This window comes from Methanogenium sp. S4BF, assembly GCF_029633965.1.
Classification (GTDB): Archaea; Halobacteriota; Methanomicrobia; order Methanomicrobiales; family Methanomicrobiaceae; genus Methanogenium.
Genome location: NZ_CP091277.1, coordinates 115,344 through 576,716, shown reverse-complemented (window position 1 = coordinate 576,716; position 461,373 = coordinate 115,344). Strand labels below are relative to the sequence as shown.

Below are 461,373 nucleotides of genomic sequence, written 5' to 3'. Positions count from 1 at the left end.
CGGCAAAGCCTTCTCATCCGGGATGAAGTTCAGGAGAAACCTCTATGAGCCCTGACCCGGCATCACAGACGCGGAGCTGGTAGCACATATTCCATCAGTGTCCCCATGCAGACAGACCATGGTCCCGAAAAACCCTTTTCCTCTCCCTTCATCCCGGCCGGGCATACCTGCATATATAGGGAAGATCAGTATCATACCAAAAACAGCATCATTTTGGTAAAAATATCTCAAAATAAGCTCTCCGAAATAACAGTTCATCCAAATGCACAATCACCCGCAATCTTCCGGTGCATATCTGTCCTTCTGCATCTCCGTCGATTCCATCTTTAGCTGCACACTGATCTGTCTGCAGGAATGATATGACTTTATAGCTACTCTGTCGCATAATATAGAAGCAGAATATTTCGTACAAGAGATATATACTGGAGAACAATCATGGGAAAGGGAACAGTAATTCTTGCATTTTCCGGAGGCCTTGACACATCAATCTGTGTACCCCTCCTCAAAGAGCAGTATGGATTTGACACCGTTGTCACCGTTGCAGTCGATGTTGGTCAGCCGGAAAAGGACATCCGTATGGCAACCGAGAAGGGTGAACTGATTGCGGATAAGCACTACACCATCGATATCAAAGAGCGGTTTGTAACAGAACAGCTCTTCCCGTCAATCAAGGCAAACGGTTCATATGAAGGGTATCCAATGGGAACAGCCCTTGCACGCCCGCTTATCGCTGAGGAAATCGCAAAAATCGCCAAGGCCGAAGGAGCAACCACCGTCTCCCACGGCTGTACCGGGAAAGGAAATGACCAGCTCCGGTTTGACTTTGTCTTCCGCAAGGAAGGCCTTGATATCATCGCACCGATGCGTGAGATGAACCTGACCCGTGAGTGGGAGATGGAATACGCTGAAAAGCACGGCATTCCGGTACCCGTTGTAAAGGATAAGCCATACTCCGTCGATGAAAACTGCTGGAGCAGGTCCATTGAAGGCGGAAAGCTGGAAGACCCCGCATTCCATCCCCCTGAAGACATCTACGCATGGACAGTGTCGGCCGCTGCAGCACCCGACGAACCACGTGAACTCGTAATTGGGTTTGAGAACGGTGTGCCCGTCTCTCTGGACGGCGAACAGCTCGGCGGATATGCACTCATCCGGAAACTCAATGAGATTGCCGGTGCATGCGGTGTCGGCAGGAATGACATGATAGAAGACCGGATTTTAGGCCTCAAGGCCCGTGAGGTCTATGAACACCCCGCAGCAACCGTGCTCCTGAAGGCACACGCCGACCTTGAACGCCTGGTGCTTACCCGGCAGGAACTGGCATTCAAATCGATAGTGGATGACAAATGGTCAGAACTGGGATACATGGGTCTTGTGGAAGAGCCGCTCTTCAAAGCACTCTCCGCCTTTGTTGACAAAACACAGGAGCGGGTCACCGGCACCGTTGATCTTGTGCTTTTCAAGGGCAGTGTGACGGTTGTGGGACGAAGCGCAAAGGAAGCAATCTATTCTGATGATCTTGTATCCTTTGAGAGTACGACAATCGACCAGAATGATGCAGTCGGTTTCTCTGCATACTATGGTTTCCAGGCCAGATTACTCGCACAGCTCAGAAAATAATCCAAATTCCTTTTTTTTGCTCTGCTTCACCTGCTGCCTTGCGGTATCGAAAAATATAACATCAGTTAACCGGAAACGGTCTATTATGTGTGCCTTTTTCGACCGGTTTAAAAAACCAACGCCGAATATTGTTGATAGTCCCCCTCCACCGGTATCGGGACAGGGGGCAGGGCTCCAGAAACCGGAATACCGCGTGAAGCCATATTTTATCGTTGCGTCCGTGGAGATGGGCAATACTACCACCAAATGTATCCTGACCGGCACAAATCTGGAGACCGGACGTTCGTATATTATCCATAAAACGGTATCAATGAGCCGTGACGTGCGGCCGCCCAAACCCGGTGAAGAGATCTTTGGCACGACCCTTGTCGGAACACCGATTACCAAGGAGTCTGTCGCCGAGCTTGTCAGGGATACCCTGATTAAATGCCATAAAGATGCAGGCCTCTCCATTCAGGAAGATCTGGACTTTGTGGTGCGCTCAACCGGTGTGGTTGCCGCAATGGACTCCCCTGATCAGGTCGGCGATTTCGTCAAGTCACTGGCAAACGGATGCCTGATGGCAGGGGTGCCGCCCAAGAAAATGACTCCCCCCATGTCAAAAGACAATCTCCCCAAAAAACTGCAGGCATTCAGTTTTGCAGACAAAGTAACCTTCTGCGGCACCGTGGCAGGCGTCACTCCCCCTATCGGTTCATCGGGGGTCGAGCTGGTTGCAAATGAGATGGAAGGAGAGCTTGCAATGGCAGGAATGAAGGAGGGGGCAAAATGGACGACGGTTGACTTCAGAAATCCCTGCATCTCGATTGATTTCGGTACAACCCTCGACGGCAGAATCACCAGTGACGTCGACCCGAAGGCGGAATATCCCTTTGCGCGGACCATCGGCAATTTCTGTGGCCTTGCAGGTGCAATTCCTGATGCCATCGTCCGCGGCACAGGACTGGTGCAGGAAGGAAAGGGCACAGCCCTTGATCTCTTTGGAGAACGAAGCATCATAGGCGGGCTCTCCCGGAAAAAAACGGCAAAAGTTCTGGAATTTGAGGAGCAGATCCATGAAAACATTGACATCCGTATCGTTCCGCCTGACCGCAAACACTTCGGTAAAGTGCCGGTCTGTGCAGACATTGCGATGGAGTCCGGCATCGCGATGATCGGATGCGACTGCGGCAAAAATTACAGCGGAGAAGACATACTTAAGGAAATCGGGGCAGATATATATAGAAATCATGGGAAAGATGTCCTTACACAGGTTATCGACCATGTCTGTGCCCGAATGGCACTGCGCCTCGTGGATGTCGCAGCAGCAGAGAGTCTGATTCCTCCGAATGCATCCATCGGATTTACCGGCCGGGCAGCGATATCCGGCAGAAAACCGGAGATCATCATGGAAGGAATCACTGCACGCGGCCTCTTTGAAAAACCTGATGACCATATCGTCTTTGTTGATGACGGACTGGCACGCGGTGCGGCACTCATGGGACGCTGCATGCTCTCCCTCGGGAAACCCAACGAGCCAATCGGGGGAGTACGCGGTGGCCCGTGTATCATGAACAGGCGTATGAAGATTGGAAAATAAATGGAACAACCATGACAGACGATAAATTTGACCTTATAATACCCCCGGGTGTTCCCCGCAGTATGATCTACGAGCTTAATGAACAGTATGACGTTGAAGTCGTGATGAGAAAACGACAGCTCTACTTTGCAAACATGGAAGGCGATACACGGGAACTGCTTGCCTTCCGTGGTACACGGGAAGTCCTTGAGAAGGTGCAGGAAGACCTCTACAACAGGCTTGAGGCCTATATCTCCGGAGATGAATAAAGGCCGGTTTTAAAAAGGCAATTCAAAAACCCTATTATTTTGTATCCCAAATACACTGCTTATAATGGTCTGGGTAAAGTCCATCGAAAATAATTACGTCAATGTTGACAGCATCATCTCAATCACCTTTGACTCAAAATGCAATGCATTTGTGGCAGTAGTCGGACATCGTGACATCAGGCTTCAGCACAAGATATACCAGCATAAGGCACTGGAAAGTTTTTTGCAGGGTACATCACCCAGGGAAGACGATGAAATCCTGGAGGAGATGATCCTGATGATTGAAGATGCGAAAAAAAGTGGCGGGATGCCAATTCTTGATTTTATGAAAATTTTAAATTATTAAGCCCGATCCGGTTACCCCAGAAGCATTTTCATAAGCGCCTTCTGGGCATGCAACCGGTTCTCAGCCTGATTCCAGATAACTGAGGACGGCCCGTCCATCACAACGCCTGAGATCTCCTCTCCCCGGTGTGCAGGAAGACAGTGCATCACCTTCGCACCGTCCGCTGCTTTCTCCATCAGTAGCTCATTTACCGTAAACCCTGCAAAGGCCCGAAGCCTCGTTTCACGTTCACTCTCGGTCCCCATTGAAACCCAGGTGTCCGTATACACGACATCGGCTCCTGAAACAGCCTCTTCAGGCGATATACACAGCTCATACCTCGCTCCCGCGCGGTCTGCCAGTTCCTGGATCTCCTCTTTCGGCCCAAACCCTTCCGGGGATGCAACCGCCATCTCATAACCTGCCATCGGTGCTGCAAGAAGCAGAGAGTTGCAGACATTATTGCTGTCACCAATGTAGGCCACCCTGAGGCCTTCAGTTCTTCCAAACTCCTCCTGTATCGTCATGATGTCTGCAAGGATCTGGCAGGGATGCTCCCGGTCAGAGAGGCCGTTTATGACAGGAATGCCTGCATAGGCTGCCAGTTCAACTGCTGTCTCATGCCGATAGGAACGGAGCATGATGAGAGAAAGGTATCGCGAGAGGGTACGGGCAGTATCCCGCACCTCTTCCCCCCGGCCCAGCTGCATGTCATTGGGGTTCAGAAAAAGAGCATGCCCGCCCAGTTCAAACATCCCCACTTCAAAGGAGATGCGGGTACGGGTGGACGCCTTCTCAAAGATCATGCCCAGCGTGTGCTTCCGTGGCAGAGAATGATCTGTCCCTGCATTGCGCAGGGCTTTGAGGTGAATGCCTGTATCCACGATCCCGTGGAGTTCAGAACGGGAGAGGTCCCGGATGGAGAGGAGATCACGTTTCATCGAATGTCCCTCATATGGGCAATCCTCTTCTCAAGGACTCCCATCGTGCCGATATCATGCCGGTAGCGGACTGCGCCGCTCACCGACGCCGCGGCCTGCTCTGCCTGCATCTCAGCCTCTGCGAGGGTGTCGCCAATGCCGACAAAAGCAAGAGTCCGGGATGTCTGGGTATAATACTCACCGTCTTTGAAGGTGATATTTGCAAAGAAGAGCTTCGCTCCCCCATAGTTGCCAATGATAAGGGGCTGCCCTTCCTGCGGTGCGTCAGGATACCCTTCCGGGACCAGGTATTTGCAGACAGATGCCTGGTGTGCGAAGGTAACGTCCTCCGGTGTAAGCGTCCCTGCCGCCATTTTGACGAGAATGACTGCAAAGTCAGAGGTCAGAAGCGAAAGGAGGTTCATCGCCTCCGGGTCACCAAACCGCGCATTAAACTCAATCACCTTGGGTCCGTCCGCCGTATTCATGAACTGGCCATACAGGAAACCGACATACTGATGGCCTTCTGCATTCAGCGCAGCAATGACCTTCTCCATAATGGCAAATGCACGGGTTCTGTCTGCATCTGTGACGAACGGGAATGAGTGATCTTCCATGGAGTATGACCCCATACCGCCGGTGTTCGGACCGACATCTCCTTCATATGCCCGTTTGTGGTCCTGAACAAGAGGCATCGGCACCAGATGCGTGCCGTCTACGAATGCCATCAGGGTGAACTCTTCACCGATGAGCCGCTCCTCGAGTACCACATCCCCTCCAATCTCACGGATGTAGTCCTTTGCACCCACGGAGTCGACATGTTCACCCATTATTTTGACGCCTTTTCCACCGGTCAGGCCAATCGGCTTAATGGCAAGGTCCACATCATGTTCATCAATGTACCTGCATGCCTCCTCCGGGTTGTGGAATGCCTGATATCCCGGACATCCCTCAATCCCATGGTCGCGCATCAGATTCCGGCAGAACTCCTTGTCTGTCTCAAGCCGTGCGGCCTCCTTGCGGGGGCCGATGCAGGAGATGCCGCGTGCCGCAAGTTCATTAGCGAGGCCCGCCTCCAGTGGCGCCTCAGGACCTACAACCGCGTATTCAACACCGTTTGCCTCTGCATAGTCGGCAACACGGTGAATTTCCGTCTCTTTGCAGATGTACACATCTGCAGAAAGCGCAGCGATACCAGGGTTTTCCTTCCCCATTACAGAATAGATTTCAACATTGCTGCTGCGTGAAAGGGCATCAGCCAGTGCATGCTCCCTGCCCCCTCCACCCACAACAAGAATTTTCATATCCATTATTGCAGTGCAGACTGCTAAAAGGTTATTATTGACCAAGAAGGTCAGAGACACGGACGAGCGGAACCAGAGCCACGCCAACGTCAGCCAGACGGTCGGATGCACCCTGTTCGCGGTCCACAACGGTCACGACCGTCTCCACCACGGCACCGGCTTCCCGCAGTGCATTGATGCCATAGATAACACTTCCACCGGATGTTGTCACATCCTCCACCAGAAGCACATGCTTCCCGTTCACATCGCCGATAACGGTGCCGCCGACGCCATATCCTTTCTCACCTTTGCGGATGATTGCATAGGGTTTTCCGGACGCCAGGGATGCAGCCACCGCAATGGGCACCGCACCGACCGCAACTCCGGCGACGCAGTCAAATGTTCCCACATCAGAGATGGCACGGCCGATAGCCGCAAGGAGTGCCGGCTGGGTCGCTGCATCTTTAATGTTAATGTAATACGAACTCTGCTGCCCGGAGGCGAGGGTAAACTCACCAAACTGTATTGCCCCGTATTCAATCAGGCATTCTTTTACTGCATTATCTACCATGGTACGTCTTTCACTCCTATGAGATAGCCAATAATATTTGCTCCGCGATGGAGGAGGGGGGTCAGGATAAGAATCCAGATCAGGATGACCGGGGTGATGGTGGCAATGACCCATGCGTAATTAAAGAGCAGAAGCAGGGCAAACGCTCCAAAAACGAGATCATACTGGTCGGCAATCAGCCACTCCTCTCCACGGGTCTTATTGAGCCGCCGTTTGGCAAAACTCTTCACCATATCTCCCAGAAGCGCACCAGCTGCAAGGCAGACAACAACTGTTGGCGTCAGAACCGAGATGCCAAGATACGGCTCAGCCACCACCTGCAGCATACCGATGCATATTCCGGACAATACACCGCCAAAAAGGCCCCGCCAGGTCTTCCCGTCCCCCAGCATACGCCTTCCGTCACGCCAGTTTCTCCCGCCGTCGATTGGTCTTCCCCCGCCGAACACAGCAGCCGCTGAATTCGGAACATAAGCAGGAATCATAATCCAGAAGGCGAAGAGCAAAGAGAACAGAATGTCGTATATACTTATATAAATGCCTCCCCGGAAGTACAGAATATAAGACCGAAAGAAATCATTAAGGTATCGGATTTCTATTTAACATAGAAAAAACGGTATCAGTTCTTACTGAAATATGCGAGACCAAACGGATTTATTCCAGTTTAACCGAGAAAATTGTCGAAAAAACAATCCTTAATACTGACGGGATGAATAGTAGAGAACATTGGTTGATTTTAAATAGATGATAACTCCGTGTGATGTTCAATGGTGGCATTAAAACAAACAACAAGCCTGTGCCCAACATGTGGGGCAATCCTGGCGGCAGATGTAATCGAAGAGGATGGAAAGATTTACATCACGCGGGAATGCCCTGAACATGGGGTCAGTAAAGATCTCTACTGGTCCGATGCAGAGATGTACAAAAAATTTGATATCTTTGAGGGGATAGGACCGGGTATCGACAATCCACAGAAAAAAGAGGTGAACGGATGTCCGCTGGACTGCGGACTTTGCACCAACCATAAATCAGGGACTCTGCTCGCAAATATCGATCTGACAAACCGCTGCAACCTCGCCTGTGATTTCTGTTTTGCAAACGCCCATGCATGCGGCTACATCTATGAACCATCCTTTGATGAGGTGATCGGCATGATGCAGCTCTTACGGGACCAGAAACCGGTACCTGCACCGGCTGTGCAGTTCTCCGGGGGTGAGCCCACCATGCGGGACGATCTCTTTGCAATTGTTAAAAAAGCAAAACAGATGGGATTCAGTCAGGTGCAGATTGCCACCAACGGCATCAGGATAGCACAGGACGCACAGTATGCAAAAGGGCTGATGGAGGCAGGGGTTTGCACCCTCTATCTGCATTTTGACGGCGTCACCACAAAGACGAATCCACTGATAAAAATAAGCAAAAAAGCTATAGATAACTGCAGGAAAGCAAAGTTGGGCGTTGTTTTGGTACCGACTATCATTAACGGCAGAAATGATCATGAAGTCGGAGACATCATCCGGTTTGCCGCAGACAATGTTGATGTTGTCCGGGGGGTCAATTATCAGCCGGTGGCATTCACCGGTGCCGCATCGCCGGACAACGTGTCAAAAGAACGGGTGACCATCCCTGACCTCGCAGAAAGAATCGAGGAGCAGACAGGTGGAATAATCAAGAAGGATTATTTCTATCCGGTGCCCTGTGTCCTGCCATTTTCTGACCTGATTGAGACCTATACCGGTGAACCACAGGTAAGATTCACCACCCACCAGCACTGCGGGGCGGCAACCTATGGATTTGTCACAGAAGACGGAATTGTCCCGATAAATGATATGATTGATGTCGACGAATTCTTCATGGCTGTCAAACAGATGGGTGAGAAGCTGAACCATGGTGACGGGTCGCTGAACAAGTACAAGACCCTCGTCGAAGGCATCAATGACATGAGAGTCTCGCTCAAAAACAATAAGGTCAGCAGCAACACGGTATTCTGGAAGATTATCGCCCAGACGCTCGTCAAGCATGATTTTGAGGCATTGCGAAAGTTCCACTGGAATGCAATCTTTATCGGCACGATGCACTTCATGGACAGCTTCAATTACGACACAGACCGTGTCCAGCGCTGCTGTATCCATTATGCCACCCCGGACGGGACACTGATACCCTTCTGCACCTACAACAGCGGCCCGGTGTACAGGGAAGCGATCTGGCAGAAATATGCAAAGCCAATCGTTACAAAGGATGAAATTGTTGATCCTGACACCATCACCTGAAAAAATATAAAACAGTCATCACAACAGAACTTATAACCACTTTTTTCAAACACACGGACGACACGCATGATCTACATTGTTCCAAAACCAACCGACACACCGGATGACAACTCCACCGGAATGGTCATTCGCGCACTGGAAAGTCGCGATTACCCGTATGCACTGCTTGATCTGGACTCAATAGACCCCTTCTCACCGGATATCTCGGGAGAGACGGTATGGGTCTGCGGCATCAAACAGGACGGAGTCCAGTTTGAAGTCATCAGCGCTCTTGCGCTCGCAAACAGAATGGTGAATGCCCCGCATGCGATTGCAGTCTGTGCAAGCAAGGCACAGACCACCGCCCGCCTGCTGGCAGCAGGTGTCCCGACACCGGAGACCATATTTACCGGTTCAATAACCGAGGCAGAGCGGTTTCTCGCCCGCCATAAACAGGCAGTCTATAAACCTCTTTACGGATATGACGGGAATGGCATCTTTCCGTTCACTGATATCAGCGAACTGCCGGAAGGGCCATATTATCTCCAGGAATACGTACAAAATGACCGCGATTACCGGGTATTTGTCATCGGCGGTGTTGCTGTCGGTGCCATCGTCCGTGTCTCGGATACCTTTGCCCATAATATCCACCAGGGAGGGACGGGAACTGCTCTCATAGAATTGCCGGATGCGATGAAAGAGGTAGCAGGAGCTGCCGCCCGGGCAGTCGGAATTGACTACTGCGGTGTTGACCTGTTAGAACAGGGCACCGGCTATACTGTGCTTGAAGTCAACGGCACGCCAAACTGGCACTGCATGGAAGCGCCCATCCCCGAGCTTCTCGCAGAATATCTCATCGGAGAAGATCGAAAAAAATAACCGGTTAAGATAGGTAATCAATCTCTTTTTCCGTCCGCTGTGCAAGTTCACGCATGCGTGCAGCGATACGGTTCGGAGCTGAATGTTCATTGTCTTTCATGATCTCAGCAATCTCCTGACCAAGAATAAAGATTGCATGTTTATGCTCCATTTTGCTCTTGTGAACCTGGCTGGGATCAATCTTCAGGGCGTAATAATCTGAAAAATCATTTTCAGGATTTTCTTCCTCAAAACTGTCCTTAATTTCTGCCATTATCTTGTGAAGCCTGATTAACTCTTCCTTGTGCACTGTTTCTCACTCACCCGTCCGCTTGTTACTGTTCCCTCACAAAGAAACCATCTGAATTCAGATGGATTCTGCCACCAATCACGTACTATAGTGTATCTCCGTCACGTGCATTTAAGCTATTGGAGCAGGAAAAATAAGAAGAAAACAGGGATTATAACCAAATTAAACAACAAAAAACCCATTATTATGAGATTTTTATCAGTTTCATGGACACCGGCTTTTTAACAATCCCGAAAAAATCAGGTGCTGCAATATATTCCAGATCCGCAGAAAACGCATAGTCAACCATTCTCTGATCCACCATCCGGTCAATAATCAGGCCGTGCCCGTCAGGAGGCATGTGCGTCAGAAGGTCATCAACGAGATCTGCATCAGACTCTTTCAGAATATCCCTTTTTTCCGAGAGAATCCGGGCAGTGTGTTTCTCTTTCACCTCTGCCATATGCCATTCAAGGGATCCGGGCTGCTTCTGGATTCGTACCCCTTCCCGGTGTTTGCGTGCCCGCTCCTGTGTGCTTGTATCAATAAGGTCCATCCTGTGGTGCAGTTCAGGGATATCTACCTCCCCCTCTTTATTGATGATATATTCAACCGGAATCTTGTTGCGCAGGGGTTTGATGATCTCTTTTCTGGTCATATCCTCCACTGACCGGCCCCGCGGACTGATGGCAACGAAATCTATCTCAGCCACCTGCACCAGCTCACTGAGAATCAGATCACCGCCCCGGTCACCATCAACAAATGCCGTTGCCGTCTTCCGGTTGCAGAGACGGATAATGGTTTCCGGAATATTGGTGCCTTCAACTGCAATCGCATTCTTTATCCCATATTTCAGGAGATTAATGACATCAGCCCGCCCCTCAACTACAATAATGGCATCGGAATCCTGCACATTGGGACCGGCAGGCAGTTTCTCCTCCCCGAGTTCCACAATCTTCTCTATCCGCGATGATTCCCGGACGGAGTCCATGATGGCATTCGTATCAATCGACCCTTCATCAAACGATTCAATCAGGAGTTCCCGCGCACGGCTGATGATCTGCTGGCGTTTTGTGACCCTGATATCTTCGATACGGTCGACCTTTACCCGTGCAATACAGGGCCCCACCCGGTCAATGGTCTCCAGGGATGCTGCGAGAATAGCAGTCTCTGCCTTGTCAAGAGATGAGGCCATATGTACATCGCCTTTCGTTTCGCCTTTGACACTCGCTATCTGGACGTCTATCCGCCCCATCCTGCCGGTACGCTGAAGTTCACGGAGATCAAGCTCCTCCCCCAACAGCCCTTCTGTCTGGCCAAAAATGGCACCGACGACATCAGACTTTTGTACCACCCCCTCTGCTTCTATTTTCAGGTGTATGAGATACTTTGTGGTATCCTGTGAATGCATTGAATAATCCTCCAAATAATAATGATGCCATGCCGCTGTACTCTGGCGGTACTGACTGCCACAGCATATCTGTAATTACTGCCCGCCGCTATATAAATGAATTGAAATCAGGTGCAGCGTATTCGACCCTTGTTCGGAAAAAACGGTATTTCCGGCTGATTTTTACAGATGAGAAGGACTTCACACCGGAGAGGGGGGCTGTCATTTTTCCACAGGGTTATCACATGGTGTGATCACGACTTTTCAAAGTGCTCTCTGCTCAATCCTTGCTCAATTGTGCGAGTATCGCACCAGTAATTTTCAAATCAGTCAGTCCCCGTTTATACCCTTCCATCCGCAAGCATATTCTTTCTGAAAAACCGCCGGGTACACGTCCGCTGCAACGGGATGGTGGGCTTTCCCTTCCTCCTTGTTCTGCATCAGATAAAGAACCGGGAAATGCAGGTACGTTTTCCAAAAATGGTGTCCTGAAGAATGATGCAACTCCGGTATTACGCACTCACGAAAACAGCATTATCCATTAAACGGGATGCCCATCATTAGGCTACCATTGTTTCCCGCATGTGGGGGCTCACAGGCATCAGTTACGTATCAGTTACAGCAGACTGTCAAGAGTCTTAACCAGCGCATCTTTGTCAATGCCTGTTATACAGACCCGTTTCACCGACGAGGTCTGTCCGCTGACGATGATTACAGACGACTTCGGAACGTCAAGAACAGATGAGACCAGCGCCACAATCGCTTTATTTGCCTTTCCTTCGACAGGCGGCGCACGGATGCTGCAACCAACAGCAGAACGCCATACATTTACTCCTGCAGGGAATTCCTCTCGCCTGGCACCGGCATGAACATCAAGCATGCAGTATACACAGCCATCCCCATTCTCTACGGCGCACGCTGCTGAGGTCATAAAAATCTCATATATAGTATAATATGGCCCGACAGTAACAAACATGGATCATCTGTGGCATGCGCCGTTCATCACCTGTTCTAAACCCATTGTCGGGCCGCCTGTTGCACACCTGGGTTGTCCCATGGATCATATCCAGAACTTTGCCAATCGATCACCCGGGGACCTATTGATGTGCGGTATCGGCATGTACTATTCTGCCCCAGTGCACTTATATCCTCTGCCAGGTACCCATAATCCGTCCGTCTGACTGAACTCATTGCGCAGGTAGGAGAGGTGGCCGCCTACACAGGTTATATAGGGAAATACTCCCTGCATTCCTTCATAGGGGGTCCACCCGGCGCGGGAATGGAGCAGATCCGAGGTGATTTTCACCGTCTCCTGCCGGGGATAGAGGGCGAGGTCAGCGGGAGTACCAGGCAGCAGTGTTGATATCGGGATGCCCAGCAGATGTGCGGGTGTGTAGACCACCTTCTCGAGAAGCGAGGAGAGGGCAATTCTGCCCCGGTAGACCTCTGCCAACAGGAGAGGCACCATCGTCTCCACACCCGGAATCCCGGACGGGACTTCAGAAAACGGCTGTGACTTCTCCTCTGCAGTGTGGGGTGCATGGTCAGATGCAATGACAGGGATAGCATCCCACATCTCCCAGAGCGCTTTGCGGGTTGCCTCATGCCGGACAGGCGGATTTACCTTGCAGCACCCCTCCGGAGCCGTGCCGTGCTCTTCTATGGAGAGGAAGAGGTGATGCGGCATCACTTCATAGGTTGCCGGCAGAGTACCCATAGCCGACTCTGCACTGAGGGGCGATGAGAGATGGCAGAAATGGGCAGATAAACCCGGCGGGAACCGTGCTGCCACCATCTCCATACACGCCGTTTCACCCGCCTCCGGCCGGAGCGCTGCATGCGCCGCAAGGGAGGTGTCATCCCCGGGAAGGACATCCTCACAATGAAGGGTGACAAGCGCACCCAGGCCGGCAATCACAGAGAATGCCTGCTCAAGCTCTTCAGTGGTGATGGCACTGCCATAGCTGGAGGCGGCAGCGAAGGTCTCCCCAAAGGCGAGGGCACCTGCCTCCCAGAGGCCGGTGATATCCGAATCTCCCGAAACATACCCGTTGATCCCAAACCGGCAGCAGGCATCCCGCGTGGCCTCTGCCACACGCCCGGTAAAGGCTTCTGCCCCTGTCAGGGGGGGAATAGTATTCGGCTGATCGACAACCGTTGTCACTCCCCCGGCAAGGGCACTCTGTGACCCGGAGACCCAGTCCTCCTTGTACCCTTGTTTATCACCGCCCCGCATATGCACGTGCATATCCACCGCACCGGGAAGGCAGAGCAGGCCGGTGCAGTCAATCGTCCGGTCGGCCCTGCGGGCAGCCCCCACATGGACAATCCTGCCACCCCCTATAGAAATATCTGCGACTCTCCCGTCCGGCAGAAGCGCCCCTTTCAGCACACACTCAGCATCAGAAGACATTGGTATACCATCTGATGTATTGCATAATGATTCTTCTTTATTCCCGGCCCCGTTCATTGCCCTTGTTCTGAGGGTCTTCGATGTTTCCGCTGACAACAAAAACAAACAAAAAACACAATAAAAAAACCAAACACAATACAAAACTCACCGGACATAACTGGAGGGATGCCCTGACACTTCTCCTGTCATCATCACCTGTCGAAGTGCTGTATGGAGGAAGTACCTCCTCCCCTGCTCATAGCAGCGACCGGAAAAACAGAGTATCACGAACGGATGATCCGAAAGGCCCGTCACCTGTTTGAATCAGAAGAGAGGCGGTGAATGATATCCCTCTGAAGTTAGGGGTTCTCTTCAAGGGCATGCAGAATATCCGCCTTCTCTGCATACCATACTTCTGCAAAATGGTGTGGGTAATACCGGAGTTTTGCCTCCCTGAGGCCGGGCACACCGAGGTCTGATTCACGGTTGATGAAGGCATATCCCCGGTGCTCCTCAAGATACCGTGCAGTCTCCTGATTTATTACCTTATAATTGCCCTCACAGTCAGGAAGCCCTTTCTCAAAGTGGATAAGTGCCATGTCATCATTCATCCCCTCATAGACGGAGAGCGCAGAAATCTTCCCGTCCACACGGATAAAAAGCCCTTCCAGACCAAGTTCTGCCAGATGCTCTATACAGAAGAGGACTGCGGTCTTCTCATGGGCGAGGATTTCATTCTCCTCACAATGTTTCCATTCGCACCACTTATCGAGAAAATCGATGACTTCAGGCATATTTTCACGGGTGAACGTCTCAACGGTAAACGAACATTTCCGGTTGAATTTATTGATATGCTGGCGAATCCCCACATAGCGTTTGCCAGGAAGATGGGCGAGATCGCCGGTGAGATAGATATAATCAAAGAAGTCCCGATCGGTGTGCAGGCGCAGACGGGGGAGTTCATGGAGTATCCAGTCGCGGGTGGGACGATCAAAGACATAGAACGGCCGATCCCCCCCCGTCTCAGCCGCAAGGCGCAGGAGGTCACGCAGGAGAGCGGGGTTCCGGGGCCCTATGGGTGCGTGAAAAAGGCGTTTTTCGTTAATGACTGCCGATATCAGTAATGTACCGTCCAGATAGGCATAGGAGTAATCCGAGTATGCCTGCCATGCGATCATCGTGGTAAAATTGTTCTCACTGTGTATCTGGGGAAATTTTGTGAATATTTCGCGAAAAAATGTTCCGTCTTTCATTTCGACCGGACGGAATGCATCAAGTGTGATCATTGGTTTTGTCTCCATTTTTTATTGGCAGCTTTTCATATTTCATGGGGAGATAGTCCTTCATCACCGTAAACCCGAGAGGTTCATAAAAGGCATGGGTGTCGGGTTCGGCGATGAGGGCAATCCAGGCAACACCCGCCTGCAGGCACGTCTCTGTGAGGAGTTGTACGATGCGCTTTCCGATGCCCTGTCCCCGACAGTCCGGGTCGACAACGACATCCTGAATATATCCATCGGAAACACCGTCTGAGAGGACACGCCCCATACCAACAGCCCGGTTATTCCCGTCGTGTGCAACGGCAACAGCAAAACTGCCGGTGAACAATGCAGGAATTACGGAGGCGGGATCCAGTTCAGTTTCCCACCACCCTGCACTGCGGTATAATGCGGCTATTTGTTCTGCATCCCATGCAGTCACGACTGACACTACTATCTCTTCGGTATTCATACGGGGCTCCTCCCTCTCCTGCTGACGGGTACACGTTCAGCAGACGGGTAAAAAAAGGGATGGATCAGCAGACCCGCGGTACGGGATCGCCGATGGGTGCCTCAATGAAGCGTTCCCCGCCAATCGAGGTCTCAAGAATTACCGAAGTGCCTTCTTTCACAACGCCGATGATGGCCGCATCTCTGCCCTGCGGGTGTGACCGGATGGCAGCGAGGATGGTCTCTGCATCGTCCGGTGCGACACCCATCACTACCTTGCCTTCGTTTGCCACATCAAGAGGGTTGATGCCAAGCAGTTCAGAGGCACTCTTCACACTGCGCCGGATGGGGAGGGATGCTTCTTTGATTCGCACCTGCACGCCGGACTTCTCTGCCATCTCATTGATGGCATTGGAGAAACCGCCGCGGGTCGGATCTTTCATCGCGTGAATGTCACCTGCGGCGAGGGCAGCCTCTACAAGCGGCCAGAGAGGGGCAACGTCTGACCGGATCTGCTCGCCAAGGTCAAAACCCTCACGGTGGGCCATAATTGCCATCCCGTGGTCGCCGATGGTGCCGCTGACAATGATAACGTCACCCGGCTGCAGGCCGCAGTCGCGCACCGGTTTCTCTGCCACACCAATGCCTGCGGTATTGATAGCAATGCCGTCAATTGCACCCCGTTCAAGCACTTTGGTATCTCCGGTCACAATGGCCGCACCGCACTCACCGAGGGCTTCGTCCATTGATGCGACTATTTTTTCGAGAGTTTCAATGTCAAACCCCTCTTCGATGATCATTGCACAGGAGAGGGCCACCGGCCGTGCACCCATCATTGCCAGATCATTTACTGTGCCTGACACGGCGATTCTTCCGATATCACCACCGGGAAAGAAGAGCGGCTTTACGACATGGCTGTCTGTGGTAAATACCAGATTCATATCTCCGAGAGGAATCACCGCGCCGTCATCGAGTGACTCCAGCCCGATACCACCTGCGTTATTATGGGTATATTTCGTTAACGTTTCACCCAGAAGTTCAGAAAAGACTGCGCCACCGGCGCCATGCATCATATTGACTTTCATTCGTCATCAACTTCTATCTCAATATTTGTGACGCATATTTCACGTCCTGCAACGATCTCCGGAAGTTTTCCGCATTCCGGGCAGACATACCGTTCATCGCCTTCATATCCGCATGGACATACGGTCTTCACCGCGATTTCCCGGTATTCAAGCACTGCACCCTGAAACAGTTCATCCTCTTCACAGAGGGCAGAAAACAGAAATTCGACCTGTTCGGGGTTGATCATACTCATCTCGCCAAAATCAGCTGAGATCTTCTTAATCCGGGTTGCGGCATTCTCGAGTGCGGCACGGCGTGCCGTTGCATAGATGTCATATGCAACCGTGTACTCGTGCATTATTCCTCCATTGCCGCATATACTTCTTCAAAAACTTTGAGCGTCTTCAGTGCCTCTTCCCTGCTCAGTTTCTGGATTGCAAATCCAACATGAACAAGGACATACTCACCGACTTCAACATCAACAAGGTCGAGGCGCACTTCCTGTTTCAGGTCGCCATAGTCAACAACGCCAATGTTGCCGTCTTTGATTTCGAGCACTTCAGCCGGTACTGCTATGCACATATGTTCTCCTCCTGAACAAACCGGTAGTGATAGGAAAAATGATTCATGAGCGCCGGGAAGGAGATTTGAACTCCTGAGGTGCGAACACCAGTGGCTTTCAAGGCCACCGCCTTTCCGGGCTAGACTATCCCGGCCCATATAGTAGTCAGTGTTCAGGGTTAAAAAATGGTGTTATTTGCGAATTCCTGCACATCCAATAAGACACAATGCAAAAATCAGCATCACAACGGGAAAAGGCGATTCTGTGGGCTCAGATTCAGGTATTACGTCTCCAAAATGTGTTGCGGCAGCCGGGTTTGCCGTGACCGACTCCGCATTTTCAACCGTGATGGTAACCGTCCCTTCATCACCGGCACGCACGGGTTCAGCCTTCAGGTAGAGCAGCCCCCCGGTTGAGGAGACAGAGAACTCCTCCGGCGCACTGCTGCCGCTCGCATCGACCCGTACCGGCGATCCTGTCCCGTCCGTGTGATAGACGCGCCAGTCAGTACCGGTGGACGTGGTAACGGTTACCGTGCCCGGCAGGGTGTCTGCAATAAAGTAGGCCGGCGCATCGCGGGACGCCACAGCAGAGGCAGAAACCGTCCGACCGGAGACTGTGCCGGTTGGTGTAGCTGTTGATGATACCGATGTGCCCTGCCCTTCAAGCGTGAAACTTACGCGGGTGATAAACCGGGCCTCATTATTCCTGAAGTCAGAGAACTTGACATAGTAGCGGCCTGGCCCGTCAACCCGCACTTTCTCAGAGAAGGAACCGTCTGCATCGGTCCGGATGTAGAGTGGACCGTATACGACCGTGCCACGGCTGTCCGTCACCTCGATCTGCAGCCCGGCGGACCCGACTTCAGGGGCGCGACCGTAAATGTCGAGCATATCTCCTGAACGCTGGGTAGAGGGAGACTGGATAGTGATTTCACCGGACCGGTCTATGACTTTGAATATCATTGTCCGGTCAGATCCTGAACTGAGAGGATAATCCATGATATCCTCAACAATTTCAAACTTGTATGTCCCCTCCTCCAGTGCGAGGGTCTGCAGCTGAATCGACCAGTTACCTCCCTGTTGTATCACAAGAGCCTGCGAGGTAAGTTCCCGCGACGTTGGCTGAACTTCATACAGCTGCATCCAGGTGCTGTATCCGGGAGGCAGAGTGCTTGTACCTTCAATGGTGACAATATCACCACGGTACACCTCATTCGGACACAAACATTTTATTTCATAGGCAGATACCACCCCCGTACAGAGCAGACAGAGGCCGAGCAGGCATGCCACCTTTTTCATATTCAGATGCCAAATCATTGTACACTTATGATATCAGACGCAATACAAAAACCTCTCGCATCCTGGACAGGTATGGACAGGTATCAGGATGAGGAGATTCCATGTCTTACCGTAATATTCCGCAGTGGTGGGTGCAGCTGGAACCAGTGCCTGATGTGCGGCTACCGGTTTGAACGCTCCCACATGAAAAACCCGGATGAACTCCTCGCAGACCTCAGAAGCCAGCTGCGCTGGGTGGCGGAGAATTACTCCCGGGACTCATATGCCATCGTGAAAATATTCACATCCGGCTCTTTTTTTGATCCGCAGGAAGTCCCTCCCGCATTCCGGGATGACGTAGCGGCGCTCTTTGCCGGCAAGGTGGTCATCGCAGAGACCCGTACGGAATATGTGGAGGAGGAATCGCTCATCTCCTTCCGGGAGGCACTGGAGGCAGGCGGGGACGCAGCACTCTATGTGGCAATGGGCCTTGAGACCACCAATGACTACATCAGGGAGAAGTGCATCCGCAAAGGACACACCTTTGAGGATTTCAAAGACGCAGCAGCGACTGCACGGCGGGCAGACGTTGGCGTAAAGACCTACCTGATGATGAAGCCGCCGTTTCTCACCGAACGGGAGGCCTTACATGATATGAAACAGTCCATCCGCGAGGTCATCCCTTACTCTGATATCATCTCCATGAACCTCTGCACCGTCCAGACCCGCACCGAAGTTGAGCAGTACTGGAAACAGGGCTCATACCGCCCACCCTACCTCTGGAGTGCCCTTGATGCGCTGCTCTCGACAGACGCGTATGTGCAGTGCGATCCGGTCGGCGGAGGGAAACGGCGGGGACCGCACAACTGCGGGGAATGCGACCGTGAGATTCTGGATGCCATCAACGAGTATGTCAGCACCGGAAACCAGATCCACCTGCGGCGTTGCGTGGACGCCGGGTGTTCCTGTGTAGACGAATGGCGATATGTACTGGAGAACGAAGAGCCCTGGTGCATGCCGCTGACAAAATAATCCGCTGGCAGCAGAACACAGGATGAGGAATCCCGGTACGGGATTTTAACCATAAAAAAAGATAATTTCCGGCTTTCCCTGAGGTCTGCCGGGACACTTCGCAGAAACGTAAATTATTGCCTGCCGGGGGAAAAGAAGGGAAAAAATCCTTCCCCATTACCGGGTTGCTTCCCCCCGAAATCCGGTCTGTTTTATTCCTGCAGATATTTTGCAAGCATTGGCAGGAATGTGCCGGCATCACTGACCACACCGATCGCCTGCATGGTCCCGCGGTCCATCAGTTTGGTAACCGATGCAGGGTTGATGTCCACACAGATGGTCTTCACATACGATGGCAGGCAGTTGCCGACGGCAACCGAATGGAGCAGCGTGCCGATCATGATGACCATGTCAAGGTCCTTCAGATATTCACGCATGCGGTCCTGTGCCACCATCACATCGGTGATGACATCGGGAAGGGGGCCATCGTCACGGATGGAGCCTGCGAGGACAAAGGGCACATCGTTTTTGATGCATTCATACATGATGCCCTTTTGAATCACCCCCTGCTCGACTGCATTACGGATGGACCCTGCACGAATCACCTCGCTGATGGCATAGATATGGTTTTTGTGCCCGCCGCGTGCCAGCGTCCCGGTATCAAGGTTCATGCCGAGTGAGGTCCCAAAGAGGTTGTACTCAATATCATGGGTGGCAAGGGCATTTCCCGCAAAGAGTACGTCCACATACCCACCACGGATTATTTCAGCGAGAGCCGGGGCAGCACGGGTATGGATGATTGCAGGCCCGCCGACGATGCCAATCTTTCCTCCGCGGGCTTTCAGGCTCTTCATCTCCTGTGCAATCTGTGAGATGACCGTCTCACTGGGCCGTTCGGAAGAGACCGTGCCATGCATAAACTCAAAGGTGCTGACCTCCCGTGGGCGTTCCGGCGGTTCAACACGGACACCGGTATCACCCATGACCACCTGGTCACCCTTCTGCAGTTTGGACATCGGTGTACAGATGGCCCGTTTCTCTGCAGGAATAACAACGATCAGGCAATCCATCTCGATTGCCTCCACATGCAGCCATTCACCCCCGTACTTCACCATGGTCGGGTGATTGGTCGTGGAATAGAATCCCTTGGGGACAACACGATTTGCTTCCGCTTCAGCAAGTGCAATATCCTCAACAACCGGAGGGCGTGCGCCAAGACGGTGGAGAACACTCAGGATCTCATTGAGCAGCGTTTCATCACCGGCACTGACCAGGAGACGTGCGAAGCTTTCATCCTGCTTTTTCTTCCCGATTTCAAAGACTGTGATCTCAAAATTGCCCCCCATCTCCATGATGGCGTCAAAGACCTTGGTCATGATCCCGGAATCGATGATGTGCCCTTTCAGTTCTATCTCCCGCGAATACTCCATACACTTACTATTGGTAATTCTCATGATAAAAATGACTTTATGCATGGTGTCAGCATGCAGGAGGGGCCAACATTACCGGGTGCGAAGTACCTGCTCTGCTTCCGCAATATCTTCCGGCGTGTTGACATTCACCGCGATACGGGGGGATTCGATAAGGACGGCAGTCTCCTCCTGCTCTTCGCCGTTTTTTGCACCATTCAGGATATTAATCCCGCATGGCACCGCATCGATCCCGTGTATCTGTTGTACATAGGCAGGGGCCGCACTATTCCTCCGACAGAGGACGGCAGGAACCCAGACAGAGCAGGCATCCGTGCCTGCCGTCCGGTAGGTATCCAGTACTGCCGCCACGACATCCGGAGTAAGACCCGGGATATCACTCACCGAGGTAAAGACCGGTTCTGTGATATCCAGCATCGCAATGCATTCCGTGATATCCTCCACATATCCTGCCCCCTCAGCCCGGAACGTGCTGATCCCGTGTGCCCGGCACCAGTTGCCCGTCTGTGGCACAGCAGACGAGAGAACGGCAACCGGCTCAATGCCTGCCGCACAAAAGGCATCGATAACATATTCAATCATGGGCCGGTCGCAGATCCGCACCAACGGCTTTTCCCCCATATTCAGGCGTGTGCCCCTGCCGCCAGCAACAATCAGGGCAAGCATGTATCAAGCGCCTCCAGGAGCAGGGTATTTTCATCACGCGTCCGCACCGCGATGCGCACATACTCAGGAAGGCCGAACGAGGCACAATCACGGATCAGGATGCCACGGGAGAGAAGCTGCTTTTTCAGATCTGATGCAGGAACAGGAGAACGGAAGAGAAGGAAGTTCACCGCGGACGGACAGACAGACAGATCGCGTGACTGCAGTTCATCCGCAAGGAAAGACCGTTCTGCAGTGATCCGTTCACGGGACGCTGTTAGCTGATCTGCATTATCGAGGGCAGCGTGGGCATAGCTCTCTGCATATGCATTCACACTCCAGGGGGGACGGATTGCCTCAATAGCCGTTACCAGTTCCGGACACCCCACACCCCAGCCAAACCGAATGCCCGGTACAGAAAATGCCTTTGTAAGGGAGCGGAGAACAAAGGCATGCTCAGAGCGAACACCGGTGACGCTTTCAGCCGGATCTGCGAGGTCAATAAACGCCTCATCGATAAAGAGCTGCGTACCTGCCTCCTCATGGGCATGAATCTTCTCCAGAACTATGCTCTTCTGCACCAGAATGCCGGTCGGATTATTGGGATTGCAGAAGAATTCTGCCACACATCCATCCTGCCTGTTTACAGGGATGCCACCGGCACATTCTACAGAAACCGCATATTCCCCAAAGGTATGAGGGGGAATACAGACAGAATCTCCCGGTTTCAGGGACGCAAGACAGAAGGAACGGATGATTTCCACGGATCCGTTTCCGACGCAGATTTCATCAGGACTGCGCCCCTCTATCCGCGCAATGTGCTCCTTCAGGTCGGCATACCGGTTGTCAGGATAGGAAGATACTAATATTCCATCGGGATTCCATGAAAAGGAGGGCGGAAAGGGGTTTAAATTTTCACTAAAATCCAGAATAACCGCATCAGTGCTGCCCGATACCAGATGGGTCCTTCCGCCATGCTCTGTTTTTCGAATCCGTCTGAATCTCACATATAATCGTCTATTTTACAAATAATTGAACATTTGGTCATATGTTGGACGCAGAGAGAGAACAGCGCCAATGCACAACAATTATATACTGTAATATTCTATGTTTAGATTGTCTGGAAAAAGTCTGTCACAAAGCACCTTTGCGTCAGACAATTGAATGACATAAAGCTGTCATATGTCAGACATTGGAGATTCACATGATGGAGCGCATCACGATTCGTTTACCCCCACAACAGGTTGCCATGCTTGAGAAACTTGTTGCTGCCGGGGAGTTTCCGACCGTATCTGAAGCGGTGAGATATGCGGTGCGGGAACTCATTGAAAAGAAAGCGAACCGTGTTCTGAGAGACAGCGAACAGATCTCGTTTGAGGTTTAGGAGAGATAACAATGGAGAGAAAACTGTATGCCAGGTATAACGATTATTACCCGGAGGGAATTATCGCGAGCGGCCTTCAGGATGTTGAGAGTCTGATGCAGTCCATTGATACCCATTCCTACACTGTTCCTCGCTCTTACGAGAAAATCTATCAGACCCAGGAGGTTTTGGATGCAGACTATTATTAAGGAAGCCCTGAAGAATGCTGAACAGGAAAAGCAGCTGACCCGCGGAGTCATTGGAGACGATGACTTTATCGGACAGCCCCGTATTGTCATTGTCGGATGCGGCGGTGCAGGAAACAACACCATCAACCGACTCTACCACATGAAAGTCAGTGGTGCAGAGACCATTGCTGTCAACACAGATAAACAGCACCTCGAGATGATCCAGGCCGACAAGCGCGTCCTTGTCGGAAAATCACTCACCAAAGGTCTTGGCGCCGGCGGATTCCCGGACGTCGGCAAGCGTGCAGCAGAGATGGCCCGCACCACCCTGGAAGGCCTTCTTGCAGATGCAGATCTCTGCTTTGTCACAGCAGGCATGGGGGGCGGAACAGGTACCGGTGTCGCACCGGTCGTCGCACAGATCGCAAAAGAACAGGGCGCCATCGTTGTCGGAATGGTGAGCTACCCCTTCCAGGTTGAGAAGGCACGCCTCCTCAGGGCAGAGGAGGGACTGGAGGCACTCGCAAACGCAGCAGACTCTGTCATCGTCCTTGACAACAACCGTCTCATGAACTTTGTGCCAAACCTGCCCCTCGGACAGGCATTCTCCGTCATGGACCAGCTCATTGCAGAGACCGTCAAAGGCATCTCGGAGACCATCACTGAACCATCCCTCATCAACATCGATTACGCAGATGTCCGTGCCATCATGAGCAAGGGCGGCGTTGCAGTCATGCTTGTTGGAGAGAGCAAACAGCAGAATAAGGCAGAAAGCGTCGTCCACGAGTGCCTGAACCACCCTCTCCTGGACATTGACTACCGGGGCGCAACCGGCAGCCTGATCCACATTACCGGCGGCAGTGACCTGACACTCTCGGATGCAGAAGAGATCGCCAGCTCACTTACCTACGAACTGGACGCGCATGCAGATGTCATCTGGGGCGCACGTGTGAAGAAAGAGTTTGAAGGCAGAGTACGTGTCATGGCCATCATGACCGGCGTGAAGAGCGCGCAGATCCTCGGCCAGAGCTATGACATTGCAAACTCAGCCTCAGCACCCATGACCCGTTCTGTCGGACGTGGAAACGTTTCCGGCCTGATGCGATCATCCGGGCGCCAGGTGGCCCACGAACAGACCAGCGGCGGACTGATCGATTTCATCCGTTAAGCCGGACTGTATTTCGTCCAACTCATCATTACCAGTCATTCGCCAAACCAACCACAAACAGATCATCCCCACCCCCACAAACAGATCGTCCCCGCACGATACAATAGGGGAAAACCCACCCTTCCTGCATACAGGGAGGGCGACCATTTTGTCTTTTTATCCATTTCATGACTGAATCTGCACCAATTTACGAAACATTAATATGCGGCAACTATGCAATATTAAAGAACTACAGTGAATCCTTCACTGGTTCTGAGAATGTCTGCCCCCCGGGACAGGCCGTACAGGAGTTGAACATCATGAACAGCCATATGAACAAAGTCGGTTCTCCGAATTTCGTAAGAACTCTTTTGAAATGGTTATCATCAGGAGATCATCCTGCACATCTGTATCTCATGAATCAACCGAAGATGAATTGTTGTGCCATAAATACACAAGGTAAGGTAGAGCATGTTGACCGAACTAATTGACAAAAGAAAGAATATGCTGACAGATTCTGAACAGCACAAAGACAAAAGAAATGAACTGAATGCTCTTGCAAGCACCTATGCACGTGAGCGGAACCAGCTCAACGCGCAGACGCGTGAATATGTTGACGAAGCACAGAAGCACAAAGAGCTTCGTGACGAGAACAACAAAGCAGTACAGTCCATCAAAGACGAGCGCAACCTCCTCAACGAGAAGGCAAATGCACTCTTTGAAGACATTGATGCATACAAGAAAGAGCACGGCGCCATCAATAACTCCCGCGGCATAAAGGAGCTGCAGAAGAGAATCGACAAGCTCGAGATGGACCAGCAGACCCGCGTCATGAATACCGACAAGGAGCGGGAACTCATCGATCAGATCAAACAGCTCAGACACCAGATCAAAGAGCAGGAAGAAGAGATCGAGCAGAACAAAGAGATCCACACCAAGCTCCAGGAAGCACGGGAATTCCGCCGGGCAGCATCAGAGCTTCACGCAACCGTCACCGAGAAGGCAGAGCTCGCCCAGAAGCACCACGATCTGATGGTCGAATGCTACCGGAATGCTGACAAGTCACGCGAGGCAGCAGACGAAGGACACCGGAAGTTTGTCGAGGCACAGGAGGCTGCAGACGCTGAGCACAACCAGTTTATTGCATGCCAGAAGGAACTCCGTGACTACGACAAGGTAATCGGCGGAATCCGCAAGAAAGGCAAGAAGACAAAGGTCAACAAAGAACAGAAAGCCGTCAGACAGGAAGCAGAACAGGTTTTCCAGCAGTTCAGGGCCGGAGAGAAACTTACCACAGACGACATTCTGCTTCTGCAGCGTGCAAGACTCATATAATCTTTTTTTATTCAGCCTTTCATCAGCCTTTTATAGAAGCGAATAGACTTCTAAGTACACATGTCAGGCGACCGGACGCTCATTCTCTGTGTTGACAGAGATAACGATATCGGCTTTAAGGCTGGGATCCCGAGTCCGGTAACAGGGCGGGACAACTGCCTGGATGCCGCCACCCGGCTCGGCCTGGAAGACCCGGAAGACTCCGACGTCAATGCTATTTTTCAGGGAATTAAACTCTACGATGAACGCCGTGAAAAGGGCGACGATGTCCGTATCGCAGTGATCGCAGGCGACCATTACAATTCAATTGACGGGGATCGCAAGATTGCAGAAGACCTGAGAAAAATCGTCTGGGAGATGGAAGTCACCGAGTGCATACTCGTCACAGACGGAGCCGAGGATGAATTTATCCTCCCCGTGATTCAGTCCCGGGTGTCAGTCACCAGCGTCCAGCGCGTGATTGTCAACCAGATGCCAAACCTTGAGGGCACCTATTACATCATCAAAAAGATCCTTGACGATCCAAAGCATGCACAGTCCATCCTGGTGCCCGTCGGGCTCGTGATGCTCATCTTTGCCCTGGGCAGTCTTTTCGGCAGTACAGAGGTGGCAATTTTTATTGTGGTCGGCGTGCTGGGCATCTTCCTGCTCTTTAAGGGACTGGGTATTGACGAATACTTCAGTTTAGCCCTTCACGGTCTGCGGGAGTCTTTTGTTGCCGGTCGAATCTCATTTGTCTGTTACATCGCCTCGATATTCATCGGCCTTCTGGGGATCATCATGGGACTTTCGAGTTTCCTCACATGGTATACTGCAGATGCCGGAGTGCTCTTTTATGTACTCTCCTTTGTCTACGGCGCCGTCGGCTATATCACTGCAGCCATCCTGATAGCCCTCCTGGGCAAGGTTATTGATGTGATACAGAATGAACCAAAGATGCTCCCCCGGGTGATCACATTGCCGTTCTTTGTGACTGGCCTCGGGCTCATCGCCTATGGCGCTTCAATCTATGTCATATCCCTCTCTGCGACAGTCAACTTCCCGATTGACGGGGTGGACGGGATACGCATCATGATGTTTACCACCATCGGCGGCCTGATACTGGCATTTGTCGGTGTCTACATCCAGAAGGTGCTGCAGAAAATAAAGAAGTACGCACCCGAAATAAAAGAGAAGAACGGGAAACGGTTTACCCGGAATTAATCCATTTTTTGGCAGCCAGGTATCCAGGACGGCACGTATTGCATCCATTCTGATTATTGCAATGAGCGAAAGCAATTTGGCCCGTCTCTGTTCCAAGTAGACAGGCAATTATGTATTGGGGGCTGAAAGGCAGGCGAAGGGTTTCCCCCTGCCGGACCCCCCTAACGATGACAGGTCGCAACAGGGGGGAGGCAGGCACCCCCCATTGATCTGGCATTAGTGCTCCAATTGACAAAAATGGGGTGAAATTCAGAATTATTTTGGAATGTCAAAAATGATATTTGAATTCCTCCCTTTTACCAAAGTCCCGGGTAATACCCGAAATTACCATTGCGCCCGTTTTTTCATGATGACGATTTTTAGCATAACTGACCCGCACCAATGAGCGGAGAGCCCCCAATTTTCACCCAAACAAACGCTCTGCCAAAATCTCCGGATGACATTTTTCTTCCGGTTCTGTCACAAAGAACCGGGGAGGGAGTGAGCCGACCCAATTAACGAACATCAGCAGGCAGTCCCACATCGTTCAGAGGTTGTCCTGAAATTACCGACCGGGAACAGCCAGGGACAGGCCCTCCACCACTGCCGGATACAACAAAGGAAATAATCAGCCATCCGCACAGGTCAGCTGATTATTGCACGCCCTTTGAGCCAAAATAGCCCATACCCTGAACTGTCCGCGTCATATTATAGCTCCGGTCCACCTGAGGAGAGATGAGCACGACCTCAGGAAGCTCGATCCCAAAGGTATGGGCAGGGAACCAGTATGACCCCTCCCCATAGTTCTGTGAGACACCGCTTACGAGAATCGTCGCATGATCCATATCAATCGTCTGGTACCGCGCATCCGGATATCCGGTGATAACACCCAGTTTCCGTTTCAGATCAGACTTCCCGAGAAGATGTACCAGGAGCACAATACCTTCGTCTATCGAGTAATTGAGGTCAATCACCGCATTTTCGTCATTCAGGTGAATGGTACAGTCCTCTACCGTGATGTAGCTGTACTGGTTCGGTGCCGCTGCTCCTGCCGGTATAATGAATGCGATGAGCATAAGGACGCAGAGAATGCCCGGCAAAAGTTTCATAGTACACAGTCTGTCAGGAGATGATGATAGCCTTTATGGTCATGGAAAAAAGAAGGAGAGGATCTACCGCTGCTGAGCGAGAAGGATCTCAATGCTTGAGACATTAGTCTGCCCGCTGTCAGTGTCGATGATCTCAGTGGATGTGATGATATCTTTTTTTGAGACATCCTCAAGAAACCGGTTTAACGCAATCTCTGCAGTATCAACAGCCCGCGATATGGCTTTCCCCCGTGCCTTTATCGAGACCTCCTCTGCACCATTGTTAAACTGGGTAATGACTGCCAGGACATAGTTCATCACTGGTTTGTTTCCGACGAATACTGTGTTATCCTTAATCATTTGCTGTTCACCTCATACATACTTCTTTGAGACGATGAGCTCTGCATTCAGCACAGAGGCACCAGCTGCACCCCGGATTGTGTTATGTCCCATTGCCACATACCGCAGGCCCTCACGCATTCTTCCGACAGAGACCGTCATCCCCCCGCCACGATTCCTGTCCAGCCGTGGTTGCGGCCGGTTGGGTTCGTCAGCATAATGAACGGACTCAGACGGAAGGTGAGGAAGCCCTGAGATGGGTGGAGTGTAAGCCCTGTAGGCTTCAATGACATCGGCCACCGGCGCTCTGGTATCTGCCCAGACAGCCATCGTATGCCCGTCAATGACCGGCACGCGGTGGCAGCTCGCAGACACCCTGAATGGTGCATTCTGAATTTCTGACCCATCGAATGACCCCATGATCTTCAGCGGCTCACGCTCCATCTTCTCTTCCTCTGAACCGATGTACGGGACAACATTGTCATAGATCTCCATCGCGGGAATTCCCTGGAATCCTGCACCGGAGATCGCCTGCATAGTTGCCACCGTGAGGTTCGAAAACCCAAACGGCATGAGCGGCGCAAGGGAGAGACAGAGCACAATTGTTGAACAGTTTGGATTTGCAACAATGAAGCCATCCCTACCTTTGTCACGCTGCACGTCAATAAGCCCGAGATGGTCGGGATTAACCTCAGGGACAACGAGAGGCACATCACGGTCCATCCGGTGAGAAGATGCATTACTGCAGACACCCACACCCGCAGCGGCAATATCTGTCTCAAGAGTGGTTGCAATATCTGCGGGAAGCGCAGAGAATACAATATCCAGGTCTGACACTGCCGACACCGTCGTCGGTTCCACAACAAGGCCCGCAATCTCTTCCGGGAACGGGACATCAAGACGCCAGTTAACGACATCCTCATACCGCTTTCCCGCACTGCGATCCGACGCAGTAAGAGTTGTGAGCCTGAACCACGGATGATTCGCAAGAAGCTGTACAAACCTCTGGCCAACGGCACCCGTAGCTCCGAGCACACCTACATTAATCATAGATATTTTATATTATAGCTGAATGGAGTATAAAAGGTTTGGTTTACTCCATGCGGATGGCTTCAGCCGGGCATTCATCCACACAGGATTCACAGTCAATACAAAGGTCTGCGTCAACAACGGCAATACCGTCCTGCATCTCAATCGCTGCTGCAGGGCAGATATCCACACATGTTTCACAGCCTGTACATTTTTCTTCGTCAACTATTGCTACCATAGGCAATCCTCTCTATCCTAATTATCAGAAAAGCAATAAAAAGAGTTCGATTGGATGCTAAGCATCAGAGATCAAGGACATCGTCCATCGAGTAGATTCCCGGGGATTTTCCGGATACAAACCGTGCCGCACGGATAACGCCATGGGCAAATACCGCACGATCATAGGCACGATGGGAAAGCTCAATAGTCTCGTTGTTTGCCGCAAAAAGAACAGTATGGTCGCCGACAATATCTCCGCCGCGAATGACGTGGACTCCGATCTCGTCCTTTCGCTCCGTCATTCCCTCTCTGCCGTACATGTACTCCGTCTTGCCGGTCTCCTCGCTGATGATCTCAAGTATGGTCCGCGCAGTACCGGACGGCGCATCCTTCTTATAGCGATGGTGGGCCTCAATGACCTCAGTGTCATAGTCACCGAGGCGCTGTGCTGCCTCACGGACGAGTTTCCAGAAGATGTTCATGCCGACACTGTAATTGCTGGAGATGACTGCAGGGACCGTGCCCTCAATGACCGCGTCTATTTTCGCGCGCTGTTCAGCGGAAAAACCCGTTGTGCCGACGACAAGGGCCACGCCTGCCCCGGCGCCCGCGATGATATTTTCAACCGCCGCATGCGCAATCGTGAAATCAATAAGGACGTCAGGTTTTACGTCCTGCAGAAAGCTACGAATTTCAGCGGACGGGACCACCGGTGAGCCCAGAAGGGTGCCGCCTTTGATGTCCACACCACCGACAAACGTCATATCGTCTTCCTCACTTACAAGATGTGCAATGGTGGTGCCCATGCGCCCAAGCGCCCCGCAGATGGCTACCTTAATCATAGCGGGACAACACCTCCCTCAGTTGTGCCTCTGCAGCATCCGTCATGCAGTCAAGCGGCAGGCGAAGCGGCCCTGCAGCCATGCCCCGCATTGCAGCTGCCTGCTTGACAGGGATGGGATTTGTGTCGATGAACATGGCACGCATCAGAGGAGAGAGTTCAAAATGCATCTCGCGTGCACCGGCATAGTCACCTGCACGGAACCGTTCGTAGAGAGCGACCATCCGCGCGGGTTCAATGTTTGCGGTGACGGCAATCGCGCCCGCACCACCCAGTGCGAGAACCGGCAGCGTCATTGCATCATCCCCGGAGAAGACCGAGAAGTCCTCGTCCCGCGTCTCTTCGATGATCTGTGAGATCTGGCCGATGTTGCCGCTCGCCTCTTTGACACCGACAATGCCCGGGTGTGCGGCAAGTTCGGTTATGAGGTCGGCAGGAAGGTTCTGGCCGGTGCGTGAGGGTACGTTGTAGATGATGACAGGGACGCCGACGTCTGCAAGTTTTGTATAGTGCTTAATTAGGCCGGACCGGTTCGGTTTGTTGTAATACGGAGAGAGAACAAGGACCGCGTCTGCACCCTGATCATATGCGGATTTGGTAAATCGCAGGGCTTCGGCGGTATTATTTGAACCAGTTCCGGCAACGACCGGCACCCTGCCATTGACGGCATCGATTGTCTCTCCAATGACAATCTCATGCTCTTCAAATGTCAGGGTTGCTGACTCACCGGTTGAACCACAGGGCACGACCCCGTGTACTCCGTTGTCAATCAGATACTCAATGTTTGCGCGAAGACCCGGAAGATTCAGGCCCGCATCAGAAGTATCCTCGAACGGAGTGATAAGTGCAGGATAAACACCCTCAAACATAAAAGAATTATATTTCTTTCCTTCTATTTACCTTTCTCGTGATGTAGCCTGCCACACGGTTTCTGACACGTTTGCTGTCGATAACTGAAACTTCAGAAACGGCAAGCTTGTTTTCGTCAAAGTCTCCGCTGAACCGGTTGCCGTGCTTTACGATCAATTCCTGGCTCAATGATTTAATGTAAGATGGTTTGATTCCCATTCATATACTCCACTATAAACTGGTATAACTAATGCAACCCGAGAGCATAATAATATTACGTGCGACATCTGCAGGAGTTTCGGCGATAATCCAGAGGATGACATCATTTCCAGCCATTTTCTGCCCATAGATTATATCCGGCACACCTTCCCTGCAGCAGGACTCCACCCCCCAGTCCATAGTAGCGGACCCAGGGGGGGATGTACCATATGCGCAGGCGTCCAGCGCGAGGTCGTCTGTTATGGACCGGAGTATCTCCGGCGTGCATCGCACCGATGCTGCTGACCGGAGGCAGCCTTCATGCCGGATGATGGTGAGAATCACCCGCGCCACCACCGGGTCTGCACCAAAGCGAATGACAGATGGGTTCTCCGTAATCCTGCTATCCTTGCTGCATACATCATTTTGTGCTGTGGCCCCCTGAATGGCATAGCCCATCCTGATGCCCTCTTTCGGGATCAGCTGTGAGTCTGCCCCTGCTGCGATGGCGGATGCCGCCTCCTGCAGGGCAGCCATTACCTCTTCCCGGGTCTGCATGGGATAGAAATTGACTGCAGAGGGTTTAAGGCTTGCAGGGAATGGATAGACATTTACCTCAGAACAGGGAATATACTGGAATGAATCGCGTCGCCCTCGACAGTGCAACAGCCATCGCAAGCCTCATCGTGCTGATTGCAGCTGTTATTGTACTGCCTGCTGTGCTCCCGGCATCCTATGCATATATCGCATCCATCATCCTCTTCATTGCCTGCATGAGCGCCGGCGGCTTTTATATCGGACAGAAAGCACTTTAAGCCTTTTTTCCCGATATTTTTTTGCAGTATTTATAATAGCTCAGCGGATGCGCGGTATTTTTACAGTATTTGTCCGGGTTCACACAGAGACCGTAGGTCCTGAGCGTGGCACACCCGGGCGGCGTGTACTCCGTCCCGCCGGACCCGGATATGTGCTCCACCTGGTACATCGTGCGTGATATGTCGAAGTCAGGCGCCCGCGCAAATACCTCAACTATCGCGGTCTCATCAAGCCCTATCGTGTGCATGAATGCTGTCAGGGTAAACCGCGCAGTATGGGGGATATTGGTGCCGTCGGTAACAGCAGCAATGATAGCCCGGATACAGGGCGGGAAGCAGCCCTCATCCACATCACCATACTGCTCAAGGATCTGCTCCTGATAGGCGCGTGAGACGTCTTCAGCATACGTCCGGAGACGAACCGCGATGGGGCCGGGGACAGAAAGCGGCAGCTGCAGGCGTATCACCTGACGGATCTTCTCCCGGAGGAGGACGGCATAATCGTCCGCTGTGCACCGCACCCGGCCGTTGGTGACGTCCCTGTTCACCAGGCGCCACCGGGGTTCGCGCATGCGGCTGACGAGGTCCACATACTGTTTGACACTCATGTCAGGCGCGGTGATGTCAAGGTCCACTGCTTTTGCAATATGTGCGACCACCTCCGGATCTTCTGCCTTCAGAAAGTACGCTGAGCGCTCCGCCTCATAGCGGGCGAGCTTGTCAAGCATCGACGGGTCGTCCATGCAGGACGCAAGCATTCGCGCAATGGCATATGCATAAATTTCGTCATCCGGGTTCTGGATTTCTGTGTTCGTTTCATCAAATGCAGGCGGACGCAGCGATTGCTTTACGCGTTCTGCTGCAAGCTTTATCAGGCTGTCCCCTTTCCCGGACTGAGAACGGATTAAAGAATCAATCGATATGCCGGAGCTCTGGACGTGTGCCTTTGCCCCTTTTAAAAATGGATATTTTGCAAGGTCTCTTGGTTCGAGCCTTCGCATCAATCTGCCTCAATGCGGGGGGCAAGGAGGAAATCAACATGCCCGTGACCGTCTGCAAAGTCAAAGGACACCCTGACGGGGTGGTCATTTCCAATCTGGACTTCCACCTCATCGGCCCGCGCCATCACTTTGCCCATATCACGGAGGTAGTCTAAGGAGAAGAGTGACCGGACGTCTGCTGGCTCAAGTGAGATGAGTTCGTCTCCGGCGCGCTCAAGCCGGATGTGATCCGAGTCCCCTTCTGCCTCCATGTAGAAGGTCCCGGTGGCGGTGTCGACACCCAGCGCAATCTTGTCAGAGACCACCGAGGCTGCCTTGATGCCGTCGTTTATTGCCGCACCGGAGATGCGGACCTTTGCCGGCAGTTCAATGGTCGGCGGCTGGGGGTCTTTCCGGATGGTATTGACATCAAGGAGGGTGACCGAGTACTGGTACCCGGAGAAGACCATCTCCATTTTGTGCCCGTCTTCCGGGAGTTCAAGGGACAATACGTCTCCTTTTCCCATCATGCCGATGATATTTTTCATCTTGGTGATATCGATGCCGAGTTCACTCTCCGTCGCAACGAAGGACGAAAATGCCTCCTGACTGAGGTCGAGTGAGATCATGGCTACATTGGCAGTGTCTACTGCGCGCGTCTTCAGTCCGTCTTCCCCGACGTGCATGCGGCACTCGGTGACGAGGGCTGCAATGACATCTATTGTCTCCCGGAAGGTATCTGTATCAATGGCTGCTTTTAACATTATTACCCCTTTACAAAGTCTATTATAAGTTATACCGGTATAATTTTTATTAATATGTAGGTTTTTGCGTGATAAAAACATCATGCAGAGGATTTTTGATTATGGGTTCACAGTGGGGACGAGACAGATTTTATCGACAGGCGCGTACGGAAGGCTACCGTTCCCGTGCGGCCTACAAGCTTCTTGACATACAAAAACGCTTTCAGGTCATCCGCGATGATGACAATGTTATCGACCTCGGGTGCGCCCCGGGGAGCTGGCTGCAGGTGCTGCGTGAGCTCACCGACGGACAGGTGATAGGGGTCGACTTAAACCCGGTCCCATCGATTGAGGGCGTGGTGACGCTCACCGGCGACTTCACCACCGAGTATATGCACGAGAAAATACGGTCACTGATCGGGGTCGCAAATGTCATCGTTTGTGATGCGGCACCGAAACTCTCCGGGAACAAGAGCTATGATCAGGCCCGTGCGGTCGGGCTCTCTGAAGAGGCGTGTGATTTTGCGCTGGACTTTTTGAAACCCGGCGGCAATTTTGTGGTAAAGACCTTCCAGGGCGACATGTTTCACCTGATCCTGGATAAAATGCGCGAGAATTTCTTTGGCGTGAAGGTCTACCGTTCGAAGGCGGCACGAAAAGGAAGCACTGAAGTATACATAATCGGAAAGAAATTTAAAGGGCATCGGAATGATTCTGAAGGATAATTATGGAAGACGTGTCACAAACCTGCGCATTTCGCTCACACCGAAATGCAATCTGAACTGTATGTACTGTCACGCAGAAGGCGAGGTGGCACCCAAATCCCTGATGTCAGCAGAGGATATCGGGGAGATTATGCGTGTTGCAAAGCTCTTTGAGATGCGCAGCATCAAATTCACCGGCGGAGAACCGCTGATGCGCGACGATCTGGTCGAGATTGTCTCGATGGTGCCGGACGGCATGGAGGCATCCATGACCACCAACGGCACGATTCTTGAGGATGTGGCACAGGACCTGAAGGACGCAGGGCTCTCCCGGGTGAATATCAGTCTGGATTCCCTGAAGCCGGAGCGCTACAAAGAGGTCGCCGGAAAGGACATGCTCTCCGATGTGCTGGCAGGGATTGACGCAGCGATTGCGGCGGGGCTGACACCCATCAAACTGAATGTGGTCTTAATGGAGGGCATCAATGACGATGAGATTCCGGACTTCATTCGGTTTACGGCAAGCCATGAGCACCTGATTCTACAGTTCATCGAGCTGATGGATGAGTTCAGGAACTGCCCCTACCACATGGAGCTGACCGGGCTTGAGGACGAGCTGCAGCGTACGGCAAAGACGGTAGTGACCCGGCGGATGCACCACCGGAAGAAGTACTGCCTCGAGGGCGCAGAGATTGAGATTGTCCGCCCGATGCATAACAGCGAATTTTGTGCCTTCTGCAACCGCCTGCGGGTGACCTCAGACGGATTTTTAAAGCCCTGCCTGATGCGAAACGACAATCATGTCGATATTCGCGGACTAAGAGGCGCAGAACTCGAAGAAGCGTTCAGAGAGGCAGTGCTGATTCGTGAGCCATACTGCCGCTAAGGTCAGCGAACTGCAGGATAGCTGACGGGGCCATGTTCCGGCACTGCTGACGCGTTGGTCCCTTCCAAATACTTATTTCCCGTGTGGCACCACCTGATACTATGCTTGAAACGAATGAATACATCCCTGTTCTTCAGAAACTCTACAACAAATCACTGATTCTCGAATCACCGCACGAGTTTGAGCCGGTATTCTGGTTTTACTTCAAGGATGCTGTTGCCCACCTTGACTTCACGCTCTGTATTCTTGGATATAATATCCAGTCCATGCGAAATGTCATGAATATGGAGTACATGAAGTGGCGTATCGATGAGGAGAAGAAAGACGGCCGTGACCGGTTCCCCGCCTTCATCAACTGGCTGAAGGCAAACCACCGGGAAAACTTTGATAAGCTGCCCACACTCTGGCGCGAGATCTATGACACCGACAGTGCGGCCTCCTACCGCTCCTTCCGGATTGCAATGGACCCGGCGGCGCTGAAGCCACTGCCCGCCCGGTTCTTCACCACCTGTATTGACGAGCTCTTTGACAAGGGATTTTTAAAGAGCCTCTACACAGATGCCTCTCTCGGGAAGTTGTATCAGGAGTTTCTGGCGGAATAGGCAGCTCAAAACGGGATTGAGGGGGTGCGTGAATGTGGATTCAGACGAGTCACAACCCCTGATCCCGACTCACATTTTTCTACAGCAGTTTTTCGTTTTTTTCCCAAAATTTCCCTCACATTTTTGAAAGCAAGGGAGGGGGAAAGTCCCCCTCCCTGCAGCCCACCCCCTAAAATATGACAAGTCGCTGGGGGGACGGACGAGCGTCCCCCCTTGCTCCCGGTTGTCAGGAAAAATCGAAATCAGGAAATCTGCAGAGCAGAACTGAAAAGAACAACTGTTTTTTCCGAAATTGCCACCCGAAAAAACTCAGGAACAGGAGGGATGTTCATCCATCCCTCCTGTGACCATCACACCTAGGGGGGAGAGTCGGCAGGGAGGGGGGTTTACCCCCCCTCCCGTGCTGTTCAGGATACAAATGCCATTTTGAACGCACATCGTTATAATCAAAGAAACAACCCCGTTTCAATTTGTTCCATTGCTCAACTCCGGCCCGGACGGACATAGCAGATAATCCGGACATCGTTCCATTCCGCCGCTCTCCAATGCAGGAGACTGAAAAAGGCAAGGGGGGGTGCCCCTCCCTGCCAGACCCTCCAAAAAGGAGGAGTCGCAAGGGAGATGGGCAGGCACCCCCCCCTTGCTCAGGGTCGTCAGGAATAATCAAGATCAGGAAATCTGCAGCCCAGCATCCGCACTAAAATCCACAATTAACACAATTATCCACCGCAAGATCTATGTACGTATAAGCAAATATCTACAATATGCCCCTCATTGACGGATTTGATGACGAATCAATCCTTTCCGTCGGCCATCTCGGCATTGTTGCCGGAGCCTACGATTCTCTTGGGATCGCGAATATAATCGATACCGCAATACCAAAGACCCGGAACCATAATCTCACCCATTCTCAGGTCGTGAAAGCTATGGTACTCAATGGTCTGGGATTCATCGAACGCCGCCTTTATCTGTTTCCGGAATTCTTTGACGATATCGCCGTTGAACGGCTTCTTGGGGAGGGAATTACCCGGGAACAGATAAACGACGATGTGCTCGGGAGAACACTGGATGCCATTGCAGAGTATGGTCCAACTGAATTATTCAATGAAATCGTTGCAAACTGCCTTCTTCGGACAGAATTTGGCTCGCATTGCGTTCACGTTGATACCACTAACTTCAGTGTCACCGGTGAATATGAATCCGATTTCAACACTGAAGAAATCCAGATTACCTATGGCCACCCGAAGGATGGCCGCTGGGATCTCAAACGGTTTGTCCTGGGCATGGCATCAAATCAGCACGGGGTGCCCCTTTTTCTTCAGACCTTTTCCGGGAATGAATCAGATAAAGAGACGCTCAGAATCATTATTGAAAAACTCCAGAGCAATCTGAAATCAGAAGAGAAAGTCTACCATGTGGCTGACGCTGCATTTTATACTGAAAAGAATCTTCAGAGCTTAGGCCGGCATATGTTCTGGATCAGCCGTGTGCCGGTTACCATCAAAGACGTAAAAGAACTGATAAAATCAGATTTTCAGTTTACACCGTGCGTTGATGAACGCTATTCCTATAGTGAATATTTCAGTGAATATGCCGGGATCAGACAGAAATGGGTCATGTATCATTCTGAACCAATGCATGAACAGCAGAATAAAACGTTTCAAAAGAATCTGGTAAAAGATCTGGAGAGAGCGAAAACATCTCTCCGAAAAGTCTGTGCACAGGAATTCGCTTGTGAACCGGACGCACGTATTGCAGCAGAGAAGTGGTTAGACAAACATCCAGAGTATCTGTTCAGCGAACTCGAAATTCTTACGGTTCAACGGAAAGAAGAGAAGAAACGGGGCCGGCCGAAGGCCGGTGAACCATTGGTTCATTCGTATAAGATTACTGCAGATATTGAATACGATGACAGCGTAGTCGAGCAGGAACGCCAAAATCTCGGGCGTTTCGTTCTGGCAACGAATGATACAGGGATGTCTGCGGATGAGTTGCTGGCAAACTACAAAGGACAGGGATCCGTTGAACGGGGATTTCGATTCCTGAAGGACAAATCATTCCGCGTTGCAGAGGTCTTTTTAAAGAAACCATCGCGTATTCAGGCATTAGCGATGATCATGGTACTGTGCCTGTTCATCTACTCGATGACTGAATTCCGGCTGAGAAGGGAGCTGGGACAGTCTGGTGAAACCGTCACCAGCCAGACAAAGAAGCAGACACAGAGACCGACAATGAAGTGGACCTTTTTCCTGTTTAGGAGGGTGAGGGAGTTTTCATTCGTCGAGGGAGAACGGAGAATAAAGCGGATTACGAATCTGAATGATGAATTGAAAAAGATATTACGGTTATTGGGTGGCGAGTACGAAAAATACTATTGTTGAAAGGAGACATGCGGAAAGTGAGCTGCAGAGCAGAACTGAAAAGAACAACTGTTTTTTCGAAATCGCCACGCGATAAAACTCAGGAACAGGAGGGATGTTCATCCATCCCTCCTGTGACCATCACACCCGGGGGAGGGGCGGCAGGGAGGGGGTTTACCCCCCTCCCTTGCTGTTCATGACACAAACAACCCTGCGATCTCAAATCGGGATGATCTCATAAACGAATAATGCCCCGAGTTTCAATTTGTTACCAAAATCCCCAGTTATACCATGCGTACAGAGGAGCAATTTATCCCGGAGTACGGGAGAGTAATTATTCAGGAGCATACGAGAGATGGATGTCGCACAGGTCTGTTCAGACCTTGTACAGATGAATACCGAAAACCCGCCCGGACGGACCGACGAGGCGGTGGAGTACGTCGCAGGCATACTTGAGGGTCTGGGATATCTCCCCCGCATTTCGAAAAATCCGGGCGGCCACTGGAATGTCTGTGCAGGCCCGCGCGATGCTGCCCTGCTCTTCTGCGGCCATCTGGATGTGGTGCCGGCAGGAGATGTGGGGTGGACGCACGACCCCTTCTCCGGTGCCATTGAGGACGGCTATGTCTGGGGCCGCGGCTCGACCGATATGAAGGGCGGGTGTGCGGCTATCTTAGCGGCGCTGGAGGCGGTGATTGATGGGCAGGGTGCATTGTCCACCCCTCATGAACAGATCCGATCCGGTGATCAGGGAATACCAGACAGATTGGATATACGCAGCCAGTCGGATAACCTGCCAGTGGCCGTTGCCTTTGTCTGTGACGAGGAGAATGGCCGGGTGGATGGTATTCAGCACCTGCTGCGGGAACACGAGATCATTCCGTGCGACTGTCTGGTGGCAGAACCGACGCCGTACCTGAACCCTTCCGTGGGCCAGAAGGGCCTCTGCCGGTTCCGGGCGACCTTTACGGGGACGCCGGGGCACGGATCCCTGTATCCGTTCTCCGGCGAGAATGCGATTGTGATGGCATCCGAATTTATCCATAGGATGATGACGGTGACAGAAAAGGAGTATGTGCCGGAGGCGATGATGAGGGAGCTTGTCACAAACTCCGAGGAGGCCATCTCTGCTGTCTTCCCGGACACGGACGTGGCCCGCCTTCTGACCCGCATCACCTGTAACCCGGGGAAAATCAGGGGCGGCGAGGGGACCAATATTGTAGCAGAGGAGTGCACGGTCGCCATGGACATGCGCCTGCCATGGGGCTGCACGCCGGAGGCGGTGCTTGCATCGGTCGAAAAAGACCCTGCCACGCCTGCCGTCTGCACGGAGAGCCTCGCCGCCCCGACCTGGACCCCTCCGAACTCAGCACTGGTGCGGCGCCTCTGCGATGCGATTGAAGGCACATATGACCAGCCGGCCCGGCCCATCCTGCAGTGGGCGGCAAGCGATGCCCGGTTCCTGCGGGCGGCCGGGTTCCGGGCGGCGGAGTACGGCCCGGGCGAGATCCACCTGCTGCATGCACAGGATGAGCGGGTGCAGGTAGAGCAGCTGGAAGAGGCTGTAAAGGTTTACTCATCCCTCATCCGTGCGTATGTATTGTCAACTACCCACGACTAAAGTCGTGGGTTTGCCCTTCCAATTCTCCTCTTTAAGGCGAGAGAAGCGGAGTGAAATATCCAGCTACATTCCCTTCATAATGTACAGGATATGTAATAGCCATGTGTGTTTTTTGATAATTTTTTGCATTTTCTTTTAAAAAATTATTCAATTCGGGTTCAGTGCACTCAAAAGAAGTTAAATCGGAATTTTGTTAAAGAACAGAAAAAACCAGATCTTCTATTGGAATTTTCATTTATAATCTGCGAATGATACTAATGTCTAATGCTGCTGCTTCACGAAGTATTCTTTTACCATCCGGAGTATCATATTTTGAGGGATTCCTGATATACCTGGAGAAATTTTTTGTATCCTGACCTTTCAGTTCAAGACGAGGTTCAATCGGTTTTGCCATACTATTATTCACTCTCCTGTGTTTTGAGTTCCGGCAGTTCCTGGTTGCCGTTACGTCATATAGTTACATGTGTGCATCATTTTACATCTGGCTAAGCTATCAATAGACATCATCATGTTTGCCAATATCAATCAGAAGAATTTTGTTTTTATCGTCATCTAAAAATTTAAAAACAAGTCTGTATTCGTAATTAATTCTTGCTGACCATAATCCGGATAATGTTCCTGATAATGAATGTGTTTTTAATTGTGGATGAAATGGATCTTCTTTTAGAAGGTTTAATTTTTGTTTCAGGCTACCAGTATGATTTTTATGTTTCCCTGTCCATTTCGTACAAGTTTTCTTAAATTGTTGATCCCAGAATAGTTCAGGCATAGTTATCCTAAAAGTTCGTCTATTGAACCTGAACAGACATCCCCGGATTCATAATTTGCTATTGCTTCTTCTGCCCTTTTTTTTAAAGCCATCCGTCTGGATTCTATTAACCTTTTTTCTATAACTGAAATTAGATATTCCTGATCTTCCAGAGAAAGGATTTCTATATTGTGTAGTACCTGTTGTATCTGAACTGATTCTGGAGCTATCAAATATCCTTATGAAGTGTCTTACATTTAAATTTTCTTGTTGCAGAGGTTGTCCATCCGGCACTGTCAGAAATTCCAGTGATTAGATTATTAGTGTGGAAAAATTAGCGGTAATCTCCTTGTTTTGAACGATATGATTTATTGATAATCAGTATGAAAATCCCGATACAGTGGAATTGTGTCATCGGATTTTCTTAAAACCTTTCTAAAACCATATTTTTCATAAAAGCCAACTGCTTTTGGTTTTGCATCAACCGTTAGGATTCTGCATCCACTTATTTCAGATATGTTTAAAGCCAGTTTGATAACCACTTTTAACATACTTTCTCCGATACCCCGTCCTTCATACTTCTGACTTGTAGCTAATCTTGCAATTTTTATCGCGGGATATCTTGTATGGATAAAGAATGGGGGCCTGTCGTCCTCTTCTACATGTTCGTGAAAGATATTATCGTTAACCAAAGTGAAATATCCGGCTACATTCCCTTCATAATGTACAGGATATGTAATAGCCATGTGTGTTTTTTGATAATTTTTTGCATTTTCTTTTAAAAAATCACTCAATTCGGGTTCAGTGCACTCAAAAGAAGTTAAATCGGAGTTTTGTTGAAGAACCAAAAAAGATAGTTCTTCTATTGGAATTTTCATTTATTATCTGCGGATGATACTAATGTCTAGTGCTACTGCTTCACGAAGTATCCTTCTACCATCCGGAGTATCATATTTTGAGGGATTCCTCATGTACCGAGAGAAATTTTTTGCATCCTGACCTTTCAGTTCAAGACCCAGTTCAATTGGTTTTGCCATAGTATTATTCACCCTCCTGTGTTTGAATTACGGCAGTTCCTGGTTGCCATTATTTAATAAAGATATATGTGTACATCAACGAATTAATGTATCCCAAATAGGATCAAGGGATAAGATACGTTCCGGAAATGAACAGGGATGCCCTATGCCATCAGTGAAAGAAAAGATGACGGAGATTATCCGTTCACAGCCAGAGGATTCATTATTTGATGAGATTCTGCGTGCATTACTATTCAGCCGTATGATTGAGTGAGGCCTGAATGATTCACTGCACGGAAGGGTAATTTCCGACGATGATCTTAAAACCCGGATCCAGTCCTGGAAGAAATAAACGGAAAAAATGAGAGCCGTAACACGACTTCATGAGAGTCAGAACGATGACATTTCTCAATAATTTCCATCCTATAGCGCCTTCACCGTACAATTTGGAGCACGGAGGAGCTCGTCCGTCCCCCTGCGACCTATCAGACCCGGGGGTGAGTCCGGCAGAGAGGGGGGCACCCCCTCTCTTGCCTCCAGGGCGAATACAACCATTTGGTGAGATCAAAGTAGACTTCTTCACCCCCAACAAAAAGCAGACCAGCCTAAACCCACCTAAAAGACCTGAACCACACGAATGAAATCACACCTACGAAAAAGAGGAACCCAATCCCTGTGTACTACAGAAGTGTACACAGGCGATCGCCTTTTCAATCCTTTGTCAGGTCCAGAGGTGTGAATTCATCATGTTCAAGAATATCATTCAATTCAGCATCCGGAACATGAAGCTCAATTGCCTCACGCATTCGCTCTTCCGTCTCTTCCCGGGTCGCTCCGGTAGCCACGCACCCCGGAAGGTCCGGAGAGTATGCAGAATAGTATCACCGGCATTTTCAATGATAACCAAAAAACGATTCATCACTCATTCCTTCCTTTACGTCCAGCCTGCTTTTAAGATACTGTTCACGTTCCCGGAGCCAGAGCATCTGCCGGATGTCCGCCAATGGTAATTCTGCCTGGCTTTACCTGATGTTCACCACATCTGAATCGACAATTTCACCGGTGTCAATGCCGACAGATGAATCCAGATATCATAAAAGAGGAGAAAAATCACTATTTTGTATTCATTTAATTGAGTCGTAATGCCGGATACGAATAATTAATCAGGGTTTTTTCGCTTTTCCATTATGCCTTCCACAACGGTGTCAAAATCTGTTTCAAGCCATTTTTTGCGGTTTTTCGTATAATCCCCTTTTCCATGGGAATAACTCTGGATGAACCGTACTGCATCTGCAGGTCCGAGATTTTTTACCAAAAGTTCGAATCCCAGTATTCTGACTTCATTCAGTGTTTTCGTTTCCATTTGTCTCCTCCATAAGCCACATCAAAGGATTGTTTGCTGCAATGGGAATAGTATCATCATTCATATTAATATGTCTGATAAGAGCATCATCTGTGGTCAGAAATTTTGCACCAACACCGGTGTGGGTGAATATCCTCAAAATTCTCCGTTGTTAAGAGCGGAAAACAACTGCAGCTCGCATAACATCTACCAAAACAAATGGGAGCAAAATTCCTTTTGACTGGTATATTCCATTCGGGACCCTTCGTATGACTTATGATCGGGGTAAAATTTCCCGTCATGTCATGTTCCGGACCAAAACCGGAGCAGAGAGGGGGGGCACCCCCTCTCTTGCCTCAAGGGGCGAATACGGAGTGCGTTGAGAACAAAGTAGACTACTTCACCCTCAACAAACAGACCCGCCCTAATCAACCAAAAAGACCTGAGCCACACGAATGAAATCGCACCTACGAAAAAAGAGTAACTCAATCCCCGTGTACTCAGAAAATTACGCAGGCAAACACCATTTCAGTCCTTTGTCAGGTCCATGGTGTGAATTCCTCATGTTGAAGATTATCATTTAATTCATCATCCAGCACATGAAGCTCGATTGACTCACGCATTCGCTCTTCCGTCTCTTCACGGGTCGCTCCGGTAGCAGCACATCCCGGAAGGTCCGGAGAATATGCGGAATAGGTGCCATCAGTCTTTTCAATGATAAACAGAAATCGATTCAAAAAACGCCGTAGGTGGTTACCCCCGTGTTCCGAGTCGACCGTATTTTTTATGCGCCTGTTCAATTGTTAAAATTTCGAGGACGCGGACTTCACCTTCTGCATCATGGATCGTATAGAAGGCGGTGAAAGATCTCCCGATATGGAGGCGGAAATACCGGTCGTCTCCCTGGATGATCAGTTGTTCTTTGTCGGCGCCGCTGCCCGGGTACGGGTCATCAGTGAGACGGAGCAGGTGATCTCTGACGATGGCCCGGCTCTTTTCAGGGAGATGACCATAGAAGTCCTGAGCATGTTTTTTGTCGAGAAGAAGCCGGTAGGTCACGGAGCAAACTCCATGAAGTCGCCCTCTGCCTCTATGGCAGCCATCTCTGCCATAAAGCGGCGCTCCTTTTCGTGCTCAATGATCTCATAAAGGAGTCCATCATATGTCTGCCCTGGTTTTTTCATATCCGAAAGGGAGGTCCAGACCGGTTCTGAGACGGGGATGCGTTTGGTGGCAGTCATGTTCCCATATTTGTTCATCAAATATTTATAGAATTGTACGAATGTGCATGATTGCACACATAGGAAGTATTGCCTATATTAAAGGTCGTTCGTTTTACAAATAGTGACCTATGTACCTGAAACTCCGACACTTTTCCTCTTAGATCACTTCCACCATTACCAAAGGAGCAAGGGGGGCGCCTGTCCGCCCCCATGCGGCTCATCCTCTTTTGGGAGGGTCCGGCAGGGAGGGCTTGCCCTCCCTTGCCTCCCGAGCAAACACAGAATGAGTTGAGATCAAAGTAGACTACGTTTTTCTCAACAACAAGACTCATCCCAGCCCCCCAGGAAAACCGGATTTAACACCTAAACTGCAGTTCCTGTTCCCGATCCACAAAGAGTTGTTGAGATATGAGTATACTACTTTATACTCAACAATCCGGCCAATATATGTTGGGTAAAAACCGGATATCTCCACCACCGGATCACTGCCAAACCACCACATGGCTGACGGAAGAACGGAAGACCAAAAACAGGATAGCAATTCCCCCATCACATTTCAGTGCAGAATTATTCTCCGTACTACACCCATAAATCATCCGTGTTTCATCCATTTTTTCCATTCCTGCCGCATGATAAACACCCGGAGCTGAAAGGACATCCACCTGCCCTTCCCGTGACCAGCCATATCTATATGGAAGGTCTGAAAGGATGAGTGAGAACCGCAGGACGGGAGATTTCCTTCTCCTGCTGTTTCATTCCCGGGCATCTGTTTCAGGAATTGCAGAGAAATCGGAGAATCTGTGGAGGAGACACACCATGAAACAGGAGAGACGCCCGCCCGTCACAGAACCTGCCATCCCCGAAAGCACCCCCCAAAGAATCCCCAAACCACCCAAAAAGCAGGAATCTACGCGGATGAAACCACCCATAGCTTAAATAATTTTTATACATATACCGTTATCAATGAACAGACAGATACTGCTTTTCGCAGCCATTCTTTCCGTCGTCCTTGTGCTGGCCTGTGCGGGGTGCTCAGAACTGCCGGTGGACGAACGCGGAGTTAGTTCAGGAGGGGGAAATGGGGGGACAAATACCGCACCACCAACACCAACGCCAAACTGGGTGCAGGAGGCGACACCCATCCGAACCGCCGCTCCGGTCGTGACTGCGTCCCCGACCCAGGCCAGCTCCGGATATGAACCACCGGTATATACCGAGATTTACTCCAACACCGTCTACCTGCTCTATGACGTGATTGCGCTGAACTATGATCTGAAAATTCCTGCGATGATCATTGATCTCGATATTAAGCCGGACATGTACACCAATTCGAAGAAGATATACAGCGATTTCGGTGACAAGGGCCTTATAACCATTAAAGAGTACTACCCGGACCCTAACGCCGACCTCATCGTCACCATCATCGACCGTGACACCGGCGACATCGTCGAAGAATATGACTTCGCGCAGTTCACCAGAGAAAACGAGAAGCACACCATCACGCTTCGGTACCCCGGGTCTTACCAGATTGAAGTCACCGGCAATAACGTGGATGTGGGCATCTCCATATCCGTCCCGGAAGCAAACATCGCGGATGGCGAAGAGCCATTCTCGCTGAGCTAACGAACGATTAGCGAAGATCAAAACTGCGAAAGGGAATGAGAAAGGGAAAGAGAGAGAGAGAAAGAAAGAGAAAGAGTAGCAATAAAAGCACAGAAGAGAGCAGAAGGGAGAGCACTGGAATCCGACCCACATCTGTTTTTCCGATCTCGTATTTGACCCATCATTTGACCCGGCCCTTTTTTCCAGAGCCCTGAGCATACCCGTATCGGTCCAATAGAGACGACGAAACAACAACAAATCAACAACGAAACAACAAACGGAGCAAGTGGCCCGCCTGCCCACCCCCCTGCAACCAGTCATCATTCAGAGGACACTTCACAGAGAGAGGAAAAGACCCCCTCTCACCCCCTCCCTTTCAACATCATCCATCATCCATCATCCCCGCGCTGTACCACGATCCAGCCCAAAGAAATACTCATTACACACCTCAAATCCCCCACAATATCGCAAAAGACATCAAAAATACATCAAAAACGTCACAAATATGCACAAGATTCCATCCCTCTCCGCCCATTTACACAAACAAATGCAAAGCCTTTATACCCAGAACCTCCTATCTATGTAAGCACCTCGCAAGGTAGAAGTGCGACACCGGTCCCGGTAGGGTAGTGGATATCCTAGAAGCCTGCGGAGCTTTTGACCCGGGTTCAAGTCCCGGCCGGGGCGTCGATTTTCGGGGATTTCCCCCGTTTTGTTTTTTAGATAATTTAGTATGTTACATTTCGTAGTTTTTTCGGATAGCGATTCATCTCCGTCACATCTATGTTGATGAAATAATCAATACTATAAAATCAAGTGAAATAAAAATCATCATTCAATTATCAAACCCACGCCCACAAATCCGGGTTCAAGACGTTTGCCCCTTGTTTTCGATTTCCCGTTCTCAGTTATCTGTTCCCGATTCACTCACCCCACCATACTGCCAGACAGGTGAAGAGAAGAATTGTCAGATGACTCTTCGAGACGTCAACCGCATGCGTGGGGCTGAAGTGAAAACAGGATTTCTTCAGAAAATCCTCCCCCTTTTTCATACCCGAATAGTTCCTGAAAAACCGGAAAAAACAGTAATTAACTCAATGAACGGTACCAAAACCCAGTGACGCAGGATCTACCCAAATGATCCTACTATAAAAGGTAAATGGAGAGATTTAGGGGGAAAACCAAAGCATTAAAGTAAATTTCAGGGAAACATTAAAGTAATAAATTTTCAATCAAAGGTCAGTCGCACATCATTCGCGAACAACCAGCAATACATTTATATATAAACCTGAGGACGAATGCAAAAAAAGACAATTGTTACTGTAATTCCTGCATACAATGAAGGCATTACCATCGGCAGTGTTGTATTGGGAAGCCTGAAATATTCCCGAGAGGTAATTGTCGTTGACGATGGGTCTGCTGATGACACCGCTGAGATTGCACGCCTTGCGGGTGCCACTGTCATTGAGCACATCAATAATCAGGGAAAGGCCCAGGCGATCAAAACCGGCTTCAAGGCAGCCCAGGATATGGGAGCCGAAGCAGTTGTCATGATTGACGCGGACGGCCAGCACAATCCGGATGAGATCCCTATCGTTGCTGCCCCTATCCTTTCTGATGAGGCAGACCTTGTCATCGGTTCACGCTTCATTGGCGAAGGAAATGATATTCCTGCCTACCGGCAGATTGGGCAGAAGACCCTCAATTATGCAACCAATGTGTCATCAGCGTCCGGCAATGGAAAGAGCAAAGGCACCGGAAATGGGAATGAGAATGGAAATAACACAGATGGCGTACCTGCACCTGATAGTCCATCTGCATCTGTGAATAAAACCTATAAAAGCACAGACTCCCAGTCCGGTTTCCGTGCATTAGGCCCGCGTGCACTCAGCAACTGTAAATTCACCTCGAACGGCTACAGCCTTGAGACAGACATGATCACCCACATGGTTTCCCATGGCATGAGAATCACAGAGGTTCCCATCTCTGTGCGATACGAAGTACCCCACAAACACAAGAAGAACCCGGTGAGCCATGGATTCGACATCATGTCCGATATTGTCGGTGTCATCGGATACAAGCGGCCACTTCTCTTCTTCGGGATTCCGGGGAGCATCCTGGCTCTCAGCGGGTGCGGAGTGGGCCTCTATATCTTCTCAGAATTATACCGCAACGGTACATTCCATTATACCATGGCCATTATCTCCGTTGCAGCACTCATTCTTGGCCTGATGCTGATTACATCAGGGCTGATTCTAAATTCGCTGGTGCAGATTATGAGAGGCTACTCCGGTGATGGAGGGAATATCTAAATGATTGCAATCATCCTTGGAACACGGCCTGAGATCATAAAAATGTCTCCGATCATCCGGGAATGTGACCGGCAAAACCTTGACTATTTCATTCTCCATACCGGGCAGCACTATTCGTATGAGATGGATCGGGCGTTTTTTGAAGATCTAAATCTCCCGGAGCCCAAGTATAACCTTGATGTAGGTTCCGGCACACATGGAGAACAGACAGCAAAAATTCTTACAGGTATTGAGAAAGTCCTCCTAACTGAAAAACCCGATGTGGTTCTCGTCCAAGGCGATACTAACACCGTTATGGCAGGAGCTCTTGCTGCATCAAAACTTCACATTAAGGTGGGACATGTTGAAGCAGGGCTGAGAAGTTTTGACCGGACAATGCCGGAAGAGACAAACCGGATTATAGCAGACCATATCTCAGATTATCTTTTTGCACCGACAGAGACATCACGCAATTATCTTCTGAAGGAAGGCATCCCCAATGAGAAGATATTTGTGACCGGCAACACGGTTGTTGATGCAGTCTACCAGAACCTTGAGATCTCCAGAGAGAAGTCAAATGTTCTGGAAGAAATGAACCTCGGGTCAGGAGAATATTTCCTCGTCACTGCACACCGTGCAGAGAATGTCGATGTGAAAGAACGCCTTCAGGGCATCATCAATGGCATCACCGCAATCGGAAAAGAATATTCGCTCCCGGTCGTCTTCCCGATGCACCCACGAACTGAGAAGATGATGAAGGAATTCAATATCTCCCCGGAAGGCATCACGATCACCAAACCGCTCGGATATCTGGAGTTCCTACAACTGGAAGCTCATGCAAAACTCATTCTGACAGACTCAGGCGGCCTCCAGGAAGAGGCATGCATTCTTGGTGTCCCCTGCGTAACCCTTCGTGACAACACAGAACGGCCCGAAACGGTTAATTTTGGGGCGAATGTGCTTGCTGGAACAGATGGAAATCAAATCATTACTTCTTCCCAGCAGATATTAGAAACATATGCAACATGGAATAACCCATATGGTGGAGGGAAATCCAGCGAATACATTATAATGTATTTGGATGGGGCGAATGTGCTTCCTGGAACGACTCAAAATATGATCGAAACTTCCCCCAAACATATGTTAGAACCAGACACAGCTTGGAATAACCCACATGGTGAGAAGAAATCCAGCGAATACCTTATTGAACACATGGATGACTAAAATGACCGTGAAGATATGCGTACTTGGCCTTGGATATATTGGCCTTCCAACAGCTCTCCTTTTTGCACAGCACCATAATGTCGTTGGCGTTGATGTAAATGAGAAAATTGTTCAGATTTTAAACAATGGTAAACTTCCTTTTGAAGAGGATGGGCTGAATGAACTTTTTGAGAAAGTGAAAGGTAATTTCCGTGCCGTTTCCGAGGTTGAAGAGGCGGATGTATTTCTCATTGCGGTACCCACACCTCTTGAAGAAGCACTCAAAATTGCAGACCTGAAATATGTCAGAAGTGCTGCAGAGATGATTGCATCACATTTAAAAGCAGGAAATATGGTCATTCTGGAATCAACCGTCTCACCCGGAGCAAGTGAGAATGTTGTTTTTCCTATTCTTTCACAATATGGGTTAAACCCAGGAGAATTTTCCTATGTCCATTGCCCGGAACGTGCGATACCAGGTAAAACACTTCATGAAATGATTCATAATGACAGGATTGTCGGAGCAAACAATCCAGAATCAGCAGCATTTGCAAAGGATATCTATGGATCATTTGTCGAAGGCAATCTCTATGAAACTACGGTTCGCACCGCTGAATTTGTTAAACTGATGGAGAATACCTACCGGGACGTCAGTATTGCCATCGCCAATGAATTTGCCCGAATGGGAGATGAATTTGGCATCAATATCTGGGAAGCGATATCACTTGCAAACCGTCATCCAAGAGTCAATATCCTCAAACCAGGACCCGGTGTTGGCGGACACTGCATTGCAATTGATCCGTGGTTTTTAACAGAGACGTCAACGAAAACCCGGATGGTTTCACTGGCACGCTCCATTAATGACAATATGCCAAACTATGTCCATAGTGTGGTTCGAAGTATTGTACACGGCGTACAGAAACCAGTCATTACCATACTTGGTGTGGCATATAAGGGAAATGTCGATGACTGGCGGGCAACTCCGGCATTAAAACTGATTCGACTGGCAGAGAATGAAGGATATACGGTCAGAATCTATGATCCGCATGTTACCACATTCCCATACCCGATAACCAGCTTAGAAGAAGCAACCAAAGACAGCGATTGCATCGTCCTTGTTACCGACCATGATCTCTTCAGAGATATCGACCCCTCATCTCTTCAGATGAGGAATAAAAATCTCTATGATACGAGAAATATTCTTGATACCGATACGTGGAAGGCAGCGGGATTTACCTGTAAAATCCTTGGTGATGGTTCAGAGAACGTATCTGACTACTAATTACTCATTTGTTTTTTGAATCAACTGAAAGGATACACAATACATGAAACAGGTCCTCATTATTTCACAGCATTTCCCACCGGAGAAGTCAGGGAATGCGTCACGCATATCCGATATGTCAACGCATCTGCATACGTTCGGTTCTGAAATTACCGTTCTTGCACCTCACCCAACATTTCCCACCGGTACCTTCGAGCGTGTCTGGAAGCCCTCATCCCATGAAGATGTGAATGGAGTGAATGCAGTTCACCTCTGGACCTGGCAGCCTACAGCAAAAGATCCGGGATTTGTCAGCAGAATGTTCTATTATCTCATATTTCCCGTTCATGCATCCTTATGGATTCTAACGCATTCTAGGAATTTTGATTTGATAATTACGTCATCTCCACCAATTTTTACCCACATTCCAGGGAGGGTTGCAAAGACGCTCTTTCATAAAGAATGGATTATGGACATCAGGGACCTCTGGATTGATGCTTCAGTCAGCCTGGGTTTTCTCAAAAAGGGAAGTATTGCAGAGAAGATGAGCCGTGCCTTTGAGAGAAGATGCCTGGAAAAAACAGACCAGATTACGGTTACAACATCTGAACTTGGAGAGAGAATTTCTTCTGACAATGCAATTCAAAATAAGATTGTCCGGATATCAAATGGTGTCAATACTGCATTTTTTAAGCCCTCCTCCCAGCCAAAGAAAAACCAGATTGTTTATGCCGGAAATATCGGATATGCGCAGGATCTTGAACTGGTCATTCGGGCAATGAAAATTATATCCGAAAAATACCCGTTGAAATTCATTATTGCAGGTGCAGGAGATATTAAAGAACATCTGGAAGATGTTGTAAAATCAGAGGGCCTAGAAGAGATTGTTCTATTCCCCGGAACCATTCCGCGGGAAGCAGTTCCTCAGCTGATAGCGGAATCCCTCATTGGAGTTGCACCTCTGAAAGACATTCCAACACTTGAGTATGCCGCCCCAACCAAGGTGTATGAGTATATGGCCTGTGGCACACCGTTTGTTGGATGCGGAAAGGGGGAGATCTCACGAATCGCCAACGGCTCCGGCGGCGGAATTATTGCCGATAATACTCCGGAAGCTATTGCCACCACAATCCTTGATCTGGTACATGACCCTGCAAAGAGGGAAACAATGGCCCGGTCCGGAAGGGAGTATGTGGTAAATAATTTTGACCGGGGTGCCATAGCAGCAAAACTCAACAAAATTATTGAGGCTGACAGATGAAGCAGTCGTGCAGTCTGATCATTGACGGGCTTTTGGATGAAGTCAAAAAGTGCCTGATTATCGATGGCGATACAGCATATATTGTAGATCCTGTTTACAGCATCGTTAGAAACCGTGTCAATGCTGAGGTTGCTAAGGCACTCATCCGGACAGGTGACCAGAAGACAGCAGCTATGATTATTTCCCATATCCTGAATGCACAGAACGCTGACGGATCATGGAATGAAATTCATGTCAATTATAACCAGCCATCTGCTCTTATCACTTCATTCATTGGTGAATCACTTCTTACAGCTCATTCGTTCTGTCCACAGGATGATGCGCTCGGGAAAGCACGGGATTACGTCCTTTCAAAAGAGCTGAAACCCGGATATTTTCTAAAATCAGATGTTTACAATGCAGATCACCTGAATGTTGATGCTTCATGCGGAGCATTTCTGGCAGAGTATGCCGAACTATTTTCAGATGGTGAATGTTTAGCGGCTGCCCGGCGTGCTGCCAAAAATGTATGTGACAGCCAGATAAATGGGTATTATCCCTATGCGACGGATAAAGGAAACTATCCGTACACGTTTGATATACCGTGCATCCACTACCAGGGAGTTACTATGTATTACCTGGCAAAAATCCAGGAAATCATTGATGAACCCTGGCTAAAGCAGAGTCTCCTTGATGCAGCAGAGTGGCTGGCAGAAGTGCAAAATCCCGATGGGAGTTTTGACTGGTCAAAGAGCGGGCTCATGTTTGCATACTACTTGGGAGGAGCGTCTGCGTTTGCATACTCTTCGTTTGATTACGTATCCCAATGGGATGCAAAATTTACCAAAAATGCCTCCCTCTCTCTTGAGGTAGTACCGTCAAATATCAGGGGCATCGTGCTGCGATGGGAAGATGGAAACTGGAAGAGTTTTATTCCTTCCATTCTCAGTACAATGCATACTGCAAACCTTGGCACCTATCCTTATTCCCATCGAATATTCAGGTATGGATACGGCATGTACCGACAGGCTGCGAGACGGAGATTTGACACGGAAGTGAATGACAGAGTGTTCTCCATTCTGTCCGGATTGCTTCATATCAATGCATCAACTGTGGAACCATTCAATAATTTTCCGGATATGTTCATGACTTCAGAGGTTCTGGACTGCCTCAGCTGGAGCACAATACGTGGTGACAAAAAATGAAACAAGTATTATTAGATCTCAATTCAGGGGCTATTTCAGTGGAAGATGTGCCTGTTCCTTCTCTCAAAAAAGGAGTTGTTGTAAAAAATCACTTTTCCCTGATATCTGCAGGTACAGAATCATCTCTTCTCTCTCTTGCAGATAAGTCAAAACTCGGGAAAGCAAGAGAACGGCCGGATTTGGCACAGAAGGTTATCAATAAGGCAAAGACGGATGGGGTGCTTTCAGCCTACCAGCAGGCAGTAAGCAGGCTTGCAAAACCAGAGGCTCTGGGATATAGCTGTGCAGGCATTGTAACAGATTCAAATGTCTCTGAATTTAGCGTTGGAGATAGAGTGGCGTGTGCAGGTGCAGGATATGCCAGCCATGCGGAATATGTGTCCATACCAAAGAATCTTACGATAAAAGTCCCTGACAACGTCAGCCTTGAAGATGCCGCATTTACTACCGTCGGGTCAATTGCCATGCAGGGTATCCGGAATGCCGAAGTTACCGTTGGGGAGAGAGTGGTTGTCATCGGTCTTGGCCTCGTCGGTCTGCTGAGTGTTCAGATAGCAAAGGCTGCGGGGTGTCGGGTTTTTGGCATTGATGTTGACCCGAAAAAGATCGCTCTCTCTCTCGAACTTGGTGCAGATATTGCATCCAATTATGACGGACTTGAAGAGAGAATGGCTTCATTTTCCCCGTTTGGTGCAGACAAAGTCATCATTACGGCTGCCACCTCCTCCAATGGACCGATAGAAGTTGCCGGTGATCTTGTCAGGGAGAAAGGTCGTGTTGTCGCTGTGGGTGCTGTCGGACTCAACATTCCAAGAGACAAATATTACGAAAAAGAAGCAGAATTTGTTATCTCAAAGTCATATGGCCCCGGGAGATATGACCGGTCTTATGAAGAAAAAGGCATTGATTATCCAATTATTGTCCGTTGGACTGAGAAGAGGAATATGGATTCTTTCCTCGAACTCATCTCAGAAGGAAAAATCAATCTTCAAAAAATTGTCACCCATGAATTTACAATTGAAGAGGCTACGGATGCATACGACCTCATCACATCCAGAAAAGAGCCATACCTGGGAATTCTCCTGAAATATAATCCGGATACTTCTGAGAACAATTCAACAGTAGTATACCTGAACCCTTCAAAATCAGATACACCATCACATGCAAACAAAAATACAAATCCAGATAAAATTCAAAATGAAAATTCAAATAAAAATACAACTACAAAAACGAATTCTCCAATAAAAACTATCGGCTGCATTGGTGCCGGCATTCAGGCGATGAGTGCCCTCTATCCAAATCTTGCAAAACTTCCCGTAGAATTCAGAGGTCTTGCCACATCCACTGGCCTGAGTGCCCAGTCCGCCGGAAAAAAGTTTGGGTTCTCGTACTGCACAACTGACTACAAAAAAATCCTGGAAGACAAGGAAATTGATGCAGTCATCATTGCAACAAGAAATGACCTCCATGCAAAGATGACAATCGAGGCCCTTGAAGCCGGGAAAGACGTCTTTGTGGAAAAACCCCTTGCAACAAATATGGAAGATCTGGAGGTAGTTGCTGAAGCCTGGAAGAATTCGGACAAAAACGTTCAGGTTGGCTTTAACCGCAGATACTCCTCCCTCACCGGGCAGCTCCGCGATTTCTTCAGGAACCGGAGTTCTCCCATGGTCATCCACTACCGGGTAAATACCGGACCAATTCCTGCTGACCTCTGGGTCAATGACGAGGAGCAGGGTGGCGGCATGCTCATCTCTGAGTGCTGCCATTTCATCGATTACATCCTCTGCCTGACTGTCGCAAAACCCATTGAAGTGTATGCAAAGTCTGTCGACCCCTCAACCGCCGGTTCAATAAACCGGTTCTCCAACCTCCAGATCGTGATCTCACTGGACGACGGTTCAATCGGCACAGTCACCTATACCACTCTCGGCGACAAGGCTTACTCAAAGGAGCAGGTCGAAGTCTTCTGCGACGGCATGGTCGGCGTCCTGACCGATTTCCGCGAACTGCGTCTGGTGAAGAACGGTAAGGAGACGAAGACAAAGAGATGGCTTTCCCAGGATAAGGGATTCCCTGAAGAACTTAACGTTTTTTTGAGAGGATTTGAGGACAATTTCCCTGACTCTGTGTCTTCGACATTATTGACATTAAAAGCACGAGAATCTATTGAAAAAAGATTGCCTGTTGCAATAAACGTGGATACAATAACAGATTAGGGGGCTTTGTTATGCTTGAAAAGGTCTACAAAAGATTTAGACAAAGTCCAGACGCACTACGAAAAGTGATGTATCTCATACCAATTGAGAGAAGATTGGGTGGATTATCATTTTCCCGAAGACTCAGATCAATTAAAGAAACGGATAAATTGCCCAAAGAAGAATTGTTGAAAATTCAGGAACGTGAATTAGCGAAGTTACTCAATTACGCAGTTAAAAATATCCCATACTATAAGAATATTGAACTGGATTCCTCCAAGGATGCATTCTCGAATCTTTTAAAATTTCCGATAATTGATAAAGAAACAATCCAAAAATGCCCGGATCTGTTTATTAACAAAAATATACCTATAAGCAAAAGATATTCAGTAACCACTGGTGGGACAAGTGGTAATACCTTACAGTTTTACCTGGATAATTCAACCTATGGGGAGGAATGGGCATTTATTGTCTCAATGTGGGGCAGGGTTAACTATACCCCCGGTGATCGTATTGCTGCTTTTCGAGGGGTAGAGTTCAATCATATAACAAAAGATAAATTTTGGCAACTGAATCCACTCTACAATGCTCTTGAATTTTCTCCATTCCATATGTCAGAAAAAAATCTGCCCCACTATTTATCTGCCATGAAAAAGTGGCATCCGTCCTTTATTCATGGATACCCTTCTGCGGTGAATCTTCTCGCACACTATCTGGATACTAACCAGAAATCAGACATATCAAAAATTAATGCTGTCCTAGCGGGTTCAGAAAATATTTATCCAGGTCAGATTGAATTTATCGAAAAAGCCCTGAATACAAGATTTTTTTCATGGTATGGCCAAAGTGAAAAAGTGATCCTCGCCGGAGAGTGCGAACATTCACATATTTATCATATTTTTCCCCAGTATGGGTATACAGAGATCATCGATGACAATGGAGAAATAATCTCCTGGGAGAATGTTGGCAAAAGGGGGGAATTAGTCGGAACCGGATTTTTAAACAATGTAATGCCTTTTATCAGATATAAGACCGGAGACTTTGCAACCATCGCCGGATGGGGCTGTAAAGATTGTGGTCGAGATTATCCCCTTATAAAAGATGTCCGTGGCAGATGGACTCAAGAGATGATCGTAAGTAAAAATGGGGCACAAATATCAATGACCGCGTTAAACATGCACTCAGATGCTTTCCAAAATGTAAGACTTTTCCAATTCTATCAGGAGAAAAAAGGTGAGGTTGTCCTGCATATCATAAGAAAAGATACTTACACAGATAATGACTCCCAAAACATCTTACAAGCCCTCCACCAAAAGATGGGGGAAGACGTTCAGGTGCAGTTACAGTTTGTTGATGAAATCCCCAGAACAAAAAGTGGGAAATATAAATTTTTAATTCAGAAATTATCGAATGGCAATAAGGATGACAAATCTTTATGGAACTGTTCTGGAATAATTAAATGAACGACAAGAATAATGTAAAGATCTCATTGGTTGGACCTTATCCTCTACCTTATGGAGGCGTTTCTGTTCATATACAAAGATTAAAGGACCAACTTGAGGAAAATGGATTCAGGTGCGTGGTTTATGATCTCGATGCAAAAAATGTATCATTAAATGATAGTGTTGTCAAAATAAAGTTTCCATTATTGTGGATTTTAAAATATTCAATTTTTGCAAAAGAAGACATCATCCATTTTCATTACTCCGACTGGAGGGCCAGAATTCTTTTTGGATTAATGACTTTATTGGGAAAAAAAATTGTCATAACCATACATGGTGAAAGTATGAATGAATCTATAAAAAATTCAGGATACTTAAAAAAAAAATTGATCACATATTCCCTTAAACATACTTCTTATATTATCGCAGTTAACCCGAAAATTAAAGAATGTGCTTTATCACTGGGTGTGGACCCAGAATTTATTGATGTAATCCCTGCATTTATTCCCCCTGTTATTCAAGAAAAAGAAATTAAAGAGATCCCACAAGAAATATGGGAATTTATTGAGCAGCATACACCCATTATCTCAGCAAATGCATATAAAATTACTTTTTTCAAAGGTCAAGACCTTTATGGCATTGATATGTGCATAGATTTATGCGCAAATTTGAAACAGAATTACCCAAATATTGGTTTTGTATTTTGTCTTCCAACAATTGGGGATAATAATTATTATGAAATTCTAAAAAACAGGATTATATCTAAGGGTATAGAAAATAACTTTCTGTTCATCACTGAAAAATATAATTTCTATCCAATACTTATGAAAAGTCAAATATTTGTTCGACCAACAAATACTGATGGAGATTCTGTTTCAATCCGTGAAGCCCTACACTTTGACATTCCTGTTGTCACGAGTGATGTTATTAATCGACCCACAGGTGCAATTATATTTATCAATAGAGATATTGACGATTTAACGGAAAAAATTTTGAATACATTGGAACAATTAAATGATTTCAAGTCACATATAATCCAATCTCAAAGTGAAGATAATTCTGCCAAAATAATTGAAATTTATCAATTTATTTCTGGAGAAAAAAGATGAAGGATACAACTAATTGGAATAATTTTCTTTCACGTAATAAAATTCCAAAAAATCCAGAAAGTAAATCCTACATGGTAATAACATCAGGTTTTGATCTCAACAGACTTGGATTTCTCTCAAATTTTTTAGAAATACTCTCTGAAATCACAACAAAAAATGTAGAGGTTGTTACAACAATTTCTCCAAATCCTCAAAAATTTAAAAATCGTTACAATGTTAAATTCACCGAAATCCACACAAATCAATCAAACACAAAATTTAATAATATGGCAATCTGCAATTTTTTGAGAATTATTCGCTACTTAAAGACCCAATTTAACATAACATTTTATTTATTAAGAACAAAAGACTATGACACTTACATTTTTTTTCTTGCCCAATCATTGACTGTGCCAATTATTGTACTCAGATTATTAGGAAAAAAAGTAATACTCATTCTTGGCGCTTCTGATTCCAAAATGGGTCAATCAAAAAATGATTGCTTATTAAGTATTCTAGGATTTATCGATCAAGTAAACTTTTTTTTCGCAAATAGCCTCATAATATACTCTCAAAACCTAATCAAAGAATGGAATCTCGAAAATTACCAAAAAAAAATTGTTATTGCCCACCGACACTTTCTTGATTTAAATCTCTTCACTATCACCTCCCCCCCCATGTCCAAAAGGGCCCCTATCATCGGATACATTGGTCGTTTTAGTCCAGAAAAAGGTATCCAGCACTTTACCCAAGCCCTTCCAGCCATTCTCAGCAATAACCAGGATATTCGCGTGTTCATCTGTGGGGACGGACAATTGGAAAAAACAATCGAAACATACCTGCAAGAAGAAGATCTCACTGATCGTGTTGAACTCCTTGCTTGGATACCCCATGATGAACTCCCACAATACCTAAATCAATTGCGCCTTCTCGTCCTCCCATCCCACACAGAAGGCCTCCCCAATATCATGCTTGAAGCCATGGCATGTGGAACGCCAGTGCTCGCGACACCAGTTGGAGCGATACCGGATGTTATAATTGATGGGAAGACCGGATTTATTATGTCGAATAATTCTCCGGAGTGCATTGCAAAAAATGTAATGCGAGTGCTTAATTCTCTGGACTTGGAGCAGATTGCAGAAAATGGAAGGCAGTTTGTGCAAACGAATTTTACGTTTGATCGTGAGGTTGCCCGGTGGAAGGAAGTTCTTGAATAGATCTATTTGGGGCCAAAGGCAGGAGCTAATATAATCATTGAACAATAATGTATGTACAAGTATTCTACACATGAATAATTCAGATTACAATGGTATCTAAATGTGTTATTAGTATTTCGAACAGTAATTAAAATATAGGAGCGATGGTAATAATATATAGAATATTTGAGCTAGTTCTGGATACTCACTTGGTGATATCAAATTTAGTTATAGATCCGTATACAGTAATGGTACATAGTCTATGAAAATGATAAATATTAATAAGAAAATAATTTATTTATTATGTATATTATTATTTATATATGTTTCCGACATATCCATTATCCTAAATATCCCATATCTACACTCTATTTTTGGATTTTGCTTCTTACTTATCCTGCCCGGTCTCTTAATTCTTCCTTTGATAAATATTCATAATATCAGTTTTTTTGAAAATTGTCTTTTAATTATTGGGATTAGTGTAAGTTTCATTTACATTTATGGGCTTTTTATTAATCAATTGTCACTATTTATTGGATATAAAGAACCTTTATCAACAATATCTCTCCTAATAACTTTTAATATTGCCTATGTTATTTTAATAATTTTGGGCCGTAACAATTCCCATTATACTGTAAATGCTATTATATCAGTTCAATTTTCCAAAATCGAAAAATTGGCCCTTACTTTCATTTTGACTCTACCTGCTGCAATTATTGTATCAATGCATATATCAAATGTCTATGAAACCAATTTATTTCTTATTGCAACATTATTGGCAATACCTGTTTATCTATTGTTTCTAACTTTTTATAGAGAGAATATAAATGAGAATATATTTCCATTATCTGTTCTATCAATATCGTTTTCTCTCTTATCAATTCTCATGCTTCGCTTTCAATATATTTGGGGTGCTGATGTTCACATTGAGTATGGGCAATTTTTCTTAACTACTTTTGATAATCTCAATTGGATATATTTAGGACTCAATTTGGGTACTGCTTTGTCCATTACTTTACTTCCAGCAATTATTAGTTCTGTTTGTAAAGTTGAAAATCTGGAGATGTTATTTAAATTTATATTTGTTTTCATTTGTTCTTTTACTTCATTGGCAGTATATTACACGTTAAAAGAGTACTTTGCCCCTTTTTTGGCTTTTTTTGCCTCCCTCTATTTTATTTTACAAACAGCCTTTTTACAGACAGCAGGATCACCTCGAACAAGTATTGCAATCTTTTTTTGTACATTGGTATTTTATGTCGCAATTAATGGTCGCATAAAGGAAAAATCTAAGGTTATATTATTATTACTTTTTGTTGCGTCGATTATCTTCTCTCATTATTCGACAGCATATATATTCTTGTTTATTTTAATATTTTTGACAATTGTTAAAAATAACAAATATTTTACTAATAACCCACCTAATCATTTCAGTTATAATTTAATATTATTTTATATTGTCTTGCTTATAGCATGGACATTTCTTCTATTAGGAGGAGGATCATTAATTTCTGGAATTGATTCAGTGGGGTCCTCAATTATGGAATTATTATTTAACGTTCAACCGGAAACGGTTGAAACTCTAACTGAAAAAGAACTTTTGTTAAATCCAAAATTAGAATATGGCTATCTAACATTTTTCAACTACTTTTTTTATATTGGCAGTATTATTTGTATTGGATTAGGTGTGTGTTTTAGTATATTATTACAAATACAAGAAAAACATAAATTTGTTAAAACCAAAGTTGGTTCTCTAAAAGATGTGATTCCAAAAATTGGAATTGAGTATACTACTTGTGCTGTTGCATGTGTTTTAATATTAATCGCATTTATAACCATGCCATCAATAAACCAGGCATATGACGGTAGTAGGATTTTTTCTTTGACAGCAATTTTTTTATCCCCATTTTTAGTAATTGGTGTAATTAGTATCACAAGATGTATAACACGTATATTTCTTCCATATATTATACCTATCAAAGTAGAAAAAATATCAAAATGTCTATTATTATTTTTAATAATTGGTTTCTATCTTTTCTCTTTGGGTCTGCCATATCAAATTTTTGGAATACACCAATATATGTTAAGTCAAGAGTCAACGACGTATATGAAGGGAAATATAAATACAAATGAAAAGTTTGCTGCATTATGGTTAAAGGACAAGTATGAACAAAATACTAATGTTATAAGGCCTAGATCTGGTACAAAAGAATTAATAAGTGCAGGTAGATTTGACTATAAATTAATAACATACCCTAAATATGAAAAATCCTATGTATATTTTGGAAACTATGAGACAATAGAAGGTAATTATGGCGCATATATTAAGGAAAATTACATAAAAAGACCAAATAAAATATTTACAAATAAATATGCCAACATATTCTATATTTAATTTGATATTGTGTCACAAAAATGTATCATATTTTATCTAAAATCTTTTGGACTCGTGAATACCAAGTGTAATTACTAATTAAATCACTTTTTGCATTATCACCAATCCTAATTCGCTCAGTTTCATTTTCATATAAATACAATAATGCATTTTCCCATGAATCTATATCTTCAGGATCACATAGAATAGCATTCCTTCCATGATCCAATACTTCCTTCAATACAGGGATATCTGAACATATAATTGCTTTTCCTGAGGCCATATACTCAAACACTTTCAACGGAGACATCCATTTTACTGTATTTCCACCACCTGCAACTGAAACCTTGTTTTGATAGGGTGCTAAAAGAATATCACAACCAAGTCTATATTTTTCAGCTTCGAAAGATGGTTTATATCCTTGAAAAATAAGATTATTTGAAGGCTTAATAAGCTGCATACAGGAATTAATATCATCATCTGTACCTCCAATTATATGAAAATCTGCCCAAGGACACCGCTTTGCTAGTTGTTCAATTACCTCAATACCTCGCCCAGGATATAAATGCCCTACATATCCAACCTGCAACTTTTTACCTTTGTTAGGAAATGTAACGGGCAATATGGTATTTGGTATGGAATCAGCTCCATCAGGGGCAACAAATATTTTATCTTCGAGGAAGGGATATTGCTCTATATAATAATTCTTTAGCGCATAAGTAATAACAACAAATTTCTTGAGGGTCGAGCTTTTGATAAGTTTTTTAATCATTCTCACATAAATAAAGTTACCAACTGGTGCATGAGATTCAAAAATGGTTTGATATTTCATCAATGAAATAAAAAAACAACCTGCAAGATCTCTCCCATAAACAAGATCTGGTTTAAACTGTTTCGCATTTTGTGCTGCCTGAAATCCAAATACTAAATTTTTGCCCTTAATTGGAAGTAATGGTATATAGACAATCTCAAAACACCTCTCCACACCATAAAAAGAAAAGACATCCACAATCCCTAGCTCACACTCCTTATACCTATCTGGCACCAAGAGAAATACCTCATGCCCATTCTGAGCAAACGCCTGGCACATCTTCATTACATGGATACTATTTGCTGTGCGGGATGGGATAATTGAAGTTGCAATATATACTATTTTCATCATTAGATGCCTAATTATCATTTAAAGGATTTTCTATTAAATTTGCAGCCAGCCCAATCAGCACAAGAAACGCATCCCCATGATCTTTTCTTCGCTTCATATGCTCCTCACAAAGTGCATCTAAATCCAACCATGGTACAACTTTATTCTCTTTTAAATAATCAAGAGCAGCCATAAGTGTTTCATGATAATCATCCCTTTTGCGGAACATTTCGTCATAATCCAGATAGTTTGCATTTAGCGATGACCTAATCCTAAGCCATGGTAATCTCCGCTGAATTTGCATGCGGATAATATGGTTTCCTCGTTTGATTACAGGACACACCCCATGGCTCCAATTGGATCCATAATTCGATTTTCCCGGCAAAGAAAATAGTTCTGGAAATTTTAGGTTGAGCATATCGAGGTAAAGCTTCTGCCCTTTACGCACTTCGCGTGGTGCAGAGAGCCAGTAGCCCGCCCATTCAGCATCTACAAAAGGAGCAATCACCTGAATTCCATTCATCTCCTTCTTAAACACAGCACCCCAGCCCTCCCACCTCTTTACGGGAAGATTAATTGGTGCGGTACAAGTGGTGCAATGCAATCCAAGAAGTAGCGCGTCTTCATAATAATTTTTTGAATTTATATCAGGAACTGGTAAAACATCTTGGAAAGAAAAACCAGACTGACAGAGAAAACAATTTTTAACCCGTCGTTCCTTTTTTGAAAATGCAGATATTTGGATTTCAGGATCCATTGATAAATCTGATAGATGACCACCATTTATTGCATCGCCAATAAAACCACTCCATATTGTATCATCTTTATTAGAGATATTCCGACAAATAGCATTGAACATCCCATCGGGTACGGAAGTCCAAGGGGATTTTGCTACAGATTCCTTGATAGCCTCCCAAGTAAAGTCAATTGTCCTTAAGTCAATTGCATAATTTTTAACACCTGCTGATTCAGCAACCATTTTTCCTAAATCATAGTCCAATTGGCCCGGTACACCAAAAGTAACGGTCATTATCTGATTAGCGTCAACACGTTCCAGCAAAGCACCTAAAATTGTCCGGCTATCCCAACCACCACTGAGGGGGATGACATGGTGCCCGGATGAGGACTGATCTACAAGGTTATCAAACAATAAATCAAATTTTTTTGCAGCTTCGTGGGGTGAATATGTCTTACCAGCAATATCTGGAGTAATACATTCAGAAAGCCATGTAGGAAATTCATTTGGAGGGAGATAGCCACACCAAAGATATTTGTTAATTTGATCAAGATTTGTGTTCATTCATTACCTCTTTTAATAATAATTCTACTTATGGAACCATTACCTAATATTTAAATTGGCTAAAACAAAGGTATTTGCGCAGCCCCAAATTTCATTTAATATTAACACAATTTTCAATTAATGTCACTAAATAACTGGATATTTCACTACATCTTTATAAAATAACTCATTATTGACAAGTAATATACATTAGAAAGTGATACAACAGATTTATTGTGATCAATTCTATTAACTTCTACTATTTTATCAATTTCACAAACTAAATATTGCTTCATAATTTTCATAAAATCAACCGTTTTGGATCAGATAGACATTATTTATCAATTTTTTTATCTTAGGTCTTTTCCTAAGTTTCAAAATTGGAACAAATTTATCAACAACATCATTCATTTCTTCAAGACTAATGCTTCTTGTCTCTACATTCAGTAGATTGTTTTTTATATTACTCAGATGACTCACAAATATTTTCATAGATAAAGAAATATGATTAAAATATGAAATATTATACTGAATTAGAGGAATTTTATCTATTTCATCCATAATTAACTGATAAGAAAATGGCCCAGAAATGTTAGAGATGTATGGTTCTAATTTTGCCACATTTTTATCAAAATGTTCATCAATATTAAATTTATCATCTATAACAGAATGAATTACATCAACAACTTCTTTCACATTGTCAGTTTCAAAACTAACTAAATCCGGTAATGCTTCTCCAAATCTATATTCAGGGATGGGTTTATAGGTTATTGGCAATTTACCAAGAAAAAATGCTTCAATTCCTGTTGTACAACTTGTATGTATTACAACATCAGATTTTTTTATCCAATAACCTACTGATTTAGATCTATCTACTACAACATTTGGAAAATCTTCTGCAAATATTTTCCAAACATTTCCATTTTCACTTGGGTGAGGTCGTACAATAATATTAGAATTTGAAAATTCAGAACTTAATTCTTCAATTAATGTTTTATATTCAGAAAAAAGTGCTTTTTTATATTTCACCTGATCTAATCTTAAATCCATTTCTTCTTGAGAATTAATCATATTGTGAATTTTCATTATTTCAATCCAGCCATTTTCCCCCTTATTATGGTTATATTCGGCATGTTTTGTGTTAATTAATATTGTTGACTTTTCAGTTTTTTGAGGATTTTCATAAAGGGAGATTGGAGATCTAAGTAGATCAATTCTTGGATGACCGGTATTCACTACTTTTGTATTCGCTGAATATTCTTCTACAACTTTAGAAACTAATTCTTTCTGGTGTTTTCCCCAACAAAAATATGAATCCACTTCATTAATAGTGTCGAACCTAAGTCTTCCGTCCATATATCTTTGGTCACTGGATTGAACTAGACCTTCTTCATCATGTACAACAATAATATGACCTTGTGATTTAAATTTAGCAAATATCTTTTGCATAGGGGATGTTGAATTCATATAAAAATATACGCCAGTAGGCATTATTTTTAATAAATTATTCATTGATTTATTTCCAATAATTACAGCATACCCACGATTAACTGCTTCAAGAGCAAGAAGCATTTTGGCCTCAAATTCTCTAGATTTAGTTTCAATAGGCAAATACAGGTATTTACGTTTCTTCATTTAAAACTCCTTGAAATAATTATATGATTGAGTTAATCACATTAATTTCTTATTTATTTTATAGATGTCTGGATTTTTAAGGATATATAAACTATCTGATTTAAGGTACAAGAATTAGACACATAAATTAAAATCACTCAACCTCTTTTAATAACTCAAAGATCTCTTTTTTATCCAAATATCCTGTGTTATTTGAAGAATAAACCTTATCTTCAACCTTAGAAAAAGAACCATCATCAGCAACACCATTTCCATAATTTTTTGAATAACTGAACTGGGGCAAAACGACATATATCTCATTATTTTCGTATACATATTTTAATTCATCAGCAGAAAATAATTCTTCATCCATTTTTTCTCCATCCCTGTCTCCAACTACCTTAATTTTTATTTCATCAGCGTTGTAACCATATTTTGGAGCGAAATATTCAATCATTGACTCAGCCAAGTCACAGATTTTAACTGACTTCATTTTTTTAACAAAAATTTCTCTGCCCATACATATTATAGCTGAATGAAGAATAAAATCCACTGCTTCCGGAATTGTCATCATAAACCGGGTCATATTCGGATTTGTAACAGTTACAGGATCGCCTCTTTTTATCTGTTCATGAAAAATTGGAACAACAGAACCACGTGAATTCATTACATTTCCAAACCTGACACAGGATAATTTCGTGCGTTTCGATCCACGGTAATGATTGGACGATATGGTAAGCTTTTCAGCAAGTTGTTTGGTAGTTCCCATTACATTTAAAGGATTGACCGCCTTGTCTGTGCTGATCAGAATGAATTTATCAACATTCTGGTTTAGAGCAGCCCTAATTACATTTTGAGTACCGATAACATTTGTTTTAACAGCTTCAAATGGATTGTACTCACAAATTGGCACATGCTTCATTGCTGCTGCATGAAATACAATATCCACACCTTCCATTGCCATTTCAAGTCGGTTTTCATCACCTATATCGCCATAGAGTGGCCGAACGATCTGCTGCTGAGAATCAATTTGTGATGTAAGATTAAACAAGGCGGTTTCATCATTATCGAGAACACGTAATACAGAAGGACCTAATAAAGAAAGTTTCCTTACAATCTCACTCCCTATACTCCCTGCCCCTCCGGTGACCAGAATTGTTTTATCTCTATAGTAATCTGAAACCATTACATCGCCTCATAAAATTCTTTAATATTGGCAACTACAAAATCAATATCGTCCCGTGAAATCCCTGGATAGAAAGGCAGACTTATGATATCATCAGATATCTCTTGCGTCACAGGCAATGTACTTGAATTTTTCATTTTTTTCTGATAAAAGTCTGTCTGATGAACCGGTGAAAAGTATATTTTTGACATGATGCCTTTTCTCTCAAGGTGTTTTATCAGAGCGTCCCTGTTTTTTACCCGGATTGAAAACAACTGATAGACATGATAGTAATCCTCAGGGAGTCTTGGAATAACACAATCAGGCACTTCAGCCTCCAACTGCTGTATATAGTATGCAGCATCAGCACGTCGCATCCCGATAATATCTTCTACCTTGTTTAGTTGAGATATTCCCAATGCAGCTGTAATATTTGACAACCTGAAGTTATACCCAAGAGAGATATAGTCCATTACCGCGGTTGTTGAAAAATAATCTGAAGTTTCCAGGCGACCATGCGAATGGATGAGTTTCATTTTTTCATATACATCTCGTGAATCGGTCACGATCGCACCTCCTTCTCCTGTTGTTATGATTTTATTCTGGCAAAAACTCATCATCGCTGAATCGCCGAAGGTTCCAACTTTCTTGCCACCGACAGAAGCTCCAAAGGCTTCTGCAGCGTCCTCGATGAGGATCAGATTATGGTCCTCAGCGATTTCCCGCAGCTCCTGAATTCTACAGGGGCACCCCCCATAATGAACCGGCATAATAGCTTTTGTTCTGGGAGTGATACGTTCGATCACATCTTCAGGGTCTAACCCATAGGTTGTTTCTTCGATGTCTGCAAAGACTGGTTTTGCTCCGACGAATTGAGGTGCGTTTGCAGTTGCGATGAAGGTGAACGAGGGTACAATTACCTCATCACCTGTGGATATTCCGTGGGCAATGAGGGCGGCGTGGAGTGCTGAGGTTCCGGAATTGAACGTGAGACAGTATTTTGTTCCATTATAATTTGCGATATCTTCTTCAAATTTAGAAACATTTGCTCCAACTGCCCAGTTCATTCCTGAGCGAATTGTTTCACTAACCGCACTGACGTCTTCTTCGTCCCAGTACATTTTAAAGAGAGGTATTTTCCATGTCATATATCAATCAGTAACTTCAGAGTCAAGATTTTTGTTATCCGATTCAATCATTTTAATTATTCGGGCAGGCACGCCATATGCAATCACATTATCAGGAATATCTTGATTTACAAAACTAAAAGCCCCAATGATTGAATTTTCTCCAATGGTGACACCAGGCATCACTACAGAGTGGGTCCCGATTTTGCAATTTTTCTTCAAGACAATCCGACCTGTTTTATTGTCAATTGTGGAAAGTGAATATATTGAGCAATGTGAACCTATCTGGACATTATCTTCAATATCTACACCATATTGTGCATTAACATATGTAAATGCTCCAATGTCAGTCATATGGCCGAGTTTCAGTTTTTCTGTGTGTTGAACTATCCAATTGTACTTAGTAGGTTTTCCATCTTCAATTATTGGATATTCCCAATTTTTAAATCTCATTCTTTATCTCCGTTTCTGCAATAATTGATTGTTTATCGTTACTGAATTCAGGATGTTCGTAATTTTTTTACCAGAGCAACCATCACCATAGGGATTTATTTTCAAATTGACCTTGTATATAAATGATTGATCATTTAATACATATTTTATTGCCGATACTATTGAATTCCGGTTGTATTCAGCCTCTACAATATTATCCCCTCTCTCTCTTCCCTCTTGTCGAGACCCAATATTAATTACAGGAAGTCCAAACGAAGGGGCTTCGATGATGCCACTGCTTGAATTTCCAATTAAAACAGATGAATGCTGCATTAAACTGAGGTAATCCTTGTGTGAGATGCTTTTGTATGTCTGGATAAAGGGTAGATGCTCATATTCTTTGATCACATCGATCATCCCTCTCCCTCCTGCATCAGCATTTGGATATATGATGACCGTCTGGTATTGAAATACTGATACTGCCTCCAATGTCTCTCTCATTTGTTCTGGGGCTTGATCGGTTTCAAGTGTTACAGGATGCTGAACGACAAGTAGTACCTTATCCGAAAAATTCAGATGGTATTTTTTCTCAATTTCTTCAGGCTGCAGTAGTGGTTCATGGAGAATTTGATCCAGACCCGGGGCACCGACAACAAATATTTGTGACGGGTCCTCTCCCATATGGTGAATTCGCTGTGCACTTTCTTCAGTGGCAGGGAAATGAATCTGGGATAATTTCGTTATTGCATGTCGTGCAAGGTCATCAACAGTGGACGTGACCTCTCCCCCATGTATATGGGCAACGGGAATGCTCAGGTATGCTCCGACAATAGCTCCACCAAGCATCTCTCCTCTATCCCCGAGAACAAGAATAATATCCGGTTTAATTTTTTGAATAAGTGGTGTGAGATGCTGAATAAATTTTCCAATAAATTGGACCATAGATTCTTTCGTATCGGCATCATACCGAACATCGACAATATGATAATTGAATCCATCTTTTTTTATTTCATCAACTGTCGTCCCGAATTCATCCATCAGATGCATGCCGGTGACAGCAATATCAAGGGAAAGAGACTCATGATTATGAATTTGATGTAAAACCGACCGCATCAGACCATAATCTGCCCGAGTACCGCTAATATATAGTATTTTACGTTTCATTCAATCATATCCCATGTAATCACTTGATCTTTTCGAATCAAAATCCTTGTCTTCTTTTGCACGATTGAATCAACATACTTTGGTTCAATTCCGGTTCCAGGTCTTTTTATTGTCAAATCCTCCTCGGTCAGAATATCTCCTTCTTTTAGATCCCGTTTTGCGACGATACTTCTCCGGGAAACCGTTTTTATTGATTTTTCCTCATCATTTGGACCCTTTATCCCGTTACCAAGGGCATGTTCCACATCCCGTATCGCCTTCACCATCATGGTAAGTTCTTGAGGATCAAGAGAGGCTTTATGATCTGGGCCGGGGAGAGTCTTGTCAAGAGTAAAATGTTTCTCAATGACACATGCACCCTTGGCAACAGCTGCAATAGGAACTGTGATCCCCTCCGTGTGATCGGAGTATCCGACCTGGATCTGAAATGCACAGCGCAATGTATCCATTGCACGCAGATTCACAGATTTCACTGGGGCAGGATAACTGGTGGTGCAGTGAAGAAGAATGATTTCTTCTGCACCATATTTCTTAAGATAGTTTACCGATTCCTCAACTTCACCAAGTGTGGCCATTCCTGTTGACAAAATAATGGGTATGGACTTTTGTGCAATTTTTTTTAGGAGTGGGAAGTTTGTAATCTCTCCAGAAGGTATCTTGAATGCAGGCACACCTATCTCATCCAGGAGATCAACACTCTCTTCGTCAAATGGAGTAGACAAAAAGAGAATACCTGCATTCTTTGCATATTCCGAGAGATCCCAGAAATCAGCTTCAGAAAGTTCAAGTTTCTTTATCATCTCATATTGGGATTCACTTGTTCCTGTTCTCATTTTCTGGTATTCTGCCTTCTCAGCAGTGGGGGTGACAATGTTTTCGGCTTTAAATGTCTGGAATTTAACTGCATCAGCACCCGCTTCAAATGCGGCATCGATGAGTTTTTTTGCCAAAGCGACATCTCCGTTATGGTTGACACCTGCCTCAGCGATAATGAAACAGGGATTTTGTGGTCCAATTATATTGTTTTCAATTTTTATTTGTTGTTGCATTGTCATTTCTCCTGAAAATAAAATTAGGATAATTTACTTATTAATTAAAACTTCTGCAATAGTAAAGTCTAGTGGTGTGTCAATATCTATGCTTCTTTCTGGGGGCATACAATAGGGAATTACTTTGTTTCCAATAAAACCAGTTAACCTCCTAATTGATTCAGGACTAGAAACATAGATTGCGCCATTCGGCATAAATACTCTTGGAAGATCCTGTCTTCGTTTATTATCATATTTTTCATTAAAAAGGGGTTGAAGATACTCCCCATTGAATGTAAAGCACCAAAAGGGAGAGTGATCCGGTTCACAGACACTTATAACCGAATCACACTCGTTATCCAGGAATAATTTTATTGCCGCATCGATATCTTCTGTGTTTCGTAATGGTGATGTCGGTTGTAGCAGAACGACAATTTGGGTCTGAATATTTTTCTTTTCTAAATATTCAATTGCATGCAATATTGCATCCACACTTTTTGAGGTATCTTCGGATAGGGCAGTCGGGCGTTCAATCACCTCTGAGCCAAATGTTTTTGAGATTTCACCGATTTCAGGATCTTCAGTGGAGACAAAAACATGATCCAAATATTTTGATTTTAAAGATTCTTCTATTGTATATGCGATTAAAGGTTTATCTCCCAACATTTTGATATTTTTTTGTGGAATGCCCTTGCTCCCTCCACGGGCAGGGATTATTGCAATAATTGATTTAACCATGAATAGAGTATCCTTCTGGATATGAAAAACTATCTCTGAATTTTCTAATGTCTGTCTTAAAATAAGAATGACTCTTTCCATATTTTATTTGTGTGACGAAATCTTGGTAAAAAATATTGACAATACTTCAAATTTCTGACCACTAAATTCCACCATCTTTTGTCGCGTTAAAAACTACAACCTTAGGAAGTGGATGCCTACCCACCCCCTGCGAATTATCACATATTGTAATGCTCAATTATTTTTCATTCGCATTTCCCTGTTTTGTGTAGAGATTATAATATTCTCCATGCGTTTTAATCAATTCTTCGTGGCTTCCGCTTTCACAAATCTGACCATCTTTCATAACATAGATAACATCAGCATTCTGAACTGTCGATAAACGGTGGGCAATAGTAATTACAGTCATATTCTTTGAGATGCGATCAACTGCCTCCATTACACGTTGTTCAGATCTATTATCAAGTGCACTTGTTGCTTCATCAAGAAGCAGGATTTCAGGTTTCCTCAGCATTATTCTTGCAATTGCAATTCTCTGGCGCTGACCTCCGGAAAGTTTTATTCCCTGATCACCAATAATTGTATCATAACCATCAGTGGTAGCTAAAATAAAATCATGTGCATCCGCAAGTTTTGCTGCCACAATTATATCATCATCATTACAATCAAGACCAAACCGGATATTTTCTTTAATTGTATCATGGTAAACAAATGTTTCCTGTCCCAGATATCCAAGTGTTTTCAAATAATCAGAATGGTTAAATTCATTGAGATTTGTCCCGTCAATAAGGATATCACCGGATGTTGGTTTGTATAATAATGCCAGAAGATTGGCAATAGTGGTTTTGCCTGCACCGGAATTGCCCACAATAGCGACTCGTGTATTTTTTCGGATATCAAAAGACAGATTTTTAATTGTTTTATCCAAACCACCACTATACTTAAAGGTAACATTTTTGAAAGTAATCAACTTCTGAAACTGGAAAACTTTTTTAGGAATATTCTTTTTATCAATATTTCTTTCATATTCATTTGTTTCATCTTTCAGAACACTGTAAACAGCTTCAATCGCAGGAAGTTGCTGCATTATAGCACCATATTGTGTCTGGCAGCCATTTAAGGCAGGTATCATTCTGTAAAGTGCGAGTAAAAATGTACCAAATATCCCAATATACTGAAGAAAATTTCCATCAGTATAAAAATACAGACCTATAGCACCAAGCCCTATTATCATAAATAATATAAAATTATTGATAATGCTTGGAATGCGTTGAAGAACCTGAACTCTTGTGTAACTATTAAGAAGTTTTTTAACAGCAACTTCATATTTAACTGTCCAAAAATCTACAGAATCGGTAATAAATATTGATTTTATACCAGATATAAATTCATTATATACGACAGATTTTGTTTTTGCTGCCGTATTCAGAATTGAACCATGTTTGTAAATCCTTACAAAAATAGTATTCTTTACAAAAAACACAAATATGATTCCCAGAATAAGCACAATAATACTGATCTCAAAAGACAATATGAAAATAAAAGAAAGGTAAAACAAACATAAGAATAAATTTTGAAGAAATGCAATGAAATATCTTACAGCGGTTCCTGTTTGATCTACTGCCACTTGTCCAATATAAAGTAAATCTCCCTGTTTATGCTTGGCAAAATATTCATATGGCTGATTTTTTATGGTATTAAATACTGAGCGATCGGTAGTGTCCCTAACTTTAGAATATGTAATACTTCCAAGATATGCTACAATAATCTCGAAAAATGCCATAATAATAGTAATAACTGCAAGGAAAATCCCGGATGCAACAAATGGATTGATATTTCCAGGAAGGACAAACTGGAATAGGGTGTCAAAAATGGACTGATTAACATTTACATCAAGTCCATAATTAATAATTGGATATATGAGGGCTACTCTGAATACATCCAAAGCACTGAATAAAATCAGGCTCATAAGATAAACGCTTAATAATTTCTTGTATGGCTTAAAGAAATAATAAAGCATCTTAAATGAATTTTTAAAATTGGCCACTAAAATTACACACTCCCATAATGCATATTATAAAAATAGAATCCTAAATTTTGTTTTTTAAAACTCATAAACAATTCCTATTTTGTATCCGGTTTATATAATTTAAAATACAGGTTTCTATATTCGTTTTTGCATTCCATCCAAGTAATTTTGCAGCTTTTTTTGCATCTGAACAAGTATCATTCACAGAACCCTTCTGCGTTTCAATGGATCTGACAAGAGGTTCACTTCCAAGCTCAGCAAAACACATGCCTTTTACAATGCCAACATAACCTGAACCGATAACTAAAATTTTCATATTAATTCACACCACTGATTTCTGTTTGGATTCTTCAAAAAAGATACATTTCTTTTTCACCATAATCCACAGAATCAGATTGTACGGTAAAGAACCTTCTTTTCAAGGATCTCAATATTTTTAAGAAATCCTCTCACATCAATAATTACTGGATCTGAATCCATAGAATCCAAAAAATTATCCATTCCAATCTTGATAAACTCGTCATGAGCAACGGTTAGAATAATGCAATCTGCTCTGATCTTATGGCTGTCGACCGGAATTGCTCCAAAATGCTCGATTGCAGAGGCACTGATTAATGGATCATACCCATACACCTCAACTCCCCACTCCTTGAGTTCCTGAATCATATCTTCAACAGGACTTTCTCTGATATCAGCGACATTTTCCTTATAGGTAAGACCCATTATGAGGACTTTTGCATTTTTAACGACTTTTCCGGCTTCAATCATCCCTTTAATCGCCATATCTGCCACATGCTTAGGCATGGAGTCGTTGATCGCACGGCCTGCGAGAATCACCTGTGGGTGGTAGCCGAGCTCCTGCGCCTTGTAGACAAGGTAGTAGGGATCAACAGGGATGCAGTGACCGCCGACAAGGCCGGGCCGGTACTGATGGAAGTTCCATTTCGTGCCTGCAGCCTTGATGACTTCCTGTGTGTCAATACCCATCTTGTGGAAGATCAGGGCGAGTTCATTCATCAGGGCGATGTTCAGGTCACGCTGGATGTTCTCTATGACCTTCGCCGCTTCGGCGGTTTTAATGTCAGGTGCACGGTAGACAGTAGTGACAAGGCTGTAGAGTTCAGAAAGTATGTCGCCGGATTCTGCATCCATCCCGGCAACGATCTTAGTGATCTTAGCAAGTTCATGAGCCTCATCACCAGGATTAATCCGCTCAGGGGAGTAGCCGACCTTGAAGTCTTTTCCACATATGAGACCAGATTCTTTCTCAAGGGTCGGGATGACAATCTCTTCGGTAGCCCCGGGATAGACGGTTGACTCAAGGACAACGATTGCACCGGGCTTTAGGTTCTGACCAACGGTTGTGGCAGCAGATCTCACATAGGAGAGATCCGGCTCCTTTGTTTTCATTACGGGTGTTGGAACACAGATGGCAACGAAATCTGCTTCCCGTATCTGAGCCGGGTCTGATGTAACAATGAGTGGTGTTGTGGTCGCTGCTGCAATCTCCTTCGCTTTGGCTTCGACAATTTCATAACCGATTGTTCGTATTTTTTCTGCAAATGCTTCTGCAAGTGGCAGACCCACATAGCCAAGGCCCACCACGCAGGCCGTCATCTCTGTTACTGGTTTTACTGATTTTTGTACCATGCGATTGTCTCCTCGAGTCCCTGTTTCATTGTATATTCAGGTTCGTAACCAAATGCTGAGCTTGCAGCGGAGATATCCGCAAGTGAATCCCGAACATCGCCGGGCCGTGACGCTTCGTATACCGGTTCAATCTCAATATCGAGTATTTCCATTATTGTTGTGGCAAGTTCATTCAGTGAGATACGGTCACCGCAGGCGACATTAAAGACACCACATTCATCACTTTCCATCGCCTTCACATTCGCCTGAATGACATTTTTGATATACGTAAAGTCGCGCGTCTGCTCACCATCCCCATAGATAACCGGGGCTTCTCCGGCAAGAAGACGGTTAACAAATTTTGGAATAACTGCAGCATACGTGGAAGCAGGGTCCTGACGCGGGCCAAACACATTGAAGTAGCGCAGACAAACCGTCTGGATATCATAGAGACGGGAAAATACAGAGCAATAATATTCACCGGTGATTTTTGTCACCGCATACGGAGACATGGGATTTGGTATCATGCCTTCGTGTTTGGGAAGGGTCGGTGTGTCGCCATACACCGATGAGGACGATGCATAGACAACCTTCCTGACACCACACTCTTTTGCTGCGACGAGCACATTCAGGGTGCCGTCAATTCCTGCCTGGTTTGTCGCAATTGGGTCTGCAATAGAACGGGGAACAGAAGGGATTGCCCCCTGATGAAAGATGCCGTCTTTATTTCTGAACACATCCAAAAGAAGATCCAGATCAGTGATACTTCCTTCAACAAAGGTGACATTTTCTAAATCAACAAGACCATTCAGATTCTTTCTTCGTCCGGTTGATAAATCATCAATTATTGTAACGTCATGGTTTACTGACAATGCTTCAGTGAGATTCGAGCCAATAAAGCCAGAACCCCCTGTGACCACGTAATGCATATTCTAATAAATTTGCGTTATTAATAAGAATAGTTATCGAATTGATCTCAATTGTCTTTTAGATATCCCACCAGACAATTAAGGATTAAACTCTCCAATACTTATTATAAGAGAGATTCAACCCCAAATTTTTACCCACAATCCTCCATACACAGATGTTTGACAATTAATCATTGCATATATAGTTACTTGAAGTATAATTTGTAGTATGCGTATAAAAATAATTGGATACAATATAGGAGGACTAACAAAACCATTTATTCGACGGATCTTTTCACTAAATTTTTGATTAATTCGTTAGCTCATCACATACTAAATGGAAATTAAAGAGAATTTCTAAAAACCCCACCCAACCAGAAGTACTTTATACACCTCTTTCGATCACTAATTGATGAGTAATTTCACTAATTTTGCAATTAGGTATGAATACGAGCGTATTGCTGAATTGGGTGATAAGCTAGGAGAAGTTGAGAAATTGATCGACTGGGAAGCGTTCCGCCCCTTCCTTACAGGTCTCAATTCGAATAACACCGAAAAGGGTGGTCGCCCTAATCTTGACGAAATTCTGATGTTAAAGATGCTTATTCTGCAACAATGGCATGGTTTGTCGGATCCCAGTACTTGACTAAAAATGGCCTGGAATTCAATTGTGAATGTGACATTATTTCCTTCAAATCTGAATTTAAGAAATTAACGACAGCAAAAGAAATGATCTATATACTCTGCGGGCGTCCGATATGGCCAAACATCATCACGCCCGCACTACAGTACACTCCCTAAAGTCAAAAGAATGTTCTGATCCTGCTGTCAACGCCCTGAATCATAATCTCAATATTCCAATAAACGTAAAATTGAGCCAAAAGACTCTTTTCAGACTATCATTGGAATGGCAGTGAATCGTATATCAATTCATTCAATTGGGAACTTTGTTCAGAAAGGACCGTGTGAGACATCTATCAAATATCATTTGGCCAAACTTGATCTGCCAACTCTGGAGAGCGCTAATTCTCAGATTCTCATGAATCCTGCGGATTCCATTCTGAAGAAGGGTAAAAAATACCAGTTTGCAATTGATTTGACAAACGATCCATATTATGGGAACATCGACGATACAAAAGCAGATTACATTATCCGCAGCAAAATGAAGAAATCCACGACATATTTCTATTCGTATGTATCCCTGTACACCATCCGGAAAGGAGAACGACTTACAGTAGCTGTGTTCCCAGTGAAAAAAGGCGTCAAGATGGTCGAATATGTCAGGAAATGTATGGAGACCGTCCAACAACTGGATATAAATGTCGAGGTCCTTTGCTTGGACAGGGGATTTTATTCGAAGGAAGTATTTGCATTTCTTCAGGGCGAAGGGATTTCACACATTGTGCCAGTGAAGAAACACAGCATAGAAATGAAGACACTCCTTAAAGGAAAAATGGCTAGATTTGCCCAATATACAAATAAAGGCAAGGTTTAACCCCTAGAAATGGATATTGCTATAGATGTCCAGTATCAGCAGGGAAAGATGGATGAGTATGGAAATCCCAACTTGGGATATGTTGTTCATGGCTTGAACTGGACGAAAAGGAGGATCTACAATACCTACAAAATGAGGTTTGCAATTGAAGCCTCCTATCGCATCAGAAACAGCGTGAAATGTAAAACATCGTCCAAAAATATGACGATTCGGTATCTGTATGCGATAATTTCTCTGCTGCTCAAGAATATCTGGATCATTTTGCAGCGGATCTACTTTTCTCCCGTAAAGAGAGGGCCGAGAACGGTTGAAGAAGATATGTTCCGGTGTGATCAGTTTCGTATGCTGGTCTGGGAGGGTATCAGGAAGGTGTTGAGACCGGTCCCGAAATTCCTGTATTAATGGCGTCTGTTTGAAATTTTAAGGAGGGGAACCGTATTTCGAATTTTCTATTGGAGTTCTGTTAGAGAAGTACTGAATCCAAATACAAGCACATCCAAACCATTTATAGTCCAAACAAGGCAAAAAGGCCAAATCGTAATTCCACGATCTGTCAGGGAAACATTTCTTCCGGGAGAAAAGGTCGCAATACTCGCATATAATGACAGAATTGAACTCAGACCTCTCGGAACATTGGATTAGGCACTCTCATGTGCATATACATCTGAAAAGACCCTAAAATAAGACTAGTTGTCAAAAGAAGAAGATGGGGCATGGAAAAATTTGTAAAGGGCGATGTACTTGTCGTCCCGTTCCCTTTTTAAGACCTCTCTGATTCTAAGAAAAGACCGGTTCTTGTAGTTGCAACTCCGGGAGGTGATGATAATATCCTCTGCCAGATAACGAGTAAAAACCGGCATGACAGATATTCGATAAACCTTACCGACCAGGATTTTAAAATGTGGCAGATTACGGGTGGACAGTTGTGTTCGTCCCAACAGAATTTTTACCGCTGATGCATCACTCATATTATACCGGGCCGGGAAAGTAACACCGGAAAAGATGAAAGACGTTGAAGATATGCTTGTCCACATTATTACTGAATAATACAAATCAAAAGCAAGGAGAGATGCTCCGGTGGGGGATAGCGGACAGTCTACGCTCTTACATAACGGGCTACTGTTGAAACCAAACAGAAAAGAGAACCATTTATCTATTTTTGTTCTGACTGACCATCAAAAAAGACTACGGAAATTAAACCGAGATTCACTCCCTCTCAAAATCATCATCAAACCGTACAATATCATCCTCACCCACATATTCCCCATTCTGCACCTCAATCACCTCCAGAGGGAGGAGTCCCGGGTTTTCCAGCCGGTGCCGGACGCCGGCGGGGACGAAGGTGCTCTCACCTGGCCGGACAAAGAATTCGTTCCCGTTGTTTGCCACAAGGGCCGTTCCCTTGACAACCACCCAGTGCTCGCTCCGGTGGTGATGGAGCTGCAGACTGATGCGGCGGCCCGGCGTGACAGTTATCCGTTTGATCTGAAATGTATCCCCCCGCTGAAGAACGCTGTATGTCCCCCATGGCCGGTGGACGGTTGTGTGGAGCTCGCAACGTTCATCCCCCCGCTTCCTGAGAAGGTCTGAGATTTCCCCGACTCTCTGCGACTCGGACCGGGGACAGACGAGAAGAGCATCCGGAGAGTCGATGATTGCAAGATCGTTGATACCAATGGTTGCAACAAGCCGGTCTGAAATAATCAGGTTATCATGGCTCTCAATGCCAAGATATTCGCCACGAACGGCATTCCCATCCTCCCCCCTGGAGTGGACAGCATAGAGCGCTCCAAAACTTCCGACATCACTCCAGGGAACAGAGAGGGGGACCACCGCAGCCTTGTCAGTCTTCTCCATGATGCCATAATCAACCGAGATCTTCGGGGTCTGTTCAAATGCCCCTTCCTTTGGAAGGGTGAACGCTTCAGCAACCTCAGGAGCATGTTTTTTACATTCAGTCATGAACAGGGATGCAGAAAACAGAAACATCCCGGCATTCCACAGGTATCCGTCACGCAGATAGGATTCTGCCGTTTGCAGATCCGGCTTTTCAACAAAGGCGTCTACGGCAAAACCCCCATCGAGGCAGGCACCCGGACGGATATAGCCATAGCCGGTGTGGGGAGAGTCCGGTGTAATGCCAAAGGTGACCAGATACTTCTCTGCAAGTTTTTCTGCTGCCAGAAATGCCGCTTTGTATGAATCATCAGGGTTGATGAGCTGGTCTGATGACATGATGGCAACCCGTGCATCCGTATCCTCCTTCAGAATAGACGTAATGCCATAGGTAATGGCAGGGAGGGTGTTTTTCCCCTGCGGTTCAGAAAGAATCCGGCAGGGGGTATGCATCTCTTCGAGCTGATCTGCCACGAGAAACCGGTGCAGCTTATTGGTTACGATTGTTATTTCATCCGGTTCTGAAAAAAGAAGAGCCCGCTTCACCGATTTCTGAAAGAGAGAATCAGCATCAATCAGGGGAATAAACTGTTTCGGATAGCAGGCACGACTCAGAGGAAAGAGCCGGGTGCCGGAACCGCCTGCAAGGATGAGGGTTTTCATAGGAATTCAGAGTTCTATAGAATGAGATTAGATCTCTATCGTACCACCACTGCCAGAATCATCAGCCATCTTGCCCGGTACCATCACCAGGGAAACCAGCACCAGAGCAGGCATAACAAACATTTTCATGGTTTTTTCAGTTTTCCTTCCTGCCGGCGATCGGCATTCTTCATCCCACCGTTAAGAAATGCAGGAACTCCATCCCTGCAAAATCCAGATGTCCACCCCATTCAGGAGGGATTCAGTGACACCCTCCCACGCGATTAGCACCGCCTATTTATTTCGTGCACATTAACGCTATGCGAGGCTCATTTTCCATGCGATGCCGCATTCAATAGCGCACAGCGGATTCTGTGAGGCAGCAGAATTCCAATCAAAACGGACAATAAATGGATAATTATCGCAAATGCAGATATCTGAAGTTCATCACAGCTATTGGGGATTTTGAGGAACAAAACAGGTATTTAGATACATATATGCGATTTTTCTGTGGAGAACAGGGGTTTTAGCATGGGATAAGAATAAATTCGTCTTTTTGACACCTTTAATAAAATGGCTTTTCGCAGAATGGTCCCGGTAAATATCTCGGGTATTCGTTATTGGATTGGTGGAATCATAGTACCAACAGGCTTTTGTTACATACAAATCCGGTTGTGTGGAAGAGAATGCAGGAAACACGGTTGTCTGCAATGGACAGGGATGTGATATATCAACCTTTACCAGTCAGGATCCATGCAGGTGCATGGCGAACACAAATGTAAAAAACAAAGAGACCATTCCATTGCAGCGTCATCGGACGGACAGCTGCTCCTGTGAAAAAATAAATGAACTCAAAATTCAGAACTCATACGAAAAACAAACCGGCAAAAAACGAAAAATACATCAGAATAAAATCACACCATTAAATACCGCACCAGAAAAAACACAGGCACCTATCTGCGGGAATAATCCTTATGAGCCCGTTCAATCGTCCTGATTTTCTCGATTTTTACGACCATTTCATCTGTAACAATAATATAAAACACCGTAAACGATCTGCTGACATGAAGACGGTACACCGCAGGAGGATGGTTATAATCGAGTTTTTCCTTATTTCCTCCTGGAAATGGATCATCTTTTAGCTCCATTATTTTATCAACAATGATGCGCCGGGATTTGGGGGGCAGATCTTTGAGAAATTTTTCTGCTTTTTTTTCAATAACAATCGTAAACACGCTTTCCCGCACCCCCTGTAAAGTTACTCCCCGTTCATGATTTCTTCCGGATCAAAGGCGACAAATTCTCCGGCACTATCAATTTCAGTGATCATCTTCCATTCCCGGTAGTCCCGTTCACGCCGGACCATCTGGGAGAGCAGGTCGTCATAACTCTGTCCGGCATCTTTCAGGTCATGGAGGCCCCTCCAGGTAGGCTCCTTCACGGGAATGCGTTTGATGGTATTTCCTCCGGTTTCACTCGTGCTGGAAGACATACCTTTGTATTGATACGCAGTCCATTTATATTTGTGCATGTGTGCCACAATGTGCATTTGTACCATGCTAGGCATACTGACATTCTCTACGAATGAATCTATTCAACAGACCAGAGTTTCACCACTTATCTGCAGGAAATGTGAGAAAAAGACACTCAATCCTCTCACAAATCACTTTGCCCACCTCTGCCAAAAGCATCGTAAGATCATTCAGGTCATAACAGAACACCGTACCATCCAAATCACGACGGCGGGAGAACGTCCGTGCCGCAATGCAGAAGTACTGCCTGCGTGCCAGGACAGATGAGGTGCTTTCGCCTGAAGGTCTTCATATATCCATTTTCCGTCCACGCCATCCTGCCACTTGCATTCACAGAAAAGAATTTTGTACGGACATTCGCTAAAGACAAACAATATCCATCTCTTCTCCACGGTGCCACCAGTTTCCCTATCCGGGTGCAGACAAACGGTAGCAGGGCATCATGCTGGTTGAAGAGTGCAAAGAGATCCATCACAAATGTACCGATACCCGCCTGCCACCGTCCGGGATACTGCCCCGTACTCTCCCACCGGAAAGCCCGTTTCCGGTCCTCATCACAATAGGTATCTATCATAAGAACGGAACATTCATCAGAAAAGCAGCAACAAAGGGCAGGACCTATTTTGGAACAGGAGAACATAATTACATGATTGTTGTGGGGATTGATCCGGGGGTGGCACGGGTCGGCTACGGGGTGCTCGACAAAACCGGCCGATTCCCGACTCCGCTGACCTACGGCTGCATTGAAACAAAGAGCAGCCAGAGCCAGTCACAGCGCCTGCGGGAGATATACGAGAGAATTTCACAGATTCTCGACGAGTACAGCCCTGCATGCGTCGCGGTGGAGCAGCTCTTTTTCTCCCGGAACACCACCTCTGCCATGCAGGTGAGTGAAGCACGAGGCGTCCTCCTCCTCGCCGCCGTTCAGCGGGACATTGAGATTGCGGAGTACACGCCCAACCAGATCAAGCAGGCGGTCACCGGGTCCGGGCGTGCCGACAAACAACAGGTGCAGGAGATGATGAAGAGGCTCCTCCGCCTGCAGGAGATTCCCCGGCCGGATGATGCTGCAGACGGTCTGGCAGTCGCTCTCTGCCACATGAATATGATGCGATAATATGATAGCACACCTCTCAGGAATGCTGGCATCCACCGGAGACCGGTGGGTAGTGATAGACGTCGGCGGTATCGGCTACCGGGTGCAGGTCACCCAGCCTGCACTGCAAAGTATCAAAGAGACTGAAGGCCTGGTCCGGGTGCATACCCACATGGCCGTCCGTGACGATGACATTCAGCTCTACGGGTTCCTTCACCAGAGTGAACTGGAACTCTTCCGTATTCTCATCAGCGTCTCCGGGATTGGCCCCCAGATTGCGATGAACATCCTCTCCCAGATCTCGTTTGAGGATTTCGCGATTGCCATTCTCAGTGACGACGAGAAAGTGCTCACGCGCATTCCGGGAATCGGGCAGAAGAGTGCGAAGCGCCTTATCCTGGAGCTCAAGGACAAGATGAAGAAGCACGCCGGGACCATCACCGGCAATAAACGGTCCGCAGAAGAGGGGGATGCGGTGAGTGCACTCATCTCACTCGGGTTTTCCCCGCGGGAGGCACAGGAGGCAATCGATGCATCCCTGCCCATCCATGACCCGACCGTGCAGAACCTAATCCGTGCGGCCCTAGCCCGCCTCCGGGAGCACTGATATCAATGAAAGAGAATTTCGTACAGGAGAGACTCCCTTCCCCCGCACTCCTTACCGAAGAAGCGGACGACGCCACCATCCGGCCTGCACACTTCGAGGAGTTTGTCGGTCAGGCACAAATCAAAGAGACGCTCGCCATCGCCATCGCGGCGGCAAAGAGACGGGGCGAGACCATTGACCACATCCTCTTCTCCGGCCCGCCCGGCCTCGGGAAGACGACGCTCGCCCAGATTGTCGCCCGGGAGATGGGGGTGTCCATCCGGAGCACCACCGGCCCGGTCCTGGACAAGCCCGGTGACCTTGCCGCCCAGCTGACCGCACTCTCCCGGGGAGACGTACTCTTCATTGATGAAATTCACCGGTTGAACCCGGTTGTCGAGGAGATACTCTATCCGGCAATGGAGGACTCCTGCATTGACGTGATGATCGGCGATGGGCCCGGAGCACGGTCGGTGCAGCTTCCATTGGAGGAGTTCACCCTGATTGGTGCGACGACAAAGGTCGGGCTTCTGGGCTCTCCGTTGCGTGACCGCTTCGGCTTTGTATTCCGCCTCACCCTCTACGAGGTAGCCGATCTCGTGAAGATTGTGCTCAGGAGCGCTGCCATCATGCAGACGCCGATCACCCGGGACGGTGCAACAGAAATCGCAAAGCGCAGCCGCGGCACGCCCCGGATAGCCAATCGTCTGCTCCGGAGGGTGCGTGATTTCGCACTGGTCCGGGAGGACGGCACCATTGACACGGAAACAGCAGACCGTGCGCTGAACATGCTTGGAATCGACCCACTGGGCCTTGACAATATCGACCGGCGGATTCTCTCGGTGATTGCCCATGACTTCGGTGGCGGCCCGGTGGGAGTCAAGACGATTGCGATCGCGATCGGTGAGGAGATAAGGACGGTTGAAGAGGTGTATGAGCCGTATCTGATTCAGATCGGGTTTATTAAGCGGACACCGCAGGGGAGGGAGATTACTGAGGCGGGGAGGGGGCATGTTGCGGTTGGGTGCCTGTGATTGAATTTGTAGCAAACAGCAATATTTGAGTGAACATTCTATCTGAGATGCCTTCCCAACTGCAAACGTTTCGTTAAACTAGATCCAATTCATCATTTCACTCATGAAGCGGCTGGAATAACTCATGCTCACTTTGAGTGGCACAAGTGAGATAATGGTTTTCTTCACCATATTTATGACAATGTTCATAAACCGAGCCATACTTTGGCTCATTTGAATGAAAACAACTTCTAATCTAAACGGATTATTATCAATACATTGACCTCCTGAATATACCTGAACGATTCAATTGCATAACAATTATAAAAAAATATCTTTAAAGATAGTTTAATGCTACAGTATACGCAATTGACCCCTCAGGAATTGCTCGATATCGAATTAATTACCAGAATAACACAATTAAGTTATAGAGTACAATACGTATAGTCCCCCGTCACTGCATCATTTCTCTTCAACATCCCAGTTACATCAATAATGATAGGCCTCCCATTGCAGATCGAAAACATACTATTCAATGTAAGCGATGCAAACACATCATGTGGGGAGTTGATGATGATACAATCCATAGAACCGTCAATATCATGAAGTGAGATAATAGGCTGTGCACCAAACCGCTCAATCTCCCCAGACCGAAGGAGTGGGTCATATCCATAAACATCCACATCGAATTCCTTTAATTCACGGATCATCTCTGCAACCGGGCTCTCCCGAGTGTCGGGAACATTCTCTTTATATGTAAGGCCCATGATAAGAACCTTCGAGTCTCGGATCACTTTACCAGCACGGTTAATCTCTTTGATCGCCAGATCAGCAACGTGCTTTGGTATGGAGTCGTTGATCGCACGACCTGCCAGGATCACCTGTGGGTGGTAGCCGAGTTCCTGAGCCTTATAGACAAGATAGTAGGGGTCGACCGGAATGCAATGCCCACCGACGAGGCCGGGACGGTACTGGTGGAAGTTCCATTTCGTCCCTGCAGCCTTGATGACTTCCCGTGTGTCAATGCCCATCTTATGAAAGACAAGGGCAAGTTCATTCATCAGAGCGATGTTTAGATCACGCTGGATGTTCTCTATGACCTTCGCCGCCTCAGCGGTTCTGATGTCTGGAGCACGGTAGACAGTAGTGACAAGGCTATAGATTTCAGAAAGTGTGTCGCCGGACTCTGCATCCATCCCCGCAACGATCTTGGTGATCTTCGCGAGTTCATGGGCATCATCACCCGGGTTGATCCGCTCAGGGGAATAGCCAACCTTGAAGTCCTTTCCACATATAAGACCAGATTCCTGTTCGAGAATAGGCATTACGATATCTTCCGTGACACCTGGATAAACAGTTGACTCAAGAACAACGATTGCACCAAGTTTCAGGTTCTGACCAACAATGGTGGCAGCGGATTTAACATAGGAAAGATCAGGCTCCTTTGTCTTCATGACCGGTGTTGGGACACAGATAGCAACGAAATCTGCTTGTCGTAACAGCGCCGGGTCTGATGTAACAATCAGCGGTGTTGTGCTCGTTGCTGCGATCTCCTTCGCTTTTGCTTCGACAATTTCATACCCGATTGTCCGTATTTTTTCTGCAAAAGCTTTTGCAAGCGGCAGGCCCACATATCCAAGGCCCACCACACAGGCGGTCATCTCTGTTACTGGTTTTTGTACCATTGTATTGTCTCCTCAAGTCCCTGTTTCATTGTATATTCCGGTTCGTAGCCAAAGGCTGAGCGTGCAGCAGATATATCTGCGAGTGAATCACGGACATCACCAGGACGTGACGCTTCATACACCGGTTCAATCCCAATATCAAGTATTTCCATTATTGTTGTGGCAAGTTTATTCAGTGAGATACGGTCACCACAGGCGATATTAAAGACACCGGATGCGTCACTTTCCATAGCCTTCACATTTGCCTGAATGACATTTTTGATATACGTAAAATCGCGGGTCTGCTCACCGTCCCCATAGATAACCGGGGCCTCTCCGGCAAGAAGACGGTTCACAAATTTTGGAATCACTGCAGAATACGTGGAAGCAGGGTCCTGACGTGGGCCAAACACATTGAAGTAGCGCAGGCAGACAGTCTGAAGATCATAGAGACGAGAAAACACAGAGCAATAATACTCACCGGTGATTTTTGTCACCGCGTACGGGGACATGGGATTTGGTATCATGCCTTCGTGTTTGGGAAGGGTAGGTGTATCACCATACACCGAAGAAGACGATGCATAGACAACCTTCCTGACACCGCACTCTTTGGCTGCGACTAGCACATTCAGTGTGCCATCAATTCCTGCCTTGTTTGTCGCAATGGGGTCTGCAACTGAACGGGGGACGGAAGGGATTGCCCCCTGATGAAAGATGCCGTCTTTATTATGGAACGCATCCATAAGAAGGTCCAAATCAGTGATACTTCCTTCAACAAAGGTGACATTCTCTAAATCAACAAGACCGTCCAGATTCTCTCTCCGACCGGTCGATAAATTATCAATTATCGTAACGTCATGATTTACTGACAATGCTTCAGTGAGATTCGAGCCGATAAACCCCGAACCCCCTGTGACCACGTAATGCATGTCTATAAAAATTAACGTTTAAATAAGAATAGTTATCGACCCTGATCTAATAACTCATAAATATTATAATGTAAATCATAAATTTAGGAACTGCTCCTTGGGTTCATGTAACTGAAAAAGATAGTTTATAAAGAAAGACTCAATTGTAACGATTTAGAAAATATCAAATAAATTATTGAAGAAAAAATAATAATAATAATAATAGGCAGAAATTTGTCGAAAGGTCATCTGAATAATTAGTAATTTATATCATACTAGTCATTTTTACCATCGAATGATTTAAACATCCAGAACATTTCACGATCCACTATAATGTACGTATTGTGCATTTAGTGATAGCAAACTTCAATGACAAAATTGATCAGGGACAAACCGGAAGCAACAGAATCACAAAAATAATTTCTGGCTCATCATCAGAAAAACTATACCCAATGACAAAATACTCATTTGTATTTCAGCCGAATTCACTTAACATAGAAAGGAGCGGAGAATTACAAGGGTATTGTAAATGTATTACTATTTATATCAAACAGAATCCAAAATAGATTTAAACCGCTCTTTGGCAATTTCAACGCTGAAATCCTTTTCAGCCCGAATACGAGCATTCCTTCCGAGTCTATACTGAAGATCCCGGTCCTCAAGGATTTTTGTAATTCCTTCTGCCAAACATTCTGGATTATCTGTATCAACTACGAATCCACATTCATATTTTTTGAAATACCATGAAACAAATGAATCAGGGGGGGCATGTACAAGTATTGGCCTGCCCGTTGCTAAATACTCGCCAATTTTACCCGGTGCAGAGGTTCTGATTACATCTGCGTATGCCGATGAAAATGCCAGTGGGAGAAAGAGAATATCCGCTTTTTGTTGCAGGGAGGGCATCGTACTGACAGGTTGATGCCCATGGTTAACCACCGGCCCACATATTTTATTTGCGTTTAATTTTATTGGAGACTGGGTTGTGTAAATATGCAAGTTCAATCCAGGTATATTCAAGAGCTCAATTGCCTGAATTAAATTCCGGAATGCATCATAATGTGCCTCATATATGGCACCCGTGTATACAATCCCGACATTTAATTCATTGGCTCCTGAAAAGGTTCCTCCATTATCTAAATTATATTTCAAGAGATCACATGGATTGTGGATGACAATCGATTTTGTCCCATAACGAGCATTATATTCATCTTGCATGAATTCATTTGGAACAATTATTCCAGCCGCCTCGTTGAGCATGAGCATTTCATACTTCTCTGCAAAGGCTTGTTGTATGGGGCACAAATATTGGGAATAATAATCAAAAGCATATACGAAGAATGGGATGCCTATTTTTTTGCTGGCAAGATAGGCTGCTGGTAAATCAAACAGATTGCCTGTACATGAAACGATAAAAAAACATTTTTCGCGTTGCGCAATTTTAATAATTTGTTTGCTGCGGAATCTCAATATTCTGTTTAAGACAGACTCTGATTTTAAAATAGAGGCGCTCTTTATTAAACCTCTCATGATCTGAAAATCAGGCTGAAGATAATAATATTTTGCGCCGAGAGGAGAAGAGTAGTTGCCCTGTAATTTATATTTATAATAATTTTTTTGTGTTATCAGGCAATAGTCCTGACTATCCAATTCACGCAGGAGAAGGTCAAGTACCATTGACTGTCCTGAATGTGCAGGAGGAAGAGATGCTGAAACCAAAGCAAATTTTTTCATTTTCAGTGATAATTCTGAATCACATGATAACCGAGTACAATCTTCACAACAGTATCACTTACGTTCTCAAAAAGATATTCTGGTGGCACTGCCCATTGGCTCATGTTTTCAAAAATACATGCAACACATCTCATAATATCTTCTGATTCTGCTCCACTCAGAATATTGCTGCCACATTCAAGCGTTTCCGGCCTCTCTGTTACGTCCCGTAGCGTTACATTGGGAACATTAAAAATGCAGCATTCCTCCTGTACTGTCCCGCTGTCACTGAGGACACATCTCGCATTTTGTTCGAGGAAAATAAAGTCAAAAAAACCGAATGGGGCATGGAATTGAATACCGGGATGATCGTTTTCAATCCCAAAACGGTGCATCTTATCTTTTGTTCTGGGATGAAGACTACAGACAATTGGCATCTGATATTCTTGGTATATTGATTGTAAACCATGCATCAACGCACGGAGACGTTCTTCAATATCTACATTTTCTGCCCGGTGAAGGGTTACAAGGAAGTATTCCCTCTTTTTCAGTCCAAGGCGCTGAATAATATCTGAACGTTCGATGGTATCTTGATAATACCCAATCACTTCATAGATGGGATTTCCAGTTGCAAAGATCCGTTTACTGACAATTCCTTCCTGGATGAGGTTGGCACGACTTCGTTCGGTATAGGGAAGGAGTATATCACTGGAATGATCTATTATACGCCGATTGACTTCCTCAGGTACACGATCGTCATAGCACCGGTTTCCTGCTTCCATATGAAAAACCGGGACCCCAAGTCGTTTGGCAACGATTGTACATAAACTGCTGTTTGTATCTCCGAGGATGAGCACACGATCAGGTTTCTCGGAAAGCATGATCTCTTCACATCCAGTTAAGATTTTGCCGACCTGATCTCCGAAGCTTTTACCCTGTACTCCGAGGAAATAATCTGGTTGTCTGAGGTTTAGGTCTTCAAAAAATATGTCATTTAAATTTGGGTCGTAATTCTGTCCGGTATGAATTACGATATGGTCACATAGTTTATCGAGTTTGGGAATGATTCTGCTCAGGCGTATTATTTCTGGTCTCGTGCCGAGGATTGTCATCACTTTCATCGAAGCAATTCCCCTTCTGAAGAGTTCTGATCTTCGAGCAACAGGCCATATTTTTTCAATAGTTCTCTGGTTTCTTCCTTTGTCATGAGACTGTCGGCAGAGCTATACTCATTTATGATAGATTTTGTCGATTCCATATCATCATTGATTTCAGGAAGGATAGAACAAATTACGTAATAATTTCCTCTCTCTATGGTTCTGTGTGCTTCTTCTTCTGAGACAAGGGACTCATGAATTTTCTCTCCAGGCCGTATGCCTGTTATGACCGTTTTGATTGGACGATCTCCTATAAGGACATTAGCGAGATCCGTGACTTTGCAGGATGGAATCCGTGGGATATAGGTTTCACCTTTTCTTCCATAGCGTACAGCCTCGAAGATTGTATCAACAGCCTGATCGAGACTCAGGAGAAACCTTGTCATGTCACTTGTTGTGATGGTCACAGGTCCGCCATTGCGAATCTGTTCATGAAACAAGGGGACGACTGATCCTCGTGATGCGAGGACATTGCCATATCGGACGCAGATAAAACGAGTATCCGGACAGTCAAGATTGCCATGTATAAAAATACGCTCCTGAATCGCTTTTGTCATTCCCATGACATTCACAGGTTTGCATGCTTTGTCTGTGGAGATGCCCACTACGGTTTCAATAGGCAGATTATGTTCCCTGATTGCACGGATAATATTTTCTGGACCCGTAATATTGGTTTTTACCGCTTCAAAAGGAAAATATTCGCATGAAGGCACCTGTTTCAGTGCTGCGGTGTTAAATACTACATCCACCCCACGCAATGCATCGCATACACTGTGAAAATCACGGATATCCCCAATACAAAACTCCAGACACCGCCTGAAGTTGTTGTAGATCACCTCATCAGTGACAGCGTTGCGATTCATATATTCTACCCGCAATGCATGCTGTTTTGCCTCATCTCTTGAAAATACAATGATTTTTTTGACATTTCCAATTTCTCCTGAGAGTAATCTTCGGATCAATATCTTTCCGAGGGATCCTGTACCGCCAGTTATTAGTATTGTTTTATCTGTCAGCATGGTTTCTCTTCATTGATGATATGGAGTTGGATCTTCATGAATCTGTTCAATCATTTTAGGCCACGATGGAATGCCAATATTTGTATATTGCCTGAATCTGTTGCCATTCAGACTCCGATCACAGATAACTGTATCATTCGGTAATAAGGTGATTTTAAGACCGAATATCTCATTAATCAGCGTCAGAAGATCATATTTGCTAATCGGGTCTGATGCAACATGCCAGACGCCATGCATTTCCGGATGATCCAATATAATCGTCTCAATAATTTTTGCCAGAGCTGTTGTTGTAAAACCACTAAATATTGCTTTAGTATAACCAGATACTGTTTTTCCCTGCTGATTCAGGAACCACTCAAGCAAACCATGGGACGTTTCAAGTTCACGTCCGATGATCGAAGTTCGCAGAGTGAGACACCCGGGATAGTCAACCTCACCAAGATATTTTGTTTTTCCATAAAGATCCTCCGCATCAGATGGATCATTTTCAGTATAATTTCCCATCTTCCCGGAAAATACACAGTCGGTACTCATATGGATAAGACGAACATTCGATTCATGGCAGATTTTTGCGAGTTGATGAGGGAAGAGAGAATTTATATTAATACTTGAGATTGGATCCTGAGCTGCCTGCAGTTGCTTAACAACGCCGATGCAGTTAATCACGACGTTGGGTTTGAAAACATCAATTGAGTCTCTAATTTTCTGTAGATCATCTGCCCTAATATCTCCCAGTAAGGACATTTGACCTAGAATGGAGTGGTTCAGATAAGCAGATCCAGATTTCCTGACAGTCCCCTGAACATCATATTTTTTCGAAAATATCTGCATCAGTTTATGGCCCAACATACCTGTCGCACCTAAAATCAGAATCTTCATATCACACACTCTTCTATTGTCTCACACTCAGTCTTATAAGATTTTTTATTTTTTCACTCATTATTTCACTGTCAAATTCATTTTTAATAAGAGAAATATTCTCTGAACGAAACTGATCCACCACTCCGTTTCGATTATCAAAAATATTTATAATCCTATCTGCAAGGATGTCGGGATTATTTAATGGAACGATAAAGCCATTTTTACCATCTTCAACCCATTCATGGATCTGTGGAATATCCCCCATAATCACTGGACATCCGCAGGCCATTGCCTCTAACATAGTGTTTGGAAGTGAGTCATTGGATGAGAGAGAGACCGTAACATCTGATGACGCATAGTACGCAGGCATTTCCTGATGAGATATGCTTTCGATTAAATGATAATGCTCTTTAAGGCCGAAATTATGAATCATCCGTTTAATTTCCGGATCGATTGATCCATTTGGGAACAGGACAATAATGTGGGTATCAGGATGACTGGATACTATCTGTTGTGATGCTCTGATAAGAGTCTCCAGATGAAGATAATCTGCCGTCCCCCTTGGCCAAAAAATGATCTTCCCCGCTTTAAGATTGAGTTTTTTTCTCATGTCAATTTTAGTGTACGATTTGAAAACATTGAGATCAATACCCGGATATCTGATGATATGAATTGCTCCGTGATCTTTTCCATATCCAAGACAGGCATTATACGCCGAGAGTGAGTTCACGGTGATCGCCTTTGCACGCTGTACACCGTATACTACAATTTGTTTCTTTAACAATCTTTCAATCCCAGTCCATTTCGCCCACCATAGGACATCTCCATTCCAGAATGTAACAATGATGGGAATGGAGCGAGGCAAAAGATATGCTAAATAGCAGGGGTAAAGCAGCGTCTGTAAAAATATAATATCTGGTTTAATTGTCTCTGTTGCTGCCTTCAGAATTTGGTAGTCTTTGATGAAGTGAATTATTTCCCTGAAAAATTTGAATGGATATTTACAGTAATCAATAATTTTCGCAGTTTTAAAGTAAAAGGCGAATGTTTTCCGAACGTCCTGATTAGAAGTATGGTCATTTGTCTTTACATTCTCTTTAATTATTTCAGGGTTTCTAATTTTTTCAAGTGCTTTTGACAGGAGAATATTATTTGCACCAGGGAAATCATAATTGTGAGTCGAAACGACTGTTACCTGAAATCTCGAATCCTTCACAAAGATCTCAATTCGTCTTTTCGCATGGATTGAAAATCCCCATGCCATAAAAATAACTTTTATGGGGCAATTATTGTTATGAGCGGGAACATTTTGGGAATCACTCATACTCTTTTGCTCCAGTTATTATAATGAATGAGGTACATCAAGAACTTCCCTGCACCAAAGTTCAATTATCATCAATAGCCAGACACCAGCCCATCCGTTCTTGCCTTTCAGGAAGTCATTTTTAATCCGTCTAACTTCCTCTGCATCAAAAAATCCACGCATATTAATCGAGGATTCAGAGAGAGTGTCTTCCATAACATCTCTCAAGGGCCCTTTAAGCCATGCTTCAAATGGCATCCCAAATCCTCTTTTTTGCTGAAGATCGATGTCCTCAGGAAGGAGATCCCGACCGGCGTCTATAAGAATCTTTTTTGCACCTGTTTCTCGATAATTTCTGTTCTTACAATTTTTTAATTCTAAAATATTTTTGCGAAGTTTTGTTTCATCAGGGAGAGAAAGGACCAAGTTGACGAGGGTTGGATCCAGAAAAGGAACTCGCACTTCCAGTGAATGTGCCATGGATACAGCATCTATATCCCGGAGAAGCTGGTTCTGTGTGTACCCCCTCAGGCAAAGAGTTGTAACTCTGTTAATTGGACTGAATTCCTGCATATCATCCATTACCACAATATCATTTGCCCGCTCTTCACCGATCCTTGTGTGGTCTTTCATTGAAGGAGATAATATTTTTGGTATTTCATGAGCATTGAAAATCTGATAACAGTGTGCATATCGGGAAAGGAATCCTCCATGCATTCTCAGGTAATCAAGGATTTTACCCGTATTTCCTTGAATAAATATATTGAAGCATTTTTTTTGGGAAAATTGGCCGAGAGTCGTTTTTATAGCAGACAGATATGGGTGTTCATTCTCCATCTCCCATGCCTTTGCCATAGTTATGAACCAAGGGTACCCCGCAAATAGTTCATCTCCGCCGGTACCAGAAACTGCAACAGTAACCCCTTTGCTCGCTGCAAGAGAGACGAAATAAGAGTTCACTCCATCAACTGATGGCTGATCAAGAGATGCTGCAATATGGAATATCTTTTCTCTGACGTCTTTTCCTGTGACCACGACACGGGTATGATCGGTACCAATGTATTGGGCGATACGCTCTGCATCATCGGTTTCATCTATCTGTGCTCCTTCCTCTTCAAACCCGACCGAAAATGTTTTCAATTTTTTTCCGCCGATTTTTGTCATCAGAGCAACAATGAGGGAAGAATCAATACCTCCACTCAGGAATGCTCCGATTGGAACATCACCCACTAATTGGAGACGGACACTTTCTTCCAATTTTTTTCGGACTTCCTTAACTAACTCTTCATAGGATTTTTCTTTACAAATCTTTACTCGATTGCTTTTAATTTGCCAGTACTGTTCAATTCTCCTCTCACCCCTTTCTATAATGAGGCGATGACCCGGAAGGAGCATTTTGACACCAGTTACAGCAGTCAGTGGCTGAGGGATCGATCCCATCGTGAGCAGAAGCCGCAATGCTTCAGGATCAAATTTCCTTTCAATCAGTCCACTCGCCAGCATTGTCTTCATTTCAGAGGCGAAAACAAAAGAGGAACCAGTATCGGCATAAAGAAGAGGTTTTATTCCAAGATGATCTCTAGCAAGAAGAATTTTCTCTTTACCAGGACCGTTTCTCTTGTCATAGATCGCAAGGGCAAACATACCCCTCATCCGAAGGAGAAAATCATCTCCATAATACTCATACATACTGAGAACGACTTCTGTATCTGATTCCGATTTGAACGAATATCCTTTATTTTGTAAGAGATTTTTTTCTTCTCTGAAATTATACATCTCACCATTATAGACGATCCAAATTGTCGATGCATCATTAGACATTGGTTGATGACCTGACCGGGAGGTGTCAATAATTGAGAGACGTGTCATGCCAAATTTCAGATAAACATCCTCAAAAACGCCGTAATCGTTGGGTCCCCTGTGATGCATGGAATTTACCATTTTTTTCAAATCAGTTGTATTATGAAAACCCAAAATCCCACAAATTCCACACATCTTCTGACTGCTCCTTTCAGACCGAATTTCTTCTCAGATCCGTTTTTGGGCGCGCGCCTCTATCCCATTCCCAGCGATTTCGGTATGAATATTTAGCAGATCACACTCAGTTAATATCAATTTAATATCATCTTCACTTCTTAGGTGCTTATAATAATCAGTTAGGGTATCATGAGTATCCAATAATGCCCATTCAAATTGCAGTTTTTCACTCAGTTGTGGGTAGGAATCATGATAATCAACAACTGGTGATAGCTTTAAGAAAACAGAACGAACCATATTTATAGGTTTTATTGAATGATATTTCCAGAGAATCCTATGGATTGGCCAGATACATTTTGTAATCATTGTAACAATATCAAGTGATATTTCAGAGGGAAATTTGAGGCATAAAGCTCGGATTATTCTCCTGAATAGAGGTTGTGGGTATTCTAAGGAATAATGATCAATAATAAGTTGCCCACCAGGTCTAACATAAGAACATAATTTTTTAATTGTTTCTTCTGGATTGGGGGTGTGTTGTATTACTCCAATACACATTACAATATCAAAGGTTTCTACATCGAAAGGTAAGTGGAGGATATTTGCTTGGCAAACGCTGTAATCCGGATATTGAGAACAATTGTCATAATTTGCTTCAACTGCTGAGGATAGATCCAAAGCGGTTACATTCGCCCTCTCTGAAAGTAATATCTCAGTAAATCTACCCGCTCCGCAACCCGCTTCTAAAATATTCTTACCTATGAGATGCTCAAAAGATCCCCCCATCAAACGCCTTAATCTATCTCTGCTTATTGAAAGATTATTTATTGAATCGAGTTGTGTCTTTCTAAAAGCATTCCATTGAAGGCCAAATGACGATGAATAATTGTCATCTGTCACAAATCGTGGAATATTCCTTACAATAGGATATTTACATCCTTCAGGGCATTGATATTCATTATTATATGTATATTTCAGCGGCAATTTGTGTTTCGGGCAGAAATATTGAGTTTTTTCCATGTAATTCATTACTTTTTTCTGTAATTGTAATCAGCTTACATCTTTTTCGTGGCGACTACCAAAATATATTGATCGAACTCATTTGGTAATTTATGAGGTTTATGCACCAGATCTCTCCAAGGACCATACGTGTTAAAGCTCACTTCATAGTTCTCTTGCTTCAGAACCGTTAATATTTGGGAAAATTTGTCGACATTTGAATAATTAAGATGGCATTCAATGATAATATTTTCAATCATATGCATTTTATTCTGAATGTGTGGAATAACATCAAATTCTGCTCCCTCAATGTCAATTTTTAATAGGTCTATTGGACGGGCAATATACTGAGATAGATCTATAGTTTTAACAATCGCTGTTTTATCATCCTCAGCTTCACCATCTAATAACCTGCCACCATCTGCACCTTCACAAAGAAAACTCATTTCCCCATTTGCTGTCCAAACAGCAGCTTCTATTGCATTGATATCAGAGTCACAATTTTTCTCTAAATTTTCCATTAATGTCCGATATACGATTGGGTCTGGTTCAAAACAAGTAATAATTGCATTTGGATAATCTTTTTTATAATTCAGAACACTGATTCCAATATTAGCTCCACAATCAACTATGACTGGATTATCCTTCTTTGTTTGAAAGTTATTCCACTTTTATTACTAATATTTCAATAGATGAAGCAAGCGACGGGCCATCCATATAATGGATATTCCATCCCATAATATGAACATCTCCTTGCCTGAAACGTTCAGAATGCTTCAGTTTTCTTAATTTGTACATTATTAAAAGATTTTGGAGCGGCCTGAGTGTTGAGGACATATTATTGTAATCCATTATTCTTGTTCCCCTTGTCACAATGCATATTCATTTTCATATCTGATGGCCCGACCTCAGGGTAATTTGCCTGAAACCAATGTGGCTCCCGTTTGTATGCGTTATGTTGGGTTGTATATATGTTTGTTTATTACACCATTATTTTTCAAACATATTCAGTAGTATGACGAAAGTTCTGTAAATAGAATATGCCCGATACCCAATATTGATTGGAACAAGAATGTACAGGTCAATAATACCATATGAGTTATTAGAAGATAATTTACCGACAATGATAAGGGGATGAGGAGAGCCTGTCCATCCAATACCCAAAGGGCATTGCTTAATCATTTTCATGCCCTATGATCTTCTGTGTTCCCGGCCCAAAGTTTCGCCCGCCTTATGGGTATTGATCCAATCCGACGGCATAGCTTGATCAGTTTTATCTCCACAATTATTCTGACCACCATCGGCTTTGTGGCCACCATGTATTTTGCCCATATCCTAGGAAAGACTTCATACGGAATTTATGCCCTTTTTCTTGCATATTTCGGAATTTTTAACCTTATTGGAGACGGCGGATTCGGTGGTGCAGCGGTAAAACGGATATCGGAAGAAAAAGAACCTGATGAATACTTTTCCGCATTCATTGTTCTAAGAATTATTCTCTTAGTGGTTTCGGCAGCGGTCGTGTTTGTGATGCAACCTCTGCTTGTGGATCTTCTTGGCACGTCGGGAATGATTTACTGGTTGATTTTTGCCCTTGTCGCCGGAGTATTACATGGGATTACCACAAACGGGGTGTATGGCACTGGCATGGTGGGTATAAATCAGACCAGCTGTATCATCAACGATGTTACCCGCGTCATCTTCCAGGTATGTGCCGTATTTTTCGGCTTCGGTGTGGCAGGACTTGCGGGGGGATTTACCGCAGGAATATTTGTAAGCGGGCTGACTTGCCTGCCATTCCTCAGACTCCATCTTACCCGATTCAAAATCACGCATATACAAAACCTTCTCGCATTCTCATTCTGGATATTCCTTTCAGGAAGTGGCGTCATCATATTCTCATACGCCGACACCATCCTTATTGGCCACTTCTTGACGCCCGCAGATGTCGGTATTTACCGGATTGCCTTTCAGTTCACCGCTGCCGCCACCTTTACGACATTTGCTCTCCGAACCACCCTGTACCCAAAGATCAGCCGGTGGCATGCGGAAGGCTCCCTCAACCTTATCACCCCCACCCTTGCCCGCTCCTTCACCTACTCCCTCATCCTCGCCGTCCCGGTCGCTGTTGGCGGCTGGATACTTGGCGACCGTCTCCTCTACTTTTTTTATGGCGCAGGCTTTGCCGAAGGGGCAACAGTCCTCGCCATCCTCCTCCTCGTACAGATCGTCAATGTATTCATGTTCCTTCAGACGATGTGCCTCAATGCCATCAATCGACCCCGCCAATCATTCTATGCCACCGGAACCGCAGCGGTCGTGAATATCGCTCTTGACCTTGCCCTCATCCCCCTCATTGGGATTGAAGGAGCAGCGATTGCCACACTGGTAACGATGCTTGTCAACGCCACAATCGCCCATCACTACCTCTCACAGCAGGTTTCGGTCCGCATTGAGCGCGGCCCTACTTTTCACATCCTCCTCGCGGCAGGGGCGATGGCCGTTGTGATTCTTCTGTTCAGGCTTCTCATACCTCTCTCCAGTATCTTCCTTGTCCTGGCTGCCGTTGCCATGGGGGGGGTCGTCTACGGTCTTGTACTCATGAAGACCGACCATGGCATTCATGACGAGATCCATGACCTTGTGGTGCAGCTCGGGATCCCATTGCCAAAATGGCTTTGAGTCCCTTCTCATTAACATTAATGGCAGACAATTTCTTTGAGAAAACCATTATATCCCGTTATAATCCATTCATATTCTGATAAATTTCCCGAATCTCCTGTACAACATTTCCCCATGAATACCGTGATGAAAACGCAGTAATTTCAGAAACATCCCAATCCCTTTCTAGAGAATTAGCAATTGCTGCAGCAAGACATTCCGGATCGCGTGGGGAACATAACAATCCATTTTTGTCGGGCAAAATTAGCTCCTCACTTCCCCCATTACATGTCCCTACAACAGGTTTCCCGCAGGCCATCGCTTCTATCTGTACAATCCCAAAACTCTCCATCAGACTTGGCAACACAAACACATCACAGGCATTCATCCAGAGTGGGATCTCCTCGTGCGGCTTACCACCCGCGAGAAATACCGACTCTTCCATACGGGTCGCTTCTATCTGCTCCTCCAGTGCTGACTGCAAAAAACCTGAACCAACAATGACACAGAACATATCAGCGCGCTGTTTGCTCAGGCGCTCCATCGCTTCGATGAGATATCTGTGCCCCTTCACGTCAACAAGATTCCCAACGGTCAGTATGATTTTTTTATCCCGGGGAAGACCCAGTATTTTCCTGCACTCATCCCTGTCCCGTGGATAAAAGAGATCGTCTGAGAACCCGTTTGGGATCACAGTAACCGGGGTGGTGATGCGAATTTTCTCCAGACAGGTCTGGTTTTTTTTGCTTACCGTAATGATTCGGTCAATACTATTGAGAGCAATTTCTACACGTCGTTGCCAGATCTGGTCACGGAAAGGGAGTTCATAGACATCATAGCCATGTGCCGTCACAACGCAGGGAACATGATATTTCTTCTTCAGTAACTGCGCAATTTTGGCAGAAGGCCAAACGAAGTGGGCGTGAACAAGGTCAAATGTAATCATCTCCTTTTCTATCAGAGTTTGAACTGCAGAGGCACGAGTGTCAAAATAAATACGACTAAGATTCAGCTTCCGGTAAGCGGGCCACGGGATATACAAGGAACGCGGATAAAAAACACGGACATTGTCGTAGGTGTAATTATGGCAGAGTTTGTCATCCGGGAAACGACCCGCAGAGAAGAGAACAGGAGTGATGACAATAACCTCCTTAAAATTCTGTTTCAGCGCATCAACCTGATTTTTTACAAAAACACCACCGAAATATGAACCATCCTCATTCGGATAATTCGGCGTGATGACAAGAAGCCTTTTATTGGTGAAATCGCCGGCATCCACTGTATTTCCATCAGGTTCTGATATTCCGCTCATCATAATCTCAGCCAACAATTCCACAAAATTTCTGCAATCGAATCCCCGCACATCACCCATCAATCACATGCCGATTCTTATCCCCTCTCCCAATCCCCTTATACACAAACCCTTCCGCAATCCATGCATCCGGCTCCGCAACATTCCGTCCGTCCACCAGCACCGGGTGGCTGCATCCGCAGTGTGCCTTCACTTCTGCCGGGACCAGGGTCCGGTATTCCTTATGACCCGCAAATATGACAACCGCATCGGCTCCCTGCAGGACCGCATCAAGGTCACGGGTGATGTTCGCACCCTCCGGCACATCCGGTGCCGTCTCCGGGTCAACCCACGGGTCGTGGATGCGAACCCCGGCACCTGCCGCAACGGCCGCCTGATAGAACGGTTCAGCTGGTGTGTTCCGGGCATCGTCCGAGTCATTGAGAAACGCCCAGCCCAAAAGCGCAATCTGTGCGCCGCGGATATCCTTCCCCACGCGGGCCAGCGCATCCTTTGTCAGGGTCAGCATATGCGCAGGCATAAAATCATTAATCCCGCGGGCCAGCACAAAGAGCGACTCCCGCCCCTCGGGGTAATCAAGCGGTTCTGCTGCCACGACCGAGACACCCCGCTCGAGATGATAGGTATCTTTTGTGAGACAGTGACCGCCGACGCCCGCACCGGGCCAGAGGATGGCCCGGGTGATCCCCTCGCCCTTCAGGGAGTCAACACCCGTCCGGACATCATAGACATTGATGCCCATTGCCTCACAATAAAGCGCAAGCTCGTTCACCGCAGCAATCTGGAGGTCACGGAAGGTGTTCTCCGCCGTCTTCGTCACCTCTGCTGCGGTCGCACTCATCGGGATGAGCTTAGCCTTCGTTAAAACCGGCCCGTAGAGTTCACAGGCGCGCCGGGTACATACCTCATCAATCCCACCGACAATGCGGTCATGCTCCCGGATATTCTGCAAAAGCCTTCCGACCATCACGCGCTCCGGGGCATGGGCGAGGCCGAAGTCCTCACCTGCGACGAGCCCCGACTCCTCCTCCAGAATTGCGCGGGCCATCCCCGTCGTGGTGCCGGGGGTAATGGTGGACTCCAGCACCACCAGCGTGCCGGGGGTCAGATAACGGCCCACATTCCGGATGCCGTCGGTGAGCGGGGTGAAATCAGGAATCAGGTCTTTGGGATTCTTAAACGGTGTCTGGATGGCAAGCGTCACCGCGTCGCATTCTGCAATCTTCGAGAAGTCTGCGGTGCACACAAACTTGTTTTCGGAAACGACCTTTGCAATCAGGTCCTCAAGGCCCGGCTCCTCGCCTTTCAGGGGGCTTTCTCCTGCATTCAGCATCGTAATCTTATACCCCGAACTCGACGAGTCGCGCTGGAAGCCGTACACCTGAATGAATTCCGGTGCATCCGCAAAGAGCATGGCTGCAGGAATCCCCACATACCCCATGCCGATGACACCGATGGTCCTGATGGGCCCGCGCTCCCGGAAGAGCTGCTGCAGCTTCTCACTCATAGCCGCATCGCCCCGGTAATTTCCTCACATATGCGAACATTCTCCACACCCTGCTCCGGGGTGACGGGGAAAGCCTTCCCCGTCCGTGCGCACTCGATAAAGGTCAGCAATTCGGTCCGGAGAGGCTCGACCTTGCCCACCATCACCTTCTCGGTGATATTCTCCTGCACATAGCGTTCGGCCTCCTGATGGTAATGCTCCGGCTTCCGGTAGACATACACCTCCTGGCTCATGAAGTCGCCTTCGATGGTGAAGTCCTCCTCCTCAATCCGGATGAGCCTGATCTTCTTTGATGCCTTGCGTGAGGCGGAGAGATAAACCGGCGTCTGGCCGAAATCAAAGAGGGCCCCGCAGACATCAAACGACCCGCAGGCATTCACCGTGTATTCACTGTCAAAGAGGGCATTGAAGACGATGTCGATGTCGTGGATCATCAGGTCCTCTACTACCGATGACCCCGTCACGCGGGCAGATGCCGGGTTGTGCCGGTTTATTTCCACGTAGAGAGGGTCTCTTGCGATACGCTTAATTTCAGGGATAATCGGGTTGAACCGTTCGATATGCCCGACACCCACCACACAGCCGTCCGGAATGCTCTCTAAAAGCTCGGCGCCTTCTGCTGCGGTGAGGCATATCGGCTTTTCAACCAGCATATGCACCTCTGCTGCAAGCACCTCCTTTGCCGTATTGCAGTGGTACGGCGTCGGCACACAGAGGCTCACCGCATCCACTGAGCGGAGGAGCTCTTCCATCGACTCCGCATAATTCACATTATTCTGTTCCGCCACACTGCGTGCCACCGCAGTATCCAGATCATACACCCAGACCGAGTCTGCGGCCTTCAGCTCAGAATAGACACGGACATGGTTTCTGCCCATGATTCCCGTTCCGATTACACCGACATCCATCTCTTACCACTCCGCCCCGTTTATTGTCTCAACAATATAGGCACACTGCTCTTCAGTCACGCCCGGATGCACCGGCAGGCTCAGCACCCGTCCGGATGCATCATCTGAAACGGGACACCGCACATTTGGATCACCTGCATAGAGCGGCTGGCGGTGCACCGGCATCGGGTAGTGCACGGCAGAGCCTATGTCCTTCTCCCGCAGGAAGGCCATCAGCGTCTCACGATCGGTGGGGAAGGCATCTGTCACCTCGGTTACATACTGATGGAAGACATGCGTGCACCCGGTGCGGATGACAGGCGTCTTCAGCCCGAACGCATCCAGATGCTTCGTATAATACGCGGCGTTCGCCTGCCTTTTACGGTTCATTGCATCCAGCTTTCTGAGCTGCACCCGGCCGATGGCAGCACCGATGGAGGTCATCCGGTAGTTATAGCCCAGTTCGGTGTGAAGGTACTTGTCACTCTGGCCGTGGTTTGCAATCCTCCGGCACCGGTCTGCAAGAGCAATGTCATTCGTGGTCACCAGCCCGCCTTCTCCGGTCGTCATATTCTTGGTCGGGTAGAACGAGAAGCACCCGGCAGCACCGAACCCGCCGACCTTCTTTCCCTTATACATCGCTCCGTGCGCCTGGGCGCAGTCCTCCACCAGGTGGACACCGGCATCTGCACAGATCTCAGCAACCGGTTCCACCGCAAACGGCTGGCCAAAGAGATGAACACCGATTACCGCCTTTGTCTTTGCATTCAGGTGCTCGGTGACCTCTTCGGGGTCGATGGTGTAGCAGTCTTCGTCCACGTCGGCCATCACCGGTTTTGCTCCGCACATGCTCACACTCGTCGCAGTTGCAATGAAGGTGAAGGCAGGGACAATAACCTCATCGCCGGGCCCGATGCCAAGGGCCAGCAGGACCGCATGCAGTGCCGCCGTCCCGGAGTTCATGCCGACCGCAGAATCCACCCCGCAGTATCCGGCAAACTCCTCTTCAAACAGCGCCACCTCAGGCCCCGTCGCAAGCATGCCGGTGCGCATCACCGCGGCAACGGCCTCGATCTCATCCTCACCCACTGCGGGTTTTGCGACCGGAATCATTGCCGGGCCCCCGCGGGCAGGTCACGCAGCCGTGCCGGTGTCCCGACGGCAAGCATCCGGGGCGGCACATCGTGCGTCACTACCGCACCCGCTGCGACAAGGGCTCCCTCGCCGATCACGACACCCGGAAGAATCGTGGCGTTCGCACCGATGGAGGCACCTTTCCGAATCACCGGCCCCTTCAGGTTATCCCCGCCATGCGGCGGGTAAGGGTCATTGGTGAGCACCGCATTCGGGCCGATAAAGACGTCATCTTCGATGACGACCCCGGTCGGGATGTAGACAAGGCTCTGGAGACTCACATTGTTCCCGATAATGGTATTTCCCTCGATGATGGTGTTCGTCCCGACGGAGACGCCATCACCAATGGTTGTCTTCTCCCGGATCATCACGTTGTGTCCGGTTGAGAAGTTGTTCCCGACCACCACATCGGCATACAGAATCGTCCCCGACCGGATAACCCCGTTCGCACCGATGGTCGTCCCCGGAAACTCCTCTTTCCCCAAATACTCACGTGACGGAAAGCCAAGCACGACCCCGTCTGCGATTACGACATTTTTTCCGACCACATTTTTTCCGTATATTATGATACCACCACCATGTCAGTCAACACCCGGTATTTTGTATACAAGTATCTGATGATGATATAAATAACAGATGATTATCGGGGGGCATACCCTGCACAGACGATCCGACCGATGCATTGCGTTCGCATAACCGGTCGCTTTCACCCGAGAGGGTTTGATTTATCAGAAGAGCAGAAAAACGGGGGCCGTTTTCAGGGCAGACGGCTCATTCTGCGGTGCCGCGGGACCACGCAATCGTTTCTGAAAGGCCGTCTCTGAGGCTGCATGCAGCAATCTTCCCGATGGTCGCCTCAAGCCTTGCCGTATCCGCAAGGGAGCGGTGGATGTCCCCCTCCCGTGGCGCGTCATACGTAATATCACAGGAGTTCCCTGTGGACTCCATAATCACTGCCGCAAGTTCGTTCAGGGATGTCTCCTGCCCCCCGGCAACATTCAGGATACCGCAATACTCAAATGCCATCACCCGCATATTCGCCCGGACCACATCACCCACATAGATGAAGTCCCGCGTCTGCGTTCCGTCGCCATAGATTGTGATGGGCTCTCCGGCACCGATACGGTTAATAAAGATTGATATCACGCCGGAATACGGCGATGAGGGATCCTGCCGCGGACCGTAGACATTGAAGTAACGCAGACAGGCCGTCTCCAGCCCGTAGAGATCAGTGAAGAGGCATGCATAATATTCGTCCATCAGCTTCTGTGCTGCATACGGGGACTGCGGCCGGGGCGGTTCTGTTTCTTTCAGGGGGAGATTCGGGTTGTCACCATAATTTGCGGCAGACGAGGCGAGCACCACCTTCCGGACGCCCGCATCCCGTGCGGCAACAAGCACATTCAGGGTGCCGTCCACATTGACCGCATTTGACCCTACCGGATCGGCCACCGACTTCGGCACCGAAGCGATGGCTGCCTCGTGAAAGACACCATCTGCACCGGCACATGCCTGCCGCACAAAGGAGAGATCCGTGATGCTGCCGTCACAGACCGTCACCTGATCAAGGTCCTTTGCCCACCGGAGATTCTCCTGCTTCCCGGTGGAGAAGTCATCCACAATCACAACTGTATGGCCTTCCTGTGCCAGCGCCTCTGCCAGATGGGAGCCAATAAAGCCGGCCCCGCCGGTGACAACATACCGCATATAAAATTTCTATATCATTCATCCTTAGAATAGGTGCCGAAACACCCCCACACGGTGAAGAACCGCCCCTTTAATCCGGAAGAAATCAAATATGGTTCTTACCATGTCCAGAGTAGTCCGTATCCAAGAGGACGCCATCGATATCGCCCTCTCCTACGGCCCCACCATATCAGAGGGCATCCGTGCGATGGAGACACGCCTGAAACAGTCCAAACGGAACCGGTTCGATATCGAGGCGGTCCGTATAGCCATCCGTGAAGAGCTGGAGTCGTTCGGCAGGTATTAACGGAGGATATCGGCTCAGGCCGGTATGGAAAAACCCTGAAATAGGCCACCATTAGCCGTAAAGGAACACAGACAGAATAGTAACATAATGTTACATAGACACATACATCAATAGTTACATTCAGTAACACCCGATCCCATGCACCAAAAATCCCCAGAACACGCCATTGTCTGCCCGCTCTTTGCCGAGTGGAAACTCACGGACGCGGCCCGTGAATTCGGTGCAACGCTGGGCATCCCGGACATCACCCCCGCCACACGGATACCCCTGCACCCCTCTCTCACCGGTGACCCCACAGCACACCGGACGGACACCCGGTACCTCCCTTTCACCATCACCGGATGGCACCGCACCCGCCGGGGCTGCCGGTTCGTCTTCGGGATAAACGCCGAAACAGCATATCACCCGGCCACAGGCACTCCGTCTTCTCCGCCCATACCACAGACCCCGGTGCACCTTCCCGTCACCCCACCCGAAGGATATTTCACCACCCTTCGGAGAATGCACCGGCACGGCCTTCCCCTCACACAATCCGAATCCCTCATTGCAGGGGCTCTCGCAGCAGTCTTCGACAGACGGCCGGCACAGAAAAAACACCGCTGCCGCCCGCTTCTCCTCACCACCGATGCAACCCGTATCGCTCTCCCTGAGGGAGAGATATATGACCTCCCGCTCGGCCGCCGTCTCAGTCCGGAAGAGGCCGCCTCAGAAGGGGTTCTCAGGCAGTCCCACACCGCGTACCGGATAGCCCGTGGCTATGAATGCACCGAAACCTGCCACTCCGCAGCACCGGAGACCTTCCTGACAGCAGACCTCCACCTCGGGCACAGGAATGCCATCAGCTATTACTGCCGGCCGTTCCTCCCGGACGACACCGCTGCGATGGACCGCATCCTCACCGCCAACTGGAACCATACCGTCAGCCCGAACGACCGGGTCATCTTCGCAGGCGACTTCACCTACAAGGCAGACCGGGAGACGACAGCGGGATACCGGTCACGGCTCAACGGCAGCGTCACCTGGATAGAGGGAAACCATGACACCTGCCTCGAAGGCACCGGTCCGTCCCACACGTTCACTGCAGACGGCAGGGAGTTTCTCGTGATCCACAACCCGAAACATGCCCCTGCCGGATACCGGGGCTGGGTGATACACGGCCACACGCACAACGCCCGCCTCGGGAAATATCCTTTCATCAGTTTCACCACCAAAACCGTCAACATCTCAACCGATGTCACCGGTTACCGCCCCGTTCCCCTGACAGAAGTGCTCGCCCTCATCAACGCAGGAGAGGCAACGGGCCGTACCGCACCCATTCTCACCCGGGAAATCCCGGCCGCAACAGATATCACGCCTGTGGCTCCATCCTCATAGTATGACTGAGGCCCCCCGCTTCCTGAGCGAGACTGAGAGCTATGCACTTCTGAGAGAGTACGGCATTCCCGTTCCCCGGTACGCGGTCGTCTGTTCCGCAGAAGAGGCAGTCGCGGCAGCAGAGAGCGTCGGCTATCCCTGTGTGGCGAAGGTCATCTCCCCCGCCATCACGCACAAGTCAGATGCCGGCGGGGTGCAGACGAATATCAATACCGCTGAAGAGCTGACCGCAGCGATTGCCGGCATCCGGACAAATATCCGCGAACGGGCACCGGATGCATCAATCACCGGTTTTGTCATTGAAGAGCAGGCACCGGCGGGCCTCGAACTCTATATCGGCGGGAAACGAGACCCGGCATTCGGACCGGTCATAACCTTCGGCACCGGGGGCACCCTCGTCGAACTGGAGCACGACATCACCATGCGGGTCGCGCCCGTCTCACAGGAGGAGGCGGCAGGGATGATCCACTCCATCCGCCACTACCCGCAGATTGCAGGCTACCGCGGCACCGCCCCCCTTGATGAGGCGGCGCTCAACGATGTTATCCAAAAGGCATCGACCCTCCTCATCAGCCGTCCGGAGGTGGCAGAACTTGACATCAACCCCCTTATTCTCACCGAAGACGGCCTCTGTGCGGTGGACGCCCGGGTCCTCATCCGGCCGCCCGCCCCCACTCAGACCGCATCCCACCCCCCGCTCCCGGATGATCTCTTTCGGGTCTCACGTATCGCGCTGGTCGGCGCCTCGGCAAACCCTGAGAAAATAGGCTACGCGGTCCTCAGGAACCTGCTCTCATTCCACGGCACCGTCTACCCGGTGAATCCGAAAGGCGGCGAAATCTTCGGCAAGACCGTCTACCACACGCTTGCAGACGTTCCCGAACGGCCGGACGCAGTCATCATCACCGTCCCCAACACCATCGTCCCGCAGGTGATGCGTGAGGCAGGCATTCGCGGCATCCCGCTTGCCGTGATCATCACCTCCGGCTTCCGGGAGGCAGGAACAGAGGGGGCCATCCTCGAACAGGAGGTCGAGGCGATTGCACAGGAATACGGCATCCGCTATACCGGCCCCAACTGCCTCGGCCTGCAGGTGCCCCGCCTCTCCCTGAATGCCACCTTTGACCCAAAATCACCCAAAACCGGCCATACTGCATTCATCTCACAGAGCGGCGCAATTATCACGACCCTTGTTGACTGGAGCCTGTCGCGTGACATCGGGTTTTCGGCCGTATACTCGGTCGGCAACCAGACCAATATCGACTTCGTCGACTACATCCGGCTTGCGGCAGCAGACGACTACACCCGCACCATCGTCCTCTACATCGAAGAGATCCGCGACGGCAGGCGTTTCTTTGAAGAGGCAGCGAAGGTTACCTCAAAAAAACCGGTCATCGCCATCAAGGCGGGCCGGTCTGCCGTGGGCCAGAAGGCGGCGGCCTCCCACACCGGCTCCCTTGCGGGGAGTTATGCGGTCTACGAAGCCGCCTTCCGGCAGGCAGGCATTATCACCGCACAGAACCTCTCGAATGCCTTCAGCCTCGCGATGCTCCTTGGTTCAGAAGGGTATCCGAAAGGAAAACGGGGAGTGGTCATCTCCAGTGCCGGCGGATTCTGCGTTCTCGCATCGGATTATGCAGAGCAGCATGGCATCCGGATGGTTCCCCTCTCAGACACCCTGCTCGCAGAGATGAACTCCTTCATGCCGGAAGGATGGAGCCGACAGAACCCCGTTGATATGGTCGGGGACGCCGGAGTTCACCGCTTCGCGCTCTCATTCGACGCCCTCATCCGCCATCAGGATGAATGGGACATCGCTTTTGTGATATCGGTGCCGACCGCAATCATCGACCCCGTCCACCTTGCAACCGAGATGGCACGGTTCTCCCGCCACACCGACAAGATGGTCGTCGGATGCCTGCTTGGGGGGGAGAGCATGACAGCAGGCGTGCGAGTCCTCCGGGAGGCCGGCATCCCGAACTTTGAGGAGCTCGAAGATGCCTTCCGGGCTGCAGGTGCTGCCGTGCGGCGGGAAGAGGAGCTGAATTCAGAGAAAAATGCTCTTCGCTGAATTAAACGGGTACACAACCAGTCCCCCTATTATTTCACCCGTTCTCATGCAGTCGTTCCGAAGAAGAGAAAATCACAAAAATTACCTGAAATATCAGATGAATACCGGTATTCACCTCTAATATCGGTAAAATCCTATTCCAGACACTTTCGGATGAAACATTCCCCACAACCGGCAGAATTATTATTATTTTCCGCCAAGGCTCATATGAAGACTATGCCGTTCATTTACTATGGTCAGGGTGTGTCCGGGTATTATGAGGACTTTCTCGAGCGCCTGATGTCCCATCTTGCTCTCGAGGGAACAGAGGTAACCAGTGAGTCACGCCAGGAGGAATCGGCACGGATGGGTGTCCGCCGGACGGGGGAGGAAGGCATGCTTGAGGTCAGGGTCGACGGAGAAAATGTCAAAGTCACCTACACCGTCACCCGTGAGAAGCGTGAGGTAAAACGGGGGATGATGGGCGCCATTGCCGGAGCGGGCCTCGGTGGCATCCTCGGCAGCGTCCTTAACCGCGACGGGGAAGGCATCGGTGATGCCGTCAGCGGCGCCCTCGGGGGTGCGGCCGCCGGCGGGGCATATGAGGCATATTATGGATATGAGGACTCCCGTCAGGACAGGACTGCATTCGCCGCCCTTCTTGCAGAGAAGGTCAAAGAGGTGGAGGATGAACTCCAGTATATCATAGAGGGGCAGGAGGAGGCAAAAGAGGCGCTCCGTGAACGCAGCCGTGAGAGAAAGGCTCAGGAGCAGGAGAAGGAAGAGGAGATGAGGACATCCCTTGAGGATGCCTACGGAGATCTCCTTGCCCTGCAGGAAGAGGTGGACATCCTCGAAGAAGAGGGGCGGAATGTCGGGAAGGCAAGGAGCAGGGCAGAACGTGCGGAGAAACTCTACCTGGAGGCGGAAGAGGCATGTGATGCAGGGGATTATACAAAATCCCGGACAAAACTGAAGGCCGCAGCCTCGATGATCGAGAGTGCGCAGACGATGCTCAGTGAGGAATGATCCCCTCTTTTGGGGGGGAGTCGCGATTCCGTGTGGGTTGAAAAATCTGCACCGGAATGAACGCACCATCTACGGGATCATCGAACCGAAGGGATCATATGTTATTCAGAGTTCTTCATGAAAACCCGTAATTTTACATCAATTCCATTTTCAGCACTATATTGGAGAAAAGGGGCGCCAGCCCATTCCCCTGCGGCCCATCACATGATGGGAGAGTCTGGCAGGGAGGGGGCACCCCCTCCCCTGCCTTTTCATTCAGGATACAAATCAACCACATGAAACAGTGGTGACCGCCTGTTCCATGCAGTGAGAGCGATATTATTTGTTTCACAATGACCGCGATATTCACACGCCAAATGTGGAGAGGAGTTTTCGGTTTTCATGCACCTTCCGTTCTGACAGATTTCCGACACTATGGGGAAAGATTGTCATCAGACGAAACCCATCTCCTGTCAACAACGATCACTCATTGCTCAGATGATCTTCCGAGCGCCTGAGGAATTCACGGACAACAGAGAGATATTCATCCGTCTTCTCAATATGGTGCATATGCGAGGCATCCTCGAATATTATCAGTTCCGAGCCGGGCAGCATGCTCAGATAATAGGCAGTCGACTCCGGTGTTGCCTCATCATATCGCCCGCAGGTAAAGAGCACAGGCACAGAGATTTCATGAAGATTCGGACTCTGGTCAAAGTCCTTCAGTGTCCCCGCCATCGTGAACTCACTCGGGCCCCACATATACGTATAGACGCCGACACCCATCTTTTCAAACGTCCGGTTCATGGAGTCGGGCCATTCCTCAAGACGGCAGAGATGCAGGAGATAGTACGTCATCATTGCATCCTGATATTCCGGTGAACTGAAATTTCCGGTCTCTTCGCATGCGAGGATGGTGGTTCTCTCTTTTTCCGGCAGTTCTGTAAGATACTGCCGCTGATCTGCTTCCCACCGTTTAACAGAGAGGCAGGGCGCTGAAAAGATGAGGCTTGTGACCCCGGCAGGTTTTCTTGTAATCATATATTCAGAAACAAGCGTCGTTCCCCACGACTGCCCGAGAATATGAACCTCTCCGGGAGACAGCGCTGCCCGCACCTGCTCGAGTTCATCAACGAACCGCCCGATTGTCCAGAGGGAGGGATCATCAGGACACGGTGAATTTCCGCAGCCAAGCTGGTCATAGAATATCACCGGCCGCTCATTTGCCAGCGCTTCAAGAGGCTCCAGATAATCGTGCGGTGCTCCGGGACCTCCGTGGACAACAATTAACGGAATACCGGGCCGGTCTGCTCCTGCAATCCGGTACCATACCTTACCGCCGGTAACGGTGACGGTACCCTCCTGCACCTGAGGAGATGCAGATGAAGACGCTCCTGATGCTTTTCCGGACTGAGCCGTGCATCCCGAAAAAACAACGAATAATGAGAGGATAATACATACCACAAGAGATCCGGGCAGATGATCAGGGAATCGGGGAGCCATAAAATGAGATTCTTTTTTTCAGATGAAATATCTGCCGAAAGGGTGGAGAACAGAATGGGGATGGTTTCGAAAATCGTCTTCAGCAGTGATTGGTATCACCGGTCCAAAATGCAGAACGTCAGCCGGATGATCAGATTTCCGTTCAAAAATCCCTGAGTCTTCTCAGAAAAACCCTGATTCATTCACACTCCACAAAAGAGAGGTGCCCGCCTATCCCCTCACGGCCTCCGCCACCGCCTCTGCTGCCGCATCCCGGAATGCCCGCGAGACATTCCCCGGCCCGAGTTTGATGCCGCCGAAGATGCGGGAGACAACGATGAGATGGGACGAAAACTCCTCCCGCTGCAGCATCTGCAACAGCACCTGCCCCGGCCGCCCTACCTCACCGTCACTCCCGAAGAGTTCCTGACAACCCGAGGGAGACGTTAACCGGGCGGCATAACAGTGGTGAGCAGCCTTGCGGTAGACCTTCCGGTGCTGCTCACGAACCTCCTGCACATCCTCAACAGATGAGACCGCATAGAGATGGGCGTAAAACCGGGACATTTTCACCACCAGCAGTGCTGCCCCCTTCTCCTCCCACATCCTACCGCCCGCCCTGCACGGCACGCAGCGTGCGCATGCGGTTGACTGCCATCAGGAGCTCCAGCGAACGGAATGCTGCATAATCCCCCCGTTTTCGTGAGGAGAGCACATCAAGCCCCTGCTCTTCGATATCCTGCATCACCCGCGCCGCCACCTCTGCTGCAGTGGCTGACCCGTTCATATACCGGACCGCATACCAGATGGCGTCCCCGATGGCACGGGTCTGGCTCTCTGACACGATCTGTTCAACGAGGGTGCAGTCAATATCAGTCGTCCCGAAGGAAATCATCCCTTTGCCGCGTGCCTGAATCCGCACAGCCCGCTTTCCTTTGGCAGGCGAGAACGAACGGGCGTCAGGGATCCGCTCCTGCCAACGCGGAAACGGCTGATCGGTCTCGCAGGCCCGGCCGGTCGGGTATGCTGCCGCGACTTCCCGTGCCTTGTCCGTGACCAGATACGGGCGGTAGGCATCCATACAGATGACCGTATCCGCCACATCGAGGTAGTCCCCCGACCCGCCGATGACAATCGCCGAGGAGACACCACATTCCGTGAAGAGCTCACGCACCCGGTCGATATAGGGGGTGATGGGCTCATGCTCCTTTGCGATTAATGCCTGCATCCTCCGGTCGCGGATCATGAAGTTCGTGGCGCTGGTATCCTCATCGATACAGAAGAGGCGGGCGCCGGCTTCGAGCGCCTCCATGATATTGGCCGCCTGCGACGTGCTCCCGCTTGCGTCCGCTGAAGAGAAGGAACGCGTATCTCTTCCGCCGGGAATACCGGTGATGAAAGGCGAGATATCCACCGCCTCCACCCGCCTGCCGTCTTCGGCGCGAATCTTCACTGCCGCCGGGTCGCTCACCACATACTCACGCCCGTCACCGGGGATGTGGGTATACACCCCGGCCGTAAGGGCGGCAAGCAGGGTGGACTTGCCGTGGTATCCGCCCCCGACGATAAGAGTCACACCGGCAGGAATGCCCATCCCGGTCAGTGCTCCCGCATTCGGCACATCCATCTCCACACGGAGGGCAGAGGGTGCTGCAAACGGCACCACATCTGCGCCCTTCATCGGCCGGTCAGAGGCCCCGCTCTGCCGCGGCAGCACGGCACCATCGGCAACAAATGCGACAAGACCCCGCTCTCTCAGTGCACCACGGAGCACATCAGCATCCTCTGCAACCCCGACATGATGATACAGCTGAGATAAATCATGCGCACGAGCAGACAGAGACGCCGCGACTATCGCCGGCAGACGCTCAAAGAAGATCTCTTCAGCCTCCCGCCCGGCAATCCTGCGCCCATAGGCAGGCAGACCCACAACACAGCGCCCTTCTATCCCGGAATCATCAATACAGACTGAGGTCCGTTCCAGGATCTCCTGCCCCGGCTTATCCATTGCGATAAGGCCACTCTTCCCGCTGCCAGACATCCCCCTGCGTCTTTCTGCCGCCGCACAGAAGGCGCGGGTGAGATAATCGCAGAGCCCCCGGCGGCGCGGGGTGGTATGCCACAGATCGCGGGCAAACCCGGCCGCTTCAGGGTCAACCAGAACCCGCACCCGTGAAGGTGAGGCAAACGGGTCTTTCTGGACATGGTCGATACTGAGGAGAAACGTATCGAACCGGTATTGCCCCCTGATATCACCATAGTGCCCGTAGCCCTTCCCGTCTATGCGGCGAAGAATCTGCCGGAGGGTCTCTGCAGGCTGAATCGCGGTCATACAAAAAAGATTCTGCGGGAGGGACAATAAGCGCTCCCGTTGCCGGTATCAGCGAGCCATCACATGAACGGCTTCCGGGTGAAACGAGACCCGGACAGGATCACCCGGCTTCACCTTCACCCGCTCGGCAAACCGCCAGCCGACGACCAGCTCCAGCGGAATGCCGCAGTCGACCATCACATGATGCTTCGGACCGACAAGGGTGATTCCGGTGACCGTGCCATGAAGATGGTTTCGTATCCTGTCCGTATGCCCCGCAAACCGTTCCTTCATGTGCAGGTGCATGTCCTCGGTGCGGATACACCAGGTGACCAGTGCACCCTCAGGCAGTGGAGTCTCTCCATAGACCTCTGTGGTACCGGACCGTATCACCGCAGTCCCGGCGTCATTCCTTTCAATCTCACCCTCAAAGACATTGTCAAACCCGACAAACCGGGCGACATCGCCACTCACCGGAAGGGTGAAAATTTCCTTAGGAGTCCCCGACTGCACAATTCGTCCGTTCATCATCACCCCGATACGGTCCCCCATCCGCTGGCCCTGCACCATATCGTGAGTGTTCATGATGATCGTCGTGTTGTAGGTGTCACGGGTATAGCGGATTATCTCCTCAATTTTTTCCGTGGTGACAGGATCAATATTGGACGTCGGTTCGTCAAGAAGAATGATTTCGGGCCGGGTCACCATCGTACGGGCAAAGGCAACACGCTGTTTCTCCCCGCCGGAGAGGCTGCGGGCAACCCGCTTTTCGTAGCCCTCAAGCCCCACCTCCCGAAGGGTCTGTGACACCCGCTCGTGCAGATCCCCGGAGGATATTTTCCGGAACCGGAGCCCGTATGCCACATTCTCAAAGACCGTCCCCTGGAATATGGCCGGGTTCTGAAAGACCATGCCGATTTTTTTCCGTATCTCCTGGTGACGGGAGTCGCCATGAGAATAGAGCGACTCATCCCTGATTGTTACATCCCCGGATGTCGGCACTTCAAGCATGTCGATAATCCGCAGGAGGGTTGATTTGCCCTGCCCGGAGGGGCCGATGATGACATAGATTTCCCCCTCGGATACCTCGAGCTCAACGCCCCGCAGTACCTGAGTAGCGCCGAAATCCTTCTTCAGGTCCTCAATAGTAATCATTGGTCAGTTCCCCCTCCGGATGGATGTCATGACAAAGTTCACAATCAGGGCGATAAAGAGCAGAATGATGCCCAGTGCCATGGAAAGTTCAATATTTCCCATCGAGGTTTCGAGGGATATGGCGGTCGTGAGAATGCGGGTAAACCCCTTGATATTCCCACCAATCATGATTGCCGCACCGACTTCCGAGATGGCCCGCCCAAACGCCATTGCAATCGCTGCATATATCACAAACCGGACTTCACGGAGAATCGAGACCAGAAACTGAAGATAATCCGCACCCAGCGATATGATGGTGTCTTTTACAATCGGGTCAAGGGATGTCACAGCAGAGTAAGTCAGCCCCACAAGAATCGGGATGACGAGAATGACCTGCCCGATGATCATGCCGCCGGGGGTAAAGAGCAGACCCAGAAATCCCAGAGGACCCTGGCGGGAGAGCATGAGAAATACCAGCAGCCCGATGAGGACCGTCGGCAGGGCATAGAGCGTATGAACGAGATTAACAAGGCTCGTTTTCCCCCTGAAGTCATGAAATGCAAGATACAGCGCAATAGGTATTGATATGGCAGATGCAATCAGTGTCGCTGAAAAGGTGATGTATATGCTCCTGAATGCAATCTCATAAACTTCAGGATTCAGGGTCACAATGAGAGTGACCGCCGTAAAAAATCCATCAATAATCTCACTCAAGAATACGCACCTGCTGTTTCATTCATGCGTACAAGAAGTTAAAGAATTCGAAAAAAGGTTAGGCAGGGATGGGATCCTCTGCTTCAGCCTGGGTGATGCCCATGACTTCCCAGTTTCCACGTGATTCAAAGAAGAGCGGCTGGCCGTAGATGTCAACACCAAAGGTGCCGATGAACTCCTGTGTCTCCGGGGTGATCAGGTAGTTGATCCATGTACGTGCCATCTCGCTGTTCACATAGTCATACTTCTCCGGGTTGATCATCATTGCACTGTAGACATTCAGGAGGGAATCTCCTTTGTCGACAAGAGGCACGAGGTCAAGGTCGGTCTGGTAGGAGAGGTAGGTTCCGGAGTCGGAGAGAGTGTATGCCAGCTTCTCATTTGCATGAGTAAGGGTTGCACCCATTCCCTGGCCGCCTTCGACATACCAGTCGCCGGAGCCTTCAACATCTGCGGTATAATTATACCCTGCAAGGGCCCAGAGGGACTTTTCCTTGGAGTGGGTGCCTGAGTTGTCACCGCGTGAGATGAAGACGACCTCCGGGTTGGTCTGTGCAGTCTCGTAAATGGTTGACAGTGCATCCTCTGCTGTCATGCCGGTAATGCCTGCGGGGTCTGACCCGGGTCCTACAATAATGAAGTAATTGTAGGCGATGCCACGGCGGTTGATACCATATCCGTCATCCATGAACGTGTTTTCGCGGGCACGGTCATGAACCATCAGGACATCAACATCTCCGCGCTGTCCGTACTCAAGTGCCTTGCCGGTACCGGCTGCAATGATCTGCAGGGTAACGTCGTGGTCTTTTTCAAACCGCTCTTTCAGGGCTTCAAGAAGGCCGGTGTTGTCCAGGCTTGTTGTTGTTGCAATCCTGAGCAGTTCGGGGTTTGCCACAGGTGACGTCCCTTCCGGTGCAGCGGTGGCTGCCGGAGTGGGAGTTGCTGTCTCAGTGCCGGAATCTGTTCCCGTGCACCCACACACAAAGGTTACACTGAGAAGAACAAGTAAAACCAATACAATTTTTTTTGCATCCATGTTAACCAGAATTAGATTAACCAAATCCTCATATAAAGATTGTTAAAAAGAAAAGATATTATGGAACATATGAGTACTAGAGATTTTTCAGCGCCACAATATCCGCCACACCCGTGAGTTTCCAGATATTTGAGCGCTCTTCTTCCAGAATTGACTCAATCGGATCTGATGGATCGTGACCCAGTGCCGCAAGGATATTATGGGAGAGCTGATGCTCACGAATGAGGTCTAAAAACATCTTCCGCACTTTCTTTTTCGTGATGGCGTCCTCTTCCTGCACAAGGCGTCCCTGCATGGTTACAAAGGTATAACAGGACATATCTGCAGAGTAGCGTTCCACCTCAACCGAAACATACGGGCTCTTTCTGAAAAGATCGTTTTTTCTGCCGTATTTCGTTGAGAGGAAATAAAGAAAACTCCCGTCAAACACGTACATAAACGGTGCAATATAGGGGTATTTCTCTCCCTGAAAAGCAATTCTTGAGACATATCCCTCACGAATAAGTTCGTCATATTCCTCTTTTTTCATCTGCGGAATCTTGATGATCTCCATCTCACACCTCACACGGTATACTCCGGATTTTTGCACTCATACTAATAAAAGACTTGTATTTAAACCGGAGGAATCTGAATACCTAATTCTGCCCCCGGCGCCACCCACATAATACATATCTGTCTCCCGGTTAAATTACATGCAATCAACCATTTCAGGGAGACGGGCATGAACCAGGTTTACATCATCGGGCACAAGAAACCAGATACAGACAGTATATGCAGCGCTCTTGCGTATGCGGCATACCTGAACAGAAAAGAACCCGGAAAGTATATTGCGGCGCGCTGCGGGCCGGTCAATCCGGAGACTGCCTTTGCGCTGAAGACATTCGGCTGCGACGCCCCCGAGTACGTCGAGAGCGTCGTCCCGAGTGTCTCTGATATGCCGTTTACCTATACCATGAGTGCCCCTGCTGATCTCCCTACCATCGATATCGCAGACCTTATGACCACCCATGATGTCCGTAACTATCCGCTCACCGATGATGAGGGCCGGTTCCTGGGTATTCTCAGTGAGTATGGTCTGGCGCGCACCTATGTCACCCGCCAGAAGATAGAACAGCTCTCATTTGCCCCGATAACACTGGAGAATCTCAGCAGAATCCTAAACGGCACCATCGTTGTCCCCTCGGACGACCTCATCGAGGGGAAGGTATACACCGCAATCGATGCCCTCCACGTCACCCTCTCGCGGCTGACAAAAAATGACATGGCAATTGTGGGTGACAACGAACCCGTCCAGCTTGCACTTATCGGAGCAGGCATCGCTGCCCTCATCGTTGCTGACAACGCACCAGTGGGCGAAAGGGTCATCCGCGATGCAAGAGAACGGGGGGTTGCCGTCCTTTCGACAAGCCTCGATGCCTTTGGTGTCGGAAAGATGATCAACCTCTCACTCCCCGCCCGAAATATCATGGCCACCGACTGCCCGGTGATCACACGGGACACGACCATCGAGTACGCCAAACATCTGGTGTCAGAATCGCGGTATCGTACTGCCTGTATCGTGGGTGAGGACAACCGCTATCTCGGTATGCTCTCACGAAACACCTTCCTGCAGGAGGTGGCAAAACAGCTGATTCTCCTCGACCACAATGAGTATGCACAGGCTGTTGACGGTGTCGAAACGGCAGAGATTCTTGAAATCATCGATCATCACCGGATAGGCGCCATCACCACCCTCAGGCCGATACGGTTCTTCAATGATCCGGTCGGCTCGACATGCACCATAATCGCCGGGAAATACATGGAATCGGGCACTGACCCCGACCCCCGGACAGCAGGCATTCTCCTCTCAGGCATCCTCTCGGACACCCTTGTTCTGCGCCTCTCAACAACCACCGAACAGGACCGTACGGCAGTCAGATACCTTGCAGAGCTGACCAATACCGATGTTGAGGAGTACGGCACCGAACTTATTCGCAAAGGGATGGACTTCGGTGATGCCTCGCTGCGTGACCTGCTGACAGCCGACATGAAGGCGTATGAGCTCTTCGGCAAATCCATTGCCATCTCCCAGGTGATGGTGCCGACCTATGAATTTGCAGAGACACACAGAACAGAGATCCGCAAAGAGGCAGATATCATCCGGTCCGCGCAGAATCTGGACATTTTCGTGGCGCTTTTTACCAGTGTATTTGAAGACGGAAGTATAATCTTCACATCAGCCCCTGCTGCCGTTCTCGAGAGTCTGGAGCTTGCAGACGGCCCGGTCACGATGAAGGGAGTGATGTCACGCAAGAATGACTTCATCCCGTATCTCGGAAATCTGCTGAAGAACAGCTGAGTTTCCAGCCCCGGAACCTCTTTTTTTCCACTGCCGTGTCTGCCACTTAGTATTATGGTACAGTCCGGAAATGTTTCTCTTCGCTCGAAAAAAAGATAAAAAAAGAGTGAAAGCCGGATTCAGCAATAATCCATAGGATTATTCATCCGGCCGGCGCAGAAGGAGAACGGCTGCGAGAACCAGTCCGGCAAGAACCGGCAGGAATCCTGCAGGGACCGGAGTGGAGACAGGAGTCGCGGCGTTCATCTGTGCGACCACATTTACTGTATCGCCCGGAAGCAGGTTTATCGTCGTCGTCCAGTCATTATAGCCATTTAGACGTATCAGAACCTGATACTGCCCCGCCTTCATCGGCAATGTCACCGGTGTGATGCCTTTTACAGCATTATTGATGTAGACGTCTGCACCCGATGGTGCTGATGATAATGAGAGGATTCCCTCTGCATCGGGGTCTGTTCCCGGGGTCTGGGTCGGACAGGGAGTAGCGGTCTCCACCGGGGTGACCGGAACACCCGGCATAGGGAGGGAATAGAGATACAGTTTGCCATCAGATGAGGCCACCGCAAAGATACCTCCAGAGGGTGAAAGGGAGACGCCGTTTACCGTTGCAGAGGCGGACACCTCTGTAACCATCTTTCCCTCTGCGTCATAGATGGCGGTGATACTGTCCCCGCGTCCCAATGCAACGTATACCCCCTGCAATGTGGCGGAGACAGCATTGACCTGAGATGTGAGCCGTATCTGTGTCACGATTTTACCCGTATCATCAAAGACATAGGCATAGGCATCATTGCCTGCTGCAATCAGGTATCTCCCGTCCGGAGAGAGGTCAAGCCCAAACACCTGTCCGTTGATCTGGTAGTTCCAGACCTTCTGGCCTGCACTGTCCACCACGGTCACCAGGAAATTTCTGGTCCCGGCCCCGATCAGACTGCCGTCGGCGGTGACAGATACGGAGAGAACAGCCGAGTTCAAACTATATGACCAGTCCTCCGAACCCGTATTTGTGTAGCGGTAGACCTTTGCATCGGCACAGCCCACCGCGATCACTGACCCGTCTGCTGAGATATCCACATCACTGATTTTGCCCTTGAACCGTTTGGACCAGAGCAGCGTCCCTTGATTGTCATAGACAAGGAGGTCCCCGATATCCGTTCCTGCAACAACATATTCGGCACCCTGCGAAACGGCCACACCCCAGACAGGAGAGTCGGTTTCAGCCGTCCAGAGATGCTCTCCTTCAATCGTGAGGAGGTACACTTTCCCGTTGTAGGTCCCGCCTGCCACATATGCGGCATCAGGGGAGATGTCGCAGTCATACATATTTGTCGGCTGGGAATAGACCCATTCTTCCGTTGCAGCAGGCGTTTGTGCCCCTGCACTGCCTGCCAGTGACGCACATCCTATGATGGCAATGAGCAGGATCATCATTACCCGGGCATGCCTCAAAGCAGGCATCCACGCATCAAACAGTTTCATTCCATTCACCACCTGATACTTCAGCGTATCATATACCTGAGGCTTCGTGATACGACTATTTAAGACTGTGACATCAGAGATCCACTATGCAATCCTCAAACGCCCCGATTCCTCTGAAAGAAGGCATTCTCCCACCATTTTCCGAATGATTTTTCGTGTGCGTTCCGGATCATCCCCACAGACAGTAATCACCGCATCTGACGATGAAGGACCTTCATCCAGCAGATAACGCAGGATTTGCCCCCGGATCTGCCGGTCGGAACCAACAAACGAGGCCTGCACCGTGTAGCTATGGCTCCTTCGGTTCGGATTTTCCACCGCCTGTTTCAGCATGGCGCCATAGTCCATCAGTGCATAATACCATTCCCGGGGATTGATCCAGTCAAGAGTCTGCCTGACAAGCGGCCGGATTTGGTCGTCATGCACCTTCCCCTCTGCCGGGAAGAAGAAATGAATAAAGACCCGCCGGATATTGGTTTCGATAAAGACGACCGGTGCATTATACGCAAATGCGGCGATGGATGCGGCAGTGGCGGGCCCGATGCCCGGAAGGGTGACAAGCTCCTCCGGCGTCTCGGGGAGCCTGCCCCCAAACCGGTCCATCACCTGCCGGGCGGCGTCCCGCAGCATCTTTGCCCTTCGGTTATATCCCATCCCCTGCCAGACACGCAGCACCTCCTCAAGCGGTGCTGCTGCAAGTGCGGCAAAATCAGGGAATGCTGCCATGAACTCCGGATATTTTGTCGCGACCCGTGCCACCTGTGTCTGCTGGAGCATCACCTCTGAGACGAAGATGGCATAGGGGTCTGCCGTCTCCCGCCATGCCATCTCCCTGCGATGCGTCCGGTAATACTGCCAGATTAACTCCCGGAACTGCGACGCAGCGTCCGGGGAGAGAAGCGTATACGCAGAATCAGCGGTAAACGGTGTGGCAGTATGGACAAAAAAAGGGGAGGACAAATGGGATTTGGGGTTAGCCATGATGATAATGCGATAAAGGCTCAATCGTGATTGAATCCTTCTTCAGGCTGCGGATTGCCTGGGCTGCCGCATTGGCCGCCTGAATAGTGGTGATATACGGAATATTGTAGTCAAGCGCCGCCCTCATGATACGGACATGGTCCTGCCGGGAGTATTTTCCGGCGGGTGCGTTGATAATAAGCCGCAGTTCTCCCCTGCGCATCACATCAATGACATTGGGTGAGCCTTCCTGCACCTTTCTCACGAGGCTTGCAGGAATACCCTGGGACTCGAGGAATGCAACCGTCCCTTCGGTTCCGAAGATCTTCAGGCCCAGTTCGTGCAGGTTCTGTGCTGCGGGGAGGATCCCCTCCTTGTTTTCCGTGCCGACCGAGATGAAGACGTTGCCTTCCAGCGGCAGTTCATTGTCCGCTGAGAGGCAGGCCTTGTAGTAGGCACGGCCGAAGTCGTAATCAATGCCCATCACTTCACCCGTTGATTTCATCTCCGGGCCAAGAACAATGTCAACACCGGGGAGCTTGTTGAAGGGCAGCAGCACCTCTTTTACGGCAACATGGGACATGACCGGCTCGGTATACCCCATATCAGCCAGTTTCTTGCCGAGCATCACCTTTGCGGCAATCTTTGCAAGCGGCAGACCGGTTGCCTTCGAGACAAAGGGAACCGTCCGGCTGGCCCGCGGATTGGCCTCAAGGATATACACCACCTCATCTTTCACCGCAAACTGGATGTTGATGAGCCCGACCACGCCAATGCCCACGGCAAGATTTCGGGTATGCTCCCGCACCGTCTCAATCACGTTCGCGGTAAGAGACTGGGGCGGAATCACGCAGGCAGAGTCACCGGAGTGCACACCGGCCTCTTCGATGTGCTCCATGATGCCTCCGATAAGGACATCTGTCCCGTCGCAGACCGCGTCCACATCGATCTCGATTGCATTCTGGAGGAATGAGTCGAGGAGTACCGGATGCTTCCGGCTGACCCGCACCGCCTCACGGATATAGGTCTGCAGCTCAATCTCATCGTGGACAAGCTCCATTGCACGCCCGCCAAGCACATAGGACGGCCGCACCAGAAGCGGAAATCCGATCTTCCGGGCGATGGCGAAGGCCTCCTCCTCGGAGTAGGCAGAACCATTCGCAGGTGACGGGATACTGAGTTCTTCCAAAAGCTCGCTGAACCGCTCCCGGTCCTCTGCCATGTCCATCGCATCCGGGGCAGTGCCGAATATTTTGGTCTTCAGGTTTCCGGACTGCACCGCCCGCTCCAGCGGCAGGGCAAGGTTGACAGAGTTCTGGCCGCCGAACTGGACCATCACACCGGCATAATTGTCGGACTTCAGGATGTTGGTGACATCCTCAAGTGTCATCGGCTCAAAGAAGAGCCGGTCGGAGGTGTCATAGTCAGTCGAGACGGTCTCAGGGTTGTTGTTGACAATATGCACCTCGACGCCTTCCTCACGGAGGGCCATCACCGCATGCACCGTGCAGTAGTCAAACTCAATACCCTGCCCGATACGGATGGGGCCGGACCCGAGGATGAGGACTTTCTCTTTTTCATCGGGGACAATCTCGTTCTCATCTTCCCAGGTTGAGTAGAAGTAGGGTGTGGTCGCCGGAAACTCGGCGGCGCAGGTATCGACCATCTTATAGGTAGGCATACCGCCCACATCCCCCACCGTCTCTTCGGAGAGGCCGGAGAGGGTCGCAATCTCTTCTGAGGAGAAGCCGGCCCGGCGGGCTGCCCGGATGGTTTCATTCGAGGGGTTGCCTGCCGCAAGCGTCTGCTCCATCAGCACGATATTGCGCATCTTCTCCAGGAAAAAGGGTGCGATAAAGGTCAGGTTCGCCACTTCAGCGACGGAGAATCCAACCCTGAACGCATCAAAGATGCACCCGAACCGTTCATCGGTCGGGTTTGCAAGAAGCATACGGATCTCCGATTCAGAGGTATGGGAATGGATATCGGTATCCAGAGACCGCATCGCCTTTTTAAACGCCTCTTCCAGCGTACGGCCGATGGCCATCACTTCACCGGTTGACTTCATCGCTGTGGTGAGTGTCCGGTCTGCATTCGGGAATTTATCGAATGGCCACCGCGGCACCTTCACAACCACATAGTCAATCGCAGGTTCAAAGGATGCGGGGGTGCATCCGGTGACCGTGTTCGTGATCTCGTCTAAGTTCAGGCCGATGGCAACCTTTGCCGCCACACGGGCAATCGGGTATCCGGTCGCCTTGGATGCCAGTGCTGAAGACCGTGACACACGCGGGTTGACCTCGATAACCCGGTAGTCACCGTCCTTGTACGCGAGCTGGACATTACAGCCGCCCTGCACGTCAAGTGCCCGGATGATCTTTATGGATGCCGTCCGCAGCTTCTGGAACTCATCGTCTCTCAGGGTCAGGATAGGTGCAACGACCACACTCTCGCCGGTGTGGATGCCCATCGCATCGACATTCTCCATGCCACAGATGATGATGCAGGTATCAGCAGCGTCGCGCATCACCTCAAACTCGATTTCCTTCCAGCCGATGACACTCTCTTCAATGAGCACCTGGTGGATACGGGAGCGCTGCAGACCCATCTCCACAATCCGTTTCAGGTCTTCTGCCGTGTAGGCCACACCGCCGCCGGCACCACCAAGGGTGTAGGCAGGTCGGATGATGGCGGGAAGACCGACAGTCTCGAGCGCCTGATCCAGCTGGGACATATCCCTGAGGATCATGCTCCGGGGGACAGGTTCACCGATGCAGTTCATCAGGTCACGGAACTGTTCCCGGTCTTCACCGCGGTAGATGGCTTCCAGTGGGGTGCCGAGGATCTCCACACCCTCAAGAGCGCCCATCTCAGCCAGTTCTGCCGTCATATTGAGGCCGGTCTGGCCGCCCATCCCGGAGAGAATGCCATCCGGCTTCTCCTTCTGGATGATCTTTGCAATGATCTCCGAGCGGATTGGCTCCACATAGATGACATCCGCCATCTCCGGGTCGGTCTGAATGGTTGCGGGATTGGAGTTGACAAGCACAACCTCTACTCCTTCCTCACGGAGTGCACGGCATGCCTGCGACCCGGAGAAGTCAAACTCTGCGGCCTGTCCTATCTGAATCGGACCCGAGCCTATCAGGAGCACTTTCTTGATTTCTGGTCTCAGCGGCATCAGGGAATCCTCCGGTACATCATATCAAATATCAGTTCCTCGGTATCATAGGGGCCTGCGTGGGCCTCCGGGTGGAACTGGACCGTGAACAGGTCCAGATCTTCGCAGAAGAATCCCTCGAGGGTCCCGTCATTGACATTGGAGAACAGCAGTTCACAGCCTTCCGGAAGGGAATCGCCATCCACCGCAAACCCATGATTCTGGGTTGTGATGAAAATTCTGCCGTCGCGGTAACGAACCGGCTGGTTTGACCCGCGGTGTCCGAACTTCATCTTGTAGGTCATCCCTCCGAGTGCGAGGGCCGTTACCTGATTGCCCATACAGATCCCAAAGATCGGGATCTTTCCGATAAAGTATTGGATCGTCTTTATTGCATCCACAGCACGCATCGGGTCACCGGGGCCGTTTGTGATAAAGAGGGCCTGGGGTTTTATTGCCTCAATGACATCAGGGCGGGTGTTATGGGGGAAGACATACAGGTCAGCACCGCGCCTCTTCAGGCTTGCAAGGATATTGCTCTTCACGCCAAGATCCAGGACTGCGATACGCTTCCCGGCCCCTTCGATGCGGAAGGGCTCCCTGCAGGAGACCTGTGGAATGAGATCAATCTCTGTGAGCGGCCGCTGGTTTCGTGCACATTCGATGGCGTATTCACCATTGTCGTCCCCGACAATCAGTGCCGCACCCAGTGTGCCGTTTAACCGTGTTGCAATGGTCAGTTTCCGTGTGTCGATACCGGAAATACCCAGAAGACCATTATCCGAAAAATAATCACCCAGGGATGGCGTGGCTGCCGGGGATTTGCACAATTCCCGCACCACACATCCGAGGGCATGAACTTTACTACTCTGGAAATTATCAGGGTGCACCCCGTAATTCCCAATGAGCGGATAGGTAAACATCAGAATCTGACCCTTATAACTCGGGTCGGACAGTGCCTCCATATAGCCGCCCATCTGAGTGGTAAATACTAATTCACCGGCAGAGGAACCTTCAACGCCGAATCCCTCGCCGATATAATATTCACCGTTTTCAAGACCCAGAACCGCCTTCATTGAATAACCATATGTATTGAGGGGGATTCCCTATTAAAAACTCGTAAGAATCCATGGAAATCACAGATGATATCATCATAAAACATGGGTGGAACAGGATTTTTGACAGAAGAGCAGGGTGAACATCAAATAACCGGTTCATTTGCGCAGAAATTAAGAAGGCCAAAGAATATACATTTACGGCAATGGCAGAGACAACTGAAATTGAGATCATCGGATTTTCCGACAGTGCATGCGGCCCGTTTCCCTGTGATGAAACCCGCACCTGCGAACTCACCGAATGTGCCCCTTCAGAAAACCTGGTGAAGGCATTTGCAGCCCTGAAGACCGAGCTTCAGGCACGCTATCCGGATGTCACCCTGAAACTGACTCTTCTGGATGATGAAGTTCCCGCATATGTGGTAAAAATTGTCGAGGAGCATCAGCCGCCCCTTCCAATCATTCTGATAAACGGCACTCTTGCACCGGTCGGCCGGATTTCACTGCCCCTCATTACTGAACAGTTAGAACGCCTCACCCGCTAAAATCGCCTGCGGGAACAAATCCCATCTTTTTTGCCCTGAATGGGAGAACAACTGCCGCACGGCACCCACACATATTCGGCATCGTTTCCTTTCAGTATCACCCCATCAGAAAGACAATCCTTCCTTCAAAAGCTTCAGGCATCGCCGCTGCGCGCAATGGCATTCCGGATTGACAAGTGAGATGCACCGGAGATAAAACCACCATATCTCACCGGTATACACATGAGAGTGTCCTCCAAATCCCGGAGGCAAAGAACCACACCGGGGGTCACCACCCCCTGAACCGGCGAATTGTTTATTACTTACCAGCAGGAGTATAGTCCATGCCACCCAGGAAAAAATACCGGAGTCCTGATGTAACCCCGAGAGCGAAGAGGACGGTTCATGGCATCAGCCAGGACATGAAACGGAAACGCGAAATGTACCGCCATCACCCGTATGACCACCTGCACCCTCACCCTGCCCATCACCCATGGGAGCACCCCAACCTTCCGCCGGACCACGACCCACATACCCTTCTCCACGAGGAGGAACTTGGCCCCCACACCAATCAGCCCGGCCCGATCCGGTTTGCCACCAAAATTACCCAGACAGGACGCAGAGATCTGAGATCAGAAGAGCACAAACCGGTAGAGAGACAATGAGGCGCGATACCTGCCCGACCAGGGCCTGAGATAAGGAAAAAGAGAGTATTTTATTTTTTCTTCATGACAGCGCCGCGGTCTGCCTGACATACCGCTGCCGCATACCGGCTGAGAACACCGGAGAGGTTCTTTTCAGGAATAACCAGGGATTTTCTGCGTTCGTCGAGCACGTCCGGCAGAACGTCCAGGTCAATCCGGTTTTGGAAGAGGTCAATCGTGATGCTGTCACCCTCCTCCACCAGTGCAATAGGGCCGCCCACCGCTGCCTCCGGGGCGACATGCCCAAAGCATGGCCCCCGTGTCCCGCCGGAGAACCGGCCGTCTGTAATCAGGACAACACGGGTGAGCCCGCGTCCCATGATGGCTGAAGTGGGAGAGAGCATCTCCGGCATGCCGGGCGCACCTGCAGGACCCTCATACCGGATGACAATGACATCGCCTTCCACGATGCTGCCGGAGAGAATGGCCTTCATTGCCGCATCCTCGGAGTCAAAGACACGGGCCGGGCCGGTGTGCTGCCACATCTCATCACAGACACCTGCTGCTTTTATCACCGCACCGTCGGGTGCAAGGGTTCCTCTGACGATCTTCAGCCCCCCGGTGGCATGCACAGGGTCAGAGAGCGGCCGGATGATGGTGTGGTCTCCTGCCGGTGTGGCTGCCGCGAATGCTGCGACACAGGCGCCGGACACGGTCAGCGCATCCTCAAGGAGGGGGCCAAGTTCGTGCATCACGGCAGGAATACCGCCTGCATAATAGAGTGTCTCCATTGAGTGGGGACCGGAGGGCTGCATGTAGCAGATGTGCGGCACGGCGGCGCTTATTTCATTGAAGTCATCCAGCGTGAGGGGCACACCTGCCTCCTCTGCCACCGCCATCAGGTGCAGGACGGTATTCGTTGAACCACCCAGCGCCATATCCACCCGGATTGCATTGCGCATGCTCTCTTTTGTGATGATGTCACGCGGCGTGGTCCATTCCCGGACCAGGCCGACGACCCGTTCTCCGCTCATCCGGGCAATCGCCAGTTTCTCCGCATGCACCGCCGGTGTCGCAGCACACCGCGGGAGAGACATGCCGAGGGCTTCGGTCATGCAGGCCATCGTATTTGCGGTATAGAGGCCCTGACAGCTGCCGCAGCCGGGCATCGCACACTTCTCGAGGGCGATGAGTTCGGCTTCGTCCATGGTCCCTGCGGCTACTTTTCCGACGCCTTCAAAGACGTCGATGAGCGAGAGTTCCTTTCCGCCGCATTTTCCGCCGAGCATCGGGCCGCCGGTCACCACAATCGCCGGAATATTGCACCGGGCAGCAGCCATCAGCATACCGGGGACAATCTTGTCGCAGGTGCAGATGCAGACCAGCCCGTCAAACCTGTGGGCCTGAATCATGAGTTCGACAGAGTCAGCAATCGTCTCACGGGACGGGAGGGAATAGCGCATCCCCTCATGGCCCATCGCAATGCCGTCGCAGATGCCGATGGTGTTGAACTCAAAGGGAACACCGCCACCTGCGGCCACACCCTCACGGACACGTTCTGCCACCTGCCGGAGACCAACGTGACCCGGCACAACGGTATTCCATGAATTGGCAATCCCGATGAACGGCTTGTTCAGCTCGTCGTCTGTTATCCCGAGAGCCCGCAGAAGAGACCGGTTCGGTGCACGGACATACCCTTGTTTCACTTCATCGCTGCGCATGAATACTCGTATATTGATGAACGTGAAGCAATAAAAATGAGATGTGCACGACCGATCTGGTTCATATATCTGGTGCAGCGGTCGCATGCACACACTTCGTGCACGGATCATGGAAAAAGGGACAATGAAACACGAAACGGGAGTATGTATTGCAGCAGCAGACATTGGGGCGACCCATGTGAGGAGTGCGGTCTTTGCTGATGATTTTGCCGGTGAGGGAGAATGTCTTGTCTGCCGGAAGGAAGCGCTCTGCCGGGACGGGGCGGACGGGACAGCGGTGACGGCACAGGTCATCCGGATGATCAACGCTGTCTGTGATGAGGCAGGCTGCCGGCCGGATGCGATCGGCATCAGCACGGCAGGCCCGCTTTCGGCAGGAAAGGGGAGCATCCACAAGAGCCCGAATATGCCGTATTCCGACATCCCGCTGAAAGAACCGCTGGAAGCGGCCTTTGCCTGCCCGGTCGCTATTCTCAACGATGCATCGGCAGGTGCCTACCATGCATACCGGAGCGGTGCCGGGATGAACTGCCAGAACCTCGTCTACCTGACCGTCTCCACCGGCATCGGCTGCGGCATCATCTCCGGCGGCCGCCTCGTCGAGGGGGCGAATGGCAATGCCGGGGAGATTGGCCATTTCTGTGTGGACACGGTCTATAACCTGCCCTGCGGATGCGGGGGGCAGGGCCACTGGGAGGCCTATGCTTCGGGGAGCGGCATCCCCCGGTTCTTCCGGGCGTGGTGCGGCAGGCATGATTTCGGACAGGCCCCGGCTGCAGGGCCGGACGTCACCGCCGAAACACTCTGTGCGGCGGCCCGTGCGGGTGACCCGGACATCACCGCATTCTTCCGGGAACTTGCCGTGATTAACGGACGCGGCCTCTCCACCATTATTGCTGCTTATGCCCCGGAGATGATCATTGTCGGAGGGCCGGTTGCGACCGAAAACCCGGATCTCATCTTTGAACCGGCACTCCGGCACATCGATTCGTATCTTCCCCGTCCCGAAATTACGCTCAGCAGGGCTGATGGCATGGCTCCGCTTATTGGAGCGGCGGTTTTTGCAGAGGAGAGATTAAGAATTCAGCAGTGTCTTTGAGGAATCATCCCTGAAACCGGAAGGGCGAATCCATCTCCCGGCATTCGTCATTAGGGTTCTGGTTCGCTGAAAAACGCCACTTCTGCAATCCCCCATTCTCCCGGGTACATTCCAGAGTGAATGAAACGGGCCGGATGACCTTATATCAACGTGATGAAACACATTCCTAAAAATGGAGCAATAGCGTGTGTTTTTCTTTTCTTCACTGTAACAGCAAATATTTCCTAAAGAGCGTGATCGCCTTTCGTGTCCCCTCCCTCGCCCGTTCACTGTCCTGGTAGCCCATGGTGACGGTCATTTGCCCCCGGAACGTGCTGGTGATGAAACAGGTGCAGGGCATGTAGCACCCGGGGTAGCAGACATAGGCATCGGTGAGCCCCTCCATATCCGGGAGGGAAACAGGTCCCGGATTCGAGACAAAGATATCCGCGAAACCGGATCTCTGAAGGGCTGCCATTTCCTCCGCCATCCGGTGAATCTGTCTGCCTTCCGGGTCGCAGGCCATGTCCATGAAGACCTGTTCACTGATGCCGATGGCTTTTTTCTTCAGGAGCTTCGTCTCCCTGATGACACGGGGAAGAATCTCTTCCATTCCTTCTCCGGCCCTGCGGTCGAGAGTGATGCAGACATTGGCAGCCTGGTTGCTCATCACCCGGGACCCGTCGTTTTTGTACCGGCGCAGGTTAACAGGGAAGAAGACGTTAATTGGCCCCATGTGGCCTGTGAGGTCACTCATGGAGAGAAAGTAGGCCGCGATTACCGCATCATTGATGCTGCCCCCGAACGCCTTTACACGGGTCCGGATTGTCTCCATGACCGGGGAGCTGATACATTCCCGGTGAAAATCAGAAGGCTCACGGGACGTGCCGAATGGATCCGGCCACATAGGGTTTATCACGTTCATGTCCGGAGATTCCGGTGTTCCCTGCAGTTCGATACTCCGGGTCCAGAGCGTGTCACGTGCCGGAATTTCCCCTTGTGCGGGACGGATGCTGCCGGGTGTCTGGTATTCCTGCAGCAGCTGGGACATGAGCGTGTGCAGACCGAACGCATCGGCGGCAGCATGAGCGAGGTTGATGACAATCACATCACCCGACGGTCTTCGCAGCAGCCGTACGCGAAACTGCAGCGGCCCGTACGGATCAACCGGCCCGATGACATGGGAATGATAATTATCAGGGCATTCCTCCACCCGCACCGGAGGGATTCGGACATCATCAACCAACTCCCAGACTGCCGGGCCGTTCCCCCGGACAAGCCGGCTGTGAAGAACAGGATGGGCCATAAGACACGCCAGGGACGCCTGCTCCAGAGCGTCAGGAGCAAGGCTTTGGTCAAACTCCATCACCCCACACAGGGTGGCATCCCCCATGAGCCGGATGGAATCGGTGAAAAGGTCAAGGGACGAGGCATCACGGGTGTACATTCCCAAATGTGGAATCTCAGGACTGATAAATTACATTCTGAAGACCTACATTAAAACAACAGTACAGTGCCCTGTGGGACGATAGGATGCCTGACCGGCCGGGCCCGTGGACCGGGAATACCCGGCCGCACCAAAAGATCCTGTTTATCTCTTTTGCGGGCTTCATCACCATACGATGAAATTAAATTCCATACTATGTGCGGGGATCCTCCTCCTCGCCGTGCTGATCTGCGGGTGTACAACCACTCCTCAGGAGAGTAGCGCTGCTGTAGAGAACCCCGACCTGATCGGGAACTGGACCGGTACGATGACCGGCTACGAATATGGAGAAGGCTACACCAACTATGCCGGTGCACTCATGACTCTCTCAATCACCGAACAGCAGGACCGGATATTTTCGGGAGAGATCTCCTTCACGAACCAGAGTGGATATCCCATCTGGGAACCCCTCACATGTGCCGGGGTCCTCGGCCCTGACAGCAGGACGCTGACCCTGGTCGAGGAGGGGGGAGGCCATTCCTCCGGCTCCCTGATCGCTCCGGACGAGATTGAGGTCGTTTACCTGGATGCAGGAGAGCCCTTCAGCATCGCAATCAATTCACTGAAACGGAGTTAAGAGAGAGAGGCTCCCCCTTTTTTCTTTTTCATACAACGGGAGCGGCCCCGTTCCGGGACCATAATCAGGAGAGATTAAAGACAACGTAACTATTTTTTATGAACATCACCGCACTGTTATAAAACAGATCTATTTTTATTAGATCGGACTTTCCGCTCTATTCAGGCCCGGATGACACTTCCTCCGGTGAGGTACGGCCCTGCCATTTCCGACCCCTTATCTCCACCCGGCACCAACCATTTTCTCACCATGCAGAGCACAGAGATGGAGACAATGCTGGCCTATGTCGAGACATTCTTCAGGCAGTCAGGGGCCCATGATCTTGACCACGTCCTCCGCGTCACCCGCCTCTGCGAGGAGATAGGGAAGGCCGAGGGTGCGGATATGCGGGTCCTCATCCCGGCCGCCCTCTTCCACGATATTGCCCGTCCCATTGAGGAGGAGACCGGCATCCCCCACGAGGAGGAGGGGGCACGAATAGCAGAAGATTATCTCAGGAAGGCGGGTTACGACGCGGAACGCATCGCAAAAATCGTCCATGCGATACACACCCACCGCTTCAGCACCGGCCCCGAACCAGAGACACTTGAAGCACGAATCCTCTCTGACGCCGACAAACTCGACGCCATGGGGGCGGTGGGAATCGCACGGACGTTTATGCAGGCAGGCGAGCACGGGGGCGGCATCGGGGACGCCGTGAGCCACATCCATGAAAAACTGCTGAAGCTTCGGCGACTGATGTACACGGACGCCGCAGTGGAGATTGCTAAACGGAGGCATGCTCTCTTAGAGCGGTTTATTGATAGTCTGGAGGACGAGACTGGGTCCGGCAGAACACCGATGGTGTGACCTCCTGTGCAGTCGGGCAGAGATGCGTCATCTCCCCGGACCTGACGAAGAGGCAGGATATCTTCGCCCCGAGGATCGTCCCGTACTTCTTTTTATGTATCGGGCGCGTCAGCTTCTCCACGCCGGGGCATCATGAAGAAACTACTCCGTATCAATGCATCTGGATACAATTTTCCAGTCATGTGCTTCCCTGAAGGTCATCTCATTCATCTTTTTTATCAGATTGCACAATTCCCCTGTGTCTGTAGCATATTCCATTTCCGTTATGACTGCCGAAAGATGACGAATAATCTGTGAATACCTCTCTGATTTTCGGAAATATTCTCTCTGAACCCGTATTGCACTCACTGCCGCTCCGAACGCAGGTATTGTGATAGAGAGAAAAGCGATGAACAGCGGGACTCCGATATCAAATAATTTTTGCCCATGGCCGATACCGAGTGCATGGGCAATTGCAAGAATCATGGTACAGATAAACAGAATCAGTGCGAAATTTGCTAACACATTATATCTGAATCTGGCAACATCCGCCTTTTTTTCATAAAAATTCAGTCTTTTCCTGATCCAGGCTGATATGATAAATTCCCTGATGGATTCAAGGGGGACTTCCCTGTTGCAGGATATCATCCTGCCTGAAGAGACCATGGTTTCAAACGCCATGACCATCCAGTCGTTCGGCGTCCTCACCGGGGTCATGAAAGGTGCAGTATCTGTTGTCTGACAGGAAATGCAGATAATCCGGGTATAGAATGCTGTCCTGATCCTTTCAGCAAGGAAGGTGTAATCTATTGATTTCAGGTGGAAATCGCCGACCTTTGCAGCTTCCATTAAGATAATGATTACTCCGATAAATGCAACTTCAATCCAGATCAGGCCGGGATTTTCCGGGAAAAAAAGAGTCTGCATGGTAATGGTAAAAATTGCCAGCGCTGACAACAGTGCGATCGTCACTCCTTTGAGCGCATAGAGGAAATTGTATCTGGTCTCTAACGTTCTGACCTTGATGTAATGTGACAGGAGAGATTCATAGGAGAATGTTATTGCACCCTCTTCAAAACCTGCAGCCCGAAGATCATGTTCCAGATTTTTTATATACCGTTCTTTTTCAGCGATAAATTTTGCAGGCTTTACGTTTTTGCTGTTGTAGAAGTTAATCTGTGCATATGAATTGAATATGTTATCATTCGAAGGCAGTTCCGTTATTCTGCCGGTTTTGGAATCAATTGAAACGACGGACCTCCCATAGCGTTTTGCAAGGGAATATGCGTTTTTACCATCGTTTCCTGCTGTTTCAGGTCCTGTTCCGATAATGATTACAAGACTGCTGTACTCAGTGATTGCCATTGATACCGGATCATACCCAAACGTCTTGAATTCAGGAGATATCTCACAGATTTCATACGGAGTGTCTTCAAACAGTGGTTCTGTTAAAATCCCTGCATCGTATTTCAGCCTGAAAAACAGCAATTCTGGAGGAGAGTTTTCTTTCCAGAAATTGCAGGATAAAATCGTTTTTACAATATCTTCTTCAGTTCCGTACGTAACGGGCAGAATGAACCGGAATGTATGGGGTGTTTTCGTAAAAATGGACTTCATCCGGGAAAGGGTGGTATCCAGGGAATGAACGGATATATCGGTAATCAACCCATCCCCTTCAATAAACAGTCCGATATTTACCGTAACCGGGAGGGCACCCGGCATGGTTACATCGATTTTACTATCACAGGGGATTGGGTCAGCATTGTCTGTCTCAGGCGATCTGCACAGATCCAAAATCATGGTTTCACCGGAGGATTCATTTTTAGCCACTCATGATGTCTGATTCCAGGGAGCGATGCAACATGAATGCCATTAGGGGAGATAATGGTTAACCGGTATATGAATCCTCGGCTCTTTGGTATTTTGTGTGGGTGGAGAGAACAATTCCCACTTTTCTTACTGAACCATTTACGTTCATACCCTTCGGTGGAAAGGGAACCAGACCCCCAAAAGGGGATTTTGCGTTATCCGAACACGTTCGGCATGCATACCATCTGCACAGCCGGAACACCGCGTTGAATGGAAGAATTGCAGAACTCTTCATGGTATGGTTCTCCGGGAAGAAACAGGACCGGTTCACTCTTATGATGGATGGTCTGATCATCCCATGATCCGGAAAATGCCTGTTTCCACCGTCGCAGATTATTGGAAGAGTATGATACCGGACCAGACTGCCGCCGGATATGATGTGAATGCAGTGAAGGTATGTGACGGTTCCCTGACGTATCAGCCGACAAAAGCGGGGTGATGTTTTTTAAAAGGGTACGGATACATCCGGCTGATGCTGAACGGGAACTTCGAAGATCATATTTCGTAACAGTTCAGGCATGAGAATGTGAATTGAAAGTGGCCTCTCTCCTTCCTGTTTCGCCCGGATATGTGCCAAAACAGGGGTGGAGGCCACCCTGTTTCAGGTTGCAGCTGCCGTTTCCGGCCCGGACTGCTCAGCCCAGCTCCGGCTTCCCGTCGGCCCACGCCTCAACGGTGGCCCGGATAGCATCATCCGCGTAGGATGAGATGCGGACCCTGGTGCGGGAGAGCGTGACAAAGTAGGTCTCCCCCGAGGGGTCGTGGCACTTCAGCCTGCAGGAGAAGGTGTCCTTTGCGGTGTCGCGGGACTGGGTGCCCCCGATTGCCGCGGCAAGGTCGTCGTCTGCCATCACATGAGCGGCAGCGGTGCCGAATGCAGTGACGGACGCCACTTTGACGGAGACGTCGCCGATGGTGTCGGCCTCAAGGTTTTCATAGACAAACTTCACATCATACGTTTCTTTGGACCGGATAACCGGGTCCATGGTCACGCCCTGTTCGACATACGCAGTGCAGCCGAAGGGATTGGTGTCGATGATGTCCTGCACGAGGGCATCGAAGGTGGTGATGTCGGCGATGGGGATGGTCAGGTCCCGCACCGCACTCCTGGTGTTGGTGGTCTGGATAAAGTCAGCCATGGTATGGCACTCCTGCCAGCCGGTTCCCGGGATGCGACTGACATATACAACTATTACTTTGGGTAATATTAACGTGCCTTAACATTGGGTCACATCCAAAAATCATCGATGGCATGAACGAAAACGGCGGATGATTTGACCAGAAAAATGTACGGGACGGACCACCGGACTCCCGGACATACGGTTCAGACCCCCATCCGCATCCGGGACGAATACTATCTGCAAAGTTAAATTTGCACCAGATATTTGATTTTAAAAGAGAGCATGTGAGAGAAGAACAGAATTCAAACAAAACGGGAGAGCAGCAACAGCCTCCTCCGATCCGTACCCCGGATGAATCTATCGGGCAAACATTACTACAAGTAATATTTATCTGCATTCACCGCAGAGTCTATGCACAGATTATCAGGAGATGCTGAACGAAAATGAAGGATGATGTAACCGCCCAAATCATCGAGACGCACCGCGATGTGAAGTGGATCTGCCGGACGCTCGAAGAGATGAAAGAGACGGATGCAGACTTCGAAGGCCGCATCCGGAACCTCGAAGGGTGGCGGGCCGAAAAGGCCGGGGCAGAGAAGCGGACCGGCGGTATTGTTGCGGGTGTGAGCGGGATTGTCGGGGCACTTGCGGCGTGGGCGGTGCAGTGGCTGGGGATGGGGTGAATTACCTTCTAAGTCCACGGATAAGGCTGAATTACGATTCAATCCGCATATATCGCAGAATAATTTTCAAATTTCTTTTGCGGCTTTTTTTTGGAAGGATGTATTTTCATCATCTCCAGAATACCGGAAGTCGTGGAAAAAAAGCATCGGAACGGCCGATTTCCCAAATTCACCTATAGCACCGGACCTGAATACCCATTTTATCAAGCGGATAAACCACGTATTTCACAACCCACTCAACCACATCCTCATCATCAACCAGCCAGACGATCATTTCAGGTTCGGTATCATCATCTGTTTGCATGATTTTTTGAAACAAAAGTTTTGGATCGGTTTTTTCTGAGGAATTATCAAAGATGAGAACTTCATCGGCAATCACAATCATTTCTGGCAAAAAAGCGACGGAACGTCCATATCTTCCCCGGATTTTCTCTTCCGGCACATCATGGCCACCCTCTCTAAACCGGGATTGAACGCGGGCAACATTGATATCAGCGTCTTTTGTCGTAACGTATGTCAGATGAATCCGATAGCCTTCTTCCTTTGCGTATTTCAAAATATTCAGGCGGCTTTCATGAGAGAACACCGTTTCCCATGCAAAGGATTTTCCTGCTGAGATCATTTCTTCAAGCCGTCTTTCGGTCTCTTCCCGTGCCCGGATTGACTTTTCCAGACCAGCGGGCATAATTTTAATTTCGGGATCTTCACGTAAACAATAATCCGGGCTTAAATAGTCTAAAGAGCCATCTGAGAGAAATGGGGCCATTATTGTGGATTTACCGGATCCATTTGGCCCGGCAAAAAGAAATAACTCTTTCATCGGTTTTATCTGCCGCGAGCTTTACTATATGTCCGACGAGCAACTTTCTCTAATATTATGTCTGTAGCTTTAAATGAGGGAATAAAACCGTTTTCACTCCACTTTGTCCCGTTTAAGATTCTTTGACACTCAGGGGACATTCTGCGCATAATCTGACATTTTTCGGATTCCCGAATAGGCAGACAGGTCAATTTGTACTCAATTCCCGGTATTCCGGCATGGAGATATTTTGTCCCGGTCTCCTGAATACCTGCAGAGACGTATCTATCAGTTTTTTTGTTATCCTGTCGCTCTGAGTATTTCTTTCCGGGTGATGGAGTGGAACGCATAATGGTAACCCTGATAAACGAACAATCATGCTCTTAGATACTATTTATTTCTAATCCGTATTCCTGATTCGGGCAGAAAGTCAGAGAATTCACCCAATTCTTCATTTTCATCCCCCGCCCACTAAACCGCTATTATCAGTCACTCCGACTCCCTTTTCATGCCACAACACTTCCTCATGGATAACCAGACACTCTTCAAAGACCCCGGTGTCTTTGAATTCGACTACACACCCGATACCATCAGTTACCGTGACATGCAGCTCCGGGAGCTTGCTACGCATCTCAGGCCCGCCCTGCGGGGAGGTCACCCCGTGAACACCATCCTCCATGGCCCGCCGGGGACCGGGAAGACCACCTGCGTCCGCGAGATCTTCACCGAGATTGAGGAGATCACCTCCCATGTCGTCACCGTCTTCGTCAACTGCGAGAGCGTCCGGACGCCGTTTCGTGTCTTTGCCACCATCTTCAGGAGACTCTTCGGGCATCAGCCGTCGCTCTCCGGCATCCCGACGGAGCGGCTCACTGACCCCATTGCGTCTGAGCTCATCAAACGAAAAGCAGTCCTCATCGTCTGCCTGGACGACGCCAATTATCTGGGCAGCAACGGTCATCCCGGTGAGATCCTTCGCTACCTGCTCCGGATGCATGAAGCCTATCCGGGAGTGAAAATCGGTGTCGTCTCGACAGTAAACACCCGGACAGACTACCACCTCGCGCTCCTCGACCCGTCGACACGGTCTGTCTATCAGCCCTATCTGATCTCCTGTCCGCCCTATGGAGCAGAAGAAGTGCGTGGCATCCTGCATGACCGCGTGCAGGCGGGCCTCTATGAAGGAGTAGTCCCGTCCGGGATGCTGGACCTTATCACCGCCCTCACAATAGAGGAGGGGGATCTCCGGGTGGGCATCAGCCTCCTGAGACTGGCGGCGGCCGCGGCCGAACAGGCTGCACGGACTGTTGTACAGGAGCAAGATGTCAGAAACTCGTTTCAGGCCGCACATGGAGCACATCTCATCCAGCTCGTCGAGGCCCTGAAGCCGGATGAACAGCGGCTGCTCTCCCATATTGCGGAGATGAAGCAGAAGGATGCTGACGTGCCGGTCACTTCCGGAACACTGTATGCGTCCTTCAAAGAGACAACAAAGGTCTCCTATACCGTCTTCCACACCCGGCTGACCAGACTCGCAGACCTCCGGCTCATCGAGCTGATTCGCCCGTCCGTGCGGGGGAATACACGGGAGGTGGTGCTCCGGGGTGACCCGGAGATGATGATGGAGATGTGCCGGACGGAAAAATGCGGATTGGTCTGATTCACCCATTTGACCGCCCGTCCCCGGGCATCACACCACCCCCTCACCCTTGTTCCACTCCCGGATCATCCGGGCATAACACCCTTCACAGATGCTCGCCCGCTGCTCTCGTGAATGATACACCGCCGCTCCTTCTCCGCAGATAGTACAGTGTCCGAGCGAGACCGACGACCGGTGAAATGACGTATGATCCAGGATGCCGGGGAGGGGCGGGGTGGTCCCCGGACCTTTCGTTCCCTGCACATTTGTATCCCCTGTGAAACCGTTGTGATCCGGTTTGCATTGTGTTTTTTGCATATCCTCGCCGGAATGCTCAATTGGCCGCCCCGGCAATGACTCCGGCGGAATCTTTGCATCTCTGTCAGGATCATATACACTCCCGCGCCCAACGGCAGAGGCAGCCGGGTCGCCGGGTGTTACGGGCAATCCATACAAAGTTCCCATACTCTCTGTACGCCTCTCTTCTCTCGTACTCTCTCTGCTAAAAAGAGGAGTATCAGGCCCGCCGTTTTTCGTTGCACCGTCTTCGGGTTTTTGGTGGAAAGCAGGTGAAAGAATGCGGCTGTGATCGGTACCGTCCGTATCATTTCCCCCATCACTGCCATCATCACCACCTGTATCATCCTCCGGGCGGTCATCATCGTCCCCCTCCCCAAGCCAGACATCCGCCTGTTCGGACCATCCCCGGTAATGGACAAGATCGAAGGAGAAGTAGTGCTCCCGGCGGCGGCACTCCACCCCGCAGATCTCTTCAGCCACCGTTGCGTCGATGAGGCTGACTGCAGGGCACTTGTCAAGGAGACCAAGGTATGTTGTCCGGCTGTTCGAGTAGCCGTGGAGGAGACGGTAGGTCTGATAATAGGAGAGGCCGAGCGTGTCCTGCAGCTGCCGGATAGTGAAGACACGCAGGTCCATCCGGGTGATCGTCGCAAGGGCTGAGGATTCGTTTCGGGTCAGTTTCGTCTCCTGCCCGCCGACATTGCCGTTGATGGCGATAAAGAGCTGTCTGGCATAGACGAAGTCGGCATGGGTGGCGATGATTGTCCCGTCGTCTGTCTTCTCCCGCTGGAGGAAGTTCAGCACCGCATGGCATTTGATGAGGTCGAAGAGCATCGCGGGGTTGCGCCGGTTGTGGGCCGCTGAAAAGTTGATGCGGCAGGCAAACGGGATACAGACATGCCGGACGGCCTGCTTCAGTATCTTCCATATCTCCCGGCAGACCGGGACGTCCGGGTCCCCGGCTGCAGAAGGCACCCTGCCTGCCTCAACCTTTTTCAGGTGGGCAAGGACGGCCTGGTCCTGCACACTGGAGTCGTCGATCCATACCGTGAGCATCCGGTTCATTACCTGGTCGTCGCCAACCGCCTCCACCTTGGCAAGCCACCAGACGCACCGTTCAGGAATGGTGCATACCTTAAGCTGCCTGTCGCGGGTGAGCGTCCGGTGGACCACCGGCTCCTGAAAATTCGCGGTCGCCGATTTCAGGAGCTCCTGCATGTCATCCGAGAGGGAGATGTCATCAAAGAGGATGACCGTCCCCGGCAGCAGATCATCATAGTAAAAGAGGGCCTTATTTGAGACAGTGCCCTTCAGCCGGTATGCCTCGGGCAGGAGGCGGAGCATCGCGTTGCAGGCGTGGGTCTTGCCCTTGCCGGAATTGCCGGAGATAGCGACGTGCAGGCCCGCGGTGTTTTCCACGGACTGCGAGGCGACCGACATCGCGAGGCACTCAGCGACCGTCCGGTCGCCGACATGGTCCCGGTGGAAGACATCAAGGAGGAAGGCGAGCGGGTCACCGTGTTCGAGGATCTCTGTGGCCCGTTTCCGGTGCTCCTGCTGCTCAGGTGTGGTGTCCGGCAGAGAAGGAGCGGGGGAGAGATCCTCCAATGGCTCCTCCTCATCGTTGGACGGCTCTGTCCCGGGTGTCTGTCTTCCGGCGGCCCGTTCCGGCTCATACTGTGCCCGGAGCTCCTGCCACCGCTGCGTTCCGCCGCCGCAGGAGTCGTGATGGCATCCGGCGAAGACGGCGCCGTTTGCGAACTGGATGGCAAACGCCCCGTCCCGGTGTGCGGTGGAGAACGGGCATGCGGCAAGCGAGAAGAGCGTGCCTCCCTGCCAGGGCCGTTCGGTACGGACGGCGAGGTGGTGTGTGTCGAGCCAGCGACGAAGGTCAAACGATCCCCGCCGCCTGCCCTGCTCTGCTGCGGGGGCGGACCGGGGAATGGAACCGGCCAGTTCCCGGAGGCGCTCATCCGGCACGACCTCCGGTGCATCCGGGGCGGAGAGGATGCGGGCCTTCCGGTGGGGCCGTTCTCCGGTATTGTCCCCCTTGCGGGCCGTCGTCCCGTAGCATTTCCAGATGCGGCCCGCGTTGAAGTTCGCCGTGTCGCAGTGGACCGTTTCGTCTGAGAAGACGGCATCGAGGACTGCAAGGCACCCCTTCACCAGCCGGGTGGCCTCACCGTCGTTCGGGAGGTCGATGCGGTAGAGGAGGTGCGCCCCGTTGCCGGAGTCGGCGAGTATCGGTGCCGGGAAACCCCGTCCGGTGAGCCATGCGGCCACCGCTTTGGCCCGTTTCAGGGCGGCGGCATGCTCCGCATCGGTCGCCGAGACCCCGCTCGGCCGGACCGGGTCGAGGTCGATGGGGAGCCACCGGCGGCGGCAGATGTCGGCATCGGCGGTCGTGGCGTCACTCCGGGAGAGGCGCTGCTTCACGCGGTTGGCCCGGCGGGAGAGCAGTGCCGGGTTCACCTCGTTTACGGTGACATAGATGCCCTGCACGCCGGGGTACGTGTCCATCGCGTTCGCCCGCCCGGCGAGTGCGTCAAAATCGGTGAAGTAGCCGCTGTGGACGCCACCGTCACCAAGGGCACGGAGTTCGACGACCGCACCGTCCAAAAAGAGGAGGGATAGCCCCTCCCGGATCTCCTCTGTACCTGCGTTCACAGGAAACCACCTGCCAGTGCCGGGTGTACCGGGAAGAGGGGGGCAGAGGCTGCCTCGCCACGGGTGACCTGCCGGAAACAGGCAAACGGGATGCTGTACAGCCCTCCCCGTGTGGCGGCAATGACGGCCCGGCCGGAGGCGTGGACAGTGATGTGCCCGTCGATGACCGTCGAAACGAACACGGCGCCGTCGGGATTGTTCACCTCCTCCGTCCGGGTAAGGGGGACACTCTGCCCGTTGAATAACAGGGTGTGGATGTCATCCCGTGTGAGGGAGTAGGTCTCCTCAGCGAGGTGGAGAGCGAGTGTTCCGCCCCTCACGAGGGAGAGCGTGCCGGGCTCAGTCTGCATCCGCACCACCCGGATTGCGGTTCTGTTCCCGGCCCTGATCTCTGCCCTGCTTTGGCGTTTTTGTCAGCGTAATCGCATAGACGTGCTGCCCGGTCCGTTTGATCGCAATCTCGGAGATCTCCCCGCCATGTGCGTGAATTTCTGACGAAAGCGTCTGCGGGATGAGATAGAGCGGAACCGGCCCGGTCTTGATGGCGGCCCGTTCATTCATCGTTGATTTTATACCATCAGCCGCTAATTGTTCTCTGGCAGTTCCGGACATTTCACTGTTGGCGCAGGGTTTTGTGGTGGGGCTGCCCTTTCTCTGTTTCGTGTCTATCGGCGGCATGCCTGTGCCCCCCTGTCTGGCAGCATCTGCCGGGTTTTGTTCTTTTCTTCTGCGATTCGATTCTCACGGACGAGCGCAGCGGGCCGGTCCGGGATGGAGTTGAGAACTTCTCGTTCTGTTTTTTTCATGGAGATTTGCTCCTGTGCGACAGATTTTCCTGTGCACAGAAACTGATAGAACGGCTGATGGGATATAGAAGAACCCTGCGGGTTGGAAGTAAGGAATGTGGATGGCACGTGAAAAGAAAGGCACATGTTGTAAAGTCTCTCCTTGGTGAGGGGGGATTTCACAGGGGTAAATTATGGGCAGGAAATCAGATTGGTTAATAATCAGATTGAGAAATTGAAATGTATTTTTGGATTCCCTGCCAAGGAGATAAATATAAATTATTGGGGATTAATTCAGCGGAATTACTATACGAATGTATGGCATTAAGAGTTTCAGCGTCACCTCGTTCTACCTTTAAAAAAGGATAAATTGAGTTGCCATTACTCACTTGAATAAACTATTCCACCAATATATTTTTTATGAAGTGATTAGTCTCATCGAATGCTTTGGGGAGTGCTCTATTTACCAAAGAATCTGACAAATACAGAGTATTATTGCTTGCATGGGGAATTGCCCACATCGCAGGATACACTACAAATTTGGCAGATTTTTTGGGTGAATTAATTGAGATCCATTCTTGTTCAGGTTGAAATTGAATTTCAGGATGATCATCATCAAACAAACGCTTAAGTGGGGCGATAATCTCATATTGTCTCTCGATACTCAATGGTTTTGGCAGATCACCATATCTACCCCAGTTAAGGAGAGCAAGTGCGGCAAATCGATCCAATTTATCATGAACTCTCTGGTTCCAGTAGTGTTTGAGACACGTGTGACACGCTGTAGTACAAGGGTTTTCTTTATCACAATTCAAAACAGCCTCAACATTCTCAAGTAACGGAACGATCATTTTCCGAAGGCCAGTTGCATATCCTGCTCCACTTGACAGACTATCATATATGTAAATATCAACAAAAGTTGTATATTCCGTTCCATGAATTCTGTGACCACCTTTGATGTCATTGAAATCAACATCCAGAGTACGACTTGCAGCAAGTAAAAATGCCTCGGAAAGTGTTGTTGCAGCGTTTGAAATCCACATTCCACGGGGATTCGTGTTAATTTGAGATTTATCCAACTCAAACTCAAAGACAATCATATCTGTTGCAAAGGTGTGACCAAGATACAGATTTATTGGATTATGGGAACACTTGTTCGAAGTCACACCTGGGATTGCGTATGGTCGACCAATATCCTCCAACATTTTTGATCCGGAACCTTCCCCAGTAAGTTGTTCTGTAACCTCTGCAGCACCACACTTCTGACACACATTAAATCCACGTCCTTTCACACCTTTGTTAATGATCCTAATCTTATCGGAACGAACTGCTGCCATTATGTGCCGACACCCGATATCCTTCATGTCTCTACGGTCGGGTGTTGCAAAGTAGCATGGCTCCTCTGCATATGACTGTTCAAATTCCGCATGTGCTTCAGGAATTTTCCTTCCATTTACAGGAGCAAAGCCCCACGGTCGGAGCAGCTTCTGTTTCCTGTTTTCAGAGACAGGTTTTCCACAGAATGGACAGACTCCATCCATCGGAAAGTCTGTATCAGTCCAGCCACAATACGGATCAGGACATAGATACAAATCCGACAGATAATTTGGATCCTCAAAATATGGTTGTGCCTGATTTTCACGCTTGTTTCCTTTTCGAAACTTTGAGTGGAAACTGTAAATTCCACCAACTTTGTAGGTTTCTTTATTCACAACGAGAATTTTTCCCGGGGCATACTCACTAATCGCAATGTCAAGTGAACGATCTGGTCTTTGGAGAATCTTACTTCCAGATCTGTTCTCAATAAAGAATCCTACAACATCTTGTGGGAAAGAGTAGGTTGGTAAGATTCCCTCAAAACTCAAATGATCAAGAAGACTGGTTTTGTGTCCTTTTTCAACCTGTGCCTCATGCAGTTCACGGTTTTTGAGCACATCATCCCGGATTCTCTGTAATTCAGGGGTAAGCCCTTTTACAAATTTTTGATAATAACCGGCATCCATTTTTTCAGTGGAGAAAATGCTTGCCTCAAGTTCCGGTTTGAATCGGAATGTATTCAGAAACTTTATGAAATTATCATAGTAGTTATCAAAGAATGATAATACCGGATATTCATACAGGTCTGTCCCATTTTCACTCAAAAATTCACTTAAGATGAGCAGATTTACATGACGCTGAAGTAGTGTGAAATTATCTACATCTATCCATGGACTACTGGCATCTCCTGAAATAATTTTATCGGGATGAGTGAAGTACCACCCATCATGGGGGCCATTCTGAGCATAGGTTACAATGGTCGAAATTGATGTTCCACGCCTTCCTGCACGTCCAGCTCTCTGTTGATAGTTCTCCCGCATTGGGGGAACATTTCGAAGGCTGATGGCGGTCAAAGAACCGATATCAATACCCACTTCCATCGTGGTTGTACAGCTCAGTACATCAACCGGGTAATCATCGTCAAACAGAAGATTCTGGAACCGCATCTCGTAACTTTCCGTCGTAGACCAGATGTCATTCTGTTGATCTTTATAGGAAAGTTGTGCCGTGTGTTCTTCAGTGTTAATGGTACGAATCGATTTCCCAGAACCTTCTGTGATTGCGTCAAGAACAGGATCTCTCCAGAACTTATAGCGTTCAATATCCTCCTCACTCATGTAATAGACATCAGAGGACCCACAATCAGCACATTTCCCAAACAGAGTATATGGGAAAATATTAGAACACGTTCTACAACGGTACCAGTTATGATTGTCCCTGAATTTTAACGCAATTTTATCCAGGACAAGGAAATAGCTGCCATTTTCCTCACCTCTTCCACGACGAAGGAACGTTTTGAACAATTTAAGCAGGATCCACTTGATCTGTTCTGGAGTATATTTTTCCTCCAGAACATTCTTGAATCTGGATGGAATTTTATATTGGTCTTTTTCTTCTACACCAAATCGACCATACTTACGAAGGGCAATATTGAACCGAATTTGATCAGAAATCTTGGTTCCAATAGCATATGAGTTTGTACAATGATACTGAGCCCATGCAGCAAAAAGGGCAATAAACTCCTCTTCGGACATCTCAATATCATGTTCCTCAAATGATTCAAGACATTCTTCAATATCATCCTTGTAACAAGGTTCCATCCAACCCAGTCCAAGATCCGTCAAAGACATGAAAGATGAGCAGAGATTTTTCAGGAGCTGTTCTGAAAACAGTCCGGGTATGTCATCGAAATCTTTTACTATCCGACCATATTTTAATGATTGATTACGCTTTTCTGCTTTTTTGATAGCAACTTTAATAATTTCCAGATCTTCTTTAAAGCGAGCCTTGTCTCCCCCATAGAACAGGCGTAAATGATTGTGAGATGCGATCTCCAAAAATGCCGGATAGAGCATATCAAGTGTCACAATATTCCCCGTATCTTCAGCCCATTCCTGCAAATGGATAGCCGCCAGAACCATGACCGCTCTTGCAGCATAAGCATCTGCTGCCCGGGTCATATCTTTGGCCAGTACAGCAGCTCTTTGCCTGCTGTCAGAGAATACTAGAACTTTTCTCCCGCCATTTGGTTGTTGTTTGAGTTTTTCTTCATCGAATATGGTAGGTGGCTGTACAGACAATTGTGATGAGACAATGTTGTAAAACGGCTCATTTCCTTTCGTAGAAAAATCTGAAAACGAGTAATACATCAGCCTTTTTTTGCATTTGGGACATTTACTAAATGTGAACTGATCTGGCTTGCCTTTTACCGGATTAAGAGAATAACAAACCTGTAGGAATTCATCATCTCCAGCATGAATGTTGGTAAAATGGATGAACCCGGTTTTTGTATCAAGCCACCCACCTCGTATCTTTTCATTTCCCATATCCGCAGACCAATTCTTCGGGACGATGTAAAGATGTACTTCCTTCAATTCATCTCCAAATACCTCACCCGGAGTATGCCATAGATATTTTTTCTCCCAAGAATTTTGTGCATTTCCCGCTGAATCTTCTGCGTTATGCAAGTATCCTTTGATGAACAGGGCTCCACACCTTCTATCGTTGATTAACTCATAGATTTTCCCACCACAGTAAGGACAGGTGTCCCGTCCATTGTCTGAGTAGATCTTCCCAAGTGTGATGCCGTCACCGGTGTGTTTTTCAGAACAGTTCGGATTTGTACAGGCGTACAACCCCTGTAGGCCACGGAAAAACATGTGAAGTCGTGCAGGGAAAAGAACCTGCCCGTCTTTTTTGGCAAGTGGTAGGAGCGAGAGAAGAACCTGTGTTGCGGGAAGTGCAGTATCATTATCATCATTTGGGAAAACAATCCCTGCAAGTTCATTGATCTCGGTAGCGTTTCCAGCGGTTTGATTTATTATCCGTTGAACTGAACCATATTTTGGCAATGTTTCAAACAACCATGCCTCCAGTTCTTTGATTGTATCATAAGGAGGTCTGGTTCCGTCAAGTAACCGGAAGAATTTGTGGACTGCCGATATCTTTGTCGTATCATCAAGTTGGAAATCATCCAGAGGGAAGTCACGAATCTGTTTTGCGGAGATATCAACCGGATTTGGTGAACTATACTCTTTGTTTTCTCCAACAATTATTGAGAATGTATCCTCCTCGCATGAAGTAATCTCCCTTAGAAACTGTTTAAGTTCGATTTTGCTGTCCTCATCATCAACAGGAATACTTGCACTGGTGAGGATAAACCGGACTTTATCACGTGTAATTCCCAACTTGTACATTAACCGACGAATGAGAAGGGCAACCTCTCCCCCCGCAGAACCATGATACATATGTGCTTCATCAATGACTAACAGAAGTTTGTTATCGGGAGACTCGTTTAACCAATCGCGGGTATTCGACCAGAATGGCTGTTCAATCTGCCGAATCAGCATATACTGAAGCATCGAATAATTTGTGACTAGAATGTCAGGACAATTATCCTGCATCTCTTTACGTGTGATTAATTCCGCATCACGTAAAGTTGTTATATGGACGCCGTCATTCAGATGTGTAATATAGGTTTCCAGATCATATTTTGATGGATATTTCCCAAGTGATTTGAGTTCTTTAATTAACTCAGGACTACGATGGATCAGATCATATTCCAGTGTTTTTGCCAGCTTTTCATCCTTTTTTTTCTTAGGCTGACCCGGATAAGGCGTTCTACCAGTATACATCCCAAACTGGGGAGCCCGGCTGTTCAGATCACCGGCATATTCAGTAAAAAGTGTGTAAAATTGTCCATCGTAATCCCCAATCATCTTCCGCAACCGGCCTATCTGATCCGCGACCAGTGCATTCATGGGATAAAGTAATAACGCCCGAACACCTCGTTTATTCCAAGAATCAGGACGGATTTTTGCTTCAGCTGCAAGGTTTGCAACAAGGGGCCACATGAAGCACTCAGTCTTTCCAGAACCGGTACCTGTCGTTACAAGGATGTCATTTCCATGATAAAAATCTTCAAGCGCTTTTACTTGGTGACTATAAGGAGTCTTGAAAACACCTAAGTTTTTGTCACCCATCTGGCAAAGGAAATCCTTGATATTTTCCGGGATATCAGCATCAACCAGTCCATTTTTTCGTAACTGATATGTCTGATTTGATTCAATGTAGGGATCCTTGTAGATAGAATTTTTTTCATTCAAAAGGTCTTTAGATGCACTTAAAAGAAGATCACTCTCACCAAAGTATTGTGCCTGAATGTAGTCCTTCAGTTTTTCAACAAGTTCACGGTGTGTATTTTGGACACTGTATTCAGCCATTTAGTATCACCTTAATGTTCAGATTTTCCAGAATCTTCGTAATGATTGGGAGAAAAACCGGTGATGTAATAAATTCAGTTCTGTCCAAAATGTTACGAACTGGCCATGCAATCATGTAGAATAGCATTCCTTCTCTCCCTGGAAGAAAAGAGTTCAATTTGATTTTGATTGCGTCATCATAGGTTGTTATTCTTGCATGTTCCGGATTATGACTCAGATACCTAAGGCCATACATGAATCTGCGAACATCTTGCGTCTTGATGATATGATCCGGAAATGCAAGTGCGTATATCTCTCCGTTTTCGTGTTTAGCAAGTCCGTAATCAAAAATATTATTTCGATACACAGTTCGTTCCCAAGGATGTTGGAGCGATTGTTCCCATGATTCGGAAAAGACCCGCCCCGATAATGGATCAAAATACCTTCGGACATCAGATATGGCGGAGTTCAGTGTGAATTTCCCCTCAGCAAATCTCGTGTACTCAAGGACGGTATCTTTTGCATCAATATGCGGTATCAAAAAGAGTTCTTCAAGAGAATACGCATTATGTTCAGAAGTACTATCGACATACCATCCAAGACCATGCATTTCCCCATCTTTTCCAAATGATGTCCCACGTAGCAAATATAAATTTTCAGCAACTTTTGCGTATTTGTCAGGAGGTAACTGAATCGTATTTTCAGGCCCAGACACTAGAAATCCAGAAAATTCCAGTCTTTCCTGAATTAACTTTATTGGTTGAATATCTGGTTTATTCTTAGGAAAAAACCATTTTTTTACGTCCGGATAGAGATCTAAATATGTGGAAAGGATGAGATTGCATTTTCTGGTCACGTGATGTTTTGTGTAACGTGTATCTTCTGCATCACATACCTCACCTTCAACCTCAATACTTCGATCTAGGACTGTCGTTTTCGTCCACTCTGAAATGGCGGAGTAAAGTATTCGGGAAATAAAGGCAATCTCATCTTCACAGGAAAAACGGGATATTCCCATCCCTTGCGCCATAATTTCATAGGGATATTGCCCCATGGAATTATTCTCCTCCAAGAAGTTTCTCTACGATCTCTTTGAGGTCATCTCTACTAAGACATTCTAATCTTTGATTCAGTTCATCCGTAGTTCCCTTTAATTTGCAGAAAGATCCAAGCTCCAGAATCAGTGCAGCATCTTCATTATCCTTGTCATCCGTTGCAACCGCAGATAATATTGCAGTTCTAGTCAGATTATATCCGTTCGTTGTATTTGTTCCAGATGAAAGCTTAACAATTCTTTGATACAGTTCCTTTACTTCCTCCGAAGTTCTTTCAGCAGGTGTCGCTTTGGCACAGTTAGCGGGGTCCAAGAAATCTCTTGTAATAGAGCTAATCACATCTTCAGAATTGATGAGGGCCATGTATCCCAGTACACTTGAAGGAAGTATCCGCATGTTTTCAGTGAAATCAAGTGAGAACATGAGATATTTTTCGGGATTTTCATCATGAATATCCCTTGCAAGATGCGTATAACAGTATTCGTCAATGGACCCAATGGCATTTTGAAGAAGAACAACATTGCCGCAGGTATTTTTCACAGCATTTAGTAATGATGAATAGTCGTTGTAACCAGTAGGGACTGATATAATCTCAGGAGTTTGTGAGCAGAGGGTAACTGAGATGGCTTCAGCTATGGGATTTGCATTACACCCCGTAAGGAGAAGTGGGGTTCTCGTCAGATATGCTCCTGCGATGAATTCAGCAAGGATATTTGCATATTCGATCTCAACCCCAACGTTCGATAGATTGTCACTCAGATAACCAACCAATCCTCCAATCTCAGTAATTTCAAACGGATCTGATCCATATTCTTTTGATGGTTGAACAAACAGACCTGAATTTGATGAGGAGACAACACTTATATTTTCAGGCACTCCGGATGGTAGAATACCTTTGAATAATGCCAGATCTCCCAGGAATTTCCCAGGATTCTGTTGAATATCACTGGTTTTAAGTTCGCAATAAGTCTTTAACTGCTCATTTATTGCTTCTAAATCTCGTTTATCCTGCTCAAGTTTAGATAATTCTTCCCAAATGCGTTGTTTATCAGAAATTTCATTCTGCAACTGTTCCTTGGAGACCTCCGATAAAGCTATTTCATCTTGAAGTTTGTCAAATTCCTCACGAAGAGACTGAAGATTATTTAGGATGGCATTCTTTTGATTAGCTCTAAACTGTTCACCCTCTTTTATGATGGCCTGTAGATGTTCTTCTTTAAAGGCGGCAATTTCCTCAACAATAATCTTTTTTTGAGCTGTTTCAAATTCTTTAAGCTTCTGTTCGATCTGGGATTTTAATTCAGCTCTTTCTCGCTCGCCTTCAGATTCGACAATTTTCTTGAGTGATTTTAATGCTTCAGTTTCAGCGGTTTTCTCCGCAGTTTTTGCGAGAATCTCCCCATTAAGGCCATCGATAATACTTTTTAGATAATCTATTTCGTTCCCCAAAGCCTTTTTTTGCTCAAGCAATCCTTGATTGACTTCATGTTGCATTTTGGCAACATATTCTTCATTGATCTTTGGGACATGTGCAATAACCCCTCTTACAAATTCCTCAACTTTATCGTCTGTGTTGAGATACGAGTTTATGATCTCTGTTTGCAATTCAAGCCGTTGCTCATTCTCTGGTGATTCTGTCAAAATGGGTTGTAATTTTAAATTTGATAGGGCTTCGGTGATTATTTTATTTACTAGTTTTTTCTCATCTTCTGAATAGTTCAGGCGAGTGGCAATATGGTAAAAATATCTTGCAAAACGGGCTGAATCAGTATGGAGGGATAAAGAATCCAACTTATCATTTTGACTCATTTTCATCTTGGTGTAGATGAGCCTTCGAGTCAGGTCTACGGAATTCTCAGAAAATAAATCTTTATATTTCGGATCGAACGAATCAATAACATCAGTTCTTTTGATATTATATCGATTCAATGACTTTTTATCAGTTACAAAGAGCAACTGATTATATCGTAGACAGGATGTCGCTTTATTTATTTCAACGCATAAGTAATCTTCTTCATTGTAATCGTAGACTACAAGGAGGTTGTCTGAAAACGTATCCGGAACAACAATCCCATTTTCCAATACACGTGCAAACTCATCATCAGAACCCACCAATAACCTCAGATGGTCTGGTGATTCCGGAGTTTTCAAGAAGATGAGTTCATAATAAGTGTATTTGAAATTAATTTTTTTATGAAGGACTGAATAAGGGGCTGCGTCGTACCCCTCAGAATTATCATCTTCTTTCCACACCCAGAGTCCAACATTGTCATGCTCAGACTGGACCGGGGTTTTCTCCAGATTAACTGGTATGAGCATGGTTCCCTCATCTGGATTAGTATAAATTTTTCCAATGGAATTTACTCTGTTTTTATTCCAGTCTGCTGTAGAAATATCTGCAATCCTTAAGACTTTGATGTCATCGTCACTAAACTTCACCGGAATACCAATGCAGCAATGTAAATTGGAATATTTTTTTGAATTAGTCATTATTTTTCAACTCTTCAGGTGAATTCAGAAATAAGATTGTCATATGCGTGTTGTGGGATTTTCCCATATTGTAGCGCTTGGCGAAGATAGCCACTGACTTTAGGATAATTTCCAAGATTACTCAGAATATATTTAGTATTCACGGGCGTTGGTATAAACGTGCCCCCCAACAGAACAAGTTTCTTATGGATCTCCTCGTCGTTATTTACTGAGGCATTTATTACTTTTGAAATGTGTTTTGGAATGGCTACCTGATAGACTATATCCATTCCATGGCGTACACAAATACGGTCTCCTTTAGAAAGGTCAAAAAATTCAAGAATAGACATTTTATTCCAGTGAATGTTTTTCAGTTGTCTTTCAGAATAGTGGTAAATGTTACACTTGCTGTCCGATTTAAAAGATAAGTATGGCTTCTCTTTGAGGAGGAAAAGGTCACCATTTTCAAGTGTTTTTTTCTCGTATTCCAATGTTATTTCCGGGGCAAAATATTGAGATATCTCTTCAGTATATTCACATGTGAGGTGTGATTCATATTGTCCAGAAGACGATGTTATGTGCATGGAACCCTTGACAGAGGAGGACAGTAACCATCCAGCATTAATTCGATATTTTGGAATAGGTAGACAAGATTGTGTATCTGTTTCCTGATAATAATCCGATTCATCAGATCTTTGCGCAAGACTGACGACTGTTGTTGGTCTACTATAAACTTGCCTGTTTCCAAACTGCACATGTGGAGGCCAAATCGGAATTAAAGGAGGATGCCACTCAATAAGTTCAACTCTCATTAAATTTGCAAATTCATGGGCATTTTCGGTGACTTTAGTAAACTGCACTCGGTAGATCATCCATTTAGATTCATATCCAATGGTCCTACCTTCGAGTTTTCCTGCAAACTCATATTCGAGAAAATCGTTATAACTATCCGGAATTTCAGTAGCTGTTGCAAAATAATAGTATTTGTCTGTGGTAATTTCTCCATAATCGGATATACCCCTAGCATAATCTTTTCTATATGCAAACAATGCACCAGATTCCGGAAGTCCTGCTAAATCTTCATCCCAGATATTTATTATATCATCACTGACTGAACATTCACTATATTTGAGTGAATAATTGTCATATATCCACATCAGCCGAATGAAAGTGGTTTCTCTTGGAATTACCTGATTAATAAGGAGTTTATTTTCTTTTAGTTCCGCATGGTTTGGATTGATGATTTGTATTACAAGATGTTCATTTTTAGCAGCTACAACGACCTCCTCATCCAATGGAGGAAAACCAAGAAAAAGTCCAAAGGTCTCCCCACTCTTCGAAATATAGATCCGCTTTGAACGTTGACCAGATTTACGCAACTCCTGTTGTTGCTGGTATTGTTCTGCATATTTACTATCTGAATAGTTGGGACAATCATGAGTATTTGGATTGTTTGGTGTATGTCGAAAATAGATCCTCTTCAATGTGTTTATGAATATAACTGGCTCCCTACACTCAGGACAAATTAACTGGCTATTTTGGAGATTTTGAATGTATCGCGAATCTTCAGGGTCTTTAGCATAGATTAGTTCTTCAGATCCAAAATGTCCCTTCCTTATTGCATAATCCACATAAACACCCCTTAAATAATGATATATTTCTTTAACCAAGATATATATACTGAATTAATTCTTAATTGCCAACTTACCCACCCATATTAAATTGAGAATTAACCTTTCGATCAAAAAATAATGAATATATATTTATTTTCAATGAATGTGCTTCCCAGCAGGAAACTGATATTCCAATCAACTCTAACCTATTCAGAAGCCAGAACTGATCTCACATTTGACGGATCAGAATGAGCACATTTTGTTCCAGATGGAACATATTTGAACCAATTGATAAGAGAGAATGCCCGTCCCGGTCCTTCCCGACTTCACGCCATACGACCGGGGAGTATGCATATTGAGAAATAAATGATGGGGCATTAACGACCCATTGCCGGGAGGTGGACATGAGGTGATGCACTACTGACCGCTCGTGGCATAATGCCGAATCATGCTCGGGAGAACGATTCCCAATACCCGCTTTGCTTCTTATTTCACAACGCATGGCAGCGCAAATCACGCACCCGTAATATGCATCCTACCCTCAGACCCATCCCTATAAAGCGTCGCGACCTCCCCAATCACAACAACCGCAGGAGGCTTCACACCCGCTTCCCGTGCAGTCTCGGCAATCCTGTCAAGAGGAGCACACGTCACCCGCTGGTCGGGCCGCAGGCCGCGTTCGATGATCGCCACCGGTTTATCGGGGTTCATGCCGCCTGCGACAAGGGCCTCGGCAATCTTCGGGAGGTTTTTCACGCCCATCAGGATGACAATGGTCCCGGTTGTCTGCGCAAGCCACTGCCAGTTCAGGGCAGACTCCTCTTTCGTGGGATCTTCATGGCCGGTGAGAATAGTGACCTGACTCGCCCATTTCCGGTGGGTGACAGGAATGCCCACGCACTCGGGGACGGCGATGGCACTCGTGATGCCGGGCACCACCTCAACCGGAATGCCGTGCTCCCGCATCGTCTCCATCTCCTCACCGCCGCGTCCGAAGAGAAAGGAGTCTCCCCCTTTCAGGCGGACGACACGGAGCCCTTTTTTCGCATACTTCACCATCAGGGCTTCAATCTCTTCCTGTTCGAGCGTATGGTCAGAGCCGTATTTTCCGACATCAATACATTCAGCCGTCTTTGGCAGCGAGGCAATCACCTCAGCACCGGGGAGCTGATCATAGAGGATGACATCAGCCGAATCGAGCACCTCGCGTGCCCGGATGGTCATCATGCCCAGCCCACCCGGACCGGACCCGATAAGATACACTGTTCCGTTCATGATTGTTCCGTTCCTGATAGTCCCAGGGTCTGCCGGGCCTCCTCAATCAGGTCCCAGCTAATATGTTTGAGTTTTCTGCCGATGAGCCGGCCTTCCTCCACCGAATCGCCGTTGTCCTCAACCCGTTCATAGCGGCTGCCGTCAAGGGAGAGCACTTCAGCAATCAGAAATCCGTCATGGCAGTATACGCCCTGCGGAGTAAAGCACCCGCCGCCAATCTCCTCCATCACCGCCCGTTCAATCTCCGTATCCTTCCGGGTCTGCGGATGATCAACACACGACAGCTGTTCAGTGAGTGCCGAATCATCCCGGCATACCACTGCAATGGTGCCCTGATTGGGTGCGGGCACAAACCACTGCGGGAGAAGCTGCGTCCCGGGAAGGTCCATATCTAGCCGCTGCATCCCGGCCTCTGCGAGGACAATCGCATCATACTGGCCTTCGTGCAGTTTCCGCAGGCGGGTATCCACATTGCCGCGGAGTTCGCGAATTTCGACATCCAGACTGCTTCTCATGAGCTGTGCACGCCTGCGGGTGGACGACGTCCCCACGACACGGATATCCTCGATGTCGCACTCGTGGACGAGGAAGTCTGCCGGGGAGTCCCGTTCCAGCACTGCCACGGTGCAGAGCCCCTCCGGCCGAAAGGCCGGGATGTCCTTCATGCTGTGAACCGCAAAGTCGATCTCGCCTGCAAGGATGGCATCATCCAGCGCCCGGACAAAGATGCCCTGACCCCCTACCTGATGCATCGGGACGTGGGTCAGTGCGTCGCCGACGGTCTTTATCTCGGTGACCGCCGTCTCAATGCCCCGTTCTGCAAGCTGCCCGCAGACGCGGTCCGTCTGCGCCATCGCGAGGCGTGACCCCCGGGTGCCGGCCTTCAGAGGCATGCGCTATAGGCCCCGGCAATCGTCGCCACATCGTCGTCGGTGTGCGCCGCAGAGAGGAAATTCGTCTCAAACTGCGACGGCGGCAGGAAGATGCCCCGCTTCCGCATCGCATTCCAGAAGACGGAGAATGCCGCTGTGTCGCTCTCCTTTGCCTCGCGGTAGTCACGGGGCGGCGTATTCCGGAAGAAGAGTTTGAACATCGAACCCAGATTCACAAACCCGCCTGCCTGTGCGGAAGGAATGGACTCACCGATGGCGCGTGCGTTCTCCGCGAGCGTGGAATAGATATCCCGGTTGTCACGCAGATGCTGCAGGCAGGCAATCCCTGCGGACAGGGAGAGCGGATTCCCCGAGAAGGTGCCTGCCTGATAGACAGGCCCTGCCGGTGCGGTCAGCTGCATTATGTCGCGCCGGCCGGAAAAACACCCGATGGGAAGCCCCCCGCCGATGATTTTGCCGAAGGTCGTCAGGTCGGGCGTAATCCCGTACTTCACCTGCGCCCCGCCGATGCCCAGCCGGTAGCCGGTGATGACCTCATCAAAAATAAGGAGCACATCATGCTCCTCTGTGATTTTGCGCACCTCTGCAAGGTAGCCGTCATCCGGGAGCACCGGGCCCACATTGCCAAGCACCGGTTCGAGGATGAATGCCGCCACATTCTCATTATTATCCAGAAGCTCCGAGAGTGCTTCGGTGTTGTTGTAGGGCACCTGCAGCGTGTGGCGCACCACATCGGGAATCACTCCTGCGGAGTCAGGAACGCCCATCGTGGTCGCACCGGACCCCGCCTTGATGAGCACACCATCATGGGCCCCGTGGAACCCTCCCTCGATTTTGATGATGTCCTCACGCCCGGTAAACCCACGGGCGAGGCGAATCGCCGCCATCGTGGCCTCCGAACCGCTGGAGACAAACCGGACCATATCAACCGACGGGTGATCGGCGATGATCATCCGGGCAAGTGTCAGCTCCTTCTCCGCGGGGGTACCGTAGAGCCAGCCGCCTTCGGTGCAGGCGCAGATCGCCTCACGCACCGTTGGGTGGGCATGGCCGAGGATCAGGGGGCCGTAGCCGAGACAGCAGTCGATCAGTTCCTCGCCGTCCTCGGTTACGAGGCGCGAACCGGCAGCACTGCGGGTATAGAAGGGATAGGGTTTGATGGCACGCACCGGACTGGAGACGCCGCCGGGCATCAGGGTCTGTGCCTCGGTAAAGAGCTCTTCACTCCTCATTTCAGCCACCCCGCTGCATCCTGCGCAAAGTAGGTGATGATAAGATCCGCACCAGCCCGCTTGATAGCGAGAAGACTCTCCAGTGCGACCGCCTTCTCATCGATCCAGCCGTTTGCTGCGGCCGCTTTTATCATCGCATACTCGCCGCTCACCTGATAGGCTGCGACCGGCAGGCCGAGGGAGGCAACCGACTGCAGAATGTCCAGATACATCCCGGCCGGTTTGACCATCAGGATATCCGCACCCTCCTTAAGATCCATCTTCGACTCAAGGAGCGCCTCACGCGGGTTGGCCGGGCTCATCTGGTAGGTCGTCCGGTCCCCGAACGAGAAGCCGGAGTCGGCCGCATCACGGAACGGACCATAGAGGGAGCTCGCAAATTTGGTGGAATACGACATAATGGCCGTATCCTCATAGCCTTCGCAGTCAAGCTCCTCACGGATCGCCATCACCATGCCGTCAAGCATGCAGGACGGGGCGACGATATCCGCACCGGCTTCCGCGTGCGACACCGCAATCTGCGCCATCAGTTCAAGGGACGGGTCGTTCAGGAGGTCGGGCCCGCAGGAGGTCTCCCCGACAATCCCGCAGTGCCCGTGGTCCGTATATTCACAGGCGCAGACATCGGTTATCACGACCAGGTCAGGCACCGCCACTTTCATTGCGCGGACCGCCTCCTGAATAACACCATCGGGGTTGTATGCCTCAGTTCCTCCGGCATCCTTTCGTGCAGGAATGCCGAAGAGAATCACCGCCCGGATTCCCGCTGCGGCAATCGTTTGCGCCACCTCTCCCGCCATCGAAAGGGGATAGCGGTACTGCCCCGGCATGGAGGCGATCTCAACAGGCGCTGAAGCGGTCTCGTCAATAAAGATGGGGGCCACCAGATCATCGGTTCTCAGAACAGTCTCCTGAAACAGAGGCTGAATCTTCCTTTTTCTCAGTCTTCGCAATCGTCTTTCCGGAAACATTCGTCATCTCCTGCAGTTACTGCGTGCACCAGGGCCTGTGCATATTCAATTTCACCGCTCTCAGCACACCGCCTCACAGAAAAGGTAACGTCATTGAGAAGTTTTTTGACAAGCACCCGTGACAGGTCATCAAGGATCTCTTCAGCCGGTGCACCCGATGACCGGAGGCGTGCAGCCGCTTTGTCGCGTTCCCGGCACCGGATCATCTCTGCCCAGGAATGGAGATGGGCGAGAAGGTCACCGGCCCCGGCCCGGTTGAGGAGCGTCACAAACTGTACCAGCTCAGCATCCAGGAATGCATGCGCCTCTTCGGCCTCCTCTTTCCGGTTGTTCATATTCTTCTCACTCACCGTACGGAGATCATCGATGGTGAAGAGATAGACGCCATCGATATCTCCGACCGATTCCTCCACATCCCGCGGCTGTGCAATATCAATGATAACAAGCGGTTTTTTGCCTTCGTCAAGCGGCCACACACGGCCCCGCATCGCATCACAGACTGCTTCATAGCGGATGACGGGGTGGGGAGCTGCCGTGCAGGAAATAATGACATCGGCAAGAGCGGCATACCGGAAGAGTTCATCCAGATGGACGGCCTTTCCCCCCACCAGCTGTGCCAGCTCCTCCGCACGGGCAAAGGTCCGGTTGGTGACATAGATCGCGGTCAGATCTTTTTCCGCGAGCGCCTGGGTCACCAGCGTGCCCATCTCACCGCCGCCCACCACCAGAATATGGCGGCCGTCAAGGCTTCCCAGGAGGTCCTCTGCCAGCTCTACCGCCGCTGAACCGATGGAAACCGCCCCCTTGTTGATATTCGTACGCCTGCGCACCTCGATGCCGACATGCACCGCCTTGGTGATGCACCGCTCCACAAGCTGGCTGGATGCGCTGTGCTCACGGGAGAGTGCCAGCGCCGTTTTCAGCTGCCCGAGTATCTGGTCTTCCCCCACGACCATGGAGTCAATGCCGGCAGAGAGCCGGAGGAGATGGCGCAGTGCATCCTCTCCTTCCAGCGTCCGGAACCCATCCCGCCCCTGTTCGCGAAGAAATGCCTCTGCCATACAGGCATCCCCTTCTACCAGAAACTCGATCCGGTTGCATGTCTGGAGGAGAAGCGCCCCTTTAAACCATTCTTTCGCTTCTGCAAGGAATGCCGCCTCGTCTGAAAAGCGGAATGCCTCCAGTTCTGCGATATCGCTTCCGTGATGGCTGATGCCTGCGATGGCGACCGATGGGATGAGTCCGTTCTTCATAGATATTTCCTGAGGGCCTGCTCTTTGGCCTGCTCTGCACCGTGGGAGAGGGCATCCCACATCGCGGGGTCGTCAAGGACTGCATTGAGAATCCGTGAACGGACACGCTGGTCGGGGACCCGCTGTTTCAGGTCTTCCCGCAGCGCCTCCTGCAGCCGCACCATACCGTCGATGTTACCGCAGTGCTCTTCAATGCAGAAGCGGAGATGGCGTGCAACAGCCGGGCTGCGTCCATGGGTGGAGATCCCGATGCAGTAGGTATCCCCCCGCACAACAGACGGGATGATAACATCGCCCCCCTCCCCTCCCGCATCATTCACATGCGCACCGCACCGGCGCGCAAGGAAACCGATTCTCTGGTTCATCTCCGCGCGTTCCAGGGCGGTAATTACCAGAAAACTGCCGGTGAGCAGGGATGCAATCTCATCATCATGCATTTCAGCCAGATCACACTCAACCGTCTCAGCAGCAATCTCTGCAAAATCCGGGTGAAATGAACGACTGAGGACCACCACGTGCGCCTCATGGGCAAAATAACGCGCCTTCCGGGCGCCGACAGCGCCGCCGCCCGCAATCACAACCTTTGCACCCCTGAGGTCCATCATCAGTGGTATCATGCCTGAATAGGATAGATGCTGCACGCATTTAACGGTATCACCTTTCATTCCATTCGTATGCCTGAGAAAAGGAACATCCGGGGATTTTGATCCGAGTGGCAATATATTGTAAGTAAATATAATTCGCACAAAACAGGCACCTTTCCAAAAACAAAGGGTGCAGAAACGCAATTCGATACCATTATATTCTCCGGGAGAGTATATTGTAGAGCACTGAGATGCGCCAGCATCACAGGGTGAATTGCGCCGATAGTGTAGTGGTTATCACTAGGCGTTGCCAACGCCTAAACCCGGGTTCGAGTCCCGGTCGGCGCACTCGTTTTTACAGCATTCATTCATCAGAGCTGAAAGTTTCATTCTCATAAGGTATTTCACATAAGAGAGAGTCGCCTCCCTTTCACACCCGTGAGAACAATATCTCTGCCCGGTACTGCCGGAACAAAAGAATATCAAAAATGATTCAACGGTTTCTTTCCAGCCACACAGAGCAGCGGTTGTCAAAAAGAGATATTTTGCCTATTACAGCGATCGCTCATCCGCGCCGGGACATCAGGAACAGCACGCCCGCACCAAAAACGGCGCCTGCCACAGGAAACGGTGCCCGTGTCGGTTCAGTAGTCCCCACACCCGTATTGGCCTGTGCAAAATGAAGATTGCCCAACACACGGGTATCCGAGGAGTCTATTTCAAGTGCTTTTTCTGAAACCGCAATCTCCTTTTCGTACTCACCCATCTGCCCGTAGGCAGTACCCTGGATGATATACGACTCGATCATTTCCGGATTCAGCATAATTGCCTTGTCTGCCGCTTCAACCGCCTCTGCATAGCGCCCAAGGTTCAGGAGCGCATCGGCGGTGACCACCCATGCGTCCGCCTGATTCGGGTTCAGTGTGGTTGCCACTTCTGCTGCAGTGAGTGCACCGGTGTAGTTACCCTGCGCCGAACTGATCCCCGCCTTTGTTACCCAGGCGAGCGTGAAATTGCCGTCGATTGCCAGCGCGGCATCGATATGCTGCATCGCAGCAGTGTAATTCCCGGCTCCGGCCTCATCCACTGCCAGATTGTAGAGATCGATCTTCTCAACGGCAATCGTATCTACAGCAACATCTTCAGCGCACACAGCAGGAATACCTGCCGCGATGAGAAGTGCTGCTACGAAAAGGATACCTGCATTTTTTCTTCCTGTCATCCATTCAGAGGTTTATTTCCGGATCTATAATCAGTTGCGGTAACCCCCATCTGATTCCCTGTTGTATTGATCCCATTATGCCATTTCACCTCCCACATACTGGTGTGAAAATACTCTTTGGAGTCGGAAATACGATGATGGGGGATGACGGCATCGGCCCACTGGTGGCACGGCGCATAACAGGCTGCCCCGGCTGGCACGCGGCAGACTGCGGAACAGCGCCGGAAAACTTCACCGGCGTGGTCAGGAAGATGCAGCCCCGCCTCCTCGTGATAGTCGATGCCGCCGACATGCAGCTTTCCCCCGGAGAGTTCCGGAGAATCCCCCATGATTCCATCGGGCAGGCAGGGTTTGACACCCATTCCCTCCCCCTCACTCACATCATGCAATACCTGCAGGACGATGTGCCGGAGATCATCCTCATCGGCATCCAGCCGGGCCCCCCCGTATTCCATGAAGGGATATCAGCACCGGTCCGGCGCGCAGGAGAGGAAGTCGCAGATATGCTCTGCCGCGGTGAAGAGAGACAGATACCTGAATATATCACGGCACCCCCGGATACCGGTTCCGGGAACTAAAGGAGAGAAACCGCCATGATACGATGCCCGCGATGCAACAGCACAGAGATTTACCCGGTGGCAGGAGGATATGGCGGATACCATTACCGCTGCAAAAAATGCGGCTATTCCGGCGCACTCGTGGTTGAGTATGATGATGACGCCGCACCCGAAGAAGAGCGCGAACTGCAGAAAGAGTACCGTGAGGAGGTGCGTGAATACGACAGGAGACGCCGCCCCTTTCTCTGGGCAGTCATCATCCTCATCATCATCGCTGTTGTTTTTTTCCTGTTATACCGGTAGACCCCGGGCCATCTCCTTAGAAGACGCCGAACATCTTGAGCGCACTCAGGAGCAGCAGACCGACGAACAGCCACTCGAGACTGCGCGCAGATATGCTGTGCGAGAGGCTGACGCCGACAAAGGACGCAGGGATTGACGTCACTACAAGAATGACCCACTGGTGGAGGTCGACATATCCCAGTGACGGTGCGGGAATACCGGTTACCCCCCACCCGAATATGATATACGCAAGCACACCCCCTGCGGAGGCAAAAATAAGAAATGCCGTCGATGTCCCGACCGCACGGTGAATCTCATATCCTGAGACAAGGGTCAGAAAGAGCACAATCAGATATCCGCCGCCAATCCCGAGAAGCCCGGAGAGAAACCCGAAGAGGGCACCTGCAAAGACAGACAGCCAGACAGCGGTGTCACGTTCATTATCCGCGTGATATGTCGGTTTCAGCGCCATCTTCACGGCCGCACCGAGGAGCAGGGCACCAAAGAGATACCTGAGCCAGTCGCCGTGCACCGATGTGGCCACATAGGCCCCGGCGATGGCCGCAAAAAAGCCGGGGACACACATCTGTTTTACCGCATCCCATGCAACAGCCCCCTTGCGGGAATGGCCGGAGGCAGTGGCAATCGCAGTTGGAAGAACAACCGCAAGACTTGTTGCAAAGGCCACCCGGGTAGCAAGCGTGGGGTCTGTCCCCAGCAGATCTGCCAGAACCCAGTACTGCACCGGGACCATCACAAAACCCCCGCCGACGCCAAGGATGCCTGCCCCCAGTCCGGCCAGGGTCCCCGTCAGCCCGAGAATCAGCACTGTCTGCAGAAAAATATCCATACTCTCTCCCGATGCCTCCGGTATGCTGCACCAGTTCCGCTTACTCTCCAGAAACGAGCTGAACGCATAAAAAAGAACCGATAGGAGTAACCGGGGTTACTCAACAATCAGGTTTTCCGAGTAGCGGTCCGTATCTGCCACCATGAAGGCATCGCTCATGTGCAGGCACGACACCGGGCATGCATCATTGCACTGGGAACAAAAGATGCACTGAGTGACAAAGATGCGCACCGTCTTTGTCTCCGGGATGAATTCAATCGCGTGCGCCGGGCAGACCCGGATACAGAGTTTGCACCCGATACAGGCATCCCGGTCATAGGTTATTTTCCCCCGATAGTTCTCCGGGACGGCAACCGGAGGGTTGATGGTTGCCTCACCCGCGGAGACCTTTGCCAGGTAGCCGGTGATGCTTTTGGGGAGATAGCGCGCCGGGAATAGATTGGTCGCCGGTTTCTTCAGGAACTGGCGGAGCACCTCAGGGAATGCGGGCAGAAGGCTCATGCGACGACCCCCATGCCGAGCACGGCATCAAGCACGAGGAGAATCATGCCGGCAAACCCGATGAGAGTGATATATCCCCAGTAGAAGGTCACGAGGTGATTGATACGGAACCGGGCCATGCCCACCCGTATCAGACTCACCGAGAAGAATACCACCAACAGCACCTTCACCGCAAAGAACACCAGATCCGCGATGATACCGGCTGCACCTGCGAGGGGAACGAACCAGGTGATGTTCCACGGGAGGAACAGCACCACGGCAAGCGTCGCCATGGCAACCGTCTTGACCGCTCCGGAAAGGGTAAAGAGGGCGAGGTTTCTGCCGGAATACTCCACCAGAAGACCGCCACAGAGTTCCGTCTCCGCCTCAGGCGTATCACAGGGCACCCGTGAGAGTTCTGCAGGCGTCACCCAGGTGATGGCAATCATGAGCAGGAGCATCCCGATGATGCCCGGAATGCCCACCACACTCCAGACCGGAGTCTGGGCGAGGGTGACAAGGGAGAAGGGGTCGGCCACGCCTGCTGCATTCAGGCGCCATGCCATCGCGATGACAGCGATCGCAAGCGGCAATTCATAGGCGATCATCGTCACCATCTCACGCTGGGACCCAACCGTTGCATACGGGGAACCGGACGCAAGACCGCCGGCGACCATCGCAAGGCCGGGCACGGTGAGCAGATAAAGCACGAGGATGACATCACCCCACCCGCCGAGGACCGGCATCAGGTTGCCGACAGGGAGGTAGAGGAGAATGGTAATTGAAGCAGCAAGCGCGATGATCGGTGCAGCGTTAAATACCGATTTCACCGCATTTTTGGGGATGATATTGTCCTTGCAGAGCAGTTTTGCAATATCAATAAACGGCTGGTGCAGGGGCGGCCCGTAGCGTGCCTGCATCCGCGCCGCACACTTCCGGTCAACGCCCTGCAGAACCAGACCAAAGAGAAGACCATATACCGTGATGCCGATGCATCCGAGGACAGCGGCTGTGAGCATTGCAATCATGCCTGCAGCCTCCGGGTCTTTTCTACCGAGAGACGATGCAGTGCCTCTCCTGTCATCACATCGGGCCTGCCGTCACGGATAACCGAGACACGGTCGGTGCACGACATGCACGGGTCAATGGAGGCAACAATGATGGGAATATCTGCAATCTGTTCGCCCTGCAGGATCTTCAGCCACGACATCTGGTTCGAATACGTGGATGCCTTCACCTTCCATGCTTCAGGCGCCTCCGACCGGTTCATCCGGACGTAGTGGAAGCACTCGCCACGGGGCGCCTCCACCCGTCCGATGGCCTCACCCTCTGCCTTTTTGCAGGTGGCAAGAATCTTTGCGTACTTCGTCTCCCAGAGGACCGGCCCTGCGGGCATCTGGTCCATGCATTCACGGACAATACGGATTGACTCCACCACCTCGAAGAGGCGGACCACAATCCGGTCATACACATCGCCGTGAATCCCGTCACTATACACATCCGGGAGAACAGGAGTCACCCCGACATCGCCATAAGCCGCATAGGGGGAGTCGGCACGCACATCCAGCTTCAGGCCGGATGCACGGGCGGTCGGCCCCACCGTGCAGAGTTCAAGCGCATCGGTTTCTGTCAGGACTCCGGTGCTCATGCACCGCAGTTTGATTGAGGTGTCCTCTAAAAAGAGGGTCACCAGTTTGCCGACAAGCCCTTCATAGGTATCAAGCGCCTGCCGGATACGGGGAAACTGGTCATCGGTGAAGTCACGCCTGACACCGCCCACCTGGACGATGCCATAGTTCACCCGGTTGCCGGTCAGGTACTCGATGACGTCCATCGCCTCTTCCCTGACCCGCCATGCAAGGTGGAAGAGGGTGTCGAACCCGAGTTCGTGGGCGGCAACACCGGCCCAGAGCAGGTGAGACTGGATACGTTCGAATTCTGCGATGATGGTCCGGACGTAATGCGCCCGTTCCGGCACCTCAATCTCTGCGATCTGCTCCACTGCACGCGAAAAGGCGAGCGTATGGGAGACGCCGCAGATACCGCAGATGCGGTCACAGAGATGCGTGATCTGGACCGGGTTCCGGCGCATGCCCATCCATTCAATCGCACGGTGCGTCTTGCCGGGGGCAAAGTCCACACCCTTGATGACCTCACCCTGGATATCAAAGGTGAAGAGAATCGGCTCCTTGAGAGCGGGGTGTATCGGGCCGATGGGGATGTTGTATACGGGTTTATTCGCCATTCGTGTTCACCTCCGGCGTACCGGCATCAGGTGTATCAGGAGCATCCGGTGCGGGTGAGGCATCATCTGCTGCAGGAGCCGCCTTTTCCGCGGCGGTCTTCTCCCCGTCAGGAGCCTCAGATTTCTTCACCTTCTTCTCCTTTGGTTTCACCGGCGGTGCGGGACGATCTTCCGGCCTGCCGGAGGCATACAGTGATTTCACCAGATCTTCTGTTATGCCGGTTTCATCCTTTCTCCACGGGTAGACACCTTTGGGGAAATCGGCCGGGAGGAAGAGACCGCGGGGGTCAGGAATGCCTGCGACGGTCACCCCAAGCATCTCCTGCTTTTCGCGCTCGGTATAGACCGCACCCGGAATCAGGTGGGAAATGGTCGGGACGACGAGGTTCTTTTTCGGGACCGGGACAGAGATCGTGATATTGACCTCTGCGCCGGGCATCCCATGGAAGACCTGCATATGGTAGAGCAGTTCAACAGCGTCACCGGTATCAATACCTGACGCCACTGAGAAGTGCGGATAGTCGATATCAATGACCGCCTGAATCGTTGCAGGAAGACCGTCCGGTGTTGTCCGCAGCCAGATACTCGCCACGGGGGTCTTCTTCAGGCCTTCTGACCATTCTTTTGTCCGGACATCACTGATGCTCTTCGGACCGGTTTTTTGTAGTTGTTCAGCGACTTGTTCCGCTGAAAGTGCCTGTCGTGTCATTGTTTCTCCTCCTCCAGGCGTTCGAGTTTAGCAATCGCCTTCACAACCCCGTCGATGATCGCTTCCGGCCGCGGCGCACAGCCAGGCACATAGACATCCACCGGGATGACATCGCCCACCGGGCCGTCCAGATTATAGGAGTCAAAGAAGACACCGCCGGACTGGCCGCATGCACCGATGCACATCACAACCTTGGGGTTTGGCATCTGGGCATACACCCTGCGCAGGCGGTCTGCCATATCGTGAACCACGGGCCCGGTGACCAGCAGCACATCTGCGTGCCGGGGCGACCCGACGAGTTTTATTCCAAATCGTTCAGGGTCGTACCGGGGCGTTAACGCCGCCACAATTTCGATGTCACATCCGTTGCATGACCCTGAGTTGAAATGGAATACCCAGAGAGACCGGTTGAATGATGGTGACAGCCGCATCTTAGATCACCCCGATAAAGAGAAAGAGCAGGGCAAATGTGCCTAAAAACCAGAGCACATAGTCCGTGAGGCAGCCGGTGTGCAGGGGAACAACCCGTGCATAATAGCCCTTCATCGCCTCAGTGAACCCCCAGTAGAGGTTTGAACCGCCGATATGCGTTTCCTCAGGTGAGGGTTCGTCGTTGCCGGAGAGGTAGGGCTTGCCGGATTCGCCGTCTCCCGGCAGATCCGGTTCCCCGCGCCTCCCAATCAGCCATGCAAGGAGCAGGGCTACCGCAAACGCGATGACCCAGGCAATGGGGTTCCATGCCCCAAATCCGGTGACTAATGTATCTGCTATCATTATAGACCTCCGAAAACGGTTGCCACATACGCACCCTGATCAATGAGTGCATCTGCGGCTGGTGCAATCACTGCCGATACAATCTGTTCCGGGAAGATGCCCATGAGAATCGTCAGGAGTGCAAGTGCACCCATTGCTACAAGCATCGGCAGGGGCACTTCCCCTGCGTCTGCATGCCGCGGTTGTGCGGGCCCCATGAATATTGCATGGAAGACCTTCACGAACGAGGCAAGAGTCAGGATGGAGACGACCATCGCAATGACTGCAATCACCGGGCTGAACGCAAAGACAGACTCATAGATCATCAGTTTGGAGGCAAAGCCGTTGAACGGCGGAATGCCGGCAATCGCAAGGGCGCCGATGATGAAGAAGAGCATCGTCCACTTCATTGAATGGCCGAGCCCGCCCAGTTTGTTGAGATTCCTCGTGCCCGTCTGCAGGAATATCGCCCCTGCCGTCAGGAACAGGAGGCCCTTATACATCGCATGGTTGACGATGTGGAAGATGCCGCCCTCCATTGCCGTCCGGCCAAAGGCGTCCATTGCAGCAGCGTCTCCGAGGACGACGAGACCGACGCCCACACCAAGAAGCATGTAGCCGGACTGCGATACCGCATGATACGCCATCAGCCGTTTCACATCCTTCTGCGGTATGGCCATCGTGACGCCGACAAACATCGAGAGCACACCCAGGATGATGACGGCCCAGCCGACGGTGACATAGCTGAGCGTGAGTCCATAAACGCTGAAGAGGATACGGAAAAGCCCGTAAAGACCCGCCTGACTTGCAACCACTAAAAATGCGGTCACGGCGCCGGGAGCCATCGAGTAGGCATCCGGTGTCCAGAAATGCAGCGGGACAGCGCCCGCCTTCAGTGCAAGGCCTGCCACAAAGAGGGCGAGTGCGACCTTGTCGAGCATCGTGTAGTCCATCCGTGATGCGATGACCGCCATATTCAGGGAGTCATACTGCCCGTAGAGAAGGGCAATCGCATAGAGGACCATCAGGCCCGCGAGGGTTGAGAGGAACCCGTATTTCAGACCCGCCTCGACCGAGACGCCCTTGTCAATCCGGTATGCGACAAGAGCCGCACCCGCAAGGGAGTTGATCTCAAGGAATACAAAGAAGTTGAAGAGATCGCCGGTGGCAACCATGCCGAGGATACCCACCAGAAGGAGGAGCATCAGGGCATAATAGCCGTCCTTTCCGGAAGAGCGGCGTTCGCTTGCCACCGAGTAGAGACAGGTGACAAGGCCCACAAAGGCAGCGAAGACCGCCATGAAGGCGCTCATCGCATCTACCGTGAAGACGATGCGAATCGGGATGCCGCCGGAGTCTGCGGGGAGAGCATCCGCAGGGGACGCCGCACCGAAGGTATAGACCACCGGCCCGCCGGAAAGAACCGTCCATGCAAGGAGGGCGGCAATCACAAAGGTGATGAGCGCCACACCAAGGACCCAGCCATTGCGTCCGGTATCGCCCAGCCTGCCCACGAGCGGCAGGGCAAAGGCGCCGAGCATCGGCACTGCGATAAGGAGTGCCGGGGCGTTTGCGATGATGAAGTCCATCATTCTTTGAGCCTCCGCATTTCGGTTACATCACGCGTGCCGTATTTCTTGTAAATGACCATAACAAACGAGAGCAGGAGTGCCGTTGTCGCAATGCCGATGACGATATTTGTCAGTGTCATCGCCTGAACAGTCGGCATCACCATCGCGGTCGACGGGGCGTTGGTAAATATCGGCGCCACACCGCCGGAGATATAGCCGGTTGCGACCAGAAGCAGATTTACGCCCGCCTCCACCAAAGCAAGGCCCATCACCATCTTAATCAGGTCTTTTTTCGTGACAATGATCACCAGACCGATTATCACCAGAATTCCCGCACAGAAGAACGGAACATTCTCGATCATTCTGCATCACCTTTCATGCCGCCAAGCATTGCAAGGAGAAGAAGGCCCATCGCGCCGAGAACTTCAATTCCTACGGCAATGTTCAGGACCGGTATGATTCCGCCGGTATTGAGGTCACCAGGATTGATTCCAAAGGCGACCGGTGTCCCAAACAGCGTCCCTGCGTCAAGCAGCCAGTTGCCGAAGAAGGCAAGCCCTGCGGTGAGCGCCAGAAGGGCTGTTCCGATGAAGAGGAGCAGCCCAAGGGTCTCACTGTTCTTCAGGACCTTTTTGGAGATGGATGCACGCACTTCAGCGCGTGAATAGGCCACCATCAACAGGACGACGGCTGTGGCAATGACCGCACCACCCTGGAATCCGCCGCCGGGAGTCAGGTGTCCGTGGACCACGATATAAAAACCGAATACCAGAATAAACGGCATCAGGATATTCGCCCCTGAACGGACGAGATTACTCATATTCATATTCATCCTCCTTTTTGCCCAGGCGGCGGAAAACAAGACCCGCACCCAGCACTACGGTGAAAAGTACCGTCGCTTCACCGAGGGTATCAAATCCACGGTAGTCGAAGACCACACCGGTCACAATATTGTTGCTTCCGGTCTCTTCCTGCCCGTGGAGAAGCATGTAGTCATCCATATCTGTATAAGCGGGCTCCCCGAAGGAGAGGCCGGGCCCTGCCAGAAGAAAGGCAGCAGCACAGACAACAAGAATAACAGCCCGAAGTGCGTTCTTCATTCAGACGAACCCCCGTCTTTTTTATCAGTGCCGCGGATGGCAATCACAAAGATTGCAGTCGTAAGTCCGGCACCGATACCCGCCTCGGCGATTGCCACATCAGGGGCCTGCAGCATCATAAACTCTAAGGAGAGCAGGAAACTGAAGGCGCCAAACGAGATGGCAGCCGAGATCAGGTCATCCATATACCAGACCATGCAGGCCGAGATGACAAGTCCTGCCAGAAGCAGGATGTGTATGGCAAGTTCAATCATCAGTTTTTACCTCCTTCATCCGGTCCACCACTGAAGGGTCGGGACGAATACCCGACCGGTATGCTGCACGGCCGATGGCGTGGGCGCCAAGTGCATTGGTGAAGGCCAGAGCTGCGAGGGCCAGCACGGTATGGAGCACAAACACGGCGTACTGCATATCCCCGGTCGCCAGATAGGCACCGGCCTCGGTAATAATCACGGCAAGACAGATGAAAATCGCACCAAGGGTCGTCATCTTCGTCTCTGCATGCAGGCGTGTATACACGTCAGGGAACCGCAGAATACCCACGACCCCAAGACCGCTGACGAAAAGCCCGATACCGAGACATATGAACACCAGAATATCGGCTACCATTAAAGGTCACCCCCGATATACTTGGCAAGCCAGAGGGTCCCTACAAAGGAGAAGAGGGCATAGACAATGGCCACATCGACATAGACGGTCTCATTGAACGCAACACCAAAAACAATGATGCCGCAGACCGTGATCGTGTTCACCGCATCCAGCGCCACCACGCGGTCCGGTGCGGTCGGCCCCAGCCAGAGGCGCACCATGGCCCCGAGGACAAAAAGGAGAAGCAGACCCAGCACAATAACCCAGATATCGGTCATTCCGCAATCCTCCGGACCCATTCATGGATCTTAAAAAATGAGAAGATCTCTGCTGCGTCAGCGGTCTTTTTCTTCACAATCTCCTGGGGGACCGAGAGCATGTGAATATAGAAGTTCCCGGTTTTTTCGTCGGTCTCAAGAGTCAGGGTACCCGGTGTCAGGGTAATAGAGCTTGCAAAAAGAAGCTGACCGAAACCGGTCTTCAGACCGGGATTGACTTTCACAATGCCGGGATTGATATTCCCGGTAATTATCCGTATTGCCACATCGATGTTTGCCCGGATAATCTCCAGGAAGAAGGGAATACAGAGATACAGACCCAGCAGCACCCACCTTACGGGGTGCGCCATACGATAGTCATCACCCGGACAGAACCATTTCGCAGATGCCGCAGAAACGACAAGCGCAATGATAACGCCGGTGACTATCTCAAATGCTGACCAGAGCCCGATGTCACCAGAACCGGCCGTCAGCACCAGATACGTGCATAACGCACAAATAAACGTCAAAAGATACCGAATCATTCAGAACCTACACTCCCGGGCACCGTCACCCAGTATTGAGAGGGGAAGAAAGACCGCCACATCCCCAGGACAGAGAACTGTTCATAAAAAATTTCCAGATTACCACATGGATTCGCAGTACAGTTTGCAATCAGGTATGATTAACTCTTTTGAAACTGGTATGACATGCAGTGCAGATACCAGCCATTTTTTTAGCACACAGAAGAAACATTTGAGGAATGCGCCTATCATATCTTGGCAAAAATCATCTTCACTGGTGTGACACCTGCGGTACACCTGTACTGGGTAAAAAATGCAGCTGTGACACACCGACCCGGGAGGTGGCGCTCACCCCTCCAGGCGACATCAGGCCGGCGTTTGATGACGACATCACCCACATCAATCAGGTATACCGTGACCATTTTGGTGCAGACCTGATACCCGAAGGGCATGTCGCTATTCTCAACAAAGTACCGGATATTGACCGGATGGAAGAGATCATCATGGGCGGCGCCGTCGTTGGCGCCATCCGCTTTTATCCGGATGAGGAGCGGTGGGAGGCCATGCCCCGCCCTGCCGCTGCTCTCTACATGACTCCCGCCATGCGGTATGTCGTGGTTGACCCGGGTGCGGAAACCTCTATCCGGACCAAAGGGGCGTCTGTCCTCGCACCCGGTCTCATCAGCATCGAAGAGCACGTCGAAGCAGGTGACGAGGTATTCATCATGATACCGGACGGGCGCTGCATCGGTGTCGGCAGGGCGAAGGTCTCTGCTGAAGAGGCACAGACGATGGAACGCGGCACCATCGCACGGACACGCAAGATTAAACCGGTCGCCTGTGTCCCGGCGGAGAAGACATGGGAAGACACACTCACCGCCAATGAGCGGATCCTCGCCGGTATCGAGGATGAGGCAGTCACCTTTGTCCGGCGTACGATGGAGACGAATCCTCTGCCGGCAAATGTGTCCTACTCCGGCGGAAAAGACAGCCTTGCAACACTTCTGGTCGTCATGAAGGCCGCAGGGAAGCTCCCCCTCCTCTTTGCCGATACCGGTCTTGAATTCAGGGAAACCTACGAGAACGTGCAGAAGGTGGCAGACCACTATGGCCTTGAGGTCCTTCGGACAGAGACCGCTTCACGCTTCTGGGAGGTAATGGAACGCGAGGGGCCGCCAGCAGTCGATGCACGGTGGTGCTGCAAAGTCTGCAAACTCCAGCCCATAAAGGAGCTTATTGAAGAGACATGGGGAGAATGCCTCTCATTTATCGGGCAGCGGAAATACGAGTCCTATAAACGGATGAAGAGCCCGCGTGTCTGGAGGAGCCACAATATTCCATCGCAGCTTTCCGCATCACCCATTCAGCACTGGACGGCACTGCATGTCTGGCTCTATATCTTCCGCGAGAATGCGCCGTATAATATCCTGTATTCACGCAGAATAGACCGTATCGGGTGCTTTATGTGCCCGTCATCCGACTGGGCGACCTTCCGCCTCATCATGCAGGATTACCCGGAGGAATGGCAGCGGTGGGAAGACGCACTGAATCAATACAAAGAAGAGCATGACCTTCCAGATATCTGGGTGGAGAAGGCTCTCTGGCGCAAGCGGGGAGACAACGAGGATGACGACGAAAGTAGCTATACTTGATTACGGAGTAGGGAACCTCCGGAGTGTAAGCCGCGGGATGGAAAAGGCCGGGGCCACACCGGTAATTACAAAGGATATCGCTCTCATGACGGAATGTGACGGTGTTGTCCTCCCCGGAGTGGGCGCCTTTTCCGAAGGGATGGAAAAGCTGGGGATTCTTCGTGAAGCACTCTGCCAGTATGCCCAGGACCGGCCGGTCTTAGGCATATGCCTCGGGATGCAGATGCTTCTTGAACGCAGCACGGAATTCGGCCTGCATGAAGGGCTGGGGCTCGTCCCCGGAGAGGTCCTCCCCTTTGAGAAGACCCCTGGCATGAAAATTCCCCACATGGGATGGAATACCATCCACATTGAACAGCCCTCCCCTCTTTTTGACGGCATCCCGGAGGAGAGCTACGTCTATTTTGTTCACTCATTCTACGCAAAGACCGGCCCCGAGCACACCCTCACCACCACAGACTATATCTGCAGGTTTGCATCCTCAATCTGGAACGGGAATGTCTATGGTGTTCAGTTTCACCCGGAGAAGAGCGGCGACACCGGGCTTGCCATCCTGAAAAATTTCATTGGCCTGCTCTGATTACCTTCGGCCGCCTTTTCAGTGCCGGCCCCCTTTTTCCTTCTCAGGAGGAGGGAAGTTTCGGGGGAACGGCGGCGTCCTGGTTGCACCGGCATTTTCATTTGATAAGAAAATGGTTCAAATCCGATTTTAGTTCTAACTCTTCATCCACCCAACACACCTCCCGTACAGGACGCATCACATTGGGGGGCTGTCGGGGGGAGCCCCTGACTGTGGGAAAGAGAGAAAACCCATCAATAACAACAGAAACTCCCTCTCCCGCACGGCCAAGGCCGTGCTCCTCCTCACCCCTCAAGGCGGGAGGCAGTTCAGGGGATGGAGCGGTGTACGGGTTGCACGAGGAGCACCATTTGAAAATAAAACGGGTTCAACGCTGATTTATAATTCTACCTCTTTTTATCCACCCAACGCACCATCTCGTACAGGGCTCATCACAATGGGGGGCTCTCAGGGGAGCCCCCTGACTCTGGGAAAATCTATTCAACTCACCAACAACAACAGAAACCCCCTCTCCCGCACGGCCAAGACCGTGCTCCTCCTCCCCCTCAGGGGGAGGCAGTTCAAGGGATGGGTGTTGTACGGATTGCACCAGGAGCACCAGTAAAAATAGAACGGGTTCAATGCTGATTTTTAATTCTCACTCATTATCCATTCATCGCACCATCCCGTACCGGGCTCATCACAATGGGGGGGCTCCCAGGGGAACCCCCTGACTGTGGGAAAATCTATTCAACTCACCAACAACAACAGAAACCCCCTCTCCCGCACGGCCTAGGCCGTGCTCCTCCTCCCCCCTCAGGGGGAAGGCGGTTCAAGGGATGGGTGTTGTACGGATTGCACCAGGAGCACCAGTAAAAATAGAACGGATTCAATGCTGATTTTTAATACTCACTCTTTATCCATTCAACGCACCATCCCGTACAGGACTCATCACAATGATGGGCTGTCGGGGGGAATCCCCTGACTTTGGGAAATCTATCCAACTCACCAACAACAACAGAAAACCCTCTCCCCTTGCGCAATGTGCAGGAAAAACACGATCACTGAACCTCCGCAAAACGATGCAAAAAAAGGAAAAATAAGGAACGATCACTGTCTGCGGTACATCGCCATCAGTTCAAGGAGGAGCATGAGGAAAATGACCACAAACCCGCCGGTGAAAAAGGTCACCGCAAGGATATTCGGTGCAATCTGCGGGGGCGTATACCCCTTTGCCATCTGTGCCGCCACGGGGGCCGGGACCGGTGCCGGAGTGGAGACAGAACCGTCTTTTTGCGCATTTGCCCCTGCTTCCGCCTCTTCTGCAGAGAATGTTGTCACCAGTGCCCGTGCATCATCGGAAGCGATTCCCGCCCCTGATATCTGCCCGTCGCCGGACAGGAAGGTGAATGTCGGCGCCAGCGCAAGCAGCACGAGCGTCGCACAGATTATCAGGGCAAACAGAGACGTATATTTCAGCAGCAAATCCCGGAGATTTGCCTTTCCGGGAGACATGATGACGACCTGCTGGCGCACACCATAGACCTTTACCACCCGGCCTTTCTCACTGTAGCGGGTGCGCACAATATCAACAAGCCCCGCATCCAGCAGGTTTTCGATCTGGTATTTCAGGGTCGTTATCGGCTGGCCGAGACGTTCAGACAACTCCGAGAGCGTGAGCTCATCTTCGGAAAGAGCAGACAGGAGATCACTTGCCGTCTCACTGGCCATGGCCTTTCCGATCTTCTTTGCCCGTTCATCGCCGGGCTCAAGGACAAGCACACCCTCTTCGGTCATTCCAGCTGCTCAACAATCATTTGGCGCCCGACGGCAAGTGCCTCATCAAGGCCCTCTGCCGAGGCACCGCTTCCCTGTGCAAGAGATGGTTTCCCACCTCCTTTTCCACCAAGTATGCCGCATACCTGGCGCACAATTTCACCGGCGTTTATTCTTTCGACACCGGATGCGACGACAATATGGACCCGATCCCCGGCAGTGCCTGCGAGAAGGGCAACGCCTCCTTCATTTGCATACGCGGTTGCCATCGAGACAACTTCTTTGGGTGAGGCGCTAACCGCATGAATCGTGACATTCACACCCGCAATCTCTTCCACCGGAATACTGGCCATCTCCAGTTCGGCGATCTTCTTCTGCAGGCGCTCGATGTCCTTCCTCTGCTCCTTCCACTCGGTGAAGAACCGGTCAACCGATGAGGGGAGATTCTCACGCTGAACACTCAGGGTCGCAACCGATGCATCCACCAGCCCTTCCAGCCACTGGTTGTAGGCAACAGCAGCCATACCTGCAGAGAACTCAAGGCGTTCAATACCATCCTGCACATGCTCCAGACGCATAATCCGTATGGATCCAATCTGGCCGGTGCTGATGCAGTGGGTGCCGGCACAGGCCTGCACATCGCCTGCCACACGGACAATACGAATGCGGGCACCCGGCGGCACACCGCCCTGGTACAGATCAAACCCGTATTTCTGCTCCGCTGTGGTCCGGTCCTCCCATCCGATGTGGACCGGAATGTCGTTTAACACCAGCCGGTTTGCGGCATCCTCGATACGCTGGAGTTCCTTTTCGCTGACGTGACGGAAATGCCGGATGTCAAGGCGTGAACTCTCGACTCCTTTCTGGGCGCCGGCCTGATGGATATGCGGGCCAAGCACCTCTTTAGCGGCATGCAGCAGGACATGGGTTGCGGTGTGGTGCCGCATCATCGTCTTCCGGCGTTCCTCATCAACAGCGCCCTTGACATGCTCTCCGCGTTTGAGGGATTCACCGGTGATATGATGCAAGATGACATCCCCGATCTTTACCACGTGGTCAACCTTGCTGATACCCTCTTCCGAGACAATTTTACCGACATCTGCCGGCTGGCCACCACCCTCCGGGTAGAAGAGCGTCTGGTCAAGCACCAGATACTCATCAAACTGATCAAGCACGATTGCATCAAAATCGGTCGCCTGCGGGAGATCATAATACAGCATCTTCGTGGCAGGCATCGCCTCCACTCTCTCCCGGATTGCCGCATACGGATCTTCCGCATTCCCGGAATCCTCAGATTCCGAATGCACATCGGCTATCAGGGAATAGAAATTATCCGGCAGGTCCACGCCTGCGCCTTCCTGATCTGCGATTTCACGCACAATCTCGGGCGGGATGCCATGGGAGTCATAGAGCGTAATCAGTTCATCAAGAGGAATGGGCAGGTCCTTATCTTTATAGAATTTCGCGGCCTTCTGGACGATTCTGCCGCCGCGCTCCATCGTGACGGCATATTTCTCCTCCTCATTTTTGATGATCTCCCGCACAACACTGATCTCCTGTTCAAAGGAGCTGAGGCCGATGGTCTGCATCTGGTATTCAATGAGGTCAGCGAGGTTTTCCTCCATGCCAATCTCATTCATCATCCGCAGGGTCCGCCTGAGCACCAGACGGGCGAGGTAGCCTTCCTGTGCATTGGACGGCACAATACAGTCGCCGAGCATAAAGGCAAGACAGCGGGTGTGGTCGGCAATCGCATAGATACGCTCAATGGGAGCAATCATATCCTGCAGTTTCTGGTACGGCACACCGATATTCTCTGCCACTGTTTTGCGCATCTCATAGAGATTGGAGCCGGTGATATCCATGAGCCCTGCATACTTAGCATTCAGCGCGAGAATACGGGTAAACTCAGGGTTTTTAAGGAGATAGGTCAGTTTTGATGACTCTATCAGACGGCTGATAAGTTCGGGGAAGACGGCGTCATACACCGTAGGACTGCCCTGCGATGCCCAGACCATACGCTCCAGACCATATCCGGTGTCAACAATCCTGAGGTCCATCGGATAATACGGGACGCCCTCCATGTCAACCGGCTGCCTGCCATTGTCACGCTTCGTCATGCTCATAAAGACAAGGGTGGCCACTTCAAGCCCGCCGATCAGCACTTCCACACTGGGGCCGGCATTGCCGCCGCCGATCCACGGGTGCTCCTTGTAGGTCACCCGGGTCAGGTCAGCCCCGACCGATGCGAGAAACCGATCACAGAGGCTGACGGTCTCATCCTTCCAGTAGATCTCATTTTCGTCCGTGTTGAACGCGTGATGCGCCATCATCTCAAAGGTGGTCAGATGGCGGCCTGAGCGTCCCACCGAATCAAGATCATTGAGCCTGATACAGGGCTGGGATATCGTCAGGGGATTTGCAGGCGGAGGGACCTCACCATTGGTCACAAACGGCTGAAAATCGGCAATGGATGCGATTGTCAGATATATATCATCACGCCAGCGGGCTGCAACCGGATAGCGACCGATTCTGGTATGCCCGTTCTGTTCAAAAAAGCTCAGATATGCTTCACGCATCTCGTCGATGGTATGAGGAGAGAAGACAGGGTTGTCGATGAATGAATAAGGTTCACACGGTGCATCGCCACAGTATTCACGCTCAGGGTCCCGTGTCCAGAACGCTGAACCGCAGGCCTTGCATATTTTCCTGACCAGGCCGTTCTCTCTGAAATATTCAAGCTGATATTCTTCCTCGAGCATGGGTAATCACTGTAACCTGATTATAATAATCACCACGGGATGTCATATAGTGTTTGTTTCTCCCGGTTTTCAGATCAGATCCTGGTACCATTCGTCACGCAGTGCAATCGTTCCCAGCGCTTTTGCCGTCCTGAACGCAAGAATATGCCAGCACTGCAACCCCCGGTATGTGAAATCGCCACAGGTGCAGAAATCCTCATCCACCACATAGGTGTCAGTGGTGCCAATCACTACACAAAAGTCCCGGTACTGTATTACCCGTCCGTTTTTTGCAGCCAAAACCGCCTTCTCACCTTTGGCGCCATAGAGGCGGCAGACCTCTGCTGTCACCTCTTCTGCGTCACTGCCGCCCATCAGTCTGCACCATTACAGGAATATCCTCAAGGAAAGTCCACCCCATCCGTTCTGCAAGCATCCGCATCCCCGGCGCTTCGGTAGCATAATGGGTGGATTCAATGAGAGATATCCCCGACGAACGCAGGACACTGTGTTTCAGTTCAGCCGAGAGGAAGGCCTCTGCCCCCCGTGCCTCTGCCTCACAGATGAGGTCGGTGGAGAATCCGGAGCCTCCGGCAACCGCAAGACGGCAGGGCACATGTACATCCCCGTACACCCGGAGAGGTGCACCCAAAAGGTCGGCCACTTCATCAAGGGAATGGACGAGGGTACCGATGACACCCAGTGAAAGAGGCTCGACTCCGGTGAGATGGAGTACGTCCGCCAGTGCATCATTGATGCCGCCCGGTGCATGGTCAAAGTTGGTGTGCATGACATACACATTCAGCCCTCCGGCAAGGGCCGTCCGGATGATCTGCCCGGACTCTCCACCTATACGGGTGAGGGGACTCCATATGGGGGTGTGATGCACGACAAGCATATCGGCCCCCTCTGCGACCGCTGCCCTGACCACCGGGAGTGTCGCATCAAGAGCACAGCACACCAAATTCACCTCATCATGCCCTTCAATAATACGGCCGATTCTTCCACCATCGAACTCCTCTGCAAGCTCCGGCGGTGCAATCTCTTCAAGCATTGCAATAAAATCAGCAATCTGCATAGCGAATACGTAGAGAAACGACCAGGAATAAAGGTATGGATCGGGCGGTGAGAGAGAGGCAGATAAAATGATCAGGCAAATTGTAAAATTACTGCAAGTAATAAATGCAAGCATTAATTATGCACCATATCATATAATGATGCATGGAAAAAACCATTGACCTCATCAACACCCGCATTCGCGATGGCAATGCCCGGGCAGTCAGGGCAGACCAGATGCCGGACATCGTTGATGAACTGGGTGTGGAGGGCGCACTCAGGGAAGTAGACGTGGTGACAACCGGCACATTTGGCGCCATGTGCTCCTCCGGTGCATTCTTTAATTTCGGCCATTCAGACCCCCCGATCCGGATGGAGAAGGTGTGGATGAACGAAGTGGAGGCATATGCAGGCATCGCGGCAGTGGACGCATACCTTGGTGCCACACAGAAATCAGAGACACAGGGCATCTCATACGGCGGCGCCCATGTACTCGAAGACCTCGTCGCAGGAAATGCAGTCCGATTACGGGCGCAGTCAAAGGGAACGGACTGTTATCCCCGGAAGACACTGGAGATTGAACTGACCATTGAAGATATGAACCAGGCCACCATGGTCAATCCACGCAACTCATATCAGTCATATGTGGCGGCCTCAAACACCACTGACCGGACTCTCTATACCTATATGGGCACCCTGCTCCCCAATGCAGGAAATATCTCCTACTCCGGTGCAGGATGCCTCTCCCCCATCCCCAATGACCCCAACCTGCGCATCATCGGCAGCGGCGTCCCGATATTTCTCTGCGGCGCCGAGGGCATGATCATCGGGGAGGGCACCCAGGCATCTCCCGGCAATGGTTTCGGCACTCTCATGACGACAGGAAATATGAATGACATGTCAACCAATTTCCTCCGGGCCGCCACATTCAAGGGATATAACAGCACGCTGTATGTCGGCCTCGGGGTCCCGATACCGGTGCTCGATGAAGAGGTGGTGCGCCGGACAGCTGTCCGAGATGAAGACCTGAAGACCTCCATCGCTGATTACGGCGTCCCAAACAGGAACCGGCCAACGCTGCGTGAAGTCACCTATGCCGAACTGAAGAGCGGCCATGTAGAGCTGGACGGAGAGGAGGTGAAGACGTCATCTCTCTCTTCGTACAAAAAAGCGCTTGAAGTCGCAGATGAGCTGAAGTCGTGGGTCGAGAGCGGAAAAATGCAGCTTGCCCTCCCCACCCGCAGGATGAACACGGAGAAAACATCACACCCGATGCGCGACCGGGCACGTACACCACAGGTCCGCGACATCATGAACACCAGTCTCGTCACCATCAGTGAAGACGAGAGCATCCAGACCGCGGCAAAACGGCTGCTCAGGGGAGAGACCAATCACCTGCCGGTGCTTGACAATGCAAACCGGCTGGTGGGCATTGTCACCACCTTCGACATCTCCAAGGCCGTGGCATCCAGTGGGAAAGGAGAAAAGGTGTGCGACATCATGACGAAACGGGTGGTATATACATCCCCGACAGAGGCAGTAGATGTCGCCACCCATAAGCTGGAGCGTAACAATATCAGTGCTCTGCCGGTTGTAGACGAAAACGGCAAACTGGTCGGAATTCTTTCGGCAATAGATCTGGGGAAACTCTTTGAACGGGGGTGGAAGCGATGAAACTCCTGGTCACATTCTCCCGGAAAGGCGTCAAACAGCCCCTCATAGCACAGACCGTGAAAGACACCGGTGTGCTCATCAATGTCGAACGGGCATTTATCGAGTCAAACGAGGGTGAACTCTTAATCGACATCCCTGACAAGGAAACCAAGATCATCACTGATGCGATGGAGAAGGCAGGCGCCCGCGTGAAACAGATGGAGGATTCGGTCATCAGGGACGAGTCCGAATGTGTGAACTGCGGCGCTTGTATCAGTGTCTGCCCACAGGATGTGCTCTCCTTTAATGAGACCTGGACGCTTTGCATTGACAGCTCCAAGTGTGTCCTCTGTGGCAAATGTGTGGATGCCTGCCCCCACCAGGCACTCTCACTCCTCCCATGATCCGTGAGCATTTCCAGTACCGGACAACCATCACCACCATCCTCGCAGAAGAGGAGGCACATATCGAAGCAGCCAAAACTGCAATGGTGGACGCCCGGAGTGAACTGGAGCGTGAAATACTCCGGGATCCTTTTTTTGGGTCAACGTATGAGCCGTACCCGACAAACGTGTCCTCTCCGGCGGCACGGCGGATGACTGCTGCATCAGAACCTGCAGGAGTCGGTCCGATGGCCGCCGTCGCAGGAACGATTGCATGGTACGGCGTGGAAGCAATGCAGGATGCGGGTGCTGCCTTTGCCGTGATCGATAACGGGGGCGACATCGCCCTCATTGCAGACCGTAATGTCACCATCGGCATTCATGCAGGCACCTCCCCCTTCTCCGGGAAACTTGCCTTTCGCGTTCCGCCGCAGGATGCCATCCTTGGCATCTGCACCTCTTCTGCGACGGTAGGGCCGTCGGTCTCATTTGGAACAGCCGATGCCGTGACCGTATTCTCCCGGAATGTGTCACTGGCAGATGCCTGGGCGACGTCCCTGTGCAACGACTTCACCGAATGCTCAGATGATTTCTTTCAGGCGCGTGACCTCACAGGGGTCTGCGGCATCTGCGTTATCGCAGGGGACACGTTCTGCCGGTGGGGCACACTTCCGGAGATCGTGCAGGCATCCGTCGACACCAGCCTGATTACCGCAGGCATATAACGACAGATCAGGTATTGTCCACCCACTCTGCTGCGTCCCGGTATGCATTCGTACCCTGAAAGACCATCAGCACCTCCTCACCATCTGTGACAAACATCTCAGGGCGGCCATCCGCGACACGGAACAAAATCTCATAGATGTCGCGCTCCTCAATCAGCACCCCCTGTAAAAGTGATGACGCAGACGAGAGCATGAGGCGTTCTGCCGCAAGAATATCAGGCTCATACCGGAAGAAATACCAGAACACCTGATAGGCATTCAGAAAATCAGAGACCAGCAGTTCATCTCTGACGCCTTCCTCAAGTTCATCAAGGACAGATACCAGCTCCTCCACATCATCATCACATATAGTTAGTATCCTGTCGGCAAGCTCTGCCAGTTCAAAATAATCGGTCATATCTCACCTGCCTGTACGCATTCAAATTTCACTTCTGTTGTTGTTGCATCATGAAACGGTAAAAAACTATATGCCCGCATCCGGGTAACCTTTCAATGTGCGTTCAGAAGAGAGAGACTGGCAGATATACCATATTCTTGCAGAAAAATCCGCAATAACCCTGGATGAGCTCTGCATGATGGCAGGAACGGAAGAAAGTGTTGCAGAAGAATCACTGGAGCGGCTGGAGAGATACCGGCTGATCTCCCGAAAGGATGACGCATGGGTCATAAAATCCCTGCATGAAATTCTTCTCACCGCTGAACTGGAACGGATAATGAAGGATTCCCCGATGTATATGGAAAACGGTGTCATTAAAGTCCGGACGGAGGGGGAGGAGAAATAATGGTGTCGGATGTACGGGTCCTGCGACTGGGGCATCGCCCGGAGCGTGACCAGCGGGTAACCACCCATGTAGCACTTACCGCCCGGGCACTGGGGGCAAAAGGCATGTACCTTGCAGCAAACGATGACGGCGTGCGTAGGTCGGTGACCGATGTCGCCGCACGCTGGGGCGGCGACTTTTTTGTCGAGAATAATGCCGCATGGAAGAAGGTCATCCGGGAATGGAAGGATGAAGGCGGCATTGTCGTTCACCTGACGATGTACGGCCTGCGGATGACCGATGCCATCGGTGAAATAAAAGATTACGAAAAGGTGCTGGTAGTCGTCGGCGCAGAAAAGGTCCCTTCAGAGATCTATGAACTTGCGGACTATAACATCTCGGTCACGACACAGCCCCATTCAGAGATATCAAGCCTCGCACTCATCATGGACAGGCTCTTTGACGGAAATGAACTGAACCGCGAATATCCTGATGCGGAGATGCAGATTATCCCGTCCGAACGCGGCAAGAGGTTTGAGAGTTGAAAGGCCGGGTTCTCGTTGCTGGGTTTGCAACCCGCCATGTGGTCAGGTCTGTGTATGCTGCGGGCTATGAGGTCTGTGCCATCGACCATTTCTGTGACCAGGACCTCACCTGGTATACAAAAGAACACCAGACCTTTGAAGAACTGGCCGAACTGCCGGAGCACATCACCGACTTCTGTTCACGCTATACCTTTGACTGCATCGTGACCACCTCCGGCGCAGAGGACATGGATCTCGGGCGCACCGTCTGCGGGACACCACGCGATGTGGCAGCACGATTCTGCACCAAGACAGGCATCCAGCAGTTCTTTGAGGAGCATGGATTTCCCGTGCCCCCCCTTCTTCCCGAAGGCGAGTATCCCGCCTTTATTAAACCGGACACCGGCGCGGGCGGCTGGCGCAATACGTTTGCGGCCTCACCGGACGACGAGGCGGCATGGACGGACTGCTGGCCGGACACCCCGTATATCCGGCAGATGCCGGTGGAAGGCATCCCCTGCAGTGTCTCGTGCATTGCTGACGGCACGTCCGCACGGGCGCTGAGCCTGAACCGCCAGTTTAACCGCGGCGGGGAAGGGGAACGCAGATTTGGATTTGCGGGAGCTGTTACACCCTTTCAGCCAGCGGAGAGGGAGAGCATTCTCACGCTCGCAGAAGATATTGCTGCAAAAAGCGGGTGTATCGGCTCACTGGGCATCGACTTCATGCTGACCGACGACGGCATCCGGACCATTGAAATCAACCCGCGCTTCCAGGCGACGCTTGACATTGTGGAGATGAGTACGGGTGCAAATATCTTTGAGATGCACCGCAACGCGGCATCCGGCATCCTTCCCGCCTCCCGGCCGGGTCCCGTGATGACTGCTGTGCGCTCCATCATCTTTGCAGACCGCGACTGTGTGGTCACAGATGACCTGAAGTCACTTCATCCGGACATTGCAGACATCCCGTGGGTCGGAACCGAGATTGAAGAGGGAGGGGCTGTTCTGAGCGTCTATGGCCGCGGTGCAGATGAGGCAGAAGCACTCGCTGCCTTGGATAAGACTATTACCAGAGTATACAGATATATGAGCAGATGGTAGAGGAGATAGACGTGCTGGATAATCCTGCGGTCCGTGCTTATTTGATCCGGATGGTGGGAGAAGAAGGGCTGACCCTTCTGGAAAACTTTGACCGTACAATTGAAAAGACCGATGAGGAACTGGCTGAAGAGACCGGAATCAACCTCAATTCCGTCAGAAATACATTGTATACACTCTATGGAAAGCGCCTCGCCCAATACCGACGGGAAAAGAATCAGGAGACCGGCTGGCTCACCTATAAATGGAAACTCAGGCTGGACAACCTGAACGATGCCCTCACCGAGGATATGGAGGAGGCATTCGAGAAACTGGCCGCTCGGGAACTGTATGAAGACGAAAATGACTTCTTCATCTGCAATACCTGCGGTATCGTCTATACGTTCAATGACGCACTCGCCGTAGAGTTCACCTGCCAGTGCGGGATGCACATGGAGCACTTTGATAACGAACTTCTTCTCAATGCACTCAAAACGCGCGTTGCTGCGATGAGGGCTACACTGGGCAAAGTCTGATGCTCCCATCAGAAGACCCGTTTTTATTTCTTCACCGGGCCGGGTGCCCGGATAATGTTATTGCCCACTGTCATGTGGTGCATGACCTTGCCTGCCAGTACGCCGCCTCACGCCCGGTGGACAGGGAGCTGGTCTCCTGGGGTGCAGCCCTGCATGACATCGGCAGGTCACAGACGCATTCGCTTGCCCACGGCCAAATCGGGGCTGATATCTGCCGTGCATACGGTCTGCCCAAGGAGGTGGCACGCATTGTTGAATGCCACATCGGCGCCGGGCTTACCGCAGAGGAGTGCGAGGCCGAGGGGCTCAGGCCGATTGACTGTGTCCCGCAGACCCCCGAAGAAAAGATTGTGGCCCATGCAGACAACCGGGTCAGGGGCACCACGGTTATTTCCATCAAAGAACGGCTGGAAACTGCCGCGGGCACACTTCCGGAGCATATTCTCAGGCGTATCGCGGCCCTTGCCGATGATGTGGAAAATCTCTGAAGATTCTGTATCAGGTTTTGTGTTCCGAACCTTCTGCCGGTGCTGTATATACAGGGATATAACAGACAGCCATGATGGAAATAAGACGCTGTCTCACCGGTGAGTCACCCTGCTTCGTGCCATTGTCTAAAAACAGGACCGAAGATAAAATAATGTACTGATGTCCGTGCAAAATATCTTCATTTCTGAAAAATTATCCCCAGAATAAGGGGGACCGGCCTTACGGCGGATCGTTTTTTAAAAAAGGCGAATTTATTCAAGAATAAGTTTTCTGACCTGCGGCAGGGCACGCAGGGCCTCATATACTGCCGCAGGGAGTGCCTCATCCACCACGATGACCAGCTTCGGATCTTCTGAGAGGTGGGAGTCGGTGACAAAGATCTGCCGGATGGAAATATCATGGTCGGCGAGTACCTTCACGGTTTCACCCACCACACCCTTCTGTGCGGCATCATCCGGCATGACAGTGATCACGGTGAGGCCGAGGGACTCTGCGATACGGCTGACATCCGGCGTGGCCCGAAGGTTAAGGAAGATTTCAGATATGGCAGGAAGAGATAAGATGCGCTTCACGGTGGCGTCGACGACACGGCGGTCAGTACCGATCTCCTTTGAGAGATGGGTTGCAGGAATTTCTATGCCATTAACCGTGACACGGCCCCGTTCATTGATGCCAAGACCGTTTTCCAGAAGGAATCGTGCGACCTGCGCCTGGGAAGGTGAATCACTGAATGTATTCAGTATCTTTGCCCACATTAAGATAGAATTCAACCTGATTCTTAAAAATACCACTCATCTTCACCGGCAGGGATCAGAGCGTTTATATCAGGTCCATCCGGGAACCAGAATCAAATGAAAACATATATTTCCCCATACAGCCTTCTATGTAGAGTAACATGGCGCAGTCGCCTGAACTCCCGAAGAGGGTTGTTCATCCGGCCCTGATGTCATGGAACCGGTCCTGGCTATTTCGCACACTTCTGTGCGGGGGTTGCCGAGCCAGGTCAAAGGCGCTAGGTTGAGGGCCTAGTCTCGTAGGAGTCCGAGCGTTCGAATCGCTCCCCCCGCATTTATTATGTTTTTAACACTCACATTGCAGTATTTGTTTTGCTGAAATTGAGACATACAGTTTCAGAACGGCAAATGAATGCTAATTCCTGTCTTTATTGATTTTCTATAGCACGAATGAGAATTCGTCTCTATTCATCTGAACGCTGATTTTCATCAAATCCGGCGCAATATACACCCACATTGGAAAGACCGGGTGCTTGTTCGTCTACCCTGCATGGCCTTTTTTGGATATCAGGGAAAAGGCATACGGGAGGGGAAACCTCCCGTGCTCCGGTTTTGTTCAGAACGCGACAAAACAGAGGGAATATTCCGGAATCAGAAATGAGCAGGAGAGTCCAAAAATAATTGAATGAGATGACCCGCTCACCGAACCGGTTCAGCATACCATTCACACCGCATACAGCAGAAACTCCATACGGATATACCGTCTATTCTCCAAACCGGTAGCCCTCTTCCGGAATCCGTATCTCAAAGCGTGCCCCGGTTCCTTTCTGTCCCGTCTCACGGATGCTCATGCCGGTGATGGAGAGGATTTCCTGCACCAGGAAAAGCCCATATCCGGTATTTTTGCCGGTCTTCTTCCAGAAAATCTTCTCTTTCATATTCTCCGGGACACCACACCCGTCATCCTCAAATATCAGCGTACCCCCATCACCCCCTTCACGGAATGAAACCCTCATCCGGGTTACTGTTTCACCGTGGCGTACGGCATTGTCAAACAGATTGAAGACAGCCCGTTTCAGAAGCGGGTCAGCAAATATCTCAAGACTGCCGGTCGTAATCTCTGTTGTGATCTGACGGAATCCGGTGCCTTCTCCCACTTCTGTAACCAGTGACGCGACATTTATCCATTCTGCGGTCTTTGATCCCAGCAGTTCATACTCCCGTGTAAAGGTAATCTGACCCTCCATCGTTTCAATAACATCATCCATTATTCTCAGCGGGGTCTCTGCTTTCCGGTCATTACCCATCTCTTCCTTGAGCAGAGTAGAGATCATCGTGAGCGCCCGGATCTGGTTGAGAATATCATGCCGGGTAATGCCCGAGAGCAGGCCCAGCTTCGTGTTTGCATTCCTGAGTGCCCTCTCCACCTCCTGTGTCCGTTTCAGTTCGCAGTCCAGCTCCCCGGAAGTCTGTTTGAGCCTCAGAATTTCAGAATTCAGGCGTTCAACAAGGATATTTACACTCCGCCGGAGATTTTCCGTCTCCGATGACTTCGCCTCCTGAATCGGGTGGTCAAGGTGACCGTCTGCGATATAGTCAATATCCGATATAATCGCCTTTAGCGGACGTGTCAGGAAATAGGAGGTATAATAGGCAGCAAATATTCCAACCCCCACCCCCAGGATACAAAGAACGACCACATTCAGGAGCAAAAAATTTATTGAATCACGAAGGGGTTGTGTCGAAAAGACGATCTCACCGACAAGATTCATCTGGGACGATGAGGGATATCCTTCGTTATCCAGGTCGATATAGAGATAGCGGGTGATGGTTTCATTCGGTTTATCAATGACATCAAACCCGACATGGTCAGCATAGACCTGCTTCACATGCGCGAGCGTCTCACCTTCCGCAGATTCACCATGGCCTGCTATCCGGCGATAGGTGACATCAAAGATGGAAACATCACGAAGGGAGGGATCATCCTCCATCAGCATATCAGATATGGCGGTATAGGGGAAGTTCTTGCGCCCTTCCATAAAGGAATCAGACGTGAAACTCAGTTCCAGCAGATACCGGTGGTCAGGGGTGGGCATATAGGCATATTTTTTCCCATACGAAGGATCGGAGAGGCTGGTGCATACCCTGTCTGCGGAAAAATCATTCCCTTCTCGGATTGTGGTGATTGACGAATAAAAACCGGGAATCGTACGAAAGTCAAAACCCAGATCCGGCTCAAATGTGGTGTATTCTATAACACCGGTTTCATTGATGATATAGAGGTCAATATCCCAGTCGGGGGAACGGATCATCTCAGCTTTCAGGCTCTCAAGATCCATTGCAGCCGGATTCCCTCCGGACCGGTCATAGGCATCAAGAAACGGAATAAATGCGTCCTTTAGCTGCTGATCATACGCCTTTTCATAGAGAATAAGCCCTTTGTCAGCGAGAATAGCGGAGTGGGTGACTGAGATTGTTGTCTGATCCATCTTCTCGTCAAACTGTGAGACGATGCTGTTTTCGACTGAGGTGAAGAGGATTACAGAAACTGATACTGTCAGAAAGATAAATACCAGAAAGATGACAAGACCAAAACTCGTCTGAAGGGAACGGTGCTGTTTGTCATCTCTTTTCATAAAACGGTTTTTGGGATGGGAGAGCTTTAATATTTCTTTTTTGATACACGCACCGAACACAAATACCGCACCGGGAATCTGTACAGCAAATGGCACACAAACACCAAAGCCCTGCATGGGTTTTCTTCCGTTCCTTCGCCTTTGGCATGCCAATCCGAACCTTCATAGATAAGCAGGCCAAAAAATCAGGGTATGAAAAGTCCCTTCCATGTGATGCTGATACCGACCCTTGGCTGTCCGTCTAACTGTCACTACTGCTGGAGTTCAGAAGAGGACTCACCGGTGATGAGCATGGAGACCATCCGGGAAGTGGCCGCCTGGCTCAAAGATTTTGACGACCGGCAGGTGACCGTCACATTCCATGGGGGAGAACCCCTGCTTGCGGGGCCCGACTTCTTCCGTGAGGCGCTTCCCCTGCTCTCCGAAGAGTTGGCACACCTGAAACCGGCATTTGCAATTCAGACAAATCTCTGGCGGATGACACCTGAACTTGCACAGATTTTTGCTGCATATCAGGTCCCTGTCGGCTCCTCCATAGACGGGCCGAAAGAAATAAATGACATTCAGCGGGGGGAGGGATACTTTGACCGGACCATGCACGGCTACAAAATCGCACAGGAAAACGGCCTCTCCGTCCGGTTCATCTGCACCTTCACCTCACAGTCCGTTGACCACCGTGAGGAGATATTCACCTTCTTCATGGAGAACGGATATGTGCTCAAACTGCATCCGGCGCTTCCGTCCCTCCGCGGCGACGACCCGGAGAAATGGGCACTGGCACCCGAAAAATACGGAGACCTGCTCATTTATCTCCTCGACAAATACCTGGAAAACCTGAATTCCGCAGAGATTATGAATATAAATGACCTTTTCAAGTCTGTATTCACACGGACGGGGAATGTCTGCACCTTCAACGACTGCATGGGAAACACCTTTGCTGTCGGTCCCGACGGCAGCATCTACCCCTGCTACCGGTTTGTGGGCATGCCCGAATGGGTGATGGGCACCGTCTATGACCGTCCGACAAAAGCAGATTTGGCAGAGTCCCGTGCATGGAAACTGATGCACGCATTCAAAGACTTCGTGGATGAGCACTGCAATGAGTGTGCACATATCAGATACTGCCGCGGAGGCTGCCCCTACAATGCCATTGTGCCCACCGGGGGGAGAGTGGAGGCGGTTGACCCCCACTGCCCTGCATACAAGATGATCTTTGATGAACTCAACAACCGGCTCAACAGGGAACTCTATGGATCAGCGCCGATGGAGATGGGGATGGGGATGGGCGGTGCCCGGCGCAGACAGCGGAAAGAAAAGGCTGGAGTCATGGATTTAATGCACAAAATGGTTTCAGAATAACCCAGATCCAATTTTACTCCTATTTGAGACAAAAAATCTTATTCAATGTACCATGGGGTAATTCCACCCCACGGGCAGAGAGAGTGCCCTTACAGGTATATACTGCGCAATAAAGCATACAATCAGAGACATCCGTTTTCCCTTTTTTTGAGACAGGGACAGGGGAAACATAGCATAACCTCCGGCTTAAAACCGTATGGCGTACCGAGTGAGAGATCTCCCCCAAAGAACGTGGCGGGCGCTCAAGGCAGAAAATACAGTGCATAGCTCTTTGAAACGGTATCAGGACAAATACCTAAAACATAAATGGTGAGATATCAGACCATTTTTTCCAGTACAACGGCCCTTGAAAAGAGAATGCGTGGCCGCTCCACCACAGCAAACCCTGCCACACCTGCAAGGCGGCAGGTTTCATCGTATTCACCGGCAGACACATGCATAAACGGTTCGGCGACAAGCATCCGGGCACCGGGACGCAGCGCCGCTGCCACCTCACGGAATCCCTGGAGAATATCCGGCAGTTCGTGCATCACATAGAATGCAAGTGCAAAGTCCGCATCACCCCTGCACCCGGTATTCAGTCTTGATAACTCCGCCTTGCGCACCTCAATGACTGAAGAGACACCTTCTTTTGCAGCCTTCTCCCTAAGCATGGCAAGCATCCCGTCCTGCAGGTCAATGGCAATCACCCTCCCGGTTTCCCCCACCATCCGGGCTATCGGGCAGGAGAAAAAACCGGGACCACATCCAATATCAATAACCGTATCCCCGGTATGAATGAACCGCCCGAAAATGTATTTCGGCGGATGAATAAAACGCCGGAAGAAATTGTCCATATGCCGGGCCTCGGACATCGGGCAGACACGGTCGTGTTTCATCACCTGAGATTTTCCCTGAATATGCAAAAGAGTTGCGGGATTGGGATATGCTTTAATCAGTGTTGGAAGGGAGAGGAAGAAAAAAGGCGTCCATCATGTGAACCGCATTCCTGCAGGAGATGATGGTGACGCGTATGCTAAAACAGAGCATTCAATCCAGAATCTCAGCATCATCTTCCATCTCTTCTGCCAGACGAAGCGTGAAACGGATGGAAAGCCCTTTCTCGGGGCGCCCGGGTATCCGGTCGCCAGGGATTATTTTGCCCCCGTATCTCCGGATCAAAAGGCGGGTGATATGCAGGCCGAGACCCCGTCCCCCCCGTTCGGTGGTGGATTCCTGGAAGAGTGAAAAGAGCTGCATCTTCTTCTCATCAGAGAGACCGGGACCGTCATCTTCAACGGAAACCGTCACCTCATGATCAGTCTCCTCACTGCTGATCCAGATGCGCACTCCCGGCCCGCCGTATTTGATGCTGTTCCGGATAAGATTTGTGAAGACCACGGAGAGAAGGCTGTCGGCCCATACCGTACATCCGGTCCGCATAAAGGAGATATCGGCCTCCGGGTACTGTAAAATCTCTGCACTGATGAGTGCATCCAGATTAATAGGAGTCTTTTCAGTCGACTCATCAGTGATTCTCCGAATGGTTGTGACATTGTTGAGAATATCAGTGATATGATGCGTATGCCACTGGACCTTTGCAAGGTACTTAGCGGCATCTTCCACGGCAGGGTCCATCAGACGCCGGGAATACCCAAGAACGGCAGAATTTGCATTCTTGATGTCATGGAGCATAATATCCAGATAAAGGCTTGCGTCACTATAGGCATCCTCCAGACGGTCCTGCAGGATTCCACGGAGAATCGTACCACCGATCTCATTCCCAATCATCTCCAGCGTCTTCTTCTCAAATGGTGAGAAGGAATAGCGTGACCGCCTGCCGATGTAGAGCGCACCGACAACAACAGCATCAGATATCAGCGGAATACCCGCGTATGAGAGCGCATCAATCTCTTCTAACACCTTTGAATCAATTGGTCCGGGCGGATGATTCGGCAGATTCTCCACATAATGCTGCTGCATCGCAAAAAATACCAGATTAAACGGATAGTCCAGCACATTCTGCCGCATTCGTGTCTCGATAAACCGTTCGGGAACACCGGACGATGCGATGATCGTTGCCCATTTCGCATCCGTATCCCGCAGGTAGATCCAGCCAAGATCAAAATTCATCTCATCGATAACCGTATGAAGAATCTCTTCCAGCATCCCGTCAAGGGTATCGACTGAGTTTGCCACTTTCATGACCTCATTCATCATTAAAAGCTGACTGTTCCGTTTCAGGAGTTCTGACTCCGCATGTTTCTTCCGGGTGATGTCACGGAAAATAACCAGAAGATTTTGGGAAGCAGTCCGTGAAGGAACCAGCATAATCTCCACATCAATACTGCGTGTTCTGCTGATGCGAAGTTGATCCTCAACCATCCGTGGTTCAGGGGATGGCGACCCTTCATGCAGCGTCAGCGGCTCCACCAGTTCTGAAAATTCGTTATGCACCAGATGAATTCTGGGAAGACTGTCCTTCAGGAACGTATTCTTTCCCAGCAGTTTGCGTGCTGCGGAATTACTAAATCTGCAAACGGTGCCGGAGAGGACAATCACTGCATGAGGGTAGGTCTCAAATATCTCAAACGGGATACCCGCATCATCACATGCGGGGCGAACTGCCTTATCCTCATCCGGATACCCTGGTGACGAACGGACCGGAAATCCGGGGTAAATGGTAGCGGCAGCAAAGGAAGAACCCGGAATATCTGCTACAGAGACCAGAGACGGGAGATCAGCCCCCACAGAGTCAGTCACAGAAGCACGAATGAATGTTCCGGGCCGGAATACATCGCAAGCCCCTCCTGCTGCACCAGAATCATCTCCCTGCAGGTCACAGGGACAGATTATTTTACGGATATCAGGAGATTGCGAAAAAAAATCATCGGGGTACTGGTAGATGCGGTGAAAAGCCGTGTTCGCAAAGATGACATTCCCTGTTTCCCCAAAAAAAAGAACCGGAATTTCAGAATGGCGGACATACTCGTAGTAATCATGAATACCCATATCAGTATGTTCCGACTGGAATGATGGGGGGACCTCATTCTCTGCTGAATAATTCGGCATGGATGGCAGCACCCGGGTACAGTGTAACAGGTAAATTGTACCTGTCAGAGCAATTGAAAGTATGGATTTATATATCCATCCCTGAACCTAATTCAGCAGATATATCGTGCCCGTCAATATCGTGGCAAACGATACCCAGGCGAGATATGGGATGAAGAGATATCCTGCTGTTTTATTGATGCGGTAGAAGCTGACCGTCACTGCAAGGATGAAAAGCCAGAGTATGATTATTTCAATGAACCCTAAAAATGGACTCTGCAGCGTGAAAAACAGATATGACCAGAGAATATTAAGACCGAGCTGACAGCAGAAGAGACCCAGAGCAACACGGACTTCGGCACGGCCGGTCCCCTCCATGAGTATGAGATACAGGGAAATACCCATCAGAATAAAAATGGTCGTCCATGCGATGGGAAAAACCGCATTCGGCGGGACGAACCATGGTTTTACCAGCACGTCCGCATACCATGACCCCGCTCCCGTGGCCGTAAAAAACGAACCGACGAATCCTGCGAGATTGGTTAGAATCACACACCCAATGAGGAGCAGCGGATTTCTAATCTGAAATTTCTCCTGCGTCATAGTTTACGGAAAGGAGGAAATAGCAGATATACTTTTTCCGGTTTACCGCAATACCAAACCTGTTATCTGCACTCAGCAAATGAATAAACACAGACAAGGGTGTATTGTAATTATGGCAGATACAGTGACGGGAACAATACCGGAATACGTCCTCTTTGATATGGATAACACGCTCTATGATTTTTATTTTGCCAAAACACGGTCGTGTGAGGCGGTCGCAGATCTCGTGGGCTGCGGAGAGGGAATGGAGCTCTTCCGCTATTTTATGAGTGGGACCCACGGGTTTGAGCACCACAACAATATTCGTGATTTCATGGGCGACCGCGGGATATTTGAGCCCCACCTCTATGAAGAGGCATGCGCAGTATATGAAGAGGTGAAACTGGCATCGCTGGCCCTTTATCCGGGAGTGGAGGAAACACTCCGGCTTCTTGCGGATGCCGGGGTTTCCATGGCGATTGTCACGGATGCAGAGAGTCCACAGGCCGAAAAACGGCTCGCTGCAACCAGGGTAAGGGATTACTTTGCAGGCGTCATGACGCCGGATCAGTCAGGAGTCAGAAAACCAAAGCCTGAGATGTTTCATGCGGCGGCAGCCATTCTGAAGTGCAGTGTCCATGAGGCATGGCTCGTCGGCGACAGCCCGAAGCGCGAGATTGAGCCGGGGAATCTCTTGGGCATGACAACAGTCTATGCGAAATACGGCGACTGGATTGGCATTCCCTATCCCCGGATACGGCCGCACTATACCCTGCAGTCATTCAGTGACCTGCAGGACATAATGCACCTGAAAAAATAATTATTGAAGGGGAGAGGGTTCCTTTCCTTCAGAATAGGGGAGGGCATGCCCGGCAATCACCACCGGCGTATCGGAATTTGCTATCTTTGCAAGCACCACATTTTTTCCCGCCGCTGTCATGGCAAATATCGGGACTGCCTTCCCTCCCTGCAAAAGGGCCTGTTTTCCGGCAATCTCATACATCGCACGGGACGCACACGGGAATATCAGGTCACATGATGCGGCAAATTTCTCTGCGTCCTCCTTGTTTGTGCCGGTGGTATGCACCGCCACGATGAAGGCAAAAGGATATGCCCTGCGGATCGAGACCGCCTCATCTGCAGAGGCGGTTGTCACAGCAGGTGCATGGAACCCGTTCTCCAACGCTGTACTGACCCCGTTTTCCGCACTGAGCGCGGCATCATGAGGAGACACCACGATGCCCCCGTGTTCACGAATACGCTCAATAACCGCAGGAATCGGCGTGGTTGAGACCAGCCCCGACATCTTTCCCCCGATGCCCTGAATAAGACGGGGCGTGGTGGCAATGACCGTCCCCGCCCCGTCGCAGGCAATCACCGCCGCATCGATGATGCCGCAGCGAAGAGCAGATGAGAGAAGTTCTGATGCACCAAAAAGCACATAGTCATCATCCGACACCACCTCGCGGTCAGGAGTGCACATGCCGAATGCAGCGATGCGTGCCTCAATATTGCGCCGTATTTCATCTTCGCTAAACGTTCGGACCGGCTCGGTGAACCGTGCCGCAAGCGGGCAGGACTGAATACGGGCGGGCCCGACCGATACCACCCGTCCATCCCTGACAACAACCCGTGCACGCCCTGCCGCCTCAATAATATGCTCATCGCCCTGAGTCATCACACTAATGCGTATTGGACCCCCTATTAATAATGAAGACGAATGGAGCAGGGGAGCAATACACAGATCAGACCAGTGGCGAGGTACTGGGAGATTGATACCGCCCGCGGGATTGCCATCATTATGATGGTCACCTACCATCTGCTCTATGATCTGGTGTATTTCGGTGCAACAGACATTGCTGTTACCAGTGGCTTCTGGAAGGCATTTGCTCTCACCTGCGCCTGCACCTTTGTGTTTCTGGTCGGGCTGTCCCTGCACATCAGCAGGGAGCGCGCCATACAGAAAGGGATAACCGGTACAGCCCTTGTACGCAAGTACCTCATAAGGGGGCTGTTCATTCTCGCCCTCGGATGCGGTATCACCATTGTCACCTGGTATGTGATTGGCGGGGGCTACATCCTTTTCGGCATTCTGCACCTCATCGGCCTCTCCATCTGCCTTGCGCCGCTCTTCTTTTCCCTCCGGAAAAAGAACATCATCGCAGGGATTATTGTCATTGCACTGGCCCTTGTAGTGACCGGAACAGAAGGACCCCTCTGGCTTGCGTGGCTGGGCATCCATCCCATGAATTTTTATTCAATCGATTATGAACCGCTCATCCCCTGGTTCGGGCTGGTCCTTCTGGGGCTGGGGACGGGCGCATACCTCTACCCCGGCGGGCGCCCTGTGCGGCAGCTATCACAGCCCTGTCCTTCGATAACCGGGCTTCTGGCAGCGGCCGGCAGGCACTCGCTTCTGATATACATCATCCATCAGCCGGTGCTGATATTGCTTATGCTGGTGACAGGAGTCATACCTCCCGCCACCTTTGGTATCTTTTAAATAATTATTCTATACGGGAAGAAAAGAGTGGCACATCGGCAAAGGCGCCCACATCAAAGACCCCGCGTTCTGTCACCCGGATCTCCGGAATGACCGTGAGTGCACAAAAAGAGAGATACATAAACGGATTATTGATGCAGCCGGTTGTGCGGATGCATGCCTCAAGGGACCGCAGAGACGCTGCCACCTCATCATACGGGAGAGATGACATCAGGCCGCCGCATTCCAGCGGCAGAAACGCAGATCTATCTCCTGAGACCGCCGCCATGCCGCCGTCTGCTGCAATAACCATCTCAGCGGCACGGATGATAGAGGAATCATCACTTCCGACTGCGATGAGATTATGGGAGTCATGGGCCACACTTGCCGCAATGGCACCGTCCAGGATACCAAACCCGTTCACAATCCCAACACCGCAGCCGGCACGGTGGTAGCGGTCACAGACAACCAGTTTCAGGAGATCACGGGAGGAGTCAGGCAGGGCCGCTCCGTCAACCTCAGCTGATAGTTCATGCGTGAGAATCTGACCCGGTACCAGGCCCACCACACGGGCTGTCCCGGACCCGTGGATGGCAATGGACTCCTCTGTCAGAGGGGCACAGGAGAACGGTACATGCAAAACGTCCGGGCGGCGGTATCCGGAGTCCGTCCATCGTACTCCCCCGATATAGGTGTCCGTCACGGTGCAGGGTCCGGTGTCATCCAGCACACAGAAATCGGCACGCCGGCCGGGTGCGAGCGCACCCCGGTCGTTCAGGCCAAATCGTTCTGCAGCAGAGAGGGTGGCCATCCGGTAGGCAGTCTCCGGTTCAATGCCTGCGTCAACAGCTCTGCGGATACAATCGTCAATATGCCCGTCTTCTGCGAGCATATCTGCATGCCGGTCATCGGTTGCAAAACAACACCGGGGAGCGGTGGCAGGCGTCACCACCTCAGCCAGAGCACTGAGGTTCTTCTCTGTAGACCCTTCACGCAGCATGATGTACATCCCGCGCCGGAGTTTCTCTGCAGCCTCACGGGCACCCGTGCATTCGTGGTCACTCTGGATGCCTGCTGCAATATATGCACAGAGTGCTTCACCCGAAAGAAGCGGTGCATGCCCGTCCACAACCGGAGACAGACCAATCTTGCAGAGCAGGTCCGTGTCTTCTGCGAGGACGCCCGGCACGTTCATCACTTCACCGATGCCGGTCACCCCGTCTTCTTCTGTGAAGGGTGCAAGGTCCCGGCAGGAGAGAACAGCCCCTCCCCGGTCAAGCGGTGTCGCCGGGACGCAGGACGGAAGCATCAGCCTGATATCAAGCGCCACCTCCGAGCTCTCACGCAGCATATACCTAAGCCCCTTCGTGCCTGCGACATTCGCGATCTCATGCGGATCGGCAAACACCGTGGTGGTCCCGTGCGGGATCACCGCCCGGGCATACTCTGCCGGGGTCAGAAGAGAGCTTTCAATATGTACATGCGCATCAATCAGTCCGGGGATGACGCGTTTCCCCCGCAGATCGATGGTCTGTTCTGCCGTATACGCCCCAAATCCTGCCACACGCCCATCTTTTACACCAAACGATGCATTATCTTCCCACTCACCGGTAAACGGACAGAATACCCGGGCATTCGTAAAAATAGTATCGCAGGGTTCTCTTCCTGCCGCAGCCTGAATAAAAGAAGCCACTTTCAGACCTCGATATCCTCTATCACACAGCCAAGCCGTTCCCCGTCTTCCATCATATAGATAAAGAGACGATAGGAACCAGGCTGCAGCGCTGCATCAAATGCGACATCATTCATTCCTGCATCAAGATGCACCGAACGGACGATTTTATCCACTTCCACCTGTTTAAACCCGGAGAGATCAAATACCGTGATCTGCATCGCGGCATCCCTGGCTTCCCCCTTATTATCCACAGAGACATGCACTGCACTTCCATTATACGAGACCGTACCGATGGAATATGTGAGGCAACCGGCAGAGACAACAATCACCGCCAGAAGAAGAAAAAGTCCGGTTACAACACCAATCCTGGACATACCTGATGTAAGTAAAACCCGGAACAAATTATACTATTTGCTTTGACCCGGGGCAGAGATTTCAGAAATGCATTTCAAGAAATGTACGCAGAGATTCCGCAGTATTCCTGCCGGTGGCGGCCGAAATCTCCGGAGAAAAGACCGAATCTGTCACAGCGCTGTAACGTCCGGGACGGGAGTCCGGGTGATCGCATTTGTTCAGAAACACGGCATACGGACATCCGGAGGCTCTGAGGGTCTGGCATATCTGCTCTGTTAATTCATCCAGATCACGCGTGGTGTCAGCCACGACTATGGCGCCGTCCATACCACGGGAGAGGATATCACGGACAAATTCAAACCGTTCCTGTCCCGGTGTGCCAAAGAGGTAGATCTTCCGGTTATTGATCAGCGTACGCCCGAAATCGAGCCCGACGGTTGTAGGAATCTCACACTTATTTGCTTCGACATGATGGGATTCCGGATCAATTGCACGTATAAAAGTTGACTTGCCGGCGTTATAGGCCCCGAAAATCACAATCTTGAGTCTGGAACAGTCCATTGATAGTATCTGTTTGGTTTACGCCTCATATAACATTTTCAGTAGAAAAGAGAACATTTTCGGGCGGGAACAAACAAAGTGTTTTTCACCTGACACCGCGAAATTCCAGTTAACGACTGCAGACGGGAGAAACCTGATGCCGGTAATAACATTTACACACCATAAAGGAGGCACCGGAAAAACTACATCCTGCCTGAATTGCGGAGGTTTTCTTAATAAAAAAGGAAAACGGGTGCTGGTTATTGATTGCGACCCACAGGCAAATGCAACCACCGGTCTTGGATGCGACCCGCAGGAGCCACGGAAGAATATGTATGATGTCTTCATGTCAGGCACAGATGAATTTGAAGCCGTGGCCCTCAAAGAGATCATTGTCTCAACAGAATCAGGGATTGATCTCTGCCCTTCATCACTTGACCTTGCAGGTGCGGAACCATACCTCTATGAACGTGAAGACAGGCTCTTTGTCCTTAAAGAAGCGATAAAACCCATTCTCAGGCGATACAGCTACATCCTGATTGACACTCCGCCCAGCATGGGCCAGTTTGTGATAAACGGGATTGTCGCAGCAGACCATGTGATTGTCACCCTGGACAACGGTATGTTTGCACGAACAGGACTTGAGGCACTGCAGACCATATTCTCAGATATCGCAGAGATTACCGGAACACCCGTCTCAGCGGATATGGCCGTCATCACCCGCGGACGGATGATACAGGAGGAGATGACGCCGGGTGAAGAGATCTCCCGCGGATTCCGGCGCCTTCTCGGGCTGAAAAATGAGGAGACCACTTCACGTGAACAATTTGAAGAGATTGTTGTATTCTGTGAAAAATTCTTCCCGAACGTTTTTACCATACCCTATGACATCCTGATTCATGAGGCACAGAAACAGGGGCTGCCCCTATCAGAGTTTGCACCAGAGAGTAAGGCGGCTGTTGTGTATGAGGAAATATCCTCTGCTATTGAAAAACTGAACTGACGGAACTGAGGAACTGAATGTACATGCCAGATGAACCGAAGAGACCGGGACGAAAGGCACTCTTCACCGGAGTGCAGAAGCAAAAAACCCGAACGGAAGAACCATTTGAGACCACCACAACAGAGGAGAAGGACGAACCGCTCTCTGCTGCACTTGAAAATATTATTTTAAACCCAAAATCAGGCAGCATATCCCCGGAAACAATTGAGCCTGCACTGGAGGGAGTGGCGGTCTCCATTAATGCCGCCCTGAGTGCAGTACGCCACGCAGCAGATGAAGAGCTGCAGGCAGCACAGGAAAAATATGACCAGCTTGCTGCACAATCAGCAGAACAGGATAAAAAGATTGCATCCCTGAATGCAGATCTGGAAAGCCAGCTGCGCATTACCCGGTCCCTGACAGAAGAGCTCAAAGAGACCGACACCCCGGAAACGGATGCGTGGGAAGCGGAAAGAGAACGTATAACAGCAGACCTCCGGAAGAAAGACGAGGAAATCATCCGCCTCACAGACCAGATATCTGCACTCAGTGAGGGGGGGGCATCCCTCAGAAATGAGATTGCAGAACTGAGACGGGCGGCTGCGGAGGCACCGGAGCCGGAAGCATATGCACAGCTTCGTCAGCAGTTCGAAGAACTCACACACCGCCACGCAGACCTCACCGCACAGACCGAGGCCAGAGAAGAACAACTTGCAGCAGACATACGGAAAAAAGAGGAGGAGGTGATCCGCCTCACAGAGGAGGCTGGTGCAGTCGGTGAAGAGGCGGCATCCCTCAGAAATGAGATTGCAGAACTGAGACGGGCGGCTGCGGAGGCGCCGGAGCCGGAAGCATACGCTCACCTCCGGCAGCAGTTTGAAGAACTCACACACCGCCATGCAGATCTCTCAGCACAGGCCGAGGCCAAAGAAGAACAGCGTGCAGCAGAGATCAAAGAAAAAGATGACGAACTCATCCGACTCGGCAACGAAATGTCTGAGCTCAGGGAAGAGACGGCACTGCTCAGGAAGGCGGCTGCGGAGACGCCGGAGCCGGAAGCATACGCACACCTCCGGCAACAGTTCGAAGAGCTCACACACCGCCATACTGATCTCACCATACAGTATACGGCGGAAAAAGAGCAGCGTGCAGCAGATCTCAGTCAAAAAGAATGCGACGGCATCCGTCTCAGGGATGAGAACGCAGCACTCAGGAGAGAGCTGGCAGAGGCGCCAATACCAAAGAGAGATGCAGACCTGCAGAAGAGATTTGAACAGCTTACAATTCGGCATGCAGACCGGACAGCAGAATATGAAACCCGTATCCGGCGGTCAGGAGCGGAGACAATCGCCCTTAAAGAGGAGCTGCGTACAGCAGAACAGGCAAAGAAAAGAGCCGAATCCGAAGTATCCCGTCTGAGTATGAAGGTATCTGCCCAGGATGCCGGGCAGCGGGAATTGCTGAATCAGATCACTGCACTAAAAGCCGCCGCGGCTGCCGCTCCACAGGAAGGAGAAACCGTTCGTGCCCTCAGGCAGAAAGAGCGGGAAATAAATGCACTGGTGATGAAGAATCCGATACCGGTGCTCATTACCGACAGTTCATTGAAGATAACCGGTGCAAACCCGGCATATGAACAGTTATCCGGTATTAAACTCGCAGAACTCCGGAAAATGAATCTCAGGGACTTCTCTCTCATCGACCAGAAAGGAGACGGTATCGGAAAAACCGTGAAGAATAAAGTACGGAGTTCAGCGGAGATCACGATCCGCCTGCCTGCCGGAACCTATATGCTTGAACAGTATGGCATCCCCATACTGCAGGAGACCGGTTCTGTTGAATCGATCTATATCTTCTATAATGATGTGACAAAGGAACGCAGGGAAGCAGATCAGATCCGCGAACGGATGGTGGAAAATGAAGTCCTGCGGAAACGCTCGGAACTGATGATCGAAGAGAACCCGATGCCCATTCTCTATATGGACAGTAATTTTACCATACAGGTGACTAATGAGGCATATGCAAAGATGAGCGGCATTCCGCGCGAGAAGCTTATCGGGATGAACGCCCGTGATTTCAGTATCCGTGACCAGGAGGGTGACGGGCTGGGCCAGGTAATCCGCCGGAAGAAAACATGTTATGGGGTTGTCACCGTTGATCTCCCCTCAGGCACGCACATTCTGGAGCAGTATGGAATTCCTGTCATCGGCCCCGACCGTATGTTATCACATATTTTCATCGTGTACAATGACATCTCTGACGTCAGGGAAAAAGAAGCAGAAATCTCCCGCATTATGGCACAGATGAAGGAGGAGGCAGAAACCCTTGCAGAGAGTGCAGAATACCTGACCAGTCGGATGGAGGAGCTCGCATCCGGGAATCTCATGGCTGAAACCACTGTTTCTGACAATGACCCTTTAAGAATCCTGAAAGTGCATTACAACAACTCAGTTGCCTCGATCCGGTCAATTACTGAAAATGTCGCTGAAACAATTGAAACCATCCGGCATACCGCAAAAGAGCTGACTGCAAGCAGTGATGAGATAAGCAATGCCAACGTGAAGATGGCAACAGACACCCAGACAATCACCGAAAATATGGCCATCCTGCAGGGAGAGATTGAAGCTGTCAGTTATGAAGTGGCAAACCTCTCTGCCTCCATCGAGGAGATAGCAAGTACCTCCCAGGAAGTGATGCGGCAGGCAGAACTCTCCTCAGAAGAAGGGGCAAAGGGTGCTGAGATTGGAAAGAACGCTTCAGAGAAGATGGCACTGGTGGGTGAAATATCACAGCAGAGCGTCCAGGACATAACTGCCTTAAATGACCAGATGAAGAAAATCGGGAAGATTGTCCGGATAATCGCAGGCATTGCCGATCAGACAAATCTTCTCGCCATCAATGCTGCAATTGAGGCAGCCCGGGCCGGTGAACATGGCAGGGGATTCTCGGTTGTTGCAGGGGAGATACGCAATCTTGCCGTGGAGTCAAAAGAGGCTTCAACAAGCATCGAAGAGCTCATCGGGACGATTCAGAATGAAAGCGAACGAACCGCTGAGTCGATGCGTTCAGCAGATGTTGAGATCCGCAATGGCATAACCAGCGTGAATGCATCCATTGATGCCATTAACACCATTGTCGATGTAATTAATCTGTCAGCACAGGGGGTTGTGGAAATAACCCATGCCACCGAAGATCAGGCCAATGCCACCAACCGGTTAATGGAAAAGGTAGAGCGTGCGTCACAGATGGCACGAAAAACCATGCACAACAATGAGGATATGGCAGCACTGGCAGAAGAGCTGAGCGCCTCAGCTGAAGAAGTAGGCAGTGTTGTTCATGAACTTGATGCAATGGCCGAACGCCTGCATTCCCAGATAGAACGGTTCAGCTTTGAACAGGACAGATGATATCACAATGGACACCAGAGAATTCCAGTCGGTTCTGCGGACAATAGAATCCAGGCTGGGCATACAGTGCGGGAACTACAAACCTGATTATCTCCAGCGGAGAATTCAGTCAAGAATGCGCATGAACAAGATTGAATCATATGCCAATTACAATTCTCTCCTCATCTCGAGCACGACAGAACAGGAAGCACTCCGGAATGCCCTCACCATTAATGTGACAAAATTCTGGCGTGACCCGGAAGTATTTGACCTGATAAAACGGGACATCATCCCGGAAATCCGGCGCAGGAAACAGAAAATCCGCATCTGGAGTGCCGGTTGTGCAACCGGAGAAGAGCCCTATACCCTTGCTCTGATGATTCATGAGGCACGAGTACTCTACCCGGATGTGCAGGTGACCATATTTGCCTCAGACATCGACAGAGAGGCTCTCAAAAAGGCTGAAACAGGCATATACCTGAAAAAAGCACTGGAGAACCTTTCTGAATCACAGGTCCGCAGGCATTTTGATGAACAACCGGACGGAACATTCCTGGTTAAACCGCATCTCAGGGATCTCGTAAAGTTCTCCCGGCACGACCTGATGAGCGGGCGGGCAGTAACCCAGTATCTGGATATCATCCTCTGCAGGAATGTGACGATTTATTTCACGGAAAAACAGAAGGATGAGCTCGCACGTATTTTTGCACCGGCACTTGCAGAAGGCGGCTACTATGTCATGGGAAAGACCGAATATATGGGAAGAGATGTCGAACAGCTCTATGACCCGTATAACCCGATTCAGAAGATATACCGGAAGAAAGGTATCTGATCAGTGTTTCGGTGTCCTGAGCTCGTCAGGGTTCTCTGAATCATCTATCTCAAAATGAGATACCTTCTCCATCAGGCCCTTCTTTTTTGTAGACTCTTTCACCTGACTGAGCATAAACATAAGATTTATTCCAACCACCACAATGACCATGGTAAGACCGATTCCCATCAGGACGCCTTTTGATGTCAGAAACACAGAGACCAGAAGTACCACAAATGAAATCAGATAAAAGAGAATCCAGGTTCGTGATTCCTGCAGGTCCATAGATAACAAAAGGTGCAGCCCGATATTATTTTAAATACACGTTCTGAGATTCCGCCTCATTCCCTGAGATACAGACAAAACGTTATCAGAAAAGCTGTACAAGGTTATGATGTGAAACGGGCAGACATCCTCACCTTTGCAGGTGCGATCATCATTGTGGTCATTATCGCAGTCACCTCACAGGGTATCGACAGTATTCCCGGAATTGGCACAAATCCCGGATATTCTCAGCCGGATTCACCCTATAAAAGTCCTGCAGGCGAACTTCCGTTCTATACGATGCAGGGGAAACCACAGGTATGGAATATCCCAAAAAATACCAATCTGAACACGATTTATGTGAGCGGCGCGGGAGGATACCCGGTCACGGATTTTCCGGCTGACATGACGCATTTTGGTGCGTCAGACCCGGAAAATACTGAGATCTGGAGACAGGGAGAGATTGTCCGGTTTGCACAGTATACCGGCCCCGGCAACGGGTTTTCAGAGACGTTTCATATTCCGTTTGGATTCTGGCGGATAAATGCCAGCATGACTGCCGTCACCAAACCGGAAAGTTCCCGGCTGACCTGGGTACTTGTGGACGCTGAAACCGGCACCATTCTCACCGGCAACCAGATGCGCTACAAAGAACACGTGCTAAAAACAGTCCAGGCATCAGGTCAGGCATTTTACTTCATCGTAAGTGCACAGGATGTGAACGGGTATGCCTTCACCCTGGAGACGACAAAAGCACAGTATGGTGAAGCCCGGATCCAGCCGCCAATCCGCCGACTCACTGCATTCCTGAACACAGCGTAAAAAAGTGGATGCCCGCACCCTTCAGAGTCTCACTCTTCAAGGGCCAGTTCAACTGAGCGTTCAAGAGAAGTGATGAGCCCGGCGAAATTAGCATTCAGCCCTTTTGCCTCAGCAATATCAGAACGCATTTCTACCGGGACCATGCCCATTTTAATGCCGTTCATGCGGCTGTCAGAAAGAGAGAGTGCCGCGTCTGCAAGGGCAAGATTCCCCATCGCAGCATGCATCTCAAGATACCAGTCAGCATACTGGTAGAGTTCTGCTGCATCACCTGCATTCAGGATGTGCATCTGAGCAGATGACACATCTCGGGCAGCAGAGACATATGCCTGTTTTGCGAAAATCAGTTCGCGCAGGGCATATTCAGCGCTGGGTTTGCCGGATGCAGGGTCCGGCTGAAGGGTATCCACAATCACAAGGGCCTCGTTCAGGTCCACTTCTGCTCCCTGAAGTTTCGCATCCGTGAGTTCAGGCGGACTGGTATCCCAGTCAATTTCACTGATTCTCGTCTCTGCATGTTGATACAAAGATAATGCCGAAGAGTATGCCCCTTCATCAGTAACACATCCGCAGATACAGATGCCTGCAAAGAGAAAGAGGAGAGCACCATAGGCACGCCATGATGTAGTCATCGGATTATAATGCCTCCGGATTATTTTTTATTCGGCACGGACAATAGCAGAGGCGCATACCCCCGTTTACTTCTGCCACTCTAAACCTTCTCAATTATGATCCGTATTTTGTCACCGGCCTTCAGCCCGTGCCCCTTGGGCACATCAATGTTATACCAGAGGCCAAGTGGATTGCCCTCTGTAGCAGTGACCTCATCAGACTGGGTGCCCTGATTCATGAGACAGTCCTTATTTTCATCGATGTTTGCGACGAATTCGATATCAGATACAAATTCCACGATTTTATCAGCCATGTACAAGAAATTTCCCGTAATCAAGTTAATGCTTTGGTTTAATAACCGACCTGAGAGGAAAACAGAGGATAAGAGGGTTGGATGATTCAGGCGCATGGCCTGAGCATTACTGAATAATTACGCAGAACGCGGAAGAACACGCCATGTAGTGCTGTTCGAGTAACTCCAGCGGGAGATATCAAGTTCGTCACAGATATCAGAAAGAATTGCCAGGTTTGTACCCACTTCTTTCGGTGACAGACCCAGGTCTTTTGCAATGTACTTTGATTTAAAGTAATGTTTTCCCGCTGTAAGACCCTGCACCAGATATGAGATGATCTTCCCCTGTGTTGCCGTATACCGGTCAGAAATACGGTTTTTATGATTCATCGTTTCACTCCGGGAGCAATTTCCATTTAGAAATTACTATAATATAAATGTTTCTGGAAAATATGCCATTTATTGGCCTATTCAGACAGAATTTACGATTTTTTTGATTAAAACACTGAAAATAGGTCAGAATTGATTGCCATATCCGATGTACGGATATATCAGAAATCGAAGGGTAATTTCCTAAAATAACCCTTAAATTATTATTCTACAGGAAACTCCTCAATCTTTGCTATGAGGCTCTTAATAACGGTTTCCCGCATTCCTTCAACGAATTTTATGCTTCCAACGACAAGATGACCACCGCCGTTCACGCCGCCGCCGATTACCTCTTCCCTGAGTTCACGCACCATCTTCGGAATGTTCATCAGAACACCACGCGACCGGATGACAACAAAATCGGGCCCGATACCCAGCGTCACCACCGGTGCGCCCTCATTGCGCCTGCAGAGGATGTCATGCACTTCGCCGGAGGTCTTTCCGGGTGGCGGGAAGGTGAACCGGTGTGCATAGATTTCCACATCCAGCATGAAGAGTTTCGCAGTGTTTGAAAGGTCCTGTTCGATGACATGCGGCATTGACGCACTCAGCTGCTCTTCGATAGCAAGATTTGCTTCCTTTACGAGCAGTGCAATCAGACGCTCATGTCTATCCCGGTTTCCATTGACACCGAGGATATCCTTTACAATTTCACGCCCATCATTAAACCGGAGCCAGAACTGTTCGTAATCAAGAGCAAGGGCGATATTCTTGCAGTGCTCCTCGCTCCATTCGCCCGCCACAAGGTCCAGATACTGCTGGCGTTCCGGTGCTTCACTCCGGTCTCCCACTGCTGCTACTGCGGGGAAATAGCGGATCTCATTCTCCACACCCGGGAAGATCATGCGGGCAAGCTCAGCGCCGAGCATACCTGCTGTCACACCAAAGTCTCCGCCGACATGGTATGGGTTCACATGTGCATCGAGATACGCATCCGTGCTTTCATCGGGGTGGTGATGGTCAACGACCACAATCGGGATATCGTATATCTTCGCCATCCGGTAGGACGGCTCATCCTCTTCGGTGGAGCCATTGTCCATCATGACGATGAGCGGCAGTTTCTGGCCAAATCTGACAAAGTCCTTCAGGGCGAAGTCGAGGTCACGGGTGATATCCTCAATCTCATAGAATGGGGCTTTGGAGGGAGCACGCTTGAACATATGGCTCTCTGTGTCAGGATCACCGCCGTTCTCACGAATAAGAGAGGTGACTGCACGTTCAACAGCGACCGCGGCGGTAATGCCATCTGCATCAGCATGGTGGCGCAGCACAATCGGCTGGGCGGTAAAGATAGCCTTCCGGATTATTTTGGCTACCTTCTGCATCTCAGGTTTGAGGCGTTCCAACACCTCGCTTTCGATCATGAACGGGATGTCTTCCGGTTCAGCGCGCAGATCAAGTGCCTCTGCAATACGCTTTTCCACATTCTCCCGTTCTTCACCGGAGAGAACACGCATATTTGAAACCTCGATCTGAAGGCGGTTGTTCCTGAGCATGACCTCACCCGAGACTGAGACCATATCCTCAAGTTCAACCTCAGGATAGGCACGCACACCCGCTTCAATGAATGCTGCAGCATCCTCTGACCCGGTCTCATCAACGATAGTGAATATCGTGGGGCCTGAAGTCTGCTTAATCTGGGCGACTTCCGCTTCAATGGTGACATGCCTGCCGACCTTATCCGGGAGGTCACTGAGCCGGATGGTTGAGAGTTTCTTTGCCACTGTCTCTGTCCGGTACCTTGTCGGGACGATCTCCTCGAGATCGATATTGCCGTTCTTGCGCACCTGCCGTACACGAACGAATACCGTCTCCCCTTCCTGATGATGGGTTTTCACATTGGATTTGTGTATCAGACCCTTAATCCGGTCATTCAGGTACACAAATGTGCCAAAGTCAGCGAACCCCTGTACACGCACAACATATACCTTACCTTCTTCCACATCTCCCACATCACATGCGGAAGAGAGGTTGTAAACAGTCATTTCTCCATTACTCATTTTATTTCACACTCTGGCTCATTTCGTTCTGCAATTTGAATATTCACGTTCGTTTCATGTTCCGCGGGCGAGGTCATACAGACGGCATTCTCCGTCCCGGCGCCCTTTGGCGATGATAATATCTCCGGATCGTAACTGTTCATCCTTTCTCGGACGATATTTCCATTTATTCTTGTGCCGGACAGCAAGGACGACCATACCGGACACCGTGCTCAGCGAAGCTTCTTTCAGGCTTTTTCCGGCAAGTTCAGAACCCTCCTGAACTTCAATCCGTGAAATGATCTCATCAGACTCACGTACAATCTTCTTAAATACCGGCGGAATCTCGATGTCCCGTAAAATGACATCGATAATCGAACCTGCGGCATTGGTAATATTATCCGCAAATGATGACATATAGAGCAAACCACGGAGATACTCAACATTCGAGATGCGTTTCGCGGCTTCAAGAATCCAGAGATCCAGTTTATACCGCATGTCATCCATCCGGGTGCCAAGGGAGACCACCTCATCAGCCACTTCCCTGTTGTTAAAGAGCAGCGATGTATAGGCAAGACCGACGGCAAGCTCAGAGATATCCTTCATCTTGACAATCAGACGAACCGCCCGGTCAAGGTCTGTTACAACACTTCCTTCCGGAAACTCATCGTTTGCCGGGATCTCTGCTCCGCAAAGGTCATATAACGGATCAATCCCGCTCTCAGGACCTTTTGCGATGATGATATCACCGTCAAGAATCCGGGTGTCGCGCTCGGGGTCATAAATCCACGACACTCCACGCCTGATTGCAATGACACGCATTCCGGTTCTGCTCTGGAGTTTTTGCTCGCCTAAAGTCACACCATCAATAGTGCTCTCTTTGGCAACAACCACGCGTTCGGTAACTTCTTCAGCATCAGGCATCGCAATTCTGAGTTTTGCAGGAAACTTCACATCCTTCAGGATGATGGTGGCAATTTCAGACGCAGAATTTGAGATTTTTTCGGCCGCTTCACTAACCTGCAGCATGCCGCTCATTGCCTCAGCCTCTTCAACCCTCCGGGACCCGAGGATACTCTGTATCCGTGCCTGGTAGACCAGTTGGTTCATCCGTTCTTCAAGGGTGATAACTTCCTGGGCAATCTCCCGGCTTTCAAAAAGAATTGCAGAATAAGAAAGATCAACCATCAGTTCTGAGATGTCCTTCATCTCAATCAGTACATCTTTAAAACTGACCGGCTGGTACTCTAAATCACTCATGGGCGTATAGTCCTTTCATGATACACTTTGTCGTATCTAATATTATCGTATATCCTTATATGAGTATATTAATAACGGCAACCAGGATACCCGCACCAACCAAATCTATTGTACTGGTTATCACGGGAATGCCAAAATTATCCGGGTCAAGCCCGTACCGGAAGGATAATCCTGCTGTTGCATAGGCGATAAGATTTACAATCGTTATGACAACAAGCCCTGACACCGTACAGATGCTCATGAGTGCCAAAAGGCCGGGTGAGGATATACCCATCAGCCCTGAAGCTCCCTGAGCAATCAGACCAATCAGGGGAAAGACAAACACTGCATAGAGATATGAACCGCCAAACTGCCCCAGCACCGACCGCTGAGGGTAAACCTTCACATCAATTTCACCCATGTGCATACCGGTTGCAAGCCGGGAACAGAGAATCCCCCCTATAGATCCGCACAGGCCGGTAAAGGGCGGGATAATGATCAGAAATACGGCAAATTCGATGAGCTGCTCGATATCAAGCGTATAAGTTAGCCCTGCAAGTGTTCCGACAAAGGAGAGAATCAGAAGAAGCGGCAGAATTTCCCTGTTTATCTCAAAGACCGGTTCATCAAGATATACTGAATAGACAATACAGGCAGCTGCCACAAGAAGAACCATGATAAAGAGGACATTGAGCACGAGCGGCCCCATTGCAACAAAGAAGAGGGTGGTAAGAACAAGGACCGGCAGGGTGACGATATCCCCGGCGGTTGTCACGGTAGGCGCTGCAATCATATCGAGGTCCAGACCGAAGCGGTAACTGATAAGCACCACAATAAGCGTGATACCCATAACAATGAGCCCGGAGATGATACCCGACACGACAGAGATCACCACATAATCGATGATACTGAGACCCTGAATACCAAAGACAAGGCAGATAACGGAGACAATCAGCCCCAGCCAGAAGCCAATGATGACCGTTGATAAAAACGAAGCCCTCAGATTTGATCCCAGCACAGACTCACGGGAAAATTCCACATCAAATGCCCCAAGGTGCATTGATGATGAAAGCCGGGACGCAAGCACACCTGAGATACTCCCCCGCATGTTAATGGACGGAGGCACCATGACCATGAGTCCCGGCAGAAGATAGATGACATCACTCACTGAACCGAGATAAATGCCGGCTGCGCTCGCGGCAAACGCACAGATAAGAAGAGCAATAAATCCAGTCAGAAATAGCCGGATCCGGCTTGATATCTGCAGCTGCAGTTTCATCACCTTCCCCTGTCATCTCTCATCAGCTCCTAAATGGGATCTCAATCATTTCGAGATCATCAGGTGCTAACACCTGTCCTGCATAGTGTTTCCCTGCATCTTCTATATGAGTTGTTGTATTAGTATATCGAGAACTGATATGAACGAGGGCAAGGCGGGAGGCGTCAATCTGGGCTGCAACCATCCCCGCATCCGCTGCAGTTGAGTGATACACCTCTGATGCACGTTCGGTCTCACTACCGTCAAAGGTGGCATCATGAATCAACAGGTCTGCATCCATACCCCAGCCAAGCCATGAGCGCACATTCGGCCGGGTATCACCGCTGTAAATTACCTTCCTGCCAGACCGCGAAGGCCCGACCACCTGATCTGCAGTCACGACCGTTTCGTGTCCGTCAACTTCGACCGTGACATCCTCCCCGCGCTGGAGTTTTCCAAAAAGGCGCCCTTCCGGCACACCAAGGCGGATTGCCTCCTCACGGTTAAATCTGCCGGGCCGGGAATTCTCTTCAAGGATATACCCCAGCCCCGGAATCCCATGCTGAGCAGAGAACGCCCGAACCTGATAACCGTCAAATGACACCACATCCCCATGATTCAGGGTCCGTGGTTCGATATGAAATCCGGGCGGCTTCTTTGCAAGCGCCAGAATGCCGTTGACAAATCCATCCACCCAGCGGGGCCCGTAGATGACAAGAGGCTCGGTACGGCCCATAAACGAGAGCGTATGAATCAAACCGGGAACCCCCAGATAATGGTCTGCATGCCAGTGGGTGATGAAAATGGCATCGACCGTGAACCCGGTTCGTGCCCGCATCATCTGCTGCTGCGCACCCTCACCACAATCGAAGAGCAGGGTATCTGATCCCCGCCGGATCATAATGCATGCCGGATTCCGGAAGGGGGTGGGAAGCGCCCCCGCTGTTCCGAGGAAGTAGACCTGAAGCGTCTCTCCGGCTATCGGAAACACCTCCGGAAGATTTCTTTGCTCACAGCGGCTTCATCCAGATTGCGTCCTTCCACCACGCAGATACCATGATATGCAGCACTGATTCGGGCACCGGCATCATCCCAGTCAATGGTGCCGGCCCCCAGGGCAAGATGTTCATCCGAACGCCCGTGGTTGTCATGAATATGCAGATGGGTTGCGGTTCCGATTCGTTTCAGATAGGCCCCTACCTGCCCGGTGGTATTCGCATGCCCCAGATCTATCGTTGCATAGATGCCGTCCGCCCCTTCGATCATCCCGTAGTGTTCATCTGCCTGCATGCAGAGGAAATCCGGAATGTTCGGCATGTTTTCAAGACATACGCGGACCCCGCAATCGATACCGGTTGCACCGATTTCCCGGAGGGCCTCCTTGTGGAGGTTCCATACCTTATCCGGCACCAGGCGTCCGTGGGGTGAGACATATCCCGGATGTATCGTCACCACATCCGTTATGTCTGCGGCCTTGGTGACGCAGAGCTGCATCTGGCGGATGGATTCCCGGTAGATAGGATCATTCAGTGACCCGATATTGAGATCCGTGAATGGCGCATGGACACTGACGGAAAGCCCTGTGGTCTCAATAATCTCTGTTACCGCAGCAAACGCCTTCGGGTTGTCCAGCCGGTAATTGCCGTCAGCAGAAATTTCCCAGCCGTCATACCCGCACTCTTCGATGCCATATACCCACTCCGGCGATGACCATACCTTGGAGGATGAGGCGAAATAGAGAGAGAGCGTCATGCAACCTCCTCCAGGCACCGGTGAAGCAGTGCCCGTACCGCGGTCTCATACTCCTCAATACTCCCGTCATTGGTGACGGTCACATCTGCCATCGCAAGGGCGGCTTCCAGCCCCCAGCCGCATTCGCGCTCATCACGGGCGGTCAGCTCTTCAGCTGTGGCGACATCATCCTCTCTGCCACGGCCAAAGATTCGTTCCAGCCGCACCGCAAAGGGGCAGGCAACACCCACCAGATAGAAATCGGAAAAATGCTCTCTGAAAAGAAGCACTTCTGCTTCACTACGTATTCCGTCGATGATTACCACCTCTGCCACGGTCGCCTCCACACGCGGAATGGTAAGCTGTGCAATCGCATCCCGCCCCATCTCTGCACGAAGCTGTGCTGACGCTTCACCCATCGAGATATCTGACATTGTCTGCCCTGATGTGCGGACATATTCCCGGATGGAATCCCCCATCACCACAACAGGGATATCAAGTTCTCCTGCAATACGTGAAAACTCACCTTTTCCGCTTCCGGGAAGGCCGACGACTCCGATTACTCTCATCTGTATATATATCCTCTTTTCAGTATTTTCGCCGGGCCTGAAGAATGTCTGTCAAAACAATCGAATCAGCAATGATGATCTGCCCGTTTTTATAGGTGACTTCACCGTCCTCACGTGTCCGTATCCGGACAGGACGCTGAATTTTGTCTGCAAGGCCCTTCAGCTCATTAAACGACAGGGGCGTAAGTTCACCGGAAACACCCTGGTTCAATACAAAGTCAACATCCGGCACCTCCCGGGAGATATACGCCACATCATCTTCACGGCCCGGGAAGAGGGTGACCACCACCTGAAACTCAGAGAGCGTTCCTTTCTGATATGCCTCACGGCAGAAGGCAAGCGAGCGCTGCACTTTTGCCGTCACCTCAGGTTTCACTTTCAGCAGTTTGGGATAATGTTCCCACCGGGTTTTAAGGTCAAGATGAACAAGGTCGATGAGGGATCGGCTGACAAGCTCCTCCAGAGTTTCGGGAAAGACGCCATTCGTCTGGACACCGACCTTCAGGCCCATCGCACGGCACCCTTCAGCAAGCGCAATTAATGCGTCTTTCTGCATCGTCGGTTCGCCGCCGGAGAAAATAACTCCGGAGATGAGCATCCGGGAGGACTGAATCAGGTCAAGAATCTCCTCTGCAGTGCGAAGATCCGCACCCCCCTGAAGTTCTGGATTATGGCAATAGTGGCAGTGAACCGGACATCCCCGCAGAAATACCGTGCAGACCGACCGCCCTCTCCAGTCAACGGTACTTATCGGAACAAATCCTCCAAAATTAATGTTCAACAGACCACCAGATATCATATATGTTCGGTCCAAACTCACTTGAAGGTTTCAATTCTCTCAATGCCACCGTTCGCCTACCGTGCAGAAACGACACTTAATACCACACGCGCACAAACCCATACTGACTGAACAGCCATGAAGACAGTGGTAGCCCTGACGAATCCGGCAGATATTGATGCGGCAGCCGATTCAGGTGCAGATTATATTGAATTGCGTATCGATCTCTTCCATGGAGAACCGGAAACAATCTGCCGAAGAGACGATGTACCCTTTATTGTAACGCTCAGGAGCAGTGCCGAAGGAGGGATGTTCTCCGGGAGTCCGGCTGAATGGTGGAGCATCGTTGAACCGTGGTGCCGATATGCGGCATACATTGACATCGAACAGCAGTTTTCAGTGTACGCACGCGAGGTCAAAACGCGCGGCCCCGGTGTCATCGCATCCCTCCATCTGGCCGATACGCCGGATACGGAAACACTGCAGGCCTGTGAGAAGAGTCTCCGGGAATATGGGGACATCCCGAAAATAATCACGACCCCCCGTTCCAAAGACGACCTCCTGCGCCTGCTGAGTCTCACAGTTGCTGCTTCAGGCCCAATATGTACCGGGACTATGGGAACAGAGCTGAGATACGGCAGGGTTCTTGCCGGCCTCTTTGGATCAGAGATGGTATATTGCCATTTTGGAGCGCCGACAGCAGTGGGGCAGTACCATATCAAAGAGATGCGGGAGATACTGCACCTGCTTGAATAACCAGCTGATTTCCGGTTCCGGACTTTCAAAATATCTGCACCCTGAGAAGCACACGGAACAAAAACACCATGAACGCAACCAAATCCAATAAAGAAGCACTGCGGGATGCACTGCGTCTGCGCAGACAGGAGATTTCACCGGAACAGTATGCTATCTGCTGTGCAGAGATAGCACGAAAGCTCATAGATGTCCTGAGGCCTTTTAAGACAATCCTTGTTTACTCATCCAAGCCTCCGGAGGTTGACACACGGCCGCTCATTGCCGCACTTCCCGGGGAAGGGAAGCAGGTCATCGTGCCAATAATCCAGACTGCAGCCTCAGACTCTCGTACATCAGGACTGTGGATGTGCTGGTGCCAGGCACCTTCCATGTGCCTGGACCTCTCGGAAATGAGATTCCGGCAAACCCAAAAGAGAGAGAGGTGGCACTGATTCCCCTCCCCGGGTTTGACACGGACGGCAACCGCATCGGGTATGGTGCCGGATATTATGACCGGTTCCTTGCAAAAAACACGCATTTTCCAACGGTTGGTGTCGCTTTTGCACTGCAGGAGTGTGAACATATCCCTCATGAACCAACCGACCAGACGCTGAATGCAGTGGTGACAGAGTCAGGAGCCACCATCTTTTCAGATCACCGCGATTTGCACCATTTACAGAAATAAGACCAGATATAAGGGACATTTTGCCCATATTTTTAGGATCCGACATACCTGCGCCGTGGATACCAGACATTGCCAACGACACAAACATTTTTATATATTCACACACTTACTATTGGTAAATATCACACAGAGGTTATCATTATGACATCATTATCACCCGTAGAAGTTACCGTAAAAGAAGCAGCACATGAAGACGCAGGTCGTGGCATTGCACGCATCAGTACTGACGTAATGAACACGCTCGGATTGCGAAGCGGTGACGTGATTGAAATCTGCGGCCGCGAGAAGGCTGCAGCCATCACCTGGCCGGGATTTCCGGAAGACCGCGGAAGGGCGATCATCCGCATTGACGGAAATATCCGGGGAAATGCCCGGGTTGGAATTGACGAGAAGGTGAAAATTCGGAAGGCCGAGGTGCATGAGGCAAAGAAAGTGGTCATTCAGCCGACACACCCTGTCCGCCTCAGTGGATTTGAACAGTCGTTCGCACGGATTATTGCAGGCCGCCCGGTTGTCGAAGGACAGCAGTTCCGTGTCGCCCTGCTGGGCACCACGCTCACGTTTGTGATAACAAAACTCTCCCCAAAGGGCGTGGGCATCGTCACCCAGAATACAGAAGTGGAGCTAAAAGAGGAACCATACAGTCCAAAAGAAGGAAAGAAGGCAACCGATCTGCCGGACATCCACTATGAGGACATCGGCGGACTCGGACGTGAGCTCGATCAGGTGCGTGAGATGATCGAACTTCCCCTGCGCCATCCGGAGATCTTTGAGCGGCTCGGGATCGAACCGCCCAAGGGTGTGCTTCTCTACGGCCCCCCGGGCACCGGCAAGACCCTGATCGCAAAGGCGGTTGCAAACGAGGTGGATGCACACTTCATCACCCTCTCAGGCCCTGAGATCATGAGCAAGTACTACGGAGAGTCCGAGGGAAAACTCAGGGAGGTCTTCGAGGAGGCACAGGAGAATGCACCGACGATCATCTTCATCGATGAAATCGATTCAATCGCACCAAAGCGCGCAGAGACGAAGGGTGAAGTTGAACAGCGGATCGTTGCCCAGCTCCTTGCACTCATGGACGGGCTCAAGGGCCGCGGCGAGGTCATTGTCATTGCCGCCACCAATCTGCCGGACAATATTGACCCCGCACTCAGGCGAGGCGGCCGGTTTGACCGGGAGATTGAGATTGGCATCCCGGATAAAAAGGGGCGGCTTGAAATATTCCAGGTCCACAGCCGCGGCGTCCCGCTGGATCTTGAATCTGTCACGCTCCCGGAAGATGAGCATCCCGGAAAAGACGACGGGGGAACGAATGAAGAACGCCGAAGAAAGGAATTCCTGAAGCCATTTGCCGCATCCACGCACGGATTTGTCGGTGCAGACATTGCGCTGCTGGTGAAGGAGGCTGCGATGCATGCACTGCGCAAGAGCATGGAAGGCATCCAGATGGATGAGGAGATCCCTCTTGAGATCCTCGACACCCTCCGGGTGACAAAAGGCGACTTTGAGGCAGCGCTCAGCAATGTCGAGCCCTCGGCCATGCGCGAGGTGCTCGTCGAGATACCGGACGTCACCTGGGATGATGTGGGTGGCCTTGAAGACATCAAGGCTGAACTCACTGAAGCGGTTGAATGGCCGCTGAAATACCCTGAGATATTCGAACGGCTGGGCACCCGGCCGCCGGCCGGGATCCTGCTCTTCGGACCGCCAGGCACGGGCAAGACCCTGCTCGCAAAGGCTGTCGCCCATGAAAGCGAGTGCAACTTCATCTCCGTAAAGGGTCCTGAACTCCTCTCGAAGTGGGTTGGCGAATCTGAGAAGGGAATCAGGGACATCTTCCGGAAGGCACGGCAGGCAGCACCGTCAATCATCTTCTTTGATGAGATTGACTCACTGCTTCCCCGGCGGGGCAGTTACGAGGGTTCATCCCACGTCACTGAGAGCGTGGTCAGCCAGATCCTGACCGAACTCGACGGGCTCGAAGAGCTGAACAATGTCACCATACTTGGTGCAACGAACCGGCCGGATATGCTTGACGACGCGATGATGCGCCCGGGCCGGTTTGACCGGATAGTCTATGTGCCCCCGCCCGACAAAGACTCACGCAGGAAAATATTTGCGGTATACCTGGATGAGGATGAATCCGTCCTTGCAGGTGACGTTGACACGGAAGCACTGGTTGAGGCAACAGAAGGGTATGTCGGTGCGGATATCGAGGCACTCATCAGGGAAGCAAAACTCGGTGCAATGCGGGAGTTCATCACTGCGATGGCAAAGAAGAGTGACCTTGAACGCGCCGACGCCCTCACCAATGTGCGCGTCACAAAGAAGCACTTTGAGAATGCGATGAAGAAAGTGAAGGCAACCCTTGACCGGGAAGCCATCGAAAAGAACGAACGGCTTGCATGGAGCATCCTCTACAATGAGGAGGAACGCTCAGTCCTGGAAAAGGCAGGATCTATGCTCACCCGTGCGGGATTCGGCCACCAGGACAATGAGGAGATCCAGAACGTACGGAACACACTCCGAAGCGCCACATTCGGGAAGAAAAAAGATTTCCCAGCAATTAAGGAGCAGACAGAGACTCTTGAACGGCTTCTTGAATCCTGATCCCAGAACAAAAAAAACGTGAATTAAATGGCAGAAGAACCGGACGAGCGGGTGAATCAGTACGCAGAACTGATACGCAGGCTCTTTGAAGAGGCAATGAAGACAGGTGAGATGCTCCCGGGTGAGATCAGTATCATCATCGCTGCAGCAAGTGTACCGACAGATAATGAAACAGAGACTCAGCAAGGCTGGCAGAAACCCGATATACGCGAACCGGTATCAGAACGGTATGAACACAGCGGTATCGTGACAATCACGGCAGATCTTCCGGGCACAGCCCGGGAAGATATACGCTATGCCATTTACGGAAGGGTGCTCTACCTCGCGGCACGTGCAGATAAAGTAATCTACCGCGCGGCATACCCGATTGATGAGGCGGCGCCGGACTCCCTCACTCAGACCTACAAAAACGGCGTAATTGAGTTCACCTACAAAAAAGAAGGGATAAGAAACGAAAAAGAATGACCGAATGAAGACACCCGGATATGAGGCATAACCGCCGAAAAGAGAGGAACGGATAATTACCACTGAAGATATATCACGATGCATGAAGACCCTGCGGCAATACCTTGATGACACTCCATGTGAGGAACCGCTCAAAGACCTCATTGAGCTCATCGCGTACCAGTCCATTCCCATCCGGGATGCATTCATCGACAACCAGACATATGCGGGAACCGAGAACACCTATGGGGAAGAACAGGCAGCCCTCGATAAATGGGCAGACAGTCACCTCATCTCTGTTCTGGGAAAATCCGGTTTTGTAAAGGCAATTGCTTCAGAGGAACAGGCAGACATCGTCAAATTCCCCGATGCATTTGGTGATTATGCGGTCGTAATGGACCCCCTCGACGGATCGTCCCTGATTCAGGTCAATCTCGCAGTCGGCACCATCATCGGCATCTTCCGGGGAGGGGAGGCACTGCAGAAGGGAGAAGACCTTGCGGTTGCCATGTATATGCTCTATGGGCCGATGACGGTTCTCACAATAACGACAGGAAATGGCGTAAACACCTTTGCTTTAAACTCAGAGGGCCTCTTTGTGCTCCTGAAAGAGAACATTCAGATGCCTGAGGGCAAACTCTTCGGAAGCGGCGGCATCCGGAATGAATGGCTCTCGGCCCACCAGGATTTCATCACGCTCTGCGAGCAGAAAGGCGGAAAACTAAGATATTCCGGTTCATTTGTCGCTGATTTCCACCAGATACTGACCTATGGCGGCGTCTACTGCTACCCGGCAGCCCAAGGAAAACCCGAAGGAAAACTCAGGCTGGTCTTTGAAGCAAACCCAATCGGTTTCATTGCAAAACAGGCAGGCGGAGCAATCAGTGACGGGAAACAGGATCTCCTCACCGTCGTGCCGGAGAAGCCGGATCACCGTACACCGATTTACGTGGGGAGCAAAAGCATCATTGAATCAGCAGAATCCTGCATGAAAGGATGCTGATGCCATCTGCTCTTCAGGCAATTCCATCGAATAGCCGGGGCCGCGGATGGGGGGCAGAAGAGAGATTTCTCTCATCCTCCCACACAGTCCAAAGAAAAGTTTAACTATAGTATAACACCACTTAAATGAAGATGGTAAACAGTATTGTCCTCCCGATCAAAAAGGTATTCGCTCTCGTGGATTCTCAGATTACTGTTGAAATAAAGGACGACGAGCGGATGCTTCAGGGGCGGCTTGTCGCAGTGGATGAGCACCTCAATATTCAGATGGACCAGACGAGTGAATATACAAACGGCCAGAGAGGAAGGACGCTTGGGACTGTTGTTATCAGAGGAAGCAACATTCTGACCATTGCACCCGTACTCTGAAAGGCACGTAATATGACAGACCTTGCAGAAAAAGCACTCAGGGAAATCCAGTCACATCCGGAGGGAGTTCTACAGAGTGAACTATGGAAGCTGCTTGAAATCGACAGCAGAAAATGCTCACGGATCATAAAAGCACTCCTTGACGACGGAAAAGTAGAACGGATTGAATACCGGAGAGAAGGACAACGGACCTATCTCCTGAAAGCAAAAAAACCTGCAGTAGACCCGGCGCTTCTGATTGCGGGGGGGGAACTTCTCCCCTGCATCTGCTGTGAAGAAGAATGCGAAGTGCTTGTCTGCCCCTTGCTCCTCGACTGGATGTATCAGCTTGCTATCGAGGAGTACGAAGAAAAATAGAAACTTATTTCCCCTCTTTTTTCTTTGATAACAGTATGCAGAGTGATAACGAGAGTGCAACGTCACAGATGACCGCACACCTCCTGCTTGTGGTAATCACGGTTATTCTCGCGATCATTCTTTTGCTGATGTTTCATATGCCCAATCTTAACTGGGAATACACCGAACCGCCTGTGATCTTTAAAATTGAATCCATCAGCAGTGCGCCCCCAACTTTTGAGAGTCAGGTATTCCTGAGAAATGTGGTGAAAAAAGATTTTCAGAACAAGGAGCTCTCTGCAAAGATATACAGCGATGATGCACTGCTCCCCTGCACCATCCAGACACTCAATACGCATGACTTCATCTCCACGGCTCATTACGGGGTTAAAACCCTCAAAGGGTACGGAGGATCCGGCGAGACATGGAACTACAACCAGATGCTGCGAATCGACCTCTCAGACGGATTTATTCATCCGGGGGACGTCATCAGGGTCGACATAATCAAAACAGCAACCGAAACCGTGATTTCACGGGATTCCATGGAAGTATAATCTTTCCTCAAAAATGAGATTCATATAGATTCAGGTATAAGGTTTGCGGAATGAAGGTAAACCTCAAACGGTATGGACTCTATCTTGTCAGATGGCAGTTATCCACACCAATCCTCGCAGGAGTGGGCATAGTACTCGCATCAATGGGGGCCCTTACGGCGGCAATTGTCGCAAATCTGATTGGTGGCCTCATCTTCTTCTGGGTCGACAGGTTCATCTTCACCTCAGAGACACTGGACGCACAATGGGAAGTAAAGGAGAATATTTGCTGTGTTGACTGTGGAAAAACGACACGGGGATACCGGCTGGTCAGGACACAGACCTATGACCGTTCAGATGATCCGGAACCGGAGTTCAGGTGTGAAGAGTGTTCCATCAAAAAATCTGATGAGCTGAAACGCAAAGGACGTAACCACTAATCTTTTTTGAATATACGTTTCGGATGGCAGTTCTCCTGCGATGATGAAGTCGTAGGGTTCCTGCATCCTCAGAGTGCATATGTGTACCACCGACACCATCTATGCTGTAAAAGGGTAGCGATAGAATCGATATTAGGTTCAGAGACGGACCGCAATGTAATGAGGAGGAAGAGATGGTTAAAAATTTGGTGGCAATTTAGCCATTTTAATCCCGAAAGAACATGCAGAAGACCCTGACCCGATGCAAAAAAATCGGATTCACTGCCGATCCTGAATATGCGATGCAGGAAAAAATAATCGGAGAAATTGGGTTCTTTCTCTGCCTGTGGGAAAAATTATTCAATCACCCTAAACCACGCGTCCCGCAGTCCCACATTATACTGGGCGATGAACATCGCATCGCCAACTTCGACAGCACCGTTCCAGTGGACATCGGTGCGCTCAAAATCATCCGTATTCTTCGCAGGCAGTTCCGTTATTCCTACAACCTCTTTGAGCACACGCAGGGTATCAGCCTGGTTTACCTCGCCGTCATTATTTGCATCGCCGAGAAGAACCCCTGAAGTGACCCTGATGTAGTCGGGCTTCGTAAAGATATCTTCATCCCCGTTAATCGAGAGCAGAACGGAATAGCTGCCGGGTGAGGTAAAGACATGAACCGGGTTTTGTTCGGTCGAGTTTGTGCCGTCACCGAAGTTCCAGAACCATGAGGTGACATTGCCGGTTGAGGTGTCAGTGAACTGTACTGTAAGAGGGATATATCCCTGGAGAGGATCGGCAGTAAAGTTTGCCGCAGGAGGGAGAGTCACTCTGACGGACACTCCTTTCAGAATTGAGAGAAGGTTGTCCTGCCATACAACACCCCAGTTGCATGACGTATTCGTCTGAACCGAAAACTCAGATGCATCCGATGGCAGCATAGATGCAGGTATTTCAGCCTTATTCATTACCCCCAAGTCGGCATTGCCATTGTTCTGACCTTCCCAGACATATGCTATCGGTTTATGCATCACGGCAGTCCCATTGGGAATGATAGCTGTATCAAACCTGAAGTAATACTCTGCTCCGATTACAAGAGCAGATTTGTCAAGTTTCAGGTGATAACTACCGTCTGTCAGAAGAGGCGTTGAAAGAGGTGCATTTGTCATAAACGACGAGTTGATAATTTCAGTTGTCATATTATGGTCTTTTGCTGATGCAAACCCGACAAATACTGACTCAAAATCAAGGTCATCCAATACTAACGTGATATTTGTCTCCTGAATTCCAGGTGCTGTAAATGTTATCTGACTGCAGTTTCGTGTCAATGTATGGGTGAATGATCTAACCTCTGCAAATGAGGTGTCTGCCCGTGTATCAAACGCACTCTGGGGCCCGATTACATAATCTGACGGGAAATTCCACTCTGCATAGGTTGAGTTCCATGTTGCATAATCATCATACTCAACAGAGGTGATATTTGCAACGCCTGCAACATATGTCAGATTTCCGAGGGATACTGTTTCATCCAGATTCTCGGCATGCAGTCTGTATGTCTGGAAGGAAGGATAACTCCCCGGTACAAATGTATCATTCTCAGTTGATGCGGCAAAGTTACGGTTCAGATCAAACCGTGCCTCTGGTACAGGTGCGGAAATGGTTATCAGATTTACCTCTGTTATGGTGTCCGAACCGCCTGCATTGGAGACATTCAGACTCACATTGAAAGTGCCTTCCATCGTGTAGAGATGCGAGGGGTTCTGAACGGTTGATGTGTTCCCGTCACCAAAGTTCCATACCCATGATGCCGGATTTCCTGTAGACATGTCGGTGAACTGCACTGCGAGGGGAGCAGAACCGCTTGTGACATTAGCAATAAAGGCGGCAACAGGAGGGGTGGCGGGGGTGTATGATCTGAACACCTGTATCCTGTTATTGTATTCATCCGCTGCATAGACAAGGCCGTCACCATTGACTGCAACACCGAGCAGCCCTGAAAACTCACCATCACCGGGGCCCGGGCCCCCCCATGAGGTGATGAAGATACCATTGCCGGTAAACTTCCGGATATCAGAGGATGCCGTATAGAGATCAAAGGATGTCACATAGACATTGCCTGCATCGTCCGTTGTGATACAGGAAGGAGAGAGGAGCTGCCTGACTCCCGTGTCATCTGATGCCCATGTGTCAATGAATGTGCCGTTTGAATCAAATTTCTGAATCCGGCTGCCATATTCGTCTGTCACATAAACATTGCCGAAAGGATCTGTCGCGACACCCTGCGGATCCATGAACTCCCCGTCGCCGGTGCCATACGATCCCCATTTCGTGATGAAGGTCCCGTTGGAATCGAACTTCTGTACCCGCGCAATGGTGTATTCTTCAGCATCCGCCACATAGATGAATCCGTCCTCATCCGCAGCGATGCCACGCAGACCACTGAACTGCCCATCGCCATAGCCAATCGCCCCTCCCCATTTCGTGATGAAGGTGCCGTTGGCATCGAACTTCTGGATACGGTTATTGCCTGAGTCTGCCACATAGACAAAACCTTCACCATCGATAGCGACTCCTTTCGGGAAGGAGAAGTTTCCATTCGCTTCGATCACGGGAAGCTCACCGGGTAAAGATGGTGATTCCTCGTGGCCCCATGTTGTGATAAAGGTGCCATTGGCATCGAACTTCTGGATGCGGTGATTGTTGGTATCTGCCACATAGACATTGCCGGCATCATCAATCGCGACACCCTCAGGGTATGAGAACTCGCTTCCAGCAGGCGGCTCAGAGCCCCATGCGGTGATGAAGGTGCCATTCGTATCGAACTTCTGGACGCGGTTATTATAGTGGTCGGTTACATAGACGTAGCCTTCTGCATCAACAACGATGCCACGCGGCTGTTCAAACTCTCCGTCCCCGGTGCCCCGCAGGCCCCACGCGGCAAGGAATGTGCCGGTGCTGGTGAATGCCTGGATGCGATTATTGCCAGAATCAGCCACGTAGATGTTGCTGTCTGCATCCACTGCGATGCCTGTCGGAGAACGGAGTTGCCCGAGTCCTGCGCCATATGAACCCCATGCGGCAATGAAGGTGCCGGAACTGTCGAATGTCTGGATCCGGGAATTAATGGAGTCTGTCACATAGATGTTGCCGGCACCGTCTACTGCAACGCTATCTGGTCCCAGCCCGAATTGTCCGTCGCCAGAGCCCTGAGAGAATACAAATTTTGTGATGAAAGTGCCGGAACTATCAAACTTCTGGATACGGTTATTCCAGTAATCTGATACATAGAGGTAGCCGGCACTGTCCACGGTGATACCACGCGGATCAGAAAACTCCCCGTCGCCGGAGCCATACGATCCCCATTTCGTGATGAAGGTGCCGTTTGAATCAAACTTCTGGATCCGATTATTATAGCGGTCTGCCACATAGACGTTGCCGGCAGTATCCATCGCAACGCCATACGGTCCATTCTCAGAATAAGAATCATAGTCGCATCCAAACTCCCCGTCGCCGGAGCCCGGAGAACCCCATGTGGTGCTAAAGGTACCGTTACTGTCAAATTTCTGGATCCGGAGATTATTGGCGTCTGCCACATAGACGTTGCCGGCAGCGTCCACCCCAATGCCCATTGGACCGAGGAGCCGACCATCGCCATATAATCCCCATTTCATGACGAATTCGTAGTCTTCTGCCGGAGGACTCACTGTTATGCAGTCATTCTTTGTTTTGGTGTCGCTTCCAACTTCATTTGTTGCTGTTAACGAGACGGTGTAGAAGCCGGGTATCGTATACGTCTTTGTCGGGTTCTGTTCAGTAGAGGTAGTACCATCCCCAAAGGCCCAGTTCCATTCCGTAGGTTCTCCGGATGATTCATCGGTGAACGAAACAGTCAGCGGGGCTGTACCAGCGGTTGGCAGAGCAGTGAAGTTCGCGATTGGCATTCCTTCGGGAATGGGTGCGAATACCTGGATGCGGTGATTCCGTGCATCTGTTACATAGACGTTGCCGGCGCTGTCCACCAGGGTATCCCATGGCTCGTTAAACTCCCCGACGCCTGTGCCATACGAACCAAATTCTGTCAGGAAGGTTCCGTTGGTATCAAATATCTGTATGCGATGGTTCAGGGAATCTGCCACAAAGACATTCCCCCTCGAATCCACCGCAACACCCCTTGGTACATTGAACTGTCCGTCGCCTGAGCCTGCAGTTCCCCATTTCGTAATGAACGTGCCGGTACTGGTGAATTTCTGGATGTTGTTATTCACTGCATCAGATACGAAGACGTTGCCGTCTGCATCCACTGCAATACCATGGGGGCGGTCAAACTCGCCGTCATCGGTGCCATACGATCCCCATGTGGCGATGAAGGTGCCGTTTGAATCAAACTTCTGGACGCGTTGATTCGCATTATCTGCTACATAGACGTAGCCTTCTGCATCAATGGCGATGCCCTGTGGAAAGTCAAACTGTCCGTCACCAGTGCCATATGATCCCCATTTGGTGATGAAAGTGCCAGTGCTATTGAACTTCTGGATGCGGCAATTCCAGGTATCTGTCACATAGACGTTGCTGTCAGAATCCACTGCAATGCCATGTGGCATGTTGAACTCCCCATCTCCGGAATATCCGGAAGAGCCCCATGTGGTGATGAAGGAACCCGTGCTATTGAACTTCTGGATGCGGTCATTGCCGGAATCCACCACATATATGTTACCGGCAGTGTCTCTGACGATACCATCTGGATACGTAAACTCTCCGTCAGCTGTGCCTCTGGACCCCCACTCTGAGATGAATCTGAAGTCTGCCGGTGTGGGAACATCGGTGGCGTTTACGTAATTCACCTTTGTGACGGTACTGCTCCCCTGTGCATTCGTTGCATTGAGTGAGACGGTGTAGGTTCCAATAGTTGTGTAGGTCTTCAGTGGATTCTGGTCGGTTGAATTGGTTCCGTCACCAAACTCCCAGAACCACTCTGTCGGCTCTCTTGTTGAGAGATCGGTAAACTGCACGGTAAGAGGGGCGATTCCTGTTTTGGGTGTCCCGGAGAAGTTGGCAGCCGGTGGCGCCGGTTCATCAGTGACCGTTATGTAATTCTCCCGTGTTTTCGTGCTGCTGCCGTCGGCATTTGTTGCATTGAGTGAGACGGTGTAGGTGCCCGCAGTTGTGTAGGTCTTCAGCGGGTTCTGGTCGGTTGAATTGGTTCCGTCACCAAACTCCCAGAGCCACTGTGCCGGCCCACCGGTTGAGAGATCGGTAAACTGCACGGAAAGAGGAGTTGTTCCATTGACAGGCGCCCCCGTGAAGTCGGCAACCGGTGGTACCGGATCATCAGTGACCGTTATGTAATTCTCCCGTGTTTTCGTGCTGCTGCCGTCGGCATTTGTTGCGTTGAGAGAGACGGTGTAGGTGCCCAAAGTTGTGTAGGTCTTCTGCGGGTGCTGGTCGGTTGAATTGGTTCCGTCACCAAACTGCCAGAACCATTCTGTCGGCTCTCCCGTCGAGAGATCAGTGAACTGAACGGTAAGAGGGACTCTTCCGATGGTGGGAGTCCCGGTGAAGTTGGCAACAGGTGATATAGGGATATCAATTACCGATATGAAATCCGTTTTTGTTTCCGTACTACTGCCGTCGGCATTTGTTGCATTGAGTGATACGGTGTAGATGCCCGCAGTTGTGTAGATCTTTTGCGGGTTCTGGTCGGTCGAATTCGTTCCGTCACCAAACTCCCAGAACCACTCAGTCGGTCCTTCCGTCGAAAGATCGGTGAACTGAACGGTCAGTGGTGCGGTTCCATTGGTCGGTGTACCGGTGAAGTTGGCAACCGGTGGTGTCGGGGTGTCGGTGGCTGTTATGTAATCTGCCTTAGTAGCAATACTGCTCCCGTCGACATTCGTTGCATTGAGTGAGACGGTGAAGGTACCATGGGTTGTGTAGGTCTTCTCCGGATTTTGCTCAGTTGACGTCGTTCCATCACCAAACTGCCAGAACCATTCCGTAGGACCACCGGCAGAGGTGTCAGTGAACTGAACGGCAAGGGGAATTCTGCCGGATGTGGGAGTTCCAATAAAGTCAGATACAGGGATTACCGGGAAATTGGTGACGTTAATATAGGATTCCCGTGTGGAACTGTTACTTCCGGCATCATTGGTTGCATTGAGTGATATAGTGTATAAACCGGGTATCTCATAGGTTTTGGTCGGATGCTGAAGTGTTGAGGTGTTCCCATCCCCAAAGTCCCAGAACCATTGTGTGGCATTCCCGGCCGAGGTGTCGTTGAACTGGACGGTCAGCGGAGCAGAGCCAACAGTGGGATACCCGGTAAAACTGGTGACAGGTGGTGGCTGGGTTACGCTGATGTGACCACTATATACACTTATATTACTCAGATTGTCACGGCCGACCCATAATGACACAAGATACCAATCAGGTATCATGAAAGTGTAGTTCGGGTTCTGCTCGTCAGTTGTGTACGACCATTCGGGATCATCATAGCGTGCCAGACTCCACTCCCATGTGTCGGGGGGTGCAAGACCACCGGTTGAGGTGTCAGTGAACTGTACGGTAAGGGGTGCAACACCCTCGGTGGTGTTCATGGTGAAGTTCGCTTTGACCCAGTCAAGGACGGTTATGTAACCATTTTTCGTTGTTGTGTTACTACTGACTGCGTTCTCTATAGAAAGTGACACATTGTAGACACCAGGTACGGTATAGATGGAGAATGGATGCTGTTCAACAGAGGAATTCCCATCCCCAAAATCCCAGATCCATGAAGTGGGCGACCCCCGGGATGTATCGGTAAAGTTCACCCGCAGAGGGAAATTCCCTTCTGTTGGCTCTCCGGTGAAGTTGGCAAACGGAAGCGATGAGAACATTTGGATGCGGTGATAATCTCTCTGCGCCTCACCGTCTGCCACATAGACATATCCCCCGCTATCCACTGCAACGCCCTTTGGATACTGAAACTCCCCGTCTCCTGAGCCCCGGTATCCCCATTTGGTGATGAATGTGCCGTTTGAATCAAATTTCTGGACACGGTACAGCAGGCCGGTTCCGGTATTCCATTGCCCTTCAGCAACGAAGAGATTGCCCTGATCATCTGTCGCAGCACCGCTTGGTGGGTAGGTAAACTGGCCGTTGCCCATGCCTTCTGAACCCCATTTGGTGATGAAGGTGCCGTTTGAATCAAACTTCTGGATTCGATAATTCTCGTCACCAACATACACACTGTCATTCGTACCTATTGCAATGGCAAGGGGGAATCTGAACTGTCCGTCACCCGAACCTTGCGACCCCCATGTAGTGATATAGGTGCCATCTGCATCGAACTTCTGGACACGATGATTGACGGTATCTGCCACATAGATATTGCTGGCATTGTCCACCGCAATACCTCCCGGGCTGTTAAACTGGCCTTCACCTGATCCCTGGGTACCCCATCTGGTGATATAGGTGCCATCTGCATCGAACTTCTGGACGCGGTTATTGGTCTGTTCGACGACATAGACATTGCCTTCGCCATCCACCGCGACGCCCTTGGGATACGAGAATTGACCGGCGCCATCGCCGAGGGTACCCCATTTTGTGATAAAATCACCGGTGTTGCTGAATTTCTGCATCCGGTTGTTGCCCGGATCCGTCACATAGACGTTGCCTTCAACGTCCACCGCAATTCCCTCCGGCCTGATAAACTGCCCGTCACCATAGCCGTATGAGCCCCATTTTGTGACAAATTCATATGATTCAGCGGCCTGCACCCCGGCTATGATACAGGTGCAGAGGATAAGCACTGTAAAGATTTTTACCATTGATCTCTGTCTCGTCATAATCGATTACCTCTCTGAAATAGTGTTAGAAGATGTATGTTCGGACCGGACCGAACCGGATGAAGTATATTAAATATATTTTATCAATGTATATCAAAATTTATAATTTTGTATTCCCTGTGGAAAAGGCGACAATCTTATCTCTGTGAGTACAATAGCTAAAAAACAAGGAATAAGACTCTCAGTGCATCTTAAAACAAATCAGAGGCCGTAAATCATTCCTAAAAAATGTATGCAATCCAATTATCCTGCATATGTGTTAGCCACTCTGCCATCACCATTGAAGTCTGTCTTCGGATTAGGATCTACAAGCAATGCGATATCCGGAAATAATGATCTTCATCTTCAGGTGAAAAAAAGGATTCAGGGGACAGAATCCACAATGTTGAGATGATCAAATGCCTCTGCGCCCGCTGCCCGATATTGCTGTTTGGATCGAACAGGGCTTTGATCAGTGTGGACACCACATCTCCCTCTGCCATCCGGGTGCTCGAACCGCATCCATGCATTTTACGCAATCACGTCAGGGAAAAGATCGATCGAGATCGGAACGTCGTCATACCGGGTCAGAAACAATTTGGGGGAGATCTTCAGATCCATTCGTCTACCATATTACTGCGAGATAATCCGCATCTCAGGACCTTCAAGACTATAACAGAGTGGCGACAAACTCCATATACAATGCTTATCGACCGCAGTCAGGTCTGTATCTTTATTCCGACCCTCAACGAAGAGCCGACAATCGGAGAGCTCATATCCCGGTTCCGGGAACGGGGATATTCACATATTTTTGTCATGGACGGGAACAGTACGGACAGGACTGCGGAGCTTGCAGAAAAAGCCGGTGCTGAAGTGGTGCTCCAGAAATCACGCGGCAAGGGCAATGCAATCATCGAGAGCATTGAACACTTTCGGTTTCCGTATATTCTGATGCTGGACGGGGACCTGACCTATCTGCCGGAAGATGCGGAACTGATGCTCGAACCCCTCTTTTCCGGTTGTGACCATGTCATCGGAAACCGGCTTGAGTTCCCGGAGAAAGGTGCGCTGTCACACCTCAATCTCTTTGGCAATAAGGTAATCAATGACCTCTTCCGCATGGCCCATGGCCGTTATCTGGCCGACATCCTGTCCGGATACCGCGCATTTACGCTGGAAAGCATCCGCCAGATGCATCTCCGGGAAGAGGGATTCGGAATAGAAACAGAGATCTCGTCTGAGTCCATCCGAAACCAGCAGAAGATACACGTAGTCCCTGTCCATTATGTGAAACGGCCGGGGACAGCCACAAAACTCCGCCCCTTCCATGACGGAGCAAAAATAATATCAACTCTCTACCGTCTTGCAAAGCGCAGCAACCCGATGTTTTATTTCGGAATGATCGGCGGTGTCATCACCATTCTGGGTGCGCTGACCGGCGTGTATGTGGTCTATGAATGGCTGAATGGTATCGAGCACCTGCCGTTGACCATCCTCACCGCCCTTCTTGTCATGGGGGGCATCCAGGTCTTTATGTTTGGTATCCTGAGTGACATTATGCTTTCAAACCAGCAGGAGCTCAGGAGAGAGATTCAGAGCCTTAAAAGTCAGAAGCCGCCGAAATAGAGAGTATCCGTGCAGCATGCTCAGCAACAGCCGTCAGGATATACGCGTCGACAAGTGTTTCTGCCCGTGCAAAGGTCCCGTGGCCCCGCGCAATGACGAGAGGGGAGGAGACAAGTGCGGCCCCGATATTCTCTGCAAGCGTCTCTGTGCCCGGTTCACCGTCAACAACCGGTATCTCCGGCAGGAGCATCTTACCCTCACTGTCAACCGGAACAATGGTCGGACAGGAGAGCGATAATGCCACAGCGTACGGTGGATGGGCATGGACAATCGCCCCCGCATCCGTCCTCCGGTAGACCTGGAGATGGACACGGTATTCGCTGGATGCACCAGCCTCAGGCACACCTTCATCTGAGACAAATACCGGCCGTGCGGGGACATCCAGAAACGAACCTGTCGGGGTAATTTCAAACCCGCCTTCCACACGCCTGCTCATATTGCCGAAGACCGACGTCACCAGCCCTTCCTGGTGAAGCCGCGTTCCGACATTCAGAAACTCGATATCATGCATTCTTCACACCTTTTTTTAAGACAATACTGTTTTGCATATTCAACAAACCAGGCATGGCAGTGCCGATGCACCTGGTGTTCTTCGGGCAGCAGGCGCTGGAAGAGCTCCTGCAGATCAGACCCTTTCAGGGAGATGCCGGCACACGCACAAATCCGGTGGGTGTAGGCATCAATGACAAAAACAGGACGGCTGAATCCGTAACAGAGAATACTATCCGCAGTTTCCGGACCGACCCCTTTTATCGCAAGAAAAAAGGCGCGCAGACGAAGAGTCGGATAGCCCGCGAGATGGTTCATCCCGCCGCAGGAGAGAACAGTAGATGCCAGGCATTTCAGCCGCTCACGCTTTATCCGGTAAAACCCGGTCGGAAAAATCGCTTCCTCTACCGCACGATCAGAGGCCTCGTGTATTCCCCGAAGAGAACAGATGCCAGCCTCCTGCAGCCGTTTTAGGGCAGTCTCAACATTCTCCCACCGGGTCTGCTGGGTCAACACAGCACCAATAAGCACCTCTTCAGGCCCACCCGGCCACCACTCAATTTCACCATATAACCCCTGAAAAAGGGTTATAATTCGTTCTGCCTTCTTCTCTTCCGGAATCATACCGACCCGTTCTGTCAGGGACAGCGCTATTCTGTCAGGGGCTCGAGCATACGCATGAGCGTATCAGCAGGAGTCACACCCTCAAGACGCTCTTTTACCTGCCCGTCCTTCTCGATAATCAGTGTCGGCACAACCATAATCCCATACTTCTGTGCAAGGTCAAGGTTGTCGTCCACATCGATCTTCTTTATCTCCACCGCATCTCCCATCATCTCTTTGAGTTTCTCTAGTTCAGGAGTCTGAAGTTTGCAGGGTCCGCACCATACTGCGAAAAAATCCATCAATACTGGTTTTGCCATAAAAGATCCTCATCCAGTTGTGAGAATAAGAGAAATATAAGTATTGTGATGGGAGCCCGCTGATTTCAGCGGTCACCCGGTTTTTTTGAAAGGATTGCCATAATGATCTTACCATAGGCGGGCCGGGTGATGAGGACACCAATTAGCACACCCAGAATGGTGATAATGGCAAATCCACGAAGGTTTGCAAGATCCATTACCGCTAACGGCAGCATCGCGATGACCGTGGTACACGCTGCCACCATAATAATACCCAATGCACGGTTGAACCGTTTCAGATACAGATTCTGTGACGGGACACGGCCTTCATAGATGACCTCATCAGTAATAACCACCAGCTGGTCAATACCGGTTCCAAGCACAGCAATAAGACCTGCAATACTTGCAAGGTCAAGCTGCTGAAGATAGGTCGCAATGCCCAGCAGAATGATGATTTCTGCAATGTTGGTCCCGATCATCGGAAGCACAATTGCCGGTTCACGATACCAGTAGTACACGGTAGCTGCAACAGCCATGAGGGCAAGAATGCCTGCAATAACAGACATCGTCTTGAAATGCTCCCCCAGGCTTGCAGATACTGAACCTGACCCTGCAATCTCCACATCGACCGGGAGTGCCCCTGCACGCAGGTGGATTTCAAGCGCTTTTGCGTCTTCCAGCCCTTCTTCACCCGCGCCGGTCGTTGCGCGAAGTTCACGGACAGGAGCAGTCTTCAGTTCTGCCGCCAGTTGAGGATTCAGGCTCGCGCTGTAGACGATATTGTCATCCAGAAGCATCATTATTTCATGGGCTTCCGGATTGGTGGTTGCACCATAGGTATTCGCAGCCTCCTGGAATGCAATGGCGCCATCCTGACTGAGGGTAAAACCGACACCCCAGATATCACTGCCCGGCGGACTTTGTGTCGGCGTGGAGACACTCTTGATTGAGTCACCGTAGAGCACATGTTCAGACTCATTTCCGACAGTCTGTATCCGAATCTCAAACTTACCCTGCGCACCGACGATCTCCTGTGCTGTTGAGATGTCAACTCCTGCGAGTTCGAGCCGGATATACTGGGTCACACCATTGAGCCCGGTGATCGTATTGATACGCGCATCCTTTGTACCGAGATTATTGACCTTATTCTCTAAAATCAGTTTAATCTGGTCAGCAGTATCCTTTGAGACGCCGGTTTCATAGGTGACGATAGACCCGCCGTTCTCTGCAAAGACCGGTTCCAGCTCTTCCCGCGTAAACGGCGCCCGGATCTCCAGCCGGTCTTCTTCAAAGAGGAAGACCTCGGCATCCAGTGCCTCACCGATGCGTGCCGCAAATATCTCCGGATCCTGATCCGTTTCAAACCGGACAACTTCTGAACGGAATGATAACTGGATCCATGAACCACCTTCAAGGTCGAGCCCAAGCTGAAGGTTTCCGGTCATCCCGTTGGATATACCCGGTGGAATCACATAGATACTCACAATCGAGAAGACCACCAAGAGGAGCATCAGTGCAACACGCCAGTCTTTTAATGTCTGAACCAGACCGCCTTCGTTTTCATCACTCATCTCTTGTCACCTCCTGCATACCCGGTTAAAATTCCTGCATTCAGCATCCAGGTATTCATCAGGTCGATGAAAAGACCGAGTAAAAGAACGGCTGAAATATCGCGAATAACATCTATCTGTCCAACCCATGAGACAACAAACATGAGGGCAACCGCACTGATGGTTGTGGATGTCATGGTAAACCCGGTACGAAATGCCCCCTGCATCTTCTCGGAAAATTTCCCTTTCCGTTTCAGAACACGTGTTGTCAGCAGAATATCACTGTCAACTGAGTATCCTATAAGCATCAGCAGGGCCGCAGTCGTACCAAGAGTAAGCGTAATGCCGACTACATCCATGAGTGCTGCAGTGATCACAATATCAGAGAATGCCGAGATTACGACAGCAATGGACGGAACAAAGTTCTTAAAGACAAGGAACACAACGATGGCCATCCCGATAAACGAGAAGAGAAGTGCCCAGAGTGCCTGTGTCTGCAGAGTCTTTCCAAACGTCTCTCCAATCTGATCAACTTTTGCATCCGGATAACGGGCATTTATAAGCTCAGACAGGGCCAGGAAGTCCTTATCCGGCATATTCTCAAAGACCACATAATATCCTCCGTTCACCCCGTCTCCAACACTTTTCAGAGGGAAATCAGAGAAATATGCCTCAACGTCTGCCTGAGAATCTGCTGTAGGCGGTATCGTCACAGCAACACCCCCGGCAAAATCAATTCCCGGGTCAACAGGCATGCCTGTTGTGAGGGTATTGAACCCAAGGAAAAGAAATGAGATTATCAGTAATGCGATCGGCAGAGTAACCAGCTGCCGAACCGTGTATTTACTGATATCATAAGTAGGAAAATTCATACAGACAAATATTTGGAAATGAAGAGATTAAATATGATGCATCCCACAGATGGAGTCAGCCGGATTCCCCCCCATTTGGTGGGAGTATAAGAAGGATAACGCAGACCGCCGTGATACTGCTTATTACCACCATTCGGGAAATTGTCATGATTAATCACTACCGATTCGATAAAATTAAATATCATTCATTCAAATGAGCGTGTATGCGATCTGCGGCTGATCTGAAGCATGAGATTGAGCGCCGTTTAAAAGGCTACCTTAAACGGGACACATCAGGTATTCGTCATGAACTCCTGAGTATCTTTATAAAAACCAGATCTGTAACCATCCCGGAGGCATTTGAACAGCTGAAAACGAAATTTACGATCACCCTTCAGTCCGTTGCGTCAATGATTGGGACTGTCGCCTCACGGATCGGAATTCTCAGTGTGCAGAAGAAAAACGACAATTCAACGAGCGTCTATATACTCAAGGATAAGTACACAGACATGGTCAGCGCACTTATTCAGGCAGTATAACTGCTGTGCCTTAACAAAACCTATTTTTACCCCGGTATTCAACCTGTTACAGATATGAAAAATTGTGATGACAATTGTGCCATTGGGCACGACATTGTTGTCTCTGATGACGTTAAATCCTATATTCTTCAGAGAAATATTGATTTCAGGGTATGTACATCCTGCGGAGGACCAGTTCTTCTTTCCACGACAGTAAAACCCCCGAAACCATCTGATTATGAAATATATGTTGGCGACAATATTATCTATGTCTCCATCTATCAGGCCCGGTACCTGGACAGAATCGATATGGATATGGTCCCTGCATACTGTGATTATCTCTAAGAACCAGTATAGATACGATGCCATTTTCTGAACGGGAACACACAGCAGACATCCTGATGCATGTATGCGGTGCAACAAAAAAAGAACTCTATGAAGAATCGGCACGGGCCCTTTTTTCTGTGATGTTTCCTTCCTGCACAAAGGAAGAGGTCACGATTCATTTTTCTCTCAGTGCTGAGGGTGAGGAACGCCTGCTTCATGAATTCCTCTCAGAAATCCTTTTTTACGCTGAGGTTGAATGTGTGGCACTCTGCCGGGCGGAAATGACATTTACTCCGTCCGGCCTTTCAGCAGAGCTCTTCGGGGAGCCATACAGCAGGGAGAGGCATGGAGGCGGGACCGAAGTGAAGGGGATATCACTCTCAGGAATGGAGATCACGAGAACTGACGACGGATGGTGTACGTTGGTTCTCTTCGATGTATAACGAGGAGACGTGGCAGAGAATGATGGAGAAAATTATTCAGAGGGGAGAATACGAATGGGAGGTTCCCATTGGTACCGTTCCGGGCATGCGGGTGCCGGGCCGGTTTTATCTTTCACAGCAACTGATGGGAACCCTGGAGGAAGGAGCAGTGGAGCAGCTTGCGAATATCGCAACGCTGCCCGGAATATGCAAAAACGCTCTTGCAATGCCGGATATCCACTGGGGATATGGATTTCCCATCGGAGGAGTGGGAGCCTTCACCATGGACGAAGGAATCATCTCACCCGGAGGGGTAGGATTTGACATCAACTGTGGCGTGCGGCTGCTGGCGACCCCGCTGCACCGCCGTGATCTGGGGCAGATTAAAAAGGTGATGCAGGAGCTCTATGACACCGTGCCAACGGGCGTCGGGACAAAAAGCTGCATCACGGTGGCAGACAGGGATCTCAACAAAATAATGACAGAAGGCGCCCGATGGGCGGTGGAGGAGGGGTATGGCACAGACCGTGACCTCCTCTGGTGCGAGGAGCAGGGCTGCATCGAAGGTGCTGACATCTCCCATGTCAGCCAGAAGGCGCGCAAACGCGGCAGGCCGCAGTGCGGCACCCTTGGTTCCGGAAACCACTTCCTTGAAGTCCAGTGTGTGGAGGAGATCTTTGACCCAGAGGCAGCTCAGGCATTCGGCATTGAGGCAGGCCAGATATGCATCATGATCCACTGCGGATCACGGGGGCTTGGCCACCAGATCTGCACTGACCACCTGAAGATTCTTGAGGACGCGGCAAAGAAATACCACATTCCTCTTGCAGACAAACAGCTCGCCTGTGCACCTCTGACAAGCCCCGAAGGAGAGGCATATCTTTCAGCAATGGCGTGCGCCGCGAACTATGCATGGGCAAACCGCCAGATGATCATGCACCTGACACGGGAGGTATTGTCACGTAATTTTTCCCTTTCAGCAGAGGAGATGCCGCTTGTCTATGATGTGACCCACAATGTCGCAAAGATTGAGGAGCATCTGGTGGACGGGAAACGCACAACACTCTGTGTACACCGGAAGGGGGCTACCCGGGCATTTGGTCCGAACACCCACGACCTGCCCCCGGGTTGCGATGCAATTGGTCAGCCGGTAATTATCCCCGGGAGCATGGGATCCTCATCATATCTCCTGAAAGGGACACAGGGTGCCATGGAGAAGACATTCGGCAGCACCTGCCATGGCGCAGGCAGGGTCCTTTCCCGATCACAGGCAAAGAAACGCGCTTCAGGGGAGAGCATTCAGGAATCCCTCGGGAGAAGCGGCATCACTGTTCTCGCACCATCAGCAGGTTCCATCGCAGAAGAAGCCCCGGACGCCTACAAACCATCAGGCGAAGTGGTGAAAGTGGTTCATGAAGCAGGCATATCCGCAAAGGTAGCCCGACTCAATCCAATAGGAGTAATCAAAGGATGATACAGAAAACAGGGCTCGCATGGGAATGTTCTGTGCCGTTTATCAGATACATCGAAGACACCGGCATTGCCTGTGAGTTAATAACGCCGCATATGATGGGGGCACCCTATTACCGGGGAAACATGGTCTCTCTCATCATCCCGACAGGGTTTGGGAATTCTGCATATTCCGGTCTCCTTCCGGCACTCAGGGCATCGTCAGGAAGAATTAAAAAATTTTTGGAAAAGGGCGGACGTGTCATTGTCTTCGGTGCGATGTCGCCGGAAAAAGACCGCTACGACTGGCTTCCGGTTCCGGTCACCTATGTGAGCGAATATTTCAGCAGTCCGGTGCATGTAGACGCAAAAAGCCCCCTTGCAACCATTCTTGAAGATTTTGACACCAGTGAGATCGACTGTGACGGCTACATCAAAAACCCCGAGGGGGACATTCTGGCACAGACCGATGACGGAAGGGCTATCATGGTCTCCTACCCTGTGGGGAAAGGGACCGTAATTGTGACAACCATACATGAATATCCCTCACGCGGATTTTTGCGCCATTTTTGTACCTGTGAAAGCGAAACCTTATTTTAACATTCAGTCATTCTATTTTTTTAGTTCCGAACCTTTGGGTGTTATCTATGAGTGGCTATATCATCTCCGCTGATTCAGATGCAGGCGACCTTGCAGAAGTTGCCCTTGCAATCCATGAAATCATTAACCGCCTGCCTGTGACAGCACGGTCCCGGAACAATCCCGGAGTGAGGATTGAGGGCGGTGTGGTGATTGATAATGCATATACCGGACCGGTTCTTGAAATGGCAATGGAAAAGAACCAGCTGATCAAAATTTCTCCGAAGAACGGGGCATATGCAAACGTACCGGTTGTCGTTGCCCCGATCCGGGACAGCGACGGAACGGCAATTGCTGCCATAGGACTGGTGGACATCACCGGCATCTTTGACCTTGCAACCCTTATGGAACACCAGTCAACAATTCTCAAACAGGTCTGCGGCAAGGACCCCTGCCCCCTCCCCAGTGAGGCCGTGGCCGCAAAGAAGTGATATAAATGAATACGACCGCAAACCAGATACTCAGTATTCTTGAAGAAGCCGGAGAACCAGTCTCCGGTGAAGATATAAGCACAAAGACAGGTGTGACACGGTCAGCAGTCTGGAAAAATATTAAGGAACTGCGGGAACTGGGATATGAAATAGAAGCATCCCGGCCCGCAGGCTATCACCTGGTCCGGCGCTCAGACAGGCTCCTCCCATACGAAGTGAAACGGCACCTGAAGACAGACTTCATTGGGCACAGGATTGAATACTACGCATCCGTTCCTTCAACCATCGGGGTTGCAAAGGAACTGTGTGCAAAGACACCGGCTGCAGAACTGAACGGAACCGTGGTTATCGCAGAAGAGCAGTCAGGCGGCGTCGGGCGTCTCGGGCGCCCATGGGCTTCCCCTCCCGGAGGCATCTGGACGACGATTATCCTGAAACCGGAGATTCCCGTTGACCATGTATTCATGGTGACAATGGCCTGTTCCATCGCACTTGTCCGGACCATCCGGAAACTGTACCGGATAGGTGCCCTCATAAAGTGGCCTAATGACATCTACATCGGTGACCGAAAAGTGGCAGGTATTCTGCTTGAAATATCAGCAGAAGCAGAAGACGTCAAACACTGCATCCTGGGGATTGGAATTGATGCAAACATTCCACCACAGGCCCTTCCCGGGGATCTGAATACACCGGTCACATCACTGATGGCTGAATATGGTGAACCCATTGACCGGGCGGCATTCCTGGCATACCTGCTGCGTGAGTTTGAACGGCGGTTCCGGCTGATTGAGGCAGGGGAATATGACTCCATTGTGCGCGAATGGAAGAGCCTCTCACTGACGCTTGACAAACGAGTGAAGATTAAAACCCCCCGCAAATCCTTTGAAGGAATAGCAATTGACATTGATGAGTATGGCGCCCTGATTGTACGGCGCGATAATGGCAAGGTTGAGCGGGTATTCTCCGGGGACTGCACTCCGGCCTGAATCTTTTTCTCGTCAACCTGCAAACAATATTGGGTTGACATGTACGGTAACGAACAACGAAGCCACCTGGTATCCCTGACGGCAGCATTTGTGGCATTGATTGCCGTTGGTGGATGGGTATCGCTACCCATCCCCCCGGTACCGGTTACCCTGCAGACGTTTTTTGTTCTGTTAGCGGCAGTGGTGATGGGCAGATATGCCTTCCTGCCGGTCTTCGTCTACCTGCTCCTCGGAATGCTGAATATGCCGGTCTTTCACAACGGACTCGCAGGAATCGGTGTCCTCATGGGTCCTACAGGAGGATATCTGATTGGATTTATCCCCGCAGTTCTTGTAGCAGGCCTTGCCTATGAACAGGAGAACAGAGTAATACGTGCAGGCGGCATTGCTGCGGGCACACTTATCATCTACTTCTTTGGCATTACATGGATGTCATACTCAACGGGGATGGCACTGGCACAGGCAGTGCTCCTTGGGATGGTGCCATTCATTGCGGGAGATGTACTGAAAGGAATTGCCGCGTTTATTATCGGAGAACGAATCTGATGATTCATGCAGAAAACCTGTACCACCGGACACTGGAGATTGAATCTCTCCGGATTGGGCAGGGACATACTGCCATCATCGGCCCAAACGGAAGTGGAAAAACAACCTTCCTGAAGCTATGCGCAGGAATTGAACTCCCCCGCCACGGGACGCTTACCATCGCCGGCAAAGAGCCGCGGGTAGTGCATACCGGATGGGTCGGTGAAGTCCCGGACAATAACCTTGTTTTCCGGACCGTTGGGGATGAAGTGGCATCCGGCCTCCGGTTCCAAAGAACACCGGCAGAAGATATCGGGCCGGCAACCTGCAGAGTCCTCTCTGAGATGGGAATCCGCCACCTGCACAACCGCGTCAGCCATACCCTCTCCGGGGGGGAGAAGATGCTCGTCGCGTGTGCAGCAGCCCTTGCCCTCTCTCCGGAAGTACTCATCCTCGATGAGACAGACACCCACCTTGACCGGAACGCGGCAGACACCCTGGAAACCATCATACGAAGGCGGCCTGCACCCGCCATTCTTCAGTGCACACAGGATATGGACACCGCATCCCGTGCTGACCGGGTGGTATACTTTGTGAAAGGCCGCCCCCAATATGTCGGAACACCTGAAGAGGTCTTTTCCCACCTGCATGAAACAGCGATGTACCCATCGTTATGGAGGATAGCCGAATGCATCTGACCGCAGAACATCTCTCCCTCACGCACGAAGGATGGGCACTTACAGCCGAAGGAGTCTTCCGTCCGGGCGTGCACCTCGTCACCGGGCCGGTGGGAAGCGGGAAGACAACACTTGCATCAGCCCTTGCCGGGATCTTTGAACCTGCAGCCGGACGAATCATCCGTGAAGACATCACCCATCTTACGCTTTCCATGCAGTTTCCGGAGTATCATGTGACCGGATTTCTGGTCAAAGATGAAGTCCGCTCATGGGACCTTCCGGTTGAAGAGACACTCCTTAAGGCAGGTCTTACCGGCAGGCAGAATGTGAAGACACTCACTCTTTCGCGGGGAGAACTCAAACGCCTGCACCTCACCTGCCTTCTCGGCGGGAACTGGGATGCTGTGATACTGGACGAGCCGTTTGCAGGACTTGACTGCAGGGAGAAAACACGAATCTGCGCTGCAATCGAAGAGAAGAAACACCCGCTCGTGATCATCTTTACCCATGAACAGGCAGTTCTTCCGGCTGCAGACGTCATCTGGGAGATTGAAGGAAATGCCCTTGTCTGCCGGGGGAGCGTTCCGGAAGCGATCCCTGCATGGAAGGGAGCACCCCGGTATCTTGCCCGCGCCCTTGAAGAGGGGGCACGCCCGAAGAATATCAGGTTGCATGATGCAGAGGAGGCGCTATGCAGGATGCACGCCTGAGAATTGCCTCCACACTGCTCCTCTCATTCGCCGCATTCAGTTCCGTCATCGGAGCAGTGCTTGCGGCACTCTGGTGGGCAGTCGTGGCCCGTGGTGAACGTAACCTCCCGGGGAGGAAGGCCGCTTCAGTCATATTCGGCGCAATCATTCTTGTCGCCGGATTTACGCAGGCATTCGGGGGAGACGGCATATCATACGGATTCCGCATGACAGTTGTCACTCTCATTGCATTCTGGGCATTCGGGTCCGGACGCGGGGGGGATCTGATGAACACTGCCGTCTGGGCCTTCGGGGACCGCATGGGTTTTGACCTCGGCCTGACTGCTGAAATGGCCATCTCCTCCCTCAGACGCATAGAAAAAGATATCCATGATATCAGAAATGCCCTGCGGCTGAAAGGGAGCAGAGGGGTAGTCCATGACCTGATATCACTTGGGTTCACCCTCACCATAATGCAGATTTACCGGGCACGGGAACAGGGGATCATACTTGCAACGCGGGGATACCGTGGGGGGGGGACATACTCCCCCTCATTCAGTCGTTCCAAAAATGATATTTTCGCCTTTTTTGGTTCATTACTCATTATTGCAGCCGTTTTCGTATCTTTCGCTGGGTATTTATAGAGTCAGGAGCAACTTAGTAAAGGCTCGACAATATCAATATCCTGCCCCTTAGAGGTGTTTTATGAGTACTGCCAATCCTGTAAAAATTACTGACACTACCCTCAGGGATGCACACCAGTCTTTGATTGCAACCCGCCTAAAAACAGAGGACATGACAGAACTGGCGCATGCCATCGATTCCGTCGGATTCTTCTCTGTTGAAGCATGGGGGGGCGCAACCTTTGACAGCGCGATACGATTCTTAAACGATGACCCGTGGCAGCGCCTGCGCACCTTAAAAGACGGACTTCAGAATACACCGATACAGATGCTCCTTCGGGGACAGAACCTTGTCGGATACCGGCACTACCCGGACGATGTGGTGGAAAAATTCGTAGACGCAGCCGGCAGAAACGGTGTTGATATCTTCAGAATTTTTGATGCGCTCAATGATATCCGTAATATGGAAAAATCCATGGAGGCTGTCAAAAATATCGGTGCACACCTCCAGGGCACAATATCATATACCACCAGCCCGGTGCACACCACAGAGGGCTTTATCGAACAGGCACGGAATCTCTATGCCCACGAATGTGACTCCATCTGCATCAAGGATATGGCAGGCCTTATTATGCCGGAGGCAACACGGGAACTTATTACCGGGATTAAACGCGAAATAGACATTCCGATTGACCTCCACAGCCATTCTACAAGCGGTATCTCACCGATGAGTTATCAGACCGCGATCGAGGCAGGGGTCGACATCCTGGATACCGCAATGTCCCCGTTTTCAATGGGAACGTCACAGCCCCCGACCGAGAGTATTGTTGCAAGCCTCATCGGAACAGACCGTGACACCGGTATCGACCTGATGAAACTCCGACCGGTACGAAACATCTGCCTTGCTGTCCGTGAGAAATACGCACCGCTGGTGAACCCGATCTCGGAACGGGTTGACAGTGATGTGCTCATCTATCAGCTGCCAGGCGGTATGATATCAAATCTGGTTTCACAGCTGAAGGAACAGGATGCGCTTGACCGGATAGAAGAGGTCCATAAGGAGATCCCACAGGTACGAAAAGACCTTGGATATCCGCCGCTTGTGACACCCACCAGTCAGATTGTTGGGACTCAGGCAGTCCTCAATGTGCTGATGGGTGGCGAACGCTATTCAAATGTCACCAAAGAAGTGAAGGATTATGTCCTCGGCCTCTATGGGAAACCACCGGGCCCCATCTCCGATGAGATTCGCACCCTTATCATCGGTGATGAGGAGCCATTCACCGGGCGGCCTGGAGACCTCCTTGAGCCTGCGTATGAGAGAATGGCAGCTGAGGCACGGGAAGAAGGCATCGTTTCAAAGGATGAGGACATCCTCACCTACATCCTCTATCCGGCAATTGCACCATCATTTCTGCGTGGTGAGCGGGTAGCAGAGGTTATTCCGCGGAAGGTGGATGCCGGGGCCGCACAGGCAGGCGTTATCCCCACCTCAATGGACGTTGAAGTTGACGGTGAGATATTCGCTGTCAGGATTCTCTCGGTTGACGGCGGTGAGCTCAGGGATGCCGCATCCATGGGAGCAAAACAGATCCCGCGGACGGCAATAAAAGGCGGGATCAGATCAAATATCCAGGGAATGGTCCTGAAAGTTGAGACCCGTATCGGCGCTGAAGTGAAAAAAGGAGACACCCTCGTCGTTCTTGAGGCAATGAAGATGGAGAACCCCATCGTCTCAACGACAGATGGCAAGGTTACGAGCATCTTTGTGGATGTGGGTGACGCCGTCCAGAACGGAGATGTCCTGCTGGTGATCGAATGACGTATTTCGAGAGGGTGCTCGTTGCAAACCGCGGAGAGATTGCAATCCGCGTTATGCGTGCGTGCCGTGAGATGGGAATTGAGACTGTTGCCATCTATTCAGAACCGGACAAACATTCTCTCCATGTCAAGTATGCGGATGAATCATTTCTCGTCGGAGAGGCACACCCGTCCAGGAGTTACCTGAACCAGGAGCGCATCATTGATATCGCAAAGAAGAGCGGTGCAGAGGCGATCCATCCCGGATACGGGTTCCTTGCTGAAAACAGTGTCTTTGCCCACCGGTGCGAGGAAGAGGGCCTCACATTCATCGGCCCGTCCTGGCGCTCCATTGAGGCGATGGGTTCTAAATTAGGCTCCAAACATATGATGGAGAAGGCAGGCGTCCCTGTCCTGCCCTATACCCCGGACGGAGTTACATCCCTTGATGAGGCAAAGAAGATCGCTGCTGCAATCGGTTATCCGGTGATTGTCAAGGCTTCAGCAGGCGGCGGTGGTATCGGGATGCAGATTGTGGAGGATGAGGCCGGCCTCGAGGAAGCAATCGAGAAGGGCATGCGCATTGCCGCTTCTGCATTCGGGGACTCTACAGTCTTTATTGAGAAGTATCTGGTCAAACCGCGCCACATCGAGTTTCAGGTGCTTGCGGATCAGTCCGGGAACCGGATTCACCTCTATGACCGTGAGTGTTCCATCCAGCGGCGCCACCAGAAACTCGTGGAGGAGGCACCCTGCCCTATCATGACAGAGGAGCTCCGGGAGAAGATGTCAGCATCAGCCCTGAAGGTAGCAAAAGCTTCGGGATACTATAATGCAGGTACGGTGGAGTTCCTCTATGCAGAGGGGGAGTATTACTTCATGGAGATGAACACCCGCCTCCAGGTTGAGCACACAGTCACCGAGATGGTGACAGGAATTGACCTGGTGCGCCAGCAGATCGCCATCGCCGCAGGAGAGGACATCCCCTTTGAACAGGACGACATCACCCTGAATGGCCATGCAATCGAGTGCCGGATTAATGCGGAAGACCCACTGAATAACTTCCAGGCAGACCCCGGAAAGATTGTGCGCTACCGTTCTCCGGGTGGACCCGGTATCCGGGTGGACTCCGGAATTCACATGGGATACTCTATTCCCCCGATGTATGATTCGATGATATCAAAACTCTGCGGGTGGGGCCGTACGAGAACGGAATCCATTGAGCGCATGCGGCGGGCGATCTTTGAATATGTGATCCTCGGGGTGAAGACTACCCTGCCGCTTCATCACGCCATCATGAATAACCGTCACTTCATCGCCGGAAATACGCACACGCATTTCCTGCAGGAGGAGCATATGCGAGAGAATCTCAGCCGCTACCTCCGGGAGGAAGAGACACGCATGCAGACCCTTGCAGACTCACTGCGCCACGGTAAGGAAGCAGCGGCGATATCTGCTGCAGTGAGTGTCTATATCTCACAGACCCAGAACAAGAACTGAATAGTTCTGTTTGGATCTCTTTTTTTGCCCATTTGAATCTTGTACCACCATCCTGCTGCTGGCAGAACCCCACCACCAGAAGATAATCAGAGATTTTATGGTTCCAGCGGATGAGTTCAAAAAACAGACCATCCCGGGCAATGTCCCCTGAAAACAAAGGGAACAGGAATACTGAAAGACCGTCCCTGATACCCGCCACTTCAAAAGACACAAAACCAATATCAGAAGATTTAATACGACGCCCGGCGTTCTTATTATGCACATTGTGTGCGTAATTAGATGCTGTCGTGGCCTAGTTGGTTAGGGCGCCAGACTCATAGGGTTTGAGCAATTTCGGAGCGCTTTATCTGAGACATCTGGAGGTCGTGGGTTCGGATCCCATCGACAGCATACATTTTTACGGTTATTTTGTCATCTCATTTTAAAAGAGAGGAAAGTATCAATCTATTTATCACTGGTTAGTGCAGTACATTTCTGAATGCACCGTGAATCAGAAACACCAACCCCTGAAAATTTTGAGGCAGTGCTTGCCTACCGGGGGCTTTTAGACGGAGCAGCAATCCTCAGAGGCCATGAGGAAGAGATTCAAAACACCGGCTCATGCCCCCCGGTAAACGAATTTGTACGGATGCTCTATGATAACAACTGGCTCATTAACACGCGCTGGCAGGACTGGGCAGATGAAACGACCGGATATTTTGAACAGCCATCGCTCCTCTGTGTTGCACAGACAGAGACCATCCGCCGCATTCTTACGGTCCACGTCAGGATTGACCGGATGATGCCGGGAGAGATTACAGATATTATTAAAAAAGGGTATATGCTCTCTGTTGTCAACCGGATTGCTGAAATTTATGAGATCTGAAGAGTTTGTATTTCACCAATAACCACAGTTTTAAAAAAACAGGTAGTGAAAGAACTCAAATGCCTCATTCTTTTTTTCTTGCAATGCAATTTTGAATTCAATAACCTGACACTGTTTTTTGACAACAGTGCCACAACAGGCACCCTTCTTCAGGTGAAAATGTGACCCGATTTGCAGAACATGTGCCATGTTCAGATGTTTACCGGATTGGATTGATGGTATAGATTCTTTCAATCGACACATTCCTGCAGATTACACCGTAATTGTGGGCAATCACATAAAGGAGGCACGTTTCCTTCACCTTTGTCAATCCTCTGTGAGTGAGAGGACTCCATCAATTATTATACCTTAAATCCATAACGTGTGCTCCTGCAACCATAATTTGTTTAGCAGATTCTGTATTTCTGTCATCTGTTGAAAATCTCTTTCTTATCATATCCTTCAAAGCTTCTTGTGGGTGCGGTGCTATCGTTTCAATGCTGCCTCTGTATAGTCCAGTTAGAGAGGACACCAGAAACGGTTCCCCCTATAAGAGTCAAAACGCTTCCAGAACTGCAGTAACCATTGCGAGTATCCAATCGAAGAGAACAAAAAAGAGAACAAAGTGGCTTTGACCCCTCCAACCCCCATTCATTAATTATTTATTTTCCCCCTCGTATACCTGAACGACCAGCAATGAAAAATATGAAAAATCCAAACCCAAAAAAACCCGTTCTCCTCATCCTTATCCTCATCGCAGGATTCGCCATCATCGCCGCACATCCAGCACTCGCGGCCACAGCCAAACCCGGCCTCACAGCAGTACCGGCTGAAATCAACATAACCAATGCCATTGCAACGATGAATACAGCATTTGATAAAGGAAACTGGCCGCGTGCCGCTGCATATGCAGAACTGATCACACAAAATGATGAAAATGCATCCGCCGATGTCTGGTGCAAATGGGGATATTCACTCCGGAAGATGGGGAAGTATGACGAGGCCCTTGTTGCCGCATCTGCTGCCGTTGAAAAAGGACCGGACATTGCGGTGGTCTATCTGAACCGGGGATACACCTACCTGGCGCTCGGTGAGTACCAGAATGCACGCTTTGATGCAGAAGAGGCACTCCGGCTCGAGCCGTTCAACGCTACTGCATACAATGTCATCGCATCCGGCCTCCTGGGAGAAGGCGACCCCAAAAATGCCCTGGTTGCCATCGATACCGCCCTTGCTGCAGAGCCTGAGCATGCGCATTACCTTAATACCAAGGGGATGGTCCTCATGGAGCTGGGAAAATATGCAGATGCCGTCACCATACTGACTCAGGCAACGGTATCACCGGACGGGTATATTGCCCCGTACCCCGATACAGTCCCTCCCGAAGAAAACCTTATTACCGCCCAGCGGCTGTATGATGAAAACAAGGCACCGGTTGGCCTGATCATCACTGCCGCCGTTGCCATTCTCGCAATCGGGGCCGGCGCCATATTCCTGCAGAAAAGAAAATAGGAGAGAGAGAGACAGGAGAAGGAAATCCGGGAAGAGACAGAGGAAAGAGAGAAGAAAATCAGATCAGAGGAGAGGGGGGGGAGAAAAATGCTTCACTTCGAGAAAAAAGGCATCAGAATCCTTGGAATCGCGGAGAGTTACCGGGGAAGAGAACAATCCCTCATCTGCGGCATTGTGATGCGGCGGGACAGAATAATTGACGGATGTGCATTCTCACGGGCCACCGTCGGGGGAATGGACGCAACAGACGCTGTTCTTGGCATCTGGAACCACCTTGCACGGGATGATATACAGGCCATCATGCTGGGGGGCACAGTCATTTCCTGGTTTAATGTCATCGATATCACGCAGGTGCACGAACGCACTGGGTTGCCCGTCATCTCCGTAACCTATGAGGATTCCCCCGGTCTTGAAGACGATATCAGCCACCACTTCCCCAGCGACGAAAAACGACTCTCCGCATACATCGCTCTTGGGAAACGAACAACCTGCCAGCTCTCAACAGGGGTGACCGTATACCTCCGTGCAGAAGGCATCTCCCTCGATGATGCCACCCATGCCTGCAATATCTTTACCGCTCAGGGAAAAATCCCGGAGCCGGTCCGTGTGGCACGTATCATTGCACGGGGATTTCTCCCCGAATACCCGGACGAACCGGTCTTAAATTCAGGATAATCCGGTTAAAACTCAATACCTTTGCGGGCCCGCACGCCGGCCGCATAGTAATGTTTTACCTTTTTCATCTCCGTTGCCAGATCTGCTGCTTCAATCAATTCTGGTGGAGCATACCTCCCGGTGCATATAACATCAACATGAAGAGCTCTGCCGGTGAGAGCAGCCATAACCTCCGACAGATCAAAGAGCTCATAGTGGAGTGCCACATTAATCTCATCCAGAACAACCAGATCATACGCTCCGGAGCGGAGTACTTCAGCACAAACAGAAAGCCCCTTCCGGGCCGCAACGATATCGTTTTCATCCGGATGGCCGTCAATAAACCGGCCCTCTCCGTACTGGACAATGGTAAATTCCGGGAACGACTCCGGAAGAGAAAGTTCTCCGGTCCGCACCCCCTTGATAAACTGAGCAAATAGACCCGGTGCCCGGCAACAAGAGACCGGACGCTGACGCCAAGAGCCGCCGTTGTCTTTCCTTTGCCGTCTCCGGTGTAGACCTGAATATATCCCTGTTTCATGCGAATATTTTCTCTTAATCAGTAAATACCAAAAAAATTCCGGTCTGACAGGAATCGGGGAGATCCAGACACAATCATCCGGCATCAAAACAGATCAAAGAATATTATACACATGTTTTTCCAGGGCTTCTCTTTCTGTTTCAAGATCCCTCAGGAGGTCGTCCCGGACATTTTCATATATGGTACCATCATCTGCAAGGCCCCGGATGATATCCTCTTCCCTTAGAATAAGGGTCATACGCAGATAGTAATTCTCGATATCCGCTGCAAGCTCCGGATAAGTATCCGCCATCCCCTTTACTGCGGTATTGCACTGTGTAATATGCCCTGAATAGAGATCCCGGACAGAAGCCAGCAGTTCATCAGGAATGGCAAAATCATGTGAAATCGTATCAATGCTCTCCAGTGCCCTGCCGGCACTCCCCGCTTCTGAAATAAGGGTCTGATACTCGATACTGAGAGAAAATTTTCGGAGATTTTTGGCTGCTTCAGCTTTTGGTGCCACCCGGTTAATCACCGATATCACCCGCTGGAGAACGATAATCTCAGGAGATTTTTCGTCAATACGGAATTCAGGAGTTTCCTGATTTCTGATACGTGCATACCGATTATTCAGGGAATAGGACAGAAGATCAAAAACAAATTCTGAGATCAGGGATTTGTCATATAATTCACGATACGATTTTTTCTGAACGGAAAGCAGACGTGACCAGAATGCCTGTTCAATCATCTTCGGCGTCGGATTCAGCGATTTTTCAAACATCCTGAAATCCAGCTCATACCGCTGCACAGCATGCATATACTCCCTATGGACGGATTCGTAGATCTGTGGCTCAATATCACGGGTAGCGTGAATTTTCTCAAGCAGAGCAAGTGCCTCTCTCTTTGTAGCGAGCCGTGTATCCAGGTATTCAACCCAGGCAAGATTACTCGGACGGTTCAGATTGAGACGATTGAGGAGGAAACGAATCGTCGAGCCCTGCACCAGAATGGTAAAGAGAGTGACAATGATTGTCATCAGAAGGATCTGATCCCTGAATGGCACCGTTGCAGGGATACTCAATGCCAGCGCAAGTGCCACCCCACCCCGGAGCCCGCCCCAGAAGAGAATATGCTGATACCGGATACTGATATTTTCAGAACCGGGTACGCAATTGTATACTGCTGTCAGTCCATACACAACCACAATTCGCCCGATGAGCACCGCAGCAATGGCAACAGCACCAAGAAGAAGGATCATCGTACCGGTTCCGGTTATCTCAAAGAGATTAATCACAGTTATACCGATAAGCAGGAAGATCAGGCTATTGGAGATGAAACCCATAAATTGCCAGAATTCCGTCATGTGCTCCCGTTCAGGCGGTTTCAGAGTCAGCGATGCAATCCATCCGAGTGTCAGGCCGGCAAAAACAACTGAGATCACACCGGACACCCCAAACAATACATCAGCAACAAGATAGGCCCCATATGCAACAATGAGTGATACCGTTTCTGCAAATGCCATATTGTCCCGGGAAAAGAGAATCAGATACCCAATCACAATCCCTGTCAGACAACCGCTCAGAATACCACCCACAAAATCGCCGGTAATCTGTACAAGACCCGATGTTACATCAGTTGCTGTAACAATGCCGGATACAGCCATTACGATAACAGCATTATACAACACGATAGCGGTTGCATCGTTGAAGAGACTCTCTCCTTCCACAAGCGTTTTCAGCCGTTCGGAAATGCCAAGCTCCTGGAACACAGCGAGCACCGAAACAGGATCCGTGGCTGATATGAGTGCGCCAAAAAGAAAGGCTGAAAAAATCGGGATCGGTGTAAGAAGAGATGAAATCCCTCCAATAATTACCATTGAAACAATAATTCCGGGAAGTGTCAGTATCAGAACAGGAACAATATTTCTGAAAAACAGCCGGCTGTTCATTCGGTATGCCGCTTCAAACACCAGGGGAGGCAGGAAAAGAAACAGGATGATCTCCGGTGACAACGTAAATGAAATAAGTGGGCCAGGGAATCCGATCAGATCAGAGAGATAAGCAATACACCCCCCGATAACAATAAGCCCAATGGTATACGGTATTTTGAGCCATTTGAAAAATATCACTGACAGAAGAGCAATCAACAGCAGAAAAACAATAAGCATAATGTCCTGTTCAACAAGCATTTCCACCGCAGTTCCCACCTTACAGATAATCCCTGTGTGGCCAATTGCATTAATGCCTTTCTTTCACCAAAAAACGGATGAAAATGAGCACAGAAAAACAGGCGATAATGAGCAGGCACCCACTCATTATTCACGGGACCTGGTTTTTTAAATCGTGCCTCAGCAGCATTATACTGCAGCCAATGAAAAATGGAAGTCCGTGAGGCTCTGCAGGAGTCTGAACGAATCCAAAACCTATTTTTTACATTTGCGCACATATGCGCGGTTTGCGACATCGAGTGCACTATATACAACGACCAGAACAACAACCGTTACAAAGAGGCCGGCAATCTGATCTCCAAAATATCCCCGGGCATAATTCCCCGCGATTATTCCGGCACCAACAGAAACCAGAAGTTTAACAAATTCAATTCTGTCGAGTTTAACCATATGTATCTATTTTTTCCCTCCCGGAATAAAATGTGCGTTCCCTTCGGGGTATTCCCGTGCTTTGTCAGGCATATTCTTCTGCTGCAATCTGATGAGTGCACACAGGCACCTCGTTTTGGTGCATAAATATCTGCTCCTTTTTTTGAGAGCAATGGGGAGTGGTATACAATCCGGACTGAGACGCATCAGACCGGTATGGACCCCCGGTTATCTAGAATAACCAAGAAAATCGTAGTATTCAGATTAAAAAACTGTTTTGTGTCAGGCAGTATCACGACAAGTATTTATATTAACGGCGTTAATTAAGAGTTATGCAAGCCATTAACAGCGTTAACAAAGTGCGGCTGCCCCCCTCCTCACAGCGGGTGTTAACCCTTCTGAAGGATGGAAGCCCAAGGACATTCAAGCAGGTGACAGAGGAGATAGACATCTCACCACGGACAGTCAGGTATGCAATCAAGAAACTGAAAGAGAGTGGACTTATCATCGAGAAGTTTAATTTCAGAGACGCCCGCCAGGTGCTGTATCAGGTCAAGGACGTACTCACTTCTGAAGAAGCGCAGAAGGCGACGGCATGAAGCAGCCATTCTGCGACATAATGATTTGCGATGAGATGGTACGGCAGTATCTCCCCCAGATACGGGCTGAAGTTGTATCCAGAATGGTAATTCAGAGAGGGCTTTCTCAGAAATGCGTTGCAGGATATATGGGTCTCACCCCTGCGGCGGTATGCCAGTATGTCAGCAGAAAACGTGGATGCAAATGCATCGAGATCTCAGACGATCTCAACGAAGTCATTGACCGGTGGACGTGGTCATTAATCAATGGCGACAGAACGGTTACCATCTGTGACATTTGCACATGTGTCCAGAAAGAAATCAGGGAATGAACATTTTTCGGCATAACCGTATACACCGTGAAGCAGACTGAAATTCAGTCATCTGCAGCAGCGGGATCATCCAGACTCTTTTAAACCGGATTCCTTACGGGAAACCACCAGTCCGATAATCGAATTAAATATCTAGTTCACCAATAACTCTGGATATGAAGGATACATCTGCAATTATATATACAGACGGTGCCTCCCGGGGAAATCCGGGAAATTCAGCATGGGCCTATATCATACTGAATAATGGGACAATTGCAGCAAAGAAATCCGGATTCTGCGGATATGCAACAAATAACCAGGCAGAATATTTTGCAGTCATAAATGCACTATCCGATGCAGCACAGCAGGGGTTCAGGAATATTATTCTCTACTCAGATAGCGAACTGATAGTTCGTCAGCTTAGAGGAGAATACAAAGTCAGAGACAGCTGCCTGAGACAGCTGTATATAAAAACGATTGGAATCGTCAATACATTAGATTCAGTCTCTTTTGAAAATGTACCGCGCTCAAATAAGACCATCAGCATCGTTGACAAAATGTGCAATGAAACACTGGACAAGGTAAAAAAGGGAGAAAAGGGAGAAAAGATACCGGTACATGAAGAGATATTCAGCAGAGAAGAAATTCAGATCAAACCAGTGGGAATAGTCAGATCTTCATATGCAACACCAGGGGATGCACCCCGGCAGGGACGACTTTCTGACCAGTTGGCCGAGATTCATATCTTCCCCGAATATGCAGATGCATTGCACACCATTGAAAAATGCACCCACCTCGTTGTACTATGCTGGTTTGACAGAGCAGAGCGAACATTGCTCAGGGCAACACCACCAGGACAAAGTGAAGAACGGGGCGTCTTTTCCATCAGATCACCGGGACGCCCGAATCCCATTGGACTTGAACTGGTTGATCTGGTTCAGGTACGTGGAACAGTATTAATCGTCCGTGGACTGGACGCAATCGATAATACACCGGTACTGGATATAAAACCCTTTATTGATCTGGATACAATCCCGAAAACACAAACCAAAACGAACTCAAAATGTTAACACAGATATGCACCCTGAAAATAAAGCAAATTTATTCGCCAGAATATTGAGAACATATATAGGTTTATGAATGACGAATGAAAGAAATCATTCATACTTCAGATAACAAACATATAGTTAGGAGAATAGTATGACAGAAAATACAGATAATGCACAGCAGGCATGCGACGGACAATGTTCCTCGTGTGCAAGTGGATCAACGTGTAATGACCCAAATAAAAAAACCACCGGAATAGAGCGGGTAAAGATCAATGTAAAACACATTATTCTTGTTCTCTCCGGTAAGGGAGGGGTCGGAAAAAGCACTGTTGCAACAAATCTCGCCATGTCACTCGCGAATAAGGGCTATAACACCGGGATTGTGGATCTCGACATTCATGGGCCCAACATTCCCAAGATGTTGGGTGTTGAAGACAAACGCCTCGAATCACGTGACGGAAAAACGATCGAACCGGTCCGTCTCACCGGAACACTCGGTGTCGTTTCTATGGCCTTTTTGCTCCCGGATACATCAAGCCCTGTCGTCTGGCGCGGTCCTATGAAATTTACCGCAATCAAACAGTTCCTTGAAGATGTAAACTGGGGAGATATGGAGTATCTCATTGTCGACCTCCCCCCCGGCACAGGTGATGAGGCACTTGCAATTACACAGCTTGCACCAAACATTGACGGGGCGGTAGTAGTCACGACCCCTCAGGACGTTGCCGTAATGGACTCAACAAAGGCGGTAAAATTCATTCAACAGCTTGATTTACCCGTCATTGGAATTATAGAAAATATGAGCGGCATGATCTGCCCCCACTGCGGTGACGAAATCGACCTCTTTGGAAAGGGAGGAGGCAAAAAAGCTGCAGAGGAACTGAACGTTCCATATCTGGGTTCAATCCCAATCGATCCTGAAATGCGCAAAGCAGGCGATGAAGGGCGGCCCTTCATCATCAGAAAAGCAGGAGACGACCAGCATCAGGCAACATGGGAAAAAGTTGATGCTGTAATGGATAACATTCTCAAAGAAATCAACAAATAAGACAACTTCTCTTTTTTCCCATGACTCATTATAATACCTGTCAGTATTACCGTCAGAAACCAATAACACCGTAGACATTGGAATAGTATTCCATGGAATATATCAGGATTATTACCGGGAATGGAGAGGCACTTGACATATATCAAATGCTCATTCCCTGTCTTGAAAACATTGAGGTATTACCTCAGTCAATTGAACCAATATATCTCAAAGCCGTTGGACTCACAGAGGCTGACGCTGATCATTTCCGCTTCGCGCTCGTGCGCCTTCAGGTATATGCGGATATTCACCGGTATGTAGACAGTGACGAAATGCAGAAGATGAAATATGTTGCCCAGATCCTTGAGAAAATAATATTTGGAAATCTCATGCTTGAAACAGAATCATTTTCATCAGAATAACCTTCAGGAAAATAGTTCTGCCTTCTAAAGTGACGTATCTTTTTTATTTTATAACAGAGAATGGGGTGGCATACTAGCGGGGGAGAGTATGTCATCGTGGAAATGCAAAATATGCGGATACATCTACAACGAATCTGAAATATCATCAAAAATTCCCTTCACCGATCTGCCGGTGAAGTGGAAATGTCCTGTATGTGGTGCAGGAAAAGATGCATTTGAAAAGATTGATGAGACCGACATACATGCATCAGCCACAAAAACCGTTTCAGACGTCATTATCTCTGAGCTCTCTGCATGGGGAATTAAACTGGTTTTTGGTCTACCGGGCACATCATCCCTTGGCCTTGTGGAAGCTATCAGAAAAAACAATGCTGTCCGGTATATTGTTGTCCGTCATGAGGAGAACGCGGCAATGGCGGCATCTGCATATAACAAACTGACAGGAAACATTGCCGCCTGCCTCACCATTGCGGGTCCCGGTGCCACCAACTGTGCAACCGGGCTTTATGACGCAAAGGAAGATCATGCATCTGTCATTTCCATTAATGGACAGGTTGAAGCCCAGTATTCAGGACCGGGCGGCATCCAGGAGATCGATCAGGATGCATTCTTCCGGCCCGTTTCCGTCTACAACAATACCATCTACGACCGGGATAAAACCGTCCTCCTCCTTACCCGCGCCCTGAAATATGCTACCATCCGGCATGGTGTCGCTCAGTTGTCAGTGCCGAACAACATCCAGAAGATGCCCCTTGAAATAAAAAAATGCAAGAGAGAGAAGTGCACTGATTCTTTGGTATTGCCTGATTCAGACACCATCACCCGTGCCGCAACGATGATCAATGGTGCCAAAAACCCGGTGATCATTGCAGGATGGGGGGCATTCAGATATCCGGATCATATTGCAGCACTCGCAGAGAAAACGAGTGCACCCGTTATTACCACCTTCCGTGCAAAAGGAGTTCTGCCGGACAGCCACCCCTGGAATCTGGGAATACTTGGCAATGTGGGCTCGCCAGCGGCACGGGACTGGGTCAATGAGTCTGATCTTCTGATTACACTTGGCGTAGGATTTTCAAAATATACCAACGTCCCGCTCACAAAACCCATGCTTCAGATTGATATTGACCCTCTTAAGCTGGGCATTTCTCCCGAATCAACACCCCTCTGGGGTGATGCCGGCCTGATTATCAACGCCCTGCTTCCTTTGATAAAAAATCGCAATATAGAAAAAAACAGGGAAAAAATAACCGCGATGCAGTCAGAATGGAACAGATTACGGGATGCTGAAGCAGATGCATCCAAAAAACCCATCCGCCCTCCCTATATCATGAAAATACTCTCTGAAGTCATCCCTGAAGATGCGGTCATCTCTCTTGACGTTGGGGAAAACCAGTGGTGGTTTGGAAGAAATTTCCGGATGAAAAAACAGCGGTTTGTTATGTCAGGATATCTGGGTGCGATGGGATTCGGCCTTCCGGGAGCCATTGCTGCAAAGCTTGCCTGCCCGGAAAAAGATGTCTTCTGCATCACCGGTGATGGGGGATTTTCCATGGCAATGGCCGATTTTGTCACCGCTGTCAAATACAATCTGCCCATGGTAATAATTATTCTGAATAACCACGAACTGGGGATGATACAGGTTGAACAGATGATGGAGCAGTATCCGAATTATGGCACAGATCTCTATAATCCGGATTTCGCTGCATTCGCATCAGTCTGCGGGGGAAAAGGAATACGGGTTGAAGACCCTGCATCACTCAAAAATGCATTGACAGAGGCCATTGGAAACACCATCCCAACAATTATTGATATTGAAACAGATCCGGTCAGGTTTTACCGTTCATGAAATAAATGAATTCATCCCATCAGGCCGCAGGCAGAAAAATCATCATCGCAAAACCCCTTTTTCAACAGCAGCGGGATCACAACGGGATATTCTCCGCATTCCGTCCCTTTTTTCATGATTCAGGTCACTCCACAGGGTTTCCCACGAAACAGTGCATCACTTCAATGCATAATCATTTAAAACATCAAATTGATCACAGTATTTCAGAAGGTCAGACATGCAACAAACCACCCCTTTTGAAATGGCACAGGAGCAACTGTATGCATGTGCCGAAATTCTTAATCTGGAAGATGATGTTGTAAGAATCCTTGAAGAACCGATGCAGCAGGTTCAGGTCTCTGTTCCGCTTAAAATGGACAACGGAACTACCCGGGTTTTCCCCGGGTTCAGGATACTGTACAACAATGTACTCGGTCCTGCAAAAGGGGGCATCCGTTTCCACCCCGAAGAAACAGTCGATACCATAAAGGCACTTTCCGCATGGATGACATGGAAATGTGCACTTCTGAATCTCCCCCTTGGAGGTGGTAAGGGCGGCATCATCTGTAATCCAAAAGAACTCTCAGAACACGAACTGGAACGCCTGAGCCGCGCATATATCGACCGTATCTGGAAATTCATCGGCCCTGAAGTTGATATTCTCGCTCCGGATGTGTATACAACTCCGGAGATCATGGCCTGGATGATGGATGAATACTCAAAGATATCCGGGAAAAACCAGTTTGGCGTGGTAACAGGGAAGCCCGTTTTAGTCGGTGGTTCAGCCGGACGGAGTGTTGCAACGGCCATGGGCGGCATGTATACCATTCGTGAGGCATCTAAGGAACTGGATATTGATCTCTCAAAAACCACCATTGCGGTTCAGGGATTTGGAAATGCAGGTGCCCCTGCTGCACGACTGTCACAGGAGTTATTTGGTGCAGAGATTGTGGCTGTCAGTGACTCAAAAGGCGGCATCTACAACCCTGATGGCCTGAATGTTGAACAGGTTATAGAACACAAGGCAAAGACCAAATCCGTTATAAACGCTCCAAATACCAAAACAATAACAAACAGCGAAATTCTTGAACTTGATGTTGACATCATTATTGCAGCGGCCCTCAATAATGTAATCACAAAAGAGAACGCAGGTAATATACAAGCAAAGGTACTCGCAGAACTTGCAAATGGCCCGACCACGCCGGAAGCTGATGAAATTCTCTTAAAAAATGGAGTTCACGTAATTCCCGACATCCTCTGCAATGCAGGAGGAGTAACAGCATCATACTTTGAAATGGTCCAGAATAGGTACATGTTCTACTGGACTGCGGAGGAGGTGTATCAGCGTCTTGACAAAAAAATGACCACAGCATACCATGAAGTGCTGTATACATCAAAAAAATACGGGGTAAATATGCGTATGGGAGCGTATGTTGTCGCCGTATCCCGTGTTGTTGACGCGATGAAACTGCGTGGCTGGGTATAAATCCATCAGAACCACTAAAATGCCATGCCACCTCATATATGAAGGAAAAAAATCAGTAATCACCAAAATTTAAAACGGCAATATATGCAGTGTACCAGACATTCTTTTATTCAGGCAACAAATTAGTATTCAGTAATTTTTATACGCAAATGCATACTCCCTCCCTGAAAAGCTCACTTCACTGCAGAACAGTCCCCGAGTGAGCAGCCGGTTTTGACATGAACTCAAGAATAAATTAAAACGTGAATAATCCATGTTCCTTCCAACAACCAAAAAAGAGATGAAGAACCGCAAATGGGACCAGTGCGATGTGGTAATTGTAACTCCGGATGCCTACATTGACCACCCCTCGTTTGCAATGGCAGTCCTCGGGAGAATGCTTGAATCCAGGGGATACCGGGTGGGCATTATATCCCAGCCAAAATGGAAAGATCCCCAGTCCTTCCTTGAATTAGGGATACCAAAGATCGCTTTTGCCGTCTCCGGCGGAGCGATGGATTCAATGGTGATGAATTACACCGCATCAAAAATCCCCCGCAACGATGATGCGTACTGCGAGAAGGGGGAACCCTATTTCTCGCAGAAAGGAGATGCAAAAAAATACCGGATTCGACCCGACAGAACGATAAATGTCTATACAAGCCAGATTCGAAGTGTGTGTCGTGACGTGCCAATCATTATCGGCGGCATTGAAGCATCGATGCGAAGAATTGCACACTACGACTGGTGGTCGGATTCTGTGAGGAGAAGCATACTCTTCGATTCCAAAGCTGACATTCTTATCTACGGAATGGGCGAATACCCCCTTGTTGACTGTATCCGGGCGTTATCCGAGGGGCAAAATCCGGATACTATGGAGATTTTCGGGACAGCAGTCATAAGAAAATCAACTGAAGGTATCCCCGATGCAGTTGCACTCCCCTCATTTGCAGATGTGAAGGAGAAGAAAGAAGCATTTCAGGAGGCATTTACACTTTTTTACGAGAATAGAGACATAAAAACACTTGTTCAGCCTCATGATACCCGCAGCCTTGTTCAGTTCCCACGCCGCCTGCTGACGCCGGAAGAGCTTGATGCAGTCTATGCCCTTCCGTTTAAGCGGGAGCCACATCCACGCTACAGAGACATACCGGCATTCCGGATGATAGAACATTCAGTTACTTCACACAGGGGATGCTATGGGCGGTGTTCATTCTGCTCAATTACAGCACACCAGGGACCGGAAATTGTGTCCCGCAGCAAAAAATCAATTATGCAGGAGATAGAGCAAATAGCATCCAAAACCGGATTTACCGGGACGATTACCGATATCGGAGGGCCGTCAGCAAATATGTATGCATCATCCTGCAAAATAGGGGGATGCCGCGACCATGACTGCCTGAAAGAAGAGTCTGCATGCAAAAATCTCATTTCAGGAACCAAAGATTATCTTGAGGTACTAAAAAATGCAGGAGATGTCAGGGGAGTTAAACATGTGTTTATCAGTTCGGGACTTCGGTTTGACCCGGCACTTATGGACGATGAACTCATCCGTGCATGCATCAGGCACCACACCCCCGGTAGAATAAAGATTGCACCTGAATCAGGCAGTGAGAAGGTGCTCCGTCTTATGGGCAAACCTGCATCAAAAAAATTTATGGAGTTTCTGAAACGGGCCAAAAATATCTCCTTAAAAGAAGATATGCCACTCAAAGTAACACCATACATCATTGCAGGACATCCCGGAGAAGAAATCACTGAAACGGAAGAGACCATCCGGTTTCTGAATAAAACCAAATTATACGGAAATCAGGTGCAGATATTTACCCCGACTCCCCTCACCCGCTCGACGGCGATGTACTATTTAGGGTATGATCCGGTTACCGGGGAAATCACACACACGGAAAAAAATACCAAAATCCTGGAAGAGCGAAAGTTCAAAATCATCAACGGTGACATCAATGCAAAGAAACCTGATGGCCACAAACATGATGCAAAAAAAGATCCCCGAAATAAAACCAAGATGACCCACAAAAAAACGGGAAACCTCAAGAAGTACCGCGATTGATATATTTTTATATAATATACATGTGCATACATATCAATAATTCGAATTTTTTTTATACTATAGGGGAGTGCCGGTAGGCAGGACATACAATCTGTATAAAGAATGCGACGGCTCGTCCATCTTTTGAGATAAAGAGTCAGAGTACCATACAAAAGTTCAAATTGCCGATTCATTTATTGAAATTCGCCTGAAGCTCCATTTTTTCTGCCCAATGCTTTTTATATCTCACCTGATTTCATGAAACTAAAAAGAAAAAACCTGATTTTGCTACCCTCTGGCACAATGGAACTGGTATAAATCACCACATGCGAAGGAAACTTCCCATCAACCTTGTATAAAGGTATGCAATTATTTATGATAAACAACATAGAGTATTGACCAATCAAACCACGTGAGAGAAAAGGTTCAAATCAGATCCCAAGGATCTCTTAACAATTTGTGATAATTATGTGCGGAATAATAAGCGTCATCGATCGTAAAAAAAATCCCATGGATGGTTCGGCAATCAAAGAATCACTTTCCATAATGAATGAAAGGGGCAATGGCGAAGGATCAGGCTATGCAGTCTACGGAGCTTTTCCCGAATTTGCAGATTATTATGCCATCCATGTATTTTATGACGATCTCATCGGGCCAAAAACTGCCGTCGAAGAGGAACTGGAAAAACTGGGCACAGTAAAACATCAGGAAGAGATCCCAACGTTTGAACAACCCAACCTGAAGAAACGTCATATCCCATGGAGATATTTTTTTAAACCAAATGTGATGGCCCTTGGCACATCAGTCTCCGAAGAAGACATTCTGGTATACCTCATGACAAAGGTAAATACCACCATCCCCGGGGCACTCATTTACTCAACCGGTAAAAACATTGCCGTATTCAAAGCAGCCGGCTGGCCGGAAGAAGTGGCCGATTTCTATCGCATCCAGGATTATGAAGGATACATCTGGCTCTCCCACAACAGATATCCAACAAACACTGCCGGATGGTGGGGAGGTGCGCATCCATTTAATCTGCTCGACTGGACGGTTGTTCACAATGGTGAAATCACCTCATACGGGACAAACAAACGCTATCTGGAGAGTTTTGGCTACGTATGCACGATGCATACCGACACAGAAGTGGTTGCATATCTGACAGACCTCCTCCAGAGACAACACAATCTTCCGGCAGAACTGGCATTCAAAGCACTTGCACCACCGTTTTGGGATGACATTGACAGAATGCCTGAAAAAGAACGGACATTCAATACAGCCCTGAGGATGGCATATGGCCCTGCCATGATGAACGGGCCCTTTGCAATCGTCGTGGCAAATTCAGAAGGGATTGCAGGAATTACTGACAGAATCAAACTTCGCCCGCTCGTTGCGGCAGAGGCAGGAGACCGCCTGTATCTCTCAAGTGAAGAAGCAGCCATCCGCGTTGCGGAACCAGCCCTGGACCGGGTCTGGATGCCGCGCGCCGGAGAACCGGTGATCGGGAGGATAGAATAATGCCGATTGGAAGCGTTCCGCCAAAATATAAAGTGACTATCGACAACGACCTCTGCATGCTCTGTGAACGGTGCATTGAAAACTGTCCCTATGGAACATTCCGCCGTGAAGGCAACAAAATCATGACCTTTTCACGTGCATGTACCGGGTGCCACCGCTGTGTGGCAATGTGCCCCCGTGATGCCATCGATATCGAAGAAAAACCGGTTGATTACCGCACACACCCGGTATGGACGAGAGAAGCACGCGAGGCAATCTACAATCAGGCACAGTCAGGAAAGATCATCCTGACCGGAATGGGAAATACCCTCAATGTTCCACCAATCTTTGACCGGCTCCTGCTCGATGCCTGCCAGGTAACCAATCCATCCATTGACCCCCTCCGGGAGCCGATGGAGCTCAGGACCTACATCGGGAAAAAGCCCCGACAGATTTCAGTTAAGAAAACAGCTGAAGGCGACATTGACCTTGCCACTCAACTCGCGCCCAACCTGAAATGTGAAACTCCCATCATGATAGGGCACATGAGTTATGGTGCCATATCACTCAACGCCCAGCGTTCAATGGCACGCGGGGCAGCAGAAGAAGGGACATTTATGGGGACAGGGGAGGGCGGACTGCACAAATCCCTCTACCCATACCAAGACAATATGATTGTCCAGATAGCATCCGGCCGTTTTGGTGTGGACATCGATTACCTCGAACGTGGTGCGGCAATCGAAATTAAAATCGGACAGGGGGCAAAACCGGGAATCGGCGGCCACCTGCCGGGAGAAAAGGTCGATGAAAAGGTGTCGAAAACACGTATGATTCCCCTCTACAGTGACGCAATCAGCCCGGCTCCACACCACGACATCTATTCCATCGAAGATCTTTCCCAGCTTGTCCGTAGCCTGAAGGAGGCAACCGAATGGAAAAAACCCGTCTTCGTTAAGATTGCGGCAGTCCATAATGTCGCAGCAATTGCGGCCGGCATTGCACGTTCATCTGCTGACGCCGTTGTTATTGACGGATTCCGTGGAGGCACCGGTTCAGCACCCCGCGTATTCCGCGACCATGTCGGAATACCCATTGAAGCAGCCATTGCCGCAGTGGATCAGAAACTCAACAAGCAGGGGATTCGCAATGAAGTGTCAATCATTGCATCAGGAGGCATCCGTGACAGCGCGGATGTGACAAAAGCGATTGCACTCGGTGCGGATTCAGTCTACATCGGCACCGCTGCACTGGTGTCACTCGGATGCAGGGTGTGCGGAAGCTGTTACCGCAATATGTGTCCATGGGGAATTGCAACACAGCGTGAGGATCTCACCGCACGGATTGATCCTGACATCATGTATAAAAATGTGTCAAACCTGATACACGGATGGACCCTTGAAATCGCAGAGCTGATGGGTGCTGCAGGCATTAATTCCATAGAAAGCCTGCGTGGAAACCGTGACCGCCTCAGGGGATACATGCTTGATGAAAACATCCTCTCTGTCCTTGATGTGAAGACAGTCGGAGCTGGTGCTGAATGAAACAGACCCGGATTATCGATGCAAAAGGCATGCACTATACACCACTCAACCAGGAGATACGTGCAGCAGTAAAAGAAGGCGTAACAGAGATCATTCTTGAAAATGTTAATGGTCAACGGTTTATCGGGAACGGACTCCGTGGTGAAGATGTAACAATCATCATCAATGGCGTACCCGGCGGGGACCTCGGCATGTTCATGTCAGGCCCAACGTGCATTGTACACGCAAACGCCGAACATGCCCCCGGAAACACCATGGACAGTGGAGAGATATTCATCCATGGAACTGCAGGAGATGCCGTTGCCCACTCAATGCGGGGCGGAGAGGTATATGTCCGTGACAGCATAGGATACCGTGGCGGCATCCATATGAAAGAATACAAGGATAAATGTCCGGCACTCATCGTTGGCGGTGGTACCCGGGCATTTCTGGGAGAATACATGGCCGGAGGAATTCTCATCGTCCTTGGACGGGGGAAGGACAAAACCCCTGTTGACGAACGGGGAGTGGGAACCGGGATTCACGGAGGAGAACTTTTTATACGCGGAGAGGTCCCCAATCACCTGCTGGGAATCGGTGCAGCGAAAAAACCCTTTACAGAAGATGACCGGGAGAAAATCCGCCCATATATCGAAAAATACTGCAGGGAATTCAATGTTGATGAGCCGGAATTATTCACCGATGAGTATGTTCATATCGGGCCTTCGAGTGCCCGGCCATTTGCGGGAAAATATTGTTGGGAGTGAAAGTGAATGTCAGGGAAAAATTATCAGAATCTTAAAGAAGAAGTCTGGGACACGGATATCTGTTCGGGATGCGGTGCATGCGTTGCGGTGTGCCCTGCAGATGCCATTATATTTGCCCATGATAAAAACAGCAAATCACCCATCCAGACCGGCTACTGTAAGGAAGTAACAGACAATGTGCCATGTGGCGCATGTTACGCAGTCTGCCCAAGAACAAGAGAGCAGCTGAAATCCCGGATGGAAAAGACAGGTCTTGGCAAATATACACGAATTTTTGCTGCCCACTCCGGATTCGATGTCGAAAAAAGACAGAGCGGCGGTGCAGTAACAGCAATTCTTGCAAACGCCCTCGAAGAGGGGCTTATTGATGCAGTAATAACAGTAACTGCCGACCCATGGACGCAGAAACCACAATCAGTCGTTATTACAAAAAAAGAAGCATTAATCGCTACCGCAGGCAGCAGATATGCCTGGTGGGTTCCCACACTTGCAGCACTGAAATCCACGGTTATAACACAAAAAATCGAAAAGATTGCTATTGTCGGCGTCCCCTGTGCTGCATCAGCAGCCCGGGTCATGAAGACGTCAGATCATGATCTGCTCAGACCGTTCGGAAGAGCAATCCGGCTGATTATCGGGCTATTCTGCACAGAAACATTCGATTATGAAATGCTCATCCAGGATAAAATCGTTCATGAAATGGCAATTGAGCCATGGCAGATATCAAAGCTTGACGTGCGGGGAAAACTGATTCTTACCTGCACTGACAATACTACCAGAGAAATTCCTCTGCACGCCCTTGATGACTGTGTCCGAAACGGATGCCATGCATGTGGTGACCTCACAGCAGTTGATTCAGACATATCCGCAGGTTCCATCGGAAGCCCCGATGGTGAAACAACCATCATCGTCAGGACAACTGCCGGGGAGGGATTTGTACATCATGCAGAGAAAACCGGCAGACTGGTCATTGCAGAGCATACATGCGATCTGAATGCCATCGGAAAGCTCTCACAGAAAAAATCAGAACGGATCCACAAATAACCTCTTTTTATATATAAAAATCCTAATTAAGAACTGCATAAGTTTCTGGATGATTACACCACAATATCATTATTTGAATTACCCGGTATCAGCCAGAGGGTACCTACCATGGAACAATTAAAATTTGTCAATCATCGCATCGATGAATATGCACTTCAGGTTACCTACGATCCGGCAACAGAAAACGGCAAAGTGATCTTTAATCTCACCCTTATCAAAGCGGAAGATCGCAATTATGCAGTTGATATCATTCACCAGTCACATAAAGCAGGAATCTGTGTAAGTGACAGGATGCTCGTTGCTGATGAGGGAGAGGAGATTGGAGAGAAGACCATACCAAAGGGCCATTGCGGCATCGTTACCATGTGCAGCATCACCCTTGATGCGATACTGCTGAGAAACGGCATCCCCATCAATCCCATTGGCGGCGGACTGCTGGAAATAAGAGATCACACACCCCGCAGATTTACGTCCCTGATACGATATGATGCGACAACGATTGATCCGACACAGGTGTTGATCGATCAGGGATCGACCGCCATCATGGGAGTAATCCAGTCGGGAAGAGGCAGCATACTTGCAAATATCCGGGAATCACATATGGAGGCAGAACCACTCCTCTTTGAGATTCTCGACCAGTTTCAGTCAGTTGGTTTTACCGGCATCCTGGATGTCAGCAGCCCAAACAGATCCATGTTTGGTGTCCCGATAACAACAAATTATCAAGGCATCGTCATGATTGGCGGAGCAAATCCCATCGGTGCATTTATTGAATCAGGAAAATGGGCCGATACAACCGCGATGAAGGGGCTGATCCCTGTATCACAGCTGGTCCATATTGATGAGATTGAGTAGATGATTATCTCCCATTCTCTGCTATCTTCGAAAACGGTATAATTCCGGCCCCGATTTCAGTGGCAATATTGCATCCGCACTCAACAGCATTTGCCACCAGATTCATGCCGCTGAAAAAGACAATGGAAAGGCGGTATGGATTTGGGCGCAGGTTAAACGGACTCGTCCCGATACCAATGGGACGGACAAACCCACATTCTGCCATATCATCAATAATTCCATCAACCCGGTCCTTTGCCTGAACAGTCACTTCCCTGACATTTGCAAGGGCAACCCCGCTCCCAGTATGCACAAGACTCTGGAGAGAAGTCATGCCTGCATTAATGAAAAGGGAAAGCGGATCAATGGTTGTTCCCCGGTAACCGATCAGGTCATCAAAACAAACGGGTTTATTGTCAGCAATCCGGAATCTCCCCCCATACACAATATCGACACCAATCCCGTTATTCTGAAGCACGCCATCCATCGTTATGGAGCAGGCAGAGATAAACCCGACCGTATCCGGAGGAAGGCGCGGATCATTATCCGTAATTGAATAGCCTCTGAAAAAATTATAACCGCAGGCAATCACCTCATCATATGCCCGCGTGACCTTTCTAATCTCATCATACGGCACAAAAGTAAGGTTGTATGCAATATCTCCGGTTAACGTTTCCGGATTAAATGAGACATTGAATGAAAGCTGTTCCAGGCGGGAGATCACATATCCCATCCGATCGTCAACCAGGGCATCCTCAGCCTCGGAAAATCCCTCAGTCGTCAGAATCCGCCCTTTATTCCCGACTTTACGAGTGAATCCCTTCTCATCGAGGTACTGAAGATAATACTGCACCGCCCGATCAGACATCGCAAATCCCCGTTCAGCCATAAGCTCGCTGAGCCGTTTAGCTCCGAGAGGATCGTGCTGTTCTGAAAGAATACGCATAATCTCAACAGATTTTCTCTCAGAACGTTCAAAAGTCACTTTGCAACCACCCCGGAACCATAGCAGCAGTGCAGAAATGAGAACAATTCATCCATATGATTATAGGAAGATTCCTTCTTATCTATGTTTTGAAAAAAATGATGGGCAGAGTAATTTTATTTTTTACTCCTTATCCCTGACACTGATTGATGTATCAACAGGGATAACAAATATCTTGCCATCGCCTGCCTCACCCGTTACTGCCACCCTCCGGATGATTTTCGTTATCTCTTCGACTTCATCATCTTCAACGACCATCTCGATTTTTGTCTTCGGTATCAGGTCAACATTGACTTTCTTTCCGCGATACTGGAGAGAAATCCCGCGTTGTGCCCCTCTGCCATGAACCTTTGTTATGGTCATTGCGAAATATCCCCCTTCATCAAGGGCAGCCTTCACATCCTCTACCTTTTCAGGTCGTACGATTGCTTCTACCTTCTTCATTTATTTCACACTCCTTATGGGTCCACGGCTTCGCCATGCTGCGAAATATCCAGACCGACATATTCTTCCTTCTCATCAACACGAAGGCCCATCACCTTGTCAACAACCTTTGCAAGGATGTAGGTCACAACAAAGGCATAGACCATTGCAACCACTGCATCCAGCAGCTGGATAAGGAACTGGTTCACATTACCATATATCAGACCGTCAACACCGCCGATTACTGCTGTTGCAAAGATACCCGTTGCAAGGGCACCAAACAGGCCGCCGACCCCATGGACCGCCCATGCATCCAGCGATTCATCAATGCCCTTTTTCTGTCTCCACAGGAGTGCAGAGTAACAGATTAATCCGGCAAGTGCACCGATGGCGATTGAAGCAGGCACGTCAACGAACCCTGCTGCAGGCGTAATTGCAACAAGCCCCGCCAGCGCACCGGATACGATGCCGAGTGTTGCAGGCTTCCCACGTATCCATGATGCAGCCATCCAGGCAAGTGCACCAGCTGCTGCAGCAGTGTTTGTCACGACAAATGCGTTGGCTGCAATGCCGTCTGCTGCAAGTTCACTGCCTGCGTTAAATCCAAACCAGCCGAACCACAGCAGTGCTGCACCCAGAAGGGTGATCGGAACATTGTATGGCTCCATCCCGTACTTCCCGAAGCCCTTACGGACACCAAGGACCAGGCACAGAGCAAGAGCCCCGAAACCCGAACTTATGTGAACTACAGTTCCACCTGCGAAATCAAGTGCACCGAGTTGTGAAGCCCATCCTCCACCCCATGCCCAGTGTGCAAGGGGATCATAGACAAGCGTTGTCCACAACAGACCAAACACGATGAACGAACTGAGTTTCACACGTTCAGCAACACCAGATGTGATAATTGCCAGAGTCAGTGCAGCAAATACCAGCTGGAAGACCATGAACAGTATGTCAGGAATGCCATCCCCATCGAGACCGACACCAGCGAGCATGAAATGGTCAAGACCACCAATGAACCCACCAATATCAGGCCCGAATGCAAGGCTGTACCCAAATACCACCCACTGAATACTCACGACTGCAAATGCCACAAAGGCAAGCCCAATCATTGAGATAATGTTCTTCCTTCTGACCATTCCGCCATAGAACAACCCCACAGCCGGGGTCATAAGCATGACCAGTGCCGTGCAGATTATAATAAAGGCGGTATCACCACTGTTAATTGCCATTTATCATACCTTTTTTAACCAATGACTCCAAAATAAGATCTGGAGTTCTCGTTTCTTCTACTATACGGGAAATTTCTTAATAGGGGAGAGGACAAGTCTCCCCTCGATTTCTTTTAGTATCTTGCCAGGTAGTGTTCAACCTCCCAGGGATGAACTGCAGTCCGGAATGAATCCCACTCCATCTGTGCAATACTGTTAAGTCCATCGATAACATGACCTCCAAGCACATTACATATGAGAGTATCTTCCAGAAGGTACTTGTTCGCAGTAATCAGGTCGCCAGGAAGGGTATCAATATGTGCCTTACTACGCTCTTCATCGGTCATCTCAAAGATATTCTGATTCACACCTGCAGGGGGAGCAAGCTGCTTTTTAATTCCATCCAGCCCTGCTGCGAGGATTGCGGCAAAGGTCAGATATGGATTACAGGTTGGATCAGGACTTCTTAATTCCATCCGTGTACTGCTTCCACGCGGGGCAGGAACACGAATAAGAGCTGTACGATTCGACGCACTCCAGCTCACATAGACCGGTGCTTCATACCCCGGCACCAGACGCTTGTATGAGTTAACCGTTGGATTGGCAATACGGGTAATTGCCCTTACGTGCTCAAGGACACCGGCAATGAAATGCTGAGACATTTCTGAAAGCTGAAGCGGGGCTTCAGGATCATAGAAGGCATTCTTCCCGTCCTTGAAGAGCGATGCATTGACGTGCATCCCGCTTCCATTGATGCCGTATTTTGGCTTTGCCATGAATGTTGCATTCAGCCCGTTCTTGAGTGCAATGGATTTTGTTGCATACTTGAAGGTGATGACATTATCAGCGGTTTTCAGAGCGTCACCATACTTAAAGTCAATTTCATGCTGACTTTCAGCCACCTCGTGGTGCGATGCTTCAATCTCAAAACCCATTTCCGTCAGTGCAAGAACAATCTGAGCGCGGACATCTTCAGCCAGGTCTGCCGGAGCCAGGTCAAAGTAGCCGCCGACATCCTGAGATACAGTCGTGGGGTAACCTTTCTCATCAAGCCGGAAGAGGAAGAACTCAAGTTCAGGACCTGTGTTGAAGGTGTATCCCATCACCCTTGCTTCAGCGAGTGTCTTCTTCAGAATGTACCGCGGGTCGCCTTCGAACGGTTTTCCATTGGGAAGATACACATCACAGATAAACCGTGCGACCGGGGATTCAGTCCCTCTCCATGGTATGAGAGAGTAGGTGGAAACATCCGGTTTCAGGACCATGTCGGACTCTTCAATTCGTGCGAACCCTTCGATTGAAGAACCATCAAAGGAGATCCCGTCTGTAAGAGCCTTTTCAGCCTGGCAAACCGGAATGGCAACATTCTTTGGCAATCCCTGAATGTCAGAGAACTGCAGGCGGACAAATTTCACCTTATCTGCCTCAATCCTCTCTAATGCTTTTGTCACATCAGTTGACAGTGTCATGGATAATCATAGCTTCAAAGATGTATTTATAGATATCACAGGCACTACAAGACATGGACCATATTCTATATATCAATATATAGAATTTTGAGGACACTGACCACAACATTCAAAGGAAAAAATAAAAATCATAGAAGTCAGAATTCAAAAAAAATATCAGGAGTTTTCAGTGACAAGATAGTTAATAGTATTCTCTGAAATCACCCCTGCATATTCACCAACCCTGCGGAAGTTCTCCACACAGTAGCCAATCGAGACAACACCCGGCGCACCCAGGTCAAAAAGCCAGCTGGAAACATCATTGCACTTCCCCACAAAAACCCGCACATCTGAAATTAATTCATTTGCCTTCAGAATATCTTTTTCAAAGAGTGATTCCAGACTCGCCTCAAAAATATCCAGAGATTCCCTGCTCTTCACCTCGATGACATCAATCACTTTCTTCTCAATTGAAGTATACATCAGGCTCCGGATACTTTCTGCAACTTTGACAACGTGATCACCCACCCGCTCAATGACACGCGATATCTGAAGGTAGATAAGAGCAAGGCCGATATCAATGCCCATCTCACGGGACAATGACACGTTCCGCAGAAGCAGATTAAACTGGCGGGCCACAAGCCAGTACAAGCGGTTCACATCACGATCGCGGAGGATTATATCCTCAACAAGCTCCTCATCACGAGTCTTCAGGGCAAACACAGCATCCCGCTGCATGCCTGCGACAATCACCCCCATCCTACGGAGCGTACTGGAAAATGGCATTTCACCGGGATTGAGCAGATCACGGATGATGATTTTTTTATCCGTCTGATCGGAAACCTCCTGACCCACCGTTCTTTGCGTAAATTTTCTCACAGATTTATGTACCCAGGAAGGAATCCTCCCCGGAGAGACTATTTCAATAACATCATATCCTGCCACATAGGCACCAATCAATGAGCGAAAAAGAATATCCGCACCATCAAACCGGGCCAGATCAAATTTTTTTATCCGCTCCGACACCTTGCCGGATATTTTCGGCGTTACAGTAAGTGATCCGTCAGGCTGAATAATCAGACCTACAGGATCATTCTTATGAATGTCAGAAGCCCGTATCCACTCCTTAGGCAGGGAAACAATAAAAGACGAACCACCAGTCACCTGAACTTTCCGGATTTCCATAGACTCACATCACCCATCTTGAAACTACATTGAAGTCCGAACATAATAATAGATTGTCATCGGACAGATATAATCATATATAACAATATATATTGATATATACCCACCTAGAAGCTCAAAATGAGAGAAAGTGAGTGAAATCAGGCCATTATTTTGTGCTTTTTAATGCACAAACCGAGGATTTTTTATTAAAAAATGTACTGAGAAAATCCTTAAATTCTTCATCCCAACAGTCAACACCTGCCCTGATATCACAATTTTTTCTCATCGACTTCACTACATGCTTCCCCAGTCTGGCTGAGAATACTTCATCTGAAGTGAGGAGATCATATGCAGTCAGCCATTTCCTCATAATTTCAACGGCGTATCGGCCATCATCATCGATATACGGACCTGAAAAGACATCCTGACAGAGATATTTGTCTCTGAACTTTGCTGCATTCATCGCATTCTCTACCGGCGGCCCCGTATGTGTGTAGAGTGCAGGGAGCCGGTCAACAAGCACTTCAAAGAGAAGATAACAATGTTCATCGCCCATTGCTGCACCAGATCTGTTTACAACGAATCCATTCCGATCAAGGAGGGATACAACACCTGCCACACTCCTCCTTAACTGAGGGACGACAATATCCGGAATCTGGTGTGGAGTCGAAAAACGGATGCAATACAGCCCGGACCCCCGCTTTGACAATTCCTGTTCAAATTCTTTCTGGGTCATCCCCTTTTTGGCCGGGGGGAAAAAATATTCCATTCCCGGTGAATCATCATAGCCCCGGCATAGTTCAATAAACTCCCCCATCTTCGCCCGGGAAACAGATGCAGCCACATTCCGGTTTGGATCAACGGGATCAATAACGACAAGAGGGTCATCAAATTGTTTTCCCTGATGCGCGATGATGTCAATGATCTGTCCGGTATGCCAGGAGCGGCCGGCTTTGATAAGTGAACGAAATCCTCCATACCTAAGGACGAGAAGTTCACATAAATATCCTGCAAACCCTTCCGTCATCAGATCAGAGCCATATACTCCGCCCGCCTTTGAGAACTGTTTCATCAGGAGGACATCATCCTCAAGACCACCGATATGGGATTGTATATACCGTGTGTGAAATGGCGTCCTGTCAACAGCGCTTTGAATCCGTGCTGAATCTGTCACCGCATAGCAGGGCACAAGATCAATATCAAACCCGGATATAGTAGTATTAACGTACGGGTGTTCAGCATATTTTTCAACAAAATGGCCGCCAAAGCGTGATGCAATCGATCTGCCCAGAATAATACCCTCTTCTTCGAGCGCCTCCCGGGGCATTTCAGGAGGATAGAGCATGAAAACATCAATATCACGGTCACCGCTAATCCAGGTATTTCGTGCGACAGAGCCAACAACCATCCCCTTTGCCGTTCCGCTTTCATTTACTGCTTTTACCAGCATCTCCGCAACCGTACATATATTGTCTATCTCCTCTTTTTTGGGACGAACACATGACAGTACTGCCTCCTCGGTTTCATTCCTCAGGTTCATGCCTTCACCTCCATAATATCTTCATATATCGGCCCACCCGGTGTGAGTGTACTTTTTTTAAGAGTAATGGTATCGACAGTCATCTGCCCAAATGTATACCCTGATATCTCCTCTACAGCAGCGCGCAGTGAACGATCATAGTGTTTGATACGCCCTAGTGTTACATGAGGGGTGAATTTTCTGTCTTCAGATACAATGCCCAGAGGAGCAAGCAGACGATCCATTTCAGCAACCGTTGCCTCACCCCATCCCCCATCCGTTACATCAGCCCAGACAATCCTGGGACGCTTTTTAGGATGAAGCTGAACTCCGGATACGGTAATCAAAGTCGGTTTAAATGTGAATTCAGACATTATTTCCTGTACGCTCTCCATTACGTCATCAGAAATTTCCCCCAGAAACTTCATGGTAATATGCGCAAGAGCGGGATCAACACAGGTTACTTTTGCATCACTGTTCCTGAGAATATCCTGCACAGCATAGAATTGGTTCCTGATATCATCAGTGAGTTCAACAGCAAAAAAAGCCCGGACCATATACATATCTATTGTACTGTTCATCACATAGGGTTACCCATACCCCTCATTCCGCGAAAAGGAAAGAAGAATTATTTTTACATCAGACACAACATTGGTATACGAATCCATGGGGGATTTTTTTCTGTGACAGATGCAGCCAAGATCAATGTGTACACGCTTGAAAACTGCCCGAACTGCGAACTTCTCAAGGAATACCTGAATGAGGCAGGTATGCCGTATACCATCCGCAATATGATGGAAGCAGAGGCATTGACAGAACTCAGAATTAATAATGTATTCGTCCGTGAAGCACCGGTTCTCCAGATCGGAACAACGTTTTTGACATCAAAAGACCTCTTTGGTGCTGAAGGGGTTCGCGGGGAAGTCGTTGATTTAGTGCTTCGGGGAGATTGATATGCCAAAAAATCCCCGTCATGCAGAGACTCAGCAGACCCTTGATGGCTTCTTTGTACCAACTCTTCCCAAAGTCAGAACATCGAGGGGCCATATTGTAGAATGGGACAGGGAAAAGATCGTAACACAGATTCTCAAAGAAACACAACTTGTCGAAACATTTTATGGGGGCGATGGTGCAGACGAACACCTTGCGCGTGAGCTTGCACTTGATGTTGAAAACAAAATTAAAAAGCTCAAACTAAAATCCCTTTCAGGCCCGTTAGTCAGAGAAATTCTGAACATTACTCTTCTTGAGCGGGATTTGGTCAGTTACAGGAATGTATGTACACGCGTTGGTACTCCGGTCTTTGATGCACATTTAATTGATGTTGGCAGAGGATTTGAGGCGCATGATAATGCAAACCTCCAGGAGAATGCAGAAACATCGCACAAGAAGAAAGCGGATAAAATTAGTAAAGAACAATATCTGCTTCAGTTGCCTCCTGAACTGGCTGATTACCACCTGGCAGGCGATCTCCACATCCATGACCTTGAATATTTCGGGACACGCCCGTTCTGCCAGGACTGGGATCTGCGGTATTTCCTGTATTACGGCCTGATGCCGGATGGGAGCGGAACAAAGGCATCTGTCGCCGGTCCTGCAAAACGCGCTGAAGTTGCTGTACTCCATGCGGTTAAGGCACTTGGCAGCGCTCAGACGAATTTTGCAGGTGGACAGGGATACTATAATTTTCTGACATTTCTGGCCCCGTATTTTGAAGGATTGCCGTATATCGAAATCAAGCAGCTCATGCAGATGTTTGTATACGAAATGACACAGATGATGGTAGCCCGCGGGGGGCAGGTTGTATTCTCATCTGTTCAGCTCTCACCCGGAGTACCAGCACTCTGGAAAGAGAAACCATGCGTCTACAAAGGAAAGATATGGAATGGAATACAGGCCCCTGAACGAAAATATGGCGAGTTTGAGCGGGAAGTACGACTTCTCTTCAAGGCTCTCATGGAAGTAATGCTGGAAGGCGACTACTGGGGCAAACCATTTAACTTCCCAAAACCTGAAATCAGCATCGAACCGGATTTCCTGACAGAGGATGAGGAATTTAATAAAACAAATCCGGATGTCCCGTCATACAATGACCTCTACCTGATGACATTCGAACTTGCATCAAAATATGGCACCCCATATTATGACAATCAGATTCCGGCGTACCGTGGTGCCGGAGAAGGAATTTCCTGTTACCAGTGCTGTGCGTATCAATTCTCCTCTCTTGCAAACGAAGATGATGATTTTTATGATAAAATGCTGTTCAAAGACGGAAAGCATTTTTCCATGGGTTCATGGCAGGTATTGTCTGTAAATTGCCCCCGTGCAGCATATAAAGCAGAGGGGGACGATGAACGGCTCTTTGCAGAACTCAAAAAATTAATGGATGTCTCAGTTGAAATCTTCCGGATTAAACGACGCTGGATGAACCACATCCGGTCAACCGGACGGATGCCATTTGCCATGCAGCGGCCAAAAGACCCAAACGATCCCGAAATGGAAGAACGCGGCCCAATTGCGGTTGATTTTGAGGGTCTGGTATATACCATTGGCATCGTTGGCATTAATGAGATGGTCCAGCACCACACCGGGTACCAGTTGCACGAAAGCCGCGAAGCATTCAATTTTGCAATCCGGGCACTGACAGAGATGGAGCTGTATTCCCATGAAATTTCCATGAAAACAGGAATGACAATTGCTCTGGCCAGGACACCGGCTGAGACAACCGGACAGAGATTTGCCATCGCAGATCTGATAGACAAGAACTTCCGGCCGCATGCTGAAAAGGTGATCAAAGGTGATCTGGATACGGCAATTCCGGAACTGGGACAAAAATTTGATCTCCCTGTATACTATACGAACGGAACTCATGTTACACCGGGTGCGGATGTTCCTTTGACGAAACGGATTGAGATAGAACATGTATTCTTCCCCATTGTTGACGGGGGCAATATTTTTCATATATGGCTGGGTGAAGCAAGGCCTGACCCGCGCGGTCTGATGGATATGGCGATGAATCTCTGCAGGAATACGCAGATTGGTTACTTTGCCTTCACCCGCGATCTCACCGTATCTCTCAAACAGTTTAAAGAATACCGGTCTGAAAAGAATCCGGAGTCATGCCTGTCTGTTGCTGACAGACGGGTAGAAGTTTAACTATTTTCACCTCCCATACTGAATGAATCATGAGAGGGCCATCCGAACCGATCCTCCTCCTTGACGTAGGGAAGGGGACACAGGACATATTACTCTATTCACCGAACCAGCCTATTGAAAACTCAATCAAAATGGTTCTGCCGTCACCAAATGTGATAACAGGGATGGCAATTGAGAAGGCTGCAGCAGAGGGAAAAGCAGTCCATCTCGAAGGGCCTGTGATGGGGGGAGGGAAAAATACCCAGACCATTAAGCAATGGCTTCCAAAAGGTCTGAAGCTCTCTGCAACACCCTCAGCAGCGCTATCTATTCGTGACAATCTTGATTACGTTAAGAGCATCGGCGTTACGATCACCGATACCCCTCCGGAAGATGCCTTCATTATCCGGACCGGGGATTATATGAAAGCCGAACTGAAGGAGACATTTTCACGGTTTGGCATTGAATATCCAAAAAATCTGGCAGTCGCAGTGCAGGACCACGGCTATAGTCCGCATATGAGCAACCGAAAATTCAGATTTCTCCATCTGAAAGAGACTCTTGAAAGAGGAAACTGGAATATCAGCTCACTCATTCAGGATCCCCCGGATGCATCGATGACCAGGATGCATGCAATTCTTGAGACAGAGCCTCATGCACTTGTAATGGATACCGGCGCTGCCGCAGTGCTGGGTGCACTTCAGGACCCGGTTGTGCGGGATGCCCGGGACAAGGGTGTGACCATCGTAAATGCAGGAAACGGCCATACACTGGCTTTTACCATAGTGGGAGAAGAGATCTGCGGAGTTTTTGAACATCACACAGGAGTGCTGCTGAATAGCGGAACATGCCGGGATTACCTTACAAAACTCCAGAAAGGCTCTCTGACAAATGAAGAGGTATTTGATGACAACGGGCATGGAGCAGCAGTACACCACGCATGCAGTTCGTCACTCATCGCCGTTACCGGCCCAAACCGCAGACTCCTCATTCCGGATGCATATCAGGCGTCACCGTATGGCGACATGATGCTGACAGGCTGTTTCGGACTTCTCTCCACATGGATGAAGACCAGATCAGGCAGCCCCTAACTTTATTATCTCTCACCCATACCAGATGGTCATGGATGCAGTAAAAATATGTGCGGTATTTCTCCTGATAGTAGCTGTCGCCGGATGCTCAGATGAGATACCACCAGACACGACAATAGAGGAATCACAGGGGTTTTACCCCTGGAGTCCTGACGGCGTGATTGCTGAGGATGAATATGCAAAGTCTCTTTCCGTAAATGACGGTAATTTTGTCATTCACTGGAGGTTCGTGAATGAAACCATTTTTTTGGGCCTTGAAACCACATCTTCAGGCTGGGCAGGCATTGGGTTTGAGCCAACGAATCGTATGAAAGATGCAGATATTATCCTCGGAGGAACCGTCGACGGAATCCCCTACATATATGACATGTTCTCAACGGGAATAACCGGCCCCCACCCCCGTGACACAGAACTTGGGGGAACATTTGATATCCTTGAATTCAATGCAATCGAACAGGCAGACGGCACTGTTGTCGAATTTTCCCGAAGAACAGATACCAAAGACCCCTATGATAAAGTGCTGGCAGCTGGTACGGAAGTCACCATTATTTGGGCACAGGCTGACACCGATGCTCCCCTCTTTAAACATAATACCGGAAAAGGAAGTGAGACAATAATCCTCTGATCCTGCCGGAGCTCAAAATCCATAGTACACCGATAACGCCAGTGCGGCATGAAATACCCCAAGGGCCAGAGAGAATATCGCAAACCGATAATGCAGGGTGAAGGAGGCCTGCTTTATTCCCCTCCGGTGTGCCAGTGCAATTGCTGCAGTACCGGCAAAACCAAGAAGTGTCGCAATACCGGCAACCACCACAAGAGGAAGGCCGAAAACCACCAGATATGCAATATCCTGAATCATATCTCTATGACACCTGATGCAACGTTCATGCACTCAGCTGAGCATATAAGAACAAATAATTTTCTAAAAAAAAGACGGAATTATTCAGCGTCATCCTGAACGAGCTGAACATTCGTAATATCGTGCTGACGTTCTGCAAGACACTTTGCCTTGAAAATATTCTTCCCGGCCTTGCCAATTGCAATGCCACGGTCTTCTTCGATAACATCGATAAACGCGACAAGGTCACCATCTTCATTTTCTTCAAAGATAACTGACGTAACACGTGCAGGGAGGAAACAATTCCTGAGGAACTGTTCGGCATCATCGGAAAATTCGACAACCTCAATGCGCTTCCCTAACTCATCAGATGCTTTCTTGATGCTTGAGCCCTGCTTTCCAATAGCACGGCCCATCTCACCCGGATTTATAACGAAGATCAGACGTTCATTTCTCTCGTCGATGATGCAGTCCCTACTTCCTGCACCGGTCAGCTGTTCAAACTGAGACATCAGCTGAAGGCTCTGCTCGTTCAGTACAATTTCTCCCATATTATGCCCTCTTTAGTGAAAGGATGTCAGACTCCCCGGCATCGACAACTGCAAGGGCACTTACCATGTGAGGTCTCCCACATGCTTTTCCAAGCATTACGCTTGAACCGTCATAGGTATAGATGAAGGTATCCTGTTTACCAGAAAGGTATGCTACAAATTCTTCCGGGCAATTCTCAGCAACAACAACCATCTTGGCTGTCTTGTTTTCAATGCATTCTTTTGTTGATTTCTGGCCGCTTAATACATTTCCTGTTTTTATTGCACGGCGCAACGAGCTTTCGAAATCCATAATTTTGCTCCTAATTAAATGGTTTTGCAATTAATTTTACATCTCCGGTTCCAAGCTGAATTGGCTGGCCGACGATGACGTTTTCTGTGACACCCTGGAGGATATCTTCTTCATTTGCTACTGCTGCATCGAGCAGGTGATTTACTGTTACTTCAAATGCTGCACGGGAGAGAACACTCTCTTTCTCACCGGCAATGCCGTGACGTCCGATCTGTTTGACTTCACCCTCCATGCACATCATATCCGCAACCAGCATTATATGGCGAACATCAACATCGATACCCTGCTCACGCAGCGTGCTCAGAGCTTCATCGATGATTGCATTTCTGCCAGCTTCGATTCCCAGAACCTCCGAGATCTCAGCAATGTTATTTGTCCGTGTACGATTTTTGTCAACACCGCCCACGTTGAATACATCCTTAAGATTTGAGCCTTCGGTATAAAGAATGTACTCTCCACCTTCCTTTCTGACAACAACACGCTCAATATCGTCTATACCCTGCACAATTACATCGCGCACATGATTTGCCATCTGAAACAGATTCTGATAACTCTCACGGTCCTTTGGGTAGAAGATCAGCAACTCGTTATCAATATCCGATTCAGATTCAAATTCACGGTAATGGCGCTTTTGCCTGATTTTATCCGGGGCCCGTTCAATGATCTCTTCAACCGTGATTTTACGTTTTTCACATACTTCACGGTTTATTTTTACCGTCACCATCATCTGAACGAGATCGGTTGCAACATCGCCAAACTCATTAAGGCGTGTTGCCTCAATCTGCCAGCTCACATCACGGGCACGGTCACGATTATTGGCATAATCCCCTTCCAGATAGATGGTCATTGTGGGTGTGGATGGACTTTTTCGTGCATCCATAATCTCAATGAGACGTGGCAGACCCAGGGTAACGTTAATTTCAGCGACACCCGCATAGTGGAATGTTCGCATGGTCATCTGCGTGCCAGGCTCACCAATAGACTGTGCTGCAATGACACCTACTGCTTCACACGGCTCAATGCGGGTTTTCCCATACTCATAGTGTACCTGCCGCATAATCTCTTCAAACTGCTCTGAAGAGACCGCATGACCTTCCATTAATTTTTTCAGGTCGGTCTTCGTTTTTTCCGGGATCTGTGCTGCATCGATCTCTTCAATCATTCTGGAATCCATCAGACCTCCTCCTTTAGCACATTTTCAAGAATTCCCCGGACATCGACCGGATCTCCAAAACAAGCCTTTGAAGGATCGGTATTGTCTTCACCATACTGGAACTGAATAATTCTCCCGCCTGTTGTGCGGACAGTCAGATCATATGCCACCTTCAGATCCTGAAGTGCATTGATCATTCTCCGCTGTAGGTATCCGCTCTGTGAGGTACGAACCGCAGTATCGACAAGACCTTCACGACCACCAATCGCGTGGAAGAAGAACTCAGTCGGTGTCAGTCCGCTTTTGTAGCTGTTGCGCACAAATCCATGAGCAGGAGCACCCCGGTCCCCACGTTTGAAATGAGGTAATGTACGGTCTTCATATCCACGGGTAATACGCTCACCACGCACTGCCTGCTGACCGATACAACCTGCCATCTGGGTAAGGTTCAACATTGAACCACGCGCACCACTGACAGCCATTACCACAGCACTGTTGGACAGACCAAGGTGACGCCCTGCAATCTCACCAGTTTTATCACGGGCCTTGCCAAGCACCTGCATGATCTGCATCTCGAGAGTCTCTTCGAGCGTTCGGCCGGGCATCGGTTCAAGCTGACCTTCTTCATAGATCTGAATCCGGCGTTCGACGTCGCGCATCGCTTCGTCAAGTCCTTCGTCAATCTGCTTATACTCGGTCTTTGAGAGATCTTCGTCATCAATTCCGAAGGAAAACCCATCAAACATAATTGCACGGATTGAGAGCTTGGTGACATCATCAATAAACTGTGCACCGCGCCTTTGTCCATGCTGCCGAATAGTCCGCTGAAGAATATTCCCCTTGAACGCACCAATTGATTTCTTATCGATTGTTCCGGTCAGGAGTTCTCCATTGGCAATCTGCACATATGAATCCTGCTCACATTCGCCCTTTTTACATACCGCACAGTCCTTACACGAACTGGCACGGAATACAAGGTTCAGGTCGTCAGGGAGGATCATTGAGAATACCTGTTTATTTGACCAGTATTCTCTTCCATCCTCTACCCTGCCGGGTTTGGGGAGGTGTTCAGGCGGATTAAACTTAATTAATGAGATCACTTCCTCCTTGGTAAACCACCGCAGCGTATGGGTTAAGAGGAAGATACCTGAGATGTGATCGTGGATGCCTCCGATGATCGGTCCACCAAAACGTGGTGAGAGAATATTCTCATATACAGACGCAAGCATATGGGCTTCAGCCCGTGCCTCTTCGGTCTGTGGGACATGAAGGTTCATCTCATCACCATCAAAATCCGCATTATATGGTGGGCATACCGCAGGATTCAGGCGGAATGTTCTTCCGTTCATCAGAATGATCCGGTGAGCCATGATTGACATCCGGTGAAGAGAGGGCTGACGGTTGAAGAGAACAATGTCATTGTTTCTCAGCTGACGGTCAACTGTCCACCCGGGTTCAAGCTGTTCAGCAACAGTCTCACAGGTGAGATCATTCAGTCTGACTCTTCTGTTGTCAGGCCGGATTGCATAATTTGCACCGCATGACTCTGTCAGTGATTTCCGATTCGGACCTTTCAGAACCATCGCCCTGACTTCTTCGATATTAAACGGAGTTACACGGATAGGGACACTCATCTCATTTGCAACAGCAAGAGGAATACCCACCTCACCGATACTCATATTCGGATCGGGTGAAATGACTGTACGTGCTGAGAAGTTCACACGTTTACCGGAAAGTGATCCTCTGAAACGGCCATCCTTACCCTTCAGACGCTGGGATATAGTCTTGAGAGGCCTGCCGGAACGGTGTCGTGCCGGTGGACAGCCTGCAACCTCATTGTCCATGTAGGTTGTCACGTGATACTGCAGCAGCTCCCAGAGATCCTCGATGATCAACTGCGGAGCACCAGCATCCTGATTCTCCTTGAATCGCTGATTAATACGGATGATATCAACAAGCTTGTGCGTCAGATCATCTTCAGAACGCTGTCCGTTCTCAAGAATAATCGATGGCCTCATCGTAACAGGAGGCACAGGAAGAACCGTCAGAAGGGTCCACTCAGGACGGGCAACATCGGGGTTAATTCCAAGGAGGCGAAGGTCCTCGTCAGGTATCTTTTCCAGACGACTCCGGATATCAGCAGGAGTCAGCTTGTGATCTACCTTGCGGCCGGTTTCATCAGTCCAGATCTCTGAAAATGTTGTTGGCTTCTCAAAGTTGATCTTATTCTGCTGGGCACCGCAGTGCGGACAAATCCGCTCTTTTTTGATATCTTTTTCAGAGATAACATCCGAATTCCGCTCATCTTCAGGACCAAGCACCTTGTGTACTTCGTCCGGACTCAGCAGAAGACGGCTGCATTCACGACAGGTTACACGGAGTAATTTCCGAATCAGTCGTGTATATCCAACATGAGTGACCGGTTTGGCCAGTTCAATGTGGCCAAAATGCCCCGGGCAGTCTGATGCCTTGTTACCACATGTTTTACACCGTAATCCCGGGTCAATAACACCGAGGTGAAGATCCATCAGACCCTGGGGATAGGGAAAACCATCGTCATCGTAGGTATCTGCCCAGATAATTTTCCGTACACTCATCTTACGGATTTCTTTTGGAGAGAGAAGACCAAACTCAATCTTCCCCACTCGTTTTGGACTTGGCATATTTTTTACCCCCCTATACCTGGTCCTCCAGGTGCATCCTGGGTGCAATACCCATACTCTTCATCTCATCCAGGAGCAGTTTGAAAGCATAACTCATCTCAACCGGATAGATATCGATCTCATTTCCACATGCCAGACAGCGCGTTACATTTCTGTTCCGATCGAGGAACGCAATCATGCCGCACTTTGCACAGACAAACTGTTCGACCTTGTCAGACTCATCAAGAAGCCTCTCTTTCAGGGCCATTGCCGCGCCGTGTCCGATCATGACATCACGCTCCATCTCACCAAACCTGAGACCACCCTCACGGGCACGTCCTTCTGTTGGCTGACGGGTTAAGACCTGCACGGGGCCACGTGATCTGGCGTGCATCTTCGAGGACACCATGTGATACAGCTTCTGATAATAGATGACGCCAATATAAATGTCAGCGTGGAACTGTCTTCCGGTAATACCATCCCGCATCACTTCACGCCCATTATGGGAAAATCCAAGAGATGCAAGCGATTTCCTGAGACTCTCCTCAGGTTCTCCGGAAAATGCCGTAGCTTTAATCCGGCGTCCTTCCATGGAGCCAACCTTACCACCCAACATCTCCAGCATATGACCGATGGTCATACGTGATGGAATTGCATGCGGATTAATGACAAGATCGGGTGCAATGCCTGCCTCAGTAAAGGGCATATTTTCCTGAGGAACGATAAGCCCCACGACACCTTTTTGTCCGTGACGTGATGCAAATTTGTCACCAACTTCCGGAACCCTGAGGTCACGGGTACGGACCTTCACAAGACGGGAGCTGTTCTCTCCCTCAGTCAGGATGACCGTATCAACAATACCCCGCTCATTGCTCCTCATGGTAACCGAGGTATCACGACGCTTCTCAACAGTAATCAGCTCACCGGACGGCTCCTCAAGGAAACGGGGAGGAGAGGTTTTACCGATAAGAACATCTTTTTCATGAACAACGGTCTCGGGGTTGATTATTCCGTCAGTGTCCAGGTTCTGATAATATTCAGCACCATGCGCTCCGGATACTTCCTCATCGGGCACTTCGATTTTGTCAACCTGACCTCCGGGGTACCGGCGTTCTTCTCCGTCATACGTTCTGAAAAAGTGTGAGCGCCCAACACCGCGATCGATAGATGCCCGGTTGAAAATGAGAGCATCCTCAATATTGAACCCTTCATACGAAAGAATGGCAACAACGAGATTCTGACCGGCAGGCCGGTCATCAGAGCCAATAATCTCAGAGGTCTGTGTATGCACAAGAGGCTTCTGCGCATAGTGAAGAAGATGACCACGGGTATCCGGACGAAGCTTCATATTCGAGCAGCCAAATCCGAGAGCCTGTTTGATCATACCTGCACCCATGGTGACACGAGGTGATGCATTGTGTTCCGGGAATGGAACATGTGCTGCTCCGATACCAAGAATCAGTGCAGGATCAATCTCAAGATGGGTATGTTCAGGTGTGATTTCGAACTCATTCATGGCAATGAAAAGGTCTTCCTCTTCCTCTGCATCGATATACTCCACGATTCCACGGGAGATGAGATCGGTAAAGTCAATTTCACCTGACTTCAGCCACTCGAGATCCTCCTCAGTGACCAGTGGCTTCCCTTCCTCAACTACGATAAGCGGGCGGCGGGCACGGCCCCTGTCGGTGTGAATGATAATATCCTTGTTGTATTCCTTGTACGAGATGTTAATTTCAGACGAAAGTTCACCCCGCCGCCTCATCTTTCGGACCCGGGCAACCAACTCATTGGGGGTATCCGAAAGACCTATCAGCGCACCGTCTACAAAAACACGGGACTTTTTATGACTGTTGCTCATAATACCTCCCGTTTCAGTTCTTCAACACCAAGATTATAGAGCATTCTGTTAATTACCTGCTCATCAGGAACACCTTTTGAGATCTCAACCATCTGTGCAAAGTTCTTCACAAGACCACAATTCGGACCTTCAGGAGTCTCAGAAGGACAAATCCGCCCCCATTGTGTCGGGTGCAGATCACGAGCCTCGAAATGGGGCTGTGAACGTGACAGTGGAGAGATAACCCTTCTCAGGTGGGACACAACTGCCATGTGATCAATCCTGTCGAGAAGCTGTGAAACACCAGTACGTCCACCGACCCAGTTTCCTGTGGCAAGTGGATGGAGCAGACGCTCTGTCAGCACATCTGCACGAACAGCAGTGCTTATAGAGAGATCACGGTGCCGCATGCTTGCACGCTCAAGCTGATACTTAACATCACGGGTCAGCCGGTTTAACGAAATCCGGAAGAGATCCTCCATCAGATCTCCGGCAAGTTTCAGCCGCTTGTTAGAGTAATGATCCTTGTCATCAATCCGCCGGTTCTCGAGAACCAGATCAAAACATGCCTCGGCCATCCTTCCAAGGAAATATGCCTTTGCAAGCCTGACACTCTCCGTTGCCTGTTGGTATCCGGGATCCTCTTCCTTCAGTCCTTCCGGCATCAGATAGTTCAGATGAGGAAGAAGATAATTATCCAGAACAAATTCTGCTCGTTTGCGCTGATAATCCCTCGTCTGGTTCGGAGCAAGCTTTTTCCCGACATACATGATACCCTCTTCGGTGTCATCGCACTCACTCTCTTCAAGATTCTGCATCATGAAGGTAAGGATCTGCTCATCGTCAGAAACTGCATGCACAATATCGAGATCATTGCCCAGTCCCAGTCCACGCATCAGGTCCACATATCTGAGGTGGCCGGCAACGGACGGGAACGATACCTCAAGAAGATTTTTCCTGTTTCGTTCGACAATGACAAGAGCACGATATCCACGGAACTGGGAGAATACTTTCGCAACGTAAATTCTCTCATTGTAGCGCTCCGTGTATTCGGTCATAATCTTATTGGAGGCAAGATCCTCAAGGGTCATTAAAACACGTTCTGAACCATTAACGATGAAATAACCACCCGGGTCATGAGAATCTTCCCCAAAAGAGATCCGTTCCTCATCAGACATTCCAAACAGATTGCAACTTTGCGAACCAACCATTACCGGTAACTGGCCAATGGTAGTTACAATAGCCTCCTGGCGCTCATCACCCTGAACAAGCACCATATCAAGCCGAATTGGTGCTGCATAGGTCAGGTTTCTCAGTCGGGATTCACAGGGAAACAGGCCGGACTGGGAACCGTCCGCTTCTCTTACAACTGGTTTTAAAACTTCAATTTTTCCAAGTTCAACCCACACGGGTTCATTGTCTTTCCCACGCTGACCAATATCAGTCTCAATGATCCGCTGTTCATCCACAACTTTCTGAAGATTGAAATCCAGAAAATTATTATATGAATCCAGCTGATGGCGTGCTACATGTTCCCGTGAAAAATAGGCTGAAGATAGTACATTTGTATCAAGCAGAGAGATCACCCTCAATAGGTTTATTTTTTCGGCCTCTTGACAACCATCCGGAATGATTCCGCACGGCCTGCCGTCTGGCTGTTTCTTACAATTCGAATAACATCATTGACATTTCCATCAATCGTCTTCACAGCTGGATCATCATGATAGATTTTGGGCAACTGGTCATAGGAGATCCCATACTTCTGCAGAAGATCTTCTACTTCCTCCCGGGTCATTACGTGATGTTCTGGAACCATCACATGTTCAATTACAGAAAAATCTTTGGTGTCCATCTAACGCCCCTGATCAGTACCTGATTTTTTTCAGATGCATCACCGCAAAAAATCATACATTGCGCCACATGCCTTTGTGGCAACGGGCCTAGAGGGATTTGAACCCCCGACCACCTGGTTAAAAGCCAGGCGCTCTTCCTGGCTGAGCTATGGGCCCTGATTACTGATGGAATCAGCATAATTAGTGGGATTTGGAAGTATATAAATGTATCTCACACTTAAAAACAGGATTTTGCAATTTCCCCAGAAAAGGAATGAATCCCGCGCATATAGCACCAAATGTTTTATAAACACACCCTGCGACACGCAATGTAAAGATAGATAATGCATGGAAACACCAAATTGTATTGTCGTCAAAGGGCAGATGAAATGAAAAAAGAATATGAACAAATGGAAGAAAAAATTGTCGACATTCTTTCTTCAGGGACCTACCTGATCTATATACTCATAGCAATAGTCCTGCTCATCCTCGCCGCCCTATCACTCTTTGATGCCACCGCCGGATTTGAAATGATGATAACCGGGTCAAAGGAATCAGGCATGATGAAGGCATTGCATGCAGTACTCCTGACAATCGTCATCATCGAAATTATGGAAACCGTAACGGGCTATCTGCGGACACACACAATACAGATACGACCCATACTAATAGCGGGCATCACCGCCATGGTCAGAAGGCTGCTGTTTTTTGACACAGAGCCATTAACAACACTTCTCCTGGGAGAAGTAATACTCGCAATTTTGGCTGTGCTCATCCTGACAATAGCAATAATTTACCTTGGAAAAGAGCAAAAATAGATTTTTTTATTTTTTTAGGTGAAGACATTCTTTTGAGATCTGTTCAAGCCGTTCTTCCTGGAATTTAATACTCATCTCCATGCTTTCAATAGCCTGCTGAATATTTTCCCCGACTTTAACGTTAGAATCATTGAGATTATAGGTAGATTCCAGTATCTTCAGAAGACGACGGGATACATCCGCACTTTTGCTCAGTCGCTCATATTCTTCAATAATCTGCGCATCAGTACCCCTGCCCTTTGCTGCCTCGATATCCTTATTGATCTTTTCCTGACGTTTCAGCACATATTCTATAGCATCATACAGCTGACGGTGAGTAGTCGGCTTCATGATATAATCTTCAATATAAGCACCATACTCCTGTGCTTCATCAGGAGTCAGCTGTTTGGCCGTGAGCATCATCACCGGAACATCAGCAGTCGATGCATTCATTTTTATATTTTCAAGCGTTTCCCACCCATCCATCGGCTCCATCATAATGTCCAGAAGAATAAGGTCAGGCCTTACATCCTCCAGCACTTCCAGACACTCGTTGCCGCTATATGCTGCAATAGGCCGATAACCGCCCCGTTCAAGCATGGCAACAAATACGTCAACGATCATCGGGCTGTCATCAACGATCAGAATTGTATACATATCTACTCCTCCCCAATATTATCCGCAATAACCGCCAGTTCCCTTTTTAATGATTGTATATCGGCCGATTTATTAATAATTACCGTTATTAGCGCATCATTACCGGCACCCAGGACGAGAATCCCTCCGTCATCAACTTCAACAAAAACTGAAGAAGGACGCGAAAAATGCACCATACTTGCCGCTGCCTCCGATGAACCAAGAATAGTAGCACCCATCGCTGCAAAAGACAGAGCAGAAAGACTCCGATCCATCCTTTGGCCTATGAGCGCACCTGTGCGTGAAACAACAGCACACCCTGAAACGCCATCAAGGGCCATACATTCATCCAGATATGTTGCAACCTGCCTTTTAATTGAAGCTATATTACTCACGGCCACGCCCCGGGTAGATTTTGAGGTTATGTCCAGATTGGATCCCATATCACATATATCTATTCAATATTTTCGTGTAACCCATTCATTTGTTGAATCTGCATCATCAGAAAATCGACCAGTAAAAATTGGAAAAAGACAACAGATTTATTACATCACAATTTTAATTTTTAAATAGTATGCAATTGCCTCGGGGGACGCTGCATTCAGTTAAGAAGGATATTCAACCATCCATACTCTTTAAAGAAATTTCTGGACAAAAATTCACCGGCCATTGCAATATATACCTGAATTCGGGTAATGCATCCATCGTATTCAGGGAAGGCAGATGCATACTGGCAAAAACAGGACAATTTTGTGGATTTGACGCATATAAACGAATTGAAAAGGATCCATCCAGCGTATCTGCGGAACTGTACACATTTACCGAGACACAGATTGGACTGAGTACCGAATTTAATGTTGACTGCACCGTTGTTTTTCCCAAAAAAAATCCCTTGCCGATAAAAAAAGAGGAGAAGGAAATAGTACCAGATTCAAAAATTATGGCTGAAGTAAAACGTCAGCAGCTCTCGGAGGACTCAATCAGGCCGGACTCAACAAAGGACATTAACACATTATTTGAATTCCGCCCTGCAGTAAATCCAAAGATTAGAAAACCAAAAAGTGATTTCCAGCTTCCAAGAGGGAAATTTGTCGCAATCCAAAAATCAGTCCCCCTCCTTAATATTATCAATTTTGCTGAAGAGAAAAATTTCTCAGGATATATGGTAATAGACATAGGTGTTCGGAAAGCCTCCATTATTTATCGTAACGGAATGTGCATCATGATTGATTACCCCCCCAAATATGGGGAAGAAGCGACCAGAGATATCCAAAAGGACTTCGGAAAGAAGGTAACAGCCGAACTGTACGATCTGTCCCACCAGCAGATGGATCTTGCACTGGAATTCAATGATGGATATTGGGCCAATACCTGGACCAAAGGAACGGGAGTATCAATTCGGTCATTATCCAAGGAAATTATTGAAGATAATCAAAATCACTTCGACGAAAATACTGAAGAAGATGTCGGGGAGCCGAATTCCAAAAGAGAGGACAAAAATTCAGGAGCACCAGAACAGACCAGCATCACCGAAATATCGAAGCATGGCGTGGAGATTACAGACATACCGGATGATGACGAACTGGATGAATTTGCAAAACAAGTTAACACCCTTGAAAATATGGACATGGAACTGATGGAATCCAGAGTGCGGGATAATTTCAGAGATGTTATAAAAGAACTTGATCTCGAATACCTGATAAATGACAGAAAAGCCAAAAAAAACGGACCGGAGACATAAATGATTGAAGATAGTTATCTGATTATTCTGGGCATTATCGTTGTTATCCTGTTTATTGCATTGATAGTTCTGACATACAAAGTGTTTGATCTTCAGCATAAGGTGGCAGATGGAACCAAGACGATAATTCGTGAAGAAACGCAGACACAAAAAAAGCAGGAAGAAAGAAAAGAACAACAGGCAGAAGAGATTATTCCGGAACCGAAAAATCCCGCCATACACGATGTCAATCTCACAGAAGGAGTTTCTGACATCAATGACAGCATGAAACGCTACACCATAAAATATGACCTTGATTCAGCAACACTGGCATCAAAGGACGGGTTTTCAATTGCCTCATCACATGCGGACAGCGAGCAGGAGGCAGCAAACCTTACCGCAAGATATCAGGTAAATGCAATAACAGAAATTGGTGACACCCACATCATCCCTCTCGAATACAGGGGCGAAGAAATTCTGATATTATGCAGAACTACGCAAAAGATTCCCGGGGAACGGGCAGACATGATGATACGGGACGGAAAGTCAATCCTTTCCCATTGGCTATAAGTATTTAAAATTTATTCAGTTTTTTTTACATCAGCATATAATAATTGTGGAAACTTTAATTTGAAAGGCTTTTTTAAACATCGAATTTGATTTGCAATAACCCATACATATTAAATAATACAAAACCACAGAACTAGTGTGTATAATCCACGAATTTGAGAGGTATTCATGGTTAAAGTTTACACTATAGCGTCAGGAAAAGGGGGAACGGGTAAAACCACAACATCAGCTAACCTTGGCACATGCCTTGCTGAACTGGGAAAAGAAACGTACGTGATGGATGCTGACATGGGGATGGCAAACCTCGGCATCATCATGGGGCTGGAAGACGTACCCATTACACTTCACGAAGTTCTTGCAGGAAACGCAAAGGTATCTGAGGCGGTCTACGAAGGACCATGTGGCGTCAAAGTTGTTCCGAGTGGCATATCACTGAAAGGATTTCAGAATGCTGATCCAGACAGATTGCGGGATGTAATGCGTGAACTGATTGGGAAATGTGAATTTCTCATCATCGACGCACCAGCAGGAATTAGTCGGGACGGTGTGATTCCGCTCGCCATCGCAGATGAAGTGATTCTGATTGTTAATCCGGAATTATCGTCCATGGTGGATGCATTGAAGACAAAAATACTGACAGAGCTTGTGGGAGGAAGCGTAAAAGGTGCCATACTTACACGTGCAACGATGGAAAACACAGAAGTTTCAAAGCAAAAAATGGAGGAGGTCCTCGGAGTGAAAGTGATAGGAATCGTTCCCGAGGATCCGAATACCCGCAGATCAGCTGCTTATAAAGCACCAATAGTGGTTAAATATCCGGATTCGGATGCAGCAAAAGCTTACAGAAGAATTGCAGCTAACATTGCCGGAACACCATATTCAGAAAACGAGGAGAACGAAAAATCACGAGAAAGCTTCATTGACAGACTTGCTCGTTCAATATTCAAGGGAAAAAAATGATTGTCACGACTGCAGAAGGAGTGATGCTGGTATTGTTCGGAATGGTTATTGTTTTCCTTCTTTTTGTGGTAAAACTAATGCATACACGAATTAACCAGTTGTTAACAGAAATGAACAACCTTAACGGGAAGGTAAATCTGACATCAAATGAGATTGAGGTACTTACAAAGAATGTTGAGGATTTTAAAAATACCAAATTCTAATTTTCAAAAAGGAAGTTAGATAAAGAAAGCAAACATACACTATAAGGCGGGGCCATAGGGTAGCCTGGACCATCCTAGGAGACTGGGGGTCTTCTGACCTGCGTTCGAATCGCAGTGGCCCCATTATTTTTTTGGAATTCATATGAAAATTACTGAACGTTGTTTTGACTGCCTCCTTTCACGCATCAAATATAATTGTGATCTGATCTGCACAGATCCCAAAAAAACAGGAGAAATCACAGAAAAATGCAGAAATCTTCTCACAGAGCTTTGCAAAAGGAATGAGGCAGCACCCAAAATCTCAAGCAGAGTTCACCGTCTTGCATATGAAGAGATGGGATCCATAGATCCATATAAGTCATTAAAAGAAAAGGACAATTCTGATGCGCGCGATGCATGCGAAAAAGTGATCACCGGGACTATGGATTTTCGCGACCTCTGCCTCGCAGCAATTATTGGAAACACCCTTGATTATGGATCGAAAGAACATGCAGTGACGCAAAACCTTGTTGCACATTTTTCAAATGAATTTGAAAAAGGTCTGACAATTGATGATACTGAGCAGATTTTAGGACTTTCTGATCGGGTAGTATTTTTCTGCGATAACTGTGGAGAGATTATCTTCGATTCATACCTGATACGTTTTCTGAAGGAACAGGGATCCCACATCACAGTAGTTGTTCGCGGAGGACCTATTATCAACGACGCAACACTGGAAGATGCACATACAGCAGGAATAGATGCCATATGTGATGCCCTTCTGACCAATACCAATGGAGTCGCTGAACTCGGATATAATCCAGACCTGGCACCAGAAGAGCTTCTGAGCGCAATTGCGAGTGCCACAATCATCATTGCAAAAGGGATGGCAAATTACGAATCCCTGACCGAGATTGAAGGGCTCCCCCCTGTTGCATACTGCATGACAGTCAAATGCATTCCGATTGCAGATTCAATTGGCGTACAGAAAGGATCACGGATTGCAATGCTTACAAATCAATGATGAGAGAATTCCTCATCTTCTGATTTTTCATGATACGATTTATCAAATACTTCATTCCAGGTCGTTTCCAGAACATAGTATTCCATCATCTCAACAACACGTTGATTTTTGGGAGATAATTCATATGCCCGTTCAAGCACCTTCCCCGCCTCTTCCTGATTTCCCAGCTGGATATAAATCCGGGTCATTTCAAGGAGAATATCAATATTGTTTGAATCCATCCGGTATCCACGCATAAGGAGTTTCAGAGCCTTCCCCGTATCACGCTCAATTCTCCCAAGATGATACCAGAGTGCAGGCTGATTCGGCTTTAAACGAATTGCAGTCTTTAGTGCATTTGAAGCTTCATCCGTTTCGCCAAGATTGAGGAGACAGATACCAATTCCGAGCCAGACCTCTCCATCATGATTTTTTATTTTGTTTGCCTGGCGAAAGCACCCAAGAGAATCAGTATAATTTTCCAGGCGCATGAGTGCGGTTCCCATATTCAGCCATGCACGAAAATTCTCCGGTTCATTATCAGCGGCCTTTCGATAATAATAATAGGCCTCTTCATAATTTCCAAGAGAAAGATACACATCGCCCTTCCCAATTAAGAAATCAGGATTTTCCGGTAATGCATCAAGTGCTGTATTAATAAACTGCATCGCTTCTTCAAACTGATTGATCTTCAGATGAGCAATGCCTTCATTGTACCAGCCAAGGGCATACAGTTTATTTGCCGGAATTCGCGACATATATGCAAATACCTTTTCCTATAATGATACTTTTCTATTACACACATATTATACATAAGCATAGTTTTTCGTGTCAGCAGAAAATCCGTAATCTGATTCATCAGTACAGCTGCAAAAATGTGTATTAAAAAAGAGTTTTTAGCCAAAAATGTATGGAATGATCAGCAGAAGAAGAATAACCGCTATCATCAGTGAACTGATAACCGATACCACGATTGGTGCAAGGTCACTGCGGCCCCGCTTTTCAAAAAATCGTGCAACACCTTCCTGCATGATATAACCCCCATCCAGTGGAATAAACGGAAGCGCATTAAATGTTCCAACCGCCAGATTGAACCAGAATGTCCAGAAAAGTATCTGAATTACCCCCCAGAATCCGGAAAAAGGCACCTCCCACATATCCACATATGCCACATCAAAAGCCAGAATCCCAAGATTCATGCTGTCATCATCAATGACAGTGTTTATCGGCACATAGAGCAGAAGAAGAGGACCAAGAGGACTTTTTATGAGATTGTTGAACAAATATTCAGCCGATTCAGGGGAATAATACACAACACCCATAAATCCACCCGACTTATTGCTCAGCTCTTCAGGCCACTCTTCCAGAATAAGAGTATGATCAGAATGAACGCCATCTTTCAGCGTAGTTACTGTCAGAGCATCTCCCGGAGTGGTGGTCTGCAGAATGTCTGAGACATCAGTTACAGATTCCACCATGACTCCATTGACAGCATAAATAATCGAATCAGGAGAAATTCCTGCCAGATCAGCAGGGTAATCCATATACACCCCCTGAATCACCGGTGTGGATGATGGCGTAGCCATCCCCATTAAAACAACAATTGCAGCAAAACAAACCAGTGCAACAACAATATTGTTGGTGATGCCGGCCCCATACATCCGGATTTTTGAAGAACGGGCAGCCCTCTCAACCTCTTCCTCATCAGGTTCTACAAAAGCACCGATAGGGATAACGGCAAAGAGGATTCCCGTGCTTTTTACCCGGATATCCTCAACCCTGCAGAGAATAGCATGCCCAAATTCATGGACAACAAGCGTCACGAAAAACCCGATAAGTACTGCAAGAGTAATCGGAATGAAATCATTGATTCCGGGAATAGCAAGAATATTCTGTGGTTCATAAATTCCTTCCGGTGAAGGCGGATTCATCATTGAATTATAGACTCCCAGAACCAAAAGTGCAGACATAACAACTGAGATAACAACCACAAGGATGGCGCCAAGGGTCCCATATCCACGCCAGAATCCTGCCTGTCGCCTGAAATAATCAAAAAATGCTACCTTTTCAGTCTTTAGTGCAAGAATGGGCCCATAAAAGGTAACATGATCCTCCCACAGGTGTGCATATTTAATATAACCAGCAACGAGGGCATAAACAATAACTGCAATAACGCCGATTAATAGCCATTCCATTCAGTATATCGTTGGCTTCAGTGATTATAAACAGTTGTATACCACCCGGATCGCATCAGAAATCGAAGAGAGATGGCTGTGAGAGACGATCCATGATTCTCCGTGTCGTTTCCCAAGACGAACGGGCACAGGAGGGAGGACGTGTAAATTCAGAAATATACGTCTCAAGAAACCGTATTGTATACGGGTCTGACGGGTAACCGCTCCCAAAATTGCCAAATTCTTCATGAAGCCCGTCAATGCATCGATCACGGGTAACTTTTGCAACAACGGAAGCAGCACTTACCAACGGAAACCGTACGTCTGCCTTATGCTCCGATACAATCGAACAATCTCCTCCCACATATGCAGAAACCGTCCTCCCATACCGTTCTGCATTAACATCACATGCATCCACAAATGCAGTGTCACAGGGGAGCTGACGTATCACATCCGCATGTGCCCGTGCAACGATCTCATTCATTGAAATTTCTGCGCGGAGACGGTCAATTTCCTGAGCGGAGATGATTGTACAGGCAGTAACAAATTTTCCTGTGATCACTTCATAAAGTGACTCACGACGTTTTCGGGAGAGGGTTTTGGAATCGGCAACGCCCGTTGCTGCCACCTCAGCCATATCAGAGGCCAATACACCAGCAACGACCATCGGGCCAAGTACAGACCCCTTCCCGGCTTCATCGATACCACAGATCACGTACATACGGTTCAATCCACAACCTATATCAATAGGTGTGATTGATACGCATTTTGATGTATACCATCATCATTGGTCTCGGAGGTATCGGCAGGGCACTTGCGGCCATGTCGGTTGAAAATGGGAATTCAGTAGCAGTAATCGACCAGGATGAAGAGCGTTGCAACGAGATTATCGACCATTATGATGTCCTTGCTATTGCCGGAAATGCAACCAATAAATCGATCCTTCTGGATGCCGGAATAGACCGCGCACAGGCACTTATTGCAACTACAAGTGATGACGCAGTAAACCTGATGGCCTGCTGGTTAGCAAAAAAATTTGATGTTCCAAACGTAGTTTCCATCGTGAACCAGGTAGATCACTCTGAGATGTTCAAAGAGGTTGGCGTGCACATAAGTGAAAACCCGGACGAACTTGTTGCTGAACGGCTCTATTTCTGGTCAGAAAATACAGATCTTCACCAGCTTGCATCAATACCGGGAGGATCCATCTTTGAAGTAGATGTTGATGATGATGCACCGATGATTGATCACGAAATTAAAGAACTCGAGGTAACCGACTTCGTGTTCATCGCAATCAAAAGAGAAAAAGGGGATATCATCATTCCCAGCGGTAAAGTGCGCATCAGGAAAGGCGACAAAATAATTGTGTTCACAAAAAAGGATGCAGAAAAAGATTGTCTGCATATTCTCAACCGGCAGCTGAAATACTCAGTCTAACAACCGTTTGAGGGTTCCGATATCTTTTAAGAGCCAGGGATTGTATTTGACCAGTTCACGAATAAGGTACTTGGTATCAAATATCTCCATATCCAGCTTATTCACAGAGTTTACGATTGAATTAAGTTTTTCATCCTTGAGTTTGATGAATATCTCTTTCACCTGATAATTCCGTTTCAGGCCCTTTCCCATCTTGGAACTGCGCCATTCGGTATCATATTTCATCAGAGCTTTTTTACTGCAGTCACCGGACGCAATGCATTCTGCCGCAACCTCACCGGCCAGTTTTCCGGTATACATGGCATTGATAATTCCACCACCGGTTATTGGATCACTCAGCCTCGCGGCATCACCCACTATGATAAGACCATCTGCTACCGTACAGGCCAGTGGTTTGCACGCAGAAACACCACCAACGATTAACTCAATGATCTTGCCATTCGGGAAATGTTCTGCAATGAAAGCATCCAGGTAATCTTTTGGACGTTTACCCTCTTTGCACATCTTTCCGGAGATGCCGATACCAACATTTGCAGTGCGCTCACCCTTGGAGAAGATCCAGACATATCCTTCGGGAGCAACCTCACGCCCAAGGTAAAACGCATTCAGACCGGGATCAATATCAATATCGGTCATAAGGTACTGCACACAGGTCTCAATTTCTGCCATGGGGACAGTCGTGTCAATACCACACCAGCGGGCAAACTTGGATTCAACTCCATCTGCAGCAATCACCACATCGGCATATACTTCAACGGTTTTGCCCCCGCTCTCAATTGTTGCACCACAGACCTTGCCATCTTTTATGATTGCACTGCTTGCACGTGACTTGACAAATACATCACAGCCTGCATTGGCTGCCTTCCAGACCAGTTCACGATCAAAGATTTTTCGGTCAAGGACATAACCAACTTCATTCCCTGCCATTTCAGGATTCAGTTCAAGAGTCTGCCCATCCGGCGCAACGAGCAGAGCACCCTCAATCTTTGATGAGATCCATTTCGGGTCCAGATCAACAAGTTCTGATATTTCATTCCCCACACCCTCTGCACACCGTACAGGTGCACCAATGGCCGGGCGCTTTTCTATAATGCAACAGGAGAGGCCCGCTTCTGCTACAGCCTTTCCGGCCATCGCCCCGCCAGGACCGCCTCCAATAATCAGAACATCATATTTATTCTGCATTCTTCATCTCCAGAGCACCAAGAGGGCAGATTTTGGAACATATCCCACATTCGATACAGTTTTCAGGATCAACAGTAAGGTAAGCATCTACCAGTTCGAGTGCACCTTCCGGACAGACCGAAACACAGGCACCGCAGTAGCCGCACACTTCCCTTTTGATGACAAGCATTTTGAATAATTTGGTCATTACGAAGTATAATCCTTCCTTTCAGTATGGGGCGAAATGTAAAGATCATACATTAATTCTCTTCCTTGATTTATGAAAAACGCGCAAAATACCCTGCCATCAGCAAATATATATCATCAAATAACCCCTCTCAGCCAATGGTATCCAGAATTCCTGCCGTAATGTTGATAATAGTACAAATCATTTTAAAAATCCCCCTGTGCAGAAAAATCAAAACAATTTCCGCCACAACAGTGAGACAGGATAACCGACGTCCAGTACGCGCAGATAAAAACCACATTTCCGGCCCCGGAGATTTCATCCCCCATCCCCCATCCCCAACCGGCATGCCACCCCCCGGATTACTGTACAGACATATAATCAGATGCAGCCGGTTTCAGCCACCCGGAACAATGAGAACATAAAGGACTGGCAACAAAGGCAGAAAATAGATAATACCAAACAGGAGGAGGCGTTCTCAAATCCGATTGATCCGTGAAACATCCCCCACAAAATATTACCCGAACATACAGGAAATAATGTATCCATTCCAATAATACTCCGGATAGGATCTGCCAGGTGCACCCCCCGCCCACATGGATCAGTATACTCATTTCTTCAATAATCCGTGAAAGAAAAATTCAGCATTATAATTCGGACTCATTGCAAAGTGTCGGAAAGGCAAGGGTGCCATATTTTCCGCCACCACCCGGATGAAGAATAACAACCCCATCCCTGATATCTGAAATTACACGAGCCACTTTATCGTTTACAGCGGAGATATCCGGCAACGGTATGTCCATAAGAACAGATATCTCTGACCCAGACACTTCTGTCAGCTTTGTATACAATGCCTGACACTTTCGCGTCAGCGGAGATGATGCACCCATCACCGTACGGATGATTTCCCCCAGAGGAACCATATGAACGTAGGGAGGGCGAACTGAAAATCCTTCACCTGCATGAAGGAGAGCACGATCACGCACACCCATTTTAATCCGTCCGCCATTACATGGACAACACCAGGACAGCCGTTTAGCCCCATCAAACGAGAAATGTGTATAGCACCGGGTACATGCGGTCCGGTTATATTTTCCTTCTTCAGGAAAAAATCCGGCATTCAGGGAAATATCTCCAGCACAAATATGTTGAATCACTGACTTTGATGTCTTCGTATGTATCCTGATCCGGGTAAACTCGCGCCCTACTTTCAGAGGAGATGGGCTATGAGCATCAGAATTTGAGAGGAACGGCAACCCGTCCAGTTCAGCTATACCCGCTCCATATGAGCTGTCGGCAGAAAGGCCCAACTCCAGAAAATCAGGGATTCCTGAGCCATAGCACCCCTTCAGACTGTCAAACCTGCCATACATCCCGGTCCACGGAGTAAAAGCATGTGCGGGCCCGACAATCCCCCCACATTCATGCACAATATCAAGAATTTGTTCTCCGCTTAAAGAGACATACGGGCGGCCTGATGTTGTAATATTGTTACTAAAAGGGCTGAAAGCATCAGCGATCGCCGCTGCAGCGTCAAGAGTGTCAGCCATGATGAGATGGTGCACCTTCCCCTGCGCTTCAACTTCCATGGTTGGGACAATGAGAATACCCTCATCATTATCCATATAATCTGCCCACAATGAACGCCACCCGGGGTGAAGAGCATCACCAGTACCCAGGATTTCGATACCTTTTATCCGCCCCGCTTCAAGGAGGCGTTCCGGAGACATGGCCTTTGACACGGCCATAGAAAAGGGAGAGTGAATATGAAGATCTGCACTGAGTTGCATCTCAGCCAATGTAGCTCAGTTCTTCTTCGGCTTTCGCATTCTCAAGTTCCCGAATCTTTTCAACAATCCCTTCCATTTCAGTGGCACGCTCTTCAAGCTTCGTGTCATCGATGTCAAGGCCGGTCAGGGCACTCAGAATGCCCAGAACTGCATGAGCACTCTTCGGGTCAACAATGTATCCGGAGGTTTCCCCCATCAGACACATCCCTTCGATTCCACGTTCAGCTCCAAGACTCAGAAGAAGCCCGGATGCACCAATGATTCCACCACCCGGTTCATCCTTTGAAAAAACCACTCCTGCTTTTTCAGCGGGCTCCTTCAGAGCAGGATCATTGACTGCCCCAAATACCTGAATTTCTTCCTGTAAATGGCCGGTTCCATACCCTCCAAGAGTATAGATCTGTTTTACCCCCAATTCCTCCGCAATGTCAAGATACACTTCTGCGAGCAGATAATGCCCCTCTGCAGACCCGCTCTGAACATCGCCTACAAGAAATGCAATTGAGTGATCATCTTTACTGACCAGGTACACTTCATTACGGGTAAGACGGGCAACGCCGTTTTCATCGATAAGCACCTGCGGAGGAAAGTAAATGGATGTGATCTCTGCAATTTTTTCTGCGCCAAATTCTTCAATCATATGCTCAGCAACAAGTTTTCCAACCTGACCTACACCAGGGAGACCTTCAATAAGAATATCAGCATGATACTTCTCATCAGTGAGCATTTTTATACGAATATCATCCATAACGAACTCTCCGTCGGTATTTTCCAAATATGTCCTGCGAAGAATACCGGGCCGGGTGTGCAGTCCGGGTTACTGCCCCGCATTGCGGACAGGAAAAATTGAGGGTATATGTTCCATCAGACGGGCATCGTCTAATTTTTCCGGCCATTAATTTTTACCAGAACGTGCTTTCCGGACAAATTCCCCGGTGCCGCCGGCACGTTCAACAACACCAATTGCAGCTTTGGCAACTTTGTTGATAGCCTTTTCACCAGTCTTGTAATCGTGTGCAGTCACTTTTACACGGTATTTCGGGGCACCGACATACACCAGTTCAATCTCAACCCCCTCAATACTGGGCTGAGCACTGCGTAATGCCCGACGAATCACATTCACCCCATCTGGTTTGTTTGATGTCAGAATCAGATTTCCGGTAATGGTGACTTTCGATAATTTCACATTCTCATTGGCGACTGAAATCAGTGCATCTGAAACTTTCTTATCCAGATTCAGACGTTCAAGAGTTGCTTTTTCATCCGTGATAACATCTTCAAATACCGGAAATAATGCCCCATATTCACGGTAAAAAAGATTCTGTATTGATTCTTCATCAGCGCCCGATGCAGCTGATATGAATGAAATCCATTTCAGTGCTTTCTGCTCGTTCTTCCACTCATGGATCTTCTCCTTGCGCTGATGATCGTTTACATCCTTTAGCGAGAGATCGATATGGCCTTTGGATCTTTCGACATGAAGAACCTTACATACAACCTTCTGACCTTCACGGACATAATCCCTGATATGCTTAATCCAGCCGCGGGCTACCTCAGCAATCGGGATCAGGCCTTCACGTTCATCATATTCATCCAGTGTTACAAATGCAACGAAATCTTTTACATTTGCAACCGTGCAGACAACAAGTTCACCTTCGTCAGGCCATTCTCTCTCTAGCATAGAATTACTCACTCAGCTCTTCGATGATCTCAGCATGAATCCGGGCGTTTCCGCCGGATGGTTCTGCAAGAACACTTCCGCAGACAACACAGTCAACGGTTGTGCTTGCCCGCTGGAAGATAATTTGTTCATTTTCACAGTCCTGGCACTTTACTTTGTAAAAAGCGCTCCGGTTCTCTCGGTTAATCCGTACCATTCTAATCACTCCGTGAGTTCAAATTTTCCAGCCTTTACACCACGACGCAGATGTGCCTTGCCGCACGTTGTGCACCGGTACCTTACGTTGATCCTCTTCGTTGGCTTGTCGCCACCAGGAACTTTTGAGAACTTACCCCTGTTCCCGACTTTACCGCGGCGCTCTTTCTGCCGGTCGATCCAATGAAGATGCATATCTTTCCCGCGCTTCACCTTTTCGACCTCATGGATCTCATGTTTCCTGCAATAAGGACAGTAGGTATTAAATTTCGTTGGCATTTTCATGGAATAAGCCCCTTTATGTGGATATTGAATCCCAATATTATTTGCTTACCTTAATATTTAAGGCTATGTTGCGTTCATAAAGTACCTGTGCATTCCTGAGAGGAAGCGACACCAGGTCATCTTTAATAAGACTATATATTCTTCCGTCAGTCCCCATAAAAGGTTCGATATCATCAAGGACATGAACAAGGTCATACCCCACACAGGCAGCCTCAGGAAATTCTGCTTCAACAGGGGCGAATTCCCCATCCGGACACGATTCTGCCACGGTCTCCACAGAGATGGATGAAGATACTGTCTGAACGGCTTTAGTTCTCTCAGCAAATGCACCATCGATAAGTGAATGTCTGCACGCTGCAATTGCTGCATGAATATCGTCATACATCTCCCGCTCTTCAGGAATCATCTTCCGAAGCTCCTGGGCATCAACATAATGCGTATCCATCTGGTTTATGGCCATCTTCAGGATTTTTTTAAACCGTTCACGTGAAATGTCATTCAGAGTTACGGTGAGACTGTCGATCTCATTCATGAGATCGGAGCCACGATCAGTAAGAAAATTGTCGATAGACTGGGCCTCGGAGTAGAGTTCCCGTAACCGTGCCTGCCCTTTTTCAAAAATATCCCGGGATATCGGCGTGAGTTTTCCGCTTTCACGTTCATCCAGAACCACTATCCGCAGATCTTCAAGCTCCATAAATATCAGCCCACTCCATTCGACCGATCAGGAATCCGGAGCCGTTATTTCTCCAATGCCCCTGCAGCAAAGAAAAACAGCCATTTCATCCGGAACCCGGTTGACCCCTTTCTCAATAGTATGCACCTGACCCATCATAGGCATTGTGAGAGAAAACGGACATTCCACAGAGACCATATTGCCGCCAAAATCAACGACTGCGTCAACGAGCGGATCAAAACTCTCAAGGTCCGCCACCGAAGCCAGTTCAGTGACACGAAAGCCCGAACCGCCATGAAGTGAACGTGGTGCACGGATCAGCCGCTTCACGTCTGTCGTAACCGGTTCATCAGTCAGGGCAGCCTTTGACAGGATCCGGCGTTTCAGCGGATCATAATCGTCCCCGATGAGTGCACGAAACGCATTATTTTTCATCAAAAATACCTGCGATGAGAGATCATCGACCGATGCAATCACCGCATCAATTTCCGCATAAAGGGAACGTGCAGACCCTTCACCCACACCACGCAGGGAAGAGAGATATTTCACCCCGTCCCCCATTCCCATGTCACGGATGCACTGCAGCTCTTCGCGCAGCGAACCACGATATCGTGCCGGCCATCCGCCACCCCTTCCTTCATGAGAGGTGAGCATAAACGCAGGGTCAATACCAATACCACATACGTAATCCACCAGTTCCCGCCGCTGGGAGCTGCCCCATTCCCGGATCTCAAGATCACGGATATGAATGTGATATCCACGCCCGCCCGAAAAGACGAGTGACATACTGCGCTTTGAAAATCCAAGTTCATCCGTGAGCATATCTACCAGTTTCAGGGTCTCATCTTTCACCCGTGAAAGCATAGTATCGTATGACACTTTCTGAACAATGTGATCTGCATCCAGATCAAAGATCAGATCTGCACCGGCCCAGATTTTGTCATTCATCGTGGGTGCTGACGGAAGCTCATAGTACGCGGTAGAAAAATACATATGACGGGGAACAGTCACACGAACATACGATGCCAGCTCCTCGCGCGACTGAAACGCCATATGCCGCCGCATCTGTACCTTTGACGTTTCATCAAAGGAGATAAATCCCCATTCACGCTGACGAAGCGATGGCGGCACAAATACCGGAGCATGCGAGTAATAGTCAGCAAACTTCTGTCGGATATATTCACGAGTGGCAGGATTCATCCAAGCCTCTTAATCATATATGGACCTGATCGTTCATATCCGTGTCTGGCATAATACGGCCGGACTCCAATCCCGCTCATCACGGCAACCGAGAGATACCCGTCCGATGCTGCCAATTCTTCTGCAGCTTTCAAAAGGCACGCACCATACTGCCGGTGCTGCCACTCTCCTGATCCATTACCGGTTTTTTCCAAGGGGACCAGAGACCCGTATACATGAAGTTCACGAATAAGCGCACACCCGGATAGTTCTGTACGCCAGGGATTACCGGGATACCGCAGGCGGACAAATCCAATCAGTGAATCGGACGCCGTTACCGAGATGAAATGTTCTGTCCCGCCGCAGCATTCATACGTCATCGTCTCAATCACAGCCCCTCCATTGACCGGAGCACGGCCTGCCTCCCTGCACCTGATGCAGCGGCAGCTTTCGCCCATTTCGTGAAGTCTCTTCTGGGCAAGCTGCCGGAAATTGCTGTGGTGAGAACCTGAGACAATGAGCCGTGCCGGGATGTCGCGCTGAACACGCTGGAGACGAGTGTATTCCGGAATGCATGATTTACCAAATGCAATGAGGTCAATCAGATCATCCTCCGGATATGTCGTATATCCTCCAGCCTGCCACAGCGCCTCAATCTCTGAACCCGGGGTTACAAGTGTCGGATAAATCTTCAGAAAATCCGGCCGGAATGAGGGATCACGAAAGAGCTCTTCAAACATCCGGCGGTCATCATCCATCGTTGCCGAAGGAAGATTCGGCATGACATGAAAACCCACCTTGATACCGGCATCCCGCAGCAGGGCATTAGCAGCGACAGAATCTGCAATTCCATGGCCACGGCGGTTAAATTCAAGAATTTCATCTTTCAGCTGCTGTACACCGAGTTCAACCTTTGTCACCCCGAGTGAGAGCATGCGGTCAATATGATCTTTTTTGCACCAGTCCGGACGGGTTTCGAATGTGGCTGCAATACAGCGTGCCCGGGCTGTCTCATTCCTGCGGCATAGCTCTTCATACGTAGAGCAGTCATCGGGAGAAACAGCACCGCCATACTCATTCATGGCACGAATGCATGCGCTCATAAACGATTCCTGATACGCCGGGTCACGGGCCGTCATGGTGCCGCCCATCACAATCAGTTCAATTTTGTCAATATGGTGACCAAGTTCTTCAAACTGAAGAATCCTCTGCCTAACCTGCACATAAGGGTCAAATTCATATTGACACCCGCGAAGTGCCGCAGGCTCTTCTCCGGTATAACTCTGGGGGGATCCAAACGGATGATCCGGCCCACCCGGACAGGGCAGACATATGCCATGAGGACACGGATGGGGAGACGTCATCACCGCAACAGGTGCCACACCGGAAAGCGTCCGGGTTGGCTTTACCTGAAGAATTAAACGCATTGACTCAAACTCATCATCTGTTGCAGCCGCAAGTATGACAGAATTTTTGGGAATTTCAGACAGCCCATATTTTTTGGCAACCTGAATCTTTACCTTCTGAACATCTGACGATGTAATTCCTGGAAAAGAGAGCCGGGAAATGATTTCCCGGAAAATATCATTGTCCTGCATACCGTCTAGTGACCGGCAATAACTTCATCAGGGGCCGAATACTCCTGATAATCAAGCGAAGCGAGACCTTTGGACTTCAGGTATGATACAAGCTCATCACCCAGCGTCAGAATTGCCTCCTTATGGCAGGATTTGTTTTTATGAATATGCACCGGGGAGATGGAGAAACCATCATACCCGGGTGTGCAAACCTCATCGCCATATGTTGATTCGTAGTACTTTTTCACATGAACAAAGAGCATGTGAAGATGTAGGAGTTCCTCTTTTTGCACCAAATCACCAATCCTTAGAATTACTACTAATCAGGAGAACATATAGTTTATTGGTGATCTTTATATCGCAGGTTTCACGTGCAATCGGAGCACTCACAGGACTTGCCCTGGGAGATGCATTCGGGGCCCCGTTTGAGGGGGGCCACGCCCCGGAACACACCATCCACGAACCGGGTTATTTTGGAGTTAATCCGGTTATTTCCAGCCATTTTACGGATGACACAAAGCAAACACTCGCAATTACAAAATCGCTCTTAAAATGCGGCTCATTTGATGCAATAGATGCTTTAAGAGCTTTAATTGAGGAATATTCTCACGACCCGCGCTTCTATGGCCCCACATCAGGGAGGGTTTTTTCCCTGATCAAAAATGGATGCGCTCCACTGGAAGCTGCACAAATCCTCTTTACGGAGGGAGGGCATGGCCGGACAAACGGGAGTGTGATGCGGGGTGTCCCCATTGGCATATTCTACCCCCCGGAAGATGTCAGATCAATCAGTTTGGCAGCCTCCGGAATTACTCATTTTCATCCGGTTGCCTGTGAAGCTTCGGCAGTCTTTAATACCGTGATTTCCTGCATGGTGAGAGGAAAACATCTTAGTCATGCAATCGACAGGGCTATGGAAACCTGTGAAATCGCAGAGGTCCGCAAACGAATTGCAACCCCTGAAAAATATCCGCTGAACCCATCCATGGATGCACTTGACACCCTTCATGCTTCTCTTTCCATCGCACTCATTACAGATTCGTTTGAGGATGCGGTCAGAGAGGCGGTCATGCTGGGGGGGGATACAGACACAATAGCAGCTCTTTCCGGCGCACTGAAAGGGGCAGAATACGGCAGAGAGGCATTACCGGAAGAATGGCTTCTGAAAACAGAAGGAATCAATGAGATAATGTCCTTCGCAAGAGCCCTCTGGGTCTTGCGAAAAAGATGATCAGAACGGGCTCAAAAGAACTCGTTTCATACGTTTTCCAAGTTCACATGAAATAAAACCCACATTCTCTATCTCAGCTATCCGGTAGCCCACACCTGGAGCTATGCCTTCAGGATTACATAGTTCAAAATTGACACAGTCACCCTGCGTGCATCCTGCCTCATAGGTGATGGTTGAATTAAGAATTGCACGTTCTGCAGAAACGGCAGCAGGGATTGCAGCCTCCACAACCTCCACAGCGTATGCGCCATCCATATGGACATGGCAGGAATGCAGCGTGTTTGTCCGAACCCCGACTATTCGGTATCTCCTGTTGGGCAGAAGGTTGTGGCAGACCTTCCTGACTCTGCATCCCTCACATTCATGGACCTCCCCCCGATACACAAATTCAGCACCCTCCCGTGCGAGCGCTTTTCCAATCAGTGTAATTTTTGTGCGTTCATCTTTTTCGGTCATTTTATTCCTCATATAACATAGCGATCAGCTGCTCAGCGACCTCATCGGTGATACCCATATCCAGAATCGTAAACCGTTCCGGGCGGATGCTATGAGCAAGGACAAGCGCCTGTGCAGCAGTCCGGTCATCAATCCCAATCTCCTTTGGCGTTGTTGGAGCCCCAATCGCTTTGAGAGAGGAACGAATACCCCTCCAGTCACCTCCATGAAGGTACATGGTGATAATTGAACCAATACCACATTGTTCACCATGAAGACCTTTTCCCGGAGCGATCTGATCAAGGGCATGACTGAATTTGTGTTCTCCTCCCGATGCGGGGCGTGAAGAGCCGGCAATACTCATTGCCACACCGGAAGAGAGCAGTGCTTTGATGACGGTCCATGCGCTCTCTTCAGCATGAGGTTTGATGTATTCAGCATTTTTACTGATGATCTCTGCTGTCATGCGTGAAAGAGCCACGGCATACTCAGAGATGGGCTCGCCACGGAGACGGTGCGAAAGCTCCCAGTCAAGAATGGCAGTATAATTGGATATCACATCTGCGCATCCCGCTGCAAGAAGACGATGGGGTGCTGCGGCGATAATGCCGGTATCAGCAATGAGCGCAAAGGGAGGATTTGCCTCAAGCGACACGCTCCCCCCTTTTACCGGCACTGACGCACGTGAGGAAGCGATGCCGTCATGAGAGGCGGCTGTGGGGACGCTGATAAACGGACGGCAACAGTTGTACGAAACAATTTTTGCGGTATCAATTACCCTGCCACCACCAACGCCGATGAAGACATCAACACCCTTCCCCACCTCTTCAGCCTCAGCGATGATTTCCGGAGTGATGGTATCGACAATGAATACTTCAGCCTCTGCCACCTCCCTGACCATTGACAGAACCTGACTGCCTGCGATGTTCATAGTCCCCCTCCCACTGAAAATGAGTACGGAACCAGAAACCTGAAGGTCCTCACAGACCTTCGGCAGCTGCGCAAGTGTATCATGCCCGATAATTACATCACGCGGCAGCTGCATCCATTTAGACTTATCCAAAACAGGTGTTTTGAGTAATTTTATACCGTCAGCACTCATGTACTATCATTAAATGATCTGGGATTTTATATACAAATATTACGTTGGCCCGACATTGAATGGTGAACCCTATACTATTGTTGATACACTCACCTATGCCATCATTCTTATTCTTGCAGTATATCTCGTTTACCGATGGCTGAAGAACACAGGCATCGATATCGATAAGGAATTCATCGTATCGACAATTCCCTTTGTCATTCTCGGAGGTTTACTGCGTGTTGTCGAAGATACCGGGATAATCCCCAGACCATGGAATGTCATTCTTGTGACCCCTGTCATTTTTTTTGTGGTCTTTTTTATTACCATTACCATGCTGGTAATCTCAAGAACACTGGAAAAGAAAGGTCTGATCACATCCTATACCAAAGGCTACGCTGCAGGCGGCATATGTGCCTGTATAATTACCACAGCTGTACTGACATATTACGGTATTACTGAGACACAGATTGCACTGAATGTCCTGGTCACAATACTGGCGATGGCAACTGTCTCATCAGCAGCAGTCTGGGGTTTGCTCCGGTATGGACTCAAATGGTCTTTTACCGATAATATTCTGTATAAACTGCTCATTTTTGGCCATCTGCTGGACGCAAGTGCGACAAGTTATGGCATCGATCTCCATGAACTGACCTATGTTGAAGTGCACGTTGTCGGATCTCATCTCATAGAAGCCACCGGTACAGCCTTCTCAATGTTTGCCCTGAAACTGGCGGTAATAATCCCTGCAATATATGTGCTCGAAATGTACAGAAAAGAAGGAAACAGCCAGTTGTGGCACCTCATCATTCTGGCAATGATCGTTGTTGGAATGGCACCAGGTATCAGGGACATGGTAAGGATGATACTCTATGTTTGATGGAAGCGACCGGGCAGCTGCATTCGTCACCGTGGGAATCCTCATTCTCACAGGTATTTTCGGAGGATTTGCAGTTCATGCGGACGAATCAGTTGGAGCAGAACTCATTGGCCTGATGAATGAGGAAATCTTTGATAGTATTGAATCAGGGAATCCTGCAATCGTTGCTGCAAACATCTTTGTAAATAATGTGCAAACCTCAGCCATTCTTTTTATCGGCGGAGCAACCTTTGGAATTATAACAGCATTGATTCTTTCTGTAAACGGGTTTGTTATTGGCATCGTAGTCGAATACGTCCGCCAGGAACAGGGCCTCTACGTCATACTTGCAGGGATACTCCCGCATGGAATATTTGAGATTCCCGCACTGGTACTCGCCGGCATGTTTGGTTTCCTTCTTGGTGGAGAGCTATGGAGAGAACTGCATGGCACCGGAGATGCAATCTCTGCAGCAGAACAGAATGGAAAGCGATTTCTCGTCTATGTCCTCCCTCTTCTTGGAATTGCAGCGATTATAGAGGGGTTTATTACGCCGGAAATCATACAGTTATTTATCTAGGTGAATCAGAAATGCAGGAAGATAAAGGCGCACTCCCGCTAAAAGAAAAATTCAGTGAATGGTACAATGACATTCTCTGGCAGGCAGAAATAATGGATGTCAGGTATCCTGTGAAAGGCCTGTATGTATGGTTCCCCCATGGATTTGCAATACGAAAAGCAACCTATGCAATCCTCAGGGAATTACTTGACAAAGACCATGAGGAGACGCTCTTCCCGCTCCTGATTCCCGAACACGAATTTATGAAGGAAGCAGAGCATATCAAGGGATTTGAAGAAGAGGTATACTGGGTGACGCACGGGGGTACGAGTAAACTTGATGTGCCGCTTGCACTCCGGCCGACATCAGAGACAGCCATATATCCCATGTATGCCCTCTGGGTCAGATCCCATGCAGATCTTCCGATTAAACTCTACCAGATAGTCAATACATTCCGCTATGAAACGAAGCACACACGCCCCCTCATTCGCCTGAGAGAGATCACATCATTTAAAGAGGCACATACCGTCCATGCGACATGGGAAGAAGCTGAATCGCAGGTCAAAGATGCAATAGACCTGTATCGTGCATTCTACGAAAAGCTCTGCGTGCCAGTCATTGTCTCACGCCGCCCAGGATGGGATAAATTCCCCGGAGCGGATTATACCATCGCTACCGACGTAATAATGCCTGATGGAAAAACGCTGCAGGCAGGAACCGTCCATCATCTGGGGGATCATTTCTCACGAACATTTGATATAACATATGAAGACCCTGAAGGAGAACAGCAGTATGCATATCAGACCTGCTACGGAATCTCAGAACGCTGCATCGCTGCACTGATCAGCACCCATGGTGATGACAAGGGACTGGTTCTCCCCCCCGCAGTCGCACCTGTGCAGATTGCCATCGTCCCGATTTTTATGAAAAAGCGTGAGGAAGAGATTCGCACCGAAGCAGAAAAACTTGAAAAAGAGCTTAAAGATGCAGGATACCGGGTGAAGACGGATTACAGAAGCCTTCGCCCCGGCGCCAAATATTACCACTGGGAAATGCGCGGCGTGCCGCTCAGGGTAGAAGTCGGCCCACGGGATATTGATAACGGTGTGGTAATGACGGTGACACGGTTTGGGGAAAAGATGACGGTCGCACGAGATAGGCTAATCCCTGAAATCCAGACCATCATGGAGACATTCACGACCCAACTGAGAACACGGGCAGAACAAAAAGCACAGGAAAGAATTGTTGCAGTCTCCTCCCTTGAAGAGGCACGAGAGGCAGCGAATAATGGTGTGGCAGTTATCCAGTGGTGCGGCTGTGAGGAATGTGCCACTACACTGGAAACAGAGATCGATGTCAGCGTTCTGGGCACAGATGTTCAGAGCGAATATATCGACGATACTGCAGGTAGATGTATCATCTGTGGAAAGCCAGCATGTCCGGCAATTATTGCACGGACATATTAGTCCCCTTTTCTTTGGAAAAAGTCTGCAAAGGCAGATACAATGCCATATAATCGACCTCGTCCTTTGAGAGAAACAGTCCGGCATGGATCTCAGCGATTCTGAGAAGGGCGAAAATCACATCCACCATAGTGCACATAGTCAGCGCGCAAATTATCCCGCTTTGCACCTTCACCAATACATCATCCCATTGATCTTCACAGAGAGGTATTCTGACCTGCCCTGAGAATAGTCAGGACCACATTCATTTCTGAGTATACCCCTCACCATAAATCAAATGAGAATATCTGTCAGACCGACATTTGAATGAAAGCATTAGGATAGATAATCCCGGGACAACGCACCAAAATCCGGCCGCAATCAAATGCTGCCCCAATCATGCGGAGTAAAAATAATTGCAGCACTGGCGGGGAACAGTATGAATTCACGGGAAAAACACCATGCACGCCCGATATTGCCATAAAATACAGAAAAAAAGGACGATGGTGAACCCGCATCTCCGCCACCAAAGAGGACAGAAACAGATTATATGCAATAATATTTAATCATTTGCATCACCCATCAAAATGGACATAAATTAAGGATCAACCCATACATTAGATATATAAATGCATGCATTTTTGCAGTACAGCATCAGTCAATCAGAAATACAGCTGCTGCAATGACAGATGTCCATTGCCCATCATCCCCCACTACCGCACTCTTCGTGACATTCATCGTACGCTTCAGTTCACTCTCAGAGATACTGCCAAACATATCCTCTGCAAGTTTTTCCGCATATTTTCCTGCCTGCTCAGGACTCTGACCAAATGAATGATGCTCAGTAAAATATCCCCAGTGATTTTCCATATCTTCCGGAATTGCCACCCCGATAGAGGCCGAGATCCTCCGGTGAGGTTCATCTGAAGAGAGGCGGGAGAAAACAGTAAAAACAATACTTCCTGCGTGCAGATCCGGAAGTGCCTCTTCTTTTGAAATGATTTTGCATTTTGGAGGTAGGATTGAACTGACAGTAACTATATTATAGCATTCTATAGACGCATCCCGTAATGCCATCTCAAAGGACGTCAGTTCATCCGGACTCCGGCCGACACCACAGGTAAAAAACACACGTTTTGGTACAAATCTATCGCTCATTTCACCACCAAATAGGTATATATGTATGGCTTTGTGCCCACTTAAAGTCAATCATAGGACCAAACAAATACTGTTCAGTTTTAATGAATAAGTGATTTCAATACCCAAAATGAAAAGAGAAGAGAATATTGCATCACTCAGCTGGTGCTACAGGCGGGTGATATACTCTTGCAGCAAGGTCCTTATCGATCATAAAGAGCAGACCTTTTCCCGTTTCATCACTGACAGCCTTTAGCTGTTCAAGAATGGCATGTGCGTTGTCCTCTTCTTCAACCTGTTCGTCTACAAACCACTGAAGCATATTATATGTTGCATGATCCCGCTCTTCCTGCGCAATCTCAACAAGACTATTGATCTTTGCAGTGACCGACTGTTCATGTGCATACTGAAATTCAAACGCCTTTTCCGGAGATTCCCACGAAGAAGGAGGCGCATCGATGACTTGCAGTTCAACAATTCCACCACGGGAAAGGACATAATCATAAAATTTCAGCGCATGATCACGCTCCTCCATCGCCTGAATTCGCTCCCAGTTTGCAAAACCCCGCAGCCCAATGGAATTATACCAGGCTGACATGGAAAGATAAAGATAGGAGGAATACAGTTCCCATTTGATCTGTTCATTGATTGCATCAAGCATTTTTTCATTCATCATACCATCACCAATTACCTCAACACTGCTCATTATCAGAACGTATTATAAAAAAGTATGGATGGCATCAGCGGCGGCCATCAATAAAGCGTCTGACAAATGACTCTTTACCGGAATATTCCTGCTGCTGATGAGGAGTCCCCACATGGAATGTCTCCCGCCCCACCCGATATACTATTCCAAGAGCAATTTTTCCGGAATCGGCATACATGTATTCCCGCACCAGGCGGCATGCGGCATCGAAATCTTCAGGATCATGATTAGCCGGAACATACACCTGCTCATCATATTCTTCTGTTTTATCCAGGAAGCTGGCACAGATCTGAAGGATATCAATACACGAAAAACCGGAGTGTGACATTCCAGCGTAAATAAGCTCTTTTAGCTCATCCTGATGCTGGGTATATCCCCGGGCAATAAAACTGCAGCCAGCTGAGAGAAGCAGTTCAAGTGGATTAAAGGAAATTTCACCACTTTCAGAGGGATTTGATTTTCCATGATATTCCATGGGGGACGTTGGCGTCACCTGCCCCTTGGTCAGGCCATATACCCGATTGTTATGTACAAGGACGGTCATGTTCACATTCCTTTTTGCCGCAAACAGGAGATGTGCAATGCCCTCCGCATACGTGTCACCATCCCCCACACAGCAGATCACATGCAGATCAGGATTTGCCATACAGATACCCGTTGCAAAAGAGACAGCCCGCCCATGAAGAGCATAGAATGAATTGATATTCAGGTAATCGGCAATCTTTGCGTGGCATCCGATCCCTGCAACGAGAACAATCGTTTCACGGGGAGTGCCCTCTGCCTCCAGACGGAGAATGACATCTTTTATTGCATGCTCAATAGCAAAATTACCGCACCCCTGGCACCACGTATTCTGCGCATCTGTGATCAGTCCGTGTGTCATTCAGCAAGCCCCCAAAGATCCTCAATCAGTTGATCTATCGTAAAAGGCCTTCCGTCAAACCGTGGCAATCTGACATCAACAGGAATTCCATGTGCCTCACAGATATCCGCCATCTGTCCGGAATAGTTATCCTCCAAAAGGAATGTCATGCTCGAATTTCTGGTTGCAGCGACCATCTCTGATTCCGGAAACGGATGCATCACAACCGGCTGTACGGATTTAATTCCCATAATCTGAGCTGCTTCACGGCATAACGGGGCATTTGAACCCCAGGATATCAGGCAGACATCAGAATCAACGTTACCCGAAATATGAACCGGATTCAGCCGGGAAACCACCTTTTTCATCAATGGAACCTTTTTCATCTGCTTCCGGGTCATTGATGAGAGATGCTCCCCGTCATCAATGGATATGCCACGCTCATCATGCGACTTGCTGTTTCCTTTGATCACAGACCCAAAAAGAGGAGGAACTGCATATGGAGAAATTCCATCACCAGTATCCCGATACCGATGATATTCTCCCTCGCTTTCCGGGACAGGGACATAAACAGGCGCATGTGCCTGCAATAATTCCGGAGAAACGGTGTACAGCCCCTCTGCCAGAGTCTTATCCGTCATCAGAACGGAAGGTACCTGAAACTGCCAGGACAAAGACAACGCATGACCAGCCCATTCAAATGCCTGTTGGGGATCTCCGGGAGCAAAAACAAACCGGGGAAACTCACCATGGCCTGCATGAATTGCAAAATGAAGATCCGACTGGGCAGTATACGTAGGGGTGCCGGTCGAAGGCCCACTCCTCTGTGCAAGGATAATGGTAATAGGAATTTCTGCCATGCCTGCCATTGAAAGGGCCTCTGTCATCAGACAGAAGCCACCCCCGGATGTGCCAACAGCAGCCTTTGCCCCTGCATATGCCATTCCCTCCGCCATGGTGATCACGGCAATTTCACTTTCCGGCTGAAAAACCTGTAAACCCGTCTCAGCTGAAGCGGCCGCCATGAAATGAAGAATTCCAGTTGAAGGACTCATCGGATACGCAATATACCCATTGAGCCCGGCAGAAAGCAAACCAAGAGAAACAGCCTCATTTCCGGAGAGAAGAATTCCCGGGGACTGACCGATCCACCGTAACTCTTTCTTATCCACCTGCAGCTGAAATGCATCCCTGGCAATATCAAGGTTTTTCCCGGTGGATTTGCGCATCTCATGAGAAATGACAGATGCAAGATCGTCCCATTCCATTCCAATGGCGGATGCCAGGGCGCCAATCATTGCAGTATTTTCCATAACAGACGATCCTTCCCTCTTCTCAACAATTGTCTTCAGAGGAATCCCGGATCCTGCATCCGATCGCACAATATCAGAGTTAAAAATAATCAGGGCATCCCGTTTGCAGTCATTCTGATGACGCCGGAGTGTTGTCGGGTCCATCGCCAGAAGAATATCAATCCCTGAACGATGTGTACCAACCGGATGGGTGCTTGCACGAATTACCGAAAAATTGTGCCCGCCGCGAATAAGTGACGGATAATCATAATACATATACGCATAATATCCAAGGCTGGTGAAAATGCGTGCAATTGTCTGGCCTGCAAGGTTTATTCCATCCCCTGCCTTTCCACCAATCAGAACAGAGCACTCATCCATTGACAGTCATCTCCCTGAGAGTGTCATAGAGAGGAAAAATAGATAATAGTTGCGTATTTCAAAAATACGCATTACTGTACAATTGCCGAGGCCTCCTCATCAAAAGGATTTGTCCGGAGAGCAAGAGAGAACATATAGGGGTAACTGTCCTTCAGGTATGCCATATACCGCACCCACTCACTGACAAGTTCCTTATAAACACGGTTAATATCCCCTCCGATATGCCGGCAGTCACTTTCCGGAAGGCAGTCAAAACCCGGACGCCGCTGAAGCTCCTCATTCAGATGGAATACGGCCCGCAAAAGTTCAGTAAATTTTTGATTCTCCAGAAGGACTGGATTTTCAAGCAAACGAAGGAGAAAATCCCGTTTCTGCATAAGAAATCTGTCCAGATCAGCAAGATCAATCTCTTCCCAGTTAACAGAAAAAGGATGGGCATCTATTAATGCAGATGCATCACGAAAACGCTCAACACCCCAGTCATCACCAATAATGAGCTTATTTCGCAGAACAGAAGAATCTTCATCATAATCTGAGATGACCGTTAAAAGATGGTTCCCCACTTCAGCAAAGAACGTCCCGATAACCATATTGAGTTTCTGCATTTTTTCCTGATTCGCACGGATTGTCAGCAGGCGATTAAGTACAACGGTCACCAGAAGAACACTGATTGGAAGAAAACCAAATGAGTTAAATAGGTAATCGATTGTATTTTCCGGATTATGCAGCAATAGTATCTTTGTTGAATAAATGGTTACTGATGCCGCCACCAGAAAAAGAGCGAGTTTCATCTCCCATGCAACTGATTTTTTCATTTACTTCTCCTGGAAACTGCATTTTCATACCACACCATATACCGGAGATACCCGATAAGATTAAATACAGTTTTTCCGTATGAGATGTTATGATTAAAAAGGTATCAATTGTTCTGATTGCTCTTGTCATCGGAATGGTATGTATCGCCGGGTGTACTTCAGATACCGGTGAGGCGACACCAACACCCACATCCTTACCGGTGGAAACACCAGTTGCAACAACTCAGCAGGCACCTAACCTCATGCCACAGCCAACGGATGTCATGCCGACAACACTGTTTGTAGACGTTGCTACTTCAAAAGACCCGATAACCGGTGATATCACCGTCACATTCAGGGGCGGAAAAGGCCAGAATCAGGTCAATGATATAAAGGCAGTTGTAATATCAGGCACCGGCGCTACAACCACCAAATACATTGAACCCAATGTAAATGCAGAGGCGGTATTCACCGTGGATGACGGGGAGGCAACAAAGGGAGAGGACAGAGTCATGGTCACGGTATCGTTCTACGATGGCACAAGCTACAAAATTTATGATGATGTCCTTTCCAGAACCAGGACAACAAATTAAAAGAAAGATTCTTAGCCCTCATCTTTTTTTTGGACAATCCAGTGCAGAAGTATCCCTTCATCAATTCGCACCGCACTTTTGAGAACTAGAGAGGGAAAATCAGATTCAGAAATAAATCCCTCACCATCTGCAGCAGTAGGTGCCTCTGCACCGCCAATGATGATATTTCCAATACAGGTAAACAATTCATCAACCAGCCCTTCTGCAAAAAGAGAACCGATCAGAGTACCGCCACCCTCAACCATCAGACTTTGAATCCCCAGAGTCCCGAGATATTCCAGAAAGGACGAAAGATCCACCTGTTCACCGCCACACACCTGAATTTCAGCATGTTGTGAGAGAAGGGCGGTTTTTTCAGGATCTGCAGATCCTGAAACGGCAATGATCCTTCTGCCGGAACCCTTGTAAAGAATTGCCGCATCCACAGGTGTTCTTGCCCTGCTGTCAATGACAATACGGATGGGATTTTCATCCCTGCCGCCATCTACCCTCCCCTTTCTGAGAGCAGGATCCTTTACGGTAAGCGAAGGGTCATCAGCAAGTACTGTCCCTATCCCCACCATAATCGCATCGCACTGTGCCTTTATCTGATCAACACGCCTGAAATCAGCGTCTCCGGATATTCTGACCTGCCTGCGTTCTTTCGTTGAAAGTTTTCCATCAGCACTCATTGCCAGATTGACAAACACATGAGGGCGCATAAGTAGCATTTATTCATGCCCGGATTTAGCCATATTGGTATCAGAGCTTTGCGTTCCACAGACAATAAGGGAAAGAGACAGTGAATTCATACAATACCGCATCCCGCCCGGCAGGGGGCCATCGTCAAAGACATGCCCAAGGTGTGCCTTGCACCTCCGGCAGAGCACCTCCGTACGCATCATTCCATGAGACAGATCTTCATGCAGTTCGATATTATCAGGCCAGACAGGACGGGAAAAACTTGGCCACCCCGTTCCCGAGTCAAATTTATCACCGGAAAAGAAGAGGTGAGTCCCGCAACAGGCACATACATACACTCCTTCCGTATGACATTCTGCATACATTCCGCTGAAGGGTATTTCAGTCCCTGCCTCGCGTGCAACATGGAATACATCAGGAGAAAGTATCTTCCGCCATTCCGTGTCAGTTCGGCGTATGATTGTGGTGCTGTACATCACACCTGCACAGGCATCAAACAGCTGAAGAACACCATCCGGATTCATGCACATACCTGTCCATTACAATAGAAATAGATTGTTGACAGGTGAGGCAATCTTGTTTCAACGTATTCCGAATGTACGAAAGGCAAAAAGGGACTGGAAATAAACTGACGTCTATTTAAAATAAACCATAAAAGAAGTGCCTCAGGCCGGATTTGAACCGGCGACAACCAGATCTTCAGTCTGGCGCTCTCCCAGTCTGAGCTACTAAGGCTTGAGGATTAGTGTAGAACATACATGGAGATAAATCATTCTATTTGATTCTTAGCAGACTCCTCAGGATATTTATCCCCCCACCCCCAAACTATATCGATATCATGGGGGAGAAAAAGGGAAATTCAAACTCAAAGAGAGATAATCTGCTGAAAGCAGTTTCTGAACGTAAAACAGAGATTGTTCACCTCTCACACAATGATCTTGATGCAGCAGGGTGTGATGCAGTGCACCGGATGAAATATGGCACCATATTTACCATATGGTCATCAGTCGGTTCATTTCCATCATTCCTGCGTGACATCGGTGCACTACCGGGGAAAGGTCACCTCCTCAGCATCTCCGATCTTGGCTACTGTAAAGATGCAGATAAAATGGTGAGAGCAGCCATAAAGAACGGGTGGGAAGTCTGTTGGCGTGACCACCATCGATGGACAGACGAGGAGCTTCTTTCCGTTAAGAAGACCGGCGCAACCTGCATCGTAGATACGACACGGTGCGCAGCGGCGATATGCTCAGGAGATCTTCTGCCTGGTGATAAGACAGCTGAAGAAGTCGTCCGGGTTGTCTGTGATTATGATCTCTGGAGGAACGCTGATCCACGCTCAAAAATGCTGGGTCAGATCTGCACAAAAAGAGTCAATCTGAATCCAGTCCGCGATCGTCTGGCAGAAGGGATTATCACCGATGCCTGGATTAATGAAGAATACCGGACTATTGAAAAAGAACGTCAGGATGCAATAAAAAAGAGCATCAGACGGATGAAAATAATTGAGTCACGGTACAGAATTGCATTTGCCCCACTCTTTGGATACCCGAGTGAGACTGCCCACGAGATACGAGCCCTCTATAACACCGATATTGAAGTGATATATGGGACAAATGGCAGATTTTCCATACGTTCAGCAGTTCCCATCAGCCATCTCATTGCACGGAAATTTTCCGGTGGTGGACATCCCCCTGCAGCAGGTGGCACATTCACATTAACTCTGAAAGATAAGGTATCACTTCTTTTCCTGAAAAAAGCACGATGCTTCGATGAACTGGTTCAGGTTGCAGATACTGTCTGACATATAGTGATATATTTCCCCCTTTTCTCCCCGAAGATACAATTCATAAGATATAATTAATATCTCTGCAAAAAAAGGTCTGATGAATCACAAAGGATTGGGATTGGTTCTTGTTCTCATCATGGCAGTGACAGTCGCATTTGCCGGCTGCACTTCATCTGAAGCAACATCTGCACCAGTGCAGAGCGATGTACCGGAAAAAACCCTGTACATTGTTGGTATCGACGGAGAGTATCCCCCATACAGTTACATTGACTCTGAAGGAAATGCCCAGGGATTTGATGTCGAATCCGTTAAGTGGATTGCAGAAAAGCAGGGTTTTGACGTAAAAATTCAGCCAATGGCGTGGGACGGTATCATTCCTGCACTCATGAACGGCAAGATTGACATGGTCTACGCCGGAATGACCATCACTGACGAGCGGAAAGAAAAAGTCAATTTCTCCATCCCGTACTGGGTGGTAAACCAGTCCGTTGCAGTGCATGAAGACTCAGGATACACACTCGATGACTTCAAGGCCGGTACACTTGTTATTGGTGCACAGCGCGGCACCACCGGACAGATCTGGGTTGAAGAGAACCTCATCGACACAGGCCTCATGCCAAAGGAAAACCTGAAGACCTATGACAATTTCCCACTGGTATCAGAAGACCTGAAAAACAAACGGTTAGATGCGGCAATCTATGACAAACCCCCCATGCTCGATGCAATTGCCGGGAAGCCAATTGTCATTGTCGGTGAGATTAACACCGGCGAAGAGTACGGTGTGGCCATCCGTAAGGATGACGTCGAACTCTTAAACCAGATAAATGAGGGCATCACCGCACTCATGGCCGATCCCTACTGGGAAGAGCTGAAAACAAAGTACGAAATGACCGAATAAGTGAAGAAATGGTGGAGAAACTAACTCCACAACTTCTATTGCATACTACCACACACTATCCTGTAGATACATGTTGTGCTATGTACGTGCATAACACAGATATGTTTCGGGATAAACGGGATTTCAAGTGTTGTTAATGGATTTCTCAGCAGTTATCATAGAATGGTTCCCATACCTCATTGGGGGAATTTTTGCCACCCTCGGTCTTGTCGCATCTGCGCTCCTCTTAGGTGTGGTTTTTGGTCTGCCAATGGCAGTTGGACAGGTATATGGCAAACGTCCGGTTCGCTTTTTAATAGGCATTTATGTGTGGTTCTTTCGTGGCCTCCCTGTCCTTGTTTTGTTATTCCTCTTCTATTTCGGTATTTTTCCAGGACTCGGGATGGACATCCCCGCATTCTTCGTTGGTGCCACTGTACTGGGGCTGAGAGGTGCAGCCTATCAGTCACAGATATTCCGCGGGGCAATACAGTCAGTGAGTGAGGGGCAGATGATTGCAGCACGTTCTGTTGGAATGACAAAACTCCAGAGCATCAGAAATGTCATACTTCCACAGGCCGTACGTGTTGCACTTCCGGGGTGGTCAAATGAGTATCCCAATATCCTTACCGATTCTGCAGTCTGTTACGCCATCGGCGTTATGGAGCTCATGACACGAACATCACAGATCGTCTCTCAGACCTACATAACCATGCCAATATATCTCACCTGCGCCGGAATATTCATTCTCCTAAATTATGCAGGAATGAAAGTCATACATCTGATAGAAAAGAAGATAGAAATCCCCGGATTTGGAACAGGAGCTGCATAATATGGAGAACAAAGAGAGAATACTCAGAGTTGAAAATATACACAAATCCTTTGGAGAACTTGAGGTGCTAAAAGGAGTCTCGTTTGATGTGACAAAAGGAGAGACCATCTGTTTCATCGGTCCATCCGGTACAGGAAAAAGTACTCTTCTGCGCTGCATCAACCTGCTGACCCAGCCGGACCAGGGTTCTGTTTGGCTTGGAGATGAGGAAGTCACCAATTCAGGCAAACAAATTAATCATTTCAGGCAGAGAATCGGAATGGTCTTCCAGAATTTTTTCCTCTTTGATCACCTGACAGCGGTGCGAAATGTAGAAATCGCTCTCATCAAAGTCAAGGGGATGAAACCAAAAGAGGCCAGAGAAAAAGCACTCAAAGAACTCAGACAGGTGGGCATGGAGGAGTGGGCAGAGCACTACCCGGCAGAACTCTCCGGAGGTCAGGCACAGCGGGTATCAATTGCCCGTGCACTTGCAATGGACCCTGATGTGATCCTCTTTGATGAACCGACCTCAGCGCTGGACCCGGAGTTAACGAGGGAAGTCCTTGAAGTGATGAAGAAACTGGCTCTCGCAGGGATGACGATGCTTGTGGTAACCCATGAGATGGGATTTGCATGTTCTGTCGCAAACCGTATCATGTTCATGGAGCACGGTGAAATCAAAGAACAGGGATCACCGGAAGAACTCATGAGTGACTCGAAATTTGAGCGTTGCAAGAATTTCATCGGCCAGTTTGACAGTATAAACGGAGATTAAAGCGATGGATCAATCTGAATTTTTATTCCAGATACTCCTCCCGGTTCTGCTGGAAGGGTTGGTAGTCACGCTTAAACTGATCCTGCTTACCGCGCCCTTTGGACTGATTCTTGGAATTCTTGTCGCTATCGGTCGGACCTATGGGTCAAAACCCATTTCCCTTCTCTGCAAGGGTGCGGTCGCATTCATCAAGGGAACACCACTCCTTCTGATGCTCTTCATCCTTTACTTCGGATTGCCTTCGATAGGGATTACTCTTTCAGCATTTGTCGCATCCCTTGTAGGATTCATTATGTGCAATGGTGCCTATAACTCTGAATATATCAGGGGAGCAATCAGTTCTGTTAAAGAAGGACAGATTATTGCGGCACAGGCCCTTGGGATGACCAGAATGCAGGCAGTCCGCCACATTATTCTCCCTCAGGCACTCATACGGGCTATTCCCGGACTTTCAAATGAATTTATTTATCTCATCAAATATTCATCCCTTGCCTACATGCTCACCGTTATTGAACTGACAGGAGCAGGAAAAATGGTCGCAACAAAATACTTTGAATTTACAGAAGTATTCATGATTGTCGGGATTGGGTACCTGATTCTCGTGACCATTACAACAATTGCCGTAATGCTCATTGAGAGAAAGGTGGCAGTTCCGGGAATGACACAGTCAGGCCGGAATATGCTGGACATACTCTGAGAGGCAGAATCTCACACCAAAACAAAGGCGTGTGAGGATATGCCTTCCCAGTAATTTTTCCCACCACCGGGCGAAAGTCCGCCTGCGGTAAGATCATCTGCATCGAAATAAGTAAGAAGGCCCGAAAAATCCTTTTCTGTTCCATCAATCACACTTAATGATCGTATCTCATACTCATCAAGCAAGTCCGGAATGACAGGGAGGCGGTGGGCAGGAAGAGACAGAGAACTCTGGACTTCAAGAATACCTGAGACTGCCCGGGAACTCCCTGAAAGAGAGTGGAGAAATACCCGCCTCCCGGGAAGCATTTCACGCTCAATCGTGGAGAACTGTTCACCAACAAGAATGGTTCCATATACCCCTGCATCACGGATCTCACGCATCATGAGCCCATACAAACTGCAGAGAACACTCTCATATTCCTCACGGTCATGGAATATCCCGTCTTCAATCTTCAGCTGCGCTGGGGAAGGCAGGACTGCCCAGACCTTTCGGGAGAATGCAACTGCGCGCGAAGCATCAGCACGAAGTGATTCAGGGCGCACCCATGGCTCTTCGCACAGAAATCCCGAACGGATACCTCCAAGAGAATCATACACCCTGTCTTTGTAGAACATCCCCCCATAGGCCAGGCGATCAATCCCTTTCTGGTCCCCCAGTGAGCGCTCTATCTTAAATGACAGGAGATCACAGTCCACGTCTTTTTGCCTGCCTGCCCAGGCTGCAAGAGTGGGTACATCCGGATCAGGCTCTTCCCCACCAAAAGACCAGACCGGGAGATTTCTGCGCTTATTCATTGATATTATGTATTTATACCATCAAATGCAAAAAAATTAGGCATGAGTGATTCACCTCTGCTGGTAACCTGCGGACTTCCGTACACCAACGGGCACTGCCATATCGGGCACCTGCGTACATATGTCCCTGCCGACTTCTATGTCCGCCATCTTCGCCATTCTGGAAAAGAGGTTCTCTTTATCTGTGGTTCAGATAATCATGGGACTCCCATCGTTATCTCCGCTGACCAAAGCGGCAAGACCCCCCGTGAAATATCAGAGATATACCATAACCACTTTGATTCGACATTTAAACGGATGAATGTCTTTTTCGACCGGTTTGGCATGACAGATGATCCCACAAATCACCAGCGGACGCGGAAAATTGTACAGTCACTCATCGACAATGGGCATGTCTATCAAAAAACAATAAGCCAGAGTTACTGCCCCAAATGCAGTATGTTTCTCCCGGACAGGTATGTAGAAGGAATCTGCCCGCACTGTGGCGCCCATGCGCGTGGAGATGAATGCGATCAGGGATGCGGGAAACACCTGGAGCCGGGTGAGATCACGGAGCCCGTCTGCAAAGTCTGCGGAGGAAATGCAGAACTCAGAGATCAGGAGCATTATTTCTTCAGGCTCGGTGATTTCAGCGAATTTCTGCAGGATTACCTTCCGGATTTGGGTGGTACAACGAATGCACGGAATTATGCAATCGGGTGGCTCAAAGAAGGACTGCATGACTGGTGCATCACACGAACACTGAACTGGGGAGTGAAATTTCCCGGCAATGAGGATCTGGTTGTTTATGTCTGGGTTGATGCACCAATCGGATACATGGCATTCACCGAAGAATGGGCAAAGGAGAACAATGGCAATTGGGAACAATTCTGGCGCGGCAGTCAGCCAATCGTCCATTTTATCGGACAGGATATCATATATCACCACTGTGTCTTCTGGCCCGCAATTCTGAAAGGTGCAGGGTATGCAACACCAGATGCAGTGGTCGCAAGCGGCATGGTTAAAATCAATGACAAGACCTTCTCCAAGTCACGCGGTTATGTAATCTGGACAAACGATGATTATCTGGATCAGGGGCTTCCTGCAGATTATCTCCGGTATTATCTGCTTGCCTATACATCACATACCAAAGAACTCAACTTCTCATGGAAGATATTCCAGGAAAGGATCAACAACGAACTGGTAGATACCCTGGGCAATTTCCTGTACCGGACACTCCATTTTGCTGCAAACAAACTGGGAGGCATTCCTGAAGGAAAACCGGATGCTGAAATCTGTGAGAGAATTCAGACAACACTCGACAGTGTCAATACTGAGATGGAACGCTATGAGTTCAAGAACGCAATCGATGAGATGATGGCACTCGCCGGGTATGGCAACTCATATATTCAGAATAATGCACCATGGAAACTGATAAAAGAAGACCGTCAGGCAGCAGAATCGGTGATCCTTAATTGTATGCAGATTGCAAAGGCATGCACATTGCTCTTTGATTCACTCCTTCCGGAAGAATCACAGAAAGCATGGGAGATGCTGGGATATACCGACAGTGTTGCAGCGCACACCATCACAGAAGCAACAGAAGGATTTGCACACAATAATCTTCCAAAACCGTCCATTCTATTTGCAAAAATTGAAGATGACACACTGAACACACTCGAAGAAATTATGACAAAAAGGATTCAGGAAGCAGAAATGAAAGAAAATACAGAGAATCAGAATACAGAAGTTCAGACAGACGAACGGATCAGCATAGATGAATTTGCACGGGTTGAACTAAAGGTTGCAAAGATTCTCTCGGCAGAAAAAATTGAGGGGTCGAAGAAACTGCTCAAAATCCAGGTAACCCTTGGAGATGAAGAACGCCAGATAGTCAGTGGAATTGCCCAGTATTACACTCCTGAAGAACTGGCAGGAAAATCCGTTGTTGTGGTGACAAACCTGAAGAAAGCAAAACTCTTTGGCGTAGAGAGCGATGGGATGATTCTTGCAGCAGGGGATACTGCATCACTCCTGATTCCAAACGATGACGTAGAGCCCGGCACAAAAATCCTTTAATTTTTTTTGTGACATACTCATTTTTAGTACCTTCCCTGGCCACCCTGTTCTTCAGGAAAATAGTATCCAGTCGCTCGCATCCCGGGAAGAAACAATTCAGTTTCCGGACCTTCTGATATTTTCGACCAGACACGTATGTTATAATTAACTTCGTGAATTCCAATCAAAGCTACAGAGCCTGACGCCGCGGTCGCTGTTGTTTGAAATCAATACATCATTGTCGTCATGAAAGTTGACTGAACACCTGTGCCAGCCCTCTCTTCAGGATATACGTGAAGAGAAGCGAATGAACAATGGGTTCACTGGTACAGCATACAGAAATGTCCAGCACTGCATTATGATAAACACCAGAAGGGTCGGAGCCTGCATGGACCCTATATCATAAAATGATCACGAAATACACACAACAGTCACTGCGATAAAACGACCATCCAAAACAATTTCACATGCGGCACCGAACATCACCCGGATCCATATAATGGACGATGTCTGATTCTGCTAAAATAAGATAAAAGAATAAACGGACCTGGAGGGATTCGAACCCCCGACGTCCGGGTTAGAAGCCCGGCGCTATATCCTGGCTAAGCCACAGATCCAACAGATTCTGCGTTATAAGGTTGCTTTTATGGATGATAAAATGAATGGATGAGATATCATCCTGCACGATAATGAGACGGGCGAATTACTTCCACATAGGTGGGTTCTCCCCATCCGGTGCCTTCCACGGACTTTGCCATCGCACCATTCAGATATCGCACCTGAATCCGCGCAGACATCCGTTCACGTTCTTCATAATGATAGGGAGCCGCGTATTCTACCAGCCGTTTCATATTGATCGTCAAAGAGATCACCTGCACTATAATTCCCCGGTCTCCGGCAGTAAAGTCATCCAGATCTACCGGTGTCAGCAACACAACATCGCCAGGTGATACCACCGTTAGAGAGATCAGGTTGTGTGCGCTCTGAAGCTCCAGCGTGCGTGGCTTCCCTTTCTTCAGTTCTTCAATGACATGTGGCCCAATCCCGGTGAGTGCAATACACTTAAGCGTACAATCCATCATCATCACCCGTACATCGGAAGGTGTTCTTTCTTCACCGGTTGCTGTTCAGCCTGTTCAACCTGTTCTGCCATCTGCTGCAACGATGCCTCAATTTCAGTTGCCTGTTCAATCAGTGGATCAATACTCACACCAAATCCAAACAGTTCATTCAGAACAGTCATTACGGATGCTGCAGCCCGGGGATCCGGGGCATTCACCGATTCCCCCATAAGTCCGATTGCCAGTGTGCCGTTTACCTTACACTCAGTAAGAACAGTCCCTGCAATTCCGGTGATGCTTCCCATGGGGAGAATCTCTGTTTTGTCACTGATCATTTCAAGTCCAGTTTTCTCGGTTGCAACCCCGAAAACCCGTTTTTCAACGTCATTTGTGACAATCCCTGCTACAACCACCACTTTACTTACCGGAAACGCAGAGAGCCATTCCAGGATGCCATTCCCCACTTCATAACAGATCATTGGATGAATGGGAACATCAGAAATGATAAGAATATACTGGTCTTTCTGAAATATCCGCATCGGGGCGTTGACAATCCCGTCAACCATCATTGCAAGCGGCGGAAAATATTTGCTGGTGATATTCCCAATATGGTCAAACTTCAACTCATCGATCATATGGGCAAGTGCTATACTCCCGACAAGCCCACTGCCGGGGAACCCCAGCAATACAACGAGGTTCTCCCCTTCAGGGTCACGGGATTTAATTCTTATGTCATCCATCTCCATCACAGTCCTTGATACCTCTATACTGGTAATGAGTTGGCACAAGTATAAAAAAGGATTTCAGTATGAGGAGATTTCAGATGCCTGATTATCTATAGAGTCAAGACCAACAATCATAATATCTGACGTCAATACATCTGGTATGCAGGAATATCCAATTAAAAGGGGATATACCAAAGAATTTGCGACAAGAATGGTAGATGGCCTTACAGAATTCTTTGGTGAGACAGCAGAGGAAAATGAGGGGCACTACCTCATCTCGTATGGATCATTCAAACGTTTTGAAGTATATACCGGTGAGAAAGGAAAAACCCTGATTGTAGATTCGGATTCAGACATGTCGATATTTGATCGTCTCAGTGAAGACGAGGCAAATGAAATGGTCCTTGATACAAACAGAAGATTCCGGCAGTATCTGGAGCATGTCACCGGCTATAACACAAAAGAACGGAAAAAGAATGCAGAAAAAGCTGCAAAAAAAGCAGAATAATTTTTATTCCCTTTTACTGAACAACTATTGCCGGTTTGAATGGCAGTGCTGCCCGTGCCTTGGGATGAGAACTCTCTTCAGCATTGATAACTGAGACTGAGACACCAAACTCACGCTGCAGGAAGTCCCTCACTTCATTAAATACAGCCAGTTCGTCCAGCTTGTTCGCAGCAATCGAAGACACCAGTTCAGGTGGGAAGCGGTGTATCTGGTTTGTGATCTGTTTTGCGGCATCTGTTGCCTCCTTCCCGCGGCTCTTCATCTCATCATTCTTCATAATCTCGCCCATCACCTTCTTACGGTCAGATGCGGAGGCGATGATACGGAAGATATCCCACTTCCATTCAGGGGCCACATAGAGAGTGATTGATTCTGTCTCGATCTGAATCAGGCGTATAATGGATTCAATATCCTCCACTGTCCGGGACAGAAGTTCTTCTGACAGTTCAAGGCCTGTGTTGACAAGGGAAGAGTCAGGCTGTGGCCAGGACGCAAACCCAACCGGTTCACCTGAACCAACCATAGTCCAGAGTTCTTCACAGGTGTAAGGGATAAATGGTGCAAGCAGCCGAACCCATACCGGTGCGATGGTATTGATAACCGCTGAACTGCGGATTCCCTCCGGAAGACGGCGACGGTACCATTTCAGATCCGATTCAATGCTGAAGTAGGCCTCCTGCAGCGCCTGACGGGTCTGGAAGGATTCAAGGGCATTTGTTGTCATCTCAATATGCTTCTGCATTCGTGAAAGGACCCAGGCATCAATATCGTAGGTGTCTTCAGACTGAATGCCATCGTTGATGGTGTTCCAGAACCGTTCTATCTGTTTACGGACAGAAGATACCAGTTCATTCCTCCAGTCAAAGTCCTGCCACGGTTCGGCACTGCCTACAAGGAACATCCGGACTGTGTCGGCACCGAATTCGTCAAGGGCATCCTCAAGAAGAATCACATTTCCCTTGGATGAAGACATCTTGGCTCCTTCCAAGAGACCCATTCCAAAGATAACCATACCCTGCGGCCGCAGTTCAGGAGGGAAAAGGGCGTCATGGTGGAACAGCTGGAATGTCAGGTGATTGGAGATGAGATCCTTTGCTGAGAAACGGAAGTCATACGGATACCAGTACAGGAATTCCTGCCTGAGCTCATCAAGAATTTCCCGGGGAACGCTTTGGGGATCTCCCTGACCAAGGAAGATATAATCAAAGACATCCGGGGTGAGCAGCCCAGGTTCAATGTTCCGGATTTTGTGGGATATGGTATAGTATGACATATACATGGTAGAATCAGACAGCGGTTCAACCAGCCAGTCTTTATCCCATGGCACTTTGGTCCCCAGCCCAATTCTCCGTGTACATGCCCAGTCGTTGAGCCAGTCAATAGTGCGGGAAAATTCTGCCCTGACTTCAGGAGGCACTAATGTCACAGATTCCAGATCACTATGAACATTCTCCTTCCATTCCGGGTCGCTGTATTTCAGGAACCACTGGTCGTGCAAAATCCTGACATACACCCGTGTTCCACAACGGCAGATGACATTCCTGTTGTCAAACTCAAACATCACTGCAGAGCCGTAGCGCTCAAGCATAAGTTCAGAAATCTCGTCACGCGCTTCTTTTACCGGTTTTCCACCATATTCCGGAAGCATCCGTCCTTTTGAGTGTTCTGCATTATACACTTCCTGTGTCAGGACTTCCATGGCCGGATCATTCTGGTTGCTGATACCTGCCCGCTCAACCGCATCCTGGGCAGGGCATCTGCCATACCCTTCGACAGTAATCAGAGGCACCGGAGTAATATTCAGGTATTTTCCCTGCTGCTGAAGGTCGCGGAGCGCAATATAGTCAAATGGTGCATGAGCCGGTACACTCATCACAATGCCTGTTGCCATATCAGGATCGACAAAGCCCGCCGGTAAAATCTGCACATCCCCACTAAGAGGATTAAACGCCGTCTGATCAACCAGATCTGCACCGGAGATATCTCCATCCACGATTACATCGTGATCCTGCAGACGGATCTTTTCTGTTGCCTCAGGGGAGAGAATCCATTTCTGGCCATCGACACGAACCTTCCGGTACATGACATCAGGGTTCACCCAGAGATTTGTCACACCATAGGTCGTCTCAGGCCTGAGGGTGGCACAGGGAATGATATACTCATTCCAGCTGAACATAACCAGCACGTACTTGACAATCTCTGCATGTTCTCCTTCGAGGAGGTCATGATCACCGACAGGATTGTCGCATCCCATACAATATTTTACCGGATGGGCACCCCGCACCACCCTGTTTTGGTCATGCAGATGAAGATACTGCCATTCAATAAATTTGGAGTATGTCGGGTCAACGGTAGTAAACCGCCTTCTCCAGTCAATGGAAAGACCACACCGGCTCATTACCCGCTCATATTCCTGACTGAAATGATGGACGATTGCCATCGGCTCTATAAATGTATCCAGCGTCTTCTGCGGTACACGGTAGAGATCAGAATAGAGTCTGATTGTCTTCTCATCTCCTGCGGCAATCCTGCGTGATATACCGATAACAGGAGTGCCGGTAACATGAAATGCCATCGGATACAGCACCTGGCACCCTTTCATTCTCCAGAAGCGCCCGATAACATCTGGCACAATGTATGTTCTCCCATGTCCTACATGCATTGCACCGGACGGATAGGGATATGCAACGTTCAGGTAGAATTTATCACTCGTACCGGGGTCTGATTCAAACTGTGACCGCCAGATTTTCCCATATTTTTCTTCAAAGTTTTTCATATCAAATGATTGCACGTATATCGCCCCACTCTGAAAGGTAATCCCTGAAATATTGTTCCCAAAAATAAAGTTAGTTTCCTACCGGCTTAAGGCGAATTGACTCACCCTCCTTATACCGGCGCAGCATGTCCTGTGCAATTCCACTGGTCTTTGAGATGATAATTTCACCATTATCATTCACCGTTGCTGTGAAAAGGTATTCTTTTCCACCAAATACATCAACGATTCTTCCGCTGTTTTCCGGGGATCTCACGGTAAGATTCTTTTTGTCGACATTAAGGTCAATTGACTGGCCATTCGAAGCAAGACCTTCTCCTGATGGCCTTCCTTCCTCGGAAACTTCATCAGTTACCGGTCCGAATTCAGAAAGCGGCTTAATATCGATACCAATACTCAGTTTATTGACAATGCCTGCAACATTCTTACCCCCTTTCCCAATTGCAGCCGGCACATCCCTGTCATCGATATAAACAACAGCCTTATTATCAGAAATCATTTTTACTTCGATGGGTCCATCGGTAAAACGACCAATTTCCTGCTTTATTTCACGTCCTGACAACTTCCACGCAAGATTTTCCTCTTCCGGCATCACTCCCCCTTTCTCCTCCGGAGCGCTATTTGGCATCTCCTTTACAGCAGGGTGTTCTTTTTTAGGTGGAGAAACAGTGGTCACTTCATGTATCTCTGCAGGCAAAACAATTACCTGCCCTTCATAGCAGAACACATCACATATGGAAACACCATCTGTGCAGCGTGAAAGTCGGATTATTGGAGAATTGTGAGAAAGATCCTGCATTCCTGTTGGCTTTCCAACAACCAGATTCATTCCGTAAACAGAAATATTCGCTTTTTCATCAACGAAGATCAGGGTATCGACTGCATTTGCTGTGGTACTGAAATCAACCCTGTTAACAAACCGCTGCAGGGCATCGCAGGGGGTCTGGGAATGGACAACCCCAATGGCACCGACTCCTGCAAGGCGCATATCTGCATATGCCTGAAAATCCTCCTCCACTCGAATTTCATCAAATATAACATGATCCGGCCGTATGAGTATAAGCACCTCCCCGGTCTTCTTCATGCTTCCATCAAGTGCGGAAAACTGTGTGACTGAATCAGGTACCTGAAGATCACGGGGATTCTCCATTGTACATACCTGATGTCCGGATTCAAGAAGGTAAGACACAATAGTCTGAGCCAGCGTAGTTTTTCCGGATCCGGGAGGACCTGCAATAAGAATGCCGGAGGATTTGTGTTCAAGACGCTTTTTTATCTCAGAAGAAAGCAGATTCGGGTTATACTGCTCTCTGAGAACCGGTCTGAATGCAGTTATTTCCATTCCATCAGAAAATGGCCGCCGCACAATCGCAATTCTCATCGAACCGATCTGAACAACGGTCACTCCCTTTCGTTCAACTTCAATAAATCCATCTGGATCGCGTTTGGCCCGCTCAAGTATCTCCTGAGCCATCTGCCGAAGTTCATACTCAGAAAGAGGTGCTTCACGAAGTGACACTATCTCTGAACGCTCGATAGTTCCTTTCCGTGCGGTAGGTTTAACCCGTTCTTTCAGATGGACAGATATTGTTGTTTCATCGAAAAACTGGTCAATACTCAGTGGTGAAAATTCCCCTACCTGTGGTTTAAGATAGAGAACATCCAGACCTTTCGCCTTTGCCACCTCTGCCTGCACGATATCACTGGTGATAAACTGAACATCTTCATATTCCAGTGCAACATTGCGAATGAGTGCATCAATCTCTCCACCGCTTGCCAGTTTCACCTGTTCCAGACTAGGGCGTTTACCCACATACTGCAATTCAATTATTCCTTCACCAGCCATATCTGAAAGTTGCTGGAGTTCAATTAATCCACTAAATCCTATTTCCCTTCCCTGATTTGCCTGTGATTCAAGTTCAGCCACAACAGCTTCCGGTATTATTATTGTAGAACCGTTATATTCTCCCTCCCGTATCATGGAGGTGATGCGTCCGTCTATTACGACGCTTGTATCGGGTACCAATATCATAAAAATATCACCAATCTAATATGATGTCACTCATCCTTTTTATCATATACCTCGTCCGGATCAACCAACCGTCGCGCAATTATTTTTCCGCCAAGTTCACGGAAAAAACAGGTCTCATATCCGGTATGGCAGGGCGCACCGATCTGATGCACAATATACAGGAGAGTGTCCGCATCACAATCGACCCGTATACCTTCAATTTTTTGAAAATGTCCGGATTCCTCACCTTTTTTCCAGATTCGATTTCTGCTGCGGGAAAAATAATGCGCATACCCTGTTGACTGAGAAAGAGAGAGGGCCCGAGCATTTGCATACGCAAGCATCAGAACACGCCCGGTCTTTGCATCCTGTGTAATTACAGGAACAAGTCCTGATTCATTGTAATTAATTTCCATTTCTCAGATAGCTCCGGATAGTACCTGTATGAGTATTGTCATAATATCACCAATAAATATCGCAGAGATAAAACCTGCACATATGGGAAGGATGAATGGAACACCATAGGATATCCACACAGTCCCTGCTTTTCTGTACAGTCTCAGCTCTTCTTTGTACTCCTCTGGATTTCGTTTGAAATCCCTTGTATAAAGCCTTCGCTCCCCACGAATCATTCTGCGAATCGCTTCAGTGAACGAAAGGTATCTGCGCGTCACCATACCATCTTCATCTTCAGTAAATTCCTCCATCACAAATCCGAATTCATCCTGAATGGTATTCCCATCCACCGGAAACCCTACAAACATGTACCGAAGGGGCCCATGATGTCTGCGAAGGCAGTTAACGGCAAATATACCCAGAGGTGTTATAAGGTTCAGAAGAACTGCATTCAGAATTACAGAGAGAGGAAAAAACGCGATGATCGGGTAACCAGCATACGGCTCAACGGGAAAAAGCGGTACACATGCAGTAATGAAAATCATCGCCCATGCATCCGCACCTCCAAAAAGATGCAGATACGCTGACCCGGCATAATAGAATATGCAGAGCATCACTGACAGCATAAAAAGACCAGATGCAAACCGTACAGAATCAGTGAACAATTCAATATACGTAAGCACTGCCATAGGAATTGCAATAAAAAGCATCGGATACCATGTTTTAAAAGGGACCCTTCGTTCACGCAGATCCAGCACTGATGCATACAGAAGAGTAAGCGCGATAGCCGCTGATGAAAGAACAAGTGCCTGATATATCATAATCATAAGTTGTTTCGCCATCTCTCCACTTAATAATCATTATTGAACGGAAGGAAAAGGTGACAGATGGCAGTGAATATCAAAATCTATTAATTAACCAAAACAGTTGTTTATTTATATTTTTTGTTTATTTTTAAATTTAATCAAAAATACAGAGAATTCATTCATTTCCACATAATAAATGAACTCCGATCATCCATCGGAAGGACTTTTAGTTATTAATCACACCTTTTAATAATTGCTGTTTACCAGCGAGGAGAAGTCCCGAATTCTTCTCTCTATGAAGGGTTGATACATGATAGAAATCAAGGTTGACGAAGATGCCTGCGTCGGTTGTGGCCTTTGCGTTAAAGACTGCCCAATGGAAGTACTTCAATTACAAAATTGCGTTAGTTATCCGGCCCATCCGGAAAACTGTATGGGGTGCCTTTCATGCCATGAAATCTGCCCTGCTCAGGCTCTTGAGCACAAAGGGGCTGTGCCATCACGAAGAATGTACATCAGTATGAAGGTTTGCACCATGCTTCGGAAGGTGATTTAATAGTGCCTGCAAGCTACATAGACGAAGCAAAAAAGCAGTTCAAAACAGATCTCGTTTTTAAAGCCGAAGATGTGCCATTGAGGTGTGACCCACCTGCAGCAGAATTTGAAGTCACTCTGCATGGCCTCATGCAGATGAACGGCTATATTATTAAATCTCTGGAGGAGATTGCCGGCAGGGGAGCAAATGCTGTTACATACCGGGCGGGTAAAAAATTCGGACACGAAGTCGCGAAGTATTTTGAGAAAAAGGATGATGTGGAAGATGCGCTCCGTGAACTCTCATATATTCTGCATGGACAGTATTCCTTCGAACCATGGAAGCCTGGCGATAAAAGCGACTACATCGTGGAAGATGAAAGCGGCACTTTCATATATCTGGTATTTCATGACTGCATTGTCCGTCAGACACTAAGACGGATAGGGGAGGAACAGGGAGGACCCTTCTGTCAGACACTGTGCGGGTATGTCGTTGGTGCTGTTGAAGAAATCACCGGAAAACGAGGCAAACTGGAAATAATTCACACCGGACCAAATGCCTGCCTCAAAAAACTGATCCTGAAATAATGGAGGAAATAGATGAAGATTGCAATAGAAGAACTGGCTGGTTGTTCCGGCTGCACAATTGCTGTCCTTGACCTCCATGAAGCAATCCTGGATCTGGTTGAAGCCGCAGATATTGTATATTCCCCCGTAATAATGGACGTGAAAGAACCTCCTGAAGATATTGACATTGCTTTTGTAACAGGAGCAGTGCGCAATGAAGAAAATCAGGAGCGCCTGAAAAAAATACGGAAGAATTCCCGGGTGCTTGTAGCACTTGGCACCTGTGCATGTTATGGAGGGATATCAGGGCTTTCCATGATGAGCAGCAGAGAAGACCTGTTTAAAAAAGTATATACTGCTGTTGATACTGTCAAAGATGGGGGCATAATACCGCATGACGTGCCGGAATTCCTATACCGTGTTTTTGCCGTTGGAGATATGGTAAAAATTGATTACTATATTCCGGGATGCCCCCCAAAAGAGGCACGGCTAAAAGAGATCATCCTTCCGCTGATCAAGGGAGATAAAATATCTCTGTCCAGAAAATCGGTCTGCTCAGAATGCGACCGTAAAATGGGTGAAGTTAAGAACTGGTCACTTAAACGTCGCCATGTTGGAATTCCCGAAAGGGATACTTGCCTTCTGGGTCAGGGCTATCTCTGTCTCGGCCCGGTAACATTCTGTGGATGTAATGCTTCATGCCCCAAAAATAATGTGCCCTGCCACGGATGCAACGGGCCATCTCTTGACATTCTTAGAGAGCCATGCAGGGACATATATAATCTGATGGTCAGAAGAATTGCTGATCTGACAGACATTTCTGAAAAAGAGATTCAAAAAGAACTCTACGACGTTGGACATACAATGTATGCGTTTACCATGGGAAGCGAGGTTATGGAGGATAAAGAGATCTCGAAAATCCGTGAAGTCATATCCCAGGAGGGGAACAGATGACCCGGATAAATATCAGTCCGGTCACCCGTATTGAAGGCCATGCAGAAGTGCGCATTGATCTCGATGGCAGTGGGGGAGTTGAAAGTGCACATTTCAATGTGGTCGAACTTCGGGGATTTGAAAAGTTCATGATTGGTGCAGCGGTTGAGGAAGCTCCAAGAATAACCCCACGTATCTGCGGAATATGTCCGACTTCTCATCATGTAGCATCAGCGATGGCATGTGATCAGATCTTTGGTGCCCAGATCCCGGATACCGCAAAAAAACTTCGGGAATTGCTGATGTACGGGCAGTATGTACACTCACATTCCCTGCATTTTTTTATGCTGGCAGCCCCTGACTTTCTCATTGGTCATGAGGTGCCTCCAGAGGAGAGAAACATCCTGAGCCTGGTAAAGAAAGAGCCACAAATAGCAAAAAATGCAATAAAAGTCCGAAAATTTGGCCAGCGCCTGACAGAAGCTATTGGGGGAAAACCAATTCACCCATCATCTGCCATTCCAGGCGGAATGTCACACCCCATTACAGAAATACAGAGACATGAACTGCTTGAAATGGCAGAAGAAGCACGGACGATAGCTGAAGACTGCTGGGGTCTTGCACGGGATATTCTGGATAAAACAGACCTCTCTTTCGGGGCTGTTGAGACAGCATTCATGGGTTCTGCAGAGAATGGCAGATATTCAGTAATGGGCGGTTCGACAAAAGTCATTGACGCCGGTGGCTCCCCGATTGCTTCATTTACCGGAGAGGGATATGCCAATCTCATCGAAGAGTATTCAGAAGACTGGTCATATCTCAAATTTTCCCGTCTGAAAGATGGACGTTTTTACCGTGTTGGTCCTCTTGCACGTTTGAATATTGTTGATTCAATGGGGACACCAGCGGCAGATGCGGCTCTCGAGGAGTACAGAAATAAATTCGGGCGACACGTCCAGACAACACTGGCATACAACCCGGCACGCTATATTGAATTCCTCGCATCCTGTGAACGTGCAGTAGAAATTCTTAGCAACCCTTCAATTACATCAGCTGATGTCCGGACAGAGGTGGATAGTGTGATCAGCAACCGGGGTGTTGGAATTATCGAAGCACCCCGTGGAACACTCGTCCATGACTATACCGTCAATGATGAGGGATTTATAGAAAAATGTAATCTGATTGTTGCAACATGCCAGAATAACTGGGCAATGGACAGGGGTGTCGAAAATGTTGCACGAAAAGTTGTTTCCGAGGGGAAAATTTCAGACAGCGGTAAAAATCAGATTGAGATGGTAATCCGTGCCTATGATCCCTGTATCTCCTGTGCGACCCATGCAATTGGAAAAATGCCGGTTAAATTCACCATTTTGCCCAAAAAAGAAAATCTTAAGCCAAATAATCAGAAAAACGGAATTGGTGTTGAAGATGCTTAAATCAATATTAATGGAATTCCTCAGACTGGATGGAATTACAGCATCGGTTGTTGTCGGAAGAGACGGATTTGTGATCGAGAGTGCAGAGAAAGGAAATATTGACACTGAAGCACTTGGCGCAATGGCATCGACCGGAATGGGAACCTCTGAAGCCATGGGTGCTGAACTGGGTCAGGGAGAGATGATCCAGATGCTTGTGGAGTGTGAGAACGGACCTATTCTCCTTTCACCGCTCTCTGATGATGAACTCATTGCGATTGTCGCGGAAAAAGACGTGAATATTGGAAGAATTCGGTATGAACTAAAGAAAAACCGTGAACGAATTATTGCTGCACTGTGATAAAAATGCTTCCGGAAGGCAGGCAGGTTGCAAAACTCAAAGGTCCCTTTAAAGAACTGATAGAGTTCACCGGACAAATAATCGCCGGAGTTTCAGTCCTGGGATCAAATGGAGAGGGATACCTCCTCATAGAGAAGGGAATTCCTGCAATTGCCCAATATAATGAGAATGGAATGGAACTGAGAGGAAATGACGCAATAATTTTCCTTAGAGGACAGCCGTTTTTCGAATATTCGGTCTCCTCCTATGATGAATCAGAACTCAGGGAGGTAATTACCTATTCAATCCGAAAAAAATGGCTTGTCGATCATAAGTCCCTTCCGGCTGAAGAGGTAACAACACTTTCAGAAGAAGAGAAACTGGAGAGGATTCTGCGGCAACCCGGGGTAATTGCCGTTTCATCATTTTTTGAAGGGTTTCCCATCAATTCAAGGGGAGACGGTGATTTTGAACATGCTGCAGCCATCGCTGAAGATCTCCTTCGCGCAGGTGCAAAAATATCAGCTGACCTTGGAATTGGTCTGCTTGAACAGATAATTCTTGAAACACCACAGGGTAAATGCATTCTTGCACCGTTTGAGGATCTGTATCTGGTGGTGCTAACCTCAACAGATGCAAATCTTGGCCTGATCCGCCTCGCAATAAAAGGAGTGCAGAAACAGTGAAATAACCATGATGAGGGGGATGGTGAGAGAAGATGGATATTGAAAACGACATAAGAAATGTGGTTGAAAACGCCAAGTATGCCGGGGAGTATGATTCAGAAGACCTCATTAAAAAAATGAAAGCGTCCGGACGATCCGGACTTGGGGTATCCATTGGGGGAAAAGAGCAGTATTTATTAATTTTTGTCGATGGGGCTGTCGAAGGTGCAGCCATTCTGGGAACAGATGGGAATCTTTATGGTGACAAAGCAGTTTATTTGCTCGACAAATATTTAAAATTCAAAATGTATCTGAGTGAGAAATTAATTGCAGAATCGGTGGCTGCAGGGTGCAGAATATATGACAAGGGGCATATCCAGAGCAGCCATCTGGATACCATTCCGGAAATTGGTGAACAAAAAAAAGGGAGGGGTGTAATCAGACTCCGCCTGATATCAGAAGATAAACCACTTGCCGGTGCAAGAGTTTCCATGCGAAAAGGCAGGCAGCTTCTTCTGAGTGAAGTCACCGGGCCAGACGGAATAGTGACATTTAGACTCATCCATGGCATCTACGACTGCATTATTGTGGACAGGGCAGGCGTTGTTCACAAATACAGGATTGAGTTCAACGATGAACGGATTGATACCGTAATTGAGATTTGAGGTTGAAGAGATGAAAGAGAAAAAATCATTGTTTGGGGGATTGCGTCGTGGAGATAAACAAAAAGGAACCAGTGATGCTATATCCGGGGGGGAAAAGACAGATCCGGGATACCCTGCTGAAGATAAAAATATACAGATAATTACTGAAGCAGGAACTGTTTCTGATCCAGAAAAAAATACCGAAAAACCGGATGAAATACCCGAGAATAGTATCGTTTCAGACTATACACGGCCAAATGAAACTCTTGGAAATCTGCTGGCTGACATCCGGAAAATGGATGAAAAACCAGATAGATACGATAAAGATACAGCACCAGATACAGCACAGCAAGGTACTAAACTATCCGACAGCACTGGAACGGGAGAAAAAAGATTCACTCTCAAGGACATTATTGCCGGAATTCAGAGCAATAAACCAGAACAGAAAATCGCGCCGAACGAACTGAAATCAGAAGATGAGGGCTTTGCTGCCACATTAACAGAACATTATTCGATTCCTGAAGCCGGTGAAGATATATCTGATAATACAACCACCAATCAGGATACCAGGGCATTCACACCTGAGAGGGCAGAAGGAGAAATGATTCCGGAAGCCGGTGAAGAGAAATCCGATGATACAACAAGTACCGGGGATACGGGGATATTCACACCTCAGATGGAGAATGATACCGAAATACCAGAATTCCAGGTAGAAAATACCCCGGATGATTATTCAGGAGACGACAAGAACGAACCAGAATCTCCGTCACATCTGAATTCACTCATCCGTTCACTCCGGAATGAAACACCGGAAGATATTCCGGATGAAATACCGACTGTCATGGAGGAAGCAAAAAGTTCTCATCTTGATTCACTGATTGCTGACATTCAGGAGAATACCACTTTTTCAGTCGGAGAAGACTCTTCAGGAAAGCCTGACAGCGAATCTGAAAAGAAAATTGATGGAATAATCAGTGAATTGCTGAATAAGAAAGAGGAGTATCCTGAAGCAGATTATTTTGGTGGTGAACCGGATGAATCAAAAGCAGGTGAACTCAGCTCAATCATCCAGGAGATACAGAATTCAGAAACAGCCGGCACTGAGAGAAAACCCCAGCGGAGACCGGATGATATCATTAACGAACTGGTGAATGTGTATGATGAAGCAGAACCGGCACCTGGAATAAATCAGCCCCAAAATTCAACAACAAGAATTACACGGATAATTGAAGAGATTTCAAGTGAAGGAAATAAAAATATCCGCAAAGAACAACTTGAAATCAGACCGGAAACCAGAGACTCACATTCAGAACTGACAGGTAGGAGAAAAATACGGAGAGACGGAATAATTAGTGCAGAAGAGGCAGCAAACTTTTCAGATCAGATTCTCTCAGGTGGTGCTGAATTAGATCTCGAGGAATTCCACGTATCAGCCCGTGCTCACAATTTTGAGATGAGTAACCGAAAAGAAATCTTTGCTGCACTGGATGGTATTGCTGAGGGTGATCTGGAGAGACTCGATTTATCAAAGTTAAAACCGGTTGAATATGTTCCGGAAGAAGACACCGCCAGGGAACAAAAAAAGAAAAGATTTGGTCAGGGTATTTTTGGAAAAATTATGGGCAGGGTTGTGGAATATGACCCCGCCATCCATGGGTCCCTCGTCGATCTCTCACATGACAGTGGAGAGGGAATCGAAGAAATCGAATTATACCCGGTAAATGAACCATACGCCTATATACGCATCATTTTTGACCACAACACCCATGAGTATCTCTATACGGTGATTGAACCTGAACTCTCTGAAGGAGAAAATGTACTGCTGCAGGAACTGACACAGAGACTGTTTGAGACACTGGACATCAGCACCAAGGATCTCACAAAAGAGCGGGCTCGTGCTACCCTGACAGAGGCGGTTGACCTCATTATTTTTGATTACGGGATAAAACTTGACCCGGTATCACGGGAAAAAATCCTCTATCATATTCAAAAAAATTTCATTGGAGACGGGCGTATTGACGCCATTATGCATGACAAATATATTGAGGATATTTCCTGTGATGGAATAAATGCTCCCATATTTGTATTCCATTCAAATTATGAATCGATCCAGACAAACCTTACATATACACGCCCTGATGATCTGGATTCATTTGTAACCAAACTTGCCCAGCGTGCGGGAAAGTACATCTCAATTGCTGAACCGATGCTTGATGCAACGATGGCAGACGGGTCACGTATTCAGATGACACTGGGCCATGAAGTAACGGCCCATGGTTCAACATTCACCATCCGTAAATTTAAGGACGAACCGATCACACCAACAGATCTCATTGAATGGGGTACATATTCCCCACTTTCTATTGCATTTCTGTGGCTCGCTGTGGAAAACGGAAAATCCTGTATATTTGCAGGAGGGACCGCTTCCGGAAAGACTACATCCCTGAATGCAATATCACTGTTTATTCCGCCTCTGGCAAAGATTGTCACACTTGAAGATACCAGGGAACTCAAACTCCCCCACAAGAACTGGATCCCTTCCATTACCAGGGAATCGTTTGACAGCGGGGGTAAAGGCTCAATTGATATGTATGAACTGCTTCGTGCAGCACTCCGTCAGCGCCCCGAATACATCCTCGTTGGTGAAGTGCGTGGCAAAGAGGCACAGACCCTCTTCCAGGCCATGAGCACCGGTCACGTAACCTATGCAACGACACACGCAGATTCTGTTGCCAGTGTCGTTCACCGATTTGAAAACCCTCCCATGGATGTACCCCGGAATATGCTGAGTGCCCTTGATCTGGTGAGCGTTCAGGTACAGGCACGGTTTGGCGGTCAGAGGATTCGCCGAAATAAAACACTCATTGAAATCCTCGATATTGACCCCCGAACAAATGAACTGATCACCAATGAAGTGTTCAAATGGAATGCGGCCACGGATGAGATACGTTTCTCCGGAAAATCCTACATTCTGGAAGATATCATGGAAGGAAAAGGGTGGAGTGATACCCGTATGCGGGAAGAACTCAAACGGCGCCAGGAAATTCTGGAATGGATGCGTTTAAAAAAGATCCGTCACTTCCAGGAAGTCGGAAAGGTGCTGCTCTCCTATTACCGCAATCCGGAAACAGTGATGGAACTTGTCAGGAGTGATCTCTATGAATAGTTATCAAAGGGTCTGTTTCAACCTTCTCGGGGAGCGTCTGAAGGCAAAACGGGATGACTATCTCTTTTTGCGCAATGATATGATGCGGGCACGAATGACTGTACCGTTTGAAGCATATCTTGCAACGGCATACGTAACCTCTATCCTCGTGGGATTGGTATTTGGAATTTTGATTGGCTCTGTCACATATATATTCAATCTTCCTGATCTTATCGTATATTATGGGAATGTGCCTGACTTCATCGTTGCTCTGAATCCATTAAAAGTATTATTCGGTGCAGCAATCGTAATGATCATCAGCCTGATTGTATTTGGAGGAATTACCTACGCAGTATTTCTTATATATCCCGGAATAATGGCGGGGGAGAGAAAAAGAAATATCGATGCAACACTTCCCTATGCAATTAATTACATCACCGCAATGTCAACAGCAGGAATTACTCCGGCAGAAGTATTCCGTCTGCTGGGACAGAGCACAATATACGGGGAAAGTGCTGTTGAAGCACGATATATTGCACGAGAAATTGACATATTTGGAAAAGACCTGCTTGATGCCCTGAGAATTGCCGGCCAGTATACACCGAGCAGCAGAATGCGTGAATTCCTGCAGGGTGCTTCCGCAAGCATTTCAGCCGGAAGTAACCTGACGGAATATTTCCGTACAAAATCAGAACAATATACCAGGGAGAACCGTCTTGAGCAGAAAACATTCCTGGAAACACTGGGATTGATTTCAGAGTCATATGTGACAGCGCTCGTTGCAGGAACGCTCTTTCTCATAATCCTTCAGTCGATTATGTCGACAATCAGTGGTGAGACAGATCCCCTGTTTCTGTATGCTGTAATTTATGCGATAATTCCACTGGGCAGTATCATGTTCGTGATTCTCATCAGTTCAATGACCCCGGAGGTGTAGAATGAAAATATTTGATACGAAAAAAACGGAAAATCAACCGCTCGATGCACCATCGGAAATTCAGAGAGATGAAGAAATAATTGCACGGGTGGAAGAACGGCACCGGTCAGAGGAAGGGGTGGGCAAATTCATGCGTCATCCCATTCAGATGCTCACAGAAAAACCGGTCAATATTCTCATCCTCACAATACCGGTTGCAATAATTGTCTTTGTTATCGGACTGATCCTGCAGGTGAGTAGATATGGAGTGTTTCTTGCACTGGCAACAACAGGCGTTGATGATTATTTCCTTCTTGCAGTGCTGATTGCAACTGTTCCCCTGGCAGTACTGGATCTGAAATACTCAATGAGAATGAGAAATCTAAATATATCACTGCCAAACTTCTTCCGGGACGTCGCAGGAATGAATGAAAGCGGGATGACCCTCCCAAATGCGATTCACGTTGTTTCAGAAGGTGAATATGGCTCCCTGACCCAGTACGTCAAAAAACTTGATGCAGAGATGTCATGGAATATTCCCTTCGTCGATGCAATCTACCAGTTTGGGGAACGAATAGGTACACCACTTGCACAGAGAAGCGTTGATCTCATCGCAAAAGCAAGTCGTGCGGGCGGCGATGTGAGTGAAGTCCTGCGTGCTGCGGCAAATGACAGTTTTGAATTTGTCAATCTCGAAACAGAACGACGCAATAATATGCTCATCTATGTTATTATCGTGCTCGTATCCTACCTTGTCTTCCTCTTCGTGATCGCGGTGATGACGGGAACGTTCCTCGAGACAATGGCACAGGCTGGTGAGGCAGTGTCACAGTCAGGAAGTGGCAGCACAACATTTGGATCTACCATTGATATGGACTTTTACCGGCGGCTCTTCCTCCATGCATCGGTAATTCAGGGATTTTTCTCAGGTCTTGTCGCTGGACAGATGGGTGAAGGGCGTGCAGTTGCAGGGCTAAAGTACTCAGTTGTAATGGTTGTTATTGGATGGGTTGCATTCAGACTGTTTATCTGAAATACCCTGCAATGAAAAAAATACCTTACAATTTTAAAAAAAGATTAACTGATATTATCAAGCTTATATCCTTTATCAAGAAGGAGTTTCTTCACCCGTTCGCGATGATTCCCCTGAAGCTCAATTGAATTGCCTTTCACCGTACCGCCGCAGGCAAGTTTTCCCTTCAGATACTTTTGCAGTTCATCGAGATCAATGTCATAAGGATCAAGACCATCAATCACGGTAACCTCTTTGCCATATCGGCGGCGGTTTATCTTAACACTAATCTGCTGCTGTTCTTTAGCTACTTCTTCACAGATACAGAGCTCTTTGGGCAGTCCGCATTTTGGACATATACCTCCAGTCATTACCATGTACCTTCATGCTTTGCTTATATATTTGTTGGCATGAATCACTGAATCTCCGTTCATTAATTTTGCAATAAAATCAGACCTGACCACACACTGTAATTCAGATTTTCAGAAATAAATCAACATAAATTTACCTGCATGAGAGGAATGAGGTATTGTACATGTCCCTGATGATTCTTGGAACAGCTTCCCACGTTGGGAAAAGTATTACGACAACTGCAATATGCCGGATTCTTTCAAACGGTGGATACCGGGTTGCACCGTTCAAATCCCAGAATATGAGTCTGAACTCATATGTAACCGCATGTGGTGATGAGATTGGTATCGCTCAGGCAGTGCAGGCACTGGCATCACGCACAATGCCATCTGCAGAGATGAATCCGATACTCCTGAAACCAAAGGGGGATGGTGAATCCCAGATCGTGTTACTTGGGAAGCCATTTCGCGATGTCAGGATTGGAGAATACTATACGGAAACCAAATATCTTCTGAACATTGCACTTCAGGCATTCTGGAAACTCCAGGACACCTATGAAATGATAGTCATTGAAGGTGCAGGGGGTGCAGCTGAATGCAACCTGTATGACCGCGACATTGCGAATATCCTCCTTGCTCAAAACCTCGGCCTCCCCATTATTCTCGTTGCAGATATTGAGCGTGGGGGAGTCTTTGCACAGGTCCTGGGAACACTAATGCTTCTGCCAGATAATGTCCGCCAAAATGTAAAAGGGATTATTATCAACAAATTCTGCGGTGATTACCGTCTTTTTGAGGATGGTAAAAAATTTCTGGAGGAGCGTTCCGGGATTCCCGTGCTCGGAGTGATCCCTCATTTTGATATACCTCTGCCAAGTGAGGATTCTCTTTCAATCAAAGATAAAAGAGCACGAAAAACAGGAGTCAGAATTGCAGTCATTCATCTGCCAAAAATATCAAATTTCACGGACTTTGAGTTGCTGGAGCGGCATGCTGCTGTTGAATATATTCAGCCCGGAGCGTCTCTCTTATCATTTGACTGCATCATCATCCCGGGCACAAAAAACACCATCACCGATCTCCAGTATCTGTATGATTCGGGAGGTGCAGAACAGATCTATGCCGCGCATAACGCAGGTGTCCCTATCATAGGGATCTGCGGCGGATACCAGATGCTTGGTGGGAAGATCATGGATTCGGGCCATGAATCGGCTGAAGGGACATACCAAGCCCTTGGACTCCTGAATATCACGACAACATTCTCAGGATATGAAAAAACCACCGTTCAGGTTACCCGCATCCCCCTGAACCATTCCCCCATTCTCCGGAGAATGGGTTCTGTCAGCGGATATGAAATACACACAGGAGATACATCAGTCAGGCACAGCAGAAGAGCGTTTGAGGATGAAGGCGCAGTCTCTGATGACGGTCAGGTATTTGGAACATACATGCATGGTCTGTTCCTGAACAAAACCGCTGTAGATGCTCTTCTTTCATACCTATCTGAGAGGAAAGGGACAGAATACATTCCTGACAAAGCCGCGGACACCCTCTATGACGACACCAGGTATGATACCGTAGCACAGCAGTATGAGATGGCACTTGACGTACAGGCACTTATTGCCATCGCAAAAGAGGGGATTGCGGATATGAAAAGCAGACCGTCAACTGATGATATTCATAATGCTTGAAAAACCCTCACCCGCCATATCGTTGCAACATACAGCAGAAACACGGCTGAAGTCAACGTCTGTCGTTGTACGCGAAGCAAGGCAGAAAGCACGCGCCGGTGAAGGTACCCACCTGCCATTCTCCTTAAACTGTTTGGAGTGGACACAAAATCTGCACCGGATGATCTCCTCCTTTTTTCCCGGCAGGCACTGGATCATGCCACCAGTAGCATTTATTAAACGGTATTTTTTATTCGTCATACCAAACTGCCCGGTACCCTTTGTTTTCAAGAATGGATGAAGCATTCTCTTCCCAGTTCTCATCAGGAAGGACGGAAATGGTATTCCTCCACCATTCTGAAAACGCGTCATCATCTGAAATTACGGAGCATTTCCCTTTAACCCGTGCAACCGGCGTCCCCGCCGCATCGAAGATCCTCATTCTGCAGCACGTGAAATCTTTGCAGAACTGTGGAGCTGAATCAAATATGATACAGGGGTATCCCCCATTCTCTTCATGGAGAAAGGGACATCGCCCTTCTGTTACCGATCGTGCCTCAGCAAAATCAAAATCATCGCGGTATTTACGGGGAATCGTTGCATACACGGTTTCATTACTGATTCCATGCCTGACAACAATTTGATTCATCCCCATCTGACCGATAATCCGAACATATTTACCCATTCCAAAACAGCACCTGCCGCACATCGTGCAGGAAAAATGCTCATGCTCCATATCTGGTGAATGGGAAGAATCCTATGTTATTCTATCGGTTCTGTCACAATTGAATGCATCATACCGGCAGGGTTTAACCCAAAGTACGACAACATGTGTTACATGAAGGTATGCATCATGTGCGGCGGGGAGGGGACCCGTCTGCGGCCGCTGACCTTTGAACGGCCAAAGCCCTGCATCCCAATTGTCAATACTCCCTCGATTATTCATCTTGTTGATCATCTGGCGAATCTTGGGTTTACTGACATTGTTGTTACACTCGGTTACAAAGGCGATGATATTCAAAATACTCTCGGGGATGGCTCACTCTTCGGTGCTGAAATAACATATGTCCGTGATCCGGTCAAACTGGGTACTGCGGGGAGTGTAAAAAATGCTGAAGAATACCTTAATGATTCACCTTTTCTGGTGGTGGGCGGAGACCATATCACAAACATCGATCTCCTCCAGTTTTATCGGGAACACCTCCGTGGTGATGCAACGGTCTCTATTGGTCTCATCTCTATTGATGAACCATCAGAATACGGAATCGCAGAGATCGATGTGAATTATGAGATTAAGCGATTTACCGAGAAACCATCACCAGGTCAGATATTTTCCAATCTCGCGAGTACCGGAATGTATGTATGCAATCCGGAAATTTTTGATTACATCCCGGAAAACACCAAATTTGACTTTGCAAAAGACCTCTTCCCTGTCCTGATGGACCGACCGGAAACACATATTTCAGGCTGGCTTGCGCGCGGAAACTGGTCTGATGTCGGAAGCCCACGCTCCCTGCGTGAAGCAGAACACTGGAAACTGCAGGAGATGTCATACACCAACATATCGGGGGACATCACAATCAAGGGGGCAACGGTTCATGGCCCGGTTCATTTCGGTGGAGGTGTGGTTATTGGCGAGAGTGCAAAGATTATCGGTCCGGTATCCATCGGATCCGGTACTGTTATCGGAAACAGGGTTATTATCGGCCCTTATACCTCTCTTGGAAACGACTGTGTCATTCGTGAGGGAGTGAAAATATTCTCTTCATCAATTTACAACAATGTTCACATCGGAGCAGACACCACAATCAGCGGCAGTATTATTGATAATGAAGCGGCAATACGGGAAAAGTGCAATATTGAAAATGACACAGTAATCGGCCCCCGTTCAGTAATAAAACAGGGCAGCATTGTTCATTCAAAAACAAGGATTTGGCCGGAGGCAGTTATTCCGGAACATAATGTTGTTACCGAGGATTATCTGAATCCGGACTATGAAACCCACTGTTCAGGATCCTAACTGTGCCTTACCAGGCGATGCGTCACGGCAACAAGGGGATGCCGGGCATAATCAAGGATTTTGATATCATCGAGGGTTGAAAGTTTCATCTCGCGTGCAGTCCGTTCAAGGCCGAGTTCAATATCCTCATCAATCTCAATAATATAGGCATCAAGCTCCTTTATTCCAAGACGGTGGGCTGCAACAGCGCGGTGATGCCCGTCTACCAGCACAAGCCTTCCGGGCCGCCGGACGACAATCAGGGGTTCGGCGAGTCCTTTTTTTATTTCATACATTCTCCCTTCGAGTTCATCCTGATAAATTTTTGATTGAGTAGGGAGAAGACTCTTTATTTCGACACTTTCCCTTACCAGTGCAGGTTCAACATCATGCAGCTGTCGAAGTGTATCAATGAATTTAAACACCTTATCAGGTGAAACATGCTCAATCTGAGAACGGATGACATCAGCATTTGAAATAATGCCAATAAGATTGGCTTCATCGTCAACCACAGGGAGTTTCTGGATACCGGACCTGAATATCACACGGGCAGCATCATTGATATCCATATCAGGAGCTGCGACAATCAGGTGGCGGGACATGATCTTCTCAATCGGAGTATACGGATACACAAAGAGAAGATCGCGGGCAGAGACGTAACCAACCACTTTCCGATTCTCAATCACCGGAAATCCATCATGATGCGTATCACGAATTGCATTAATAACATCTTTAGCAGTCCCCTGTGCATCAATGGAGACAACATCATATGTCATATAGTCGCGGACCTTCTTTTTGTCCATTGTTCCCACTATTACATCGGACAATTCATAATGATTCGGAAGTGACGCAGACATACTGAAAAAAATTAATCGATTGGAATTACACTGCCGGATTCAGGAATTGCCTTCCTGAGGCGGACGTGCAATACTCCGTTGAGGAAAGATGCACTGGCCCCTTCATCAATGACTTCTGCCGGAAGGGCTACAATACGACGCATGTTTCCGGAAAGGCGCTCACGCGTATAATATTCATATACTTCAGGTTCGGTGCCACCTGAAACAGAAAGTTCCAGATTCAGCGGATTAATAAGCCGGATGACAACATCTTTTTTATCAACACCAGGGAGGTCTGCAACGACGATCACTTCATCCAGCTCTTCGCGTACATCAACCCTGAACTCCCTTTTTAATGCTGGTCTGACCATTGAAGGAAGCGATGCTCCGGCAGCTACCGTATTCTGTACACGCGTTTCCCATTCTGCCATCATCTCATCAAGTTCGTTCCAGAGAAGAGCAAACGGATATCTTCTTCTTCGCATCATAATACCTCTCCATTTGGTAACGGTCCTTTTTTAACCCCCGGACCAACAGATAGTGATACCGCCAGTATATGGGATAAATCTTTCCTGAAATGAACCCCGTGCCATCGCCAAAACAACCTACGCCAATATGCATGTTTAATACCGAAAAGAGTTGAAACAATATTAATGGCAAAAGAGAAGAGCGCAAAGAAAAACGATGAATGGACCAAAACCCTCACACGGGTATTTGTTGTCTTCATTCTGATATCATGTGTGCTCGGGTTTACCCTCACAATGGGTTTTTTCTCGATATTTAAAACAGCAAATGATGGATCAGGCATTGTGGTCAGTTACACCATCCGTGACGACACCGGCGTGCCTGTGCTTTCATCAGACCAGACCGTAATTGAGACAGAAGGTGTAGTTGCAGGTGTCTCGCAACCCCTGCAGATGGTCATCGGTGCAAATTACTCGGACTTTATTGTACCGATTGATGTGTATATGTACCCTGCCGGTGTAACGTCCTATGCTCTCTTTGAACCCGAGCTGACAACCATTGCTGATGGATCAAAAGGGATGCGCGAAGGAGATACCAAAACGGTTTCATTTCCATTCGGAGAGACAATGGTTCGGGAGATGACAGCTGAACAGTATACCCTCATTGGTGGAAATTATTCAGAAGCAGTAACCGGCATGTGGATCCCCCTTGGATTTGCACTTCAGCCTGAAGTTGTCCTCGACAATGAAACAGCACCTGAAACTGTTACCACCAGAATGGCAAAGATAGTTGGGAAGGATAACGACACGCTGACAGTTCAGTATGGATATGCCTCTGCAGATATCGCGGTCCTCCAGATCGTCTGAAACAAACAGTTTCAAATATTATTTTTCCCATTTTTACCAGTATGTCAGTAGAAATACTGTGTTTTCATCAGGACGGATGCCCTGGCTGTGACGAGCAGCGGGAGATCAATCTGCAGATTGAGGAGAAACTGGGAGTTACGGTTAAAGATATTGATGCAGTAAGAACAGAAGGGGCCATTCAGAAATATGCTCTGAGGGTCACACCCACCATTCTGATTCTTGTTAACGGAACAGAGAAAGAACGAATGGAGGGAATAACACCAGGCCCTATTCTTGAAGAAGCACTCAAAAAATATGTATGGTTATAAACGGGTGCCATACACCCGGCGGATTTTCCGGGCATATGCCTTCCATCCTTCTTTTCTCATCATCGACCCGTTTCGCAGTTTGATGTGACTTATGCGAACATTCATGCCATCGATATTCTCTATACCCCCAATCTGAAAGTCACGTTCACCATCACATCGAAGATAGCAGGGAATCGTGCGCATGCCGTCATGAACTGAGATTTTGACAACTACACTGTCAATGACACGTGTCCAGAGAGCAGTAATGTCTGTGGCCCGTGCACGGGACGGACGGCGCTGTCCCACCTCGATGCCACATACTTCAACGGTATAGACTTCCTCTCCAATTTCAGCGACAAAAAAGTCCCCAATAAAGCATTTATCCGATTCATTCAGCTCAATAGTTCCAACCTGTGAGCTGTCCTCATCACTGATAATTGCCCGGACAACAACCGGTTCAGGACAGGGAGGGCGCAGTACGCGATGTACATGGCTGCATACTTCACACTGGACCAGAAGGTCAGATGACTCCTTCAGGATACGGTGAGTTGTCTCTTCCCCACAGATGGGACAGTGTACTTCATACATCATTGGCTATGGTATTGACACTCTACGGAGATTAACCTGAGCCTGAAAGCAGGTAATAATTTGAATATAACGGTCAAATAGTATCCCTGTCAATGGATAAACGGCAATGCGAGAGACTTGTCTGCAGCGGCCACCCAAATATCAGGGCACTGCATCACACAACATTTGAAGTTACCAGGGAAGAGAACCTAACGTCCAGTGGAACCTGCATCATTGGTGTTCATGCTGACAAGGGGCCATGTGACCTAAACCCTGAATTCAGGAAAGCAATCTCTTCAGACACAGCACTTCTGGTGACAACACTCACTGCGGGAAAAGAGACATGTACAATCACCGCGCGGGGAAGCAGCCGCCTTACCCTCACTCATCCCACGGATCTTGTCTGGAGAAGGAGTTCATATATCGATGACAGAACCATTGGAATTCACGCTGATTTCACAGCCAAAACGCTGCCACGGGAACTTATTGCTGCACTGACAAAGGGAAAAAAAATGACCGTGTATATGGAGATATTTACGATTCCTGAAGAAGAACGATCTTCAGCTCCGCAGATTCAAGCATTTTTTCACAGATTTTTATAAGCTCCATCCCACGTTCATAATAGGCTAGCATCTCTTCGAGCGGAACGGATCCCGATTCAAGTGTCCGAATTATTTCTTTGAGTTCCTTAAGATTTTCTTCATATGTCCGTGTCATACGTCACCTCATTGATACGTGCCCGGGCAGAACCGTCTCTGAAGCTGAGTGATACCTCATCATCAGCACACAGAGACCCCACTGATTGTACGAGCATTCCGTCTTTTCTGACAAGTACATAACCACGCTGAACGGGACCATAGGGATCCAGGCCAGTCAGTTGTGTTTTATCTGCATTTAGAATCATACGTTTCCTTTCACATTCCCGGCCTGCAAGCATCAGAATTCGCTCACTCATTTCATTGATATACTCCTGTTCACGCGAAATCTGAAGCCGGAGTCGGTCAGGACGAAGCCTGAGACGGAAATCCTCAAGATCTGCATGGAAGCGATGGAAATATCGATCAGTACTCTGCAAGATACGCTGAGTATGAGTTTGAAGCTCCTGCTTCAGTTCATTTTTGTCCGGAACAACAATCTCTGCTGCTGCAGACGGGGTAGGCGCCCGGACATCTGCGGCATAATCGATGAGTGTTGTATCAACCTCATGTCCAACAGCACTGACAACCGGTGTCCGGCAGGCACTGACAGCCCGGACCACCTCAGGGTGATTAAAAGAGAAAAGGTCTTCAAATGAACCCCCTCCCCGTCCGACAATGATTACATCAGCCTTCCCGTCAAGAGCGCGGATGGCGCGAGTAATGTCATGTTCAGATCCCGGCCCCTGCACATTGCATGGAGAGAACAGAAGAGTCACCGGAAACCGCCGCGCTATGACATGTTCAATATCCCGGCGTGCGGCACCAGTCTCTGATGTCACTACCCCCACTACCTGTGGATAACGGGGCAATGGCTGCTTCTTTGACAGTGCAAAGTGCCCTTCTTCTTCCAGCATCTGTTTCCACTGGTTTACCAGCCGGAACAGATCTCCACGACCGGCTTCCTCCATTTCTCTCGCAATAAATTTGTACTCACCACCCGGTTCGTAGAGATCCACAGATCCATACACCCGCACACGCATCCCATTCACCGGCGTAAATGTCAGTTCACGTCCGTAGCTTTTCCACATTGCACAGCGGATCACCGAAGGGCGTGTACCTGGATCTTCAGAAAGGGAGAAATACCGGTGACCTGACCGGTGGTGAATATAATTTATGATCTCTCCTTCAACCCAGATATTTTTGATACGGTCGTCATCAAGGAGCGATGCAATTACTGCTGTCAGGGAAGAAACGGAATAGATACCGGAATCTCCGGGACCTTCATCTCCCATTGGTCGCATGAACACTATTTTTATCTCATTCCCTTATGAATACCACGTATCAGGGAGGCAGGGTAAAAGGCTATTACGAGAGAAAGGAAAGGAAAATGTATGCCAACGGTTGGCGCATCAACCATGTTCTTCCATGAATACCAAGTTGATACAATATTTGACGCCCTCACAGACGCCGGATGTGATGCGGTTGAATTCTGGCTGGAAACCCCCTCTTTCTGGCTGAACGACCTGCCTTCAGCAGTCCTTCTCGATGCCATCCACACTCACTCCGCTATTCATTCCGTCAGTGTCCATGCACCGGTACTTGATCTGAATCCCTGTTCTGTGAACCCTGATGTGGCAGAGGTCTCCATCCGGTGGGCCTGCCGGGCAGTTTCAATTGCCAGACAAATCGATGCCTGTGCAGTAACGATTCACCCGGGCAGAAGAACCGCAAAGCGCCCTGCATCTTTTGCTGACAGAAAACGTCTGGCGCATTATCTCTCAGAAGTAAAAACATGTGCGGCGTCTGCAGGTATACCCGTTGCACTTGAAAATATGGAGCAAAAGGTAAACTCCCTTCTTCCTGCACCATCTGACCTGATATCCCTGTTAGAGAAAGAAAAGTGGCTCTATTTTACTCTGGATATCGCCCATACGTTCACCGGTAACAACAGAGATGCAGCAAAGTATATTGAGCACCTCGGTAACCGTATTGCAGTCGTTCATGTCAGTGCCCGTATTAACGGCAGAATGCATTGCACAGTAAAAGGGAATGATGACGTAGCAAATATACTCACACTGCTCGCCGAAAATGGATATTCGGGCCCTCTCATACTTGAGATTGAAGACCTCACATTTCAGCCGGAATTGTCCCTCAGTAAAAAAATTGAAATTGTATCTGACGAAACATCGTGGATCCGTAATTTTTTTGAATGAACGTTGCTTTTATCAGGGAAAACGTGCATAAATCAGAGAGTAATCCATATATGAATCCGAATATATCAGTGACCGCCGGAGGCGGCATAGTGCAATGATAGAATACAGTTTTGCACTGATTATTTTTATTTTGTGTCTTGTTTTCTCCGCTTTTTTCTCGGGGTCAGAAGTTGCGCTAATCTCCATAAACCCTGCAAAGGTGCGCACCCTTGTCGAACAGAAAAAGACTGGTTCTGAGGCACTTGAACGCCTGAAATCCGACCCTGACCATCTGCTCATTACCATCCTCATCGGCAACAATCTGGTAAATATCGGCGCCGCATCAATTGCAACAGCTGTTGCAATTGCCATATGGGGAGAAATTGGAATTGGAATTGCTACATTTGTAACAACCATTCTGATGCTGACATTTGGGGAAATCATTCCCAAGACCTATGCTGCGCGGTCAGCGGATCGGGTTGCACTCATGGTATCCCGCCCTGTGCTGTGGCTTTCATATCTCCTCCATCCGTTATTCTGGGTGATTGATGCAGGCAAAAGCATTTTTTCACGGAACCGTGAAATAAAGCCAACGGTTACAGAAGACGAAATAAAACAGTGGATTGATGTCGGGGAAGAAGAAGGCACTATCGAAGAGGAAGAACATGAGATGCTGTACCGTGTCTTTGCATTCTCAGATACACGCGCCAGAGAGGTTATGACGCCACGGGCAGATGTGGTGATGATCAACCGGAAAAGTTCTCTTGAGGATTCAGTCAATATTTTTAATGAGACCGGATTCACCCGCCTTCCTGTCTATGAAGAACAGATCGACAATATCATTGGCGTACTAAACGTAAAGGACGTATTTGGCGTCATTTATTCACCAGGCCCAAATGCCAATATCCCGGACCTCGTGTATGAAGCGTATTTTGTTCCTGAATCCAAAGAAATTGATGATCTTCTGCGTGAAATGCAGAAACGCAAGGTTCACCTTGCAATCGTTGTGGATGAGTACGGAACGTTTGCAGGCATCGTCACGGTAGAGGATATTCTTGAGGAACTTGTCGGTGAAATCATGGACGAGTTTGATGAAGAAGAACCCGACATCCAGAAAGTCAATGAGTGGGTATATCTTATTGATGCACGCGCGTGGATTGAACGCGTCAATGAGGACCTGAAGATCTCACTTCCTACAAGCGAATCCTATGAAACACTCGGAGGCCTGATTATTGATCAACTGGGCCATATTCCCCATAAAGGTGAAGTCGTTACGATTTCAGAATCCGGAATCCGCCTGATGGTGATGAAAATGAATGACCGCCGAATAGAAAATATCAAACTCATATTCCCAATGGACAGAGACATACACACGAATCGTTAAGATGAAATTCTGCCAACATATGGGTATGAAACGCATTGCGGTGATTGCATCAGGAAGAGGCTCCAATTTTCAGGCAATAATTGACAGGGTCTGTGACGGAACAATCCCGGCACAGATTACCTGCCTCATCACCGATAATCCATCCGCGTATGCAATAAAACGGGCGGAAAATCATAATATTCCTGTATCAGTCATCAATTTCTCGGAGTATGCTGATCGTGCATTGTACAACCAGGCTCTTGAAAACGCAATGAGAGAATGCAGGGCAGATCTCTTTGTTCTTGCCGGCTACATGCGCCTTTTGAAACCTGAGACTGTGCGTGCCTTTGCCGGAAAAATGATCAATATTCATCCTGCGCTCCTGCCCAGTTTTTCCGGGCTCCATGCTCAGCGGCAGGCACTGGATTATGGCGTCAAAATCGCCGGCTGTACCGTTCATTTCGTCGATGAAGGAATGGATACCGGACCTATTATTCTCCAGTATCCGGTTGTTGTACTCAACAGTGATACCGAAGAATCCCTTGCAGCAAGAATTATGGAATTTGAACACGTGGCCCTCCCCCAGGCAGTGAAACTGTTCTGCGAGGACCGTCTTGAGGTCTCCGGGAGAAAAGTCATCATCAATGACGATCAGAGAGAGTGAGATTCATCATCACATAAGTTAAATTGTGTAGAATAAATGGGTGGAAAGAGACGCCAGCAAAGATCACGACCTCCTATTGCAAAGGAACGTATTGAAATCCTCTTTTCAGAGGCAGAAATTGCTGCGCGCAATAATCAGGACCGGGCACGAGAATATATCATGCGGGCGCGCCGTATTGCAATGAGAGAAAGAGTTGCAATTCCTCTGGTGTTGAAAAGAAAATTTTGTCGGAAATGTTCATCATTTCTGATACCCGGAATAAATGCACGAATACGAATTCACCAGAGCAGAATCATCATAACCTGCCGGGTGTGCGGCCATCAGTGGCGCTGCCCAGTTGGGAGGGGATATCATCGATAAAAAGACAGCATCGCAGTTAAAAGCGACAATATGGATTGGAAAAAGCGGAGTTACAGAACAGACATATGAAGAAATCAGGCGCCAGATCAAAGATCGGGATATGGTAAAGATAAAGTGGCTCAGAAGTACAGAGGTGGATCCGGCAGGAATTGCGGTTGCATGCGGGGCAGAACTGGTGCAGACACGGGGCCGCACCATGGTACTTGCACGGCAAAGAAAACCGTCCCGCTGACATTTTTTCTCGGAATATTTAAATCAATATCTTACCTATATGTAAAGACTGCTAATAGGCATACTAGAGAGTGGTAATCACATGACAACCGTATATGATTTGCCTGCAGATGTTCTGATCCGTAAAACGGCTGAAGAACTCAAGGCAATGGAAACAGTGGAAGCACCCGACTGGGCAGCATTTGCCAAGACAGGTGTCCACAAACAGGCACCACCATACGACGAAGACTGGTGGTACACCCGTGCGGCAGCAGTTCTGCGCCGCATCTATGTGGACGGCCCGATTGGTGTAGAGAGACTGAGATCATTCTACGGCGGAAAGCAGAACCGTGGCTCAAGCCCAGACAAGTTCAGGAAAGGATCCGGGTCTGTTATCCGGAAAGTTGTCCAGCAGCTTGAGGGCGAAGGTCTGATTGAGAATGTTGAAAACGGCCGCAAAATCACCGCAAAAGGGAGATCGTTCCTTGACGGTGTTGCACACGGTCTCAAAGCAGATGTCGTAGAGCAGACACCGGCACTTGCAAAATACTGATGGTGGGTAACAGATGGGAGACGACGAGCTGAACGAACTCCGCCGGAGAAGAATGGAGGATTACCAGCGCCAGCAGCAACAGCAGGGCGCAATGGAAGAGGAGATGGCGCGCCAGCGGCAACAGCAGGAAGCACAGATCCACATGATCCTCATGCAGATCCTGGAACCGGAGGCGCGCGAGCGGTTGAACACCATCAAACTGACCCGCCCGGACTTTGCAAAAGCTGTCGAGCAGCAGCTGGTCATCCTCGCACAGAGCGGGCGCCTTCGTGGCAAGATCTCTGACGAGATGCTCAAAAGCCTTCTCGCACAACTTATGCCCCAGAAGACAGATTACAAGATCACCCGGAAATGAAGGCAGGAATACTCTTCTCCGGAGGAAAAGACAGCTCCCTCGCGGCCCTCATGCTCTCCAGAGATTATGAGGTCGAACTGAATACGTTCGTCTTTGATGAACGCAGAACAGTTCCAGAGCTTGAGAGTGCGGCAGATGCCCTTGGGTTTCCTTTGGTCTGGAGAGTATTTGAGCCGGATTTTCTGGAAACGGTTGTCGAACTGATGGTATCGACGGGATATCCCAACGATGCCATAAACCTCGTGCACAGGAACGCCGTCAGGACTCTTGCAGGGTTTTATGACGTTATAGGGGATGGTACACGGCTGAATGACCGTGTTCCAATGCTCAGCCTATCGGAGGTTCAGAGCCTCGAAGCGAGGCATGAGTGTTCCTACGTGCGCCCTCTGCTCGGATTCGGAAAAACTGAGGTGGAACGCCTGGCAAACAGGCATTTTACCGTTTCCTATGGTGAAACGGGCATCATCCACAACGGGGACTATGAACACGAAATCCGGGCAGCATTCAACGCACGGGGTATCGATCCGTATACGATATTTCCAAACCGCCACCAGCAGTCTCTGGTGACGGGCCGGAATGATGAAATGGAAGTGGTGAATTAACCATGAGTAAACCGACAAAAGGCCGAAAAATACGGCTAGCCAAGGCATGTGAACAGAACCGTCGTGTTCCGGCATGGGTAATGGTAAAGACCAAGCGCAGCGTGGTCAGTCACCCCCGCCGCCGTAACTGGAGACGCAGTTCCTTGAAGGTGTGAGACAAATGGCTAACATTCTCAACGAACAGATTTACATCATCCCCCTCAGGGATGTCAAGAAGGCTCCCCGATGGAGACGGAGCCAGCGTGCAATGAAAGAAATCCGTTCTTACCTCATGAAGCACATGAAGAGTGAAGACGTGAAGCTTGACCAGACGATTAATGAAAAGGTCTGGGAACGGGGATCCGAAAAGCCTCCCCGCAAGATTCGCATCCGTGCCATGAAGTTCGAGGACGGACAGGTTCAGGCTGAACTTGCGGAAGAGTAAAACAATGACTGAAACGATCGATATCGCAGGCAACGAACATATCGGTGTATATTGCAGGGCATTTGATGATGTGGCTTTTGTCGCTCCGGATGCCCCTGACCGGTTTATTCAGGTAGTTGGGGAAGAACTTTCGGTGCCGGTTGTACAGACAACAATACAGGGATGTTCGATTATCGGGTCACTTCTTGTGGGAAATAACCGCGGATTCATTGTGAGCGGCATGGCTACACCTGAAGAGATAGCAGTACTTCAGGAGTACCGTGACGTATTGCTACTTGAACGGGGCATGAACGCTGCCGGAAATATCATTCTCGCAAATGATGATCTCGCGGTGATTCACCCGGATATGCCTGAGCGCTTTGCGGAGGAGATCGCAGCATTTCTTGAAGTTCCGGTTCTCATGATGCCGATCGGTGGTATACCTACAGTCGGAATGACTGCAGTTGCAACCACCCGCGGCTTTCTTTTGCCCCCCCGGGCATCCCGCCAGGAGATAGAGGCAATCGAAGAGTACACCGACTTACCCGTCGGTACCGGGACGGTAAACATGGGAACCAATCTCATCGGAACAGGCCTGATTGCGAATAATTCCGGTTATGTGGCCGGAAGTGCAACAAGCGGGTACGAGCTTGGCAGAATTGAAGAAGTATTTGGATTTGTGGAGTGATGGTGATGACAGACCTGAATTTTGAAATCACCGGTAAATACCGGGAACGCGATGTATGGAAACCATTTAACAAAGTAATTGTGGCACCGAATGAGAAAGTCGCTGAAGAGCGGGCTTTTACGGTCATCGGCAGTAAACACCGCCTGAAGAGAAACTACATTAAAATTAAAACAATTACCCCGACGAATGGTGAATAATATGGAGAATGTTGATGCCCGTGAATTTCAGATGCTTGAACAGTATCTTGAACAGTTCACGCAGCAGGTTGAAGCATACTCCCGGCAGCTTGAAATGCTCGAGAACAGAAGGGTGGAGACTGCAACTGCAGTTGAAACCCTGAAAACTCTGGCAGGCCAGGAAGGACCGACAGTACTTCTCCAGATCGGTGGCGGAGCAAGCCTGAGAGTACATGTGCCTGATACAGATACTGTGCTCTTAAACATCGGTGCAGATGTGGTTGTTGAACGGACAAACGCTGAAACAGTGGATTATCTCGAAGAGCGCATAACAGAGATGGAAGCGCTTGCCAAAAAAATTGCTGAGTCCATCGAGCAGGTCCAGAAGCAGGCACGCGATGTTGCCAAAAGAATGGAATCGGCATATTCGCAGGCCCAGGCCCGGATGGCTCCGGGGATGCAGGGCTGATATGGCATGTTTGATTCTCTGAAATCAAAACTGAAAGGGGTACGCGGGATATTTTCCCGTGAAATAGAACAGTCTATTATTGAAGAAGTATCAGGGGACAGAGAGATAGTATCTCCAGTCCCTGAAACAGCCCCTGAAGAGATCTCAGCGGATAAACAATCTTCGTATTCAGCTGAGCCGCCTAAAATAACAGAACCTGAACTTCCTTCAGAACAAAAGAAGGAAAAGATAGCCTTTTCTGCAAAAATTCGGTCTTTGGTTAAAGATCGGGAAGTCCATATCTCTGAGAAAAAAATTGAGGGGCCGCTTCAGGAACTTGAAATAGTACTGCTCGAAAATGATGTCGCTCTGCAGACAGTTGATGCCATATCAGAACAGATGCGCAATGAGCTGACCGGAAGCACCAAAAAAATCGGTTCGTCCATTGACAGTCTTGTGATGGATGCCCTCAGAGATGCCCTCCTTGATGTCCTGGGTGAAGGGTTCTCGCTTACCACATACATTGACACCCATGACCATCCGGTGAAAGTCCTATTTACCGGTGTCAACGGTGCAGGGAAGACAACAACCATTGCAAAGGTGGCAGCTTACCTGAAAGGACAAGGGTATTCAGTCGTCATTGGTTCCGGTGATACATTCAGGGCCGGTGCAAATGAACAGATGCAGACCCATGCAGACCGTGTCGGGGTAAAGGTCATCCGCCACCAGGAAGGCGCAGATCCGTCTGCTGTCCTCTTCGATGCTGTCCAATACGCAAAGGCTCATGGAATCGACGTCGTACTTGCAGATACTGCAGGACGATTCCATAACCGGGCAAACCTGATGAATCAGCTTGCGAAGATTCGCCGAGTCTTTGGCCCGGACATTGTTGCATATGTCGACGAGGCAGTTGCCGGGAATGACGCTGTTATCAGGGCAGAAGAGTTTAACAATGCTGTGGGAACAGATGTTGTTGTACTTACAAAAGCTGACATGGATACCCGGGGCGGTGCAGCAATCTCGATTGCGCACACAATCGGTCGTCCGATAATGTTCCTTGGAACAGGTCAGGAATATACTGACATCATTCCATTCGAACCGAAAGCCGTGGTCAGCGACCTTCTCGGAGATGAATAACAATGCTGGACAGATTTGGTACTGGCCTCAAGGATGCGGTGAAGAAACTTGCAGGGAAATCTGTCATCGACAAAGCAGCAGTCGATGAACTGGTCCGTGATCTGCAACGGGTGCTCATCCAGTCAGACGTTAATGTGAAGCTCGTCATGGAGCTCACAAACACCATCAAAAAACGTTCCCTTGAGGAAGAACCACCAAAGGGAATGGGTGCACGCGAACATGTACTCAGAATTGTATATGAAGAGCTTGTGCACCTGATGGGAGAGGAAGTCGAAGTACGACTTGAATCCCAGACAATTCTGATGGCCGGCCTGCAGGGAAGTGGAAAAACAACAACAACCGGCAAACTTGCACGCTTTTTCCAGAGAAAAGGGCTCCGTGTGGGTGTCATCTGTGCTGACGTCTTCCGGCCCGGTGCATATGATCAGCTTAGCACCCTCTGCCGGAAAGTCAATGTTCCCTGCTATGGAGAACCGGGTGAAACCGATGCCGTCGGTATTGTTACCCGCGGAATGAAAGAGCTGACCGGTACAGAAGTCCTGATCATCGATACTCAGGGCAGGCACGCACTTGAGGATGAACTGATTGAGGAGATCATTGCACTCAACCAGCTGTCCCGTGCTACCCATCGCTGGCTTGTCATTGACGCTGCACTCGGTCAGCAGGCACGGGAACAGGCGCGCAGGTTCCATGAGGCAATAGACATTGACGGGGTCATCATTACCAAAATGGATGGTACCGCAAAGGGTGGAGGTGCTCTTTCTGCAGTGGCAGAGACCGAATCAGGCATTGTATTCGTCGGCAGCGGCGAAACAATAGAGAACCTTGAACGGTTTGATCCGGACGGATTCATATCCCGCCTGCTTGGAATGGGAGACCTCAGGGCACTCATCGAACGTGCCGAAGAGGCAATATCCCCCGAGGATGTGGATGTCAATGCGATGCTCAAAGGGAAGTTTACCCTTCGTGACATGTACAAACAGCTTGAGGCCCTGAAAAAGATGGGACCCTTAAAGCAGGTCATGAATATGCTCCCGCTGGGAAATGTTGACCTCCCCCAGGATGCCTTTGATGTAACGTCGGTGAAGATGGACCGCTTTAAATATATCATGGATTCGATGACCAACGAAGAACTTGACAATCCGGGTATTATCAGCGGTTCACGGATTCAGCGGATATCAATCGGATCCGGCACCTCCCCTGAAGAAGTGCGCGAGTTAATCAAATATTACAAAACAATGCAGCGTACCCTGAAGACCATGCGTGGGGGACAGGGTAAGTTCAATATGCAGCGAATGATGAAAAAATTCGGCGGGATGTAATAAATATGAAACAGTTTATCGTCATCGGGCATCTCGCCCGGACAGACGGAGACTTTTCTCTCAATGATATGCCAGGCGGGGCTGGAAGAATGGATGTCCTTTGCCGGTGCATAAACTCATCATTTTTCCTTTCACATAACCTCAGGCGTGATGTGGAATGTTATCTGGTGCTATTGGGTGAACCGGATCCCCCAAAGACTGTCTTATTCAGAGGGGATGCTCTCAGGTACCTCAGTCCGGACGAGCGTAGTGCAGGAGCACTCATCAAAAAAGTCCTTGCATTACCCTGTGATGAAGAGTTCCGTGAATCAACACCCGGAGTATATGTCCGCAGAGGAGGATTGGAAAAACTTCTCACAGAATGCAGTCCGGCCCTTCTTGATGAAAACGGCACAGATATCCGGCATATGCAGGATCTTCCGTCAGCCTATCTTCTCTCAGACCATCAGAACTTCTCAGAGAGTGAGAGTGCAATCACAGACCATCTGCCACGCATATCTGTTGGTCCGGCCATCCTTCACGCTGACCATACCATTACTGTTGTTCTCAATGAAATGGACAGGAGGGAGAAATCATCGGAGTAATCGAAGAAACACGGGAAATACTTGCATATGGAACCATATGCAACCACTGCCTTGGAAGATTCTTTGGGAAACGTTCATTCGGACTTGCCAATGAAGAACGGGGCAGGGCATTACGTACAGCACTCGCACTTGAAGATAATTATCCATACACGGAAGAGACGAAACCCTGCTGGATCTGCGGAAACATGTTTGATGAAACAGAAGCATGGGCAGAAAAAATCGAGGAGAGTGTCCGCGGCATTGAATTTTCAACGCTTTTGGTCGGCTGCCGTGTACCACCCATTATGGCAGAGAGCGAAGAGATGGTCTGGAGCGATCTTGGCCTCACCTCTCCGGAAACCCTGAAGGCACAGTTCAACCGTGAAGTAGGCAAGGCATTCTCTGCCAGAAGCGGATCAGAAGTTGATTTCAAGCGCCCGGATCTGGTTGCTGTCTGCAATCCGGCCGATAAAAGCGTTGAAATTGAGATCAATCCCATCTATATCTATGGAAGATACCGGAAATACGAACGGGGTATTCCGCAGACACGATGGCACTGCCGTGAATGCCATGGAGAAGGTTGCGAACGGTGCGGCTTTACCGGCAAAATGTATGCTGATTCTGTTGAAGAGCTTATCGGACGGCCTGCCGCAGAATGCTTCAACGCCGAAGATGTAATTCTCCATGGTGCAGGAAGAGAGGATATTGATGCCCGGATGATCGGCACCGGAAGGCCGTTTATTATCGAGATTGTTCATCCGATGAAACGCAGCATCTCCCTTTCTGTACTCGAAGAGAAAATTAATTCCACCGCAGGCGGACGGGTAACGGTTGTCCTGGATCATATCAGTGACCGGCGCGAGGTGGAAACAATTAAATCGGGAAAAGCGCATAAGAAATACAGCATTCTGGTAGAAGTAGACGGCGATTTCTCTGATGATGACGTCAAATTATCCCTGTCTGCCCTAAAAGGGGCGTCAATATCGCAGCGCACCCCTCATAGGGTAGCTCACCGAAGGGCTGACAAGGAGAGAAAACGGAACGTCATTGACATCTGTCTGAGAGGTGTAGAGGACGGCCAATACAGAATTGAAGTCCTCGGAGACGCAGGCCTTTATATTAAAGAGCTCATCTCAGGAGATGAAGGGAGAACAAATCCGAGCCTCACTGAATGCATTGGGGCACCCGCAAAAGTAACAGCCCTCGACGTTATCATGGTCGAAGGTGTTGTTCCTGAAAAGGAAAACAAATTCCAGGAGGATTAGAGAAATGGCACATCACAACGGTCCACGTAAAAAAACTCGCGGTAAATTCAAGAAAGCACTGAGGCGTCGCGGTATTGCACCGGTAACAACCATCATCCAGTCATTTGATGAAGGTACAAAAGTTCATATCGTAATTGATTCCAGTATTCAGAAAGGGATGCCTCACAGGCGTTTCCACGGAAAGACAGGAACTGTTGTCGGAAAACGTGGACGTGCATGGGTTCTTGAGGTAAATGACGGTAATAAAACAAAAACTGTCATCTCAAAACCACAACACCTAAAACCACAAAAACAATAATTTTCACAAGGACAGGATTGGCATGAATGTTAAAGGAATTGTCGATGAAGAGAGAATTACATTATCAGAAGTAAAGGAAACACTTCTCGCAGTAGAAGCATCCAGACTTGAATCCGGCAGTGAACTTCCGTACGAACTCCGCAGGAGTATCGAACATGCCAACCAGTTAGCAAAAACAAGCCCAGAAAATGCACGTTCACTTGTGGAAAACCTGCTGACACTCGAAAAGATGAAACCAGACATTGCATACCGCATTGCAAATCTTATGCCAAGGAGCAGAGATGAACTCAGGGCTATCTATGCAAAAGAACGGTTTACTCTTTCCGGTGAAGAACTCGATGAGATAATTGAACTGGTCATCACCCATTACTGAGGGAAACCCCATGCGATCTGACAAGAAAGAAATCTATGCAGTTGTTATAGAGTATCTTCCCCGTGGCCGGGGAGATGCAGGCGGGAGGCAACAATATAAGCATGAACCAATTCTTCAGGCTGTTGGGAAAGACCAGTTCAAGCTTCTCGAGCTTGTTCCAAAAGTCGATGCCATATCAATTAATGAGGAGGTCTATATCGGTGATAAGGAACGGGACAAAATTGAACGGGTTAAACGTCGCATCGGGTATGCAGATCTCACCCAGACTGCAAAGGTTGAACTGCCATTTGCAATCGCAGGTATCGTCAAAGACGATGAGGAGCGGTATGTTGCCTTTTACAATAATGCTGTTCCAATTTCAATCAAACTCCACATGCTTCACCTCCTGCCTGGTATTGGGAAGAAACTGATGCAGGAAATTCTTGCAGAACGGCAAAAACGTCCGTTTACAAGTTTCTCTGACATCAGCGAACGAATTAAGACGATACCTCACCCAGAACAGATGATCGTGAAAAGAGTGTTGGAAGAGATCGAAGATCCGGATATTAAATACCGTATCTTTACATCACGATGAAAGCACCTCGCGATCAACATTTTTTAACGGACAAAAAGGCAATTGAGCGGATTGCCTCTGCGGCTGATGTTTCAGGGAAGCGCGTACTTGAGATTGGACCTGGAGAGGGGCCACTTACCCGAGCACTTCTGGATCATGGCGCCGTCGTTACTGCAATTGAGCTTGATTCTGGTTTAATTGAATACCTGAACAACCGTTTTCACCGTGAAATACGATCCGGTGAGCTTACACTGATTCACGGGAATGCAGTAAAATGTGAGTATCCGCCGTTTGATATTTCAGTCTCAAATCTCCCGTATTCTGCATCCTCAAAGATTACCTTCAGACTTCTTGAGGCAGGATTTGAAGAGGCCATCCTGATGTATCAGAAAGAATTCGGTCAACGGATGATTGCTCCTCCCGGCACCCCCGGTGTTGGCAGACTTTCAATTATGGTTCAGACGTATGCAAAGGCAAAGCCCATTATGCAGCTTTCAGCAAAGGCATTCTCCCCTCCACCAGCTGTCCAGTCCTGGGTCATGCGCATCATCCCACGGGATCCACCGCACCCAATAGATGATCATCAGTTTTACGCTCTTGTCGTTCGTGAACTGTTTTCCCACCGCAGAAAGACCATACGCAAAGCCCTCCGGATATCGGCGGGCATTATCGGGAAAGAGCGGGTGAAAGCAATTGAACAGACCATTCCGGAAGAAATTCTTGCAAAAAGGCCTGAGGAACTCCTGCTGAGCGATTTTGCAAAAATTGCAAATGCAGGTTCTTCAGAAAATAACAGCTAAGCACTCTTTTCAGCGTGCTACAAGCACTTTTTTTCCGACAAAACCGTCAATAAAAATTGTTTTCTCACAGGTGGATGCTGCAACCTTCACTTCATATACCGGACAGGAGAACAGCTGGCATGATATAATCTCAGCAGTTGGTTGTGTTACTTTCAGGATGGTCCGGATATCCTGTTGATGCACAATCCGTTCAAGGACCGTACCACCGTCGAGTGTTTCCAGTGCCGCCGGAAGTCTGACCATCCCCGTCCCCAGACGCGGCATTCCATGCCGGACCAGCGGCACCCATACTTCCCTTCCAGCTGCCATCTCACTCTCCGTAATGAGTTTTTTTGTGCTCAGTTCAGAGATAGCATCTTCAACCACCTCGGGAGAGAGGCGAGTCTGTGCTTCAATTTCTGCTGCAGTCTGACCTGAAATGGAAAAGGCATCCAGTACGCGAATGGCATCCTCTGAGAGGCCGATATAGTCACTGAAACAGGCACGGAACCTCAGACCGTCTGAGATATCCGCGCACCATCCTTTCGTTGCATCAATGATAAACGAAGTTTCCTGTGTGATTTTCCGGATTTTTCCGCTGATGTAGCGCACCTCAAAGAGACAGAGCGGCCAGTATACCAGCTCAGCTGACACCAGACGTTCATTTGTTCCGAAGAGAAGACCTTTCTTCTTCATCCGGCCCCCTGCAATATTGAGTGCCTCATCCCTCCCGATTCGGGCAGGGAGGGCACGCTCTTCAAGAGGAGATGATGTTTTCTTCGTGCGGACACGAGGGCCGGACTTCGGTTTTGGCTTTGGTTTTGGTTTAGGATTTGGTTTCGTCTCTTTGGGTTCAGAAGAGAGCCGAGTCACTGATACATCAGGTTCATCATACAGGGACATCACCTCATCTTCCGGTGCCACCGGAGCCTTTGGTGTATCTGAAGGCTCTTCATGAGGCACAGCATCCATATCGTCGACGTCATCCTGTACCGGATCAGGGGTTCGTGGCGCAAGTATCGGAGTGAGGCCACGGTGTTTTGTCTCACGCTTCCCAAACCTCATCCGTGTCTTTTCACGGGTAAGCCCGCCCATGATATAGAAATCACCAGGATTCAGGGATGATAACTCCTCAACCTCACGTTTGGAGCCAAAAAAGAGATCCACTGCCTTCAGGTCATTTTCTATCGAGAGTTTCCCGATGATCTGATTGTTGCACTGAGAGAGTACATTTTTTGTGACAATGGCAGGGCGCTGGGTTGCCACCATCAGACCAAGTCCGCGTTTTCGCCCCCTGCGTGAAATTTCCTCAATTTTTTTGATGGAGTCACGGCTCTGCGGAATGAACTTATCCGCTTCCTCAACGATCAAAAGGTATGGTTTGCGCTCTTCGGTTGCAAGATCATAAAGAATATCAGCAAGGTGGGATACTTTTTCCGTCATCTCCACCTCGGACACATCATAGATTACCGGAACTCCCGAACGTATTGAATCGCGAAGAATGTCCTTCAGATTATCAAGCCGCTCAATATCGTACTCGCATTCATCATCCGCCCCAATCCATGTCAGATCAAACCGGTCTTTCAGCGAAAAATATTCCCCTTCAGTATCAATGAGACAGAATCCGATATGATAGCGGCAGAGCTGTTCACAAAGAACCGCAATCGTCCAGCTTTTTCCGGCACCGGACTGTGCGATGATGCAGGTTCTTCCGGTGACCAGTTCCTGACCGCTAATGCTGAAATCCCGCCCGTTTGCCTTCCCCACGATGATATCCATACGCTAATGTAATGTAGCATCTTCTCAGGTTTAACTGTCATGGAACATCCGGGGAAAGAACCCTTATCAGGGAGGAGACAATGTATATGGAAGAGAACGCAGGAATGAACCCAAAAGCACCTGAATATCATGAACAGGTATACCAGCCGGAACAGGATACCTATCTGCTTCTTTCATCGGTTTTAAAGGAAATCCGGAACGGTGAGGCCGTCCTGGAAGTAGGAACCGGAAGCGGTATCATCGCACGGGCGTGCAGTGAACGTGCCCGGTGTGTTGCAACCGATGTAAACCCCCATGCCTGCAGGATGGCACACAGAATGGGTGTGGAAGTCGTTCGGACGAATCTCTATGCCGGGCTGAAAGGACCGTTTGACCTGATACTGTTCAACCCGCCCTATCTTCCGACAAAAGAGAATGAGCGGATTGACGACTGGCTGGAGTACGCACTGGACGGAGGGCCTGACGGCAGGGCGGTTATCCGTGAGTTTGCATCCGGACTGCACCGGATTCTCCACCCGTACGGACGCGTGCTTCTTCTGGTTTCATCTCTGACAGGCATTCAGGAGACACGTGAACTCTTTGCAGAGCATGGATTCCTATCATATATTGTCGGAGAGGAGACGACAGAAGGGGAACATCTGGTCGTCTTCCGGATAACACATGATCTCTGCAGTCTCAGAGATTGTAATGCACCAAAATAAGAGAAGAGGGCACAGAATCCCTCAGGGATGAACATGCCGAACATTCATGTCCGGTGAAACATCCTGTCCAGTTCCTTTTGGGAATAGGAGAGAATAACCGGACGTCCATGCGGACAGGTGTAGGGTTCACTGGTGTGGGACAACTGAAGAACCAGACGCTCCATCTGCTCCTGTGTCAGGGGACTGCCTCCCTTGATTGCTCCCCGGCATGCTATGGTTGCGGTGATGCGGTCGCATCGTTCGTCAGCTGATTTTCGGCTTTCGACTACCAGGTCGGAGACAATATCATGGATCATCTCTGTTCCCAGCCGTTTGCCAAGAACCATCGGCACAGCCCTCACGGCAAACGCATCAGGGCCAAATTCATCAACAATAAAACCCAGCTCCAGCAGAATATCAATATTTGCCGAAAGGGCCAGTTTTTCTGCAGCATTCAGTTCGACAACCAGCGGCACGAGGAGTTCCTGCCTTTGAATACCGGCATTCCGCCGTTCGCATAACTGGTCGTAGAGAATGCGTTCATGGGCAGCATGCTGATCAATGATGAACAGTTCATCATTGTCACGCGATGCTGCCAGAATGTAGCCATCCGCCACCTGACCGATGATCCGCATCGGGGGCAGGAGGTTAACACCGGCATCCTCGTCCATATTTCCCGTAAGGCGAAGCTGTTTGTCGGTTGTCGCATACCGGATGTGAAACCTCTCTGGCTGTGCGTTCCCGTAGGAACTTTTTGTGACACCGGGAATTGGCTCAGCTACCTCCTGACTTTGTTTTGGGAGATGGGTATACACAGATGCCTGCACAGATGCACGGTTGTCTTGTGAGGTCACAGGCGTGCCGCTCTGTATCAGATCCGTTGTCTGAAGCGTGTCCCTGATAGCTTCGGTAATACCACTAATGATCTCTTTTTCCCGGCTCAGGCGGATTTCCCGTTTGGCAGGATGAACATTCACATCAACAAGAGACGTATCAATTCTGATACTCAGATATGCCATGGGAAACCTGCCCTTTGGAATGAGAGTGCCATACCCTGCACGAATGGCTCTGACAATCTGGGGTGATGTTACCGGACGCCCGTTCACACAGAGATGGATTTCACCTGCATTCGGACGGCAGTCCGCCGGGCGAACAATTGCGCCATCCACTCTCATTACCGGCGTCCCTGCACTTATGGGGATTATCTGGGAGGAGAGATCGGTTCCGAATACCTGGGTAATGGTCTGCGCCATCGCAGTCGTGCGCTGGGTCCTGAGTTTCTCTTTTCCATTAACTCTCAGACGAAAGGCAGATTCCGGATGAGCAAAGGCTTCTGCTTCGACCGCACGATATATATGAAGCAGTTCGGTCTGACGGGACTTCAGAAATTTTCGGCGTGCGGGAGTATTGAAGAAGATATTGTCAACCCGTATAGTCGTCCCCCGTGGTGCTGACACGTCGGATACGGAGAGGAACTCTCCGCCTTCAATGACAATTTCTGTGCCCACGTCCGTGCCTTCTGCCCGTGTCACAAGGGTCACGCGCGATACTGCAGCAATACTTGCAAGTGCCTCACCCCTGAATCCCATTGTATGAATACGGGAGAGATCGTCGGGGCCACGGATTTTACTGGTTGCATGGCGGACAAAGGACATCTGTGCATCAGACGCGTACATGCCACACCCGGTATCAGACACCTGAACCGAGGTAATATGCTGTGTGCCGACGGTGATGTCCACCTTTATCATATCCGCACCGGCATCCACCGCATTTTCCACCAGTTCTTTCACCACAGATGCGGGCCGTTCAATCACTTCACCAGCAGCTATCGTGTTAACGGTCTCATCATCTAAAAGGCGGATCACCCCTTCGTCTCTCTTTTCAGGCATCGGCATAAATCCTGTTACATCTTCTTCTTGAGTTCGTAGATCTTTGCAAGCGCCTCACGCGGAGTCAGTGAATCCGGATCAAGGTTTTTCAGTTCGATGAGGGCCGGGCTTTCGGTGGCACAGGCACCCTCAGGTGCATCCATCAAAAGCATCTGGGTATACCGCGGAGCACGTTTTCCTTCAGATACCGGTGTCCGGTAGCGTTCTTTTTCAAGCACCTCTCCGGCTCTCTGTATCACTTTCCCGGGAATGCCTGCCAGGCGTGCCACATGAATACCATAACTTCTGTCCGTTGCACCCGGAATCAGTTTCCTCAGAAAAACCACATCACTCCCTGTCTCTTTCACTGCAAAATGACAATTCTTTACCCGTTTCAGGTCAGCTTCAACCTCCACAATTTCATGGAAATGGGTTGCGAACAGGGTCCGGGGTCCTCGTTTTCCGGTCCCGTGCAGGAATTCAAGAACCGCACGTGCAATGGAATATCCATCAAGGGTCGATGTGCCTCTGCCGATTTCATCAAGAATAACAAGGCTCTTTTCGGTCACATTATTGAGAATATTGGCAAGTTCCACCATCTCGACCATAAATGTCGACTGGCCGCTTGCAAGATCATCAAATGCTCCGACACGGGTAAAAACACGGTCAATGATACCGATAACAGCCCGGTCGGCCGGCACAAAACTCCCCATCTGTGCCATGATGCAAATGAGGGCAACCTCCCGCATATATGTGGATTTTCCGGCCATATTGGCACCCGTGATAATGATGATCTGGTCCCCTCCGCCATCCAGTTCCGCGTCATTCGGAACGAATCCGACAGAGGAAAGACTCTCTTCGACAACCGGATGACGACCATCGGTTATCAGCAGGCGTCCGGAATTCTCAATAACAGGTCGCGTATATCCGTTTTCTGCGGCAGCATCCGCAAGAGCGGAGAAGAGATCCAAACGAGCAATTGCCTGCGACGTTGCCTGTATAAAGGTCACAGATTCACGCAGACGCATTATGACGTCTGCGTAGAGCTCTTCTTCAAGGGCACTCTGCCGCTCCTGTGCATGCGCAATCTTCTGCTCCATCTCCTGGAGTTCCGGGAGGGTGAACCGTTCACCGTTCGCCATGGTCTGCTTTCTGAGATACTCCGGCGGCACAAGGGAGATATTGGCCTTTGTTACTTCGATATAATACCCGAATACTTTGTTATACCCTATTTTCAGTGATTTGATACCAGTCCGTTCCCGCTCTTTCTGCTGGAATGAAGCAATCCAGTCTTTACCGGTACGTCCGATATTCCGGATTTCGTCCAGTTCGCTGCTGAACCCTTCACGTATTATCCCGCCCGTCCGTGCCAGTACAGGCGGATCATCAACAATTGCGGCCTGAATCAGGGATACCTGATCGGTGTGGTCCCTGAGATCAGCTTGTATATCAGCGAGAAGGGAAGGGATCATGCTGTCATGGGGAGAGAGCACGTCACGGATTCCCGGAAGCCGGTCCAGTGAGTCACGTAGGGTGAGAAGGTCCCGGGGCCCGACATTTCCATATGCAATCCTGCCGGCAATGCGTTCAGTATCAGCAAACCGGTGAAGGAGGTCCCGGATAATTTCACGCCGGAGCGGTTCATTCAGACAGTATTCGACAGCATCCAAACGTGCCTTAATCTCCTTTTCATCGGTAAGAGGACTGGTGATAAACGTGCGCAGAAGGCGGCCGCCCATGGCCGTCTTTGTCCGGTCAAGGACGGAAAGGAGGGTATGATCTGTCCCGCCATCGCGAATATTCCGGGTCAGTTCAAGATTGCGCATCGTGATTGCGTCAAGCACCATTCCACGTTCAGGGAGACGGGTATACAGCGTACGGATGTGCCCAAGGTCAGACTTCTGCGTCTCTGTCGCATATCGCAGACAGGCACCGGCCGCAGTCACCGCCTCATCCATATCACTGCAGCCAAACCCATCCAGCGTTGATACGCCAAACTGCCGGGTTAGCTGAGAAAATGATTCTTTATGATCAAAATATTCTGCCCCGCAGGGTGTGATCGCTATTCCCCGCCCCTCAAGAAGAGCCTGCACCCGGGGAGACAACGATTGAGGGAGAAGACATTCCCGCGGGCCTGCACGGTCCACTGCTGAAAGCAAACCGTTTCCTCCGTCATCTGCCCTGCATGTGGTAACAAAAAAATCACCGGTGGTGATGTCCAGAAACGCAAGGCCAAAGATGGTGTATTTCAAATCCGGGACAACTGCCATAAGGTATGCCTGCCCCTCAGAAGGCACCATGGAAGAGTCAATCACTGTGCCGGGGGTGATGACACGCACAACATCACGTTTTACAACACCCTTTGCTTTTTTCGGGTCTTCAACCTGATCACATACGGCCACCCGGTATCCTTTCTTCACCATCCGGGCAATATAGGCCTCTCCTGCATGAATCGGGACACCGGCAAGAGGCATACGCTCTCCATTTTTATCCTTACCGCGTGAAGTCAGGGTAATGTCAAGTTCCCGTGAGATAAGTTCGGCGTCCTCCCCAAACGTCTCATAAAAGTCCCCCATCTGGAAAAAGAGAACACAGCCGGGATACCGGGATTTCATCTCATAAAACTGCTTCATTGCAGGTGTGGGTCCATCACTCATCTCGACTCAGTATAGGAGTCTACCTTTGGCGATATGAGTCTTATTACGTGAACATGCTGAAGCCAAAAAGGAAGATTAGGGTATTGATATGGTATGACTGATCCGTGGGATCTCGATACTGTCATAGAAATACTCTGTGTATCCGTCAGGGAAGACCACTGTCGTCACTGCAGGAGACAAATCAACAGAGATGAGTGGCGCAAACCAATAATCCGAAAGCATTTCCTCAGCACTGGCAAACGAGAGCATGGGAGTTGTATAGGTCACCCCGTCATCCCCAGTACTTATATGTGCATACTCCCTAATCAGGAATGCAGCAGAATCTGGCGTCACTTCACTTACAGTGACCTCTTTCCCGGAATTACTCTCCAGCCCATTCTTTAACTCAGTGGCGGGATCTGCAATCCGGAAGAATACCGCAAACTTTTCAGCCCAGCCGAGACGATAGGCAAATGTGACCGTCGCATCCCCGTTCTCCAGCACATCAATGGAAAGAGATTCGGCAGTAAACGCTGATGCCGGGGCCGCCACGACGAAGAGGAGACAGAATATTGTCAGAATTTTCAGTTTAGGGTTCATATAATCACCTGATTCCCATTTATGCATGCGGAGTATATATCTCTTTGTTGCAGGCTGCAGAACATAGTCGATATTCTTAATATTCTCAGGGGAGGAATATTATTAAATGGGTGTTACAACACGGGGGTATTCTGTACTTGCCATATTCCTCTGGATGCTTATCGTCATCGGATTCATGGCACTTGCCCAGGTGGTAAACCTTGAAATATTCTTTGTATTATGGCTGATTGGAATTCTCGTAATCATTGAACTGACCGACCCCCCATTCATAGAACCCAGAATGATCAGATATGCAAAATACCTGGCCGCAGGAGGCGTAATCATCTTTGGAATAATTGTGCTGCAAAAGATTATGGAGATCATCGGTTCATGAAGAGGTATACCGCTCCCATCATCTTCATCGGGCTTTCCATCCTCTTTGCAGTCCTTCTGATGCCATACACAGAAGAACCCGAAATATATGCGATTGCAAATGTGGAAGAGGCAGGTATTTTCAAAAACCCAATCGCACTGAAACAGATATCACAGGAGAAGACAGGCGACCTTCAGCCGCTGATGCAGGACTTTTTTGAAGCTTCCGGAACTATCATCCTGAATGTACGCCTGAAAAATTTTGAAGATGCAGAGGAGGATCTTGCCGAGTACCGCAGGGCGGCATCACAGTTTGACCGTCTGGTCATAAACCTCGATATGAGTGAGTCTGAAATCGGTGATTTCAGAAAAAATAATGCTGACAACATCAGGAATCTGGAGGAGCTGCTCAATGATTCGGTTGCATTTGATGAACTGAGCCGTCTTGAGATCCAGTACCAGGACGCAGACGATCCCGCGAAGATGTATGCTATTGCGTACGAAGGTGAGGCACTGCGCGAAAAAATCACCCAGGAATTCGCACAATACAAAAATACCGCTGCTGCCATGGCACCAACCGGGAGGACAGTCGAGGTGAATCCTGAATCCATGGAATCCTCTGTTGACGTCTTTGCAGAGTATGTCAGGGAAATCGAAGGCACACAGGAAGAACGGGTTGTTCAGGCATCAGATACCGTCATAACATTCAGTGAAGAACTGACCCTAAGCATTGATCCTTCTCAAGGGGTATATGGCGATGAAATACACGCAACAGGAGTATATTCACGTTCGGGAGACATTCCTGCGGGAGAACCCGTCACCCTGTATATCGACAGCAGGAAATACGCCAATTCATCCTGCACCAGCACCGGAGAGTATGACATCCCGTTCACCATCCTGCAGCTGTATCCCGGTATCCACCTTGCCTACACGCGGGCCGGCGATGTATTTTCTTCTATCATACCGCTCACAGTGACCAGAACAGACGGCTTAATAACGCTCAATGTTTCTGTCCGGGGCAGCACAATCTTCTCTTCAGGAAGACTGAGCACGGAAGGCAGAGATGTCACGGGTGCGCCGGTACAGATCTCCTTCAGGAGTGCGGATTCCGAGAACGTAACTACGGTGTTTACGGACGCCACAGGGGTTTATTCCTGTACAACAGAGGTTTCGTCAGGGGACTATACCATCCAGTCTGTCTTTTCAGACTCCGGGTTTCCGGTGAATGAGTGCAGAAGCAGGGAGTATAACATCTCTGTTGGCCAAAATGACCTCTATCTTTTCATCATCCTCTTCGTGATCTGCGCGGGAGGGGCCGGATACCTGATACTCCGCCGCAGACAGAGGGGCCGGGCACAGGAGTCATTGTTCGATGAGACCGGTCAACCGGATAAACCGGAAGCACTCCTACCCGGAGGCCCCCTCACCGCCAGGGGAGAGGAAGAGGGAATATCCACCCATTCACGTGAGGCTGCGATACAGGATTTCCGCAGCAGGTACATCTCAGAGAGAACGTCCCTCTCTTCTGCGGATTCGGCCAGGATACTGGGAGAAGGGTTTACTGCTGCCGTCGGGTATTATACAGCACGGAAATGCAGGCCATCTGAGACGATGCGTGAACAGACTGCTAAGCTGGATGAGAAATGCCGGAAAGAGGCAGCCGTGTTTGTGACCAGGTATGAAGCATTGGTGTACGGCAGAGACCATGCAGGGGGAGACGAACTCCTCTGCGCATGGGATGATGCCATCCGGTGCATGGGTGGTGACGTATGAAACATACCACAGGAAACATACTGGTCGTCGCAGCGCTGGTGCTGGCAGGCATTGTTATACTCAGCTATCTCTCCTCAACAGATGCTGAATTATCCCGGTATAACGGGGGATGGAACGGAACCTCGGCGTTCTATGATCAACTTGAAAGGGCAGGCGCGACTGCTGCCACATCCGATGCCCTGCTGGGTTCAGCACCTCCGGATACGTTTATCCTGGTCGAGCCTGCGGTTCTGCCGGAAGGAGAGGCGAGAGACAGTATCATTCAGTTTGTGAGAAACGGCGGAACGCTCATAATAATTGCGAAAAATGAATCGGCAAACAGCATTCTGGAAGCGGCAGGAAGCACGATAAGAATCCACGAATCGGTCCTTTCAAGCATAGATATGGAATACGCCGACCCGAGAATGGTAATCGCTTACCGGGCACAGGACCACAGACTTCTTGAGAATGTGGGGAGCATCGCCCTCAATCAGCCATCAACACTGACCGGCGGCGAGACTCTGCTTGAGACATCGGTCATCTCATGGATTGACAGGAACAGCAACGGGAGGGCAGACGGCACGGAGACTTTTGGCAAAGAAGCGGTGATGGCTCGTGAAGGTATTGAAGACGGGGAGGTCATCATTCTTTCAGACAGCGGCATTCTGATCAACAGCATGGATTTCACAGTATCAGAACGGGATAACGCACAGATCAGGGGGAATCTTGTAACCGGTATGAATGCTTCCTATGATACCATCACCTCACAGCCATTCATGACAGAGGGAGCCCTTCAGGCGGTTACCGGCGCGAAAAGCACAACAGTTATTAAAATATTTGCCATACTGCTAATAACAGGCATTATCTGCGCTGCATACGCACGCAGAGTATTATAATACGATACAAGGGGGTACGAATGACAGAATACAAACAAACAGAATCAGTCACACATATCTCAGATAATTTCATCCGGATGCGGGATGAGATTAAACGGTTGGTTGTCGGAAATGACGAGCTTATTGAAATGATCGTCATCTCCATTCTTTCAGAAGGGCATATCCTCATTGAAGGGGTGCCCGGCACTGCAAAGACAACCCTCGCAAAGACCTGCGCAATTCTATCAGGGTGTAAATTTAACCGGTTTCAGTGTTCTGTCGACAGTCAGCCGGCAGATGTCATCGGCATCCAGTTCTGGAATGCTGACGAGAAGAGGTTTGAGCTGAGGAAAGGACCCATATTTACCAACTTCCTACTCATCGATGAAATAAACCGCCTCTCACCCAAAACACAGAGTGCGTTTATTGAGGCACTCTCAGAGAAACAGGCAACAATTGACGGGATTGGATATGAACTGCCCCATCCGTTCTTTACCATTGCAACGCAGAACCCCACAGAATTTGAGGGAACGTTCCCCCTTATCGAGGCACAGAAAGATCGGTTTATGTTCTCAGTCTATGCTACACACCTCTCCGGGGAAGAGGAGCTTGAAGTTGTCCGGCGTGAACAGGACGGCACACTCAACTGGAAGAAATTTTCAGATGAGCTCTCCCCGTTTTTTAACCGGGAGGCCATTATCGCCGATATCGAGTGTGTAAAGCAGATCCACGCAGGAGAAGAGATTCTTTCCTATATCAGGGATATTATCATGGCTACACGGGAGCATGCAGATATTGCACTGGGTTCAAGCAGCCGTGGATCGATTGCTCTCCTCCGGGGAAGCAGGGCAAAAGCAGCAATTGAACGTCGTGATTATGTAATTCCTGACGACGTGAAGGCAGTAGCCCTGAAGGCACTTCAGCACAGGATCATTCTTAAGCGTGAGGCAGAGATCAGCGGAACAAACAGTTCAGCCGTCATCCGGCAAATCCTTGATACTGTCGGGGTGCCCTGAGGCGTGCAGCCGACACGCCTCTGCAGGGCAGTGATGCTCCTTGGGGGGGCATGTGTTGTATCTGCATGGATCTTCGATGACCCGGCATTTTTCTTTGCAGGAGGTGCCCTGTGGCTTTTTCTCCTCCTTTCCCTGCATGCCGGAATTTCTGCTGCCCGGACAGCTACACATTACCTGACAGGAGAGCGCCAGACAAAAGAGCGGTTTTCCCGCTCGGGCACCCGGATACAGATGATAACAACCCTCACCTGTCAGGCAGTGCCCGGATATCGATTTGAGGCTGAAGAGATCCTTCCCGATTCCGCCACTGATATTGCCGGAGAAACAACTGTTATCATCCCCGATGGTGGGGGCACATGCACCCTGCAGTACTCCTTCCGGCCTCTTGCCCATGGCACCATTCATCCCGGGGGGGTCATCATCCGCTGTTCGGATGCCTTCTTTACTATTACGGTCCCAGTCATGAAATCATCCCTTCAGGGTCCGGATCTCTTTGTATTCCCTGAAAATGGCCTTGGACATGAAGGTTTGGGATGGTATGGGGACAACGAAACCATGAAACGAACCCCGCTGAAAAGCAGCGGTATCCGTTCATTCCGGGAATACCGTCAGGGAGATGATGTCAAATCCATTGACTGGAAGATGACGGCCAGGTACGGCACGACATATGTGCGTGAATATACCGGCAGTGAAGGAGGGACAGCAGCAGTGGTGATCGATCTGCCTGACGACACAAAAGATGCCACAGAAGAGATATTTTCCAGCGTACGAAAGGCAGTCATCCAACGAATTGCAGGGCTACAGGAACAGCGCGAATCGTCCCGGATAATTATTCTGGCAGGGTGCGAGATTGTGGCAATCAGGGATATACTGCCGGGGGCAAACATTTTTCATGAACTTTCCGCGACACTCACCCCGAAAAAGCGCATCCAGTCACTCTACCGGGCATATGCTCCCATAATGCTTGCAATACAGATGCGGAATGCAGGCGAAGAGATGCCGCTCACCCCTGTAGCACAGACAGCTGTCGGGACATTTTCCCGGTCAGCAGACCGAATCGGGTTTGAAGAAACGGTGCATCGCATACTGGTGTCATCCCGGGATACAGAAATTCATTGTTACACAACCGGAACAGGGGACCTCAGCCATATCTGGGCCATGGCATCCGCTGCGTATGCACTGCACCGCCCGGTGCGAATATTCCTTCCAAAAGAAGCAGTCAGAGACGAGATCAGGAAGGAAGCCGAGTTCTTTAACGTTCGTTCCCTCGAGGTGATACCATGATGTCCGGCAGATGGAGAACAGGATGTATCGGTATTGCAATCCTTGCTGCGATGGCAACTCTTGCCATTGGGGGCAGAGCGGAGATCATTATTCCGGGAAGTATCATCCTCGCAGGTATGGTAATCCTGTGGAAAACAGACGATACTGACCTGTATATTCTCGCTGTCGGTCAGCTGCTGGTCTACGGGTCTGCGTATGGGTCATATATTACAGCTATTATCTGTGAAGGATGCCTCTTTGCGGCGATTGCAGGGGAAAACAAAATAAAACTGCTCATAGCAACATTCATATCTCTCACCATCCTCGGTACAGCATCACAGATGATGTATCATACCGGCTGGTGGACTGCCGGGCTTATGATTCTCTGTATAATCCTTGTCATTTCAGCATTTGTACGGGAAGAAGCGATAGCACGGACAATGAGGAATGATTCAGATGAATAAAAAAATTCCAAAAGAATATCAGTCACCGTTACTTCTGATAGTGATTGCAGTATTGCTCATCCTTCCGGTGTTTATCACCGAAAGAACCGATCTGCCGGCAGCAACTCTGGTTGTTGCATCATGTGCCTGCTTTCTGGGTGCCGTATTCCTGATGGTGACACGGCCCGATGAGGGTATTCCGGCAGATGTGGCATCGTTTTTCTCAACCGGCCTTATGATCAGCTATGCTCTGGTTGCTGCTGAACTGGGGGCATCAGGTCCTGCACATTTCATTCCGGAGGGCATGGATGTCAGGCAGTTCAATCCGGCAGGCGGTACACAAAGTATCCCAAAACCGGGCATCACCGCAATTGTGGCTCAACCGGAAAGCGGAGGTATCTATTCTGTCCCTTCTGCAATGCCGGTTATGGAGAACCTTCGTACGTCCGGTGAACTTCAGATACCTCATGACATCCCGGACATCTGCACCGCCATTGCAGAAGCACAACGTGATCTGATGCATGCGGCAGACAATGTTTTAGTGACAGAAGAAGGAGAGAGCATTGTTGTAAAATTCTCAGGTTTCAGGTTTACGGGCGCCTGTGAACGGGTACGCTCCGAATCCCTCAAGATCTGTGAGATTGCCCCCTGCCCCCCCTGCAGTCTTGCAGGATGTATGCTTGCTGCAGGGACCGGAGAGGTCTGGAAAATAGAGGGAATCTCCCCCTCACCGGAAAATAAGGAGATGATACTTACCTTTGGTCGTATGCAGGGCGCACATCCACCCAGAGATGAAGGTCCCGATACGACGCATTGACCCGTTCAGCGCCGGAGACAGCATTATCAGGCACGGTGTCCATGAAGAGAAGGAACTGAATTCTGTTCGTTTCATTATCGGTAACCGTAAAATTATAAGGAATCTCAGTCGTTTCATTGTGGATAACGGTTACCGGAATCCTGTCTAAGAGTCCCATTGCATAGATTTCTGACCTGTTTTCTTCAGCAATCCATGTCTGGTTCATTGCCCAGGTCTCGATAATATAATCAACAGGTTTGTATTCATGGTTCCCGACTCCAATGATCACCGACTGCGGGGTGCCCACGGTAAAACGGTCAGGATAATCTGCCGCCACCCCCCCCTCGCCCAGAATATAAAATTCCGTAAAGTGCTCACCCTCTTTTGGCACAACGATCACATATACGGTTGTGATGACTGCCGCGAGAATAGCAATTATGAGAATATATGAAAGGGCACGGTCAAGAGGACTCTGGTCTTCAGAGAAGAGTTCAGTCTTTGCTTCCTCATACCAGTCCCGTACCGGCAAAGTAAACCGCTCCTCCGGGGCCAGCAGTGCACGGCGGAAATGGGCGACAAGGACCATAAGAACCGTAAAGAGGACCAGTGAGAGAACAATCGGGTCCAGCCGTATTCCCCACGGGGTGTAGTTCAGCGCAAGCCCTATCAGCGGTACCACTGCTATTGAGAGTCCAAAGGAGAGGGCAACCCGCTCAAGGGTGTCAATTTCTTTTTTCCCGGGGAAGAGTGCCGCAATGAGCGCGTATCCCGGAATAAAGAGCACAACCGGAAGGGCAAAGATAATCCTCAGCGGACTTTCATTCAGATATGGCACATATATGGTAAGCACGGCAATGCCTAACCAGAGCAGGATAGCTGCAAGATCACGAAACCATATGCCTGATCCAAAGGCGGTGTACAGGTCTTCTGTTGTTGGAGATTTTGTCATAACTATCAGAAAGGAATACTATTCAGATGCAGATGTCCGCATACCGGGAGTCATATCACCAGAATGCACAGTCAGGCATCCACCAGGGGATGGGAGAGAATACACCCCGGATGCTGCTGCCTGAAGCCAGTCCGAACTCTGCATCCTTGACGGAATATAATTGTCAACAGACCCGACATTATTTCGAATCATCTTAATTTATTTTACTATAAAACCATAAAAATATATAGTTTTATAAATCTCGATGAAACCCATTCGGCACCACCGGAACTCATCATTCTTTTTGACGGGGATTTTCACCACTGTTGTCGCAATCATAAAAAAAACAGACAGCAGGGAACACCCCCGCGCTGTTATGTATCGCAGAACAAAGGAGGGGTATGAACACATAAATCATACCTGTCCATAGCCTGCCCCGGATGAATACCTGAAAGCCACCTGTCAGCGGGATGCCACAGTTTTGCTATTCAGAGACAGGAGTAAATGAGACAGAAATCTCAAGGATGTATCGTATTTTATTAGAATCCGGCCATTCTCTGACGGAACCTGTTGCAGATATCTAATTTTTATGAAATGAACAAAAAAAGTGGATTTATTGTTTTTACTTCTTCTGCTGCATGTAGTAATATCCACCGCCGATGACAGCAATAAGGACAATTACCACAATGACCCAGATCCACGGGAACCCGCCGGTCTGAGTACCCTCGCCACCTGTTTCAGTGGGCACAGGGGTTTCACCCGGTACATCCGTTGGTGCCGGGGTCTGTGTCACGACCGGGGTTGGGGTTTCAACAATCTGCTTGAAGAGAGCGAATGTGCTGAAGTGGCTAATCTCACCGATAACGGTGTGGTTGTACGGATTAACACTGGTTGGAATATCCTCCCATTCTCCGAGCGCTTCATTGTACCATTTTATGACAAATGATTCGCCTGCTGCAAGTTTGTTCCACTCTTCTTCAGTGAGCTGGAAGGTCAGTTCTATCGCCGGACTGAAGGTTGCACCCGAGGGGCCCAGTTCCACAGCGTGGCCTGCAAAGGTAAATGCTGAGGAGCCTGGTGAAGGAATACCATCTGTTGCCTGGATAGTAATATCCTCAAGCGGCAGTCCGTTGGCATTGAGTGCAGTGACTCCCTCGCCAACAGATACTGATGCAAGGCCATCGGCTGAAGAGACTACGATTCCATTCTGGACAACACCATTGATATCAGTCTGGAGCTGTCCGGTTGTTGTGAACGTCTGAACCGGTGTGGTTGTGGGGACGAAACCGCCACCGCCGCCACCGCCGCCACCGCCGCCGGATGACTTCGTAATGAAGGTAGCATCACCGGTGACAGCCATGTTGCCGGACGCGTCATAGGAGACGATGCGGTAATGGTAGACGGTACTGGGTGAAAGTCCGGTGACAATCATGCTGTGGGCAAGCACATAGGCCGCATCAGACATCGTGTTCCCATAGGCAACGGTTGTACCGTATTCCACTGTGCTGTTTGCTGCAATGTTTGTAGTCCAGGTAACTGATGCAGCGGTTGTACCCGTCGTGACACCAACATTAGTGATATTCAGGACGGTAGAGTCTATGATGGTCAGGTCATGCACACCAAGGAGCTGTGCGGTTCCATTGTTGCTGAGACCAGCCAGCACTGCCTTGTAACTGCCTGTTTCAAGACCACTCACATTAAATGTCAGCGTGTTGGCATTCTTAGCGGATGCATACTTTCCAGCACCAGGGGTGATGTAGATGTTGTGCCAGAGTCTCTCTGTGGCCGCACCGCCTGCGGAAAGATCCACGGTCACCATGTCATAGTTGAGTGTCGAGAAATCAACCATTGCTGTTGCATTGTACTCAGTGTCGCGGTAGAGCATCACTTCGAAGTACTTGCAGTTGGAATTGACACTGGCATCAAAAGTCCCGTTCACCACAACGGTGTCTGCAGAGATAGTGCCCTGGTCTGTGGTCTCAAGGATAACAACCGGCATCATTGCAATGACACCAATACGGTCACCGTCAAAGGCAAGTGCTGCAAGAGCATAGTCACCGACATCAGGTGTGGTGATTGCATCAAATGCGACACAGTCAGTGCTCATGCGGAACCCTGAGGAAATGTCCACCTGATTCGCAGGGTTCTTCATCATCTGTGTGATGTTGCCGGATGCGGTGAGCGGGTTTCCTCTCTGGATATCCTGAGTGTAAGAACCATCAGGGTTGACGGTAATCTTGGTCCACCCTCCATCAATGAAGATGTAGGCACTGTTTTTCACCAGTTGTGTGTAGTTGATGCCGCCTGCGGACCCTGAATCGATGAGATCATTGAGATACGATTCATTTGCCTCCATCATCACGATATTTGCACGTGTGATAGCAGGAGCGATTACACGGAAATCAATGATGTCTGAAGGTTCATATGCCCAGAGAGTCTGGTAGGTGTCTGTGCCTGCATAGGTAGCATTCGCACGGTTGTCAACGGTTACGTATGTGTCACTCGTAACCTGACCAACATTCTCAACCTGACGGGTAACTGTTCCGATGTCAGGGAGAGAGATACTGCGGCCATTGTAGAGCGTGATCATACTGGATGCTGTCCGGTCCATGTCGACCATAGAGGTAAACTCAGTGTCCAGTCCTGAAATAGTGCCCATCTTGGTTGAGTTTACCCATGCAACATAGTTGTTGTAGAGATGGAAATCGTAGGCTGCGAAGTTTCCTGCATTGTCATAGGCACGGAATGAGAGGTCACGGTTTCCGGTCGTAATAGTCTGCTGGGCACTGCCCACCTGCACAGCGGATGTCCAGAGAACATCGCCTGTGGATGGCTCAACTATTGAGACATTCTTGAATCCACTGACACCGTCTGACGAGACTGTCCAGTCGAAGGTCAGGACTTCATTTGCTTCAATATACCCGTCACCATCAGAATCGGTAACCATCGCATTCAGTAATGGCGAAGTTGTGTCAAGGGTATATGTCCAGTTGAGATAATGCTCCCCTGCTGAGATTGTATCAGTACCGGTGGCATTCACCCAATAGATACCGTCACCAAGGACAGGAAGGGCGCCGTATGCATAATCACCGACAATTGAAACAACAAGATCTGTTGAAGTGGAACCATCACCGATGGTCATGTTCACTGTAGTGGTGTCCATCTGTGACATGAATACCGAAGCAGATACGGGAACAGTGTTAATGTAACCCACAGGTGAAGGGTTCGAGAAGCCAACATTCTTGACATTGAGTACTGTCTGTTTCGGGATTGCAGAATGTCCTGCTGGATCTTCTGCATTAACAGTCAGGGTGATGCCATCCTCAAAAACATCCCATGATGCAGCAGCGGCATACGTATAATACCCATTGCCGATATCAGTGAGAGTAAGCGCATAAGGGGCGCTTGTGTACGTGCCGTTCGTCAGGGTGGCAGTTGCCGTAGGCAATCCGCCTACTTCGTTGATGTATCCGGTAATCTGGAAGTTTTTGCCAACATTGGAAGGCGTGGTAATGTTAACGATTACCGGGGCAACATCATCCTTTGTGGTGAAGGTGCCGTTTGCAATGGTAATTGCTCCAAGCAGATTTGTTGGAGGAATGTTAACGTCCACAGCTGTAATGGGAACAATACCAAGCTCTGTGCTGCTTCCATCGTTTTTCAGCGATGTAAACGTGATGTTGAACAGATTTGCAGCACCATTGGGTATGCCGGATACAGTGGAGACAGTAAATGTCATCCCACTTGCCAGAGCAACCGGGGCCACACCTCCATTCGCAAGGGTTTCTGTTGCAACAGCGGTTGCAATCGTCTCATCATAATATACCCTATACGTCAAAGCTCCGACTTTCGGAGAAAAGTCATTTGTTAAGGTATATGTTACAGTGCCATTCTGCCCCTGGGCCACATTAGTGACATCAGATGCGGACAGCACCCCTGTTCCAGCTGCTGTTACCCCTGTTATGCATAATAAAAGGGCAATTAAAACAGCTAACAACCTTCTTTGTAGTATCATCATCTCTCAAACCTTCTTTCAGTACATGAAATTCTGCCAGAATTGACTCACAGGAATCATTTTCCTTTTTTAAATATAAAAAGACTTGCAAATGAAATTAAAACAACGAAAATACTATAAGGCGACTGTGTTGGCGGAATGGTTGCTGCATTCGTTTCTGTGACTGCAGGACTTTCATTATCTCCGCCGAGTGCAGGGGTTGCAGGGGTTGCAGATGTCGCAGACTGAACAATAGGATCAACAGGCATTTCTGTAGATGTAGCAGTAGCTTCGGTTGGAGATGCTGTTGTTGCAACAGGTGTTGCTGAAGGTATGCCCTGAGTCTGTGAAACTGTGATTTCAGAAGCCGACACCTCACTGCCAGAAGGGGGAGTCGGAACAGCCCCGGTAAACTCCTCATTTGTGTAGGAAATGGGATCTCCTTTCACATTTGCAAGTTCCCTGACATACACCACAATATCTCCGGCACCTGTTGTCCGAACGGAAGCGACCGGAATATCGCCTGTCTGTCCCTCCGTTGCTATCCCCGCAATAAATGTCTGAAATTCGTCATTCAGGATGTTTGATGCAACCATGAACCCTGGTGCACCGTCAACAGACTGGATGCTTACATTCCCCGCATATGTGAGGACGACACTGAAGGCTCCAAGACCAATGGAGTCATCAACTCCTTTTACTATCAGTGTATCGTCCTCAAGTACAATATCTGCAGCCCCTGCTGATGTTACGAGAAATAAAAGAACCGTAAGCAGGGAAAAGGTTCGCAAAAAAAAAGTGTTCATTTGATGTTCCTCTCACTGGTAGTATTCATCAAGATTGCCAACCACTCTGTGGCTGATGTATAATGCATCGATAGCATTAATCGTCTGACTGTTTCTGTCGTAAACATCAGGATACCCGTACGTATCAAATCCGGCGATGTTTCCAACCACGAAGTGGAGAATATACAATGAATCAATTGAGTTGACAGATCCGTCGTTATACGCATCTCCCCATACATCACCATCGAACTCCATTCCTATATAATTGGTTCCTGAAGTTGTGTTATACACAACGAGTGTTGCATCAGTGGTGGTGTATGTCCCTCCAGGTCCATAAACAAATGTACCCGGAGTTAACTCATACTCGCTAGCTCCCAGCACAGCGCCGTTCAGTTTTACAACCGGGCTGTTAACAAGATACCGCTGCGGGAACTGAAGTGCAACACCAAGTTCTCCACCATCTCCCATAACAGAGACGTTGTATGTTGTGGACTCAGCCACGTTGGCATTGAGTTCACCCGGTATCTGCGCAACGCCTGCGATACTACCTGAGCCTCCCTCTGAAAGAATCAGGACCGGTTCGGCCATCGTCGTGGGCAGGGTTACATTGTACACAGTTGTCTCACCATAGTTGACAACAACCGTGCCGTGCACATCAGGGAATCCGCTCTTGGTGACATTGAACTGGTAGCTGTCCTCTAAGAGGTCGCTGAATTCCCAACTTGACTTGGCAAGGACTGTGTTGACGCCGACTGTAATCGTATCTGCTGTGACCGGCACATAATTCTCATCCTGAACATTGATGGTCACATTGCCGGTTCCTGTCACATCGAAATTATGGCTGGTGTATGCAACATTGCTGTCATCATACAACGGAATGATTCTCAGTGACATGTTGAGAGTTCCGTAGTTTTCCGGAACAATTCCGAACGTATAGGTATATGGTGCATCCTGCACCCAGCTTTCCGGTTGGATGAAGATTGAATCCTGGTTCTCGTTTGCTGTACTGTTGAGCACTTCATAGGAAACAGCAGCACCGTTGCCATCTCTGATGGTTGACGTGTTGTCAAATGAGAAGTCTGCAATCGGAACTTCAATCATTGGTGAGAACAGGTCTGCATCAGAGATCACCCCAATACTGACATCTGTTGCTTCATTAACAACCATTGGGGAGGGATCTGAATTAACTGTAATAGAGAATCCTCCGACATCTAATTCAACTTCCGAAAGAATGTCGATATTCGTGTTAATCTGGGAGATTTCAAAGCTGTTGTCATCACCCTCCATCTGGATTACACGGGTATTTCTGATGGTACTGTCAATTTCATTGAGAGGGGACCACTGGCTGTTCTCGACAGAGAGAGCAATAGGCCCGTCTCCTGCGGTAAGCTGGCTTTCAATTTCGTGTGATTTCACGATGCTAAACCCGTCGCCAAATATATCTCTGGTCTCAGTACCGCCTGCCATCATCGCTGCCATCTGGGCAGAGGTGAGAGTATATTCTTCACGTGGATTGGCCGCATTCATGGTGAATGTGTGAACCAGTACCCCGTCAACATATACATCAACGGTTCCGGTTGATATCTCGCTTCCCTGGCATACAATCAGTGCATCAATTGCTGCCTGGCTGGCCCAGGTGTACCCCCAGCTTCCGCTGTTCTCATAGGTGTCAACAAGCCACCCGACACCACTGCTGATTCTTGCATCATCATTCGGAACGCCTGTTGCGTTCAGGGCAAGAATTGCATATGCGGTGCTTTCAGTGATACGGCCATTGTCATACCATCCATAGTAGGTACCTGCCGGCCAGGAACCATCAGCATTCTGACTATTATTGAGGTAGCCTACAGCTCTCTCTTTTGCATCAGTTATGTCAGCTTCTGTTACTGTATCTGATGGGAGACCGAAGGATTCCAGACCCCACAGACCAAGCGCTGTTGCCATCGCAGCATCATCACCATCTGAGAATGCACCGTTCAACTTCTGATTGTCGATGAGGTACCTGGTCGCATTCTGCATGTTCTCTTCCATGTAGCCACGGTATGGCTGCTGAACATCCCCGCTCTGGTTGATCATGTCGTGAATGAGCATGACAAATGCGGTGTTGGACTCCTTTGTCCATGAGTGACAGACAGGCGCACTCCAGTACCAGGCACCGGATGACGGGTCGTCCGGATTTTCGTGGAACCACTCAATCAGCTTTTCAAAGTTCGCAGTTCCGTATGTAACTGTGTCCCCGGTAGATATCTTATCAACAAGCAGGCGGTTTAGGTCCTCATCGGTCTTGTTGATCTTTGCAAGCGTGTAGCTGGCATACGAACTGGATGATGATTCTGACGGGTCTCCGCCCCAGAGGCTCCACCCACCGTCACTATTCTGACCACGTTCTCCGCCATTCACAAGCTTATCGATTCCAGTGCTGACAGAATTGTTTGCCTGATCACGAATTGACGCAAAGTTCGTCGGCGGGTCTGCACGACCGAGATAGTAGTTCTTTACATTGAGGGAAGCAAGCATCCTGGATGTGGTCTGCTCCACACAGCCATAGGGATACCCGACCAGATAGCCAAGCCCGGAAAGGGTTCGTCCCTGTGCACCTGACTGTGCCACAATCTTTGTGACATTGCGGTTGGTGTTGTTTGTATGGACGGTGTTAAACTCCATCGTCACCGGTGTAGTTGCTGACGTAATCCTTGATGAGTTGATGGATTTCACCTGAATGGAAGGGACATAGATTGTGACATCTTTCCCCTGAACAGAAGCGCTCTTTCCATTCGCAGATACGGTATAGTTGAAGAGATTGCCGTTGAACGTGCCCGGTTCAGTTGATCTCATCCAGATATAGAGATAATTCCAGTTGTAGTTGTAAAGATATGCAGTCTGTTCACTGCCGCCCCAGATTTCAAATGAGTCTGGTACATCGATGCTGAGATTTACCGCACCGGCCTTATTAGCGCTCACCCGTACATAATGGTAGAACCAGTTGTCAACCTGCGCACGGTCCACACCGTACGCCTGTCCATCCGGGTAACTTAACTGATAGTCAATTGAAGTGATAGTCTTTTGATCGGTAGGGCTGCCCCTGACCGCATCATCGGAGGTTACGGTAAGGTTTACCAGATACGCGCCACCTGTTGCTGGTGTCCAGGCTATCTCCCGCGAAAAGGTTCCTCCGGGAAGAATGACAACATCATCATAAGTTTGATTTTGGACAATGATTGCGTCTTTTACAATGGTAACATTGATAGTAAGAGGGGATGTCGCAACAGTCCGCTGGTTTGCAACGCTGGCCCGTATCAGTGTCTCTTCGTTAACAGGAACCTGACGGTTCGGAATACCAATACGTGCATCGACGACACTTGAAACGATTGTCGTGATACTCCCGTTTATGATCGCATCAACCGGAATATCCTCTCCAGAGGTTGAGTTTAAAAATCCGTAGTTATTTACCGTTATCGCAACAGGTGAGGATTCACCGTTGTCACCCACTCCGATGAAGGAGAGATAACATAAATCAATTCCACTCCCGGATAATCCTTCAAGAGTCGAGTTCAGGCCTGCAATACGCACACGGCCGCTCTGAATATTCTTCTCTAACGAATCAATTGACGGACCTGCCGTTACCTCTGATAACGATACCAACACCGGATTCCAGGTAATGTCAATATCATAGCTTCCAAGCCGTACCACATCATCTGCCACCACTGCAAGTTGTACACTGTCTCCTTTATTCAACTCTGTTGCTGAAGGATCAATAAAGAGAGTTGCCGCCGAAACGGCACTACACAGTACTGCAAAGCAGAGGAGGGCAGCGACACATAATTTCATGTTTTTCATCAGAACCACTCCTAAAAATCAGCGGATATTGAAGTAATCATCCCTCAATTCCGCATTATACTGGGCGATAAACATTGCATCACCCACATCCACATGGCTGTTCTTCGTGACATCGGTCTGGAGGAGGCGCGTACCCGTCGTTGGTTTATTAGCGTCAAGACCAACTACCCATTTAAGCACTTTCAGGGTGTCTGCCTGACTCACAACGCCGTCTTCGTTCGCATCTCCATAGAGCAGAAGCGTGGCACTGCCATCGGTAACCGCGACAGGAATGGTGAAACCATTTATGTCCCACAGCCCTGCAGAGAGGTCCAGAGGCGTCTCATCGCCAGTGCTTCCAATAATGTCAATCACAAGTGTGGCAACTGTCACACTACCGCTTTCACTGCTTGTCTGTGCACCATTAAAGATCACATACCCCTCCTGCGCATGCAGCAGGTTTTTCCCTGTCAGTGCAATGTCTCCTGATACAACATCTGTGACAGTGATCATTGAAGCGTCATAGCTGAAGTTCATCTGATATGCGGCAAGGTCAGTGACACCCTCCACAATAATTGGGATCTCAATACCTGTACCCGGAACAAACACGTCATTCTGTGGCAGCACAATTGATGCCGCTGCCTCGGTATAGGAAATGAGATTTTTGGTGCCGATGTTGTTTGTGTATGACGTCTCATAGTCGGTTACATGACCGGGATTTACTGTGGCGGAAATGTCATACGTCCCTGCTGAAAGGGTTTTATTTCTCCAGACAGTGGTGGATTCACCAGGGCCAAGAGCGATTATGGAAATTCCGTTTTCAATCGCAGTGCCCGTGATTTCATAGCTAAGAGTAGTTGCCACACTGGAGACCTGCCCTGCATTGGTGACCTTCACACCGATTGGTGTTACGGCAAACTGAGTCGTTGCTCCAGGTGCGATGATCTCCGTCACCAGATCCGGAGCAGTGACTCTCAGATTATGGTTATACACATTGTTGTCATAGCGGAGTTCTTCAACCACCCGGGGTTCCGGATTGACAGTTACTTTCACCGATTTATCCTGCGGGAGGCTGGTTGTTTCGGGATCTATTCCATAATCCTGAGCAGACTGCTCGACGTTCATGTAGAGCACCTCTGCAGTTTCCCCTTTCAGAATGTTGTAGTTAAACGTAGTGTTTTTGGTGAAAGTGGCAACCTCTGCCACAACTTTCACAGCTGTTCCGCTATATACAAAATCACTCGTACCGACGTTGGTAACATAGAGGCCAAGGTCATTGACGCGGACTGTGTCATCACGGTTGATCTTGACAACATGCGGTGCATCCACAATCGGCACAAAGTCCGGCAGTTCTCCTGCAACCGGCATGAAATAACCATACCCTGAGGAAACGAGCATATCGTCATGGATACAGATAACCTGATAATTCACTGAGCTGGAACTGCCGAGTTCTTCGCGGTATGCCTGCTCAGCAGCTGTTGGTGCAACGAATGTCAGAATCAGCTGCCCACTGGCATCTGTGTACCCGGTATATGTCTGGCTGTAGGGGTCAGGATATTCACCCAGATAGGTCCAGACATTCTCATTTCGCGGGTCTCCATATATGCCAAATGAATACAGATCGTATCCTGCTGCAGCACCCAGCCTGAAGAGCACCTTTGCACCTGAGACAGGCATGCCATTGTGATCCGTGAGGGTGAAGGTTACCGGAACAGATGCACCGACAAGCACGTCATCCATTATTGGATATGTCAGATTGTATGACGTGTCTGTGAACATCGTGCCTGTGTAGTGCATGCTTCCCTCAACAGGATTTAAGAGACCAAATTCTGCTGAGTAGTATCCTGCTTCAGGTACATCTACCGATTTGCTGTATGTTCCGTCAAACTCCATGGTTGAAGCATCGAATGTGCCGGAAGATGAGAAATATGCTCCAAGCTGATCAAAGGTGAACAGACCTTTTTCAAGGATTGATTCATCATTCGGCCCGGTGCTTGTGATGGTTATCGTACGTGTATCATTGTCTGCTGCAACCGAAACAGTGCGGCTTACACCATCCGGTTTTAAGTAGGAATGATACGCCGGGGCCATTGGTTCAGCGGTTAGCAGATCTGCTGCAATTCTTGAGCCTGAATACGGGTTGTTCAACGGATTAGCTCCAGAATAGATCCAACCCCACACATCCACACCACCGGTCACTGCAAGATATTCATATCCTGCAGCTCCAACCTCACCAGGTGTGACAGTAAAACTGCACGTGCCTTCTGCATCTGTTGTGTTGCTCAAAACGCCGTCTCTGGTGTAGAGATAGACGATATGGCCTGCTACAGGTTCACCGGCGTGGTATTCAGAACTCTCATCAAGAGTATAATTATACACCGTAAATCCGAGTGTTGCCTCATCTGCCGGTATACTCTTATACCCCTCCTGATCCCATGTTGCAGACCATTCTGATGATGTTTTAGACAGATAGGTTCCATCGAAAGGAAGGTCGAAAGAACTCTCAGTGGTCCTGTGCTGTATCCACGGTGTTAATTCACCATAGACCAGGGCTGCACTTCCTTCATTATACTCACCATCTGAAAACGGCGTTGTAACATAGACCAGTGCGAGGTACGCACCCTCAGGCATGGTCAGGCTGTAGACACCGATACCACTGTTCATGTCGAAATTTTCAGAATATCCAGTGACATCCATCCCCTGAATCTCTGCTTCGAGGTCAGCAAGGGATGTAAGCTCCCCTCCAAGGAGCGAATTGCGTGCTTCTGCAGTAAGGGAGTTTATCTGGGTCTCACTAAATGCTACCACTGTCGCAGTAGCAGTAGTGCTGGTAGATTTTCCGTAATGTCCGGAAGAGATGACTGCACTGATATCAATCGAAGAGCCGGGACTGCAGATTGAATATTCCGGAGAAATCGATACTTCATAACGGTCATCCTCCTCGGAATTGAGAGAGCCTACCCGTACATCATTCAGATAAATTGAATAATACCAATAATCTCCGACGTCCTCAATAATCGCGCTCAGGTTCAGTTCCGTTGCCACAACTCCGCCAACCGGGGTAATTGTCTCAGTATAGACGATCGGCACCGGCGAATTGTTCCGAATTGTCAATACCACATCATCGGTGTATGGTGTCCCGTCTGTATTTAAGAGGGGATACATAATGGATAACGTGTCGTTCGGTGCTGCCCGGTAATCTTGTGATTTATAGATAAAGTCACCAGCCGGCATTTCTGGCGGAGGGGCAGCCTTGAAGAAAGCTTGTTCTATTTTATGCTCATTCCAGGTGATACGCAGCATCAGGCCTGTATTATCGGCATACGTGGAGAGATCCATCGATGTCAGGGCATTGCCCGACGCATCGGTAACAACGGTCTGATTCACAAAGTCATAGGGAGGAGCGTAAGCGTTTCTCCCGACAGAGAATTCAACATCTTCGCCTGCCATCGGCACACCGCCGGTGACATTCCACGCGACTGCGATGACGGGCAGCAGATTGCCGTAAACAGTAAATTCTTCTGAAACACTGCCGCCAAAGAGTTCATAGATAACACCGTCACCAATCGGGGTGTTACCCAGACCACCTGTTACATTGACTGCCTCAAAGGCGTTCACTCTTCCGGCACCGTAGACACTGTTTTTCACCATCGTGTCATGCACAGCACCATTCTCGTCAATGTGAACAGCTGAATCCATCAGGGCGTCTTTGATATCTGTAGAAGAGAGACTGCTGTTTCCTGCAAGCATCAGTGCCGCTGTTCCTGCCACTGCAGGTGCCGACATGGATGTTCCGTCAAGAATTGCATATCGCCCATCCTTATATGAAGAGATGATCCCCACGCCTGGAGCAACAACATCAGGTTTGATATAGGGGTTAGCTGAGTCCACCGGGCCCATACCGCTGAATGTCGCCAGATAGTCCATCATGTAATCCGTGGCACCGACCGTGATGACGTCCTCTGCTGTACCCGGCATGCCGATGGTACCATGGCCGAATTCACCATCATTTCCGGCGGAAACAACAACCGTAGTATCGAGGTTCATCACGTTGTTCAGTGTTTCTGAAACCAGGTCCCTACCATTGGACTGATAACAGACCGCTATCCTGATACTATCGACGCTGATGCTCTCGCTCCCTGCGTTAGTCAGCGTCGCTTTCCAGTTGCCTGTCCATGCACCTGAATTGTCTGTATACGGTGCCTTGAAGTAGTAGATATTCGATGGGGTATCAAATCCAAGCCAGTCAATGGCACTGCCTGTAGCAGTGTAACCATCTCCATCAGTTACGGTAAAGGTCACGTTTCCGCCATTGATAATCTCATCAATAACATAGCTTCCTGCATTGCCTCCGTACACAGCTCCAACAATGAACTGCGGCTCAAAGTTCGTTTCGAATGATGGCGCTGCCTCAACGGTTACTTCTACAGAAGAATTGGCCTCAAGCATTCCGACAATCGTTTCAGAAGAGAAATACTCACTCCACGGACCATAGAATGCACCAAGACTCATGGAGATAATATCTGCCCCATTCTCAACCGACCACTCAACACCGTCCAGGATATCGGAGAATTGACCGCTTCCGGCTGCATTCAGGACCTTTGCACCCATCAGGTTTGCACCGGGTGCCACACCCAGCACCACATCAATTATGTTGCCACCGTATGTCGTTTCCACAACACCTCCGGCAGATGTCCCTGCACAGTGTGTGCCGTGGCCATTGTCATCATATGGCGTCTCATTATTACCATTGACAAAATCAGCCCATGCGACAATCCGGTTGCCAAAGGCAGGGTGACTACCGTCAATACCAGTATCAATAATTGAGATATTGACTCCGGCACCGAGATTTCCCGTATCCCATACGGATGGGGCTTCGATAAAATCTGCACTCCAGACAATGCCACCCTCTTCGGTTGAATACACAATGGAATCCGGAGACACCTCATTCATCGTCTCTATGACAGGATCGGTCGCTGTAACCGTAAAGTCATGTTCAATGTGATCCACTCCGGGCAGCAATGCAAGCTTTTCAAGGTCTGCCGGATATGCCTCCACACGAATGGCATTTACAATCCAGTAAGACTGTGCAGTTTGTGCGGCCAGAGGATCCATTCTGGCAAGTGCACCCATTGCCATCTCCTGCTGCGACGCAGCAACAGCTTTCATCATCTGTACCGACGTAGTCCCGGTCGGTTGATCACTCATGATCAAAAAGACCGGAATACGCTCCCCGCCAGCATCCTGTGGCGGGTCTACAATCACATATTCGCCAGTTCCATCACCGTCAAATTGCGCTGCTGACGCAGACACAATCAGGAGGAATAATGCAAATGACAGAAATATGCATTTATTTACAAGCGATCCCATAAATCTACCTCTCAGTAAATACCATTGTCAACGCTAGGAAAATATAATAAATTTGTCATCCCTGCAGGATTTTTTGGTATTGCATACCAGTAATGATTATAAATATTATTGTTGATTTAAACAATCCATATAATCCATATCTCAGTATTATTGCTTGAAATAAGCATTAATTTAGTAATTTAATCAAAATTTGGCATTCAAACATAACTATATAAACATATCTCAATCTGAAAAAAACATAACTGGAGAAATCGGTGACGAAAAATCGACACACACATCCTGAAAATTTCAATTAAACAATTGTTAATGAATAAAAATGTGCTATACTATAACAGATCTATAACAGATTCGGATTCCTGCCTTCCAATATTGCATACATAACTGAATGAAGCACATTTAAACCGCAAATATGTTTAAAATAGATTATTAAACCAATATATGTCGATTTTCGCGCAATTCATTTAAGATTTGTGATGAAATCAGGACCATAATAGAGTATTGGATAGGGGATTATTTGGACCTGAAAATACGCATGACAGCAATTTCATATCATATTACTGAAAATATTAATCAGGTAATCGCATGGCTCAAAAAAAATACATAACACTTCTGTGCATCCTCATCATTGCATTTCTTGCATCAGGAGTACAGGCACTTTCGATAACCGCAGGACCTGACCATATTGAAGAAGGGGGACAAATAACCGTAACAATTCAGGGACTTGAGGACGGCAGCTCCTTTTCCATGCACATCGGCGCAGATATTGTACCTGAAGAAAATCAGGAGTTTGCATTTTCGTCCAATAACCTGAATATGCCATTTACGCTTTCCGATACAACTGTAATAGTACAGGCGGAACCAATCATATGGACCAATTTCAGGTACCAGCAGGACTCGGACAGCCCGATTAAAAGTCTTGGATTCGGGAGTGATGACCACCCAGTCAGAGATGGCGTTATAAATGATGAGGAAAGTTTCGGATTGATTAACGGGGGATCTGAGATAGCAATGCTTGAGATCACCGGAAAAGCCCTGCCGGAAGCCAGCCTGGTTTCAATTTCTCTTGAACTGAACGGAGTGAAATCAGGAGTTGACGACTCATCAATATCATATACCATTAACAATATGGACCAGGGGACGGCCACCATCATCGTATCTGTTGACGGAACGGAAGCATTACATAAAAAAATAGAGGTGGGCGAAGCAATCCCGACAACAGTTCCAACAGCAGTCCCGACACAGTCCTCATCGGGCGGTGATGATGTTGAATATTCAGCAAACCCCACAGCAACACCAGATACAGCAGCCCAGGACACAGAAATAACAGCATCATCAATCGATGGGTATGCAGCACTAAATGCCCTGACAGAAACCATGTCAGGAGCAGAAGCCGAGGACATTGTAATTATGAAAAATTCCCATCCTAAAGACATACCGGATGAATGGGAGCTTGTCTACGGAGCATATGTGCTTTCACCGGCATCACTCCGTTTCAGTGAGCCGGCAGACTTTTCAATCACAGGTGATGAAGGACTCGAGACGAATGCACGGTTTATTGCTGAATACAAAAATGGAGAATGGACTATCCTCCCAACTGAACTGAAAGGCAATACCCTTGTTGCAAAGATATCAGAATCCGGGACATATGCACTCATGACCTTTGAGAATACGGAATCTGTTCCGGAAACGACTGCACCCTTGCAAACACCCGTTGATACAGATGGATCTGCATCTCCGGAACCCTCCATCCCCACACCCACAGCCTCAGGACTTCCCTTATATGCCGGCATATTCACCGCTCTTGGAGCACTGTTCGTTGTGCAGAGACTGGTTAAGTAATAAATGAATAACCCTTATTTTATCCCGTTTCACGTTTCAGATAGCTGAGCAGATCTTTTTTGTCTCACCGTATCCCTACCAGATAGAACAGGAGAGGAGTGCCACACCTCCAATAACCAATCTCTGACATGTGCCCAAATGCAGGACAAAACCACCAATATATAATAAAATAGAGAATCAGATCACTCGAATACCCACTCATCCAACTTCCACCCACATATATGAAAAAAAGACGGCCTGATTTCAGGTACAGCCCCCTCCACACGGGATCCGAGTGGCAAATCCCTTACGCGATGGTATTTGATAATCCGGAAGAAACAATAATAACCTCATACGCACCACAGCAGCCCCTTTATTACTAAAGGCAGATATTCCAGATTCTGCACCACCATACACCCGAAATAATACACCCGAAATAATGACCGTGATACTGGCATACGGAGGATGATTTGTCATAAAATGCAGAATGAGTCAGCTTCCAGCAGATACCAGCACCAGATTCTTCATTTGATTGAGCACCATTTTCAGGAGTATTCAGTATTTTTTAAGGGCTGCTTTCCTTGAGAGCTGCAGTATTTCAAGAAAACACTTTTTGCCCAAAGATTCCCCACATATCCACTGCTGGTAAACGAAATCCGACGTTTTATGATTCACCGACCCATGCATACCAGTGAATACCAAATGGAAAGAAAAAAGGACAGATTCACTGCCTGTCCATGCAAACAGCAGGATCGGCCGCCATCAGCCTTCCGAGATTCATTCTGCATTGATTCAGATAAGAACTGACCCCGACCGATCATATCAAATGCGCACCGTTTGCGATCGAGGGCAGGGGAAAATGCCAATTATCACCCTGAAGCAGATTAGAGAGAACAGGTACAGCTGAAATCCGCCTCCTGCCCCCTATTGTTATACCACCGGAGAATCGCCTTCAGCACTGCAAGGCCCCATTCGGTCCACATTCGTTCTATTAATAGCAGACATATGCTGGATACAGTTCAGGCATCAGCACATTCATGCCAGATGCCCCCATTAATTGTCAAACCAAAAACAGGCCCATTTGGAATCTTGAATTGCTGAATCGTCATAGGTCTTTAACACCTGCGTACCCGAAAACCCCAAACCCACTTTGTTATTGTCATCGACCCCCCGATACCCTCACGAAAACGGTCCATCAAACCAGAAATAAAATTGATTCGGAATGGTTCTTTTTGCTTATTCTGATATTCCCCCATCGTTGGAATTTTTTTGTATTTCTTTTCACTCACATATTCAGAATATCTGTTGATCTGGCGGCACCTCGAAAAAGCCACACTTTTTCGAGGTGCCTATGAACACCCCTCATCAGAGAGATAGTTTCACCCTTTTTTCAGCAAACCGACCAACCATTGGTGATCGAATGGCATGCCCAAATCATATAGCAACATACAGTTTATTGTTGAATAACAGTGGGCAGCAGATAGAACAACGATATGAAAAAAGGGCAGAGAAACAGACCATTAGGAGAATTATATAGCAAATAACCTCCGAACTCGCAACCTTGCACAGGAATAACACAATAACAGCACACAAACCCCACATGACCCATCACACAGTGCACAAGGATTCACAAAGAGAGGGACACCCCCCGCCCCCATCAAAAACGGAAGAAATGAATCATTCGAAGATATTGACAGGACCCAGGATTCATGAAAAAATTCTCAGACTCACCGTAAGAGCACGCATAAAAAAGCGATGAATAAAATATCTAATCCTGCCGTGAAAGGGGGAAGAACTGCTGGTAAACATCCCTCCTTTCATCAACATCAGTGTGCAGATAGATTTCAGTTGTCTGAATTGAGGAATGCCCGAGGTTCTCCTGTACAACCCGGAGATTTTTCGATCTTCTGTACAATTCAGATGCATATGAGTGACGGATCTTATGGGGCGTAATGCCCTTAGGAGCCCATTTATTGAATATGTACTGGACAGTACGGGGAGAGATTGCATGCCCCATCTGCCCTACAAACAAGGGCCCGTCAATCCTCCCCGCACTAAATTTCCGTATCTCTTCAAGTGTCTCGTCATCAACAAAAACAATCCGTATTTTCCCACCTTTACCTAAAACACGTATGGTATAATCGTCAAAATCGATATCAGAGAGCGTTATACCACAGAGTTCAGACACACGAACTCCGGTAGCATATATCAGCCGAATAATCAGCCTGTCGCGGGCATCACCATCAGGAATTGACTGTAAGAGAAGCATCACCTGATTATGTTTGAGATATTTGAGCTCCGCCTCCTTGATCCTGGGCCGGCCCACTGCCGGAAGGGGATTAGATCCGATAACGCCCTGAGCATACAGATACCGATAAAATGACGAAAGTGATGACAGGATCCGATGCAGAGTTTTAGCTTTATAATCACGCAATGACGTTAAAAAAGCCAGATAATCATCTATTGCAATCGGAGTCGTATTCACCGTAGTATCAAGGCGCCCATGAGCCAGATCATGCCAGTATACCACAAGTTTTTCCATACCCTTGTTACGGCAGATCCAGAGATAATATCCAAATTTTCGGATCACCTGCCCATAACTTGCTATCGTACCAGGCGAATAATTCCTCATTCTGAGGTGATGAAGGAACCGTGGAAGCCACTCTGAAAAAAAATCTGCCTGCATAGCTATTTCTTTGATTTAAGCATTTATATGCTTTTTGCGTAGAATAGTCATTTCGCGCAAAAATCAGAAACCCCAGAGCGAGAGGGAAGAATCGGACACCAGGATATCCAAAGAGATAATGCAGGAGAATCAGAGCCAGGATTACCGAAGAGAACAACACAGAGTACATAAAAAATATCACAAGAGAAGGAGAACAACAACAAAAATACGGAACAAATAGTAACAAATAGTAACAGAACCCCGCAACCACAATTTGCGGTCGAAATTAACAATTCAGGCGATTACTGAGCCCGGTTTAAAAGATATCACAAAACATGCAGGTACGGAAAAAACAGTCACACCCCTATCAAAAAGATTACCAGAAATCAATCTGCTAAAAATACGCCCAATTCTTCAATTCCAATGATAATCAGCCATTTCTGACATGCAACCGGAAAAAACGGATCACCCACCACAAGTACGACGATGATGTAACAAATAGTTACGAGAAGAATTCTTCAGAAAATTTGCCCAATTTAAACAATTCAGACCAAAAAAGAGGATTTCAGCCAGGCTGAACCCAAAAACCAGACACAAAAAACACCACTTGATCTGACGCATTTGTCTGGCGGCCAGAAGATTAAAGCAAATACTAAGAACGATTTAGACCCACGTTACATAAGGTAACACACAATTCTAAGAGTAATTGGAACCTTTTCGCTCATTTACGCCAGAATTACACATATGCACCCCACCCATTGATTTGCTGTTTTACCAAAATTACAGGTATCAAAAGAGCCTTTTTTCACCGGACAAATGAAAAAAAAACTGACTCAAAAATGGAAACAATTCAGTAATACTATTTTTGATATCTCTGAGATGAACAAACAAATTAACCCAACAATATATCCAACAAACAGTATCCACCCCATTAAAGGGCAGGAAACGGCCACATAAAGACCCCTCTGCTGCCATTTCACCCTTGCAGATGAACCACACTACCTCTTCAGAAAAGATAATCCTGAGACTGCATTTGTATTCTACTCCACATTTCACCCACATCCGGCAGAATCACCACACCACCCCCACCCCCAACCACTCTTTTTGCACCGCATTGAAAAAACCAGAAGCCGAAGAAACACCAGAAGTAAATAACCCCAATAAACCACCTTTGGAAAAAAGAACCAAAAAATACAGATTCAGCAGTGGCATCCGGGTTGCAACCCCCCCTTTGAGATGCATACAGCCCAAGTTTGCCAATTCACCCAATTCCCTCAAATTATGGCGAAATAGAAATTGACAGCCCCAGGCATTCTGAAAATTATTCCAATAAATCGCCCCATTTTGGGCTTAAATTTCAGACAACACCGACATTCAGACAATGAAACTTGCTTTGACTGCCCACAAATTGAATCCAACTTGTCAAATCCAATTCCGATTATTTTTGAGATTTTTCGGCCATGAAGCCCCCCCCGAGGCAAAATAGAGAAAACTGAGACGCAGTTCCCAAAAACTCATCATCCAATATTGAATGTGAATATTAGGCCCGATTTGAGGGTCAAGTCGAATCCCCTTTGTACAAATGTGAATGAAGTATGGAAATTAAGCCAAAATTAGGGCGATTTTAGAGATGGCTCCTCAATAATACAGTAATGGTTACGTCAATCACACAGTAATTTTAGAGGAATTTTGAGCGAAGTGCCGCACCCACCATACCAATACACATCACAAACACCAGGCCCCGCATGGAAAAAGGGCGCCGTTTACCACCCAGGACAAATCAAAATTAAGGATGCCAGCCATTCCTGACACAATTTTCTCCATCCGGATGGTGAAAAATCCACCACATAAGCGCAGAAAATTCCCCAAGCCAATACACGGAAACTCGGACCAATGACATGAACCCCACCCACCTCCTACAAACCCCATCCCGACATCCTGAAATATCACCCATACCAATGCAGCATTTTTGGAAAACAGGCCAGCACCAGCCGGTCAATAAACCCCGACATATCAATTGGAAAGACAATTGGAGGATCTATAGCATCCTGAAAATACGATTTGACCCCCAACGACACTAGAATCCCGACTCATTTCAAACCACCCGACAGAAACCACATCTGCACACAAATTAACCAAAAATCTGACGCAAAATCACAGAATATCAGCAAATCGTCAGAATAATTTGAACAATTTACATGCCACCACAACGGCAATAAACCATATGATGCTATATGGATGCGATGCCCAATTTTAATTCATTTGCCAAAATACCCCACATACAGATATGCAGGAATACAATAGCAATCACAGAATTGCACCCGCTGCAAACACCAAAACAAAGAAAAATTGGCACCCCCCACACCCCCCCTCAGAACCCACAGACAGGCAGATCGGCATTCAATCGGAAAATGAAAGGCAGGACATTCTGTAATCCATGTAATTCAGGAAACCAACGAAACACCCTTACATAACCCCATCCCAGGGAACACCCCCCTCAAAACAGCCAAGACGCACATGATGCCACACACCCAACTTAGCTGAAAAGGACCACCACCCCCGGCATTCAATCAGAATATGATCCAAACGCAAGAATGAGCAATTTGAAAGATATTTTAAGGAGCTGGCAAGGCCATGCAGGACCGCAGTCCACACCGGTAGAACCATATGATGCTATATATCTCACTGAAAATTCCGAACTATCCCATAAGGTTGATGAATGGAACAACCCCATATTAATTGATGGTTGTTGAAGGGAATCTCCCGCAAGACGAAAACGGGCATAACGACTCTTCTGAGCCAACAGAAGAAATGCTTCGGGAAGAACAGAACGAACCAGCCGCATTAACCGACACCCCCACAGCCGGTTTTACAGAAGAAACAGACGAAAAGGACACAGAACGTGAAATTGCAGGTAAGGACAGGGAAAAAATACCAAATAACAACCCTACCAAAGCCACACCTCCGGTTTCTGAAATCGTGGGTGAAACCGGCATATCACCGTCAGAGAAATCGTATGCACAAGTACAGGAGGAAGTACAGGCCATCCTCGGATTCAATCCTGATCTGCCAGTCCTGATGCCGGGACGAACATCACTTACCCCTGAAGATAAAGAGCGGATCAACAAATACCGCAAGTTTCAGAAGGTCGATGGCGCCGCATACCGGCGGGTAAACCAGTTTCTCCGGAAACATACCTATGTAACTGCACGGGAATGGGCAATCGCCCGACTCTGCGCCGACTTTACTACACGAGGGGGCGCAGAGATGACATTTATCGGTGAAAACCTCCCGGAACTCGTGCCATTCATGACAGACACCTATTCGCCGCAGGCAGTAAATCAGGCACGTAGTTCATTCAAACGAAAAGTACGAAAGTCAGGAGCAACCTTTTTTTATGGCGCCCTCTGTGGTTTCTTTACCGCAGATGAACTCGACGATATCCTCTTTGAATCCTCCGAAGTTGCCCGATTCCTTCTGGAAGTAGAGGGCACATCGATCGACATTGATGATGAAATCGATATCGAGGACCGCATTACCGAAGTCATGCGAGAGGTTGCAGAAGCGGCATCCATGATCCGGAACCGGGAATCTGTGAAAAATGACGAAGAGGAAGAAGATGAGAATGAAGAAGATGAGGACGAGGACGAAATGTCCATAGACGGAGAAGCCATATGAGAATTATACACGTAGTCGGCAGGTCAAACAGTGGAAAGACCACATTTATTCATTCCCTCATCCCCCTCCTGATGAAACAGGGAAAAACTGCAGTGATTAAAAACCTTCATTCGCACTATTTTGAACAACCCCCCGGAAAAGACACAACAACCCACTACGAACATGGGGCAGACATTGTCATCGGAACAGACCCGGAAAAAGCAATCGCCGCCATACGCAACGGATCACTACATGATATACTGAACCTTCTTTGCGATCAGGGAATAGAATTCACCATCATTGAAGGGCATAAAGAAGAACCATTTCCAAAAGTTGTTATCGGAGATCTGGAAGTTGAAAGATGCGTCCTCAGGACTCCAGAACCGCAAGATGTCCTTACCCATATCGGTGAATTTGCCGAGGTATTTACCCTTCAGGGACTGGTACGGGAGCTGAAACGAGACTGCATGTCAGATGATACCGGATGTGTAGCCGCATTTAACGGAATCGTACGAAGAATCACCGGGACGGATATAACAGAAACACTGGACTTTTCAGAAACCACAACCATCCATACACTCTCCGCAGATATACGCAGAGAGATGGAACAGATTCCCGGTGTGCTGGGTGTACGTTTCCACCACCGGACAGGAATCATTCCTGCAGGAGATGACCTCACCTATATTGCTGTTATCGCCCGTCACCGTCAGGAAGCATTCGCAGCACTAATGCACGGTATCGACAGAATGAAACATGAATTACATGATGCAGGAAAAACACTGGAAGGAGAATACCATGGAAACACCTGAAAAACAACTGTTCGGAACAAACGGAGTACGAGGTATCATCGGGGAACAGATGAACCCTGAACTGGTGATGAAGATAGGAATGGCACTCGGAAGCATGAGAAAGGGACGCATCGGCGTGGGCCGTGATACCCGTACATCCGGGCCTGCACTATCCCGTGCAATGATAGCAGGCCTGCTTGCAACCGGATGCGACGTTGTTGATCTCGGCGTGCTTCCAACCCCTGCGGTCCAGTATCTGGTGCGCGAACACTTTGATGCCGGTGCGGTCATCACTGCGTCCCACAATCCACCGGAATATAACGGCGTGAAAATAATCGAAGGTGACGGTACAGAGATGGACGATAATGAGACCATCTGCCTTGAAGGGCACCTTTTTGGAGAAGACTTCACCCTGTCGGGATGGGAAGCCATGGGGAGCCTCACTTCCTCTCCGGAAATGATATATGAGTATATCAATGCCGTTGCCGGATACTGGAAAGATATCAATGCTGATGGAATGACCGTTGTTGCTGACCCGGGGTCAGGCCCGGCATGTGAGAGCACACCCCGGATTCTCACAAAGATGGGGTGCCGCGTGATCACCATAAACGGCATGATGGACGGGACATTTCCGGGCAGAATGCCGGAGCCAACACCGGAAGGGTTGCAGCCTCTTTCAGAACTCGTACGCGAAACCGGTGCGGCCTTTGGTGTTGCCCATGACGGTGATGCAGACCGTGCAGTCTTTGTCGATGAAACCGGACAATACCTGGAGGAGAATGAACAGTTTGCCCTTGTTGAACGATTCATCTGTTCAGCCACGCCCGGTATTGTCGTAACACCGGTCAGTACATCACTCCTGGCAGAACGCATTGCTGAAGAAACAGGATCCGTTGTCGAGTACACGCGTGTCGGGAGCATATCTGTCGCACGACGGATGCTTGCCCTGGCAGAAGAAGGAAAAACCGTCGTCTTTGGTGGAGAAGGAAACGGAGGGCTCATTCTTCCCGGCCACCAGCACTGCCGTGACGGCGCCATGACTGCCGCGACGATGGTGGCACTGCTGAAATCAAGCGGGAAAACACTCAGTGAACTCCGGGCGACACTGCCGCCCCATGCAATGCTGAAAGATAAAATCTACACTGATTCACCAAAAGAACTCCTTAAAATGGCAGAAAAAACATTTTCAGGAGAGAATCCCGATCTGACGGATGGGGTCAGAGTCAACCGTCAGGGAATGTGGGCACTTCTGCGCCCCTCCGGCACAGAACCCTTTATGCGCCTCTATGTTGAGGCAGAGACAGAAGAGGAAGCCGGGGCATTCAGGGATGAGATAAAAAGAATCATCTCACCCTGAATTTTCGGCTCTGAATGTTCAATTCTGACTTCTCATTAACATTTTTCCCCGAATACTTCGGCCTCTCTTACCGCACGGATAAATGTACGAATTTTGGCATGGTCTTTAACCCCGGCAGACCGTTCGACCCCCGTCGCCACATCCACACCATCCGGATGGATAGCCCTCACTGCCGTACCAACGTTTTCAGGAGTCAGGCCTCCCGCCAGATAGACCGGAACCGTTGCCGTTTGTCGCACTGAGCAGGAATATTCAAAATCATACTGTTTTCCTTTCCCCATACTCGCATCGACAATCACTGCATCGCAATCGTCCGGTACAACCATCCCGGGCGAGACGACCCGGACAACATGAATCGAAGAGGGAACCATCGTACGGGGAAAAGGGTGGCTCATCTGGATCTCATCGGGCCGGAGCGCACATACAGCCCTGAGTTCATCCGGGTCAGTTGTGTGGGTGACAATGGCACAGATTGCATCAGAACCTACGGCTGAAAATATCTCTTTCACCCTGTAATCAGGCAGATTGCGCCTTGATTCAGCGGAATGGGAAATCACACCAATAGCATCTGCACCGGCGGCAACTGCAGCCATTGCATCTTCTTTTGTGGTGATACCACAGATTTTTATCCGCATACTTTTGACCTCTCCCAGTAATTCCCATCTGCAGGTGCATAATCATTCCCCGGATCTCCTGATCGATGTATATCCCGTTTTGAGGCATGCAGGTATTACACTCAGGAAACGGAGTTTTGAAAGATATCTGATTACCGTGAGACACTCCCTCAGGCAGTAAAAAAGGTAATAGAACATAAATTCCATTCACATCCGGCAAAAGACTTCGGGCAGCATTTTTCCATTCATTCCAGTATTTCATCATTCCGGACAGAAAGGTGGAAAATAGACATTCAATGGGGCAATGAAAAACAACATATATAGAAATGACCCCATTGGAACATGAACAGCCGCAGAATCTTCGGTTTTCTCCATGGTGCTGCTATGCAATACAGAGAAAGCCCCGCTATTTAGCTGGCTAGCTGAGCCCCATTTTCATAAAAGATACCCTTTTATCATATTATCGCTGACATCCTCATCAGGAATAATTATGAAAATCGGCATCATTGGAGGCACAGGTGATATCGGGGAAGGTCTGGCCCACCGCCTCTCACAAAACCACCAGATCATCATAGGATCACGTGACAAAGACAAAGCGTGTGAGAGCAGTGAATGCATGGTCCAATGCCTTTCAGAGAGAGGCTGTTCAGCCCACTGTTGCGGGGCAACGAACCAGGAAGCAGTCGATATTGCCGATATTATTGTAATTTCTGTCAATTACCGGCACCTGGAATCGACAATCAGTTCTCTGACCGGATTTGAAAATAAGATTGTAATCACACCGGTAAACCCCATTGGAAAATCGGATCATTTCTATTACAACCCGCCTGCCGAAGGATCAGCTGCCCTTGCTATTAAAAAAATGCTGCCTGAAAGTGCGAAGATAGTTGCTGCATTCAACAACATTTCTGCACAAAAATGGAAAAACCTCGATGAAACACTGGATTATTCAGTTGCAGTCTGTGGGGATGACAAGGATGCAAAAAAAATTGTAATGGGACTTGTAGAAGAAGTCTCTGAACTTACCGCATTTGATGCAGGACCCCTTGAAACATCATCAATCATCGAGAGTATAACCCCCCTCATTCTCAACATTGCAAAATTCAACAATATGAAGGACGTCGGAATCAAATTTTACTGAAAAAAGGTCCCATATTCTCTCTTTTTCCCCTTTTTTAACTATTTACCGGGTTTTATCATACATTCTCCCTATATACGTACTAAGATTCAACCCCGGTACTATAGAATATATAGAAATATTTATATCCGTTAGAAGGAAGATGTCTGTAAGCATTCGTAGAAATACGGATGATAAAGGCATGTCTGGTAAGATGCCACAATTCAGGATTAAAACTCCTGTAATTTTATTTGGTATCCGTATCGCAGGGCATCCGTGAGTTCTACTGATATCCTGTAATACCCGAAAAATTTGGAGGAAATTATGGTAAACCTTAAAACACCCAATTCAAACGATGCTGTCCACACATCCAACCGTTCAAAAAATGTCGTGCCAATGTCAGGCATGTGTTCACGATGTGTTGACGGATGCAAAGGAAACTGTGACATCTGGCTTTCATCGTTCAGAGGCCGTGAAGTACTCTATCCCGGGCCCTTCGGAGAAGTAACTGCAGGTGCAGATAAAAACTACCCGATTGACTACTCACACCTCAACATCCACGGATATGCAGTTGGTGCACGCGGACTTCCCGCGGGCGTAACAGCAGACTCAGATACCGCGGTATTCGAAGATGTAAATACTGAAGTGGAATATGGATGGGATATTAAAGTCCCGATGAGAGTGCCTATCTTTACCGGAGCACTCGGCTCTACAGACATTGCACGTAAAAACTGGGAGCACTTCGCAATCGGTGCTGCAATTTCTGGAATCACCCTTGTCTGTGGTGAGAATGTCTGTGGTGTAGACCCAGACCTTAAGCTTGACCAGAACGGAATGGTGGAAAGCTCACCTGAGATGGACAGAAGGATTGAGACATACAAGAAATTCCACGAAGGGTATGGAGAACTTCTTGTTCAGCTCAACGTTGAAGACACACGCCTTGGTACCGCAGAATACGTATCCAGCAAACACAACCTCGAAACCATTGAACTGAAATGGGGACAGGGTGCAAAGTGCATCGGCGGTGAAATTAAAGTCGGTTCCCTTTCACGTGCAACTGAACTGAAAGAACGTGGATACATCGTCCTTCCGGACCCCACACGCCACGACGTTCAGAAAGCCTTTGAAGACGGTGCAATCAAAGAGTTCGAGCGCCACTCCCGCCTTGGGTTTGTCACCAAAGAAGGATTCCTGGAAGAAGTAGACCGCCTCCGTGACATCGGCTTCAAGCGTGTCACCCTCAAGACCGGGGCCTACTCAATGAAGGAACTTGCAATGGCAATACGCTACTCTGCAGAAGCAAAGATTGACCTCCTTACCATTGACGGCGCACCGGGCGGAACAGGAATGAGCCCATGGCCAATGATGAACGAATGGGGTATCCCGACATTCTATCTCCAGTCCCTTGCATATGACTTTGCAGCACAGCTTGAGAAGAAGGGCTACCGTGTACCTGACCTCGCAATCGCCGGCGGATTTGCTGACGAAGCAAATGCATTCAAGGCGCTCTGCATGGGTGCACCGTACTTCAAGGCAGTCTGCATGGGCCGTGCACTCATGATCCCGGGCATGGTCGGAAAGAACATCGCCAAATGGATTGAGAATGACGAACTGCCAAAGAGCGTTTCAAAATATGGTTCATCAGTTGAAGAGATCTTTGTATCCTACCAGGAGCTTAAAGAGAAGTACGACGGAAGAATCGATGAGATTCCACTCGGAGCAGTCGGTATTTACACCTATGCTCAGCGTTTCAGAACAGGAATGCAGCAGATGATGGCCGGAAGCCGCAACTTCAGCTTCAGTTCAGTCTCAAGAAACGACGTGATGGCACTTACACCGGAAGCAGCAGAAGTATCAGGCATCCCCTACGTCATGGAATCATACCGGGACGAAGCGCTTGATATTCTTCTCGAATAATCCTTTTTTTTCGAAAAATTACTCTGAAAATCCAACCTTATAGTCACACAATCAGGCACACCCACTGCATGTACTTCACCCCAACATAATATGAACAAGATACGTTCAGGTCGGTTGACAGAGGTGATGATAACCCCTGATATAGAGGATGCCACCGCCATACAGCCAGAATCACTCTTTAAATTGCCTGAAAAATGCAGCTGATGAAGATGATCAGTTCACCATCAGGATATGATACATCAGGTTTTGAAGAATTCCGGTGCAGGATACCCTTCATGAGACAACAGATAATTCAAAAATTAATTCGAGTGGATTGCACCCAGGTAATCTGAAATTTCATCACAGATTTTCCCTTCACTATTGCCGGACGATCCAGCGTCCATTATTTGTCTGTACAACAGAGCATTCCAATTTATTTTGGGAAAAAACCCGTCATTTTACAATCATGACAGGGCATTTCGCATGATAAGTTACTTTCTGACTTACACTTCCCAGAAATACGCCTTTTATAGTTCCAAGACCCCTGCTGCCAATGATGATTAGGTCAGTTTTTTCCCTCTCGGCAATTCCAATTATCTCAGTTGAGGGATCACCTATTGCAACCTTTAATGTATATGACAAATCCCCCTGTTCAAAAATCGTAATAATATCATTTATTCTGGATTTCGCATCTTCTATGAGAAGGGAATGTACATCAAAGTTTGCCTGTACCATTCTTGATTGCGAAGGAGGAGTCTGTATGATATATACCAGGATCACATGGGAAGACAGAATCCTTGCAAAACCTGCCGCTTCATCGGCCGCACGTCGTGCATTTTCAGATCCGTCAGTTGCAAGTAGAATATTTTTATACATGGTATTACTCCAATACAATTCCTTTCAGAACGTACATGGGTTTCACCCGACATGAGATGCCAGATAAAGGGCCCACCATTGGGAGAGATTCTTATTTCAATATGTTTGCATCTGGAAACAATCAGGTGCATGCCAATCCACAGATTCGCGATAGATTTTCATTGACCCGATATAAAGAAATAACGATCCGCTATATTGATTCACCAAATATTTCGTGATGTTTCATCAAAATATGAAAAAAACGTTCAATCCATGTGCATTATCAAAGCATTCAGCAAAACACGGTATTTTTGTCAATTGCGGGGATTTCAGATAATCAGGAGATTTGAAAAAAAAGCCCCGGAATGTCGCTAAAAGATATGTTTGATCATCTGTTTTTCGTCACGTAAATATTAACCATCCGGCCAGCAACTGTTAATGGCATAACAGAAAAACCAGAAACGGAGATATTCTTAAAAAAAGATTACGCCAATCATCTGAACCGGGGCAGGCCCTGAGTAAAAAATGATTTCTAATTGGCACATTAATATCCCGCGAAATCCAAAAAAATAAGCAAATATTCAATATTACAATGAAACGGTGAAACATCCCTTGAACGCGCAGACAATACAAGACGAATGGTTCTCAAATATCAGAGGTGACATACTTGCAGGAATTACCGTTGCACTTGCATTGATTCCCGAAGCAATTGCCTTTTCAATCATCGCCGGCGTTGATCCAATGGTCGGCCTGTATGCGTCATTCTGTATTGCAGTTGTAATATCCGTTGCAGGAGGACGGCCAGGCATGATTTCGGCTGCAACGGGCTCAATGGCACTGGTGATGGTTATTCTTGTCCGGGATTTCGGACTCGAATATCTCCTGGCAGCAACCATCCTGACCGGAATTATTCAATTTTGCCTTGGTCTTTTGAAAGTGGGCCGGTTTATTTCATTCATTCCATATTCAGTAGTGCTTGGCTTTGTAAATTCCCTTGCAATTCTGATTTTCCTCGCCCAGATCCCGTTTTTAATTGGCGCCACACTCCCCGTATATGCAATGACTGCAGCAACAATCGCAATTATCCTGTTGCTGCCCCGCTTCACACGGGCAGTGCCCGCACCCCTTATCGCCATCACTCTCATGACTGCAATTGCAATCGGAACAGGGTTGCATGTGCTGACAGTCGGAGATTTAGGTACAATTACCAAGACACTCCCCCTGTTTCATCTTCCAATGGTGCCGATAAGCATTGAAACACTTTTAATCATCCTCCCGTATTCTGCAACGCTGGTTATCGTTGGGCTTCTTGAATCACTCCTGACGGCATCAATCATTGATGAAATGATCGGTACAAAAAGCAATAAAGACCGGGAAGTAAAGGGACAGGGCATTGCAAACTTCATTACCGGTTTTTTCGGAGGTATGGCCGGATGCGCAATGATAGGCCAGTCCGTCATTAATGTAACATCCGGAGGAAGAGGAAGGCTTTCTTCAATGACTGCCGGCCTTTTCCTGATTTTTCTGATTATTGTTCTTGGGGATCTTGTGGCACAGATCCCCATGGCAGCACTTGTAGGCGTTATGATCATGGTTGCAATAGGCACATTTGAATGGCAATCTGTGAAAGACATCGCCAAAATCCCCCGGAGCGATGCATTTGTTATGATTGCAACGATAGCCATTGTTGTCTACACCCATGATCTTGCAAAGGGTGTACTCACCGGTGTTGTGCTTGCCGCACTTGCCATGGCGTGGAAAATGTCCGCTATATCCGTTTCAGGAGTTGCCATGGAAGACGGAGTGAAAATTTATACCGTAAAAGGGCAGCTTTTCTTTGGAACAATGGCCGCATTCATTGATCTTTTTGATTTTTCCGGAGACCCGGGGAGAATTGAGATCGACTTTCAAAATTCCCATATATGGGATCACTCTGCTGTTGAGGCAATTGCCAGAGTTATTGACAAATATCAGCAGGAAAACAAATCAGTTTATGTTACCGGCCTCGATACAGAAAGCCAGAAGACGCTTGATAAGGGATTTTCCTGAAGTCAGGATTTGTTCAAACATGAATTCAGGATATATCCCCTGTTATTCAGAATAATTGCGAATTCAGTTGAATCCCATACATCACAAATCACCATAGCACTCTCATCGAAAAACGGCAAAAAAGGATTCGGATCATTTCAGCAGGTCAGTTTATCGTCTCACCATGCTGTGCAATATCGAGTCCGACATACTCCTCGTCTTTTGTGACCCGGAGGCCAAATGCCATATCGACTGCTTTTGCCAGGATAAACGTCCCAACAAATGCGAATAGCACTGCCGCAAGTGCACCGGCAATCTGAAGTCCAATCTGGGAGCTGCCGCCAGAAAGGAGACCGCTTATTCCGCCGATTGCAGGTACGGCAAATATGCCAAGGGCAATTGTCCCCCATAATCCGCCAACACCATGGATTGCCCATGCATCCAGCGATTCATCCCAGTTGTGTTCAAGTCTAAACAGAAGAGCCCCATAACATAATATCCCGGATATGGTCCCGATACATATTGCAGACATGGGGCCCACAAATCCTGCAGCCGGCGTTATTGCGCCAAGACCTGCAATTGCACCGGAGATCATACCGAGAGAACTTGGTTTTCCATGAATCCAGGATGCAAACATCCAGGATAATGCACCCGCTGCTGCGGATATGTTTGTTACCGCAAATGCATTTATTGCAACTTCATTTACTGCAAGAGCACTTCCCGCATTAAACCCAAACCAGCCGAACCAGAGCAGTGCACCGCCGAGCAGCGTCAGGGGTATGTTATGAGGTTCAATATTGTGCTCTCCAAACCCAAGTCGTGATCCTATGACAAGTGCAAGTGCGAGAGCGCCAAACCCTGCCCCTATGTGAACCACAATTCCGCCTGCAAAATCCAGAACTCCCAAAGAAGATGCCCAGCCGCCGCCCCACACCCAGTGTGCCAGTGGATCATAGATAAATGTCGTCCATAAAAGGCCGAATATGATAAAAGAGCTGAGCCTTACTCTCTCAGCAACAGCGGATGTAATAATTGCAAGAGTTATTGCCGCAAATGACAGCTGAAACATCATGAAAAGCATATCAGGCACAGGCTCACCCGACATGCCAACACCCTGGAGCATGAAATAGTCAGGGCCCCCGATTAACCCCCCAATATCAGGACCGAACGTGAGACTGTAACCAATCACTACCCATTGTACAGATACCAGTGCAATTGAAACAAAAGAAAGCGTCAGCATTGATATCAGATTTTTTTTTCTGACAAGGCCTCCATAGAAAAAACCTACCCCTGGCGTCATCAGGATAACCATTGCAGTGCATATGAGTATGAACGCCGAATTAATCATAATCGTGCCAGTTTCCATAGTATTAAATCATCATCTCCACATTTCAGAGAAGGAAATTAATTTCCATCACTATTAATTATTAACTGAATTCTACAACAGACACCCATATAATCAATAGTATCAGCTGCAAAATCAATAGTGAATTAATCAATATCAATATAGATAGAAAATAACACCATTTTCAATTGTTCACTCATTTCAAATCCATGAATTATGTGTCATGGAAGGTCACCCAGCAGAATGATCGTTTTTCCTGAATCAATTGCAGAAAAGACCGGCAGGACCCATTGAATAAGTATTATTATCTTTCATGCAATGAAGAAGAAATTTTGATTCCTTCTTTAACAATTTTAAAATTCATACCGTTCATGCACGAGAGGGTGACTGTCAGCAGAAAAGATACCATGCACCCCACCGCCGTGCAGGGACTAACAATATGAAATTCACTCCCGATTGGGCATCTAAAAAACCGGCAGATACCAGTCAGACAATTCATCTAATCACCGATAACCCCATCCCATACCGGTAATTTTTACATAGTACAGTATTTCCGGAGAATACGATTTATTTACAACGTCAATCCCAATTTATGCAATAAACCTCCGACCCAAACAACATGCTACGCGGCAATCACTAAAGTTAAAAAATACCTAAGCCCGGAATTTGTAGATCATATTTAAGTATTCTGTTGCCACAATGGCGTTGTGGTTTACCATGCAACATCCCACCGAAACCACTGTAAAAGATAGTCCTCCTGAAGAGGATTCTGAAAAAAAAAGAAGAGATACGATTCACGAGCTCATCGAATTTCTAAAAAGTGAAAATCTTACGTTCAGATGGAAAGCCGCCCAGATGCTGGGGGGAATGCATGCCAGTGAAGCAGTCGAACCTCTCATAGAAGCACTTTCGGATGAATATGTCGACGTAAGCTGGATTGCCGCCAAATCATTAGGAACGATTGGTGACAAAAGAGCAGTCATGCCCCTGATACATTGTCTGGCCAGTGAGGAGCAGTGGCTGAGAACAGGGGCTGCAACAGGACTCGGGAGGATAGGAGATAAAAGGGCCGTAAACCCGCTCATAAAATTATTGAACGATGAGAAAACAAAAGTCAGAATCGCAACAATTGAGGCATTGGCATCAATCGGTGATGAACGCGCAGTGGGACCACTCATCGGTCTGCTAAAAGATGGAGAAAAAAAGGTGAAAGTTGCTGCAGCACATGCACTCGTGACATTTAAGGGGGATCGAGTAATCAAAGCACTAAAAGAATGTCTCAATGACACCGATATTCAGGAAGAAGTCACTCAGGCGGTAAAACAAATCGAAAGCAGGGATGAAATGCAAAAAATGAGCATCCCAATTTGATGCTCAGAAAAAAGTGATAATAATAAAGAATTCTTTTTGAAAAATAAGACCTTCCTCAATTCACCGGTAAATCGTATTCACGAATAAAAGAAGGGTGGGGGCAGGGTTATTCGCCCAGAGCAGCAGCAATACATTCCTCAGTAGATCCAAGGACCGCCGCTGCACCGCACATATTCGGTACATACGCAAATGCCTTACCCGAATTGACCATTATCGTGTCAAAGTGATCCATTCCGGGCGAAACAACAATACAGGTATCCTCCCACACTCGTGCACCGGACTGCTCAATTCTTCCAACAAGATTGGGATGTGCCTGCGCCACACCCCGTGCAGCAAAGATGTACAATGGTTTTATTACCTTTTTCCCCTTCAGTAGCCCTGCAATCTCCTCCAGTTCATCCTCTGAGCAGTGCGGACACCCAATTGCCACCGCATCAACAGTCCGTTCCTCAAAGACTGCCTCAATCTCTTCCCCGGTAATGGTGATCGTTTCCAGTGCGGATATATCAGTCCCTCGTTCCTGCAGCACACGGGAATCAGGGGTGATACCCTCAACGTGATACAGCGCCACTGCCCCACTGGCAGCCATTGCAGCGCCAAGTGCCTTCAGCTGGTCGCGATTTGGCCGTATTCCATAAAAGAACGGCACACGGTTGCCCGCCACCTTTCCGGCGAGATACCCGATGGCACCATAATGGCGGGCATGGAGCGTTTCTTCCGCTTCAATCCGGAATGCCACCTGCGGCATCCTGTTCTCCCAGATATGCAGACCATAAAACGGCGTCTTCCCGATAATTGCAGCAGCAAGGGCAGAAGGACCACCCTCACGATTCGTCCGGGCACCGATTACCGAGTTCGCATAGGACACAGCAGACGACTCAGACCATGCAATATGTTCTCCGTATGATGTCCGGTTGATATAATACGGTGTGCAGGTGCACTCCAGTTTAACTCCCAGCCGCCGGTATGCATCCAGAACAGCGTTCTGTTTCTCTGCAAAATCAGAGGGAATGCCCATCTCCTGCCATCGTTCACGCGGCATCCCGATTGGATTAAGAACAGCGGGCACAGCCACCCGTGCATCAAGACTTCTCAGCCATTCGAGACCCCATTTACCTATCGTCTTATATGATGCACCTGCCACCTGTGCGCTGGTGATTGGCACAAACTTCTCTGCCCCGAAGACTTTTCCAAGAGCAACAAGAATCTCCATCATCTTCCTGCGGGTTTCGCCGTATTCTCCCGCAAGAACCTTTTCATCATCTGAATCAAGGTACATTATATATCAGTCCCATTCAGCTCTGATAAACTTCTCTTCTTCTCCCATGACCATTGTCGCATCAATTCCCATCTTCACATTGGTCCCGTCACCAATACGGCAGGGGTCCAGAGATGACCCACGGACTCCTTCGATGATCATCACATCACGGTCTGCACGCACGCGGGTTGCAATAGCATACTCCACATCCTCCATCCGGAACGGGTTGATATCCTCATCAACCACCACAACATGTTTCAGGGACGTATGAGCAGCGAAGGCCGCCATGATAGCATTTTTTGCATCCCCCTGCGTGCTCTTTTTTATCTGGACAATGCCATGCAGATATCCGCACCCACCGGTTGTAAGAACCACATTTTTCACCCGCGTAACACCGGCAACTGCCTGGAAGATCTTCGGTTCATACGGCATGCCCATCAGGATTTTATGCTCATTACCGGCCGGAAGAATCCCGTGATAGATTGCATCGGGCTTCATGTGCATCCCGGTGATCTCAATCACCGGACCCTGTCGAACCGGATCATAGGTCCCGGTAATATCCACGAAAGGACCTTCCTCGGTGGTCTCACTTCCAATATACCCTTCCAGCACGATCTCTGCATCCGGGACCCGCACACCATGTGAACAGGTGTTTAACTCGATCTCACCGCCAAGCAGCTCAGCAGCATACTGCATCTCTTTTCCCTGCGGTACGCGGGTGCAGGAGGCAAACGTCACTGCCGGATGAGTACCGATTGTTATGGCAACCGGCAGGCGTTCTCCATCGGAAAGGGCATCCTGGAGAAGGGAATGTGTATGCCTCCCTTCTACGAGCCGGGCCGCAAGCCGCTTCTCATCAAGGACCTGCATCCGGTGGATGGATGCATTTTCAACCCCGCCATATTGTGAAAAGACGATCGCTGATGTCAGATATCTTCCCGCATCAAGAGGGAAATGTTTCATCACCGGAAGACTGTTCAGATCCGGTACACTCATATTCAGGCGTTTCCCTTCCGTAATCATTCCATTCTGCCCGGTGGCTGCCAGGCGGGGCACAATATCATGTTCAGGAATCCCAAGGGCGCAGGAGAGGGAGGCACGCGATGCCGTCACATTCATTACACCCTTTCTGTTGCCGTCCAGCTTATGGAAGAAGAGGAGATCGTCGGTTTCACTGGCCAGTTTCGGGGCTTCAAAGACGGTTGAACAGGGCTCTTCAATATCGATGACCCGTCCTTCCCCGCGCATTTTTTCGATAAACGTTCGCATTAATATTCACCTTTCCATCGTGTACTGAGGGTATGGTCGACATTCATATGATCAAGGACACGGGCCACCACCATATCGACAAGGTCCTCGATTGATTGCGGCCGTGTGTAAAATGCCGGGCTGATAACCATGATTGTGGCTCCTGCTTCATCAAGGCAGAGCATATTCTTCAGGTGAATCCGGGAAAGGGGCATCTCACGGGGCATCAGAATACACGTTCTTCTCTCTTTCAGGCAGACATCTGCCGTTCGTGTAATAAGATTATCCGAAAATCCTGAAGCAATAGCAGCAAGCGTCTTCATACTGCACGGAATGATGACCATGCCGTCATACCGGAATGACCCGCTCGCAAGATCGGCGAACATATTGTCATTATCTGCATAGACAACATCAAACCCGGAGAAATCCACCCCTTCATATTCAGCGATACGCAGTGCAATATCCGATATGATGAGATGCACTTCTGCTTTGTCCTGGAGCACTTCCAGAAGGCGCCGTGCATACACCATACCGCTTGCACCGGTAACTGCCACAACAAATCGTTTCTTCATATCTTTACCGGCCTGTCTCTATAGAATTAGTCTGTCCTGTTTAGTTGGCTTTTTGATCGATAATACCCTGCCTGCTGCATCCGCGACGGCATTCTGCTGACCTGGTATGGTATAAATCCCCAGACGCCACTGACTTCTTCGTGCTTTGTTGAGAGCAGTCAGGAGGGGGGAGAGCTCTTCAAGAGATGTCAGATCATAATGGTTTCTGACCAGAACCCCCATCCGCATCTCTGAGGGAAAGGCAGGGATATCCACAAGAACGGACATCTCATCAACCCCTGCCTCAGCAGCAATCTCCTCTGCAATTACCCTTGACCGGATGACCGTGATTCCCTGTCGGTATTCCTCTGCATTCACCTGATCCTGACCCACATAGAGAGCACGTTTATAGAGCCGGCGGTCAAGAACGCGCTGTGTCAGGCTGACAGCCGCTTCTGAAGGCGATGAGAGTAGTGCAGCGATAAACGAGAAATCATTCATCCGCATCAGTTCATCGTAGGCATCCCCTCCCGGTGCGGAGGCATGCGAGAGACTTGCAATGAGGATCATCGATTCTGCAATCCGTGACACATGATGAAAATAGACAGAGGGACGCATCAGTGTTCGCGCAAGAAGCAGAGATTCTGCAGAGTTTATACCGTTTTCCCTAAGGTACAAGCCGGATTCGTCACTTATCGCACTGCTGTGAATCAGCCGGTCAGGATCCACCGTGCCATACGGGACACCTGTGTAATGCGCATCGCGCATCAGATAGTCCATCCGGTCAACATCAAGATCTCCATGGATGATTCCTGCATACCGATGGGTGCCGTTTACCATCGCCGCAACCTCCTCCGGGTCAACTCCGGCCCCGGAAAGAACGGGAGCCAGATCCTCAATCAGCAGAGGTGCGATATCATCGTGCCCTCTTCCACAGAATTCAGTGAGCAACGGTTCTGTTGCATGTGAAAACGGTCCGTGCCCAATATCATGAAGAAGACCGGCCGCCTCGGTGAGAAGGCATTCATCGGCGTCAAATTCAAGTTCGCGGCCCATAGCTCCTGCCAGATGCATTGTCCCGACAGAGTGTTCAAACCGTGAATGGTTTGCACCAGGGTATACCAGATGCGAAAAACCAAGTTGGCGGATATACCGGAGGCGCTGCACATGGGGAGCATCAAGAAGAGGAAGGAGCTCGTCGGATACACGGACATGGCCATGTACAGGGTCTTTTATTGTCTTCATCTCTGTCTTCAGTTAAGAATCAACATATATTTAGTGATAAAACTATTGTGTCACATGATAACTTTCCTCTCCGGCGGGACAGGCACCCCCAAACTGATGCGGGGATACCGGACGCTCATTGCAGACCATGAGATGACAGTCATTGTAAACACAGCAGAGGACATGTGGTTCTCCGGCAGTCACCTTTCACCAGACATTGACACAGTGATGTACCTCTTTGCAGGACTCCTTGACACAGACAGATGGTGGGGTATCCAAGATGACACCACCATCACCAGTGAATTTCTTGAGAGAATCGGGTGTCCCGAACCGGTTACCCTCGGGGACAGGGACCGTGCGGTCAACATTGCACGGGCAGAGATGCTCCGCTCAGGGATTACACTCACAGAGGCGACACAGCATCTCTCATCCCGTCTCCAGTGTGATGCGACCATTCTCCCCATGTGCGACACTGAAGTTACAACCTGCATCCAGAGCGATGGTACGGAGATGCACTTCCAGGAATACTGGGTCGGACACAGGGGAGCAGTGACAATAGACGCAGTCATACGGAGATGCAGTGAAACACCCATAGCAACAGAACAGGTCTTAAAGGCAATCCGTGATGCCGATGCAGTTATTATCGGACCGTCAAACCCCGTCACCAGCATCTCACCGATTCTTGAATGTGAAGGAGTGAAAGAAGCACTCAAGGATCAGTTTGTGATAGTAATTAGTCCGTTTATTGGTGACATACCGGTGAGCGGGCCAGCTGCAGAACTGATGATGGCATGGGACATGGCACCAAACGGGCAGTCAACCTATGATCTCTACCGGGAGTTCACCGACGTATTTGTTCAGGACATCCGGGACCCAAAACCGATAGAGGGGGCCATCCGTCTGGATACCCTCATGACGGACAAGGAAGCCGCACTGGCACTGGCAGAAAACATTCAGCAAATCATTGACACACAAAAAGACCACAGGGATTCATGACACAGGACCACTACGCGTTTCGGGAGATTGACCGGGCCGTTGCAATGACAAAATCCATCCTTATTCCATTTGACATCGGAATATGGCTTCGTCTGGCACTTATAGCCCTGTTTGCCGGGGGGGCAGCCGGAGGAGTGCAGTTTTCAACCGGCTCCATCTCTCCGGAAGAACTCGGTGATGGTCAGTACATCAGTTCTCTGTTCCCGCAGAACACGGATGCCCTCCTATCTCTCCTGCTGCTCATCGCAGGAGTTCTGCTCTGCATCGGCCTAGTCTATCTTCTTTTAAACGGAATATTCCAGTTCATCTTTATCAAGGCACTTGGAGCAGGAGACATTCACATACGGACATACTTCCGTGAAAGTACCCGTCCCGGCATTCATTACTTCGCGTTCCTTTTCATCCTTTCGGGTCTCTTTTTTGGCATCTGTCTGGTTCTCGCATATCTCCTGTTTGCTCCGCTTATGGGAACACTTAGTGCTGATACGGCAATTGCAGGAAGAATCCTGATATTTATTGTACTGATGCTCATCCTCATGATCCCCTATCTCATTATCCTGATGCTGACAACGGATTTTGTTGTCCCCATCATGAACGTCGACCGATGCGGCATCATTGAAGGATGGCGCCGATGCCTGCATCTTTTCAGTGCGGAAAAAACGGAGGCGGCACTGTATACGGTCATGAAACTCATCCTCTCCGTCTGTGTCAGCATCATCCTCTCCGTTGTGATGATTGGAGTGGGAATTGGAGCAGGCATCCCCCTGATGGGGATCCTTATCGCGGCAGGCGGGCCCCAAAACATCTCCCTTCCTGCCATAGCCCTTCTTTTTGCGCTATATTTTGCCGTAGTAACCTTCTGCGGACTGATGGCAAGTGTGCCATTCGTGACGTTTTTGCGCACCTATTCACTCTATGTTGTTGGTGATTTCGATGAGAGATATTCCCTTCTGAGAGACCCGTCGTCACCAAAGGCAGGGGAGGATACGGAAGAAGCATGATCACCTTCATCTCAGGCGGAAGCGAATCAGCCCGCCTCATCGCAGGGTTTCGTTCATTCATGGATGATTCAGAAATTACGGTCATTGCAACACCCGCATATGCACAAGAGTCGCCATGCGGGTGTTCCATTCCCGATCTTGACACCCTGATATTTCTCTTTGCAGGCATCCTTAACACCAGAACATGGCATGGCATTCAGGGCGATACCTGCACAACACACCGTGCCCTCAGACGACTCGGCACAGAAGAATCACGAGCCGTGGGAGACCAGGAGCGTGCCCTGCATATTTACCGCGCGCAGAGGCTGAAAGAAGAACGCCTGACAGATGCGACAAACTCCATCACCCACGCTCATGGTATTATGGCACAGATACTGCCCACCACCGATGATATAGGGGAGTGGTCTGTCACCACCCCGTCCGGGCGGATTTCGCTTGCCCGGTACAGGACCACATATGATGACGACACGCATGCATGTGCTGTCCATGCTCCGTCAGGCACGACACCTCACGCATCCATGGAATCCATTGAAGCAATCCGAAACAGTGACATCGTGATCATCGGTCCCGGAAGGCCGGTCACAGGCATCATGCCAGTACTGATGTGTGCAGGAATACCGGAAACACTCGGGAACGTTCCCGTAATCTCCTTTGTCCCGTTTACCGGTGAACGAAGTAGGACACGTGGGGCAAAGACATACGCTCCGGAAAGCAGGGCTGAATGCCCGGTTTACGATCAGTTCACCGATTTGTATCTGATGGATACCCGTGACCCCCTGCCCTTTGATAATGCCCTCCACGTTGACACACGGATGGATTCACGCACCAGGCGTGAATCACTTGCATGGGACATCATGGCCCTCGCAGAAGGGTTGAAAAAAGAGAGTAACCGGTAAAATTGTCAGGTATGATTAATTCCCAATCTCAGAGAATGCGTCCATGACATTCCGGACAAATTCAGCCATTCCCAGGATTCCGTCAAGGACTACCTGGAAAAATGTCAGGGTTCCTTCGATGTCAATATCCCCCACACTTTCATCCACTCCCGGATCCATGGCATAAGGCAGTGATATCACCTGAGCAGGAGTCGTGGCAGACACTTCCGAAGAAGGCGGAGGGGTTCCTGCACCAGGCGTGTACCCTCCCATTGTCAGCCCTGCTTCGGTGTACATGCCCGCAAGGTATGCCATCGCATCACCGGCCTTCGCATACGCATCCTCTGCATACCGCTGTGCACCCTCATCATCTCCGGCAGAATCACGATCATGGGCAAGTATTAGGAGCATTTCAGCATTGTCCCGGTAGGAGAGGACGACAAGGACTCCCTGTTTATCAGCACCGCCGGCACCCCTGTACTCTGCTATCGCCGGCTCAATCGCTGAGATCATTCCCTCTGTATTCTGAAAAAAATCCTGAGTGACCGAGTCAGTCAGTGTCGTCCTTCCAACACTGAGGAGATACTTTGCTTCAGAAAGGGCAGTATAGGCATTATGCAGGTCCATCTGAAGGGAGGCCTCTATCAGATCACGGGCATCGGCAGCAACCTCTTCTGCTGCTGATGTATCGCTTCCTTCATTGTATGCACGATTAATTTGTTCTTCAAACCGGATGAGATCATTTTCCGTTTCTGTCCGCATGCCATTCACTGCCGCAAGGTCAATGAGGGAGATCCTCTCAGATACAGAATCGAGAACAGTAACACCATCACCAGCAATGTGTTCAAGAGAGAGCACTTCTGCATCACCGGAACCCGCCAGGTACTCGGGCACAACCCCTTCAAGGTGAACCTGCAGTTTCGTTACCGACGCCCCGGGATTATAGAGTTCAAAGCCTGTCACTGTCAGATACCGGCCACTCCTGGTACCAATAGGCATCTCACGCCCATCGGCAATTATGACAGCATCCCACGAGTCAGACCCCATATCAGTATATACCGTAATGAACTCATTCATCGACGAAACGTCGTATATTATCTCAATATCAGCGGTCACCGCCTCTCCGATTACTGCATGCCCATCCGGTACAACAGACGGACCGGAAGTAACCGTAAAAGCACAGACTGGCAGAATACAAAACCAGATTGCAATCAAAACCATGCCTGTACGAGCCAGTTCACCGGAGGTTATCCGTTTATATCCGGTCATTTTATCCACCCTATTTACCTTCCTCAATTATCCGGATAATTTTCAGGAGCCGTTTCTTACGGGCACCCTCCTGTGACATTGCGGCTTCACGAATGAAAGGCACAACATCCGAATCCATCTCTGCAAGCATTTCTGCAGCCGCATCGGAAATTGCACCTGATTCACCGGATACGATCTGAGCCAGACCAACAATTCCCTCTCGGCCCCCGATACCGGAGAGAACATCCACAATCGTATTCTGCACAGAAGGAGGCATCGAGCTCACCATTGCGGAGAGAATACGTGCTGTAGTCTCCCCACCCTTCTTCAGGTCTGCTGTTCTTCCACTCGCAAGCAAAAAGAGTGTCTCTTCCGCGCTTCCGGCAGGGGACCAGCCGATCTTTGAAAGGAGGGTTGCAGCATGCATCGCAAATTCCCTGTCACTTCCCCGCATTGCAGACATCAGGTCAGATTTCAGACTGCTCTTCTCATCATAGAGATCTACGAGAAGAGCAGAGGAGAGTGAATCTTCACCACCTTCAATGCGAAGTACCAGCTCTTCACAGGTGCGCGAATCAACACAGACATCCTGCGATTCAGACTTACCCCCGGATTGAACACCGGCTGAATCTGAAGAAGATGCAGATTCTGCATCTGCCGCCTTTGCCCCAACTCCGGCAGAAAAACCTGTTTTCTTCCGTGAAAATATGGATCGGACAGGAGAGGCAGCGACATCACTGATACTTTCACCTGCTCCATGCGCCTCTTCGAAAATACGGCTGTCAGCACCGATATCTCCTGCAAGAACCGGATTAATCTCATACAGCGCCAGAAGAGCAGCATTCTTTGCTTCACCTGCGGCTTGCTCAATGAACTCCTGCAGTGGTTCAATAGCCCGATAGTCATGTTGCACAATTGCTGCCCGTATGGCATCTCTCACCCGTCGATCAGGCTCTTCAAGGTGAGGCAACAGGAACGGCAGGGATCGGACATCACAGATCTCCCCCAGTGCCGCTGCCGCAGAAATACGGATCTCTGAATCCTGCACCTGAAGTGACCGAAGAAGAACAGGAAGACCAAACTGCCCATATGTCGCCGCTGCATGCGCAGCAGCATCACGTACCCCCGCATCCTCATCAGAGAAGAGATTAATGATGAATGGAAATGCACGCTCGTTATTCATCATCTGAAGAGCCCTGACTACCGCAAGACGTACATCAACCGATGGGTCCTTCGAAAGATGGGAAAGAACCTTCATCATCCCTGTCTGGGCGGTAAATCCGATAGCATCCGCAACTGCTGTCCGCACTATCTGACTCTTATCATAGGCAGCCTTCAAAATATACGGATAAGCACGCTCCCCTTTCATGGAGAGCACATCTACTGCCGCAGCACGAATAGCTTCGTCTTTGGAGGAAAGTGCTGCAACCGCCATTTCAAAGGAGATATTATGAACCTTTACTCCTTCACTGATGATTGCATAGATCTGTTCGGTTGCAACCTTCTGGAGCCTCAACCACTTAAACCCTTCAATGACCCGTTTCTGGGTCTCCCGGATCTCGTCATCTGTGGGCCCTTTGGGTTGATTCGCCTCAGAATTCTTCTTTTCCCCTTCCTCAAGCTTCTTTCTTTCCTGCTCTTTTTGAAGATTTTCACGTTTCAGTCGATGTTTCTCTGCCGATTTCCTGAAGACACCGATAATATTTTTCTGCTGCGTTTCGGGAAGAGAAGGCAGAACTGCCTCCAGTTTCTGTGCCGCATCAGGACCCAGTCCTGCCAGAGCATATACTGCGCCCATCCATTCATTATCTTCCGAACGTACAATCCGGATGAGATCCGGGATGACCGGATCACCAAGTCGGATAACTGCACCCCAGTTTCCGCTGGCGATTGCATACCGGATCTGTTCACCCTGTGTCCGGGGGGTCCACCCTTTTCGTTTCAGTGCATGCGCCGCATCAATACGGATCTGTGAATCCGCATGGTTCAGAGCGCCCACAAGACACCGTTCCGTCTCAGGGGTGTCGTAGCAGATAAGAGCATGAAGTGCTGAAATACGCACATTCGGATCACAATCCTCCATATACGGCAGAATTACAGGTATAACCCTTTTATCACCGATCTCCCCCATCGCCTTTATCACACGCCGCCTGAGAGCAGGATCGTCCTTCTTTATCAAAGAAAACAGAAGAGGGAGCGCACGTTCCTTAAGCCTGATAAGCTCATCCCACTCATCGCACAAAAAGAAAAACATCGCTTTATCCTCCGATTTCTCCGGAGTCCATCCAAGGCCCTGCAGACATCCGGCTGCTTTACGCTGTTCAGCACCTTCAGAATGATAGAATTTTTCAATATTTTCTCTTCTCAGACGATTTTTTTCTTCAGATTTTTTGAAGATACCGATAATCTCCTTTTGACGTGACGGCGGGAGTGACGGTAAAATCACTTCCAGTTCACGTACTGCAGCAGGACCCAATTCTGCCAGAGCATGTACTGCAACCGGCCATTCGTTGTCTCCGGTTCGCACAATATGGATAAGAACCGGGATAACCGGGTCACCGAACTGGATAATTCCATCCCAGTTCCCGCCTGCAATCGTATACCGGATTTGATCTCCATGATTCCGGGGGCTCCACCCTTTTCGTTTCAGTGCATGCGCCGCATCAATACGAATCTGGGAATCCGCATGGTTCAGGGCACTCACAAGACTCCGTTCCGTCTCAGGAGTGTCATAGCGCATCATTGCGGTGAATGCTGCAATACGGATATCCGGATCAGAATCCTCCATATACGGCAGAATTGCGGGCACAACTCTTTTATCGTCGATCTCCCCCATCGCCTGTATCACCTGCCGTCTGAGAGCAGGATCGTCCTTCTTTATCAAAGAAAACAGAAGAGGAAGAGCACGGTCCTTCATCCCGATAAGCCCCTTCCAGTCACCACACAAAAAGAAAAACATCGGTTTATCCTCAGGTTTTTCCGGAGTCCATCCAAGATCCTGCAGGCATCTGGCCGCTATGCGCTGCTCATCCCCTTCGGAATGATATAATTTCTGAATATTTTCTCTTCTGACACGATTTTTTTCTTCAGATTTTTTGAAGATCCTGATAATCTCCTTTTGCTGCGATGCCGGTAGTGATGGCAGAATCGCCTCCAGTTCACGTGCTGCAGCCGGACCCATTTCAGTCAGGGCATGTACTGCCCCCACCCACTCATTATCTCCTGTACGCACAATCCGGATGAGATCAGGGATGATCATTCCACCAAACCCCTTCACTGCATCCCAGTTCCCACCGGCGATTGTATACCGGATTTGATCCCCATGCTGCCGGGGGCTCCACCCTTTACGTTTCAGTGCATGCGCCGCATCAATACGGATCTGTGAATCGGTATGATTCAGAGCACTGACAAGACACCGTTCGGTTTCAGGGGTGTCATAGCGTACTAATGCAGTAAGTGCTGCAATGCGGACTTCCGGAGCGCTGTCATCGAGATACGGAAGAATAACAGGCACAACCCTTTTGTCACCGGTCTCCCCCATCGCATGTATCACCTGCTGTCTGAGAATAGGATCGTCCTTTTTTACCAGAGAAAACAAAAGAGGAAGCGCACGTTCTTTAAGCCGGATAAGCTCATCCCACTCATCGCACAAAAAGAAAAACATCGGTTTATCATCCGGTTTTTCCGGAATCCATTCAAGACGGCGCAGGCATTTGGCTGCTGTGCGCTGTTCTTCCCCTTCTGCGTGATATACAATCTTTTTCAGGACAGGAATTCCGGATTTCCCGATACATCCAAGCAGACTAATTGCCCCAAGCCGTACATCCTGATCTTCGTCACCAGTACGGTTCACCAGAATGTCAAATGCATCCTCTCCACAGCGCATGACAGCACGGCCAAGTGAGCGGCCTGCTTCAGCCCCTGCATATCTGGCCAGTGCAAGAACAGCAGGATGGTCCGGCCCCCCGGACTGGACGATGGCCCGTGCCACATCCATCATTTCACGATCATTCAGACCGCCGAGCACATCAGCTACAGCCCGCGGGTCATTCTCACTGAAAAACAGAAGAGCACTCATGGCTGCTGCGGCATCATCACCCATCCCTTTCAGGTAAAAACGAACAATACACTCATATTCACGCTTTTCAATGCATTGTTCAAGAGTGGGTGCCGACCGCCTGAAAAAACCCATTTCCGGTTAGTCCTTCCTTTTTCCCCGTATAATCATCGTATTAGTCCGTGCATGGGTCACAACTGCAGAACTAACGCTTCCCAGCAGGAGTGCCTCAAGACCCGTCTTTCCGGTAGAACCCACCATAATACAGTCTGCACCGATCTCTTCTGCGCAACGGAGGATCTCTTCTCTGGGATCTCCCCATACCGGATGTGGTATCACGGAGACACCCTTGCTCCCTGCCTCTTTTTCTGCATCTTCAAGTGCTCTCTTTGCCTCTTCAGCCAGAAATTCAGTGATCAGTTCATAATTCACATCAATAGCATCTGCCTGTGGGCTTACAAACATTGACTGCACTGCTCCCGGGTTTGTGACACATATCGTATGCAGAACCGCATTATGCCGCAGTGCTTCCTCTGCTGCGGCGCGTACTGCTTCTAAAGATTCGGAAGAACCATCCGTTGCAACAAGAATTGTGGAAAACATCTCTTTATCCATGGATTTCTTTCATAGAGGGCAGATTAATCTTTGTATTGCTGAATAGCACCTGATCGCACTGAGAGAAAAATAACTTACTCTTTAAGCGCAGATAGTATACCAGATTTGTCCATGAGAATACCAATAAAGGATGTAACACCGGAAACAGAACGAGCAGTTGTTATCGGATGGATTAATGAAGTGCGTGATCTCGGAGGACTTGCATTCTATATCCTTCGTGACAGAACAGGATTCCTTCAGGTCACAATCGTGAAAAAGAAGGCATCGGATGCAGTTCTTGCTGCCGCGAAAGAGGCTTCACGTGAGTCAGTTGTCCGCGTAACCGGCATCGTCAAAGCTACGGAAAAAGCACCGGGCGGTCGTGAACTTATTCCTGAGAACTTCGAGATCATCTCACGCGCGGAGAGTCCGCTGCCGCTTGATGTGTCAGAAAAAGTCCCGGCAGAAATTGACACACGCCTCGATAACCGCTACCTGGACGCACGGCGCCCCCGTGTTGCTGCAATTTTTCAGATCAGGAGCACCGTTACCCACGCGATCAATAATCTCCTCTATGAAGAAGGGTTTACAAACATCACCACTTCCAAGATCGTCGCAGCGGCAACAGAAGGAGGAACAGAACTCTTCCCGCTCGCATATTTTGAAAAGGAAGCATTTTTGAACCAGAGCCCGCAGCTCTACAAACAGATGATGATGGCTGCAGGGTTTGAAAAGGTCTTTGAAATAGCCCCGATATTCCGGGCTGAGGAGCACAATACAACCCGCCATCTCAATGAGGCGACATCCATCGATGTGGAAGTATCCTTTGCAGACCACCATGATGTGATGGACCTGCTGGAACGGGTGATTGTCCGGGCATATACATCAGTCGCAGAGTCATGCGGGCCGGCGCTGGAGGCTCTCGGGAAAGAGTTTACGATCCCAAAAACTCCGTTCCCCCGCATATCCTATGCCGAGGCAATTGACATTGCCGCACTCTCCATTGAAGAGGACATCAGTTATGGAGATGATCTCTCAACCGCTGCCGAGCGGGCGATCGGAGAAGAGATGGGAGAACACTACTTCATCACCGACTGGCCGACAGAGATCAAACCATATTATGCCATGCCCTATGAGGATAACCCTTCAGTCTGTAAGGCATTTGACCTGATGCACCCGAGAATGGAACTCTCAAGCGGAGCTCAGCGCATTCATGAACATGACCTCCTCACCACCCAGATTGCAGCAAAGGGCCTTTCACCGGAGAGCTTTTCATTCTATCTTCAGCCATTCAGGTATGGAATGCCTCCGCATGCAGGCTGGGGTCTCGGCATGGACCGCCTGATCATGACAATGCTGGACCTGCCCAATATCAGGGAAGCAGTCCTCTTCCCACGTGACCGTCACCGCGTAACCCCATGATGCCAGAACTGATACTCCCGACCACCGTTGTCGGGAGTTATCCTGCAGTCGGGTCAGGAGGCCTCCGGGCCCTCTTCGATCCGCTCAAGCCAGCCCGCACTACAGCAGTATCCGACCAGATCTCCGCAGGAATTGACATAATATCAGACGGACAGGTCGGCAGGGACATGATTGCACTGATTGCAGACTTCCTGCCGGGTGTAAAGGGGCAGGATGTCACCGGACAGATTCATCCGGCAGGAAAGCCGATCACGCTTCCCGGAGTGAAATATGCCCTTTCACGGCATCCTGCAGTGAAGGGGATTCTCACCGGACCGACGACCCTTGCCCATGGGCTTGCGATCAGGACACCGGTTTACCGGGACCGGAGCGAACTGATCCCTGACATGGCCCTCGCACTGGCGCAGGAGGCACGGTATCTGGCAGATGCGGGTGTCGCCATTCTCCAGCTGGATGAACCTATTCTTTCCACCGGTGCGGCTGATCTGACGGTCGCACACGATGCGGTGAATATCATCACCGGAAAACTGAATGTCCCGTCCTGCATGCATGTCTGCGGAAATATCAGGGGATGTATCGATGAGATACTCCGGTTTCCGGTTGATATACTGGACTTTGAATTCGCAAACAACCCGGACAATCTGGATGTCCTTTCCCGCTCAGACCTGAAAGGAAAGAAGATCGGATTCGGATGTGTGGACTCAGCAGACAGAGAAGTCGAGAGTGTTTCTGTAATTGCAGAGCGCATCACAAAAGGAATTGAAGTCTTTGGCGCTGAAAATATGCTTCTGGACCCTGACTGCGGCCTGCGGATGCATTCCCGTGAAGGGGCGTATAAAAAACTGGAACATCTGGTTCTTGCTGCACGACAGTGCAGAGAAGAACTCACATAAATTTTCATTCAGACTACACGTGCTGTTGTTGACAGATCAATTCCCTCATTCGTGATATTGTACGGGAAAAGTCGGTTTGGCACATTTGCATTTTTGATTTTTGCAATCTCCATTTTTCGTTCAATCTCATTTCCATGACGCTCTTCGATGAGGTGAATATAGACATCGGCATACCGTATGACAGAAATCTCATCTTCCGCTGAGTGGACATTGTCATATAGCAGAAACAGTATCGTCCCCCCATCCTGGGTAATCATTCCCCCATAATTCCTGATCAGTGAAATTGCGGCATCAACGCCCCCATTATGGATAACACTCGAAAGTGAATCAACCACGTACCGTTTTCCGGGCATCTCTGACAGGGCATCCCCCATCTCATCCGGCGTCACCGGCGTCATGCCAACAGACGGACTGCTGTCTGAGATCAGATACCAGCTGTCATCACCGCCGGTCGTTTCTTCATCTGCTTTCCAGAACTGTTCGGCAATCTTTTCAATTCCCGAAATAGCGGATCCCTGAATGACAATAATCGAACCCGCCGGAAATCCCCCCCCCAGTTGATAATCCAGACCAATGATACCTGTTGATATCTTTTTCTGACCAGTGATTTCAACCTCTTCAATATCCACAGGCATTTGCGAAAATGTAGAGATTCATAATTATTTAAATCATTCCTTAAGTTAATCTGCCTTTTTCAGGCTATTTCCCTGTAATTATGAAGATGTGAATGTTATTCAGGCCATTTTTATTCAGGGCCATATGTTTCACGAAGTTCCCGACGCAGCAGTTTCCATCCTCCAACCCGGGGAAGCTCATCAACAATAACCATCTCACGCGGCACTTTATACCCGGCCAGATGCTCACGGGCATATTCCTGCAGGTCTGACAGCGTGAGAGATGCACCGGGGAGAAGCGCCACAGCTGCATAGGGGATCTCGCCACGGTGAATATCCGGCACCCCGAAGACTGCCACATCGTCTATCGCCGGATGGTTAATAAGCACCTTTTCCACCTCAGTCGGATATATTTTCCACCCGGACATCACAATCATGTCCTTCTTGCGGTCTGTGATAGCAAGCATCCCGTCTTCTGATAGATACCCGATATCTCCCGTTAGAAACCACCCGTCCGGAAGAAAAACCGCCTGTGTCTCTTCTTCCATCCCCCAGTATCCTGATGCAACCGCAGGCCCCCGCAGTGCAATTTCGCCTATCTCCCCGGTTCCACACTCAACCGACGGGTCATCTGTATTGACAATTTTCACTTCAGTAAATCCAATCGGCATGCCAACACTTCTGAATTCATCTGCATACTCATAGTCCTCCGGCCGGATAGCAGTCCCTGTACCGACAACGATGGTTTCGGAAAGGCCGTATGCATTGACAATCGGTATTTCGAACCGTGAAAAAAACTCCTTCCATATGCTGGGGTGGAGGGGGCCCCCTCCGCTGATCATCTCCCGTGCTGACCGCATCCGCTCCTCTGTTCCCGGAGGGGTCCGAAGAAGAGAATGGATAACAGGCGGCATACCGGCTATGACTGTGGCCTGATATGACTCAGTGAGCCGAATATACTCATCAAGAGAGAAACGGTCCATAATCACCCAGGTGGCACCGGCACGCAGCGCTGAAATACCCCAGGAAACCCCGACATGGGCCATCGGATATATCCCCAGATATACATCATCTTCGCAATACCCGAGTACTTCACGTTCATTGTCCATCGCTGCCATCCAGTTTCCATGGGTGAGCATCGCCCCCTTCTGTTTTCCTGTGGTGCCTGATGTATACTGAAGCTGACAGAGATCATCTGACCTGCAGTTACGGGCCCGGGCAATGAACGGTACAGAGAGACATTCCTCCTCAAACGATGGAATACCTGTTGTGATCACATCAGCTGAAATTCTGCCGGAAAGGACGTGTGTTTCAATCTCTGCACTCCCTTTTAAATCAGTCACAATACATGCCGCCCCGGAATCATCCAGCAATAAGGCGACCTCCTCTGGCCGGAGGACATTATTGAGCGGGACTGCCACACCGCCCATCCGCCAGATTGCAAAATACCAGAAGAGATACTCAGGTGAAGGGGGAAGGTAAATCCCGACCCGGTCTCCCGCAACAATTCCACGGCCGATAAGACAGGATGATAGTCGGCAAACCCGTTTCAGGAGGTCACGAAATGTGTATTCGGTCCCCGAAACCGGGTGGATGAGGGCCGGTTTGTCTCCCAGACGGGCATTGACATCAAGAAATGTGGTACAGTTTGGCATTCACAAAAACCTCAGATGATCTACAGCGTATTATTGTATACATCAAAGAATAACCATTCTGTTTTTAAAAACAGGATGAAACGGATGTTTCAGACTCCGTTTCATCGAATGGTCAGTTATCAGGTTTCATCATTGATATTCAGGCAGATGCACCTGCATCTGCTGGGGAAGCCCACCCTTGAAATACTGCTGGATACGGTCGTACTGTTCACGCACGCGCTCATTCATCATCGGGCGAACCTTCAGAAGTGCCTTCTCAAAGTGCTGCATCCCCACTGCCGCAGCATTATCCCGCATTGCAAACATGGCAGCCTCACGGCAGAGCAGGTCTAAATCAGAACCCACATAATTCTCTGCCTTCCCTGCAATTTCGCGGAGAAGCGCTTCGCGTTCCGGGTCTTCTAGTTTAATGTTGTGCTCTTCTATAAGGCGGGCAACGGCACGTCGCCGTCTTCCGGGTGAAAGGATTTCATCACTGACATTGATCTCGGCAATTTCCGTTGCAAGGATCTCATCTGCAGTCAGCAACACCCTTGTATCGGTCTCCTTTCGGTATGCTTCGACAGCAGTGCTGAAGAGCACCTCAATACCACCTTCATCGTAGGATGCGGTTCCATTTACCAACACCTCCACCGATGAATTCTCGATAGGAATCCCCCGGGAATGGATGGAAAGTATCTGCAGACGCCCCTTTGCATCCGGTTCATGGACTGCGACAAGACGGTCAAATCTGCCGGCACGCATGAGGGCAGGGTCGATGATATCCGGCCTGTTGGTCGCCCCCATCACCACAACCCCTGTCATATCCTCCAGCCCGTCAAATTCTGTCAGAATCTGATTGACGACACTCTCAATCACATGGCTGTCCTGACCGGAGCGTGCAGGTGCAATGGCATCCAGTTCATCAAAAAATATAATCGAAGGAGCCACCTGGCGTGCCCTCCGGAAAATCTCCCGGACCGCACGTTCACTCTCACCGACCCACTTGGAAAGCAGCTGCGGCCCACGAACCGGGATGAAATTTGCTCCGCTTTCATGTGCCACAGCCTTTGCGATGAGCGTCTTTCCTGTGCCGGGCGGCCCATAAAGGAGCACTCCGTTCGGGGGATCAATGCCTAAGTTCAGGAACCGTTCCGGACGGGTCAGTGGATATTCAACCGCTTCACGCACCTCCTCAATCTCGCGTTCCGCACCTCCGATGTCATCCCAGGTCACATGCGGCACTTCAATAAGCACTTCCCGCATTGCGCTGGGATTCACTTCCCGGAGCGCATCAGCAAAGTCACGGGAGGTCACCTCCATCTTCTTCAGGAGCTCTGGAGAAATCTCATCCTTTTCCAGATCAATTTCCGGAAGATACCGCCGGAGTGCACGCATTGCCGCCTCTCTTGCAAGCGACTGCAGATCCGCACCAACAAATCCGTTGCTACGCGAAGAGAGATCCTGAAGCAGACGTGCCCGCTGACTCTCAATCTCTTCAACCGCAAGTTCATACCGTTTCTCTGCCTCTTCACGATATTCATCAGGAATTTCATCAAGAGCCTCCTCCATCAGAATCCTGGTTACTTCTCCTTCAAGGGGCATGCCATGCGTATGAATTTTCAGGATCTCAAGGCGTCCGGTTTCATCGGGAACACCAATCTCAATTTCCCGATCAAACCTTCCCGGCCGCCGAAGTGCCGGGTCAATAGCGTCAAGACGGTTTGTCGCTCCAATAACGAGCACCTGCCCCCGCTCCTCCAGACCGTCCATCATGGTAAGGAGCTGAGCAACCATCCGGCGTTCAACTTCACCCGTCACATCCTCACGACGTGGAGCAATTGAATCCAGTTCGTCGATGAAGATAACAGAAGGTGCATTGGACTCAGCCTCTTCAAAGATCTCCCGGAGACGCTGTTCAGTTTCACCATAATATTTTGAAAGAACTTCAGGACCTGCGATTGAGATGAAATGTGCCCCGCTCTCATTTGCAACAGCCCGTGCAATCAGGGTTTTTCCCGTGCCGGGAGGACCGTACAGGAGCACCCCTTTTGGGGGTTCAATGCCGAGTTTCCGGAACAGTTCCGGGTGGCGCATGGGCAGTTCGATAGTCTCCCGGACATTCTTCAGCTCATTTTTCAGGCCTCCGACATCCTCATAACTGATTTCGCGGAATCCGTCAAAACCGGATGCCGGTTTCTCTGAGAATTCGATAATAGTATCCTTGGTAATGATGACGGCATCCTCCGGTTCAACCGTCACGAGCCTGAAGGGGATAAGCTGCTGCTGCATAAACGGAAGACCGGCAAGCACCGGGACAGTATCCCCTTTTGCAACAGGATAGCCAAGCAGTCGCAGCATCGCCTGGTTGAAATTAATGGGGGGCTGATTAGAGAGATCTTCGGGTGGTGCGAGAATGACGCGGGAAGCGTCGGTCTCTGTCTCCACCTTCTCCACCTCAATTTTGTCCCCGCTGCTTACACCGGCATTCGAACGGGTGAAGTTATCTATCTTTACTTTCCCCTGGTCCCAGTCATCAGCAAGCATCCTCCATACTTTTGCCACTGTCCTGCGTGACCCGGTAAGCCAGACAAGATCCCCCGGGACAAGTCTGAGGGCGTTCATCGTTGCAGGGTCCAGTCGGCATCGCCCAAGACCCCGGTCCTCAGGATATGCACTCTCAACATTCAGTAACATGGCCAATGGTCACCTACCTTCATATACCCTCTCGGGGTATAAGTACTGTATCTATGAGAGTGCTCTGTTTTGACCCATTTTCCGGCGCAGCAGGCGATATGGTGACAAGTGCGCTGCTTGAATGCGGCGCTGACAGGGATGCAGTCACCCGTGCAATGGCATCGGTCGTCGCTCCTCCCACCTATATCGTGGTGGAAAGATGCGGCATCCGGGCACTTCAGATCGAGACACATGCGGGGCCTGCATCACGGACATTCCATGAGGTATGTGACATTGTTTCTGATACCGATGCTCCTGACTCAGTGAAGGAGATGGCTGTCAGGGTATTTACCCGCATCAGGGATGCGGAAGAAGAGATACACGGTGCTCATACCCATTTCCACGAAGTTGGCGCTGACGATGCCATCGCAGATGTTGTTGGTGCATGCACAGCATTTCACTCCCTCTCACCCGATGCGGTCAGGACGACAGCCGTAGCAGTCGGGACGGGAACAATAAAAAGTGCCCATGGCATCTACCCGCTCCCGGCCCCCGCCACCCTTGCCATCCTCAGAAAAGGGCACCTTCTCATCCGGTATACCAATGAAGAACGTGAACTCTGCACTCCAACAGGGGCAGCACTTCTTGCAGAATTCATGGCAGCAGGCACCCATGAAATAACCACCGACACCGTGCATGTCACAGCTGTGGGATATGGAGCAGGTACACGCAATCCTTCACACATGCCAAATGTATTGCGGGCTTCAGTCTGTGAACCCGAACCAGAGAACGAACGAGAAACAAGAGAAGCAGACACTATTGATATCCTTGAGACAAATGTGGATGACACAACAGCAGAAGTCATTGCCTATACCCTCGGGCGGCTGATGGATGCCGGTGCACGGGACGCATCTGCAATACCTCTGATCATGAAGAAAGGACGCCCCGGCACTCTGATTCGGGTTATCTGTTCTCATGCACTGGCAGGGAATCTCATCCGGATACTGTCTGAAGAACTGGGCACACTCGGCGTCCGGTGTATTCCGTCTGTCCACCGGAGTATCATCACACGCACTATGGAGCCGGTTGAAATTGTGGTGGGCTCCGAAACGGTTTCCATACCCGTTAAAACCGGCTGGATTGGAACAGAACCTGTGTCCTGCAAGGCCGAGTTTGAAATAGCACGGCAGGCGGCAGAAGCCGCAAAGGTGCCGTTACGTGATGTTACACGCCGTGCCGAAGAGAAACGCTGGAAAGAACTGAGGGGTGAAGACAGATAATGGTGAAACTAACAAAAAAGAGCACGGGCATCCCCTGCCTTGACAATCTCATCGGCGGCGGGCTTGAGACATGCATCATCATCCAGTTTTACGGTGAACCGGCTGCAGGGAAGAGCACTGCTGCAATGGCATCGGCGATTGCCACCCTGCGTAATGGAGAAGATGTAATCTACATCGATACCGAAGGATTCTCCATTGACCGCTTCTGCCAGCTTGCGGGGGATGATGCAGAGTCCCTTGCCGAACGCCTCATTCTGTTTGAACCCGCAGACTTTACCGGACAGGATCATGCAATCGCAGAATGCGCACGTCTGCTCGCAGACCGAGCTAACATTGGCCTAATTGTCCTTGATTCAGCAACGGCACTGTACCGGACAGAAAACGGCCCCTCAGGAGAGGCACAGAAACGCCTTGCGCGTGAACTTATCATGCTCCTCGGGTATGCACGCCGGTATGATATACCCGTGATCGTCACAAATCAGGTTTTTACCGATATCAACACCGACAGACTCCGGGGCCTTGGCGGCACTAACATGCACCATATCTCGAAGATTATTGTTCGTTTTGAACGAAATGACACAAAACGTCATGCAATACTCGAAAAACACCGCTCCCGTCCCGAAGGGACCAAAATAACATTTGCTATTGAAGAGAAAGGGTTCAGAGAGGAATAATTCCCTCAAAAACCGTTACTGCCGGACCTTCCATCGTAATTGTCTCATTCATCACGATTGTCAGAGGTCCGCCCCGTGTCTGGACATGGACGGTTGCCGGCATCTTTCCGAGATGGTGCGCCACGGCTGCGGCTGCTGTTGAACCGGTGCCACATGAATATGTCTCTTCCTCAACACCACGTTCAAATGTTCGTATCGTGATGCTGTCTTCGCCGTCGCACTGGACGAAGTTTACATTCGCACCTTCGGGAAACACCGGGTTTGAACGGATACCGGGTGCCACTTCATTGACATTGACCGCTTCCACATCATCAACAAAGACAACCGCATGCGGAACACCCGTATTGGCAGCATAGACGGTAAACCCATCATACTCCATCCTGAATTCCCCCTCTCCTGCGGCAGGAATATCGGCTGACATAAATTTTGCAGGACCCATGTCAATCGTGGCGGTAAATTCACCCTCATCACTGTAAGACATGGTGACCGGCATCACCCCGGCCTGTGTTTCAACCGTGCACTCTCCCCCCGTGTATTCAGAATCATATACATATTTGGCGAGGCATCGAATGCCATTTCCACACATCTCAGCTTCACTCGTATCCGGCTGGAAAAGGCGCATCCGTACGTCACAGGAATCAGAGGGGGATACAAAAAGAACTCCATCCGCACCGATGCCAAAGCGCCTGTCGCAGTATAAACGGGCAAATTCTCCCTTCATTTCATCGGGGATTACCGGCCCGTCCATCTCATCGATAAGCACAAAATCATTACCATTACCCTCTAATTTGACAAACGGAATTTCCATGATATCTCTCCTGACATTCTCATCTTATCGCAGCGCCGCAATACCTGATGCAGGGGAAGCTACAGCACGGGCACATTGAAAAGCATATCCCATCCTGTATGTCGTCGGGGATAAAATTCCCATCGATCAATAATCCTGAAAAAAGGTTATGATGTGCCCCAGAGATTCAGGGCACGCTCAAGTTCAACGTGATCGGTTGCATATTCAGCTGCTGATACCCCTTCAAGGAACGCGTCCACCGCCTGACGCATCGCACGGGCACCTGCTGCAGTGCCGTCCGGATGGCCGTGGATGCCACCCCCTGCCTGCAGTACGATCTCCGTTCCGAGCGTTTCGAGCTCTGCATGCACTTTTCCGGGGTGAAGGCCGCCACTCGAAACAGGGAATACCGGCCGGAACCCATACCACGGATCAGTCAGTGCATGATTATCCTGAATCAGCTCTTCGGCATTTCCACCCATCTTTCCGCTCACCGTTCCGGTGTGCAGCTGATCTCCACCCGTCATCCGTACGAGGCGCGCAAGAGGACGCATCGCAATGCCGTGCTCGGGGTTTCGGGTCATTGCGGCGTGCATGGTCCGGTGCACATGGATGGGAACAGAAATACCCGGTTCCTCAGCAAGTGCCTGCAGTGCCGAATATCCGCAGGTGATAACATCAACCATAAGCGTGTTTGCACCCCGTTCAAGTGCCTCCTCGGCCCGTTCAACAATCCTGTCTGCACGGTCGGACACATTGACGGCATACAGAACCTGCCGTCCCGTTTCATCCTTTGCCTCATCAAGACGTGCCATCACTGCCTCAACCCGCTCCGTCATCGGACAGAATGCCTGGTTGGTAAGCGTTTCATCGTCCTTGATGAAATCCACGCCACCCGATGCTGCTTCGTACGCCACAAGAGCAGTATCAGCAGGAGTAAGACCCACCTTTGGTTTAATGATGGTTCCCACATGGGGCCGGTTGCGTGTTCCCAGAAGGTGCCTTACACCCTCAATACCAAAGTTCGGACCGTTGAACCGGACAAGAGACTCCGGAAACTCGACATCAGTCAGTCGTACAGCCTCAAGCCTACCCAGCCCAAAGAGATTGCCTGCCACAACAGAGAGATACTGGGGCACATTGCCGGGTTCAAATATCTCTGCAGGAAACCGGATAGCAGTAAGATATCCTCTGCCGGATTCCTCCACGCTCTCCACGATGCCGTCAAGACGCCTCACATAATCCTGTCGGGTTGTAAGGGAGGTCCAGGTACCGGTTGTTTCTTCCTCCGCAATTGCCTGTGCGGCCTCCTGCGGTGTCGTCCTTCCATCAGGACGGAAATAATAATGCGCAATGACGTCTTCCATCTCTCTCATTCTCCATAATGGTGACTGTATGCATAGTCTTTTTGGAATTCACTGATATCCCACCCCAGGTGATCACGGATGACAACCGGGGCATACGAAGGGGCAAATGCACCAATCTCTGTTACAATGAGATCCACATAAGCAGGCGGTGTTACGTCAAATGCCGGGTTTTTCACCGTGACATGGGCAGGAAGCTTCCTTTCACTTCCGGTCACTTCCTCTGCCGGACGCCATTCAATCGGTATTCGTTCACCAAGAATCGTGCGTGGTGCAAATTTATAGGTCTCAGCAGCAACGATAAACGATTTTCGGGCTTCATGTGCACAGAGTGCAATCTGTGACGTCCCTATTTTGTTCACAACCGCCCCGTTTGCAGTGACTGCATCAGTTCCTGTGATAACCAGATCAACCTTCGGCATAAACATCCGGGCTGCAGAGTCAACAATAAAGTTGACCGGAATACCAGCATCGGAGAGCATCTGAATCGTAATATATCCCTGATTGCGCGGACGCACTTCCGTTGCATATACCTCTCGCACCTTGCCCTGTTGATGGGCACGGACAATACAGGCAATGGCCGCTTCAGAGTTGCAGTGCGTCATAATAACAGCGTCATCAGGAATCTGCCGTGCAGCTATTTCTGCAATCTTTTCAACAGCTGCATAAGACTCACGGATAAATTCTGCAGCGCGGTCATTTAATGCACGCTGTGCATCTTCAAGCGTTGCGGCCCTCCGGACGCCCTGCATCACATACCGGACAGCATTCGGCAGAGAAACAGCCGTCGGACGCGTTCCGCAGAGAATTTCTGCTGCTTTTTCCATTTCACCGGTGAATGCTGCAAGGGTTTTACAGTCAAGTGATGCCCCGTACTCCTGAAGGGCGGCGGCAGCCGTACGGGCAATTCGCCCGGCTCCCCGTACCCGCATTGAGGAGATGTCATCAGCAGTCTTTGTGAGAACCATCGTATTCATTTACTTCAATTACACCAATCAGTATTAATGCGACTGTTTGCGGGTGAACTGAGATGACAACAGCAGTTGTCTTTGACAGTGCAGGCACCCTTCTGCATACATACCGGGTGCTGAAAGATGTCACGAACGGCACTGTCCATAAGAATGTAGAGACTATTACACTTACCGCCTCCTGCAAAGAACGCGCACTGATTCTGCTCTATCTCCATTCACGCGAGATTATCAATGAGGATCCCACACGCCTGCTCTCCGGGTACCTGAGTGAGAACAGCATCGATTTTGGCATCTCCTGCACCTGCAAGGCGGTCACTGCCGATTATATCCGCGATCTCCTGTACAATGACACCCATGCAACAATAGGCGACCTGCAGGGGTGCATACGGACTGTCTGGGCTGCATGCAAAAAAGAGGCCGTGGTTGCACTCAACTCGGGAGTGATGCTAAATGGCAATCTGGGAGGCATTGAATATGTAATTACGGCAGGTGGACGACCGTTTTCACGTGCGCGTGAGACAATCCATGACCTGCAGGCACGGGGTATTGCCACATACATCGCTTCCGGCGACCGGACAAAAAAGCTGATGAAGATGGCCGACTACCTCGGCGTGCCGCAGGACAATACGCATGGTGTTGCCACCCCCGCGATTAAAGAACAGGTGGTTGAAGACCTAAAACGGCAGTATGACACCGTAGTGATGGTAGGAGACGGAATTAATGATTTACGGGCCATGAAAAAGGCGGATTATGCAATTCTTTCACTCCAGCAGAACAGAAAAAAACCTGAACCCCTGATGAAAGCTGCAGACTTCACCATCACATCCGTGTATGAAGTTGTGCATATTATTGACAATCTCTAATAATTAATTACACCTATGCGCAAAATTATGATAGAATAATAACTTTTAAACCACCGCAAAATGATACTGTGAACGGAAATTATGGTGCCTCTACTAACAGTTGAAGACCTGTCCATGAAGTTTGATGGGAATACCGTCCTCAACAATATCAATTTTCAATTAGCAGAGGGTGAGATCCTCGGCATCATCGGACGAAGCGGTGCCGGGAAGACGGTGCTGATGCATCTCATCCGTGGTGTGGATACGCCTCCAACAACGGGCAAAATTATCTACCATATATCGACCTGCAGCAAGTGCGGATATGTTGACCTTAGAAGCAAAGAGGGCAGCACATGCGCAAAATGCGGCGGAGAGATGGTCGCTGAGGACATCGATTTATGGGCAGATGAAAACAAACAGAAGAAACGCAGCATTATGGTCCGGACTGCCATCATGTTCCAGCGGACATTTGCGCTGTACGGTGATGACCGCGTTATCGAGAATGTTCTTCATGCACTCTCAGATATCGGATATCCGGGTGAAAAGGCAGTCAACCGTGCTGCAGATCTTCTGGATGAGGTGCGACTGTCCCACCGGATGATGCATATCGCACGTGATCTCTCCGGTGGAGAGAAACAGCGTGTTGTGCTTGCCCGCCAGCTTGCCAAGGATCCATTCCTCCTCTGTGCTGATGAACCGACAGGAACGCTTGACCCCCGTATTGCATCCATTGTCCATAAGATGCTGCACAATTCAGCAGTCAATAACAATATGGCAATGGTCGTATCCTCACACTTTCCGGAGGTAATTGTCGATACATGTAATCGTGCACTGCTGCTGGAAGAAGGCGAGATAAAAGCCATTGGTGAGCCTGCCCGGATCATCAGCACCTTTATGGAAAATGCTCATGAGGACAGTGGTTACAGAGCGACTCAACTTGGAGAACAGATACTCCGGGCACGCGATGTTTCCAAACGGTATCTCTCAGTTGACAGAGGTATGATCAAGGCCGTTGACGGAGTCTCATTTACGGTCGCAGAACGGGAAATCTTCGGTATTATCGGAACATCCGGTGCAGGGAAAACAACCCTTTCCAAGATGATTGCAGGCATTATCGAACCGACAGACGGGGAAATGAATATCCGCATCGGTGATGAATGCATCGACATGACCAAGCCCGGTATCGAAAAGCGTGGCCGGGCGAAAAAATACATCGGCCTTCTCCACCAGGAATATGATCTCTATCCTCACCGGAGCGTTCTGGACAACCTGACCGATTCCATCGGTCTTGAATTCCCCAAGGAACTGGCAATGCGCAAGGCAATCATCACGCTGAAGATGGCCGGATTTACGGAAGATAAGGCAAAAGGGATTCTCAACCGTCGTCCGGGACAGCTTTCCGAAGGTGAAAAGCACCGTGTTGCCCTTGCTCAGGTTCTTATCAAGGAGCCAAGAATCGTCATTCTCGATGAACCGACCGGAACCATGGACCCAATCACCAAGATCGATGTAAAACACTCAATTGTGACGGCCCGTGAAGAAACAGATGAAACATTTATTGTAGTCTCCCACGACATGGAATTTGTACGCGATATCTGTGACAGGTGCATTCTCATGCGAGGCGGAAAGATCGTCAAGATCGGACCGACTGCTGAGGTGCTCCAGGAACTCTCAGATAAAGAGCGGCAAATTATGACAACCGTCTAAGTGGAGTACTATACAATGACAGAGATCCGCCTCGATGGCGAGAGGCTGGAGGTACCGGAAGGAACACTGCTCGGGGATCTCATCCCCGGGCATCCCACTGAGTGTAGTGTTGCGGTGATCCGCCCGGCGGACACCACATCTGCAGCCACACGCAATATTCGTGTTACAACGACCGCAGGAGAGATAGTCATCGAAATGAACGATGACATACCATCTATTTTACAGAAAATCATCTCTGCGGGTGCCCCTGATACCGGAACACATCCAGAGATAATGATACTAAAATGGGCTGACCGGCAGGCAGCATCATTTGGCCCGTTTCCTACGAATTATATACCGGAACGGTCCCCCCACCGCTATGACCGTGGGGATGTGATCCTCGGATGTGGGGGATATGACCCCGGACAATCATACCTGCTCTTTTCAAAGGCACCCCACATCGCTGACCACGGCGCCGCAGGCGGAGGGGGCATCATTGGCAGAATTGTCTCAGGAATGTCGGTGCTGGAGGAATGGAAACCAAAAGATGCGATTACGTCAATGGAACGAATCGTCCAGAGTGCAGACACATCAAATGCCTTCACAACAACAGCCCGGGATGTTGTCCTTGAAGATGGCATGAGTATTATCACCTGCGTCCGTGCACGTGCTGCAGGATACCGGAACGGGGAAATCGACACCACACGGGCACAGAGTGTGGAACACCTGCTCCTGACATACAGAACCGGCCGATACCATGTTTCACTGGATGCAAGCACCCACGTCCGTGATGATCGTATGCGTGAGAGTGAGGTATTCTACGAAGGGGAGCCGCACTCCCGGTTTGAAGGTACGATAACAACGCGGGTCAGCGGAAGAAACCGGGGTTCAGTATTCATCTATACGGATGACATAGCCGGAAGCCCGAATCATACGGCCGTCGGCAGTGTGGAGCACGGCATCGAACTGGCACATATCGCGGGCCACGGCGAGACCTTTCTCTTTACCGTGGAACCGGGACAGTTTGACATCCGTGGCATGGCCCTCTCGGATGCGAAAGCGGTTGCAGAAAACCGGGGCATCACCCTGAATACCGATGATGAAACCGGTGAACGGATTGTCATTTCACAGGCACCGGAAACCACTCTGGAAGTTCTTGCAGGAAATGAGGTCTCTGTTACCACAATTCCGGCCACTCAGGTCATCTCGGTTGAACTCTTTGACGACAAAGCACCACTGAGCTGCTACATATTCCGTTCGGTAACCGGCCTCAGGTGGCATGAAATCGGTGAAATGCCACTGATCATGCATTTTGAGGACGTATCACTTTTCCAGCCGCGAATTAAAAAAGGTACGAATATCAATAAAGAAAATACACCGGAAGGAAGCGTGCCTGCAAATATGCTTGCCATCACCAACGACTCCCGAAAGAGCGCGGGTCTCATCGGCTGCAGAACAACGGAAAACAGTGAATTCGGCCCCACATCAGAACCCTTTGAAGGGACAAATATCATCGGGCGTGTCTGTGAACCGGAGAAACTGCCCGCCCTGAAGGAAGGAAGCATCGTCTATATCAGAGAGGTGACACGATGAGCACAAAGGAATATATTCCCACATATGTGGGCACAATTACCAAGTACGTCTTCATTGATTCACCTGACGTCACACCACAAACACTTGCCATACGTGCATATGAAATCTCAGACGGGCTGATGATCAAAGAGACCTGTTTCGGACTGCAGGTGACAGGTGATCCTGAAAAAGTGAAGAAACTTATCACTGAGCTGCGTACGGTTGATCCGGCCCATATCTTTGTCAAAGACCGTGGGTTTCCTCCCGGTGATCCACGCCGGTGCCGTGCAAACCTGGGCGGCGCACGGCCGGGATATTACGGCCATGAATTTGAGAACGGACTCTTACGGTTCATCTCACATGGCCTTGAGGAACTGGAGAAGAACACACCACCGGTGAAGCGATTAGGGAAGAAGAAACTGGATGAAGGAAAGGTACCCCTGAACAGATTAGTTGAGATCATCAAAAACGAGGAGGCATAACAGAATGGCAAAAGTGTTTATTTTCCCTGCAACGAGCCTTGTGCTCTCAGATATGGTTGAGAGATGGGGCCATGAGGCACTGGGGGCAGCGACCGGAATCCGGGAACGAATCCAGACTGCAAGCCTGGACTCACCTCCCCTGCAGATGACACCGGAAGACCCGAAGAAGGGCCTGAAATACGCCGCGGTTGAGGTGCCCTGCGGCGTCAGGGGGAGAATGTCCCTCTACGGGCCGATGATTGAAGAGGCTGATGCTGCGATAATCATCAATGATGCAGACCTCTCATTCGGGTGCATGGGATGCGCCCGCACAAATGAACTGGTGATGTTCATGGTGCGCCAGCGAAAAGGGATGCCTGTACTCGACATCAAATATCCGCAAACGGATGATGAAGGAGTCGCATTTGTAACCCAGATCAAAGAGTTCCTCACAGGACTTGAAGGTGAGAGCGATGAGTGAGCAGCCGGTCCGTGTTGCACAGCTCTCCTGCGGGCCCGAACACAGCGGCGTCCAAAAAGAGATCTATGATGCTGCTGCGGCAGTCAATGCCGAGATGTTCTTCCCGGATGTGACACTCGCCGACATCCGCCGGTCCTATGATGCATTCGGTCTTGAAGCCCGCTCCGGGGATTTGAAACTCGCCATCGCCCGTGCGATGGCCCTGGTTGAGGGAAAAGTAGAGGCTGATGCAGTCTTTATTGCCACCTGTTTCCGCTGTGCGGAGGCAGCTATCGTCCGGAATGAACTGCGGCGCTATATCCATGAACACTCTGATCTCCCGGTTGTGAGTTATTCCTTTACCGAACGGACTACCTCAGGGACACTCCTCACCCGGATGGAGGCACTCACCACCATCGCACGAAGGAGAGCACTTCTCGCCCGCGAGGTGCAGACAGGAACAACGATGGGCATCGATTCGGGGTCGGCAACAACAAAAGCAGTCATTATGCAGGATAATAAGATCATCGGCACCGGCTGGATGCCCACCACAGAAGTGATGGATAGTGCCAATGGGGTCATTGAAGCCGCCCTGAAGGAGGCCGGCCTTGAAATGGCGGATATTGAAGCTCTTGGCACCACCGGATACGGCAGGTATCTCATCGGGAAAAAACTGGGAGCCGACCTCATTCAGGAAGAGCTGACGGTCAATTCGAAAGGTGCGGTATATCTGGCTGACCGGCAGCGCGGTGAGGCAACGGTGATCGACATCGGTGGAATGGACAACAAGGCGATTTCCGTCCAGGACGGCATCCCCGGCACGTTCACCATGGGCGGCATCTGTGCCGGTGCGTCCGGACGGTTCCTGGAGATGACGGCCAAACGAATCGGCGTCGACATCACTGATCTGGGCCAGATTGCAATGAAAGGGATCTCAAAGACCGTGCCCATGAACAGTTACTGTATCGTCTTTGGCACCCAGAGTCTTGTGAATGCACTGGCTGAAGGCAATTCGAAAGAAGATGTGGCCGCAGCAGCATGCCGGAGTGTGGCAGAACAGGTCTTTGAGCAGCAGCTTCAGGAAGTCGATATTAAAGAGCCGGTCATCATGGTCGGCGGCACATCACTCATTGAGGGGCTGGTTCATGAGATGGGAGAGCTGCTTCAGACCAACATCCTTGTCCCGCACCATTCACAGTATATCGGGGCTGTCGGGTCGGCCCTCCTTGCATCCGGGTTTATTGAGGAGAAGTGACTGCCATGAAAGGTCTTGAGTATTTTGAGGTGGAGTGTGTCGAGCAGGCAGGTGCAGAGACATACAGCCAGATTGCGGACAATATTCTCTCAGATCTCAACCTGAATCAGTCCATCGGAAGGCTTCACATCTATATTGATCCGGAGATACCGCTGTTCCTTGCAGTCGGGGTCATAAAGCAGATGCCGGGGCTGGTGCATATTCGTGATTTTGCAAGCGCCCTTGGAACGGAGACCGGGGTGGTGCTGGATATCGGTACTGAGACGTACCTTTCACCGATGCTTTCCATCCTCTGGGACCGGTACGGAAGGGACCTCATCACTCAGCCGGACCGGTTTACCGTTAATATTCTTGTGCCGGGTCTGAACCCACGGGAGATTGAGGACATGGTGGTTGTGGACCCCAGTGAAGGAATGTTCCATGATATCATCTATGCATTGCAGTGGATTGCGCCGGAAGGGTTCAAAGTCAGGCGCCAGTCGATAGGTGAAGGAATCTTCAGTTATGTGGCAAGTGAAAACACGCTGGATCAAGAGGAGATTGAGGCACTTCTGAAAGAGAAATTTGCCCGTATCGGAGTAAATGCATGACCGTCCTTGTCCCTATTACATACAAAGGAGGAGTATACCGCCATGACATCGTTATTGACCTGATCGACGATCTCGGGGGATATATTGTCCAGAAACATATGATTGCCCAGGAAGTTGTCCTTCAGTCCCTTGTGCCAAAGGATGACATCGAACTGATACGAACAATAAGTCGTCCTCTGGCTGGGATCGTAATTGAGGCCCCCCTTGTCGGTACCGAGATTGCCGTCGTCAGCCCCAGCCTTGAGATACACCACTTGCCCCACACCTCATGTGACGTGGCAGAGTATCTCAGAAGCGCCGGGGCGAAGACCAATATGATCGGGCTTGCACGCGGCTTTGGCAAACGCATTGCAAACCTCAATATTGAAGAGCGGGACATTATCAATGAGCACGACTGTGCGGTATTTATGCTCGGGAACTTTGAATCCTGCATTGAGTACAAGATGCCTGCTCTGCGCAGGGGTATTACGGTGCCCATCATTCTTACCGGAAGGCCGTCTACAGAGGCCCTGCAGCGGATCATCGACCCTCCAGTTGATGGATATGTCGGAGGTATCGGGAGAATCGGCCACCGGATGAAACGGCAGGAAGGGGAAATCGACCGTCTTGATGCACTGGTTGACGAGGTATCCACGGTTCTTTCCCGGAAGCGGGAAGAGGTGGCAAAAGATCCGCTGTCGGTAAATCCTGCACGTCTGATGACCGTGCTGGATGATGCAATGGAAATTACCGAGCGGTCTACCCATCCGACACCAATAACCGTTCAGATACGCGCACTGCGTGTTAAACTGCCGTATGACACGTATGCAGACGCAATTGCAGCAATAGAGATTGAAAACGGCGTCAGGATTGGCGACATTACCCGCATTCTTCCATCCCGTATGCGGGATTATATCCTGATTCACATCAGACCGTTCTCAGAGACGAAAATTATCGTCTAAAATACGTAATTATATCCCTTTTTTCTGACAAACTTCTGTTGATACATTAATGGCACATACCGTGGATTTTGAAGAGACACTTCAGGAAATTCTGAAACGCGGACCAAAGACAGCATCAACAGACTGGCTGGAGGGAATAAAAGAGGAATTTGGTAATGTTCCCCTTATTTATCAGAAGATGGCCAAAAAACCCGAAGTTCTTCTTTCGCACCTGATGTATAAGGATGCAATTTTCGAGACATCATCTATCGATCCAAAGATGATTGAACTGATTAGTATCGCTGTCGGAGCAGCACTGAACTGCAACCACTGTGTTGAATACCACATGCATTCTGCACTGAAAAAAGGTGCGACAAAGGATGAAATCCTTGAAGTGGTTCTTATTGCAGGGTCACTTGCGCAGGCAGCCGTTCTCGCAGATGCATACCGTATCATTGATGTCGGAACAACAAACGGGTGCGGCGCTTCCTGCGAAGTGAATGGTGTCAAACTCAAAAAGAACGGCGACTAGATATCTCACTTGTATCTTCTGTTTTTCTTTCGCCATACGCAGATCAGGAAGAACACACCAATACCTCCGGCACGCAACTCCGGATATAAAAAAGACCCGGCAGTCGTGGGCAGAGGCATTGTGTCCTCAGATACTGTTTGCGCCTCTTCAGATCCATCACGGACATCGGGAAACGCCCCATCTCCAACAGATATGCCGCCGGGAACGGCAGCATGTGCTTCTGCAGTCATTTCATCCACTTTTTCTGCACCGTCACTGGCAGTGGTTGCTGAAATATCTGCTGTCAGGACCGGATATGTCAGCCGGACACTTTTCGTTGCATATGATGTGCGGCCACGGTCATACCGGTCCAGGGGCTGAGGGAGTGCCCAGACCAGATATGTGCCGGGGTCCAGTGTCCCACCTGTCCTGCCGGTATCCCATTCATAATCCCACACACCACTTCTGACAGAAGCACGGGTGAAAGAAGCGGCATTCCCGGAGACAACCGGCGTTGTAATGCTGTCCAGCCTGACACCGCCAGGTGCAAGATTAGGACCGGTCAGGAAGAGATACATCTCATCATACCCATCTCCCATGCCGGAGAGGTGAACAGTCTCCCCAATCACTGCAGATGATACAGGAGAGACCAGTATCAAAGACCAGCAGAATAGACAGATGCACAGAGCAATCGAGATGCAGCCATTATTTCTCATTGCATTTCCTCACTATTATCTTCCTTACGGCGTACCATATGTAAGATGTATCGCCGGTTTCTTTCAATAAGGATTAATGCACGGGAATCCATACATGGGATTATATGACAGGCCCACGCGTACTCATTGCATATGCCACAAAATACGGAACAACAAAAGAGATAGCGGAAGAAATTCAGGACGTTCTGGGAGAAAAAGGCATAGAGAGTGATCTCATCAGTGTGCTGGAGACAGGCAGGATTGATGCCTATGACGCAGTAATTCTCGGAAGCCCGGTGTATATGGGTAAAATGCTTGTTGAGGCACGGGAATTCTGCAAGCAGTACCGGCCATATCTCATGGATAAATGGCTGGCTATATTTGTTGACGGAATCTCATGCTGCCCTCCCGGGAGCACAGATATTTCACCTTTGATTGCTGCAATCGATGAAATGTATGAATACGTGAGACCGGCAATGAAAACAGGATTTGCCGGTGCTTTCAGTCCAACCGATCTTTCAGAGGCAGATGCACAGATTGCCGGCATGGTACGTCCTCCGGTCGGAGACTTCAGGGATCATGAAGCGATCCGGGTCTGGGCACAGGAAGTTGCATCGGCCATCCTTGAGCTTAACCCCTAAATGCGACGACAGCACATAAAAGGCGAGGTTTCTTAAAGAGAAACGATATACATTTCATATCTTCAGACGCCTTTCCTTTAACCTACAAGAGAACAGTTGACAGACACCGGAAGAGAAAATACCATGAACAATCGGATACTTGTCATATACGCCACCAAATACGGCGCAACAGAAGGAATTGCCACTGCAATCGCAGAAGGTCTTCAAAAACAGGGTCGTGACACAGATGTAAAAAACGTAAAAGACGTTTTTGACATTACCGGCTATAGTGCGGTAATAATCGGGAGCCCGATTTACTATGGCAAAGTACTTCCGGAACTCGTGTCATTTGTCAGCCTTCACAAGAATATGCTGCATGAAATACCCGTGATTGGCTTTCTCTCAGGATACTCGCTCCTTGACATTTCGCCGGAAAAAAAGCAGGCCGCATCTGCTGCGTTCGATCAGGTGCGGGAACATATTGAACTCAGGGATATCGGATATTTTGCGGGTAAGATATCAGAAGAACAGCTTTCATTCAAAGACAAGGCGGTAATGAAGATCACCGGTGCAAAACCAGGAGATTACCGCAACAGGGAAACGGCCATTATCTGGGCACAGGGCCTTATTGATCTCTGCCTTCTCCAGCTCTGACCCATTTCCGGACAACTCCCTTTTCTCCCTCCTCAGTATCACTATAGAGATTATTGGAATAGATATATGCATCCATCAGAATAATTATATTCTTCCCCGGGGACCATAATGTATTGCGGGAGGTGGGAGCCGAATTAAAGCAGACAGATCCGATATACATCAGGAATGCAATCAAACAAGCATATCAGAACGGCAACAGGTCACGGCACAACACTTCGATCATAAGCGCGGCACCTTGAACCACCATCTTTGCATACCAATAAACTAACAGACCTGTTGCACACACATTTTCCAATAAAGCACAATCAGAATAATTCTTTTATTTCCTCATAACCCACCCTGCAGATATGCAGGATTTATGAGGAGAATCACCCCATTTTCTATGGAACGAGTCGTCCTGCACCATTCTTCCAGCTTCCGGTTTCCCGCATATTCACAGATACGCCACCAACCCATCTGCCAAAGAGAGTCAGGCACCTCCGATTCGGCATATCGGGCACACAGGGGTCTAAGAGCAGAGATTCCGAAATTCCCTGACTAAAATCTCCCGGAAATATGAGGAAAAGGAAGGATGCAGCAATGCGTGCCGATGCTGCTGAATTCAGCCGCCTGAGCCATCCCATGGATGTCGGGTGTACTCCCCGGAAAGACTCCCACAGAGACGATATCATACAGCCACCAGGCAGTTCTCTCAACCGGATGAGATCCCGGGGAGGATTTCCCGGCGGGTGACAGGAACCGGATCAGGAGTGTACCGGACCGCTGATACCCACAGGGCCGGCGTTTCAGAAGAAGTCTGAGAGCGTCGTGTGCGACGGGTCCATATCCTGCCACGTCCAGCCGACTGCTTCAATAATGCGCGAGATTGGCTGTTCAACCGACCGGTTCAGCATTTTTTCGAGATCTACCTCGAATTCCGGTGGAATCTGGTCTGCATACTCAAAACACACAACATCGGTCTTTGGGTATTTGCCCGTTACATTTCGAATGTACACCCGTTTGGGTTTACTTCCGGAGAGAAAACCGGCCCCCAGGTACTTATTGGAATATTCTGCCCCCCTGACGTGTGCATCCTTGTTTTTGTAGCTGTCAAGTGATTTGTTAATACCACCCGGTATCCCGATTTCATCAAGAGAATAATTCCCTTTGCGGTACTTTTTGATCACGTCACCGAGATATGATTTGACAGCAGCCCTCCCGGCACCCCGTAATATCAGCTCCATCACATGCTGCTGGACCTCTTTTGTCACCTGGGATGAGTCGGAGCGTTTCATCTCAAACCCGACGATATCAATCTTATCGACCTCTTTTCCCTCTTTCCAGACAAGATGTCCCGCATACCGCTTCTTTCGTCCGGCCTGGAAGAACCGCCGGTATATCTTCTCAAATTTGATGGAGAAGTAATGCGTATCAGCGCCGAGGACGTCACGGGAAAAGTCCCCATAACTCTCATTGAGGCGTGCCTCAATCGCCCGTGCCATGGCAATTGTCGCTTCGGTGTCGGCAACAGGGAGTTCAATCATACAGGAATCCGTGTCCCCGTAGATTACCGTGTATCCCATACCCGTGATCACGTCACGGGTGTGGGCAATGATTGCCCGCCCCACTGAGGTGACAGCTGATCCGATTTCCCGGTCATACAGGCGGAACCGGGCATATCCGGAGACACCATAATAGGTGTTCATGATCACCTTGAGGACATTCTGCTGGATGTCATACAACTGGTAATCCGGTGAGCCGTATTCAAAGGTGTCACGCAGTTTTTTCTTCTCATCGCGTTCATTGAGAAGGTCTGAAATGATAGCCCGCGTGAGCCCGTCCGGGGTTTTTCTGAACCGGATGCCATTGGGTGCATGGAGCTCCCCGTCCGGATCCTTCGTCTCCATTGATGCATTGATAGTCATCATGCACATCGGGTACAGGGACTTCAGATCAAGCACAACCACATTCTCCTTCACTCCCTGTGAAGGGTCAAAGACTGTTGCACCCTCAAATTCATCACCTGCCGCAAATCCCTTTGAAGGAAGCACATATTTGCCGGATGCCTTGCGAAGCACAAAGATATCGATTACATTCGAAGAGTTGAGGGTCCGGTCCAGCGGACAGCCAACATACCGGGCAATCTCCCGGTAGAACCCGATGATTGTACTCTTTGCATCAATACCCACACAGAGTTCAACATCACGGAGATTGTAGGCCACGAGGTTCTGCGGATCATTCCGCCAGAGATCGCTCAGGGTGCCCGTATAGCGGACCTTGCCTTCCCCGAGTTCATCCTCCCCGATGGCGTCCAGCCGGTATGACTCCTTGCGGGAGCTCTGCATCTTCCGGTATCCCATTAAAAGGTCAAAGAGGGCCCGCCCACGGAGCGGATTTCTGGCACCGGCCCCGGGAATCCGGGAGAGGGAGTCTGGCTCAAGGCCCAGTGCTTCCATGCGTTTTGTAATATAACTGATATCAAAATCGACAAAATTCCACCCGGAAAGGATATCCGGATCCGTCTCGCGGATATATGCCGCAAGACCCCTGAAGAGATCCCGCTCCGAGGTATAGGTGATAATCTGATGGTTCGGCCGGACCGGGACAGGCACCGGACCCTCCCCATCACCCGGAGGATGCAGATAGAGGGTCACATAGGCATCATCAAACGAATCATGGCAGGTGATGCATACAATGGCGTCACGCGTTGGTTCCGGAAACCCACGCTCATCCTCACACTCAATATCCATCATACAGATACGTGCGGGTGCATCCACCTCTGTGGGTATAATATCACGGAAATCTGAAGATGGGCCCGGCACCATGGCGCCGCCGGTCAGACCCCTGTCTATCAGGTACCGGGTGGCAAAGGGGATGTCTGCTTCGTAATGCGGTTCATAATAATCACGGACATCACGGACATCACCGGGTAAGCGGGTATAGATTCTCCGAAGCGCTTCTCCCCGTATCGAGGTATAGACCGCGGTTGTATCAACTTCTGTCTTCGGATGGGGAGGGAGCGAATCTGCCTTCTCCAGAGGAGCATAGAAATAGGGTCGAAACCCGGTCACCTCTATCTGGTGGGCTGTGCCGGCGGGGTCACGCCCGAAGATATAGACCACCGGGCCATCGGGAGAATTTCCGTACTCAACCTGGTTTATTGCAAGGCTGAGACTCCCATTGTTACTCATCAGCCCTCCTGCAGAGTGCACAGGATGCATCAGCCGCCTCCATGAACCGTGCCTGTTCCCAGTCGTCAAGGTTCCATTCAATGACCTCTTCAATCCCGCCCCGTCCAATTCGTGCCGGTACTCCCAGAGAACAACCCGATATGCCGTATTCACCGTTCAGGACACAGGAGACCGGCAGTATGGCATGGGCATCATCAGCCACGGTGCGAATAAGATTCACAATATGCCATGCCGGCCCGAATACAGTGCCCCCCTTGCCCCGGATCACCTCCATACTTGACCGGCGCATCTTTCCCAGAATATCATTGCGGATATCCTCAGTCACAGCCTCAGGGAGGCAGGAGAAAAGCGGCACCTGATGCTCACCATGCTCGCCCAGCACCCATGCGTCGCCCTGAATACCATATTCTTTCAGGTAACCGCCGAATCGCGCCGCATCAAGCTGACCGCCGAATCCGAGACACCGTTCACGGGGAATGCCGCACTGCCGGTGAAGATAATAGTTATTCGCATCCATCGGATTTGTTATTGTGATCAGAACACCGGAATACCCATCCAGAAAAGCAGCACAGTCATCGGCTGCAGGAAGGTTTACCGAGAGCAGGTCAGCACGGGTTCTGATATCAGGCGTCCGCGGCATACCTGCAGAAAAGACTGCAATATCAGCCCCGCTGATGTCGTCAGGGTCTGTTGAGACAGAGAGATCAATACCGGTATGAAGAATGTCAAGCGCCTGTGCATGGGAGAGGGCAGTATTGCTGTCATAAAGACAGATTTCATCTGCAATTCCCAGCACTGCGGCGAGGTAGGCAACCTCACCACCAATCTTTCCGACACCCATTACCGAGAGGCTGGTCATGGATCAGTTATGGGTATGCTAATAATAAATAACTACAATTTCTAACCAGATGGTCACGTTAATTCCGGGAGAGATAACAGTAGGCGGCGTCAGGTTGCAGAACCACTGCATCCTTGCAGCAGGAGTGCTGGGAACAACCGGCGCATCCCTCGCACGGATGCTCAAAGCAGGTGCAGGGGGCGTTGTTACGAAGTCAATCGGACCTGAACCGAAAGAAGGGCACAAAGGTCCCTGTGTTGCCGTTTATGACGGTGCCGTGATGAACGCAATGGGTCTTCCCAACCCGTCCCGCGATTTTATCGGGGAACTGGACGGACTCGCGGGGGCCCCGGTCATCGCGTCCATCTTCGGAGGGACTCCGGAGGAGTTCGGAGAAGTGGCGGACTGGTTTGCGGGAAGGGTGCAGGCGCTTGAACTCAACCTTTCCTGCCCGCATGCAGAAGGATATGGGGCGGCAGTGGGGGCGGACCCGGATATGGTTGAGCAATGTACGCGCATGGCCAAACATTCCGGACTCCCGGTATGGGTGAAACTCACCCCGAATGTTACGGATATAACGGAGATAGGCCTTGCTGCGGAACGCGGGGGAGCAGACGCGATTGTGGCAATCAATACGGTAAAGGCGATGCGGATATCGACAAATTTCCGGCGGCCGGTGCTGGGGCACGGCATGGGTGGTCTCTCCGGCCCTGCCATCTTCCCGGTGGCCGTACGGTGCGTATGGGAACTGTATGAAAGTTGTGAAATACCCATCATCGGATGCGGCGGCGTATCAAGTGCAGACAATGTGGTGGAGATGATGATGGCCGGTGCGTCAGCGGTTGAAATCGGCAGCGCGGTCATTGATGATGCGGAGATATTCCGGCAGATAACAGAGAGCCTTTATCGTCATGAGGGTGGGAAATGTCCGGAAGATATCGTGGGGTGCGCCCATGCATGAAATTCCATCTGTCCCTGTGGTAATCACCGACATCATCGAGGAGTCGCCATCCATCAGGACATTCGTCTTCTCCCGCCGGTTTCCGGCAGAACCGGGCCACTTCTGCATGGTATGGGTGCCCGGCACAGATGAAATACCCATGGCATTCTCCGCACAGAATGCCATTACCGTACAGAAGGTCGGGGAGGCAACCGAAGCGCTCTTTGCGCTCAGTCCGGGGGATGAGATCGGAATCAAAGGACCGCTCGGAAACGGGTTTACCCCCACCGGAAAAACGCTCGCCGTCGCAGGCGGTGTCGGGGCAGCACCACTGCGCCTTCTCGCCACATCCGGCATGGCAGATGATTTTATCCTGGGGGCACGCACTGCCGCTGAACTGCTCTTTGCTAAAGAGCTTTCCGGATGCACCAGCCTTCAGTGCGCCACTGACGACGGCACATACGGGCACCACGGGTTTGTAACAGACCTCCTGCGGGCAGCAGACCCCTCATCCTACGACACCATCTGTGTATGCGGCCCTGAGGTCATGATGAAGGCAGTCCTCAGCATCCTCATTGAGGCAGGATGCCCGGAGAAAGGGCAGTTCAGCCTTCATCGCTACATGAAATGCGGCGTTGGAATCTGCGGATCATGCTGTATTGACCCCACGGGTCTGCGGGTCTGCCGTGATGGCCCGGTATTTACCGGAGATATTATCGTGGACAGTGAATTCGGGTCATACGGACGGGACGCATCCGGGCGCAGGAAGTCTCTCTAACCTTTTGCCCGTCACAACCTGCCCCCAATGTTTTTTGTCTCCGCCTGCCATTTCAGGTTACCATGGAAGAAAAACCCTGCCGCAGGTTATAGGCGTATGTGCCGGACATCCGGGGATTTTACATCCATTTCGGCATATACATCCTCATCAACATCCCCCTTTTCACCGTCAATGCAGTGACCGCCTGGGGAAACAGGTGGTTTTACCGGGTAACGCTCTTTCGGGGAGTCAGCATTGCGATGCATGCGGCATAGGTCCGGGGAGGTATTTACTTCCCCGGAAAGGAATGGTAAGAAAAATACAGCAGACTCCTGAAAAAGAGAAGACGTAACAATGTCTTTTTTCGGATGTTTTTACCGATGATACTGCCGGCCGGCATTAATCATCGCAGCACGATAGACCTGCTCTGCAAGAATCAGCCGTGCCATCTGGTGCGGAAAGGTCATAAGCCCAAAGGAGAGCAGCAGATCAGCCCGTGACCGCACCTCCGGTGCAATGCCAAGACTGCCGCCAATGACACAGGCAATTCTGCTGTTTCCTTCCAGTATGGCGTCATTGATGTACCGGGCAAAAGCCTCTGACGTCATCTGCTTCCCTCCGACGTCAAGCACAATGCACAGGTCCTGCGGGCGGATATGGGAGAGAATGCGGCTCCCTTCTTTTTCAAGGATGCGTGCCTGTTCAGCGGAACCCGCATTGTCCGGCAAACGCTCATCCGCCACTTCGGTAATCAGGAATTCCGCCATCCCGGTCAGCCGCCGGGCATACTCTGCAACTCCATCCCGGTAAAACGGCTCTTTTGTTTTTCCCACGGCAATGACCTGTATCCGAACCACGGCTCAGCCCTCCGGAAAAACCGTTTGCAGGCGGGCGAGATCATCAGCATTGTTGATATTGGTGAACGTCATGAGGTCCGGGTCAAACCTGCGGAGGAGACTGCAGTCGACATAATGAGTGGTAAGACCAGCCACGAGATCACGCATCGACCGTGCCTCATCACCCTCAAACCGCTCAACCAGTGCCTGCCGCCGGTATACCGCATGAAGGGGTTCTGTCATCCCGTTCTCCCAACGGGGGATTGCTGCGTCATACCCCTCTGCGACACGAAAAAGATACTCAATCACTGCTCCGTTGACACAGGGCATATCACAGGCAACAGCAAAGATGAAGTCTCCGTTGGCTTCAGTGACACCGGCATGAATGCCGCCGACAGGGCCGAGACCCTTATACCGGTCCGGTACAACCCTGACACCTGCAATCCCGGAGAAGCGTTGGCACTGGGTATTGTCGCGGGCCACTATTATGACTTCATCGACGATTTCGCTCAGGGTGGAAACAAGGCGTGAAATAAAGGTCTCACCGCAATGACTGAAGAAATATTTTTCCATCCCTCCAGCCCGGCGGGCCTCACCACCTGCGAGAATGACACCTGAACGCATGAAATAATCACGAATCTCCCAGTGTTTCCCGGAACCGGATGAGCCGGGTGAGGAACTCGTTTGCGGGGGTGTGAATGCCATGTGCGTTCCCTTTTGTAACCAGGGCCCCGTTTATAAAGGCAATTTCTGTGCGTTTTCCGGCTGACAGTGCCTGGTACATGGATGAATGATGGCTGGCGGTTGCAGGAACCTGTACATCATGCAGGTATTCCAGATACGCATCCGCCGTAGGATGTTCCAGTATGATGCCTTCCGCATCTGCAACGGCGTACGCTTCCTGTACGATGTCTGTTATTACTTCCCAGGCATACGGATTCCGGAGGGTGCCGTACGGCACCCCCATAATTGCACCAAGCGGATTTAACGCCGCATTGTAGATAGTCTTCCCCCAGATAGCTGTCCGTATTGAATCTGTCGCAACAGCGACAATCCCCGCCTTTTCAAAGAGTCCGGCAAGGGAGAAAACACGGTCGTCACATCCGTCCGGGAACAGGCCAAACTGTGCATCCCCTCCGATAACCGAGATATGAATGTCAGCGTCACCCCGCCATTCAAATCCGGTGATGATCATGGCGCCGATTACATTGCCGGTATATTCACTGATTATTTCCTCATTTCCTATTCCATTCTGAATGGACACAACAGCGGCATTCCCGAATCTGTCCTTAAACTGTTCACAGATCTCCCGTGTCTGCGTCGCCTTGGATGTAATAAGAATATAATCATATTCATCGCCAGGAAGGTCTGTGGCGCAGGGAAAGAAATAGGTCTCATCGCCCCAAAGGCCGGTAAGGCGCAGCCCAAGACGTGTGACGGCGTCTGCATGCCGTGGTCGTGAAACCGCATGGACTTCTGCCAGTGATGAGAGGCGGGCAGCAATGGAAAGCCCGACTGCACCTGCCCCAAGTACTGCTATCTTCATGATCTTCCGGTACGTGATAGATATGCCCTCAGTACATTTAAATGGTCATTGTTTCAGCCCCGAAGAGGTTAGGGGGCCATACCAGTGCCAAGGGGGAAATTGTGATGGTAAATCCACGGCGCTGCCGACTCCCTTTGATACTCTCACGAAGATTACTGGAGGGAATAGGAAGAACACCCATATGGGGACCGGACAGAACGCATGCCCTTACCCGGAAGAAAATAATCAACGGTTTCCGGTGGGATTAACCCGCCCTGATTCGGCATTTAGGACTGTAACTCCTGCTGTTCCATCGCAAGAAGTGCATATTTTATTGAAATATCGGGCGTATACCCCCCAGGTCCGTTCTTTGCCACAACACGGTGACAGGGAACAACCAGAGGAGTTGGATTTCTCCGCATTGCCATTCCGACGGCCCTCGGGGAGGTCCCACACTCCAATGCAATCTCCCCGTATGTAGCCGTCTGTCCATACGGAATTCGGCAGACCGCACGATACACGGCAGCATAGGGTGCATTATCCTCTGTTGCAGCGGACCGGAGGGGAAGCGTCTCCCGCAGGGTTCCCGCACAGTATGCCCTGAGGGAGGGGGGCACCGGACCTTCCTCACCGCTCTTTGCAAATGATATACGATGGATACAGTCATCTGACCAGTCAACATGCACCCACCAGAGATCAAACCGGCAGGCTCCGGACGTCAGCGCCACGATTTGGCCTCTTCAATAAACGAGGAGAGCGTGCATGGCACCATCTCTTCCTGCATCCAGGGGGGAAGACCACTATGGACTTCATCCTCAAGAAACCGGCTTTCCCCTATAAGAAGAACACCACGGTCTTCCGGTGTGCGCAGCACGCGGCCAAGCGCCTGCAGGACCCGGTTTATGGCAGGCATGGTGTACGAGATGAACTCCCCCTCCCGCCCGAATTTGTTTTTGAAATATTGATTTGTCATCCGCCGCACTTCCGTGAACGGCGCAAGCGGCAGGCCGAATACCAGAGCACCGGATAGCAGTTCCCCCCGGTAATCCAGCCCTTCACTCCATTTTCCGCCGCAGACACCAAAAAGAATACCAAACTCCCCGCGGGACGGGAGGGACATAAACTCCCGGAGGTCACCCGCCGCATCCGATGATGACGATGATTCAATAAAGACCTTCTTTCGGTTCAGGCGTGACGGGAGGCGTGCTGTGAACCGCTCCAGCAGTTCATATGACGGGAAATATACGGCCAGACTTCCGGGAAGAGCCGCAAAACTGCGGATATACCCCTCAATACGCTCCGTATTTCCGGCATCCCGCCGCATCCGGTAGGTGGAGGTGACGTCCCGTGCACAAAAAAGCGCACGGTTTTCGCGTGGGAACGCATTTGGAAGGCTGAGAGTCTTAACCGGAAGGTCTTCAAAATAGAGGCGCCGATACCTGTCCACCGGAGAAAGCGTGCCGCTGATAAAAATGGCGCAGGCATGATAGGATGCAATGTCCTTCATGGTTGATGAGGGGTCAATATTGCGCACCTGAAGAGAGATCTCCTCCCCCTTCTTCCGGTAGAGAGTGAGAAAGGCAGGGTCGTCAAGCGCCCGCATAATCCGGTAGAAAAAGGCAGTCAGCCGCTCCACAGCACTCTCTTTGAAGTCACCCGCCTGTTTCTGCGCCTCATGATACGTCTCTTCCGCCTTGAGAAGGTCGTCAACTATTTCATCAATGCGCTGATAGAGGCTCCCGGAAAGCACAAAGCGGACAAAGGTCGCGGGGTCAAACCAGTCCTCTTCCTTGAATGACCGCTGCAGGGAGTCCATAAACTGCCCGACACGGGGCAGCATATTCAGGAGGGCATCGACTCCTGAGACACGCCCCCGCATTCTTCCCAGTTCAATCATGCCCTGATCAAGCGAAGCACGGAAGAGCGTGACAGACTGGATGCTCTCAACGGTATCTCCGCAGTTGTGCGCCTCATCAACCAGAAGCAGGGCATTCTCCGCTTCAATACCCAGCGACTGGTACAGCTGGTCACGAATGTCTGTGTTAAAGAGATGGTGGAAATTGAGCAGTATCACATCAGCATCCCGTGCAGCCTGCAGCATTACCTCATACGGACAGAGACCTTTGGAGAATTCATGAAGTCGATCGGGTGAAACCTGTGTCCGTGCCACCTGATCAGCACGGGTCTTGAGGGTCCCTGAGGGCACCATCCGCAGACCGTCCGCTCCCTCAATAAAGACCCGGCTCCGGATGAAATAGGGGCACAGGAGGGGGTGGTCCACATCCTGTTTCCGGACCTGTTCGTCAATGATTTTGTCATTGGCCGGTACATGTGCACCTTTCCGCGCACGTTCGCGCATCAGGGAAGTGGAGAATGCCTTCAGTCCCTCACAGACACGATAGGTGTCCCCCTCTCCTCCCATCGGGCACATCTGGCGTTTGCCGACAAGATAGGAGTACCGCAGATTCGGATGTTTTTTCCGGACGAGTTCAAGTTCACGCACAAACGTATTGAGCTGACTGACCGTCCGTACTGCGACAATGACTTTTCTGCCGTTTGCCTCTTCAAGGAGGGCTGAAACTACACTTGATTTACCGCAGCCTGTCGGGGCATCAATCATCCCGATGCCGCCTTCCCGTGCACAGGCAGCTGCCATATCCAGCATATCTTCCTGGTGGGGACGGTATGACCCGTACGGAAAATAGTCACCTCTGACGCCCATTAACCCCCATATTTGTCTGTGGTGCATCATCTACTCTTGGGTATGGACCGGCGGGGATCGTACTGCACAAAGAAATTTATCCGGGAGGCAGAAGATACATTACGTATGGAATCATCACGCCGTTTCGGTCGGTCTGCTGACAACCGGATGCTGGGAGGCGTTTGTGCCGGCATTGGCGGCTATCTGCACGTCAGTCCCACGCTGATCAGGATTGTCTGGGTGGTGCTCACGATATTCACGTATTTTTTGCCCATGACACTCCTCTACATTGTCCTCTGGGCCCTGATGCCGGAAGAGAGCGACCCGATGATCATTGATGCAGAATACCGCATCAGAGAATAACATCAGACAACTCCCCTTCATCGAAAGGAGAACTCATCGGATCTTTTCATCTGAACAGTGCCTGAAACGTACCTTTCACCCCCGTTTTCTACAAACCATTTTTGCGCATCCGGCCGCATGTATAGAGTACTATGGCAATCCACCCCATCGACTTCCGGTACGGCACTCAGGAGATGCGAGCTGTCTGGGATGAAGAGAACCGGTTTCGCTGTGTTGTTTCAGCTGAAGTCGGCCTTGCTGTCGCAGAGGCAAAGGCAGGAGTTATTCCGCAGGCTGCTGCCGATGAAATAGAGGCGCACGCACCAGACGCCTCCCTTGCACGCGCAAAGGAGATTGAAGAAGAGATCAATCACGATATGATGGCCATCGTAAAGGCCCTCTCCGAAGTCTGTGGTGGGTCTGCACGATGGGTCCACTACGGAGCCACATCAAATGATATTCTCGACACCGCAACCGGTCTTCAGGTGAAAGAGAGCCTCGGCATCATCGAGCAGAAACTCAGAACCCTGCTTGGTGTGCTCTTAGAGCGCAGCATTGAGACAAAGAATCTGGTTTGCGCCGGGCGTACCCATGGCCAGATTGGCGTGCCCACCACCTACGGCCTCCGGTTTGCCATCTGGGCGTCTGAGGTATCCCGTCATATTGAGCGACTGGAACAGCTCCGTCCGCGTGCAGCGGTCGGCCAGATGACCGGTGCTGTGGGAACACAGGCATCTCTCGGAGAGGCGGGCACTGCAGTCATGGCCAATATGATGGAATATCTCGGGCTGACCCCGGTGGATGTCTCCAGTCAGGTCATCCAGCGTGACCGGTTTGCAGAGTATATCATGTTCCTTGCAAATGTGGCCACCACACTGGACAAGATTGCCCTTGAAGTGCGGATGATGCAGCGCTCTGAGATCGGTGAGCTGGAAGAGTCCTTTGGCAAAAACCAGGTCGGCTCTTCCACCATGCCGCACAAGCGCAACCCGATTAAGTCAGAACAGGTATCAGGTCTCGCCCGTATCGTCCGGGCCATGGTTGAGCCGGCCCTCGCAAACAATGTCCTCTGGGATGAGCGGGACCTCACCAACTCGTCATGCGAACGGATCACCTTCCCTGAGACAAGCATTCTCTGCGATCACATCCTGACGGTCATGACAAAGGTGCTCACCGGGCTGCGGATCCGCGAAGATAATATCCGAAAGAATCTCGACCTGCTCCATGGCGTGAATATGGCAGAATCCGTAATGATCGAACTGACGAAGCGCGGGATGGACCGGCAGGACGCCCATGAACGGGTACGGGTCGCCTGTATGATTGCTCTGGAGGAGAAACGCCCGGTTGCAGAGGTATTTTCAGAGGATGAGGCAGTTGCCACCCATCTCACCTATGATGAGATTGTGGCGCTCCTGAATCCGGACAACTACATCGGAACCGCTGTCGCGCAGGTGGAAGCCCTCGCCGAAAAACTGGGGCCGCTCACCACATAACCGGGAAGATATTTCCCTGACAATCCATTTTTACAAAGATGCTATCTCAGATTTCGTTTCGCTCCAGACACCGGGTGGTCACAGCACGGTTGCGACTGCTTAAAGAGGAAAAACGATGACATTCCCTGTAGTCTGGATATACTGGGCAGTAAGCCTCACCATCGTTACGTATGCGGCTGCGTGGATGCTGAACAATAAACGGGAATACGGGTATGCCGCACTCGTTGCCATCTATGCGGTGTATCTCGCCGCATCCCAGATTCTCGCCGCACGCGTGGTGGAGTTTGATATCGGCATCTATGTATTCCTCGCACCGGCGGCTGTGTTTATCTACCCGTTCATCTCGCAGGCAATTGATATGATCAATGAGGTGTATGGGATGAAACGGGCCCAGATTGCCATATTCATCGCATTTGTGACACAGGTGCTCCTGGTCATCTTCTTTGTCATGACCAATTCGCTCACACCGGCTCCCTTCTTTGCCTATGAAGAGGCATGGCAGGAGATCTTCACCTTCGGCATCCGTCTCACCATCGCGTCATGGGTATCGTTTCTCATTACCCAGACGATTGACGCACGCATATTTGCCGGCCTTAAGAAGCGCTATGAAAAGCGGATCATCCTGCGGTCTGTGTCCAGTGATGCCGTCGGCCTGACCCTTGACTCCATCATCTTCGTCACCATCGCCTTTGCCGGGGTGGCTCCTCTTTTGCCACTCATTATCGGCCAGATCGTCGCCAAAAATATCATCGGGTTTCTGGACACACCATGGTTTGTCTGGTACAAAAGGATGCTCGAGCAGAACCCGGCACCCACCGACAGGCAGGCGGAATGAAGATGCCGCATATCTTTCTTTCGGGATATAAACCGACAATTCCTGCATGAACAGGTGAATACCCCTTCCGGGGAGAGGGCAGGCCAGCCGATGCCGGCCCCCGGACTGGCCAAATTCACATTCTTTTTCTACTCAGTGAAGATATTGTACAAAAGGACCGGACATATCAGGAACGGGGCAAAGAGATGGCAGCGGAGATTAGCCTGAAGGGCTGGATAGAAACAGACGGTACGGTGTGTACCGCTGAAGAGATTGCCTGCCGTCTCTGTGAAGGGACAGACTGGCTCACCTCATGCGGGGGAGAGTTTTTTCTTTCCTGGGAGAATGGATGCGCACGTGATCAGATGGGTATCGTTCCCGGCAGATGCGATGCAGGAGTGGTGATGGAGAAGAGAGTGGTGACAGGTCATGTGAGGCCAAAACCTCCCCTTCTGCCGCTCGCAGATGCTATTGAAACGGCAGTGCGGCTCAGAAGTTCCGAAGGAGTCGTAGCATTCTCCGGTGGTGTTGATTCCGCTCTTATTGCAGCCATTGCAGGACTCCCCTGCGTGACTGTGGGAATTGACGGCTCACATGATCTGTGCCATGCAACCAGTGTGGCACGTGAAATTGGTCTGGACCATACCTGCGTCACCGTCTCCCCGGAAGATGTCGAAGACGCCCTGAAAGCGGTGATGAAGGTAATCCCCCGTGTCACACCGGTCGATGCATCGATTGCGGCAACGCTCTATTTCGTTGCGCAATGGGCAGGGGAGATCGGATATTCCCGCATTCTCGCGGGTCAGGGGGCAGACGAACTCTTTGGAGGATATTCCCGGTATCTTGATGCTGCTGACATTGAGCGTCTCTTTCGGGATGACTTCGCCGGCCTTGCACTTCAGGGCGCACGCGACCAGGCGGTGGCCGGTCTTTTTGGCTGCCTTATTTCCTGCCCGTTTCTTGATATACGCGTTGTGCGCGCTGCGGAAGCAATTCCTGCCCATACCAAAGTATCAGGGGGAATCCGAAAACGCCCCCTCAGAAAGGTCGCATGCAGCTATATGACGCGGGAAACCGCCTGTTATGAGAAGAAGGCAATGCAGTACGGAAGCGGCATCTGGAAGGTCATCCAGCAGGCCGCACGCAAAAACGGTTATAAAAACTCAGTACAAGGGTACATGAATCAACTCTGAAGGGCGCGAAACGTATGGTTTTGGAAAATGATGTAGAAGGAATTGCAAAACTTGCAGATATCCATATACAAAAAGAGGAACTGGCAGAATTTACCTCCCAGTTCAATCATATACTTGAATATTTTGAT

At 49.1% G+C, this 461,373-nt stretch carries 446 protein-coding genes, 9 tRNA genes and 2 pseudogenes (2 of these 457 running past the window's edge); 213 read left to right on the top strand and 244 right to left on the bottom strand.

Features of this window, described 5'->3' with window-relative positions; translation table 11 throughout:
* From L1S32_RS02870 to L1S32_RS02850, 5 genes are all read left to right on the top strand, one after another.
* Positions 1–55: the 3' end of a flavin reductase family protein gene (locus tag L1S32_RS02870; protein WP_278155966.1), read on the top strand. The gene continues 533 nt to the left of window position 1, outside the view; the window shows 55 of its 588 coding nt (coding positions 534–588); its start codon lies beyond the left edge, outside the window; it ends in the stop codon at positions 53–55.
* Between the two features lie 380 nt (positions 56–435).
* Positions 436–1,620 carry an argininosuccinate synthase gene (locus L1S32_RS02865; RefSeq protein WP_278155964.1) on the top strand — a complete coding sequence of 395 codons (1,185 nt, stop codon included), beginning with the start codon at positions 436–438 and terminating at the stop codon, positions 1,618–1,620.
* Positions 1,621–1,705: 85 nt separating this feature from the next.
* On the top strand, positions 1,706–3,199 hold the full coding sequence (locus L1S32_RS02860; protein WP_278155962.1) for a methanogenesis marker 14 protein: 1,494 nt from the start codon (positions 1,706–1,708) through the stop codon (positions 3,197–3,199).
* Positions 3,200–3,210: 11 nt separating this feature from the next.
* Positions 3,211–3,447, top strand: coding sequence for a hypothetical protein (locus tag L1S32_RS02855; protein WP_278155961.1), 237 nt, complete (start codon positions 3,211–3,213; stop codon positions 3,445–3,447).
* 64 nt (positions 3,448–3,511) lie between these two features.
* A complete protein-coding gene (locus L1S32_RS02850; RefSeq protein ID WP_278155959.1) occupies positions 3,512–3,793 on the top strand; it encodes a hypothetical protein in 282 nt (93 codons plus the stop codon).
* An 11-nt stretch (positions 3,794–3,804) separates the two neighbouring features.
* On the opposite strand, the gene argF is transcribed toward L1S32_RS02850, so the two are convergent.
* From argF to L1S32_RS02830, 4 genes are read right to left on the bottom strand one after another with little or no spacing between them, the layout of a single operon-like run.
* Positions 3,805–4,713: an ornithine carbamoyltransferase gene (argF, locus tag L1S32_RS02845; RefSeq protein ID WP_278155956.1), complete on the bottom strand. Its 909-nt coding sequence runs from the start codon at positions 4,711–4,713 to the stop codon at positions 3,805–3,807.
* Positions 4,710–6,002: a phosphoribosylamine--glycine ligase gene (purD, locus tag L1S32_RS02840; RefSeq protein ID WP_278155954.1), complete on the bottom strand. Its 1,293-nt coding sequence runs from the start codon at positions 6,000–6,002 to the stop codon at positions 4,710–4,712. Before purD ends, argF begins: the two co-directional genes overlap by 4 nt.
* Before the next feature lie 28 nt (positions 6,003–6,030).
* A complete protein-coding gene (gene pyrE / locus L1S32_RS02835; RefSeq protein WP_278155952.1) occupies positions 6,031–6,546 on the bottom strand; it encodes an orotate phosphoribosyltransferase in 516 nt (171 codons plus the stop codon).
* On the bottom strand, positions 6,540–7,031 hold the full coding sequence (locus tag L1S32_RS02830; RefSeq protein WP_278155950.1) for a CDP-2,3-bis-(O-geranylgeranyl)-sn-glycerol synthase: 492 nt from the start codon (positions 7,029–7,031) through the stop codon (positions 6,540–6,542). The genes pyrE and L1S32_RS02830 overlap by 7 nt, the downstream gene beginning before the upstream one ends.
* 285 nt (positions 7,032–7,316) lie before the next feature.
* On the opposite strand from L1S32_RS02830, the gene tes reads away from it, so the two are divergent.
* On the top strand, positions 7,317–8,816 hold the full coding sequence (gene tes, locus L1S32_RS02825) for a tetraether lipid synthase Tes (protein ID WP_278157125.1): 1,500 nt from the start codon (positions 7,317–7,319) through the stop codon (positions 8,814–8,816).
* 66 nt (positions 8,817–8,882) lie between these two features.
* On the top strand, positions 8,883–9,674 hold the full coding sequence (locus L1S32_RS02820; RefSeq protein WP_278155948.1) for an ATP-grasp domain-containing protein: 792 nt from the start codon (positions 8,883–8,885) through the stop codon (positions 9,672–9,674).
* Positions 9,675–9,678: 4 nt separating this feature from the next.
* Here the strand turns inward: L1S32_RS02820 and L1S32_RS02815 are convergent, their stop codons facing one another.
* The 11 genes from L1S32_RS02815 to L1S32_RS02765 all read right to left on the bottom strand — a co-directional run bounded on the left by L1S32_RS02815 (position 9,679) and on the right by L1S32_RS02765 (position 18,379).
* A complete protein-coding gene (locus L1S32_RS02815; RefSeq protein ID WP_278155946.1) occupies positions 9,679–9,963 on the bottom strand; it encodes a UPF0058 family protein in 285 nt (94 codons plus the stop codon).
* Between the two features lie 184 nt (positions 9,964–10,147).
* Positions 10,148–11,353, bottom strand: a complete 1,206-nt coding sequence (gene dnaG / locus L1S32_RS02810; RefSeq protein ID WP_278155944.1) for a DNA primase DnaG — start codon at positions 11,351–11,353, stop codon at positions 10,148–10,150.
* Positions 11,354–11,948: 595 nt separating this feature from the next.
* The gene (locus tag L1S32_RS02805) at positions 11,949–12,263 is read right to left on the bottom strand and encodes a DUF167 domain-containing protein (protein WP_278155942.1); all 315 of its coding nucleotides are present in this window, start codon (positions 12,261–12,263) and stop codon (positions 11,949–11,951) included.
* Between the two features lie 192 nt (positions 12,264–12,455).
* Entirely contained in the window at positions 12,456–13,745 is a 1,290-nt protein-coding gene (locus L1S32_RS02800) for an amidohydrolase family protein (protein WP_278155940.1), read from the bottom strand.
* Positions 13,746–14,083: 338 nt separating this feature from the next.
* Positions 14,084–15,010: a phosphatidylglycerol lysyltransferase domain-containing protein gene (locus L1S32_RS02795; protein WP_278155938.1), complete on the bottom strand. Its 927-nt coding sequence runs from the start codon at positions 15,008–15,010 to the stop codon at positions 14,084–14,086.
* Positions 14,997–15,455, bottom strand: coding sequence for a GNAT family N-acetyltransferase (locus L1S32_RS02790; RefSeq protein ID WP_278155936.1), 459 nt, complete (start codon positions 15,453–15,455; stop codon positions 14,997–14,999). The genes L1S32_RS02795 and L1S32_RS02790 overlap by 14 nt, the downstream gene beginning before the upstream one ends.
* 64 nt (positions 15,456–15,519) lie before the next feature.
* Positions 15,520–16,518 carry a hydrogenase expression/formation protein HypE gene (gene hypE, locus L1S32_RS02785; protein ID WP_278155934.1) on the bottom strand — a complete coding sequence of 333 codons (999 nt, stop codon included), beginning with the start codon at positions 16,516–16,518 and terminating at the stop codon, positions 15,520–15,522.
* Positions 16,515–16,856 (bottom strand): hydrogenase maturation nickel metallochaperone HypA, encoded by a 342-nt coding sequence (locus L1S32_RS02780; protein ID WP_278155933.1) that lies wholly within the window; start codon positions 16,854–16,856, stop codon positions 16,515–16,517. The genes hypE and L1S32_RS02780 overlap by 4 nt, the downstream gene beginning before the upstream one ends.
* Positions 16,856–17,080, bottom strand: coding sequence for a HypC/HybG/HupF family hydrogenase formation chaperone (gene hypC / locus L1S32_RS02775; protein WP_268186094.1), 225 nt, complete (start codon positions 17,078–17,080; stop codon positions 16,856–16,858). The genes L1S32_RS02780 and hypC overlap by 1 nt, the downstream gene beginning before the upstream one ends.
* Before the next feature lie 50 nt (positions 17,081–17,130).
* Positions 17,131–17,214, bottom strand: a tRNA-Ser gene (locus L1S32_RS02770).
* Between the two features lie 37 nt (positions 17,215–17,251).
* On the bottom strand, positions 17,252–18,379 hold the full coding sequence (locus L1S32_RS02765; protein ID WP_278155928.1) for a hypothetical protein: 1,128 nt from the start codon (positions 18,377–18,379) through the stop codon (positions 17,252–17,254).
* A 9-nt stretch (positions 18,380–18,388) separates the two neighbouring features.
* On the opposite strand from L1S32_RS02765, the gene L1S32_RS02760 reads away from it, so the two are divergent.
* Positions 18,389–19,372, top strand: coding sequence for an archaeosine biosynthesis radical SAM protein RaSEA (locus tag L1S32_RS02760; protein ID WP_278155926.1), 984 nt, complete (start codon positions 18,389–18,391; stop codon positions 19,370–19,372).
* 191 nt (positions 19,373–19,563) lie between these two features.
* Here L1S32_RS02760 and L1S32_RS02755 read toward each other — a convergent pair whose 3' ends face one another.
* The 3 genes from L1S32_RS02755 to L1S32_RS02745 all read right to left on the bottom strand — a co-directional run bounded on the left by L1S32_RS02755 (position 19,564) and on the right by L1S32_RS02745 (position 22,433).
* Entirely contained in the window at positions 19,564–20,781 is a 1,218-nt protein-coding gene (locus L1S32_RS02755; RefSeq protein WP_278155924.1) for a TIGR00300 family protein, read from the bottom strand.
* 72 nt (positions 20,782–20,853) lie between these two features.
* On the bottom strand, positions 20,854–21,447 hold the full coding sequence (locus tag L1S32_RS02750) for an NTP transferase domain-containing protein (RefSeq protein WP_278155922.1): 594 nt from the start codon (positions 21,445–21,447) through the stop codon (positions 20,854–20,856).
* On the bottom strand, positions 21,435–22,433 hold the full coding sequence (locus L1S32_RS02745; protein ID WP_278155920.1) for a histidinol-phosphate transaminase: 999 nt from the start codon (positions 22,431–22,433) through the stop codon (positions 21,435–21,437). Before L1S32_RS02745 ends, L1S32_RS02750 begins: the two co-directional genes overlap by 13 nt.
* Before the next feature lie 197 nt (positions 22,434–22,630).
* Here L1S32_RS02745 and L1S32_RS02740 point away from each other — a divergent pair, with 197 nt between their 5' ends.
* The 5 genes from L1S32_RS02740 (at position 22,631) to L1S32_RS02720 (ending at position 26,662) form a co-directional block, all read left to right on the top strand.
* Positions 22,631–22,810 (top strand): type II toxin-antitoxin system ParD family antitoxin, encoded by a 180-nt coding sequence (locus L1S32_RS02740; protein WP_278155918.1) that lies wholly within the window; start codon positions 22,631–22,633, stop codon positions 22,808–22,810.
* Between the two features lie 11 nt (positions 22,811–22,821).
* Positions 22,822–22,998, top strand: a complete 177-nt coding sequence (locus tag L1S32_RS02735; RefSeq protein WP_278155916.1) for a hypothetical protein — start codon at positions 22,822–22,824, stop codon at positions 22,996–22,998.
* The gene (gene ftsZ, locus L1S32_RS02730) at positions 22,982–24,145 is read left to right on the top strand and encodes a cell division protein FtsZ (protein WP_278155915.1); all 1,164 of its coding nucleotides are present in this window, start codon (positions 22,982–22,984) and stop codon (positions 24,143–24,145) included. Before L1S32_RS02735 ends, ftsZ begins: the two co-directional genes overlap by 17 nt.
* Before the next feature lie 450 nt (positions 24,146–24,595).
* The gene (locus L1S32_RS02725; protein ID WP_278155914.1) at positions 24,596–25,459 is read left to right on the top strand and encodes a coiled-coil protein; all 864 of its coding nucleotides are present in this window, start codon (positions 24,596–24,598) and stop codon (positions 25,457–25,459) included.
* Positions 25,460–25,519: 60 nt separating this feature from the next.
* A complete protein-coding gene (locus tag L1S32_RS02720) occupies positions 25,520–26,662 on the top strand; it encodes a DUF373 family protein (RefSeq protein WP_278155912.1) in 1,143 nt (380 codons plus the stop codon).
* A gap of 632 nt (positions 26,663–27,294) precedes the next feature.
* Here the strand turns inward: L1S32_RS02720 and L1S32_RS02715 are convergent.
* The 8 genes from L1S32_RS02715 to L1S32_RS02680 all read right to left on the bottom strand — a co-directional run bounded on the left by L1S32_RS02715 (position 27,295) and on the right by L1S32_RS02680 (position 31,762).
* The gene (locus tag L1S32_RS02715) at positions 27,295–27,750 is read right to left on the bottom strand and encodes a hypothetical protein (protein WP_278155910.1); all 456 of its coding nucleotides are present in this window, start codon (positions 27,748–27,750) and stop codon (positions 27,295–27,297) included.
* Positions 27,751–27,813: 63 nt separating this feature from the next.
* Positions 27,814–28,089, bottom strand: a complete 276-nt coding sequence (albA, locus tag L1S32_RS02710) for a DNA-binding protein Alba (RefSeq protein ID WP_278155908.1) — start codon at positions 28,087–28,089, stop codon at positions 27,814–27,816.
* Positions 28,090–28,101: 12 nt separating this feature from the next.
* On the bottom strand, positions 28,102–29,118 hold the full coding sequence (asd, locus tag L1S32_RS02705; protein ID WP_278155906.1) for an aspartate-semialdehyde dehydrogenase: 1,017 nt from the start codon (positions 29,116–29,118) through the stop codon (positions 28,102–28,104).
* 43 nt (positions 29,119–29,161) lie between these two features.
* Positions 29,162–29,335: a 4Fe-4S binding protein gene (locus L1S32_RS02700; RefSeq protein WP_278155904.1), complete on the bottom strand. Its 174-nt coding sequence runs from the start codon at positions 29,333–29,335 to the stop codon at positions 29,162–29,164.
* Positions 29,336–29,399: 64 nt separating this feature from the next.
* Positions 29,400–30,158, bottom strand: a complete 759-nt coding sequence (gene dapB, locus L1S32_RS02695; protein WP_278155903.1) for a 4-hydroxy-tetrahydrodipicolinate reductase — start codon at positions 30,156–30,158, stop codon at positions 29,400–29,402.
* Positions 30,151–31,026 carry a 4-hydroxy-tetrahydrodipicolinate synthase gene (gene dapA, locus L1S32_RS02690; protein WP_278155901.1) on the bottom strand — a complete coding sequence of 292 codons (876 nt, stop codon included), beginning with the start codon at positions 31,024–31,026 and terminating at the stop codon, positions 30,151–30,153. Before dapA ends, dapB begins: the two co-directional genes overlap by 8 nt.
* Before the next feature lie 7 nt (positions 31,027–31,033).
* Positions 31,034–31,225 (bottom strand): 30S ribosomal protein S17e, encoded by a 192-nt coding sequence (locus L1S32_RS02685; protein ID WP_278155899.1) that lies wholly within the window; start codon positions 31,223–31,225, stop codon positions 31,034–31,036.
* Between the two features lie 12 nt (positions 31,226–31,237).
* Positions 31,238–31,762 carry a thiamine-phosphate synthase family protein gene (locus tag L1S32_RS02680; protein WP_278155897.1) on the bottom strand — a complete coding sequence of 175 codons (525 nt, stop codon included), beginning with the start codon at positions 31,760–31,762 and terminating at the stop codon, positions 31,238–31,240.
* A gap of 80 nt (positions 31,763–31,842) precedes the next feature.
* On the opposite strand from L1S32_RS02680, the gene L1S32_RS02675 reads away from it, so the two are divergent.
* On the top strand, positions 31,843–32,019 hold the full coding sequence (locus tag L1S32_RS02675; protein WP_278155895.1) for a hypothetical protein: 177 nt from the start codon (positions 31,843–31,845) through the stop codon (positions 32,017–32,019).
* Here the strand turns inward: L1S32_RS02675 and L1S32_RS02670 are convergent.
* Positions 32,016–33,020 carry a DNA primase large subunit PriL gene (locus tag L1S32_RS02670; protein ID WP_278155893.1) on the bottom strand — a complete coding sequence of 335 codons (1,005 nt, stop codon included), beginning with the start codon at positions 33,018–33,020 and terminating at the stop codon, positions 32,016–32,018. The genes L1S32_RS02675 and L1S32_RS02670 overlap by 4 nt on opposite strands.
* The gene (locus tag L1S32_RS02665) at positions 33,020–33,763 is read right to left on the bottom strand and encodes a DNA polymerase sliding clamp (protein ID WP_278155891.1); all 744 of its coding nucleotides are present in this window, start codon (positions 33,761–33,763) and stop codon (positions 33,020–33,022) included. Before L1S32_RS02665 ends, L1S32_RS02670 begins: the two co-directional genes overlap by 1 nt.
* A gap of 101 nt (positions 33,764–33,864) precedes the next feature.
* Between L1S32_RS02665 and L1S32_RS02660 the strand changes: the two genes are divergently transcribed.
* From L1S32_RS02660 to L1S32_RS02640, 5 genes are all read left to right on the top strand, one after another.
* Positions 33,865–34,467: an RlmE family RNA methyltransferase gene (locus L1S32_RS02660; protein ID WP_278155890.1), complete on the top strand. Its 603-nt coding sequence runs from the start codon at positions 33,865–33,867 to the stop codon at positions 34,465–34,467.
* Positions 34,451–35,332, top strand: coding sequence for a GTP 3',8-cyclase MoaA (moaA, locus tag L1S32_RS02655; protein WP_278155889.1), 882 nt, complete (start codon positions 34,451–34,453; stop codon positions 35,330–35,332). The genes L1S32_RS02660 and moaA overlap by 17 nt, the downstream gene beginning before the upstream one ends.
* Before the next feature lie 101 nt (positions 35,333–35,433).
* Complete coding sequence (locus tag L1S32_RS02650) at positions 35,434–35,934, top strand: hypothetical protein (protein WP_278155888.1); 501 nt, start codon at positions 35,434–35,436, stop codon at positions 35,932–35,934.
* Positions 35,935–36,698: 764 nt separating this feature from the next.
* Positions 36,699–38,315 (top strand): IS1634 family transposase, encoded by a 1,617-nt coding sequence (locus L1S32_RS02645; protein WP_278154718.1) that lies wholly within the window; start codon positions 36,699–36,701, stop codon positions 38,313–38,315.
* Positions 38,316–38,649: 334 nt separating this feature from the next.
* Entirely contained in the window at positions 38,650–39,915 is a 1,266-nt protein-coding gene (locus L1S32_RS02640; RefSeq protein WP_278155887.1) for a M20/M25/M40 family metallo-hydrolase, read from the top strand.
* A gap of 235 nt (positions 39,916–40,150) precedes the next feature.
* Here the strand turns inward: L1S32_RS02640 and L1S32_RS02635 are convergent, their stop codons facing one another.
* The 10 genes from L1S32_RS02635 to L1S32_RS02590 all read right to left on the bottom strand — a co-directional run bounded on the left by L1S32_RS02635 (position 40,151) and on the right by L1S32_RS02590 (position 44,280).
* A complete protein-coding gene (locus tag L1S32_RS02635) occupies positions 40,151–40,309 on the bottom strand; it encodes a hypothetical protein (protein WP_278155886.1) in 159 nt (52 codons plus the stop codon).
* Between the two features lie 99 nt (positions 40,310–40,408).
* On the bottom strand, positions 40,409–40,684 hold the full coding sequence (locus L1S32_RS02630; RefSeq protein ID WP_278155884.1) for a type II toxin-antitoxin system mRNA interferase toxin, RelE/StbE family: 276 nt from the start codon (positions 40,682–40,684) through the stop codon (positions 40,409–40,411).
* Positions 40,685–40,686: 2 nt separating this feature from the next.
* The gene (locus tag L1S32_RS02625) at positions 40,687–40,896 is read right to left on the bottom strand and encodes a hypothetical protein (RefSeq protein WP_278155882.1); all 210 of its coding nucleotides are present in this window, start codon (positions 40,894–40,896) and stop codon (positions 40,687–40,689) included.
* A gap of 135 nt (positions 40,897–41,031) precedes the next feature.
* A complete protein-coding gene (locus tag L1S32_RS02620) occupies positions 41,032–41,541 on the bottom strand; it encodes a GNAT family N-acetyltransferase (RefSeq protein ID WP_278155880.1) in 510 nt (169 codons plus the stop codon).
* A gap of 3 nt (positions 41,542–41,544) precedes the next feature.
* Positions 41,545–41,700 carry a hypothetical protein gene (locus L1S32_RS02615; RefSeq protein WP_278155878.1) on the bottom strand — a complete coding sequence of 52 codons (156 nt, stop codon included), beginning with the start codon at positions 41,698–41,700 and terminating at the stop codon, positions 41,545–41,547.
* A gap of 689 nt (positions 41,701–42,389) precedes the next feature.
* Positions 42,390–42,524, bottom strand: a complete 135-nt coding sequence (locus tag L1S32_RS12005; RefSeq protein WP_347403359.1) for a hypothetical protein — start codon at positions 42,522–42,524, stop codon at positions 42,390–42,392.
* Positions 42,525–42,838: 314 nt separating this feature from the next.
* A complete protein-coding gene (locus tag L1S32_RS02605; RefSeq protein WP_278155876.1) occupies positions 42,839–43,042 on the bottom strand; it encodes a hypothetical protein in 204 nt (67 codons plus the stop codon).
* Between the two features lie 518 nt (positions 43,043–43,560).
* Positions 43,561–43,758 carry a type II toxin-antitoxin system HicB family antitoxin gene (locus L1S32_RS02600; protein WP_278155874.1) on the bottom strand — a complete coding sequence of 66 codons (198 nt, stop codon included), beginning with the start codon at positions 43,756–43,758 and terminating at the stop codon, positions 43,561–43,563.
* 16 nt (positions 43,759–43,774) lie between these two features.
* Positions 43,775–44,080: a type II toxin-antitoxin system RelE/ParE family toxin gene (locus tag L1S32_RS02595; RefSeq protein ID WP_278155872.1), complete on the bottom strand. Its 306-nt coding sequence runs from the start codon at positions 44,078–44,080 to the stop codon at positions 43,775–43,777.
* The gene (locus tag L1S32_RS02590; protein WP_278155869.1) at positions 44,077–44,280 is read right to left on the bottom strand and encodes a hypothetical protein; all 204 of its coding nucleotides are present in this window, start codon (positions 44,278–44,280) and stop codon (positions 44,077–44,079) included. The genes L1S32_RS02595 and L1S32_RS02590 overlap by 4 nt, the downstream gene beginning before the upstream one ends.
* A gap of 927 nt (positions 44,281–45,207) precedes the next feature.
* Between L1S32_RS02590 and L1S32_RS02585 the strand changes: the two genes are divergently transcribed.
* Together L1S32_RS02585 and L1S32_RS02580 are read left to right on the top strand one after the other, a co-directional pair.
* Positions 45,208–45,867: a hypothetical protein gene (locus L1S32_RS02585; protein WP_278155867.1), complete on the top strand. Its 660-nt coding sequence runs from the start codon at positions 45,208–45,210 to the stop codon at positions 45,865–45,867.
* 594 nt (positions 45,868–46,461) lie between these two features.
* Positions 46,462–46,533, top strand: a tRNA-Arg gene (locus L1S32_RS02580).
* Positions 46,534–46,769: 236 nt separating this feature from the next.
* Here L1S32_RS02580 and L1S32_RS02575 read toward each other — a convergent pair.
* Positions 46,770–46,898 carry a hypothetical protein gene (locus L1S32_RS02575; RefSeq protein WP_278155865.1) on the bottom strand — a complete coding sequence of 43 codons (129 nt, stop codon included), beginning with the start codon at positions 46,896–46,898 and terminating at the stop codon, positions 46,770–46,772.
* Positions 46,899–47,144: 246 nt separating this feature from the next.
* Between L1S32_RS02575 and L1S32_RS02570 the strand changes: the two genes are divergently transcribed.
* The 10 genes from L1S32_RS02570 to L1S32_RS02525 all read left to right on the top strand — a co-directional run bounded on the left by L1S32_RS02570 (position 47,145) and on the right by L1S32_RS02525 (position 61,365).
* On the top strand, positions 47,145–48,158 hold the full coding sequence (locus L1S32_RS02570; protein WP_278155863.1) for a glycosyltransferase family 2 protein: 1,014 nt from the start codon (positions 47,145–47,147) through the stop codon (positions 48,156–48,158).
* The gene (gene wecB, locus L1S32_RS02565; protein ID WP_278155861.1) at positions 48,159–49,361 is read left to right on the top strand and encodes a UDP-N-acetylglucosamine 2-epimerase (non-hydrolyzing); all 1,203 of its coding nucleotides are present in this window, start codon (positions 48,159–48,161) and stop codon (positions 49,359–49,361) included. It abuts the gene before it with no gap.
* A gap of 1 nt (position 49,362) precedes the next feature.
* Entirely contained in the window at positions 49,363–50,622 is a 1,260-nt protein-coding gene (locus L1S32_RS02560; protein WP_278155859.1) for a nucleotide sugar dehydrogenase, read from the top strand.
* Positions 50,623–50,665: 43 nt separating this feature from the next.
* Positions 50,666–51,862 (top strand): glycosyltransferase family 4 protein, encoded by a 1,197-nt coding sequence (locus L1S32_RS02555; protein ID WP_278155857.1) that lies wholly within the window; start codon positions 50,666–50,668, stop codon positions 51,860–51,862.
* Positions 51,859–53,046 (top strand): hypothetical protein, encoded by a 1,188-nt coding sequence (locus L1S32_RS02550; protein ID WP_278155855.1) that lies wholly within the window; start codon positions 51,859–51,861, stop codon positions 53,044–53,046. Before L1S32_RS02555 ends, L1S32_RS02550 begins: the two co-directional genes overlap by 4 nt.
* Positions 53,043–55,265: a bi-domain-containing oxidoreductase gene (locus L1S32_RS02545; RefSeq protein WP_278155854.1), complete on the top strand. Its 2,223-nt coding sequence runs from the start codon at positions 53,043–53,045 to the stop codon at positions 55,263–55,265. Before L1S32_RS02550 ends, L1S32_RS02545 begins: the two co-directional genes overlap by 4 nt.
* 11 nt (positions 55,266–55,276) lie before the next feature.
* Positions 55,277–56,707 carry an AMP-binding protein gene (locus L1S32_RS02540; RefSeq protein ID WP_278155853.1) on the top strand — a complete coding sequence of 477 codons (1,431 nt, stop codon included), beginning with the start codon at positions 55,277–55,279 and terminating at the stop codon, positions 56,705–56,707.
* Positions 56,704–57,795 carry a glycosyltransferase family 4 protein gene (locus L1S32_RS02535; RefSeq protein WP_278155852.1) on the top strand — a complete coding sequence of 364 codons (1,092 nt, stop codon included), beginning with the start codon at positions 56,704–56,706 and terminating at the stop codon, positions 57,793–57,795. Before L1S32_RS02540 ends, L1S32_RS02535 begins: the two co-directional genes overlap by 4 nt.
* Positions 57,792–58,991: a glycosyltransferase family 4 protein gene (locus L1S32_RS02530; RefSeq protein ID WP_278155850.1), complete on the top strand. Its 1,200-nt coding sequence runs from the start codon at positions 57,792–57,794 to the stop codon at positions 58,989–58,991. The genes L1S32_RS02535 and L1S32_RS02530 overlap by 4 nt, the downstream gene beginning before the upstream one ends.
* Positions 58,992–59,490: 499 nt before the next feature.
* On the top strand, positions 59,491–61,365 hold the full coding sequence (locus L1S32_RS02525) for a DUF2206 domain-containing protein (protein WP_278155848.1): 1,875 nt from the start codon (positions 59,491–59,493) through the stop codon (positions 61,363–61,365).
* 25 nt (positions 61,366–61,390) lie between these two features.
* Here L1S32_RS02525 and L1S32_RS02520 read toward each other — a convergent pair whose 3' ends face one another.
* The 13 genes from L1S32_RS02520 to L1S32_RS02460 all read right to left on the bottom strand — a co-directional run bounded on the left by L1S32_RS02520 (position 61,391) and on the right by L1S32_RS02460 (position 75,619).
* The gene (locus L1S32_RS02520; RefSeq protein ID WP_278155846.1) at positions 61,391–62,506 is read right to left on the bottom strand and encodes a glycosyltransferase family 4 protein; all 1,116 of its coding nucleotides are present in this window, start codon (positions 62,504–62,506) and stop codon (positions 61,391–61,393) included.
* 7 nt (positions 62,507–62,513) lie between these two features.
* A complete protein-coding gene (locus L1S32_RS02515; protein ID WP_278155844.1) occupies positions 62,514–63,785 on the bottom strand; it encodes a hypothetical protein in 1,272 nt (423 codons plus the stop codon).
* Between the two features lie 288 nt (positions 63,786–64,073).
* On the bottom strand, positions 64,074–65,399 hold the full coding sequence (locus L1S32_RS02510) for a surface carbohydrate biosynthesis protein (protein ID WP_278155843.1): 1,326 nt from the start codon (positions 65,397–65,399) through the stop codon (positions 64,074–64,076).
* 133 nt (positions 65,400–65,532) lie between these two features.
* The gene (locus tag L1S32_RS02505; RefSeq protein ID WP_278155841.1) at positions 65,533–66,564 is read right to left on the bottom strand and encodes a UDP-N-acetylglucosamine 4,6-dehydratase family protein; all 1,032 of its coding nucleotides are present in this window, start codon (positions 66,562–66,564) and stop codon (positions 65,533–65,535) included.
* Complete coding sequence (locus L1S32_RS02500; protein WP_278155840.1) at positions 66,564–67,664, bottom strand: DegT/DnrJ/EryC1/StrS family aminotransferase; 1,101 nt, start codon at positions 67,662–67,664, stop codon at positions 66,564–66,566. Before L1S32_RS02500 ends, L1S32_RS02505 begins: the two co-directional genes overlap by 1 nt.
* Before the next feature lie 30 nt (positions 67,665–67,694).
* Positions 67,695–68,123 carry an acyltransferase gene (locus L1S32_RS02495; protein ID WP_278155838.1) on the bottom strand — a complete coding sequence of 143 codons (429 nt, stop codon included), beginning with the start codon at positions 68,121–68,123 and terminating at the stop codon, positions 67,695–67,697.
* Between the two features lie 3 nt (positions 68,124–68,126).
* Positions 68,127–69,266 (bottom strand): UDP-N-acetylglucosamine 2-epimerase, encoded by a 1,140-nt coding sequence (gene neuC / locus L1S32_RS02490; RefSeq protein WP_278155836.1) that lies wholly within the window; start codon positions 69,264–69,266, stop codon positions 68,127–68,129.
* Positions 69,263–70,315 carry an N-acetylneuraminate synthase gene (gene neuB, locus L1S32_RS02485; protein WP_278155834.1) on the bottom strand — a complete coding sequence of 351 codons (1,053 nt, stop codon included), beginning with the start codon at positions 70,313–70,315 and terminating at the stop codon, positions 69,263–69,265. Before neuB ends, neuC begins: the two co-directional genes overlap by 4 nt.
* A 33-nt stretch (positions 70,316–70,348) precedes the next feature.
* Positions 70,349–71,113 carry an acylneuraminate cytidylyltransferase family protein gene (locus tag L1S32_RS02480; protein WP_278155832.1) on the bottom strand — a complete coding sequence of 255 codons (765 nt, stop codon included), beginning with the start codon at positions 71,111–71,113 and terminating at the stop codon, positions 70,349–70,351.
* Positions 71,114–71,270: 157 nt separating this feature from the next.
* Positions 71,271–73,079, bottom strand: coding sequence for an ABC transporter ATP-binding protein (locus L1S32_RS02475; protein ID WP_278155830.1), 1,809 nt, complete (start codon positions 73,077–73,079; stop codon positions 71,271–71,273).
* 64 nt (positions 73,080–73,143) lie between these two features.
* Complete coding sequence (locus L1S32_RS02470) at positions 73,144–73,377, bottom strand: hypothetical protein (RefSeq protein WP_278155829.1); 234 nt, start codon at positions 73,375–73,377, stop codon at positions 73,144–73,146.
* A 74-nt stretch (positions 73,378–73,451) separates the two neighbouring features.
* Positions 73,452–74,711 carry a nucleotide sugar dehydrogenase gene (locus L1S32_RS02465; RefSeq protein WP_278155827.1) on the bottom strand — a complete coding sequence of 420 codons (1,260 nt, stop codon included), beginning with the start codon at positions 74,709–74,711 and terminating at the stop codon, positions 73,452–73,454.
* Entirely contained in the window at positions 74,693–75,619 is a 927-nt protein-coding gene (locus L1S32_RS02460; RefSeq protein ID WP_278155825.1) for an SDR family oxidoreductase, read from the bottom strand. Before L1S32_RS02460 ends, L1S32_RS02465 begins: the two co-directional genes overlap by 19 nt.
* A 391-nt stretch (positions 75,620–76,010) precedes the next feature.
* Here L1S32_RS02460 and L1S32_RS02455 point away from each other — a divergent pair.
* The 4 genes and pseudogenes from L1S32_RS02455 to L1S32_RS12000 form a co-directional block, all read left to right on the top strand.
* Positions 76,011–76,235, top strand: a pseudogene (locus L1S32_RS02455) (transposase); the annotation flags it as partial.
* Between the two features lie 402 nt (positions 76,236–76,637).
* Positions 76,638–77,093 (top strand): hypothetical protein, encoded by a 456-nt coding sequence (locus L1S32_RS02450; protein WP_278155824.1) that lies wholly within the window; start codon positions 76,638–76,640, stop codon positions 77,091–77,093.
* Between the two features lie 9 nt (positions 77,094–77,102).
* Positions 77,103–77,495, top strand: coding sequence for a hypothetical protein (locus L1S32_RS02445; RefSeq protein WP_278155821.1), 393 nt, complete (start codon positions 77,103–77,105; stop codon positions 77,493–77,495).
* A 6-nt stretch (positions 77,496–77,501) separates the two neighbouring features.
* Positions 77,502–77,735, top strand: a complete 234-nt coding sequence (locus L1S32_RS12000) for an AbrB/MazE/SpoVT family DNA-binding domain-containing protein (protein WP_347403380.1) — start codon at positions 77,502–77,504, stop codon at positions 77,733–77,735.
* A gap of 564 nt (positions 77,736–78,299) precedes the next feature.
* Here L1S32_RS12000 and L1S32_RS02435 read toward each other — a convergent pair.
* The 3 genes from L1S32_RS02435 to L1S32_RS02425 form a co-directional block, all read right to left on the bottom strand.
* Positions 78,300–79,652 (bottom strand): mannose-1-phosphate guanylyltransferase/mannose-6-phosphate isomerase, encoded by a 1,353-nt coding sequence (locus tag L1S32_RS02435; protein ID WP_278155820.1) that lies wholly within the window; start codon positions 79,650–79,652, stop codon positions 78,300–78,302.
* Positions 79,653–80,584: 932 nt separating this feature from the next.
* The gene (locus tag L1S32_RS02430) at positions 80,585–80,866 is read right to left on the bottom strand and encodes a hypothetical protein (protein WP_278155818.1); all 282 of its coding nucleotides are present in this window, start codon (positions 80,864–80,866) and stop codon (positions 80,585–80,587) included.
* Between the two features lie 23 nt (positions 80,867–80,889).
* Positions 80,890–81,123, bottom strand: a complete 234-nt coding sequence (locus tag L1S32_RS02425; protein ID WP_278155816.1) for a hypothetical protein — start codon at positions 81,121–81,123, stop codon at positions 80,890–80,892.
* 482 nt (positions 81,124–81,605) lie between these two features.
* Between L1S32_RS02425 and ruvC the strand changes: the two genes are divergently transcribed.
* From ruvC to ruvB, 3 genes are read left to right on the top strand one after another with little or no spacing between them, the layout of a single operon-like run.
* Positions 81,606–82,280: a crossover junction endodeoxyribonuclease RuvC gene (gene ruvC, locus L1S32_RS02420; protein ID WP_278155814.1), complete on the top strand. Its 675-nt coding sequence runs from the start codon at positions 81,606–81,608 to the stop codon at positions 82,278–82,280.
* A 1-nt stretch (position 82,281) separates the two neighbouring features.
* On the top strand, positions 82,282–82,866 hold the full coding sequence (gene ruvA, locus L1S32_RS02415) for a Holliday junction branch migration protein RuvA (RefSeq protein WP_278155812.1): 585 nt from the start codon (positions 82,282–82,284) through the stop codon (positions 82,864–82,866).
* 5 nt (positions 82,867–82,871) lie between these two features.
* The gene (gene ruvB, locus L1S32_RS02410; RefSeq protein ID WP_278155810.1) at positions 82,872–83,879 is read left to right on the top strand and encodes a Holliday junction branch migration DNA helicase RuvB; all 1,008 of its coding nucleotides are present in this window, start codon (positions 82,872–82,874) and stop codon (positions 83,877–83,879) included.
* 404 nt (positions 83,880–84,283) lie between these two features.
* On the opposite strand, the gene L1S32_RS02405 is transcribed toward ruvB, so the two are convergent.
* From L1S32_RS02405 to L1S32_RS02360, 10 genes are all read right to left on the bottom strand, one after another.
* The gene (locus L1S32_RS02405; protein ID WP_278155808.1) at positions 84,284–85,543 is read right to left on the bottom strand and encodes a nucleotide sugar dehydrogenase; all 1,260 of its coding nucleotides are present in this window, start codon (positions 85,541–85,543) and stop codon (positions 84,284–84,286) included.
* Positions 85,525–86,451 (bottom strand): SDR family oxidoreductase, encoded by a 927-nt coding sequence (locus tag L1S32_RS02400; RefSeq protein WP_278155805.1) that lies wholly within the window; start codon positions 86,449–86,451, stop codon positions 85,525–85,527. The genes L1S32_RS02405 and L1S32_RS02400 overlap by 19 nt, the downstream gene beginning before the upstream one ends.
* Positions 86,452–86,976: 525 nt before the next feature.
* On the bottom strand, positions 86,977–88,164 hold the full coding sequence (locus L1S32_RS02395) for a glycosyltransferase (protein WP_278155803.1): 1,188 nt from the start codon (positions 88,162–88,164) through the stop codon (positions 86,977–86,979).
* Positions 88,165–88,166: 2 nt separating this feature from the next.
* The gene (wecB, locus tag L1S32_RS02390) at positions 88,167–89,264 is read right to left on the bottom strand and encodes a UDP-N-acetylglucosamine 2-epimerase (non-hydrolyzing) (protein ID WP_278155801.1); all 1,098 of its coding nucleotides are present in this window, start codon (positions 89,262–89,264) and stop codon (positions 88,167–88,169) included.
* Positions 89,261–90,319, bottom strand: coding sequence for a polysaccharide biosynthesis protein (locus L1S32_RS02385; protein ID WP_278155799.1), 1,059 nt, complete (start codon positions 90,317–90,319; stop codon positions 89,261–89,263). Before L1S32_RS02385 ends, wecB (L1S32_RS02390) begins: the two co-directional genes overlap by 4 nt.
* A gap of 9 nt (positions 90,320–90,328) precedes the next feature.
* Entirely contained in the window at positions 90,329–91,198 is an 870-nt protein-coding gene (locus tag L1S32_RS02380; protein ID WP_278155797.1) for an SDR family oxidoreductase, read from the bottom strand.
* A gap of 13 nt (positions 91,199–91,211) precedes the next feature.
* The gene (locus tag L1S32_RS02375) at positions 91,212–92,504 is read right to left on the bottom strand and encodes a glycosyltransferase family 4 protein (RefSeq protein WP_278155795.1); all 1,293 of its coding nucleotides are present in this window, start codon (positions 92,502–92,504) and stop codon (positions 91,212–91,214) included.
* 18 nt (positions 92,505–92,522) lie between these two features.
* The gene (gene asnB, locus L1S32_RS02370) at positions 92,523–94,478 is read right to left on the bottom strand and encodes an asparagine synthase (glutamine-hydrolyzing) (protein WP_278155793.1); all 1,956 of its coding nucleotides are present in this window, start codon (positions 94,476–94,478) and stop codon (positions 92,523–92,525) included.
* Positions 94,479–94,511: 33 nt separating this feature from the next.
* Complete coding sequence (locus L1S32_RS02365; protein WP_278155791.1) at positions 94,512–95,489, bottom strand: class I SAM-dependent methyltransferase; 978 nt, start codon at positions 95,487–95,489, stop codon at positions 94,512–94,514.
* A gap of 26 nt (positions 95,490–95,515) precedes the next feature.
* Positions 95,516–96,091 (bottom strand): FkbM family methyltransferase, encoded by a 576-nt coding sequence (locus tag L1S32_RS02360; protein WP_278157121.1) that lies wholly within the window; start codon positions 96,089–96,091, stop codon positions 95,516–95,518.
* Positions 96,092–96,722: 631 nt separating this feature from the next.
* Here L1S32_RS02360 and L1S32_RS02355 point away from each other — a divergent pair.
* Complete coding sequence (locus tag L1S32_RS02355; RefSeq protein WP_278155790.1) at positions 96,723–98,141, top strand: flippase; 1,419 nt, start codon at positions 96,723–96,725, stop codon at positions 98,139–98,141.
* Positions 98,142–98,199: 58 nt separating this feature from the next.
* Here L1S32_RS02355 and L1S32_RS02350 read toward each other — a convergent pair whose 3' ends face one another.
* The 6 genes from L1S32_RS02350 to L1S32_RS02325 all read right to left on the bottom strand — a co-directional run bounded on the left by L1S32_RS02350 (position 98,200) and on the right by L1S32_RS02325 (position 104,667).
* A complete protein-coding gene (locus L1S32_RS02350; RefSeq protein ID WP_278155788.1) occupies positions 98,200–99,492 on the bottom strand; it encodes a glycosyltransferase family 4 protein in 1,293 nt (430 codons plus the stop codon).
* Entirely contained in the window at positions 99,485–100,939 is a 1,455-nt protein-coding gene (locus tag L1S32_RS02345; RefSeq protein ID WP_278155785.1) for a nucleotide sugar dehydrogenase, read from the bottom strand. Before L1S32_RS02345 ends, L1S32_RS02350 begins: the two co-directional genes overlap by 8 nt.
* A complete protein-coding gene (locus tag L1S32_RS02340; protein WP_278155783.1) occupies positions 100,936–101,847 on the bottom strand; it encodes a Gfo/Idh/MocA family oxidoreductase in 912 nt (303 codons plus the stop codon). The genes L1S32_RS02345 and L1S32_RS02340 overlap by 4 nt, the downstream gene beginning before the upstream one ends.
* Before the next feature lie 3 nt (positions 101,848–101,850).
* A complete protein-coding gene (locus tag L1S32_RS02335; RefSeq protein ID WP_278155781.1) occupies positions 101,851–102,939 on the bottom strand; it encodes a DegT/DnrJ/EryC1/StrS family aminotransferase in 1,089 nt (362 codons plus the stop codon).
* Positions 102,936–103,529: an N-acetyltransferase gene (locus L1S32_RS02330; RefSeq protein ID WP_278157119.1), complete on the bottom strand. Its 594-nt coding sequence runs from the start codon at positions 103,527–103,529 to the stop codon at positions 102,936–102,938. The genes L1S32_RS02335 and L1S32_RS02330 overlap by 4 nt, the downstream gene beginning before the upstream one ends.
* A gap of 202 nt (positions 103,530–103,731) precedes the next feature.
* The gene (locus L1S32_RS02325) at positions 103,732–104,667 is read right to left on the bottom strand and encodes an NAD-dependent epimerase/dehydratase family protein (RefSeq protein ID WP_278155779.1); all 936 of its coding nucleotides are present in this window, start codon (positions 104,665–104,667) and stop codon (positions 103,732–103,734) included.
* Between the two features lie 103 nt (positions 104,668–104,770).
* Here L1S32_RS02325 and L1S32_RS02320 point away from each other — a divergent pair, with 103 nt between their 5' ends.
* The 4 genes from L1S32_RS02320 (at position 104,771) to L1S32_RS02305 (ending at position 109,406) form a co-directional block, all read left to right on the top strand.
* The gene (locus L1S32_RS02320) at positions 104,771–104,953 is read left to right on the top strand and encodes a hypothetical protein (RefSeq protein WP_278155778.1); all 183 of its coding nucleotides are present in this window, start codon (positions 104,771–104,773) and stop codon (positions 104,951–104,953) included.
* 138 nt (positions 104,954–105,091) lie between these two features.
* Positions 105,092–106,327: a metallophosphoesterase family protein gene (locus L1S32_RS02315; RefSeq protein WP_278155776.1), complete on the top strand. Its 1,236-nt coding sequence runs from the start codon at positions 105,092–105,094 to the stop codon at positions 106,325–106,327.
* Between the two features lies 1 nt (position 106,328).
* A complete protein-coding gene (locus L1S32_RS02310; RefSeq protein ID WP_278155775.1) occupies positions 106,329–108,398 on the top strand; it encodes an acetate--CoA ligase family protein in 2,070 nt (689 codons plus the stop codon).
* A gap of 216 nt (positions 108,399–108,614) precedes the next feature.
* Entirely contained in the window at positions 108,615–109,406 is a 792-nt protein-coding gene (locus L1S32_RS02305) for a hypothetical protein (RefSeq protein WP_278155774.1), read from the top strand.
* A 462-nt stretch (positions 109,407–109,868) separates the two neighbouring features.
* On the opposite strand, the gene L1S32_RS02300 is transcribed toward L1S32_RS02305, so the two are convergent.
* The 7 genes from L1S32_RS02300 to L1S32_RS02270 form a co-directional block, all read right to left on the bottom strand.
* Entirely contained in the window at positions 109,869–110,888 is a 1,020-nt protein-coding gene (locus L1S32_RS02300; RefSeq protein WP_278155772.1) for a proline iminopeptidase-family hydrolase, read from the bottom strand.
* Between the two features lie 210 nt (positions 110,889–111,098).
* On the bottom strand, positions 111,099–111,473 hold the full coding sequence (locus L1S32_RS02295) for a YigZ family protein (RefSeq protein ID WP_278155770.1): 375 nt from the start codon (positions 111,471–111,473) through the stop codon (positions 111,099–111,101).
* Position 111,474: 1 nt separating this feature from the next.
* Positions 111,475–113,199, bottom strand: coding sequence for an ABC-ATPase domain-containing protein (locus tag L1S32_RS02290; RefSeq protein ID WP_278155768.1), 1,725 nt, complete (start codon positions 113,197–113,199; stop codon positions 111,475–111,477).
* A 48-nt stretch (positions 113,200–113,247) separates the two neighbouring features.
* A complete protein-coding gene (locus L1S32_RS02285; protein ID WP_278155766.1) occupies positions 113,248–114,333 on the bottom strand; it encodes an ABC transporter ATP-binding protein in 1,086 nt (361 codons plus the stop codon).
* 3 nt (positions 114,334–114,336) lie between these two features.
* Positions 114,337–115,026, bottom strand: a complete 690-nt coding sequence (locus tag L1S32_RS02280; protein ID WP_278155764.1) for an ABC transporter permease — start codon at positions 115,024–115,026, stop codon at positions 114,337–114,339.
* 58 nt (positions 115,027–115,084) lie between these two features.
* Positions 115,085–116,062 (bottom strand): substrate-binding domain-containing protein, encoded by a 978-nt coding sequence (locus tag L1S32_RS02275; protein ID WP_278155762.1) that lies wholly within the window; start codon positions 116,060–116,062, stop codon positions 115,085–115,087.
* A 76-nt stretch (positions 116,063–116,138) separates the two neighbouring features.
* Positions 116,139–116,615: a pyridoxamine 5'-phosphate oxidase family protein gene (locus L1S32_RS02270; RefSeq protein WP_278157118.1), complete on the bottom strand. Its 477-nt coding sequence runs from the start codon at positions 116,613–116,615 to the stop codon at positions 116,139–116,141.
* A 168-nt stretch (positions 116,616–116,783) separates the two neighbouring features.
* Here L1S32_RS02270 and L1S32_RS02265 point away from each other — a divergent pair, with 168 nt between their 5' ends.
* A complete protein-coding gene (locus L1S32_RS02265; protein ID WP_278155761.1) occupies positions 116,784–118,400 on the top strand; it encodes a putative manganese-dependent inorganic diphosphatase in 1,617 nt (538 codons plus the stop codon).
* Positions 118,401–118,538: 138 nt separating this feature from the next.
* On the opposite strand, the gene L1S32_RS02260 is transcribed toward L1S32_RS02265, so the two are convergent.
* From L1S32_RS02260 to carA, 4 genes are all read right to left on the bottom strand, one after another.
* A complete protein-coding gene (locus L1S32_RS02260; protein ID WP_278155760.1) occupies positions 118,539–119,879 on the bottom strand; it encodes a PEGA domain-containing protein in 1,341 nt (446 codons plus the stop codon).
* An 84-nt stretch (positions 119,880–119,963) separates the two neighbouring features.
* The gene (locus tag L1S32_RS02255) at positions 119,964–120,839 is read right to left on the bottom strand and encodes an A/G-specific adenine glycosylase (RefSeq protein WP_278155759.1); all 876 of its coding nucleotides are present in this window, start codon (positions 120,837–120,839) and stop codon (positions 119,964–119,966) included.
* Positions 120,840–120,852: 13 nt separating this feature from the next.
* Entirely contained in the window at positions 120,853–124,020 is a 3,168-nt protein-coding gene (gene carB / locus L1S32_RS02250; protein WP_278155758.1) for a carbamoyl-phosphate synthase large subunit, read from the bottom strand.
* Entirely contained in the window at positions 124,020–125,075 is a 1,056-nt protein-coding gene (gene carA / locus L1S32_RS02245) for a glutamine-hydrolyzing carbamoyl-phosphate synthase small subunit (protein ID WP_278155757.1), read from the bottom strand. The genes carB and carA overlap by 1 nt, the downstream gene beginning before the upstream one ends.
* A gap of 185 nt (positions 125,076–125,260) precedes the next feature.
* On the opposite strand from carA, the gene L1S32_RS02240 reads away from it, so the two are divergent.
* Positions 125,261–125,599 (top strand): hypothetical protein, encoded by a 339-nt coding sequence (locus L1S32_RS02240; protein ID WP_278155756.1) that lies wholly within the window; start codon positions 125,261–125,263, stop codon positions 125,597–125,599.
* A gap of 323 nt (positions 125,600–125,922) precedes the next feature.
* The gene (locus L1S32_RS02235) at positions 125,923–126,243 is read left to right on the top strand and encodes a hypothetical protein (protein WP_278155755.1); all 321 of its coding nucleotides are present in this window, start codon (positions 125,923–125,925) and stop codon (positions 126,241–126,243) included.
* Between the two features lie 50 nt (positions 126,244–126,293).
* Here L1S32_RS02235 and ilvD read toward each other — a convergent pair whose 3' ends face one another.
* Positions 126,294–127,943: a dihydroxy-acid dehydratase gene (gene ilvD / locus L1S32_RS02230; protein WP_278155754.1), complete on the bottom strand. Its 1,650-nt coding sequence runs from the start codon at positions 127,941–127,943 to the stop codon at positions 126,294–126,296.
* A 124-nt stretch (positions 127,944–128,067) separates the two neighbouring features.
* On the opposite strand from ilvD, the gene L1S32_RS02225 reads away from it, so the two are divergent.
* Positions 128,068–129,042: an ROK family protein gene (locus tag L1S32_RS02225; RefSeq protein ID WP_278155753.1), complete on the top strand. Its 975-nt coding sequence runs from the start codon at positions 128,068–128,070 to the stop codon at positions 129,040–129,042.
* A gap of 202 nt (positions 129,043–129,244) precedes the next feature.
* Here the strand turns inward: L1S32_RS02225 and L1S32_RS02220 are convergent, their stop codons facing one another.
* Complete coding sequence (locus L1S32_RS02220; protein WP_278155752.1) at positions 129,245–130,468, bottom strand: hypothetical protein; 1,224 nt, start codon at positions 130,466–130,468, stop codon at positions 129,245–129,247.
* Positions 130,469–130,643: 175 nt separating this feature from the next.
* On the opposite strand from L1S32_RS02220, the gene L1S32_RS02215 reads away from it, so the two are divergent.
* Positions 130,644–131,084, top strand: a complete 441-nt coding sequence (locus L1S32_RS02215; RefSeq protein WP_278155751.1) for a hypothetical protein — start codon at positions 130,644–130,646, stop codon at positions 131,082–131,084.
* Positions 131,085–131,333: 249 nt separating this feature from the next.
* Positions 131,334–131,933: an HD domain-containing protein gene (locus tag L1S32_RS02210; RefSeq protein ID WP_278155750.1), complete on the top strand. Its 600-nt coding sequence runs from the start codon at positions 131,334–131,336 to the stop codon at positions 131,931–131,933.
* 141 nt (positions 131,934–132,074) lie between these two features.
* On the opposite strand, the gene L1S32_RS02205 is transcribed toward L1S32_RS02210, so the two are convergent.
* Both L1S32_RS02205 and L1S32_RS02200 read right to left on the bottom strand, forming a co-directional pair.
* A complete protein-coding gene (locus tag L1S32_RS02205; RefSeq protein ID WP_278155749.1) occupies positions 132,075–133,712 on the bottom strand; it encodes a hypothetical protein in 1,638 nt (545 codons plus the stop codon).
* 704 nt (positions 133,713–134,416) lie between these two features.
* Positions 134,417–134,920 (bottom strand): hypothetical protein, encoded by a 504-nt coding sequence (locus L1S32_RS02200; RefSeq protein WP_278155748.1) that lies wholly within the window; start codon positions 134,918–134,920, stop codon positions 134,417–134,419.
* 425 nt (positions 134,921–135,345) lie between these two features.
* On the opposite strand from L1S32_RS02200, the gene L1S32_RS02195 reads away from it, so the two are divergent.
* Entirely contained in the window at positions 135,346–135,585 is a 240-nt protein-coding gene (locus L1S32_RS02195; RefSeq protein WP_278155747.1) for a hypothetical protein, read from the top strand.
* Between the two features lie 169 nt (positions 135,586–135,754).
* Here L1S32_RS02195 and L1S32_RS02190 read toward each other — a convergent pair whose 3' ends face one another.
* Positions 135,755–136,405, bottom strand: coding sequence for an AAA family ATPase (locus L1S32_RS02190; protein ID WP_278155746.1), 651 nt, complete (start codon positions 136,403–136,405; stop codon positions 135,755–135,757).
* 487 nt (positions 136,406–136,892) lie between these two features.
* Between L1S32_RS02190 and L1S32_RS02185 the strand changes: the two genes are divergently transcribed.
* Entirely contained in the window at positions 136,893–138,044 is a 1,152-nt protein-coding gene (locus L1S32_RS02185) for an ORC1-type DNA replication protein (protein ID WP_278155745.1), read from the top strand.
* 30 nt (positions 138,045–138,074) lie between these two features.
* Here the strand turns inward: L1S32_RS02185 and L1S32_RS02180 are convergent, their stop codons facing one another.
* The 14 genes from L1S32_RS02180 to L1S32_RS02115 all read right to left on the bottom strand — a co-directional run bounded on the left by L1S32_RS02180 (position 138,075) and on the right by L1S32_RS02115 (position 158,891).
* Complete coding sequence (locus L1S32_RS02180; protein ID WP_278155744.1) at positions 138,075–140,990, bottom strand: hypothetical protein; 2,916 nt, start codon at positions 140,988–140,990, stop codon at positions 138,075–138,077.
* Positions 140,987–141,340: a hypothetical protein gene (locus L1S32_RS02175; protein ID WP_278155743.1), complete on the bottom strand. Its 354-nt coding sequence runs from the start codon at positions 141,338–141,340 to the stop codon at positions 140,987–140,989. Before L1S32_RS02175 ends, L1S32_RS02180 begins: the two co-directional genes overlap by 4 nt.
* Entirely contained in the window at positions 141,330–141,668 is a 339-nt protein-coding gene (locus tag L1S32_RS02170; RefSeq protein ID WP_278155742.1) for a hypothetical protein, read from the bottom strand. Before L1S32_RS02170 ends, L1S32_RS02175 begins: the two co-directional genes overlap by 11 nt.
* Entirely contained in the window at positions 141,656–141,796 is a 141-nt protein-coding gene (locus L1S32_RS02165) for a hypothetical protein (protein WP_278155741.1), read from the bottom strand. The genes L1S32_RS02170 and L1S32_RS02165 overlap by 13 nt, the downstream gene beginning before the upstream one ends.
* A 377-nt stretch (positions 141,797–142,173) precedes the next feature.
* Complete coding sequence (locus L1S32_RS02160) at positions 142,174–147,534, bottom strand: DEAD/DEAH box helicase (RefSeq protein ID WP_278155740.1); 5,361 nt, start codon at positions 147,532–147,534, stop codon at positions 142,174–142,176.
* Entirely contained in the window at positions 147,527–148,567 is a 1,041-nt protein-coding gene (locus tag L1S32_RS02155) for a hypothetical protein (protein ID WP_278155739.1), read from the bottom strand. The genes L1S32_RS02160 and L1S32_RS02155 overlap by 8 nt, the downstream gene beginning before the upstream one ends.
* Positions 148,568–148,571: 4 nt before the next feature.
* Positions 148,572–151,058, bottom strand: a complete 2,487-nt coding sequence (locus tag L1S32_RS02150) for a hypothetical protein (protein WP_278155738.1) — start codon at positions 151,056–151,058, stop codon at positions 148,572–148,574.
* A 14-nt stretch (positions 151,059–151,072) separates the two neighbouring features.
* Positions 151,073–152,707: a hypothetical protein gene (locus L1S32_RS02145; protein ID WP_278155737.1), complete on the bottom strand. Its 1,635-nt coding sequence runs from the start codon at positions 152,705–152,707 to the stop codon at positions 151,073–151,075.
* A 456-nt stretch (positions 152,708–153,163) separates the two neighbouring features.
* On the bottom strand, positions 153,164–153,925 hold the full coding sequence (gene cobA / locus L1S32_RS02140) for a uroporphyrinogen-III C-methyltransferase (RefSeq protein ID WP_278155736.1): 762 nt from the start codon (positions 153,923–153,925) through the stop codon (positions 153,164–153,166).
* On the bottom strand, positions 153,922–154,818 hold the full coding sequence (gene hemC / locus L1S32_RS02135; protein ID WP_278155735.1) for a hydroxymethylbilane synthase: 897 nt from the start codon (positions 154,816–154,818) through the stop codon (positions 153,922–153,924). Before hemC ends, cobA begins: the two co-directional genes overlap by 4 nt.
* A complete protein-coding gene (locus tag L1S32_RS02130) occupies positions 154,809–156,050 on the bottom strand; it encodes a glutamate-1-semialdehyde 2,1-aminomutase (protein ID WP_278155734.1) in 1,242 nt (413 codons plus the stop codon). The genes hemC and L1S32_RS02130 overlap by 10 nt, the downstream gene beginning before the upstream one ends.
* Entirely contained in the window at positions 156,047–157,021 is a 975-nt protein-coding gene (gene hemB, locus L1S32_RS02125; protein ID WP_278155733.1) for a porphobilinogen synthase, read from the bottom strand. Before hemB ends, L1S32_RS02130 begins: the two co-directional genes overlap by 4 nt.
* Complete coding sequence (gene hemA, locus L1S32_RS02120) at positions 156,991–158,274, bottom strand: glutamyl-tRNA reductase (RefSeq protein WP_278155732.1); 1,284 nt, start codon at positions 158,272–158,274, stop codon at positions 156,991–156,993. Before hemA ends, hemB begins: the two co-directional genes overlap by 31 nt.
* Positions 158,271–158,891: a bifunctional precorrin-2 dehydrogenase/sirohydrochlorin ferrochelatase gene (locus L1S32_RS02115; RefSeq protein WP_278155731.1), complete on the bottom strand. Its 621-nt coding sequence runs from the start codon at positions 158,889–158,891 to the stop codon at positions 158,271–158,273. Before L1S32_RS02115 ends, hemA begins: the two co-directional genes overlap by 4 nt.
* Positions 158,892–159,134: 243 nt before the next feature.
* On the opposite strand from L1S32_RS02115, the gene L1S32_RS02110 reads away from it, so the two are divergent.
* Positions 159,135–159,206, top strand: a tRNA-Gly gene (locus tag L1S32_RS02110).
* A gap of 217 nt (positions 159,207–159,423) precedes the next feature.
* On the opposite strand, the gene L1S32_RS02105 is transcribed toward L1S32_RS02110, so the two are convergent.
* Complete coding sequence (locus L1S32_RS02105; RefSeq protein ID WP_278155730.1) at positions 159,424–160,080, bottom strand: tetratricopeptide repeat protein; 657 nt, start codon at positions 160,078–160,080, stop codon at positions 159,424–159,426.
* A gap of 104 nt (positions 160,081–160,184) precedes the next feature.
* On the opposite strand from L1S32_RS02105, the gene hycI reads away from it, so the two are divergent.
* Together hycI and L1S32_RS02095 are read left to right on the top strand one after the other, a co-directional pair.
* Positions 160,185–160,658: a hydrogenase maturation peptidase HycI gene (gene hycI, locus L1S32_RS02100; RefSeq protein ID WP_278155729.1), complete on the top strand. Its 474-nt coding sequence runs from the start codon at positions 160,185–160,187 to the stop codon at positions 160,656–160,658.
* Between the two features lie 15 nt (positions 160,659–160,673).
* On the top strand, positions 160,674–160,940 hold the full coding sequence (locus tag L1S32_RS02095; RefSeq protein ID WP_278155728.1) for a hypothetical protein: 267 nt from the start codon (positions 160,674–160,676) through the stop codon (positions 160,938–160,940).
* A 16-nt stretch (positions 160,941–160,956) separates the two neighbouring features.
* Here the strand turns inward: L1S32_RS02095 and L1S32_RS02090 are convergent, their stop codons facing one another.
* The 15 genes from L1S32_RS02090 to L1S32_RS02020 form a co-directional block, all read right to left on the bottom strand.
* Positions 160,957–161,769, bottom strand: coding sequence for a sulfite exporter TauE/SafE family protein (locus L1S32_RS02090; RefSeq protein ID WP_278155727.1), 813 nt, complete (start codon positions 161,767–161,769; stop codon positions 160,957–160,959).
* Positions 161,770–161,865: 96 nt separating this feature from the next.
* Complete coding sequence (locus L1S32_RS02085; protein ID WP_278155726.1) at positions 161,866–162,270, bottom strand: 4Fe-4S dicluster domain-containing protein; 405 nt, start codon at positions 162,268–162,270, stop codon at positions 161,866–161,868.
* Positions 162,267–163,277, bottom strand: coding sequence for a complex I subunit 1 family protein (locus tag L1S32_RS02080; protein WP_278155725.1), 1,011 nt, complete (start codon positions 163,275–163,277; stop codon positions 162,267–162,269). The genes L1S32_RS02085 and L1S32_RS02080 overlap by 4 nt, the downstream gene beginning before the upstream one ends.
* Positions 163,274–164,494: a nickel-dependent hydrogenase large subunit gene (locus tag L1S32_RS02075; RefSeq protein ID WP_278155724.1), complete on the bottom strand. Its 1,221-nt coding sequence runs from the start codon at positions 164,492–164,494 to the stop codon at positions 163,274–163,276. Before L1S32_RS02075 ends, L1S32_RS02080 begins: the two co-directional genes overlap by 4 nt.
* Positions 164,484–165,203 (bottom strand): NADH-quinone oxidoreductase subunit C, encoded by a 720-nt coding sequence (locus L1S32_RS02070; protein WP_278155723.1) that lies wholly within the window; start codon positions 165,201–165,203, stop codon positions 164,484–164,486. The genes L1S32_RS02075 and L1S32_RS02070 overlap by 11 nt, the downstream gene beginning before the upstream one ends.
* Positions 165,200–165,634 (bottom strand): NADH-quinone oxidoreductase subunit B family protein, encoded by a 435-nt coding sequence (locus L1S32_RS02065; protein WP_278155722.1) that lies wholly within the window; start codon positions 165,632–165,634, stop codon positions 165,200–165,202. The genes L1S32_RS02070 and L1S32_RS02065 overlap by 4 nt, the downstream gene beginning before the upstream one ends.
* A gap of 1 nt (position 165,635) precedes the next feature.
* The gene (locus L1S32_RS02060) at positions 165,636–165,977 is read right to left on the bottom strand and encodes a hydrogenase (RefSeq protein WP_278155721.1); all 342 of its coding nucleotides are present in this window, start codon (positions 165,975–165,977) and stop codon (positions 165,636–165,638) included.
* Positions 165,977–167,548: a proton-conducting transporter membrane subunit gene (locus L1S32_RS02055; protein ID WP_347403358.1), complete on the bottom strand. Its 1,572-nt coding sequence runs from the start codon at positions 167,546–167,548 to the stop codon at positions 165,977–165,979. The genes L1S32_RS02060 and L1S32_RS02055 overlap by 1 nt, the downstream gene beginning before the upstream one ends.
* Complete coding sequence (locus L1S32_RS02050; protein ID WP_278155720.1) at positions 167,545–167,889, bottom strand: sodium:proton antiporter; 345 nt, start codon at positions 167,887–167,889, stop codon at positions 167,545–167,547. The genes L1S32_RS02055 and L1S32_RS02050 overlap by 4 nt, the downstream gene beginning before the upstream one ends.
* On the bottom strand, positions 167,886–168,347 hold the full coding sequence (locus tag L1S32_RS02045) for an MnhB domain-containing protein (RefSeq protein WP_278155719.1): 462 nt from the start codon (positions 168,345–168,347) through the stop codon (positions 167,886–167,888). Before L1S32_RS02045 ends, L1S32_RS02050 begins: the two co-directional genes overlap by 4 nt.
* A complete protein-coding gene (gene mbhE, locus L1S32_RS02040) occupies positions 168,340–168,627 on the bottom strand; it encodes a hydrogen gas-evolving membrane-bound hydrogenase subunit E (RefSeq protein ID WP_278155718.1) in 288 nt (95 codons plus the stop codon). The genes L1S32_RS02045 and mbhE overlap by 8 nt, the downstream gene beginning before the upstream one ends.
* Positions 168,624–168,881 (bottom strand): hydrogenase subunit MbhD domain-containing protein, encoded by a 258-nt coding sequence (locus tag L1S32_RS02035; protein WP_278155717.1) that lies wholly within the window; start codon positions 168,879–168,881, stop codon positions 168,624–168,626. The genes mbhE and L1S32_RS02035 overlap by 4 nt, the downstream gene beginning before the upstream one ends.
* Positions 168,874–169,236, bottom strand: a complete 363-nt coding sequence (mnhG, locus tag L1S32_RS02030) for a monovalent cation/H(+) antiporter subunit G (protein WP_278155716.1) — start codon at positions 169,234–169,236, stop codon at positions 168,874–168,876. Before mnhG ends, L1S32_RS02035 begins: the two co-directional genes overlap by 8 nt.
* Positions 169,236–169,493 carry a cation:proton antiporter gene (locus L1S32_RS02025; protein ID WP_278155715.1) on the bottom strand — a complete coding sequence of 86 codons (258 nt, stop codon included), beginning with the start codon at positions 169,491–169,493 and terminating at the stop codon, positions 169,236–169,238. Before L1S32_RS02025 ends, mnhG begins: the two co-directional genes overlap by 1 nt.
* Positions 169,490–170,017, bottom strand: coding sequence for a Na+/H+ antiporter subunit E (locus tag L1S32_RS02020; RefSeq protein WP_278155714.1), 528 nt, complete (start codon positions 170,015–170,017; stop codon positions 169,490–169,492). The genes L1S32_RS02025 and L1S32_RS02020 overlap by 4 nt, the downstream gene beginning before the upstream one ends.
* A 218-nt stretch (positions 170,018–170,235) precedes the next feature.
* Between L1S32_RS02020 and L1S32_RS02015 the strand changes: the two genes are divergently transcribed.
* Entirely contained in the window at positions 170,236–171,648 is a 1,413-nt protein-coding gene (locus L1S32_RS02015; protein WP_278155713.1) for a phosphoadenosine phosphosulfate reductase family protein, read from the top strand.
* Positions 171,623–172,228, top strand: coding sequence for an imidazole glycerol phosphate synthase subunit HisH (hisH, locus tag L1S32_RS02010; RefSeq protein WP_278155712.1), 606 nt, complete (start codon positions 171,623–171,625; stop codon positions 172,226–172,228). The genes L1S32_RS02015 and hisH overlap by 26 nt, the downstream gene beginning before the upstream one ends.
* Positions 172,229–173,317: 1,089 nt before the next feature.
* On the opposite strand, the gene L1S32_RS02005 is transcribed toward hisH, so the two are convergent.
* The 4 genes from L1S32_RS02005 to L1S32_RS01990 all read right to left on the bottom strand — a co-directional run bounded on the left by L1S32_RS02005 (position 173,318) and on the right by L1S32_RS01990 (position 177,802).
* Positions 173,318–174,004: a helix-turn-helix domain-containing protein gene (locus L1S32_RS02005; protein WP_278155711.1), complete on the bottom strand. Its 687-nt coding sequence runs from the start codon at positions 174,002–174,004 to the stop codon at positions 173,318–173,320.
* On the bottom strand, positions 174,001–176,745 hold the full coding sequence (gene alaS, locus L1S32_RS02000; protein ID WP_278155710.1) for an alanine--tRNA ligase: 2,745 nt from the start codon (positions 176,743–176,745) through the stop codon (positions 174,001–174,003). Before alaS ends, L1S32_RS02005 begins: the two co-directional genes overlap by 4 nt.
* A 69-nt stretch (positions 176,746–176,814) precedes the next feature.
* Complete coding sequence (locus L1S32_RS01995; RefSeq protein ID WP_278155709.1) at positions 176,815–177,099, bottom strand: SWIM zinc finger family protein; 285 nt, start codon at positions 177,097–177,099, stop codon at positions 176,815–176,817.
* The gene (locus L1S32_RS01990; RefSeq protein ID WP_278155708.1) at positions 177,086–177,802 is read right to left on the bottom strand and encodes a Nif3-like dinuclear metal center hexameric protein; all 717 of its coding nucleotides are present in this window, start codon (positions 177,800–177,802) and stop codon (positions 177,086–177,088) included. Before L1S32_RS01990 ends, L1S32_RS01995 begins: the two co-directional genes overlap by 14 nt.
* A 143-nt stretch (positions 177,803–177,945) precedes the next feature.
* Between L1S32_RS01990 and L1S32_RS01985 the strand changes: the two genes are divergently transcribed.
* From L1S32_RS01985 to L1S32_RS01975, 3 genes are read left to right on the top strand one after another with little or no spacing between them, the layout of a single operon-like run.
* Positions 177,946–179,454 carry a homocysteine biosynthesis protein gene (locus L1S32_RS01985; protein WP_278155707.1) on the top strand — a complete coding sequence of 503 codons (1,509 nt, stop codon included), beginning with the start codon at positions 177,946–177,948 and terminating at the stop codon, positions 179,452–179,454.
* Positions 179,451–179,837, top strand: coding sequence for a 4Fe-4S binding protein (locus L1S32_RS01980; protein ID WP_278155706.1), 387 nt, complete (start codon positions 179,451–179,453; stop codon positions 179,835–179,837). Before L1S32_RS01985 ends, L1S32_RS01980 begins: the two co-directional genes overlap by 4 nt.
* Positions 179,834–180,541, top strand: coding sequence for a UPF0280 family protein (locus tag L1S32_RS01975; protein ID WP_278155705.1), 708 nt, complete (start codon positions 179,834–179,836; stop codon positions 180,539–180,541). The genes L1S32_RS01980 and L1S32_RS01975 overlap by 4 nt, the downstream gene beginning before the upstream one ends.
* A 7-nt stretch (positions 180,542–180,548) precedes the next feature.
* Here the strand turns inward: L1S32_RS01975 and L1S32_RS01970 are convergent, their stop codons facing one another.
* On the bottom strand, positions 180,549–180,938 hold the full coding sequence (locus tag L1S32_RS01970) for a hypothetical protein (protein ID WP_278155704.1): 390 nt from the start codon (positions 180,936–180,938) through the stop codon (positions 180,549–180,551).
* 97 nt (positions 180,939–181,035) lie between these two features.
* On the opposite strand from L1S32_RS01970, the gene L1S32_RS01965 reads away from it, so the two are divergent.
* From L1S32_RS01965 to L1S32_RS01945, 5 genes are read left to right on the top strand one after another with little or no spacing between them, the layout of a single operon-like run.
* Positions 181,036–181,323 (top strand): hypothetical protein, encoded by a 288-nt coding sequence (locus tag L1S32_RS01965; RefSeq protein ID WP_278155703.1) that lies wholly within the window; start codon positions 181,036–181,038, stop codon positions 181,321–181,323.
* Positions 181,323–181,847 carry a tRNA (cytidine(56)-2'-O)-methyltransferase gene (locus L1S32_RS01960; protein WP_278155702.1) on the top strand — a complete coding sequence of 175 codons (525 nt, stop codon included), beginning with the start codon at positions 181,323–181,325 and terminating at the stop codon, positions 181,845–181,847. Before L1S32_RS01965 ends, L1S32_RS01960 begins: the two co-directional genes overlap by 1 nt.
* Positions 181,844–182,929 carry an ATP-grasp domain-containing protein gene (locus L1S32_RS01955; RefSeq protein WP_278155701.1) on the top strand — a complete coding sequence of 362 codons (1,086 nt, stop codon included), beginning with the start codon at positions 181,844–181,846 and terminating at the stop codon, positions 182,927–182,929. Before L1S32_RS01960 ends, L1S32_RS01955 begins: the two co-directional genes overlap by 4 nt.
* Positions 182,923–183,441 (top strand): transcription factor, encoded by a 519-nt coding sequence (locus L1S32_RS01950; RefSeq protein ID WP_278155700.1) that lies wholly within the window; start codon positions 182,923–182,925, stop codon positions 183,439–183,441. Before L1S32_RS01955 ends, L1S32_RS01950 begins: the two co-directional genes overlap by 7 nt.
* Positions 183,441–183,929, top strand: coding sequence for an HDIG domain-containing metalloprotein (locus tag L1S32_RS01945; RefSeq protein ID WP_278155699.1), 489 nt, complete (start codon positions 183,441–183,443; stop codon positions 183,927–183,929). Before L1S32_RS01950 ends, L1S32_RS01945 begins: the two co-directional genes overlap by 1 nt.
* Positions 183,930–184,181: 252 nt before the next feature.
* Here the strand turns inward: L1S32_RS01945 and L1S32_RS01940 are convergent, their stop codons facing one another.
* Positions 184,182–184,685 carry an ACT domain-containing protein gene (locus L1S32_RS01940; protein WP_278155698.1) on the bottom strand — a complete coding sequence of 168 codons (504 nt, stop codon included), beginning with the start codon at positions 184,683–184,685 and terminating at the stop codon, positions 184,182–184,184.
* A gap of 228 nt (positions 184,686–184,913) precedes the next feature.
* Between L1S32_RS01940 and L1S32_RS01935 the strand changes: the two genes are divergently transcribed.
* Positions 184,914–184,998: transfer RNA gene (locus L1S32_RS01935), tRNA-Leu, on the top strand.
* Positions 184,999–185,428: 430 nt separating this feature from the next.
* Here the strand turns inward: L1S32_RS01935 and L1S32_RS01930 are convergent.
* The gene (locus tag L1S32_RS01930; RefSeq protein WP_278155697.1) at positions 185,429–187,300 is read right to left on the bottom strand and encodes a HAMP domain-containing sensor histidine kinase; all 1,872 of its coding nucleotides are present in this window, start codon (positions 187,298–187,300) and stop codon (positions 185,429–185,431) included.
* Positions 187,301–187,492: 192 nt separating this feature from the next.
* Between L1S32_RS01930 and L1S32_RS01925 the strand changes: the two genes are divergently transcribed.
* The gene (locus L1S32_RS01925) at positions 187,493–188,659 is read left to right on the top strand and encodes a TIGR04083 family peptide-modifying radical SAM enzyme (protein WP_278155696.1); all 1,167 of its coding nucleotides are present in this window, start codon (positions 187,493–187,495) and stop codon (positions 188,657–188,659) included.
* A gap of 317 nt (positions 188,660–188,976) precedes the next feature.
* Here L1S32_RS01925 and L1S32_RS01920 read toward each other — a convergent pair whose 3' ends face one another.
* From L1S32_RS01920 to L1S32_RS01910, 3 genes are all read right to left on the bottom strand, one after another.
* Positions 188,977–189,537, bottom strand: a complete 561-nt coding sequence (locus tag L1S32_RS01920; protein ID WP_278155695.1) for a class I SAM-dependent methyltransferase — start codon at positions 189,535–189,537, stop codon at positions 188,977–188,979.
* A 151-nt stretch (positions 189,538–189,688) separates the two neighbouring features.
* A complete protein-coding gene (locus tag L1S32_RS01915; protein ID WP_278155694.1) occupies positions 189,689–191,710 on the bottom strand; it encodes a GAF domain-containing sensor histidine kinase in 2,022 nt (673 codons plus the stop codon).
* Between the two features lie 87 nt (positions 191,711–191,797).
* Positions 191,798–192,292, bottom strand: a complete 495-nt coding sequence (locus tag L1S32_RS01910) for a TspO/MBR family protein (protein WP_278155693.1) — start codon at positions 192,290–192,292, stop codon at positions 191,798–191,800.
* Positions 192,293–192,404: 112 nt separating this feature from the next.
* Between L1S32_RS01910 and L1S32_RS01905 the strand changes: the two genes are divergently transcribed.
* On the top strand, positions 192,405–193,091 hold the full coding sequence (locus L1S32_RS01905) for an HAD family hydrolase (RefSeq protein ID WP_278155692.1): 687 nt from the start codon (positions 192,405–192,407) through the stop codon (positions 193,089–193,091).
* Here the strand turns inward: L1S32_RS01905 and L1S32_RS01900 are convergent, their stop codons facing one another.
* The gene (locus tag L1S32_RS01900) at positions 193,092–193,949 is read right to left on the bottom strand and encodes a methanogenesis marker 8 protein (RefSeq protein ID WP_278155691.1); all 858 of its coding nucleotides are present in this window, start codon (positions 193,947–193,949) and stop codon (positions 193,092–193,094) included.
* Positions 193,950–194,024: 75 nt separating this feature from the next.
* On the opposite strand from L1S32_RS01900, the gene L1S32_RS01895 reads away from it, so the two are divergent.
* Positions 194,025–194,774 carry a heparan-alpha-glucosaminide N-acetyltransferase gene (locus L1S32_RS01895; protein ID WP_278155690.1) on the top strand — a complete coding sequence of 250 codons (750 nt, stop codon included), beginning with the start codon at positions 194,025–194,027 and terminating at the stop codon, positions 194,772–194,774.
* A 4-nt stretch (positions 194,775–194,778) separates the two neighbouring features.
* Here L1S32_RS01895 and ade read toward each other — a convergent pair whose 3' ends face one another.
* The 3 genes from ade to L1S32_RS01880 form a co-directional block, all read right to left on the bottom strand.
* Positions 194,779–196,446, bottom strand: a complete 1,668-nt coding sequence (gene ade / locus L1S32_RS01890; protein WP_278155689.1) for an adenine deaminase — start codon at positions 196,444–196,446, stop codon at positions 194,779–194,781.
* 2 nt (positions 196,447–196,448) lie between these two features.
* Positions 196,449–196,802 (bottom strand): hypothetical protein, encoded by a 354-nt coding sequence (locus tag L1S32_RS01885; protein ID WP_278155688.1) that lies wholly within the window; start codon positions 196,800–196,802, stop codon positions 196,449–196,451.
* Between the two features lie 61 nt (positions 196,803–196,863).
* The gene (locus L1S32_RS01880) at positions 196,864–197,343 is read right to left on the bottom strand and encodes a GTP-binding protein (RefSeq protein WP_278155687.1); all 480 of its coding nucleotides are present in this window, start codon (positions 197,341–197,343) and stop codon (positions 196,864–196,866) included.
* 136 nt (positions 197,344–197,479) lie between these two features.
* On the opposite strand from L1S32_RS01880, the gene L1S32_RS01875 reads away from it, so the two are divergent.
* From L1S32_RS01875 to L1S32_RS01865, 3 genes are read left to right on the top strand one after another with little or no spacing between them, the layout of a single operon-like run.
* Entirely contained in the window at positions 197,480–198,325 is an 846-nt protein-coding gene (locus L1S32_RS01875) for an AAA family ATPase (RefSeq protein WP_278155686.1), read from the top strand.
* A 23-nt stretch (positions 198,326–198,348) separates the two neighbouring features.
* Positions 198,349–201,711: a methyl-accepting chemotaxis protein gene (locus L1S32_RS01870; protein ID WP_278155685.1), complete on the top strand. Its 3,363-nt coding sequence runs from the start codon at positions 198,349–198,351 to the stop codon at positions 201,709–201,711.
* A 7-nt stretch (positions 201,712–201,718) separates the two neighbouring features.
* On the top strand, positions 201,719–202,522 hold the full coding sequence (locus L1S32_RS01865) for a protein-glutamate O-methyltransferase CheR (protein ID WP_278155684.1): 804 nt from the start codon (positions 201,719–201,721) through the stop codon (positions 202,520–202,522).
* On the opposite strand, the gene L1S32_RS01860 is transcribed toward L1S32_RS01865, so the two are convergent.
* Complete coding sequence (locus tag L1S32_RS01860; protein ID WP_278155683.1) at positions 202,523–202,786, bottom strand: hypothetical protein; 264 nt, start codon at positions 202,784–202,786, stop codon at positions 202,523–202,525.
* A gap of 111 nt (positions 202,787–202,897) precedes the next feature.
* Here L1S32_RS01860 and L1S32_RS01855 point away from each other — a divergent pair, with 111 nt between their 5' ends.
* Entirely contained in the window at positions 202,898–203,587 is a 690-nt protein-coding gene (locus L1S32_RS01855; RefSeq protein ID WP_278155682.1) for a hypothetical protein, read from the top strand.
* Positions 203,588–203,616: 29 nt separating this feature from the next.
* Here L1S32_RS01855 and L1S32_RS01850 read toward each other — a convergent pair whose 3' ends face one another.
* The 10 genes from L1S32_RS01850 to L1S32_RS01805 all read right to left on the bottom strand — a co-directional run bounded on the left by L1S32_RS01850 (position 203,617) and on the right by L1S32_RS01805 (position 212,477).
* Positions 203,617–204,219, bottom strand: coding sequence for a hypothetical protein (locus L1S32_RS01850; protein WP_278155681.1), 603 nt, complete (start codon positions 204,217–204,219; stop codon positions 203,617–203,619).
* Positions 204,220–204,299: 80 nt separating this feature from the next.
* Positions 204,300–204,512, bottom strand: coding sequence for a hypothetical protein (locus L1S32_RS01845; RefSeq protein WP_278155680.1), 213 nt, complete (start codon positions 204,510–204,512; stop codon positions 204,300–204,302).
* A gap of 117 nt (positions 204,513–204,629) precedes the next feature.
* Complete coding sequence (locus L1S32_RS01840) at positions 204,630–204,881, bottom strand: hypothetical protein (protein ID WP_278155679.1); 252 nt, start codon at positions 204,879–204,881, stop codon at positions 204,630–204,632.
* Between the two features lie 203 nt (positions 204,882–205,084).
* Positions 205,085–206,920, bottom strand: coding sequence for an OB-fold nucleic acid binding domain-containing protein (locus L1S32_RS01835; RefSeq protein WP_278155678.1), 1,836 nt, complete (start codon positions 206,918–206,920; stop codon positions 205,085–205,087).
* Between the two features lie 54 nt (positions 206,921–206,974).
* Positions 206,975–208,159, bottom strand: a complete 1,185-nt coding sequence (locus L1S32_RS01830; RefSeq protein WP_278155677.1) for a potassium channel family protein — start codon at positions 208,157–208,159, stop codon at positions 206,975–206,977.
* A gap of 55 nt (positions 208,160–208,214) precedes the next feature.
* Complete coding sequence (locus L1S32_RS01825; protein WP_278155676.1) at positions 208,215–209,417, bottom strand: magnesium transporter; 1,203 nt, start codon at positions 209,415–209,417, stop codon at positions 208,215–208,217.
* A 22-nt stretch (positions 209,418–209,439) separates the two neighbouring features.
* Complete coding sequence (locus L1S32_RS01820; RefSeq protein ID WP_278155675.1) at positions 209,440–210,387, bottom strand: ribonuclease Z; 948 nt, start codon at positions 210,385–210,387, stop codon at positions 209,440–209,442.
* Complete coding sequence (locus L1S32_RS01815; protein WP_278155674.1) at positions 210,375–211,148, bottom strand: sugar phosphate isomerase/epimerase; 774 nt, start codon at positions 211,146–211,148, stop codon at positions 210,375–210,377. Before L1S32_RS01815 ends, L1S32_RS01820 begins: the two co-directional genes overlap by 13 nt.
* Positions 211,145–211,696 (bottom strand): AAA family ATPase, encoded by a 552-nt coding sequence (locus tag L1S32_RS01810; RefSeq protein ID WP_278155673.1) that lies wholly within the window; start codon positions 211,694–211,696, stop codon positions 211,145–211,147. Before L1S32_RS01810 ends, L1S32_RS01815 begins: the two co-directional genes overlap by 4 nt.
* A 19-nt stretch (positions 211,697–211,715) precedes the next feature.
* Entirely contained in the window at positions 211,716–212,477 is a 762-nt protein-coding gene (locus L1S32_RS01805; protein ID WP_278155672.1) for an anaerobic ribonucleoside-triphosphate reductase activating protein, read from the bottom strand.
* Between the two features lie 135 nt (positions 212,478–212,612).
* Here L1S32_RS01805 and L1S32_RS01800 point away from each other — a divergent pair, with 135 nt between their 5' ends.
* From L1S32_RS01800 to L1S32_RS01760, 9 genes are all read left to right on the top strand, one after another.
* On the top strand, positions 212,613–213,230 hold the full coding sequence (locus L1S32_RS01800; protein ID WP_278155671.1) for a type I 3-dehydroquinate dehydratase: 618 nt from the start codon (positions 212,613–212,615) through the stop codon (positions 213,228–213,230).
* A 370-nt stretch (positions 213,231–213,600) separates the two neighbouring features.
* On the top strand, positions 213,601–213,894 hold the full coding sequence (locus tag L1S32_RS01795; protein WP_278155670.1) for a 5-formyltetrahydrofolate cyclo-ligase: 294 nt from the start codon (positions 213,601–213,603) through the stop codon (positions 213,892–213,894).
* A gap of 141 nt (positions 213,895–214,035) precedes the next feature.
* Positions 214,036–216,504: a CDC48 family AAA ATPase gene (locus L1S32_RS01790; protein WP_278155669.1), complete on the top strand. Its 2,469-nt coding sequence runs from the start codon at positions 214,036–214,038 to the stop codon at positions 216,502–216,504.
* Between the two features lie 27 nt (positions 216,505–216,531).
* A complete protein-coding gene (locus L1S32_RS01785) occupies positions 216,532–216,969 on the top strand; it encodes an Hsp20/alpha crystallin family protein (protein WP_278155668.1) in 438 nt (145 codons plus the stop codon).
* Positions 216,970–217,051: 82 nt separating this feature from the next.
* The gene (locus L1S32_RS01780) at positions 217,052–217,951 is read left to right on the top strand and encodes a class 1 fructose-bisphosphatase (RefSeq protein WP_278155667.1); all 900 of its coding nucleotides are present in this window, start codon (positions 217,052–217,054) and stop codon (positions 217,949–217,951) included.
* Positions 217,952–218,082: 131 nt separating this feature from the next.
* Entirely contained in the window at positions 218,083–218,319 is a 237-nt protein-coding gene (locus tag L1S32_RS01775; protein ID WP_278155666.1) for an LSM domain-containing protein, read from the top strand.
* Positions 218,320–218,331: 12 nt separating this feature from the next.
* Positions 218,332–218,676, top strand: coding sequence for an Lrp/AsnC family transcriptional regulator (locus L1S32_RS01770; RefSeq protein WP_278155665.1), 345 nt, complete (start codon positions 218,332–218,334; stop codon positions 218,674–218,676).
* 35 nt (positions 218,677–218,711) lie between these two features.
* Positions 218,712–219,209 (top strand): hypothetical protein, encoded by a 498-nt coding sequence (locus tag L1S32_RS01765; RefSeq protein WP_278155664.1) that lies wholly within the window; start codon positions 218,712–218,714, stop codon positions 219,207–219,209.
* A gap of 50 nt (positions 219,210–219,259) precedes the next feature.
* Complete coding sequence (locus L1S32_RS01760; protein ID WP_278155663.1) at positions 219,260–219,628, top strand: hypothetical protein; 369 nt, start codon at positions 219,260–219,262, stop codon at positions 219,626–219,628.
* Between the two features lie 335 nt (positions 219,629–219,963).
* Here the strand turns inward: L1S32_RS01760 and L1S32_RS01755 are convergent, their stop codons facing one another.
* Positions 219,964–227,412 carry a PKD domain-containing protein gene (locus tag L1S32_RS01755; RefSeq protein ID WP_278155662.1) on the bottom strand — a complete coding sequence of 2,483 codons (7,449 nt, stop codon included), beginning with the start codon at positions 227,410–227,412 and terminating at the stop codon, positions 219,964–219,966.
* A gap of 699 nt (positions 227,413–228,111) precedes the next feature.
* Between L1S32_RS01755 and aglJ the strand changes: the two genes are divergently transcribed.
* Complete coding sequence (gene aglJ, locus L1S32_RS01750) at positions 228,112–229,035, top strand: S-layer glycoprotein N-glycosyltransferase AglJ (RefSeq protein ID WP_278155661.1); 924 nt, start codon at positions 228,112–228,114, stop codon at positions 229,033–229,035.
* Here aglJ and L1S32_RS01745 read toward each other — a convergent pair.
* The 5 genes from L1S32_RS01745 to L1S32_RS01725 form a co-directional block, all read right to left on the bottom strand.
* Positions 229,010–229,546: a class II aldolase/adducin family protein gene (locus tag L1S32_RS01745; protein ID WP_278155660.1), complete on the bottom strand. Its 537-nt coding sequence runs from the start codon at positions 229,544–229,546 to the stop codon at positions 229,010–229,012. The two genes, aglJ and L1S32_RS01745, sit on opposite strands and share 26 nt — an antisense overlap.
* Positions 229,525–230,148 (bottom strand): Fe-S cluster assembly protein HesB, encoded by a 624-nt coding sequence (locus tag L1S32_RS01740; protein WP_278155659.1) that lies wholly within the window; start codon positions 230,146–230,148, stop codon positions 229,525–229,527. Before L1S32_RS01740 ends, L1S32_RS01745 begins: the two co-directional genes overlap by 22 nt.
* A 26-nt stretch (positions 230,149–230,174) precedes the next feature.
* A complete protein-coding gene (locus L1S32_RS01735; RefSeq protein WP_278155658.1) occupies positions 230,175–230,447 on the bottom strand; it encodes a thioredoxin domain-containing protein in 273 nt (90 codons plus the stop codon).
* 65 nt (positions 230,448–230,512) lie between these two features.
* A complete protein-coding gene (locus L1S32_RS01730; RefSeq protein ID WP_278155657.1) occupies positions 230,513–231,997 on the bottom strand; it encodes a preprotein translocase subunit SecD in 1,485 nt (494 codons plus the stop codon).
* A complete protein-coding gene (locus tag L1S32_RS01725; RefSeq protein WP_278155656.1) occupies positions 231,994–232,848 on the bottom strand; it encodes a protein translocase subunit SecF in 855 nt (284 codons plus the stop codon). Before L1S32_RS01725 ends, L1S32_RS01730 begins: the two co-directional genes overlap by 4 nt.
* Before the next feature lie 203 nt (positions 232,849–233,051).
* Here L1S32_RS01725 and L1S32_RS01720 point away from each other — a divergent pair, with 203 nt between their 5' ends.
* The 17 genes from L1S32_RS01720 (at position 233,052) to L1S32_RS01640 (ending at position 246,444) form a co-directional block, all read left to right on the top strand.
* The gene (locus L1S32_RS01720; RefSeq protein WP_278155655.1) at positions 233,052–233,366 is read left to right on the top strand and encodes a DUF2551 domain-containing protein; all 315 of its coding nucleotides are present in this window, start codon (positions 233,052–233,054) and stop codon (positions 233,364–233,366) included.
* A gap of 54 nt (positions 233,367–233,420) precedes the next feature.
* On the top strand, positions 233,421–233,690 hold the full coding sequence (locus L1S32_RS01715; protein ID WP_278155654.1) for a hypothetical protein: 270 nt from the start codon (positions 233,421–233,423) through the stop codon (positions 233,688–233,690).
* Between the two features lie 17 nt (positions 233,691–233,707).
* Positions 233,708–234,115 (top strand): archease, encoded by a 408-nt coding sequence (locus L1S32_RS01710; protein WP_278155653.1) that lies wholly within the window; start codon positions 233,708–233,710, stop codon positions 234,113–234,115.
* A gap of 19 nt (positions 234,116–234,134) precedes the next feature.
* A complete protein-coding gene (locus L1S32_RS01705) occupies positions 234,135–235,568 on the top strand; it encodes an RtcB family protein (RefSeq protein WP_278155652.1) in 1,434 nt (477 codons plus the stop codon).
* Positions 235,565–236,143, top strand: coding sequence for a hypothetical protein (locus L1S32_RS01700; RefSeq protein WP_278155651.1), 579 nt, complete (start codon positions 235,565–235,567; stop codon positions 236,141–236,143). Before L1S32_RS01705 ends, L1S32_RS01700 begins: the two co-directional genes overlap by 4 nt.
* Before the next feature lie 47 nt (positions 236,144–236,190).
* Positions 236,191–236,613, top strand: coding sequence for a DUF2111 domain-containing protein (locus L1S32_RS01695; protein WP_278155650.1), 423 nt, complete (start codon positions 236,191–236,193; stop codon positions 236,611–236,613).
* Between the two features lie 5 nt (positions 236,614–236,618).
* Positions 236,619–237,599: a biotin--[acetyl-CoA-carboxylase] ligase gene (locus L1S32_RS01690; protein ID WP_278155649.1), complete on the top strand. Its 981-nt coding sequence runs from the start codon at positions 236,619–236,621 to the stop codon at positions 237,597–237,599.
* 39 nt (positions 237,600–237,638) lie between these two features.
* Positions 237,639–238,145 (top strand): biotin transporter BioY, encoded by a 507-nt coding sequence (locus L1S32_RS01685; RefSeq protein WP_278155648.1) that lies wholly within the window; start codon positions 237,639–237,641, stop codon positions 238,143–238,145.
* The gene (locus L1S32_RS01680) at positions 238,145–238,822 is read left to right on the top strand and encodes an energy-coupling factor ABC transporter ATP-binding protein (RefSeq protein WP_278155647.1); all 678 of its coding nucleotides are present in this window, start codon (positions 238,145–238,147) and stop codon (positions 238,820–238,822) included. The genes L1S32_RS01685 and L1S32_RS01680 overlap by 1 nt, the downstream gene beginning before the upstream one ends.
* Positions 238,813–239,511 (top strand): ATP-binding cassette domain-containing protein, encoded by a 699-nt coding sequence (locus L1S32_RS01675; RefSeq protein WP_278155646.1) that lies wholly within the window; start codon positions 238,813–238,815, stop codon positions 239,509–239,511. The genes L1S32_RS01680 and L1S32_RS01675 overlap by 10 nt, the downstream gene beginning before the upstream one ends.
* Positions 239,493–240,134 (top strand): hypothetical protein, encoded by a 642-nt coding sequence (locus tag L1S32_RS01670; protein WP_278155645.1) that lies wholly within the window; start codon positions 239,493–239,495, stop codon positions 240,132–240,134. The genes L1S32_RS01675 and L1S32_RS01670 overlap by 19 nt, the downstream gene beginning before the upstream one ends.
* Positions 240,135–240,195: 61 nt before the next feature.
* Positions 240,196–241,935, top strand: a complete 1,740-nt coding sequence (locus L1S32_RS01665; protein WP_278155644.1) for a pyruvate/oxaloacetate carboxyltransferase — start codon at positions 240,196–240,198, stop codon at positions 241,933–241,935.
* Positions 241,932–243,413 (top strand): acetyl-CoA carboxylase biotin carboxylase subunit, encoded by a 1,482-nt coding sequence (locus L1S32_RS01660; protein ID WP_278155643.1) that lies wholly within the window; start codon positions 241,932–241,934, stop codon positions 243,411–243,413. The genes L1S32_RS01665 and L1S32_RS01660 overlap by 4 nt, the downstream gene beginning before the upstream one ends.
* A 281-nt stretch (positions 243,414–243,694) precedes the next feature.
* A tRNA-Met gene (locus L1S32_RS01655) sits at positions 243,695–243,803 on the top strand.
* A gap of 88 nt (positions 243,804–243,891) precedes the next feature.
* A complete protein-coding gene (locus L1S32_RS01650; RefSeq protein WP_278155642.1) occupies positions 243,892–244,278 on the top strand; it encodes a DUF6508 domain-containing protein in 387 nt (128 codons plus the stop codon).
* A 675-nt stretch (positions 244,279–244,953) separates the two neighbouring features.
* A complete protein-coding gene (locus tag L1S32_RS01645) occupies positions 244,954–245,769 on the top strand; it encodes a tetratricopeptide repeat protein (RefSeq protein ID WP_278155641.1) in 816 nt (271 codons plus the stop codon).
* Positions 245,770–245,856: 87 nt separating this feature from the next.
* Positions 245,857–246,444: a DUF99 family protein gene (locus L1S32_RS01640; RefSeq protein WP_278155640.1), complete on the top strand. Its 588-nt coding sequence runs from the start codon at positions 245,857–245,859 to the stop codon at positions 246,442–246,444.
* Positions 246,445–246,449: 5 nt separating this feature from the next.
* Here L1S32_RS01640 and cobO read toward each other — a convergent pair.
* From cobO to L1S32_RS01625, 3 genes and pseudogenes are all read right to left on the bottom strand, one after another.
* Positions 246,450–246,964: pseudogene (cobO, locus tag L1S32_RS01635) on the bottom strand (cob(I)yrinic acid a,c-diamide adenosyltransferase).
* Between the two features lie 94 nt (positions 246,965–247,058).
* A complete protein-coding gene (locus tag L1S32_RS01630; RefSeq protein ID WP_278155639.1) occupies positions 247,059–249,134 on the bottom strand; it encodes a sodium:proton antiporter in 2,076 nt (691 codons plus the stop codon).
* Positions 249,135–249,368: 234 nt separating this feature from the next.
* A complete protein-coding gene (locus L1S32_RS01625) occupies positions 249,369–249,563 on the bottom strand; it encodes a hypothetical protein (RefSeq protein ID WP_278155638.1) in 195 nt (64 codons plus the stop codon).
* A 311-nt stretch (positions 249,564–249,874) separates the two neighbouring features.
* Between L1S32_RS01625 and L1S32_RS01620 the strand changes: the two genes are divergently transcribed.
* From L1S32_RS01620 to L1S32_RS01555, 13 genes are all read left to right on the top strand, one after another.
* The gene (locus L1S32_RS01620; RefSeq protein ID WP_278155637.1) at positions 249,875–250,141 is read left to right on the top strand and encodes a winged helix-turn-helix domain-containing protein; all 267 of its coding nucleotides are present in this window, start codon (positions 249,875–249,877) and stop codon (positions 250,139–250,141) included.
* Positions 250,138–250,452, top strand: coding sequence for a transcriptional regulator (locus L1S32_RS01615; RefSeq protein ID WP_278155636.1), 315 nt, complete (start codon positions 250,138–250,140; stop codon positions 250,450–250,452). The genes L1S32_RS01620 and L1S32_RS01615 overlap by 4 nt, the downstream gene beginning before the upstream one ends.
* A 155-nt stretch (positions 250,453–250,607) precedes the next feature.
* Positions 250,608–251,501 carry a tRNA (N6-threonylcarbamoyladenosine(37)-N6)-methyltransferase TrmO gene (gene tsaA / locus L1S32_RS11995; protein WP_347403357.1) on the top strand — a complete coding sequence of 298 codons (894 nt, stop codon included), beginning with the start codon at positions 250,608–250,610 and terminating at the stop codon, positions 251,499–251,501.
* Between the two features lie 130 nt (positions 251,502–251,631).
* Entirely contained in the window at positions 251,632–252,528 is an 897-nt protein-coding gene (locus tag L1S32_RS01600) for an Mrp/NBP35 family ATP-binding protein (RefSeq protein ID WP_278155635.1), read from the top strand.
* A gap of 92 nt (positions 252,529–252,620) precedes the next feature.
* Positions 252,621–252,929: a hypothetical protein gene (locus tag L1S32_RS01595; RefSeq protein WP_278155634.1), complete on the top strand. Its 309-nt coding sequence runs from the start codon at positions 252,621–252,623 to the stop codon at positions 252,927–252,929.
* 88 nt (positions 252,930–253,017) lie between these two features.
* Positions 253,018–254,778, top strand: a complete 1,761-nt coding sequence (locus L1S32_RS01590) for a thiamine pyrophosphate-dependent enzyme (RefSeq protein WP_278155633.1) — start codon at positions 253,018–253,020, stop codon at positions 254,776–254,778.
* A 217-nt stretch (positions 254,779–254,995) separates the two neighbouring features.
* A complete protein-coding gene (locus L1S32_RS01585; protein ID WP_278155632.1) occupies positions 254,996–256,243 on the top strand; it encodes a Glu/Leu/Phe/Val dehydrogenase in 1,248 nt (415 codons plus the stop codon).
* 253 nt (positions 256,244–256,496) lie between these two features.
* The gene (locus L1S32_RS01580) at positions 256,497–258,290 is read left to right on the top strand and encodes a YgiQ family radical SAM protein (RefSeq protein WP_278155631.1); all 1,794 of its coding nucleotides are present in this window, start codon (positions 256,497–256,499) and stop codon (positions 258,288–258,290) included.
* A 447-nt stretch (positions 258,291–258,737) separates the two neighbouring features.
* Positions 258,738–259,784: a glutamine amidotransferase family protein gene (locus L1S32_RS01575; protein ID WP_278155630.1), complete on the top strand. Its 1,047-nt coding sequence runs from the start codon at positions 258,738–258,740 to the stop codon at positions 259,782–259,784.
* Complete coding sequence (locus L1S32_RS01570) at positions 259,784–261,304, top strand: glutamate synthase-related protein (RefSeq protein ID WP_278155629.1); 1,521 nt, start codon at positions 259,784–259,786, stop codon at positions 261,302–261,304. The genes L1S32_RS01575 and L1S32_RS01570 overlap by 1 nt, the downstream gene beginning before the upstream one ends.
* Complete coding sequence (locus tag L1S32_RS01565; protein WP_278155628.1) at positions 261,301–262,050, top strand: hypothetical protein; 750 nt, start codon at positions 261,301–261,303, stop codon at positions 262,048–262,050. The genes L1S32_RS01570 and L1S32_RS01565 overlap by 4 nt, the downstream gene beginning before the upstream one ends.
* Before the next feature lie 6 nt (positions 262,051–262,056).
* On the top strand, positions 262,057–263,094 hold the full coding sequence (locus L1S32_RS01560) for a Coenzyme F420 hydrogenase/dehydrogenase, beta subunit C-terminal domain (protein ID WP_278155627.1): 1,038 nt from the start codon (positions 262,057–262,059) through the stop codon (positions 263,092–263,094).
* A 108-nt stretch (positions 263,095–263,202) separates the two neighbouring features.
* Positions 263,203–263,949: a DUF128 domain-containing protein gene (locus tag L1S32_RS01555; protein ID WP_278155626.1), complete on the top strand. Its 747-nt coding sequence runs from the start codon at positions 263,203–263,205 to the stop codon at positions 263,947–263,949.
* A 4-nt stretch (positions 263,950–263,953) separates the two neighbouring features.
* Here L1S32_RS01555 and L1S32_RS01550 read toward each other — a convergent pair whose 3' ends face one another.
* The 7 genes from L1S32_RS01550 to thpR all read right to left on the bottom strand — a co-directional run bounded on the left by L1S32_RS01550 (position 263,954) and on the right by thpR (position 271,262).
* Complete coding sequence (locus tag L1S32_RS01550) at positions 263,954–264,913, bottom strand: NrpR regulatory domain-containing protein (RefSeq protein WP_278155625.1); 960 nt, start codon at positions 264,911–264,913, stop codon at positions 263,954–263,956.
* A gap of 123 nt (positions 264,914–265,036) precedes the next feature.
* Positions 265,037–265,357: a P-II family nitrogen regulator gene (locus L1S32_RS01545; RefSeq protein WP_278155624.1), complete on the bottom strand. Its 321-nt coding sequence runs from the start codon at positions 265,355–265,357 to the stop codon at positions 265,037–265,039.
* 14 nt (positions 265,358–265,371) lie between these two features.
* On the bottom strand, positions 265,372–266,568 hold the full coding sequence (locus L1S32_RS01540; RefSeq protein WP_278155623.1) for an ammonium transporter: 1,197 nt from the start codon (positions 266,566–266,568) through the stop codon (positions 265,372–265,374).
* Between the two features lie 113 nt (positions 266,569–266,681).
* Positions 266,682–268,016, bottom strand: coding sequence for a type I glutamate--ammonia ligase (glnA, locus tag L1S32_RS01535; RefSeq protein ID WP_278155622.1), 1,335 nt, complete (start codon positions 268,014–268,016; stop codon positions 266,682–266,684).
* Between the two features lie 156 nt (positions 268,017–268,172).
* Positions 268,173–269,180 carry a phosphate uptake regulator PhoU gene (locus L1S32_RS01530; RefSeq protein ID WP_278155621.1) on the bottom strand — a complete coding sequence of 336 codons (1,008 nt, stop codon included), beginning with the start codon at positions 269,178–269,180 and terminating at the stop codon, positions 268,173–268,175.
* 148 nt (positions 269,181–269,328) lie between these two features.
* Positions 269,329–270,702 (bottom strand): CCA tRNA nucleotidyltransferase, encoded by a 1,374-nt coding sequence (gene cca, locus L1S32_RS01525; RefSeq protein ID WP_278155620.1) that lies wholly within the window; start codon positions 270,700–270,702, stop codon positions 269,329–269,331.
* A complete protein-coding gene (gene thpR / locus L1S32_RS01520) occupies positions 270,699–271,262 on the bottom strand; it encodes an RNA 2',3'-cyclic phosphodiesterase (RefSeq protein ID WP_278155619.1) in 564 nt (187 codons plus the stop codon). Before thpR ends, cca begins: the two co-directional genes overlap by 4 nt.
* Before the next feature lie 102 nt (positions 271,263–271,364).
* On the opposite strand from thpR, the gene L1S32_RS01515 reads away from it, so the two are divergent.
* From L1S32_RS01515 to L1S32_RS01500, 4 genes are read left to right on the top strand one after another with little or no spacing between them, the layout of a single operon-like run.
* Positions 271,365–271,634 carry a glutaredoxin domain-containing protein gene (locus tag L1S32_RS01515; protein ID WP_278155618.1) on the top strand — a complete coding sequence of 90 codons (270 nt, stop codon included), beginning with the start codon at positions 271,365–271,367 and terminating at the stop codon, positions 271,632–271,634.
* A gap of 1 nt (position 271,635) precedes the next feature.
* Positions 271,636–273,837 carry an anaerobic ribonucleoside-triphosphate reductase gene (nrdD, locus tag L1S32_RS01510; protein ID WP_278155617.1) on the top strand — a complete coding sequence of 734 codons (2,202 nt, stop codon included), beginning with the start codon at positions 271,636–271,638 and terminating at the stop codon, positions 273,835–273,837.
* A gap of 29 nt (positions 273,838–273,866) precedes the next feature.
* Complete coding sequence (locus tag L1S32_RS01505) at positions 273,867–274,907, top strand: DUF1786 domain-containing protein (RefSeq protein ID WP_278155616.1); 1,041 nt, start codon at positions 273,867–273,869, stop codon at positions 274,905–274,907.
* Positions 274,908–274,938: 31 nt separating this feature from the next.
* Complete coding sequence (locus L1S32_RS01500; RefSeq protein WP_278155615.1) at positions 274,939–275,532, top strand: DOMON domain-containing protein; 594 nt, start codon at positions 274,939–274,941, stop codon at positions 275,530–275,532.
* A 12-nt stretch (positions 275,533–275,544) separates the two neighbouring features.
* Here L1S32_RS01500 and L1S32_RS01495 read toward each other — a convergent pair whose 3' ends face one another.
* The 9 genes from L1S32_RS01495 to L1S32_RS01455 all read right to left on the bottom strand — a co-directional run bounded on the left by L1S32_RS01495 (position 275,545) and on the right by L1S32_RS01455 (position 284,235).
* Entirely contained in the window at positions 275,545–275,769 is a 225-nt protein-coding gene (locus L1S32_RS01495) for a hypothetical protein (RefSeq protein ID WP_278155614.1), read from the bottom strand.
* Positions 275,770–275,849: 80 nt separating this feature from the next.
* Positions 275,850–276,299: a NusA-like transcription termination signal-binding factor gene (locus L1S32_RS01490; RefSeq protein WP_278155613.1), complete on the bottom strand. Its 450-nt coding sequence runs from the start codon at positions 276,297–276,299 to the stop codon at positions 275,850–275,852.
* A 1-nt stretch (position 276,300) separates the two neighbouring features.
* Complete coding sequence (locus L1S32_RS01485; RefSeq protein ID WP_278155612.1) at positions 276,301–276,591, bottom strand: 50S ribosomal protein L30e; 291 nt, start codon at positions 276,589–276,591, stop codon at positions 276,301–276,303.
* Between the two features lie 10 nt (positions 276,592–276,601).
* Entirely contained in the window at positions 276,602–277,765 is a 1,164-nt protein-coding gene (gene rpoA2, locus L1S32_RS01480) for a DNA-directed RNA polymerase subunit A'' (protein ID WP_278155611.1), read from the bottom strand.
* Positions 277,765–280,407, bottom strand: coding sequence for a DNA-directed RNA polymerase subunit A' (locus tag L1S32_RS01475; protein ID WP_278155610.1), 2,643 nt, complete (start codon positions 280,405–280,407; stop codon positions 277,765–277,767). Before L1S32_RS01475 ends, rpoA2 begins: the two co-directional genes overlap by 1 nt.
* A gap of 13 nt (positions 280,408–280,420) precedes the next feature.
* On the bottom strand, positions 280,421–282,247 hold the full coding sequence (gene rpoB / locus L1S32_RS01470) for a DNA-directed RNA polymerase subunit B (protein ID WP_278155609.1): 1,827 nt from the start codon (positions 282,245–282,247) through the stop codon (positions 280,421–280,423).
* The gene (locus tag L1S32_RS01465) at positions 282,244–283,803 is read right to left on the bottom strand and encodes a DNA-directed RNA polymerase subunit B'' (RefSeq protein WP_278157113.1); all 1,560 of its coding nucleotides are present in this window, start codon (positions 283,801–283,803) and stop codon (positions 282,244–282,246) included. The genes rpoB and L1S32_RS01465 overlap by 4 nt, the downstream gene beginning before the upstream one ends.
* Positions 283,804–283,823: 20 nt before the next feature.
* The gene (locus L1S32_RS01460) at positions 283,824–284,078 is read right to left on the bottom strand and encodes a DNA-directed RNA polymerase subunit H (RefSeq protein ID WP_278155608.1); all 255 of its coding nucleotides are present in this window, start codon (positions 284,076–284,078) and stop codon (positions 283,824–283,826) included.
* Positions 284,079–284,161: 83 nt separating this feature from the next.
* Positions 284,162–284,235, bottom strand: a tRNA-Lys gene (locus L1S32_RS01455).
* A 233-nt stretch (positions 284,236–284,468) separates the two neighbouring features.
* Here L1S32_RS01455 and L1S32_RS01450 point away from each other — a divergent pair.
* Positions 284,469–284,876, top strand: a complete 408-nt coding sequence (locus L1S32_RS01450; RefSeq protein ID WP_278155607.1) for a phosphate-starvation-inducible PsiE family protein — start codon at positions 284,469–284,471, stop codon at positions 284,874–284,876.
* Between the two features lie 6 nt (positions 284,877–284,882).
* On the opposite strand, the gene L1S32_RS01445 is transcribed toward L1S32_RS01450, so the two are convergent.
* Together L1S32_RS01445 and L1S32_RS01440 are read right to left on the bottom strand one after the other, a co-directional pair.
* A complete protein-coding gene (locus L1S32_RS01445) occupies positions 284,883–285,512 on the bottom strand; it encodes a response regulator (RefSeq protein WP_278155606.1) in 630 nt (209 codons plus the stop codon).
* A 2-nt stretch (positions 285,513–285,514) separates the two neighbouring features.
* Positions 285,515–285,934: a roadblock/LC7 domain-containing protein gene (locus L1S32_RS01440; protein ID WP_278155605.1), complete on the bottom strand. Its 420-nt coding sequence runs from the start codon at positions 285,932–285,934 to the stop codon at positions 285,515–285,517.
* 131 nt (positions 285,935–286,065) lie between these two features.
* Here L1S32_RS01440 and L1S32_RS01435 point away from each other — a divergent pair, with 131 nt between their 5' ends.
* From L1S32_RS01435 to L1S32_RS01415, 5 genes are all read left to right on the top strand, one after another.
* Complete coding sequence (locus L1S32_RS01435) at positions 286,066–287,232, top strand: hypothetical protein (RefSeq protein ID WP_278155604.1); 1,167 nt, start codon at positions 286,066–286,068, stop codon at positions 287,230–287,232.
* Complete coding sequence (locus L1S32_RS01430) at positions 287,233–287,781, top strand: hypothetical protein (RefSeq protein WP_278155603.1); 549 nt, start codon at positions 287,233–287,235, stop codon at positions 287,779–287,781.
* Between the two features lie 168 nt (positions 287,782–287,949).
* The gene (gene minD / locus L1S32_RS01425; RefSeq protein WP_278155602.1) at positions 287,950–288,741 is read left to right on the top strand and encodes a cell division ATPase MinD; all 792 of its coding nucleotides are present in this window, start codon (positions 287,950–287,952) and stop codon (positions 288,739–288,741) included.
* 251 nt (positions 288,742–288,992) lie between these two features.
* A tRNA-Pro gene (locus L1S32_RS01420) sits at positions 288,993–289,067 on the top strand.
* A gap of 19 nt (positions 289,068–289,086) precedes the next feature.
* The gene (locus tag L1S32_RS01415; protein WP_278155601.1) at positions 289,087–289,947 is read left to right on the top strand and encodes an ARMT1-like domain-containing protein; all 861 of its coding nucleotides are present in this window, start codon (positions 289,087–289,089) and stop codon (positions 289,945–289,947) included.
* On the opposite strand, the gene L1S32_RS01410 is transcribed toward L1S32_RS01415, so the two are convergent.
* The 3 genes from L1S32_RS01410 to rnhB all read right to left on the bottom strand — a co-directional run bounded on the left by L1S32_RS01410 (position 289,941) and on the right by rnhB (position 292,821).
* Positions 289,941–290,684 (bottom strand): tetratricopeptide repeat protein, encoded by a 744-nt coding sequence (locus L1S32_RS01410; protein WP_278155600.1) that lies wholly within the window; start codon positions 290,682–290,684, stop codon positions 289,941–289,943. The two genes, L1S32_RS01415 and L1S32_RS01410, sit on opposite strands and share 7 nt — an antisense overlap.
* A gap of 138 nt (positions 290,685–290,822) precedes the next feature.
* The gene (locus L1S32_RS01405) at positions 290,823–292,121 is read right to left on the bottom strand and encodes a site-2 protease family protein (RefSeq protein ID WP_278155599.1); all 1,299 of its coding nucleotides are present in this window, start codon (positions 292,119–292,121) and stop codon (positions 290,823–290,825) included.
* Between the two features lie 55 nt (positions 292,122–292,176).
* A complete protein-coding gene (gene rnhB / locus L1S32_RS01400; RefSeq protein ID WP_347403356.1) occupies positions 292,177–292,821 on the bottom strand; it encodes a ribonuclease HII in 645 nt (214 codons plus the stop codon).
* Positions 292,822–292,871: 50 nt separating this feature from the next.
* Here rnhB and L1S32_RS01395 point away from each other — a divergent pair, with 50 nt between their 5' ends.
* A complete protein-coding gene (locus L1S32_RS01395; protein WP_278155598.1) occupies positions 292,872–293,537 on the top strand; it encodes a TrkA family potassium uptake protein in 666 nt (221 codons plus the stop codon).
* Here L1S32_RS01395 and L1S32_RS01390 read toward each other — a convergent pair.
* The 12 genes from L1S32_RS01390 to L1S32_RS01335 form a co-directional block, all read right to left on the bottom strand.
* A complete protein-coding gene (locus L1S32_RS01390; RefSeq protein ID WP_278155597.1) occupies positions 293,529–294,722 on the bottom strand; it encodes an NAD(P)/FAD-dependent oxidoreductase in 1,194 nt (397 codons plus the stop codon). The genes L1S32_RS01395 and L1S32_RS01390 overlap by 9 nt on opposite strands.
* Positions 294,712–294,891, bottom strand: coding sequence for a 4Fe-4S binding protein (locus L1S32_RS01385; protein ID WP_278155596.1), 180 nt, complete (start codon positions 294,889–294,891; stop codon positions 294,712–294,714). Before L1S32_RS01385 ends, L1S32_RS01390 begins: the two co-directional genes overlap by 11 nt.
* A 644-nt stretch (positions 294,892–295,535) precedes the next feature.
* Positions 295,536–296,636, bottom strand: a complete 1,101-nt coding sequence (locus L1S32_RS01380) for an endonuclease Q family protein (RefSeq protein ID WP_278155595.1) — start codon at positions 296,634–296,636, stop codon at positions 295,536–295,538.
* Positions 296,637–296,679: 43 nt separating this feature from the next.
* Positions 296,680–297,426: a proteasome assembly chaperone family protein gene (locus L1S32_RS01375; protein ID WP_278155594.1), complete on the bottom strand. Its 747-nt coding sequence runs from the start codon at positions 297,424–297,426 to the stop codon at positions 296,680–296,682.
* The gene (locus tag L1S32_RS01370; RefSeq protein ID WP_278155593.1) at positions 297,419–297,574 is read right to left on the bottom strand and encodes an RNA-protein complex protein Nop10; all 156 of its coding nucleotides are present in this window, start codon (positions 297,572–297,574) and stop codon (positions 297,419–297,421) included. Before L1S32_RS01370 ends, L1S32_RS01375 begins: the two co-directional genes overlap by 8 nt.
* Positions 297,574–298,359 carry a translation initiation factor IF-2 subunit alpha gene (locus tag L1S32_RS01365; protein ID WP_278155592.1) on the bottom strand — a complete coding sequence of 262 codons (786 nt, stop codon included), beginning with the start codon at positions 298,357–298,359 and terminating at the stop codon, positions 297,574–297,576. Before L1S32_RS01365 ends, L1S32_RS01370 begins: the two co-directional genes overlap by 1 nt.
* A 4-nt stretch (positions 298,360–298,363) precedes the next feature.
* Positions 298,364–298,555, bottom strand: a complete 192-nt coding sequence (locus tag L1S32_RS01360) for a 30S ribosomal protein S27e (protein WP_278155591.1) — start codon at positions 298,553–298,555, stop codon at positions 298,364–298,366.
* 5 nt (positions 298,556–298,560) lie between these two features.
* Positions 298,561–298,839, bottom strand: a complete 279-nt coding sequence (locus L1S32_RS01355) for a 50S ribosomal protein L44e (protein WP_278155590.1) — start codon at positions 298,837–298,839, stop codon at positions 298,561–298,563.
* Positions 298,840–298,876: 37 nt separating this feature from the next.
* Positions 298,877–299,536 carry a hypothetical protein gene (locus tag L1S32_RS01350; protein WP_278155589.1) on the bottom strand — a complete coding sequence of 220 codons (660 nt, stop codon included), beginning with the start codon at positions 299,534–299,536 and terminating at the stop codon, positions 298,877–298,879.
* A 27-nt stretch (positions 299,537–299,563) separates the two neighbouring features.
* Positions 299,564–300,715 (bottom strand): DNA primase small subunit PriS, encoded by a 1,152-nt coding sequence (locus tag L1S32_RS01345; protein ID WP_278155588.1) that lies wholly within the window; start codon positions 300,713–300,715, stop codon positions 299,564–299,566.
* The gene (locus L1S32_RS01340; RefSeq protein ID WP_278155587.1) at positions 300,712–302,292 is read right to left on the bottom strand and encodes a tRNA uridine(34) 5-carboxymethylaminomethyl modification radical SAM/GNAT enzyme Elp3; all 1,581 of its coding nucleotides are present in this window, start codon (positions 302,290–302,292) and stop codon (positions 300,712–300,714) included. Before L1S32_RS01340 ends, L1S32_RS01345 begins: the two co-directional genes overlap by 4 nt.
* Positions 302,293–302,297: 5 nt before the next feature.
* Positions 302,298–302,564: a UPF0058 family protein gene (locus L1S32_RS01335; RefSeq protein WP_278155586.1), complete on the bottom strand. Its 267-nt coding sequence runs from the start codon at positions 302,562–302,564 to the stop codon at positions 302,298–302,300.
* Between the two features lie 53 nt (positions 302,565–302,617).
* Here L1S32_RS01335 and L1S32_RS01330 point away from each other — a divergent pair, with 53 nt between their 5' ends.
* Positions 302,618–303,502 carry an ADP-ribosylglycohydrolase family protein gene (locus L1S32_RS01330; RefSeq protein ID WP_278157109.1) on the top strand — a complete coding sequence of 295 codons (885 nt, stop codon included), beginning with the start codon at positions 302,618–302,620 and terminating at the stop codon, positions 303,500–303,502.
* On the opposite strand, the gene L1S32_RS01325 is transcribed toward L1S32_RS01330, so the two are convergent.
* Positions 303,503–303,958, bottom strand: coding sequence for a UPF0179 family protein (locus L1S32_RS01325; protein ID WP_278155585.1), 456 nt, complete (start codon positions 303,956–303,958; stop codon positions 303,503–303,505).
* 1 nt (position 303,959) lies between these two features.
* Positions 303,960–305,039, bottom strand: coding sequence for an NAD(P)-dependent glycerol-1-phosphate dehydrogenase (locus L1S32_RS01320; protein WP_278155584.1), 1,080 nt, complete (start codon positions 305,037–305,039; stop codon positions 303,960–303,962).
* Between the two features lie 13 nt (positions 305,040–305,052).
* Here L1S32_RS01320 and L1S32_RS01315 point away from each other — a divergent pair, with 13 nt between their 5' ends.
* Genes L1S32_RS01315 through proS form a run of 3 tightly spaced genes read left to right on the top strand, consistent with a single transcriptional unit; the run spans position 305,053 to position 307,902 of the window.
* Positions 305,053–305,898: a DUF63 family protein gene (locus tag L1S32_RS01315; protein WP_278155583.1), complete on the top strand. Its 846-nt coding sequence runs from the start codon at positions 305,053–305,055 to the stop codon at positions 305,896–305,898.
* A complete protein-coding gene (locus L1S32_RS01310; RefSeq protein ID WP_278155582.1) occupies positions 305,891–306,457 on the top strand; it encodes a stage II sporulation protein M in 567 nt (188 codons plus the stop codon). Before L1S32_RS01315 ends, L1S32_RS01310 begins: the two co-directional genes overlap by 8 nt.
* Before the next feature lie 11 nt (positions 306,458–306,468).
* On the top strand, positions 306,469–307,902 hold the full coding sequence (proS, locus tag L1S32_RS01305; RefSeq protein WP_278155581.1) for a proline--tRNA ligase: 1,434 nt from the start codon (positions 306,469–306,471) through the stop codon (positions 307,900–307,902).
* 630 nt (positions 307,903–308,532) lie between these two features.
* Here proS and L1S32_RS01300 read toward each other — a convergent pair.
* From L1S32_RS01300 to L1S32_RS01280, 5 genes are all read right to left on the bottom strand, one after another.
* Complete coding sequence (locus tag L1S32_RS01300) at positions 308,533–309,036, bottom strand: arginine decarboxylase, pyruvoyl-dependent (RefSeq protein WP_278155580.1); 504 nt, start codon at positions 309,034–309,036, stop codon at positions 308,533–308,535.
* Positions 309,037–309,169: 133 nt separating this feature from the next.
* The gene (locus tag L1S32_RS01295; protein ID WP_278155579.1) at positions 309,170–309,691 is read right to left on the bottom strand and encodes a ferritin; all 522 of its coding nucleotides are present in this window, start codon (positions 309,689–309,691) and stop codon (positions 309,170–309,172) included.
* Positions 309,692–309,755: 64 nt separating this feature from the next.
* Positions 309,756–310,604: a thiamine pyrophosphate-dependent enzyme gene (locus L1S32_RS01290; RefSeq protein ID WP_278155578.1), complete on the bottom strand. Its 849-nt coding sequence runs from the start codon at positions 310,602–310,604 to the stop codon at positions 309,756–309,758.
* The gene (locus L1S32_RS01285; RefSeq protein ID WP_278155577.1) at positions 310,601–312,256 is read right to left on the bottom strand and encodes a 2-oxoacid:acceptor oxidoreductase subunit alpha; all 1,656 of its coding nucleotides are present in this window, start codon (positions 312,254–312,256) and stop codon (positions 310,601–310,603) included. Before L1S32_RS01285 ends, L1S32_RS01290 begins: the two co-directional genes overlap by 4 nt.
* 71 nt (positions 312,257–312,327) lie before the next feature.
* Entirely contained in the window at positions 312,328–313,071 is a 744-nt protein-coding gene (locus tag L1S32_RS01280; protein WP_278155576.1) for a hypothetical protein, read from the bottom strand.
* An 89-nt stretch (positions 313,072–313,160) separates the two neighbouring features.
* Here L1S32_RS01280 and L1S32_RS01275 point away from each other — a divergent pair, with 89 nt between their 5' ends.
* The gene (locus L1S32_RS01275) at positions 313,161–313,643 is read left to right on the top strand and encodes a hypothetical protein (RefSeq protein ID WP_278155575.1); all 483 of its coding nucleotides are present in this window, start codon (positions 313,161–313,163) and stop codon (positions 313,641–313,643) included.
* A gap of 11 nt (positions 313,644–313,654) precedes the next feature.
* On the opposite strand, the gene L1S32_RS01270 is transcribed toward L1S32_RS01275, so the two are convergent.
* The 3 genes from L1S32_RS01270 to L1S32_RS01260 form a co-directional block, all read right to left on the bottom strand.
* Positions 313,655–314,344, bottom strand: a complete 690-nt coding sequence (locus L1S32_RS01270) for a 2,5-diamino-6-(ribosylamino)-4(3H)-pyrimidinone 5'-phosphate reductase (protein ID WP_278157107.1) — start codon at positions 314,342–314,344, stop codon at positions 313,655–313,657.
* A gap of 9 nt (positions 314,345–314,353) precedes the next feature.
* Positions 314,354–314,800: a peptide-methionine (R)-S-oxide reductase MsrB gene (gene msrB / locus L1S32_RS01265; protein WP_347403379.1), complete on the bottom strand. Its 447-nt coding sequence runs from the start codon at positions 314,798–314,800 to the stop codon at positions 314,354–314,356.
* Positions 314,801–314,985: 185 nt separating this feature from the next.
* Positions 314,986–315,059 (bottom strand) — tRNA-Phe (locus L1S32_RS01260).
* A 103-nt stretch (positions 315,060–315,162) separates the two neighbouring features.
* On the opposite strand from L1S32_RS01260, the gene L1S32_RS01255 reads away from it, so the two are divergent.
* From L1S32_RS01255 to L1S32_RS01235, 5 genes are all read left to right on the top strand, one after another.
* The gene (locus L1S32_RS01255; RefSeq protein WP_278155573.1) at positions 315,163–316,128 is read left to right on the top strand and encodes a phosphoesterase; all 966 of its coding nucleotides are present in this window, start codon (positions 315,163–315,165) and stop codon (positions 316,126–316,128) included.
* 82 nt (positions 316,129–316,210) lie between these two features.
* Complete coding sequence (locus tag L1S32_RS01250; RefSeq protein WP_278155572.1) at positions 316,211–317,011, top strand: basic amino acid ABC transporter substrate-binding protein; 801 nt, start codon at positions 316,211–316,213, stop codon at positions 317,009–317,011.
* A gap of 136 nt (positions 317,012–317,147) precedes the next feature.
* Positions 317,148–317,822 carry an amino acid ABC transporter permease gene (locus L1S32_RS01245; protein ID WP_278155571.1) on the top strand — a complete coding sequence of 225 codons (675 nt, stop codon included), beginning with the start codon at positions 317,148–317,150 and terminating at the stop codon, positions 317,820–317,822.
* A 1-nt stretch (position 317,823) separates the two neighbouring features.
* Positions 317,824–318,579 (top strand): amino acid ABC transporter ATP-binding protein, encoded by a 756-nt coding sequence (locus L1S32_RS01240; RefSeq protein ID WP_278155570.1) that lies wholly within the window; start codon positions 317,824–317,826, stop codon positions 318,577–318,579.
* Between the two features lie 4 nt (positions 318,580–318,583).
* Positions 318,584–319,276 carry an amino acid ABC transporter permease gene (locus tag L1S32_RS01235; RefSeq protein WP_278155569.1) on the top strand — a complete coding sequence of 231 codons (693 nt, stop codon included), beginning with the start codon at positions 318,584–318,586 and terminating at the stop codon, positions 319,274–319,276.
* Between the two features lie 11 nt (positions 319,277–319,287).
* On the opposite strand, the gene L1S32_RS01230 is transcribed toward L1S32_RS01235, so the two are convergent.
* Complete coding sequence (locus tag L1S32_RS01230) at positions 319,288–320,073, bottom strand: hypothetical protein (RefSeq protein WP_278155568.1); 786 nt, start codon at positions 320,071–320,073, stop codon at positions 319,288–319,290.
* A 42-nt stretch (positions 320,074–320,115) separates the two neighbouring features.
* Between L1S32_RS01230 and metG the strand changes: the two genes are divergently transcribed.
* The gene (gene metG / locus L1S32_RS01225; protein ID WP_278155567.1) at positions 320,116–322,131 is read left to right on the top strand and encodes a methionine--tRNA ligase; all 2,016 of its coding nucleotides are present in this window, start codon (positions 320,116–320,118) and stop codon (positions 322,129–322,131) included.
* A gap of 521 nt (positions 322,132–322,652) precedes the next feature.
* Here metG and L1S32_RS01220 read toward each other — a convergent pair.
* The 3 genes from L1S32_RS01220 to L1S32_RS01210 form a co-directional block, all read right to left on the bottom strand.
* A tRNA-Arg gene (locus L1S32_RS01220) sits at positions 322,653–322,727 on the bottom strand.
* 57 nt (positions 322,728–322,784) lie between these two features.
* On the bottom strand, positions 322,785–323,189 hold the full coding sequence (locus L1S32_RS01215; protein WP_278155566.1) for a DUF473 domain-containing protein: 405 nt from the start codon (positions 323,187–323,189) through the stop codon (positions 322,785–322,787).
* 5 nt (positions 323,190–323,194) lie between these two features.
* A complete protein-coding gene (locus tag L1S32_RS01210; RefSeq protein WP_278155565.1) occupies positions 323,195–323,911 on the bottom strand; it encodes a proteasome assembly chaperone family protein in 717 nt (238 codons plus the stop codon).
* A 145-nt stretch (positions 323,912–324,056) separates the two neighbouring features.
* Between L1S32_RS01210 and L1S32_RS01205 the strand changes: the two genes are divergently transcribed.
* Positions 324,057–324,404 carry a DUF5611 family protein gene (locus tag L1S32_RS01205; RefSeq protein ID WP_278155564.1) on the top strand — a complete coding sequence of 116 codons (348 nt, stop codon included), beginning with the start codon at positions 324,057–324,059 and terminating at the stop codon, positions 324,402–324,404.
* A gap of 13 nt (positions 324,405–324,417) precedes the next feature.
* Here L1S32_RS01205 and leuS read toward each other — a convergent pair whose 3' ends face one another.
* The 4 genes from leuS to L1S32_RS01185 all read right to left on the bottom strand — a co-directional run bounded on the left by leuS (position 324,418) and on the right by L1S32_RS01185 (position 330,411).
* The gene (gene leuS, locus L1S32_RS01200; RefSeq protein ID WP_278155563.1) at positions 324,418–327,180 is read right to left on the bottom strand and encodes a leucine--tRNA ligase; all 2,763 of its coding nucleotides are present in this window, start codon (positions 327,178–327,180) and stop codon (positions 324,418–324,420) included.
* Between the two features lie 70 nt (positions 327,181–327,250).
* A complete protein-coding gene (locus tag L1S32_RS01195; protein WP_278155562.1) occupies positions 327,251–329,209 on the bottom strand; it encodes a PINc/VapC family ATPase in 1,959 nt (652 codons plus the stop codon).
* Between the two features lie 26 nt (positions 329,210–329,235).
* Entirely contained in the window at positions 329,236–329,604 is a 369-nt protein-coding gene (hisI, locus tag L1S32_RS01190; protein ID WP_278155561.1) for a phosphoribosyl-AMP cyclohydrolase, read from the bottom strand.
* A gap of 3 nt (positions 329,605–329,607) precedes the next feature.
* Positions 329,608–330,411, bottom strand: a complete 804-nt coding sequence (locus L1S32_RS01185; RefSeq protein WP_278155560.1) for an A24 family peptidase C-terminal domain-containing protein — start codon at positions 330,409–330,411, stop codon at positions 329,608–329,610.
* A gap of 289 nt (positions 330,412–330,700) precedes the next feature.
* Here L1S32_RS01185 and L1S32_RS01180 point away from each other — a divergent pair, with 289 nt between their 5' ends.
* The 10 genes from L1S32_RS01180 to L1S32_RS01135 all read left to right on the top strand — a co-directional run bounded on the left by L1S32_RS01180 (position 330,701) and on the right by L1S32_RS01135 (position 340,582).
* Positions 330,701–330,946 carry a 4Fe-4S dicluster domain-containing protein gene (locus tag L1S32_RS01180; protein WP_278155559.1) on the top strand — a complete coding sequence of 82 codons (246 nt, stop codon included), beginning with the start codon at positions 330,701–330,703 and terminating at the stop codon, positions 330,944–330,946.
* A 2-nt stretch (positions 330,947–330,948) separates the two neighbouring features.
* Positions 330,949–331,512 carry a hydrocarbon binding protein (contains V4R domain) gene (locus L1S32_RS01175; protein ID WP_278155558.1) on the top strand — a complete coding sequence of 188 codons (564 nt, stop codon included), beginning with the start codon at positions 330,949–330,951 and terminating at the stop codon, positions 331,510–331,512.
* Between the two features lie 12 nt (positions 331,513–331,524).
* On the top strand, positions 331,525–332,445 hold the full coding sequence (locus tag L1S32_RS01170) for a F420-nonreducing hydrogenase (RefSeq protein ID WP_278155557.1): 921 nt from the start codon (positions 331,525–331,527) through the stop codon (positions 332,443–332,445).
* Positions 332,442–333,860 carry a Ni/Fe hydrogenase subunit alpha gene (locus L1S32_RS01165; RefSeq protein WP_278155556.1) on the top strand — a complete coding sequence of 473 codons (1,419 nt, stop codon included), beginning with the start codon at positions 332,442–332,444 and terminating at the stop codon, positions 333,858–333,860. Before L1S32_RS01170 ends, L1S32_RS01165 begins: the two co-directional genes overlap by 4 nt.
* Positions 333,853–334,200 carry a roadblock/LC7 domain-containing protein gene (locus L1S32_RS01160; RefSeq protein ID WP_278155555.1) on the top strand — a complete coding sequence of 116 codons (348 nt, stop codon included), beginning with the start codon at positions 333,853–333,855 and terminating at the stop codon, positions 334,198–334,200. The genes L1S32_RS01165 and L1S32_RS01160 overlap by 8 nt, the downstream gene beginning before the upstream one ends.
* Positions 334,201–334,205: 5 nt before the next feature.
* Positions 334,206–334,865 carry a roadblock/LC7 domain-containing protein gene (locus L1S32_RS01155; protein ID WP_278155554.1) on the top strand — a complete coding sequence of 220 codons (660 nt, stop codon included), beginning with the start codon at positions 334,206–334,208 and terminating at the stop codon, positions 334,863–334,865.
* A 32-nt stretch (positions 334,866–334,897) separates the two neighbouring features.
* Entirely contained in the window at positions 334,898–335,509 is a 612-nt protein-coding gene (locus tag L1S32_RS01150) for a hypothetical protein (RefSeq protein WP_278155553.1), read from the top strand.
* Positions 335,510–336,089: 580 nt separating this feature from the next.
* Entirely contained in the window at positions 336,090–338,654 is a 2,565-nt protein-coding gene (locus L1S32_RS01145) for a type II/IV secretion system ATPase subunit (RefSeq protein WP_278155552.1), read from the top strand.
* A complete protein-coding gene (locus L1S32_RS01140; RefSeq protein WP_278155551.1) occupies positions 338,647–339,570 on the top strand; it encodes a type II secretion system F family protein in 924 nt (307 codons plus the stop codon). Before L1S32_RS01145 ends, L1S32_RS01140 begins: the two co-directional genes overlap by 8 nt.
* Position 339,571: 1 nt before the next feature.
* Entirely contained in the window at positions 339,572–340,582 is a 1,011-nt protein-coding gene (locus L1S32_RS01135) for a type II secretion system F family protein (RefSeq protein ID WP_278155550.1), read from the top strand.
* 44 nt (positions 340,583–340,626) lie between these two features.
* On the opposite strand, the gene yciH is transcribed toward L1S32_RS01135, so the two are convergent.
* Entirely contained in the window at positions 340,627–340,932 is a 306-nt protein-coding gene (yciH, locus tag L1S32_RS01130; protein ID WP_278155549.1) for a stress response translation initiation inhibitor YciH, read from the bottom strand.
* Positions 340,933–341,096: 164 nt separating this feature from the next.
* Between yciH and L1S32_RS01125 the strand changes: the two genes are divergently transcribed.
* Positions 341,097–342,602, top strand: a complete 1,506-nt coding sequence (locus tag L1S32_RS01125; RefSeq protein WP_278155548.1) for a cobyric acid synthase — start codon at positions 341,097–341,099, stop codon at positions 342,600–342,602.
* Between the two features lie 229 nt (positions 342,603–342,831).
* Here L1S32_RS01125 and L1S32_RS01120 read toward each other — a convergent pair whose 3' ends face one another.
* Positions 342,832–343,290, bottom strand: coding sequence for a YkgJ family cysteine cluster protein (locus tag L1S32_RS01120; RefSeq protein ID WP_278157105.1), 459 nt, complete (start codon positions 343,288–343,290; stop codon positions 342,832–342,834).
* 129 nt (positions 343,291–343,419) lie between these two features.
* On the opposite strand from L1S32_RS01120, the gene L1S32_RS01115 reads away from it, so the two are divergent.
* A complete protein-coding gene (locus tag L1S32_RS01115) occupies positions 343,420–344,601 on the top strand; it encodes an NDP-sugar synthase (RefSeq protein WP_278155547.1) in 1,182 nt (393 codons plus the stop codon).
* Here the strand turns inward: L1S32_RS01115 and L1S32_RS01110 are convergent.
* Positions 344,598–345,383: a CBS domain-containing protein gene (locus tag L1S32_RS01110; RefSeq protein ID WP_278155546.1), complete on the bottom strand. Its 786-nt coding sequence runs from the start codon at positions 345,381–345,383 to the stop codon at positions 344,598–344,600. The two genes, L1S32_RS01115 and L1S32_RS01110, sit on opposite strands and share 4 nt — an antisense overlap.
* 65 nt (positions 345,384–345,448) lie before the next feature.
* Positions 345,449–345,904 (bottom strand): Hsp20/alpha crystallin family protein, encoded by a 456-nt coding sequence (locus tag L1S32_RS01105; RefSeq protein ID WP_278155545.1) that lies wholly within the window; start codon positions 345,902–345,904, stop codon positions 345,449–345,451.
* A 165-nt stretch (positions 345,905–346,069) separates the two neighbouring features.
* On the opposite strand from L1S32_RS01105, the gene L1S32_RS01100 reads away from it, so the two are divergent.
* Both L1S32_RS01100 and L1S32_RS01095 read left to right on the top strand, forming a co-directional pair.
* The gene (locus tag L1S32_RS01100) at positions 346,070–346,747 is read left to right on the top strand and encodes a hypothetical protein (RefSeq protein ID WP_278155544.1); all 678 of its coding nucleotides are present in this window, start codon (positions 346,070–346,072) and stop codon (positions 346,745–346,747) included.
* Positions 346,748–346,788: 41 nt separating this feature from the next.
* Entirely contained in the window at positions 346,789–347,055 is a 267-nt protein-coding gene (locus L1S32_RS01095) for a thioredoxin family protein (RefSeq protein ID WP_278155543.1), read from the top strand.
* Here the strand turns inward: L1S32_RS01095 and L1S32_RS01090 are convergent.
* A complete protein-coding gene (locus L1S32_RS01090; RefSeq protein WP_278155542.1) occupies positions 347,050–347,625 on the bottom strand; it encodes an HVO_0476 family zinc finger protein in 576 nt (191 codons plus the stop codon). The two genes, L1S32_RS01095 and L1S32_RS01090, sit on opposite strands and share 6 nt — an antisense overlap.
* Before the next feature lie 89 nt (positions 347,626–347,714).
* Here L1S32_RS01090 and L1S32_RS01085 point away from each other — a divergent pair, with 89 nt between their 5' ends.
* Positions 347,715–348,203, top strand: coding sequence for a DUF371 domain-containing protein (locus L1S32_RS01085; RefSeq protein WP_278155541.1), 489 nt, complete (start codon positions 347,715–347,717; stop codon positions 348,201–348,203).
* Here L1S32_RS01085 and xseB read toward each other — a convergent pair.
* A complete protein-coding gene (gene xseB, locus L1S32_RS01080) occupies positions 348,136–348,318 on the bottom strand; it encodes an exodeoxyribonuclease VII small subunit (protein ID WP_278155540.1) in 183 nt (60 codons plus the stop codon). The genes L1S32_RS01085 and xseB overlap by 68 nt on opposite strands.
* Complete coding sequence (xseA, locus tag L1S32_RS01075; protein WP_278155539.1) at positions 348,302–349,540, bottom strand: exodeoxyribonuclease VII large subunit; 1,239 nt, start codon at positions 349,538–349,540, stop codon at positions 348,302–348,304. Before xseA ends, xseB begins: the two co-directional genes overlap by 17 nt.
* A 90-nt stretch (positions 349,541–349,630) precedes the next feature.
* Here xseA and L1S32_RS01070 point away from each other — a divergent pair, with 90 nt between their 5' ends.
* The 20 genes from L1S32_RS01070 (at position 349,631) to rsmA (ending at position 362,564) form a co-directional block, all read left to right on the top strand.
* Positions 349,631–350,452: a sugar phosphate isomerase/epimerase family protein gene (locus L1S32_RS01070; protein ID WP_278155538.1), complete on the top strand. Its 822-nt coding sequence runs from the start codon at positions 349,631–349,633 to the stop codon at positions 350,450–350,452.
* A gap of 94 nt (positions 350,453–350,546) precedes the next feature.
* A complete protein-coding gene (locus L1S32_RS01065) occupies positions 350,547–351,815 on the top strand; it encodes a hemolysin family protein (RefSeq protein ID WP_278155537.1) in 1,269 nt (422 codons plus the stop codon).
* Positions 351,816–351,840: 25 nt separating this feature from the next.
* On the top strand, positions 351,841–352,458 hold the full coding sequence (gene purN, locus L1S32_RS01060; protein ID WP_278155536.1) for a phosphoribosylglycinamide formyltransferase: 618 nt from the start codon (positions 351,841–351,843) through the stop codon (positions 352,456–352,458).
* A 337-nt stretch (positions 352,459–352,795) separates the two neighbouring features.
* Positions 352,796–353,050: a YhbY family RNA-binding protein gene (locus L1S32_RS01055; protein ID WP_278155535.1), complete on the top strand. Its 255-nt coding sequence runs from the start codon at positions 352,796–352,798 to the stop codon at positions 353,048–353,050.
* An 81-nt stretch (positions 353,051–353,131) separates the two neighbouring features.
* Positions 353,132–353,581: a 30S ribosomal protein S19e gene (locus L1S32_RS01050; protein WP_278155534.1), complete on the top strand. Its 450-nt coding sequence runs from the start codon at positions 353,132–353,134 to the stop codon at positions 353,579–353,581.
* A gap of 13 nt (positions 353,582–353,594) precedes the next feature.
* The gene (locus L1S32_RS01045; RefSeq protein WP_278155533.1) at positions 353,595–353,936 is read left to right on the top strand and encodes a DNA-binding protein; all 342 of its coding nucleotides are present in this window, start codon (positions 353,595–353,597) and stop codon (positions 353,934–353,936) included.
* Positions 353,933–354,538 carry an alpha hydrolase gene (locus tag L1S32_RS01040; protein ID WP_278155532.1) on the top strand — a complete coding sequence of 202 codons (606 nt, stop codon included), beginning with the start codon at positions 353,933–353,935 and terminating at the stop codon, positions 354,536–354,538. Before L1S32_RS01045 ends, L1S32_RS01040 begins: the two co-directional genes overlap by 4 nt.
* 2 nt (positions 354,539–354,540) lie before the next feature.
* Positions 354,541–354,693, top strand: coding sequence for a 50S ribosomal protein L39e (locus L1S32_RS01035; RefSeq protein WP_278155531.1), 153 nt, complete (start codon positions 354,541–354,543; stop codon positions 354,691–354,693).
* Between the two features lie 5 nt (positions 354,694–354,698).
* Positions 354,699–354,962 (top strand): 50S ribosomal protein L31e, encoded by a 264-nt coding sequence (locus L1S32_RS01030; protein WP_278155530.1) that lies wholly within the window; start codon positions 354,699–354,701, stop codon positions 354,960–354,962.
* Between the two features lie 4 nt (positions 354,963–354,966).
* Positions 354,967–355,629, top strand: a complete 663-nt coding sequence (locus L1S32_RS01025) for a translation initiation factor IF-6 (protein WP_278155529.1) — start codon at positions 354,967–354,969, stop codon at positions 355,627–355,629.
* A gap of 5 nt (positions 355,630–355,634) precedes the next feature.
* Positions 355,635–355,826 (top strand): 50S ribosomal protein L18Ae, encoded by a 192-nt coding sequence (gene rpl18a, locus L1S32_RS01020; protein ID WP_278155528.1) that lies wholly within the window; start codon positions 355,635–355,637, stop codon positions 355,824–355,826.
* A 1-nt stretch (position 355,827) separates the two neighbouring features.
* Entirely contained in the window at positions 355,828–356,274 is a 447-nt protein-coding gene (pfdA, locus tag L1S32_RS01015; protein WP_278155527.1) for a prefoldin subunit alpha, read from the top strand.
* A gap of 6 nt (positions 356,275–356,280) precedes the next feature.
* Positions 356,281–357,390 (top strand): signal recognition particle-docking protein FtsY, encoded by a 1,110-nt coding sequence (gene ftsY / locus L1S32_RS01010; RefSeq protein WP_278155526.1) that lies wholly within the window; start codon positions 356,281–356,283, stop codon positions 357,388–357,390.
* A 2-nt stretch (positions 357,391–357,392) separates the two neighbouring features.
* A complete protein-coding gene (locus L1S32_RS01005; RefSeq protein WP_278155525.1) occupies positions 357,393–358,712 on the top strand; it encodes a signal recognition particle protein Srp54 in 1,320 nt (439 codons plus the stop codon).
* A gap of 5 nt (positions 358,713–358,717) precedes the next feature.
* On the top strand, positions 358,718–359,296 hold the full coding sequence (trmY, locus tag L1S32_RS01000; protein ID WP_278155524.1) for a tRNA (pseudouridine(54)-N(1))-methyltransferase TrmY: 579 nt from the start codon (positions 358,718–358,720) through the stop codon (positions 359,294–359,296).
* On the top strand, positions 359,287–360,540 hold the full coding sequence (locus L1S32_RS00995; RefSeq protein ID WP_278157103.1) for a tRNA pseudouridine(54/55) synthase Pus10: 1,254 nt from the start codon (positions 359,287–359,289) through the stop codon (positions 360,538–360,540). Before trmY ends, L1S32_RS00995 begins: the two co-directional genes overlap by 10 nt.
* Before the next feature lie 4 nt (positions 360,541–360,544).
* On the top strand, positions 360,545–360,838 hold the full coding sequence (locus L1S32_RS00990) for a 50S ribosomal protein L21e (protein WP_278155523.1): 294 nt from the start codon (positions 360,545–360,547) through the stop codon (positions 360,836–360,838).
* Positions 360,839–360,860: 22 nt separating this feature from the next.
* Positions 360,861–361,211: an RNA polymerase Rpb4 family protein gene (locus L1S32_RS00985; protein ID WP_278155522.1), complete on the top strand. Its 351-nt coding sequence runs from the start codon at positions 360,861–360,863 to the stop codon at positions 361,209–361,211.
* Between the two features lie 10 nt (positions 361,212–361,221).
* Entirely contained in the window at positions 361,222–361,785 is a 564-nt protein-coding gene (locus tag L1S32_RS00980; RefSeq protein WP_278155521.1) for a DUF655 domain-containing protein, read from the top strand.
* A complete protein-coding gene (gene rsmA, locus L1S32_RS00975) occupies positions 361,782–362,564 on the top strand; it encodes a 16S rRNA (adenine(1518)-N(6)/adenine(1519)-N(6))-dimethyltransferase RsmA (protein ID WP_278155520.1) in 783 nt (260 codons plus the stop codon). The genes L1S32_RS00980 and rsmA overlap by 4 nt, the downstream gene beginning before the upstream one ends.
* 9 nt (positions 362,565–362,573) lie before the next feature.
* Here the strand turns inward: rsmA and L1S32_RS00970 are convergent, their stop codons facing one another.
* Complete coding sequence (locus tag L1S32_RS00970) at positions 362,574–364,322, bottom strand: DUF87 domain-containing protein (protein WP_278155519.1); 1,749 nt, start codon at positions 364,320–364,322, stop codon at positions 362,574–362,576.
* A gap of 86 nt (positions 364,323–364,408) precedes the next feature.
* Between L1S32_RS00970 and L1S32_RS00965 the strand changes: the two genes are divergently transcribed.
* Positions 364,409–365,023: a HemK2/MTQ2 family protein methyltransferase gene (locus tag L1S32_RS00965; RefSeq protein WP_278155518.1), complete on the top strand. Its 615-nt coding sequence runs from the start codon at positions 364,409–364,411 to the stop codon at positions 365,021–365,023.
* A gap of 44 nt (positions 365,024–365,067) precedes the next feature.
* Here L1S32_RS00965 and mutL read toward each other — a convergent pair whose 3' ends face one another.
* From mutL to L1S32_RS00950, 3 genes are all read right to left on the bottom strand, one after another.
* On the bottom strand, positions 365,068–366,891 hold the full coding sequence (mutL, locus tag L1S32_RS00960; RefSeq protein ID WP_278155517.1) for a DNA mismatch repair endonuclease MutL: 1,824 nt from the start codon (positions 366,889–366,891) through the stop codon (positions 365,068–365,070).
* Positions 366,892–366,905: 14 nt separating this feature from the next.
* The gene (gene mutS / locus L1S32_RS00955) at positions 366,906–369,527 is read right to left on the bottom strand and encodes a DNA mismatch repair protein MutS (protein WP_278155516.1); all 2,622 of its coding nucleotides are present in this window, start codon (positions 369,525–369,527) and stop codon (positions 366,906–366,908) included.
* A gap of 75 nt (positions 369,528–369,602) precedes the next feature.
* Complete coding sequence (locus L1S32_RS00950; protein ID WP_278155515.1) at positions 369,603–370,106, bottom strand: hypothetical protein; 504 nt, start codon at positions 370,104–370,106, stop codon at positions 369,603–369,605.
* Positions 370,107–370,212: 106 nt separating this feature from the next.
* Here L1S32_RS00950 and L1S32_RS00945 point away from each other — a divergent pair, with 106 nt between their 5' ends.
* Genes L1S32_RS00945 through L1S32_RS00915 form a run of 7 tightly spaced genes read left to right on the top strand, consistent with a single transcriptional unit; the run spans position 370,213 to position 376,623 of the window.
* The gene (locus L1S32_RS00945) at positions 370,213–370,479 is read left to right on the top strand and encodes a hypothetical protein (protein WP_278155514.1); all 267 of its coding nucleotides are present in this window, start codon (positions 370,213–370,215) and stop codon (positions 370,477–370,479) included.
* The gene (locus L1S32_RS00940) at positions 370,476–372,230 is read left to right on the top strand and encodes a hypothetical protein (RefSeq protein ID WP_278155513.1); all 1,755 of its coding nucleotides are present in this window, start codon (positions 370,476–370,478) and stop codon (positions 372,228–372,230) included. The genes L1S32_RS00945 and L1S32_RS00940 overlap by 4 nt, the downstream gene beginning before the upstream one ends.
* A complete protein-coding gene (locus L1S32_RS00935) occupies positions 372,227–373,105 on the top strand; it encodes a DUF4350 domain-containing protein (protein ID WP_278155512.1) in 879 nt (292 codons plus the stop codon). The genes L1S32_RS00940 and L1S32_RS00935 overlap by 4 nt, the downstream gene beginning before the upstream one ends.
* 20 nt (positions 373,106–373,125) lie before the next feature.
* A complete protein-coding gene (locus tag L1S32_RS00930; protein WP_278155511.1) occupies positions 373,126–374,100 on the top strand; it encodes a MoxR family ATPase in 975 nt (324 codons plus the stop codon).
* Between the two features lie 3 nt (positions 374,101–374,103).
* A complete protein-coding gene (locus tag L1S32_RS00925; protein WP_278155510.1) occupies positions 374,104–375,384 on the top strand; it encodes a DUF58 domain-containing protein in 1,281 nt (426 codons plus the stop codon).
* A complete protein-coding gene (locus tag L1S32_RS00920; protein ID WP_278155509.1) occupies positions 375,381–375,827 on the top strand; it encodes a hypothetical protein in 447 nt (148 codons plus the stop codon). The genes L1S32_RS00925 and L1S32_RS00920 overlap by 4 nt, the downstream gene beginning before the upstream one ends.
* Positions 375,820–376,623 (top strand): hypothetical protein, encoded by an 804-nt coding sequence (locus tag L1S32_RS00915; protein ID WP_278155508.1) that lies wholly within the window; start codon positions 375,820–375,822, stop codon positions 376,621–376,623. The genes L1S32_RS00920 and L1S32_RS00915 overlap by 8 nt, the downstream gene beginning before the upstream one ends.
* Here the strand turns inward: L1S32_RS00915 and L1S32_RS00910 are convergent.
* The 5 genes from L1S32_RS00910 to L1S32_RS00890 form a co-directional block, all read right to left on the bottom strand.
* Positions 376,559–377,551, bottom strand: a complete 993-nt coding sequence (locus L1S32_RS00910; RefSeq protein ID WP_278155507.1) for a DUF1616 domain-containing protein — start codon at positions 377,549–377,551, stop codon at positions 376,559–376,561. The genes L1S32_RS00915 and L1S32_RS00910 overlap by 65 nt on opposite strands.
* Positions 377,552–378,152: 601 nt before the next feature.
* Positions 378,153–381,368, bottom strand: coding sequence for a fibronectin type III domain-containing protein (locus tag L1S32_RS00905; RefSeq protein WP_278155506.1), 3,216 nt, complete (start codon positions 381,366–381,368; stop codon positions 378,153–378,155).
* A 233-nt stretch (positions 381,369–381,601) separates the two neighbouring features.
* Positions 381,602–382,327 (bottom strand): hypothetical protein, encoded by a 726-nt coding sequence (locus L1S32_RS00900; protein ID WP_278155505.1) that lies wholly within the window; start codon positions 382,325–382,327, stop codon positions 381,602–381,604.
* 12 nt (positions 382,328–382,339) lie between these two features.
* Positions 382,340–386,143: a hypothetical protein gene (locus L1S32_RS00895; protein WP_278155504.1), complete on the bottom strand. Its 3,804-nt coding sequence runs from the start codon at positions 386,141–386,143 to the stop codon at positions 382,340–382,342.
* Between the two features lie 18 nt (positions 386,144–386,161).
* A complete protein-coding gene (locus tag L1S32_RS00890) occupies positions 386,162–391,435 on the bottom strand; it encodes a S8 family serine peptidase (RefSeq protein WP_278155503.1) in 5,274 nt (1,757 codons plus the stop codon).
* Positions 391,436–392,074: 639 nt separating this feature from the next.
* Between L1S32_RS00890 and L1S32_RS00885 the strand changes: the two genes are divergently transcribed.
* Positions 392,075–393,331 carry a hypothetical protein gene (locus L1S32_RS00885; RefSeq protein WP_278155502.1) on the top strand — a complete coding sequence of 419 codons (1,257 nt, stop codon included), beginning with the start codon at positions 392,075–392,077 and terminating at the stop codon, positions 393,329–393,331.
* A gap of 1,747 nt (positions 393,332–395,078) precedes the next feature.
* On the opposite strand, the gene xerA is transcribed toward L1S32_RS00885, so the two are convergent.
* Together xerA and L1S32_RS00875 are read right to left on the bottom strand one after the other, a co-directional pair.
* Positions 395,079–395,996, bottom strand: a complete 918-nt coding sequence (gene xerA, locus L1S32_RS00880; protein WP_278155501.1) for a site-specific tyrosine recombinase/integron integrase — start codon at positions 395,994–395,996, stop codon at positions 395,079–395,081.
* A gap of 1,050 nt (positions 395,997–397,046) precedes the next feature.
* Positions 397,047–397,244 carry a hypothetical protein gene (locus L1S32_RS00875; protein WP_278155500.1) on the bottom strand — a complete coding sequence of 66 codons (198 nt, stop codon included), beginning with the start codon at positions 397,242–397,244 and terminating at the stop codon, positions 397,047–397,049.
* A gap of 1,473 nt (positions 397,245–398,717) precedes the next feature.
* Here L1S32_RS00875 and L1S32_RS00870 point away from each other — a divergent pair.
* Genes L1S32_RS00870 through glmM form a run of 3 tightly spaced genes read left to right on the top strand, consistent with a single transcriptional unit; the run spans position 398,718 to position 401,777 of the window.
* Entirely contained in the window at positions 398,718–399,653 is a 936-nt protein-coding gene (locus L1S32_RS00870) for a DUF5806 family protein (RefSeq protein ID WP_278155499.1), read from the top strand.
* Entirely contained in the window at positions 399,650–400,441 is a 792-nt protein-coding gene (gene mobB, locus L1S32_RS00865; RefSeq protein ID WP_278155498.1) for a molybdopterin-guanine dinucleotide biosynthesis protein B, read from the top strand. Before L1S32_RS00870 ends, mobB begins: the two co-directional genes overlap by 4 nt.
* On the top strand, positions 400,428–401,777 hold the full coding sequence (gene glmM / locus L1S32_RS00860; RefSeq protein WP_278155497.1) for a phosphoglucosamine mutase: 1,350 nt from the start codon (positions 400,428–400,430) through the stop codon (positions 401,775–401,777). Before mobB ends, glmM begins: the two co-directional genes overlap by 14 nt.
* A gap of 35 nt (positions 401,778–401,812) precedes the next feature.
* Here the strand turns inward: glmM and L1S32_RS00855 are convergent, their stop codons facing one another.
* Positions 401,813–402,412, bottom strand: a complete 600-nt coding sequence (locus L1S32_RS00855; protein ID WP_278155496.1) for a phosphoribosylanthranilate isomerase — start codon at positions 402,410–402,412, stop codon at positions 401,813–401,815.
* Positions 402,413–402,881: 469 nt separating this feature from the next.
* Here L1S32_RS00855 and npdG point away from each other — a divergent pair, with 469 nt between their 5' ends.
* Positions 402,882–403,532: an NADPH-dependent F420 reductase gene (gene npdG / locus L1S32_RS00850; protein ID WP_278155495.1), complete on the top strand. Its 651-nt coding sequence runs from the start codon at positions 402,882–402,884 to the stop codon at positions 403,530–403,532.
* A gap of 300 nt (positions 403,533–403,832) precedes the next feature.
* Positions 403,833–405,425, top strand: a complete 1,593-nt coding sequence (locus L1S32_RS00845) for an FMN-binding glutamate synthase family protein (RefSeq protein ID WP_278155494.1) — start codon at positions 403,833–403,835, stop codon at positions 405,423–405,425.
* A gap of 432 nt (positions 405,426–405,857) precedes the next feature.
* On the opposite strand, the gene L1S32_RS00840 is transcribed toward L1S32_RS00845, so the two are convergent.
* Positions 405,858–406,280: a universal stress protein gene (locus L1S32_RS00840; protein WP_278155493.1), complete on the bottom strand. Its 423-nt coding sequence runs from the start codon at positions 406,278–406,280 to the stop codon at positions 405,858–405,860.
* A 591-nt stretch (positions 406,281–406,871) separates the two neighbouring features.
* Here L1S32_RS00840 and L1S32_RS00835 point away from each other — a divergent pair.
* On the top strand, positions 406,872–408,308 hold the full coding sequence (locus L1S32_RS00835; protein WP_278155492.1) for a SulP family inorganic anion transporter: 1,437 nt from the start codon (positions 406,872–406,874) through the stop codon (positions 408,306–408,308).
* A gap of 145 nt (positions 408,309–408,453) precedes the next feature.
* Here L1S32_RS00835 and L1S32_RS00830 read toward each other — a convergent pair whose 3' ends face one another.
* Positions 408,454–409,635 carry an ammonium transporter gene (locus tag L1S32_RS00830; protein ID WP_278157102.1) on the bottom strand — a complete coding sequence of 394 codons (1,182 nt, stop codon included), beginning with the start codon at positions 409,633–409,635 and terminating at the stop codon, positions 408,454–408,456.
* Positions 409,636–410,331: 696 nt separating this feature from the next.
* Here L1S32_RS00830 and L1S32_RS00825 point away from each other — a divergent pair.
* Positions 410,332–411,003, top strand: a complete 672-nt coding sequence (locus tag L1S32_RS00825; protein ID WP_278155491.1) for a HEAT repeat domain-containing protein — start codon at positions 410,332–410,334, stop codon at positions 411,001–411,003.
* A gap of 106 nt (positions 411,004–411,109) precedes the next feature.
* Here L1S32_RS00825 and L1S32_RS00820 read toward each other — a convergent pair whose 3' ends face one another.
* From L1S32_RS00820 to L1S32_RS00805, 4 genes are read right to left on the bottom strand one after another with little or no spacing between them, the layout of a single operon-like run.
* A complete protein-coding gene (locus L1S32_RS00820) occupies positions 411,110–412,282 on the bottom strand; it encodes an aconitase X catalytic domain-containing protein (RefSeq protein ID WP_278155490.1) in 1,173 nt (390 codons plus the stop codon).
* Between the two features lie 6 nt (positions 412,283–412,288).
* Positions 412,289–413,530, bottom strand: coding sequence for a UbiD family decarboxylase (locus L1S32_RS00815; RefSeq protein WP_278155489.1), 1,242 nt, complete (start codon positions 413,528–413,530; stop codon positions 412,289–412,291).
* Positions 413,530–414,081, bottom strand: a complete 552-nt coding sequence (locus L1S32_RS00810; RefSeq protein WP_278155488.1) for a UbiX family flavin prenyltransferase — start codon at positions 414,079–414,081, stop codon at positions 413,530–413,532. The genes L1S32_RS00815 and L1S32_RS00810 overlap by 1 nt, the downstream gene beginning before the upstream one ends.
* 18 nt (positions 414,082–414,099) lie before the next feature.
* Positions 414,100–415,305, bottom strand: a complete 1,206-nt coding sequence (locus L1S32_RS00805; protein ID WP_278155487.1) for an HD domain-containing protein — start codon at positions 415,303–415,305, stop codon at positions 414,100–414,102.
* Positions 415,306–415,359: 54 nt separating this feature from the next.
* On the opposite strand from L1S32_RS00805, the gene cofD reads away from it, so the two are divergent.
* The 3 genes from cofD to L1S32_RS00790 are packed head-to-tail and all read left to right on the top strand — an operon-like array spanning position 415,360 to position 418,177.
* Positions 415,360–416,280, top strand: coding sequence for a 2-phospho-L-lactate transferase (cofD, locus tag L1S32_RS00800; RefSeq protein WP_278155486.1), 921 nt, complete (start codon positions 415,360–415,362; stop codon positions 416,278–416,280).
* Positions 416,277–417,281: a hypothetical protein gene (locus L1S32_RS00795; protein ID WP_278155485.1), complete on the top strand. Its 1,005-nt coding sequence runs from the start codon at positions 416,277–416,279 to the stop codon at positions 417,279–417,281. Before cofD ends, L1S32_RS00795 begins: the two co-directional genes overlap by 4 nt.
* Positions 417,278–418,177 carry a 2-phospho-L-lactate transferase CofD family protein gene (locus tag L1S32_RS00790; RefSeq protein ID WP_278155484.1) on the top strand — a complete coding sequence of 300 codons (900 nt, stop codon included), beginning with the start codon at positions 417,278–417,280 and terminating at the stop codon, positions 418,175–418,177. The genes L1S32_RS00795 and L1S32_RS00790 overlap by 4 nt, the downstream gene beginning before the upstream one ends.
* Positions 418,178–418,192: 15 nt before the next feature.
* Here the strand turns inward: L1S32_RS00790 and L1S32_RS00785 are convergent, their stop codons facing one another.
* The 3 genes from L1S32_RS00785 to L1S32_RS00775 are packed head-to-tail and all read right to left on the bottom strand — an operon-like array spanning position 418,193 to position 424,076.
* Positions 418,193–419,425, bottom strand: a complete 1,233-nt coding sequence (locus L1S32_RS00785; RefSeq protein ID WP_278155483.1) for a hypothetical protein — start codon at positions 419,423–419,425, stop codon at positions 418,193–418,195.
* A gap of 10 nt (positions 419,426–419,435) precedes the next feature.
* Positions 419,436–423,596 carry a HEAT repeat domain-containing protein gene (locus tag L1S32_RS00780; RefSeq protein ID WP_278155482.1) on the bottom strand — a complete coding sequence of 1,387 codons (4,161 nt, stop codon included), beginning with the start codon at positions 423,594–423,596 and terminating at the stop codon, positions 419,436–419,438.
* A 6-nt stretch (positions 423,597–423,602) separates the two neighbouring features.
* Entirely contained in the window at positions 423,603–424,076 is a 474-nt protein-coding gene (locus L1S32_RS00775) for a universal stress protein (protein ID WP_278155481.1), read from the bottom strand.
* A 111-nt stretch (positions 424,077–424,187) separates the two neighbouring features.
* Here L1S32_RS00775 and aspS point away from each other — a divergent pair, with 111 nt between their 5' ends.
* Both aspS and L1S32_RS00765 read left to right on the top strand, forming a co-directional pair.
* Positions 424,188–425,477 (top strand): aspartate--tRNA(Asn) ligase, encoded by a 1,290-nt coding sequence (gene aspS / locus L1S32_RS00770; RefSeq protein ID WP_278155480.1) that lies wholly within the window; start codon positions 424,188–424,190, stop codon positions 425,475–425,477.
* Positions 425,474–426,370: a methionine synthase gene (locus L1S32_RS00765; protein WP_347403355.1), complete on the top strand. Its 897-nt coding sequence runs from the start codon at positions 425,474–425,476 to the stop codon at positions 426,368–426,370. The genes aspS and L1S32_RS00765 overlap by 4 nt, the downstream gene beginning before the upstream one ends.
* An 8-nt stretch (positions 426,371–426,378) precedes the next feature.
* Here L1S32_RS00765 and L1S32_RS00760 read toward each other — a convergent pair whose 3' ends face one another.
* The 3 genes from L1S32_RS00760 to L1S32_RS00750 all read right to left on the bottom strand — a co-directional run bounded on the left by L1S32_RS00760 (position 426,379) and on the right by L1S32_RS00750 (position 431,315).
* Positions 426,379–426,999: an ATPase domain-containing protein gene (locus tag L1S32_RS00760; protein WP_278155479.1), complete on the bottom strand. Its 621-nt coding sequence runs from the start codon at positions 426,997–426,999 to the stop codon at positions 426,379–426,381.
* A gap of 116 nt (positions 427,000–427,115) precedes the next feature.
* Positions 427,116–428,639 carry an AMP-binding protein gene (locus L1S32_RS00755; protein ID WP_278155478.1) on the bottom strand — a complete coding sequence of 508 codons (1,524 nt, stop codon included), beginning with the start codon at positions 428,637–428,639 and terminating at the stop codon, positions 427,116–427,118.
* A gap of 129 nt (positions 428,640–428,768) precedes the next feature.
* A complete protein-coding gene (locus tag L1S32_RS00750) occupies positions 428,769–431,315 on the bottom strand; it encodes a CDC48 family AAA ATPase (RefSeq protein ID WP_278155477.1) in 2,547 nt (848 codons plus the stop codon).
* 53 nt (positions 431,316–431,368) lie between these two features.
* Here L1S32_RS00750 and larC point away from each other — a divergent pair, with 53 nt between their 5' ends.
* Positions 431,369–432,574, top strand: coding sequence for a nickel pincer cofactor biosynthesis protein LarC (gene larC / locus L1S32_RS00745; RefSeq protein WP_278155476.1), 1,206 nt, complete (start codon positions 431,369–431,371; stop codon positions 432,572–432,574).
* Complete coding sequence (gene radB, locus L1S32_RS00740) at positions 432,574–433,248, top strand: DNA repair and recombination protein RadB (protein ID WP_278155475.1); 675 nt, start codon at positions 432,574–432,576, stop codon at positions 433,246–433,248. Before larC ends, radB begins: the two co-directional genes overlap by 1 nt.
* Here radB and dapF read toward each other — a convergent pair.
* The 3 genes from dapF to L1S32_RS00725 all read right to left on the bottom strand — a co-directional run bounded on the left by dapF (position 433,235) and on the right by L1S32_RS00725 (position 436,367).
* Complete coding sequence (dapF, locus tag L1S32_RS00735) at positions 433,235–434,056, bottom strand: diaminopimelate epimerase (RefSeq protein WP_278155474.1); 822 nt, start codon at positions 434,054–434,056, stop codon at positions 433,235–433,237. The genes radB and dapF overlap by 14 nt on opposite strands.
* Before the next feature lie 146 nt (positions 434,057–434,202).
* Positions 434,203–435,402 carry a RuBisCO large subunit C-terminal-like domain-containing protein gene (locus L1S32_RS00730; RefSeq protein ID WP_278155473.1) on the bottom strand — a complete coding sequence of 400 codons (1,200 nt, stop codon included), beginning with the start codon at positions 435,400–435,402 and terminating at the stop codon, positions 434,203–434,205.
* 5 nt (positions 435,403–435,407) lie between these two features.
* The gene (locus L1S32_RS00725) at positions 435,408–436,367 is read right to left on the bottom strand and encodes a ribose 1,5-bisphosphate isomerase (RefSeq protein WP_278157100.1); all 960 of its coding nucleotides are present in this window, start codon (positions 436,365–436,367) and stop codon (positions 435,408–435,410) included.
* A 62-nt stretch (positions 436,368–436,429) separates the two neighbouring features.
* On the opposite strand from L1S32_RS00725, the gene L1S32_RS00720 reads away from it, so the two are divergent.
* The 9 genes from L1S32_RS00720 to L1S32_RS00680 all read left to right on the top strand — a co-directional run bounded on the left by L1S32_RS00720 (position 436,430) and on the right by L1S32_RS00680 (position 444,688).
* Entirely contained in the window at positions 436,430–437,233 is an 804-nt protein-coding gene (locus L1S32_RS00720) for an HAD family hydrolase (RefSeq protein ID WP_278155472.1), read from the top strand.
* An 81-nt stretch (positions 437,234–437,314) separates the two neighbouring features.
* Positions 437,315–438,919, top strand: coding sequence for a methyl coenzyme M reductase system, component A2 (gene atwA, locus L1S32_RS00715; protein ID WP_278155471.1), 1,605 nt, complete (start codon positions 437,315–437,317; stop codon positions 438,917–438,919).
* A 15-nt stretch (positions 438,920–438,934) separates the two neighbouring features.
* Positions 438,935–440,491, top strand: a complete 1,557-nt coding sequence (locus L1S32_RS00710) for a methanogenesis marker 3 protein (RefSeq protein ID WP_278155470.1) — start codon at positions 438,935–438,937, stop codon at positions 440,489–440,491.
* Positions 440,488–440,952, top strand: a complete 465-nt coding sequence (locus tag L1S32_RS00705) for a methanogenesis marker 6 protein (protein WP_278155469.1) — start codon at positions 440,488–440,490, stop codon at positions 440,950–440,952. The genes L1S32_RS00710 and L1S32_RS00705 overlap by 4 nt, the downstream gene beginning before the upstream one ends.
* A gap of 4 nt (positions 440,953–440,956) precedes the next feature.
* A complete protein-coding gene (locus tag L1S32_RS00700; RefSeq protein ID WP_278155468.1) occupies positions 440,957–441,412 on the top strand; it encodes a methanogenesis marker 5 protein in 456 nt (151 codons plus the stop codon).
* Positions 441,405–442,646 (top strand): methanogenesis marker 15 protein, encoded by a 1,242-nt coding sequence (locus L1S32_RS00695; protein WP_278155467.1) that lies wholly within the window; start codon positions 441,405–441,407, stop codon positions 442,644–442,646. Before L1S32_RS00700 ends, L1S32_RS00695 begins: the two co-directional genes overlap by 8 nt.
* 5 nt (positions 442,647–442,651) lie before the next feature.
* The gene (locus tag L1S32_RS00690; protein ID WP_278155466.1) at positions 442,652–443,236 is read left to right on the top strand and encodes a methanogenesis marker 17 protein; all 585 of its coding nucleotides are present in this window, start codon (positions 442,652–442,654) and stop codon (positions 443,234–443,236) included.
* Positions 443,233–444,177 (top strand): methanogenesis marker 7 protein, encoded by a 945-nt coding sequence (locus L1S32_RS00685; RefSeq protein WP_278155465.1) that lies wholly within the window; start codon positions 443,233–443,235, stop codon positions 444,175–444,177. The genes L1S32_RS00690 and L1S32_RS00685 overlap by 4 nt, the downstream gene beginning before the upstream one ends.
* A 49-nt stretch (positions 444,178–444,226) precedes the next feature.
* Positions 444,227–444,688: a carboxymuconolactone decarboxylase family protein gene (locus tag L1S32_RS00680; protein ID WP_278155464.1), complete on the top strand. Its 462-nt coding sequence runs from the start codon at positions 444,227–444,229 to the stop codon at positions 444,686–444,688.
* Positions 444,689–444,693: 5 nt separating this feature from the next.
* Here L1S32_RS00680 and L1S32_RS00675 read toward each other — a convergent pair whose 3' ends face one another.
* Entirely contained in the window at positions 444,694–445,383 is a 690-nt protein-coding gene (locus L1S32_RS00675; protein ID WP_278155463.1) for a hypothetical protein, read from the bottom strand.
* Between the two features lie 104 nt (positions 445,384–445,487).
* On the opposite strand from L1S32_RS00675, the gene L1S32_RS00670 reads away from it, so the two are divergent.
* The 3 genes from L1S32_RS00670 (at position 445,488) to L1S32_RS00660 (ending at position 447,368) form a co-directional block, all read left to right on the top strand.
* On the top strand, positions 445,488–446,003 hold the full coding sequence (locus tag L1S32_RS00670; protein WP_278155462.1) for a flavodoxin domain-containing protein: 516 nt from the start codon (positions 445,488–445,490) through the stop codon (positions 446,001–446,003).
* Positions 446,004–446,126: 123 nt separating this feature from the next.
* The gene (locus L1S32_RS00665; protein WP_278155461.1) at positions 446,127–446,636 is read left to right on the top strand and encodes a flavodoxin domain-containing protein; all 510 of its coding nucleotides are present in this window, start codon (positions 446,127–446,129) and stop codon (positions 446,634–446,636) included.
* A gap of 555 nt (positions 446,637–447,191) precedes the next feature.
* Complete coding sequence (locus L1S32_RS00660) at positions 447,192–447,368, top strand: hypothetical protein (protein WP_278155460.1); 177 nt, start codon at positions 447,192–447,194, stop codon at positions 447,366–447,368.
* 53 nt (positions 447,369–447,421) lie between these two features.
* On the opposite strand, the gene L1S32_RS00655 is transcribed toward L1S32_RS00660, so the two are convergent.
* Positions 447,422–449,806 carry a DNA-directed DNA polymerase gene (locus L1S32_RS00655; protein ID WP_278155459.1) on the bottom strand — a complete coding sequence of 795 codons (2,385 nt, stop codon included), beginning with the start codon at positions 449,804–449,806 and terminating at the stop codon, positions 447,422–447,424.
* Positions 449,799–450,665 (bottom strand): lactate dehydrogenase, encoded by an 867-nt coding sequence (locus L1S32_RS00650; protein ID WP_278155458.1) that lies wholly within the window; start codon positions 450,663–450,665, stop codon positions 449,799–449,801. The genes L1S32_RS00655 and L1S32_RS00650 overlap by 8 nt, the downstream gene beginning before the upstream one ends.
* 49 nt (positions 450,666–450,714) lie before the next feature.
* Between L1S32_RS00650 and L1S32_RS00645 the strand changes: the two genes are divergently transcribed.
* The 3 genes from L1S32_RS00645 to L1S32_RS00635 all read left to right on the top strand — a co-directional run bounded on the left by L1S32_RS00645 (position 450,715) and on the right by L1S32_RS00635 (position 452,616).
* Positions 450,715–451,605, top strand: a complete 891-nt coding sequence (locus L1S32_RS00645) for a dihydroorotate dehydrogenase (protein ID WP_278155457.1) — start codon at positions 450,715–450,717, stop codon at positions 451,603–451,605.
* Positions 451,598–452,362, top strand: coding sequence for a dihydroorotate dehydrogenase electron transfer subunit (locus L1S32_RS00640; RefSeq protein ID WP_278155456.1), 765 nt, complete (start codon positions 451,598–451,600; stop codon positions 452,360–452,362). The genes L1S32_RS00645 and L1S32_RS00640 overlap by 8 nt, the downstream gene beginning before the upstream one ends.
* Positions 452,363–452,460: 98 nt before the next feature.
* Complete coding sequence (locus L1S32_RS00635) at positions 452,461–452,616, top strand: 2TM domain-containing protein (protein WP_278155455.1); 156 nt, start codon at positions 452,461–452,463, stop codon at positions 452,614–452,616.
* Between the two features lie 99 nt (positions 452,617–452,715).
* Here the strand turns inward: L1S32_RS00635 and rlmH are convergent, their stop codons facing one another.
* The 5 genes from rlmH to L1S32_RS00610 all read right to left on the bottom strand — a co-directional run bounded on the left by rlmH (position 452,716) and on the right by L1S32_RS00610 (position 457,424).
* Complete coding sequence (rlmH, locus tag L1S32_RS00630; RefSeq protein WP_278155454.1) at positions 452,716–453,198, bottom strand: 23S rRNA (pseudouridine(1915)-N(3))-methyltransferase RlmH; 483 nt, start codon at positions 453,196–453,198, stop codon at positions 452,716–452,718.
* Positions 453,199–453,201: 3 nt separating this feature from the next.
* The gene (locus tag L1S32_RS00625; RefSeq protein ID WP_278155453.1) at positions 453,202–453,801 is read right to left on the bottom strand and encodes a molybdenum cofactor guanylyltransferase; all 600 of its coding nucleotides are present in this window, start codon (positions 453,799–453,801) and stop codon (positions 453,202–453,204) included.
* A gap of 7 nt (positions 453,802–453,808) precedes the next feature.
* On the bottom strand, positions 453,809–454,723 hold the full coding sequence (locus L1S32_RS00620) for a 2-dehydropantoate 2-reductase (RefSeq protein WP_278155452.1): 915 nt from the start codon (positions 454,721–454,723) through the stop codon (positions 453,809–453,811).
* A 266-nt stretch (positions 454,724–454,989) separates the two neighbouring features.
* Positions 454,990–455,430 carry an MGMT family protein gene (locus L1S32_RS00615; protein ID WP_278155451.1) on the bottom strand — a complete coding sequence of 147 codons (441 nt, stop codon included), beginning with the start codon at positions 455,428–455,430 and terminating at the stop codon, positions 454,990–454,992.
* Positions 455,421–457,424: an ATP-dependent DNA helicase gene (locus L1S32_RS00610; protein WP_278155450.1), complete on the bottom strand. Its 2,004-nt coding sequence runs from the start codon at positions 457,422–457,424 to the stop codon at positions 455,421–455,423. Before L1S32_RS00610 ends, L1S32_RS00615 begins: the two co-directional genes overlap by 10 nt.
* A gap of 105 nt (positions 457,425–457,529) precedes the next feature.
* Here L1S32_RS00610 and L1S32_RS00605 point away from each other — a divergent pair, with 105 nt between their 5' ends.
* The 5 genes from L1S32_RS00605 to gatC form a co-directional block, all read left to right on the top strand.
* Positions 457,530–457,766, top strand: coding sequence for a PspC domain-containing protein (locus L1S32_RS00605; protein ID WP_278155449.1), 237 nt, complete (start codon positions 457,530–457,532; stop codon positions 457,764–457,766).
* A gap of 131 nt (positions 457,767–457,897) precedes the next feature.
* Positions 457,898–459,238, top strand: coding sequence for an adenylosuccinate lyase (gene purB / locus L1S32_RS00600; RefSeq protein ID WP_278155448.1), 1,341 nt, complete (start codon positions 457,898–457,900; stop codon positions 459,236–459,238).
* Between the two features lie 115 nt (positions 459,239–459,353).
* Positions 459,354–460,073 carry a queuosine precursor transporter gene (locus L1S32_RS00595; RefSeq protein ID WP_278155447.1) on the top strand — a complete coding sequence of 240 codons (720 nt, stop codon included), beginning with the start codon at positions 459,354–459,356 and terminating at the stop codon, positions 460,071–460,073.
* A gap of 185 nt (positions 460,074–460,258) precedes the next feature.
* Positions 460,259–461,245, top strand: coding sequence for an asparagine synthase C-terminal domain-containing protein (locus tag L1S32_RS00590; RefSeq protein WP_278155446.1), 987 nt, complete (start codon positions 460,259–460,261; stop codon positions 461,243–461,245).
* A gap of 14 nt (positions 461,246–461,259) precedes the next feature.
* Positions 461,260–461,373, top strand: partial view of an Asp-tRNA(Asn)/Glu-tRNA(Gln) amidotransferase subunit GatC gene (gene gatC / locus L1S32_RS00585; protein WP_278155445.1) — the 5' end (the start) only. Its footprint extends 156 nt past the window's final position; only the first 114 of its 270 coding nucleotides appear in the window; the start codon lies at positions 461,260–461,262; its stop codon lies beyond the right edge, outside the window.

What these genes read in the sequence shown, in the direction of transcription:
- L1S32_RS02865 (WP_278155964.1), top strand. Translation starts at nt 436, where the DNA reads ATGGGAAAGGGAACAGTAATTCTTGCATTTTCCGGAGGCCTTGACACA.
- L1S32_RS02860 (WP_278155962.1), top strand. Translation starts at nt 1,706, where the DNA reads ATGTGTGCCTTTTTCGACCGGTTTAAAAAACCAACGCCGAATATTGTT.
- L1S32_RS02855 (WP_278155961.1), top strand. Translation starts at nt 3,211, where the DNA reads ATGACAGACGATAAATTTGACCTTATAATACCCCCGGGTGTTCCCCGC.
- L1S32_RS02850 (WP_278155959.1), top strand. Translation starts at nt 3,512, where the DNA reads ATGGTCTGGGTAAAGTCCATCGAAAATAATTACGTCAATGTTGACAGC.
- argF (WP_278155956.1), bottom strand. Translation starts at nt 4,713, where the DNA reads ATGAAACGTGATCTCCTCTCCATCCGGGACCTCTCCCGTTCTGAACTC.
- purD (WP_278155954.1), bottom strand. Translation starts at nt 6,002, where the DNA reads ATGGATATGAAAATTCTTGTTGTGGGTGGAGGGGGCAGGGAGCATGCA.
- pyrE (WP_278155952.1), bottom strand. Translation starts at nt 6,546, where the DNA reads ATGGTAGATAATGCAGTAAAAGAATGCCTGATTGAATACGGGGCAATA.
- L1S32_RS02830 (WP_278155950.1), bottom strand. Translation starts at nt 7,031, where the DNA reads ATGATTCCTGCTTATGTTCCGAATTCAGCGGCTGCTGTGTTCGGCGGG.
- L1S32_RS02820 (WP_278155948.1), top strand. Translation starts at nt 8,883, where the DNA reads ATGATCTACATTGTTCCAAAACCAACCGACACACCGGATGACAACTCC.
- dnaG (WP_278155944.1), bottom strand. Translation starts at nt 11,353, where the DNA reads ATGCATTCACAGGATACCACAAAGTATCTCATACACCTGAAAATAGAA.
- L1S32_RS02805 (WP_278155942.1), bottom strand. Translation starts at nt 12,263, where the DNA reads ATGACCTCAGCAGCGTGCGCCGTAGAGAATGGGGATGGCTGTGTATAC.
- L1S32_RS02800 (WP_278155940.1), bottom strand. Translation starts at nt 13,745, where the DNA reads ATGTCTTCTGATGCTGAGTGTGTGCTGAAAGGGGCGCTTCTGCCGGAC.
- L1S32_RS02795 (WP_278155938.1), bottom strand. Translation starts at nt 15,010, where the DNA reads ATGATCACACTTGATGCATTCCGTCCGGTCGAAATGAAAGACGGAACA.
- L1S32_RS02790 (WP_278155936.1), bottom strand. Translation starts at nt 15,455, where the DNA reads ATGAATACCGAAGAGATAGTAGTGTCAGTCGTGACTGCATGGGATGCA.
- hypE (WP_278155934.1), bottom strand. Translation starts at nt 16,518, where the DNA reads ATGAAAGTCAATATGATGCATGGCGCCGGTGGCGCAGTCTTTTCTGAA.
- L1S32_RS02780 (WP_278155933.1), bottom strand. Translation starts at nt 16,856, where the DNA reads ATGCACGAGTACACGGTTGCATATGACATCTATGCAACGGCACGCCGT.
- hypC (WP_268186094.1), bottom strand. Translation starts at nt 17,080, where the DNA reads ATGTGCATAGCAGTACCGGCTGAAGTGCTCGAAATCAAAGACGGCAAC.
- L1S32_RS02765 (WP_278155928.1), bottom strand. Translation starts at nt 18,379, where the DNA reads ATGATTTGGCATCTGAATATGAAAAAGGTGGCATGCCTGCTCGGCCTC.
- L1S32_RS02760 (WP_278155926.1), top strand. Translation starts at nt 18,389, where the DNA reads ATGATATCAGACGCAATACAAAAACCTCTCGCATCCTGGACAGGTATG.
- L1S32_RS02755 (WP_278155924.1), bottom strand. Translation starts at nt 20,781, where the DNA reads ATGGAGTATTCGCGGGAGATAGAACTGAAAGGGCACATCATCGATTCC.
- L1S32_RS02750 (WP_278155922.1), bottom strand. Translation starts at nt 21,447, where the DNA reads ATGCTTGCCCTGATTGTTGCTGGCGGCAGGGGCACACGCCTGAATATG.
- L1S32_RS02740 (WP_278155918.1), top strand. Translation starts at nt 22,631, where the DNA reads ATGATGGAGCGCATCACGATTCGTTTACCCCCACAACAGGTTGCCATG.
- L1S32_RS02735 (WP_278155916.1), top strand. Translation starts at nt 22,822, where the DNA reads ATGGAGAGAAAACTGTATGCCAGGTATAACGATTATTACCCGGAGGGA.
- ftsZ (WP_278155915.1), top strand. Translation starts at nt 22,982, where the DNA reads ATGCAGACTATTATTAAGGAAGCCCTGAAGAATGCTGAACAGGAAAAG.
- L1S32_RS02725 (WP_278155914.1), top strand. Translation starts at nt 24,596, where the DNA reads ATGTTGACCGAACTAATTGACAAAAGAAAGAATATGCTGACAGATTCT.
- L1S32_RS02720 (WP_278155912.1), top strand. Translation starts at nt 25,520, where the DNA reads ATGTCAGGCGACCGGACGCTCATTCTCTGTGTTGACAGAGATAACGAT.
- L1S32_RS02715 (WP_278155910.1), bottom strand. Translation starts at nt 27,750, where the DNA reads ATGAAACTTTTGCCGGGCATTCTCTGCGTCCTTATGCTCATCGCATTC.
- albA (WP_278155908.1), bottom strand. Translation starts at nt 28,089, where the DNA reads ATGATTAAGGATAACACAGTATTCGTCGGAAACAAACCAGTGATGAAC.
- asd (WP_278155906.1), bottom strand. Translation starts at nt 29,118, where the DNA reads ATGATTAATGTAGGTGTGCTCGGAGCTACGGGTGCCGTTGGCCAGAGG.
- L1S32_RS02700 (WP_278155904.1), bottom strand. Translation starts at nt 29,335, where the DNA reads ATGGTAGCAATAGTTGACGAAGAAAAATGTACAGGCTGTGAAACATGT.
- dapB (WP_278155903.1), bottom strand. Translation starts at nt 30,158, where the DNA reads ATGATTAAGGTAGCCATCTGCGGGGCGCTTGGGCGCATGGGCACCACC.
- dapA (WP_278155901.1), bottom strand. Translation starts at nt 31,026, where the DNA reads ATGTTTGAGGGTGTTTATCCTGCACTTATCACTCCGTTCGAGGATACT.
- L1S32_RS02685 (WP_278155899.1), bottom strand. Translation starts at nt 31,225, where the DNA reads ATGGGAATCAAACCATCTTACATTAAATCATTGAGCCAGGAATTGATC.
- L1S32_RS02680 (WP_278155897.1), bottom strand. Translation starts at nt 31,762, where the DNA reads ATGCAGACCCGGGAAGAGGTAATGGCTGCCCTGCAGGAGGCGGCATCC.
- L1S32_RS02675 (WP_278155895.1), top strand. Translation starts at nt 31,843, where the DNA reads ATGAATCGCGTCGCCCTCGACAGTGCAACAGCCATCGCAAGCCTCATC.
- L1S32_RS02670 (WP_278155893.1), bottom strand. Translation starts at nt 33,020, where the DNA reads ATGCGAAGGCTCGAACCAAGAGACCTTGCAAAATATCCATTTTTAAAA.
- L1S32_RS02665 (WP_278155891.1), bottom strand. Translation starts at nt 33,763, where the DNA reads ATGTTAAAAGCAGCCATTGATACAGATACCTTCCGGGAGACAATAGAT.
- L1S32_RS02660 (WP_278155890.1), top strand. Translation starts at nt 33,865, where the DNA reads ATGGGTTCACAGTGGGGACGAGACAGATTTTATCGACAGGCGCGTACG.
- moaA (WP_278155889.1), top strand. Translation starts at nt 34,451, where the DNA reads ATGATTCTGAAGGATAATTATGGAAGACGTGTCACAAACCTGCGCATT.
- L1S32_RS02650 (WP_278155888.1), top strand. Translation starts at nt 35,434, where the DNA reads ATGCTTGAAACGAATGAATACATCCCTGTTCTTCAGAAACTCTACAAC.
- L1S32_RS02645 (WP_278154718.1), top strand. Translation starts at nt 36,699, where the DNA reads ATGCCCCTCATTGACGGATTTGATGACGAATCAATCCTTTCCGTCGGC.
- L1S32_RS02640 (WP_278155887.1), top strand. Translation starts at nt 38,650, where the DNA reads ATGGATGTCGCACAGGTCTGTTCAGACCTTGTACAGATGAATACCGAA.
- L1S32_RS02635 (WP_278155886.1), bottom strand. Translation starts at nt 40,309, where the DNA reads ATGGCAAAACCGATTGAACCTCGTCTTGAACTGAAAGGTCAGGATACA.
- L1S32_RS02630 (WP_278155884.1), bottom strand. Translation starts at nt 40,684, where the DNA reads ATGCCTGAACTATTCTGGGATCAACAATTTAAGAAAACTTGTACGAAA.
- L1S32_RS02620 (WP_278155880.1), bottom strand. Translation starts at nt 41,541, where the DNA reads ATGAAAATTCCAATAGAAGAACTATCTTTTTTGGTTCTTCAACAAAAC.
- L1S32_RS02615 (WP_278155878.1), bottom strand. Translation starts at nt 41,700, where the DNA reads ATGGCAAAACCAATTGAACTGGGTCTTGAACTGAAAGGTCAGGATGCA.
- L1S32_RS02605 (WP_278155876.1), bottom strand. Translation starts at nt 43,042, where the DNA reads ATGGAAACGAAAACACTGAATGAAGTCAGAATACTGGGATTCGAACTT.
- L1S32_RS02590 (WP_278155869.1), bottom strand. Translation starts at nt 44,280, where the DNA reads ATGAACAAATATGGGAACATGACTGCCACCAAACGCATCCCCGTCTCA.
- L1S32_RS02585 (WP_278155867.1), top strand. Translation starts at nt 45,208, where the DNA reads ATGAACAGACAGATACTGCTTTTCGCAGCCATTCTTTCCGTCGTCCTT.
- L1S32_RS02575 (WP_278155865.1), bottom strand. Translation starts at nt 46,898, where the DNA reads ATGAAAAAGGGGGAGGATTTTCTGAAGAAATCCTGTTTTCACTTCAGC.
- L1S32_RS02570 (WP_278155863.1), top strand. Translation starts at nt 47,145, where the DNA reads ATGCAAAAAAAGACAATTGTTACTGTAATTCCTGCATACAATGAAGGC.
- wecB (WP_278155861.1), top strand. Translation starts at nt 48,159, where the DNA reads ATGATTGCAATCATCCTTGGAACACGGCCTGAGATCATAAAAATGTCT.
- L1S32_RS02560 (WP_278155859.1), top strand. Translation starts at nt 49,363, where the DNA reads ATGACCGTGAAGATATGCGTACTTGGCCTTGGATATATTGGCCTTCCA.
- L1S32_RS02555 (WP_278155857.1), top strand. Translation starts at nt 50,666, where the DNA reads ATGAAACAGGTCCTCATTATTTCACAGCATTTCCCACCGGAGAAGTCA.
- L1S32_RS02550 (WP_278155855.1), top strand. Translation starts at nt 51,859, where the DNA reads ATGAAGCAGTCGTGCAGTCTGATCATTGACGGGCTTTTGGATGAAGTC.
- L1S32_RS02545 (WP_278155854.1), top strand. Translation starts at nt 53,043, where the DNA reads ATGAAACAAGTATTATTAGATCTCAATTCAGGGGCTATTTCAGTGGAA.
- L1S32_RS02540 (WP_278155853.1), top strand. Translation starts at nt 55,277, where the DNA reads ATGCTTGAAAAGGTCTACAAAAGATTTAGACAAAGTCCAGACGCACTA.
- L1S32_RS02535 (WP_278155852.1), top strand. Translation starts at nt 56,704, where the DNA reads ATGAACGACAAGAATAATGTAAAGATCTCATTGGTTGGACCTTATCCT.
- L1S32_RS02530 (WP_278155850.1), top strand. Translation starts at nt 57,792, where the DNA reads ATGAAGGATACAACTAATTGGAATAATTTTCTTTCACGTAATAAAATT.
- L1S32_RS02520 (WP_278155846.1), bottom strand. Translation starts at nt 62,506, where the DNA reads ATGATGAAAATAGTATATATTGCAACTTCAATTATCCCATCCCGCACA.
- L1S32_RS02515 (WP_278155844.1), bottom strand. Translation starts at nt 63,785, where the DNA reads ATGAACACAAATCTTGATCAAATTAACAAATATCTTTGGTGTGGCTAT.
- L1S32_RS02510 (WP_278155843.1), bottom strand. Translation starts at nt 65,399, where the DNA reads ATGAAGAAACGTAAATACCTGTATTTGCCTATTGAAACTAAATCTAGA.
- L1S32_RS02505 (WP_278155841.1), bottom strand. Translation starts at nt 66,564, where the DNA reads ATGGTTTCAGATTACTATAGAGATAAAACAATTCTGGTCACCGGAGGG.
- L1S32_RS02500 (WP_278155840.1), bottom strand. Translation starts at nt 67,664, where the DNA reads ATGTACTGGGACGAAGAAGACGTCAGTGCGGTTAGTGAAACAATTCGC.
- L1S32_RS02495 (WP_278155838.1), bottom strand. Translation starts at nt 68,123, where the DNA reads ATGAGATTTAAAAATTGGGAATATCCAATAATTGAAGATGGAAAACCT.
- neuC (WP_278155836.1), bottom strand. Translation starts at nt 69,266, where the DNA reads ATGAAACGTAAAATACTATATATTAGCGGTACTCGGGCAGATTATGGT.
- neuB (WP_278155834.1), bottom strand. Translation starts at nt 70,315, where the DNA reads ATGCAACAACAAATAAAAATTGAAAACAATATAATTGGACCACAAAAT.
- L1S32_RS02480 (WP_278155832.1), bottom strand. Translation starts at nt 71,113, where the DNA reads ATGGAAAGAGTCATTCTTATTTTAAGACAGACATTAGAAAATTCAGAG.
- L1S32_RS02470 (WP_278155829.1), bottom strand. Translation starts at nt 73,377, where the DNA reads ATGAAAATTTTAGTTATCGGTTCAGGTTATGTTGGCATTGTAAAAGGC.
- L1S32_RS02465 (WP_278155827.1), bottom strand. Translation starts at nt 74,711, where the DNA reads ATGGTACAAAAATCAGTAAAACCAGTAACAGAGATGACGGCCTGCGTG.
- L1S32_RS02460 (WP_278155825.1), bottom strand. Translation starts at nt 75,619, where the DNA reads ATGCATTACGTGGTCACAGGGGGTTCTGGCTTTATTGGCTCGAATCTC.
- L1S32_RS02450 (WP_278155824.1), top strand. Translation starts at nt 76,638, where the DNA reads ATGAATCCTGCGGATTCCATTCTGAAGAAGGGTAAAAAATACCAGTTT.
- L1S32_RS02445 (WP_278155821.1), top strand. Translation starts at nt 77,103, where the DNA reads ATGGATATTGCTATAGATGTCCAGTATCAGCAGGGAAAGATGGATGAG.
- L1S32_RS02435 (WP_278155820.1), bottom strand. Translation starts at nt 79,652, where the DNA reads ATGAAAACCCTCATCCTTGCAGGCGGTTCCGGCACCCGGCTCTTTCCT.
- L1S32_RS02425 (WP_278155816.1), bottom strand. Translation starts at nt 81,123, where the DNA reads ATGTCTTCCAGCACGAGTGAAACCGGAGGAAATACCATCAAACGCATT.
- ruvC (WP_278155814.1), top strand. Translation starts at nt 81,606, where the DNA reads ATGCTGGTTGAAGAGTGCAAAGAGATCCATCACAAATGTACCGATACC.
- ruvA (WP_278155812.1), top strand. Translation starts at nt 82,282, where the DNA reads ATGATAGCACACCTCTCAGGAATGCTGGCATCCACCGGAGACCGGTGG.
- ruvB (WP_278155810.1), top strand. Translation starts at nt 82,872, where the DNA reads ATGAAAGAGAATTTCGTACAGGAGAGACTCCCTTCCCCCGCACTCCTT.
- L1S32_RS02405 (WP_278155808.1), bottom strand. Translation starts at nt 85,543, where the DNA reads ATGGTACAAAAACCAGTAACAGAGATGACCGCCTGTGTGGTGGGCCTT.
- L1S32_RS02400 (WP_278155805.1), bottom strand. Translation starts at nt 86,451, where the DNA reads ATGCATTACGTGGTCACAGGGGGTTCGGGGTTTATCGGCTCGAATCTC.
- L1S32_RS02395 (WP_278155803.1), bottom strand. Translation starts at nt 88,164, where the DNA reads ATGAAAAAATTTGCTTTGGTTTCAGCATCTCTTCCTCCTGCACATTCA.
- wecB (WP_278155801.1), bottom strand. Translation starts at nt 89,264, where the DNA reads ATGAAAGTGATGACAATCCTCGGCACGAGACCAGAAATAATACGCCTG.
- L1S32_RS02385 (WP_278155799.1), bottom strand. Translation starts at nt 90,319, where the DNA reads ATGCTGACAGATAAAACAATACTAATAACTGGCGGTACAGGATCCCTC.
- L1S32_RS02380 (WP_278155797.1), bottom strand. Translation starts at nt 91,198, where the DNA reads ATGAAGATTCTGATTTTAGGTGCGACAGGTATGTTGGGCCATAAACTG.
- L1S32_RS02375 (WP_278155795.1), bottom strand. Translation starts at nt 92,504, where the DNA reads ATGAGTGATTCCCAAAATGTTCCCGCTCATAACAATAATTGCCCCATA.
- asnB (WP_278155793.1), bottom strand. Translation starts at nt 94,478, where the DNA reads ATGTGTGGAATTTGTGGGATTTTGGGTTTTCATAATACAACTGATTTG.
- L1S32_RS02365 (WP_278155791.1), bottom strand. Translation starts at nt 95,489, where the DNA reads ATGAATTACATGGAAAAAACTCAATATTTCTGCCCGAAACACAAATTG.
- L1S32_RS02350 (WP_278155788.1), bottom strand. Translation starts at nt 99,492, where the DNA reads ATGGGTGATGTGCGGGGATTCGATTGCAGAAATTTTGTGGAATTGTTG.
- L1S32_RS02345 (WP_278155785.1), bottom strand. Translation starts at nt 100,939, where the DNA reads ATGAGTGAGAAGCTGCAGCAGCTCTTCCGGGAGCGCGGGCCCATCAGG.
- L1S32_RS02340 (WP_278155783.1), bottom strand. Translation starts at nt 101,847, where the DNA reads ATGGATGTCGGTGTAATCGGAACGGGAATCATGGGCAGAAACCATGTC.
- L1S32_RS02335 (WP_278155781.1), bottom strand. Translation starts at nt 102,939, where the DNA reads ATGATTCCGGTCGCAAAACCCGCAGTGGGTGAGGATGAGATCGAGGCC.
- L1S32_RS02325 (WP_278155779.1), bottom strand. Translation starts at nt 104,667, where the DNA reads ATGCGGTATGTTGTCACCGGCGGGGCCGGCTTTATTGGCTCCCATCTG.
- L1S32_RS02320 (WP_278155778.1), top strand. Translation starts at nt 104,771, where the DNA reads ATGTCCAGAGTAGTCCGTATCCAAGAGGACGCCATCGATATCGCCCTC.
- L1S32_RS02315 (WP_278155776.1), top strand. Translation starts at nt 105,092, where the DNA reads ATGCACCAAAAATCCCCAGAACACGCCATTGTCTGCCCGCTCTTTGCC.
- L1S32_RS02310 (WP_278155775.1), top strand. Translation starts at nt 106,329, where the DNA reads ATGACTGAGGCCCCCCGCTTCCTGAGCGAGACTGAGAGCTATGCACTT.
- L1S32_RS02305 (WP_278155774.1), top strand. Translation starts at nt 108,615, where the DNA reads ATGCCGTTCATTTACTATGGTCAGGGTGTGTCCGGGTATTATGAGGAC.
- L1S32_RS02300 (WP_278155772.1), bottom strand. Translation starts at nt 110,888, where the DNA reads ATGGCTCCCCGATTCCCTGATCATCTGCCCGGATCTCTTGTGGTATGT.
- L1S32_RS02295 (WP_278155770.1), bottom strand. Translation starts at nt 111,473, where the DNA reads ATGTGGGAGGAGAAGGGGGCAGCACTGCTGGTGGTGAAAATGTCCCGG.
- L1S32_RS02290 (WP_278155768.1), bottom strand. Translation starts at nt 113,199, where the DNA reads ATGACCGCGATTCAGCCTGCAGAGACCCTCCGGCAGATTCTTCGCCGC.
- L1S32_RS02285 (WP_278155766.1), bottom strand. Translation starts at nt 114,333, where the DNA reads ATGATTACTATTGAGGACCTGAAGAAGGATTTCGGCGCTACTCAGGTA.
- L1S32_RS02275 (WP_278155762.1), bottom strand. Translation starts at nt 116,062, where the DNA reads ATGGATGCAAAAAAAATTGTATTGGTTTTACTTGTTCTTCTCAGTGTA.
- L1S32_RS02270 (WP_278157118.1), bottom strand. Translation starts at nt 116,615, where the DNA reads ATGGAGATCATCAAGATTCCGCAGATGAAAAAAGAGGAATATGACGAA.
- L1S32_RS02265 (WP_278155761.1), top strand. Translation starts at nt 116,784, where the DNA reads ATGAACCAGGTTTACATCATCGGGCACAAGAAACCAGATACAGACAGT.
- L1S32_RS02260 (WP_278155760.1), bottom strand. Translation starts at nt 119,879, where the DNA reads ATGAAACTGTTTGATGCGTGGATGCCTGCTTTGAGGCATGCCCGGGTA.
- carB (WP_278155758.1), bottom strand. Translation starts at nt 124,020, where the DNA reads ATGCCGCTGAGACCAGAAATCAAGAAAGTGCTCCTGATAGGCTCGGGT.
- carA (WP_278155757.1), bottom strand. Translation starts at nt 125,075, where the DNA reads ATGAAGGCGGTTCTGGGTCTTGAAAACGGTGAATATTATATCGGCGAG.
- L1S32_RS02240 (WP_278155756.1), top strand. Translation starts at nt 125,261, where the DNA reads ATGGCAGAGACAACTGAAATTGAGATCATCGGATTTTCCGACAGTGCA.
- L1S32_RS02235 (WP_278155755.1), top strand. Translation starts at nt 125,923, where the DNA reads ATGCCACCCAGGAAAAAATACCGGAGTCCTGATGTAACCCCGAGAGCG.
- ilvD (WP_278155754.1), bottom strand. Translation starts at nt 127,943, where the DNA reads ATGCGCAGCGATGAAGTGAAACAAGGGTATGTCCGTGCACCGAACCGG.
- L1S32_RS02225 (WP_278155753.1), top strand. Translation starts at nt 128,068, where the DNA reads ATGAAACACGAAACGGGAGTATGTATTGCAGCAGCAGACATTGGGGCG.
- L1S32_RS02220 (WP_278155752.1), bottom strand. Translation starts at nt 130,468, where the DNA reads ATGTACACCCGTGATGCCTCGTCCCTTGACCTTTTCACCGATTCCATC.
- L1S32_RS02215 (WP_278155751.1), top strand. Translation starts at nt 130,644, where the DNA reads ATGAAATTAAATTCCATACTATGTGCGGGGATCCTCCTCCTCGCCGTG.
- L1S32_RS02210 (WP_278155750.1), top strand. Translation starts at nt 131,334, where the DNA reads ATGCAGAGCACAGAGATGGAGACAATGCTGGCCTATGTCGAGACATTC.
- L1S32_RS02205 (WP_278155749.1), bottom strand. Translation starts at nt 133,712, where the DNA reads ATGATTTTGGATCTGTGCAGATCGCCTGAGACAGACAATGCTGACCCA.
- L1S32_RS02200 (WP_278155748.1), bottom strand. Translation starts at nt 134,920, where the DNA reads ATGGCTGACTTTATCCAGACCACCAACACCAGGAGTGCGGTGCGGGAC.
- L1S32_RS02195 (WP_278155747.1), top strand. Translation starts at nt 135,346, where the DNA reads ATGAAGGATGATGTAACCGCCCAAATCATCGAGACGCACCGCGATGTG.
- L1S32_RS02190 (WP_278155746.1), bottom strand. Translation starts at nt 136,405, where the DNA reads ATGAAAGAGTTATTTCTTTTTGCCGGGCCAAATGGATCCGGTAAATCC.
- L1S32_RS02185 (WP_278155745.1), top strand. Translation starts at nt 136,893, where the DNA reads ATGCCACAACACTTCCTCATGGATAACCAGACACTCTTCAAAGACCCC.
- L1S32_RS02175 (WP_278155743.1), bottom strand. Translation starts at nt 141,340, where the DNA reads ATGCAGACTGAGCCCGGCACGCTCTCCCTCGTGAGGGGCGGAACACTC.
- L1S32_RS02170 (WP_278155742.1), bottom strand. Translation starts at nt 141,668, where the DNA reads ATGCCGCCGATAGACACGAAACAGAGAAAGGGCAGCCCCACCACAAAA.
- L1S32_RS02165 (WP_278155741.1), bottom strand. Translation starts at nt 141,796, where the DNA reads ATGAAAAAAACAGAACGAGAAGTTCTCAACTCCATCCCGGACCGGCCC.
- L1S32_RS02160 (WP_278155740.1), bottom strand. Translation starts at nt 147,534, where the DNA reads ATGGCTGAATACAGTGTCCAAAATACACACCGTGAACTTGTTGAAAAA.
- L1S32_RS02155 (WP_278155739.1), bottom strand. Translation starts at nt 148,567, where the DNA reads ATGGGGCAATATCCCTATGAAATTATGGCGCAAGGGATGGGAATATCC.
- L1S32_RS02150 (WP_278155738.1), bottom strand. Translation starts at nt 151,058, where the DNA reads ATGACTAATTCAAAAAAATATTCCAATTTACATTGCTGCATTGGTATT.
- cobA (WP_278155736.1), bottom strand. Translation starts at nt 153,925, where the DNA reads ATGAACGGAACAGTGTATCTTATCGGGTCCGGTCCGGGTGGGCTGGGC.
- hemC (WP_278155735.1), bottom strand. Translation starts at nt 154,818, where the DNA reads ATGCCTCTGAAGGCCGGCACCCGGGGGTCACGCCTCGCGATGGCGCAG.
- L1S32_RS02130 (WP_278155734.1), bottom strand. Translation starts at nt 156,050, where the DNA reads ATGAGGAGTGAAGAGCTCTTTACCGAGGCACAGACCCTGATGCCCGGC.
- hemB (WP_278155733.1), bottom strand. Translation starts at nt 157,021, where the DNA reads ATGTTTCCGGAAAGACGATTGCGAAGACTGAGAAAAAGGAAGATTCAG.
- hemA (WP_278155732.1), bottom strand. Translation starts at nt 158,274, where the DNA reads ATGAAGAACGGACTCATCCCATCGGTCGCCATCGCAGGCATCAGCCAT.
- L1S32_RS02115 (WP_278155731.1), bottom strand. Translation starts at nt 158,891, where the DNA reads ATGATACCACTGATGATGGACCTCAGGGGTGCAAAGGTTGTGATTGCG.
- L1S32_RS02105 (WP_278155730.1), bottom strand. Translation starts at nt 160,080, where the DNA reads ATGACAGGAAGAAAAAATGCAGGTATCCTTTTCGTAGCAGCACTTCTC.
- L1S32_RS02095 (WP_278155728.1), top strand. Translation starts at nt 160,674, where the DNA reads ATGATACGATGCCCGCGATGCAACAGCACAGAGATTTACCCGGTGGCA.
- L1S32_RS02090 (WP_278155727.1), bottom strand. Translation starts at nt 161,769, where the DNA reads ATGGATATTTTTCTGCAGACAGTGCTGATTCTCGGGCTGACGGGGACC.
- L1S32_RS02085 (WP_278155726.1), bottom strand. Translation starts at nt 162,270, where the DNA reads ATGAGCCTTCTGCCCGCATTCCCTGAGGTGCTCCGCCAGTTCCTGAAG.
- L1S32_RS02080 (WP_278155725.1), bottom strand. Translation starts at nt 163,277, where the DNA reads ATGATTGCAATGCTCACAGCCGCTGTCCTCGGATGCATCGGCATCACG.
- L1S32_RS02075 (WP_278155724.1), bottom strand. Translation starts at nt 164,494, where the DNA reads ATGGCGAATAAACCCGTATACAACATCCCCATCGGCCCGATACACCCC.
- L1S32_RS02070 (WP_278155723.1), bottom strand. Translation starts at nt 165,203, where the DNA reads ATGACACGACAGGCACTTTCAGCGGAACAAGTCGCTGAACAACTACAA.
- L1S32_RS02065 (WP_278155722.1), bottom strand. Translation starts at nt 165,634, where the DNA reads ATGCGGCTGTCACCATCATTCAACCGGTCTCTCTGGGTATTCCATTTC.
- L1S32_RS02060 (WP_278155721.1), bottom strand. Translation starts at nt 165,977, where the DNA reads ATGATAGCAGATACATTAGTCACCGGATTTGGGGCATGGAACCCCATT.
- L1S32_RS02055 (WP_347403358.1), bottom strand. Translation starts at nt 167,548, where the DNA reads ATGATGGACTTCATCATCGCAAACGCCCCGGCACTCCTTATCGCAGTG.
- L1S32_RS02050 (WP_278155720.1), bottom strand. Translation starts at nt 167,889, where the DNA reads ATGATCGAGAATGTTCCGTTCTTCTGTGCGGGAATTCTGGTGATAATC.
- L1S32_RS02045 (WP_278155719.1), bottom strand. Translation starts at nt 168,347, where the DNA reads ATGAGTAATCTCGTCCGTTCAGGGGCGAATATCCTGATGCCGTTTATT.
- mbhE (WP_278155718.1), bottom strand. Translation starts at nt 168,627, where the DNA reads ATGAAGAACGCACTTCGGGCTGTTATTCTTGTTGTCTGTGCTGCTGCC.
- L1S32_RS02035 (WP_278155717.1), bottom strand. Translation starts at nt 168,881, where the DNA reads ATGATTGAACTTGCCATACACATCCTGCTTCTGGCAGGACTTGTCATC.
- mnhG (WP_278155716.1), bottom strand. Translation starts at nt 169,236, where the DNA reads ATGGTAGCCGATATTCTGGTGTTCATATGTCTCGGTATCGGGCTTTTC.
- L1S32_RS02025 (WP_278155715.1), bottom strand. Translation starts at nt 169,493, where the DNA reads ATGACCGATATCTGGGTTATTGTGCTGGGTCTGCTTCTCCTTTTTGTC.
- L1S32_RS02020 (WP_278155714.1), bottom strand. Translation starts at nt 170,017, where the DNA reads ATGATTCGGTATCTTTTGACGTTTATTTGTGCGTTATGCACGTATCTG.
- L1S32_RS02015 (WP_278155713.1), top strand. Translation starts at nt 170,236, where the DNA reads ATGCGCCTATCATATCTTGGCAAAAATCATCTTCACTGGTGTGACACC.
- hisH (WP_278155712.1), top strand. Translation starts at nt 171,623, where the DNA reads ATGACGACGAAAGTAGCTATACTTGATTACGGAGTAGGGAACCTCCGG.
- L1S32_RS02005 (WP_278155711.1), bottom strand. Translation starts at nt 174,004, where the DNA reads ATGACCGAAGAGGGTGTGCTTGTCCTTGAGCCCGGCGATGAACGGGCA.
- alaS (WP_278155710.1), bottom strand. Translation starts at nt 176,745, where the DNA reads ATGCTCGAGGAAGAATATCAGCTTGAATATTTCAGAGAGAACGGCCTG.
- L1S32_RS01995 (WP_278155709.1), bottom strand. Translation starts at nt 177,099, where the DNA reads ATGGGCGGCAGTGACGCAGAAGAGGTGACAGCAGAGGTCTGCCGCCTC.
- L1S32_RS01990 (WP_278155708.1), bottom strand. Translation starts at nt 177,802, where the DNA reads ATGCAGATTGCTGATTTTATTGCAATGCTTGAAGAGATTGCACCGCCG.
- L1S32_RS01985 (WP_278155707.1), top strand. Translation starts at nt 177,946, where the DNA reads ATGGAAAAAACCATTGACCTCATCAACACCCGCATTCGCGATGGCAAT.
- L1S32_RS01980 (WP_278155706.1), top strand. Translation starts at nt 179,451, where the DNA reads ATGAAACTCCTGGTCACATTCTCCCGGAAAGGCGTCAAACAGCCCCTC.
- L1S32_RS01975 (WP_278155705.1), top strand. Translation starts at nt 179,834, where the DNA reads ATGATCCGTGAGCATTTCCAGTACCGGACAACCATCACCACCATCCTC.
- L1S32_RS01970 (WP_278155704.1), bottom strand. Translation starts at nt 180,938, where the DNA reads ATGACCGATTATTTTGAACTGGCAGAGCTTGCCGACAGGATACTAACT.
- L1S32_RS01960 (WP_278155702.1), top strand. Translation starts at nt 181,323, where the DNA reads ATGGTGTCGGATGTACGGGTCCTGCGACTGGGGCATCGCCCGGAGCGT.
- L1S32_RS01950 (WP_278155700.1), top strand. Translation starts at nt 182,923, where the DNA reads ATGGTAGAGGAGATAGACGTGCTGGATAATCCTGCGGTCCGTGCTTAT.
- L1S32_RS01945 (WP_278155699.1), top strand. Translation starts at nt 183,441, where the DNA reads ATGCTCCCATCAGAAGACCCGTTTTTATTTCTTCACCGGGCCGGGTGC.
- L1S32_RS01940 (WP_278155698.1), bottom strand. Translation starts at nt 184,685, where the DNA reads ATGTGGGCAAAGATACTGAATACATTCAGTGATTCACCTTCCCAGGCG.
- L1S32_RS01930 (WP_278155697.1), bottom strand. Translation starts at nt 187,300, where the DNA reads ATGAAAAGAGATGACAAACAGCACCGTTCCCTTCAGACGAGTTTTGGT.
- L1S32_RS01925 (WP_278155696.1), top strand. Translation starts at nt 187,493, where the DNA reads ATGAAAAGTCCCTTCCATGTGATGCTGATACCGACCCTTGGCTGTCCG.
- L1S32_RS01920 (WP_278155695.1), bottom strand. Translation starts at nt 189,537, where the DNA reads ATGAAACACGACCGTGTCTGCCCGATGTCCGAGGCCCGGCATATGGAC.
- L1S32_RS01915 (WP_278155694.1), bottom strand. Translation starts at nt 191,710, where the DNA reads ATGCCGAATTATTCAGCAGAGAATGAGGTCCCCCCATCATTCCAGTCG.
- L1S32_RS01910 (WP_278155693.1), bottom strand. Translation starts at nt 192,292, where the DNA reads ATGACGCAGGAGAAATTTCAGATTAGAAATCCGCTGCTCCTCATTGGG.
- L1S32_RS01905 (WP_278155692.1), top strand. Translation starts at nt 192,405, where the DNA reads ATGGCAGATACAGTGACGGGAACAATACCGGAATACGTCCTCTTTGAT.
- L1S32_RS01900 (WP_278155691.1), bottom strand. Translation starts at nt 193,949, where the DNA reads ATGACTCAGGGCGATGAGCATATTATTGAGGCGGCAGGGCGTGCACGG.
- L1S32_RS01885 (WP_278155688.1), bottom strand. Translation starts at nt 196,802, where the DNA reads ATGTCCAGGATTGGTGTTGTAACCGGACTTTTTCTTCTTCTGGCGGTG.
- L1S32_RS01880 (WP_278155687.1), bottom strand. Translation starts at nt 197,343, where the DNA reads ATGGACTGTTCCAGACTCAAGATTGTGATTTTCGGGGCCTATAACGCC.
- L1S32_RS01875 (WP_278155686.1), top strand. Translation starts at nt 197,480, where the DNA reads ATGCCGGTAATAACATTTACACACCATAAAGGAGGCACCGGAAAAACT.
- L1S32_RS01870 (WP_278155685.1), top strand. Translation starts at nt 198,349, where the DNA reads ATGCCAGATGAACCGAAGAGACCGGGACGAAAGGCACTCTTCACCGGA.
- L1S32_RS01865 (WP_278155684.1), top strand. Translation starts at nt 201,719, where the DNA reads ATGGACACCAGAGAATTCCAGTCGGTTCTGCGGACAATAGAATCCAGG.
- L1S32_RS01860 (WP_278155683.1), bottom strand. Translation starts at nt 202,786, where the DNA reads ATGGACCTGCAGGAATCACGAACCTGGATTCTCTTTTATCTGATTTCA.
- L1S32_RS01850 (WP_278155681.1), bottom strand. Translation starts at nt 204,219, where the DNA reads ATGACTACATCATGGCGTGCCTATGGTGCTCTCCTCTTTCTCTTTGCA.
- L1S32_RS01845 (WP_278155680.1), bottom strand. Translation starts at nt 204,512, where the DNA reads ATGGCTGATAAAATCGTGGAATTTGTATCTGATATCGAATTCGTCGCA.
- L1S32_RS01840 (WP_278155679.1), bottom strand. Translation starts at nt 204,881, where the DNA reads ATGAATCATAAAAACCGTATTTCTGACCGGTATACGGCAACACAGGGG.
- L1S32_RS01835 (WP_278155678.1), bottom strand. Translation starts at nt 206,920, where the DNA reads ATGAGTAATGGAGAAATGACTGTTTACAACCTCTCTTCCGCATGTGAT.
- L1S32_RS01830 (WP_278155677.1), bottom strand. Translation starts at nt 208,159, where the DNA reads ATGAGTGATTTAGAGTACCAGCCGGTCAGTTTTAAAGATGTACTGATT.
- L1S32_RS01825 (WP_278155676.1), bottom strand. Translation starts at nt 209,417, where the DNA reads ATGAAACTGCAGCTGCAGATATCAAGCCGGATCCGGCTATTTCTGACT.
- L1S32_RS01815 (WP_278155674.1), bottom strand. Translation starts at nt 211,148, where the DNA reads ATGACGCTCTCTCTCTATTTCGCCTCATCCTCCAAGGTATGGTCATCG.
- L1S32_RS01810 (WP_278155673.1), bottom strand. Translation starts at nt 211,696, where the DNA reads ATGAGAGTAATCGGAGTCGTCGGCCTTCCCGGAAGCGGAAAAGGTGAG.
- L1S32_RS01800 (WP_278155671.1), top strand. Translation starts at nt 212,613, where the DNA reads ATGAAGACAGTGGTAGCCCTGACGAATCCGGCAGATATTGATGCGGCA.
- L1S32_RS01790 (WP_278155669.1), top strand. Translation starts at nt 214,036, where the DNA reads ATGACATCATTATCACCCGTAGAAGTTACCGTAAAAGAAGCAGCACAT.
- L1S32_RS01785 (WP_278155668.1), top strand. Translation starts at nt 216,532, where the DNA reads ATGGCAGAAGAACCGGACGAGCGGGTGAATCAGTACGCAGAACTGATA.
- L1S32_RS01780 (WP_278155667.1), top strand. Translation starts at nt 217,052, where the DNA reads ATGAAGACCCTGCGGCAATACCTTGATGACACTCCATGTGAGGAACCG.
- L1S32_RS01775 (WP_278155666.1), top strand. Translation starts at nt 218,083, where the DNA reads ATGGTAAACAGTATTGTCCTCCCGATCAAAAAGGTATTCGCTCTCGTG.
- L1S32_RS01770 (WP_278155665.1), top strand. Translation starts at nt 218,332, where the DNA reads ATGACAGACCTTGCAGAAAAAGCACTCAGGGAAATCCAGTCACATCCG.
- L1S32_RS01765 (WP_278155664.1), top strand. Translation starts at nt 218,712, where the DNA reads ATGCAGAGTGATAACGAGAGTGCAACGTCACAGATGACCGCACACCTC.
- L1S32_RS01760 (WP_278155663.1), top strand. Translation starts at nt 219,260, where the DNA reads ATGAAGGTAAACCTCAAACGGTATGGACTCTATCTTGTCAGATGGCAG.
- L1S32_RS01755 (WP_278155662.1), bottom strand. Translation starts at nt 227,412, where the DNA reads ATGGTAAAAATCTTTACAGTGCTTATCCTCTGCACCTGTATCATAGCC.
- aglJ (WP_278155661.1), top strand. Translation starts at nt 228,112, where the DNA reads ATGCTTATCGACCGCAGTCAGGTCTGTATCTTTATTCCGACCCTCAAC.
- L1S32_RS01745 (WP_278155660.1), bottom strand. Translation starts at nt 229,546, where the DNA reads ATGCATGATATCGAGTTTCTGAATGTCGGAACGCGGCTTCACCAGGAA.
- L1S32_RS01740 (WP_278155659.1), bottom strand. Translation starts at nt 230,148, where the DNA reads ATGATTCCGGAAGAGAAGAAGGCAGAACGAATTATAACCCTTTTTCAG.
- L1S32_RS01735 (WP_278155658.1), bottom strand. Translation starts at nt 230,447, where the DNA reads ATGGCAAAACCAGTATTGATGGATTTTTTCGCAGTATGGTGCGGACCC.
- L1S32_RS01730 (WP_278155657.1), bottom strand. Translation starts at nt 231,997, where the DNA reads ATGAGTGATGAAAACGAAGGCGGTCTGGTTCAGACATTAAAAGACTGG.
- L1S32_RS01725 (WP_278155656.1), bottom strand. Translation starts at nt 232,848, where the DNA reads ATGAATTTTCCTACTTATGATATCAGTAAATACACGGTTCGGCAGCTG.
- L1S32_RS01720 (WP_278155655.1), top strand. Translation starts at nt 233,052, where the DNA reads ATGCGATCTGCGGCTGATCTGAAGCATGAGATTGAGCGCCGTTTAAAA.
- L1S32_RS01715 (WP_278155654.1), top strand. Translation starts at nt 233,421, where the DNA reads ATGAAAAATTGTGATGACAATTGTGCCATTGGGCACGACATTGTTGTC.
- L1S32_RS01710 (WP_278155653.1), top strand. Translation starts at nt 233,708, where the DNA reads ATGCCATTTTCTGAACGGGAACACACAGCAGACATCCTGATGCATGTA.
- L1S32_RS01705 (WP_278155652.1), top strand. Translation starts at nt 234,135, where the DNA reads ATGATGGAGAAAATTATTCAGAGGGGAGAATACGAATGGGAGGTTCCC.
- L1S32_RS01700 (WP_278155651.1), top strand. Translation starts at nt 235,565, where the DNA reads ATGATACAGAAAACAGGGCTCGCATGGGAATGTTCTGTGCCGTTTATC.
- L1S32_RS01695 (WP_278155650.1), top strand. Translation starts at nt 236,191, where the DNA reads ATGAGTGGCTATATCATCTCCGCTGATTCAGATGCAGGCGACCTTGCA.
- L1S32_RS01690 (WP_278155649.1), top strand. Translation starts at nt 236,619, where the DNA reads ATGAATACGACCGCAAACCAGATACTCAGTATTCTTGAAGAAGCCGGA.
- L1S32_RS01685 (WP_278155648.1), top strand. Translation starts at nt 237,639, where the DNA reads ATGTACGGTAACGAACAACGAAGCCACCTGGTATCCCTGACGGCAGCA.
- L1S32_RS01680 (WP_278155647.1), top strand. Translation starts at nt 238,145, where the DNA reads ATGATTCATGCAGAAAACCTGTACCACCGGACACTGGAGATTGAATCT.
- L1S32_RS01675 (WP_278155646.1), top strand. Translation starts at nt 238,813, where the DNA reads ATGCATCTGACCGCAGAACATCTCTCCCTCACGCACGAAGGATGGGCA.
- L1S32_RS01670 (WP_278155645.1), top strand. Translation starts at nt 239,493, where the DNA reads ATGCAGGATGCACGCCTGAGAATTGCCTCCACACTGCTCCTCTCATTC.
- L1S32_RS01665 (WP_278155644.1), top strand. Translation starts at nt 240,196, where the DNA reads ATGAGTACTGCCAATCCTGTAAAAATTACTGACACTACCCTCAGGGAT.
- L1S32_RS01660 (WP_278155643.1), top strand. Translation starts at nt 241,932, where the DNA reads ATGACGTATTTCGAGAGGGTGCTCGTTGCAAACCGCGGAGAGATTGCA.
- L1S32_RS01650 (WP_278155642.1), top strand. Translation starts at nt 243,892, where the DNA reads ATGCACCGTGAATCAGAAACACCAACCCCTGAAAATTTTGAGGCAGTG.
- L1S32_RS01645 (WP_278155641.1), top strand. Translation starts at nt 244,954, where the DNA reads ATGAAAAATATGAAAAATCCAAACCCAAAAAAACCCGTTCTCCTCATC.
- L1S32_RS01640 (WP_278155640.1), top strand. Translation starts at nt 245,857, where the DNA reads ATGCTTCACTTCGAGAAAAAAGGCATCAGAATCCTTGGAATCGCGGAG.
- L1S32_RS01630 (WP_278155639.1), bottom strand. Translation starts at nt 249,134, where the DNA reads ATGCTTGTTGAACAGGACATTATGCTTATTGTTTTTCTGCTGTTGATT.
- L1S32_RS01625 (WP_278155638.1), bottom strand. Translation starts at nt 249,563, where the DNA reads ATGGTTAAACTCGACAGAATTGAATTTGTTAAACTTCTGGTTTCTGTT.
- L1S32_RS01620 (WP_278155637.1), top strand. Translation starts at nt 249,875, where the DNA reads ATGCAAGCCATTAACAGCGTTAACAAAGTGCGGCTGCCCCCCTCCTCA.
- L1S32_RS01615 (WP_278155636.1), top strand. Translation starts at nt 250,138, where the DNA reads ATGAAGCAGCCATTCTGCGACATAATGATTTGCGATGAGATGGTACGG.
- tsaA (WP_347403357.1), top strand. Translation starts at nt 250,608, where the DNA reads ATGAAGGATACATCTGCAATTATATATACAGACGGTGCCTCCCGGGGA.
- L1S32_RS01600 (WP_278155635.1), top strand. Translation starts at nt 251,632, where the DNA reads ATGACAGAAAATACAGATAATGCACAGCAGGCATGCGACGGACAATGT.
- L1S32_RS01595 (WP_278155634.1), top strand. Translation starts at nt 252,621, where the DNA reads ATGGAATATATCAGGATTATTACCGGGAATGGAGAGGCACTTGACATA.
- L1S32_RS01590 (WP_278155633.1), top strand. Translation starts at nt 253,018, where the DNA reads ATGTCATCGTGGAAATGCAAAATATGCGGATACATCTACAACGAATCT.
- L1S32_RS01585 (WP_278155632.1), top strand. Translation starts at nt 254,996, where the DNA reads ATGCAACAAACCACCCCTTTTGAAATGGCACAGGAGCAACTGTATGCA.
- L1S32_RS01580 (WP_278155631.1), top strand. Translation starts at nt 256,497, where the DNA reads ATGTTCCTTCCAACAACCAAAAAAGAGATGAAGAACCGCAAATGGGAC.
- L1S32_RS01575 (WP_278155630.1), top strand. Translation starts at nt 258,738, where the DNA reads ATGTGCGGAATAATAAGCGTCATCGATCGTAAAAAAAATCCCATGGAT.
- L1S32_RS01570 (WP_278155629.1), top strand. Translation starts at nt 259,784, where the DNA reads ATGCCGATTGGAAGCGTTCCGCCAAAATATAAAGTGACTATCGACAAC.
- L1S32_RS01565 (WP_278155628.1), top strand. Translation starts at nt 261,301, where the DNA reads ATGAAACAGACCCGGATTATCGATGCAAAAGGCATGCACTATACACCA.
- L1S32_RS01560 (WP_278155627.1), top strand. Translation starts at nt 262,057, where the DNA reads ATGTCAGGGAAAAATTATCAGAATCTTAAAGAAGAAGTCTGGGACACG.
- L1S32_RS01555 (WP_278155626.1), top strand. Translation starts at nt 263,203, where the DNA reads ATGGAACAATTAAAATTTGTCAATCATCGCATCGATGAATATGCACTT.
- L1S32_RS01545 (WP_278155624.1), bottom strand. Translation starts at nt 265,357, where the DNA reads ATGAAGAAGGTAGAAGCAATCGTACGACCTGAAAAGGTAGAGGATGTG.
- L1S32_RS01540 (WP_278155623.1), bottom strand. Translation starts at nt 266,568, where the DNA reads ATGGCAATTAACAGTGGTGATACCGCCTTTATTATAATCTGCACGGCA.
- glnA (WP_278155622.1), bottom strand. Translation starts at nt 268,016, where the DNA reads ATGACACTGTCAACTGATGTGACAAAAGCATTAGAGAGGATTGAGGCA.
- L1S32_RS01530 (WP_278155621.1), bottom strand. Translation starts at nt 269,180, where the DNA reads ATGGAAATCCGGAAAGTTCAGGTGACTGGTGGTTCGTCTTTTATTGTT.
- cca (WP_278155620.1), bottom strand. Translation starts at nt 270,702, where the DNA reads ATGAACCTGAGGAATGAAACCGAGGAGGCAGTACTGTCATGTGTTCGT.
- thpR (WP_278155619.1), bottom strand. Translation starts at nt 271,262, where the DNA reads ATGAACAGTACAATAGATATGTATATGGTCCGGGCTTTTTTTGCTGTT.
- nrdD (WP_278155617.1), top strand. Translation starts at nt 271,636, where the DNA reads ATGCCAAAAAATCCCCGTCATGCAGAGACTCAGCAGACCCTTGATGGC.
- L1S32_RS01505 (WP_278155616.1), top strand. Translation starts at nt 273,867, where the DNA reads ATGAGAGGGCCATCCGAACCGATCCTCCTCCTTGACGTAGGGAAGGGG.
- L1S32_RS01500 (WP_278155615.1), top strand. Translation starts at nt 274,939, where the DNA reads ATGGATGCAGTAAAAATATGTGCGGTATTTCTCCTGATAGTAGCTGTC.
- L1S32_RS01495 (WP_278155614.1), bottom strand. Translation starts at nt 275,769, where the DNA reads ATGATTCAGGATATTGCATATCTGGTGGTTTTCGGCCTTCCTCTTGTG.
- L1S32_RS01490 (WP_278155613.1), bottom strand. Translation starts at nt 276,299, where the DNA reads ATGGGAGAAATTGTACTGAACGAGCAGAGCCTTCAGCTGATGTCTCAG.
- L1S32_RS01485 (WP_278155612.1), bottom strand. Translation starts at nt 276,591, where the DNA reads ATGGATTTCGAAAGCTCGTTGCGCCGTGCAATAAAAACAGGAAATGTA.
- rpoA2 (WP_278155611.1), bottom strand. Translation starts at nt 277,765, where the DNA reads ATGGATTCCAGAATGATTGAAGAGATCGATGCAGCACAGATCCCGGAA.
- L1S32_RS01475 (WP_278155610.1), bottom strand. Translation starts at nt 280,407, where the DNA reads ATGCCAAGTCCAAAACGAGTGGGGAAGATTGAGTTTGGTCTTCTCTCT.
- rpoB (WP_278155609.1), bottom strand. Translation starts at nt 282,247, where the DNA reads ATGAGCAACAGTCATAAAAAGTCCCGTGTTTTTGTAGACGGTGCGCTG.
- L1S32_RS01460 (WP_278155608.1), bottom strand. Translation starts at nt 284,078, where the DNA reads ATGGACACCAAAGATTTTTCTGTAATTGAACATGTGATGGTTCCAGAA.
- L1S32_RS01450 (WP_278155607.1), top strand. Translation starts at nt 284,469, where the DNA reads ATGGAAGAAAAAATTGTCGACATTCTTTCTTCAGGGACCTACCTGATC.
- L1S32_RS01445 (WP_278155606.1), bottom strand. Translation starts at nt 285,512, where the DNA reads ATGTATACAATTCTGATCGTTGATGACAGCCCGATGATCGTTGACGTA.
- L1S32_RS01440 (WP_278155605.1), bottom strand. Translation starts at nt 285,934, where the DNA reads ATGGGATCCAATCTGGACATAACCTCAAAATCTACCCGGGGCGTGGCC.
- L1S32_RS01435 (WP_278155604.1), top strand. Translation starts at nt 286,066, where the DNA reads ATGCAATTGCCTCGGGGGACGCTGCATTCAGTTAAGAAGGATATTCAA.
- L1S32_RS01430 (WP_278155603.1), top strand. Translation starts at nt 287,233, where the DNA reads ATGATTGAAGATAGTTATCTGATTATTCTGGGCATTATCGTTGTTATC.
- minD (WP_278155602.1), top strand. Translation starts at nt 287,950, where the DNA reads ATGGTTAAAGTTTACACTATAGCGTCAGGAAAAGGGGGAACGGGTAAA.
- L1S32_RS01415 (WP_278155601.1), top strand. Translation starts at nt 289,087, where the DNA reads ATGAAAATTACTGAACGTTGTTTTGACTGCCTCCTTTCACGCATCAAA.
- L1S32_RS01410 (WP_278155600.1), bottom strand. Translation starts at nt 290,684, where the DNA reads ATGTCGCGAATTCCGGCAAATAAACTGTATGCCCTTGGCTGGTACAAT.
- L1S32_RS01405 (WP_278155599.1), bottom strand. Translation starts at nt 292,121, where the DNA reads ATGGAATGGCTATTAATCGGCGTTATTGCAGTTATTGTTTATGCCCTC.
- rnhB (WP_347403356.1), bottom strand. Translation starts at nt 292,821, where the DNA reads ATGTACGTGATCTGTGGTATCGATGAAGCCGGGAAGGGGTCTGTACTT.
- L1S32_RS01395 (WP_278155598.1), top strand. Translation starts at nt 292,872, where the DNA reads ATGTATACCATCATCATTGGTCTCGGAGGTATCGGCAGGGCACTTGCG.
- L1S32_RS01390 (WP_278155597.1), bottom strand. Translation starts at nt 294,722, where the DNA reads ATGCAGAATAAATATGATGTTCTGATTATTGGAGGCGGTCCTGGCGGG.
- L1S32_RS01385 (WP_278155596.1), bottom strand. Translation starts at nt 294,891, where the DNA reads ATGCTTGTCATCAAAAGGGAAGTGTGCGGCTACTGCGGTGCCTGTGTT.
- L1S32_RS01380 (WP_278155595.1), bottom strand. Translation starts at nt 296,636, where the DNA reads ATGGCCGTGTCAAAGGCCATGTCTCCGGAACGCCTCCTTGAAGCGGGG.
- L1S32_RS01375 (WP_278155594.1), bottom strand. Translation starts at nt 297,426, where the DNA reads ATGGATGATATTCGTATAAAAATGCTCACTGATGAGAAGTATCATGCT.
- L1S32_RS01370 (WP_278155593.1), bottom strand. Translation starts at nt 297,574, where the DNA reads ATGGCCGGAAAAATTAGACGATGCCCGTCTGATGGAACATATACCCTC.
- L1S32_RS01365 (WP_278155592.1), bottom strand. Translation starts at nt 298,359, where the DNA reads ATGCTAGAGAGAGAATGGCCTGACGAAGGTGAACTTGTTGTCTGCACG.
- L1S32_RS01360 (WP_278155591.1), bottom strand. Translation starts at nt 298,555, where the DNA reads ATGGTACGGATTAACCGAGAGAACCGGAGCGCTTTTTACAAAGTAAAG.
- L1S32_RS01355 (WP_278155590.1), bottom strand. Translation starts at nt 298,839, where the DNA reads ATGAAAATGCCAACGAAATTTAATACCTACTGTCCTTATTGCAGGAAA.
- L1S32_RS01350 (WP_278155589.1), bottom strand. Translation starts at nt 299,536, where the DNA reads ATGGAGCTTGAAGATCTGCGGATAGTGGTTCTGGATGAACGTGAAAGC.
- L1S32_RS01345 (WP_278155588.1), bottom strand. Translation starts at nt 300,715, where the DNA reads ATGAATCCTGCCACTCGTGAATATATCCGACAGAAGTTTGCTGACTAT.
- L1S32_RS01340 (WP_278155587.1), bottom strand. Translation starts at nt 302,292, where the DNA reads ATGCAGGACAATGATATTTTCCGGGAAATCATTTCCCGGCTCTCTTTT.
- L1S32_RS01325 (WP_278155585.1), bottom strand. Translation starts at nt 303,958, where the DNA reads ATGACCGAAAAAGATGAACGCACAAAAATTACACTGATTGGAAAAGCG.
- L1S32_RS01320 (WP_278155584.1), bottom strand. Translation starts at nt 305,039, where the DNA reads ATGAGTGCTGACGGTATAAAATTACTCAAAACACCTGTTTTGGATAAG.
- L1S32_RS01315 (WP_278155583.1), top strand. Translation starts at nt 305,053, where the DNA reads ATGATCTGGGATTTTATATACAAATATTACGTTGGCCCGACATTGAAT.
- L1S32_RS01310 (WP_278155582.1), top strand. Translation starts at nt 305,891, where the DNA reads ATGTTTGATGGAAGCGACCGGGCAGCTGCATTCGTCACCGTGGGAATC.
- proS (WP_278155581.1), top strand. Translation starts at nt 306,469, where the DNA reads ATGCAGGAAGATAAAGGCGCACTCCCGCTAAAAGAAAAATTCAGTGAA.
- L1S32_RS01300 (WP_278155580.1), bottom strand. Translation starts at nt 309,036, where the DNA reads ATGAGCGATAGATTTGTACCAAAACGTGTGTTTTTTACCTGTGGTGTC.
- L1S32_RS01295 (WP_278155579.1), bottom strand. Translation starts at nt 309,691, where the DNA reads ATGATGAATGAAAAAATGCTTGATGCAATCAATGAACAGATCAAATGG.
- L1S32_RS01290 (WP_278155578.1), bottom strand. Translation starts at nt 310,604, where the DNA reads ATGACACACGGACTGATCACAGATGCGCAGAATACGTGGTGCCAGGGG.
- L1S32_RS01285 (WP_278155577.1), bottom strand. Translation starts at nt 312,256, where the DNA reads ATGGATGAGTGCTCTGTTCTGATTGGTGGAAAGGCAGGGGATGGAATA.
- L1S32_RS01280 (WP_278155576.1), bottom strand. Translation starts at nt 313,071, where the DNA reads ATGAAAAAATCAGTTGCATGGGAGATGAAACTCGCTCTTTTTCTGGTG.
- L1S32_RS01275 (WP_278155575.1), top strand. Translation starts at nt 313,161, where the DNA reads ATGATTAAAAAGGTATCAATTGTTCTGATTGCTCTTGTCATCGGAATG.
- L1S32_RS01270 (WP_278157107.1), bottom strand. Translation starts at nt 314,344, where the DNA reads ATGCGCCCTCATGTGTTTGTCAATCTGGCAATGAGTGCTGATGGAAAA.
- msrB (WP_347403379.1), bottom strand. Translation starts at nt 314,800, where the DNA reads ATGTACAGCACCACAATCATACGCCGAACTGACACGGAATGGCGGAAG.
- L1S32_RS01255 (WP_278155573.1), top strand. Translation starts at nt 315,163, where the DNA reads ATGGGGGAGAAAAAGGGAAATTCAAACTCAAAGAGAGATAATCTGCTG.
- L1S32_RS01250 (WP_278155572.1), top strand. Translation starts at nt 316,211, where the DNA reads ATGAATCACAAAGGATTGGGATTGGTTCTTGTTCTCATCATGGCAGTG.
- L1S32_RS01245 (WP_278155571.1), top strand. Translation starts at nt 317,148, where the DNA reads ATGGATTTCTCAGCAGTTATCATAGAATGGTTCCCATACCTCATTGGG.
- L1S32_RS01240 (WP_278155570.1), top strand. Translation starts at nt 317,824, where the DNA reads ATGGAGAACAAAGAGAGAATACTCAGAGTTGAAAATATACACAAATCC.
- L1S32_RS01235 (WP_278155569.1), top strand. Translation starts at nt 318,584, where the DNA reads ATGGATCAATCTGAATTTTTATTCCAGATACTCCTCCCGGTTCTGCTG.
- L1S32_RS01230 (WP_278155568.1), bottom strand. Translation starts at nt 320,073, where the DNA reads ATGAATAAGCGCAGAAATCTCCCGGTCTGGTCTTTTGGTGGGGAAGAG.
- metG (WP_278155567.1), top strand. Translation starts at nt 320,116, where the DNA reads ATGAGTGATTCACCTCTGCTGGTAACCTGCGGACTTCCGTACACCAAC.
- L1S32_RS01215 (WP_278155566.1), bottom strand. Translation starts at nt 323,189, where the DNA reads ATGGATTGTACGCTTAAGTGTATTGCACTCACCGGGATTGGGCCACAT.
- L1S32_RS01210 (WP_278155565.1), bottom strand. Translation starts at nt 323,911, where the DNA reads ATGGATGACATAAGAATTAAATCCCGTGACCCTGAAGGGGAGAACCTC.
- L1S32_RS01205 (WP_278155564.1), top strand. Translation starts at nt 324,057, where the DNA reads ATGCAGGAATATCCAATTAAAAGGGGATATACCAAAGAATTTGCGACA.
- leuS (WP_278155563.1), bottom strand. Translation starts at nt 327,180, where the DNA reads ATGAAAAACTTTGAAGAAAAATATGGGAAAATCTGGCGGTCACAGTTT.
- L1S32_RS01195 (WP_278155562.1), bottom strand. Translation starts at nt 329,209, where the DNA reads ATGATATTGGTACCCGATACAAGCGTCGTAATAGACGGACGCATCACC.
- hisI (WP_278155561.1), bottom strand. Translation starts at nt 329,604, where the DNA reads ATGGAAATTAATTACAATGAATCAGGACTTGTTCCTGTAATTACACAG.
- L1S32_RS01185 (WP_278155560.1), bottom strand. Translation starts at nt 330,411, where the DNA reads ATGATTATGATATATCAGGCACTTGTTCTTTCATCAGCGGCTATCGCG.
- L1S32_RS01180 (WP_278155559.1), top strand. Translation starts at nt 330,701, where the DNA reads ATGATAGAAATCAAGGTTGACGAAGATGCCTGCGTCGGTTGTGGCCTT.
- L1S32_RS01170 (WP_278155557.1), top strand. Translation starts at nt 331,525, where the DNA reads ATGAAGATTGCAATAGAAGAACTGGCTGGTTGTTCCGGCTGCACAATT.
- L1S32_RS01165 (WP_278155556.1), top strand. Translation starts at nt 332,442, where the DNA reads ATGACCCGGATAAATATCAGTCCGGTCACCCGTATTGAAGGCCATGCA.
- L1S32_RS01160 (WP_278155555.1), top strand. Translation starts at nt 333,853, where the DNA reads ATGCTTAAATCAATATTAATGGAATTCCTCAGACTGGATGGAATTACA.
- L1S32_RS01155 (WP_278155554.1), top strand. Translation starts at nt 334,206, where the DNA reads ATGCTTCCGGAAGGCAGGCAGGTTGCAAAACTCAAAGGTCCCTTTAAA.
- L1S32_RS01150 (WP_278155553.1), top strand. Translation starts at nt 334,898, where the DNA reads ATGGATATTGAAAACGACATAAGAAATGTGGTTGAAAACGCCAAGTAT.
- L1S32_RS01145 (WP_278155552.1), top strand. Translation starts at nt 336,090, where the DNA reads ATGATTCCGGAAGCCGGTGAAGAGAAATCCGATGATACAACAAGTACC.
- L1S32_RS01140 (WP_278155551.1), top strand. Translation starts at nt 338,647, where the DNA reads ATGAATAGTTATCAAAGGGTCTGTTTCAACCTTCTCGGGGAGCGTCTG.
- L1S32_RS01135 (WP_278155550.1), top strand. Translation starts at nt 339,572, where the DNA reads ATGAAAATATTTGATACGAAAAAAACGGAAAATCAACCGCTCGATGCA.
- yciH (WP_278155549.1), bottom strand. Translation starts at nt 340,932, where the DNA reads ATGACTGGAGGTATATGTCCAAAATGCGGACTGCCCAAAGAGCTCTGT.
- L1S32_RS01125 (WP_278155548.1), top strand. Translation starts at nt 341,097, where the DNA reads ATGTCCCTGATGATTCTTGGAACAGCTTCCCACGTTGGGAAAAGTATT.
- L1S32_RS01120 (WP_278157105.1), bottom strand. Translation starts at nt 343,290, where the DNA reads ATGTGCGGCAGGTGCTGTTTTGGAATGGGTAAATATGTTCGGATTATC.
- L1S32_RS01115 (WP_278155547.1), top strand. Translation starts at nt 343,420, where the DNA reads ATGAAGGTATGCATCATGTGCGGCGGGGAGGGGACCCGTCTGCGGCCG.
- L1S32_RS01110 (WP_278155546.1), bottom strand. Translation starts at nt 345,383, where the DNA reads ATGGACAAAAAGAAGGTCCGCGACTATATGACATATGATGTTGTCTCC.
- L1S32_RS01105 (WP_278155545.1), bottom strand. Translation starts at nt 345,904, where the DNA reads ATGATGCGAAGAAGAAGATATCCGTTTGCTCTTCTCTGGAACGAACTT.
- L1S32_RS01100 (WP_278155544.1), top strand. Translation starts at nt 346,070, where the DNA reads ATGGCAAAAGAGAAGAGCGCAAAGAAAAACGATGAATGGACCAAAACC.
- L1S32_RS01095 (WP_278155543.1), top strand. Translation starts at nt 346,789, where the DNA reads ATGTCAGTAGAAATACTGTGTTTTCATCAGGACGGATGCCCTGGCTGT.
- L1S32_RS01090 (WP_278155542.1), bottom strand. Translation starts at nt 347,625, where the DNA reads ATGATGTATGAAGTACACTGTCCCATCTGTGGGGAAGAGACAACTCAC.
- L1S32_RS01085 (WP_278155541.1), top strand. Translation starts at nt 347,715, where the DNA reads ATGGATAAACGGCAATGCGAGAGACTTGTCTGCAGCGGCCACCCAAAT.
- xseB (WP_278155540.1), bottom strand. Translation starts at nt 348,318, where the DNA reads ATGACACGGACATATGAAGAAAATCTTAAGGAACTCAAAGAAATAATT.
- xseA (WP_278155539.1), bottom strand. Translation starts at nt 349,540, where the DNA reads ATGCGACCAATGGGAGATGAAGGTCCCGGAGATTCCGGTATCTATTCC.
- L1S32_RS01070 (WP_278155538.1), top strand. Translation starts at nt 349,631, where the DNA reads ATGCCAACGGTTGGCGCATCAACCATGTTCTTCCATGAATACCAAGTT.
- L1S32_RS01065 (WP_278155537.1), top strand. Translation starts at nt 350,547, where the DNA reads ATGATAGAATACAGTTTTGCACTGATTATTTTTATTTTGTGTCTTGTT.
- purN (WP_278155536.1), top strand. Translation starts at nt 351,841, where the DNA reads ATGAAACGCATTGCGGTGATTGCATCAGGAAGAGGCTCCAATTTTCAG.
- L1S32_RS01050 (WP_278155534.1), top strand. Translation starts at nt 353,132, where the DNA reads ATGACAACCGTATATGATTTGCCTGCAGATGTTCTGATCCGTAAAACG.
- L1S32_RS01045 (WP_278155533.1), top strand. Translation starts at nt 353,595, where the DNA reads ATGGGAGACGACGAGCTGAACGAACTCCGCCGGAGAAGAATGGAGGAT.
- L1S32_RS01040 (WP_278155532.1), top strand. Translation starts at nt 353,933, where the DNA reads ATGAAGGCAGGAATACTCTTCTCCGGAGGAAAAGACAGCTCCCTCGCG.
- L1S32_RS01035 (WP_278155531.1), top strand. Translation starts at nt 354,541, where the DNA reads ATGAGTAAACCGACAAAAGGCCGAAAAATACGGCTAGCCAAGGCATGT.
- L1S32_RS01030 (WP_278155530.1), top strand. Translation starts at nt 354,699, where the DNA reads ATGGCTAACATTCTCAACGAACAGATTTACATCATCCCCCTCAGGGAT.
- L1S32_RS01025 (WP_278155529.1), top strand. Translation starts at nt 354,967, where the DNA reads ATGACTGAAACGATCGATATCGCAGGCAACGAACATATCGGTGTATAT.
- rpl18a (WP_278155528.1), top strand. Translation starts at nt 355,635, where the DNA reads ATGACAGACCTGAATTTTGAAATCACCGGTAAATACCGGGAACGCGAT.
- pfdA (WP_278155527.1), top strand. Translation starts at nt 355,828, where the DNA reads ATGGAGAATGTTGATGCCCGTGAATTTCAGATGCTTGAACAGTATCTT.
- ftsY (WP_278155526.1), top strand. Translation starts at nt 356,281, where the DNA reads ATGTTTGATTCTCTGAAATCAAAACTGAAAGGGGTACGCGGGATATTT.
- L1S32_RS01005 (WP_278155525.1), top strand. Translation starts at nt 357,393, where the DNA reads ATGCTGGACAGATTTGGTACTGGCCTCAAGGATGCGGTGAAGAAACTT.
- trmY (WP_278155524.1), top strand. Translation starts at nt 358,718, where the DNA reads ATGAAACAGTTTATCGTCATCGGGCATCTCGCCCGGACAGACGGAGAC.
- L1S32_RS00990 (WP_278155523.1), top strand. Translation starts at nt 360,545, where the DNA reads ATGGCACATCACAACGGTCCACGTAAAAAAACTCGCGGTAAATTCAAG.
- L1S32_RS00985 (WP_278155522.1), top strand. Translation starts at nt 360,861, where the DNA reads ATGAATGTTAAAGGAATTGTCGATGAAGAGAGAATTACATTATCAGAA.
- L1S32_RS00980 (WP_278155521.1), top strand. Translation starts at nt 361,222, where the DNA reads ATGCGATCTGACAAGAAAGAAATCTATGCAGTTGTTATAGAGTATCTT.
- rsmA (WP_278155520.1), top strand. Translation starts at nt 361,782, where the DNA reads ATGAAAGCACCTCGCGATCAACATTTTTTAACGGACAAAAAGGCAATT.
- L1S32_RS00970 (WP_278155519.1), bottom strand. Translation starts at nt 364,322, where the DNA reads ATGGATATCATCGTGGGGAAGGCAAACGGGCGGGATTTCAGCATTAGC.
- L1S32_RS00965 (WP_278155518.1), top strand. Translation starts at nt 364,409, where the DNA reads ATGGAAGAGAACGCAGGAATGAACCCAAAAGCACCTGAATATCATGAA.
- mutL (WP_278155517.1), bottom strand. Translation starts at nt 366,891, where the DNA reads ATGCCTGAAAAGAGAGACGAAGGGGTGATCCGCCTTTTAGATGATGAG.
- mutS (WP_278155516.1), bottom strand. Translation starts at nt 369,527, where the DNA reads ATGAGTGATGGACCCACACCTGCAATGAAGCAGTTTTATGAGATGAAA.
- L1S32_RS00950 (WP_278155515.1), bottom strand. Translation starts at nt 370,106, where the DNA reads ATGAACCCTAAACTGAAAATTCTGACAATATTCTGTCTCCTCTTCGTC.
- L1S32_RS00945 (WP_278155514.1), top strand. Translation starts at nt 370,213, where the DNA reads ATGGGTGTTACAACACGGGGGTATTCTGTACTTGCCATATTCCTCTGG.
- L1S32_RS00940 (WP_278155513.1), top strand. Translation starts at nt 370,476, where the DNA reads ATGAAGAGGTATACCGCTCCCATCATCTTCATCGGGCTTTCCATCCTC.
- L1S32_RS00935 (WP_278155512.1), top strand. Translation starts at nt 372,227, where the DNA reads ATGAAACATACCACAGGAAACATACTGGTCGTCGCAGCGCTGGTGCTG.
- L1S32_RS00930 (WP_278155511.1), top strand. Translation starts at nt 373,126, where the DNA reads ATGACAGAATACAAACAAACAGAATCAGTCACACATATCTCAGATAAT.
- L1S32_RS00920 (WP_278155509.1), top strand. Translation starts at nt 375,381, where the DNA reads ATGATGTCCGGCAGATGGAGAACAGGATGTATCGGTATTGCAATCCTT.
- L1S32_RS00915 (WP_278155508.1), top strand. Translation starts at nt 375,820, where the DNA reads ATGAATAAAAAAATTCCAAAAGAATATCAGTCACCGTTACTTCTGATA.
- L1S32_RS00910 (WP_278155507.1), bottom strand. Translation starts at nt 377,551, where the DNA reads ATGACAAAATCTCCAACAACAGAAGACCTGTACACCGCCTTTGGATCA.
- L1S32_RS00900 (WP_278155505.1), bottom strand. Translation starts at nt 382,327, where the DNA reads ATGAACACTTTTTTTTTGCGAACCTTTTCCCTGCTTACGGTTCTTTTA.
- L1S32_RS00895 (WP_278155504.1), bottom strand. Translation starts at nt 386,143, where the DNA reads ATGAAAAACATGAAATTATGTGTCGCTGCCCTCCTCTGCTTTGCAGTA.
- L1S32_RS00885 (WP_278155502.1), top strand. Translation starts at nt 392,075, where the DNA reads ATGGCTCAAAAAAAATACATAACACTTCTGTGCATCCTCATCATTGCA.
- xerA (WP_278155501.1), bottom strand. Translation starts at nt 395,996, where the DNA reads ATGCAGGCAGATTTTTTTTCAGAGTGGCTTCCACGGTTCCTTCATCAC.
- L1S32_RS00870 (WP_278155499.1), top strand. Translation starts at nt 398,718, where the DNA reads ATGGTTGTTGAAGGGAATCTCCCGCAAGACGAAAACGGGCATAACGAC.
- mobB (WP_278155498.1), top strand. Translation starts at nt 399,650, where the DNA reads ATGAGAATTATACACGTAGTCGGCAGGTCAAACAGTGGAAAGACCACA.
- glmM (WP_278155497.1), top strand. Translation starts at nt 400,428, where the DNA reads ATGGAAACACCTGAAAAACAACTGTTCGGAACAAACGGAGTACGAGGT.
- L1S32_RS00855 (WP_278155496.1), bottom strand. Translation starts at nt 402,412, where the DNA reads ATGCGGATAAAAATCTGTGGTATCACCACAAAAGAAGATGCAATGGCT.
- npdG (WP_278155495.1), top strand. Translation starts at nt 402,882, where the DNA reads ATGAAAATCGGCATCATTGGAGGCACAGGTGATATCGGGGAAGGTCTG.
- L1S32_RS00845 (WP_278155494.1), top strand. Translation starts at nt 403,833, where the DNA reads ATGGTAAACCTTAAAACACCCAATTCAAACGATGCTGTCCACACATCC.
- L1S32_RS00840 (WP_278155493.1), bottom strand. Translation starts at nt 406,280, where the DNA reads ATGTATAAAAATATTCTACTTGCAACTGACGGATCTGAAAATGCACGA.
- L1S32_RS00830 (WP_278157102.1), bottom strand. Translation starts at nt 409,635, where the DNA reads ATGATTAATTCGGCGTTCATACTCATATGCACTGCAATGGTTATCCTG.
- L1S32_RS00825 (WP_278155491.1), top strand. Translation starts at nt 410,332, where the DNA reads ATGGCGTTGTGGTTTACCATGCAACATCCCACCGAAACCACTGTAAAA.
- L1S32_RS00820 (WP_278155490.1), bottom strand. Translation starts at nt 412,282, where the DNA reads ATGTACCTTGATTCAGATGATGAAAAGGTTCTTGCGGGAGAATACGGC.
- L1S32_RS00815 (WP_278155489.1), bottom strand. Translation starts at nt 413,530, where the DNA reads ATGCGAACGTTTATCGAAAAAATGCGCGGGGAAGGACGGGTCATCGAT.
- L1S32_RS00810 (WP_278155488.1), bottom strand. Translation starts at nt 414,081, where the DNA reads ATGAAGAAACGATTTGTTGTGGCAGTTACCGGTGCAAGCGGTATGGTG.
- L1S32_RS00805 (WP_278155487.1), bottom strand. Translation starts at nt 415,305, where the DNA reads ATGAAGACAATAAAAGACCCTGTACATGGCCATGTCCGTGTATCCGAC.
- cofD (WP_278155486.1), top strand. Translation starts at nt 415,360, where the DNA reads ATGATAACTTTCCTCTCCGGCGGGACAGGCACCCCCAAACTGATGCGG.
- L1S32_RS00795 (WP_278155485.1), top strand. Translation starts at nt 416,277, where the DNA reads ATGACACAGGACCACTACGCGTTTCGGGAGATTGACCGGGCCGTTGCA.
- L1S32_RS00790 (WP_278155484.1), top strand. Translation starts at nt 417,278, where the DNA reads ATGATCACCTTCATCTCAGGCGGAAGCGAATCAGCCCGCCTCATCGCA.
- L1S32_RS00785 (WP_278155483.1), bottom strand. Translation starts at nt 419,425, where the DNA reads ATGACCGGATATAAACGGATAACCTCCGGTGAACTGGCTCGTACAGGC.
- L1S32_RS00780 (WP_278155482.1), bottom strand. Translation starts at nt 423,596, where the DNA reads ATGGGTTTTTTCAGGCGGTCGGCACCCACTCTTGAACAATGCATTGAA.
- L1S32_RS00775 (WP_278155481.1), bottom strand. Translation starts at nt 424,076, where the DNA reads ATGGATAAAGAGATGTTTTCCACAATTCTTGTTGCAACGGATGGTTCT.
- aspS (WP_278155480.1), top strand. Translation starts at nt 424,188, where the DNA reads ATGAGAATACCAATAAAGGATGTAACACCGGAAACAGAACGAGCAGTT.
- L1S32_RS00765 (WP_347403355.1), top strand. Translation starts at nt 425,474, where the DNA reads ATGATGCCAGAACTGATACTCCCGACCACCGTTGTCGGGAGTTATCCT.
- L1S32_RS00755 (WP_278155478.1), bottom strand. Translation starts at nt 428,639, where the DNA reads ATGCCAAACTGTACCACATTTCTTGATGTCAATGCCCGTCTGGGAGAC.
- L1S32_RS00750 (WP_278155477.1), bottom strand. Translation starts at nt 431,315, where the DNA reads ATGTTACTGAATGTTGAGAGTGCATATCCTGAGGACCGGGGTCTTGGG.
- larC (WP_278155476.1), top strand. Translation starts at nt 431,369, where the DNA reads ATGAGAGTGCTCTGTTTTGACCCATTTTCCGGCGCAGCAGGCGATATG.
- radB (WP_278155475.1), top strand. Translation starts at nt 432,574, where the DNA reads ATGGTGAAACTAACAAAAAAGAGCACGGGCATCCCCTGCCTTGACAAT.
- dapF (WP_278155474.1), bottom strand. Translation starts at nt 434,056, where the DNA reads ATGGAAATTCCGTTTGTCAAATTAGAGGGTAATGGTAATGATTTTGTG.
- L1S32_RS00730 (WP_278155473.1), bottom strand. Translation starts at nt 435,402, where the DNA reads ATGGAAGACGTCATTGCGCATTATTATTTCCGTCCTGATGGAAGGACG.
- L1S32_RS00725 (WP_278157100.1), bottom strand. Translation starts at nt 436,367, where the DNA reads ATGGTTCTCACAAAGACTGCTGATGACATCTCCTCAATGCGGGTACGG.
- L1S32_RS00720 (WP_278155472.1), top strand. Translation starts at nt 436,430, where the DNA reads ATGACAACAGCAGTTGTCTTTGACAGTGCAGGCACCCTTCTGCATACA.
- atwA (WP_278155471.1), top strand. Translation starts at nt 437,315, where the DNA reads ATGGTGCCTCTACTAACAGTTGAAGACCTGTCCATGAAGTTTGATGGG.
- L1S32_RS00710 (WP_278155470.1), top strand. Translation starts at nt 438,935, where the DNA reads ATGACAGAGATCCGCCTCGATGGCGAGAGGCTGGAGGTACCGGAAGGA.
- L1S32_RS00705 (WP_278155469.1), top strand. Translation starts at nt 440,488, where the DNA reads ATGAGCACAAAGGAATATATTCCCACATATGTGGGCACAATTACCAAG.
- L1S32_RS00700 (WP_278155468.1), top strand. Translation starts at nt 440,957, where the DNA reads ATGGCAAAAGTGTTTATTTTCCCTGCAACGAGCCTTGTGCTCTCAGAT.
- L1S32_RS00695 (WP_278155467.1), top strand. Translation starts at nt 441,405, where the DNA reads ATGAGTGAGCAGCCGGTCCGTGTTGCACAGCTCTCCTGCGGGCCCGAA.
- L1S32_RS00690 (WP_278155466.1), top strand. Translation starts at nt 442,652, where the DNA reads ATGAAAGGTCTTGAGTATTTTGAGGTGGAGTGTGTCGAGCAGGCAGGT.
- L1S32_RS00685 (WP_278155465.1), top strand. Translation starts at nt 443,233, where the DNA reads ATGACCGTCCTTGTCCCTATTACATACAAAGGAGGAGTATACCGCCAT.
- L1S32_RS00680 (WP_278155464.1), top strand. Translation starts at nt 444,227, where the DNA reads ATGGCACATACCGTGGATTTTGAAGAGACACTTCAGGAAATTCTGAAA.
- L1S32_RS00675 (WP_278155463.1), bottom strand. Translation starts at nt 445,383, where the DNA reads ATGAGAAATAATGGCTGCATCTCGATTGCTCTGTGCATCTGTCTATTC.
- L1S32_RS00670 (WP_278155462.1), top strand. Translation starts at nt 445,488, where the DNA reads ATGACAGGCCCACGCGTACTCATTGCATATGCCACAAAATACGGAACA.
- L1S32_RS00665 (WP_278155461.1), top strand. Translation starts at nt 446,127, where the DNA reads ATGAACAATCGGATACTTGTCATATACGCCACCAAATACGGCGCAACA.
- L1S32_RS00660 (WP_278155460.1), top strand. Translation starts at nt 447,192, where the DNA reads ATGAGGAAAAGGAAGGATGCAGCAATGCGTGCCGATGCTGCTGAATTC.
- L1S32_RS00655 (WP_278155459.1), bottom strand. Translation starts at nt 449,806, where the DNA reads ATGAGTAACAATGGGAGTCTCAGCCTTGCAATAAACCAGGTTGAGTAC.
- L1S32_RS00650 (WP_278155458.1), bottom strand. Translation starts at nt 450,665, where the DNA reads ATGACCAGCCTCTCGGTAATGGGTGTCGGAAAGATTGGTGGTGAGGTT.
- L1S32_RS00645 (WP_278155457.1), top strand. Translation starts at nt 450,715, where the DNA reads ATGGTCACGTTAATTCCGGGAGAGATAACAGTAGGCGGCGTCAGGTTG.
- L1S32_RS00640 (WP_278155456.1), top strand. Translation starts at nt 451,598, where the DNA reads ATGCATGAAATTCCATCTGTCCCTGTGGTAATCACCGACATCATCGAG.
- L1S32_RS00625 (WP_278155453.1), bottom strand. Translation starts at nt 453,801, where the DNA reads ATGCGTTCAGGTGTCATTCTCGCAGGTGGTGAGGCCCGCCGGGCTGGA.
- L1S32_RS00620 (WP_278155452.1), bottom strand. Translation starts at nt 454,723, where the DNA reads ATGAAGATAGCAGTACTTGGGGCAGGTGCAGTCGGGCTTTCCATTGCT.
- L1S32_RS00610 (WP_278155450.1), bottom strand. Translation starts at nt 457,424, where the DNA reads ATGGGCGTCAGAGGTGACTATTTTCCGTACGGGTCATACCGTCCCCAC.
- L1S32_RS00605 (WP_278155449.1), top strand. Translation starts at nt 457,530, where the DNA reads ATGGAATCATCACGCCGTTTCGGTCGGTCTGCTGACAACCGGATGCTG.
- purB (WP_278155448.1), top strand. Translation starts at nt 457,898, where the DNA reads ATGGCAATCCACCCCATCGACTTCCGGTACGGCACTCAGGAGATGCGA.
- L1S32_RS00595 (WP_278155447.1), top strand. Translation starts at nt 459,354, where the DNA reads ATGACATTCCCTGTAGTCTGGATATACTGGGCAGTAAGCCTCACCATC.
- L1S32_RS00590 (WP_278155446.1), top strand. Translation starts at nt 460,259, where the DNA reads ATGGCAGCGGAGATTAGCCTGAAGGGCTGGATAGAAACAGACGGTACG.